389 protein-coding genes, 10 tRNA genes, 3 rRNA genes, 6 pseudogenes and 1 riboswitch (2 of these 409 running past the window's edge) are annotated in these 461,373 nt (G+C 61.5%); of the genes and pseudogenes, 280 read left to right on the top strand and 128 right to left on the bottom strand.

All coding sequences use genetic code 11. The annotated features are described in order from the left end of the window. Both J3A64_RS10630 and J3A64_RS10625 read left to right on the top strand, forming a co-directional pair. Positions 1–735: the 3' end of a proline--tRNA ligase gene (locus tag J3A64_RS10630; RefSeq protein ID WP_011774265.1), read on the top strand. The gene continues 1,077 nt to the left of window position 1, outside the view; the window shows 735 of its 1,812 coding nt (coding positions 1,078–1,812); its start codon lies off the left edge, out of view; its stop codon occupies positions 733–735. Next, a complete protein-coding gene (locus J3A64_RS10625; protein ID WP_210064270.1) occupies positions 732–1,529 on the top strand; it encodes a TSUP family transporter in 798 nt (265 codons plus the stop codon). Before J3A64_RS10630 ends, J3A64_RS10625 begins: the two co-directional genes overlap by 4 nt. 17 nt (positions 1,530–1,546) lie before the next feature. Here the strand turns inward: J3A64_RS10625 and J3A64_RS10620 are convergent, their stop codons facing one another. Genes J3A64_RS10620 through J3A64_RS10605 form a run of 4 tightly spaced genes read right to left on the bottom strand, consistent with a single transcriptional unit; the run spans position 1,547 to position 4,726 of the window. Then, complete coding sequence (locus J3A64_RS10620) at positions 1,547–1,690, bottom strand: hypothetical protein (protein WP_210064269.1); 144 nt, start codon at positions 1,688–1,690, stop codon at positions 1,547–1,549. 29 nt (positions 1,691–1,719) lie between these two features. Beyond that, positions 1,720–2,745, bottom strand: coding sequence for an aminoglycoside phosphotransferase family protein (locus J3A64_RS10615; protein WP_307807186.1), 1,026 nt, complete (start codon positions 2,743–2,745; stop codon positions 1,720–1,722). Positions 2,746–2,779: 34 nt separating this feature from the next. Continuing rightward, a complete protein-coding gene (locus J3A64_RS10610; protein ID WP_210064268.1) occupies positions 2,780–3,508 on the bottom strand; it encodes a VIT family protein in 729 nt (242 codons plus the stop codon). 51 nt (positions 3,509–3,559) lie between these two features. Next, the gene (locus J3A64_RS10605) at positions 3,560–4,726 is read right to left on the bottom strand and encodes a ferritin-like domain-containing protein (RefSeq protein ID WP_210064267.1); all 1,167 of its coding nucleotides are present in this window, start codon (positions 4,724–4,726) and stop codon (positions 3,560–3,562) included. A 30-nt stretch (positions 4,727–4,756) separates the two neighbouring features. Here J3A64_RS10605 and rimP point away from each other — a divergent pair, with 30 nt between their 5' ends. Both rimP and nusA read left to right on the top strand, forming a co-directional pair. Further along, positions 4,757–5,368: a ribosome maturation factor RimP gene (gene rimP / locus J3A64_RS10600; protein WP_017198039.1), complete on the top strand. Its 612-nt coding sequence runs from the start codon at positions 4,757–4,759 to the stop codon at positions 5,366–5,368. Further along, entirely contained in the window at positions 5,368–6,348 is a 981-nt protein-coding gene (nusA, locus tag J3A64_RS10595) for a transcription termination factor NusA (RefSeq protein WP_011774271.1), read from the top strand. Before rimP ends, nusA begins: the two co-directional genes overlap by 1 nt. A gap of 100 nt (positions 6,349–6,448) precedes the next feature. On the opposite strand, the gene J3A64_RS23960 is transcribed toward nusA, so the two are convergent. Further along, a complete protein-coding gene (locus J3A64_RS23960; protein WP_286140395.1) occupies positions 6,449–6,712 on the bottom strand; it encodes a hypothetical protein in 264 nt (87 codons plus the stop codon). Here J3A64_RS23960 and J3A64_RS23955 point away from each other — a divergent pair. The 4 genes from J3A64_RS23955 (at position 6,632) to J3A64_RS10575 (ending at position 11,067) form a co-directional block, all read left to right on the top strand. Then, positions 6,632–6,886 carry a YlxR family protein gene (locus tag J3A64_RS23955; RefSeq protein WP_238324636.1) on the top strand — a complete coding sequence of 85 codons (255 nt, stop codon included), beginning with the start codon at positions 6,632–6,634 and terminating at the stop codon, positions 6,884–6,886. The genes J3A64_RS23960 and J3A64_RS23955 overlap by 81 nt on opposite strands. Before the next feature lie 152 nt (positions 6,887–7,038). Then, entirely contained in the window at positions 7,039–9,915 is a 2,877-nt protein-coding gene (gene infB / locus J3A64_RS10585) for a translation initiation factor IF-2 (RefSeq protein WP_011774273.1), read from the top strand. Positions 9,916–9,992: 77 nt separating this feature from the next. After that, entirely contained in the window at positions 9,993–10,496 is a 504-nt protein-coding gene (gene rbfA, locus J3A64_RS10580; RefSeq protein WP_210064266.1) for a 30S ribosome-binding factor RbfA, read from the top strand. 88 nt (positions 10,497–10,584) lie between these two features. Further along, positions 10,585–11,067: a nucleoside deaminase gene (locus J3A64_RS10575; RefSeq protein WP_011774275.1), complete on the top strand. Its 483-nt coding sequence runs from the start codon at positions 10,585–10,587 to the stop codon at positions 11,065–11,067. Between the two features lie 13 nt (positions 11,068–11,080). On the opposite strand, the gene J3A64_RS10570 is transcribed toward J3A64_RS10575, so the two are convergent. Then, positions 11,081–12,235 (bottom strand): pyridoxal phosphate-dependent aminotransferase, encoded by a 1,155-nt coding sequence (locus tag J3A64_RS10570; RefSeq protein ID WP_210064265.1) that lies wholly within the window; start codon positions 12,233–12,235, stop codon positions 11,081–11,083. A 34-nt stretch (positions 12,236–12,269) separates the two neighbouring features. Here J3A64_RS10570 and truB point away from each other — a divergent pair, with 34 nt between their 5' ends. The 8 genes from truB to J3A64_RS10530 all read left to right on the top strand — a co-directional run bounded on the left by truB (position 12,270) and on the right by J3A64_RS10530 (position 19,986). Beyond that, complete coding sequence (gene truB, locus J3A64_RS10565) at positions 12,270–13,205, top strand: tRNA pseudouridine(55) synthase TruB (protein WP_210064264.1); 936 nt, start codon at positions 12,270–12,272, stop codon at positions 13,203–13,205. A gap of 2 nt (positions 13,206–13,207) precedes the next feature. Next, a complete protein-coding gene (locus J3A64_RS10560; protein ID WP_011774278.1) occupies positions 13,208–13,561 on the top strand; it encodes a hypothetical protein in 354 nt (117 codons plus the stop codon). 20 nt (positions 13,562–13,581) lie between these two features. Then, positions 13,582–14,016: a hypothetical protein gene (locus J3A64_RS10555; protein ID WP_307807185.1), complete on the top strand. Its 435-nt coding sequence runs from the start codon at positions 13,582–13,584 to the stop codon at positions 14,014–14,016. Positions 14,017–14,105: 89 nt separating this feature from the next. Beyond that, a complete protein-coding gene (locus tag J3A64_RS10550; protein ID WP_011774280.1) occupies positions 14,106–15,089 on the top strand; it encodes a bifunctional riboflavin kinase/FAD synthetase in 984 nt (327 codons plus the stop codon). A 159-nt stretch (positions 15,090–15,248) separates the two neighbouring features. Beyond that, a complete protein-coding gene (gene rpsO, locus J3A64_RS10545) occupies positions 15,249–15,518 on the top strand; it encodes a 30S ribosomal protein S15 (RefSeq protein ID WP_011774281.1) in 270 nt (89 codons plus the stop codon). A gap of 240 nt (positions 15,519–15,758) precedes the next feature. Further along, a complete protein-coding gene (locus J3A64_RS10540; RefSeq protein ID WP_011774282.1) occupies positions 15,759–18,011 on the top strand; it encodes a polyribonucleotide nucleotidyltransferase in 2,253 nt (750 codons plus the stop codon). Positions 18,012–18,092: 81 nt separating this feature from the next. Next, the gene (locus tag J3A64_RS10535) at positions 18,093–19,436 is read left to right on the top strand and encodes a pitrilysin family protein (protein ID WP_014921277.1); all 1,344 of its coding nucleotides are present in this window, start codon (positions 18,093–18,095) and stop codon (positions 19,434–19,436) included. An 88-nt stretch (positions 19,437–19,524) separates the two neighbouring features. After that, entirely contained in the window at positions 19,525–19,986 is a 462-nt protein-coding gene (locus tag J3A64_RS10530; protein ID WP_210064262.1) for a DUF1579 family protein, read from the top strand. 31 nt (positions 19,987–20,017) lie between these two features. On the opposite strand, the gene J3A64_RS10525 is transcribed toward J3A64_RS10530, so the two are convergent. Together J3A64_RS10525 and moaA are read right to left on the bottom strand one after the other, a co-directional pair. Continuing rightward, the gene (locus tag J3A64_RS10525) at positions 20,018–20,284 is read right to left on the bottom strand and encodes a MoaD/ThiS family protein (protein WP_011774285.1); all 267 of its coding nucleotides are present in this window, start codon (positions 20,282–20,284) and stop codon (positions 20,018–20,020) included. 4 nt (positions 20,285–20,288) lie between these two features. Next, positions 20,289–21,428 (bottom strand): GTP 3',8-cyclase MoaA, encoded by a 1,140-nt coding sequence (gene moaA / locus J3A64_RS10520; RefSeq protein WP_210064261.1) that lies wholly within the window; start codon positions 21,426–21,428, stop codon positions 20,289–20,291. 150 nt (positions 21,429–21,578) lie between these two features. Here moaA and J3A64_RS10515 point away from each other — a divergent pair, with 150 nt between their 5' ends. Genes J3A64_RS10515 through J3A64_RS10475 form a run of 9 tightly spaced genes read left to right on the top strand, consistent with a single transcriptional unit; the run spans position 21,579 to position 29,197 of the window. After that, on the top strand, positions 21,579–22,346 hold the full coding sequence (locus tag J3A64_RS10515) for a response regulator transcription factor (protein WP_210064260.1): 768 nt from the start codon (positions 21,579–21,581) through the stop codon (positions 22,344–22,346). Then, positions 22,333–23,574, top strand: coding sequence for a sensor histidine kinase KdpD (locus J3A64_RS10510; protein ID WP_210064259.1), 1,242 nt, complete (start codon positions 22,333–22,335; stop codon positions 23,572–23,574). Before J3A64_RS10515 ends, J3A64_RS10510 begins: the two co-directional genes overlap by 14 nt. Continuing rightward, positions 23,571–25,151, top strand: coding sequence for a molybdopterin-dependent oxidoreductase (locus J3A64_RS10505; protein WP_210064258.1), 1,581 nt, complete (start codon positions 23,571–23,573; stop codon positions 25,149–25,151). Before J3A64_RS10510 ends, J3A64_RS10505 begins: the two co-directional genes overlap by 4 nt. A 59-nt stretch (positions 25,152–25,210) precedes the next feature. Continuing rightward, entirely contained in the window at positions 25,211–26,437 is a 1,227-nt protein-coding gene (glp, locus tag J3A64_RS10500) for a gephyrin-like molybdotransferase Glp (RefSeq protein ID WP_011774290.1), read from the top strand. After that, positions 26,425–26,955, top strand: a complete 531-nt coding sequence (gene moaC / locus J3A64_RS10495) for a cyclic pyranopterin monophosphate synthase MoaC (protein ID WP_011774291.1) — start codon at positions 26,425–26,427, stop codon at positions 26,953–26,955. The genes glp and moaC overlap by 13 nt, the downstream gene beginning before the upstream one ends. After that, entirely contained in the window at positions 26,952–27,449 is a 498-nt protein-coding gene (locus J3A64_RS10490) for a MogA/MoaB family molybdenum cofactor biosynthesis protein (RefSeq protein WP_210064257.1), read from the top strand. Before moaC ends, J3A64_RS10490 begins: the two co-directional genes overlap by 4 nt. Beyond that, entirely contained in the window at positions 27,439–27,894 is a 456-nt protein-coding gene (locus J3A64_RS10485) for a molybdenum cofactor biosynthesis protein MoaE (RefSeq protein WP_210064256.1), read from the top strand. Before J3A64_RS10490 ends, J3A64_RS10485 begins: the two co-directional genes overlap by 11 nt. Positions 27,895–27,945: 51 nt before the next feature. Next, positions 27,946–28,704 (top strand): 4-hydroxy-tetrahydrodipicolinate reductase, encoded by a 759-nt coding sequence (dapB, locus tag J3A64_RS10480; RefSeq protein WP_210064255.1) that lies wholly within the window; start codon positions 27,946–27,948, stop codon positions 28,702–28,704. Between the two features lie 4 nt (positions 28,705–28,708). Then, positions 28,709–29,197 (top strand): hypothetical protein, encoded by a 489-nt coding sequence (locus tag J3A64_RS10475; protein WP_014921283.1) that lies wholly within the window; start codon positions 28,709–28,711, stop codon positions 29,195–29,197. Here J3A64_RS10475 and J3A64_RS10470 read toward each other — a convergent pair. Beyond that, on the bottom strand, positions 29,173–30,408 hold the full coding sequence (locus J3A64_RS10470) for a heparan-alpha-glucosaminide N-acetyltransferase domain-containing protein (protein ID WP_011774295.1): 1,236 nt from the start codon (positions 30,406–30,408) through the stop codon (positions 29,173–29,175). The genes J3A64_RS10475 and J3A64_RS10470 overlap by 25 nt on opposite strands. 89 nt (positions 30,409–30,497) lie before the next feature. Between J3A64_RS10470 and J3A64_RS10465 the strand changes: the two genes are divergently transcribed. The 7 genes from J3A64_RS10465 to J3A64_RS10435 all read left to right on the top strand — a co-directional run bounded on the left by J3A64_RS10465 (position 30,498) and on the right by J3A64_RS10435 (position 38,236). Continuing rightward, positions 30,498–30,833, top strand: a complete 336-nt coding sequence (locus J3A64_RS10465; RefSeq protein ID WP_210064254.1) for a hypothetical protein — start codon at positions 30,498–30,500, stop codon at positions 30,831–30,833. A gap of 104 nt (positions 30,834–30,937) precedes the next feature. Next, positions 30,938–31,870 carry a 4-hydroxy-tetrahydrodipicolinate synthase gene (dapA, locus tag J3A64_RS10460; protein WP_210064253.1) on the top strand — a complete coding sequence of 311 codons (933 nt, stop codon included), beginning with the start codon at positions 30,938–30,940 and terminating at the stop codon, positions 31,868–31,870. A gap of 6 nt (positions 31,871–31,876) precedes the next feature. Further along, positions 31,877–33,568, top strand: a complete 1,692-nt coding sequence (locus tag J3A64_RS10455; RefSeq protein ID WP_011774298.1) for a ribonuclease J — start codon at positions 31,877–31,879, stop codon at positions 33,566–33,568. Positions 33,569–33,643: 75 nt separating this feature from the next. Beyond that, a complete protein-coding gene (locus J3A64_RS10450; protein ID WP_043469997.1) occupies positions 33,644–36,514 on the top strand; it encodes a DNA translocase FtsK in 2,871 nt (956 codons plus the stop codon). 38 nt (positions 36,515–36,552) lie between these two features. Continuing rightward, positions 36,553–37,155, top strand: coding sequence for a CDP-diacylglycerol--glycerol-3-phosphate 3-phosphatidyltransferase (gene pgsA, locus J3A64_RS10445; RefSeq protein ID WP_210064252.1), 603 nt, complete (start codon positions 36,553–36,555; stop codon positions 37,153–37,155). Then, complete coding sequence (locus J3A64_RS10440) at positions 37,152–37,664, top strand: CinA family protein (protein ID WP_014921287.1); 513 nt, start codon at positions 37,152–37,154, stop codon at positions 37,662–37,664. The genes pgsA and J3A64_RS10440 overlap by 4 nt, the downstream gene beginning before the upstream one ends. Positions 37,665–37,801: 137 nt before the next feature. After that, positions 37,802–38,236 carry a helix-turn-helix domain-containing protein gene (locus tag J3A64_RS10435; RefSeq protein WP_014921288.1) on the top strand — a complete coding sequence of 145 codons (435 nt, stop codon included), beginning with the start codon at positions 37,802–37,804 and terminating at the stop codon, positions 38,234–38,236. 93 nt (positions 38,237–38,329) lie between these two features. On the opposite strand, the gene J3A64_RS10430 is transcribed toward J3A64_RS10435, so the two are convergent. Continuing rightward, on the bottom strand, positions 38,330–38,869 hold the full coding sequence (locus J3A64_RS10430) for a MarR family winged helix-turn-helix transcriptional regulator (RefSeq protein ID WP_051024926.1): 540 nt from the start codon (positions 38,867–38,869) through the stop codon (positions 38,330–38,332). 68 nt (positions 38,870–38,937) lie between these two features. Between J3A64_RS10430 and J3A64_RS10425 the strand changes: the two genes are divergently transcribed. The 6 genes from J3A64_RS10425 (at position 38,938) to dapF (ending at position 44,479) form a co-directional block, all read left to right on the top strand. Next, the gene (locus J3A64_RS10425) at positions 38,938–39,135 is read left to right on the top strand and encodes a DUF3046 domain-containing protein (protein WP_014921290.1); all 198 of its coding nucleotides are present in this window, start codon (positions 38,938–38,940) and stop codon (positions 39,133–39,135) included. 258 nt (positions 39,136–39,393) lie between these two features. After that, positions 39,394–40,437, top strand: a complete 1,044-nt coding sequence (gene recA / locus J3A64_RS10420; RefSeq protein WP_011774305.1) for a recombinase RecA — start codon at positions 39,394–39,396, stop codon at positions 40,435–40,437. Then, positions 40,427–40,969 carry a regulatory protein RecX gene (locus tag J3A64_RS10415; RefSeq protein ID WP_011774306.1) on the top strand — a complete coding sequence of 181 codons (543 nt, stop codon included), beginning with the start codon at positions 40,427–40,429 and terminating at the stop codon, positions 40,967–40,969. Before recA ends, J3A64_RS10415 begins: the two co-directional genes overlap by 11 nt. Then, positions 40,969–42,516 (top strand): tRNA (N6-isopentenyl adenosine(37)-C2)-methylthiotransferase MiaB, encoded by a 1,548-nt coding sequence (gene miaB / locus J3A64_RS10410; RefSeq protein WP_011774307.1) that lies wholly within the window; start codon positions 40,969–40,971, stop codon positions 42,514–42,516. Before J3A64_RS10415 ends, miaB begins: the two co-directional genes overlap by 1 nt. A gap of 21 nt (positions 42,517–42,537) precedes the next feature. After that, complete coding sequence (gene miaA / locus J3A64_RS10405; RefSeq protein WP_210064251.1) at positions 42,538–43,464, top strand: tRNA (adenosine(37)-N6)-dimethylallyltransferase MiaA; 927 nt, start codon at positions 42,538–42,540, stop codon at positions 43,462–43,464. Between the two features lie 46 nt (positions 43,465–43,510). Beyond that, positions 43,511–44,479, top strand: coding sequence for a diaminopimelate epimerase (dapF, locus tag J3A64_RS10400; RefSeq protein WP_014921294.1), 969 nt, complete (start codon positions 43,511–43,513; stop codon positions 44,477–44,479). Here the strand turns inward: dapF and J3A64_RS10395 are convergent. Continuing rightward, positions 44,460–45,074: a class I SAM-dependent methyltransferase gene (locus J3A64_RS10395; RefSeq protein ID WP_014921295.1), complete on the bottom strand. Its 615-nt coding sequence runs from the start codon at positions 45,072–45,074 to the stop codon at positions 44,460–44,462. The two genes, dapF and J3A64_RS10395, sit on opposite strands and share 20 nt — an antisense overlap. A 540-nt stretch (positions 45,075–45,614) precedes the next feature. On the opposite strand from J3A64_RS10395, the gene hflX reads away from it, so the two are divergent. Further along, complete coding sequence (hflX, locus tag J3A64_RS10390) at positions 45,615–47,177, top strand: GTPase HflX (protein WP_043470004.1); 1,563 nt, start codon at positions 45,615–45,617, stop codon at positions 47,175–47,177. Next, complete coding sequence (locus J3A64_RS10385; RefSeq protein ID WP_210064250.1) at positions 47,170–49,230, top strand: ATP-dependent DNA helicase; 2,061 nt, start codon at positions 47,170–47,172, stop codon at positions 49,228–49,230. Before hflX ends, J3A64_RS10385 begins: the two co-directional genes overlap by 8 nt. Before the next feature lie 78 nt (positions 49,231–49,308). Here J3A64_RS10385 and lexA read toward each other — a convergent pair whose 3' ends face one another. Next, the gene (gene lexA, locus J3A64_RS10380; RefSeq protein WP_011774313.1) at positions 49,309–50,052 is read right to left on the bottom strand and encodes a transcriptional repressor LexA; all 744 of its coding nucleotides are present in this window, start codon (positions 50,050–50,052) and stop codon (positions 49,309–49,311) included. 349 nt (positions 50,053–50,401) lie between these two features. On the opposite strand from lexA, the gene J3A64_RS10375 reads away from it, so the two are divergent. The 8 genes from J3A64_RS10375 (at position 50,402) to J3A64_RS10340 (ending at position 56,590) form a co-directional block, all read left to right on the top strand. Continuing rightward, on the top strand, positions 50,402–50,761 hold the full coding sequence (locus tag J3A64_RS10375) for a LysM peptidoglycan-binding domain-containing protein (RefSeq protein WP_210064249.1): 360 nt from the start codon (positions 50,402–50,404) through the stop codon (positions 50,759–50,761). 78 nt (positions 50,762–50,839) lie between these two features. Further along, a complete protein-coding gene (locus J3A64_RS10370) occupies positions 50,840–51,958 on the top strand; it encodes a histidinol-phosphate transaminase (RefSeq protein WP_011774315.1) in 1,119 nt (372 codons plus the stop codon). Positions 51,959–52,004: 46 nt separating this feature from the next. Beyond that, a complete protein-coding gene (gene hisB, locus J3A64_RS10365) occupies positions 52,005–52,631 on the top strand; it encodes an imidazoleglycerol-phosphate dehydratase HisB (RefSeq protein ID WP_011774316.1) in 627 nt (208 codons plus the stop codon). Further along, a complete protein-coding gene (gene hisH, locus J3A64_RS10360; protein ID WP_011774317.1) occupies positions 52,628–53,371 on the top strand; it encodes an imidazole glycerol phosphate synthase subunit HisH in 744 nt (247 codons plus the stop codon). Before hisB ends, hisH begins: the two co-directional genes overlap by 4 nt. Next, positions 53,372–53,530 (top strand): hypothetical protein, encoded by a 159-nt coding sequence (locus J3A64_RS10355; RefSeq protein ID WP_210064248.1) that lies wholly within the window; start codon positions 53,372–53,374, stop codon positions 53,528–53,530. 49 nt (positions 53,531–53,579) lie between these two features. After that, complete coding sequence (gene priA / locus J3A64_RS10350) at positions 53,580–54,323, top strand: bifunctional 1-(5-phosphoribosyl)-5-((5-phosphoribosylamino)methylideneamino)imidazole-4-carboxamide isomerase/phosphoribosylanthranilate isomerase PriA (protein ID WP_011774319.1); 744 nt, start codon at positions 53,580–53,582, stop codon at positions 54,321–54,323. Further along, complete coding sequence (locus J3A64_RS10345; protein ID WP_011774320.1) at positions 54,323–55,234, top strand: SseB family protein; 912 nt, start codon at positions 54,323–54,325, stop codon at positions 55,232–55,234. Before priA ends, J3A64_RS10345 begins: the two co-directional genes overlap by 1 nt. A 51-nt stretch (positions 55,235–55,285) precedes the next feature. Then, positions 55,286–56,590, top strand: a complete 1,305-nt coding sequence (locus tag J3A64_RS10340; protein WP_011774321.1) for an MFS transporter — start codon at positions 55,286–55,288, stop codon at positions 56,588–56,590. Positions 56,591–56,675: 85 nt separating this feature from the next. Here J3A64_RS10340 and J3A64_RS10335 read toward each other — a convergent pair whose 3' ends face one another. After that, on the bottom strand, positions 56,676–57,074 hold the full coding sequence (locus J3A64_RS10335; protein ID WP_043471107.1) for a DUF1844 domain-containing protein: 399 nt from the start codon (positions 57,072–57,074) through the stop codon (positions 56,676–56,678). Positions 57,075–57,468: 394 nt separating this feature from the next. On the opposite strand from J3A64_RS10335, the gene infC reads away from it, so the two are divergent. The 5 genes from infC to J3A64_RS10310 all read left to right on the top strand — a co-directional run bounded on the left by infC (position 57,469) and on the right by J3A64_RS10310 (position 61,550). Next, on the top strand, positions 57,469–58,485 hold the full coding sequence (gene infC, locus J3A64_RS10330) for a translation initiation factor IF-3 (protein WP_374100541.1): 1,017 nt from the start codon (positions 57,469–57,471) through the stop codon (positions 58,483–58,485). A 117-nt stretch (positions 58,486–58,602) separates the two neighbouring features. Continuing rightward, entirely contained in the window at positions 58,603–58,797 is a 195-nt protein-coding gene (gene rpmI, locus J3A64_RS10325) for a 50S ribosomal protein L35 (RefSeq protein WP_011774324.1), read from the top strand. A 119-nt stretch (positions 58,798–58,916) separates the two neighbouring features. Continuing rightward, positions 58,917–59,585 carry a 50S ribosomal protein L20 gene (gene rplT / locus J3A64_RS10320; protein WP_011774325.1) on the top strand — a complete coding sequence of 223 codons (669 nt, stop codon included), beginning with the start codon at positions 58,917–58,919 and terminating at the stop codon, positions 59,583–59,585. Between the two features lie 26 nt (positions 59,586–59,611). Continuing rightward, positions 59,612–60,523: an RNA methyltransferase gene (locus tag J3A64_RS10315; RefSeq protein WP_014921306.1), complete on the top strand. Its 912-nt coding sequence runs from the start codon at positions 59,612–59,614 to the stop codon at positions 60,521–60,523. Between the two features lie 100 nt (positions 60,524–60,623). Further along, entirely contained in the window at positions 60,624–61,550 is a 927-nt protein-coding gene (locus J3A64_RS10310) for a cation diffusion facilitator family transporter (protein WP_210064247.1), read from the top strand. Between the two features lie 99 nt (positions 61,551–61,649). On the opposite strand, the gene J3A64_RS10305 is transcribed toward J3A64_RS10310, so the two are convergent. After that, a complete protein-coding gene (locus tag J3A64_RS10305; RefSeq protein WP_043470009.1) occupies positions 61,650–62,858 on the bottom strand; it encodes an MFS transporter in 1,209 nt (402 codons plus the stop codon). A gap of 133 nt (positions 62,859–62,991) precedes the next feature. Here J3A64_RS10305 and J3A64_RS10300 point away from each other — a divergent pair, with 133 nt between their 5' ends. Further along, positions 62,992–63,426, top strand: a complete 435-nt coding sequence (locus J3A64_RS10300; RefSeq protein ID WP_210064246.1) for a (deoxy)nucleoside triphosphate pyrophosphohydrolase — start codon at positions 62,992–62,994, stop codon at positions 63,424–63,426. A 10-nt stretch (positions 63,427–63,436) separates the two neighbouring features. On the opposite strand, the gene J3A64_RS10295 is transcribed toward J3A64_RS10300, so the two are convergent. Then, positions 63,437–64,531: an Rv2578c family radical SAM protein gene (locus J3A64_RS10295; RefSeq protein WP_210064245.1), complete on the bottom strand. Its 1,095-nt coding sequence runs from the start codon at positions 64,529–64,531 to the stop codon at positions 63,437–63,439. Between the two features lie 91 nt (positions 64,532–64,622). On the opposite strand from J3A64_RS10295, the gene pcp reads away from it, so the two are divergent. Further along, positions 64,623–65,264 carry a pyroglutamyl-peptidase I gene (pcp, locus tag J3A64_RS10290; protein WP_014921311.1) on the top strand — a complete coding sequence of 214 codons (642 nt, stop codon included), beginning with the start codon at positions 64,623–64,625 and terminating at the stop codon, positions 65,262–65,264. On the opposite strand, the gene J3A64_RS10285 is transcribed toward pcp, so the two are convergent. Together J3A64_RS10285 and J3A64_RS10280 are read right to left on the bottom strand one after the other, a co-directional pair. After that, the gene (locus tag J3A64_RS10285) at positions 65,261–65,890 is read right to left on the bottom strand and encodes an SIMPL domain-containing protein (RefSeq protein WP_210064244.1); all 630 of its coding nucleotides are present in this window, start codon (positions 65,888–65,890) and stop codon (positions 65,261–65,263) included. The two genes, pcp and J3A64_RS10285, sit on opposite strands and share 4 nt — an antisense overlap. Next, positions 65,887–66,339 carry a hypothetical protein gene (locus J3A64_RS10280; RefSeq protein ID WP_210064243.1) on the bottom strand — a complete coding sequence of 151 codons (453 nt, stop codon included), beginning with the start codon at positions 66,337–66,339 and terminating at the stop codon, positions 65,887–65,889. Before J3A64_RS10280 ends, J3A64_RS10285 begins: the two co-directional genes overlap by 4 nt. Positions 66,340–66,497: 158 nt before the next feature. Between J3A64_RS10280 and pheS the strand changes: the two genes are divergently transcribed. From pheS to J3A64_RS10260, 4 genes are all read left to right on the top strand, one after another. Beyond that, positions 66,498–67,559, top strand: coding sequence for a phenylalanine--tRNA ligase subunit alpha (gene pheS, locus J3A64_RS10275; protein WP_011774334.1), 1,062 nt, complete (start codon positions 66,498–66,500; stop codon positions 67,557–67,559). Positions 67,560–67,561: 2 nt separating this feature from the next. Further along, on the top strand, positions 67,562–70,105 hold the full coding sequence (gene pheT / locus J3A64_RS10270) for a phenylalanine--tRNA ligase subunit beta (protein ID WP_210064242.1): 2,544 nt from the start codon (positions 67,562–67,564) through the stop codon (positions 70,103–70,105). A 184-nt stretch (positions 70,106–70,289) separates the two neighbouring features. Continuing rightward, positions 70,290–71,156, top strand: a complete 867-nt coding sequence (locus tag J3A64_RS10265; protein WP_043805970.1) for a serine protease — start codon at positions 70,290–70,292, stop codon at positions 71,154–71,156. A 130-nt stretch (positions 71,157–71,286) separates the two neighbouring features. Then, complete coding sequence (locus J3A64_RS10260) at positions 71,287–71,934, top strand: 4'-phosphopantetheinyl transferase superfamily protein (RefSeq protein WP_210064241.1); 648 nt, start codon at positions 71,287–71,289, stop codon at positions 71,932–71,934. A 4-nt stretch (positions 71,935–71,938) separates the two neighbouring features. Here J3A64_RS10260 and J3A64_RS10255 read toward each other — a convergent pair whose 3' ends face one another. From J3A64_RS10255 to J3A64_RS10240, 4 genes are all read right to left on the bottom strand, one after another. Next, a complete protein-coding gene (locus J3A64_RS10255; protein WP_210064240.1) occupies positions 71,939–73,282 on the bottom strand; it encodes a M1 family metallopeptidase in 1,344 nt (447 codons plus the stop codon). Positions 73,283–73,294: 12 nt separating this feature from the next. Beyond that, a complete protein-coding gene (locus tag J3A64_RS10250) occupies positions 73,295–77,206 on the bottom strand; it encodes a Pls/PosA family non-ribosomal peptide synthetase (RefSeq protein ID WP_210066121.1) in 3,912 nt (1,303 codons plus the stop codon). A 156-nt stretch (positions 77,207–77,362) separates the two neighbouring features. Then, complete coding sequence (locus J3A64_RS10245; RefSeq protein WP_011774340.1) at positions 77,363–78,328, bottom strand: quinone oxidoreductase; 966 nt, start codon at positions 78,326–78,328, stop codon at positions 77,363–77,365. A gap of 85 nt (positions 78,329–78,413) precedes the next feature. Continuing rightward, positions 78,414–79,502 (bottom strand): acyl-CoA desaturase, encoded by a 1,089-nt coding sequence (locus J3A64_RS10240; protein WP_011774341.1) that lies wholly within the window; start codon positions 79,500–79,502, stop codon positions 78,414–78,416. 167 nt (positions 79,503–79,669) lie between these two features. On the opposite strand from J3A64_RS10240, the gene argC reads away from it, so the two are divergent. The 9 genes from argC (at position 79,670) to J3A64_RS10195 (ending at position 89,202) form a co-directional block, all read left to right on the top strand. Beyond that, positions 79,670–80,701, top strand: a complete 1,032-nt coding sequence (gene argC / locus J3A64_RS10235; RefSeq protein WP_011774342.1) for an N-acetyl-gamma-glutamyl-phosphate reductase — start codon at positions 79,670–79,672, stop codon at positions 80,699–80,701. Beyond that, positions 80,698–81,864 carry a bifunctional glutamate N-acetyltransferase/amino-acid acetyltransferase ArgJ gene (argJ, locus tag J3A64_RS10230; RefSeq protein ID WP_210064239.1) on the top strand — a complete coding sequence of 389 codons (1,167 nt, stop codon included), beginning with the start codon at positions 80,698–80,700 and terminating at the stop codon, positions 81,862–81,864. The genes argC and argJ overlap by 4 nt, the downstream gene beginning before the upstream one ends. A gap of 10 nt (positions 81,865–81,874) precedes the next feature. Then, positions 81,875–82,819, top strand: a complete 945-nt coding sequence (argB, locus tag J3A64_RS10225; protein ID WP_043470013.1) for an acetylglutamate kinase — start codon at positions 81,875–81,877, stop codon at positions 82,817–82,819. Further along, the gene (locus J3A64_RS10220) at positions 82,816–84,093 is read left to right on the top strand and encodes an acetylornithine transaminase (protein ID WP_210064238.1); all 1,278 of its coding nucleotides are present in this window, start codon (positions 82,816–82,818) and stop codon (positions 84,091–84,093) included. The genes argB and J3A64_RS10220 overlap by 4 nt, the downstream gene beginning before the upstream one ends. Beyond that, complete coding sequence (gene argF / locus J3A64_RS10215; RefSeq protein WP_210064237.1) at positions 84,090–85,097, top strand: ornithine carbamoyltransferase; 1,008 nt, start codon at positions 84,090–84,092, stop codon at positions 85,095–85,097. Before J3A64_RS10220 ends, argF begins: the two co-directional genes overlap by 4 nt. After that, a complete protein-coding gene (locus J3A64_RS10210) occupies positions 85,097–85,633 on the top strand; it encodes an arginine repressor (RefSeq protein ID WP_011774347.1) in 537 nt (178 codons plus the stop codon). The genes argF and J3A64_RS10210 overlap by 1 nt, the downstream gene beginning before the upstream one ends. Before the next feature lie 71 nt (positions 85,634–85,704). Next, on the top strand, positions 85,705–86,910 hold the full coding sequence (locus J3A64_RS10205; RefSeq protein WP_011774348.1) for an argininosuccinate synthase: 1,206 nt from the start codon (positions 85,705–85,707) through the stop codon (positions 86,908–86,910). Further along, entirely contained in the window at positions 86,907–88,382 is a 1,476-nt protein-coding gene (argH, locus tag J3A64_RS10200) for an argininosuccinate lyase (protein ID WP_210064236.1), read from the top strand. The genes J3A64_RS10205 and argH overlap by 4 nt, the downstream gene beginning before the upstream one ends. A gap of 82 nt (positions 88,383–88,464) precedes the next feature. Further along, the gene (locus J3A64_RS10195; RefSeq protein WP_210064235.1) at positions 88,465–89,202 is read left to right on the top strand and encodes a maleylpyruvate isomerase family mycothiol-dependent enzyme; all 738 of its coding nucleotides are present in this window, start codon (positions 88,465–88,467) and stop codon (positions 89,200–89,202) included. 47 nt (positions 89,203–89,249) lie between these two features. On the opposite strand, the gene J3A64_RS10190 is transcribed toward J3A64_RS10195, so the two are convergent. Further along, positions 89,250–90,809, bottom strand: coding sequence for an AlkA N-terminal domain-containing protein (locus J3A64_RS10190; protein WP_210064234.1), 1,560 nt, complete (start codon positions 90,807–90,809; stop codon positions 89,250–89,252). 83 nt (positions 90,810–90,892) lie between these two features. Here J3A64_RS10190 and J3A64_RS10185 point away from each other — a divergent pair, with 83 nt between their 5' ends. The 15 genes from J3A64_RS10185 (at position 90,893) to xerD (ending at position 112,370) form a co-directional block, all read left to right on the top strand. Continuing rightward, complete coding sequence (locus J3A64_RS10185) at positions 90,893–91,558, top strand: DNA-3-methyladenine glycosylase (RefSeq protein WP_210064233.1); 666 nt, start codon at positions 90,893–90,895, stop codon at positions 91,556–91,558. 131 nt (positions 91,559–91,689) lie between these two features. Beyond that, complete coding sequence (locus J3A64_RS10180; protein WP_011774353.1) at positions 91,690–93,918, top strand: ATP-binding domain-containing protein; 2,229 nt, start codon at positions 91,690–91,692, stop codon at positions 93,916–93,918. 37 nt (positions 93,919–93,955) lie between these two features. Further along, on the top strand, positions 93,956–95,266 hold the full coding sequence (gene tyrS / locus J3A64_RS10175) for a tyrosine--tRNA ligase (protein ID WP_014921325.1): 1,311 nt from the start codon (positions 93,956–93,958) through the stop codon (positions 95,264–95,266). A gap of 972 nt (positions 95,267–96,238) precedes the next feature. Further along, a 16S ribosomal RNA gene (locus J3A64_RS10170) occupies positions 96,239–97,759 on the top strand. A 576-nt stretch (positions 97,760–98,335) separates the two neighbouring features. Then, positions 98,336–101,478, top strand: a 23S ribosomal RNA gene (locus J3A64_RS10165). Between the two features lie 148 nt (positions 101,479–101,626). Then, positions 101,627–101,743: ribosomal RNA gene (gene rrf, locus J3A64_RS10160) — 5S ribosomal RNA — on the top strand. Together the 16S, 23S and 5S rRNA genes form the textbook arrangement of a ribosomal RNA operon. 326 nt (positions 101,744–102,069) lie before the next feature. Beyond that, entirely contained in the window at positions 102,070–103,983 is a 1,914-nt protein-coding gene (locus tag J3A64_RS10155) for a hypothetical protein (RefSeq protein WP_210064232.1), read from the top strand. Next, the gene (locus tag J3A64_RS10150; protein WP_210064231.1) at positions 103,976–104,962 is read left to right on the top strand and encodes an HAD-IIA family hydrolase; all 987 of its coding nucleotides are present in this window, start codon (positions 103,976–103,978) and stop codon (positions 104,960–104,962) included. Before J3A64_RS10155 ends, J3A64_RS10150 begins: the two co-directional genes overlap by 8 nt. 9 nt (positions 104,963–104,971) lie before the next feature. Further along, positions 104,972–105,232: a hypothetical protein gene (locus J3A64_RS10145; RefSeq protein WP_011774359.1), complete on the top strand. Its 261-nt coding sequence runs from the start codon at positions 104,972–104,974 to the stop codon at positions 105,230–105,232. Positions 105,233–105,235: 3 nt separating this feature from the next. Next, positions 105,236–106,048: a TlyA family RNA methyltransferase gene (locus J3A64_RS10140; RefSeq protein WP_210064230.1), complete on the top strand. Its 813-nt coding sequence runs from the start codon at positions 105,236–105,238 to the stop codon at positions 106,046–106,048. Between the two features lie 13 nt (positions 106,049–106,061). After that, positions 106,062–107,102: an NAD kinase gene (locus J3A64_RS10135; protein WP_014921330.1), complete on the top strand. Its 1,041-nt coding sequence runs from the start codon at positions 106,062–106,064 to the stop codon at positions 107,100–107,102. 3 nt (positions 107,103–107,105) lie between these two features. Then, positions 107,106–108,845: a DNA repair protein RecN gene (recN, locus tag J3A64_RS10130; protein WP_210064229.1), complete on the top strand. Its 1,740-nt coding sequence runs from the start codon at positions 107,106–107,108 to the stop codon at positions 108,843–108,845. A 127-nt stretch (positions 108,846–108,972) separates the two neighbouring features. Beyond that, positions 108,973–110,718 carry a CTP synthase gene (locus tag J3A64_RS10125; protein ID WP_011774363.1) on the top strand — a complete coding sequence of 582 codons (1,746 nt, stop codon included), beginning with the start codon at positions 108,973–108,975 and terminating at the stop codon, positions 110,716–110,718. Between the two features lie 27 nt (positions 110,719–110,745). After that, positions 110,746–111,408, top strand: a complete 663-nt coding sequence (locus J3A64_RS10120; RefSeq protein WP_043805979.1) for an NUDIX hydrolase — start codon at positions 110,746–110,748, stop codon at positions 111,406–111,408. Between the two features lie 2 nt (positions 111,409–111,410). Further along, a complete protein-coding gene (gene xerD, locus J3A64_RS10115) occupies positions 111,411–112,370 on the top strand; it encodes a site-specific tyrosine recombinase XerD (RefSeq protein ID WP_011774365.1) in 960 nt (319 codons plus the stop codon). A 23-nt stretch (positions 112,371–112,393) separates the two neighbouring features. Here the strand turns inward: xerD and J3A64_RS10110 are convergent, their stop codons facing one another. Next, complete coding sequence (locus J3A64_RS10110; protein ID WP_014921333.1) at positions 112,394–113,152, bottom strand: hypothetical protein; 759 nt, start codon at positions 113,150–113,152, stop codon at positions 112,394–112,396. Positions 113,153–113,208: 56 nt separating this feature from the next. Between J3A64_RS10110 and J3A64_RS10105 the strand changes: the two genes are divergently transcribed. Then, the gene (locus J3A64_RS10105; protein ID WP_014921334.1) at positions 113,209–113,706 is read left to right on the top strand and encodes an 8-oxo-dGTP diphosphatase; all 498 of its coding nucleotides are present in this window, start codon (positions 113,209–113,211) and stop codon (positions 113,704–113,706) included. A gap of 73 nt (positions 113,707–113,779) precedes the next feature. On the opposite strand, the gene J3A64_RS10100 is transcribed toward J3A64_RS10105, so the two are convergent. From J3A64_RS10100 to J3A64_RS10065, 8 genes are all read right to left on the bottom strand, one after another. Continuing rightward, positions 113,780–114,919, bottom strand: a complete 1,140-nt coding sequence (locus J3A64_RS10100; RefSeq protein ID WP_014921335.1) for a bifunctional 2-methylcitrate synthase/citrate synthase — start codon at positions 114,917–114,919, stop codon at positions 113,780–113,782. Between the two features lie 77 nt (positions 114,920–114,996). Further along, a complete protein-coding gene (gene prpB / locus J3A64_RS10095) occupies positions 114,997–115,902 on the bottom strand; it encodes a methylisocitrate lyase (RefSeq protein ID WP_210064228.1) in 906 nt (301 codons plus the stop codon). Next, entirely contained in the window at positions 115,903–117,423 is a 1,521-nt protein-coding gene (locus J3A64_RS10090) for an MmgE/PrpD family protein (RefSeq protein ID WP_210064227.1), read from the bottom strand. Positions 117,424–117,433: 10 nt separating this feature from the next. Next, the gene (locus J3A64_RS10085; RefSeq protein WP_014921338.1) at positions 117,434–118,075 is read right to left on the bottom strand and encodes a GntR family transcriptional regulator; all 642 of its coding nucleotides are present in this window, start codon (positions 118,073–118,075) and stop codon (positions 117,434–117,436) included. A gap of 68 nt (positions 118,076–118,143) precedes the next feature. Then, complete coding sequence (locus J3A64_RS10080; protein ID WP_210064226.1) at positions 118,144–119,232, bottom strand: class I SAM-dependent methyltransferase; 1,089 nt, start codon at positions 119,230–119,232, stop codon at positions 118,144–118,146. A gap of 142 nt (positions 119,233–119,374) precedes the next feature. Then, positions 119,375–121,030 (bottom strand): helix-turn-helix transcriptional regulator, encoded by a 1,656-nt coding sequence (locus J3A64_RS10075; RefSeq protein ID WP_210064225.1) that lies wholly within the window; start codon positions 121,028–121,030, stop codon positions 119,375–119,377. A 57-nt stretch (positions 121,031–121,087) separates the two neighbouring features. Then, entirely contained in the window at positions 121,088–121,801 is a 714-nt protein-coding gene (locus J3A64_RS10070; protein ID WP_011774374.1) for a response regulator, read from the bottom strand. Further along, positions 121,798–123,444 carry a sensor histidine kinase gene (locus tag J3A64_RS10065; RefSeq protein WP_210064224.1) on the bottom strand — a complete coding sequence of 549 codons (1,647 nt, stop codon included), beginning with the start codon at positions 123,442–123,444 and terminating at the stop codon, positions 121,798–121,800. Before J3A64_RS10065 ends, J3A64_RS10070 begins: the two co-directional genes overlap by 4 nt. Before the next feature lie 139 nt (positions 123,445–123,583). On the opposite strand from J3A64_RS10065, the gene J3A64_RS10060 reads away from it, so the two are divergent. The 10 genes from J3A64_RS10060 to J3A64_RS10015 all read left to right on the top strand — a co-directional run bounded on the left by J3A64_RS10060 (position 123,584) and on the right by J3A64_RS10015 (position 133,354). Then, a complete protein-coding gene (locus J3A64_RS10060; protein WP_011774376.1) occupies positions 123,584–124,930 on the top strand; it encodes a C4-dicarboxylate transporter DctA in 1,347 nt (448 codons plus the stop codon). Between the two features lie 253 nt (positions 124,931–125,183). Next, complete coding sequence (locus J3A64_RS10055) at positions 125,184–126,083, top strand: ParA family protein (RefSeq protein WP_011774377.1); 900 nt, start codon at positions 125,184–125,186, stop codon at positions 126,081–126,083. Positions 126,084–126,089: 6 nt separating this feature from the next. Continuing rightward, a complete protein-coding gene (locus J3A64_RS10050; protein WP_011774378.1) occupies positions 126,090–127,013 on the top strand; it encodes a ScpA family protein in 924 nt (307 codons plus the stop codon). Beyond that, positions 127,006–127,662: an SMC-Scp complex subunit ScpB gene (locus J3A64_RS10045; RefSeq protein ID WP_011774380.1), complete on the top strand. Its 657-nt coding sequence runs from the start codon at positions 127,006–127,008 to the stop codon at positions 127,660–127,662. The genes J3A64_RS10050 and J3A64_RS10045 overlap by 8 nt, the downstream gene beginning before the upstream one ends. Before the next feature lie 151 nt (positions 127,663–127,813). Beyond that, complete coding sequence (locus J3A64_RS10040) at positions 127,814–129,028, top strand: pseudouridine synthase (RefSeq protein ID WP_210064223.1); 1,215 nt, start codon at positions 127,814–127,816, stop codon at positions 129,026–129,028. Between the two features lie 3 nt (positions 129,029–129,031). Then, entirely contained in the window at positions 129,032–130,138 is a 1,107-nt protein-coding gene (locus J3A64_RS10035) for a prephenate dehydrogenase (RefSeq protein WP_014921345.1), read from the top strand. Continuing rightward, on the top strand, positions 130,138–130,851 hold the full coding sequence (gene cmk, locus J3A64_RS10030; protein ID WP_011774383.1) for a (d)CMP kinase: 714 nt from the start codon (positions 130,138–130,140) through the stop codon (positions 130,849–130,851). The genes J3A64_RS10035 and cmk overlap by 1 nt, the downstream gene beginning before the upstream one ends. Positions 130,852–130,879: 28 nt before the next feature. After that, positions 130,880–131,575: a 1-acyl-sn-glycerol-3-phosphate acyltransferase gene (locus J3A64_RS10025; protein ID WP_210066119.1), complete on the top strand. Its 696-nt coding sequence runs from the start codon at positions 130,880–130,882 to the stop codon at positions 131,573–131,575. A 10-nt stretch (positions 131,576–131,585) separates the two neighbouring features. Next, positions 131,586–133,136 carry a ribosome biogenesis GTPase Der gene (der, locus tag J3A64_RS10020; RefSeq protein ID WP_014921348.1) on the top strand — a complete coding sequence of 517 codons (1,551 nt, stop codon included), beginning with the start codon at positions 131,586–131,588 and terminating at the stop codon, positions 133,134–133,136. A gap of 141 nt (positions 133,137–133,277) precedes the next feature. After that, positions 133,278–133,354: transfer RNA gene (locus J3A64_RS10015), tRNA-Pro, on the top strand. A 126-nt stretch (positions 133,355–133,480) separates the two neighbouring features. Here the strand turns inward: J3A64_RS10015 and J3A64_RS10010 are convergent. Further along, positions 133,481–133,927 carry a MarR family winged helix-turn-helix transcriptional regulator gene (locus tag J3A64_RS10010; RefSeq protein WP_014921349.1) on the bottom strand — a complete coding sequence of 149 codons (447 nt, stop codon included), beginning with the start codon at positions 133,925–133,927 and terminating at the stop codon, positions 133,481–133,483. Positions 133,928–134,094: 167 nt separating this feature from the next. On the opposite strand from J3A64_RS10010, the pseudogene J3A64_RS10005 reads away from it, so the two are divergent. The 6 genes and pseudogenes from J3A64_RS10005 to J3A64_RS09975 all read left to right on the top strand — a co-directional run. Continuing rightward, positions 134,095–134,985: pseudogene (locus tag J3A64_RS10005) on the top strand (MFS transporter); the annotation flags it as partial. An 848-nt stretch (positions 134,986–135,833) separates the two neighbouring features. Beyond that, on the top strand, positions 135,834–136,220 hold the full coding sequence (gene gcvH / locus J3A64_RS09995) for a glycine cleavage system protein GcvH (RefSeq protein WP_011774387.1): 387 nt from the start codon (positions 135,834–135,836) through the stop codon (positions 136,218–136,220). Between the two features lie 137 nt (positions 136,221–136,357). Beyond that, entirely contained in the window at positions 136,358–136,834 is a 477-nt protein-coding gene (locus J3A64_RS09990; protein WP_011774388.1) for an FHA domain-containing protein, read from the top strand. Positions 136,835–136,854: 20 nt separating this feature from the next. Then, on the top strand, positions 136,855–137,571 hold the full coding sequence (locus J3A64_RS09985) for a MerR family transcriptional regulator (protein ID WP_011774389.1): 717 nt from the start codon (positions 136,855–136,857) through the stop codon (positions 137,569–137,571). Continuing rightward, positions 137,571–138,074 carry a bifunctional nuclease family protein gene (locus tag J3A64_RS09980; protein WP_011774390.1) on the top strand — a complete coding sequence of 168 codons (504 nt, stop codon included), beginning with the start codon at positions 137,571–137,573 and terminating at the stop codon, positions 138,072–138,074. Before J3A64_RS09985 ends, J3A64_RS09980 begins: the two co-directional genes overlap by 1 nt. 235 nt (positions 138,075–138,309) lie before the next feature. After that, entirely contained in the window at positions 138,310–138,903 is a 594-nt protein-coding gene (locus tag J3A64_RS09975) for a MerR family transcriptional regulator (protein ID WP_011774391.1), read from the top strand. A 123-nt stretch (positions 138,904–139,026) separates the two neighbouring features. Here J3A64_RS09975 and J3A64_RS09970 read toward each other — a convergent pair whose 3' ends face one another. Next, on the bottom strand, positions 139,027–139,836 hold the full coding sequence (locus J3A64_RS09970) for a ParA family protein (RefSeq protein WP_014921351.1): 810 nt from the start codon (positions 139,834–139,836) through the stop codon (positions 139,027–139,029). Positions 139,837–140,139: 303 nt separating this feature from the next. Between J3A64_RS09970 and J3A64_RS09965 the strand changes: the two genes are divergently transcribed. Next, entirely contained in the window at positions 140,140–143,535 is a 3,396-nt protein-coding gene (locus J3A64_RS09965; RefSeq protein WP_014921352.1) for a pyruvate carboxylase, read from the top strand. A 68-nt stretch (positions 143,536–143,603) separates the two neighbouring features. Here the strand turns inward: J3A64_RS09965 and J3A64_RS09960 are convergent, their stop codons facing one another. After that, on the bottom strand, positions 143,604–145,415 hold the full coding sequence (locus tag J3A64_RS09960) for a long-chain fatty acid--CoA ligase (protein WP_210064222.1): 1,812 nt from the start codon (positions 145,413–145,415) through the stop codon (positions 143,604–143,606). Between the two features lie 187 nt (positions 145,416–145,602). On the opposite strand from J3A64_RS09960, the gene J3A64_RS09955 reads away from it, so the two are divergent. Beyond that, on the top strand, positions 145,603–146,661 hold the full coding sequence (locus J3A64_RS09955) for an ROK family protein (RefSeq protein WP_011774395.1): 1,059 nt from the start codon (positions 145,603–145,605) through the stop codon (positions 146,659–146,661). A 29-nt stretch (positions 146,662–146,690) separates the two neighbouring features. On the opposite strand, the gene J3A64_RS09950 is transcribed toward J3A64_RS09955, so the two are convergent. Genes J3A64_RS09950 through J3A64_RS09940 form a run of 3 tightly spaced genes read right to left on the bottom strand, consistent with a single transcriptional unit; the run spans position 146,691 to position 148,820 of the window. Then, positions 146,691–147,245, bottom strand: a complete 555-nt coding sequence (locus J3A64_RS09950; protein ID WP_210064221.1) for a hypothetical protein — start codon at positions 147,243–147,245, stop codon at positions 146,691–146,693. Continuing rightward, positions 147,232–148,035: a carboxylesterase gene (locus tag J3A64_RS09945; protein ID WP_210064220.1), complete on the bottom strand. Its 804-nt coding sequence runs from the start codon at positions 148,033–148,035 to the stop codon at positions 147,232–147,234. The genes J3A64_RS09950 and J3A64_RS09945 overlap by 14 nt, the downstream gene beginning before the upstream one ends. Further along, on the bottom strand, positions 148,032–148,820 hold the full coding sequence (locus J3A64_RS09940) for a carboxylesterase (RefSeq protein WP_210064219.1): 789 nt from the start codon (positions 148,818–148,820) through the stop codon (positions 148,032–148,034). Before J3A64_RS09940 ends, J3A64_RS09945 begins: the two co-directional genes overlap by 4 nt. A gap of 110 nt (positions 148,821–148,930) precedes the next feature. Between J3A64_RS09940 and J3A64_RS09935 the strand changes: the two genes are divergently transcribed. Further along, entirely contained in the window at positions 148,931–149,722 is a 792-nt protein-coding gene (locus J3A64_RS09935) for a 1-acyl-sn-glycerol-3-phosphate acyltransferase (RefSeq protein ID WP_210064218.1), read from the top strand. A 66-nt stretch (positions 149,723–149,788) separates the two neighbouring features. Then, positions 149,789–151,192 carry a class II 3-deoxy-7-phosphoheptulonate synthase gene (locus J3A64_RS09930; protein ID WP_011774399.1) on the top strand — a complete coding sequence of 468 codons (1,404 nt, stop codon included), beginning with the start codon at positions 149,789–149,791 and terminating at the stop codon, positions 151,190–151,192. Positions 151,193–151,263: 71 nt separating this feature from the next. On the opposite strand, the gene pknB is transcribed toward J3A64_RS09930, so the two are convergent. Beyond that, a complete protein-coding gene (gene pknB, locus J3A64_RS09925; RefSeq protein WP_210064217.1) occupies positions 151,264–153,330 on the bottom strand; it encodes a Stk1 family PASTA domain-containing Ser/Thr kinase in 2,067 nt (688 codons plus the stop codon). Between the two features lie 75 nt (positions 153,331–153,405). Further along, positions 153,406–154,749: a LysM peptidoglycan-binding domain-containing protein gene (locus J3A64_RS09920; RefSeq protein ID WP_210064216.1), complete on the bottom strand. Its 1,344-nt coding sequence runs from the start codon at positions 154,747–154,749 to the stop codon at positions 153,406–153,408. A 258-nt stretch (positions 154,750–155,007) separates the two neighbouring features. Between J3A64_RS09920 and J3A64_RS09915 the strand changes: the two genes are divergently transcribed. Then, complete coding sequence (locus J3A64_RS09915) at positions 155,008–155,361, top strand: Rv2175c family DNA-binding protein (protein WP_011774402.1); 354 nt, start codon at positions 155,008–155,010, stop codon at positions 155,359–155,361. Positions 155,362–155,498: 137 nt separating this feature from the next. Here J3A64_RS09915 and J3A64_RS09910 read toward each other — a convergent pair whose 3' ends face one another. After that, on the bottom strand, positions 155,499–156,593 hold the full coding sequence (locus J3A64_RS09910) for a polyprenyl synthetase family protein (protein ID WP_210064215.1): 1,095 nt from the start codon (positions 156,591–156,593) through the stop codon (positions 155,499–155,501). Then, entirely contained in the window at positions 156,590–157,165 is a 576-nt protein-coding gene (locus tag J3A64_RS09905) for a hypothetical protein (RefSeq protein ID WP_014921363.1), read from the bottom strand. The genes J3A64_RS09910 and J3A64_RS09905 overlap by 4 nt, the downstream gene beginning before the upstream one ends. Positions 157,166–157,237: 72 nt before the next feature. Between J3A64_RS09905 and dinB the strand changes: the two genes are divergently transcribed. The 23 genes from dinB (at position 157,238) to dnaE (ending at position 184,456) form a co-directional block, all read left to right on the top strand. Then, positions 157,238–158,500, top strand: coding sequence for a DNA polymerase IV (gene dinB / locus J3A64_RS09900; protein WP_210064214.1), 1,263 nt, complete (start codon positions 157,238–157,240; stop codon positions 158,498–158,500). A gap of 238 nt (positions 158,501–158,738) precedes the next feature. Next, the gene (locus J3A64_RS09895; protein ID WP_011774406.1) at positions 158,739–159,107 is read left to right on the top strand and encodes a DUF3040 domain-containing protein; all 369 of its coding nucleotides are present in this window, start codon (positions 158,739–158,741) and stop codon (positions 159,105–159,107) included. A 512-nt stretch (positions 159,108–159,619) separates the two neighbouring features. Then, entirely contained in the window at positions 159,620–160,051 is a 432-nt protein-coding gene (gene mraZ / locus J3A64_RS09890) for a division/cell wall cluster transcriptional repressor MraZ (protein ID WP_011774407.1), read from the top strand. Between the two features lie 169 nt (positions 160,052–160,220). Further along, positions 160,221–161,219: a 16S rRNA (cytosine(1402)-N(4))-methyltransferase RsmH gene (rsmH, locus tag J3A64_RS09885; RefSeq protein WP_051024932.1), complete on the top strand. Its 999-nt coding sequence runs from the start codon at positions 160,221–160,223 to the stop codon at positions 161,217–161,219. After that, the gene (locus tag J3A64_RS09880) at positions 161,216–161,884 is read left to right on the top strand and encodes a hypothetical protein (RefSeq protein WP_011774409.1); all 669 of its coding nucleotides are present in this window, start codon (positions 161,216–161,218) and stop codon (positions 161,882–161,884) included. Before rsmH ends, J3A64_RS09880 begins: the two co-directional genes overlap by 4 nt. Positions 161,885–161,926: 42 nt before the next feature. After that, positions 161,927–163,723: a penicillin-binding protein 2 gene (locus J3A64_RS09875; RefSeq protein WP_210064213.1), complete on the top strand. Its 1,797-nt coding sequence runs from the start codon at positions 161,927–161,929 to the stop codon at positions 163,721–163,723. Positions 163,724–163,861: 138 nt separating this feature from the next. After that, entirely contained in the window at positions 163,862–165,472 is a 1,611-nt protein-coding gene (locus J3A64_RS09870) for a UDP-N-acetylmuramoyl-L-alanyl-D-glutamate--2,6-diaminopimelate ligase (protein ID WP_210066117.1), read from the top strand. A 6-nt stretch (positions 165,473–165,478) separates the two neighbouring features. Then, entirely contained in the window at positions 165,479–166,969 is a 1,491-nt protein-coding gene (gene murF, locus J3A64_RS09865) for a UDP-N-acetylmuramoyl-tripeptide--D-alanyl-D-alanine ligase (protein ID WP_011774412.1), read from the top strand. Further along, a complete protein-coding gene (gene mraY, locus J3A64_RS09860) occupies positions 166,966–168,075 on the top strand; it encodes a phospho-N-acetylmuramoyl-pentapeptide-transferase (protein WP_011774413.1) in 1,110 nt (369 codons plus the stop codon). The genes murF and mraY overlap by 4 nt, the downstream gene beginning before the upstream one ends. Continuing rightward, on the top strand, positions 168,057–169,646 hold the full coding sequence (murD, locus tag J3A64_RS09855; protein ID WP_210064212.1) for a UDP-N-acetylmuramoyl-L-alanine--D-glutamate ligase: 1,590 nt from the start codon (positions 168,057–168,059) through the stop codon (positions 169,644–169,646). Before mraY ends, murD begins: the two co-directional genes overlap by 19 nt. 2 nt (positions 169,647–169,648) lie before the next feature. After that, positions 169,649–170,950: a putative lipid II flippase FtsW gene (gene ftsW, locus J3A64_RS09850; RefSeq protein WP_011774415.1), complete on the top strand. Its 1,302-nt coding sequence runs from the start codon at positions 169,649–169,651 to the stop codon at positions 170,948–170,950. Positions 170,951–170,956: 6 nt separating this feature from the next. Beyond that, positions 170,957–172,075: an undecaprenyldiphospho-muramoylpentapeptide beta-N-acetylglucosaminyltransferase gene (murG, locus tag J3A64_RS09845; RefSeq protein WP_210064211.1), complete on the top strand. Its 1,119-nt coding sequence runs from the start codon at positions 170,957–170,959 to the stop codon at positions 172,073–172,075. Beyond that, on the top strand, positions 172,072–173,442 hold the full coding sequence (gene murC / locus J3A64_RS09840) for a UDP-N-acetylmuramate--L-alanine ligase (RefSeq protein WP_210064210.1): 1,371 nt from the start codon (positions 172,072–172,074) through the stop codon (positions 173,440–173,442). The genes murG and murC overlap by 4 nt, the downstream gene beginning before the upstream one ends. After that, a complete protein-coding gene (locus J3A64_RS09835; RefSeq protein ID WP_011774418.1) occupies positions 173,435–174,355 on the top strand; it encodes an FtsQ-type POTRA domain-containing protein in 921 nt (306 codons plus the stop codon). Before murC ends, J3A64_RS09835 begins: the two co-directional genes overlap by 8 nt. Before the next feature lie 216 nt (positions 174,356–174,571). Further along, the gene (gene ftsZ, locus J3A64_RS09830) at positions 174,572–175,792 is read left to right on the top strand and encodes a cell division protein FtsZ (RefSeq protein WP_011774419.1); all 1,221 of its coding nucleotides are present in this window, start codon (positions 174,572–174,574) and stop codon (positions 175,790–175,792) included. A 25-nt stretch (positions 175,793–175,817) separates the two neighbouring features. Continuing rightward, the gene (locus tag J3A64_RS09825; protein ID WP_014921367.1) at positions 175,818–176,558 is read left to right on the top strand and encodes a polyphenol oxidase family protein; all 741 of its coding nucleotides are present in this window, start codon (positions 175,818–175,820) and stop codon (positions 176,556–176,558) included. Next, entirely contained in the window at positions 176,551–177,309 is a 759-nt protein-coding gene (locus J3A64_RS09820; RefSeq protein ID WP_011774421.1) for a YggS family pyridoxal phosphate-dependent enzyme, read from the top strand. The genes J3A64_RS09825 and J3A64_RS09820 overlap by 8 nt, the downstream gene beginning before the upstream one ends. 86 nt (positions 177,310–177,395) lie before the next feature. Beyond that, complete coding sequence (locus J3A64_RS09815) at positions 177,396–177,932, top strand: cell division protein SepF (RefSeq protein WP_011774422.1); 537 nt, start codon at positions 177,396–177,398, stop codon at positions 177,930–177,932. A 107-nt stretch (positions 177,933–178,039) separates the two neighbouring features. Beyond that, on the top strand, positions 178,040–178,327 hold the full coding sequence (locus J3A64_RS09810) for a YggT family protein (protein WP_011774423.1): 288 nt from the start codon (positions 178,040–178,042) through the stop codon (positions 178,325–178,327). Between the two features lie 156 nt (positions 178,328–178,483). Further along, positions 178,484–179,182 (top strand): DivIVA domain-containing protein, encoded by a 699-nt coding sequence (locus J3A64_RS09805; RefSeq protein WP_011774424.1) that lies wholly within the window; start codon positions 178,484–178,486, stop codon positions 179,180–179,182. 131 nt (positions 179,183–179,313) lie between these two features. Then, the gene (lspA, locus tag J3A64_RS09800) at positions 179,314–179,922 is read left to right on the top strand and encodes a signal peptidase II (protein ID WP_011774425.1); all 609 of its coding nucleotides are present in this window, start codon (positions 179,314–179,316) and stop codon (positions 179,920–179,922) included. Then, positions 179,915–180,841, top strand: a complete 927-nt coding sequence (locus tag J3A64_RS09795) for an RluA family pseudouridine synthase (protein WP_210064209.1) — start codon at positions 179,915–179,917, stop codon at positions 180,839–180,841. Before lspA ends, J3A64_RS09795 begins: the two co-directional genes overlap by 8 nt. A 57-nt stretch (positions 180,842–180,898) precedes the next feature. Further along, the gene (gene dnaE / locus J3A64_RS09790; protein ID WP_043470021.1) at positions 180,899–184,456 is read left to right on the top strand and encodes a DNA polymerase III subunit alpha; all 3,558 of its coding nucleotides are present in this window, start codon (positions 180,899–180,901) and stop codon (positions 184,454–184,456) included. Between the two features lie 15 nt (positions 184,457–184,471). On the opposite strand, the gene J3A64_RS09785 is transcribed toward dnaE, so the two are convergent. After that, positions 184,472–184,972 carry a flavin reductase family protein gene (locus tag J3A64_RS09785; protein WP_011774428.1) on the bottom strand — a complete coding sequence of 167 codons (501 nt, stop codon included), beginning with the start codon at positions 184,970–184,972 and terminating at the stop codon, positions 184,472–184,474. A 113-nt stretch (positions 184,973–185,085) separates the two neighbouring features. On the opposite strand from J3A64_RS09785, the gene J3A64_RS09780 reads away from it, so the two are divergent. The 3 genes from J3A64_RS09780 to nrdR all read left to right on the top strand — a co-directional run bounded on the left by J3A64_RS09780 (position 185,086) and on the right by nrdR (position 187,663). After that, positions 185,086–185,619 carry a hypothetical protein gene (locus J3A64_RS09780; RefSeq protein ID WP_014921369.1) on the top strand — a complete coding sequence of 178 codons (534 nt, stop codon included), beginning with the start codon at positions 185,086–185,088 and terminating at the stop codon, positions 185,617–185,619. A 4-nt stretch (positions 185,620–185,623) separates the two neighbouring features. After that, a complete protein-coding gene (hisD, locus tag J3A64_RS09775; RefSeq protein WP_210064208.1) occupies positions 185,624–186,988 on the top strand; it encodes a histidinol dehydrogenase in 1,365 nt (454 codons plus the stop codon). A 174-nt stretch (positions 186,989–187,162) separates the two neighbouring features. Beyond that, a complete protein-coding gene (gene nrdR, locus J3A64_RS09770) occupies positions 187,163–187,663 on the top strand; it encodes a transcriptional regulator NrdR (protein ID WP_011774431.1) in 501 nt (166 codons plus the stop codon). Between the two features lie 61 nt (positions 187,664–187,724). Here nrdR and J3A64_RS09765 read toward each other — a convergent pair whose 3' ends face one another. The 3 genes from J3A64_RS09765 to map all read right to left on the bottom strand — a co-directional run bounded on the left by J3A64_RS09765 (position 187,725) and on the right by map (position 190,266). Then, entirely contained in the window at positions 187,725–188,504 is a 780-nt protein-coding gene (locus J3A64_RS09765) for an SDR family oxidoreductase (protein WP_210064207.1), read from the bottom strand. A gap of 7 nt (positions 188,505–188,511) precedes the next feature. Beyond that, on the bottom strand, positions 188,512–189,315 hold the full coding sequence (gene ppgK, locus J3A64_RS09760; protein ID WP_043470023.1) for a polyphosphate--glucose phosphotransferase: 804 nt from the start codon (positions 189,313–189,315) through the stop codon (positions 188,512–188,514). Positions 189,316–189,387: 72 nt separating this feature from the next. Next, complete coding sequence (gene map / locus J3A64_RS09755; protein ID WP_014921373.1) at positions 189,388–190,266, bottom strand: type I methionyl aminopeptidase; 879 nt, start codon at positions 190,264–190,266, stop codon at positions 189,388–189,390. 108 nt (positions 190,267–190,374) lie between these two features. Between map and J3A64_RS09750 the strand changes: the two genes are divergently transcribed. After that, positions 190,375–190,539, top strand: coding sequence for an SPOR domain-containing protein (locus J3A64_RS09750; protein WP_011774435.1), 165 nt, complete (start codon positions 190,375–190,377; stop codon positions 190,537–190,539). A gap of 9 nt (positions 190,540–190,548) precedes the next feature. On the opposite strand, the gene panB is transcribed toward J3A64_RS09750, so the two are convergent. Next, complete coding sequence (gene panB, locus J3A64_RS09745; protein ID WP_011774436.1) at positions 190,549–191,454, bottom strand: 3-methyl-2-oxobutanoate hydroxymethyltransferase; 906 nt, start codon at positions 191,452–191,454, stop codon at positions 190,549–190,551. A 190-nt stretch (positions 191,455–191,644) separates the two neighbouring features. Here panB and glnA (J3A64_RS09740) point away from each other — a divergent pair, with 190 nt between their 5' ends. Beyond that, the gene (glnA, locus tag J3A64_RS09740; protein ID WP_011774437.1) at positions 191,645–192,985 is read left to right on the top strand and encodes a type I glutamate--ammonia ligase; all 1,341 of its coding nucleotides are present in this window, start codon (positions 191,645–191,647) and stop codon (positions 192,983–192,985) included. 9 nt (positions 192,986–192,994) lie between these two features. Next, positions 192,995–196,006 carry a bifunctional [glutamine synthetase] adenylyltransferase/[glutamine synthetase]-adenylyl-L-tyrosine phosphorylase gene (locus J3A64_RS09735; RefSeq protein WP_210064206.1) on the top strand — a complete coding sequence of 1,004 codons (3,012 nt, stop codon included), beginning with the start codon at positions 192,995–192,997 and terminating at the stop codon, positions 196,004–196,006. Here the strand turns inward: J3A64_RS09735 and J3A64_RS09730 are convergent. Further along, positions 195,994–197,484, bottom strand: a complete 1,491-nt coding sequence (locus J3A64_RS09730; RefSeq protein WP_011774439.1) for an arylsulfatase — start codon at positions 197,482–197,484, stop codon at positions 195,994–195,996. The genes J3A64_RS09735 and J3A64_RS09730 overlap by 13 nt on opposite strands. 62 nt (positions 197,485–197,546) lie before the next feature. On the opposite strand from J3A64_RS09730, the gene J3A64_RS09725 reads away from it, so the two are divergent. The 3 genes from J3A64_RS09725 to J3A64_RS09715 all read left to right on the top strand — a co-directional run bounded on the left by J3A64_RS09725 (position 197,547) and on the right by J3A64_RS09715 (position 198,861). Then, positions 197,547–198,161, top strand: a complete 615-nt coding sequence (locus J3A64_RS09725) for a GNAT family N-acetyltransferase (protein ID WP_011774440.1) — start codon at positions 197,547–197,549, stop codon at positions 198,159–198,161. Between the two features lie 32 nt (positions 198,162–198,193). Then, positions 198,194–198,409: a hypothetical protein gene (locus J3A64_RS09720; protein WP_043806551.1), complete on the top strand. Its 216-nt coding sequence runs from the start codon at positions 198,194–198,196 to the stop codon at positions 198,407–198,409. A 101-nt stretch (positions 198,410–198,510) separates the two neighbouring features. After that, on the top strand, positions 198,511–198,861 hold the full coding sequence (locus tag J3A64_RS09715) for a hypothetical protein (protein ID WP_011774442.1): 351 nt from the start codon (positions 198,511–198,513) through the stop codon (positions 198,859–198,861). A gap of 70 nt (positions 198,862–198,931) precedes the next feature. Here J3A64_RS09715 and glnA (J3A64_RS09710) read toward each other — a convergent pair whose 3' ends face one another. Continuing rightward, complete coding sequence (gene glnA / locus J3A64_RS09710; RefSeq protein WP_011774448.1) at positions 198,932–200,356, bottom strand: type I glutamate--ammonia ligase; 1,425 nt, start codon at positions 200,354–200,356, stop codon at positions 198,932–198,934. 312 nt (positions 200,357–200,668) lie between these two features. Here glnA (J3A64_RS09710) and J3A64_RS09705 point away from each other — a divergent pair, with 312 nt between their 5' ends. Then, entirely contained in the window at positions 200,669–201,106 is a 438-nt protein-coding gene (locus J3A64_RS09705) for an RDD family protein (RefSeq protein WP_014921378.1), read from the top strand. Positions 201,107–201,193: 87 nt separating this feature from the next. On the opposite strand, the gene J3A64_RS09700 is transcribed toward J3A64_RS09705, so the two are convergent. The 3 genes from J3A64_RS09700 to lipB all read right to left on the bottom strand — a co-directional run bounded on the left by J3A64_RS09700 (position 201,194) and on the right by lipB (position 203,786). After that, the gene (locus J3A64_RS09700) at positions 201,194–201,955 is read right to left on the bottom strand and encodes a DUF4191 domain-containing protein (RefSeq protein ID WP_014921379.1); all 762 of its coding nucleotides are present in this window, start codon (positions 201,953–201,955) and stop codon (positions 201,194–201,196) included. Between the two features lie 95 nt (positions 201,956–202,050). Then, a complete protein-coding gene (gene lipA, locus J3A64_RS09695; RefSeq protein ID WP_011774451.1) occupies positions 202,051–203,058 on the bottom strand; it encodes a lipoyl synthase in 1,008 nt (335 codons plus the stop codon). Next, positions 203,055–203,786 carry a lipoyl(octanoyl) transferase LipB gene (lipB, locus tag J3A64_RS09690; RefSeq protein ID WP_286176252.1) on the bottom strand — a complete coding sequence of 244 codons (732 nt, stop codon included), beginning with the start codon at positions 203,784–203,786 and terminating at the stop codon, positions 203,055–203,057. The genes lipA and lipB overlap by 4 nt, the downstream gene beginning before the upstream one ends. Before the next feature lie 88 nt (positions 203,787–203,874). Between lipB and J3A64_RS09685 the strand changes: the two genes are divergently transcribed. Then, complete coding sequence (locus J3A64_RS09685; RefSeq protein ID WP_210064204.1) at positions 203,875–205,551, top strand: serine/threonine-protein kinase; 1,677 nt, start codon at positions 203,875–203,877, stop codon at positions 205,549–205,551. Positions 205,552–205,615: 64 nt separating this feature from the next. Here the strand turns inward: J3A64_RS09685 and J3A64_RS09680 are convergent, their stop codons facing one another. Further along, positions 205,616–206,515 carry a TIGR01777 family oxidoreductase gene (locus J3A64_RS09680; protein ID WP_210064203.1) on the bottom strand — a complete coding sequence of 300 codons (900 nt, stop codon included), beginning with the start codon at positions 206,513–206,515 and terminating at the stop codon, positions 205,616–205,618. Positions 206,516–206,600: 85 nt separating this feature from the next. Here J3A64_RS09680 and J3A64_RS09675 point away from each other — a divergent pair, with 85 nt between their 5' ends. Continuing rightward, entirely contained in the window at positions 206,601–210,119 is a 3,519-nt protein-coding gene (locus tag J3A64_RS09675; RefSeq protein WP_210064202.1) for a S41 family peptidase, read from the top strand. Positions 210,120–210,205: 86 nt separating this feature from the next. Here J3A64_RS09675 and J3A64_RS09670 read toward each other — a convergent pair whose 3' ends face one another. Beyond that, on the bottom strand, positions 210,206–210,634 hold the full coding sequence (locus J3A64_RS09670; RefSeq protein ID WP_011774456.1) for an OsmC family protein: 429 nt from the start codon (positions 210,632–210,634) through the stop codon (positions 210,206–210,208). A 133-nt stretch (positions 210,635–210,767) separates the two neighbouring features. On the opposite strand from J3A64_RS09670, the gene J3A64_RS09665 reads away from it, so the two are divergent. Beyond that, a complete protein-coding gene (locus J3A64_RS09665; RefSeq protein ID WP_011774457.1) occupies positions 210,768–211,151 on the top strand; it encodes a VOC family protein in 384 nt (127 codons plus the stop codon). Positions 211,152–211,272: 121 nt separating this feature from the next. Here the strand turns inward: J3A64_RS09665 and J3A64_RS09660 are convergent, their stop codons facing one another. The 4 genes from J3A64_RS09660 to J3A64_RS09645 form a co-directional block, all read right to left on the bottom strand. Further along, positions 211,273–211,626 (bottom strand): hypothetical protein, encoded by a 354-nt coding sequence (locus J3A64_RS09660; RefSeq protein WP_011774458.1) that lies wholly within the window; start codon positions 211,624–211,626, stop codon positions 211,273–211,275. 146 nt (positions 211,627–211,772) lie between these two features. After that, entirely contained in the window at positions 211,773–213,506 is a 1,734-nt protein-coding gene (sucB, locus tag J3A64_RS09655; RefSeq protein ID WP_014921386.1) for a 2-oxoglutarate dehydrogenase, E2 component, dihydrolipoamide succinyltransferase, read from the bottom strand. A gap of 112 nt (positions 213,507–213,618) precedes the next feature. Next, a complete protein-coding gene (lpdA, locus tag J3A64_RS09650; protein WP_026005508.1) occupies positions 213,619–215,001 on the bottom strand; it encodes a dihydrolipoyl dehydrogenase in 1,383 nt (460 codons plus the stop codon). Positions 215,002–215,299: 298 nt separating this feature from the next. Beyond that, positions 215,300–216,823 (bottom strand): leucyl aminopeptidase, encoded by a 1,524-nt coding sequence (locus J3A64_RS09645; protein WP_014921387.1) that lies wholly within the window; start codon positions 216,821–216,823, stop codon positions 215,300–215,302. Positions 216,824–217,169: 346 nt separating this feature from the next. On the opposite strand from J3A64_RS09645, the gene J3A64_RS09640 reads away from it, so the two are divergent. The 4 genes from J3A64_RS09640 (at position 217,170) to J3A64_RS09625 (ending at position 222,422) form a co-directional block, all read left to right on the top strand. After that, a complete protein-coding gene (locus J3A64_RS09640; RefSeq protein WP_043470029.1) occupies positions 217,170–218,108 on the top strand; it encodes a proteasome assembly chaperone family protein in 939 nt (312 codons plus the stop codon). 35 nt (positions 218,109–218,143) lie between these two features. Continuing rightward, positions 218,144–219,499 (top strand): nitrate/nitrite transporter, encoded by a 1,356-nt coding sequence (locus J3A64_RS09635; RefSeq protein ID WP_210064201.1) that lies wholly within the window; start codon positions 218,144–218,146, stop codon positions 219,497–219,499. 109 nt (positions 219,500–219,608) lie between these two features. Then, positions 219,609–220,862, top strand: a complete 1,254-nt coding sequence (locus tag J3A64_RS09630; RefSeq protein ID WP_210064200.1) for a DUF4192 domain-containing protein — start codon at positions 219,609–219,611, stop codon at positions 220,860–220,862. 246 nt (positions 220,863–221,108) lie between these two features. Further along, positions 221,109–222,422, top strand: coding sequence for an RNA polymerase sigma factor (locus tag J3A64_RS09625; protein WP_011774465.1), 1,314 nt, complete (start codon positions 221,109–221,111; stop codon positions 222,420–222,422). 180 nt (positions 222,423–222,602) lie between these two features. Here the strand turns inward: J3A64_RS09625 and J3A64_RS09620 are convergent, their stop codons facing one another. Further along, positions 222,603–222,824, bottom strand: coding sequence for a hypothetical protein (locus J3A64_RS09620; protein ID WP_018778705.1), 222 nt, complete (start codon positions 222,822–222,824; stop codon positions 222,603–222,605). A 255-nt stretch (positions 222,825–223,079) separates the two neighbouring features. On the opposite strand from J3A64_RS09620, the gene J3A64_RS09615 reads away from it, so the two are divergent. Next, the gene (locus tag J3A64_RS09615) at positions 223,080–225,188 is read left to right on the top strand and encodes a type IIA DNA topoisomerase subunit B (RefSeq protein ID WP_210064199.1); all 2,109 of its coding nucleotides are present in this window, start codon (positions 223,080–223,082) and stop codon (positions 225,186–225,188) included. Here J3A64_RS09615 and J3A64_RS09610 read toward each other — a convergent pair. Further along, a complete protein-coding gene (locus tag J3A64_RS09610; RefSeq protein ID WP_210064198.1) occupies positions 225,185–226,396 on the bottom strand; it encodes an MFS transporter in 1,212 nt (403 codons plus the stop codon). The two genes, J3A64_RS09615 and J3A64_RS09610, sit on opposite strands and share 4 nt — an antisense overlap. Positions 226,397–226,429: 33 nt before the next feature. Here J3A64_RS09610 and J3A64_RS09605 point away from each other — a divergent pair, with 33 nt between their 5' ends. Continuing rightward, a complete protein-coding gene (locus tag J3A64_RS09605) occupies positions 226,430–226,966 on the top strand; it encodes a Chromate resistance protein ChrB (protein WP_011774469.1) in 537 nt (178 codons plus the stop codon). A gap of 13 nt (positions 226,967–226,979) precedes the next feature. Here J3A64_RS09605 and J3A64_RS09600 read toward each other — a convergent pair whose 3' ends face one another. After that, the gene (locus J3A64_RS09600; RefSeq protein WP_014921394.1) at positions 226,980–228,002 is read right to left on the bottom strand and encodes a M56 family metallopeptidase; all 1,023 of its coding nucleotides are present in this window, start codon (positions 228,000–228,002) and stop codon (positions 226,980–226,982) included. Between the two features lie 5 nt (positions 228,003–228,007). Next, complete coding sequence (locus J3A64_RS09595) at positions 228,008–228,394, bottom strand: BlaI/MecI/CopY family transcriptional regulator (RefSeq protein WP_011774471.1); 387 nt, start codon at positions 228,392–228,394, stop codon at positions 228,008–228,010. 280 nt (positions 228,395–228,674) lie between these two features. On the opposite strand from J3A64_RS09595, the gene J3A64_RS09590 reads away from it, so the two are divergent. The 4 genes from J3A64_RS09590 to J3A64_RS09575 are packed head-to-tail and all read left to right on the top strand — an operon-like array spanning position 228,675 to position 235,806. After that, positions 228,675–230,273 carry a cytochrome ubiquinol oxidase subunit I gene (locus tag J3A64_RS09590; RefSeq protein WP_014921395.1) on the top strand — a complete coding sequence of 533 codons (1,599 nt, stop codon included), beginning with the start codon at positions 228,675–228,677 and terminating at the stop codon, positions 230,271–230,273. An 18-nt stretch (positions 230,274–230,291) separates the two neighbouring features. After that, positions 230,292–231,374 (top strand): cytochrome d ubiquinol oxidase subunit II, encoded by a 1,083-nt coding sequence (cydB, locus tag J3A64_RS09585; RefSeq protein WP_014921396.1) that lies wholly within the window; start codon positions 230,292–230,294, stop codon positions 231,372–231,374. A 7-nt stretch (positions 231,375–231,381) separates the two neighbouring features. Continuing rightward, positions 231,382–234,786, top strand: coding sequence for a thiol reductant ABC exporter subunit CydD (cydD, locus tag J3A64_RS09580; RefSeq protein WP_014921397.1), 3,405 nt, complete (start codon positions 231,382–231,384; stop codon positions 234,784–234,786). Positions 234,787–234,795: 9 nt separating this feature from the next. Beyond that, the gene (locus J3A64_RS09575) at positions 234,796–235,806 is read left to right on the top strand and encodes a GNAT family N-acetyltransferase (RefSeq protein WP_014921398.1); all 1,011 of its coding nucleotides are present in this window, start codon (positions 234,796–234,798) and stop codon (positions 235,804–235,806) included. 4 nt (positions 235,807–235,810) lie between these two features. Here J3A64_RS09575 and J3A64_RS09570 read toward each other — a convergent pair whose 3' ends face one another. Further along, a complete protein-coding gene (locus tag J3A64_RS09570) occupies positions 235,811–236,329 on the bottom strand; it encodes a DinB family protein (RefSeq protein ID WP_014921399.1) in 519 nt (172 codons plus the stop codon). A 129-nt stretch (positions 236,330–236,458) separates the two neighbouring features. Here J3A64_RS09570 and J3A64_RS09565 point away from each other — a divergent pair, with 129 nt between their 5' ends. After that, entirely contained in the window at positions 236,459–236,842 is a 384-nt protein-coding gene (locus J3A64_RS09565) for a VOC family protein (RefSeq protein ID WP_011774476.1), read from the top strand. A gap of 89 nt (positions 236,843–236,931) precedes the next feature. Here the strand turns inward: J3A64_RS09565 and J3A64_RS09560 are convergent, their stop codons facing one another. Then, entirely contained in the window at positions 236,932–239,448 is a 2,517-nt protein-coding gene (locus J3A64_RS09560; RefSeq protein WP_011774477.1) for a DNA topoisomerase (ATP-hydrolyzing) subunit A, read from the bottom strand. 55 nt (positions 239,449–239,503) lie between these two features. On the opposite strand from J3A64_RS09560, the pseudogene J3A64_RS24115 reads away from it, so the two are divergent. After that, positions 239,504–240,328: pseudogene (locus J3A64_RS24115) on the top strand (GNAT family N-acetyltransferase); the annotation flags it as partial. Positions 240,329–240,371: 43 nt separating this feature from the next. On the opposite strand, the gene J3A64_RS09550 reads toward J3A64_RS24115, so the two are convergent. Next, a tRNA-OTHER gene (locus J3A64_RS09550) sits at positions 240,372–240,473 on the bottom strand. Here J3A64_RS09550 and J3A64_RS09545 point away from each other — a divergent pair. Genes J3A64_RS09545 through J3A64_RS09530 form a run of 4 tightly spaced genes read left to right on the top strand, consistent with a single transcriptional unit; the run spans position 240,458 to position 244,921 of the window. Further along, complete coding sequence (locus J3A64_RS09545) at positions 240,458–242,191, top strand: acetate--CoA ligase family protein (protein ID WP_210064197.1); 1,734 nt, start codon at positions 240,458–240,460, stop codon at positions 242,189–242,191. The genes J3A64_RS09550 and J3A64_RS09545 overlap by 16 nt on opposite strands. Positions 242,192–242,248: 57 nt before the next feature. Then, positions 242,249–242,974, top strand: coding sequence for a DUF5998 family protein (locus tag J3A64_RS09540; protein WP_011774479.1), 726 nt, complete (start codon positions 242,249–242,251; stop codon positions 242,972–242,974). Beyond that, positions 242,971–244,200, top strand: coding sequence for an alkaline phosphatase family protein (locus J3A64_RS09535; RefSeq protein WP_210064196.1), 1,230 nt, complete (start codon positions 242,971–242,973; stop codon positions 244,198–244,200). Before J3A64_RS09540 ends, J3A64_RS09535 begins: the two co-directional genes overlap by 4 nt. After that, a complete protein-coding gene (locus tag J3A64_RS09530) occupies positions 244,193–244,921 on the top strand; it encodes a thymidine kinase (protein ID WP_011774481.1) in 729 nt (242 codons plus the stop codon). Before J3A64_RS09535 ends, J3A64_RS09530 begins: the two co-directional genes overlap by 8 nt. 36 nt (positions 244,922–244,957) lie before the next feature. Here the strand turns inward: J3A64_RS09530 and sepH are convergent, their stop codons facing one another. Further along, on the bottom strand, positions 244,958–246,310 hold the full coding sequence (sepH, locus tag J3A64_RS09525; RefSeq protein WP_187329934.1) for a septation protein SepH: 1,353 nt from the start codon (positions 246,308–246,310) through the stop codon (positions 244,958–244,960). A 302-nt stretch (positions 246,311–246,612) separates the two neighbouring features. Here sepH and J3A64_RS09520 point away from each other — a divergent pair, with 302 nt between their 5' ends. Next, positions 246,613–246,912 carry a DUF4193 domain-containing protein gene (locus J3A64_RS09520; protein WP_011774483.1) on the top strand — a complete coding sequence of 100 codons (300 nt, stop codon included), beginning with the start codon at positions 246,613–246,615 and terminating at the stop codon, positions 246,910–246,912. A gap of 70 nt (positions 246,913–246,982) precedes the next feature. On the opposite strand, the gene J3A64_RS09515 is transcribed toward J3A64_RS09520, so the two are convergent. Beyond that, complete coding sequence (locus tag J3A64_RS09515) at positions 246,983–247,453, bottom strand: DUF3093 domain-containing protein (protein ID WP_210066115.1); 471 nt, start codon at positions 247,451–247,453, stop codon at positions 246,983–246,985. A gap of 76 nt (positions 247,454–247,529) precedes the next feature. On the opposite strand from J3A64_RS09515, the gene dut reads away from it, so the two are divergent. From dut to J3A64_RS09495, 4 genes are all read left to right on the top strand, one after another. Continuing rightward, a complete protein-coding gene (gene dut, locus J3A64_RS09510; protein ID WP_043471120.1) occupies positions 247,530–248,069 on the top strand; it encodes a dUTP diphosphatase in 540 nt (179 codons plus the stop codon). Positions 248,070–248,188: 119 nt separating this feature from the next. Further along, on the top strand, positions 248,189–248,947 hold the full coding sequence (locus J3A64_RS09505) for a DUF3710 domain-containing protein (RefSeq protein ID WP_210064195.1): 759 nt from the start codon (positions 248,189–248,191) through the stop codon (positions 248,945–248,947). 151 nt (positions 248,948–249,098) lie between these two features. Further along, a complete protein-coding gene (locus tag J3A64_RS23690; RefSeq protein ID WP_238324569.1) occupies positions 249,099–249,317 on the top strand; it encodes a hypothetical protein in 219 nt (72 codons plus the stop codon). Beyond that, complete coding sequence (locus J3A64_RS09495; RefSeq protein WP_014921407.1) at positions 249,314–250,096, top strand: DUF3159 domain-containing protein; 783 nt, start codon at positions 249,314–249,316, stop codon at positions 250,094–250,096. The genes J3A64_RS23690 and J3A64_RS09495 overlap by 4 nt, the downstream gene beginning before the upstream one ends. On the opposite strand, the gene J3A64_RS09490 is transcribed toward J3A64_RS09495, so the two are convergent. Then, positions 250,063–250,800: a TrkA family potassium uptake protein gene (locus tag J3A64_RS09490; RefSeq protein ID WP_011774488.1), complete on the bottom strand. Its 738-nt coding sequence runs from the start codon at positions 250,798–250,800 to the stop codon at positions 250,063–250,065. The two genes, J3A64_RS09495 and J3A64_RS09490, sit on opposite strands and share 34 nt — an antisense overlap. Further along, positions 250,800–251,471: a TrkA family potassium uptake protein gene (locus J3A64_RS09485; protein ID WP_017198905.1), complete on the bottom strand. Its 672-nt coding sequence runs from the start codon at positions 251,469–251,471 to the stop codon at positions 250,800–250,802. The genes J3A64_RS09490 and J3A64_RS09485 overlap by 1 nt, the downstream gene beginning before the upstream one ends. Before the next feature lie 115 nt (positions 251,472–251,586). Here J3A64_RS09485 and J3A64_RS09480 point away from each other — a divergent pair, with 115 nt between their 5' ends. The 8 genes from J3A64_RS09480 to J3A64_RS09445 all read left to right on the top strand — a co-directional run bounded on the left by J3A64_RS09480 (position 251,587) and on the right by J3A64_RS09445 (position 262,551). Next, positions 251,587–253,560, top strand: coding sequence for an APC family permease (locus J3A64_RS09480; protein WP_014921408.1), 1,974 nt, complete (start codon positions 251,587–251,589; stop codon positions 253,558–253,560). After that, positions 253,561–254,925 (top strand): class I SAM-dependent RNA methyltransferase, encoded by a 1,365-nt coding sequence (locus J3A64_RS09475; protein ID WP_011774491.1) that lies wholly within the window; start codon positions 253,561–253,563, stop codon positions 254,923–254,925. Between the two features lie 243 nt (positions 254,926–255,168). After that, positions 255,169–257,976: an aconitate hydratase gene (locus tag J3A64_RS09470; RefSeq protein ID WP_011774492.1), complete on the top strand. Its 2,808-nt coding sequence runs from the start codon at positions 255,169–255,171 to the stop codon at positions 257,974–257,976. Positions 257,977–258,164: 188 nt separating this feature from the next. Next, complete coding sequence (dxs, locus tag J3A64_RS09465; protein WP_210064194.1) at positions 258,165–260,138, top strand: 1-deoxy-D-xylulose-5-phosphate synthase; 1,974 nt, start codon at positions 258,165–258,167, stop codon at positions 260,136–260,138. Continuing rightward, positions 260,135–260,704 carry a DUF402 domain-containing protein gene (locus J3A64_RS09460; protein ID WP_011774494.1) on the top strand — a complete coding sequence of 190 codons (570 nt, stop codon included), beginning with the start codon at positions 260,135–260,137 and terminating at the stop codon, positions 260,702–260,704. Before dxs ends, J3A64_RS09460 begins: the two co-directional genes overlap by 4 nt. Continuing rightward, complete coding sequence (locus tag J3A64_RS09455) at positions 260,701–261,261, top strand: hypothetical protein (RefSeq protein ID WP_014921411.1); 561 nt, start codon at positions 260,701–260,703, stop codon at positions 261,259–261,261. The genes J3A64_RS09460 and J3A64_RS09455 overlap by 4 nt, the downstream gene beginning before the upstream one ends. A 30-nt stretch (positions 261,262–261,291) precedes the next feature. Continuing rightward, complete coding sequence (locus J3A64_RS09450) at positions 261,292–261,510, top strand: hypothetical protein (RefSeq protein WP_011774496.1); 219 nt, start codon at positions 261,292–261,294, stop codon at positions 261,508–261,510. Between the two features lie 57 nt (positions 261,511–261,567). Further along, entirely contained in the window at positions 261,568–262,551 is a 984-nt protein-coding gene (locus J3A64_RS09445; RefSeq protein ID WP_011774497.1) for an aldo/keto reductase, read from the top strand. A gap of 82 nt (positions 262,552–262,633) precedes the next feature. Here J3A64_RS09445 and J3A64_RS09440 read toward each other — a convergent pair whose 3' ends face one another. From J3A64_RS09440 to J3A64_RS09400, 9 genes are all read right to left on the bottom strand, one after another. Beyond that, positions 262,634–264,778 (bottom strand): 3-hydroxyacyl-CoA dehydrogenase NAD-binding domain-containing protein, encoded by a 2,145-nt coding sequence (locus J3A64_RS09440; protein ID WP_210064193.1) that lies wholly within the window; start codon positions 264,776–264,778, stop codon positions 262,634–262,636. Further along, on the bottom strand, positions 264,775–266,046 hold the full coding sequence (locus tag J3A64_RS09435) for an acetyl-CoA C-acyltransferase (protein WP_210064192.1): 1,272 nt from the start codon (positions 266,044–266,046) through the stop codon (positions 264,775–264,777). The genes J3A64_RS09440 and J3A64_RS09435 overlap by 4 nt, the downstream gene beginning before the upstream one ends. 194 nt (positions 266,047–266,240) lie before the next feature. Continuing rightward, entirely contained in the window at positions 266,241–267,602 is a 1,362-nt protein-coding gene (locus J3A64_RS09430; RefSeq protein ID WP_210064191.1) for an HRDC domain-containing protein, read from the bottom strand. A gap of 80 nt (positions 267,603–267,682) precedes the next feature. Next, positions 267,683–268,342 (bottom strand): DUF3000 domain-containing protein, encoded by a 660-nt coding sequence (locus J3A64_RS09425; protein ID WP_011774501.1) that lies wholly within the window; start codon positions 268,340–268,342, stop codon positions 267,683–267,685. Positions 268,343–268,409: 67 nt separating this feature from the next. Beyond that, positions 268,410–269,516, bottom strand: a complete 1,107-nt coding sequence (locus tag J3A64_RS09420; RefSeq protein ID WP_307807184.1) for a low specificity L-threonine aldolase — start codon at positions 269,514–269,516, stop codon at positions 268,410–268,412. A gap of 10 nt (positions 269,517–269,526) precedes the next feature. Continuing rightward, complete coding sequence (locus tag J3A64_RS09415; RefSeq protein ID WP_210064190.1) at positions 269,527–270,264, bottom strand: SDR family NAD(P)-dependent oxidoreductase; 738 nt, start codon at positions 270,262–270,264, stop codon at positions 269,527–269,529. Further along, positions 270,264–271,628, bottom strand: a complete 1,365-nt coding sequence (locus J3A64_RS09410; protein ID WP_043806015.1) for a DUF6421 family protein — start codon at positions 271,626–271,628, stop codon at positions 270,264–270,266. Before J3A64_RS09410 ends, J3A64_RS09415 begins: the two co-directional genes overlap by 1 nt. Positions 271,629–271,837: 209 nt before the next feature. Continuing rightward, on the bottom strand, positions 271,838–272,278 hold the full coding sequence (msrB, locus tag J3A64_RS09405; protein WP_014921416.1) for a peptide-methionine (R)-S-oxide reductase MsrB: 441 nt from the start codon (positions 272,276–272,278) through the stop codon (positions 271,838–271,840). Between the two features lie 14 nt (positions 272,279–272,292). Continuing rightward, the gene (locus tag J3A64_RS09400; RefSeq protein WP_011774506.1) at positions 272,293–272,784 is read right to left on the bottom strand and encodes a hypothetical protein; all 492 of its coding nucleotides are present in this window, start codon (positions 272,782–272,784) and stop codon (positions 272,293–272,295) included. A gap of 138 nt (positions 272,785–272,922) precedes the next feature. On the opposite strand from J3A64_RS09400, the gene J3A64_RS09395 reads away from it, so the two are divergent. After that, positions 272,923–274,188 (top strand): S9 family peptidase, encoded by a 1,266-nt coding sequence (locus J3A64_RS09395; protein ID WP_014921417.1) that lies wholly within the window; start codon positions 272,923–272,925, stop codon positions 274,186–274,188. 44 nt (positions 274,189–274,232) lie between these two features. On the opposite strand, the gene ybaK is transcribed toward J3A64_RS09395, so the two are convergent. The 3 genes from ybaK to J3A64_RS09380 form a co-directional block, all read right to left on the bottom strand. Continuing rightward, positions 274,233–274,739 (bottom strand): Cys-tRNA(Pro) deacylase, encoded by a 507-nt coding sequence (gene ybaK / locus J3A64_RS09390; protein WP_011774508.1) that lies wholly within the window; start codon positions 274,737–274,739, stop codon positions 274,233–274,235. 33 nt (positions 274,740–274,772) lie between these two features. Continuing rightward, the gene (locus tag J3A64_RS09385) at positions 274,773–275,234 is read right to left on the bottom strand and encodes a SufE family protein (protein ID WP_187329935.1); all 462 of its coding nucleotides are present in this window, start codon (positions 275,232–275,234) and stop codon (positions 274,773–274,775) included. A gap of 74 nt (positions 275,235–275,308) precedes the next feature. After that, complete coding sequence (locus J3A64_RS09380) at positions 275,309–276,235, bottom strand: sulfurtransferase (protein WP_210064189.1); 927 nt, start codon at positions 276,233–276,235, stop codon at positions 275,309–275,311. Between the two features lie 209 nt (positions 276,236–276,444). On the opposite strand from J3A64_RS09380, the gene zapE reads away from it, so the two are divergent. Next, entirely contained in the window at positions 276,445–277,485 is a 1,041-nt protein-coding gene (gene zapE / locus J3A64_RS09375) for a cell division protein ZapE (protein ID WP_043471131.1), read from the top strand. Between the two features lie 19 nt (positions 277,486–277,504). Here the strand turns inward: zapE and J3A64_RS09370 are convergent, their stop codons facing one another. The 9 genes from J3A64_RS09370 to J3A64_RS09330 all read right to left on the bottom strand — a co-directional run bounded on the left by J3A64_RS09370 (position 277,505) and on the right by J3A64_RS09330 (position 281,481). Then, on the bottom strand, positions 277,505–278,722 hold the full coding sequence (locus J3A64_RS09370; protein ID WP_210064188.1) for a benzoate/H(+) symporter BenE family transporter: 1,218 nt from the start codon (positions 278,720–278,722) through the stop codon (positions 277,505–277,507). A gap of 132 nt (positions 278,723–278,854) precedes the next feature. Continuing rightward, positions 278,855–279,088, bottom strand: coding sequence for an antitoxin (locus J3A64_RS09365; protein ID WP_014921420.1), 234 nt, complete (start codon positions 279,086–279,088; stop codon positions 278,855–278,857). Positions 279,089–279,182: 94 nt separating this feature from the next. Continuing rightward, positions 279,183–280,637, bottom strand: a complete 1,455-nt coding sequence (locus J3A64_RS09360; RefSeq protein ID WP_014921421.1) for an amino acid permease — start codon at positions 280,635–280,637, stop codon at positions 279,183–279,185. A 179-nt stretch (positions 280,638–280,816) separates the two neighbouring features. Next, a tRNA-Gly gene (locus tag J3A64_RS09355) sits at positions 280,817–280,892 on the bottom strand. A gap of 58 nt (positions 280,893–280,950) precedes the next feature. Further along, positions 280,951–281,025 (bottom strand) — tRNA-Val (locus J3A64_RS09350). A 23-nt stretch (positions 281,026–281,048) separates the two neighbouring features. Then, a tRNA-Gly gene (locus J3A64_RS09345) sits at positions 281,049–281,121 on the bottom strand. 57 nt (positions 281,122–281,178) lie between these two features. Then, positions 281,179–281,253, bottom strand: a tRNA-Val gene (locus tag J3A64_RS09340). A gap of 38 nt (positions 281,254–281,291) precedes the next feature. Then, positions 281,292–281,362 (bottom strand) — tRNA-Cys (locus J3A64_RS09335). A 46-nt stretch (positions 281,363–281,408) separates the two neighbouring features. Next, positions 281,409–281,481, bottom strand: a tRNA-Gly gene (locus J3A64_RS09330). Between the two features lie 250 nt (positions 281,482–281,731). Here J3A64_RS09330 and J3A64_RS09325 point away from each other — a divergent pair. From J3A64_RS09325 to hisF, 16 genes are all read left to right on the top strand, one after another. Further along, a tRNA-Val gene (locus tag J3A64_RS09325) sits at positions 281,732–281,803 on the top strand. Positions 281,804–281,899: 96 nt separating this feature from the next. Continuing rightward, a complete protein-coding gene (locus tag J3A64_RS09320; protein ID WP_159101462.1) occupies positions 281,900–282,067 on the top strand; it encodes a hypothetical protein in 168 nt (55 codons plus the stop codon). A 12-nt stretch (positions 282,068–282,079) separates the two neighbouring features. Beyond that, positions 282,080–282,973, top strand: a complete 894-nt coding sequence (locus tag J3A64_RS09315; RefSeq protein WP_210064187.1) for a cytochrome — start codon at positions 282,080–282,082, stop codon at positions 282,971–282,973. A 50-nt stretch (positions 282,974–283,023) separates the two neighbouring features. Further along, the gene (gene def, locus J3A64_RS09310) at positions 283,024–283,596 is read left to right on the top strand and encodes a peptide deformylase (protein WP_011774517.1); all 573 of its coding nucleotides are present in this window, start codon (positions 283,024–283,026) and stop codon (positions 283,594–283,596) included. Then, positions 283,593–284,513: a methionyl-tRNA formyltransferase gene (fmt, locus tag J3A64_RS09305; protein WP_210064186.1), complete on the top strand. Its 921-nt coding sequence runs from the start codon at positions 283,593–283,595 to the stop codon at positions 284,511–284,513. The genes def and fmt overlap by 4 nt, the downstream gene beginning before the upstream one ends. Beyond that, positions 284,510–286,060, top strand: a complete 1,551-nt coding sequence (locus J3A64_RS09300) for an RsmB/NOP family class I SAM-dependent RNA methyltransferase (RefSeq protein ID WP_210064185.1) — start codon at positions 284,510–284,512, stop codon at positions 286,058–286,060. The genes fmt and J3A64_RS09300 overlap by 4 nt, the downstream gene beginning before the upstream one ends. 55 nt (positions 286,061–286,115) lie before the next feature. Continuing rightward, on the top strand, positions 286,116–286,790 hold the full coding sequence (gene rpe, locus J3A64_RS09295; RefSeq protein WP_011774520.1) for a ribulose-phosphate 3-epimerase: 675 nt from the start codon (positions 286,116–286,118) through the stop codon (positions 286,788–286,790). 78 nt (positions 286,791–286,868) lie between these two features. Beyond that, positions 286,869–287,023, top strand: a riboswitch (FMN riboswitch). Between the two features lie 89 nt (positions 287,024–287,112). Beyond that, positions 287,113–287,817 carry a nicotinamide riboside transporter PnuC gene (gene pnuC, locus J3A64_RS09290; protein WP_210064184.1) on the top strand — a complete coding sequence of 235 codons (705 nt, stop codon included), beginning with the start codon at positions 287,113–287,115 and terminating at the stop codon, positions 287,815–287,817. Continuing rightward, positions 287,814–288,935 carry a bifunctional diaminohydroxyphosphoribosylaminopyrimidine deaminase/5-amino-6-(5-phosphoribosylamino)uracil reductase RibD gene (gene ribD / locus J3A64_RS09285; RefSeq protein ID WP_307807183.1) on the top strand — a complete coding sequence of 374 codons (1,122 nt, stop codon included), beginning with the start codon at positions 287,814–287,816 and terminating at the stop codon, positions 288,933–288,935. The genes pnuC and ribD overlap by 4 nt, the downstream gene beginning before the upstream one ends. Beyond that, entirely contained in the window at positions 288,935–289,564 is a 630-nt protein-coding gene (locus J3A64_RS09280; RefSeq protein ID WP_011774523.1) for a riboflavin synthase, read from the top strand. The genes ribD and J3A64_RS09280 overlap by 1 nt, the downstream gene beginning before the upstream one ends. Further along, a complete protein-coding gene (gene ribB / locus J3A64_RS09275; RefSeq protein ID WP_014921427.1) occupies positions 289,561–290,256 on the top strand; it encodes a 3,4-dihydroxy-2-butanone-4-phosphate synthase in 696 nt (231 codons plus the stop codon). The genes J3A64_RS09280 and ribB overlap by 4 nt, the downstream gene beginning before the upstream one ends. Next, positions 290,253–290,957 carry a GTP cyclohydrolase II gene (gene ribA, locus J3A64_RS09270; RefSeq protein ID WP_014921428.1) on the top strand — a complete coding sequence of 235 codons (705 nt, stop codon included), beginning with the start codon at positions 290,253–290,255 and terminating at the stop codon, positions 290,955–290,957. The genes ribB and ribA overlap by 4 nt, the downstream gene beginning before the upstream one ends. 16 nt (positions 290,958–290,973) lie before the next feature. Next, positions 290,974–291,459, top strand: a complete 486-nt coding sequence (ribH, locus tag J3A64_RS09265) for a 6,7-dimethyl-8-ribityllumazine synthase (RefSeq protein WP_014921429.1) — start codon at positions 290,974–290,976, stop codon at positions 291,457–291,459. 105 nt (positions 291,460–291,564) lie between these two features. Further along, the gene (locus J3A64_RS09260) at positions 291,565–291,828 is read left to right on the top strand and encodes a phosphoribosyl-ATP diphosphatase (protein ID WP_018778638.1); all 264 of its coding nucleotides are present in this window, start codon (positions 291,565–291,567) and stop codon (positions 291,826–291,828) included. 84 nt (positions 291,829–291,912) lie between these two features. After that, entirely contained in the window at positions 291,913–292,773 is an 861-nt protein-coding gene (gene hisG, locus J3A64_RS09255; RefSeq protein WP_210064183.1) for an ATP phosphoribosyltransferase, read from the top strand. Positions 292,774–292,833: 60 nt separating this feature from the next. Continuing rightward, a complete protein-coding gene (gene hisF / locus J3A64_RS09250; RefSeq protein WP_011774527.1) occupies positions 292,834–293,610 on the top strand; it encodes an imidazole glycerol phosphate synthase subunit HisF in 777 nt (258 codons plus the stop codon). A 73-nt stretch (positions 293,611–293,683) separates the two neighbouring features. On the opposite strand, the gene J3A64_RS09245 is transcribed toward hisF, so the two are convergent. Further along, positions 293,684–294,328: a TIGR03085 family metal-binding protein gene (locus J3A64_RS09245; RefSeq protein ID WP_014921431.1), complete on the bottom strand. Its 645-nt coding sequence runs from the start codon at positions 294,326–294,328 to the stop codon at positions 293,684–293,686. A gap of 89 nt (positions 294,329–294,417) precedes the next feature. Here J3A64_RS09245 and hisI point away from each other — a divergent pair, with 89 nt between their 5' ends. The 11 genes from hisI to pyk all read left to right on the top strand — a co-directional run bounded on the left by hisI (position 294,418) and on the right by pyk (position 309,654). Beyond that, a complete protein-coding gene (gene hisI / locus J3A64_RS09240; RefSeq protein ID WP_011774529.1) occupies positions 294,418–294,834 on the top strand; it encodes a phosphoribosyl-AMP cyclohydrolase in 417 nt (138 codons plus the stop codon). 58 nt (positions 294,835–294,892) lie between these two features. Beyond that, positions 294,893–296,476 (top strand): anthranilate synthase component I, encoded by a 1,584-nt coding sequence (locus J3A64_RS09235; protein WP_210064182.1) that lies wholly within the window; start codon positions 294,893–294,895, stop codon positions 296,474–296,476. After that, a complete protein-coding gene (locus J3A64_RS09230; RefSeq protein ID WP_011774531.1) occupies positions 296,473–297,078 on the top strand; it encodes a Trp biosynthesis-associated membrane protein in 606 nt (201 codons plus the stop codon). Before J3A64_RS09235 ends, J3A64_RS09230 begins: the two co-directional genes overlap by 4 nt. Before the next feature lie 132 nt (positions 297,079–297,210). Further along, positions 297,211–297,483 (top strand): HGxxPAAW family protein, encoded by a 273-nt coding sequence (locus tag J3A64_RS09225; RefSeq protein WP_011774532.1) that lies wholly within the window; start codon positions 297,211–297,213, stop codon positions 297,481–297,483. Between the two features lie 2 nt (positions 297,484–297,485). Continuing rightward, complete coding sequence (trpC, locus tag J3A64_RS09220; RefSeq protein WP_011774533.1) at positions 297,486–298,304, top strand: indole-3-glycerol phosphate synthase TrpC; 819 nt, start codon at positions 297,486–297,488, stop codon at positions 298,302–298,304. Between the two features lie 114 nt (positions 298,305–298,418). Continuing rightward, entirely contained in the window at positions 298,419–299,795 is a 1,377-nt protein-coding gene (gene trpB / locus J3A64_RS09215) for a tryptophan synthase subunit beta (protein ID WP_014921436.1), read from the top strand. Beyond that, the gene (gene trpA, locus J3A64_RS09210) at positions 299,795–300,607 is read left to right on the top strand and encodes a tryptophan synthase subunit alpha (RefSeq protein WP_043470039.1); all 813 of its coding nucleotides are present in this window, start codon (positions 299,795–299,797) and stop codon (positions 300,605–300,607) included. Before trpB ends, trpA begins: the two co-directional genes overlap by 1 nt. A 21-nt stretch (positions 300,608–300,628) precedes the next feature. Next, positions 300,629–301,783, top strand: coding sequence for a prolipoprotein diacylglyceryl transferase (lgt, locus tag J3A64_RS09205; RefSeq protein WP_210064181.1), 1,155 nt, complete (start codon positions 300,629–300,631; stop codon positions 301,781–301,783). Positions 301,784–302,042: 259 nt separating this feature from the next. Then, positions 302,043–306,656: a glutamate synthase large subunit gene (gltB, locus tag J3A64_RS09200; RefSeq protein ID WP_014921439.1), complete on the top strand. Its 4,614-nt coding sequence runs from the start codon at positions 302,043–302,045 to the stop codon at positions 306,654–306,656. Then, positions 306,649–308,106, top strand: a complete 1,458-nt coding sequence (locus J3A64_RS09195; protein WP_210064180.1) for a glutamate synthase subunit beta — start codon at positions 306,649–306,651, stop codon at positions 308,104–308,106. Before gltB ends, J3A64_RS09195 begins: the two co-directional genes overlap by 8 nt. Positions 308,107–308,160: 54 nt before the next feature. Then, on the top strand, positions 308,161–309,654 hold the full coding sequence (pyk, locus tag J3A64_RS09190) for a pyruvate kinase (RefSeq protein WP_011774539.1): 1,494 nt from the start codon (positions 308,161–308,163) through the stop codon (positions 309,652–309,654). A 149-nt stretch (positions 309,655–309,803) separates the two neighbouring features. Here the strand turns inward: pyk and J3A64_RS09185 are convergent, their stop codons facing one another. Beyond that, entirely contained in the window at positions 309,804–310,409 is a 606-nt protein-coding gene (locus J3A64_RS09185; protein ID WP_011774540.1) for an ANTAR domain-containing response regulator, read from the bottom strand. A 189-nt stretch (positions 310,410–310,598) separates the two neighbouring features. Here J3A64_RS09185 and J3A64_RS09180 point away from each other — a divergent pair. From J3A64_RS09180 to J3A64_RS24110, 3 genes are all read left to right on the top strand, one after another. Further along, positions 310,599–310,680: transfer RNA gene (locus J3A64_RS09180), tRNA-Leu, on the top strand. 87 nt (positions 310,681–310,767) lie between these two features. Continuing rightward, positions 310,768–311,898 (top strand): site-specific integrase, encoded by a 1,131-nt coding sequence (locus J3A64_RS09175; protein ID WP_210064179.1) that lies wholly within the window; start codon positions 310,768–310,770, stop codon positions 311,896–311,898. Positions 311,899–312,477: 579 nt separating this feature from the next. Beyond that, complete coding sequence (locus J3A64_RS24110) at positions 312,478–312,660, top strand: zinc-ribbon domain-containing protein (RefSeq protein ID WP_374100561.1); 183 nt, start codon at positions 312,478–312,480, stop codon at positions 312,658–312,660. A gap of 72 nt (positions 312,661–312,732) precedes the next feature. On the opposite strand, the gene J3A64_RS09165 is transcribed toward J3A64_RS24110, so the two are convergent. Both J3A64_RS09165 and J3A64_RS09160 read right to left on the bottom strand, forming a co-directional pair. Beyond that, the gene (locus J3A64_RS09165) at positions 312,733–316,314 is read right to left on the bottom strand and encodes an NACHT domain-containing NTPase (RefSeq protein WP_210064177.1); all 3,582 of its coding nucleotides are present in this window, start codon (positions 316,312–316,314) and stop codon (positions 312,733–312,735) included. A 252-nt stretch (positions 316,315–316,566) separates the two neighbouring features. Next, positions 316,567–317,955, bottom strand: a complete 1,389-nt coding sequence (locus J3A64_RS09160; RefSeq protein WP_210064176.1) for a HEPN domain-containing protein — start codon at positions 317,953–317,955, stop codon at positions 316,567–316,569. A gap of 1,117 nt (positions 317,956–319,072) precedes the next feature. Here J3A64_RS09160 and J3A64_RS09155 point away from each other — a divergent pair. From J3A64_RS09155 to J3A64_RS09125, 7 genes are all read left to right on the top strand, one after another. Continuing rightward, the gene (locus J3A64_RS09155; protein WP_210064175.1) at positions 319,073–320,278 is read left to right on the top strand and encodes a hypothetical protein; all 1,206 of its coding nucleotides are present in this window, start codon (positions 319,073–319,075) and stop codon (positions 320,276–320,278) included. A gap of 175 nt (positions 320,279–320,453) precedes the next feature. Further along, a complete protein-coding gene (locus tag J3A64_RS09150) occupies positions 320,454–324,704 on the top strand; it encodes a caspase family protein (protein ID WP_210064174.1) in 4,251 nt (1,416 codons plus the stop codon). A gap of 307 nt (positions 324,705–325,011) precedes the next feature. Further along, a complete protein-coding gene (locus J3A64_RS09145; RefSeq protein ID WP_210064173.1) occupies positions 325,012–325,410 on the top strand; it encodes a hypothetical protein in 399 nt (132 codons plus the stop codon). Beyond that, positions 325,407–325,907 (top strand): hypothetical protein, encoded by a 501-nt coding sequence (locus J3A64_RS09140; RefSeq protein WP_210064172.1) that lies wholly within the window; start codon positions 325,407–325,409, stop codon positions 325,905–325,907. Before J3A64_RS09145 ends, J3A64_RS09140 begins: the two co-directional genes overlap by 4 nt. A gap of 84 nt (positions 325,908–325,991) precedes the next feature. After that, the gene (locus J3A64_RS09135; protein WP_210064171.1) at positions 325,992–327,149 is read left to right on the top strand and encodes an ArdC-like ssDNA-binding domain-containing protein; all 1,158 of its coding nucleotides are present in this window, start codon (positions 325,992–325,994) and stop codon (positions 327,147–327,149) included. Between the two features lie 52 nt (positions 327,150–327,201). Continuing rightward, the gene (locus J3A64_RS09130) at positions 327,202–327,708 is read left to right on the top strand and encodes a single-stranded DNA-binding protein (protein WP_210064170.1); all 507 of its coding nucleotides are present in this window, start codon (positions 327,202–327,204) and stop codon (positions 327,706–327,708) included. A 99-nt stretch (positions 327,709–327,807) separates the two neighbouring features. Beyond that, positions 327,808–328,089 (top strand): hypothetical protein, encoded by a 282-nt coding sequence (locus tag J3A64_RS09125; RefSeq protein WP_210064169.1) that lies wholly within the window; start codon positions 327,808–327,810, stop codon positions 328,087–328,089. A 79-nt stretch (positions 328,090–328,168) separates the two neighbouring features. Here the strand turns inward: J3A64_RS09125 and J3A64_RS09120 are convergent, their stop codons facing one another. Then, positions 328,169–328,672, bottom strand: coding sequence for a hypothetical protein (locus J3A64_RS09120; RefSeq protein WP_210064168.1), 504 nt, complete (start codon positions 328,670–328,672; stop codon positions 328,169–328,171). 19 nt (positions 328,673–328,691) lie between these two features. After that, on the bottom strand, positions 328,692–332,258 hold the full coding sequence (gene mobF / locus J3A64_RS09115) for a MobF family relaxase (RefSeq protein ID WP_210064167.1): 3,567 nt from the start codon (positions 332,256–332,258) through the stop codon (positions 328,692–328,694). A 917-nt stretch (positions 332,259–333,175) separates the two neighbouring features. On the opposite strand from mobF, the gene J3A64_RS23680 reads away from it, so the two are divergent. Then, the gene (locus tag J3A64_RS23680; RefSeq protein WP_286176247.1) at positions 333,176–333,622 is read left to right on the top strand and encodes a hypothetical protein; all 447 of its coding nucleotides are present in this window, start codon (positions 333,176–333,178) and stop codon (positions 333,620–333,622) included. 147 nt (positions 333,623–333,769) lie between these two features. On the opposite strand, the pseudogene J3A64_RS24105 reads toward J3A64_RS23680, so the two are convergent. After that, positions 333,770–334,096 (bottom strand): annotated as a pseudogene (locus J3A64_RS24105) (PAS domain-containing protein); the annotation flags it as partial. Between the two features lie 454 nt (positions 334,097–334,550). Here J3A64_RS24105 and J3A64_RS09100 point away from each other — a divergent pair. The 5 genes from J3A64_RS09100 to J3A64_RS09080 all read left to right on the top strand — a co-directional run bounded on the left by J3A64_RS09100 (position 334,551) and on the right by J3A64_RS09080 (position 339,685). After that, complete coding sequence (locus J3A64_RS09100; RefSeq protein ID WP_210064166.1) at positions 334,551–335,897, top strand: MFS transporter; 1,347 nt, start codon at positions 334,551–334,553, stop codon at positions 335,895–335,897. 77 nt (positions 335,898–335,974) lie between these two features. Then, positions 335,975–336,553 (top strand): OsmC family protein, encoded by a 579-nt coding sequence (locus tag J3A64_RS09095; RefSeq protein WP_210064165.1) that lies wholly within the window; start codon positions 335,975–335,977, stop codon positions 336,551–336,553. 27 nt (positions 336,554–336,580) lie between these two features. Beyond that, a complete protein-coding gene (locus J3A64_RS09090; RefSeq protein WP_286176645.1) occupies positions 336,581–337,573 on the top strand; it encodes a C-terminal binding protein in 993 nt (330 codons plus the stop codon). After that, complete coding sequence (locus J3A64_RS09085; protein WP_210064163.1) at positions 337,570–338,787, top strand: mandelate racemase/muconate lactonizing enzyme family protein; 1,218 nt, start codon at positions 337,570–337,572, stop codon at positions 338,785–338,787. The genes J3A64_RS09090 and J3A64_RS09085 overlap by 4 nt, the downstream gene beginning before the upstream one ends. A gap of 49 nt (positions 338,788–338,836) precedes the next feature. After that, positions 338,837–339,685: an IclR family transcriptional regulator gene (locus J3A64_RS09080; protein ID WP_210064162.1), complete on the top strand. Its 849-nt coding sequence runs from the start codon at positions 338,837–338,839 to the stop codon at positions 339,683–339,685. A gap of 598 nt (positions 339,686–340,283) precedes the next feature. Here the strand turns inward: J3A64_RS09080 and J3A64_RS09075 are convergent. From J3A64_RS09075 to xylB, 3 genes are read right to left on the bottom strand one after another with little or no spacing between them, the layout of a single operon-like run. Further along, the gene (locus tag J3A64_RS09075) at positions 340,284–340,829 is read right to left on the bottom strand and encodes an SIS domain-containing protein (protein ID WP_210064161.1); all 546 of its coding nucleotides are present in this window, start codon (positions 340,827–340,829) and stop codon (positions 340,284–340,286) included. Next, a complete protein-coding gene (locus J3A64_RS09070; protein ID WP_210064160.1) occupies positions 340,826–341,518 on the bottom strand; it encodes a hypothetical protein in 693 nt (230 codons plus the stop codon). Before J3A64_RS09070 ends, J3A64_RS09075 begins: the two co-directional genes overlap by 4 nt. Next, a complete protein-coding gene (gene xylB / locus J3A64_RS09065) occupies positions 341,491–342,957 on the bottom strand; it encodes a xylulokinase (RefSeq protein ID WP_210064159.1) in 1,467 nt (488 codons plus the stop codon). Before xylB ends, J3A64_RS09070 begins: the two co-directional genes overlap by 28 nt. Positions 342,958–343,214: 257 nt before the next feature. On the opposite strand from xylB, the gene J3A64_RS09060 reads away from it, so the two are divergent. The 5 genes from J3A64_RS09060 to J3A64_RS09040 all read left to right on the top strand — a co-directional run bounded on the left by J3A64_RS09060 (position 343,215) and on the right by J3A64_RS09040 (position 348,752). Then, positions 343,215–344,153, top strand: a complete 939-nt coding sequence (locus tag J3A64_RS09060; RefSeq protein WP_210064158.1) for a sugar-binding transcriptional regulator — start codon at positions 343,215–343,217, stop codon at positions 344,151–344,153. A gap of 152 nt (positions 344,154–344,305) precedes the next feature. Further along, a complete protein-coding gene (locus tag J3A64_RS09055) occupies positions 344,306–344,959 on the top strand; it encodes an SIS domain-containing protein (RefSeq protein WP_210064157.1) in 654 nt (217 codons plus the stop codon). Between the two features lie 138 nt (positions 344,960–345,097). Beyond that, positions 345,098–346,144, top strand: a complete 1,047-nt coding sequence (locus J3A64_RS09050; protein ID WP_210064156.1) for an ABC transporter permease — start codon at positions 345,098–345,100, stop codon at positions 346,142–346,144. 22 nt (positions 346,145–346,166) lie between these two features. Beyond that, positions 346,167–347,168 carry a substrate-binding domain-containing protein gene (locus tag J3A64_RS09045; RefSeq protein WP_210064155.1) on the top strand — a complete coding sequence of 334 codons (1,002 nt, stop codon included), beginning with the start codon at positions 346,167–346,169 and terminating at the stop codon, positions 347,166–347,168. Positions 347,169–347,216: 48 nt separating this feature from the next. Beyond that, complete coding sequence (locus tag J3A64_RS09040) at positions 347,217–348,752, top strand: sugar ABC transporter ATP-binding protein (RefSeq protein ID WP_210064154.1); 1,536 nt, start codon at positions 347,217–347,219, stop codon at positions 348,750–348,752. A 716-nt stretch (positions 348,753–349,468) separates the two neighbouring features. Here J3A64_RS09040 and J3A64_RS09035 read toward each other — a convergent pair. From J3A64_RS09035 to J3A64_RS08995, 9 genes are all read right to left on the bottom strand, one after another. Next, on the bottom strand, positions 349,469–351,685 hold the full coding sequence (locus J3A64_RS09035) for an MMPL family transporter (protein WP_210064153.1): 2,217 nt from the start codon (positions 351,683–351,685) through the stop codon (positions 349,469–349,471). 131 nt (positions 351,686–351,816) lie between these two features. After that, positions 351,817–352,482 (bottom strand): response regulator transcription factor, encoded by a 666-nt coding sequence (locus J3A64_RS09030; protein ID WP_210064152.1) that lies wholly within the window; start codon positions 352,480–352,482, stop codon positions 351,817–351,819. Beyond that, positions 352,479–353,648 (bottom strand): sensor histidine kinase, encoded by a 1,170-nt coding sequence (locus J3A64_RS09025; protein ID WP_210064151.1) that lies wholly within the window; start codon positions 353,646–353,648, stop codon positions 352,479–352,481. The genes J3A64_RS09030 and J3A64_RS09025 overlap by 4 nt, the downstream gene beginning before the upstream one ends. A gap of 44 nt (positions 353,649–353,692) precedes the next feature. Next, positions 353,693–354,901: an NAD(P)/FAD-dependent oxidoreductase gene (locus J3A64_RS09020; protein WP_210064150.1), complete on the bottom strand. Its 1,209-nt coding sequence runs from the start codon at positions 354,899–354,901 to the stop codon at positions 353,693–353,695. Continuing rightward, on the bottom strand, positions 354,898–355,098 hold the full coding sequence (locus J3A64_RS09015) for a ferredoxin (RefSeq protein WP_210064149.1): 201 nt from the start codon (positions 355,096–355,098) through the stop codon (positions 354,898–354,900). The genes J3A64_RS09020 and J3A64_RS09015 overlap by 4 nt, the downstream gene beginning before the upstream one ends. Beyond that, entirely contained in the window at positions 355,095–356,324 is a 1,230-nt protein-coding gene (locus J3A64_RS09010) for a cytochrome P450 (RefSeq protein WP_286176242.1), read from the bottom strand. The genes J3A64_RS09015 and J3A64_RS09010 overlap by 4 nt, the downstream gene beginning before the upstream one ends. A 168-nt stretch (positions 356,325–356,492) precedes the next feature. After that, a complete protein-coding gene (locus tag J3A64_RS24100) occupies positions 356,493–357,008 on the bottom strand; it encodes an alpha/beta hydrolase fold domain-containing protein (protein WP_210064148.1) in 516 nt (171 codons plus the stop codon). Positions 357,009–357,260: 252 nt separating this feature from the next. Next, positions 357,261–357,548: a hypothetical protein gene (locus J3A64_RS09000; protein WP_210064147.1), complete on the bottom strand. Its 288-nt coding sequence runs from the start codon at positions 357,546–357,548 to the stop codon at positions 357,261–357,263. A gap of 123 nt (positions 357,549–357,671) precedes the next feature. Then, on the bottom strand, positions 357,672–358,232 hold the full coding sequence (locus J3A64_RS08995) for an OsmC family protein (RefSeq protein WP_210064146.1): 561 nt from the start codon (positions 358,230–358,232) through the stop codon (positions 357,672–357,674). A gap of 345 nt (positions 358,233–358,577) precedes the next feature. Between J3A64_RS08995 and J3A64_RS24095 the strand changes: the two genes are divergently transcribed. Next, on the top strand, positions 358,578–359,105 hold the full coding sequence (locus tag J3A64_RS24095) for a helix-turn-helix domain-containing protein (protein ID WP_374100539.1): 528 nt from the start codon (positions 358,578–358,580) through the stop codon (positions 359,103–359,105). Positions 359,106–359,548: 443 nt separating this feature from the next. On the opposite strand, the gene J3A64_RS08985 is transcribed toward J3A64_RS24095, so the two are convergent. Continuing rightward, positions 359,549–361,048 carry an amino acid permease gene (locus tag J3A64_RS08985; protein WP_210064144.1) on the bottom strand — a complete coding sequence of 500 codons (1,500 nt, stop codon included), beginning with the start codon at positions 361,046–361,048 and terminating at the stop codon, positions 359,549–359,551. Between the two features lie 417 nt (positions 361,049–361,465). Here J3A64_RS08985 and J3A64_RS08980 point away from each other — a divergent pair, with 417 nt between their 5' ends. Together J3A64_RS08980 and J3A64_RS08975 are read left to right on the top strand one after the other, a co-directional pair. Continuing rightward, positions 361,466–361,882 carry a RidA family protein gene (locus J3A64_RS08980; RefSeq protein ID WP_210064143.1) on the top strand — a complete coding sequence of 139 codons (417 nt, stop codon included), beginning with the start codon at positions 361,466–361,468 and terminating at the stop codon, positions 361,880–361,882. A 71-nt stretch (positions 361,883–361,953) separates the two neighbouring features. Then, positions 361,954–363,123, top strand: a complete 1,170-nt coding sequence (locus J3A64_RS08975; protein WP_307807182.1) for a MalY/PatB family protein — start codon at positions 361,954–361,956, stop codon at positions 363,121–363,123. Positions 363,124–363,161: 38 nt separating this feature from the next. On the opposite strand, the gene J3A64_RS08970 is transcribed toward J3A64_RS08975, so the two are convergent. Beyond that, on the bottom strand, positions 363,162–363,917 hold the full coding sequence (locus J3A64_RS08970) for a transcriptional regulator (protein WP_210064142.1): 756 nt from the start codon (positions 363,915–363,917) through the stop codon (positions 363,162–363,164). A 132-nt stretch (positions 363,918–364,049) separates the two neighbouring features. Continuing rightward, positions 364,050–364,640 (bottom strand): TetR/AcrR family transcriptional regulator, encoded by a 591-nt coding sequence (locus J3A64_RS08965; RefSeq protein WP_210064141.1) that lies wholly within the window; start codon positions 364,638–364,640, stop codon positions 364,050–364,052. 108 nt (positions 364,641–364,748) lie between these two features. Here J3A64_RS08965 and J3A64_RS08960 point away from each other — a divergent pair, with 108 nt between their 5' ends. From J3A64_RS08960 to J3A64_RS08945, 4 genes are all read left to right on the top strand, one after another. Beyond that, on the top strand, positions 364,749–365,498 hold the full coding sequence (locus tag J3A64_RS08960) for an SDR family NAD(P)-dependent oxidoreductase (RefSeq protein WP_210064140.1): 750 nt from the start codon (positions 364,749–364,751) through the stop codon (positions 365,496–365,498). Positions 365,499–365,524: 26 nt separating this feature from the next. Then, on the top strand, positions 365,525–365,917 hold the full coding sequence (gene trxA, locus J3A64_RS08955; protein ID WP_307807181.1) for a thioredoxin: 393 nt from the start codon (positions 365,525–365,527) through the stop codon (positions 365,915–365,917). Between the two features lie 82 nt (positions 365,918–365,999). Further along, complete coding sequence (locus J3A64_RS08950) at positions 366,000–366,377, top strand: carboxymuconolactone decarboxylase family protein (RefSeq protein WP_210064138.1); 378 nt, start codon at positions 366,000–366,002, stop codon at positions 366,375–366,377. Positions 366,378–366,503: 126 nt separating this feature from the next. Continuing rightward, positions 366,504–367,592, top strand: coding sequence for an alkene reductase (locus J3A64_RS08945; protein ID WP_210064137.1), 1,089 nt, complete (start codon positions 366,504–366,506; stop codon positions 367,590–367,592). Positions 367,593–368,187: 595 nt separating this feature from the next. Here J3A64_RS08945 and J3A64_RS08940 read toward each other — a convergent pair. Then, positions 368,188–369,132: a LysR family transcriptional regulator gene (locus J3A64_RS08940; RefSeq protein ID WP_210064136.1), complete on the bottom strand. Its 945-nt coding sequence runs from the start codon at positions 369,130–369,132 to the stop codon at positions 368,188–368,190. 388 nt (positions 369,133–369,520) lie between these two features. Here J3A64_RS08940 and J3A64_RS24090 point away from each other — a divergent pair, with 388 nt between their 5' ends. The 20 genes from J3A64_RS24090 to J3A64_RS08840 all read left to right on the top strand — a co-directional run bounded on the left by J3A64_RS24090 (position 369,521) and on the right by J3A64_RS08840 (position 391,656). Continuing rightward, positions 369,521–370,114, top strand: coding sequence for a cupin domain-containing protein (locus tag J3A64_RS24090; RefSeq protein WP_210064135.1), 594 nt, complete (start codon positions 369,521–369,523; stop codon positions 370,112–370,114). 371 nt (positions 370,115–370,485) lie between these two features. Further along, on the top strand, positions 370,486–371,262 hold the full coding sequence (locus tag J3A64_RS08930; protein WP_210064134.1) for an enoyl-CoA hydratase/isomerase family protein: 777 nt from the start codon (positions 370,486–370,488) through the stop codon (positions 371,260–371,262). A 69-nt stretch (positions 371,263–371,331) separates the two neighbouring features. Further along, the gene (locus J3A64_RS08925) at positions 371,332–372,249 is read left to right on the top strand and encodes a LysR family transcriptional regulator (RefSeq protein ID WP_210064133.1); all 918 of its coding nucleotides are present in this window, start codon (positions 371,332–371,334) and stop codon (positions 372,247–372,249) included. A gap of 253 nt (positions 372,250–372,502) precedes the next feature. Continuing rightward, positions 372,503–374,083, top strand: coding sequence for a class I adenylate-forming enzyme family protein (locus J3A64_RS08920; RefSeq protein ID WP_374100560.1), 1,581 nt, complete (start codon positions 372,503–372,505; stop codon positions 374,081–374,083). Positions 374,084–374,137: 54 nt separating this feature from the next. Beyond that, the gene (locus J3A64_RS08915; protein WP_210064131.1) at positions 374,138–375,058 is read left to right on the top strand and encodes an amino acid ABC transporter permease; all 921 of its coding nucleotides are present in this window, start codon (positions 374,138–374,140) and stop codon (positions 375,056–375,058) included. Beyond that, positions 375,055–375,813 (top strand): amino acid ABC transporter ATP-binding protein, encoded by a 759-nt coding sequence (locus J3A64_RS08910; protein WP_210064130.1) that lies wholly within the window; start codon positions 375,055–375,057, stop codon positions 375,811–375,813. Before J3A64_RS08915 ends, J3A64_RS08910 begins: the two co-directional genes overlap by 4 nt. A 39-nt stretch (positions 375,814–375,852) precedes the next feature. Next, entirely contained in the window at positions 375,853–377,100 is a 1,248-nt protein-coding gene (locus tag J3A64_RS08905; protein ID WP_210064129.1) for an aspartate aminotransferase family protein, read from the top strand. 258 nt (positions 377,101–377,358) lie between these two features. After that, positions 377,359–378,207, top strand: a complete 849-nt coding sequence (locus tag J3A64_RS08900; RefSeq protein ID WP_210064128.1) for a transporter substrate-binding domain-containing protein — start codon at positions 377,359–377,361, stop codon at positions 378,205–378,207. A 467-nt stretch (positions 378,208–378,674) separates the two neighbouring features. Next, complete coding sequence (locus tag J3A64_RS08895; RefSeq protein WP_210064127.1) at positions 378,675–380,567, top strand: NAD(P)/FAD-dependent oxidoreductase; 1,893 nt, start codon at positions 378,675–378,677, stop codon at positions 380,565–380,567. Positions 380,568–380,694: 127 nt separating this feature from the next. After that, a complete protein-coding gene (locus tag J3A64_RS08890) occupies positions 380,695–381,102 on the top strand; it encodes a RidA family protein (protein WP_210064126.1) in 408 nt (135 codons plus the stop codon). Next, positions 381,102–381,581, top strand: a complete 480-nt coding sequence (locus J3A64_RS08885) for a MaoC family dehydratase (RefSeq protein ID WP_210064125.1) — start codon at positions 381,102–381,104, stop codon at positions 381,579–381,581. Before J3A64_RS08890 ends, J3A64_RS08885 begins: the two co-directional genes overlap by 1 nt. Before the next feature lie 70 nt (positions 381,582–381,651). Then, on the top strand, positions 381,652–382,017 hold the full coding sequence (locus J3A64_RS08880; RefSeq protein WP_210064124.1) for a hypothetical protein: 366 nt from the start codon (positions 381,652–381,654) through the stop codon (positions 382,015–382,017). 78 nt (positions 382,018–382,095) lie between these two features. Then, positions 382,096–383,472, top strand: a complete 1,377-nt coding sequence (locus J3A64_RS08875) for an aminotransferase class III-fold pyridoxal phosphate-dependent enzyme (protein ID WP_307807180.1) — start codon at positions 382,096–382,098, stop codon at positions 383,470–383,472. Positions 383,473–383,529: 57 nt separating this feature from the next. After that, positions 383,530–384,243, top strand: coding sequence for a CoA transferase subunit A (locus J3A64_RS08870; protein WP_210064123.1), 714 nt, complete (start codon positions 383,530–383,532; stop codon positions 384,241–384,243). A gap of 258 nt (positions 384,244–384,501) precedes the next feature. Further along, positions 384,502–385,311 (top strand): nitroreductase family protein, encoded by an 810-nt coding sequence (locus tag J3A64_RS08865; RefSeq protein ID WP_210064122.1) that lies wholly within the window; start codon positions 384,502–384,504, stop codon positions 385,309–385,311. Between the two features lie 7 nt (positions 385,312–385,318). Then, on the top strand, positions 385,319–386,278 hold the full coding sequence (gene cofD / locus J3A64_RS08860) for a 2-phospho-L-lactate transferase (RefSeq protein ID WP_210064121.1): 960 nt from the start codon (positions 385,319–385,321) through the stop codon (positions 386,276–386,278). A gap of 38 nt (positions 386,279–386,316) precedes the next feature. Next, on the top strand, positions 386,317–388,869 hold the full coding sequence (locus J3A64_RS08855) for a bifunctional FO biosynthesis protein CofGH (protein WP_210064120.1): 2,553 nt from the start codon (positions 386,317–386,319) through the stop codon (positions 388,867–388,869). A gap of 136 nt (positions 388,870–389,005) precedes the next feature. After that, positions 389,006–390,115, top strand: coding sequence for a YeiH family protein (locus tag J3A64_RS08850; RefSeq protein WP_286176238.1), 1,110 nt, complete (start codon positions 389,006–389,008; stop codon positions 390,113–390,115). 97 nt (positions 390,116–390,212) lie between these two features. Continuing rightward, positions 390,213–391,328, top strand: coding sequence for an alanine dehydrogenase (gene ald / locus J3A64_RS08845; RefSeq protein ID WP_210064119.1), 1,116 nt, complete (start codon positions 390,213–390,215; stop codon positions 391,326–391,328). Positions 391,329–391,395: 67 nt separating this feature from the next. Beyond that, a complete protein-coding gene (locus J3A64_RS08840) occupies positions 391,396–391,656 on the top strand; it encodes a hypothetical protein (protein WP_210064118.1) in 261 nt (86 codons plus the stop codon). A gap of 72 nt (positions 391,657–391,728) precedes the next feature. Here J3A64_RS08840 and J3A64_RS08835 read toward each other — a convergent pair whose 3' ends face one another. From J3A64_RS08835 to J3A64_RS08820, 4 genes are read right to left on the bottom strand one after another with little or no spacing between them, the layout of a single operon-like run. After that, entirely contained in the window at positions 391,729–393,174 is a 1,446-nt protein-coding gene (locus J3A64_RS08835; protein ID WP_210064117.1) for an NAD(P)-dependent oxidoreductase, read from the bottom strand. Next, the gene (locus J3A64_RS08830) at positions 393,171–395,459 is read right to left on the bottom strand and encodes a glycoside hydrolase family 3 C-terminal domain-containing protein (RefSeq protein ID WP_210064116.1); all 2,289 of its coding nucleotides are present in this window, start codon (positions 395,457–395,459) and stop codon (positions 393,171–393,173) included. The genes J3A64_RS08835 and J3A64_RS08830 overlap by 4 nt, the downstream gene beginning before the upstream one ends. Further along, a complete protein-coding gene (locus J3A64_RS08825) occupies positions 395,456–397,975 on the bottom strand; it encodes a glycoside hydrolase family 78 protein (protein WP_210064115.1) in 2,520 nt (839 codons plus the stop codon). Before J3A64_RS08825 ends, J3A64_RS08830 begins: the two co-directional genes overlap by 4 nt. Positions 397,976–397,996: 21 nt before the next feature. Then, positions 397,997–399,340, bottom strand: a complete 1,344-nt coding sequence (locus J3A64_RS08820) for an MFS transporter (RefSeq protein WP_210064114.1) — start codon at positions 399,338–399,340, stop codon at positions 397,997–397,999. Positions 399,341–399,468: 128 nt separating this feature from the next. Between J3A64_RS08820 and J3A64_RS23950 the strand changes: the two genes are divergently transcribed. The 3 genes from J3A64_RS23950 to J3A64_RS08805 all read left to right on the top strand — a co-directional run bounded on the left by J3A64_RS23950 (position 399,469) and on the right by J3A64_RS08805 (position 402,973). Continuing rightward, on the top strand, positions 399,469–400,467 hold the full coding sequence (locus J3A64_RS23950; RefSeq protein WP_210064113.1) for a LacI family DNA-binding transcriptional regulator: 999 nt from the start codon (positions 399,469–399,471) through the stop codon (positions 400,465–400,467). A gap of 530 nt (positions 400,468–400,997) precedes the next feature. Further along, positions 400,998–401,987 (top strand): alpha/beta hydrolase fold domain-containing protein, encoded by a 990-nt coding sequence (locus J3A64_RS08810; RefSeq protein WP_307807179.1) that lies wholly within the window; start codon positions 400,998–401,000, stop codon positions 401,985–401,987. A gap of 38 nt (positions 401,988–402,025) precedes the next feature. Beyond that, the gene (locus J3A64_RS08805) at positions 402,026–402,973 is read left to right on the top strand and encodes an alpha/beta hydrolase fold domain-containing protein (protein ID WP_210064112.1); all 948 of its coding nucleotides are present in this window, start codon (positions 402,026–402,028) and stop codon (positions 402,971–402,973) included. Positions 402,974–403,512: 539 nt separating this feature from the next. On the opposite strand, the gene J3A64_RS08800 is transcribed toward J3A64_RS08805, so the two are convergent. Next, positions 403,513–404,715 carry a hypothetical protein gene (locus J3A64_RS08800; protein WP_210064111.1) on the bottom strand — a complete coding sequence of 401 codons (1,203 nt, stop codon included), beginning with the start codon at positions 404,713–404,715 and terminating at the stop codon, positions 403,513–403,515. 641 nt (positions 404,716–405,356) lie between these two features. Then, positions 405,357–406,388 (bottom strand): DUF4192 domain-containing protein, encoded by a 1,032-nt coding sequence (locus tag J3A64_RS08795; RefSeq protein WP_210064110.1) that lies wholly within the window; start codon positions 406,386–406,388, stop codon positions 405,357–405,359. A gap of 756 nt (positions 406,389–407,144) precedes the next feature. Between J3A64_RS08795 and J3A64_RS08790 the strand changes: the two genes are divergently transcribed. The 5 genes and pseudogenes from J3A64_RS08790 to J3A64_RS08770 all read left to right on the top strand — a co-directional run bounded on the left by J3A64_RS08790 (position 407,145) and on the right by J3A64_RS08770 (position 416,750). Next, positions 407,145–407,600, top strand: a complete 456-nt coding sequence (locus J3A64_RS08790; RefSeq protein WP_210064109.1) for a DUF1016 N-terminal domain-containing protein — start codon at positions 407,145–407,147, stop codon at positions 407,598–407,600. Positions 407,601–408,067: 467 nt separating this feature from the next. Next, positions 408,068–409,426: a DUF4209 domain-containing protein gene (locus tag J3A64_RS23945; RefSeq protein WP_210064108.1), complete on the top strand. Its 1,359-nt coding sequence runs from the start codon at positions 408,068–408,070 to the stop codon at positions 409,424–409,426. A gap of 161 nt (positions 409,427–409,587) precedes the next feature. Continuing rightward, positions 409,588–413,463, top strand: a complete 3,876-nt coding sequence (locus J3A64_RS08780) for a hypothetical protein (RefSeq protein ID WP_210064107.1) — start codon at positions 409,588–409,590, stop codon at positions 413,461–413,463. A 2,076-nt stretch (positions 413,464–415,539) separates the two neighbouring features. Then, positions 415,540–415,896, top strand: a pseudogene (locus J3A64_RS24085) (DUF4913 domain-containing protein). A gap of 161 nt (positions 415,897–416,057) precedes the next feature. Beyond that, complete coding sequence (locus J3A64_RS08770; RefSeq protein WP_210064106.1) at positions 416,058–416,750, top strand: hypothetical protein; 693 nt, start codon at positions 416,058–416,060, stop codon at positions 416,748–416,750. Positions 416,751–416,762: 12 nt separating this feature from the next. Here the strand turns inward: J3A64_RS08770 and J3A64_RS08765 are convergent, their stop codons facing one another. The 6 genes from J3A64_RS08765 to J3A64_RS08740 form a co-directional block, all read right to left on the bottom strand. After that, positions 416,763–417,095, bottom strand: coding sequence for a hypothetical protein (locus J3A64_RS08765; protein ID WP_210064105.1), 333 nt, complete (start codon positions 417,093–417,095; stop codon positions 416,763–416,765). 3,246 nt (positions 417,096–420,341) lie between these two features. Then, positions 420,342–421,811 carry a gamma-aminobutyraldehyde dehydrogenase gene (locus J3A64_RS08760; RefSeq protein ID WP_210064104.1) on the bottom strand — a complete coding sequence of 490 codons (1,470 nt, stop codon included), beginning with the start codon at positions 421,809–421,811 and terminating at the stop codon, positions 420,342–420,344. A gap of 292 nt (positions 421,812–422,103) precedes the next feature. Beyond that, positions 422,104–423,018 (bottom strand): dihydrodipicolinate synthase family protein, encoded by a 915-nt coding sequence (locus tag J3A64_RS08755; protein ID WP_210064103.1) that lies wholly within the window; start codon positions 423,016–423,018, stop codon positions 422,104–422,106. Between the two features lie 456 nt (positions 423,019–423,474). Then, on the bottom strand, positions 423,475–424,068 hold the full coding sequence (locus J3A64_RS08750) for a short chain dehydrogenase (RefSeq protein ID WP_210064102.1): 594 nt from the start codon (positions 424,066–424,068) through the stop codon (positions 423,475–423,477). Continuing rightward, positions 424,065–424,721: a GntR family transcriptional regulator gene (locus tag J3A64_RS08745; RefSeq protein ID WP_307807178.1), complete on the bottom strand. Its 657-nt coding sequence runs from the start codon at positions 424,719–424,721 to the stop codon at positions 424,065–424,067. The genes J3A64_RS08750 and J3A64_RS08745 overlap by 4 nt, the downstream gene beginning before the upstream one ends. A gap of 88 nt (positions 424,722–424,809) precedes the next feature. After that, on the bottom strand, positions 424,810–425,508 hold the full coding sequence (locus J3A64_RS08740) for a FadR/GntR family transcriptional regulator (RefSeq protein ID WP_210064100.1): 699 nt from the start codon (positions 425,506–425,508) through the stop codon (positions 424,810–424,812). A gap of 312 nt (positions 425,509–425,820) precedes the next feature. On the opposite strand from J3A64_RS08740, the gene J3A64_RS08735 reads away from it, so the two are divergent. The 9 genes from J3A64_RS08735 to J3A64_RS08695 all read left to right on the top strand — a co-directional run bounded on the left by J3A64_RS08735 (position 425,821) and on the right by J3A64_RS08695 (position 435,243). Then, the gene (locus J3A64_RS08735) at positions 425,821–426,636 is read left to right on the top strand and encodes an SDR family NAD(P)-dependent oxidoreductase (protein WP_159698756.1); all 816 of its coding nucleotides are present in this window, start codon (positions 425,821–425,823) and stop codon (positions 426,634–426,636) included. 272 nt (positions 426,637–426,908) lie between these two features. Further along, positions 426,909–427,136, top strand: coding sequence for a biotin/lipoyl-containing protein (locus J3A64_RS08730; protein WP_159698753.1), 228 nt, complete (start codon positions 426,909–426,911; stop codon positions 427,134–427,136). 2 nt (positions 427,137–427,138) lie between these two features. Beyond that, positions 427,139–428,134, top strand: a complete 996-nt coding sequence (locus J3A64_RS08725; protein WP_210064099.1) for a thiamine pyrophosphate-dependent dehydrogenase E1 component subunit alpha — start codon at positions 427,139–427,141, stop codon at positions 428,132–428,134. Continuing rightward, a complete protein-coding gene (locus tag J3A64_RS08720; RefSeq protein WP_210064098.1) occupies positions 428,131–429,141 on the top strand; it encodes an alpha-ketoacid dehydrogenase subunit beta in 1,011 nt (336 codons plus the stop codon). The genes J3A64_RS08725 and J3A64_RS08720 overlap by 4 nt, the downstream gene beginning before the upstream one ends. 53 nt (positions 429,142–429,194) lie before the next feature. After that, entirely contained in the window at positions 429,195–429,965 is a 771-nt protein-coding gene (locus J3A64_RS08715; protein WP_210064097.1) for an electron transfer flavoprotein subunit beta/FixA family protein, read from the top strand. Positions 429,966–429,979: 14 nt separating this feature from the next. Next, a complete protein-coding gene (locus J3A64_RS08710; protein ID WP_210064096.1) occupies positions 429,980–430,948 on the top strand; it encodes an electron transfer flavoprotein subunit alpha/FixB family protein in 969 nt (322 codons plus the stop codon). A gap of 11 nt (positions 430,949–430,959) precedes the next feature. Continuing rightward, positions 430,960–431,892: a cytochrome b/b6 domain-containing protein gene (locus J3A64_RS08705; protein ID WP_210066100.1), complete on the top strand. Its 933-nt coding sequence runs from the start codon at positions 430,960–430,962 to the stop codon at positions 431,890–431,892. Positions 431,893–432,200: 308 nt separating this feature from the next. Then, positions 432,201–434,126 (top strand): CocE/NonD family hydrolase, encoded by a 1,926-nt coding sequence (locus J3A64_RS08700; protein WP_210064095.1) that lies wholly within the window; start codon positions 432,201–432,203, stop codon positions 434,124–434,126. A 325-nt stretch (positions 434,127–434,451) separates the two neighbouring features. Next, on the top strand, positions 434,452–435,243 hold the full coding sequence (locus J3A64_RS08695; RefSeq protein WP_286176236.1) for an IclR family transcriptional regulator: 792 nt from the start codon (positions 434,452–434,454) through the stop codon (positions 435,241–435,243). Between the two features lie 125 nt (positions 435,244–435,368). On the opposite strand, the gene J3A64_RS08690 is transcribed toward J3A64_RS08695, so the two are convergent. Further along, positions 435,369–436,250 carry an alpha/beta fold hydrolase gene (locus tag J3A64_RS08690; RefSeq protein ID WP_210064093.1) on the bottom strand — a complete coding sequence of 294 codons (882 nt, stop codon included), beginning with the start codon at positions 436,248–436,250 and terminating at the stop codon, positions 435,369–435,371. A 535-nt stretch (positions 436,251–436,785) separates the two neighbouring features. Here J3A64_RS08690 and J3A64_RS08685 point away from each other — a divergent pair. The 14 genes and pseudogenes from J3A64_RS08685 (at position 436,786) to J3A64_RS23940 (ending at position 454,552) form a co-directional block, all read left to right on the top strand. Beyond that, the gene (locus tag J3A64_RS08685; RefSeq protein WP_210064092.1) at positions 436,786–438,099 is read left to right on the top strand and encodes an NAD(P)/FAD-dependent oxidoreductase; all 1,314 of its coding nucleotides are present in this window, start codon (positions 436,786–436,788) and stop codon (positions 438,097–438,099) included. Positions 438,100–438,173: 74 nt separating this feature from the next. Beyond that, positions 438,174–439,115: an ABC transporter permease gene (locus J3A64_RS08680; protein WP_210064091.1), complete on the top strand. Its 942-nt coding sequence runs from the start codon at positions 438,174–438,176 to the stop codon at positions 439,113–439,115. Beyond that, entirely contained in the window at positions 439,112–440,113 is a 1,002-nt protein-coding gene (locus tag J3A64_RS08675; protein ID WP_210064090.1) for an ABC transporter permease, read from the top strand. Before J3A64_RS08680 ends, J3A64_RS08675 begins: the two co-directional genes overlap by 4 nt. A gap of 17 nt (positions 440,114–440,130) precedes the next feature. Next, entirely contained in the window at positions 440,131–442,023 is a 1,893-nt protein-coding gene (locus tag J3A64_RS08670; protein WP_210064089.1) for an ABC transporter ATP-binding protein, read from the top strand. 126 nt (positions 442,024–442,149) lie between these two features. Next, positions 442,150–443,730, top strand: coding sequence for an ABC transporter substrate-binding protein (locus J3A64_RS08665; RefSeq protein ID WP_210064088.1), 1,581 nt, complete (start codon positions 442,150–442,152; stop codon positions 443,728–443,730). Between the two features lie 254 nt (positions 443,731–443,984). Continuing rightward, entirely contained in the window at positions 443,985–444,893 is a 909-nt protein-coding gene (locus J3A64_RS08660; protein WP_210064087.1) for a TetR/AcrR family transcriptional regulator, read from the top strand. Then, complete coding sequence (locus J3A64_RS08655; RefSeq protein ID WP_210064086.1) at positions 444,890–446,554, top strand: GMC family oxidoreductase; 1,665 nt, start codon at positions 444,890–444,892, stop codon at positions 446,552–446,554. Before J3A64_RS08660 ends, J3A64_RS08655 begins: the two co-directional genes overlap by 4 nt. After that, complete coding sequence (locus tag J3A64_RS08650) at positions 446,551–446,997, top strand: hypothetical protein (RefSeq protein ID WP_210064085.1); 447 nt, start codon at positions 446,551–446,553, stop codon at positions 446,995–446,997. The genes J3A64_RS08655 and J3A64_RS08650 overlap by 4 nt, the downstream gene beginning before the upstream one ends. Before the next feature lie 80 nt (positions 446,998–447,077). Next, on the top strand, positions 447,078–448,586 hold the full coding sequence (locus J3A64_RS08645; protein ID WP_210064084.1) for an aldehyde dehydrogenase family protein: 1,509 nt from the start codon (positions 447,078–447,080) through the stop codon (positions 448,584–448,586). 11 nt (positions 448,587–448,597) lie between these two features. Next, positions 448,598–449,731, top strand: a complete 1,134-nt coding sequence (locus tag J3A64_RS08640; RefSeq protein WP_210064083.1) for an aminotransferase class I/II-fold pyridoxal phosphate-dependent enzyme — start codon at positions 448,598–448,600, stop codon at positions 449,729–449,731. A gap of 207 nt (positions 449,732–449,938) precedes the next feature. After that, positions 449,939–450,121, top strand: a pseudogene (locus J3A64_RS08635) (hypothetical protein); the annotation flags it as partial. Positions 450,122–450,129: 8 nt separating this feature from the next. Further along, positions 450,130–450,531, top strand: a complete 402-nt coding sequence (locus tag J3A64_RS08630; RefSeq protein WP_210064081.1) for a heme-binding protein — start codon at positions 450,130–450,132, stop codon at positions 450,529–450,531. Between the two features lie 182 nt (positions 450,532–450,713). Continuing rightward, complete coding sequence (locus J3A64_RS23660; RefSeq protein ID WP_286176234.1) at positions 450,714–450,845, top strand: hypothetical protein; 132 nt, start codon at positions 450,714–450,716, stop codon at positions 450,843–450,845. A gap of 1,586 nt (positions 450,846–452,431) precedes the next feature. Then, complete coding sequence (locus J3A64_RS23940; protein ID WP_210064080.1) at positions 452,432–454,552, top strand: tetratricopeptide repeat protein; 2,121 nt, start codon at positions 452,432–452,434, stop codon at positions 454,550–454,552. Positions 454,553–455,082: 530 nt separating this feature from the next. Here the strand turns inward: J3A64_RS23940 and J3A64_RS08620 are convergent. Then, a complete protein-coding gene (locus J3A64_RS08620) occupies positions 455,083–455,841 on the bottom strand; it encodes a DUF5677 domain-containing protein (protein WP_210064079.1) in 759 nt (252 codons plus the stop codon). 600 nt (positions 455,842–456,441) lie between these two features. Here J3A64_RS08620 and J3A64_RS08615 point away from each other — a divergent pair. Together J3A64_RS08615 and J3A64_RS24080 are read left to right on the top strand one after the other, a co-directional pair. Then, a complete protein-coding gene (locus tag J3A64_RS08615) occupies positions 456,442–457,401 on the top strand; it encodes an FRG domain-containing protein (RefSeq protein WP_210064078.1) in 960 nt (319 codons plus the stop codon). A 596-nt stretch (positions 457,402–457,997) separates the two neighbouring features. Next, positions 457,998–458,216: pseudogene (locus tag J3A64_RS24080) on the top strand (restriction endonuclease); the annotation flags it as partial. Between the two features lie 42 nt (positions 458,217–458,258). Here the strand turns inward: J3A64_RS24080 and J3A64_RS08605 are convergent. Both J3A64_RS08605 and J3A64_RS08600 read right to left on the bottom strand, forming a co-directional pair. After that, complete coding sequence (locus J3A64_RS08605) at positions 458,259–460,238, bottom strand: ATP-binding protein (RefSeq protein ID WP_210064077.1); 1,980 nt, start codon at positions 460,236–460,238, stop codon at positions 458,259–458,261. Further along, positions 460,235–461,373 carry the 3' portion of an SIR2 family protein gene (locus J3A64_RS08600; protein WP_210064076.1) on the bottom strand. 160 nt of this gene lie beyond the right edge of the window, so the window shows 1,139 of its 1,299 coding nt (coding positions 161–1,299); its start codon lies beyond the right edge, outside the window; it ends in the stop codon at positions 460,235–460,237. The genes J3A64_RS08605 and J3A64_RS08600 overlap by 4 nt, the downstream gene beginning before the upstream one ends.

Raw genomic sequence — 461,373 nt, 5'->3', positions numbered from 1 at the left:
CCCGGCCTGTCCCTCGACGAGCCTGTCCTTGGACTTGAAGGATCCTCCAAGGTTCTTTTCCTTGTGGATCCCCGCGTCGTCTCCGGCACCACGTGGGTTACCGGTGCCAACGCTGAGGGCAAGCACGTCTTCGGGCTGGTCGCTGGCCGCGACTTCGTGTGGGACGGCGTCATCGAGAGCACCGAAGTGCGTGCAGGCGACCCCGCCCCGGACGGCTCGGGACCGCTGGAAACAGCGCGTGGCATCGAGATGGGCCACATCTTCCAGCTCGGCCGCAAGTACGCTGAGGCCTTGGACCTGAAGGTCCTGGACCAGAACGGCAAGCAGCAGGTTGTCACCATGGGCTCGTACGGCGTTGGCGTGACGCGTGCCGTCGCGGCCCTGGCTGAAGCGAACAATGACGACCGCGGCCTCGTGTGGCCGCGCTCCGTAGCTCCGGCCGATGTCCACGTGGTGGCGGTGGGCCGCGGCGATGAGATCTTCGAAGCAGCAGAAAAGCTTTCCCTTGAACTCGAAGCCGCCGGCCTGGACGTCATCTTCGATGACCGTCCCAAGGTTTCACCCGGCGTGAAGTTCGGCGACGCCGAACTGGTGGGTGTGCCCACCATCCTGGCCGTCGGCCGGGGTCTTGTGGACGGTGTAGTGGAAATCAAGGATCGCCGCAGCGGTGAAGCCGAGAACATCTCGGTGGACAAGGCCGTGGACTACGTGGTCAACGCCGTACGAACCCGGTGATTTCCGGCTTCGAGTCGATCCAGCTCACCACACTCATCCTGATTGTGGTGGCTGGATTCGCAGCCGGCTGGGTGGATGCCGTAGTGGGGGGCGGGGGACTGATCCAGCTCCCCGCCCTGCTGCTGGTTCCGGGCATCACGCCTGTACAGGCCCTGGCTACCAACAAGATGGGGTCCGTTTTCGGGACCACCACCAGCGCTGTCACGTACTACCGCCGCGTGGGACCCGATCTCAAGACGGCTGTTCCCATGGCGGTCATCGCGTTGGCCGGGAGTTTTGGCGGGGCCATCCTGGCTGCCTCCCTGCCGGCCAGCGTTTTCAAGCCCATCATCGTGCTGGCGCTCATCGCTGTGGCCATCTTCACAGCCCTTCGTCCCGGCGCCGGTGAACTGACCGCCCTCCGCCATGACGGCCATAAGCACTACGTGGTGGCGTGCCTGATCGGTGCCGTGATCGGCTTTTACGACGGCTTGATCGGCCCGGGTACGGGCTCGTTCCTGGTCATTGCCCTTGTTTCGGCCATGGGTTATGCCTTCCTGGAAGCCAGCGCCAAAGCGAAGATCGTCAACATGGCCACGAATGCCGGCGCGTTGATTTTCTTCCTCCCTCACGGTTCCCTGCTGTGGGGCGTAGGCCTCATCCTTGGCTTGGCCAATATGGCAGGAGGCTACCTCGGTGCCAGGACCGCTGTGGCCAGGGGAAGCAAGTTTGTGCGCCTTGTCTTCCTGATGGTGGTTGCGGCGTTGATCATCAAACTGGGCATGGATGTCTGGAACGAGAACTTCGCAGCGTAGGGCTGCCGCAGTTGGTTTTAGATAAAGCTGCCGCTGGCATTGGCCATGGTCCTCAAACCACGGACGACGGCGTGGGGCACCACCGCGCTCGACGCCGGGTTGCCGGGGGAAGCCTCGTTCGTCACCCGGATGTCGAACCTGCCGAGGCTTGTCTCCGCCACCACTTCAAAGCCACCGTCAGGACCATGAGCTACTGAACCGCTTCGCCGGGCTCGGGGAGTTCGTGCGGCCGCGGCAGGGCATCGAGGGTGCTGCCGGCCAACGTGCTGGCTACCCACAGGGAACGGGCAAGGTCACCACCGTGTCCGGGTTTTGCGGCGTACCACAAAGCGTTCTGCACCTCACGGGCGACGCTCCATTGCCGCGCGACCTCAGGATCCAGTCCTGCGGCGAGGCTGAAGTCATGGCACCGCTCGCGCAAGGCCGCTTCCGGGTCCGTCCGCGAGAGGTCGTGGATGCGGTTCCACAGGATGGGTGCTACGGCGAACTCGGCCTCGCCAATCTGTGGTTGCGGATCAATGGCCAGGTAGTCCCCGCGGAGGGACAGCCGTCCGGCGGCGGTGGTAGCGAGAATGTTCATGAAGTGGAGGTCCGTGTGCACCAGGACATCGGTGCCGGAACGGCGTCCCACCACTCCACGCGTCTGGCAGACCTCCAAAGCTGCCTCCAGAAGCCACCTCGGGAAGGGCCGGTCCAAACGTTCCCATTCTGCAGGGAGTTCATCGCTCCACCGTTCGGCGGTGGCAGCAATATGGTCGAAAGCCCGCCACTCCGGGCGGTCGTCGGGCTGGATTGAGAGTTCGCGCATGATGGCGCCCCACACGTCCCTGGCCTCGTCCAGCGGAGCGTCCTGCAGCCACCGGGAAGCATCCAGGCGTTCGAGCACCATGGAGCACCTTGCGTCGTCTGAGGCGAGAAGACGGACCGCGCCCCGGCCGTCCCAAAGGGCCAGGGCGTGGCCCTCCACCAGCGCTTCGTCGTGGGGAAAAGCGATCTTCAGGGCCGCGGGAACGCCGTTCTGAAGAACAGGCACCACCAAGGCTCCATGGCCATTCCAAGGCTCGGCGCCTGGCGCAAGGTCCACCGTGAGCTGCCAGCGGTCCAGCGCCTCAGAGATGAGCCCCGGGAGGCTGGCCAGCCAGTCCCTGCCCGCGGAGTCGCGGTTGTACCGGGCGTGGAGGTCGCCCGGAATGGGAATCATCGCGTGAAGGGTCACGCCAACAGCCTAACTCCGCGTCACCGCGTGCCCCTTAGAAAACGCCGCTTGCGCCCAATAGGGTTCCGATCGAGAAGGTTGCGGCCAGCGCCAGTGCCCCGCCCAAGACCACCCGGGCTGCCGCGCGGAAGCGGGAGGCGCCGCCGATCCATGCGCCTACCGCACCGGTGATCGCCAGGGCCAGCAGGACTGCGACGAACGTCAGCGGCACCCGCATCTCCGGCGGAGGCAGCAGGATGGCCAGCATGGGCAGCGCCGCCCCCAAGGTGAAGGCGACAGCGGAAGCCAGGGCTGCGTTCCAAGGGCTGACGATGTCGTCTTCATGGATATTCAGCTCGGCCGAGAGGTGGGCGGCCAAGGCATCGTGTTCGGTCAGCTCCTGTGCAACGGTCCGGGCGGTCTCGGCGCTGAGCCCTTTCGACTCGTAGATCGCGGCCAACTCGTTGAGTTCATCTTCCGGTTGCTCCGCCAGCTCACGTTTTTCTTTTTCGATCAGCGCTTTTTGGGTGTCGCTTTGGCTGCTGACGGACACGTACTCACCCAAAGCCATGGAGATAGCGCCACCCACCAAGCCAGCGGTTCCTGCAGCGAGGATACTGCCCGTGCTCGTGGTAGCGCCCGCCACGCCCACCACGATCGCCGCGACGGACACGATGCCGTCGTTGGCACCCAGGACTCCGGCCCGCAACCAGTTCAACCGGTGGGCAAGATCGTCGCGGTGGGGTTCGTTCTCATGCATGGTGGCAGTTTCTGTGGAAGCCATGCATCAAGCCAAGCACTGGCAGGCGGCCCTGACCAGCATGGCTAGGCTCGCCTATCCGCCGGTGGAAGCGGGTGCGGTGGTGGGCGTCGGCAGCGAAGGCAACTCGCCGGCGTCGAGCATGAGTCCCGGCAACGCAGGCAGGGGCGCGCCCCAGGCTGCGCTCCTGCGGGCAGCAGTCAGAAGACCGTCAACTGCCCAGCTCCGAGTCTCATCCGTGGACAAAGCAACCAGGTCACCGAATCGAGGCAGGGATGCAAGTTCCACGGAGCCCAGGAAAGCGGCCGGGTCCTTGGCGAACTGTTCCGGCAGCCGGTAACCGGCCTCGCTGGCGGGCGAGTCCGCGCAGTTGGCGCTGGTCAGTGATTCTGCCTGCTGGAGCAATGCCTCGTGCACTGGCAAGTACTTGGCAGCAGCCGCCGAGTTCGGCTCGTCCAGGCGCTTCAGAGCCACCTGGTACACGTAGATCGCTTCTTGTTGCGAGCGAACCACCGCTGCCAGGGCGGTGTCGGTGGTGGCGGACGTCGACTCCGGGGTGGGGCTGACCGACGGGCAGGAGGCGGCCAAAGGCGTTGCCGCCAGAGCCTTGGCGTCCGCCGCCGCTGTCTGCTGTGGCTGTGGCAGCTGCCACTCCGCGGCCAATCGTTCGGCCTCAAGCAGCTGAGCGGATCCGACGGCGGCAAGCATGCGGGCGATCCCGCCGTCGGCCTTTCGGGCATCGTCCAGTCGCTCCTGCCCACTGCCGGCCAAGCCGGTCAGGAAGGAGGCGCGGCTGGTTTCCGTCGCTGCTGCCCCGGTCTTGGCAGCCGTGGCCCGGCCGGACGATCTTGGGCTGGGCGTTGCATCATTGGGGCCAAGCAACGCCTGTGCATGGGTTGTCAGCAAAGTCACAGCGTTACCGAGTGTCGATTTTTCGGCATCAGGAGCGGCAGCCTCTGCCTGCATGGCGGCTGATTCGCGCAGCTGCAGCGTGTCTTCCAACGCCGAGGCGCGGGCTGTTTCGGAGAACGGGACTATCGGGGGAGTGCCGGAATCCCGCGGAATAAGCACCATTCCGGTGCCCGCAACAAGCAGTGCCACCACGGCAACCAGCAAAACCCGGCCCCAGGGTGGTGTTCGTCGTTTTTCGCTTGTCCGCCCGTTCACAACAGACCATGGTGTCACGTGGAGGGGGAAGTCCGTGCACCATGTTCCCGGGAAAATCGTTAGGCTAGTAGTCACAACAACATCTATCGGGAGGCGGCGGGCAACGTGAGTGACTCGGAAGCCACGACTTCAACAGACCGTTCTGAATCGAACTCAACGGCCACCATCCACAACCCGGAAGAGAGCAGGCTTAAGGCACTGCTTGAACCGGCTGTCCTTGCCAGCAGGCTCTACCTCGAGGATGTTTCCATCCACGTTGCCGGTTCTCACCGCACGGTCCACGTCGTCGTGGACCTTCCGCAGGAAGAGACCGGGGGCGTCAGCCTTGACGCTATCGCGGACGTCTCACGTGGGCTGTCCGATATTCTGGACAACGATCCCCATGACGACGGCCGTCCGTACGACCTTGAGGTTTCTTCCCCGGGAGTAGGCCGCCCACTGACCGAACCGCGTCACTGGCACCGCGCCCGCGGCCGCATGGTCAGGGTCAACGTCATTCAAGGGGATAACCTCCTGGGCCGTATTGCCTCGGTGGGGGATGATGCCGTGACGCTCATCCCCGAGCACGAGGTCAAGAAGGGCATGAAGCCCAAGCAGGGCGAACCCATCACTATTCCTTTCGACAGGATCCGCCAAGGAAAAGTCGAGATTGAATTCAGCCACCTCCACGAGGCTGCGCTGGAAGACGAGCACAACGGACCTTCCGAGGAGGCCTAATGGATATTGACATGAGCGCACTGAGACTCCTGGAGCGTGAGCGTGAAATCCCGCTGGATCTCCTGATTCCCACCATCGAGCAAGCGCTGCTGGTGGCGTATCACAAGACGCCCGGGGCCTTCGAGAAGGCCCGCGCGGAACTGGATCGCAAGAGCGGCCACGTGACCATCTGGGCCACGGAAATCGACGACGACGGTGAGCCCATCGGCGAGTTCGAGGACACCCCGGCAGGTTTTGGCCGCATCGCTGCCAGTACGGCCCGCCAGATCATTCTGCAGCGCCTTCGCGACGTTGAAGACGACAACGTGCTGGGCGAATTCAAGGGCCGTGAGGGCGAGCTTGTGGCCGGCATGATCCAGCAGGGCAACAACCCGCACATGATTCAGGTCAACCTTGGGGCTGTGGAGGCATTGCTGCCGCCGCCCGAGCAGGTTCCGGGCGAGAAGTACCTCCACGGAAGCCGCTTGCGTGCCTTCGTGGTGGACGTACACCGCGGTGCCAAGGGCCCGTCCATCACGTTGTCCCGTTCGCACCCCGGCCTGGTCCGCAAGTTGTTCGAAATGGAAGTTCCGGAAATCGCGGACCACTCGGTAGAGATCGTGGCGCTGGCGCGCGAAGCGGGTCACCGCACCAAGATCGCCGTCAAGGCAAACACTCCCGGCGTCAATGCCAAGGGTGCCTGCATCGGTGAAATGGGTTCGCGTGTCCGGGCGGTCATGACCGAACTCAACGATGAAAAGATCGACATCGTCGATTTCAGCGATGACCCCGCGACCTTCATCGCCAACTCGCTGTCGCCGTCGCGAGTGAATTCCGTCACTATCACCGACGAATCCACCCGCTCGGCCCGCGTGGTTGTGCCGGACTACCAGCTTTCGTTGGCCATCGGCAAAGAAGGCCAGAATGCGCGGCTCGCAGCCAAGCTGACCGGCTGGCGCATTGATATCGTCTCGGACGCCGCCCCCGCCAAGACTGACTAGCGCTTCAGCCGGCGGCCTGTGCCGCCGGTTCCGCGCCGCACTGGCGCGTACCTGGTTTCGGGAGACCGGGGCCGGGGGGCTAGACTAGATGGAACCGGGCTTACGTCCGGTATCCGCGCGCTTTGGCGTGCCTCAGCTGCATCCGCAGGACCGGGGCCCGTCGGGTGCCAGTAGCGTAAGGCAGGTTGGACACGTCGTGGCTGAACTGCTTGAACACGGCCATGGGCCTGTTCGCACCTGCATCGGATGCCGGAAGCAAGGCTCCCGGTCCGAGCTTGTCCGGTTGGTCGCCCAAGGCAGCGGTTCGTCCGCTGTCCTGGTGGATGAACGACGCCGGATGGCCGGCAGGGGTGCGTGGCTGCACCCCAGCGAAAAGTGCTTGGCATTGGCGATCAAGCGGCGAGCTTTTGGAAGGGCCCTTGCGGGTGCTTCCGATACAGGCGCCGTGGAACGATACTTGATGCCCGGCACGCCACTTGTGGAGGCCCAGGCCGCCGCAGGAAAACCGTCCAAACCTGAAAGCGGGTCAGAAAACTGATGGAAACCCGATGAGTTCCCAGCGATGAGTGCGTAACGATGACAACTTTGTTGCGCTCTGCAATGGGCCTTTCAATCGCGCAAGCGGCGAAGGCCCGCAGTAAGAAGTAGACGGTTCGTGCCTGGCTCGGTGCGGACCGAGACAGGAGAAATGTGGCCAAGGTCCGCGTACATGAGCTCGCCAAAGAGCTCGGTATTACTTCCAAAGATGCAGTAACCAAACTGCAGGAATTGGGCGAATTCGTTCGCTCCGCCTCTTCAACCATTGAGGCCCCCGTCGTGAAGAAGCTTCGCGACGCCTACCCGGGTGCCGGCGCTGCCAAGGCTGCCGCTCCCGCTGCAGCCCCCAAAGCTCCCGCAGCATCCCGTCCGGCTGCTCCGGCACCGGGACCTGCAGCGCCGAAGGCCCCGGCCCCGGCACCTGCAGCCCCCGCTCCGGCAGCTCCGGCCGCCGCTGCTCCGGCCGCCGCTGCTCCGGCAGCACCCGCCCCGGCAGCCCCCGCGGCTCCTGCCGCGTCCACCCCGGTTTCGGCCAAGCCCGGCGCCCGTCCTGCTCCCAAGGCAGAGACCCCGGCTCCGGCACGTCAAGGTGGTCAGGCTCCCCGTCCCGGCGGTCCGCGTCCGGGCAACAACCCGTTTGCCACGTCCCAGGGCATGCCCCGTGGACGTGGTGGCGACGGAGACCGTCCGCCGCGTCCGGGTAACAACCCGTTTGCACCGTCCCAGGGCATGCCCCGAGGCGAACGCCGCAACGACGGCGAACGCCCCGGCGGTCCCCGCCCTGCAGCTGGCGCAGGCGGCCCCCGTCCCGCAGCCGGTACCGGTGGTCCCCGTCCGGGCGCACCGCGTCCCGGTGCACCCCGTCCGGGCGCACCGCGTCCCGCCGGTGGTCCCGGTGCCGGAAACCGTCCTACTCCGGGCATGATGCCCAACCGCACTGAGCGTCCGGCTCCCGGTGGCGCAGGCCGTCCGGGTGGCGCAGGCCGTCCCGGTGGCGGACCCGGTCGTCCCGGTGGCGCACCTGGTGCAGGTACCGGTGGCGGAGCTCCCGCCGGCGGTGGCTTCGGTAAGGGTGGCCGCGGTCGCGGTGGCACCCAGGGTGCCTTCGGCAAGGGCGGCGCCGGTCGTGGCAAGCAGCGCAAGTCGAAGCGTGCAAAGCGCCAGGAACTGGAGCAGATGAGTGCTCCGTCGCTGGGCGGCGTATCGGTACCCCGCGGTGACGGTGAGACCATCATCCGCCTGCGTCGTGGCTCGTCCATCACGGACTTTGCCGAGAAGATCGATGCGAACCCCGCATCGCTGGTGACCGTACTGTTCCACCTCGGTGAAATGGCTACGGCAACGCAGTCCCTCGACGAAGACACCTTCGGCCTGCTTGGCGCCGAACTCGGCTACAAGCTCCAGGTTGTTTCGCCGGAGGATGAAGAGCGCGAGCTCCTCGACCAGTTCGACATCAACATCCAGGACGAACTTGACGCCGAAGGCGACGACGTTCTCGAGGCCCGAGCACCGGTTGTCACGGTCATGGGTCACGTTGACCACGGTAAGACCCGTCTGCTGGACGCGATCCGCAACTCGAACGTTGTGGCCGGCGAGCATGGTGGTATCACCCAGCACATCGGTGCCTACCAGATCAGCCACGTCCACGAGGGCAAGGCCCGCGACATCACCTTCATTGACACCCCCGGTCACGAGGCCTTCACGGCCATGCGTGCACGTGGTGCCAAGGTCACAGATATCGCGATCCTGGTTGTTGCAGCCGACGACGGCGTTATGCCGCAGACGGTGGAAGCACTCAACCACGCCCAGGCAGCCAATGTGCCGATCGTCGTCGCAGTGAACAAGATCGACAAGGAAGGCGCCAACCCTGACAAGGTCAAGGGACAGCTGACCGAGTACGGACTGGTTCCCGAAGAGTACGGTGGCGACACCATGTTCGTTGAGGTCTCTGCACGTCAGAACCTCAACATCGACGAACTGATCGACGCCGTTCTGCTGACGGCCGATGCCGCACTGGATCTGCGCGCCAACCCGGACAAGGACGCTCGAGGCATTGCCATCGAAGCGAACCTGGACAAGGGCCGCGGTGCTGTTGCTACCGTCCTGGTCCAGTCCGGAACCTTGGCAGTGGGCGACACGATCGTGGCCGGTACGGCTCACGGCCGCGTCCGCGCCATGTTCGACGAAAACGGCGAGGCACTCGATGTCGCACTGCCGTCCCGCCCGGTTCAGGTCCTCGGCCTGTCCAACGTGCCGCGTGCAGGTGACACCTTCCTGGTGACACCTGACGAGCGTACGGCCCGCCAGATCGCTGAGAAGCGTGAAGCTGCCGACCGCAACGCTGCACTTGCCAAGCGTCGCAAGCGCATCAGCCTGGAAGACTTCGACCAGGCCGTTGCCGAAGGCAAGATCGACACCCTCAACCTCATCCTCAAGGGTGACGTGTCCGGTGCCGTGGAAGCCCTCGAAGACGCGCTGCTCAAGATCGACGTCGGAGACGACGACGTTCAGCTTCGTGTCATCCACCGCGGTGTGGGTGCCATCACGCAGAACGACGTCAACCTCGCCACGGTGGACAACGCCATCATCATCGGCTTCAACGTCAAGCCGGCCGAGCGTGTTGCCGAACTGGCCGACCGTGAAGGCGTGGACATGCGCTTCTACTCGGTCATCTACGCAGCAATCGATGACATCGAGATGGCTCTCAAGGGCATGCTCAAGCCGGAATACGAAGAAGTCCAGCTCGGTACCGCCGAGGTTCGCGAAGTCTTCCGTTCTTCCAAGTTCGGAAACATCGCCGGCTCGATCGTCCGCACGGGCATCATCCGCCGTAACTCCAAGGCACGTGTCAGCCGCGACGGCAAGGTCATCGGTGACAACCTCACCGTTGAGACGCTCAAGCGCTTCAAGGATGACGCCACCGAAGTCCGCACGGACTTCGAGTGTGGTATCGGTCTTGGCTCCTTCAATGACATCAATGAAGGCGACATCATCGAGACCTTCGAAATGCGCGAAAAGCCGCGCAGCTAGGTTCCGTTTGGAACGGGTCCGTCGGGTAGCCCCGGCGGACCCGTTCCGTCCCCTTTTCTACTTTCCAGGAGGAAGTCATGGCTGATCCCGCACGCGCCGCCAAGTTGGCACAGCGGATAAAGGTGGTTGTTGCCGAAGCGCTCGGACGTCGCGTCAAGGATCCGCGCGTGGAGTCCATCACGGTCACGGACGCCCGCGTCACCAACGACCTTCAGCACGCCACCATCTACTACACCGTCTTTGGTGACGACGTAGCACAGGCCGATGCCGCCAGGGCACTGGAGAAGGCAAAGGGTGTGCTGCGGCAGGAAGTCGGCCGCAACATCACTGTTCGTCTCACTCCGACCCTCGAGTTTGTGGCTGACCAGATTCCGGTCAATGCATCCAACCTTGAAGAGCTCCTGCGTGAAGCCAAGCGCCGCGACGCAGAGGTAGCCGCTTTGGCTGCCAGCGCCAAGCACGCAGGCGAGGCAGACCCCTACAAGGGCGATTCCCCGGAGGACATCGAAGAGGACGACTTCGACGAAGAGGACACCGACCTCTCCGGCGATAACGATCTGGACGAAGACGCCAACCGGTAGACCACTCTTTGAGTTTTTCTACAGCTGATGCCCATAAGAAGCCTTCTTAGGGGCATCAGCTGTATTAAAACTCGCTATGATCTGGAGCATGTCGGCGCACAGTGCTCAGCAACGCGATGAATACCTGAACCTTGCCATCCAGCTGGCCGTGCACAACGTTTCCGACGGCGGCGGCCCTTTCGGCGCCGTTGTGGTCACCGCGGACGGAACTGTCCATGAGGGAGTCAACCGGGTTACTCGGGACCACGACCCCACAGCACATGCGGAAGTGGTGGCGATTCGTCGTGCCGCAGCCGCAAGCAAAAGGTTCGACCTCACGGGTTCCGTCCTTTATGCAAGCTGCGAGCCGTGCCCGCTGTGCCTATCCGCCACGCTCTGGGCCAGGATCGGGCACGTCTACTTCGCTGCAGACCGACACGGTGCGGCCAAGGCAGGCTTCGACGACGCTGTGTTCTACGAGTACTTTGCCGGCACCCGACCGGAGTTGCTGCCCGTGGAGCATGCCGAGCTGGCCGCTTCCAATGAACCCTTCGACGCCTGGCGGAACCACGCGCGCCGCACGGCCTACTGAAGATCCGCGAAAACTAGACCTTGGCTGGGAGGCGGCTGACGCCGTCGAGCAGGTCCTGCTGCCCGCCGCACAGGGCAATCCTGATCCAGCCCTCGCCGATCGAACCGAACGCCGTACCCGGAGCGAAGGACACGCCGGACTCTGCCAGGAACGCCCGCACCCAGGACCTGACATCCCCGCCGCTCACATGCGAGACGTCGGCCCACAGGTAGAACGCCCCCTGGGCGCCCAGGAACGGAATTCCCTTCTTCGCCAAAACAGCTGAGGCTGCATCCCGGTTACTCCGGTAGTGGTCGCGAGCCTGGGAAACATAGTCCTGGGGTCCTGTCAGCGCGGCCAAGGCGGCGTACTGCGAAGGAGACGCGACGCAGGACACGATTGACTCCATCACGTTGTTCATCTTCGGCTCCAACCCGGGCGGGCAGATCAACGCTCCAATCCGAAGGCCAGTTAGCCCGTAGGTCTTGGACAGCGTCAGGGAAGTGAAGACCCGGGCTTCTCCGGGGATGTCGCTGTCGAAGCGCGCGGGACTGACATGGGGGACATCAAAAGTGAAGGCTTCATAACATTCGTCAGAGATGATCCAAAGGTCATGGCGGACGGCAAGCTCCACCAGTTGGCGCGTGGATTCTTCGCTGAAAACGGCGCCCAAGGGATTGGACGGGGAGTTCAACATGAGGACCCGGGTGCTTGGCGTGACGAGCGCCTCGATGTCCTCAACGCGCGGCTGGAAGTCGTTCTGCGGGTATAGCGGATACGGCACCGGAACGGCGTGCAGTAGCCGGCTGGTCATGGCGAAGGTGGGGTAGCCGGGGTTGGGGATGAGAATCTCATCGCCGGGGGAGAGAAGGAGGCTCATGGCGAAGTGCAGTCCCTGTTGGGCGCCGTCCACTACGTACACGCGATCCGCGCCGATATCCACGTTTTGCTGTTCCCGGAAGCGGGCGGCAAAGGCTTCACGGAGGGCGGGGATCCCGGCGTTGGGTGTGTAGTTGGTCTCATCCCGATCCAGGCAGTCAATACCGGCGTCGAGGATGTGCCGGGGTAAGGCAAAGCCCGGCTCCCCGATGCTGAGGACGATTGCTTCGGGGGTGCACCACGCAGCTTCGGTGATCTCACGGATCTGGTTCACAGGGACGTCGCGGACATGCGCGGCAAGGTCAGGCATGGGAGCCATCCTAGCCACCCATATACTGGTAAGCGTGCTTTCTGGACTGGTAATCGTTGACAAACCGCAGGGATGGACCAGCCATGATGTGGTTGGCCGGATGCGGCGGCTGGCCGGCACCCGGAAAGTAGGCCATGCGGGCACGCTTGATCCCATGGCAACCGGCGTTCTGGTGCTCGGCATCAACAAGGCCACGCGCCTGCTGACCTACATTGTGGGCACGTCCAAGACGTACACCGCCACTATCAGGCTGGGCGAAACCACCATCACCGACGACGCCGAGGGCGAGGTCACGGAGGCCCGCACCGCAGCGGACATTACTGATGACGCTGTTGCCGTTGGTGTTGCCGCGCTCACCGGGCCCATCCAGCAGGTTCCCAGCAGCGTGAGCGCCATCAAGGTCAATGGCGAACGCTCCTACGCCCGTGTCCGCTCGGGCGAAGAGGTTAAGCTCGCGGCTCGCCCGGTCACCATCCACCGCTTCGATGTCCACTCCATCACGAGGATCGACGGCGGCAGGGTAGTTGACGTCGACGTCACCGTTGAGTGTTCTTCCGGCACGTACATCAGGGCGTTGGCCCGGGACCTCGGCAACGCTTTGGGTGTCGGTGGGCACCTCACAGCCCTACGCAGAACCCAAGTTGGCCCGTACTCCATCGATCAAGCGCGCACGCTGGAGGAGCTGGCAGAAGAGCTCGAGGTTTTGGAGATGTCCTTGGCAGCACGCTCGCTGATGCCCAACCGGGAGTTGAGCGAGGAAGAAACCACCGAGATATCTTTTGGCCGCCGCATCGCTGCCGGACCAGGAGCAGGAACGCCGGACGCTGCCACGGCTGAAAAGCCTGCCGCCGCGTTCGCGCCGTCGGGAGAGCTCGTGGCATTGCTGGCAGACACGGGCAGCTTCGCTAAACCCGTGCTGGTCTTTGCCCCTGGAACTGGAACTGGAACTGGAACAGGGCAGGCAAAATAGGCATGGACGGATACTTCTACGCCATCCTCATCGTTGGATTGGTGTCCACGATCATGTGCGTCGTGGCCGGTTTGATGAAGAAAGCCCCGAACGACCCCACCATCTTTTCCGTACTCGCCGTTGAGCTCGTGCTCGTGGTGTATCTGGTGGGCTCGATAGTCCGGGTTGCCATGGGCGAGCAGATGGCCGGTGAAGCTTGGGAGTTCTGGGGCTACCTCATCGTTGCCCTGATGATTCCGTTGGGGGCCGTCTATTGGGCCATTCTTGAACGAACCCGCTGGAGCAATTTTGTCCTCGCGGCAGTGGGCGTAACCGTGCTGGTGATGGCCGCGCGCATGAATCAGATCTGGTACTGACCTTGAAGGAAGAACGCAACGTGACTGGAACCGACACCAACCCGGGCAACCGGCAGCCGAAGCAAAAGGACACACGGAACACAGGGCCAGGTCGCCTGCTGATCGCGGTCTACGCCGTGTTCGCGTTGTCGGCGACAGCTCGTGCCGGCTACCAGATCGCCACCAAGTTCGCCGAAGCTCCCTTGGCGCATATCCTGTCGGCGTTCGCCGCCGTCGTCTATATTGTGGCCACTGTCTCGCTTGCCAAGCCGGGCCGTACTTGGTTCAAGGTTTCCCTGGCGGCTGTGCTCACTGAACTTGTGGGTGTGCTGGTGGTAGGAGCGATCAGCCTCTTTGATCCTGTCGCTTTCCCGCACGACACCGTGTGGTCCCTGTTCGGCCGCGGTTACGGCTTTGTTCCGCTTGTCCTGCCGATCCTGGGTCTCTTGTGGCTCAACAAGCGCCGGCCGTCCTGAGTCAAACACCCTAGCGGGTAACCTTAGATTGTTCCGGCGCCGGGAGGTTGCCGGGCGAAATGAACATCTGCAGTAAAAAGGCGAGGTTGATGGTCCACATCTGGAACGATCCCACTGAAGTCCCCAAGGACTTCGGACCTACTGTCGTTACCATCGGGAACTTTGACGGCGTCCATCGTGGCCACCAGCACGTTCTGTCGCAGCTGACCGATACGGCCAAGAGGCACAACATCCCGTCGGTCGCCGTGACATTCGATCCCCACCCCGCCCAAGTGCACAGGCCGGATTCTGCTCCGGAGCTGATCATGGGGCTTCAGGACAAACTGGAGGCCCTTGGCGATACCGGGGTGGATGCCGTACTGGTGATGAAGTACACCCTTGAACTTGCTGCCATGACGCCCCTGGAGTTTGTCCGGGAGGTCCTGCTTGAGGGTCTCCACGCCGCACACCTCGTGGTGGGACACGACCTCCGCTTTGGTGCCGGCAATGCCGGCGACGTTGTCACCATGCAGGAACTGGGAGATCAGCTCGGTTTTGGGGTTCAGGTTGTCAATGAATACGGCGCGGGGGGCTTCCCGGTCCACCACGACGGCGATACCGACCGGCGCTGTTCCTCCACCTGGGTGAGGGAGGCCTTGTCCGAAGGCGACGTCGTTACTGCTGCCGCGGTGTTGGGCCGGCCCCACCGCATGCGCGGGGAAGTGGTGCACGGAGCTGCCCGCGGACGGGATCTCGGTTTCCCTACGGCTAACCTTTCCCACGATTCCACCGGTTACGTGCCAGCGGACGGCATCTATGCGGGGTGGCTGATCGACCAGGCCGGCACGCGGTGGCCAGCCGCAATCTCCGTTGGTTCCAACCCCACGTTCGACGGCGTGAGCCGGCAGGTTGAGGCACACGTGATCGACCGTCCCGAAGAGAACGTGGAAGACTTCAACCTCTACGGGCAGACAGTTGCCGTGGAATTTACGCAGCGTCTGCGGGGCATGGTGGCCTATCGGGGACCGGAAGCCTTGGTGGAACAAATGTGCCTGGACGTAGCCCAGGCACACGAGCTGTTGACCCGGCACTAGGGGCATTTCGACAACACTGCTGACGTGCCGGTAAACTGATGAGTGGATCCGGCTGCAGTCCGTGGCGGCTGGACCTGTTTTTGTGTGCGGCAACGTACCAAGGACAACCCGTCAGCGAGGCGCTGCACCGGGAGGCACGGCACAACTCTAGGAGTTCACGTGGCACTTGACGCCGCTGTAAAGCAGTCCATCATCAAGGAATACGCAACCACTGAAGGCGACACCGGTTCGCCCGAGGTTCAGGTTGCAGTCCTGACTCAGCGGATCAAGGATCTGACTGAGCACATGAAGGAGCACAAGCACGACTTCCACACCCAGCGCGGTCTGCTGGCCATGGTTGGTCGTCGCAAGCGCATGCTTTCCTACCTGAAGAACACTGACATCGCCCGCTACCGTGCGCTCATCGAGCGTCTCGGCCTGCGCCGCTAGTCTGCCTTTAGGGGCGGCCCGCTCCGTTTCGGAACGGGCCGCCTTCTTCACCAACAACTAAAAACAGGAATCAACCGCATCGCGCATTCGCGGTCCTCGGTAGTGATTCCCGGGAAACCATCTGTGACGATGATGCCCGTGGATCTCGATCGATGACCGGGTGTCGTACAGGCCAGGAAAAAAGAAGAGGCCTGGGTTGATGCGGCGGACTTCCGCTAACAGAAACGGAGGTGACTCTCTATGGAGGGTCCCGAAATCCAGTTCTCAGAAGCCATTATCGACAACGGACGTTTCGGCAAGCGAGTCATTCGCTTCGAAACCGGCCGCCTTGCCAAGCAGGCAGCCGGCGCGTCGATGGTCTACATCGACGAAGACACCGCACTGCTCTCGGCAACCACTGCTGGCAAGCAGCCGCGCGAAGGTTTCGACTTCTTCCCGCTGACGGTTGATGTTGAAGAGCGTATGTACGCTGCCGGCCGTATCCCGGGTTCGTTCTTCCGCCGCGAAGGCCGTCCCTCCACGGAAGCCATCCTGGCTTGCCGCCTCATGGACCGCCCGCTGCGCCCCGCCTTCGTGAAGGGCCTGCGCAACGAGGTCCAGATCGTGGTGACCGTTCTGGCCATCAACCCGGATGAGCTCTACGACGTCGTCGCCATCAACGCGTCCTCGATGTCCACGCAGCTTTCCGGCCTCCCGTTCTCCGGCCCGATCGGTGGCGTCCGCGTCGCCCTCATCGCCGACGAACAGGGTTCGCAGTGGGTCGCTTTCCCCAAGCACTCCCAGCTTGAGAACGCCGTGTTCAACATGGTTGTTGCCGGCCGCATCGCCGGTGACGACGTCGCCATCATGATGGTGGAAGCCGAAGCCACGGACAACTCCTGGAACCTCATCAAGGAACAGGGCGCAACCGCTCCTACCGAAGAGGTTGTTTCCGAGGGCCTCGAGGCTGCAAAGCCGTTCATCAAGGCACTTTGTGAAGCACAGGCAGACCTGGCAGCCCGCGCTGCCAAGCCCACGGTTGAGTTCCCGGTCTTCCTGGACTACCAGGACGACGTCTACGCCGCTGTTGAAGCCGCTGCTGCCGACAAGCTGGCCGCTGTCTTCCAGATCGCTGACAAGCAGGACCGCGACAACGCCTCCGACGAGCTCAAGGACGAGGTCCTTGGTGCCCTTGCCGGCCAGTTTGAGGGCCGCGAGAAGGAACTGTCCGCAGCTTTCCGCTCGGTCACCAAGCACGTTGTGCGCCAGCGCATCCTCAAGGACCAGGTCCGCATCGACGGCCGTGGCCTGACGGACATCCGCCAGCTGACCGCCGAGGTAGAGGTTCTGCCCCGTGTACACGGTTCGGCAATCTTCGAGCGCGGCGAAACCCAGATCATGGGCGTCACCACGCTGAACATGCTGAAGATGGAGCAGCAGATCGACTCGTTGTCGCCGGTAACGCGCAAGCGCTACATGCACAACTACAACTTCCCGCCGTACTCCACCGGTGAAACCGGCCGCGTCGGTTCCCCGAAGCGCCGCGAAATCGGCCACGGTGCCCTTGCTGAGCGCGCCCTGGTGCCGGTTCTGCCCACCCGTGAAGAGTTCCCGTACGCCATCCGCCAGGTATCCGAGGCCCTCGGTTCCAACGGTTCGACCTCCATGGGTTCCGTCTGTGCTTCGACGCTCTCCATGCTTAACGCCGGTGTGCCGCTGAAGGCCGCTGTTGCCGGTATCGCCATGGGCCTGGTTTCCGACCAGGTTGACGGCCAGACCCGCTACGCAGCCCTGACCGACATCCTCGGCGCCGAAGACGCATTCGGTGACATGGACTTCAAGGTGGCAGGTACCTCCGAGTTCGTTACGGCCATCCAGCTGGACACCAAGCTCGACGGCATCCCCGCTTCCGTGCTGGCAGCAGCACTGAAGCAGGCCCGCGAAGCCCGCCTCCACATCCTCGAGGTCATCAACGCAGCGATCGACACCCCGGACGAGCTCTCCGAGTTCGCGCCGCGCGTTATCGCTGTCAAGATCCCCGTGGACAAGATCGGCGAGGTCATCGGCCCCAAGGGCAAGATGATCAACCAGATTCAGGAAGACACGGGCGCGGACATCTCCATCGAAGATGACGGCACTGTCTACATCGGCGCCACCAACGGTCCGTCTGCCGACGCAGCACGCTCCGCCATCAACGCCATCGCCAACCCGCAGGTACCGGAAATCGGTGAGCGTTACCTGGGTACGGTCGTCAAGACCACTACCTTCGGCGCTTTCGTTTCCCTCACCCCGGGCAAGGACGGCCTGCTGCACATCTCAGAGCTCCGCAAGCTGGCCAATGGCAAGCGCGTGGACAACGTTGATGACGTCGTCTCCGTGGGCCAGAAGGTTCAGGTCGAGATCACCAAGATCGATGACCGCGGAAAGCTTTCCCTCTCCCCGGTTGTTGCCGAGGAAGAAGGAGCAGCCTCCGAGGACGCTCCTGCCGAGGCCGCTGAAGAGTCCGCAGAGTAGTCTGTAAGCAGTACACCCGGCAGGGCCGGTGGGCTTGAAAAAGCGCCACCGGCCCTTCCGGCCTTAACCCGAAAGGCCTTGATGACTGTTGTACCCTTGCCGTTGGAGCAGACCCTTCCCGGCGGCGAATTGATCCATGGTGCAGAGGGCGGTTCCGTCGTACGGCGCTCCGTCCTTCCCGGGGGCGTGCGCGTCCTGACCGAGGCCATGCCCGGTCAGCGTTCGGCCACCATAGGGTTTTGGGTGGCAGTGGGTTCGCGCGACGAAGCGGACGGCCAGCACGGTTCCACACACTTCCTTGAGCACCTGCTGTTCAAGGGCACCAAGCGGCGCACAGCCTTGGAGATCGCCTCCGCTTTTGACGAGGTGGGCGGCGAGTCCAATGCGGCTACGGCCAAGGAAAGCACCTGCTACTTCGCCCGCGTCCTGGACACCGACCTTCCCATGGCCATCGATGTCATTGCCGACATGATCACCGGGGCTGTCCTCGATCCTGCTGAACTGGAGCAGGAGCGCGATGTCATCCTTGAGGAAATCGCCATGGACAGCGATGACCCCACAGACGTTGCCCACGAGAAATTCGTAGCGGCCGTCCTCGGCCACCACCCGTTGGCACGCCCCATTGGGGGAACCCCGGATGCCATCAAGGCTGTGGCGAGGGATTCTGTCTGGGCGCACTACCAGCGCTACTACCGCCCCGAGGAACTGGTCATCACCGCCGCCGGCGGCCTGGATCACGACGTCGTCTGTGAACTCGTTCTGGATGCTTTGAAGGCCGCAGGATGGCAGCTCAACGCCGATGCCGCGCCCGTGAATCGTCGTGGGACTGACCGGGCCGTCATCACGGGCACGTCGGGACTGCACGTAGTAAAGCGTCCCGTGGAGCAAGCAAACATCATCATGGGTTGCCCCACGATCGTTGCAACGGATGACCGCCGGTTTGTCATGAGCGTGCTCAACGCCGTCCTGGGTGGTGGCATGTCATCCCGCCTGTTCCAGGAGATTCGTGAGAAGCGCGGCTTGGTGTACTCCACGTACTCGTTCACGGCAGCGTATGCAGACGCCGGATACTTCGGGATGTACGCCGGCTGCACGCCGTCCAAGGTTCGCCAAGTGTTGGAACTTCTGGGCCTTGAGCTGGACAAGCTCGCCAAGGAAGGCATCACGGACGAAGAGCTCCGGAAAGCAGTAGGGCAGCTCAGCGGCGGGATTGTCCTCGCGCTTGAGGACACCGGCTCGCGGATGTCGCGGCTTGGCCGGGCGGAACTGGTGTCAGGAGAATTCCAGGACATTGACGAGACCTTGGCCCGTATCAAGGCCGTCACGGTGGAGGATGTTCAGGAGCTCGCCCGCGAACTCGCAGCGGCGCCCCGCACCATCACCGTTGTTGGTCCATTCGAGGAAACCGAGACCTTCGGCCTGTAGCTTCCTGTCCCGAATCTCTGGACTCCCGCACTGTAAACAGGGCAGCATGATCACACGATGATGCTGCCCTGACTACATTGGAGTCCTGATGGATCTGCCCCCAAGCGGCCATGCTGCGGAGATGCTGCGGGATTTCCTCGGTCATTGGCGGGGCATCACGGAGATCGCTGCGTCACCGTGGGGAACTGCACGGACAGCTGAGGCCGAGGCGGTGTTTACCAAGGCTGCGGGCGGCTACGCGGTGGTCCAGAGCTACAGGCACCACGAAACCGACGGCACGCATTTCGAAGGTCATGGCATGTTCACTGTTGACCGGGACCACGGCGATACGCTGTGGTACTACGTGGACAGCATGGGCCGGCCGCCGGCGAGCCCGGTCCGTGGGACATGGAACGCAGGCACGTTGACCCTGGACCGGCGGACAGCCGACGGCGTGGCCCGGCACACGTTCCGCGTTGACGATGGCGTCCTGGTGCACACCGCAGACTTGAAGCTTGAGGGATCTGCCGAGTTCAGCCCGTTGTTGAAGAGCGTGTTCCGGAAGGTCTGAACCCCGAGCAGTCCTAGCCCCCTGCGCGGTCCTAGCCTCCGGCGAACGGCGGCAAAACGTCGATGACGTCTTCGCTTCCCAAGGGAGCCGTACGGTCCCGGACGGCCACCTCATTGCGGAGGAAACTGCTGCGCGCCACGATCCTGGCGAGCGGCGGCGTGCCTTCGGGAGGCAGAGGGCGTTCGACGGCGAGGGCGGCTTCCAGCAGTTCCTCCAGGCTGGTGCCTTCCGGGAGGACGTGACGTTCTTCTTCCACCCCGGCGGCCGCGCGTGCGGCAGCGAAGTAACGGACAAGCAAGGGTTCAGCCTCCGATTGCGCTCATGCTGCGGTCCGGCTGGACGAAGTCCGCTGCGCCGAGACCGGTGTGGTCCATGCCGTGGGCTTTGGGCTTGACCCACATGGCGTCCTGCCACCGTGACGCCAATTCATCATCCGTGGCACCCTCACGGAGAATGCCCAACAGGTCGAATTCTTCGCGGGAGAAAAGGCAGCTCATGATCTTGCCCTCCGCGGTGATGCGAGTACGGCGGCAGTCGGAGCAGAACGGTTCAGTGACTGATGCGATGATGCCGACTGTGCCGAGGACCGGCCCTGTGGCGACGCCCGTTGCCGCATCCCGGCGTCGTACTTCAAAACGTTCGGCCGGGGCGCCGTCCCGCTCCCGGGGGTCGTTGTCCAGCACGAAGTCGCGGGAGAGCAGCTCACGAATCTCGGCGGCCGTGATCATGTTGCGCCGGGTCCATCCGTGGTCGGCATCCAGGGGCATTTGCTCGATGAAGCGGAGTTCGTAGCCGCGGCCCAGGGCCCAAGCCAAGAGGTCCGGCGATTCGGCGTCGTTGATGCCGCGCATCAGCACAGCATTCAGTTTCACGGGACCCAAGCCGGCTGCCCAGGCGGCATCTACGCCGGCCAGGACGCGGTCCAGGAAGGGGCGTCGCGTCAGTTTGGTAAACGTCTCCTCGTGGAGGGAATCGAGCGAGACGTTGATCCGGGTCAGGCCTGCAGCTTTCAGGGCTTGGGCCTTCTTATCCAGTCCCACGCCGTTGGTGGTCATGGAAATGGGGAGGTCCGGGTGGTCGCTCCGGATGCCGGCAATGATTTCCACCAAGTCGGCGCGGACCAGGGGCTCGCCGCCAGTCAGGCGGAGCTCACGTACGCCCAGGGCGTTGACGCCCACACGGACAATGCGGACGATTTCGTCTTTGGTCATCACGGCCTGTTTCGAGAGCCATTCCAAGCCCTCGGCAGGCATGCAGTACGTGCAGCGCAGATTGCATTTGTCCGTCAGGGACAGGCGCATGTCCGTTGCGCGCCGACCATAGCGGTCCCACAGCCCGGCGGGCGTGCCTGCGGGACGTGGGGGCGGAACTGCAACGCCGCTTTCCGTGCTGCCTGCCGCGCCGCCCGTAGGGGGCACCGGCATGCCTAGCTGAACACTCATAAATTCAGGCTACGCCACCGCGGCTGGATCAGTGACACCCGTTACAGTCGCAGAGGCCTTTACCCACACAGTTCTTACGGATTCCCTACACTTGTGCCCTTTGTGCCAGGATCGGGTGCCGGCCACCCCCAGCAAACCTATGCTGAAAGCGTGACCACAAATACGGCATCATCTGCACCAGGGAATCGTCGCATTCTTCTGGTAGAGGATGAACAGACCATTGCCGACGTTGTCCGCGACTACCTGCTGAAGGCCGGGTTCCAAGTGGACATGGCGGGGGACGGCTTCACCGCCCTCGAGCTGGCAGCCTCTCGTCAACCCGACCTTGTGATCCTGGACCGCATGCTGCCGGGACTGGACGGTGTGGAGGTCTGCCGCCGACTCCGCCAAACCATGAGCGTTCCCGTCATCATGGTCACGGCTCTGGGAACCGAAGACGACCGGATTCTGGGCTTGGAAATGGGAGCGGATGATTACGTCACCAAACCCTTCTCTCCGCGGGAGCTGGTCCTCCGGGTTAAATCGGTACTGCGCCGGAGCATCAAGGAATTCGCGCCGGAACCGCCTGTGGAGGCCGCAGGACTTGAACTGGATCCTGCCTCCCGGACAGTCACGCACGGCGGAGTTCCGCTGGCGCTGACGGTCCGTGAATTCGACCTCCTGGCTTTCATGATGCGAAGGCCCAACCAAGTCTTCAGCCGGGAAGAACTGATCAAGGCCGTCTGGGGCTGGGACTTCGGCGATCTGTCCACAGTCACGGTCCACGTCCGGCGCCTGCGGGAGAAAATCGAAGCCAACCCCACCAAACCCGAACTGCTCAAGACCGTATGGGGCGTCGGCTACCGCTTCGACAGCAAGCGATCCGATGGCGTCACTATGAACGTGCACGGCAAAGGGGGTGAGCATGGAAGGCAGTGAGCTGTGGGCCATCCTCGCGTGGGTCCTGTTCTGGGCCGTGCTCATCGGTGCCGGCACTTGGGTGCTTCTCCGGCTGCTTCGCCGGGCCTCGATACTCGCCCAGATCTGCCTGGTGGTGGTGGCCACCGTTGCCGTTCTGGTGGCGGGCATGGTCAGTGCCTTCACCGCCATGTTCATCTCCGCGAGGGACCTCGAAGTCATGTGGTACATCTTGGCCACTGCCTCGGCGGTTGCTGTTGCACTGTCCCTCATGCTTGGTGCCGGCGTCTCCCGGAACGCTGCCCACCTGGTGGACGCTGCCCGGCGCCTGGGGCGTGGCGAAACACTGGAACATACCGTGGCGGAGGGTCGGGGGAGCGCTCCTGCCATGACGTCCGAACTCGCCGAACTGGCCCAGGAACTTGAGGCCAGCAGCCGGAGCCTGGCCGAGTCCCGGCAACGCGAAGCCGCCATTGAGGCCGCCCGTCGCGAGCTGGTGTCGTGGATTTCGCATGACCTCCGAACACCCTTGGCCAGCATGCGCGCCATGACCGAAGCCCTTGAAGATGGCATGGCATCAGATGTTCAGGGCTATTACCGGAAGATCATCGGGCAAACCGAACAAATGACGGCCATGGTCAACGACCTCTTGGAACTATCCAAAATTCAGGCAGGCACCCTCCGCCTGCGTGCCGAGCCGCTGGACCTTTACGACCTCGTCAGCGATGCGCTCTCGGACTTGGCACCTTTGGCCGCGAAACGCGGAATCAGGCTCGACGGCGGCGGTGACCGGGAGTGCATGGCCGTCGCCGACGGACCAAGCCTGGCCCGGGCCGTGCGAAACATACTCCTCAACGCCATCATCTACAGCCCACCAGGCAGCGACGTCCACATTAGCGTCGGCCGGGATCGCGTGGGAGGTTCCGGCGGGAACGCCGTTATCGCTGTGGAGGATCAGTGCGGCGGCATCCCGGACGAGGACCTCCCGCACCTGTTCGAAACGGGCTGGCAGAAAGACCCCGCCCGCCGCACCACGGAAGAGATGCAAGGCCGCTACAGCGGTGCAGGCATCGGCCTGAGCATGGTGGCCGGCATCGTCAAGGCACATGGGGGATCGGTCACCGTGGACAACGTCGACGGCGGTTGCCGCTTTGCGTTGTCATTGCCGGCTGGGGCACCCCCACCGGAATCATCGATGTCATCAATGACTCCTACCGCAACTGACAACCGCCCTGGAGGCTCGTCATGAGTACGCTCGCACCCGATAGCACCCAGCAGCGTCGCATCATGGGCAAGCCCGTATTGTGGGCCGCTGCGGCCGGGGTAGCAGCCGGAGCCGCCGGGATCGCGGCGGGCGAACTGACAGCAGGCCTCCTGAGCCCGCTGGTATCGCCGGTCACAGCCCTTGGTGGCGCCGTGATCGACGCCGTGCCGCCGGGAGTCAAAGACCTGGCAGTCCAGTTGTTCGGCACCGCAGACAAAATCGTGCTGGTGGTGTGCATCGTGGTCGTCGCAGGAATTCTGGCAGCGCTCGCTGGTGTCCTGGAACGCCGCCGGACCGGCTGGGGCCTGGCACTCGCTGGACTGGCGGGCGCAGCAGGACTGACCGCCGTCGTGACCCGAGCCCAAGCGAGCCCCCAAGCGGCCCTTGCACCGATCGTTGCCGCCATTGTCACCATGCTGCTGCTGCGAACGCTCATACGTCGGCTCGCAACCTGGGCTCCGTCCGAAGAAACCCCCGGGCGCGAAAAGGCGCCATTGGCTCGGCGAAGCTTTCTGAACGCCTTGGCTGGAACCTCACTCGCCGCCGTCGTAGCCGGAACGGTGACCACTGTCCTCACCAGGGCCACAGCGGTGGCTTCCGGTTTCCGCGGCTCCATGACGCTCCCGGAACCCGCCACCCCGGCGCAAGCCATTCCTGCGGGTGCGTCCTTGCCGGTGGATGGCATCAGCCCTTTGGTCACCCCGAATGCGGATTTCTACAGGATCGACACCGCATTGACCGTGCCGGCCATCGACCCCCCTGCCTGGACACTGAAGGTCACCGGAATGGTGGAACGCGAAGTTGAAATCGACTTCGCTGCCCTCCTTGCCAAGCCCATGACAGAACGCCACATCACTATCGCCTGCGTGTCCAACAACGTAGGTGGCGACCTCATAGGCAATGCCCTCTGGCTGGGCTGGCCCGTGAGGGAACTCCTGGCAATGGCAGGACCCAAAGGCGGCGCAGACATGGTCCTCTCCACCAGTAACGACGGCTGGACGGCCAGCACTCCCTTGGAGGCCCTCACCGATGACCGTGACGCGCTCCTGGCCGTAGGCATGAACGGTGAACCCCTTCCGCTGGAACACGGATTCCCCGTACGGATGATCGTGCCGGGCCTCTACGGCTTTGTCTCCGCCACCAAATGGCTCACTGAACTGAAGGTCACACGTTTCACCGACGACACCGCGTATTGGACGCCCCGCGGCTGGAGCGATCACGGGCCCATCAAGACGCAATCGCGCATCGATGTACCCCGCAGCGGCCGGAGCGTCCAAGCAGGCAAGGTGCAGTTCGGCGGTGTGGCATGGGCCCAGCACAGGGGAATCAACCGCGTCGAGCTCCGCGTCAACCGCGGACCGTGGCAGCAGGCAGCGCTTGCCGGAGCCATCTCCACTGACACTTGGTATCAGTGGCAGTTGGGCATCGACCTCACGCCAGGAGACTACGAAGTGCAAGTCCGGGCCACCGATTCCAGCGGTGTTCCCCAGACCGAAGACAAGGCACCTGTAGCCCCCGACGGTGCCACCGGATATCACACCATCAACGTCAAGGTGGGCTGAGGCCCTAGTCTGGGTACGTCCGGAGAATTCCCCGGAAGCCAGCGTGTCCACACAGGAGGATGTCCGTGCCCAGATCTGTTGCCGCCCACCGCCAGGCAGTGGTGGAACTGCTGACCGGCGTCAGTGCGGATAGGGGTAAGCTCCGCCTGCCACTGCTGGAGGCGCTGGGCAAAGCGCTCGCCGTCGATGTCTACGCGCCCCTCTCCCTGCCCCCGTTCGACAATTCCCAAATGGACGGCTTTGCCGTCCGCTCGGCAGACATTCCCGACGGCGGTGCGGAGCTCCGGGTAGCTGAGCCGGTTCCGGCAGGTGCCGCGCCGGCAGCACTCAAGCCCGGCTTTGCCGCCCCCATCATGACCGGGGCCGTGATCCCCGAGGGGGCCGACGCCGTCGTGCCCATTGAAAAGGCGACGCCGAACGCTTTCCCGGACCCTGCAGCGGGGGAGGCTGTTGTCGTCCTGCCTTCAGTCGCTCCCGGCACCTACGTCCGGGACAGCGGCAGCGACATTGGGAAGGGTGAACTGGCGCTGGTCGCAGGCACCCGGATGGGACCCGCACAGTTGGGTCTCTTGGCGGCCTTAGGCCTGACAACCGTTGAAGTCCGCAAACCTTGGCGCGTGCTTCTGGTCACAACCGGAGACGAGGTAGTGGAGCCCGGGAAGGAACTCACTGCCGGCAAGATTTTCGACTCCAACGGAACACTGCTCGAAGCCTCCATGCGACAGGCCGGCCTGGACGTGGTCCGCACCGGAATTTCCGATGACGACCCCTCCAAGCTGCTGGCGGTCCTCCAACGTCACACCGGACCGGCGGAGGACCGGGTAGATGTCATCGTCACCACAGGGGGAGTGAGTAAGGGCGCCTACGAAGTAGTCCGGCAGGCCATGGCGAACCAGCCGGTGGAATTCCTGCCGGTCGCCATGCAGCCAGGTGGACCGCAGGGATTGGGCACCGTCGAGGGTGTTCCGTTCCTTGGCTTCCCGGGAAATCCGGTCAGCTGCCTGGTCTCCTTCGAGATGTTTCTCCGACCGGCCCTTTCACAGGTACTGGGAACGCCTGCGCAGCGGCCGGTGCTCAAAGCACGTTTGGCCGAATCGCTGACCTCGCCGGAAGGAAAACACCAGGTTCGCCGCGGAACCATGGGCGCCGATGGCACGGTCCGGATGGAAGGCGGCGCAGGTTCCCACCTGGTCCACGCCCTGGCCCGGGCAAACGCGCTGGTGCAGATCCCCGGAGACGTCACGGAACTCGCCGAAGGGGACGAAGTGGAAGTATGGATGCTGTGAACCACACTCCCGAAAATTCCGGTGGCCTGACCCACCTCAGGCAGGACGGCACTGCGCAGATGGTGGACGTTTCAGAAAAAGCCGTCACTACGCGTGAAGCCACCGCCACAGCCACTGTCCGCAGCACGCCTAACGTCCTGGCCCTGCTGGGCGCCGGTGAGCTGCCTAAGGGCGATGCCCTCGCCGTGGCACGTGTTGCGGGGATCATGGCGGCGAAGAAGACACCCGAGCTGATTCCGTTGTGCCATCCCTTGCCGATATCCAAGGTCACGGTGGACTTCGAGCTGGGCGCCGACTCTGTTGAAATCCTGGCGAGCGTCAAGACCAGAGGCGTGACCGGCGTCGAAATGGAAGCCCTGACGGCGGCCTCGGTTGCCGCATTGAGCGTCTACGACATGATCAAGGCCGTGGACAAGCATGCAGTGCTGACCGATATTCGTGTGCTCGCCAAGAGCGGTGGAAAAAGCGGAGACTGGGACGTTTCCGGAGAATCGACCCCCAGGGAGGCCGGCGCGTGAGTGCGTGCGAGCCGATCACGCTGCGGAAGGCCGGCGTCGTTATCGCGTCAACCCGAGCAGCCGCCGGCGTGTACGCCGATGAGACGGGGCCGATCATCCTCGATTGGCTCAGCGAGCACGGCTTCGATACGTTCCCCACCATGGTGGTGCCGGACGGTGAGCCGGTTGGCGCTGCCCTGAGGGCACTCCTGACACAGCACCCCGCCGTGATCATCACCAGCGGCGGTACGGGCCTCAGCCCGGACGACCGCACGCCTGAAATGACGCTGCCCCTCCTCGAACGCGAGATTCCGGGCATCATGGAGGGTATCCGGCGCGCCGGCGCCGCCAAAACCCCCATGGCCATGCTGAGCCGTGGCCACGCCGGGGCAGCGGGGAAAACGTTCGTCATCAACCTGCCCGGATCCCCGAAAGGCGTCATGGACGGCTTGGCTGTCCTGGACCCTGTGATCGGGCACCTCTGTGAGCAATTGGAAGGAAACCATGGGCATTGAAACAAACTTTGAAGTGGTGAGCGCAGTCCTCAGCGCCGAGCCCATTTCCGTAGACCAAGCCATCAGGGCAGTGGAGTCGGATACCGCCGGAGCAGTGGTCAGCTTCAGTGGCGTCGTTCGAAATCACGACGACGGCAAGGCAGTGGACCGGCTAAGCTACAGCGCGCATCCCACGGCGCATCAGGTGATGTCGGACGTCGTGGCGCAGCTGGTTGCCGAGCACTCCGGAGAAGCGGCGCAACCCGTTCGGATCTGGGCAGCCCACCGGATCGGCATGCTGGAGATCGGTGATCCCGCGCTGGTGTGTGCAGTGGCTGCCGCCCATCGAGGCCAAGCATTCGCTGTGTGCTCCGAACTCGTGGACCGGGTCAAAGAACAGGTCCCCATATGGAAGGAACAGTTCTTTACTGACGGCACCATGGAATGGGTGGGAGCAGGGGAGTAGGCCGGAGTAACGGTTCCTGCCGGGCTCCGGCCCGGCGGTAGGGTTAACGGCATGACCGAACAACTTGCTGTTGCAGTGCTGGGCGCCCACGGGCGCATGGGAATTGAAGCCGTTAAGGCTGTTGACGCAGCCGAAGACATGAAGCTCGTAGCCGCTCTGGGCCGCGGCGATTCCCTGGAGAAACTGCTCGACGCCGGTGCACAGTACGTTGTTGACCTGACCGTTCCGGACATCACCGAGACCAACGTCCGGTTCGCCGTGGAGCACGGCATCCACGCAGTTGTGGGTACCACTGGCTGGGACGCCCACCGGCTCGATTCCTTGCGGAGCCTCTTGGAGCAAAAGCCGGACACCGGTGTTCTGATCGCCCCGAACTTCGCCCTCGGATCGGTGCTCGCCTCCGCGTTCGCGGCGAAGGCGTCGCGATACTTCGAGTCCGTGGAAATCATCGAACTGCACCACCCCAACAAGGTTGATGCTCCCTCCGGCACCGCAGTGCGCACGGCACAGCTGATCGCTGAAGCGCGCCAGGAAGCCGGCGTCCCGGCGAGCCCGGACGCCACGGAAACATCACTGGACGGTGCGAGGGGCTGCGACGTGGACGGGGTTCGTGTCCACAGCGTGCGCCTCCGCGGTTTGGTGGCCCATCAGGAAGTGCTCTTCGGTGGTCCGGGTGAGCAGCTGACGTTGCGCCACGACTCCTTCGACCGTGCCTCCTTCATGCCCGGCGTCCTTCTCGGGCTTCGCAAAGTCGCAGCCAACCCCGGCCTCACCGTTGGCTTGGACGGCTACTTGGACCTGGGGCTCTAGGATCATGGGCAATTTTTGGACCTCTTTGAAGAAGAACCGCACCAAAATCTGGGTGGGTGCCATCACCTTGCTGTTGGTGCTTTACCTGGTGGTTTCCGTGCAGCGCTCGTTCCTCTTGCTCGGCGACCCCAACCTTGTAGCCAAGGGGATCGGGGCCGCCTATCTGGTCCTGCCTGTTGTTGGCGCATGGGCGCTCATCCGTGAGCTGCTTTTTGGTGCCCGTACAGAGCAGATGGCCAAGGTTCTGGAAGCCGAGGGCGGATTGCCGGTTGATGATCTTCCGCGCACTCCCGGCGGGCGTATTGTCCGCGCAGCTGCTGACGCCGAGTTTGAGAAGTACCGCGCCGAGGCCGAGGCCGCTCCGGAGGACTGGCGCTCATGGTTCCGGCTCAGCTGCGCCTACGATGCCTCAGGAGACCGCAAACGTGCACGTGCATCCATGCGTGACGCCGTGAAACTCTTTCGCTCTCAGCCCACCGCAGCTGGCCGGTGACGGCCCAGGCTTGATGCCGTGTGGGCCACCCACTCCAATGGTCCGCGGCGCCGAAGTACGGCGAAACAAACGCCGATCACAACAGCAGTGAGAGCCTGGGCCCAGTACATACCTTCATCTGTCCACCCCGAGGGCAGGGGCTGGTTGGTGAAGCCGGAGACAACCCACACGTGCGCTGAATAGAGGGTCAGGGTCATCGCCCCCGGCCCGCTCAGCAGGATCAGGAAGTTGACCTTGATCCGCTCCGCCCAGGTGCCGAGCAGCAGGAACAAACCCACCACGGCCGCAGCCACCCCACCGCTGTGCAGCAGGTCCAAGGTGGTCCCGGCGTGCGGGGACGCTGTCGCCAGCCACCACCATGTACCGGTCTGTTCGAGGCCGGTGACGTTCACCTGAAGCATGCTCTCCAACGGGTATCCGCGGGTGTTCGGGAGGACTGAAAGTGCAGCCCGACCACCCCACAGCTCCATGGCAAGGATTCCGACGACTTTTGCCAGGCCGGCCACCACGACCCCGCAGGTCAGCAGCAGCACTTGGACTCGCGCCGTCGTCAGCGCCAAGCGGCCGATCACCAATCCGAGCAGCAGATAAGAGATCCACTGGAACGCGGGGTAGTAGCCGGTGAAAAAGAGGTCGGCGAGGAGGAGCGCAGGCGTCTCCATGTCCTCCCAGTTGGGATTGTGGCCCAACTTCAAGGGAGGGTTGGCGTCCAGCAGCAGAGGCCGGACCAGATATGCCAGCACCGGTGACAGCAGGACCCAGCCAAGTGCCCAAAAGCAGAGCGCCTTGAGCCGAAGGCCGAGGAACGGCAGGATGCACAGGAACAGAACCGCGTAGTGGACGAGGATCACGGCTACGTTGACTTCCAGGCCGCCCAGCATGAGTCCGACGACGGCGATCACCAAGGCGCGCATGGCAACTCCACCCCGGGCAGCCCATAGTTCCGTGCCGCTGCGGGGCTCCTGCTTGCCCGTACTGAGCGCCAGCCCGACGCCGGCGAGGACGGCAAACAGCGCCGCGGACCTGCCTGAGAACACCAATCCCACAAAGGTCGGCTCCCATTGCGGGGACGGTCCGAACGTTGGCATCACGTGCGTGGCCATCATCCCCAGCAAGGCTGCACCCCTGGCGGCATCTATCCCTGTGAGCCGGGAGGAGACGCGTCGGCCGCCTGGCGCTTTCTGCGTCGGGGTCGTCTCTTGCGAAGTCATGCAGCGATCGTCTCATAAGCCAATGTGAGCCGCTCGTGATGTGACAAGAAGCCCTTGTGTTCGAATATATGTTCGAATAACATGGCTGCATGAACGAAGCTCCCAAGCCGCCGGAAGGCATTCAAGGACCCATGAAAGCGATGAGCCCCGGCGTCGTCGATTTCCTGTTCAGGCAGCTCGTAGCGGGCGAGCCTCCGGAAGACACCCAGTGGCGGCGTGAAGGTCCTGTCTTGGCGGAGCAGACGCCGGGGTCCGAACTCGCCCGTCGGCTGTCCGAGACGGACCTGGCGTCCTTGACGCCACTGGAACTTTTCGAGTACGTTCGCGCCTCGCAGCGCTTGGTGGCTTGGGCAGAACAGCTCAAGGAGCGGGCAGTGGCGCACTACTGTGCGGAGGAGCCTGCACGGGCGCCCAAACCCGCTTAACAGCCTCGGACCCGTCTCCTTCCACAGCTCTGTCGCCGGCGAATGAGGACCACCACGCGGGACCCATTCTTCCAACAAGCCTGCGACAGGGTAACGTTTTTCGTATGTCTGACTTGCGCGCCCACGTTCCCGCCCTTGGTACCCTGCTGACCGCCATGGTCACCCCGTTCACTGAGGACGGCAAGGTGGACTATGACCAAGCCGCAGCGCTGGCAGAAAAGCTCGTTCAGGACGGATGCGACGGACTCGTGGTCACCGGTACCACTGGAGAGACGTCAACCCTTACGGACGATGAAAACCTCGGTATGTTCCGGGCGGTCAAAGAAGCCGTTGGAGGCAAAGCCGCCATCATTGCCGGGACCGGCACCAACGACACCGCCCACTCCGTGCACCTCTCGCAGCGTGCGGCAGAAGTCGGCGTCGATGGTCTCCTGGTCGTCACCCCTTACTACAACAAGCCCAGCCAGGCAGGCGTTCGTGCGCACTTCGAGACGATTGCATCGGCCACGGACCTGCCCGTCATGCTCTACGACATTCCGGGCCGTTCCTCCATTGCGATCGCTCCCGAGACCATGATTGCGCTTGCGAAGCACCAGAACATCGTGGCCGTCAAGGACGCCAAAGCGGACTTCGCTGCTGCAACGCGGGTCATGGCTGAAACGGACCTGGTCTTCTACTCCGGTGATGACGGATTGACGCTGCAGTGGATGGCACTCGGCGCCGTCGGCCTGGTGGGCGTCACTACTCACGTCGCCACCAGCCGCTTCCGCGAGCTGATCGACGCCGTCAACGCCAGCGACCTCGCCAAGGCAAGGGCCATCAACTTTGAACTGGAGCCCGTCATACGCGCAACCATGACGCGGGTCCAAGGCGCAGTAGCCGCCAAGCAGATTCTCAAGTGGCAGGGAGTCCTGCCCAACTCGGTTGTCCGTTTGCCCCTCGTGGAGCCGGACGCGGCCGAGATCGAAATCATCCGCGGGGATTTGGCAGAAGCCGGAATGGACTTCGACGTCCAGGACGGTTCCGCCGGAAAGTAGCAAAACATGACCCAAACCGCCCTTCCCGGACTGGTTACTCCGCCGAAACTGCCGAAAGGCACACTGCGGATTGTCCCGCTCGGTGGACTGGGAGAGATTGGCCGCAACATGGCGGTCTTCGAAATCGACGGCAAACTGCTGGTGGTTGACTGTGGCGTGCTCTTCCCCGAGGAAACCCAGCCCGGCGTCGATTTGATCCTGCCTGATTTCTCCTACATTGAGGACCGTCTGCAGGACATCGTAGGCGTCGTGCTGACCCACGGCCACGAGGACCACATTGGCGCGGTTCCCTACCTCCTGCGCCTCAAAGCCGATATCCCTCTGATCGGATCGCAGCTGACTCTTGCCCTGGTGGAAGCCAAGCTCCAGGAACACCGGATCAAGCCGTACACGCTGACCGTCACTGAGGGGCAGGTGGAGCAGTTCGGCCCGTTCGAGTGTGAGTTCGTTGCAGTCAACCACTCCATCCCGGATGCCTTGGCAGTCTTCATCCGAACCGAGGGCGGCAACGTCCTCCACACCGGCGACTTCAAGATGGATCAGTTGCCGCTGGATGGCCGTATTACGGACCTTCGACACTTCGCGCGTTTGGGCGAAGAGGGCGTGGACCTGTTCATGGCAGACTCCACCAACGCGGACGTACCGGGCTTCACCACCGCCGAGAAGGAAATCGGGCCCACCTTGGACCGGTTGTTCGGACAGGCCAAGAAGCGCATCATCGTGGCCTCATTCTCTTCCCACGTTCACCGTGTCCAGCAAGTTCTGGATGCCGCAGCCAAACATGGCCGCAAGGTGGCCTTCGTTGGCCGTTCAATGGTCCGCAACATGGCTATCGCAGCCAAGCTTGGCTACCTCGATGTCCCCGAAGGCATCCTGGTGGACATCAAGAACATCGACAACATGCCGGACGACCGCGTGGTTCTCATGTCCACCGGATCGCAGGGTGAGCCGATGGCTGCGCTCTCCCGCATGGCCAACGGTGACCACCGTGTGGTGGTGGGCAAGGGAGATACCGTCATCCTGGCCTCCAGCCTCATCCCGGGCAATGAGAACGCCGTTTTCCGTATCATCAATGGCCTCCTCAAGCTCGGCGCCGATGTGATCCACAAGGGCACGGCAAAGGTTCACGTGTCCGGGCACGCAGCCGCCGGTGAACTGCTCTACTGCTACAACATCCTTGAGCCTCTCAACGCGATGCCCGTCCATGGTGAAACCCGCCACCTGATTGCCAATGGCAACATTGCGCTCGAATCAGGTGTCCCGGCCGAGGGCATCATCCTGAGCGACAACGGCACTGTCATTGACCTCAAAGACCATAAGGCCAACGTGGTGGGCCAGGTGGAAGTCGGCTTTGTCTACGTCGATGGTTCCAGCGTGGGAGAAATCACCGACGCCGACCTCAAGGACCGTCGCGTCCTGGGGGATGAGGGCTTCATTTCCGTTATCACGGTCATCAGCCGGACCACCGGCAAGATCGTGTCCGGCCCGGAGATCCATGCCCGCGGTGTGGCCGAGGATGACTCCGTCTTCGACGAGATCATCCCCAAGATCAACGCCGCCCTCGAAGATGCTGTGCTTAATCACACCGACCACACCAACCACCAGTTGCAGCAAGTGGTCCGCAGGATCATCGGCACGTGGGTTAACCGCAAGCTTCGCCGCCGCCCCATGATCATCCCCGTGGTCCTGGAGGCGTAGCCAGCCAGCAACATGAATACCCAAGGGGGCCTGAAATCCGCGGATTTCAGGCCCCCTTGGGGTAGCGTGGCACTTATGGCGACCCGTACTACCTCCACGCCACGAGGCAGCTCCAGCAGTAAATCCGGCGGCACAGGCCGGAGCACAGCCGCATCCAAAACCAGCGGAGCTGCGTCCAAGAGCGGGCGCGGCAGCACTGCCCGCACCAAACAGGCGGCCGCCGTCGAGCCTCATGCTCCTCTGCCGCTTCGCATGCTTTCAGGTTTCTGGCAGGGCATCGGCCACGTTGTCGGCGCCGGGGTCCGGCGAATCGGCTACGACGTCAGTGATCTGGATCCCGCCGACCGCCGGGACGGTGCAGCCCTGTTCAATTTGGTGTTGGGCATTGCCATCGCCACCTTCGCTTGGTGGGGTCTGACCGGGTGGCTCCCTGACATGGTTTACAGCGTGGTCAATGGGACCTTCGGGTGGATGTCCCTGATCCTGCCCTTCATGCTGTTCGTCTGTGCTTTCCGTCTTTTCCGCAAGCCACAGGATGGCCGTGGGAATAACCGCGTGGGTATCGGTTTCATGATCATGACCCTGGCAGGGTCGGGCCTGGCCCATGTCATTGGTGGCCTGCCCACCGTTGCGGATGGCTTCGACGGCCTGCGCAAAGCTGGCGGAATGCTGGGTTTCCTCGCCGCCGCCCCGTTGGCTGCAATCCATATGGCTGTCCCCGTGGTCCTTTACGGACTATTGGCGTTTGTGTCTCTGTTGATCGTCACGGCTACGCCGTTTGGTGCCATTCCGTCCCGGATCAGGGGCGCCTATGAACACCTCATGGGTGTTGACCTCATGGATGAGTCCGGCAAAGACGCCCATGACCGCAGCTACCTCTATGAAAACGAAGCTTCCACCAAGCCGAAGAAAAAGAAGCGCATGCGCTTCTTTGGCAAGGACGAGGAAACAGATACGAGCCTGGAAGGTTACGTCGGGGACGAGGCCTTCGAGCACGCAATAGTCGACGACGACGAAACTCCGCGTGCGTCCGAACCGCGCGTTCCACCGGGCGTGCGTCGTCCAACGCAGGCCGAGATCGCCGTCGGAAAGATCAAGGCCGCCCAAGGCCTGGGTGGCGCCACGCCAGGTATCGACAACCCCACCGAGGCCATCCCGATACTGACTCCGGAGATGACCGCGCCTGTGGCTCCGGTTGCCCAGGTTCCCGCGAAACCCGCAGGGGCGCCCCTCCCTCAGGCGCCCATTCCGCAGCGCACCGAGCAACTGTCCCTTGCCGGCGATGTCACCTACACCTTGCCGGCATCGGACTACCTGACGCCCGGCTCCATTCCGAAGGAGCGCACGGAAGCCAATGACGCCGTCGTCGCTGCGCTGACGGACACCCTGACGCAATTCAACGTTGAGGCCGCGGTGACCGGCTTCAGTCGTGGTCCCACTGTGACGCGTTATGAGATCGAGCTGTCTCCCGGTACCAAGGTGGAGCGCGTCACTGCCTTGTCCAAGAACATCTCTTATGCCGTGGCGTCGAGCGATGTCCGCATCCTGAGCCCGATTCCCGGCAAGTCCGCCATTGGTATCGAGATCCCGAACACTGACCGCGAGACCGTATCGCTGGGTGATGTGCTGCGGAGTCAGAATGCGCGCAGGACCGACCACCCGATGGTCATGGGCGTCGGCAAGGACGTCGAGGGTGGCTACGTGGTAGCCAACCTCGCCAAGATGCCTCACTTGCTCGTTGCCGGTGCTACCGGTGCTGGTAAGTCGAGCTTCGTGAACTCCATGATCACCTCCATCCTTATGCGTGCCACGCCTGATGAGGTACGGATGGTCATGGTGGACCCCAAGCGCGTGGAGCTCACGGCGTACGAGGGCGTCCCGCACCTGATTACGCCCATTATCACCAACCCCAAGAAAGCGGCCGAGGCTTTGCAGTGGGTGGTTCGCGAGATGGACGCCCGCTACGACGACCTCGCCAACTACGGTTACAAGCACATTGACGACTTCAACAAAGCGGTCAGGGCGGGCAAGGTTGTGCCGCCCGTGGATTCCAAGCGCGTCATCAAGCCTTACCCGTATCTTCTGGTGATCGTTGACGAGCTCGCCGACCTCATGATGGTTGCCCCGAGGGACGTCGAAGACTCGATTGTCCGCATCACCCAGCTCGCGCGTGCCGCCGGCATCCACTTGGTGCTTGCAACGCAGCGTCCGTCCGTTGACGTCGTGACGGGCCTGATCAAGGCGAACGTTCCGTCCCGTATGGCGTTCGCTACATCGTCCGTGACGGACTCGCGTGTTGTGCTGGACCAGCCGGGCGCCGAGAAGCTCATCGGCCAAGGTGACGCTCTGTTCCTTCCGATGGGTGCTTCCAAGGCCATGCGTGTCCAAGGCGCGTGGGTCACGGAATCCGAGATCCATAAGGTTGTGGAGCACGTCAAGGGACAGCTGCAGGCTGTCTACCGTGACGACGTCGCTGCTGAGGCGCCCAAGAAGCAGATCGACGACGACATTGGAGACGACCTCGAGGTCCTGCTCCAGGCAACGGAGCTTGTGGTCACCACGCAGTTCGGCTCAACCTCCATGCTTCAGCGAAAGCTTCGGGTGGGCTTTGCCAAGGCCGGCCGCCTCATGGACCTCCTGGAATCCCGCGGCGTTGTGGGTCCCTCAGAAGGTTCCAAGGCGCGGGACGTCCTGGTCAAGCCCGATGACCTCGCAGCAGTACTTGCCGCGATGAAGGGCCAGGAATCACCCGCTGCGCCCGACGCGCATACCGCCGCGCTGAGCGATAACGCGAACTCGAACATCGCCGTCGGCGGTTATGCCGAAGACCTTGTGCAAGCGGACCTGGACAACCGGACGCAGGCCATCGAATACTACGACGGCGCCGATGGCCCGAATGATGACGAAGAGGGCGGCGAGGACGCCTGGTCGCTCACGGGGCGTTAGCCCAAGGAAGGCAGCCCCAAAGAAGGTAGCCTAGTGGGGTGACTACAGCCGAGGGTGATAACGCGACTTCCAGCAGTTCCGACGTCTGGAACCTGCCCAACATCCTCACGATGCTCCGCATCGTCCTGGTTCCCTTCTTCGTCTGGTTCCTGGTGGCCGACGACGGCGAATACGGCGTGTGGCGCTGGGCCGCTGTTGTCGCCTTCGCCGTCGCCATCTATACGGACAAGCTCGACGGCGACATTGCCCGGGCGCGGGGCCTCATCACCAACTTCGGCAAGATTGCCGATCCCATCGCCGACAAGCTGCTGATCGGTTCTGCGCTGGTTCTCCTGTCCATCCTGGGAGAGTTGCCGTGGTGGGTAACTATCCTCATCCTGGTGCGGGAGTGGGGGATAACCGCCCTACGCTTCGTGGTTATCCGGTACGGCGTCATGCCTGCCTCCCGCGGGGGCAAGCTGAAGACAGTGGTCCAAACGGTGGCCATTTTCCTTTACATCCTGCCGCTGAAGGCGATCGCTCCCTGGCTGGGCGACGTCGCCTTCTGGGTCATGATGGTGGCTCTCGCCATCACCCTCTGGACCGGCGTCGAGTACGTCATCCAAGCGCTGAGGCTGCGCGCGGCCGGGCGGCGTGCATGACGCCCGATGACGGCGCATCCGCCGCTGAACAGACGTCGACGGCGGCGGTGGCTATTGCCATCGGGAACAAACTGACCGTGGCTACCGCTGAGTCACTGACGGCGGGCATGGTTGCGGCAGTATTGGCCAACACCCCGGGAGCATCCGGGATGCTGCAGGGCGGCGTGGTTGCCTACCAGAATTCAGTGAAGGCCGGTGTCCTGGGTGTTTCCCAGCAGCTGCTCTCAGAGGTCGGCTCCGTTGACGGGCAGGTGGCGGAGGCCATGGCCGACGGCGCAAGGCGGGTCTGTGGCGCCGATCTTGGGATTTCCACTACGGGGGTGGCCGGACCTGAGCCGCATGACGGCAAAGCAGTAGGCACGGTGTTCATCGGAATTGCCGGGAAATCCGGAACGGAGTCGTTTGAATACAGTTTTTCGGGGGACAGGCAATCCATCAGGGAACAAGCTTGCGGGGCCGCCTTGGCGCGTCTGCTTGCTGCCCTGAGTGACGTTGGTTACCGTTCGTAAAGTAGTCGGGAACAAAAACTGATTGCCAATAGTTGTGTCATTGTGTCGCTTCGGAAGAGCCGGGGCGCCTAGGATGTAAAAACCAACCCGGTCCGCCAGCCAGCGAACCGGACGAATGAGGGAGCAAGGCGATACAGATGGTAAAGCAGCCCGTATCCGTAAACGGCGTTGTCCGCTGGAAGGATGTGGGCTTGGCTGATCAGGCACAGAGCGAACAGAAGGAGCGCAAAATGGTTGTACTACGCCACGAGATCGGTGATGTACTGCGCGATGTCCGCCAGCGTCAGGGCCGTACCCTCCGCGAGGTTTCGCACAGCGCCCGCGTCTCACTCGGCTACTTGAGTGAAGTTGAACGCGGCCAGAAGGAGGCTTCTTCCGAGCTCCTGTCCTCTATCTGCACAGCCCTGGATGTTCCGTTGTCCCACATGCTTCGCGAAGTCAGCGACCGCGTGGCCGTCGCAGAAGGTGTCGCAGTTCCGGACACTGTTCCGCAGGAATTCTCCCAGCGTTACGGGCGCGATCTCGACCTCACGGACGACTTCCCGCAAGGAATGCTCTCCGGAGCCAGGTAACCGCTCCACCAGAACCATGGAAAAGGTCCCCAGCCTCAGGCTGGGGACCTTTTTCGTATGAGTTCGTGGGATGCAGGCGCGGCAGGATGCTGCCTAAACGCCCGTGGGCTTGTCCTCGGCGTCGATTCCAGGTTCCTTCACGTTGAGCACACCGTCGCCGTAGATCGCGTTGAGCCGGCCCATGTAATCAGCCAACGTTTGGACGTCCTCCAGTGGCCATTCGCCGAGTCGTTCTCGGAACACCTGCCTGCGGGCATCCTGAACCTGGTGCATCTTCTCTTCGCCCTTATCCGTCAACCGGATGGACTGGGCCCTGCCGTCCTGGGGATCCGCTTCTTTGTACACCAGGCCGATGCTTTCCAGAAAGGCGATCTGGCGGCTCACGGAGGGCTTGCCTACCCCGATGCACGTGGCCAGGTCAGTGAGCCGGATGGGCCCCTCCCGGCGGATGACTGTGAGGAGTCCATAGGCGGCAGGTTCCATGTCAGGGTGGACCTGGCGCGACAACTGGTGGGAGATAGAACGGGCACGGCGCCAGAGCAGGCTCAGCTGGTGTTCAACCTGCTGGAGGGCGTCGTCCGCGGCGTCGCCTGGCACGGCCGTACTTGGCGTGCTCTGGAGAGGATTGCTCATGGCAACCATTCTAGAGTCCGGGGCCATGAGAGACTCTATCCGTGAGGGCAAGTGACTTTTGGCGACTGATGGACGATGAATTCGGGGCAGGCTACTCCCGGGTCCTGGCCAACTCGCTGGTACTCGCCGGCGTTGGCGGACGGACTGCCGTGGAGGCGTTGGCCTCCGGTTATCAGCCCCGCGAGGTCTGGTTGGCCATGTGTGAGGTCCAGGATGTTCCCCCCGAACGCAGGCTTGGCAGGGATATCAAACCGACTGCCAATTGAACTCCGGCACCCGATGGTGACGGCGTCCCGGCATGGGACACGCCGGGACGTTGTTCGAATATCTGTTCGGGTGGGGATATGCTCCTGTGAGAGGAAAATTGATCTCGAAGGACGCATTCCAGAGCCTCCGGCAGCCCGGTTATCCACATAGCCATTGCCGGCTACTAAAAATGTCAGAGCACCGTAATAGCGTCTGACGTGACAGGAAAGCGGCCCTTCGGGCCACTCCACAGCGAGAAAGCATCAGAGGTGTGAACCATGGCGGCAACCCCGGATCGTGAGAAGGCGCTCGAAGCAGCGCTTGCCCAGATCGACAAGCAGTTCGGCAAAGGCTCCATCATGCGCCTGGGTGATGACACCCGCGCGCCGATTGAGGTCATTCCGACCGGCTCCATTGCACTGGATGTCGCCCTTGGCATTGGCGGCCTGCCGCGAGGCCGAGTGGTGGAAATCTACGGCCCGGAGTCCTCGGGTAAGACCACCGTTGCGCTTCATGCCGTGGCCAACGCGCAGCGGGCAGGTGGCATTGCAGCCTTCATTGACGCTGAGCACGCCCTTGACCCGGACTACGCTGCCAAGCTTGGCGTGGATACGGATGCACTCCTGGTCTCCCAGCCGGACACCGGTGAGCAGGCCCTGGAGATCATGGACATGTTGGTGGGCTCCGGCTCGCTGGACATCGTGGTCATTGACTCCGTGGCGGCCCTGGTACCCCGCGCCGAAATCGAAGGCGAAATGGGCGACTCCCACGTTGGCCTCCAGGCCCGACTCATGAGCCAGGCATTGCGTAAGATCACAGGCCGCTTGAGCCAGACCAAGACCACCGCCATCTTCATCAACCAGTTGCGTGAAAAGATCGGCGTGTTCTTCGGATCTCCGGAAACCACCACCGGTGGTAAGGCCCTGAAGTTCTACGCCTCAGTGCGAATCGACGTCCGTCGTATCCAGACCCTGAAGGAAGGTGCGGACTCCGTCGGTAACCGCACCAAAGCGAAGATCGTCAAGAACAAGATGGCTCCGCCGTTCAAAATCGCCGAGTTCGACATCATCTACGGTCAGGGCATCTCCCGCGAGGGCGGCATTATTGACATGGGTGTGGAGCACGGCATCATCAAGAAGTCGGGCTCGTGGTTCACGTACGACGGCGATCAGCTCGGCCAGGGCATGGAGAACTCGCGTCGATTCCTTCGGGATAACCCTGAGCTTGCTCAGGAGCTTGAGCGCCTGATCAAGGAAAAGCTTGGCGTGGGCGTCGTCAAGACGGAAGAAGATTCCCCGAAACTGAAGGCCGTTGACGGCTAGAAGAGGGCCGGATCCGAATTCTTCGGTTGCGGCCGATCCCGAACCTGATCCCGAATCCGTGGCGCGTGCCATCGTGCTGAGGCAGTTGACGATGGCGCCGCGGAGTCGGCTGCAGTTGTCCCGGAAACTCGCGGAACGCAATGTTCCCGAGGACGTGGCGCAGGCAGTTCTGGATCGCTTCGAAGAGGTTCAGCTGATCGATGATGCTGAGTTTGCCAGAATGTGGGTCCGGAGCCGCTCGCAAAGCAAAAAGCTTGCCAAGGGTGCCATTCGTCGTGAACTGGCAGACAAAGGCATCGAGTTGGACGCAGCGGAAGAGGCCCTCTCGCAGCTCAGTGACCAAGACGAGGAATTGGCTGCCCGGGAGCTCGTTCAGCGCAAGCTGCGGCCGGGCATGGATTTGTCAGATCGGGCCGAGCGGGACAAGTACACCCGCCGGTTTGCATCCATGCTGGCACGCAAAGGGTATGCCCCTTCCTTGGCTTTCAGAATCGTCGGTGAGGTGCTGGCAGAAGCCGGTACCCTTGAGTAGTGAGTTTGACCATTCCCTCCCCAATAGCTGCCACCACTCCTTCTGCTGCGTCCATGACTGCCGGTGAGCCCAAGACCTATCAGGTTCGGACTTTTGGCTGCCAAATGAACGTCCATGATTCCGAGCGCATGGCGGGGCTCCTTGAAGAGGCCGGTTATGTGCCCGCTGACGGTGAGGTGGCGGACGTCGTGGTCTTCAACACGTGTGCTGTCCGGGAGAATGCAGACAACAAACTCTACGGAAACCTCGGCCAGCTGCGGCAGGTCAAAGAGGCGAACCCCGGTATGCAAATTGCAGTTGGCGGTTGCCTGGCCCAGAAGGACCGCGAAACCATTGTGAAGAAGGCACCGTGGGTTGATGCTGTATTCGGAACGCACAATGTGGGAGCTCTCCCGGCTTTGCTGAACCGTGCCCGGCACAACAATGAGGCACAGCTGGAGATTCTCGAATCCCTGGATGTGTTCCCGTCGACGCTCCCCACAAAGCGTGACTCGGTTTATGCAGGATGGGTCTCCATCTCCGTGGGTTGCAACAACACCTGCACTTTCTGCATTGTGCCCTCGCTTCGTGGCAAGGAGAAGGACCGGCGCCCGGGCGAGATCCTGGCCGAAATCCAGGCACTCGTTGATGACGGAGCTGTGGAAGTAACGTTGCTGGGCCAGAACGTGAATTCGTACGGTGTGGAGTTTGGTGACCGTCAGGCATTCTCCAAACTCCTGCGTGCTTGCGGTGAAATCGAAGGTCTGGAGCGTGTTCGTTTCACCAGCCCCCACCCCGCTGCATTTACGGACGATGTCATAGACGCCATGGCCGAGACACACAACGCCATGCCACAGCTGCATATGCCGTTGCAGTCCGGCTCGGACAAAGTGCTCAAGGACATGCGTCGTTCATATCGCTCCAGCAAATTCCTGGGGATCCTGGACAAAGTGCGGGACCGCATCCCCCACGCCGCCATCACGACGGACATCATCGTTGGCTTCCCGGGCGAAACCGAAGAAGACTTCCAGGCGACCCTGGATGTCGTGGAGAAGTCGCGGTTTGCGTCCGCTTTTACGTTCCAGTACTCAAAGCGGCCAGGCACGCCGGCCGCAGACCTTCCGGAGCAACTCCCCAAGGCCGTGGTGCAGGAGCGCTACGAAAGGCTCACGGCGCTGCAGGACCGCATTGCTGCAGAAGAGAACGCCAAGCAGCTGGGACGGAAGGTGGAGGTCCTGGTCACAGCGCAGTCAGGGCGGAAGGCCGGTGAAACACACCGGTTGTCCGGCCGTTCCAAGGACCAGAGGCTGGTCCACTTCTCCGTGCCTGCAGGTGCTGAGGCTCCGAGGCCCGGTGACTTCGTCACGGTGACCATTACGGAGGCCGCTGCTTTCCACCTTGTAGCTGACCCGGCGGGCGCAGACGATTACCTCTTGCGCCGCTCCCGCGCAGGGGATGCCTGGGACCGTTCGCAGGCTGATTCCTGCGGAGTACCCGCAGCAGGAGCGGCGTCAGGCAAGGCCGGTGTGTCGTTGGGCATGCCGTCGCTGCCAACTCGTCGCGCTTAGAGAGACGGATCACAGGACCTCATGTCGTTCACCAGACAGGAACCTCCTCGGCCTGTCATTGCAGTTGTAGGCCCCACAGGTTCCGGTAAGTCGGATCTGGGCGTCAACCTCGCCCTTGCTTTGGATGGTGAGGTAATCAACGCCGACGCCTTGCAGTTTTACCGCGGCATGGACATTGGTACCGCCAAGATCACAGTGGAAGAGCGCAGGGGTGTGCCACACCATTTGCTTGACTCCATGGACGTCACCCAGGAGGCCAGCGTCGCGGACTTCCAAGATGAATGCCGCGCTGCCATCAATGACATTCACTCGCGGGGAAAGCGCGCTATCCTCGTGGGCGGATCCGGATTGTATGTGCGGGCCGCCTTGGATGTGCTGGAGTTTCCCGGCACTGATCCCACACTCCGCAAGGAGCTGGAAGAAGAGTGCGAAAACAACGGGCTTGCGCCGCTGCGTGCCCGCCTGGAGGAAGTCGATCCCGTGTCGGCGGCCCGCCTTGGCGACGCCCGGCGCGTGATCCGTGCTTTGGAGGTCCACGGCCTCACTGGCCGCCCCTTTAGTTCGTTCATGCCGCAGCGGGAGTACTTCCAGCCTGCACTGCAGATCGGCCTTGAAGTGGATCGGGAGCAACTAAGGGAACGTCTGGCCGAGAGGGTCCATCGGATGGTGGAGGCCGGTCTTCAACAAGAAGTTGAACGACTCGACGCCGTCGGGTTGCGGAGCGGCAAGACAGCTTCGCGCGCCTTGGGGTATGCCCAGTTCCTGAAGGTTCTTGACGGTGAGATGACCGCAGACACTGCAGCTGAGGAAACCATCGTGGCCACCAGGCAGTTCGCGCGTCGCCAGCTGACGTGGTTCCGGGCGGATCCACGCATCACTTGGCTGGGTTGGCAGGATCCGGAGCTTGTGGACAAGGCGGTCAAGGTGGTCAACGCGGCTTCGACGTAGCCGATGCAATTTCTGGCCGAACAGGCGCGGCAGGTAGCCTAGAACCATGGATGAAACCGCCGCAGTTCCCGCCCGGCAGGCCGCAACTGCCGACGTGTCAGTGACACCTCCCAGCCTCGCAGGCCTGACATTTTCCAAGGGTCACGGAACGGGCAATGACTTTGTGCTTATCGCTGATCCCGGGGACGCCCATGAGGTCACGGCTGAGCAGGTGGCGCAATTGTGCGACCGCCATGTGGGCATCGGGGGTGACGGCCTTATCCGGGCGGTCCCGTCCCGCTTTCTCCCGGAAGGCCGCGTTGCCCTGGAGCAGGATCCCCAAGCAGAGTGGTTCATGGACTACCGCAATGGGGATGGTTCGCTTTCCGAGATGTGCGGCAATGGCGTGCGCGTCTTCGTCCATTTTCTGATCGCGGAGGGTTTGGTGGACCTGGGGCCCGGTCAGACCCTCACTATCGGCACACGCGGCGGCGTAAAAAAGGTTGTACGCACGGTCAACGGCTATGCCGTGGATATGGGCCCGTGGGAGTTCATCTTCCCCGAGGAAGCCACCAGCAAGGCCATGGATGCACTGGTCAGCGCCGAGGGCCTGGAAGTGCCAAGGCCCGGCCTGTCAGTCAGCATGGGCAATCCCCACACGGTAGTTGCCCTTGCGGAACTTAGCGAGCTTTCAGCCACACAACTGTTCAAGGCTCCCGTGGTGGATCCCAAGCCCGCCAATGGAACCAACGTCGAGTTTGTGGTCCCCGCCGAGCCGCTGGTGGAGGACGGTGTAGGAACCATCACCATGCGCGTTCACGAGCGTGGCGTGGGGGAGACACAGTCCTGCGGCACGGGCGCGTGTGCCGCCGCCGTCGCGATCCGTCACTGGGCGGGGGACACAGCCCCGAACGACTGGCACGTCAAAGTGCCGGGCGGCGTCGTGGGTGTGAAGTTCTTCCCCGGGGCAGGCGGCCGCGAGCATGTGGAACTTAGCGGCCCGGCCGTGATTGTGGCTACTGGGACGCTTTCCTGACCCGGATGATCCTGAACGTCTTGGACGTGCTTTCACGGGAAACCGTGTAAGAACTGTCCAGTTCGGCGGCGAGCCATCGCTGGAGGGAGTCCGAGCCCAGGTTCTTCTGCACAACCAACCAGGCGTTGCCTCCCGGGGCCAGCCGGGGCAGCCACGTCAGCAGCAGAGAGTGTAGTTCGTCCTTGCCGATGCGTATGGGCGGGTTGGACCAGATGGTGTCGAATTCGACGGCGGGATCTACCTCGTGCGGGAGGCTCGCCGTGACGTTGGTGAGGCCGAGCGCCGTCGCGTTCTCGTTGGTCAGCGCGATGCAACGCTCATTCACGTCCACGGCATGAACGTGGGCATGTGGCGCCATCAGGCCTAGGGTCAGGGCAATCGGGCCCCAGCCACAGCCGATGTCCAGAAGGTGACCCTTCGGTGACGGCGGTGGAACCTCGGCGAAAAGCACCGCCGTGCCCTTGTCTACACCGTCGGGACTGAAGATGCCCGATGAGGTCTGCAGATGGCGCGTGGCCCCAGCGAGTTCAACTGTGAGTGGCTTGCGCGTGAACGGTCCTGCCGGTTGGGCGGTGAAATAGTGTGCAGACTCCATAATTTGCCAGATTAGTTGGCTATCGTCGGCTTGGGAAACCGCCTCCGTCCACGGCAGGGTTGACAACGGCTGCTAAAGTGGAACGCATGTTCTTGATCTTCGAGTAATCAGCCGAACAACGCCTGATTCATCAGGTGTTGTATGGCACCGCCCGCGACGCAGGCCCCGCTTGGCATTTCAGCCCGGCCCGGCCTTTCCGCCCGGCAGGTCCCAATGGCCCAGTTTGGTCGCAACGGCTCAGTCCGTTGGTTCCATGCCGAGCCGGACACTCTGAAGATCCCGTCCCGCCTTTCTATTCGCTGTGGACCGCTAACGTTTTGCGGCCGAAGCGCAGGGACAGGCAGCGCATCCTCACCTTGGCCAAGGACCCTCCCCGCGGAATCAACCACGCCACATCACAACAGCCCTGCCCCCACAAGGCCCGGGCTGCCCAGTACACAGGAGGCCCTTTTGGCCGATGCCCGTCAGCCCAGCGCGAATAGCGCCCCACCCAGCAGCAAACAGCACTATTCTGGAATTGCCGAACAGTCTAAGGAGACCATGACCACCCAGAAGCACTCCGGATCCGATTCCGACGCCCAGGACATGAGTCCTGAACAAATCCAGGCCGTCATCGACCGGATTCTTTCCAAGGATGTACCTGCGCAGGCATCCGACGACAACGACGCCAATGGTGTGTTCGGCAAGGCGCAGGCGATTTCCACGCTGGACCAGGAACACAGCATCTTCGACGGCGATCAGGAAGATTTGGCTGAACGCCGCGCTCTTCGCCGTACCGCAGGACTGTCCACCGAGCTTGAGGACGTCACTGAGGTCGAATACCGGCAGCTGCGCCTGGAGCGAGTTGTCCTGGCCGGCCTGTGGACCGAGGGGACTCTTGCTGATGCAGAGAACTCCCTCCGCGAACTCGCGGCACTGGCTGAGACCGCCGGATCCGAGGTGCTGGATGGCTTGGTTCAGCGTCGGCAGAAGCCGGACCCCGGGACCTTCCTTGGTTCCGGTAAAGCCCAGGAACTCAAGGACATCGTCGCCGCCACCGGCGCAGACACCGTGGTGGTGGATACAGAGCTCGCGCCGTCTCAGCGACGCGGCCTTGAGGACATTGTGAAGGTCAAGGTCGTTGACCGGACCACATTGATCCTGGACATCTTCGCCCAGCACGCCAAGAGCCGGGAAGGCAAGGCGCAGGTTGAGCTCGCGCAGCTCGAATACCTGCTCCCGAGGCTTCGTGGTTGGGGTGACTCCATGTCCCGTCAGGCCGGTGGCCAGGTGGGTGGAGCAGGCGCTGGCATGGGCTCGCGTGGTCCGGGTGAAACCAAGATCGAACTTGATCGACGGCGAATCCGCACCCGCATGGCCAAGCTGCGTCGTGAAATCGCCGCGATGAAGCCAGCGCGCGAGACCAAGCGCGCCAACCGCCGTCGTAATGCTGTTCCGTCCGTCGCCATCGCCGGGTACACGAACGCCGGCAAGTCGTCCCTGCTCAACCGCCTCACCGACGCCGGTGTCCTGGTGGAGAACGCCCTGTTCGCCACCTTGGATCCCACGGTCCGCAAGGCGCAAACCCCGGATGGCATCGGCTATACCCTCGCAGATACCGTTGGATTCGTTCGTTCACTGCCAACCCAGCTGATTGAGGCTTTCCGGTCCACGTTGGAAGAAGTTGCAGATGCGGACCTGATCCTCCATGTGGTGGATGCATCGCACCCTGATCCTGAGGGCCAGATTGCCGCAGTAAGGGCCGTTTTCACCGAAGTGGATGCCCGCAAGGTTCCGGAAATCATCGTCCTCAACAAGGTTGATGTCGCGGATCCCTTTGTGGTGGAGCGCCTTAAGCAGAAGGAACCCCGCCACGCTGTGGTGTCCACCCGCACGGGTCAGGGTATTGCCGAACTGCTGGAAGACATCAGCCGATCCATTCCCCGGCCTGGCGTGCGCCTTGAACTGCTCATTCCCTACGACCGCGGGGAAATGATCAACAAACTGCACAATTCCGACTCGGAAATCCTCAGCCTTGAGCATGAGGAGAACGGGACCCGCGTAGTTGTCATGGTGCGTGAAGGTCTGGCTGCCGAACTGGAGTCATTCGTCAGTAATGGTTGAGAAGGTGGCGGCGGACGGCGTCGAGTCGGCGGGGGAGAAAGCCACCCTCGAGTTGTTGGACCGGGCTGTTGCCGGCATGGGCGGACAAAGCCGTACGGGTCAGCACGAAATGGCCAAGTATGTGACCCGGGCTATTGAGACCGGAGAGCATTTGCTGGTCCAAGCGGGAACGGGAACGGGTAAGTCCTTGGCTTACCTGATTCCGTTGATCGCTCATTCCATGGACAGCGACAAACCGACGCTCGTGTCCACCGCCACCTTGGCACTCCAGACTCAGATCGTCGGCCGTGATCTTCCCCGGCTGCTGGAGACGATCAATCCTGCCCTTGAGCGTCCGGTCAACGTGGCATTGGTCAAGGGCAGGGCCAATTACGTGTGCCTGCAGAAACTTGAAGGCGGATTCCCCAGCGAAGAGCCCTCCGAAGGGCAGCTGTTCTCCTTGGGCGAGGACACCAGCGTGCCTCACTTTGCTGCCTCCATGGGCGGGCCGCAATCCCAGCTGGGCAAGGAAGTAGTCCGCCTCCGGGAATGGGCGGAGAAGACCGCTACGGGCGACCGGGACGAACTGATGCCGGGCGTCACTGACAGGGCCTGGCGTCAGGTGTCCGTCACGTCCATGGAGTGCTTGGGTGCGCAGAAGTGCCCTCTGGCCGAGGAGTGCTTCAGCGAGCTGGCGCGCTCCAGGGCGGGGGAGGCCGACGTCGTGGTCACCAACCATGCCATGCTTGCCGTCAGCGCCTTCGAAGGCCTCGCTGTGCTGCCTGAGTACGACGTCGTGGTGGTTGATGAGGCGCATGAGCTTCAGGACCGCGTGACCGGTGCCGTATCAGGGCAGTTGTCGGTGGCGATGGTCCACGCTGCGGCATCCAGTGCCCGCAAGCACACAGCCATAACAGTGGACGCCCTCAACGCTGCAGCGGACCGGCTGGATATGGCCATCGCCGGCGTACCCAACGGGCTGTTGCCCAGTGGCCTCAATGACGAGCAGCTCGATTGCCTGGACCAATTGCGGGACGCCACGCGCGCTGCGCTCTCGGATTCCAAGACTGATTCGTCAACCGCAGTGGACGGCGGCCGCCAGCTCGCGCGCTCACGGCTCATGCTCATCCTGGAACTGTGCGAGCGAATGCTGGCCGCCAAAGAGAACCGGGAAGTTGTCTGGTTCTCGCGGAACAGCACATTCGACCCCCAGCAGGGCTATTCGCAACCGGATGAGACTGCCCCGGCTTTGATCAATATCGCCCCGCTCAGTGTGGCCGGACGGCTTCGGGAGGGCCTCTTCGCCGGCCATACCGTGGTGCTGACTTCCGCCACGCTGGCCATAGGCTCTGCCTTCGAGCCGGCAGCAGGCGGCCTCGGCCTGATTGGCGACGGTGCCCCGAGTTGGACAGGGATCGATGTCGGATCGCCCTTTGACTACCCCAAGCAGGGTGTGTTGTACGTGGCTAAGCACCTGCCCAAACCCGGTCGGGGAACTTCGCCCGAGGCGCTGGACGAATTGGAAGACCTCATCCGGGCCTCCGGAGGCGGGGCTCTGTGCCTGTTCTCCTCACGGCGTGCGGCAGAGGAAGCAGCCGATGCCATGCGACTCCGGCTGGACGTGGATATCCTCTGCCAGGGCGAATCAACTATGGCGGCCCTCGTGAAGCAATTCGCGGATGAGCCGGACACCTGCCTCTTTGGAACAATGTCACTGTGGCAGGGGGTCGACGTTCCTGGCGGCTCATGCCGTCTGGTGGTGATTGACCGCATTCCCTTCCCGCGCCCCGATGATCCCCTCATGACTGCCCGCTCCCGGGCAGTGGCACAATCAGGCGGGAATGGCTTCATGGCCGTATCAGCAACGCACGCTGCCATCAGGCTGGCGCAGGGCGCTGGCCGCCTGATCCGCTCGACGGGCGACAAAGGGGTAGTGGCAGTGCTCGACTCGAGGCTTTCGACGGAACGTTACGGAGGCTTCCTGCGTGCCGCCCTGCCGCCCTTCTGGGCAACGACGGACCGATCAGTGGTCCGAGGCGTTCTGGAGCGTCTGGGCTCCGCTAAGGCCCCGTAGCGCAACCTTCCCGTGGACACCTGCTGGTGTCCACGGGAAGGGGCGTCTAGATGGAGCTGCATCTAGGGGGAACGGCGTCTAGAGAGAGCGCAGTACCGAAACTACTTTGCCCATGATGGTGGCCTGATCGCCGAGGATGGGTTCGTACTGGGTGTTTTGGGGGAGCAGCCACGTATGGCCGTCACGCTGGCGGAAGGTCTTCACGGTTGCTTCGTCATCCAGCAGGGCGGCCACGATGTCGCCGTTGATGGCGTCGTTCTGGCGGCGGACCACCACCCAGTCACCGTCACAGATGGCGGCATCAATCATGGAGTCGCCGGCCACTTTCAGCATGAACAATTCGCCGTGCCCCACAAGTTGCCGGGGGAGTGCAAGTACGTCTTCCACCGTCTGGTCAGCCAGGATTGGGCCACCGGCAGCGATGCGGCCAACCAGCGGAACCATGGCGGTATCGCTGGCGCTGGCGAGTTCCGTTACGGCAAGGCCACCCGCGCTGCGAAGGGTGGTGGGCGCTTCCACTCCCGGAATGGCCCCACCATCAAGGGTCAGCGGCATCAGGACTTCCATGGCGCGCGGACGCTTGGGATCCCTGCGGAGATAACCAAGCTTCTCCAACTGGGACAACTGATGAGTGACGCTCGACAAACTGGCCAGACCCACGGTGTCGCCGATCTCACGCATGCTGGGCGGGTAACCGTTGTCATTGACCGACCGTTGGATGGTCTCCAGGATCTTCTTCTGCCGGACAGTCAGGCTCTTGGGACTCTTTTGAGGCTGCTGGCTCCGCAGGGGTGCCCCGCCGCCTGTGGCTTTCGCTGCCATGTTCGCCAATGCCTTTCCTTTCGGCCCCGAACCGTGCCCGGGGTTGTCGGGTCTGCAAAAAATGTCAGACCCTCCTGTTCCACTGAAACAGTGCTGTTTCTTCACTCAAACGTAGGGCAGGCACAGGCGTTTATCAAACATTTGTTCTAGCGAGTCTCGACACCGTTCGTTGATAAGTGCTAAAAATGTCATAGCAAGGTTCGAATATGTGTTCTATAAACCTGATGCTGAAGCCGGATGTTCGAACATAGCGTTCGAATATCCGGAGCCAGAGGAAGGGAACACCAAGAATTGGCCGCCAAGCACCGGGCACCCCGGAGCTTGGCAATAGCTCAGAAGGGCTCAGCTCATGTCCGCAATCACTACGTTCGCTGATTTCCGCACCACCCAGGCACCTGCTCGCCTGCGTCTCACCCGGCGGGGACGGATTGTTTTCTTCGGCATTCCGGCAATGCTGCTGGTGGCGGCACTGCTGAGCCTGGCCGGTTTCATCAACTCTCCAGCCAAGGCCTCGGACTCGCAGTCCCAACTGCGTCCGCCCGTTGCCGTCACCGTCACGGTTCAGCCGGGGCAGTCCCTGTGGGGCATCGCCGGCGCTGCCGCTCCCGAGCGGGACCCTCGGGATGTCATCGCAGAGATCATCCAGCTGAACGACCTCCGCGGCGGTCGCATCCTGCCAGGCCAGCAGCTGTTCGTTCCGGCGAACTGAGCCAGTTCCCATCCGCAGGAACCCGTGGTCGGGCGTCACAGTTAGTCGGCAGTACCGGCGGCCCCTTAAACTAAGTTGGTGAGTGACCAGCTTGAGCGACTTGACCGACTTCCCCTCCGGACCAACCTGCGTGGACTGAGCCCCTACGGCGCACCGCAGCTTGATGTCCCCATTCTGCTCAATGTCAACGAGAACACTCATGGCGTCCCCGCAGATGTCCAAGCCGCCATCACCGAGGCCGTAGCCGCTGCGGCCACAGGACTGAACCGCTATCCGGACCGCGAGTTCACCGAACTTCGTGAAGCCTTGGCCGAGTACCTTGGCCACGGACTTTCTCCGGACAACATTTGGGCCGCCAACGGATCCAATGAAGTCCTGCAGCAGATCCTTCAGGCATTTGGCGGACCCGGCCGCAAGGCCTTGGGCTTCCCTCCCACGTACTCCATGTACCCCCTGCTTGCCAGTGGCACAGACACCGAGTATGTCCGCGGAGTGCGTGCCGACGACTACGGGCTGGATGCCCAATCAGCCGCTGCCCAGGTTCGGGAAACGGGAGCCAACATTGTGTTCCTGTGTTCACCCAATAACCCCACGGGTACAGGCCTGAGCCTTGACGTCGTCGAGGCCGTCTATGAGGCCGGCGAAGCGAGCCAGGCCATTGTGATCGTGGATGAGGCTTACCACGAGTTCGCGCACGACAATACCCCGAGCGCCTTGACCCTGTTGCCCGGACGCGAGCGTCTGATCGTCTCGCGCACCATGAGCAAGGCATTCGCCTTGGCGGGCGCCAGGCTCGGATACATGGCGGCTGCCCCGGAAGTCACGGACGCCATCAGGCTGGTCCGCCTCCCGTACCACCTCTCTGCCGTCACGCAGGCAACGGCCCTCGCAGCTCTCAATCACCGCGAAGCCCTTATGGCCGATGTTGAGGACATCAAGGTTCAGCGCGACCGCATCGTTACTGAGTTGCTGCGCATGGGCCTCAAGCCTGCGGCATCAGACTCCAACTACGTCTTCTTTGGAGGACTGGAGGATCCGCACACCATCTGGCAGGGCCTGCTGGATGCCGGCGTGCTGATTCGCGATGTCGGCATCCCCGGACACTTGCGCGTCACTGCCGGAACCGAGCCGGAAACCACAGCTTTCCTGGAGGCTTTGGAAGCATTGCTGGACGGCACAGCGCCACACCGCGCCTAAACTTGTCCATAGACCCAACCCACCCTCCGTGTATAAGGACGTCCCAATGAGCGAAACCGGCGCCACGCCGACCGCTGCCCGCACTGCGCGCATGGAGCGCACCACCAGCGAGTCTTCCGTCCTGGTGGAGATCAACCTGGACGGTTCCGGTGTCTCCGACATCAGTACCTCGGTACCGTTCTATGACCACATGCTGACGGCACTGTGCAAGCATTCCCTGATTGACATGACCGTCAAGGCAACCGGCGATACCCACATTGATGCGCACCACACGGTGGAAGATGTCGCCATCACCTTCGGGGAGGTCCTTCGCCAGGCCTTGGGCAACAAAGCCGGTATTCGTCGCTTTGGTGAAGCAACGGTTCCCTTGGACGAAGCCTTGGCTCACGCCGTCGTTGATGTTTCCGGACGTCCCTACCTGGTCCACGGCGGTGAGCCGGCCGGACAGGAGTATCACCTGATCGGCGGGCACTTCACGGGATCGCTGACCCGTCACGTTTTTGAGGCCATCACGCTGCACGCCGGCATCTGCCTGCACATGAACGTCCTTGCCGGACGGGACCCGCACCACATTGTAGAGGCCCAGTTCAAGGCCTTTGCGCGCGCGCTGCGTGCGGCCGTGGAGTCCGATCCCCGAGTGGAGGGCATTCCGTCCACCAAGGGCGCACTATGAGCGGCCAGGTTTTGAAGGATGGGGCAGTGGCGGATGCCATTGCGTCCGTGAAGCCGGAGTCGCCGGAAGGCAAGCCCACCGTCACCGTATTGGACTATGGATCGGGCAACGTTCGGTCCGCTGTCCGTGCGCTTGAACGCGCGGGCGCCCATGTGGTGTTGAGCTCCAAGCCTGAGGACGTGCTCAACGCTGATGGTCTGGTGGTTCCCGGGGTTGGTGCCTTCGAGACGGTGATGAAGGAACTTAAGTCCGTTGACGGCATCCGCATGATCGGGCGCCGGGTTGCCGGTGGCCGCCCGGTGCTGGCCATCTGCGTCGGCTTGCAGGTCCTTTTCGAAGCCGGTGTTGAGCATGGCACCGAATCCGAAGGCATGGCCGAGTGGCCCGGCAAGGTTGAGCTCCTGCCCGCCCCCGTGGTCCCTCACATGGGCTGGAACACGGTAGACGTGCCGGAGGGCTCAAAGCTCTTCGCCGGCGTGGAAGAGGAACGTTTCTACTTTGTGCACTCCTACGGTGTTCAGGAGTGGAATTTCGACGTCGTGCAGCCCCGAATGGCTCCTCCCATGGTCACGTGGTCAGAGCACGGTGCACGCTTCATTGCTGCGGTGGAGAACGGCCCTCTCTGCGCCACGCAATTCCACCCGGAGAAGTCAGGCGACGCCGGAGCGCGGCTCCTGCGCAATTGGGTGGACAGCCTCCGCAAGCCCGCTCAGGAAGCATCCGGAAGCGGTGCCGCCTAAATGTGGTGGTCGGTAATACTCATGGGCCTCGCGGGCTTGCTGGTGGGTGGGGGTATCTCCTTCCACCAGCAGAAAAAGCCGCAATGGGTTTCCATTTCTTTCTATGTGCTGGCCGGGATGTCCCTGCTGGCCGCTTATCTCCTGACGCTGGGTAACTGAACCAGGCGCTCAACAAGCCCGCGTCACCTTTCAAACTCCAAGGACACACATGACCACCTCCGCCCAGTCCGTTCTGGAACTCCTTCCCGCCGTCGATATTGTTGACGGTCAGGCAGTCCGCCTCCTTCAGGGAGAAGCCGGTTCGGAAACCAGCTACGGCACACCCCTTGAAGCAGCTTTGAACTGGCAGAACGACGGTGCCGAATGGGTGCACATGGTGGACCTTGACGCCGCTTTCGGGCGCGGAAACAACGCCGCGCTGATCAGCGATGTCGTGTCGCAGCTCAATGTCAAGGTGGAGCTTTCCGGCGGTTTGCGGGACGACGAGTCCCTGGAACGTGCACTGGAACTGGGCGTCGCGCGCGTAAACCTCGGTACGGCAGCGTTGGAGAACCCGGAATGGACCCGGAAAGCAATCGACCGCTTCGGTGACAAAATCGCGGTCGGCCTTGATGTCCGCGGTACAACTCTTGCCGGGCGCGGTTGGACCAAGGAGGGCGGCGACCTCTGGGAGGTTCTGGCCCGCCTCGAGGATGCAGGTTGTGCGCGTTATGTAGTCACCGACGTCACCAAGGACGGAACACTGCAGGGCCCCAACGTGGAACTTCTGCGCCAGATGGTGGAGAAGACCGGCAAGCCTGTTGTCGCGTCGGGCGGAATCTCCAGCTTGGAAGACCTCCGAGTCCTGCGCGAACTGGTACCTCTGGGCGTTGAGGGCGCGATCGTAGGCAAGGCGCTCTATGCGGGTGCCTTCACGTTGCCCGAAGCCCTGGACGTTGCCGGCCGACGCTGATGCCCCACGACGAAGGACACGGGCATGGGGATCACGGCCACGGACGGCGTGAGCTTCCCGGCCACATTGCGGCCGCGTTGGCCGGCGCCGGGGGAGCTACCGACTCTGCAGGCCAGCCCTGGGCCGGCAGGAGCCTCAGCGGTGACGACGCCAAGATCCACAATTTCGAGGACGACGACGGCTCAGCGGACCCCGGGTACGTAGCCGCCGTGGCGGCACTGATCAACGGAACCGGCAGTGAGGCAGACGTTGTGGCCTCCCTGGCGACGGCACGGGTTTTCGTTCCGGTGGTTGCTCAGCTGGCTGAAGAAGCCGAAGGCGTTGACGGCCTGCACGCTGACAAGCAAGCGGATATGGCGTTGGTCACACTTAAGGCTCCTGATGGCCGCACGGCCATGCCGGTATTTACTTCCGCAGCCGCCCTCGAGGCATGGCATTCGGAGGCGCGGCCGGTTGCCGTTTACGCCGCGCGCGCAGCACTTTCGGCAGTATCTGAAGGCGCACAACTGTTGGTGTTGGATCCCGGTTCCGACTTTGCCTTTGTTGTGCGGCGCCCGGCCATGTGGGCCCTTGCCCAGCAGAAGGACTGGACGCCGTCATACCTTGATGATCAACTGGAGGCTGCTCTCGGTTCCACGGTCACGGCCTTCCGGACGGTCCGTCGACTCGAGACGCAACCCGGCGGCGGTGTTTCCTCGCTGACGGCCGATGGTCGTCAGGTCTCAGGAGGCGGTGCGGGGCCGGAACTACGCGTTGTTCTTTTCCTTGAGGATGGACTCGACGCCGTAGCGGTGCAAACTCTCGTTGCCCAACTGAACGAGGCGTGGGCGCAGATGGATTCCTTTGCCGAAAGCGTTGATTCCATGGAAGTAAAACTGCAGCGTGCAGCACAGGAGCCCACGCGGCATTAACGGCAGTACCGGTTCCCCGGGGCTGCCCTGGGGAACAAGAGGATTTAGCCAGTGAACTTCGCTCTCTACAAAGAGATGCTGTCCATCCGTCCTGTCCGGCGTCTACTGATAGTGGGCATGATTGCCCGCATTCCGCACTCGGCTGCCGGAGTGCTGCTGACGCTGCACATCGTGCTCACACTGGGCCAGGGATACGCTGCTGCCGGTGCGGCAGCAGCCGTCATGACCATCGGCATCGCGGTGGGTGCACCGTGGCGTGGCCGCCGGGTGGACATGGTGGGCCTCAGGAAGGCACTGATCCCTTCGGTTGTCTCCGAAACTGTCATCTGGTCGGTCGTTCCGCACGTTTCATACGAGTGGCTGCTGCCGCTGGTGTTCGTCGGCGGCCTTTTCACGCTGCCGATCTTCAGCGTTGTCCGCCAGTCGTTGGGCGTCATGGTGGATGGTGAGCAGAGGCGTTCGGCGTTCGCCCTTGATTCCATCGCCACCGAGCTGGTCTTCATGATCGGCCCGGCAGTCGGTGCCATCGTTGCCACCAGCGGCTTCTCGGCAATTGGTCTCACCGCGGTGGGAATCTCCGTCTCTGTGGCGGGACTGTTCCTCATGTGGTTCAACCCGCCAACACGCAGCGAGGTGGTGTGCAGCCCACAAGAATCGGCAGACCGGGCCGCAGCTGACCTCGCTGCCGCGGAGGCTGCCATGGTGGCTTCAGCGCCTGCCCACGTTCAGGAGGCGGCATCGGAGATGGCGTCGGCAACCTCGCGTACAGCAGCCCTTCGGACCCGGGTCGCCAGGAACTTCACCTGGTTCACGGTCTCTGTTGCGGCACTCTTCGCGGTTGCTGCGGGATCGGGCATGGTGCTTAGCGGGTCCGACGTCAGCATCGTCGGGCTGTTGGAACGTGGCGGGCACGAGAATGAAATCGGAATTGTCTTCTTCTTCTGGTGCGCCGCGTCGGTAATTGGCGGACTCATCTACGGGTCCATGAAGCGGTCCATCTCGCCAATGCTCTTGCTGCTTGGAATGGCCGCCCTCACCATACCTATGGGCTTCGCCCAAGACACGTGGACCCTTGCGTTCCTGTCGCTGCTGCCCGGCCTGTTGTGCGCCCCGGTTTTGTCGGCATCGTCGGAGAAGGTGGCTGACCTGGTGGACGAGGAACGCAGGGGTGAAGCGATGGGCTGGTACGGCTCCGCACTGACCGCTGGCGTTGCGTTGGGCGCTCCTCTCGCCGGGGTCTTCATTGACACGGTTGGGCCGTCGGGCGGCTTTGCGGCCGTCGGCATCGCCGGCGTCGCTCTCTGCGCTACGGGCCTCATCCTCACGTCTTTGCGCCGCCGGTCCGCGCGCGTCTGAGGCGCGGTATAACCAAGCAAACAACGACGGCGGGTCGACCACATGTGGGTCCACCCGCCGTCGTTGTTTCTTGCGGTTGTTGGGGCTAGTTCACCGGTCCGGTGAACTTTTCGCCCGGGCCCTTGCCCGGTGCGTCGGGAATGAGTGACGCTTCGCGGAAGGCGAGCTGCAGTGAGCGAAGGCCATCGCGCAACGGGCCTGCGTGCTGTGAACCGATCTCCGGGGCGGCTGCCGACACCAGGCCGGCGAGGGCTGTGATCAGCTTGCGGGCCTCGTCCAAGTCCTTGAGGTCCTCGGCATTGGGGTCATCTGCCAGGCCAACCTTGACGGCGGCCGCACTCATGAGGTGGACGGCGCCGGTGGTAATAACTTCCACGGCCGGAACTTCAGCGATGTCACGGATCTGCTGGGACACCCCGGCATCAACGGCGGGGGCGGCGTCTTCGCCATAGGAGTTGCGGGAATTGCTGTCTTCAGTGCTCATACTGGTAAGCTTGTCACAGACCGACTGGAAGTCGTTATTCACAGTCAACATCTGCAGTTCATGCTCCCGCCTCACGCAATGTGCGCTTGGCGGGTTGTTTCTGTAGAATTGATTTTCAGTTTGCAAGCGGAGTTCTCTCCCACCCGCGTCAGCCGTTCCCTTCGGGGACAGGATCCCTTTTCGGGACAAGAGGTTGCCGGGTACCTGGTCGGACACTTTTGGAGGCATGGCCTCCGGGGGTGCGTGCTTCCTTAGAGGAGGTGCAGCCGATCTTCGAGGCCTTCGATTGCACCAGCAATTGGGGGCCTTCTCTATTTGCCGGTGACATCATCACAACCACAGGAGCTTTAACATTAGCGAGCCAAGAATCAATGAGCGTATCCGCGTCCCCGAGGTGCGGCTGGTCGGTCCTGCCGGCGAACAGGTAGGAATTGTCCGCATCGAGGACGCCCTGCGTCTTGCTGCCGAGTCCGATCTCGATCTCGTTGAAGTTGCCCCGCAGGCTAAGCCTCCTGTTTGCAAGTTGATGGACTTCGGCAAGTACAAGTACGAAGCCGCCGTAAAGGCCCGCGAGGCCCGCAAGAACCAGACCAACACGGTTCTGAAGGAAATTCGCTTCCGCCTGAAGATCGACAAGCACGACTACGAAACCAAGCGCGGACACGCACTTCGGTTCCTGGGTGCCGGCGACAAAGTCAAGGCCATGATCCAGTTCCGCGGCCGTGAGCAGCAGCGTCCCGAGATGGGCATCCGCCTGCTGCAGCGTTTCGCTGAAGACGTTGCCGAGGTTGGCATCATCGAGTCCAGCCCGCGCATCGATGGCCGCAACATGGTCATGGTGATCGGCCCGCTGAAGAACAAGGCTGAAGCGAAGGCTGAAGCCCGTCGCGCAACGCAGCGTGCTGAGGCCAAGGCGCAAAATGAGGCCAAGGCGTCGGGACGCGTTGACACCACGGGCGAGCAGGCTCCGCTGACTCAGAGCCTCGCTGACCTTCTTCCCGAGGGCTTCAGGGTCACCGAAGAGGAGACCAAGCAGGAAACTGTTGAAGCTCCCGAGGCCCAGGCGCCGGTTGCTGAGGAAGCTCCGGTTGTTGAGGAAACCGCGCCGGCTGCTGAAGAAGCTCCGATCGTGGAGGAAGCTCCGGTTGTTGAGGAAGCCCCTGCGCCGGTGGTTGAAGAAGCACCCGTGGCCGAGGCTGCACCGGTCAAGGCAACGCCGGCCGCAAAGGCTCCGGCCGCCAAGGCTGCTCCAGTAGAAGCAGCTCCGAAGCCGGCTGTTCCCGCAGCTGCCCCGAAGCCTGCAGTTCCTTCGGCTCCGAAGCCCGTCGCCAAGCCGGCAGCTCCCAAGCCGGCAGCCCGGCCCGCGGCGCCCAAGGCTGCGCCGAAGCCCGCATCACGCAAGACCAACTAGTTCAACGCCGCGGAGGCCCCGCCTCCATCGGCAAGCAACCAGCACGCCGGCCCTCGTAGGCCGGCTGCGCGAAAGAATCGCGGACTCGTCCGTGGATACGTAAGGAGATCGGTTCCCATGCCGAAGATGAAGACCCACAGCGGTGCTAAGAAGCGCTTCAAGCTGACCGGTACCGGCAAGCTGAAGCGCCAGCAGGCCAACCGCCGTCACTACCTGGAGCACAAGTCCTCCAGGCTGACCCGTCGTCTCGCAGGCGACAAGCTCGTCTTCAAGGGCGATGCCAAGGTCATCAAGAAGATGCTCGGCGTCTAAGTTCCAAGTTCTTTGGTTACTGCCATCCGGCAGGGACCGACTACACCAAAAGCCTTCTCAGGCCGGCCGGGTTTCCGGCAGTAGCAGCTTGGGATAAAGATTTCTGAAGGAGTACGCACGTGGCACGTGTGAAGCGGGCGGTAAACGCCCACAAGAAGCGCCGGGTTGTCCTCGAACGCGCAAAGGGTTACCGCGGACAGCGTTCGCGCCTGTACCGCAAGGCCAAAGAGCAGCTGCTGCACTCGTTTGTGTACAGCTACGGTGACCGCCGTAAGAAGAAGGGTGACTTCCGTCGCCTCTGGATCCAGCGCATCAACGCTGCATCCCGCGCCAATGGCCTCACCTACAACCGTCTGATCCAGGGCCTCAAGGCCGCTGAGGTTGAGGTTGACCGCCGCATGCTGGCCGAGCTGGCCGTTTCCGACGCCAACGCTTTCGCCGCTCTGGTGAACATCGCCAAGGCTGCACTTCCGGCTGACACCTCGGCTCCTGCAGCTGCCGCTGCCCCCAAGGCTGCCAAGGTTGCTCCGGCTGCTGCCACCGCAACGGCTGTCAAGGCTGTCGTTTCCGAGAAGCCGGCCATCGACGGCGCAGTTGCTGCTGACGGCGACGAGGCTCCGGAAGGCTACGCCATCAAGGGCAACGCCGAGTCCAAGAAGTACCACGTTCCGGGTTCCACCTGGTACAACACCACTGCTGCTGAGTACTGGTTCTCCACCGTTGAGGCTGCAAAGGCTGCCGGCTTTGAGCCTGCAGGTGGCGAAGCCCGCCAGCAGATCAAGAACTAGTCGCAACTGCCACTAAAGTTCTTTATATGAACGAAACCGGGCGCCCGCAAGACTTTCCGATGACCAACCCCCGAGCTGATCGGGTGAGGGACGTCGCCAAGCTTGCCGGGCGCCCGGCGCGTTTAAAACGCGGACGCTTTCTGGCAGAAGGTCCGCAGGCGGTGCGTGAGGCGTTGACACTGCACCGTGAGCGCACCGCGGCCGGAGGTCCCGCCGTCGTGCATGAAGTTTTCGCCAGCGAAGCCTGCCTTGAACGCCTCCCTGAGCTTGCCGACCTCGCGCTGGGGACGCTGCTCCGGCTGGCAAGCGACGAAGTCCTTGCCGCCATGGCGGACACCGTCAATCCACAGGGGATTGTGGCAGTGTGCAGTTTTGTGGATGTCAGCCTGGATTCAGTGCTCGACGCCGGTCCCCGCCTGATCGCCGTGATGTGCCAGGTGCGCGACCCAGGCAACGCCGGTACGGTCCTGCGCGCCGCTGATGCGGCTGGGGCAGATGCCGTGGTGCTGACAGGCTCCAGCGTGGATATTTACAACCCCAAGGCTGTCCGCTCCACTGCCGGCTCCCTCTTCCACCTGCCGGTGGTTCTGGGAGCCGACGTCGAGGAACTGGTGGCACAGTGCCGCCGGCGAGGGATCGGCATTCTGGCGGCCGATGGCTATGGAACCGTCAACCTGGACAAGCTGCAAGATGAGAATGCGGCGCGGAGGCTCGGGAATGGTTCCGTAGCCTCGGACTATGCCCTTGAGTCTCCTACGGCATGGTTGTTCGGTAACGAGGCACAGGGTTTGTCGGATGCGGAGCTTGCACTGGCTGATCACCGGGTGGCAGTACCGGTTTATGGGGCAGCTGAGAGCCTTAACCTGGGCACGGCTGCCACGGTGTGCCTTTACGCCAGTGCGCGTTCCCAGCAAAGCGCCCGAGTGGGGAATGTGTAAACAGCGCATCGCCGGGTACGGTATTGGATGCAGGATCAGACGATGACGACTCTTCTTGGTCAATTCCATTCTTTCCCTAACCCGAAGAGGTGAAGCTTTCGTGGCTGCAGGTGGCGGTACCAAAGCGATTGTGGCGGCGCTTGCCGCGAACCTGACCATCGCCGTATTGAAGTTCGTTGCGTTCTTCCTGACGGCGTCATCGTCCATGCTCGCAGAAGCCATTCACTCTGTAGCTGACTCAGGCAATCAGATCCTCCTGCTCGTGGGCGGAAAGCGTGCCAAGAAAGCCGCCAGCCCTGAGCACCCGTTCGGCTACGGCCGCGAACGGTATATTTACGCGTTTATCGTCTCGATCGTGCTGTTCAGTGTTGGTGGCCTGTTTGCCCTGTACGAGGCGTGGGAGAAGTTCCAGCACCCGCACGGTATTGAGGGGGCTTTCTGGTGGGTCCCGTTTGCCGTCCTGGTGGGTGCCATCATTGCCGAGTCGTTCTCGTTCCGCACTGCGATCATCGAGTCGAACCACATCCGCGGCAAGCAGTCGTGGGTGAAGTTCGTCCGGAACGCCAAGCAGCCGGAACTGCCGGTTATTCTCTTGGAAGATTTCGGCGCGCTGCTTGGCCTGATCTTCGCGCTCTTCGGTGTGAGCATGACGTTGGTTACGGGTGACGGTGTCTGGGATGCACTCGGCACGGCAATGATCGGCCTCCTGCTGGTGGCCATAGCCGTGGTCCTGGCCCTGGAAACCAAGTCCCTGCTGTTGGGGGAGTCCGCCACCAAGGAGGATGTCCAGCGCATCACGGAGGCCCTGGAAGCCGACGGCACCCGCATCATCCACCTCAAGACCCTGCATTTGGGCCCGGAGGAACTGCTTGTAGCCGCGAAGATCTCCATGGGTGCTTCCGAAACGGGTGAAGAGATCGCCAAAGGTATCGACGACGCCGAGCAGCGTATCCGTGCGGCCGTTCCGATCGCGCGGGTCATCTACCTCGAACCCGACATCGAGCGCGTCCAGGCATCGCAGCTTTAGGATTTCGGCCACGCGCTTAACGCAGATGGGCTCCGCTTGCGCGGAGCCCATCTGCGTTAACTCAAGCTAACCGGCCAGTGCCGCCGGTCCTCATGAGGATCAGGTGGCCAGCGGCCTCTTGCGTTCCAGCAGGCCGCTCAGTACGGCCACTCCGAGACCCAAGATAGCCAGGACCGAACCTACCAATGCAGGAGCTACATAGCCCCAGCCCCAGGCGATAACGGTTCCGCCGAGGAAGGCGCCGAGCGCGTTGGCGATGTTGAGGGCTGAGTGGTTCAGGGAGGATGCCAGCGATGCGGCGCCCGGTGCAGCGTCCAGGAGTCGGGTCTGCAGGGCAGGGGTCAGCATGGAACCGATGCCGCCCACTACGAACGCCATGATGAATGCGGCCCAAGCCCAGTGCGCAGCTACGGCGTAGACCACCAGCGCCACGGCGATTCCCGGCATGACCCAGTAGATGGTGCCCATCACGGACTTGTCAGCAAGGCGCCCACCAAAGATGTTGCCCACTACCATGCCTAGTCCGTAGAGGGCCACGACGGCGGGGATCAGGTTTTCGGGTATTCCAGCCACGGACGTCATGGTGTGCGCGATGTACGTGTACACGGCAAAGAAGCCGCCAAATCCAATGACGCCGATCAACAGCGCAAGCCAAACCTGAAGACGCTTGAGTGCCCCCAGCTCGCGCCGGATGCTCGCCTCCGGGTGCGCTGCTTCGAAGGGAACGAACTTCCACACCATGGCAACGGTCAACAGCCCGATGGCGCCGACGATGACGAAGAGCAGTCGCCATCCGAAGGTCTGACCCACCCACGTGGCCAAGGGGACGCCGATGACGTTGGAGACCGTGAGTCCTGCCATCACCATGGAGATTGCCCACCCCCTCTTGGTAGGGGCGACGAGGCCGGCAGCGATGACGGCTGCCACTCCGAAGAAGGCTCCATGGGGAAGGCCCGAAGCAAAGCGCGAGAGCAGCATGAAGCCGTAATCGGGCGCGATGAAGGAAGTCAGGTTCGCCAGGGACAGGAACAGCATGAGCCCCAGGGCAAGATGCTTTCTGGGGAGCTTTGCCCCGAATGCGGCGAAGACGGGAGCGCCGATGACCACACCCAAGGCGTAAGCAGAAATGAGGTTGCCGGCCTCGGGGGTGCTGATGCCCAGCCCTTCCTCGATTTCCTTCAACAGGCCCATCATGGCGAACTCGGTGGTACCGATGGCGAATCCGCCCATGGCCAAGGCCAGGATTGCCAGACCAAGGTGTTTCCTTGCAGCTTTGGCGGTAGCGGGTGGGGACACAGTGGTAGTCATAAGCCTGCTTCTTGAGGGTGCCTTGTGGGCTGAGGAATGCGGAGAAAATCCGATAACAAGTTTAGTCCCGCACCCACCACTTGGCGTCGCTATGTGACGAGCCCCATTCATCGGGCCCCCATAGACTGTTGCGGTGACTGCACTGATTAACGTCGTGGGCGCCGCCGTCGTCGACTCCCTGGAAGCCCCCACCCGCCTACTAGTTGCGCGCCGCACAGCACCACCCCAATTTGCGGGTATGTGGGAATTTCCGGGCGGCAAGGTGGAAACCGGTGAGGCTGCGGAGGCTGCCCTGCATCGCGAACTCGCGGAAGAACTGGGAATTGAAGTGCAACTGGGGCCCGAGCTTGACTCAGGCAATGTCGCCGGGTGGACACTCAATGAACGTGCGTCCATGCGCGTGTGGTTCGCCGAACTGACGGCGGGCGAGCCGCGGCCCCTGGAAGATCACGATGAACTGCGCTGGGTGTCGCTGGTTGAGCATGACGAAGCTCGCAGCCTTCCGTGGATTCCGGCAGACCTTCCGATTGTCCAGGCCCTGCTGGATCGGGTAGCCGCTCCAGCTTGAGAACGGACTCCTAGAAAAGCGGCTGTTGTCCCGGGAGGGGAGCGGACACGTCCACGGCCGGGCCGGCTCCCGTTCCGGTGGAAGGCCGTGCATTCCGATGGCTGAAGCCCGACGTCCCGGTGAAGCCGTACTTCGCCTTGAAGTAGCTGATCCGGCCGGTCAGCCATGCACGGTACTCCTTGGAGGCGTAGGAGCCTTGGCCGTAAAGCCGCCTGTACTTGCCCACCAGCTCCGGGTGCTGGACGGCCAGCCACTTCATATACCACTCCCGCGTTCCCGGCTTGAGGTACAGGGCGCCGGCTGTGACTCCTGTGGCCCCCGCTTTCGTCAGCTCCGCGAACAAGGTGTCAAGGGCCTCATCCGAGTCTGTAAGCCAGGGCAGGATAGGCATCGCCATGACGCCGCAACCCAGGCCAGCGTCCCGAAGACGGGCGATGAGCTTCAACCGCGCCCTGGGAGAAGGCGTACCGGGCTCGATCAGTGCAGCCAGATCTTCGTTGGTCATAGCCAGGGAGATACCGAGGTCCACGGGAACCTGCGTAGCGGCGTGCTTGAGCAGAGGAATGTCCCGTGCCAGCAGGGTGCCCTTGGTCAGGATGGAAAACGGAGTGCCGGAGTCCGCGAGGGCCCGGATGATTCCCGGCATGAGCGCATAGCGACCTTCGGCGCGTTGGTAGGGGTCGGTGTTGGTGCCAAGGGCAACTTGAGGACGTGCCCAGGAGGGCTTGGCCAGTTCCTTGCGCAGAACCTCCGCGGCGTTGATCTTGACCACCACTTGGGAATCGAAGTCCCGTCCGGCGTCGAATTCCAGATACGTGTGGCTCTTGCGGGCGAAGCAGTAGACGCAAGCATGGCTGCAGCCGCGGTAGGGATTCACGGTCCACTCAAACGGCATGTTGGAACCGGAAGGCACCTTGTTGAGCACTGACTTTGCGGTGACCTCATGGAAGGTGACTCCCGAGAATTCGGGTGTTGAGATGGAACGCACAAGCCCGGCCAGTGGCAGCAAGGCATCCAGTGCCGGGGCAGGGCCCGGAGCCTGGGTGTCACTGGTTTCTGACGCCGGTCCACGCGTAGGTGAAAGTGCTTGTGCGTCCCATCTCATGGACTCTATTCGAATGTATGTTCGAATGAATGTCAAGGCCTCGACACCAAGGTCCGGATCACGGGGGCAGGGGCATTGCTAAGGTTGCCCCATGATTCTGCTGACTGGCTTCGAACCGTTTGCTGAGGACACCGTGAATCCTTCCTGGCTGGCGGCGCGGCGTGCGGGGGAGTTGCTCGCCTCAGAGGGCATCGCCGTTGAAGCGGTGGAGCTCCCATGCGTCTTCGGTGAGTCCGTACATGTCCTCACCGAGGCAATAGCCCGTCTCAACCCGGACCTGGTTATTTGTCTTGGCTTGGCGGGAGGCCGTGAACGGGTCTCCTTGGAACGCGTCGCCATCAATTGCGATGACGCCCGGATCCCGGACAATAAAGGCCAGCGCCCCGTCGATGAGGAGGTTATCCCGGGCGGGCCCGCAGCATACTTCTCAAGCCTGCCCATAAAGGCGGCGCTCAGAGACCTCCAGATTGCGGGAATCAGGGGAGAGATCTCGCAGTCCGCGGGAACCTACGTGTGCAACCACGTTTTCTACGCCCTGATGCATTCGCTCGTGTCCAGGCCCGGCATCCGTGGCGGGTTCGTCCACGTTCCCTACTTGCCGGAACAGCTGCAGGCAGACAGCCCAGTGCCGTCCATGCCCTTGGATGTGATGGCGGAGGGAATTGCCGTCATTGTCCGGACAGCCCTGCGCACACAGACCGATGTGAAAATTTCAGCAGGGGCTATCCGCTAAACAAGCTCCCACTCAACCTTGACGCTCGCCGTGACTGAGGACTCGCCGGCTTCCACGGGCATGGCCTCGGCAGTGAAGGAGGCCCTGACCATTCCACCCAAAGGAATAGGTGCGCCGTGCAGGGGTTCTTGGGAAATGGACACCACCTGCCCAAGCCCGGCCGAAGCCAGCGAAGCGTACTGTTCGGCTCTTGCCACGGCATCCTGCCATGCGGCCTCTTGTGCCTGGGCTGTGACCGAGGAATGATCCGCAAAGCCTTGCTCGATTCCGTTGATCCGTATGTCGTCGCCGCCGGCCGCCACCGCGGCGGCGATAGCACCTGGTGCGTCCGCCTGGGAGCGGATTCCCACCTGCAGGTTCGTGGATGCCACGTACGCGGTCACCTTCTGCCCTTGACCTTCCACCCACACCAGATCGGCACGAAGGTTCAATCCGCTGGTTCGAAGGTCGACGTCGGAAATACCGGACCCCCGCACAGCGGCCGCGACAGCGTTAGCCGCCTTCCCGGCGTCGTCATACGCTTTCGCCGCCGAGTCCCGGCGGGTCTCGATGCCGAGCGTCAAGGTGACCAGGTCTGGAACAGCCTTTGCGCTCGCGGTCCCGGTGACAGTGATGGTTCGCTTCATTCTTGAGCCTCGATTCGATTGCTGGCAGGTCTCTCCTGCGGGCGGTTGGGTGCGTCCACGTAGCCGCCGGCCGCGAGGCCCGCCTGGCGCTCGAAGAAATTCCTTGAGCCCGGGTTTCCGCTGCGCAGCATGGACCAAGCGGCGGCGACGCCGTAAAGGGCCAGGAAAGGAAGTCCCAGGCAGTACGCGTATTGGGTGCTGTGCCGCTCTTCATGGCCCAGGAGCACTGTGTCGGCTCCGGCCACGCCCGGCGGCGCGCGGTACAGAATGACGTTCCCCAGTGTGAATGCGCCCGCGTGGGGGAGTTTCCACTGATACCCGGCAGCTATCAGGAGGCCGCGCGGACCGCGCGAGAGAGTGCTTCGGGACGCCGCAGCCACTGCAAGTCCCAGCGGTGTGGACAGGTTCACGACGTTTGCGATCTGCCGTAAGCGTTGCGCCGGAGTCATGAAGCCATGCTAGACCCGTCCCAAACTCCGCGGTTAAAGCGCGCCTGCGAGGTTCAACTAGACTGAAGGGTAGTGCCTGCCCTCCGCGGTGAGCACTGCCCTTTCGTTTTGCAGGCCTGCCTTGCCGGCCGCTCCCGACTCGTAGCTAAGAACAGTAGATGACTGACACTTTGCCAGGCGCTGCCATCCCGAATCCGCTGGATGAAGCCGCCATCACCGCCGCCGTCGAGGACGCCATTGCCGCTATTGCGGCTGCTTCCTCCCTTGATGAACTCAAGGCTGTCCGCCTCGCCCACACCGGTGAGAAGTCGCCCCTGAGCCTGGCCAACCGTGAAATCGGTGGCCTCGCCAAGGAGCACAAGGCTGCCGCCGGCAAGCTCATGGGCTCCTCCCGCGGCCGGGTCAACCAAGCGCTCGCTGCCAGGACCCAAGTGCTCGAGGCTGAGAATGACGCCCGCATCCTGGTGGAAGAAACCGTTGATGTCACGGCCGCTCCGCGTCGTCGCCGTGCCGGTGCGCGCCACCCGCTGTCCACGCTGCAGGACCGTGTTTCGGACATCTTTGTTGGCATGGGTTGGGAAATCGCCGAAGGCCCCGAGGTGGAGTCCGAGTGGTTCAACTTCGATGCCCTCAACTTCAAGCCGGACCACCCGGCCCGCGAAATGCAGGATACGTTCTTCGTCGAGCCCCCTGAGGCGCACCTGCTGATGCGTACGCACACGTCCCCTGTGCAGGTCCGTTCCATGCTGGAGCGTGAAGTTCCCATCTATGTGCTGTGCCCCGGCAAGGTGTTCCGCACGGATGAACTCGATGCCACGCACACGCCTGTCTTCCACCAGTTCGAGGGTCTTGCGATCGACAAGAACCTCAGCATGGCAGACCTTCGCGGCACGCTGGAGCACTTCGCCCGCCAGATGTTCGGCGACGAAGCGTCCATCCGCCTGCGCCCCAACTACTTCCCGTTCACTGAGCCTTCCGCTGAGCTGGACATCTGGCACCCGGGCGCCAAGGGCGGTCCCCGCTGGATCGAGTGGGGTGGCTGCGGCATGGTCAACCCCAACGTCCTCCGGGCAGCCGGCATCGATCCGGACATCTATTCAGGTTTTGCTTTCGGTATGGGCATCGAGCGCACGCTCATGTTCCGCAACGAGGTCGGCGATATGCGCGACATGATCGAAGGCGATGTACGTTTCAGCGAGCACTTCGGGATGGAGATCTAACAGTGCGTATCCCACTTTCCTGGCTGCGTGAATTCGCGCAGGTACCGGCCGACGCCACGGCCGAAGACGTCATGGCTGACCTGGTCAAGGTTGGCTTCGAAGAAGAAGAAGTCCACCGCCCCACCGACGAGCTCAGGGGTCCCATTGTGGTTGGCCAGGTCCTAAGCCTGGTCAAGGAACCGCAGACCAACGGCAAAACCATCAACTGGTGCCAGGTCCGCGTGGTCCCTGAGGGACAGGAGCAGACCCTCACCGGCAAGGGCATCGATCCTTCCGGTGTGCAGGGCATCATCTGTGGTGCTCACAACTTTGTTGAGGGAGACAAGGTAGTTGTCACACTGCCTGGTGCTGTCCTGCCCGGCAACTTCCAGATCTCGGCGCGGAAGACCTACGGTCACTTGTCCGCGGGCATGATCGCTTCCGTTCGCGAGCTGGGCATCGGGGATGACCACGACGGTATCCTGGTCCTCTCGCGTATCGGCCTGGACCCGGAAATCGGCACTGACGCGATGGAACTCCTTGGTCTCTACGACCAGGCAGCGGAAATCAACGTCACGCCGGACCGCGGTTATGCTTTCTCCATCCGTGGTGTCGCCCGTGAATACGCCCACGCCACCGGGACCACGTTCGTGGATCCGGCGTCGAGGGTCAGCGCACCGGCTTCCCTTCAGGGCGGCTACGGCGTCAAGATCAACGACGACGCGCCGATCTACGGCAAGCCCGGCTGCGACCGCTTCGTGGCCCGCACGGTCCGCGGCGTGGATGCTTCACGTCCCACCCCGCCGTGGATGTCCGCGCGCCTTCGCCTGGCCGGCGTTCGCTCCATCTCGTTGCCGGTTGATATCTCCAACTACGTCATGCTGGAGCTCGGCCAGCCGAACCACTGCTATGACCTGGACAAGCTCGCTGGCGACATCGTGGTTCGTCGTGCAGTGGCGGGGGAGAAGATCACCACCCTCGATGACAAAGAGCGCACGCTCGATGTCGAGGACCTGCTGATCACCGATGATTCCGGCGCCATCGGCATCGCCGGTGTGATGGGCGGCGCCCACACCGAGGTGTCCGATTCCACCACCGACATCCTGGTGGAAGCCGCGCACTTCGACGAAGTCTCCATTGCCCGCTCCCGTCGCCGGCACAAGCTGCCGTCCGAAGCTTCCAAACGCTTCGAGCGTGGCGTGGACTGGCACGTCGCCAACATTGCCGCCCAGCGCGTGGTTGACCTCTTGGTCGAGCTCGCCGGTGGCACCGCAGATGAGGCCGGGACCGACGTCGGAACCGCTCCTGACGCCGTCACCATTGAACTGCCCGCAGAGTTCGCCTCCGCCCGTATCGGCATCGACTTCACTGACGAGCAGATCACCACGTCCCTTGTGGACCTGGGGGCCGTGGTGGAGAAGACCGCCAGCGGCTACCGCGTGACGGCTCCGAGTTGGCGCAACGACCTCGAAACCAAGGAAGACCTCTCCGAGGAAATCGCGCGTCTTGTCGGCTACGACAACATCCCCTCGACTCTTCCGGTGGCGCCTCCGGGCCGTGGCCTGACCCGCAGCCAGCAGCAGAAGCGCCGCGTTGTCCAGGCTTTGGCTGATGCAGGGCTTACCGAGGTGTTGTCCTACCCGTTCGTCTCCAAGGCAGCCAATGACACCTTCGGTGTTGCTGCTGAAGGTGCGGCTCGCCCGGCGCTCAAGCTGGCCAACCCCATCAGTGAGGAACAAGGGTACCTCCGCACCTCCATCCTGCCGGGCTTGATCGAGGTCGCCCGCCGCAATCACTCGCGCGGCTTCCGCGACCTGGCATTGTATGAGGCCGGTTCGGTCTTCCTCCCCGGCGACAAGCTGGGCACGGATTCCATTCCGCCGCTGGGCGTCAAGCCTGCCGATGAGGTACTGGATGCACTGTACGACGGCGTCCCTTACCAGCCGCTGCACATCGCCGCTGTCCTGACCGGCCATGACTCCCCGGCAGCTGCGACGCATACGCCGCGTGCCTGGGACTGGGCAGACGCTGTTGATGTGGCACGCCTGATCGCCGACGTCCTGGGCGTGGAGCTGGTTGTCAGCCAGGGAAGCCACCAGGCATTCCACCCGGGCCGTGCAGCCCAGCTCGCACTGCGCACTGGCGACGTTGTGGGCTACGCAGGAGAGCTGCACCCTAAGCTCCTGGCTGCGCACGACATGCCGGCCCGCTCCGTGGCACTTGAGGTCAACGTTGAAGCGTTGTTCGAAGCTGCCGCTGACGTGATCGTGGCCAAGCACATCTCCGGGTTCCCCGTGGCGACGCAGGATGTTGCCTTGGTTGTCCCGCAGGACGTGCCGGCAGACCAAGTCCTTTCGGCGCTCCGCGAAGGCGCCGGAGTCCTCCTCGAAGATGTCTCGTTGTTCGATGTCTATGTGGGGCCGGGCATTGAGGACGGCAAGAAGTCGCTGGCTTTCGGCTTGCGTTTCCGCGCGGACGACCGCACGTTGACGGCCGATGAGGCCTCTGAAGCCCGCGCTGCTGCTGTGGCCGTGGCGACTGAGCGGTTTGGGGCTGTTCAGCGCTGACCTGTTTTACTTAGGACTGTCCCCGGAATCGAACAGGTTCCGGGGACTTTCTTTTTATTGAGATAACACTCCCAGCATCTTGACAGGGTATTCACATGTGTATGACAGTTTTGTCATACACATGTGAAGCATGCGTATCACATCCCTCGCACGGTTCCCCAGAGCCGTCCCTTGAAAGGTACCCATGAAGAAGCAGAACGTTGCTTTGCTTGTCGGGGCTGCAGTAATGGCTTTGACGTCCTCGCTTGGTGGAGCCGCTGTGGCGTCAGAGTCGACGCCCCAAGTGAACGCCGCAGAGGTCCAGCCCGTATCGCACACGGTAGACCAATCGCAGGTTTCCGGTTCCGCCGCGTCGCCGTTGGCAGACAAATACACCATTGCCGCACCCTCCAAGAACGGCGGCGCCTCCACAGACTCAGTCATCGGTGCGGACGGCCGGGTGCGGATCACCAACACCACTGCGGCACCCAACCGCTCGATCGTGCAGATTGAATTCAATGGCGGCTACATCTGCTCCGGTGCCTTGATCTCCGACGACACAGTCCTGACTGCCGGGCACTGCGTGCACGAGGGCGGCACCGGATCGGAAACCGACTACTCCTGGGGTGTCAAAGTGGCTCCGGGCCGCAACGGCTCAACCGATCCCTACGGCACGTGCGGGGCAACCAAGATCTTCACGGACCAGCGCTGGATCGACTCCGCCAATACCAACGCAGACTGGGGTGTCATCAAGCTCGACTGCACCATCGGTAACACCACCGGATGGCTCAACTACACCGGCACAACCGCCAGCCTGAACGGGATCAGCACTACGGTCCGGGGCTATCCGGGAGACAAAGCCTTCGGCACCATGTGGTCCATGACCGGCCCCATTGAAAGCACCCAGACGGAGAAGGTTTTCTACAAGATGGACACCTACGGCGGTCAGAGTGGCGCCCCCGTGTACAACAGCTCCAACACCATCGTGGCAATCCACACCAACGGCGGCAGCTCCAACTCAGGCACCCGCATCACGCCCACGCTGGCGAACTACCTGACGTCGGTGAAGTAACCCGGATGAGTTAACTCACCTACAAGTGTTCCCCGCTGCGAACCTGGCTGCGGGGAACACTGCTGTCCGGGTGGGATGCGAGAGAAGCACGCTAAAGTTTTGCTGGGGAGAGAGCCGTAGGGAGGTCGTGATGGATAACCCAAAACTTGCGCTGCATAAGCTGGGTGACCTGCCTTTTTCGGATGTCCCTCTTCGAGACCTTGGCCAACCGGCCCTCGAGCGCGCCAACAGCTTTGCCGATGCCAAGGACCGCAACGTGTTCCTTGCCGGCCGGCTCGCTCTCCAGCACTTCGCGGCCTCGCTCCTCGACGTGGACCCCACTCGGCTGGTACCGGACTATTGTTGCCCGCGGTGCGGCCCGGGACAGGACCACGGCCGCCCCGGGTTCATGCTCGACGGCGGCCCGGCAGCTTTGGCGGTGAGCGCGTCCCGGGCGTCGGGCTGGGTGCTGCTGGCCGGCGTCGTACATCCAGCGGAGGGCATCCGGCTGGGAGCGGACCTTGAAGCGATAAGCGGGATTGGCTTCGATGGCTTTGACGGCGTCGCCTTGACCGCAGCCGAGAAGGTATTCCTGGTGTCCATCCCGGCGCAGGATCAAGCCAGGCAGCGCGCCCGGCTCTGGGCGCGCAAAGAAGCCTGGCTAAAGATGATGGGCGAGGGTCTGCGAAGGAACCCAGCCGAATTGGACGTGTTGGACCGTCCGGGCTTACAGGACGTGAACATTGTCAGCAATCGTGATCTGCCGGAAGGCCTGGTCGCCGCTTTGGCCCTCGGCTAACGCGTCAACGCGCTGAAGGCAGTGGTGGCAGCGAAGCTTCGTACAGCCACGGGCGGAGAATCGACGCGGCATTAAGCCCGGGAACGAATGAATCCGCAGCCTCAATGAACGTCCCAGTTGAGACCGAACCGTGCCGATTCGTAGCCGTCCAGTGCTGCAGGAAACCGAAGAATGCTTCGTCCCCGGCCGCCATCCGCACCGCATGAACGGCAAGTGCGCCGCGTTTGTAGACCCGGTCATCGAACATCAGCTCGGGACCCGGATCACCCACTACGAGGTCTTGGGCCCCGGCGTCGAGCCTCTTCCACGCGGCCGTTGCGCGGGCGGCGACCGTCATGGTGCGGGATTCCTCGGACCATAGCCACTCCGCATAGCAGGCGAAGCCTTCATGCAGCCAGATGTCCTTCCAGCTGCTCACCGTTAGCGAATTGCCAAACCACTGGTGCGAGAGCTCGTGCGCGATCAGGCGCTGCGCATCCCATGTGTCGCGCATATGGTTTCGCCCGAAGATGGAGACGGTCTGGGCTTCCAGTGGAATTTCCAACTCGTCTTCGGTGACCACCGAGGTGTAGTCGGCGAACGGGTAGGGGCCGAAGCAGTCCTCGAAAGTACGCATCATGTCCGGCTGCCGGCGCAGGCCTTGGAGGGCGTCCACTGCCATCTCGGGCGTCACGGCAACAAACTGGGGGACCCGATGGTGAGTATTGCCGGCGTGGAGTGGAACCCTCGCGTAGCGACCGATCTGCACAGTGGCCAGGTACGTGGCCATGGGTTCGGCTTGTTCGTAGACCCACGTTTCCCGGCTGGACTTCCGGGTATGGCTGACTAGCTGGCCGTTGCAGACGGGCCGGTAATTGTCGTCTGTGGTGACGGAGATGAGGAAGGTTGACTTGTACCGCGGATGGTCGTTGCACGGGAACCAGGACGCTGCACCGTTGGGCTGGCCGGCCACCAGTACGCCGTCGTTCAATTCCTCCCAGCCGACATCACCCCAGAGGCCGCGGCGCGGCTGGGGGTTGCCGTCGTAGCGGATCTCGAGTGAGAACTGCTGGCCAGGCTTGAGCGAGGCTGCCGGCGTCAGCACCAGGTGCTCCGCCCTGTGGCTGAACTTCTGCAGCTTCTTGCCATCCAGCTGAACCTTGCTGGCCCGCAAGCCCACCAGGTCCAGGACGATCTGCGAGGCCGCCTCCAGGGCCGTGCATCGCAGGACCGCTTTGCCGATCAGCTTGTTGCTGCCCAGCCTGACATCGAGGTCCAACTCGTACCTGTCCACGCGGTAGCTGCTGCTGCCGTGGTTCAAGGCGTAGGGGTCGGCTTCGGCTGTGGGAGTAGCGATTGGTACGGTCATGATCCGTCCAATCTACTTGAGGCGCGGCGCTTGTGCAGACGGACCCACCCACGGGCTCACCGGGTTACCCATCCAGTACGTCCCGGCCGGGACGGTTTCACCGCGCATGACCAACGACGCCGGACCAACAGTACCGCCGTCGCCGATGCTGGCCGCGGGGAGGATGACGCCGTGCGGTCCCATGGTGGCACCGTTGCCGAGCGTCACGGTGTCGAGGCTCATTACACGGTCGTGGAACAGGTGTGTCTGGACCACGCAACCACGGTTGACGGTGGAGTTCTCGCCCAAGGTCACGAGGTCAGCTTCGGGGAGCCAGTAGCTTTCGCACCATGTTCCGCGTCCAATCTTGGCTCCAAGTCCGCGCAACCACCACACCAAGGCAGGAGTTCCGGCAGCAGACCGGGCAAACCACGGGGCGCTCACCATCTCGATAAATGTGTCCACAACCTCGTTGCGCCAAATGAACGAGCTCCACAGCGGATGTTCTCCCGAACGGATGCTCCCCACCAGGACCCACTTAGCGACGATGGAGCTGAGCGCGGCAACGGCGCCTGCGGCCAGCATCACTACGCCACCCAGGAGGGCGGCAATCCAGTAGCCCCACCCGCGGGCGATCCAGTCCAGCACCAGCATCACGGAGACAGCGATGGTCACCGTAAGGATGACCGGAACCAAGCGGCACAGCTCCCACAGGGCTCGTGCCAGTTTGAGCTTGAGGGGCGGTTGGAAGGTGCGGGTCTGGTCAGCGTTGACTGCGGTGCGGCGCAACCTCACCGGAGGGCTGCCAAGCCATGAGGTACCCGATTTCGCCTTGGCGGGCGTGGCCGACAGCACTGCGACGAGGGAGTTCTTGGGTACGTTGCGGCCTGCGGCCGTCATCCCCGAGTTGCCAAGGAAGGAACGCTTCCCGATCTTCGCGGGAGCGATTTTCATCCACCCGCCGCCAAGCTCGTAGGAGGCAACCATAGTGTCATCCGCCAGGAAGGCGCCATCGCCAATGGTGGTCATTTTTGGAACGAGCAGCACGGTGGAGGCTTCCACGTTCTTGCCCACCTTGGCCCCGAGGAGTCGGAGCCAGACAGGGGTGAACAGGCTTGCGTACACGGGAAAGAGGAGGTCGCGTGCCATGTCCAGGAGGCGTTCCGTGGCCCAGACCTGCCAGCCGATGCGGCTTCGAACCCGGTAGTAGCCCTCCGCCAGGCCCAATCCCAGAAGCCTGGCGACAATCAGGATGAGCACGAGGTTGCCGAAGAACCACACCAGGGCCGCCAGCGGCAGGGCGATGGCGATGTGCGGAAGAGCGGTCTCCAACGAATCATGGCCTTGGATGAAAGCCAGGACCACCAGTGCGCCTGCGAAAGCAGAAACATAGGGGATGAGGGCCAGAAGGGCTGAAGCGCTGGCAAAGGCGGAGAACCAGAGCCTGTCGATGACGGGCCGGCGGCTGCTGGGCTCAGGCCACTCGTGCTTGGCTTTTCCGCGGCGTTCTGCGGGGGAGCCGGCTACGAGGTGTCCGGCTTTCACTTTGCCCAACACAGCGGATCCAGCATCGACGTGGGCACCTGCGCCGATGGTCGCTCCTGGCATCAGGGTGCTCCGTGCACCTACGACTGCACCGGCTCCCACGTGGATCTTGCCGATGTGGACTGAATCACCGTCCACCCACCAGCCCGAAAGGTCCACTTCGGGCTCGATGTTTGCTCCGCTACCCAAGGACAGCAGGCCGGTGACCGGGGGCAACGAGTGCAGATGGACGTCCCTGCCGATTTTCGCACCCAGGGCGCGCGCGTAATACGGGACGAACGGTGCGCTGGCCAGACCGATGGCGCCCGAAAGATCCTGAATTTGCTCTGCGAGCCACAGCCGCAGGTGCGTCTTGCCGGACCTCGGGTAAGTGCCGGGTTCAATTCTGCCGAGCAGGATGCGGGCCGCCAGGACCGAGATCGCCATGCGGCCCAAGGGGCTGACAAAGACCAACCATGACGCCGCGATCCACCACCAGGAGACCACGGGGGCCGCAGCGAACCCGGCGAAGGCTGCAAGTAGATTGTTGGCGGCCATGAGGTAGGTCAGCCAGCGCATCCCCACGAGTATGTGGAGCGGCACGCCCATGAGGACCTGGAAAATCTGCGACTTCAAAGCGGTGGGACGGACGGTGCGCTCAGCGGCGGGACCCGGCGTGCCGCCGTCGGGCAGTGATTGCCGGGCGGCGTCAATCAGGGCGCCGATGCGCGGCGTCGCATAAATATCGGCGACGGTAATGGTGGGGTACCGGACACGAAGAGCGGAAACGAGCTGGGCCGCTGCCAGGGACCCGCCGCCGTAGGCGAAGAAATCGGCATCCAGGGAACTCACCGGACTGCCCAGCACAGACTCCCACTGATCCACTACCCAACCCGCGTCATCCGGCAGGTTCAACGGTGCGTTGCTGGCCTCCGTGGCACCGGCCCCCGCCAGCGGCCAGGGAAGGGCATGACGGTCTACTTTGCCGCTGGTCTTGGTGGGTAGCGAATCCACCACGGTCAGCAAAGGGATCAAGGCAGCCGGAAGGCTCTCGCCGAGGAGCTTCCGTGCTTCATCCATATCGAGCTCATGGCCGTCAGCCGGAGCCAAGTACCCCACCAGGATCTGGTTGCCGGCCGCCGTCGTCTGGACTGCGGCCGCTGCGCCGGCAACGCCGGGGAGGGATTGCAAGGCCGCATCCACTTCGCCCAGTTCGATGCGTCGCCCGCCCAGCTTGACCTGTTCATCGGCCCGGCCCATGAAGATCAAGCCCTCGGCTTCGAAGCGCACCAGGTCGCCAGAGCGGTAGGCGCGGGCCCATCCCAGCGTGGTCATGGGGGCGTACTTCTCGGCGTCCTTGGCGGGATCCAGGTAGCGGGCCAACCCGACGCCGCCGATGATCAGTTCGCCGATGTCGCCTTCAGCGACCGGTACTCCATTGGAATCGACGACGGCGAGGTCCCACCCGTCCAGCGGCAGGCCGATCCGCACGGGACCGGGTCCGCCAAGGGGAGCGGCGCACGCCACCACCGTGGCCTCTGTGGGCCCGTAAGTGTTCCACACTTCGCGGCCGTCCACGGCGAGCCGTTCGGCCAATTCGGGTGGGCATGCTTCGCCGCCGAAGATGAGGAGCCGCACGTTCTCCAATGCCTCAGCCGGCCACAGTGCAGCCAAGGTGGGCACTGTGGAGACTACCGTGATGCCGTGGTTGATGAGCCAGGGGCCGAGGTCCATTCCGGTGCGAACCAGGGCTCGTGGTGCGGGCACCAAGCAAGCACCGTGCCGCCAGGCAAGCCACATCTCCTCGCAGGAAGCGTCGAATGCGACGGAGAGCCCAGCCAGTACCCGGTCCTGAGGTCCAATGGGTTCGGCTTGGAGGAAGATCCGGGCTTCCGCGTCAACGAACGCTGCGGAAGAGCGGTGCTTGACGGCGACGCCCTTGGGAGTGCCTGTGGAACCGGAAGTGAAAATGATCCAGGAATCGTCATCCAGTCCGGGCGTGCCGGGACCGGAAACTGCTTCCCTTGCCTCGCCGGCGAGCTGGACGTCCAGGCCCGAAGCAATGACCGCGCCAACTTTGGCTTCGCCGAACACCAACTTGGCGCGCTCGTCGGGGTCGTCCGCATCCACCGGGACATAAGCGGCGCCGGCCATGAGAATTCCCAGTATGGCGATGTAAAGCTCATTGGTTCCCGAGGGGATCCTGACGCCGATCTTGTCCCCACGGCCAAGCCCTGCACCGTTCAATTGCGCTGCGAAAGCGCGGACAGCCTTGAGCAGTTCGGTGTAGCTCAATGACTTGTGCCCATCATCCAAGGCAGAGGCCTCGGGGAATGATGAAGCGGTATCTTCCAGGATGTCGACGAGAGTGCGCTCGGCGGGGGCCGCCGCGCCTCCCGGTAGCTGGGGTCGGTATGTCATCAGGGCAGGCGTCGTACCGGCCCCAGCGGGATGTTCTGTGCTCACGAACGTCAGCTTTCCGCAGAAAGATGAACAAAAGGTGTCTGACGTTTCCTGCCCTTAACACTTTGTTGCATCATTGTTCGCTTTCCGCTCACCTGACGTTCAAACCGGTACTTAAGGGACCAGCAGGACTTTTCCAGTGGTCCGGCGGCCTTCCAAGTCCCGGTGCGCCTGGGCCGCTTCTGCCAAGGGATAGGTGGCACCAACCCTGACAGCGAGGGTGCCGTTGGCGGCGGCGTCGAAAATTTCTGCCGAGCGCCATCGACGCTCGTGGGTGTTCTGGACAAAGTGAGCCATGGTGGGCCTGGTCAGGGTGAGCGAACCTGCGGCGTTCAAACGCTGGGGATCGAACGGCGGCACCGGGCCGGAAGCCGCACCGAAGAGCACCATGGCGCCGCGGATGCGCAGGCTCTTCAGGGAGTCATCGAACGTGTCCTTGCCGACGCCGTCGTACACCACGTTGACGCCCTCGCCGTCGGTAAGTTCGCGGACTCTGTCTGCGAAGCCCTCGTAGCGGAGTACTTCATCGGCACCTGCCAGCGTGGAGAGATCGGCCTTCTCATCAGAGGAGACGGTGGTGATGACGCGGGCGCCGCGGGCCTTGAGCAGTTGGGTCAGTAGGAGGCCGACGCCGCCGGCACCTGCATGCAGGAGGACGGTGTGCCCGGGCTCCACCCGGAAGGATGAATTCATCAGGTAGTGAGCGGTGATTCCCTGCAGCGGCAGGGCCGCGGCGGTGTGATCATCGACGCCGTCAGGAACCGGCAGTGCCTTGCTTGCCTCAACGAGGGCGTACTCCGCGTAGGTTCTGGACCCCTCGGCGGTGGCAATGCGGTCACCAACAGAGAATTCCTCAACGCCTTCTCCTACGGCCTCCACTGTGCCGGCAGCCTCGGCGCCCGGCGTGAAGGGGTACTCCACTTTGTAGGTGCCGCTGCGTTGGTACGTCTCGATGAAATTGACCCCGGCAGCTGCGACCTTGATCAACAGCTGGCCGGGGCCAGGCGACGGTGTTTCCACGGATGCGTACTCGAGGACCTCAGGTCCTCCGGACTGCTGTGCAACGATGGCGTTCGTCATGGTGGCTCCTTACTCCGGGGCGGTCCTTCCGGTGCCCGGTTTCAGAATCCATCCTAGGGAGGTTGGGGCCTCCGGTGTCGAACGCCTAGCGGCGTCCGTGCGTCGAAGCGACGGGGCAGTCGAAGCCGCGGCCTGCGGCCAAGCCCACGTCATTCAGGTACCGGACCACGATGCCGTAAGACTGCATGAGCGTGGTTTCGGTGTAGGTGATGGAGTGTTTGCTGCAGAACTCGCGCACAATTTTTGTGGCCTTGTACAAGTGGGGGCGAGCCATGTCAGGGAACAGGTGGTGTTCCACCTGCCGGTTCAGTCCACCCAGGAGGAAGTCCATAAAGATGCCGCCGGAGATATTGCGCGAGGTCAGGATCTGGCGGTTGAGGAAGTCCACGCGGCTGTCCTTGGGAAGGACGGGCATGCCTTTGTGGTTCGGGGCGAACGAGGCCCCCATGTAGAAGCCGTAGACCATGATCTGCACACCCAGGAAGGCGAACGCCATGCCGATGGGCAGGAACGTGAATGCCAGAACCGGGAGGGCGGCCAGCCTTGTGACCAGGATGGGCGTCTCTACCCAGCGGTGGCGTACTTTCTGCTTGCCGAAGACGAAGCGAAGGGAGTCAAACTGCAGGCTCAAGCCGAGGAGCGTCAGGAGCGGGAAGAAGAACCAGCCCTGCTTCTTGGTGAGGAAAGCGAGGCGGCCCTTACGTTCGGCTGCGGCGTCTTCGTAGAAGACCAAGGCGTTGTTCCGGATGTCCGGGTCCTTGGAAATGACGTTGGGGTGGTTGTGGTGGGCTCCGTGCTTCTGCTCCCACCAGGAGTAGCTGATGCCGGCGACGCCGGTGGCCAGGAGACGGGCTGACCAGTCATTGGCGCGGCGTGAGGCGAAGATCTGCTTGTGGCCGGCCTCGTGGGCCAGGAAGCTCAACTGCGTGCAGAGGATACCCACGGCAGCGGCGATCAACAGCTGGTACCAGGATTCACCGATCAAGGCGAACCCCAACCAGGTGCCTGCCATAAGGAGCACTAAGGCAACGAAGACCCAGATGTAAAAGCCGCTACGGCGTTCGAGGAGTCCTTCGGCTTTGACGCTCTTGAGGAGCTCGGAGTAGCTCTGGACGACGGGGTTGGGTTGAATTGCGCGAGCTTTGGGGCGCTCAGCGGTGGACGTGGGTGACATAAATGTGCCCCGTATCGCTAACGGGCAACGCTGCAGCCGACGTTCGGACTGCACGGTCTGGATCACCCTTCACTAAGCATACGGGTAATCTCCAAAATAATGAGACTGCTCACAACTGCATGCATAAATATCGGACAGCATGAATATTCTTGCTGTACAGTGGAGGTATGACTATTTCTGTTGCCGTCTCCGGTGCCAGCGGCTACGCCGGGGGAGAAGTGCTGCGCTTGCTGGCTGGCCATCCGAACGTCACCATCGGTGCCATCACCGCTCACAGCAACGCCGGTTCCAGACTAGGGGAGTTGCAGCCGCATCTCCACGGTTTGGCCAGTCGGATTCTGGAAGACACCACAGTGGAGAACCTTTCCGGGCATGACGTCGTGTTCCTGGCTCTGCCGCACGGTGCCTCTGCCGAGATCGCTGCACAGTTGCCTGAAGGGACGGTAGTGATCGACGCCGGTGCTGACCACCGCTTGCAGGACGCCGCAGCGTGGGAAAGGTTCTACGGCTCCGCTCACGCGGGCACTTGGCCGTATGGCCTCCCTGAGCTCCCCGGTCAACGCGAAGCCCTCAAAGGCGCTACCCGCATCGCCGTTCCCGGGTGCTACCCGACGTCCGCCCTGCTGGCCTTGACGCCCGGTTTCGCCAACAATCTCCTCTTGACGGACGACGTCGTGATTGTCTCCGCCTCGGGGACCTCAGGCGCCGGCAAGGCAGCCAAGGTCAACCTGATCGGCGCCGAGGTCATGGGTTCCATGAGCCCCTACGGTGTTGGCGGCGGACATCGTCACACCCCGGAGATCGAACAGGGACTGTCCAATGCGGCCGGTGAGCCGGTGACGGTTTCGTTCACGCCCACGCTGGTTCCGATGAGTCGCGGCATCCTCACCACGGCAACGGCCAAGGTTGGCCACGGCGTTTCCTACGCGGAGCTTCGCCAAGCCTGGGCAGACGCTTACGACGACGAACCGTTCGTGCACCTCCTTCCCGAAGGCCAGTGGCCCACCACCAAGTCCGTTCAGGGCTCCAATCATGCGGTGATGCAGTTGGCCTTCGACGCCCACACTGGCCGCGTGATCGTGACGTGCGCTATCGACAACCTCACCAAGGGGACCGCCGGTGGAGCCGTGCAGTCCATGAACATTGCCCTCGGCCTGGACGAAACCGCCGGCCTGAACCTGCAGGGAGTTGCACCGTGACCATTACCGCCCCCAAGGGATTCCGCGCCGCAGGCATCAAAGCCGGCATCAAGGCCTCGGGCAAACCGGACCTTGCTCTGGTAGTCAACGACGGCCCGCAAAAGTCCGCCGCCGCCGTCTTCACCTCCAACCGTGTGGCTGCTGCGCCGGTTCATTGGTCACGCCAGGTGGTCAGCGACGGACGTGTGGATGCCGTGGTCCTGAACTCCGGTGGAGCCAACGCCTGCACCGGTCCCCAGGGCTTCCAGAACACCCACGCCACCGCCGAGAAAGTGGCAGAGGTGCTGGGAATCTCAGCTTCCGACGTCGTCGTGTGCTCAACCGGCCTGATCGGTGAGCAGCTGCCCATGGACAAGATTCTGCCCGGCGTGGACGCTGCCTTCCGTGAACTGTCGGAGGATGGCGGCTCCGCCGCAGCCACGGCGATCATGACCACGGACAGTGTGTCCAAGGAAGCCGTCTTCACCGGCACCGACGCCGAGGGCAAGCAGTTCACTGTCGGCGGCATTGCCAAGGGTGCCGGCATGTTGGCTCCGGGCCTCGCCACGATGCTGGTGGTCCTCACTACCGACGCCGAGGTTCCTGCTGATGAACTCGACGTCGTCCTGCGGGATGCCACGCGCGTCACCTTTGACCGGGCAGACTCGGACGGCTGCATGTCCACCAACGACACCGTGGTTCTGCTGGCATCCGGGGCGTCCGAGGCGCTGCCATCTGCCGAGCAGTTGAGCGAAGCGGTCACCCGGGTCTGCGCCGAACTGGCCCGCAAGCTCATCGGTGACGCCGAAGGCGCCAGCCACGACATCGCCATCCGGACGTTCAACGCTGCCAGCGAACGCGATGCCGAAATCGTTAGCCGCAGCGTTGCCCGCTCCAACCTGTTCAAAGCTGCCATCTTCGGCAAGGACCCTAACTGGGGCCGGGTGCTCTCGGCCGTGGGAACGACTGACGCCGTCTTCGAGGCGGACCAGCTCAACGTCGCAATGAACGGTGTGCAGATCTGCCGCAACGGCGCAATCGGCGATGACCGCAACCTGGTGGACCTGGAGCCGCGCGAAGTGTTGGTCGAAATCGACCTGCAGGCCGGCGATGCCGAAGCCACCATTTGGACCAACGACCTCACGCACGATTACGTGCACGAGAACAGCGCATACTCGAGCTGAGCGGATGACTATGACTGCGCACACCCGCGAAACCACCTCCATGAGTGACGCCCAGGACAAGGCCGGCACCCTGATCGAGGCCCTTCCGTGGATCCAGCGTTTTGCCGGTACCACCATGGTGATCAAGTACGGCGGCAACGCTATGGTCAACGACGACCTTCGTCGTGCCTTCGCCGAGGACATTGTGTTCCTCCACCACGTTGGCATCCACCCCGTGGTGGTCCATGGCGGTGGCCCCCAGATCAACTCCATGCTGAGCCGCCTGGGCATCGAGTCCGAGTTCAAGGGCGGCCTGCGCGTCACCACCCCTGAAGCCATGGATGTGGTCCGCATGGTCCTCACGGGCCAGGTTGGACGCGAGCTTGTTGGCCTCATCAACTCCCACGGTCCCTACGCCGTGGGCATGTCAGGCGAAGACGGCGGCCTGCTGCGCGCCGTTCGTACGGGCACGGTTGTTGACGGCGAAGAGGTGGACCTCGGCCTGGTGGGCGAAGTGGTGGGTGTGGATCCCGCCGGAATCAAGGACATTCTCGACGCCGGCCGCATTCCGGTGATCTCCACGGTCGCCCCGGAAATTCTCGACGACGGCAACGGTTCCGGTCCCACCACCGGACAGGTCCTCAACGTCAACGCGGACACTGCAGCTGCCGCCGTCGCCTCCGCCCTGGGCGCCACCAAGCTTGTCATCCTGACCGACGTCGAAGGCCTGTACGCCAACTGGCCGGACAAATCCTCTCTGATTTCTTCCCTGACCGCATCGGAACTCCGGGACATGCTGCCTCGCTTGGAGTCCGGAATGATTCCAAAAATGGCCGCCTGCCTCAAGGCCATCGATGAAGGCGTGGAACGCGCGCACATCGTGGACGGCCGCTTGCCGCACTCGATGCTGCTGGAGACGTTCACGACCGCCGGTATCGGCACGCAAGTAGTACCCGACGAGGAAGTGAACGCATGAGCACCGAACTGAGCCATACCGCCATCGCTGCGGAGGCTGCCGCAACCACGCTCGTTTCCCAGAGCTCAGGCGCTGACTGGCTTGCCCGTTACTCGTCGTCGCTCATGGGCGTCTTCGGCACGCCGCAGCGTGTCCTGGTCCGTGGCGCCGGCTGCCTCGTGTGGGACGCCGACGGCAAGGAATACCTGGACCTGTTGGGCGGGATTGCCGTGAACGCGCTGGGCCATGCCCACCCCTTCGTCACGTCTGTCATCTCCAGCCAGCTGGCTACGCTGGGCCACGTCTCGAACTTCTTCACCAGCCCCACGCAGATCGCACTGGCCGAGAAGCTCCTGGCCATCAGCAATGCACCGGCAGGTTCCAAGGTCTTCTTTGCCAACTCCGGCACTGAGGCCAACGAGGCAGCGTTTAAGCTCGCCCGCCGGAACAACTCCGACGGGAAGCGGACCAAGATCGTTGCCCTCGAGGGGGCCTTCCACGGCCGCACCATGGGAGCCTTGGCGCTCACCGCTAAAGAGGCTTACCGTGCACCGTTTGAGCCACTGCCCGGTGGCGTGGTCCACATCCCGTTCGGCGACGTCGAAGCCTTGCATGCCGCCGTCGACGATTCCACCGCAGCTGTCTTCCTGGAACCGATCCAAGGCGAAGCGGGTGTCCGGCCGCTCAGCGCCGAATACCTGCGGGCGGCCCGCAAGGTGACCACCGCAGCGGGTGCCTTGCTGATCCTGGACGAAGTACAGACCGGCATCGGCCGAACCGGTAAATGGCTGGCCAGCGAAGACGCCGGCATTGTTCCCGACGCCGTGACCCTCGCCAAGGGCCTCGGCGGCGGTTTCCCGGTGGGTGCCTTGGTTACCTTCGGAAGTACGACGTCGGCCCTGCTCAGCGCCGGGCAACACGGCACCACGTTCGGCGGGAATCCGGTGGCTACGGCCGCCGCGCTGGCCACGCTCCACGCGATCGAAAGCCAAGGTGTCCTGCAGAACGTGCTGACTGTCGGCGCCCACCTTCGTGAGGGACTGGCCGCCATCGAGGCCGTCACTGACGTCCGTGGCGAGGGTCTGTTGATCGGCTTCGATGTGAACGCCGACATCGCACCCGCCATGGTGACCGCAGCTTTGGAAGCCGGCTTCATCATCAACAGCCCGGGCCCGAGGACCATCCGCCTCGCGCCGCCGCTGATCCTGACCGTCGATCAAGCGAACCGTTTCCTGGACGCTCTACCCACCCTGATCGCTACGGCTACGGCCAACACCGCTAAGGACGCACAGTGACTACTACCAACACCACCCGTCACTTCCTCAAGGACACGGATCTGAGCCCTGCCGAGCAGGCTGAGGTTTTGGAACTCGCCGTCCGTATGAAGGCCGCGCCGTACAGCGTGCAGCCCTTCGCCGCCGAGGGTAACGGCCGTAAGACAGTGGCAGTGATCTTTGACAAGACCTCCACCCGCACGCGTGTTTCCTTCGCCACCGGCATAGCGGACATGGGCGGCAACGCGCTGATCATCAACCCGGGTGAAGCCCAGATCGGCCACAAGGAATCCGTGGAGGACACGGCGAAGGTCCTGGAGCGCATGGTGTCCACCATCGTATGGCGGACAGGTGCGCACTCCGGCCTGGTTGCCATGGCGGCAAACTCCAAGGTCCCCGTCATCAATGCCCTGTGCGACGACTACCACCCCTGCCAGCTCCTGGCCGACCTCCTGGCCGTCAAGGAACACAAAGGCGAACTGGCTGGATTGAGCATGGCCTACCTGGGTGACGCCGCCAACAACATGGCCAACTCCTACTTGCTGGCCGGAGTTACTGCCGGAATGCATGTGCGCATTTCCGGCCCCGAAGGCTATCTTCCGGCACCTGAAATCGTGGCTGCCGCAGAGGAGCGTGCGGCCGAGACAGGCGGCTCGGTGCTCATCACCAGTGATGCAGCCGAAGCGCTCAAGGGCGCCGACGTCGTAGCAACGGACACGTGGGTTTCCATGGGCCAGGAAGCCGAAAAGGAAGCCCGGCTGCAGCTCTTCCGCGAGTACTCCGTGGACGAGGCCGCCATGGCGCAGGCCGCGCCGGACGCCGTTGTGCTTCACTGCCTTCCGGCCTACCGGGGTTACGAAATTTCCGCCGGAGTGATCGACGGGCCGCAGTCGATTGTCTGGGACGAGGCGGAGAACCGCCTGCACGCCCAGAAGGCGCTGATGGCCTGGCTGATGCACCGCTCCGGTCTCGCTTTCGTGGACGGTCTTTCTCCCGTCGAAGGAACCGGGGAGAGCACGTTCTAGTGTCCACCAACCCGTCCGTGCCGGGCGCCAGCCCAGCCACCAAGACTGCCCGCCAGGCGCGTATCACCGCGATCCTGACGGGTGAGTCCGTGCGTTCACAAGCAGAGCTTGCAGCCCTGCTGGCGGACGACGGCGTCCAGGTCACCCAGGCCACCCTGTCCCGCGACCTCGTGGAACTGGGCGCAGTCCGGGTCCGGGGCAAGGAAGGCGCACTTGTTTACGCTGTCCCGGGGGAGGGTGGGGACCGCAATGCCAAGAGCGGTGTTACCCAGGAAATCCTGGATGCGCGGCTGACCCGGCTTTGCGGCGAACTCCTGGTGACAGCGGAGGCATCGGGCAACATCGTGGTACTTCGCACCCCGCCGGGAGCAGCCAATTTCCTGGCCTTGGCAGTTGACCACTCGGTGATGCCGTCGGTATTGGGTACGATCGCAGGCGACGACACTTTGCTGCTGGTCGCACGGGATCCCGATGGCGGGGCAGAACTGGCAGCGCGTTTCCTGCGCATGGCCGAAGAAGCCGGGCCTGGCAACTAATTGATCTTTTTCAGCATTGATTCACACAGCATTGATTCGAATGAACCAAGCAACAATAAAGGAGCACTCTCGTGACTGAGCGCATTGTTCTGGCCTACTCCGGTGGCCTTGATACTTCCGTAGCCATCGGCTGGATCGGTGAAGCCACCGGCGCCGAGGTCATCGCTGTGGCCGTCGACGTCGGACAGGGCGGCGAGTCGCTGGAGACCATCCGCCAGCGCGCCCTCGGTTGCGGTGCCGTCGAAGCCTACGTTGCCGACGCCCGTGACGAGTTCGCCAACGAGTACGCCATGCCTACCCTGAAGGCCAACGCCCTCTACCAGGGCCACTATCCGCTGGTTTCCGCTATTTCCCGCCCGGTCATCGTGAAGCACCTCGTGAAGGCTGCCCGCGAATTCGGTGCCACCACCGTTGCCCACGGCTGCACCGGCAAGGGCAACGACCAGGTCCGTTTCGAAGTTGGCATCCAGACCCTCGGCCCGGACCTGAAGTGCATTGCACCGGTCCGCGACCTCGCGCTGACCCGCGACAAGGCCATCGCCTTCGCCGAGGAAAAGGGACTGCCGATCGAGACCACCAAGAAGAACCCGTACTCGATCGACCAGAACGTCTGGGGACGCGCCGTCGAAACCGGTTATCTCGAGGACATCTGGAACGCTCCCACCAAGGACATCTACGATTACACCGCCACCCCGGAATTCCCGCCGGCGCCGGATGAGGTCATCATCTCCTTCCAGGCCGGCGTTCCGGTCGCCATCGACGGCGTCAAGGTCACCCCGCTGCAGGCCATCCAGGAACTGAACCGCCGTGCAGGCGCGCAGGGCGTTGGCCGGATCGACGTCGTCGAGGACCGCCTCGTCGGCATCAAGTCCCGTGAAATCTACGAAGCCCCGGGTGCCATGGCGCTGATCACCGCCCACAAGCACCTCGAGGACATCACCATCGAGCGTGAGCAGGCCCGCTTCAAGGCAACTGTTGGCCAGCGCTGGGCCGAGCTGGTCTACGACGGACAGTGGTTCTCCCCGCTCAAGCGCTCTCTGGACGCGTTCATCGAAGACACACAGCAGTACGTTTCCGGCGACATCCGCATGGTCCTCCACGGCGGCCAGGCAGTCGTCAACGGTCGTCGCTCCGAGACCTCGCTGTACGACTTCGACCTCGCCACCTACGACACCGGCGATACCTTCGACCAGTCCATGGCCCGCGGTTTCATCGAACTGTGGGGCATGTCCTCCAAGGTTGCCTCGGGCCGCGACCTTCGCGTCGCAGGGCAGTGACACCGCAGCAGGGCCCCGGGACGCAGGGGTCCCCGGCCGAGCGTAGCGAGGTAGGGGAGCGTTCAGGGACAAATGAAGGTGCACTGTGGGGCGGCCGGTTCGCCGGCGGCCCGGCAGATGCGCTGGCTGCTCTGAGCAAGTCCACCCATTTTGACTGGCGGCTCGCCCGCTATGACATCGCCGGTTCCAAGGCCCACGCCCGCGTGTTGGCCAAGGCCGGTCTGTTGGACGACGCCGAGCTCGAAGGCATGCTTGCCGCCCTCACCCAGTTGGATGAGGACGTCGCCAGCGGCGCCTACCTCCCGGCTGAGAGCGACGAGGACGTGCACGGTTCGCTGGAGCGTGGCCTGATCGAGCGGGCTGGTACCCAGCTGGGCGGCAAGCTGCGTGCGGGCCGTTCCCGCAATGACCAGGTAGCCACGCTGGGCCGTATGTTCCTGCGTGACCACGCCCGCATCATCGCCCGCGGTGTCCTTGCCACCATCGATGCCCTTGTGGAGCAGGCCAAGGCCCACCACGGCGTAGCGATGCCTGGTCGGACGCATTTGCAGCACGCGCAGCCGGTGTTGCTGAGCCACCACCTGCTGGCCCACGCCTGGGCGCTGTTGCGCGATGTGCAGCGCCTCCAGGACTGGGACAAGCGTGCCGGTGTGTCGCCCTATGGTTCGGGTGCGCTGGCCGGTTCATCCCTGGGCCTGGACCCTGAGGCTGTCGCCGCTGATCTGGGCTTCTTCTCGGCCGTCCACAACTCGATTGATGGCACCGCCTCGCGCGATGTCTTTGCCGAGTTCGCCTGGGTATGCTCCATGATCGGCGTGGATCTGTCCCGGATTTCCGAGGAAGTCATCTTCTGGGCAACCAAGGAATTCTCCTTCGTGACACTGCATGACTCGTACTCCACAGGGTCCTCGATCATGCCGCAGAAGAAGAACCCGGACGTTGCCGAGCTCGCGCGCGGCAAGGCAGGACGCCTCATTGGCAACCTGACCGGACTGCTGGCGACGCTCAAGGGCCTGCCGCTCGCGTACAACCGCGATCTGCAGGAAGACAAAGAACCTGTCTTCGACGCCGCCGACACCTTGGAGCTGCTGCTTCCGGCCGTGTCCGGCATGATTGCCACGCTGAAGTTCAACACGGAGCGCATGGAAGCACTGGCTCCCCAAGGCTTCGCGTTGGCCACGGACATTGCTGAGTGGCTCGTCCGGCAGGGCGTTCCCTTCCGTGAAGCCCACGAGCTGTCCGGCGCTGCCGTGAAGCAAGCCGAAGGCCGGGGCGTGGAGCTGTGGGACCTGACGGACGAGGAATACGCAGCAATCTCGGAGCACCTGACTCCCGAAGTTCGCAGCGTCCTGAGCACCGAAGGTTCCCTCAACAGCCGCAACTCCCAAGGCGGAACGGCGCCGGCCGCCGTCGAACGCCAACTGGCGGCCTTGGAAGCGGAACTGGACGCAGCGCGTTCCTACGCCAGCTAGACCACTCGGGACGGCACGTCGCGGCCATGCCTTCGGGCAGGGCAACGCGAGGTGCCGTCCCGCAGTGCGTTAACATGGCGCTATGACTCAGATCACCCCTGAGACGTTGCCCGCAGAGCTTCACAAAGCCGCCGACACCGTCACCCGCCTCGTATCCAAGATGGACGAATCCTCCGTCGCGGAACCGTCAGAACTTCCAGGCTGGACCCGTGGCCACGTCCTGGCGCACCTTGCCGGAATTTCCAACGCCATGGCCCGGCAACTGGAGTACGCGCGCCGCGGCGAAACCGTGGAGCTGTACGACGGCGGCATGGACGGCCGTACGAAGGCCATCGAACTGGCGGCAGGGCACAGCCTCGCCCGGCACACGGAATCGGTCACCGCCGCGCTGGGGTCCGCCATTGCCGCGTTCGACGCCTTGGGTCCGGACGATTGGCAAGCACGGATCGCCTACAGAGACGGAACAGTGCTCGACGGCGGTCTGGCGCTGTGGCGCGAACTCACCATCCACGCATCGGACCTGCGTTTGGGTTACGGGCCGGAGACTTGGAGCCGACCCTTCTGCGAGCACCTCATCACTTTCCTTGCCGCACGTGTGCCCGAGACCTACAAACTGGTCCTGCAACCCACAGGGCTGCCACAACTGAGCATCGGCACCGGAGGCACATCCATAGCAATTACCGGCATGCTGACGGACATCGCGGCCTGGCTGGCCGGCCGCGAACCGAGCCTTGGGAGCCTGCGGGCAACTGCAGCCGCTGACGGAGTGGAGCTCCCCGAATTGCTGCCGTGGCCCGCGGCCCAGCCCGCCGCCCGCTAAAGTCCGGATGCTCTCTCACTTCCCGCGGGCTTGAGCTGGATGCTCTCTCACGTCCCTCGGGCTTGAGCTGGTCGCTCTCTCACTTCCCTCGGGCTTGAGCTGGATGCTCTCTCACTTCCCGCGGGCTTGGTCTTCATCGCTGCTGCCCGCCACAAGTGCATGGTGGCGTACGAACGCCACGGGCTGACCTCCCTGAAGTCTGCGCTGAGTCCCAACCCCACGGGCAGCGCCCTCACGCCGTTCCTTACTGCCGCGTCATTGGCCAGGAACACATCCGGAGCGCCCAGTACCCTCATGGCGACATAGCCCACCGTCCACGGTCCCACGCCAGGCATTGGGAGAAGCTTCCGGCCGAGGCTGGCGGGGTCGTCGCCGTAGCCGAAGTCCAGTTCCCCGCTGGCCATGGCCTCGGCGGCGGCCACGATGGAGTCGATGCGGCGCTGTGGTCCTCGGAGTAAGGCACGCCCGTGTTCGGCGAGTTCTGCTGCTGTAGGAAATAGTCGATCAAGGTCTGGCGCAGCGCCATCGACGGCGGATCCGGCCGCAGACAACTGGCTAAGGGCAGTTCGGGCAGCAGCGACGGTGATCTGTTGTCCGATCATTGCCCGAATAAGCAGTTCCTGGGGCTCCACAGCCCCCGGCACGCGCATCCCCGGGAGTGCGGCCACGCTGGCCGTAAGCCTCGGATCCGCTGCCAGGGCGCCATCGACCGCTTGCGGATCGGCGTCCAGGTCGAACAGCCTGCGGACCCGGCTCAACAGTGCCGGGAGGTCGTGCAGGTCCACGGCCGTGGCTGTGAGTTGCAACGGTTTGCCGGGTGTTGAGGGGCTGTAGGCAACCGAAAAGGATGCGCTGCCTCGGGGGAGCCGGAGCGTGCGGGCATAGGTCCGGCTCCCGTCACTGTCAGTCGTTGCTCTTTCGATGCCCGGCACCGCGCGAACTGCCAGGAAGTCGAAGATGCCCGGATCGAAGGGTTCCCTGTAAGGAAGGTTCAGCGTCAGCGCCGCCGGGGCTGGCGTCGCTGCCCCGGAACCTTTGCGGGTGCTGGACTTCGCCGCGGTGGCACGGACCGCCGTCGGGGTCATCGCGAAAACCTCGCCGATGGTGTCGTTGAATTGCCGCACGCTGTTGAACCCTGACGCGAACGCAACGTCGGCAAGGAGCATGTCGGTGGAAACCAGCAACGTCCTGGCGGTCTGCGCCCTGCTGGCCCGTGCCAGTGAGAGGGGGCCGGCGCCGAGTTCGTTGCTGAGGATGCGATTAAGCTGTCGAGCGGAGTACCCCAGCCGGTTCGCGAGGCCGTCCACGCCCTCGCGCGTGATGACGCCGTCGTTGATCAATCTCATCGCGCGTCCGGCAATGTCGGAACGGATGTTCCATGCAGGCGTTCCAGGGACAGCCTCGGGCAGGCATCGCTTGCAGGCGCGATACCCGGCCTCATGGGCGGCTGCGGAGGTTTCATAGAAGGTGACGTTCTCAGCCTTGGGCGTACGCGCGGGGCACGACGGCCGGCAGTAGATGCCGGTGGAGCTGACGGCAGTGAAGAACTGACCGTCAAAGCGGGTGTCGCGGGCGTCGATCGCCCTGTAGCGCTGCCAGAAGTCCATTGCTTTATCCTGCCAGCCGTTCGAAGCAGTCGCTAGCGGAAATCGGACATGGCCGTTTGCTGCATTGTTGCTAGGGTCTGGTCATGAGTTACGTGCCAAACGAGGTCAGCAGCCCCGCCGACGTGCGCAAGTTTCTTGAGGGCGATCCCCGAGTCATCGCTCCGCTGGTACTCGGTGCGGTACTGACCCACCACTCGGAAGCCGGTCCGGTCTCCGTCAGGCTCACCGAAGTTGAGGCCTACCTTGGGCCGCGCGACTCCGAGCACCCCGACCCCGGCTCCCACACCTTCGGCGGTCCTACCGCCCGGAATGCGCCCATGTTCGGGCCGCCCGGGTTCCTGTACGTCTACTTCACCTACGGCATGCACTACTGCGCCAACATTGTCTGCGGTCCCGAGGGCGCTGCGTCAGCACTGCTCCTGCGTGCCGGTGAAATCGTCGAGGGGGAGGGTCTCGCCGCCATTCGCCGGCCTGCATCCAAAGCGCACAAGGACCTGGCCAGCGGACCCGCGAGGCTCGCCTCCGCGCTGGGACTTACGACGGCGGACACTGGCCGTGACGCGCTCGCGGAACCGTTCAGTTTGTGGTTGCCCAGGACGCCGGCGCCTGCCGTTGCCAGCGGACCACGGGTGGGCGTAGCGGGTCCGGGCGGAAGCACTGAATACCCGTGGCGCTTCTGGATCGAGGACGATCCTACGGTGTCCCGGTACAAGGCAGCACGGCCGCGGAACCGGAGCGCCACCAACTGACTTCAGCGCTGGCGGCTTTGCGAACCTCGACTTTTTTGTGACGCAGTCCGCCGTATGACGTGTACCCCCCACGTTTACCAAAATCGCTGTAGAATGGTAGGTCTGTCTTTTGCGATAGGGGTTACGGTTCGATGCACGACGCTGATTTGGTCCATGAGCAGGAATATGTTGCCGGGCTGTATGCCCGGCTCGATGAGCTGCGCGCCGAAAAGCGCGCCCAGCTGGCGCAGGTGCGCAAGGCCGGTGCGGTGGGAACCATGCAGAACGTCTCAGAACGTGACGCGTTCGCGGCACTGTACGAAGACCGCCTGGCCCAGCTCGACGCCGTCGACGACCGCCTGGTCTTTGGCCGCCTGGACCTGGATTCCGGTGAGGCCCAGTACATTGGCCGCATCGGGCTGTCCACGGCCGATCTCCAGCGGCTGATGGTCGACTGGCGTGCCCCGGAAGCCGGCCACTTCTACCAAGCCACCGCGTTCGACCGTCAAGGCGTGCGCCGCCGCCGCCACCTGATCCTTCAGGGGCGCGACGTGAAAGCCATAGAAGACGACGTCCTGGATGCCGGGATGCTTGCGGACAACGACTCGCTCCAGGGCGAGGGCGCGCTGCTCGCTGCGCTGAATTCCAAGCGCACGGGCCGCATGTCGGACATCGTGGGCACCATCCAGTCCGAGCAGGACCGGATCATCCGTTCATCCATTTCCGGCGCGCTGGTAGTCCAGGGCGGCCCCGGAACGGGCAAGACCGCCGTAGCCCTGCACCGTGCCGCCTACCTGTTGTACACGCACCGCGAGCGGCTCAAGAGCGCCGGTGTGCTGCTTGTCGGGCCGTCGTCGTCCTTCATGCACTACATCGAACGAGTGCTTCCGTCGCTCGGCGAGACCGGTGTGGTCATGGCCAGCCTCGGACGCCTCATGCCCGGCATTCACGCCATTCCCGAGGAAAATGCGGACGTCGCCGCCCTCAAGGGCAAGCTGGACATGGCCACCGTGGTGGCAAATGCCGTGGCAAACCGGCAACGGACGCCTGCTGAGGACCGTATCCTCGAAGTTGACTCGCGGAAGCTGACGCTGACGGTTCGTCAGGTCCGCCGTGCCCGGGAAAAAGCCCGCGCAACAGGCAAGCCGCATAACGAAGCGCGGCTCACGTTCGTCAAGATCCTCCTACGCGAGCTCACGGAGCAGCTGACGGACCTCGTAGAAGAGGGCAACATCGGCAACAACGCCGATCGCGCCTACTTGGCCGAAGACGTACGGTCGGCCCGCGACGTGCGCATCGCGCTCAACCTTTGCTGGATGCCGATGACGCCTGAGAAACTCATTTCCGAGCTCTTCAGCAAGCCTGCCATCCTCGAAGCCTGCACGCCGCACCTGACACCCGCACAGCGTTCGCTGCTGCAGCGTCCGGTGGATGCGCCGTGGACGGAAGCAGATGTTCCGCTGCTGGATGAGGCTGCAGAATTGCTCGGTGAGCTGGACCCGGCCGCCGGCAGGGGACTGGCCCAGCAGGAAGCCGACCGCGCACGCGACCTCGCCAACGCCAAGCAGACCCTCGCCAACATGGAAGCGATGGGCGTGGACGTCCTGGTGACCGCTGAAGAGCTCGCCGAACAGAACCAGGAACGCGAAGGACGGCTGACCGCCGCCGAACGCGCCACGAGCGACCGGTCATGGGCCTTCGGCCACATCGTGGTTGACGAGGCCCAGGAACTCTCGCCCATGCAGTGGCGGCTTCTGGTACGGCGTTGCCCGCTGAAGTCCTTCACCATCGTGGGTGATATCGCCCAAACGAGTGCAGCAGCCGGTGCCAATTCGTGGCAAAGTGCGCTGGCGCCGTCGTTCGGTGACCGCTGGACACTGGAAGAACTTACCGTCAACTACCGCACGCCGTCGCAGATCGCAGAAGCTGCTGTCCGTATGGCCAACCGCGCAGGTTTGGTTGTTTCGGCTCCGAAGGCCGTACGCGAAGGCAAGTGGTCACCCATTGTGGACCACGTGGAGGCGGACGGCATCGTGAAGCGCTTGGTTGAAGTCCTGCCGGAAGAAGTCGAAGCGATCGACGGCGGCCTGCTGGCTGTCATTGCCGACGGTCCCTTGCTGCCTCAGGCCACAGCCGCGTTGCGGGAAGTCTACGGGCGTCGCATCGGATCCGGGGCGGGCAGCTACCAGCAGGACATCGTGGTGATCAGCCCCAAGGAAGCCAAGGGACTGGAATTCGACGGTGTGGTGGTGCTGGAACCGGCTGCCATGTTGAATCACGAGCACGGCAAGGTGGGTGACCTCTACGTTGCCATGACCCGGGCCACCCAGCGTCTGCGCCTCATCGCAGCCGCACCGGTACCCGCCGGTATCGAACGGTAGGAAAAACGGACCCTGCAATCCTGCTAACTTAGATCTCGTGTCACACGTAAACAACCTCGAGTCCCAGCACAACGATCCCGCCTTTGCCAACGTCTGGCAGGAGCTCAAATGGCGCGGCCTTGTCCACGTTTCCACTGATGAAACGGAACTGGAAAAGCTGCTCGCCGGGGACCCGATCACGTATTACTGTGGCTTCGATCCCACCGCACCGTCGCTGCACCTGGGCAACCTTGTGCAGTTGCTGGTGATGCGCCGCCTGCAGCTGGCCGGCCACAAGCCGCTCGGTTTGGTGGGCGGTTCCACCGGCTTGATCGGTGACCCCCGCCCGACGGCAGAACGTACTTTGAACACCAAGGACACCGTCGCGGAGTGGGTCGGCTACCTTCAGGGCCAGGTGCGCCGTTTCCTCAGCTTCGAGGGCGAAAACCCTGCCCGCATGGTCAACAACCTGGACTGGACGGCGCCTTTGAGTGCCATCGACTTCCTTCGCGAGATCGGCAAGCACTTCCGTGTCGGCACCATGCTGCGCAAGGATGCCGTAGCGTCGCGCCTCAGCTCGGACGAAGGTATCAGCTACACCGAGTTCAGCTACCAGATCCTGCAGGGAATGGACTACCTCCAGCTTTTCCGCGACTACGGCTGCGCGTTGCAGACGGGCGGCTCGGACCAGTGGGGCAACCTCACCAGCGGAACCGAACTCATCCGTAAGGTAGAAGGCAAGAGTGTCCACGCCCTCGGCACGCCGCTCATCACCAACTCCGACGGCACCAAGTTCGGCAAGAGCGAAGGCAACGCCATTTGGCTGGACCCGGACATGTGCAGCCCGTACACCTTCTACCAGTTCTGGCTGAACACCGCCGATGCTGATGTGGTTGACCGGCTTAAGGTATTCACATTCCTGAGCCGTGCCGAGATCGAGGCACTTGGCCAGGCTGTGGAGGAGCGCCCGTTTGCCCGCGAAGGCCAGAAGAAGCTTGCCTTCGAGGTGACCTCCTTGGTGCATGGCGTAGACGCGACCGAGAAAGTCATCGCTGCTTCGGCTGCGCTGTTCGGCAACGGGGACCTCACCGTACTGGATGAGCGGACCCTTGAAGCTGCCACGGCGGAACTTCCCTCCGCGACGATTGGGGCCGACGGCCTCGGCATCATCGACCTCCTGGTTGCTTCGGGTCTGTCGGACAGCAAGTCGGCCGCCCGCCGGACCGTCGGCGAGGGCGGTGCCTACGTGAACAACACCAAGGTGTCCGATCCCGACGCTGTCATTGCCCGCGAGGAACTGCTGCATGGCCGGTACTTGCTCCTCCGCCGGGGCAAGAAGAACCTGGCAACCATCGAGGTCTCGGCCTAAGTAGTTTAGTTATCCAGCCCTGAAAGGGTCGGCAACCGTTATGGTTGCCGGCCCTTTCTGCGTTTAAGCGTGCTTACTCTTGCCGGCGTTGGGTGGTGTGGCTGGATGGTGGGGGGTGGGCTGGTGTGGTTGGCGCGGAAGCGGTGGTTGGTGCGGAGGGTGTGGTTGGCGCGGTGGCGGTGGTCATCCTCTGCGCGCTCGCTCCTTCGTCGCTTGGACGCGCGCTGCCGGCAAACCGCCGCCACCTTCCGACGCTCTCTCACATCCCTCGGGTTTGGGGGTGTCGCTCTCTCACATCCCTCGGGTTTGGAGCCGTCGCTCTCTCACATCCCTCGGGTTCGGAGCCGTCGCTCTCTCACATCCCTCGGGTTGGTGGGGTGTTCGACGGCGGTGGTTGGGTTTGGTGGTTTGGTGGTCTTGGGGTGGGGGTTGGGTGGTGTGATGGGCTTCACGGGGTGGTGTTTTGGTGGTTTGGTGGGTGTTTTGGGGTTGGGTGGGGTTGTTTTCCTTGTGTTTGCGGGGTTTTTGGGTGGTGTTGGGGTGGATTTGGTGTGGGGGTTGGGCGCGTGTAAAGTTATTCGAGTCGCCGCCGCTGATGCGGAAAGTTAGCGACAATCTCCCTTCAAATCACCGGTTCCGGTTGTGCTTTTGTGTGCTTCTGGTTGGTGGGGGAGGCCTGTGGCTGGTTTGCTTTGTGCGGCTGGTTCGGGTAAGTTTGAAAAGTTGCTCCGGAGCGATCCTAGGCCCCTGTGTGGGGGTTTTGGTGGTGCCGGTTAGTGTCTGTTGTTTGAGAACTCAATAGTGTGCCAAGTTTGTTGATACCGATTGTTTTATCAATTGGTTGAATTTATGCTGGATTGTCATGCACCCCCGTGTGTGGTGGTCTGGTTTTCAGCTGGTTTCGAATTTTGTGCAGCCGTGTTCGCCGTTATTTCCGGTGGGTGTGGTTGTGTCTGTTTGATTTGTTTTTCTTCAACGGAGAGTTTGATCCTGGCTCAGGATGAACGCTGGCGGCGTGCTTAACACATGCAAGTCGAACGATGATCCCAGCTTGCTGGGGGATTAGTGGCGAACGGGTGAGTAACACGTGAGTAACCTGCCCTTGACTCTGGGATAAGCCTGGGAAACTGGGTCTAATACCGGATACGACCATCTGGCGCATGTCATGGTGGTGGAAAGCTTTTGTGGTTTTGGATGGACTCGCGGCCTATCAGCTTGTTGGTGGGGTAATGGCCTACCAAGGCGACGACGGGTAGCCGGCCTGAGAGGGTGACCGGCCACACTGGGACTGAGACACGGCCCAGACTCCTACGGGAGGCAGCAGTGGGGAATATTGCACAATGGGCGCAAGCCTGATGCAGCGACGCCGCGTGAGGGATGACGGCCTTCGGGTTGTAAACCTCTTTCAGTAGGGAAGAAGCGAAAGTGACGGTACCTGCAGAAGAAGCGCCGGCTAACTACGTGCCAGCAGCCGCGGTAATACGTAGGGCGCAAGCGTTATCCGGAATTATTGGGCGTAAAGAGCTCGTAGGCGGTTTGTCGCGTCTGCTGTGAAAGACCGGGGCTCAACTCCGGTTCTGCAGTGGGTACGGGCAGACTAGAGTGCAGTAGGGGAGACTGGAATTCCTGGTGTAGCGGTGAAATGCGCAGATATCAGGAGGAACACCGATGGCGAAGGCAGGTCTCTGGGCTGTAACTGACGCTGAGGAGCGAAAGCATGGGGAGCGAACAGGATTAGATACCCTGGTAGTCCATGCCGTAAACGTTGGGCACTAGGTGTGGGGGACATTCCACGTTTTCCGCGCCGTAGCTAACGCATTAAGTGCCCCGCCTGGGGAGTACGGCCGCAAGGCTAAAACTCAAAGGAATTGACGGGGGCCCGCACAAGCGGCGGAGCATGCGGATTAATTCGATGCAACGCGAAGAACCTTACCAAGGCTTGACATGAACCGGAAAGACCTGGAAACAGGTGCCCCGCTTGCGGTCGGTTTACAGGTGGTGCATGGTTGTCGTCAGCTCGTGTCGTGAGATGTTGGGTTAAGTCCCGCAACGAGCGCAACCCTCGTTCTATGTTGCCAGCGCGTTATGGCGGGGACTCATAGGAGACTGCCGGGGTCAACTCGGAGGAAGGTGGGGACGACGTCAAATCATCATGCCCCTTATGTCTTGGGCTTCACGCATGCTACAATGGCCGGTACAAAGGGTTGCGATACTGTGAGGTGGAGCTAATCCCAAAAAGCCGGTCTCAGTTCGGATTGGGGTCTGCAACTCGACCCCATGAAGTCGGAGTCGCTAGTAATCGCAGATCAGCAACGCTGCGGTGAATACGTTCCCGGGCCTTGTACACACCGCCCGTCAAGTCACGAAAGTTGGTAACACCCGAAGCCGGTGGCCTAACCCTTGTGGGGGGAGCCGTCGAAGGTGGGACCGGCGATTGGGACTAAGTCGTAACAAGGTAGCCGTACCGGAAGGTGCGGCTGGATCACCTCCTTTCTAAGGAGCTGCTAACAACTGGTTGCTGCGCCTGCATGGGTGTGGTGGTGGTTGTCAGTGTTGCCCATTGCGCAGGCGTCTGTTCTGCGGTGGGTGCTCATGGGTGGAATATCAACGAATCAAACTTGTTTGGCATGGCCTTCACCGGTTGTGTCCTGGTGCCAGTACGGCAACCTGTGCCCCTTGTGGGTGTGGTGTTGTTTGGAACGCTGCCGGGGTGCGGGTGTGTGGGGTTGTGTTTGGCGCACTGTTGGGTCCTGAGGCAACAGGACCTTTTTGCAGCAATGCATGGGGGCATCTTCTGGTGTTTCTTTTGTTCCTGCTTCCGGTAGCACTGTTCATCGTGCACGGCCCCGCTGTGGTGTGGGTTGTGGTGGGTGGTGGTCTGGTTGACGGGGTTGTTGTTTGAGAACTACATAGTGGACGCGAGCATCTAGAACACACACGTGGCTGATCCCTTTTTTGGGGTTGGTGTGTGTGTTCTTACAGCAATTTCTTATGAATGAACCTGGCCCTTGTGGTCATGGTTCTCTCGAATAGATGATGCATGATCGGATGAGAGTCCGGTTTGTGTGTGGTCAAGTTTTTAAGGGCACACGGTGGATGCCTTGGCATTAGGAGCCGAAGAAGGACGTAGGAATCTGCGATAAGCCTGGGGGAGTTGATAACCGAGCGTTGATCCCAGGATGTCCGAATGGGGAAACCCCGCACAACGCTGCAAGGTGATTGTGTGACCCGCATCTGAACACATAGGGTGCGTGGGGGGAACGCGGGGAAGTGAAACATCTCAGTACCCGCAGGAAGAGAAAACAATAGTGATTCCGTTAGTAGTGGCGAGCGAACGCGGATCAGGCTAAACCGTTTCCATGTGTGATAGCCGGCGGGCGTTGCATGGGCGGGGTTGTGGGACTTTCCGTTCTGGTTCTGCCGGACCAGTGAGGTGAGGTGCAGGCATAGGTGAACGGTCTTGAAAGGCCGGCCAGAGAGGGTGTGAGCCCCGTAACCGTAATGTTGTGCACGGCCTGGGGAGTATCCCAAGTAGCACGGGGCCCGAGAAATCCCGTGCGAATCTGTCAGGACCACCTGATAAGCCTAAATACTTCCTAATGACCGATAGCGGACCAGTACCGTGAGGGAAAGGTGAAAAGTACCCCGGGAGGGGAGTGAAACAGTACCTGAAACCGTGTGCTTACAATCCGTCGGAGCCAGTCTGATTCTGGTGACGGCGTGCCTTTTGAAGAATGAGCCTGCGAGTTAGTGTTACGTCGCGAGGTTAACCCGTGTGGGGTAGCCGTAGCGAAAGCGAGTCTGAATAGGGCGAGTGTAGTGGCGTGATCTAGACCCGAAGCGGAGTGATCTACCCATGGCCAGGTTGAAGCGACGGTAAGACGTCGTGGAGGACCGAACCCACTTCAGTTGAAAATGGAGGGGATGAGCTGTGGGTAGGGGTGAAAGGCCAATCAAACTCCGTGATAGCTGGTTCTCCCCGAAATGCATTTAGGTGCAGCGTTGCGTGTTTCTTGCCGGAGGTAGAGCTACTGGATGGCCGATGGGCCCTACAAGGTTACTGACGTCAGCCAAACTCCGAATGCCGGTAAGTCAGAGCGCAGCAGTGAGACTGTGGGGGATAAGCTTCATAGTCGAGAGGGAAACAGCCCAGACCACCAACTAAGGCCCCTAAGCGTGTGCTAAGTGGGAAAGGATGTGGAGTTGCGAAGACAACCAGGAGGTTGGCTTAGAAGCAGCCATCCTTGAAAGAGTGCGTAATAGCTCACTGGTCAAGTGATTCCGCGCCGACAATGTAGCGGGGCTCAAGTACACCGCCGAAGTTGTGGATTTCACATAATGCCCTAGCCTTCGTGGTTCAGGGGTGTGGAGTGGTAGGGGAGCGTCGTGTGGGCAGTGAAGTCGCGGTGGAAACCAGCGGTGGAGCCTACACGAGTGAGAATGCAGGCATGAGTAGCGAAAGACGGGTGAGAAACCCGTCCGCCGAATGATCAAGGGTTCCAGGGTCAAGCTAATCTGCCCTGGGTAAGTCGGGACCTAAGGCGAGGCCGACAGGCGTAGTCGATGGACAACGGGTTGATATTCCCGTACCGGCGAAAAACCGCCCATGCCAAGCGGGGGATACTAACCGCCCGGAGCCTGCCCGCTCACCCTTGTGGTGTTGTGGGTTTTGGCCGAGCGCGGGACCTGATCCCGGGAGGTAAGCGTATTAACAGGTGTGACGCAGGAAGGTAGCCGGGCCGGGCGATGGTTGCCCCGGTCTAAGGATGTAGGGTCAGGGATAGGCAAATCCGTTCCTGTGTGCTTCGAGCACGATCCTGAGATCTGATGGGACCCCCGTTCGGGGGGATCCGGTGATCCTATGCTGCCAAGAAAAGCATCGACGCGAGGTTTTAGCCGCCCGTACCCCAAACCGACACAGGTGATCAGGTAGAGAATACCAAGGCGATCGAGAGAATTATGGTTAAGGAACTCGGCAAAATGCCCCCGTAACTTCGGGAGAAGGGGGGCCTGCCCCGTGATGGAGACTTGCTCTCCGTGAGCGGGTGTGGGCCGCAGAGACCAGGGGGAAGCGACTGTTTACTAAAAACACAGGTCCGTGCGAAGTCGCAAGACGATGTATACGGACTGACTCCTGCCCGGTGCTGGAAGGTTAAGAGGACCGGTTAGCCCTTACGGGCGAAGCTGAGAATTTAAGCCCCAGTAAACGGCGGTGGTAACTATAACCATCCTAAGGTAGCGAAATTCCTTGTCGGGTAAGTTCCGACCTGCACGAATGGAGTAACGACTTCCCCGCTGTCTCAACCATAAACTCGGCGAAATTGCAGTACGAGTAAAGATGCTCGTTACGCGCAGCAGGACGGAAAGACCCCGAGACCTTTACTATAGTTTGGTATTGGTGTTCGGAGTGGCTTGTGTAGGATAGGTGGGAGACGTTGAAACCCGGACGCCAGTTCGGGTGGAGTCATCGTTGAAATACCACTCTGGTCACTTTGGACATCTAACTTCGGCCCGTGATCCGGGTCAGGGACAGTGCCTGATGGGTAGTTTAACTGGGGCGGTTGCCTCCTAAAAAGTAACGGAGGCGCCCAAAGGTTCCCTCAGCCTGGTTGGCAATCAGGTGTCGAGTGTAAGTGCACAAGGGAGCTTGACTGTGAGAGAGACATCTCAAGCAGGGACGAAAGTCGGGACTAGTGATCCGGCGGTACATTGTGGAATGGCCGTCGCTCAACGGATAAAAGGTACCTCGGGGATAACAGGCTGATCTTGCCCAAGAGTCCATATCGACGGCATGGTTTGGCACCTCGATGTCGGCTCGTCGCATCCTGGGGCTGGAGTAGGTCCCAAGGGTTGGGCTGTTCGCCCATTAAAGCGGTACGCGAGCTGGGTTTAGAACGTCGTGAGACAGTTCGGTCCCTATCCGCTGCGCGCGCAGGAAATTTGAGAAGGGCTGTCCTTAGTACGAGAGGACCGGGACGGACGAACCTCTGGTGTGTCAGTTGTACTGCCAAGTGCATCGCTGATTAGCTACGTTCGGATGGGATAACCGCTGAAAGCATCTAAGCGGGAAGCTCGCTTCAAGATGAGATTTCCATACACATTACGTGTGAGAGGCCCCCAGCCAGACCACTGGGTTGATAGGCCGGATGTGGAAGCGAGGACTAAAGACTCGTGAAGCTGACCGGTACTAATAGGCCAACAACTTACACCACACAACACACTGCACGCGTCCACTATGTGGTTCCCGAACAACAACCGTTCCAGGAACCAACAACTAAATACACAACACCACAGTTGTAACCCAAAGATTTCCCACCCCCACCCAGGAACAACCTGGCACCGGGGTTCGGGTAACAGAGTTACGGCGGTCATAGCGTGGGGGAAACGCCCGGTCCCATTCCGAACCCGGAAGCTAAGACCCACAGCGCCGATGGTACTGCACCCGGGAGGGTGTGGGAGAGTAGGACACCGCCGGACAACCATTCACGGGGAGCCCCGACCACCACGGTCGGGGCTCCCCGCATTTAACAACCAATTGCTGCCCGACTGCCTGGCAGTAGTAGTGCTTCCCATGCTCGAGCACAGCACTACTGAGAGGTAGTTGGATGGCTCTGCGCTTGTGAGACTTGCCACGGGACGCCCCAAAGGTGCTTCCGGCGTTCGGTCGCTGTGGTGGGGTCGAATAGAATTGAACCAGATATACGAGTCGGCAGCTGAGCGCTGCTGGCGGCGTGACAACGAAATAAGGGTTATGAGCGACTACGCACGCGCCAGTGGTCGGCTCGCAACAGGAGGAATCCACCATGGCTGAGCACAACGGCGGCAATCGCGGCGGCAATCGCGGAAACTTCGGAGGGAACCGGGACGACCGTGGTTCGTACCGCCCCAACAACAATTCCGGCGGAGACCCTCGTGGCTTCCGTTCCAGGGAGAACCGGGACGGCAATGATCGTCCGGCACGTGATGGTGAGCGTCGCCCCTTCAGTAATGACCGTGGGGATCGTCCGGCACGTGACGGTGAACGTCGCTCCTTCGGCGGCGACCGTGATCGGAAGCCTTTTGGCGACCGTAACGACCGTCCGGCACGTGATGGTGAGCGTCGCCCCTTCAACAACGACCGTAGTGACCGGAAGCCGTTCGGTGATCGTCCTGAGCGTGGACCGCGGAACTTCGATGGCCCGCGCCGCGATGGCGATGACCGCCGCGCATTCGGTGGCGACCGTGACCGCAAGCCCTTCGGCGACCGTGGGGATCGTCCGGCACGCGATGGCGAGCGTCGCCCCTTCAACAACGACCGTGGCGACCGCAAGCCCTTCGGCGACCGTCCTGCCCGTGACGGTGAGCGCCGTTCGTTTGGTGACCGTGGGGATCGTCCGGCACGCGATGGCGAGCGTCGCCCCTTCAACAACGACCGTGGCGACCGGAAGCCCTTCGGCGATCGTCCTGAGCGTGGACCGCGGAACTTCGATGGCCCGCGCCGCGATGGCGATGACCGCCGCGCATTCGGTGGCGACCGTGACCGGAAGCCTTTCGGCGACCGTGGGGATCGTCCGGCACGCGATGGTGAGCGTCGCACCTTCAACAACGACCGTGACCGGAAGCCCTTCGGCGACCGTGGCGACCGCAAGCCTTTCGGCGACCGCCCCGAGCGTGGCGGCGAACGTCGTTCCTTCGGCGGCGACCGCCCCGAGCGTGGCGGCTCGTGGGAAGAACGTCCGGCCAGGGTGCCGAACGCCAAGGACATCCGCAGCGCCAACCGTCCCGACCGCGAGCGTTCTCCTGAAATTGACGAGGACGTCACGGGCAAGGAACTCGACCGCGCCACGGGCCACCAGATCAAGACCCTCGAGGAGCAGAGCGCGGGGTGGGTCGCAAAGCACTTGGTCATGGCCGGACGCTTGATCGACATCGAGCCCGAGCTCGCCTTCCAGCACGCCCTTGCTGCAAGCCGCCGCGGCGGTCGACTCTCGGCCGTGCGTGAAGCGGTTGGCCTGACTGCTTACGCTGCCGGTCACTATGGTGAGGCTCTGCGTGAATTCCGCACGTACCGCCGCATCAGTGGCTCCAACGTTCATTTGCCGGTGATGGCTGACTGCGAGCGTGGCCTTGGCCGCCCTGATCGCGCGTTGGACATGGTCCGCTCTCCCGAAGCCCAGGATCTTGACGCTCCGGGCAAGGTTGAGCTCGCGATCGTGGCCTCGGGTGCTCGTGCCGATCTCAACCAGTTGGATGCTGCTGTCAGCGAGCTTGAGATCCCGCAGCTGGACATCAACCGGGCATTCTCGTACAGCCCGCGTCTGTTCCGTGCATACGCTGAGGCTTTGAGCGCGGTGGGTCGAACCGAGGAAGCGGACAAGTGGGCCCGCCAGGCGCTGGTTGCTGAGAACGCTTTGGGTGTGGGCGATTTTGCGGAGCCCGAGATTCTTGACCTTGGCTGGGACGAGCAGGAAGAAGCAGCTGCGCGTAAGCCGCGTTTCGAGAAGCCGGCCCCGGACGCCGACGTCGTGAAGCCTGAGACGGAGACGGTCATCGTTGAGGCGGCAGCTGCTGACGTCGAGCGTGATGACGTTGAGCTTGACGATGCAGAGTCTGATTACTTCGAGTCGGATGACGCGGAATCGGATGACGCGGAATCGGACATCGATTCCGCGGAAGAAGACGCAGAGGCAAAAGACGAAGACACCGAGAACGAGGGCTCCGACTCCCAGCATGACTGATTCACTGATCTCACTGTTTGATGCTGTCCTTTCAGATCTGGACGGGGTGGTCTATGCAGGACCCCACGCCATCCCTGGGGCTGTGGAGTCATTGCAGCGTCTCGAAACCGTAGGCGTTGGCCTGGGTTATGTGACCAACAATGCCTCCCGCACCCCGGCCCAGGTCGCGGCGCATCTACGTGAGCTTGGCGCGCCGGCTGAGGACCATCAAGTGGTCAGTTCCTCCCAGGCAGCAGGGGAGCTTCTGGCTTCCATGCTGCCTGCGGGGGCGCATGTCCTCATCACGGGCAGTGCGGCTTTGGCCCATGAGATCGAATTGGCGGGCCTGAAACCCGTGCACAGTGCCGCCGAATCCCCGGTTGCCGTTGTCCAGGGGTTCAACCCGGAGATTGGCTGGAAGGATCTCGCGGAGGCGTCGTATGTTGTGGCCGGGGGAGCCATGTGGTTTGCCACCAACACGGACATGTCCATCCCGCAGGCCCGCGGCATGGCCCCCGGGAATGGAACGCTGGTTGCCGCTGTGGCGGCCGCCACGGGAAAGACGCCGCTGGTGGCCGGTAAGCCTGAGGCCCCTCTTTTCCACGCAGCGGCCAAACGGCTTAAGGCTGACCGTCCGCTGGTTGTGGGCGACCGTCTGGACACCGACATCCTGGGCGGCAACCGTGCAGGATTTGCGACGGCGGCCGTCCTCACCGGAGTGGACACCACCCACACCATCATTGCTGCACGAACGGATGAACGTCCGGACTACCTCCTGGCAGACCTGGCGGGCTTGTACGCACCGTATCCGGAGGTTGTCAGCGACGCCGGTATGTTCCGTTGCGGCGCAGCCACTGCAGTTGCCGGGGACGGGATTGTCACGGTGACTGGCCTCGAGGGTGACCTCGACGCGTGGCGGGCGGCATGCGCGGCGTGGTGGGCAGCTGTTCCGGACACGGACGTGGCGCAAACGCCGCAGCTGGTGTGGCGAAATCACTAGACTGGTGCGATGACCGAGCCCCAACATTCCGAATCGGAACATCCCGATCCGGAACGACCTGCAGTTCAGTGGCCTGACACGGCAAGCCCCACGGGGGATCCCTTGGTGGACAAGGCCCTCGGCCTGCTGGACGGCGTGGCGGAGTCACCCGTACAGGACCATGGGGAGCTGTACACCGGCATCCATGACGCCTTGTTGGAAGCTTTGGATGCCGAACCAGGGCTCCCGGCGGTCCCACAAAGCACCCCCCGCCCGGAAGGCGACAGCTAACGCATGCCAAGACTTGATCAGGAACTCGTCACCCGCGGGCTGGCGAGGTCTCGTACCCATGCCGCCAAGCTCATTAGCGACGGCAAGGTCAGCTCGGGCGGCCACGTTCTCGTCAAAGCTGCCCATCAAGTGGATGCCGGGACGGAATTGGATGTCGAGGCCCATCTGGAGGACATCTACGCAAGCCGCGCCGGGCACAAGCTGGCCGGCGCGCTGAAGGTGTTTCCCGGCGTCGTGGTTTCCGGTAAGCGGTGTCTCGACGCCGGTGCCTCCACGGGCGGTTTCACTGACGTTTTGCTCCGGCAAGGTGCCGCCCAGGTGGTGGCGGTGGACGTGGGGCACGGCCAGCTGGTGCCGCACCTTCGGGAGGATCCCAGAGTGGAGGTCCACGAGGGCCTCAACGTCCGGTATATGACGCCGGAGGAGATCGGCGGTCCAGCGAAACTGACTGTGGCCGATTTGTCCTTCATTTCGTTGACACTGGTTGTGGGACCCCTTGCCCAGTGCACGGAGCCGGGCGGTGATTTGGTCCTCATGGTCAAGCCGCAATTCGAGGTGGGCAAGGAGCGTCTGAGCCGAACCGGCGTGGTGTCGTCGGAGAATGAACGACGCCGGGCCGTGGCGCAGGTTGCCCGGGCGGCAGTGGATGCCGGCCTTGAACTTCAGGACCTCGCACCCAGCCCGCTTCCGGGCCAGGACGGAAATGTTGAATACTTCCTGTGGATGAAGCGCAGGATGTCCACGGCGTTGCCTAAGATCGAAGAGCGGGACGAGGACGTTGCTGCGTTGATCAAGAAACTCTGGCCGAACCACTAGAAAGCAGAACCCGATGAGCAGGCGTGTACTTGTCCTTGCCCACACAGGGCGGGAGGAATCGCTCCGCGCAGCGTGGGATGCCTGTACGCAACTGCATTCCTCAGGCTTGGTTCCCGTGCTGCAGAAATCCGAACTTGCAGATATTGAACGATTCTTCGGCGCCCTTGATACGCCCATCGAGATCCTCAACGATCACGTCAATCTTGAGGATGTGGAGCTGGTGATGGTCCTCGGCGGCGACGGCACCATCTTGAGGGCTGCCGAACTGGTGCGCGAGGTGGACGTCCCGCTGCTGGGCGTGAACCTGGGGCATGTGGGCTTCCTGGCGGAAAGTGAACGCGCCGATCTGGCCCAGACAGTGGAGTGGATAGCCAGCCGCCAGTACACGGTGGAAGAACGCATGACCATCGATGTCCAGGTGTGGGTCAAGGGTCAGAAGATTTGGCACACGTGGGCTTTGAATGAGGCTGCCATTGAGAAGGCCAACCGCGAACGCATGTTGGAGGTTGTCACCGAGGTGGACGAGCGTCCTCTGACGTCGTTCGGCTGCGATGGTGTTGTCCTCGCAACGCCCACGGGTTCCACGGCTTACGCTTTCTCTTCAGGCGGGCCCGTGGTGTGGCCGGAGGTCGAAGCTTTGGTCATTGTCCCGATTAGTGCCCACGCGCTTTTTGCCAAGCCTTTGGTGGTGTCTCCGCGCTCCAAGTTGGCGGTTGAAATCATGAACCGGACCGACGCCTTGGGGGTTCTTTGGTGTGATGGGCGGCGTTCGGTGGACCTCCCGCCGGGAGCACGCGTTGAAGTAACCCGTTCGGCCACCCCGGTGCGGCTCGCACGGACCCATAAGACTCCGTTCTCGGCCCGGCTTGTCCGCAAGTTCCAGCTTCCCATCCACGGTTGGCGCGGCCCGGCCCCTCGGAGCGGTGAAGTTCATACCGGTCCCATCCCCGTCATCCGGACCTTGTCACCGGCTCCGTTGCCCAGCCCCCGGGACTCCGAGACGTCCCAGGACCTGGGGCACGGTGAGCCATCAGACCCCACGAATGCGAAGTGAAACATGCTCGAAGAACTCCGAATCCGTGACCTTGGCGTCATAACCGACGCCGCCCTTCCTCTTGGACCTGGCCTCAGCGTGGTCACCGGTGAAACCGGTGCGGGCAAGACCATGGTGGTGACCGCCGTCGGGCTTCTTCTCGGTGCCCGTTCGGACGCCGGCGCGGTGCGAAGCGGTGCCAAGTCCGCTTCGGCCGAGGCTGTTCTTAAGCTCGATCCCGCGCACAGCGCTGTGGAACGCGCCAAGGAGGCAGGCGGCGAGGCAGAAGAGTTCGACGGCGTCGCTGAGCTCCTGCTTGCCCGCACCGTGGGTGCCGATGGGCGCAGCCGGGCTTATGTTGGCGGGCGCGCGGCACCTGTGGGGGTTCTTGCAGAGCTGGGCGAGAGTTTGGTGGTGGTCCATGGCCAGTCGGACCAGATCCGGCTCAAGAGTGCCACCGCGCAGCGGCACGCCTTGGACAGATTTGCCGGAGCACCCCTGGCCAAATCTCTGGGGGAGTACCAGGAGCTGTTCAACCACTGGAAAGCCATCCAGGCCGAACTGGAGACGCTGCGCAGCGAAGCCCGCGAGCGTTTGCGCGAGGCTGAGTCGCTGGACGCCGCCCTCAAGGAAATTGACGAGGTGGATCCCCAACCGGGTGAAGACGAGACACTCAAAGCCGAGGCTGTAAAACTGGCCAACGTGGAAGAACTGCGTTTGGCGGCGGCTGCGGCCCATGAGTCCCTCATCGCCGAGGAATTCGGGGACGCCGGCGACGCAACCACCATGGTGGATGCGGCCAAGCGGACCCTGGAGCATGTGGCTGAGCATGACGAGGAACTTCGTTCCGCAGCAACCCGGCTGGCGGAGGTCGGCTTCCTCCTTAATGACATCGCCGCCGAGCTCTCCAGTTACCAGGCGGCCTTGGACAGCGAAGGCCCTGAGCGGCTCTCCGAAATCGAGGAACGCCGGGCTTCCCTTGCCAAGCTGATCCGCAAGTATGCCCCGAGCATTGATGAAGTGCTTGAGTGGGCAGCTACTGCGAGGACCCGCCTTGATGAGTTGCAGGATGACTCCACTCGGATCGAGTCCTTGGACGCCGAGGTTGCTTCTGCGGAGGCGACCCTGCGCAAGCTGGCGGCGGCCATCACCAAGGCCCGGCTCAAGGCGGCGAAGGACCTCTCAGGCCGGGTCAGTGCCGAGCTGAAGGCCTTGGCGATGGCTGACGCCACCCTGGTCATCGAGGTGGATGGGAGCGGCGCGTTGGGCCCGTGGGGCACTGATGAAATCGCCTTCCTCCTCCAACCTCACTCTGGCGCCCCGGCGAGGCCCCTGGGCAAGGGAGCCTCCGGCGGTGAACTGTCCAGGGTCATGTTGGCGATTGAGGTAGTGCTCGCCGCAGTAGATCCCGTCCCAACGTTCGTGTTCGATGAGGTGGATGCCGGGGTGGGTGGGCGGGCCGCCGTCGAAATCGGACGCAGGCTGGCAATGCTCGCCCGGCACGTCCAGGTGCTTGTGGTGACGCACCTGCCGCAGGTGGCGGCCTTCGCGGATCAACACATCCGCGTGACCAAAACTTCCGTGCGCGGCGCTGACGGGAAGACAACCACCGGCTTCACGTCCAGCGACGTGCAGCTTCTCAGCGACGATGAGCGGGTCAAGGAGCTTGCCCGCATGCTGGCCGGTCAGGAGGACTCCGAGAGCGCGCAGGCGCACGCCCAGGAATTGCTGGACGACGCAAAGCTCCTGCCGCAGCGCGCCTAGTGCTGCGGGGAGTGCGAGCACAATCACATCAGTGCACTTAATCCCGCCCGGGTCTTGCTTGGACCGCGGTGGTGAGCAACTATTGACCATTTGGGGAATCCGAACGGACGCTTGGAAGGCGTAATTGATGATAAGCTCGAATTCCGTGGTGCAGCGATCAAATTCCCGTGTAAATTCCCGGTTCCCGGGCTCGTCCAAGACGACCAAACACATCTTCGTCACCGGTGGTGTGGCGTCCTCGCTCGGTAAGGGTCTGACGGCTTCCAGCCTCGGTCACCTGCTGCGGGCACGTGGTTTGTCTGTAACTATGCAGAAGCTCGATCCTTATCTGAACGTGGATCCGGGCACGATGAACCCCTTCCAGCACGGCGAAGTATTCGTGACTGATGACGGCGCCGAAACAGACCTCGACATTGGTCACTACGAGCGCTTCCTTGATGAGAACCTCGAAGGTTCGGCCAACGTCACAACGGGCCAGATCTACTCCACCGTTATCGCCAAGGAACGTCGCGGCGAATACCTCGGGGACACCGTTCAGGTCATTCCCCACATCACCGATGAAATCAAGCGCCGCATGCGCCTGCCTGCCGAAGGCAAAAACGCTCCGGACGTCATCATCACCGAAATCGGCGGCACGGTTGGCGACATCGAGTCGCAGCCGTTCCTGGAGTCTGCACGGCAAGTTCGCCAGGACGTGGGCCGGAACAACGTCTTCTTCCTGCACGTTTCGCTGGTCCCGTACATCGGTCCTTCCCAGGAACTGAAGACCAAGCCCACCCAGCACTCCGTGGCGGCTCTCCGCTCCATTGGTATCCAGCCTGAAGCAATCGTGATCCGCTCGGACCGCGAAGTGCCCGATGCCATGCGGGAGAAGATCGGCCGCATGTGCGACGTCGACATCGACGCCGTGGTTAACGCCGCTGACGCACCCAGCATCTACGACATCCCCAAGACCCTTCACTCGCAGGGCCTGGACTCCTACATCGTCCGTGCACTGGATCTGCCGTTCAAGGACGTTGACTGGAGCAAGTGGGACAAGCTGCTTGAAGCTGTCCACAACCCCAAGCACGAGGTCGAGGTAGCCCTGGTGGGCAAGTACATCGACCTTCCGGACGCCTACCTCTCGGTCACCGAGGCACTTCGCGCCGGCGGTTTTGCCAACGAAGCCAAGGTCAAGATCCGCTGGGTCCCGTCGGACGAGTGTGAAACCCTGGCCGGTGCAACCAAGTCCCTGGCCGGCGTGGACGCCATCTGCGTTCCCGGTGGCTTCGGTATCCGCGGCCTCGAAGGCAAGCTGGGCGCGTTGAAGTTCGCCCGTGAAACCAAGCTCCCGGTCCTGGGCCTTTGCTTGGGCCTGCAGTGCATGGTGATCGAGTATGCACGCAACGTAGTTGGCCTTGAAGGTGCTTCCTCCAGCGAGTTCGAGCCGGATTCGAAGTACCCGGTTATCGCCACCATGGAAGAGCAGCTGGACATCGTGGAAGGCAAGGGAGACCTTGGCGGCACCATGCGCCTGGGCCTCTACGAAGCCAAGCTGGACGAAGGCTCGGTCATTGCCGAGACTTATGGCACCACCACCGTCAGCGAACGCCACCGCCACCGCTACGAGGTCAACAACAAGTACCGTGACCAGATCGCTGCCGAGGGCCTGGTGTTCTCCGGTACGTCTCCTGACGGCAAGCTGGTGGAGTATGTGGAGCTTCCCCGTGAAGTCCACCCGTACTACGTGGCAACGCAGGCGCACCCGGAGCTCAGCTCCCGCCCCACGCGCCCCCACCCGCTGTTCGCAGGTTTGGTCAAGGCTGCCTTGGAGCGTCGCGAAGGTGCGCCCGTGGCCACCAAGACCGGTGCCCGCGCGGTAGCTGCCAAGTAAACGCAAGTACTAGTGAAGGACGGCGCGATGCCCGGTATTTCTGAAACCCCCCGCACATCAAGGCAGGTTTCGGACATGCCGAGCCCGCGCCGTCTTTTGTCTACCAGCAAGGTGTACGAAGGCCGCATTTGGGACGTTGTCAGCGACTCGTTCCAACTCAGCGACGGCACGGACACCCTGGTTCGTGATTACATCGACCACCCGGGCGCTGTGGCAGTGCTGCCCATGAACGTGGACGGTGAGATTCTGCTGCTGAAGCAGTACCGGCATCCCGTGGCCATGGATCTGTGGGAGATTCCCGCCGGCCTGCTGGACGTCGAAGGCGAGGATTTCGTGGTGGGCGCGGCCAGGGAGCTGGCAGAGGAAGCCGACCTGGTGGCCGCTACCTGGAACGTCCTTGTGGACTTCTTCAACTCGCCGGGTTCTTCCAGCGAGGCAGTCCGGATCTATCTGGCACGGGGCCTCAGCGACGTCCCTGTGGCGGAACGCCACGTCCGCACCGATGAAGAGGCCGAGATTGAACTTCACTGGGTGCCGCTCGACGAAGCCGTGAAGGCAGTGCTGGAAGGCCGGCTGCACAATCCTTCTGCGGTGCTGGGGATCCTTGCCGCCGCTGCCGCGAAGGCCGATGGTTTCACCAGCCTTCGGCCAGCCAATGCGCCTTGGCCGGCTCATCCGAGCCAGCGCTGAGCATGGCCGAGGCCGCCACTCGAACCGCCAACGGCGTTGACCGCGCAATAACCGACTATCTCCAGCACGTTGGTGTGGAACGCGGCTTGGCGGCAAACACTTTGTCTGCGTACCGTAGGGACCTCGCCCGATACTCCAACTTCCTGGCGGCCCAAGGTGTGGAACAGCCCGGAAGTATCACACGGCACCACGTGACAGCCTTCGTCCAGGCATTGTCCGACGGCTCCGATGGCGCCGCCGCTTTGGGCGTCCGCTCCGCCGCCCGCACCGTGGTGGCTGTACGTGGACTCCACAAGTTTTGGGCGCTCGAAGGAACCACGACGGCGGACCCCGCCAGCGATGTCCACCCGCCTATGCCAGGCAAACGGCTTCCAAAAGCCATCAGCGTTGGTGAAGTGACGCGCATCCTGGAAGCTGCCGGCTCGGATACCGCTACCGGTCTCCGTGACCGCGCACTGCTTGAATTTCTCTACTCCACAGGGGCCCGCATCAGCGAGGCCGTGGGACTGGATGTTGATGACGTCTCCCTCGAAGACACCGGCGGTGACCCTGCCATCGTGAGGCTGTTCGGCAAGGGTTCCAAGGAACGTCTGGTTCCTCTGGGCTCTTTTGGTGCCCGCGCCGTCGGGGCCTATGTTGTCCGCGGCAGGCCGCTGCTGGCGTCCAAGGGCAAAGGCACTCCGGCGCTGTTCCTCAACGCCCGTGGTGGCCGGATCAGCAGGCAGAGTGCGTGGACCATCCTCAAGACGGCGGCCGAGAAGGCCAACATCACCAAAGATGTCTCGCCGCACACGCTGCGCCATTCCTTCGCCACCCACCTCCTGGAGGGCGGTGCGGATGTCAGGGTGGTCCAGGAGTTGCTGGGACATGCGTCCGTGACCACCACGCAGGTCTATACCCTGGTCACAGCGGACACTTTGCGTGAGGTCTACGCAGCCGCGCATCCCAGAGCGCTCGGATAACCGGAGCGCTCGGATAACCAGAGCTATTCGAGCACGTTCAGCGTCAGCTCCACGGCGTCGACGAACAACGCCAGCAGCGACGTCCCCAAGCCAGCTACGAGCAACAGCCCGGGGTGCGCGAGCCCCACTACTACACGCTTGAGCCTTGGGCGCCCGCGCAGGAACTTCTTCGGTACGCGTGTCTTCAGCGGTATCTGCCGCCAGCCCCGCAAACGCCGCAGGAACCATGCACAGCGCACAATGAAGGCCATCCACAGGATGGAGAGCACCAGCGGAACTGCGGCCAGCATGAGGTTGAAACCCAGAGCCGTGACTTCCTTTTCGGAATCGCCAATCACGGACTGGACAGTGGTGGAGATCGAGGCACTCATCACCACCGACGCTGCCCAGACCATGAACGCTGCCACTAATGCGAGGAAGCGGACGAAGAAGTGGCCCAGGACTGTCGCGTCCACCGCACGCAGGTGGCTTCGTGGCGTGGCATGCAGCACCACCAGCGTGGAGATTAGCGTGGGCAGCGCCGCTACGAGGACAAGCAGGTACCAGGTCCATCCGGCAAGGTCCACCACCTCGTCCAAGACGATCAGCCCTGCCCACACCACAGTCCACGCCCAACCTGCATAGAGCGGGTGCGCCACCAACCAACGGGGTAGCCAGGAGTCCCGTTCAGCCTTAGCATTGGGGACCATTTCTGCGGCACCGATACCTCGCTTCGACGGCGGTTCTGCATCGTCTTCGACGGCGGCCGCATTGGCGCGCGCGTCACCCCCACCTTCAGTCATGGGCTCACTGTAGCAATGGCGGCAGTGGCAGGGGAGATCAGGTTAAGGTAGGCAGCATGACTGCAGCCCATGTGACCTTGTGCTTCCTCCTCCGCGACGCCGCGGACGGCGAACATGTTTTGCTCGGGACCAAGAAGACGGGTTTCGGCAGGGGCAAGGTAGTGGGTGTCGGCGGGCATGTTGAAGCGGGGGAGACCGCCTCGGAGGCTGCATGCCGTGAGGTCATGGAGGAAATCAATGTTGTGGTTCAGGCGAAGGACCTGATTCCTGCGGGCACTGTGGACTTTGTGTTCCCGGCCAGGCCGGAGTGGAACATGGCAACTACTGTGTTCCTGACCCGCGAGTGGGACGGGGAACCGTCGGAAAGCGACGAGATTGCCCCTGCGTGGTTCCCTGTGGCACAGCTTCCCGTGAATCGGATGTGGGCTGACGCCGAACACTGGCTGCCGGCCATGATTTCCGGCCAGCGCATCGCCGTAACGGTGGCCTTGGCGGCAGATAACGAGAATGTGGCTGACGTCCACACGGTTGCTTGGGTGGACCCCGAGTCGTAGAAATAGCGACGGCGGACCGGTCGCCTTTCGGTGACCGGCCCGCCGTCGTTCTTCCTGCTTTAGTCCGGAAGCGTTACGGCACGTGCCGTTCTTCCGGACCGTTGTACTCGCTCAGCGGGCGGATGAGTGAGTTGGAAGCCACCTGCTCCATGATGTGCGCGGTCCAGCCGGTGATGCGGCTGGCCACGAACAGCGGGGTGAACGTCTGGGTGTCGAAGCCCATGAGGTGGTACGTGGGGCCGGCAGGGTAGTCGAGGTTGGGCTTGATCGCCTTGGCCTCCTCCATGGCCTGCTCCAAGCCGTTGTACAGCCCCAGGAGTTCGGGCCGTCCGTAGTGGGCGATCATCTTGTCCAGGGCGGCCTTCATGGTGGGCACACGGGAGTCGCCGTGCTTGTAGACGCGGTGTCCGAAGCCCATGACCTTCTTCTTCTGTGCCAGGGCGTCTTCCATCCAGGCACGGGCGCGGGTGGCGGCTTCCTCGAGGGATTCTTCGCTGCGGATGCCGATCTCGTCGAACGTGTGCATCACAGCTTCGTTGGCTCCACCGTGCAGAGGACCCTTGAGAGCGCCGATCGCGGCAGTAACAGCGGAGTGCAGGTCCGAGAGCGTGGAGGTGACCACACGTGCCGTGAAGGTTGATGCGTTAAAGGAGTGCTCGGCGTAGAGGATCATGGAGACGTTGAACGCCTCCACCACTTCGGGAACCTGCTCTTCGCCGAAGGTCATCCAGAGGAAGTTGGCGGAGTAGTCCAGGTCCTCGCGGGGTTCCACAGGCTCCTGGCCGCGGCGGCGGCGCTGGTCGTAGGCAACGACGGCGGGCATGGCCGCCCAGAGGTCGATTGCCTTCTTCATGTTCGCCTCGGGGGTGGAATCCTCGGCCAACTCGTGCCGGGCACCGAGCACGGATGCTGCCGTGCGGCACACGTCCATGGGATGAGCAGTGGTGGGCAAGGTATCCACAACGGACTTGACCACGGGGTCCAAGGCGCGACCGGAACGCTCGCGGGCAGTGAATTCCGCAAGCTCTGCGTCAGTGGGCAGTTCGCCGTTCCACAGCAGGTACGCGACCTCTTCGAAGCTGCATTTGGCGGCCAGTTCCTGGACCGGGTAGCCGCGATACAGCAGCGAGTTGGTGTCCGGGTTGACCTTTGATACGGCGGTGTAATCCACCACGACGCCGGCAAGGCCCTTTTTGATGTCAACAGCTACCATGCTGCTCTCCTTCGTTCATAATGCAAGCGGCCCGGAAGCCCCGGGCTACCTGCTTTCCCCTGTATGAATCCCGGGACCTAGCGAATGCCAGGAACCTGGAAGTTGAAAACGCCGGTATCGAATTGGTTGTATGCCTCGTAGTCGACGAGTTCGTAGAGGCGCGCACGCGTGAGCATGTTTTCCACTTGCGCTTCTTGGGTCCCCGCAGCCTTAATCGATTCCAGAGTACGCTCTGCAGCTCCCATGGCAATGCGGAGTAGCGTGACGGGGTAGATGACCATGTTCACGCCTACGGTTTGAAGCTGGTCCACAGTGAAGAGATCGCTTTTGCCGAACTCGGTCATGTTGGCCAGGATCGGTACGTCCACGGCGTCTCGGATGGCTTGGAATTCGTCCAGGGTGGCCATGGCTTCGGGGAAGATCGCGTCAGCGCCGGCCTCTACGAGGGCTTTGGCGCGGTCCTGTGCGGCCTGGATTCCTTCGACGGCGCGGATGTCGGTGCGGGCCATGATGAGGAAGTTCGGGTCGCGGCGGGCGTCTGCTGCGGCGCGGATGCGTTTGGTGGCGGTGTCGATGTCCACCACGTTTTTGCCGTCCAGGTGGCCGCAGCGTTTGGGGTTGAATTGGTCCTCGATGTGGCAGCCGGCCAGGCCTGCGTTTTCGAGTTCCTGGATGGTCCGGGCGACGTTCATGGGTTCACCGAAGCCGGTGTCGGCGTCCACCAAGGAGGGCAGGTCCGTCATCCGGGCGATCTGCCCCGCCCGGGTGGCTACCTCGGTGAGGGTGGTCAGGCCGATGTCCGGCAGGCCGAGGTCGTTGGCCAGGACGGCCCCGGAGATGTAGACCCCGGCGAAGCCTTTTTCCTCGATCAGCCGTGCCGAGAGCGGGTTGAACGCTCCCGGGAACTGCTGCACGGTCCCGGAAGCCAGCAACTCCCGCAGCTTGAGGCGTTTCTGTTCGGGGGTGACTTTTGAGTACAGCATTTAGAACAGTCCCTTGGGAGCTGCTGCGAGGTCGATCACGCCGGGTGCTGCGGTGATGTTCAGCTGGTCCAGTTCGCCTTCGCCGAGTTCGGTGACGCGTTCGACGGCGGCGAGGAACCTTTCGATCTCGGCTTCCTCCACGAGACCGGCAGCAAGGGTGCGGAACTTGTTGATGTACTGCTCCCGGGCGAACGGCCGGGCACCGAGCGGGTGGGCGTCGGCCACGGCGATTTCGTCCGTGACAACAGACCCATCCGTGAGTGTGATGACAACAGTGCCGCCGAAGGCTTTCTCTGCGATGTCCAGGGAGTGGTAGCGGCGGGTCCATTCGGGGTCTTCGACGGTGGTGACCTTGTGCCAGAGTTCCACGGTGTCCGGGCGTGCTGCGCGTTCGGGGGCGTAGGAGTCCACGTGGTGCCAGGCGCCGTCCTGCAGGGCGACGGTGAAGATGTATGGGATGGAGTGGTCCAGGGTTTCGCGGGACGCGGTCGGGGAGTACTTCTGGGGATCGTTCGCGCCGGAACCGATCACGTAGTGCGTGTGGTGGCTGGTCTTGATCAGCACGGAGGCGACGTTGGCCGGGTCCGTGGTTTCCGGGTGCTCCTTGTGGAGTTTGCGGGCGAGGTCGATCCACGCCTGGGCCTGGTACTCGGCGGAGTGTTCCTTGGTGTAAGTGTCCAGGATGGCGCGCTTCGCTTCACCGGGCAGCGGCAGCGGAACCTCGTAGGAGGCATCCGGGCCGTCGAGCATCCAGGCGATCACGCCGTCTTCGCCTTCGTAGATCGGCACCGGGGAGGTCTGTCCGCGCATCGAACGGTCCACCGCTTCAACCGCCATCTTGCCCGCGAACGCCGGGGCGTGGGCCTTCCACGTGGAGATCTCGCCCTTGCGGGACTGCCGGGTGGCGGTGGTGGTGTGCAGGGCCTGGCCCACGGACTGGAAGATCGTCTCAACATCCAGGCCAAGAAGGGTGCCGATGCCGGCGGCGGCGGACGGGCCGAGGTGGGCGACGTGGTCGATCTTGTGCTTGTGCAGGCAGATGGCCTTAACCAGGTTCACCTGGATCTCGTAGCCGGTGGCGATGGCACGGACAAGGTCGGCGCCGTTGGAGCCAACGTGCTGGGCGACGGCCAGGATCGGCGGGATGTTATCCCCCGGGTGGGAGTAATCCGCGGCCAGGAACGTGTCGTGGTAGTCGAGTTCGCGGACGGCCACGCCGTTGGCCCAGGCGGCCCACTCGGGGGAGACCTGCTCTTCGATGCCGAACACTGAGGCGCCCTTGCCATTGGCGGACGGGGCGTGGGTCAGTGCCTGAGCGCGGGCCGCGACGATGGGTGCCCGGTTCAGCGAGGCGATGGCCACGGAGGCGTTGTCGATGATCCGGTTGATCACCATATCGGTGACCTCCGGGGTCACCTCGACTGCGTCGGCGGCGACTACGGCGATCTTGTGTGCCAGCTGCTCCTCGCGAGGGAGGTTCTCTTCGCTCTTGTAGACGCGGACGTGATTGTTCTTGACCATGGTGCTCCTTCTAATGAGGGGTGTGGGTGGCTTTGACGTGGGTGAGGCTGCGGTGCAGGTGAAGCGTGGTGGCGGCTTCGGCGAGCCGGGGGTTGCCTGCGGCGATGGCCTCGGCGATCGCGGCATGTTCTGCAGCTGCGGCATGAAGCCGGGCGGCGTCGTCGGCTGCCAGGCGGCGGACGCGGACCAAGTGGACGCGGAGGCTGCGCATGGCATTGGCCAGGTAAGTGTTGGAGATGGCCGAATCGATGGCGTCGTCCAAGCGGCCTACCAAGGCGTAGTACTCGTGGCGCGCGGGGTCGTTGTCGCTCAGCAGCTCAGGTGCCAGCACCAGTTGGGCGTGCAGCTCGGCGAAGATACCTGGTTCGCCGCGCTGGGCGGCCAAGGCGGCCGCCCTGACCTCGAGGGTTTCGCGCAGTTCGAACAGTTCGTCGATGCTGTCCAGCGAAATATCGGTGACGACGACGCCGCGGCCGCCTGCCGCCGTCGTCAGTCCTTCCGCGGTCAGCCGGCTCAGCGCCTCCCGGACCGGGGTCCGGGACACTCCGAGGCGTTCGGACTGCTCCACTTCGGCGAGGACGGTGCCCGGACGGAGACGCCACTCAATGATGTCTTCACGAAGGGCGTTGTAAGCCCGATCACTGGCGCGCATATCCCCATTGTATACATATCGGCAGCTTTATGGCACTAAAGGCCCGAAAAATTCGTTCTGTGTATACATCACGGCCTTGCAACGTAGTACGCATTGAAGGGGTCTTCTTCCAGTTCCTTCACCTCCACCGCGCGGAAACCCGCATCCAGAAGCATGTCCGTTGCCCGCTGTTTGCCCCACACCGTACCCAAACCATCGCCGCCCTGCCCCAACGAAACTGCCATGCAATGGAAGGTTGAGATGGTGTACAGGAACGCTGCCCACGGGAGCTCCACGTTGTCCTCCAAGCGGCTTGAAGCGTTGATGTCCACCATGAGGAATGTTCCTTCCGGCTTGAGCGCAGCCCGGATGTTCTTCAGGACCTCAGCCGGGCGGGCTTGGTCGTGAATGGCGTCAAAAGCTGTCACCAAATCGAACGGCTCCTCGGTTTCCAGGCGGCTTACATCCTGGAGTTCAAACCGGACGTTGGACAGTCCCGCTGCTGAGGCTTCGTCGGAGGCAGTAGCCAATGCCTCCCCTGAGAAGTCGTAACCGGTAAAAGTGCTGGCAGGGAAAGTGGCCGCCAGCAGATTCATGGCATGCCCCTCGCCACAACCGATGTCGGCCACTGAAATTCCACGGCGCAGTGCATCCACGCAGCCCGTCAGGGGAAGGATCGTCTCAACAAGTGATGCGTCGTTCACCGCGGCGCTTTCGGAAGCCATGATGTGATGGAACCGCGGGTAGTCGTCGTAGCTCGTTCCGCCACCCGTCCGGAATGCCTGCGCCACCTTCGGGGCAACTTCTCCCATCAGCGGGACATACTGCAGCGTTCGCGCCAGATTTTCGGTTCCGGGCCCGGTAACGACGGGCACGAATTCCGGACGAAGGCTGTAGGTTCCACGGTCCGGTTGGTAGTCGACAAACCCAGCCGAGGTCATCCCGCCCAACCATTCCCGGACATAGCGCTCGTTAAGGCCGGCAGCATCGGCGATCAGATCGCTCCCGGCTGCCGGCAGAGCCGCCAAGGTCTCGAACAAGCCCGTTTGATGTCCAACGCCGATGAGCAGGGCAATGGAGGAGTCGTTGAGGATTCCGATCATCCGGCCCGCGGCCTGTTCCACGCTGTCCCGGGTGGGCGTGGGGCTTTGGTGCTGTTCAGTCTGGATGTTGTTCATGGCCAGTCCTTTGTGTTCCGGTGGCCGACTCGCCCGGCCAGTTGCCCGCAACTTCACGTTATGTTTGGGACCGCGGTCACGGCGTCGGGGGATTTCTGCATCTTTTGCGGGGCCATGAGGCGAATGATGCAGGTACCGGGCATCAAAGCTTCGGACGCTCCGGGATGCCGTGCTGGCGAGCCCAGGCAGCGGCAGCGGTTCTGGACGTGACGCCGATCTTGGTAAAGATGTTCGCCAAGTGCCGTCCGGCTGTCTTTTCGGAGATCGTCAACGAGTCTGCGATCTGGCGATTGCTGGAACCGGAGAGTACGCAACTGAGCACTTCCACCTCACGGGACGTCAACCCACCCGGTTCCCCGGAGGTCTTTAGCCAGGAGATGTTGGCAGCGCCAAGCTGTGCGCGGATAGCGGCGGCAGTGGCCCGCTCCGCGTCCGCAGCACGGTGCTCGCCCATGGCCGCGTTGACGGAGGCAAGACGATCGTGGATTTCTGCCAGCTCATACCTCAGACGTTGCGATCTGTATGCCTGCGCGGCGGCCTCCAGCGCGGTCATCGCCTCAGGCCATCGGCGCTCAGCCATCAGGACGGAGCCGCGGGCATGGTGGGCGCGGCCCAGGAAGCCCGGGCTGCCGTAGCGAGACGCCGTCAGCTCAAGCTCCCGGCAGTAAATCTCGGCCGCTGCTGGATTTCCGGGCGCGAGCAGCTCCACCATCGGCAGCAGGAGCCATGCCCGTCCCAACGGTCCGCGTTCGGCCAAGGCTGCCCTGAGTGCGTCCGTGGCGGCCTCGGTCCGGCCTGCCTGTGCAAGGAGGAGTGCGGGGCCAGGCTGCGCGTCCACTCCCAGCTCGCGGGCCGACGCGAAAGCTGCGGCCGCACCCGCCGTATCACCGCGCCGTCGGCGGATCTCACCCAGCTCGCAGAAGCAGTCCGCGGCAATCCACCCGTGGGCATTTCTCAGGCGCTCGCCGAGCTCAGCGATCTCCGATTCCACCTGTGCCCAGTTGCCTTCGGCGCTCAGCAACTGGAGTTCGTGAACGCGAACGATGCCCGCGTACATGAAGGACGTGGAGAGCCCTGCGCACCACGTCGCCAAGGCATCCGTCCAAGCCCTCATCCGCGAATAATCAGCCATTTCGTAGCACAGGTGGATGACGGAGCAATAGATATCGCCACCCCATTCAGCGGGCACCTGCCCGGCCAGGACGGGAAGCATCGCTTCGTCAAGGTCCCGGAAGCCATTGCTTGCGTCACCGCTGCGTACGGCAGCCAGGCCGGACAACATCGAGGCGAAGCTCGCCAATTCCGGGGCCACCAGCCTGCGCGACAACTCTTTCAACTGCACGGAGGCCGACAACGCCGGTCCGGCGTCCCCTTCGAGGTAGATCGCGTCGTTTCCCTCGAGGTAAAGGAGATAGCCGTGCTCAACGGACTCCGGAAGACTCTCCAGCAGGAGGCGGGCACGGTTCAGCCATGCAGAGGACACGGCGATATTTCCGCGAAGTCCCCACTGCAGGGAAAGCATCAGGGCAGCTCTTGCGGCGGATTGGGCGTGCCCATCCGCAACCCTGCTGTGAAAGATGTCTTCGGACAGGGCCATGGAGCCCTGGACATCGCCGAGCCACCATTTGGAGCGTGCCAGGATTTCCTGGTCTTCCACACCGAGGGCCGCTTCGTTCGCAGCACGTTCCATGGCCCGACGCGCAGCGTCCCAGTCTCCGCGGGCAAACGCCTCGCGGGCTGCCATCAGCTGGTGCTGCACTGGAAACATTGGCGCTGGGGACATTGGCGTTGGGGACATGGGCTCTCCATGGGTCGGCACCAGCTTACTGCCGGAGGCGCAGGGAACGGGATGACCCTAGCCCCGGTTCCAGCCGTACTCGTTCTCCGGCCGGCCAGGAGTGCCGTACCGGGGCGCCCGGGTGACCGTACCGGCGTCGGCAAGGTATTCCAAGTACCGGCGGGCGGTGACGCGGGACATCCCCAGCGCGTCCATCACCTCACTTGCCGACACCGGCTGCCGGCCCGCCCGCACCAGGTCCTTCACCGATTCCAACGTCGAGCCGGAGAGCCCCTTGGGCAGTGGCAGATCGGTGGGAGCGCGAAGGCTGGCAAACGCCTGGTCAACGTCACTCTGCGACGCTCCGGCTTTGGAGATCCCGGACATCGAGCCCGCCAGCTGTTCGCGGAAGGTCCGGTAGCTGCTGAGCTTGTCCGCAAACGTGGCGTACGTGAAGGGCTTGATGAGGTACTGCACGACGCCGATGGACACGGCGCTGCGCACGATGGTCAGTTCCCGGACGGCAGTGATGGCGATGATGTCGGCAAAGACGCCCGCGGAACGCATTCGGCGGGCGACGTCCAGGCCGTGGAGGTCCGGCAAATTCATATCCAGCAGGACAAGGTCCACCGGGGAGCCCGACGCCGCGAATTCGCCCAGGATGCGCAAGGCCGACTGTCCATCCGGTGCCGTCCCCACCAGGGTGAAGCCGTCCAGGCGGCCAACGTAGACAGAGTGGGCGTCCGAGGCTATCGGCTCGTCTTCCACCACCAGGACGCGGATGTCTGTCATGCCTTCTCTTCCTCGGGAACCGGCGCCGGGAGCAGAACATGGAACTGTGCTCCACCGGGATTGCTGATGGTCATCGTACCGTTGAGCCGCTCCACAGCCTGACGCACCAAAGCGAGGCCAACGCCCCGGCCATGGGCGCCGCGCGGGTTTTCTTCCGGGGACTTTGTGCTGAAGCCGTACTGCAGGACGTCATCAATGGAGTCGGGATTGATGCCACTGCCCGTGTCCCGCACCGTAAATTCGACGGCGGCAGGTCCGGCTTCCACGTCCAGCTCCACCTTCCGTGGGAAGTCCCCGGCGGCCGCAGCATCAATTGCATTGTCCAGCAGGTTCCCAAGGATGGTCACCAGGTCCTGTATTTCCAAGCCCAGGACGCCGGAGCTCCCCGAGGTCCGCACCACCAATTCCACCCCGCGTTCGTGGGCTTCTGCCGCCTTCCCCATCACCAGCGCGCTCATCACTGGCTCATCCACGGACGCCACCATGTCGTCGGTGAGTTGCTGGCTGAGTTCAAGGTCCTTGGTGGCAAAGTCCAGGGCTTGCGGCGTGCGGCCCAGTTCCAACAGGGACACGATCATGTGCAGCCGGTTTGCATGCTCATGTGTCTGGGCGCGCAGGGCATCGGAGAGAGTCTTCATCGTCTGCAGTTCCGTGCCCAGGGACTCGATCTCAGTACGGTCGCGGATGGTAGCTACCGTGCCGTAGACAGCGGGTTTCTGTCGGCTGCGCTCAGGCACCGGCCCCACTGCGGGGGCCTGATTGACTACAAGGATCCGGGAACCGGTCAGGTGGATTTCGTCGTGAGCGGGCCTGCCGGATTCGAACAGCGCTCGCAGGCTGCCGTCGAAGGGAAGATCGGCGAGTTTCGGGGCGTCATCGGGGGACCGGTCGGCGTCGGAAGGCTCCACGCCCAGTAGCTCGGCGGCTTGGTCGTTGTACATCACCGCCTTGCCGTGAGTGTCAATCAGAATCACGCCTTCGCGGACAGAGTGCAGGACCGACTCGTAGTATGCGAACAGCTGCGCCAATTGCTCCGGGCCCCATCCGCGGGTGACCGAGCGAAGGTATCGGCCTAACAGCCACGAGGCGACCGATCCGAAGAACAGGACCACCAAGGCGATTCCGCCAATCACCCCCAGCCTTTCGGTAACGTCGGTGTCCACTGTGCGGACCGTGACTCCGGCAGCCACCAAGGCCTTGACGTTTCCGCCGATGTCCTTGACGGGAGCGATGGTTCGGACTGAGGGGCCCAGGGTTCCTGCGGTCACTTCCGTGAAGGTTTCGCCGCCGAGAGCGGGCTCAATCGTCCCGATATAGGGCTTGCCCAGTTCCTCGGTCCGGGGATGGGTCCAGCGTGTCCTGTCCGGCGCCATGATGGTGATGAAGTCGGCGTCGGCGTCGTCCATGACTTCCCGCGCATATGGCTGGAGGATGGCAGAAGGATCAGTCGTCGACGCCGCCTCCAGGACCAGGGGATTGTTGGCGAGGGAGGTGGCGATTGCCTGCATCCTGCCGCCGGCCTCGTCGTAGGCCCGGTCCCTGGCTTCCACCACGGAGAACGCACCGAAGACCGCCGTCAGTACCAGGACGAACAGCAGGTTCGCCACGAACAAGCGGCGGGCGATGCTCCAGCTGTGAAACACGTGGGCCTCCCATGACCAATATGACCGCAACGGTGATGTGTGTCACCAACAGCTCAATGATGGATATCACACAAGGGCAGCGGATTGGACATCAGTGCAGGACCGCAGCGCCTTACACAGTATCCAGAAGGAGAATCCCATGACCTCTCAACGAGGAGAGTCGGCAGTAGCCGCCAAAGGTGGACGCAAGGGGCTCGACAAGTCGCATTACCTGTACATCGCGGTCATCCTGGCCGTAGTGCTCGGCGCCGTGGTCGGCCTGATGTTCCCCGAAGTCGGCAAATCCCTCAAGCCGCTCGGTGACGGCTTCATCAAGCTCATCAAGATGATGATTGCTCCGGTCATCTTCTGCACCATCGTCCTGGGCATCGGCTCCATCGCCAAAGCCGCAACCGTTGGCAAGGTGGGAGGGCTGGCGCTGGGCTACTTCGTGGCAATGTCCACCTTTGCCCTCGCCATCGGCCTGGTGGTCGGCAACCTGATCCACCCGGGAGAGGGTCTCAAGCTGACCCCGTACGATCCCACCAAGAAGGCCGATACCAACAGCACCGTTGACTTCCTCTTGGGAATCATCCCCGGTGACATTCCGGTCCTGCCCACCCTTCTGGCTGCCATCCTGGTTGGCTTCGCACTGCAGAAGATGGGCAAGCAGGGTGCACCCATCCTCACCGCTATCGGTCACGGGCAGCGCCTCGTCTTCCGTATCCTCATCATGATCATGTGGCTGGCTCCGGTGGGCGCATTCGGTGCCATCGCCGCCGTCGTTGGTGCCACCGGCGCCCAGGCGATCCTCAGCATGTTCACCCTGATGCTGGCCTTCTACGTCACCTGCGCCTTGTTTATCGTGGTGATCCTGGGCACACTGCTCCGCGCAGTTGCCGGCGTGAACATCTTCAAGCTCATGAAGTACTTGGCCCGCGAGTACCTCCTGATCTTCTCCACCTCATCCTCCGAGGCTGCGCTGCCCCGCCTGATTGCCAAGATGGAGCATCTGGGTGTGTCCAAGCCGGTTGTCGGTGTCACTGTTCCCACGGGCTACTCCTTCAACCTCGACGGCACGGCTATCTACCTGACCATGGCATCGCTGTTCGTGGCCAACGCCATGGGCACGCCGTTGGATCTCGGTGCCCAGATCTCCCTCTTGGTCTTCATGATCATCGCTTCCAAGGGTGCTGCAGGCGTCACCGGTGCCGGGCTTGCAACCCTCGCCGCCGGCCTCCAGGCACACAAGCCGGAGCTTTTGGGAGGCGTGGGCATGATCGTAGGAATCGACCGCTTCATGTCCGAGGCACGTGCACTGACCAACTTCACAGGCAACGCAGTTGCCACGGTTCTGATAGGCACTTGGGTGAAGGAGATCGACAATGGCCAGGTAGAGCGTGTCCTTTCCGGCAGCGAGCCCTTCGATGAGCAGACCATGATTGCCCACGGGGGCGAAGAAGAGGCTGCTCCCGAAACTGAAAACCGCGAAAAGGTTACGGTCTAAGAGGACCCGCCCCACACGCTATGCAGTGAGGCGGAGGCCGGCACCCACAGGGTGCCGGCCTCCGCTGTTTCCGCGGCAGGACGATGCCAGCGATATAAACCTTCGACCTCAACCAGAGGGTCAAGGCTCAGGAATCGGCCAATGTCAAGTTCCCAAAATAACCGTGTCGGGCGCTGTAGCCTAAGGGGGTAGCAGCGCTGTCGCCGGGGGCGCAGCGGCAGGGAAGATCGTCGTCGAAAGAGTGGTTAGATACGTGAGCATCGAACGGGGAACAGCTACGCTGGAAGGCACCGAGCTCGATCTGGAAGACGCCATCATGGGGCCCACGGGCCGCCCTCACCGCGAATTCCCGGAACCCGCTCCACTGGCCTCCCACGGTCCGGCGAGAGTCATCGCCATGGTTAATCAAAAGGGTGGCGTGGGTAAAACCACCTCCACCATCAATCTGGCGGCTGCACTCGCCGAGTACGGCCGACGTGTCCTGTTGGTGGACTTTGACCCCCAAGGGGCGCTTTCCGCCGGCCTCGGGGCAAATCCGCACGAGCTCGACCTCACCGTCTACAACGTCCTGATGGACCGTAAGGTGAACATCCGCGATGCCATCCAGCAGACCGGTGTTGAAGGCGTTGACCTCCTGCCCGCCAACATTGACCTCTCCGCTGCCGAAGTCCAGCTCGTCAACGAGGTAGCCCGCGAGCAAGTCCTGGATCGCGCCCTCAAGAGCGTTGAGGACGACTACGACGTCGTATTGATCGATTGCCAGCCCTCGTTGGGCCTGCTGACCGTCAATGCTCTGACTGCAGCCCACGGCGTCATCATCCCGCTGATCTGCGAATTCTTCGCCTTGCGCGCCGTGGCGCTCCTGGTGGAAACCATCGAGAAAGTACAGGACCGCCTCAATCCGCGCCTTCAGGTGGACGGTGTCCTGGCCACCATGTATGACGCCCGCACCCTGCACAGCCGTGAAGTAATTTCGCGCCTGGTGGAGGCCTTCGGGGACAAGGTCTTTGAGACTGTCATCAAGCGTTCCATCAAGTTTGCTGATGCCACCGTGGCCGCCGAGCCCATCACCAGCTACGCCGGCAACCACATCGGCGCTGACGCGTACCGCCGCCTTGCCAAGGAACTGATCTCGCGCGGCGGCGCGCCCTAGCGGACGGTGGGACCGTCAATCGCCCCCACCGTTGAAGCGGATCCGGCCTTAGCCGTCCCGGCGGTAGCGCCCGACGCCGGTACTTCCGAAGCCCGTAAGGCCGGCTTCGAGGTACGGCTGGCTAACTTCACGGGTCCCTTTGACCTTTTGCTCGGCCTCATTTCCAAGCACAAGCTGGATATCACCGAGGTGGCGTTGGCCACCGTCACCGATGAATTCATCAAGTACATCAGGCGCCTCCAGGAGCTGGGGGAGGACTGGGCCCTGGATGAAGCCAGCGAATTTTTGGTGATCGCGGCAACGCTGCTGGACTTGAAGGCAGCCCGCCTCCTGCCGGCCGGTGAGGTAGAGGATGCCGAGGACATAGCGCTCCTCGAAGCGAGGGATCTGCTGTTCGCCCGGCTCTTGCAGTACAAGGCGTTCAAGCAGATCGCCGGAATCCTGGGCGAGAAACTGGAGCAGGAAGCCCGTCGGTATCCGCGGCAGGTTGCACTGGAAGGCCATTTCGCCGCGCTGCTTCCGGAACTGGTGTGGCGGCACACTCCGGAGCAGTTCGCGGAACTTGCTGCCAAAGCACTCAAACCGAAGGACTCCGCTCCTGCCGAGGTTGGCTTGGACCACCTCCATGCTCCGCCGGTCAGCGTCAAGGAACAAGCTGAAATCATGGGCTACCGCTTGAAGCTGGGCGCGCCGTTGTCGTTCCAGACGTTGATTGCCGACGCCGAAACCACCTTGGTGGTGGTTGCACGATTCCTGGCATTGCTGGAGATGTTCCGTGACCGCGTGGTTGCCTTCGAGCAACCCGGGCCGTTGGCTGAGCTGACGGTGCGGTGGACAGGTGATGATGCCGGCTGGGACAGTTCCAGCCTGAGCGAGGAGTACGAAGCCGGGGCAGAAGCCGGGGGAAGTGGGGGTGGCGCCAGTGAGTGAACAGGAAACGGTCCAGGATGGCCTGGCTGAACTGGAAGCGCTGCCCGGCGGTGCACGAGCAGCGTTGGAGGCAGTCCTCATGGTCATTGATGAGCCAGCCACCTCGGAAGAGCTGGCGGCCGGGCTCAACGTGACCGTCGCCGTCGTCGAGGATTTGCTGCAGGACCTGCAGCGGGAGTATAGCGGCTATACTGTTAAAGCCCCGGACGTGGATGCTGTCGGCTTTGCCGTTGCCAGTACTGCACCCCGGGGTTTTGAATTGCGGAACGTCGCCGGTGGGTGGCGGATCTATTCACGGTCGGATTTCGCCGACATCGTGGGGAGATTCGTCCTTGAAGGGCAGACCACCAGGCTTACTCAGGCAGCGCTTGAGACCCTGGCGGTCATTGCCTACCGGCAACCGGTCTCACGGGCCCGGGTGTCTGCCATTCGCGGCGTCAACGTCGATTCCGTGGTCCGGACTCTTACCCAACGTGGTTTGATCGAGGACTCCGGAAACGATCCCGAGTCGGGGGCCGTCCTTTATCGGACAACCTCGTACTTCCTGGAACGGATGGGCATTGGCTCGGTGGCTGAACTGCCACAGCTCTCGCCGCACCTCCCGGGTTTGGAAGGGATCGACGAGTACTACGACGCAAGCCGGATGTAGCCACGGCCCACACCGGCACAGCAATGCAACTTAATACTGATTCACGGCGCCTTACCAAGGTGCACAGCGACAAAGGGCAGACGATGTCTGCCCGGCTGGCTAGTGTTGATTTCAACACCAACTGCCGGCCATTACTACACAAGGACGGGTCATGACACAGGCGGGACGCCAGAGTTCACCACGTAACGGTTCGGGGCGCAACAGCACCGGACGCAATGAGGCCAAGGGCAGCGGCACGGGCCGCTCCAACGCCGGCGGCTTCTCCGGCCGCGGCGGCAGCGCCGGCGCTGGAAAGCGCAACTTCACCCAGGGCGAAGGCCGCCCCTTCAAGGCTTCGAAGCCGCGCGAAGCGGCACCCTTCGATCCTGACAACCCCACGACAGCGGGCGATTACGACCGCGGCCAGGCAGCCAGGCCCGCGAAGCCCTTCCGCAAGCCCGGCTCCAACAAGCCTGGCTTTGGCAAGGCACCCGGCACGCCGGGCGCCATCAAGCCCAAGGCGAAGCCGGCAAGGCAGTACGGATCGAAGGCCTTCGGCAGCGAACGCTTCGGCCAGAACCTGGGCCCCATCCGGAAGCCGGGCCGCAACCGGGGCCCCCGCCAGGAAGTCCCCCAGTCCGACCTTCACGATGTTGACGGCGTGCGCCTGCAAAAGGTCATGGCACAGGCTGGCGTGGCTTCGCGTCGCGTGTGTGAGGAAATGATCCTCGAAGGACGCGTTGAGGTTGACGGTGTGGTGACCACCGAACTTGGTATGCGCGTGGACCCTACGTCCGCAGTGATCCACGTTGATGGCATCCGCATCCAGCTCGACGAAACGCTCGTGTACATGGTCTTCAACAAGCCCAAGGGCGTCGTTTCCACCATGGAGGACCCCGAAGGCCGCCCCTGCATCAGCGACTTCCTCAAGAACAACAAGAACAAGGGTGAGCGCCTGTTCCACGTCGGCCGTCTCGATGTCGCCACTGAGGGACTGCTGCTGCTGACGAACGACGGCGAACTCGCCAACCGCCTGACGCACCCTTCCTATGAGGTACCCAAGACGTACCTGGTCCAGGTGCGTGGCCCGTTCCCGCAAGGGGTGGGCGCAAAGCTGAAGAACGGCGTCGAGCTCGAAGACGGCGTAGCTGCAGTTGACTCCTTCCGCTTGGTTGATTCCACCCCGGGCCACGTCCTGATCGAGGTCGTCCTGCACTCGGGCAAGAACCGCATTGTGCGCCGCATGTTCGACGCCGTCGGGTTCCCGGTGGAGCGTCTTGTCCGCGTCAAGGTAGGACCCATTGGCTTGGGCGACCAGCGCCAGGGCAGCATCCGCAACCTCGGCAGGCAGGAAGTCGGACACCTCCTGGCATCTGTGGGGCTCTAAGGCATGTCGGCATTCGGTACGCACGGCCGGGGCCATCTCGATGGCCCGGTCGTCGTTCTCGGCACAGGCTTGCTTGGGGCCAGTATTGGCCTCGGCTTGCGCGGACGGGGTGTCCCTGTTTTCCTTTTCGATCCTTCGCCCACCAACCAGGCGGTCGCGGTGGATATTGGTGCGGGACGGCCGTTAGGCGAGTTGGATGAAGAACCCCAGCTGGTAGTTGTCGCGGCCCCGCCGGACGTAACCGCCGACGTCGTGCAGAAGGCACTGGAGGACTACCCGTCCGCCGTCGTGGTTGATATTGCCAGCGTCAAGGCAGCCATCCAGGCGCAGCTGCGGGAACGTGGCGTGGACCTGACCCGCTATGTGGGTACGCATCCCATGGCAGGCAGGGAGAAATCCGGCCCGGTTGCGGCCAGGGGAGAGCTTTTCACCTCCATGCCCTGGGTTCTGTGCCCCTCTGAAGAAACTTCGGATGCGGCACTTCATGCTGCGGGTTCGCTTGCGGGGGATCTGGGAGCGATTGTTTCCCGCTTCACCGCGGACGAGCACGATGAGGCCGTGGCCTTGGTGTCCCATTTGCCACAGATCATGTCGTCGCTTCTGGCGAGCCGTCTGCAAGGCACGCCGCTGCATGCCCTCTCCTTGGCAGGAAACGGGCTTCGGGACACCACCCGTATCGCAGCCAGCGATCCCACCCTCTGGGTCCAGATCCTGGGTGGCAATGCCGAGAAGTTGGTTTCCATCCTGCATGGTGTGCGCGAGGACCTGAACCGTTTGATCGGTACCTTGGAAGCTCCTCTTGCTCCGGGGGCCCGGCTGGACCTTGCGCAACTGATCAGTGAGGGTAACGCAGGCCAGGCACGGATCCCCGGAAAGCACGGTGGGCCTCCTCAGGCGTACTCATGGCTGACCATCCTGGTGGACGATAAGCCTGGCCAGATCGCGCACCTCCTCACGGAGATCGGCGAGATCGGCGTGAACCTTGAAGACCTTCGGCTCGACCATTCGTCGGGACAAAACGTGGGCATGGTGGAGCTTTCCGTGCTTCCGAGCAAGCATGACCTCCTTGTTGAAGCTTTGACTGACCGTGGATGGCGGGTACTCCAGTAATGACGCGTGAATTTTTTGGCCCGGAGACAGTTGCCCGTCCCGGCAAGCCGCTCGTGATCGCGATCGACGGACCATCGGGATCCGGTAAATCCAGCGTCAGCAAGGAAGTTGCCCGGCGCTTGAAATTGGCGTACCTCGATACCGGTGCCATGTACCGGGCGCTGACGTGGTACTGCCTTAAGACCGGCGTTGACCTTCAGGATGGCGCAGCGGTGGAACAGGCTTCCAAAATCATGCCGCTGGAAATCAGCACCAGTACTGCCACCGAGTACGTGGCGGTTGACGGCACGGACATCACGGACGAAATCCGGGATCCTTTGATCTCTTCGTCCGTCAGTGCTGTCGCCACGACGCTCGGTGCCCGCACTGAGCTGATCCGCCGCCAGCGCGAGCTGATCGATCAGCACCACCGCCGCATGGTGGTGGAAGGACGCGACATCACCACCGTCGTCGTACCCAACGCCGAGGTTCGCATGCTGCTGACCGCCAGCGAGGAAGCCAGGCTGCGGCGTCGCGGGATCCAGCTGGGCGGCACGCAGACAAAAGAACAGCTCAACACCCAGGTGATCCAGCGTGACGCCAAGGACTCCACCGTTGTGAACTTCACCCAAGCGGCGGACGGCGTGGTGACGCTTGATTCCTCTGATCTGAACTTTGAGGAAACTGTCGAGACAGCCTTGGCGATCGTGAGCAAGGTTATCTATGGTGACTGAGTATCAGCTCCCCTCCGCACAGAGCAGGATGTGGAGCCGGCCGGTTGGTTGGTTCCTGGATCACGTGCTCTATCGGACCGTCGTGGTGGGCAAGAGCAACGTGCCCGCTGCCGGACCGGTGATTTTTGCGGCGAACCACATCAGCTTCCTGGACGGGCCTGTGATGTTCGGCGCGTCGCCGCGCCCTATGCATATCCTGGTCAAGAAAGAGATGTTCAAAGGTTTGTTGGGCGCCGTCCTGAGGGGATCCGGACAGATTCCGGTGGATCGCGCCGGTGACCGCACCGCCCTGCATATCGGCAAGAAACTGCTCGACGCCGGTCGCTGTGTAGGGATCCTCCCTGAGGGAACCCGGGGGAGCGGCTCGGCCGAAAACATCAGCAACGGAGTTGCCTGGCTGGCCCTTAACTCGGGAGCCACAGTGATCCCGGTGGCCATCCTCGGAACCCGCCAAGGTGATGAGCATCGCGACCATATCCCCAAACCCCGCCGCAAGCTCCATGTCAGCTTCGGTGAACCCATCACGGTGAAGCGCCGGAGGGGCGAACCCGGGCGTGTTTCAATGGACAGGGCGGCTGCGGAGATCCGTGATGCCCTGGCCGAACACGTTCAGGACGCCATCCGGGCCACAGGCCAGGGCCTTCCCCTGGAACCTGCGCCCGGAGAAACCACTTCGCAGCACCGCCATTCAGCAGTAGCCGGGACGCCGGCAGACCACCACTAAGGAAAGTGCAATGAGCGATACGACTCAAAAATCCGGCCTCCACGGAGCCGGCGACGACGAATACACGCCCACCGGCACCGACCAGGTGGCGGAAAACCTGGCGGCCCTGGACGATGACGAGGCCGAGCTCCGCGCGGCCACCCTCCGGGCCGGCCTGGACGATTACGATCTCGACGAAGAAGATGCCGCGCTGCTTAGTGGCGAGTACGGCGACGAAGGCGACGAAGGTCCCCTGAAGCTGGATCCGGTTCTGGCCATCATCGGCCGCCCCAATGTGGGCAAGTCCACGTTGGTGAACCGCATCTTGGGCCGCCGTGAAGCCGTAGTGGAGGACACCCCTGGTGTTACCCGCGACCGCGTCATGTACTCGGCCCGGTGGAATGGCCGCAACTTCACCCTGGTGGACACCGGTGGTTGGGAGCACGACGCCAAGGGCATTCACGCACGGGTTGCCGAGCAGGCTGAGATGGCCGTTGAGCTTGCTGACGCCGTTCTCTTTGTAGTGGACTCCGCCGTCGGCGCGACCGCCACTGACGAGGGCGTCATGAAAATGCTCCGCAAGAGCAAGAAGCCGGTCATCATGGTGGCCAACAAGGTGGATGACTTCGCCCAGGAGGCCGATTCCGCAACCCTTTGGGGCCTGGGCTTCGGCGAACCGTACCCGGTTTCTGCCCTCCACGGTCGCGGCGTCGCGGACCTCTTGGACCACGTCATGGACACCCTGCCCGAGTACTCCTTGGTGGACGGTGTGGAGCGTTCAGGCGGCCCGCGCCGTATCGCCCTGATCGGTCGCCCGAATGTGGGTAAGTCCTCGTTGCTGAACAAGCTCGCCGGCTCCGAGCGAGTTGTGGTGGATCCGCTGGCCGGCACCACGCGTGACCCGGTTGACGAGTTCATCGAACTTGGCGACCGCACGTGGCGCTTCGTGGATACCGCAGGTATCCGCCGCCGCCAGCACATGGCACAGGGTGCCGACTTCTACGCGTCGCTGCGTACGCAGGCCGCGCTCGAAAAGGCGGAGGTCGCCGTCGTTCTTCTTGCCGTGGACGAGGTCCTCAGCGAGCAGGATGTCCGCATCCTGCAGCTGGCCATTGAGTCCGGCCGTGCGCTGGTGCTCGCGTTCAATAAGTGGGACCTGCTGGACGACGAACGCCGCCGTTACCTGGAGCGTGAAATCGAGCAGGACCTTGCCCACGTGGAGTGGGCTCCGCGCGTGAACATCTCGGCAAAGACCGGCTGGCACAAAGACCGCCTGGTCCCCGCCCTGGACATCGCGCTGGAGAGCTGGGACCGTCGCATCCCCACAGGACGCCTCAACGCGTTCCTGGGCGAACTCGTGGCAGCGCACCCGCACCCGGTCCGTGGCGGAAAGCAGCCGCGCATCCTGTTCGGCACGCAGGCATCCAGCCGCCCGCCGAAGTTCGTGCTGTTCACCACCGGCTTCCTGGATCCCGGATACCGTCGCTTCATCACGCGTCGCCTCCGCGAAACGTTCGGCTTTGAGGGCACGCCCATCGAGGTCAACATGCGCGTACGTGAGAAGCGTGGCAAGAAGCGCTAAGTGAGACGGGCATCACAGCCCACTTTGGCTGTGATGGCGTCTCCGACCTCCAACTTCGTGTAAGCTTTTGGAGGTGGTTCGGCCGGACTGCTTAGGTGGGACTCCTCGGAGGAAAACTTAGGCGGAGAACGGTGGAACCAGCGGGCTGTAGCGCAGCTTGGTAGCGCACTTGACTGGGGGTCAAGGGGTCGCAGGTTCAAATCCTGTCAGCCCGACCATAAAGGCCGGAATCACGTGGAAACACGGGATTCCGGCCTTTGGTCGTTAACGCCCGACCAGCTCCCGGTCTCGTTCGCTGTGCCCGCCGTCGAAGCCCGGGGGATACGTACAAGACCGGGAACTGGTTAGATTTTCTGCAGCGCGCCGAGTGCTCTCACCAGCGGTTCAAGCTCAGGCACCGACTCCGCGGCCTCAAGGGCGGAGGCCAGAGTCTCGTCGTGGACCGGCGTTGCCGCCTCGAGAAGCTTTTGGCCGGCCAGTGTCAGCTCGGTGTAAATGCCTCGGCGGTCGTCGGCGCACAGGATCCGCGTGAGCAAACCCCGATCCTCGAGGCGATTGACCAAGCGAGTGGTGGCACTGCTGGATAGCGCCGTGGCGCGGGCCAGCTGCTGCATCCGCATGTGCCAGCCATCCTGTCGGCTCAGCGCATCCAGCACCGTGTACTCCACTACCGACAGGTCACTCGAGGCCTGGAGTGCCTTCTCCAGCTCCGCCTCGATGCTTCCGTGCAGGGCGGCAAGGGTTCGCCAACCCTGTGCCCGTACTTCTACGGCGTCATCCTTGATGCCCATGTCTGCTGTGCTCCTGCCTTGATGTCGTGTGAAACGCGACGCACTGCAAAGTAGCTTCTCGCGCAAGTATCTAGCGTGGGCAACTATATATAGAGCGTCTGCAACTATTATTCTACGGTTCCCGACGACGCACTTCCAGTCGGAACCGCCCATTGAAGGAGCTCCACATGCCCGCAGGGTTGATTGCCCTTGCTCTCGGCGGATTCGGCATCGGACTGACCGAATTCGTGATCATGTGCCTCTTGCCGGAAGTTGCCGCCGACTTCCAGGTCAGCGAGGCTTCGGCCGGCTGGTTTATCTCCGGCTATGCCCTCAGCGTTACCGTCGGCGCACTCCTGGTGACGGCAGCAGTCACCAGGCTGCCGCGCAAACCCGTCCTCATTGGTCTGCTCGTCCTGTTCATCGCCGGCAACTTCTTGTCTGCGGTTGCTGACAGTTACATGGCCATGATGATCGGCCGGATCATTGCAGCGCTCTGCCACGGCGCGTTCTTCGGTATCGGTTCCGTGGTGGCAGCGCGCCTTGTGCCTGCCCACAAGAATGCCGGGGCCATCGCCATCATGTTCACCGGACTCACCGCGGCCAACGTTCTGGGCGTTCCCTTCGGAACGCTGCTGGGCCAGCATTTCGGCTGGCGGTCAACCTTCTGGGCGATCACTGCCCTCGGAGTTGTAGCGCTGTTGGGTATTGCCCTGATGGTTCCCAAAGCCGCCACTGAAGCCGCCAAGGGCCTTCGCAGCGAGCTGGGAGCCTTCACATCCGGTCAAGTCTGGCTCTCCATCATCGTGACCATCCTGGGGTTTGGCGGCATGTTCGGTGGCAACTTCCTCGGGGGAAAAGCCGCCGACAAAGCCCTGGACAAGTCACTCATCGTCATCCTTGCCGGGCTGGTGGCGGTGCTGATCTTCTTCGCCCTCACAGCTTCGACCAGCATCGCCACCCTGGTGTCACTGGCGCTCATGGGCGGCTTCGGCTTTGCCACCGTTCCGAGACTTCAGATGCGCGTGATGCACTTTGCCTCCACAGCACCAACGCTGGCATCCGGCGGCCGCAGCGGCCAAACGTGGGGGAGTGGCGGCACCTGCTGTAACTCCCGACGTCGAACGCGAACCGCGCGAGGCGACCGTCGCCTGAGGCCGGGCTACAAGCCGGTCTACAAAATCGAAGAAGCCCGCCACGGATTTTCCGTGGCGGGCTTCTTCGCTCCTTATGCGTTGGGTGCAGTGTCCTGCTTTGCCGCTTCGGCGCTCTTGGCAGCTCTGACGCGTTGGTTCTCTGCTTGCCTGAGCACTTTCATTTGCTTGCCCCTGCGTCGCCACAGGGCCCAGAGAATAGTGACCGCAATGAAGACCACCACGGCGGCGACAGCGGAAATAGCCGTCCACGTGGTGAAGAATCCCGCATCCACGCTCAAGGTCCGCTGGCCTGCGTGGGCTGACTCCGTGCTGCCGAAGGCGATCCCGGCCGTGAGCAGGTTGGGCACGGCGATGGCGACGGCCACCAGGACGATAACAATTTTCCAGGGCCAGGACACTGCTTTGCGGGTGGCTTGCCACGCTACGAGGAGCGGAACGAACGTGAAGACGAAGCCGTAAAACATACCCACCAGGACGCTGGCTCCAAGGTCGCGCCGGATCTGTCCGGCGATGACATCGGACCACCAGCGGGGGAGGATGGCCCCGAGAATGAAGTATGCGGCCACAGCGACAAGTACTGCCACCAGGATCAGGATTATTTTTACGCCCCAATTGCGCTTTTTCTGAGCTGGTACTTGTACTTGTTCGGTCATGGGTCAATCATGGCAGAGACCCCATCAGGTGCAGGGGAAATGTGCCTATACTTTCAGCGGTGGCCATCAGCACAGGCCGCCGTCGAGGTTCGTAAATGTCCCGATGAAAGGCCACCAGTGAGCAATATTCCGGAAGAACTTTCCTACACCGCAGAACACGAATGGGTGACCGCTCCAGATGCCGACGGCGTAGTGCGCATTGGCATCACCGACTTCGCCCAGGACGCCTTGGGCGACGTCGTCTACGCCCAGATGCCCGAGCCTGGCACAAAAATCACGGGCAACGAGGTTGTCGGCGAAGTGGAGTCCACCAAAAGCGTCAGTGACATCTACGCTCCGGTGACCGGTGAAGTCACCAATCGAAATGACGCCCTGGACACTGATCCGGCTTTGATTAACTCCGACCCGTACGGCGAGGGATGGCTCATTGAAGTAAAGCTTGCAGAAGCTGATGCAGTGGATTCCCTGCTCAGTGCATCGGAGTACGAACAACAGGTAGGCTAAAGTTATCTGGCCCGTCAGGCTGCTTTCCTTAAACCGGAAAGCGGGACGGCGGGCCAGCAACCGATTTGCCCGGCGGTACCGGGAGGCGGAAGTGGCCGGCAGGTTTTGGAACTGCCGGCGGATGAGGAGGAAATTCCATGGTTGGCGGCGAACAGAATCAAGCCAATGTCGGGAACGGCGCGGAGGAACAGCCGACGTCGGAGACCACCTCGATCAGCATCACGCCAACGTGGGACGAGCCGAGCATTGCTCCCAAGTTGGCTCCTGAAGAACGTGCATCCGTAGACGCCCTTCCGCCGAACTCAGCGTTGCTCATTGCGCACAGCGGTCCCAACGCCGGAGCTCGTTTCCTGCTGGACGCGGACACCACAACAGCTGGGCGGCACCCGGATGCCGACATCTTCCTGGATGACGTCACAGTGTCCCGCAAGCATGTTCAGTTCATCCGGACTGCCTCGGGCTTCGAGCTGGTGGACATGGGGAGCCTCAACGGAACGTACGTCAACCACGACCGCGTCGACCGCGTGCAGCTGAAGAGCGGCAACGAGGTACAGATCGGCAAGTTCCGGTTGACCTACTACCTGAGCCCTGTTCGCGCAGCAGGCCAAGTCTGACGGGGTATCTGCCTGTGGCTATGGCCCAGCAGGACCGTCGCGGACCGCAGGTCCTGAATATCGGGGAGGTCCTTGCCCAGCTGAGCGACGACTTCCCAGGTATGACGGCGTCCAAGATCCGTTTCCTTGAGGAAAAAGGACTCATCAACCCCAAGAGGACTCCTGCCGGCTACAGGCAGTACGCAGACGGTGATGTCGAGCGGCTCCGTTTTGTCCTTGCGCTCCAGCGCGATCAGTACCTGCCGCTGAAGGTCATCAAGGACTATCTGGATGCCATCGACCGCGGTGAGAGGCCTGAAAATCTCCCTCCGGGTGTCACGGTGTCACCCAGGGTGGTCTCGGCGGAAATGGCAGCAGAGGTGCAAGGGCGTGCCCGCGCACTCACCGAAGACCAGCTTCGTGCCGAATCGGGTGCCAGCGTTCCTTTGCTCGAATCACTGCTGAGTTTCGGGCTGATCAGCCACGTGGGCGGCAAGTTCGACGAACACGCCCTCCAGGTGGCGCGGGCCTGTGTTCAGTTGGAAGGCCACGGCCTTGAGCCCCGGCATCTTCGCCCGTTCCAAGCTGCAGCTGAGCGGGAGTTCGGCCTGGTGGAGAGGGCCGTTGCGCCGTTGACATCGCGTCGGGATGCAGCGTCGCAGGCGCGGGCCGCGGAAGCTGCCCGTGAGATCAGCGACCTCTGCCTCACCCTGCACAGGGCCTTGGTGCACGACCGTATCTCCCGGATGGACAGCTGATGATCGAAGTTGAAATCGTCGGTGTCCGGATTGAACTGCCGTCCAATCAACCGCTGGTACTCCTTCGGGAGATCAACGGCGAGCGGCATGTTCCGATCTGGATCGGCACTCCTGAAGCCAGCGCCATCGCCTTGGCACAGCAGGGCGTTGTCCCGCCCCGGCCCATGACGCACGACCTCCTGGTGGATGTTGTTGAATCCCTGGGCCATTCCATCATCAGCGTGAATATCGTCGCTGTGGAGGACAACATCTTTTACGGGCAGCTGCAGTTGGACGACGGCACGGTAGTAAGTTCGCGCGCCTCGGACGCGTTGGCGCTGGCATTGCGCGCCAAGTGCCGCATCTGGTGTGCCGATGCTGTCATGGAGGAGGCCGGCGTTCGCATTACCGAGCATGATGAAGGCGAAGACTCGGAGCCGGATCCCGCCGTGGACGAAGAGCGCGAGATGCGCCGGTTCCGTGAGTTCCTGGACGACGTTGAACCGGAAGATTTCGAAGGCTGAGGCACCCTAAGCCTAAAGTTGAGGGTGAAACTTTCGACACGGCTGTATTTTGGGGCCAAGGTCTTTGACCTCGGAGCCTCACGGGCCTAACGTCGAAGTTATCAAGTTCCCGTTGCATACACTGCCTGCGCAAGTCACACTGGAAGGTGCGGACTTGCGGGAATTACACTGCTGCATTTCGCCGTTGTATCAGGGTATGCACCGTCCCCAAGGGAACTGAGAACAAGGAGGTCACGTGAGTCCGAAAGGCGAAGCAGGCGAGCTGAAGCAGTCCTCTGCCGGCATTGCTGCGCCCGCATCCGGCGCCCAAGGTTTGCTCTTCACGGAGGACCTTCCTGTGCTGGACGAGGACGCGGGCTACCGCGGTCCCACCGCATGCAAGGCTGCGGGCATCACCTATCGCCAGCTCGACTACTGGGCACGTACAGGCTTGGTTGAGCCTGCTGTCCGTGGCGCTGCCGGCTCCGGCTCCCAGCGTCTCTACGGCTTCCGTGACATCCTGGTTCTGAAAGTCGTCAAGCGGCTCCTTGATACCGGCGTATCCCTCCAGCAGATCCGCACGGCCGTGGAACATCTACGCGAGCGGGGCGTCGAAGACCTGGCACAGATCACGCTGATGAGCGATGGCGCCAGTGTCTACGAATGTACATCCGCGGACGAGGTCATCGACCTCGTTCAAGGCGGACAAGGCGTCTTCGGCATCGCTGTCGGACGCGTATGGCGGGAAGTGGAGGGGAGCCTGGCCGCGCTTCCGAGCGAGCATGCCGCGGAGCAGTCCTTTCCCGACGACGAACTGAGCAAACGGCGCGTTGCGCGCCGCATCGGCTAAACGCCGCACCACGGAATCTGAACCAAAGAGGAAAGGCTTCGACCCTCCAAGGGGTCGAAGCCTTTCCTCTTCTTCTATCCGTGCTTACGCGCAGGCTGTTGAGGCTCCCGGTTGTTGAGTCTTTCAGCGCTGGCGGCGGTCCCGCAACGAGGACTGTCCAGCCAAGAGGCTCTCGAGCAGGGCATCAAAGAGTTTGGCTGCGTTCTTGGCCGAGTCTCCGGGCCAGTGGTGGACCGAGTGCGCTGCACCTTGGATCTGCTGCCAGTTGGCCTGCTCCGGAATGTGCGGTGTGAGCAGTAGTTCGCCGAACATGGACTCCATTTCAGCCAAACGGAAGGTGTGCTCCGCAGACCCGGTGCGTACCCGGTTGGCCACGATCCCTGCCGGAGCCAGGTTAGGGGCGAACTCCTGCCGAAACAGCTGGATGGCCCGCATGGTGCGTTCAGTGCCGGCTACGGAGAAGAGGCCGGGCTCGGCTACGAGGACAACGCGGTCGCTTGCGCTCCACGCCATGCGCGTTAGTCCGTTCAAGGACGGTGGGCAGTCCACCAGGACGAGCTCGTAGTTAGTGGTGCCTGACAATACGGCTGAAAGCCGGCGAAGGTCACGCCGGCCCAAATCCGGGCGGTCATAGATTCCGGTGAAGGCCGAACCCACCGCGACGTCCAGGGTGCCGTTGCTTGAGCCGTTGGAAACCCAGCTGCTGCCGGCCACATTGCCCGCCAGGTTGGCTTTCCGGGGGCTTTTCAGCATCCGGCCGATGTCGAGTTTCCCGCCTGGCTGAACGCCGAGTGCCGTGGTGGCGTCGGCGTGAGGATCGAGGTCCACTACCAACGTGGAAATACCGGCTGCGAGGGCCGCGGACGCCAGACCGGTGGTCACGGACGTCTTTCCCACTCCACCCTTGAGGCTGCTGATGCTGACTACTTGCACTTGAAAACCCAAAACCTAACGCCGGTTGCCGTATCGCGCTGATTCGCTCCGGAAGCGCCGGAGCCGGGGCTTGCCGAAGCCCCCTCAACATCATATGGTGCATCGCGGTCGATTCCCGCTTTCTACGCGCCCGACCGCTGAGGATAAGCCCCGGGCAATAGCATGCCGTCGGATCGCGCGCACGTATATACAGTGCAGATGACGATTCCTTTGTGATGGTTGCCACAAAGATTTGTGTTTGATGCTGGCGGCACTACACACTGTGACCACCGACCGATCCACCCGCAATGATGCAGGAGAAGTATGTTTTCGAAAATTCTGGTGGCCAATCGCGGCGAAATCGCGATCAGGGCGTTTCGCGCTGGTTATGAACTGGGCGCCAAGACCGTAGCCGTCTTTCCGCATGAGGACCGTAACTCGATCCACCGGCAGAAGGCCGACGAAGCTTACCTGATCGGCGAGGTGGGCCATCCCGTCCGCGCCTACCTGGACGTAGAGGAGGTTGTCCGCGTCGCCAAAGAAGCCGGCGCTGACGCCATCTACCCCGGCTATGGCTTCCTCTCCGAGAACCCGGACCTGGCCCGTGCAGCCAAGGCAGCAGGCATTACCTTTGTGGGACCGCCCGCTGAGGTCCTGGAGCTGGCAGGAAACAAGGTTGCCGCCTTGGAAGCTGCCCGCAAGGCCGGCGTTCCTGTCCTGAAGTCGAGCAAGCCTTCCAAGGATCTTGACGAGCTCATCGCAGCAGCCGACGAGATCGGCTTCCCGATCTTCGCCAAGGCCGTCGCCGGCGGTGGCGGTCGCGGTATGCGGCGCGTGGAGACGCGCGAAGCCCTCCCCGAGGCGTTGCAGTCCGCCATGCGCGAAGCTGATGCTGCCTTCGGCGATCCCACCATGTTCCTTGAGCAGGCAGTGCTGCGTCCCCGTCACATCGAAGTGCAGATCCTGGCGGACGCCGAAGGGAACGTCATGCATCTCTTCGAGCGTGACTGTTCACTGCAGCGCCGCCACCAGAAAGTGGTGGAGATCGCTCCCGCGCCGAACCTGGATGAGAACATCCGCCAGGCTCTTTACCGCGATGCCGTTGCGTTCGCCAAGGCCTTGAACTATGTCAACGCCGGAACCGTGGAGTTCCTGGTGGACACGGAAGGGGAGCGGGCCGGACAGCACGTCTTCATCGAAATGAACCCCCGCATCCAGGTCGAGCACACCGTCACGGAGGAAATCACCGATGTCGACCTCGTGCAGGCACAGATGCGCATCGCTTCAGGGGAAACCCTCGCGGACTTGGGGCTGAGCCAGGACTCGGTGTTCATTAAGGGTGCTGCGCTGCAGTGCCGTATCACCACCGAGGACCCCTCCAACGGCTTCCGCCCTGACGTTGGAAAGATCACCGGCTACCGTTCTGCCGGCGGCGCCGGTGTCAGGCTCGACGGCGGTACGGTCTACTCGGGTGCCGAGATCAGCCCGCACTTCGACTCCATGCTGGTGAAGCTGACCTGCCGTGGCCGTGACTACCCTGCAGCCGTAGCCCGCGCACGTCGTGGTTTGGCTGAGTTCCGTATCCGTGGCGTGTCCACCAACATCCCCTTCCTGCAGGCGGTTCTTGCGGATCCGGACTTCAATGCCGGCAACGTGGCCACGGACTTCATCGACAAGCGCCCTGAACTGCTGAAATCGCACATCTCTGCAGACCGCGGCACCAAGTTGCTCACATGGTTGGCCGAGGTCACCGTGAACAAGCCAAACGGCGAACTCACAGTTCATTCGGACCCTGCCAGCAAGCTGCCCGCGATCGATGGCCCGGTTCCCACCTCGGGTTCGCGCCAGAAGCTGATCGAACTGGGGCCGGAGGGCTTCGCCAAGGCGCTGCGGGAGCAGCAGGCACTGGCAGTCACTGACACCACGTTCCGCGACGCCCACCAGTCACTGCTGGCAACGCGCGTCCGTACCCGCGATCTCGTAGCAGCAGGCCCGGCAGTGACGGCGCTGATGCCGGAGCTGCTTTCCGTGGAGGCCTGGGGCGGTGCAACGTACGACGTCGCGCTCCGCTTCCTCGGTGAGGACCCGTGGGACCGTCTGGCTGCCCTTCGCAAGGCCCTGCCGAATACCTGTATCCAGATGCTGCTCCGCGGACGCAACACCGTCGGATACACCCCATACCCGGAAGAAGTGACGGAGGCCTTCGTCAACGAGGCCGCCGCTACGGGCATCGACATCTTCCGTATTTTCGACGCCCTCAACGACGTCAACCAGATGGCCCCCGCCATTCGGGCCGTGCGTGCAACCGGGACTGCCGTCGCAGAAGTGGCCCTCTGCTACACGGGCAACCTCCTGGATCCGAACGAGGACCTGTACACCCTCGACTACTACTTGGACCTGGCCCAGAAGATCGTCGACGCCGGTGCCCACATCCTTGCCATCAAGGACATGGCTGGCCTCCTGCGTCCGGCTGCTGCTGCGAAGCTGGTGGCTGCCCTGCGCGAGCGCTTCGACCTGCCCGTGCACCTGCACACGCACGACACCGCGGGTGGGCAGCTGGCCACCTTGCTGGCGGCTGTTGACGCCGGGGTGGACGCCGTTGACGTGGCAGCCGCGTCCCTGGCCGGCACCACAAGCCAACCTGCCGCGTCTGCATTGGTCGCAGCCTTGGCCAACACGCCCCGCGATACCGGCCTTAGCTTGGCCAACGTTGGCGCACTGGAGCCTTACTGGGAAGCTGTGCGGCGTGTCTACGCTCCCTTCGAATCCGGTCTGCCGGGCCCCACAGGGCGCGTCTACCAGCACGAAATCCCGGGCGGCCAGTTGTCGAACCTTCGCCAGCAGGCCATCGCCTTGGGACTCGGGGAGCAGTTCGAGGCCATCGAGGACATGTACACCGCGGCTGACCGCATCCTGGGTCGCCTGGTGAAGGTCACGCCGTCCTCCAAGGTGGTGGGCGATCTCGCTTTGCACCTGGTGGGACTTAACGCTGATCCCGCGGACTTCAACGAGAACCCGCAGAACTATGACATCCCGGACTCCGTCATCGGCTTCCTCTCCGGCGAACTCGGAGATCCTCCCGGAGGCTGGCCCGAGCCGTTCCGCACTAAGGCCCTTCAGGGCCGCAGCGTCAAGGTGCGCGACGTCGACATCAGCGCCGAGGACAGCGCAGCGCTCAAGGGTGACTCCAAGACACGACAGCACACGCTGAACCGTTTGCTGTTCGCCGGACCCACCAAGGACTACCTGAAGAGCGTTGATACGTACGGCAACATTTCCGTGCTGGACACCCGTGACTACCTCTACGGCCTGCAGCAGGGCGCAGAGCACGTCATCGAGTTGGAGAAGGGCGTCCGCCTCATTGCCCAGCTTGAGGCTGTCTCGGAAGCCGACGAGAAGGGCATGCGCACGGTCATGTGCACGCTCAACGGGCAGTCCCGGCCCGTGGTTGTCCGTGATCGCTCGGTGGTCAGCAACGTCAAGGCAGCGGAGAAGGCAGACCCGGCACAGCCTGGCCAGGTTGCCGCGCCGTTTGCCGGCGCAGTTACCGTCACGGTCAAGGTGGGCGATACCGTCAACGCCGGCGATACCGTTGCCACCATTGAGGCGATGAAGATGGAAGCTTCCATCACGACGCCGGTTGCGGGCACGGTTTCGCGCCTCGCCATTTCCTCGGTAGAGCAGGTCCAGGGCGGCGATTTGCTGCTGGTGATCGGCTAGCCATCCACATAAAGAAGTACCCCGTCCGGAAGAATCCGGACGGGGTACTTTTTTGTGATTATTGGTGGCTACGAAGCGCGGGGTGCGGCGTACATTTCCTCGATGACTGCGTCGAAGTCCTTCATGACTTGTGCACGCTTGACCTTGAGGGATGGCGTCAGATGACCGGAGGCTTCAGTAAAGTCCGCAGGGACAATCCTGAAGGACTTGATGGCCTCCGCCTGGGACACGGTCTGGTTGGCCTTGCTGATGAGCTCCTGGACTGCAGCCTTGACCACGGCATGGTCCGTGGCCTCGGCAAGCGTTGTGCTGGCGGGCAGTCCGTGGCGGTCCAGCCAGCCCGGAAGCGCTTCTTCGTCCAGCGTGACCAGGGCGCCGATAAACGGACGGTTATCGCCCACCACCAGCACCTGGGAAACCAACGCATCCGCGCGGATCTGGTCCTCCAACAGGGCAGGAACCACATTCTTTCCGCCTGCGGTGACGATGATTTCCTTCTTGCGGCCAGTGATCTTGAGGAATCCGTTGCTGTCGAGTTCGCCGATATCCCCCGTGCGGAACCATCCGTCAACGAACGTTTCGTCTGTGAGGTCTTCCCGCTTGTAGTAGCCACGCATGACGCAGACACCCTTGGCGAGGATTTCTCCGTCGTCGGCAATCTTGACTGAGTTTCCCGGAAGGGGGGCGCCTACCGTGCCGATCCTGATCATGGACGGGGTGTTCACGGTAATGGGCGCTGTGGTCTCTGTCAGGCCATAGCCCTCCAGGATCTGCAGGCCAATGCCTTGGAAGAAGTGGCCCAGGCGTTCGCCCAACGGACCGCCTCCGGAGACGGCATGGGCAACATGGCCGCCCATGGCCGCACGGAGCTTCCCGTAGACAAGTTTGTCGAACACGGCATGCTTGAGCTTGAGGCCAAGCCCCAGGGAACCGGACTCGCGTGCCTTGGAGTAGGCGATCGCAGTGTCCACTGCCCGGTGGAAAATGGCGCCCTTGCCGCCGTCCTCAGCCTTGGTCAGTGCAGAGTTGTACACCTTCTCGAAGACCCGGGGTACGGCCAGAATGAACGTCGGCTGGAAGCTCTGGAGGTCGGCCAACAGATGCTTGATATCCGGGGTGTGTGCCACCTTGACGCCGCCGGCCACGGCCAGCACGGAAATGAAGCGTGCGAAAACGTGCGCCAGGGGGAGGAACATGATGGTCTTGCCGGACTCGTTGATGATCTCAGGCAAGGATGCGCGGGCGTTTTCGGAGAGTTCCACGAAGTTGCCGTGGGTCAGTTCGCAGCCTTTGGGCCTGCCCGTGGTGCCGGAGGTGTAGATGATTGTGGCGAGATCCTTCAGGCCGGCCGAGGAACGGCGGGACTCGAGCTCGTCGTCGGGGACACCGGCGCCTGCTGCCCGCAGGGCGTCCAGTCCGGCGCCCTCAAGCTGCCAGACGTTGGCAACTGACGTGATGTCCTCTGCGGCGACAGCCTGCCGAATCACGTCTTCGTGGTGCGCTGCTTCGCCGAAGGCGGCCACAGCACCTGAGTCACCCAGGTTCCATGCCACCTGGGAAGGCGACGACGTTTCGTAGATCGGGACGGAGACGGCTCCGGCAAACCAGATGGCAAAGTCCACAAGGGACCATTCGTACCGCGTGCGGGACATGATGCCCACGCGGTCGCCGGCGGCAACACCACTGGCAATGAGGCCCTTCGCCAAGGCCCTCACGTCCTCGAGGAAGTCCTTGGCACGGATGTCCTGCCACTGCCCATTTCCGTCCAGCTTGGAGAAAAGCGCAGGGTTGGATGCTTTTTCTGCCTCTCGGATCACGAGGTCCGTGATGTTGGTTTCCGGGGCGATGTTGACGAGGGGAGGAACACTGATTTCACGCACGGTAGCTCCTTTGATATCCACGGGCCACGAGGGGCTGCTTCCACTCTAGTATGCCCGCTCGCGGAGGTGTGTTCTATTTCACCTACTGGCGAGTAACTTTACGGATCCACCGTCATTTCAAGCAACTCGGCTCCATCCGTGCCGTCCGATGCGGGTGCTGCTCCGCCCTGCGGAATAGGATGATGGGATGCCCGCACTACGGTCCAGTTCCCTGGTCAGAACCAAGCCACCGGCCTCTGCCTGGAAGGAGGTCCCGTGGGCTGCCCGCCGCAGCCATTTGGGCCGCAGGGGCCTGGCAATAGGGATCGACATCGGCGGCACCAAAGTGGCCGCCGGTGTGGTGGATGCCGACGGGCGGGTCCTCGCCGAGGCCCGCAGGTCCACACCCGGTGCCGACCCCAGGGCTGTCGAGCAGACCATCGTGGAACTCGTGGACGAGCTGAGCGCAGGACACCGCATCGCATCGGTAGGGATTGGTGCCGCAGGATGGATGGACCTCGACGGCGGCACGGTCCTGTTCAGCCCACACCTTGCCTGGCGTAACGAGCCCCTGAGGGAGAGCCTGCAGAAGTTACTGAGGCGTCCCGTGCTGCTCACCAATGACGCCGATGCCGCGGCCTGGGCGGAGTGGCGCTTTGGCGCTGGCCAGGGTGAAAGCCGCCTGGTCTGCATCACACTGGGCACGGGCATAGGCGGCGCCATGGTCATGGATGGCCGGGTGGAGCGGGGACGCTTTGGCGTCGCCGGGGAGTTCGGGCACCAGATCATCTTTCCCGGTGGACACCGTTGCGAATGCGGTAACCGCGGGTGCTGGGAGCAGTACGCCTCCGGCAATGCGCTGGGGCGTGAAGCCCGGCAGTTGGTGCGGACCAATTCCCCGGCTGGCCGCGCTTTGCTGGAGAAGGCAGGCGGGACCGCGGAGAACCTGTCCGGGGCGGCCGTGACCTCGCTGGCGCTTGCGGGAGATGCCACCTCCCGTGAACTCCTTGCCGACCAAGGTGACTGGTTGGGGCTGGGGTTAGCCAACCTCGCAGCGGCATTGGACCCTGGAATGTTCGTGATCGGCGGGGGCCTGTGTGATGCGGGGGAGTTGCTCGCCGCACCAGCACGGGAGTCGTTCGCCAAGAACCTGACGGGCAGGGGGTTCCGTCCCATGGCGAGGATAGAACTCGCGGCCTTGGGCCCGCGAGCCGGCATGATCGGCGCCGCCGACCTTTCACGGGTCAGCGGCCGGGCGCGCAGCTGAGTTTTCCTTGCCAAACGGGGCGTCGGCACCTAGATGCGTGCGCCGTCGTCGTCCTCATTCTTTTCCTGCGGAAGCCGCATGATGAGGTACACCACGGATGCGACGAAAGCGGCCACAATGCCCAGAATTGCCGTCAACGGCGCGGACCGCCAAAACATGGCGGTGAAGAGGAGCGCGAGTGGTCCACCGACAGCGCCCACCCACGCGAGCATGATCAGCGGCTCAGTTCCCGCCAGGCTTGGTGGCTCTTCGGGGACGAACGTGTGGTCCTCGTCCTCGACGTCGAAGTCACGCGGACCGACAGGCCGGCCAGCGGCTTCGGCGTCCGCAGGGACTGCCGCCGCATCACCAACCGGTTCCCGGGCCGGGGCGGACAACCCCAGTGGATCGAAATCCTTGAAGGTCCTGCCGGGCTCTGCCTGCAAACGTCCGGCTTCACCGTCCGGGTCCTTGTCGGCGTCCTGATGCAGTTCCCTTTCCGTGGCCGACTGTGTGGCCTCCAGCCTGGCCACCAGATCCAGCCACACGGCGTCGTCGTCCTTGTTGGCGCTTTGATCAGCGGAATTGGGATCAGGCCTGTTCATGGGCTGTGTCCTTTTCGGGAGAAAGCCCGTGCCCGGCCAAGGCCGCTACGGTCTTTTGAATGAAGTCGACAGTCCCGGAAAAAATCTCGGGCGCGTCATTGTCAAGGGTGGCCACGTGGCGGCTGTTGTGGAGGTAGCTGACATCCACCGGTGCCTGGACCCTGGAACGGAGGAACTCCAGGCTCGCGTTCGAGATGACGTTGTCCACCGTGGACTTGTAGACCCGAACCGGTGAGCTGATGCGCGGCAGGATGGCCGCTGTGTCCTTGTACATCTTCTTGAGTTGGTGAGCTGCCGCAACGGGTGTGCGGGCGTAGGCACCTTCATCCTGGTCGGGCTTGAGGATGTCGTTGGCGATGGCCGGAGTGGTCCTCACCACATACTTGAGGGCAGCGACGATGACGGCCCGGGGATCGTCGAGGACCAGCCCGGGGTTAACCACCACCGTCCCGGCAACAGGACGCGTGGCTGCTATCCGCAACGCCAAGGTTCCGCCCATGGACAGGCCGGCAGAGAAAACGTAATCACACTCGGAAGCCAGCTCAAGGTAAGCATCATCCACCGCGCGGTGCCACTCCCTCCACGAGCGGGTGGCCATGTCCTGCCAGGAGGTGCCGTGACCGGGCAGCAGCGGTAGCCTGACGGCATAGCCTGCCTCGGCAAGGTGTTGGGCCCACGGCCTGACACTGTGCGGGCTACCAGTGAACCCGTGGGACATGACAACACCGACGCGCGGCCCGGCACCCGTCCAGCTGCTGTGGAACGGCGAAAAGTCGGGGAACATTTTCATGATGACTCTGAGGCTACTCTGTCCCCGGCATGCTGGCGGAAAAAGCCGGCTGATTCTTCAAAAATGGTGGGTGCATCCACATCCAGGGTGGCTACGTGCCCGCTGTGCGGAAGCGCCACTACTTTCAGGCGGGAAGAGCCGATTGACTTACTGATAGTGGCCACAGAGCTCGGAGGGATGACGTCGTCAACCGAGGATTTGAAGACCAGGGCCGGAGCCTCAACGTGCGGGAGGCCCCGGGTAGCAGCGCGGAAGAGTTTCTTGAGTTCGTGGACAGACTTCAGCGGTGTCTTGGAGTAGTCTCCGTCCTCGGTTGTTACCGGCGCGGGAGTGTCCTCCACTATGGGGGTGGTGGTGCGCATGACGTATTTCAGCGCTCCGACATACCTCACGCGGCGGTCATAGAAGCTCAGCCCCGGGTTCACCAAGACCAGCCCGGGAACTTCATGGCGGGAGGCCACCCGCAGAGCCACGGCTCCGCCCATGGACAGGCCTGCCACAAAACACGTTTCAGTGTTCGCCGCCAGGTCCAGGTAGCTCCTCTCGAAAGTCCGGTACCAGTCCTGCCACCTTGTAGTGGCGAGGTCCTGCCAGCTGGTGCCGTGTCCGGGGAGCAGGGGCACGGACACCGCAAAGCCCTGCTTTGCGAGATACTCGGCCCAGGGGAGGACGCTGAGGGGGCTTCCGGTGAAGCCGTGGCAGATGGCCACTCCTATGGATGCGTTGGCTCCGTGTCCGGCATGGTGGAATGCGAGCGGCGCGGCGGGTATAAGGCGTTCCGTCATGCGTCCATCGTGTCACTGTTCCTGACAAATCTCACTGGAGTAGGGTTGCTGTTGAGTGCCGGCCGGGTTGCCCGGATGCATGCCAACCAATCGGCCGTGAGAGGACAAACGTGTTCTATTGGGTCATGAAGAGGATCTTTCTCGGTCCCATTCTCAAGCTCCTGTTCCGCCCCTGGGTGAAGGGGCTGGACAACGTTCCTGAAAGCGGAGCCGCCATTTTGGCCTCCAATCATTTGTCCTTCTCGGATTCCATTTTCCTGCCGCTGATGGTCCATCGCCCTGTGATCTTCCTGGCCAAGTCCGAGTACTTCACAGGTAAAGGTCTCAAGGGACGGCTCACTGCACTGTTCTTCAGGCTGAGCAACCAACTGCCGATGGACCGGTCCGGCGGCGCGGCATCGGAGATGTCACTGCAGGCGGGCAAAGACGTCCTGAACTCGGGGGGCCTGCTGGGGATTTATCCGGAAGGCACCCGGAGCCCGGATGCCCGGCTCTACCGCGGCAAAGTAGGCGTGGCCAAGCTTGCGCTGCAAACCCGTGTTCCCGTGGTGCCCGTGGCCATGATCGGGACGGAGAAGGTCCAGCCTATCGGCAAGCGACTGCCGAACATCCGCAGGATCGGCCTTATTTTCGGGCAGCCTTTGGACTTCAGCCGCTACTACGGGATGGAAGACGACCGCCTGATCCAAAGGGCAGTGACCGACGAAATCATGTACGAGTTGATGCGGCTCTCCGGCCAGGAATATGTTGACGAGTACGCAGCAGTGGTCAAGGCCCAGTTGGCCGGCAAAGGCCCCGAGCCCGTCCATAAGATCGAGGTTGCTGAAGACGCCACAGCAGACATTGCAGAGGACAGGGACGAACCCCGGAGTGACGGGAACGGACCAGCGGAGAAACTGTGACGTAAGCGGCAGCATCGGTTACGGCTGCAGTCCCGCAACCTTGCCGCAGGCTACTACTCTTGAAGGGTGACTGAGCTAACCGCGAACACCGCACCCTCCGCAGCAGATCCTCTCGCCAGCACCGCCCAGAGCGGGGCAGCAAACTATCCCGGGCTCGACGCTTGGCGGGACCTGCCAATTTCCCAGCAGCCCACGTGGTCGAACTCTGATGTCTTCAAGGCTTCGGTCAAGGAACTCTCCGTCGTGCCGCCCCTGGTCTTCGCCGGTGAAGTGGACGTCCTGAGGGAGCGCCTCGCCGCTGCTGCCCAGGGTAAGGCCTTCCTCCTGCAGGGCGGCGACTGCGCTGAAACCTTCGAGGCCGCAACAGCGGACAAGATCAGCGCCCGGGTCAAAACGATCCTCCAGATGGCAGTGGTCCTCACCTACGGCGCTGCCATGCCCGTCATCAAGATGGGGCGGATGGCCGGCCAGTTCGCGAAGCCACGCTCCTCCAACGACGAGACCCGCGACGGCGTGACGCTTCCCGCTTACCGCGGCGACATCGTGAACGGCTACGATTTCACGCCGGAATCCCGTGCTCATGACGCCGGCCGGATGCTCCAGGCGTACCACACGTCCGCATCCACACTGAACCTTATCCGGGCCTTCACCCAGGGCGGCTTCGCGGATCTCCGCCTGGTTCACCAGTGGAACAAGGGGTTCACCGAAAACCCGGCACACGCGCGCTACGAATCGCTGGCGCGGGACATCGACCGTGCCATTAGTTTCATGGACTCCTGCGGCGCTGACTTCGAGGCACTCAAGCGCGTGGAGTTCTTTGCCAGCCACGAAGCACTGCTGCTTGACTACGAGCGCGCACTGACACGCATCGATTCGCGGACCGGCTTGCCCTACGACACCTCCGCGCACTTCCTGTGGATCGGCGAGCGGACCCGTGAACTGGACCATGCCCACGTTGATTTCCTGTCCCGCGTGCGGAACCCCATCGGCGTCAAGCTCGGCCCCACTACCAGCGGCGACGACGCCCTGCGCCTGATCGACAAACTGGACCCCAACCGCGAACCTGGCCGTCTCACTTTCATTACCCGCATGGGCGCCGGCAACATCCGCGAAAAGCTGCCGGCCGTCGTCGAGCGCGTCACTGCATCCGGTGCGCAGGTGCTGTGGGTGACCGACCCGATGCACGGCAACACGGTCACGTCGCCAAACGGCTACAAGACGCGGAACTTCGATGACGTCATTGACGAAGTACGTGGATTCTTCGAGGTCCACCACGCCCTGGGCACGGTGCCGGGCGGACTTCACGTTGAAATGACCGGCGATGACGTCGCTGAGTGCTTGGGTGGTGCTGACCCGATCGACCAGGATGCCTTCCTGGACCGTTACGAGTCAGTGTGCGATCCCCGCCTGAATCACATGCAGTCCCTTGAGATGGCCTTCCTGGTAGCCGGAGCCCTCTCCAAGAGGTAGAGATACAACAAAGCGCGGTCCGGATTCCCGGACCGCGCTTTTTTGTCGTTGAAATGATCCGGACCCGATTGCTAGACGACAGTCAGTGTGACCACTGAGTCTTCCGGTATCTCGGTATTCACCGGGTTCTGGTCCCGGACGGTGCCGAAAAAGCCACCCAAAACCTTGTTGACCTGAACTTTGAAACCGAGCTTCTTCAGTTCCTTTTCGGCCTCGTCGGCTTGCTTGCCGATGAAACTGGGGACCTTCACCAACTTGGGTCCCTTGGACACAGTGAGTGTCACCGCTTCGCCCCGGACAAGTGTGCCGTTCGCCGGTACTTGGGAGACAACGGCACCCTTGGGGACAGTCTTGTCGTTGACGGTCTCCGGAGCGATCACAGCTGTCAGACCGGCGTCTTGGAGGGCCTTGACGGCTGCGTCCTGCGCCAGTCCGCGCACATCGGGAACAGGGATGGGTTGGGGTCCTTTGGAGACCACCAGCGACACCGGCGTGCCATGCCTGACTTCAGTGCCTTTGGCCGGATCCTGGGAGATCACGACGCCGGCAGGAACCTTTTCGTCGAAAGCCTGCGTGACGTTGCCGAGAGCCATTTCGGCTGCGTTGAGCGCTGTTTTTGCCTCATCCAGGCTGCCGCCGGTCAAAGTTGGCAGGGCGAAAAGCTGGGCACCCTTGGAGACGAAGAGCGTGATGGGTTGAAACTTGCGAACCTCGGCGCCGGACTCCGGCTCGGTCCCAACGGCCAGCCCTGCCAGGATGTCGTCGTCAAAAACGTCTTTAGGCTCAGACTGGAAGCCGGCGGTGCGGAGAAGCTGCTGCGCTTCCGCAACGGTCTTGTTTTTGACGTCGGGCACGGTCCCCGGCGATCCGGGTCCCATTCCGAAGAACCAACCTGCCGATGCCGCAAGCGTTGCAAGGATGACGATCACGATGGTCCAGATGATGCCACGGCGTCGGGGATTGCCCTCGCGTAGCGGGCGACTTGGCGTGGCTGCGGCTCGGGCGCGGTCTTTGATCTCTTGCCGTTCGAGTCTCTTCAGCTCCCGCTTGCCGGGCTGGCGCACGACCTCATGGTTGACTGCACCAACAGCGGCGGTTTGCGGTCTGCCCGAACCAGCTGCCGCCATGATGGTGGTGGGGTTGCTCTGGTGGGAGATCATTTCCGTGGGTGAGGCCGTGGCAGGGATGGCCTCTGTGGGGTTCCCGCCCGGGCCGCCAAGAGCTGCGGCGGACGTCGCTGCCGCAGGGGAGCCAGGGGGTTGGGACGGCGCTTGCCTGCGGTCCAGGTCTTCGTCAGTCAGCGTGGTGCGGATGTGGCGGAGTTCGGTCAGCAAAGCAGTGCCGTCGACGGGCCTGTTCTCCGCATCTACCGCGGTGCACCACTGCACCAGCTCATCCAGGTCCTCTGCGAGGCCGGGAGCGGCGTCCGAGGGGCGTCCTACCGCTGCATTGACGTGCTGGTAAGCAACTTGGATGGGGGAGTCTCCCGCGTAGGGCTGTTTGCCCGTCAGCATCTCGTAGAGCATGATGCCGGCCGAGTAGATGTCGCTGCGGGCATCCGCAGGCTGGCCAAGCACCAGTTCGGGAGCTAAATAAGCCACTGTGCCAATGAGGGCGCCGGTGCTGGTGTTGGCCGAGATGGCCCGGGCCAATCCAAAATCGCCCACCTTGATGCGTCCGTCGTCCGCAATGAGGACGTTCTCCGGCTTGACGTCACGGTGGATCAGGCCTGAGCGGTGGGCGGCGGCCAAGCCCTCAATGACAGGATCAATCAGCGCCAGGGCAAGGCGTGGTGGCAAGGCACCCTGTTCGTTCAGGGTGTCACGAAGGGTGTGCCCCTTGACGTACTCCATGACCAGATAGGCGATGGGGCCGTCCTCGCCTTGGTCGAGCACGCCAACGATGTGCGGGTGCGAGAGACTCGCGGCCGCCTTTGCTTCACGGCTCAGGCGCTCCAGGAAGGTGGGATCGTTGGCCAGATGCGGGTGCAGGACTTTGAGGGCCACGTCGCGCTCCAAACGCTGGTCCGTGGCAAGGTAAACAGTGGACATTCCGCCACTCGCAAGGCGGGAACGAACCGTGTATCGGCCGTCCACGGTGGTCCCGATGAGGTGGTCCTGCGTTGGTTCTTGCACCATACGATCCTAAACGAGGCAGGGAAGGGGCCCGAATCCGTGCAGGATCCGGGCCCCTTCAGAGGTGCAGTTGAGGGCCTAGCCAAAGGTGCGCTGGCGGGCCTTGATCGATTCGACGTACCGCTTGGTGTCGTCGTACATGCCGTACTTGCTGACCGAGTACTGGCCCTGGTAGTAGCCGGCAATCGCCGTGTCCAGGTCCTTGCTGGTAGCAATGAGGGTCCGAATGATAGCGACACCTGCCGTGGCGTTATCGTACGGGTCCAGGAGATTGAGCTTCCTGCCCACCAAGTCGGACGCCCACTGGCCTGAAGAAGGAATAACCTGCATGGTGCCGATGGCATTGGCGGGCGAGACTGCCCGCTGGTCAAAGCCCGATTCTTGTTCGGCGAAGGCCAAAGCCAAGGACGGGCTGACGCCCATGCGCCGAGCTGTGTCAGCCACGATGCTCTTCATTTCGGCCCGGCTGGGCACCGGTGAAGCGTTGAGCAAGGCCTTGTTCTCGTTGGCCGAACTGACAACTGCAGGCGGATATGTGAAGCCCAGGAAAGTGCTGGGGACCAGTGGCTTGGTATCGCCCACAGGCTGAAGGCCGGCACCGGGAATGGTGAGCTTCTGGCCGGGATAGATGACAGTGGTGGCTGTCACGTTGTTGTTGGCGGCCATCAACGCAGCAAGGGAAACTCCGTGGCGGGAAGCGATGGAACTGAGGGTGTCGCCTGCCTTGATGGTGTAGGAACCTGTGCCGGCCAGTGGTGCGGGAGCAGGTGCAGGTGCCGGTGCTGTTGGTGCTGATGGGGCGGATCCGCCACTGACCTTGATCTTCTGTCCGGGATAGATGATGGAGCTTCCGTTGAGCCCGTTCCAGCTGAAAATGCTGGACAGCGCTACCCCATGTTTGGCTGCGATGGCGCCCAGGGTATCCCCGGGAACCACGGTGTAGATCTTTGCGGTGCCGGGGGCACTGGGCGTGGTGGGTGCGGCCGGAGCCGGCTGCGAGGGCGCTGCTGCGGCTGTGCCCGTGAGCTTGATGGTCTGTCCCGGGTAGATCAGCGTGGTGGGAGAGAGCTTGTTCAGCTGAAGAACTGCCGCAGTGTCCAGGTTGAAGCGGCGCGCGATGGCGCTGATGGTATCGCCGCGGACCACCGTGTAGCTGTCCGGGACGGACGGGGCCATGGGCCTCAGCGCTGCAGGGATCGTGGATGCGACCGCCTGTGCGGGAATGACGGAGCCCACGTTGACCGGCTGGGCTTTCATGGCCGCCGCGAGTGTTGCGGGGATTTTTCGAGCTTGCGGTGCCGGTGTTGCCATGGACGGTTGGGCCAAAGCAAGCGAGGACAAAACCACGGCGGGAAGCGCGGCCGTGGTTGCCGCGATTACCGGCATGCTCATGGTTCGTTTCGGCGAACGGGGCGTCGTCATGAAATTTGTCCTCATCTCGAACAGCGGGAGTGATTGTTGACGCTGTTGTCAGTGTTACCAGTGGTGCTGATGTTATCAATGATGCAAATGTGATCAGTGTGAATCTCTCATACTTAGTCGATCCACACAACAATTCCTGTCAAACCGGGCAAAAGACCACAATTGATGCGCAGGAAATCGCTACTGAAGAGCGGTCTGCGGGAACCGGCGGGGGACTCCGGCTAGGCGCCGGGCGGGGCGGCGTGGCAACCTTGATCCGTGAGTAATGTAGAAAGCCTTGTTTCCGACTGGCTGCCGCTGCCGGATGTTGCCGAAATGTTGGAAGTTTCCATCACCAAAGTCCACGGACTTCTGGATGAGCGTGCGCTTGTCGCCATCAGGCGGGGAGAACGGAACATCCGCTCAATCCCGGCCCTTTTTGTCCAGGACGGGCATGTTGTAGACAGCTTGAAGGGAACCATCGCGGTTCTCAGCGACGCCGGCTACAACGACGAAGAACTGATCATCTGGCTGTTCACCGCGGATGAGTCTTTGCGCGGGCGCCCCATAGACGCACTTCGCGAGGGGCGTAAGACAGAGATCAGGCGTCGCGCCCAGTCTTTGGCCTGGTAACTGCCCTTCCTCTAACTGGGACGCCTCAGCAGGAGACCGGCATAAACGCGGACGACGGCGGTGATTCACCGCCGTCGTCTCTGCATGTCGTCTTTATGCCGGCCTCAAGGATTGTGGGCTGCACAAATTCCCTTGAGTCAGGCCGCCCGGCTCACAGCGGCTTCGGCCAGCTGACGCAATGCCACCAGCGGCAGGTCCTCAAGGGGTAGGCGTTCAAGAGCTTCGAAAGCTCTGTTGCTGAGCTCAGCGATCAGCGATTCCGTGGCGTCCAAGGCGCCGCATTCAACAATGACGCGCCGTATTTCGGCTACCTCGACTTCGCCGAGGCCGGGATTGCCGAGCATACGGTCTAGGTAGTCTGCCTCCGCCGGGGGTGCTTGGTTGATGGCAAAGCCCACCAGAACCGTACGTTTGCCTTCCCGAAGGTCATCGCCAGCGGGTTTGCCGGTCGTTTCGGGATCGCCAAAGACCCCCAGGACGTCATCCCGCATTTGGAATGCCTCGCCCAGGGGCAACGAGAACTCCGAGTAACCCTTAAGCAACCCTTCGGGGGCTCCGGCCAGCGCCCCACCCAACGCCAGTGGATGCTCAGTGGAGTATTTTGCGGATTTGTACCGAATGATGGATTTTGCACGCTCCACAGATCCGGCCCGGTCACGTACGGGACCAGCCACCTCTTCCAGAATGTCGAGGTACTGACCTGCCATTACTTCTGCGCGCATCACGTTGAAAATTCGCCGTGCTGGACTTCCCGCTGCTGCCCGGTGGCCGATCTCCGTAAAGGACTCCTCGCTGAAGGAAAGGCAGAGGTCGCCGGTCAGGATCGCTGCCGCATCGCCAAAACGCCCGCTGTCCAGTGCCCAGCCGTTCATTTCATGGAGCTGGTTGAACCGTTTGTGCACGCTTGGGCCGCCGCGACGGGTGTCAGACCGATCAATAATGTCATCGTGGATCAGGGCCGCTGCCTGGAAAAGCTCAAGAGCACACCCGGCGGTGATGATGTCCGGGTCGCCGGCAGGGCCGCCAGCGCCCCTCCAGCCCCAGTAGCACATGAGGGCCCGGAGGCGTTTGCCTCCGGTGACAAGATTCGAAATCGATCCAATGAGCGGCTCGACGTCGGGAGAAACCGTAGCCATGAGGTCCTGCTGCTGTGACAGGAACCCGCTCAATTTGCCGGCAACACCATTAATGAACTGCGTCTGCTCCGCGGTGACGTGGGAAGTTGCCGTCACTTGACGGACCCGGCCGCCACGTTGGCGCCAATGGTGAACGTTGAGACGCCCTCCTTTTGCCTGACCGATACGTTCACCGTTTCGCCATCACCGCGGATGAAGTCCAGGGAAGTGACGTTGCCAACAGCCGACGGGCCGGGGACAAGCTTAAAGCCCTGCGCCTCCATGGAGGTCTTGTAGTAGTCCACAACACCCTCGGGTGGAGCTTTGATTGTCCCGACGAGCGCCACCGTGGCTACTGAATCGCTCTTGTCCACGCTGCTCGAGCGCACGGAGGTCTTGGGCATGACCGGAATGAGTTGCTCAGGAAAACCAGGAACAAGAGCATTCACCGTTGCCGTGGCGTCCGGTGCCGGTTGGGGTGTCTCCGTGAATGCGGTGGTTTCAGGCGAGGCTGTGGAGCCGGAAGGCGATGACGGGGTTGGCACCGCCGTGGACGATGCCGAGGAAGCGCTTGTTTCGGACGGCGCTGCCGTGCCGCCGGGGGATGGTGTGCATGCCGAGGCCGCCAAAGCGACACTGACTGCGAGCAGGGCAAACCCTCGCGATTGAGGAGTTCCAAAGAGCTTCACAGGGTATCCTTCCTGGGGCTGAGCCGGACTGTGCCTCCAGTTTAGTCAGTGGTGGGGCATAGTATTGCCGTTGTGAGGCAGGAAGCATTCGGTGGCGCCCCAAGTGCCGGCAGCAAGCCCGCCCGCAGCGCCGGAGATGCCCTGCGGGAACAGCGGCGAACCAGCATACTTCACGTGGATATGGATGCTTTTTTCGTCTCCGTGGAACTGCGGACCCGTCCCGAACTTCGGGGAAAGCCGGTCATTGTTGGATTCCCTGCAGAACGGTCCGTGGTGCTTTCCGCTTCCTACGAGGCGCGGGCCACGGGTGTGAAGTCCGCCATGCCGATGTCCATTGCCATGAGGCGGTGCCCATCTGCGGTGATCATTAATCCCCGGCATACCGAGTACTACGAGGTTTCCGGCCGGCTCATGGAGATTTTCGCCTCCATTACCGATCTCGTGGAGCCGCTGAGCGTGGACGAAGCCTTCCTGGACGTGGGCGGCGCGATTCGTCGTCTTGGGTCGCCGATGGACATCGGCCACCTCATCCGCCGCAAGGTCCATTCGGAACTTGGAATCACGGCCTCCGTGGGGATCGCAAGCACCAAGTTTGTGGCTAAGATCGCATCCACTCGGTGCAAGCCTGACGGCATCCTCCAAATCGATGCCGAGGACTCCGTCCCTTATCTCCACAGCCTTCCTGTCGGAGCCCTGTGGGGTGTGGGTGGAAAGACTGCCGAAGTGTTGTCCCGCTTGGGCATTCGCACTGTGGCGGATGTCGCAGCAACCCCCTTGGCGTCGCTTAAAAAGGTTCTGGGAGCCAGTGGCGAGCACGTTCACCGGTTGTCCATGGGTATAGACCCGCGGCCGGTAACTCCAACCAGGCTTGAGAAGAGCATAGGGGCGGAGGAGACCTTCTCCGTGGATACCGCGGACCAGGCCTTGCTGCACCGGGAATTGCTGCGTCTTTCACACCGCACCGCCATCCGGCTCAGGAGCTCAGGCATGCTGGCAAGGACTGTGGCATTGAAGCTGCGGTACTCGGATTTCTCTACGGTCACGCGCAGCCGCACCGTGCAGACCCCTGTGGACAGCGCGCAGCTGATTTACCAGGTAGCCGTGCAGCTGCTTGAGTCCTTGGGCACCCGATCCATGAGTGTGCGGTTGGTAGGGGTGCGGGCTGAGCAATTGGAACCAGCGGGCCAGACATCGCTGCAGTTGAGCCTTGACCGGCGGGACGACAACTGGCGGGCAGCCGAACAGGCCTTGGATCGTGTCTCCGAGCGCTTCGGGTCCAAAACGCTTCTGCCGGCCCGGCTCCTGGAGCCTGGGAAGCCCCAGGCGGACGCATGAGGCCCACCCGGTTGCCCGGCGGCACTCCGGGCGTCTTTCAGAACGGCGTCGGACAAACTATCCTATTTATTACAGAGATTTAGATCGTCTGGACAAACTGTTTCCTGAACAGTCGGCCCCGAGATGCCCGCTGAACCAAAAGGGAATTTTGGGGAACGATTTTCTTGGTCCGATCGTTTTGGAAACAGACGCACAGAACGCGTCATGTCCGGACGCTGGCTGACTAAAGGAGGTCGCGATGCCCCTCTCGGAGCACGAACAGAAGCTGCTTGAGCAACTTGAGAAGCAACTTCATGAGGACGATCCGAAGTTCGCCAACACCATGGGTTCGGATCCCATCCGCAGCTGGTCCACCCGGCACGTCATTATCGGTGTGCTTGGCGCCATTGCCGGAATCCTCCTTCTTCTCGTTGGCGTATCACTGCAGGCGATACCTGTGGGTGTCCTTGGCTTCGTCGTCATGGGCGCCGGCGTGTACTTCGCTACGTTGCGTGGCGCGGCCTTCGGCAAGGCAAGCAAGGGGAAACCCGGCAAGGCCAAGCCAAAGAGTTCGTTCATGAGCAGCTTGGAAGAACGCTGGGACGAACGGCGTCGCGACGACAATTGACAGACCCTTCCGGGTTCGAGGACGTCAGCCGAGGCCTCTCCTGAATCATCCACGCCCGGAGATTCTTAGGGGCAACGAAAGACCCGCGATGCGGGTCTTTTCGCATTTAAGGGCCGTCCTCAACAAGGAAGCCGTCCTCAATAAGGAAGCCGTCCTCAACAAGGGAGCGATCCTCAAGTAAGGGAACTTGCTCCACTTCGCACCACTAGCCCCACTTTCCACCCTTTCCGGCATTTTTCACCGCCATTAGTCCGGATCATGCCTGGCGTTTCAGGTGCAGGGGCCAGAAACTGGCATCCCACGCCCCGGAGCCGTGGCTCTTTGGTATGCGCCCCCCACTTTCCGCCACACCCAGAAAACCGCGTGATTTCAGGCTTGGTGATTCTCAAAGTGGTGGAGAAACGCCCCGCAGTGCGTTGACTGTGGTGCGTTGTGGAGTAAAGTGGAGAGCATAAGAGGGTAGTGGCAGTGTTGGGCATGTGCGGGCACCTTGATTGAGGGGCGGTGGGCCAGTGTTTCTGGGTACTCACTCTCCGCGTCTCGATGAAAAGGGCCGGATCATCCTTCCCGCCAAGTTCCGCGAGGAACTTGCCGACGGATTGGTTCTCACCAGAGGCCAGGAACGCTGCATCTACGTCTTTAGTCAGAAAGAATTCGAGCGCATTCACGAGTCGATGCGGGAGGCACCACTGTCCTCCAAGCAGGCGCGTGACTACATTCGGGTTTTCCTGTCTGGAGCCTCTGATGAGGTACCGGACAAGCAGGGGCGCGTGACGATTCCGCCGGCGCTCCGCGCTTACGCAGGGCTTGGCCGGGAACTGGCGGTTATCGGCGCCGGTACCCGGGCAGAGATCTGGGACGCCGACGCTTGGAACGAGTACCTCAATGAGAAGGAAGCAGCCTTCTCGGAAACGGATGACGACAATCTTCCGGGGTTCATCTGACCCCGGTTGGAGGAAGCGGCAGTCCAGCTTCTTGAATGGGATCTCCAGCCGCCCATCGAACTGTCTTCCTGGCTCACCTTCCCCTGAGCCAGGCCGGCGGAACGATAGGCGCGGATGGGGATCCGATTCAAGAATCAGTAGGCAAGCGATTGAGGAAAGAGGAGGCAGCGTGGAAGAGCAGGACGCGGCAAAGCCCACATCGGAGCGCCACGTGCCCGTCCTGAAAGACCGCTGCATCAACCTGCTTGCTCCCGGCTTCGAGGCTGCCAGGAAACGCGGGGAAAGACCTGTCGCCATCGATGCAACCCTCGGCATGGGAGGCCACTCCGAGGCCATGTTGCAGCGTTTCCCCGACCTTCACCTCGTTGGCATCGATCGCGACGAGGAAGCCCTGGCCTTGGCAGGCGCCCGGCTGGAGCCCTTTTCCGATCGCACCGATCTTGTTCATGCTGTGTACGACGAGATAGAGGACGTCCTGCTGGACCTTGGCGTTCCTGAGGTTCATGGCATTCTTATGGACCTTGGCGTCTCTTCCCTGCAACTCGACGAGCGGGAGCGCGGTTTCGCCTACTCCTACGACGCCCCCTTGGATATGCGGATGGACACCAGCCGTGGCCAAACGGCAGCTGATGTGGTCAACAACTACAGCGAAGACGAACTGGTGCGCATCATCCGGAAATGGGGCGAAGAGAAGTTCGCCGGGCGGATCGCCAACAGGATCGTCAACGCCCGCGCGGAGAAGCCGTTCGCAACCACGGGAGAACTTGTAGAGCAGATCCGCAGCGTTGTCCCTGCCGCAGCAGCGAAGAGTGGCGGGCATCCCGCCAAGCGCACCTTCCAGGCATTGCGGATTGAGGTCAACGAGGAACTCGATGTCCTGGAACGCGCGGTTCCGGCAGCGGTGGCCGCGACGGCCATGGGTGGTCGGATAGTGGTGATGTCTTATCACTCGCTTGAGGACAAGATCGTGAAGTCGGTTTTCCAGGCGGGTTCCAAATCTTCGGCGCCGCTCGGCTTCCCCGTTGAGCTTGAAGAACACAAACCTGAATTGAAAACCATCACCAAGGGCACGGAAGTGCCCACGGCAGCGGAAATCGCTGAAAATCCCCGCGCGGCGTCTGCCCGGTTGAGGGCAGTGGAGCGTATCAAACAGAGGAGAGACGCATGAGCAACGCCGCAGCGAAGACTATGCCCTCCACGGTGGGCAGCACCGCCCGTGCGCTTCCGGTCCCTGCGGGAAGGCCCGACACCGCCCGCAAGGCGCGCACTCCTCTGTCACTGGTGCGCAGCGTGCCGGGCAAGCGGAGGACGCCATTCGTGGTCCTGTGCTTCGTGGCGATGGCCGCCGCGCTTCTGACAGTACTGGTGTTGAACATTTCTGTGTCCACGGCGCAGTACCAGCTGGTCCAGCTAAAAGCCCAGGCTGCCACCTTGAACAAGGAAAACCAGGACCTGACACAGAAGAAGCAGAACTTCGAAGCTCCACAGAACCTCGCTGCGAAGGCCGCCGAATTGGGAATGGTACCTTCCACCGTTAAAGGGCAGATCGACCTGAACACCCTGGCGGTGACCGGAAAGGCATCACCGGCAGTCAAGGGAGATAATCCCGGAGCCTTGCTTGCCGCTCCGGCCGTTGAAGGCTTGATCGATGTTGTTCCGTCGGTGACTACCAAGGAACCGCTGGAAAACCGCAAACCGGATGCAGCTCCGGTGGCTCCGGCTGCAACGCCGTCCACGCCGCCGGCTACCCCCGCATCACCGGCGGCGACCCCGCCCGTGGAGCTTCACGGGGGTACGGTACCGGCTCCCCAACAAAAGACACCAGGGCAGTAGACAGTCCGTCCACCGAAGCAAGGCCAGCAGCAAGGATTCAACGTGGCAAAGAACCCCGGCACATCGAATAAAACGAAGACGCCGGCGGCAAGAAAACGTTTGCGCGTTGGCCTCGGCATCATGCTGACCTTGCTTCTGGTGGTGGGCGGCAAGCTGTTCATGGTCCAGGGCCTGGATATGGGCGGGATGGCTGAAGCTGCCTTGGCGAGCCGGCTCACGCCGCAGGTGCTCCCTGCCGAGCGGGGGCAGATCGTCGATGCCAACGGCACGGTGCTGGCCAGCAGCGTGATCCGATACAACATCGTGGTGGACCAAACCGTGAATACGAGCACGGAAACTTTTCACCGCTTCAATGAGAAGACCGAAAAGCTGGACGAGATAACCCGTGATCAAGGGATATCCGACCTGGCCGGGCTTCTGGGGGTGGACGAAAGCACTATCCGTGAGTCACTGACCGGAGATAAGCAGTACTTCATGGTGGCAAAGGACGTTAAGCCGGAACTGGAGGACCGGATCTCCAAGCTCTATATCCCGGGCCTTAGCGCAGAAGGTGTCAGCAAGCGCGTCTATCCCAACGGCAGCGTTGCCGGCGGGGTGGTTGGTTTCCTCAAGGACGGAACCAACGGACAGGCCGGCATCGAGCAAACCCAGGACGAGATTCTTCGGGGTGTCGAAGGTAAACGCGTCTTTGAGATCGGTGCCGACGGCCTCAGGATTCCGGTGGCGACAGATGAACTCACCCCGGCCGTCGATGGCAGCGACGTCAAGCTGACCATCAACACGGACATCCAGTACTTTGCGCAGCAGGCCATCCAGAGCCAAGTGAACAAGATGAACGCCGAGTGGGGTTCCATCATTGTGATCGACACCAAGACGGGCAACCTCATCGCCCTGGCGGACACCAATGCCCCGGACCCCAATGATCCCGGGAAAGTGGATGCCAAGGATCGCGGCGTCAGATCAGTGACAGCCGCCTACGAACCCGGTTCCGTGCAGAAGATGATTACCGCCGCAGCCGTGATCGAGGAGGGGAAATCGTTCCCCTTGGATCACTTCACCACCCCAGCGGCCTACACCATCGATGGGCAGACGTTCACTGACGCGTTCGAGCACGGCACTGAAGAGCGCACCCTTGCCGGCATCCTTGGGTGGTCCATGAACACCGGAACCGTGATGGCAGGCAGCCGACTCACCAAAGAACAGCGGTACGACTGGCTGAAGAAGTTTGGCATCGGCGAGCAGACGGACATTGGCCTGCCGGCTGAAGCCACGGGCATCCTGGCCAAGCCCGAGCAGTGGGACGACCGCCAGCAGTACACCGTGCTGTTCGGGCAAGGCGTCTCGCAATCAACACTCCAGACTGTGCGCGCCTTCCAAAGCATTGCCAACGATGGCGTGATGCTGCAGCCCAGGCTCATTGACAGCTACATCACTCCGGAGGGCGAGGAGCAAAAGGTTCCGGCCAAGGACTCCCGCCAAGTGGTATCCAAGGAAACAGCCCAGCAGGTCCGGGACATCCTGGAAAGCGCCGTGACTGAGGGCCAGATCAAGGACGCAGCCATTGACGGCTACCGTGTCGGAGCCAAGACGGGAACGTCCCAGGCGCCCCGCGAGGACGGGCTCCCTGGATTTGACGGCTTCACTGCCTCGATGGTGGGCATGGCACCCATGGATGACCCCCGGTTCATCGTGGAAGTAGTCCTTCAGCGCCCCAAGGGAAACATCTACGGCGTCACGAACGGTCCCGTGTTCCGTTCCGTGATGTCACAGGTCCTCCGGACCTACAACGTGGCGCCGTCCACCGGCACGCCCGCGCGGTTGCCCCAGTTCGTCAAGTAAGCTTCTTGGGCGTCTGTTTCGGCCAAAAATCGATCAACCACTAACGGCCCGGGCGCCGCTGGCCCCAAGCCGGTCGTTCCACGAGCACCAACGGAGAACCACGTGTCAGAGCACAATGAGGCAGCTATCAACGCCACGATGCCGGATGCCGGCCAAACAGGCTTTCGTCCCGCATCCGTGGCCGCGGTGCCGTTGGCAACCATCGCGGACGCACTCGGTGTTGCCGCTCCGGACGCCAGCCAGGACAGGGGAGTGACGGGGATTACCCTGAACTCCAGGGCCGTCGAAACGGGCGACCTCTACATGGCTTTGCCGGGAGCCTCCCGTCATGGTGCCGACTTCGTTCCCCAGGCAGTCGAGGCCGGGGCGGTTGCGGTTGTCACGGACGACGCCGGGGCCCGCCAGCTTGCGCTGGCAGGCGAGCAGCCTGTGCCGGTACTTATCGTCCCTGAGCCGCGGACCGCCGTCGGACGTCTTGCCGCACTGATCTATCGCAGCCAGCCTGCGGATGGTGGCTTCCCGACGCTGTACGGCGTCACCGGTACCAACGGCAAGACCACCACCACCTACTTCATCAACTCCTTGCTGCGTGCCTTGGAGAAGAAGCCCGGCCTCATCGGAACCATCGAAATCGTTGCAGGAGGCGAGCCGATCCCCAGCCTCCTGACCACGCCGGAATCCACCGACGTCCATGCACTGCTGGCCTTGATGCGCGAACGAGGCCTGGACGCGGCATCCATGGAGGTCTCGTCCCACGCCATCTCCTACCACCGCGTGGACGGAGTGATGTTCGACGTCGCCGGTTTTACCAACCTCACCCAGGATCATCTGGACCTGCACGGAAGTATGGACGAGTACTTCCGCACCAAGGCTGAGCTCTTCACAGCTGGAAGGGCCAGGCACGCTGTGGTCACGGTGGACGACGACTGGGGACGCCAGCTGGCTGAGACAGCCGATATTCCGGTCACCACACTCTCCACCAAGCCTGTTGATGGAAGCAGCTCCAGCACCGACTGGAAGGTTGCGTCCATCACGGCGCGCGGACTGGGCTCGGAATTCGAACTCAAGCACGCTGACGGACGAACCCTGCGCGTCCACACCGGCCTCCCGGGAGACTTCAATGTGGCCAACGCGGCCCTGGCCACAGTGATGGTCCTTGCATCCGGTGTGGACGAACACACGCTCCAGGCTGCCTTGGATGCGCACGATCCCTTCACAGTGTCAGTGCCCGGACGAATGCAGCTCATCTCTACTGAGCCTGCCTCCGTTGTTGATTTTGCCCACAACCCTGACGCCTTGTCCCGTGCCTTGGAAGCCGTTCGCTCACCCCGGGAGGGGTCCCGCGTCATCGTGGTCTTCGGCGCAACAGGCCAACGCGACCAAGGCAAGCGCCCCACCATGGGAGCCATCGCTGCCCGCCTCGCAGACGTCGTGATCATCAGCGATGACGATCCCCACGACGAAGACGCTGCAGCAATCCGGGCTGAGGTCCTCCAAGGCGCCCATGCGGCCCGGGATTCAGAGAATCTGAACAGCGAAATCATCGAGTCCTACCCGAGGGATGCCGCCATTAAATTGGCCGTCGACATGGCAACCGGCAAGGACACCATCCTGATCGCCGGGCGTGGACATGAGGTGTGGCAAGAGGTCAAGGGAGTGAACCTGGCCCTGGACGACAGGGTGGAGTTGCGGGCCGCCTTGACATCCAAGGGATTCAGCGTTTCAGCGGACCAGCGGATAGAGTCCTAAACCGAGATGATTGCACTTACTGCGGCGGAGATCGCCGACATCACCCATGGCCGCCTGACCGGAGATCCGGACATCGTGCCCACTTCCGTCGTCACTGATTCGCGGGAATCGACGCACGGTTCCCTCTATGTGGCCAAGCCCGGCGAGCACGCCGACGGCCACGACTTCGTCGACGCCGCTTTCGAACGCGGCGCCGTCCTGGTTCTCGGCGAACGCGAAGTGACCGATGCCGACGGCCGCCCCTTTCCCGCCGTCGTGGTGGAGGATGCTGTGTTGGCCATGGGTGCCCTGGCAGCAGAGTCCGTCCGCCGCATTCGTGCTGAGCGTGCGAGCCGTGGCGAGGACTTTACGGTCATAGGCATCACAGGATCAGCGGGCAAGACCACCACCAAGGACCTCCTTGCCGGTGTCCTGTCCACCGCCGGAGCCACAGTGGCCCCGCAGGGGTCCTACAACGGTGAGGTGGGCGTCCCGCTGACGGTCTTCGCCGCTGACGCCACCACGCGCTTCCTGGTGATCGAGATGGGCGCTACCGGCCTGGGCCATATCAAGTACCTGGCAGAGATGGTCAAGCCGGATATTGGCGTAGTCCTTGTGGTTGGTACGGCCCACGCCGGCGAGTTCGGTGGCGTGGAGAACATCGCCAAGACCAAGGGCGAGTTGGTGGAAGCCCTGAGCGAGCACGGCACAGCCGTGATCAACCTCGACGACGGCCGGGTTGCTGCCATGCGCGCCCGTACCAAAGCCAAGGTTCTGGGCTTCACGTCTTCGCCCGCCACCACCGAAGAAGTGGAAGCGCGGAACGTTGTAGTCAACGGGCAAGGCTTCCCTGACTTCGATCTGGTACTGCCCGACGGCGGCCCGGCCGTTGAGGTGCGAAGCCGCCTGATCGGCGGCCACCACGTCACTAATCTTCTGGCCGCAGCGGCCGCCGCGTTCGCCGCCGGCATCCCGGCCGCCGACATTGCAACCTCGCTCAGCTCCCAATCGGCAGCCAGCCGCTGGCGGATGGAGCGGACCGAACGTGCAGACGGCGTCACCATCATCAACGACGCTTACAACGCCAACCCGGAATCGATGCGGGCTGCCCTGCGTTCGCTGGCTGACCTTGGACAAGGCAGAAGGACCTGGGCCGTTCTGGGAGCCATGCTCGAGCTGGGGGAGGACTCCATCCGCGAGCACACCGCCGTAGGAACGCAAGTGGTGCGGCTGAACATTTCCAGGCTGGTAGTGGTGGGGCGCGAAGCCCGTGCCCTCTACATCTCCGCCATCCAGGAAGGTTCCTGGGGTGACGAATGTTCGTTCACGGAGACCGTGGAAGAAGCCTACGAGCTGCTTCAACGTGAGCTTGAACCCGGTGACCTGGTGCTCTTCAAGTCCTCCAACGGTGTGGGACTAAGGCATTTGGGTGATCGGATAGCATTACCTCCACGGGCCGAGCCCACCGGAGAAAACGCGGCTGAAGCTGCCGCAAGCGAAGGGAACGAGCTGCTGTGATTGCACTTTTGATCGGCGCCGGCGTCGCCCTTCTGGTGGCCCTGATAGGGACGCCCCTGTTCATCAGGTTCCTCGTGGCCAAGAGCTACGGACAATTCATCCGGGACGACGGACCGACGTCCCACCACACCAAGCGGGGCACTCCCACCATGGGCGGAACCGTGGTGGTGGCCGCCGTGCTCATCAGCTACTTCGTAACGCACCTGATCATGTGGATGATGAACCCGGACTCAGCCGGTCCCTCGGCATCCGGGCTGCTGTTGCTGTTCCTCATGGTTGGCATGGGATTTGTAGGCTTCCTCGATGACTTCATCAAGATCTCCAACAAGCGAAGCCTCGGCCTCAATGCACGCGCCAAGCTGATCCTCCAGGCAGCCGTTGGCATCATCTTTGCGGTCCTGGTCCTCCAGTTCCCCAACGAGGATGGTCTGCGTCCTGCCTCTACCCAGATTTCCCTGGTGCGCGATATTCCCTGGTTGGACCTCGCCTTCGGCGGGACCGTGGTGGGCGCCATCCTGTTTGTTCTGTGGTCCAACTTGATCATCACCGCCGCCACCAACGGCGTTAATCTGACCGATGGCCTGGACGGGTTGGCTGCAGGAGCATCCATTATGGTCTTCGGCGCGTACACCATCATGGGGATCTGGCAGAACAACCAGGCCTGCGGATCACCACGGGAAGCCGGCAGCGGTTGCTACCAAGTGCGCGACCCCATGGACCTTGCCCTGCTTGCGGCGATTCTCAGTGCCGCCCTGGTGGGCTTCCTGTGGTGGAATACGTCCCCCGCCAAGATCTTCATGGGGGACACGGGATCGTTGGCCATTGGTGGTGCCGTTGCGGCTTTCGCCATCCTGTCGCGCACCGAACTCCTGCTTGCCTTCATTGGTGGCCTCTTTGTGCTGATCACCCTGTCCGTCATCATCCAAGTGGGCTTCTTCAAGCTCAGCGGCGGCAAACGTGTTTTCAAAATGGCTCCCTTGCAACACCACTTTGAACTAAAGGGCTGGGACGAAGTCACTGTAGTGGTCCGGTTCTGGATACTCGCAGGGCTCTTCGTGGCCGCCGGACTGGGAATTTTCTATGCTGAATGGGTGGTGCTGCTGTGAACGAAAGCCCGGAATCGACGCCGTCGAACGCCGACAGGCTTAACGAACTCACCAGCTGGGATGCTGACTGGACGGGTCTGCGCGTCGTAGTGACCGGCATCGGTGTGTCCGGCTTCTCAGCTGCGGACACGCTCATCGAACTCGGCGCAAAGGTGGTGGTGGTTGACGCCGCCACCACTGCAAAGGCCGAAGCCCAGGCCGACACCCTGAAAATCGTGGGTGCCGTGGATGTGCTGTTGGGTGAAGAAGCCGTGAAGGCACTTCCTTTGATCGACGGTTCCTTGCCCGAGCTTGTGGTGACGTCGCCTGGGTGGCGCCCCGACCAAGCACTGCTTGCCGCTGCGAAGCGGAAGCACATCGCCGTCTGGGGAGACGTGGAGCTCGCATGGCGACTCAGGGAGCGTGCAGGGCGCAAGACCGCCGATTGGCTGACGATCACCGGCACCAACGGCAAGACCACAACAGTGGGTATGGCTGAATCCATGCTTCAGGCTGCCGGGCTCAAAGCGATCGCAGTGGGAAACGTCGGCACCCCTATTCTCGACGCCCTACGGGATCCTGTGGACTACGACGCCTTTGCAGTTGAGCTCTCCAGCTTCCAGCTGCACTGGAGCCACTCGTTGTCTCCCGTGGCAAGTGTGTGCCTGAATGTTGCCGAGGACCACGTCGACTGGCACGGCTCCTATGCCTCGTACCTCGCAGACAAGGCCAAGGTGTATGAGAACACCCAAAAGGCCGCGATCTACAACGCCGAGCAATTCGAAACTGAACGAATGGTGGAGAACGCCGACGTCGTGGAGGGGTGCCGGGCCATCGGATTTACCACCAACACTCCGGCCGTCAGCATGCTGGGCGTGGTGGACGGTCTGCTCGTTGACCGGGCGTTCATTGCCGAGCGCAAGGACTCTGCGGCAGAACTTGCCGCGATGACGGATCTAGGGCCGGTTGCGCCCCGCCATATGGTAGCCAATGCCCTTGCGGCGGCAGCCTTGGTCCGCGCCTATGGAATCGAGCCGGCGGCGGTAAAACAGGGCCTGGTCAACTACTTGCCAGGCGCCCACCGGATCCAGCTGGTGGCCAACCATAACGATGTCCTGTGGATCAACGATTCCAAGGCCACCAACCCGCACGCGGCCTCCGCTGCACTCTCGGCTTTTCAGAAGGTTGTGTGGATCGCCGGCGGACTCTCCAAGGGCGTCAATTACGACGACCTGGTCAAGGAGCACGCCCCAAGGCTGAAAGCTGTTGTGCTCATTGGCACCGACACCGAAGCCCTGGAGGGCTCCCTCCAGCGACACGCTCCGGATGTCCCGGTGATAGCGCCCCCCAAGGGCGACACTGAAGGAGTGCAGACCGCAGCCGGAGACGCCGCTTCGCCAATCTATGGTGAGACCGTCATGGCTCAGGCCGTGGCATCGGCGGCCGCCGTGGCAACGCCCGGCGACACTGTGCTGATGGCACCGGCGGCTGCATCCATGGATCAGTTCTCTTCCTACGCTCACCGTGGCGACGCTTTCGTCCTGGCAGTTCGCGAGCTTGTGGAAGGGCAGGCAACGACCACCGAGGAGTAACAATGGTCAGCACGCCCACCCGCACCCGCGGCAAAGAACCCCGGGACGGGAAACCCAAGGCCGCGTCCGATGACGGCAGCCGGCCCAAAGGGCTCCGCGGGCACCTGCGCAGCTTCTGGGAGAGCCTCGAAGGCAAAGGCAAAGCCCCCAACAGCTCCACGTATTACCTGATCCTCGGCTGTGCCCTGGCGTTGACAGCCATCGGCATCATGATGGTGTTGTCCGCCTCCAGCGTTGAAGCCATCTCCGAGGGTAAGTCGCCTTATGCTGACGCCCTCAAGCAGGCGGTCTTCGGCGTCGTTGGGCTCATTGCGATGTATGTCATCTCGCGGACCAACGTGAACTGGATGAAGAGATTGTCTTGGTGGGCGCTGGGAGCCGTGATTGCCCTTCTTGCCTTGGTGCAGATCATGGGCAACACGGTGAACGGCAACAAGAACTGGATCGACATCGGTGGAATCACCCTTCAGCCGTCAGAGATGGCCAAGCTGATCCTCTGTGTCTGGATCGCCGCCGTCCTGGCGCGGAAGCAGAAACTCCTTCATCGGTGGATGCACGTCATCATTCCCGTGGTTCCCGGCGCTGGCCTGGTTATCGCGTTGGTGATGTTGGGCAACGACCTCGGAACAGTCATAGTCATCGCGGCGATCACCGCAGCCGGGCTCTATTTCGCCGGCGTACCGGGCCGGATGCTGGCCATCGCCGGCGCTGTGGGTGCCCTCGGCGCTGTCCTGGGCACCATCAGCAGCCAAAACCGGATCTGTCGCATCACGTCCTGGTTGGGTACCGCCTCGCAGCAGTGCACCGAGCAGTTCGACTTCGATTTCCAATCCACCAACGGCATGTACGGTCTCGCCCAAGGAAGCTGGACGGGACTGGGCCTTGGTCAAAGCCGACAGAAATACAACTGGCTGCCGGAAGCACACAACGACTTCATTTTCGCCATTATCGGCGAGGAGCTCGGCCTCGTGGGAACCATCGTGGTGCTGGTCCTGTTCGCGATTCTGGGCATTGCCATTTTCCGTGTAGTGGTCCGGCAGACTGATCCTTTCCAGCGCACTCTTGCGGGCGGAATCATGGTGTGGTTGCTGGGCCAGGCCAGTATGAATATGGCCGTGGTGACTCAGCTCCTTCCCGTGGTGGGGGTGCCGCTGCCTTTCATCTCCTATGGTGGCTCCGCGCTGATCATGTCACTCTGCGGCGTGGGCGTAGTGTTGTCTTTGGCCCGCGGCCAATTGCCAGCGCAGCAACGTTCAGGATTCCTGCCGCGCCTCATATCCAAGACCGCACGAAAGCGTACCTAGCACTTCATGACTTTTGATTCCGCCAACGCATCCAAGCCTTTGTCCGTCGTCCTTGCCGGCGGCGGAACTGCCGGCCACGTCAGCCCTCTGCTGGCCATTGCCGATGCCATCAGGGAAAAGCGTCCGGAGGCTGCCATCCTTGCTGTTGGTACGCCGTCGGGCATGGAAACCCGGCTGGTCCCCGCAGCCGGGTACGAGCTCGCCACCATTGACCGTGTTCCGTTTCCGCGGAGGCCTTCAGCGGATCTCGTTAAGTTGCCGGCCCGTCTGAGCGGCGCGGTCCGGCAGGCGCGGCGCATCCTGGAGGAAGCCCGCGCGGACGTTCTGGTGGGGGTGGGTGGTTACGTCTGTACGCCGATGTACCTTGCTGCCCGGAAACTCCGGATTCCCATCGTCATCCATGAGGCCAACATGAAAGCCGGCCTGGCCAATCGCGTTGGCGCCCGGTTCAGTAACCATGTTGCCGTGGCATTTGCCGGTACCCGGTTGCGGGGTGCACGCCATGTCGGCATGCCCATGCGCCGGGCCATCTCGGGACTGGACCGGGCGGTCGCTGCGCCTGCGGCTAGGGCTGCGCTCGGCTTGGACGCACAGCGCCCTGCCCTGATCGTCACCGGCGGATCCTCGGGAGCATTAAGCATCAACCGTGCCATCACTGCAGCCCTCCCCGCGTTGGCGGCGGCCGGCGTGCAGACGCTGCACATCACGGGCAACGGCAAGGCCGTCAAGGATGACGACGGCGGCCTTCTCACCGCTGACGGCTATCGGCAGGTTGAGTACGTGGATGGCATGGAGAACGTTTACGCAGCTGCCGATGTCCTCCTCGCCCGTGCCGGTGCCGGCACCGTCAGCGAGGTAGCGGCGGTGGGAGTCCCCGCAGTGTTCGTGCCGTTGCCCATCGGCAACGGAGAGCAGGCACTGAACGCCGCTCCCTTGGTTGCGGCCGGTGGCGCCTTGATGGTGGATGACAAAGACCTCAGTCCGGAATGGCTTAGGAGCGAATTGATTCCGCTTCTGACTGACCGCAGCAGGCTCAACGAAATGGCCCGGAAATCCGAGGCCCTTGGAATCAGAAACGCCGATCAGCGCATGGCTGATCTTGTCTTGGAAGCGGTATCCGCATGACCACCAGCATCGCCGGACTCGAGTCCCTCGGGCGCGTTCACTTCATCGGAATCGGCGGAGTGGGCATGTCCGCGGTCGCACGCATCATGGTGTCGCGGGGTGTTCCGGTCAGCGGGTCGGACGTCAAGGATTTGCCGGTCATGCGTGACCTTTCCTCGGCAGGCGCACGCATTGCCGTGGGCTACGACGCAGGAAACCTGGGGGACGCGCAGACGATCGTTGCCGGCTCAGCCATCCGCGCGGATAACCCGGAGCTGGTGGCGGCCCGCGAGGCCGGGTTGCCCGTACTTCACCGTTCGGAAGCTCTGGCCGCCACTATGGCCGGGTACCGGGTGGTCACCGTGGCGGGTACCCATGGCAAATCCACTACCACGTCGATGGTTGCGGTGCTCCTCAAGGAAGCCGGCTTGGATCCCTCCTTCGCGATCGGCGCGAATGTTCCGGCACTCGGCGTCAATGCAGCACACGGGTCCTCCGACATTTTCGTGGCAGAGGCCGATGAATCGGATGGTTCGTTCCTCAACTACAGGCCATTGATTGCCGTGGTCACCAATGTCGAGGCCGACCACTTGGATCACTACGGGACGCCGGAGGCCGTGTTCGCGTCCTTCGATGACTTTGCGGCGCTGTTGCCCGCCCAGGGTGTTCTGCTGGCGTGTTCCGACGACACCGGCGCCCGGGCCTTGGCGGATCGTACAGCGTCCAAGGGGACCACACGCGTGCTGACGTATGGAACGTCCGACGACGCGGACATCCGGCTTCACGACGGCGGCCCGGGCGACGTTTCGGTTGCCCTTGACGGTGACGTCCACAAACTCGAACTGCAGGTACCTGGGCGGCACAACGCCTTGAACGCGGCAGCTGCGTTCGCCGTCGCCGTCGAACTCGGTGTGGAACCCGGCGCTGCAGCAGCAGCACTGGGCCACTTCACCGGTGCGTCGCGGCGATTTGAGCTCAAAGGCCGGGGCAGGGGAGTGCGGGTCTACGATGATTACGCACACCATCCCACGGAGGTCCGTGCAGCTTTGTCCGCGGCCCGTTCTGTGGCCGGGGACAACAAGGTGCACGTCCTCTTCCAGCCGCATCTGTTTTCGCGCACCCGTGAGTTCTCCCAGGAGTTTGCCGCCGCACTGGACTTGGCGGACACCGCATTGGTCCTGGACATCTATCCCGCCCGCGAGGACCCCATTCCGGGTGTGACAAGCACGTTGATTACCGACCATTTGGTGAACGGACGGCTGGTTTCGGCAGACGAGGCCGTTGATGCCGTGGCAGCCGTCGCAAGCGAAGGCGACGTCGTCCTGACGGTCGGTGCAGGAGACGTCACTGCCTACGGTCCAGTGATCGTGGAGGCGTTGGGTGGCTAGCACCCGCAAGCCCACCTTCAAAGCGGGAACGGAGCCGCGGCAAAGCAAAGACGCCCGTCCCGGGGGTGACTCCCCGGAGGTCATCAGTGCACAGCGTTCCGTTGAGCCTGAAGCCAAGACCTCTGAGAAAGCGGCAGCCAATGGCAAGCGCACAGGCGGTGCCTCCAAGACCGGCAAGGAATTGTCGCCGGATAACGTCATTGCTTTTCCTGAGCCGAAGAAACGCCGTCAGCGACGACTCGTGCTGTGGACGCTCTCGATTGTGGCCGTTGTGGTGGGTGTACTGATTGCAGGGGCGGTCTTCTCGCCTGTGCTCGCAGTTCGGACCATCACGGTGGACGGCACTTCCTTGCTGACGCCTGATGCGGTGCAGAAGGCCCTATCCGGCCTCGAAGGCAAGCCGTTGCCACAGGTTGGCGAGCAAGAAATCAACGAGCTCCTGAAACCATTGGTCCAGGTCCGTTCGGCCACCATGGAAGCACGGCCGCCGTCGGAGTTGCTGGTGCATGTGGATGAGCGCGTCCCGGTGGCCCTGCTGAAACAGGGGGACTCGTACGTGATGGTGGATGTGGACGGCGTGCAGCTCGGTGCGACCAAGGACTTGACCGCCGTAGCGCTGCCGTTGATCGACGCCGGCGTCGGCACAACCAACACGGAGTTGTTCAAGGCGATTGCTGCTGTGTTGGACACCTTGCCCGCGGATATCCTGGCCAGGATGTCCACTGCATCCGCAGCATCCGCGGATGCAGTTGAACTGAAACTGGTGGACGGAAAGACGGTAGTGTGGGGCAATGCCGAGGACAGGGAAATGAAGGCGAAGGCACTTGAAGCGCTCCTGAGGATGCCGGTGGACCCCAAGGTTCCCGTCAGTGTCTACGATGTCAGTGTTCCCCGGCATCCATTCACAAAATAAGCAGCATTGAGAACGTAACCTGCGGCCGGCGGTGGCCTTATTTCGCGACAATCACACGACACGCGCAAGCGGAGATTGCATGTGGGAACCAGAGGAAATACCGTCGCAGTAGAGTTACTTGACATAACTATAACCTTCAACTAGAGGGTTAAGGTCCAAGGATTCAAGTTGGACTCGATCAGTTTCGCTATAGGACACAAGCAAGGGGCACGAAACGTGGCAGCACCGCAGAATTACTTGGCCGTCATCAAGGTCGTCGGCATCGGCGGCGGTGGCGTGAACGCAGTCAACCGCATGATCGAGGTGGGCCTTCGGGGCGTCGAGTTCATCGCCATCAACACCGACGCGCAGGCGCTGCTGATGAGCGACGCCGACGTCAAGCTCGACGTCGGACGTGAGCTCACCCGCGGCCTCGGCGCCGGGGCGAACCCCGAGGTCGGCAAGCAGGCCGCAGAGGACCACGCCGATGAGATCGAAGAAGTTCTCCGCGGCGCTGACATGGTCTTCGTTACGGCAGGCGAGGGCGGTGGCACCGGAACCGGTGGCGCGCCCGTGGTCGCGCGCATCGCCCGCTCCCTCGGTGCGCTGACCATTGGCGTCGTGACCCGTCCGTTCACCTTCGAAGGCCGACGCCGTGCAGGCTCTGCCGAGGCTGGCATTGACGCTCTCCGCGACGAAGTCGACACCCTGATCGTGATCCCCAACGATCGCCTCCTGTCCATTAGTGATCGCAACGTCTCTGTCCTGGACGCTTTCCGTTCTGCGGACCAGGTGCTCCTTTCCGGTGTCCAGGGCATTACCGACCTCATCACCACTCCGGGCCTGATCAACTTGGACTTCGCTGACGTGAAGTCAGTCATGCAGGGCGCAGGATCGGCGCTCATGGGCATCGGTTCCGCCCGCGGTGAAGACCGCGCGGTCAAGGCTGCGGAACTGGCCATCGCTTCACCGCTCCTGGAGGCTTCGATCGACGGTGCCCATGGTGTCCTGCTTTCCATCCAGGGCGGTTCGGATCTTGGATTGTTCGAGATCAATGAGGCTGCCCGCCTTGTGCAGGAAGTGGCCCACCCCGAGGCAAACATCATTTTCGGTGCCGTTATTGACGACGCCTTGGGTGATGAAGCCCGCGTGACCGTCATCGCTGCAGGCTTTGACGATGTCAAGGCAACCTCGCCGTCCATGGACCAGTCCCGTCCGGCGCAGAACCCCGTACCTTCGGACCGCCCTGCCGCACCGAGCAGTGCCCCGTCCAGCGCTGCTGCACCGCAGCACGCTACGGCAGGTATCGGTGCTGCAGGCTTGAGCAACTGGGGCCAGCAGCGTCCGTCCGCCTTGCCCGCTGACTCAGGCTTCGACGTCGACCTCCCCGCAGTGGTTGAACCCGATCTGTCGGGCAGCCGCTCCGATGACCTCGACGTTCCCGACTTCCTGAAGTAAGCCACGTTCGGAGAGTCAGTACCAGGTGTTTTGGTGGCGAAATGAAGTACGGCCCGGCGTTTCTGTAGCCTTCACGGATGCAGGCGCCGGGAACCTGGCTCTCCATGTGGGGGATGACCCCGTGGATGTGATGGCGCGTCGTGCCCGGTTGGAACATGCCATTGAGATGAACTCCGAGCGTGCTGATCCAGGGCAATTCCAATATATGGATCAGGTCCACGGTAACCATGTTGAGTTCATCGCTTCTCATGGTCCCGGCCCCACTGCCGACGCCATGGTCTCGGCTGCCGAGGTATCGCCCTCAGCCAACCGACGTAACGCACAAGCCCTGGCTGTCATGGTGGCTGATTGTGTCCCCGTTGTGCTCGTTGGAACAAGCGCCCATAACAGTCCGGTCATAGCGGTTGCCCACGCCGGACGTCCCGGTGTTGCTTCGGCCGTTGTGCCAGCCACCGTGGCGGAAATGCGGCGCCGGGGTGCTGTGGATATCAGTGCCTGGCTCGGGCCGTCCATCTGTGGATCCTGTTACGAGGTACCGGAAGAGCTACGTTCTGACGTCGCAGCCAAAGTTCCCGAAACATGGTCCTCCACGTCGTGGGGGACGCCGGCCCTGGACTTGCCCGCGGGTGTTCGTGCCCAGATGGCCGCGCTGGATGTCACGGTGGAGTATTCGGGGGAGTGCACCCTGGAGAATGACTCCCTTTTCTCATACCGGCGGGACTCCCGAACCGGTCGATTTGCAGGTTTGGTGTGGACGCATGACTAGCCTTGGATACGACAATGACCAGCGGCAGGATTCGGGTGGCGACGCCCGTAGCGCCGAGCTTGCTGATCGGCTCGGACTAGTCCGCCGGCGGATAGAGGCAGCCGTTCACGCTGCAGGACGAACTGATCCGCCAAAGCTGATTGTGGTCACCAAGTTCCACCCGGCGGCCGATGTCCGCCGCCTGGTTGCCCTCGGCGTTACGGACGTCGGCGAGAACCGCGACCAGGAAGCCGCTTCCAAGAGCGTTGAGCTCGCCGACGTTGACGTCCGATGGCACTTCATCGGCCAGCTACAGAGCAACAAGGCAAAGTCCGTCGTCAAGTATGCCCACTCTGTCCAGTCGATAGACCGCCCCCAGGTTGTTGACGCTTTGGTCAAAGCCATAGCGCGGGAAAAGGGTGCCACGGGGCGAAGCGATTTGGACTGTTTCATCCAAGTCAGTTTGGACGACGACGCCGGGGCGCACCGCGGCGGTGCAGACCCGTCAGATGTTGAGGTACTTGCAGAAAAAATTGAGTCAGCAGACGGGCTCCGGTTGTCCGGGCTGATGGCCGTGGCTCCGCTGGGGGCTGATCCGAATGCGGCGTTTGAGAAACTTGCCGGAATTTCCGAGGCGCTGCGTGCCGTTCATCCCGCCGCAACCGGTATTTCTGCCGGGATGAGCCAGGACTTGGAAGCTGCGGTGACGTTCGGGGCGACACACCTGAGAATTGGCTCCGATATTCTCGGTTCCCGTCCGGCCGTGGGGTAGCGTCAAAGTATTGGAATGACGGGCCGGGGTTCCAATAATGTCAAGTCATGGCGGCCCGCCTACTGCAGAACTGATAGGAGTGCACCATGGCTGGCGCTCTGCGCAAGACAATGATCTATCTTGGGCTCGCCGACGGCGATGAACACTACGAATCTGAGCAGTCCGTCGCCACGCACCACGACGAAGAACGCCCCCAGGCACAGGAACGGGAAGAGCGCCGTGCGCCTGCTCCCGTCCGGGAAGTTGTCCGTGAAATGCCCACTGTTGATGCCGAAGAGGAATACCGCGCACCCGTGACACCCATCAAGCGTGCGGCGTCCAGCCGCGAAGATGCCTCGGGCCTGAGGCAGATCACCACCGTTCACCCGCGTTCATACAATGATGCAAAGGTCATCGGTGAGAGCTTCAGGGATGGCATTCCAGTCATCATGAACGTCACCGATATGGGTGAAGCTGATGCCAAGCGCCTCGTGGACTTCTCAGCCGGCCTTGTTTTTGGCCTGCACGGCAGCATCGAAAGGGTGACCAACAAAGTCTTCCTGCTGTCGCCGTCGTATGTTGAGGTCATCGGTGATGACAAGAAGGCCAGCGAAACGCAGGCCAGTTTCTTCAACCAGAGCTGACAACAGTCTTTTCGCGGATGCCAGGCGGGTCAACCTGCCTGGCATCTGTGTTGCAATAGTAGGGACCGATCCGCATTCCGGAACAAGTGGGAGATCTGAGCTAACTCGTGGGCATTGTTTTCGGCCTTATCTATATTGTGTTGTTGCTGTTCTTCATTGCCCTGATCATCCGGCTCATCTTCGAATGGGTCCAGATGTTCGCCCGCCAGTGGCGTCCCAGGGGTGTGGCGTTGGTTACAGCTCATGTGGTCTACTCCGTAACGGATCCTCCGCTCAGCCGGCTCCGTAGACTGATACCACCCCTCCAACTGGGCGGAATATCCCTGGATCTGGGCTTCCTGATCCTGATTATTGCCGTCAGCATTGCCATGGCAGTAACCAACAGCTTGGCGTAGCTGCTCCGCGGAACCCGGGCCACCGATGGTCCATAGGCCGCAAATTCTCCAAATCAACACGATGGTGTTGAATTGGAGGAACAAGATGATATTTAGGTACCGTAGTTTTGAACGGCCGGAAGGCCTACTGACTAACTAGACCAACGAGGTGACCAGATGGCTTTGACGCCAGAAGACGTTGTCAACAAGCGCTTTCAGCCGACCAAGTTCCGCGAAGGCTACGACCAGGATGAGGTTGATGACTTCCTCGACGAGATCGTTGTTGAACTTCGCCGCTTGAACCAGGAGAACGACGAACTTCGCAAGAAGCTCGGCGAAGCCGGATCGGCTGTTCCCGCAGCAACGGCTGCGGCCCCTGTTGTCGAGAAGGTTCCGGCCCCGGTCAAGGTTGACAAGGAAGCCGAGGCAAAGGCTGAAGCCGAAGCCAAGGCCGCCGAAGCTGCCAAGAAGAAGGAAGCCGAGCAGGCTGCAGCTGCCGCTGCAGCTCCCAAGGCACCCGCTGCAAGCAACGGCGTCACCCCTTCCGCTGAGTCCGCTGCGGGCCTGCTTGCGATGGCACAGCAGATGCACGACAAGCACGTTTCCGACGGTGCGCAGCAGAAGGAAAAGATCATTGCCGAGGCTCAGATCGAGGCTTCCAGCCTCGTCAACGACGCCCAGGAGAAGTCCCGCAAGATCCTTGGTGCCCTTGAGCAGCAGCGCTCCGTTCTCGAGCGCAAGGTTGAGCAGCTCCGTGGCTTCGAGCGCGACTACCGTTCACGCCTGAAGGCCTACATCGAAGGTCAGCTCCGCGACCTCGACGCCCGTGGTTCCGTCGCTGCCCCTGAGGTTGGCGAAGCAACGGCCGACGTTTAGCAAGTATTCTGAAAGCCGGTGGCTGAGGACTCCTCGGCCGCCGGCTTTCGCTGTTAAAGCTGACATCAGCTAAAAACTGAAGGCAGCTGGAAATTGACAGCAGCCCACCACGCTTCCCGAATGAAAGCACTATGACCGACGACTTCACCGCTGAATCCACACAGCCGACGCCTGCCGGGCGCCGCAAGTGGCGTCCTGCCATGCTTTGGCTTTTTGCCGGCTTCGCCGTGTTCGCCTACGTTTTTGACCAGCTCACCAAACTCTGGGTGACCAGCACCATGACGGAGGGTGAGCGCATTCCAGTGCTGCCGCCGCTGCTGCACTGGTACTACATCCGTAACTCCGGGGCGGCGTTTTCCATCGGCGAGAACGTGACGTGGATCTTCACCATCGTCATGGCAGCCGTTTCCGTGGCCATCCTCTTTCAGTTGCGAAAGTTGGGCTCTGCCTGGTGGGCGCTGTCGCTGGGACTGCTGCTGGGAGGTGCCCTCGGCAACCTGACCGACCGCCTTTTCCGGGAGCCGTCCTTTGCCATGGGCCACGTGGTGGACTTCATCCAATTGCCAAACTTCGCCATCTTCAACATCGCAGACTCGGCCGTGGTGTCCGGCGTCGTCATTATCTGTCTCCTGACGCTGCGAGGCGTGGGCATGGACGGGACGCGCCATGTGGCCGCGCCCAAGCCGGCCAAGGATGCCAAGCCTGCCGGCGGCACTACCGGGGAGCCTGCTGGTGAGTAAATCCGTGGTGGTCCCCGAAGAGCTGGCCGGGGCCCGCGTTGACGCCGGCCTTGCCCGGCTTCTGGACATTTCCCGGTCCGCGGCGGCGCTGCTGATTTCCGAGGGAAACGTCACCAGCGGCGGAGTTCCCCTGGGTAAATCGGCAAAGCTCGTTGCCGGCGCAGTGCTTGATGTCACGGTTCCCGAGCGGCCGGATCCCTTGGAAGTCGTGGAGGAAGTTGTGGAAGGCCTGAAGATCCTGTTGGACGACGAGGATTTCGTTGTCATCGACAAGCCTGTGGGGGTTGCTGCCCACCCCTCTCCCGGCTGGGTAGGTCCCACAGTGGTGGGAGGCCTGGCCGGCGCCGGGTACAGGATTTCGACGTCAGGGGCTCCGGAGCGGGCGGGTATCGTACACAGGCTGGATGTGGGCACGTCGGGTGTCATGGTGGTGGCCAAAACCGAGCATGCCTACACCGTGCTGAAGAGGGCCTTCAAGGAACGCACCGTGGAGAAGGTCTATCACGCAGTGGTTCAAGGGCTGCCTGATCCGCTCGAGGGCACCATTGATGCGCCGATCGGACGCCACCCGGGCCATGACTGGCGTTTCGCCGTCATCGAGGACGGTCGACCCTCAGTGACCCACTACGAGGTCCTGGAGGCCTTCGGTAAGGCAACCCTGGTGGAAGTGCATCTGGAAACCGGCCGCACCCATCAGATCCGCGTGCACTTCTCCGCGTTGCGGCATCCGTGTGCCGGAGATCTCACCTATGGTGCGGACCCGCGGCTGGCTGCGAACCTGGGGCTGACCCGACAATGGCTGCACGCCCGTCAACTTGGATTCACCCACCCCCGCACGGGCGATTGGGTTGAAGTCAGCAGCGAATACCCGGCCGACCTCCAGTACGCCTTGGATCTGCTGGCTACAGGTTCCGCATAGACAGGATTCACTGCCCGGGTCCGACTTCTGTCTGAGGCGGGACGGTAGACTGTCGTGGTGACTTCCAGCAATGATTCGTTCGTCCACCTGCACACCCACACCGAATACTCCATGCTGGATGGAGCCGCCCGGCTCGGTGAGTTGTTCGATGAGACCGAACGCTTGGGCATGCCGGCGCTGGCCACCACGGACCACGGGTATTTGTTCGGCGCATTCGACTTTTGGCGCAAGGCCACGGACAAGGGCATCAAGCCGATCATCGGCGTCGAAGCCTACGTAACCCCTGGTACCGCCCGCGGGGACAAAGAACGCGTGCGCTGGGGCGACGAAAGCCAGCGCAAGGACGATGTCTCGGGTGGTGGCTCGTACACCCACATGACGCTTCTGAGCTATAACAACGTAGGCATGCGCAACCTGTTCAGGGCGTCATCCATTGCCTCCTTGGACTCTGTCTTTGGTAAGTGGCCCCGGCTGGACAGGGAACTGCTCAACACCTACTCCGAGGGCTTGATAGCCACCACCGGGTGCCCTTCCGGAGAAGTTCAGACCAAGCTGCGGCTCGGCCAATACCGCGAGGCCGTCGAAGCCGCAGCGGAGTTCCGTGACATTTTCGGAGCAGAAAACTACTTCTGTGAATTGATGGACCACGGGCTGGACATTGAGCGGCGCGTTACCGGCGATCTCCTGCGCCTGGCCAAGGAACTCAACCTTCCGCTGGTGGCCACCAATGACCTTCACTACACGCACGAACACGACGCCAAGGCCCACGAGGCCTTGTTGGCTATCCAGTCCGGTTCCACGCTCCTGGAACCGACGTATGACAACGGGGGTTCCCGCTTCGCGTTCTCCGGCAGCGGCTACTACCTGAAGTCTCCGCAGGAGATGAGGGAGCTGTTCCGTGATCACCCGGAGGCCTGCGATAACACGCTGCTCATCGCCGAGCGCTGCGAAGTTTCGTTCAACACCGGCGCCAACTACATGCCACGCTTCCCTTGTCCTCCCGGGGAAGACGAGACCTCCTGGCTGGTCAAGGAAGTAGATACCGGCCTGAAGTACCGCTATCCGCAGGGTATTCCGGACAAGGTCCGCAAGCAGGCGGACTATGAGCTCGGCGTCATCACCTCCATGGGATTCCCCGGGTACTTCCTGGTGGTTGCCGACTTCATCAACTGGGCGAAGAACAACGGGATCCGCGTGGGTCCCGGCCGTGGATCCGGTGCAGGCTCCATGGTGGCCTATGCCATGCGCATCACCGACCTCGACCCCCTGCAGCACGGCCTCATCTTTGAACGCTTCCTCAACCCGGACCGCGTTTCCATGCCCGACTTCGACGTCGACTTCGATGATCGCCGCCGCTCCGAGGTGATTGACTACGTCACCAAGAAGTACGGCGACGAGCGCGTGGCAATGATCGTCACCTACGGAACCATCAAGACCAAACAGGCGCTCAAGGATTCCTCACGTGTGCTGGGATATCCGTTCAGCATGGGGGAGCAACTGACCAAAGCCCTTCCGCCTGCCGTCATGGCCAAGGACATTCCCTTGGCGGACATCCAGAACCCGGAATCCAAGCGTTACAGCGAAGCCGGGGATTTCCGCCAGCTGATCGCTACCGATCCCGAAGCCGCCAAGGTGTTCGAGACCGCGCTCGGCATCGAGGGCCTGAAGCGCCAGTGGGGTGTTCACGCCGCCGGCGTCATCATGTCCTCGGACCCCATCATCGATGTCATTCCCATCATGCGCCGCTTCCAAGACGGCCAGGTCATCACCCAGTTCGACTATCCGACGTCCGAAGGCCTTGGCCTGATCAAGATGGACTTCCTGGGCCTCCGAAACCTGACGATCATTTCGGATGCCCTGGAAAACATCAAGATGAACCGCGGCGTTGACCTGGACCTGGAAAACCTGGAACTCGACGACGCTGCGTCCTATGAGCTCCTGGCACGCGGTGACACCTTGGGTGTGTTCCAGCTGGACGGCGGCCCCATGCGGTCCCTGCTCAAGCTCATGAAGCCTGACAACTTCGAAGACATCTCCGCAGTTCTTGCGCTCTACCGTCCCGGGCCCATGGGCGCCAACGCCCACACCGACTACGCCCTGCGCAAGAACGGGATCCAGGAAGTCATTCCCATCCACCCGGAGTTGGAAGAACCGCTCAAGGAAATCCTTGGCGGCACCTTCGGCCTGATCGTGTATCAGGAGCAGGTTATGGCTGTGGCCCAGAAGCTGGCGGGTTACTCGCTCGGCCAAGCCGACATCCTCCGCCGCGCCATGGGTAAGAAGAAGAAGTCCGAGCTGGACAAGCAGTTTGCCGGCTTCTCCCAAGGCATGCAGGATAACGGCTACTCCATGGCCGCCGTTAAGACGCTGTGGGACATTTTGCTCCCGTTCTCCGACTACGCCTTCAACAAGGCCCACTCGGCAGCTTATGGAGTCATCTCCTACTGGACGGCCTATTTGAAGGCGCACTACGCGCCGGAGTACATGGCCGCCCTGCTGACGTCCGTGGGTGACGATAAGGACAAGTCCGCCATTTACCTCAACGAGTGCCGTCGAATGGGCATCACGGTCCTCCCGCCGGATGTCAACGAATCATCGTTGAACTTCACCCCAGTGGGAACGGATATCCGCTTCGGCATGGGCGCCATCCGCAATGTGGGTGTCAACGTGGTGGATGCCATGGTGGCCGCCCGAAAATCCGAGGGCAAATACACGTCCTTCAAAGACTTCCTCCTGAAGGTGCCTGCCGTGGTGTGCAACAAGCGCACCATCGAATCCTTGATCAAAGCCGGAGCGTTCGACTCACTCGGCCATCACCGGCGTGCTTTGGCGATGATCCATGAAGAAGCCATCGATTCCGTGATCACGCTCAAGCGCAACGAGGCCATTGGCCAGTTCGATCTCTTCGCAGGCTTTGAAGACCAGGAGCCGGAGGCATCGCTGACAACGGAAATTCCGGACCTGCCCGAGTGGGAGAAGAAGGATAAGCTGTCCTTTGAACGGGACATGCTGGGACTTTACGTTTCGGACCATCCGCTGCAGGGACTTGAGGGCGTCCTCAGCCAGCACGCGGAACAGTCCATTACGTCGATTATCGCCGAGGACGGACCGCACGACGGCGCTATAGTCACCATTGCGGGCATGATCACCTCGCTGAGCCGCAGGATCGCCAAGGCCAGCGGAAACGCCTACGCCCGGGCAGAAATCGAAGACCTTGGCGCTTCCATGGAAGTCATGTTCTTCGGCCAGGTGTACGGGCCCATCGCTTCGGTCCTGGCTGAAGACTTGATCGTTGTGGTCAAGGGCCGGCTCCAGCGCCGCGATGACGGAGCGGTCACGTTGAACTGCATGGAGCTTTCCGTCCCGGACCTCAGTGAAAGCGTGAACGGTCCCGTGGTCATCACCATTCCTACGTTCAAGGCTACCGAGGCAGTAGTGACGGACCTGCGTGATGTGCTGCGCACCCACCGCGGAAACTCAGAGGTCCGGCTCAAATTGATGGGTGATACGAAGGTGGAAGTCATGGGCTTGCCGGTTCACATGCGAGTGAATCCCAGTCCATCACTCTTTGGCGACTTGAAGGTCCTGCTGGGACCTGCCTGCCTGGATAACTAAATCTCGCTGCTTCGACTAGATTTCATAGTCGATCGGCGTGGGTTTGCTATAGCTGCCGCTGTGGTAAAGCAGGGGAGTACCGTTATCGCCAACTTGCCCGTCGACAACTTCGACCACCACAACGGCGTTGTTCTCGAAAGACAGACGCATTTGAATCCTGCCCACGAGCCAGCCGCTGACGTCCTTGAGAATGGGCACGTCGTGGGGACCTGGTTCCCAGTGGTCGCCGTCGAAGCGGTCGCGGGTCCGTGCGAAGCGATTGGCGAGGGCTTGGTTTTCCAGCCCCAGCATGTGGACTCCTATGTACTCCGCATTGGCCACAGCCGGCCAGGAACTGGAGCTCCTGGCCATGTTGAACGTGAAGCGGGGAGGCTCGGCGGACAGGGAAGCCACGGAGGTGGCGGTGAAACCAAAGGGGCTTCCGTTGAGGTTGGCCGTGATGATGGCTACTCCTGCGGCATGCCGACGGAACATCTCCCTGAACGTCTGCTCGAAGCCGGATGGTTCGCTTGGCACGTCGGTTTTTCTCCTGAATCGGGGCTGCACTTCTCTCCTTCAGAGTATTCCTCCCGAACTGCGAGCCCCACATTTTTGTTGAGTCGGCGTGAACCTTTGTTAATGTGAGTTGCATGACCGAGCCCACCGTGCACGACCCAGCCGTTGCAGATCCGATGTCCGACTCCAAGCGGTGGCGCTCGAAAGACGTCCTCTGGCTGGTCCTTCCGGCGGCCTCGGGTGTGGTTGCCGGCGTGCTCTGGTGGCTTCTGGCTCCGGGTGGGCTGAATCTGGTCTCGGGCAATCCGGATCTGGCGAATGCGGCAAATCCTGATTCCTGGCTACCGCGCGACTTGGTCCTCGGAGCTCTGATGCTCCTTGCAGGGTGCCTCACCGGCGTGATGCTGGACGGAAAGCTGCAGGGTGACGGAGCCGGCAGGCGTCTGGCTTTCGCCCTCATCGGAGGTGCTTTGGGCGCTCTCATCGCGTGGTTGGTCGGGCTGCTCGCCGCCCAGTTGCTGGGGCCAGCGCCGGATCCGGCACTTGGCCCAGGGTTTGGCTTTACGCTCCGCTCCTACGCTGTACTGGTTCTATGGCCTGCTGCCATCGCGTTTATCACGTTCGTTCTGGCGCTGTTCGGGGTTCTGTCAAAGAAGACCGTAAAATAGCGGGGTGACCACTTCCTCGGATACTTCCGCCCCCACCACTGACGCCCTGAACTTCCGAAGCATCGACTTCCGGGGCCGCCACCTTTCGTTGGCGGAACTTCGCGCAGCTGTGCCAAGGGCGCAGCATCAGACAATGGCGGACGCGGAGCAGAAGGTCTTGGACATCATTGCCGATGTCCGCAGCCGGGGCTTCGCCGCCTTGGGTGAGCTGGCGAAGAAGTTCGACGGCGTGGTGCAGTCCCACCCCCGGGTTCCGGCGGAGGCCCTCACCCAAGCGCTGACCGATCTCGATCCGAAGGTCCGTGCGGCCCTGGAGGAGTCCATCAAGCGCGCCCGCCAGTTTGCTGACCAGCAGCGGCCCGCCAATGTGGATGTACAACTTGGCGACGGCGCCGTCGTCAGCCAAAACTGGATACCAGTGGGACGCGTTGGGCTCTACGTTCCCGGCGGACTCGCCCCTTTGGCGTCATCAGTCATCATGAATGTCGTCCCCGCAGTTGCCGCCGGCGTTGAGTCCATTGCACTGGCCTCTCCTCCGCAGAAAGACTTCGGTGGCCTACCTCACCCCACCATCCTGGCCGCAGCGAAGCTGTTGGGCATCGACGAGGTGTACGCCATCGGTGGTGCGCAGGCCATTGTGTCGTTTGCCTACGGAATCCCGGGAACCGACGATGAACTGCCCCTTGAGCCTGTTGACGTGGTTACAGGCCCCGGAAACATTTTTGTGGCCACAGCCAAACGACTCGTCAAGGGTGTGGTGGGCATCGACTCCGAGGCTGGAACCACTGAGATCGCCATCCTCGCCGACTCCACGGCGCAGGCCCCGTTGGTGGCCGCCGACCTCATCAGCCAGGCGGAGCACGATCCCAAAGCAGCTTCCGTCCTGGTGACGGACTCCGCGGAACTGGCTGACGCCGTCGTGCTTGAACTGTCACGGCAGGCCGCTGCAACAAAGCACAGTGCCCGCGTCCTTGAGGCGCTGTCCGGACCACAGTCCGGTGTGGTGCTGGTGGATGATCTTGAGCAGGGGATCGCGGTTTGCAATGCCTACGCCGCTGAACACCTGGAGATCATGACGGCGAACGCACCCACTGTTGCATCGCGGATCCGCAACGCGGGGGCGATCTTCGTGGGCGACTTCAGCCCGGTGAGCCTGGGGGACTACTGCGCAGGTTCCAACCACGTGCTGCCCACCAGCGGAACCGCGGCATTCTCTTCGGGCCTCAACGTCACCACGTTCCTCCGGGCGGTCCAGGTCATCAACTATGACCGCGCTGCGTTGGAGCAAGTCAGCGGACACATTGTGAGCCTGTCGGGCGCCGAAGACCTGCCGGGTCACGGTGACGCTGTCCGAATTCGCTTCGCTTAGGGGCGCAAACCACTACATATATGGGCACACACCACTACATGTAGTAATTACACGCTTGTCATTACGGTGTGGCGAACCGTAAACTGGTGCCGGAAGTGAAACTTCCGGCACCTTTTGCGTATCCGGCGTCCTGCCGCATCGATTCCGTGCCGGAGCTGTCAGGGGAGGCCCAGCGTGTATTGTCCGTTCTGCCGGAATCCCGACTCCCGCGTCGTCGATAGCCGCATGGCAGACGACGGCTCCTCCATTCGCCGCCGCCGCCAGTGCCCGGAATGCGGACGCCGCTTCACCACAGTGGAGACCACCAGCTTGTCCGTGATCAAGAGGTCGGGCGTCGGCGAGCCGTTCAGCCGGATCAAGGTCATCAGCGGAGTCCGCAAGGCATGCCAGGGACGCCCGGTCACCGAGGACGATCTTGCCATGCTGGCCCAGGAAGTCGAGGAGAATATTCGTTCCTCAGGCGCGGCGGAGATCGATGCCCATGAAGTGGGCCTTGCCATTCTAGGACCGCTTCGGAAGCTTGATGAAGTGGCGTACCTTCGTTTTGCCAGTGTCTATCAGGCGTTCGAATCCTTGGAAGACTTCGAATCGGCCATCTCGCTGCTTCGCCATGAGGCAGAAGCGGCCAAGGCAGGCGCCAAAAAAGCCACAGGTTCAGAAAAGAGCCAACTCTAGCTCCGGTGGCGGCAGCGGAGGGGAAGCCGCAGCCACCACCGGCACCAATCCGGGATCGGGTCTAGCGCCCGCCGGACACGGGAAGCACTGCTCCGGTAATGTAGCCGGCGTCCTCCGACATCAGCCACATCACGGCCGCAGCCACCTCTTCCGGTTCGGCTCCGCGACCCATCGGTATGGTTGGGTTGAGCCTCTCCACCCGGTCCGGCATTCCGGCCGCTGCATGAAGGCCGGTGTTGGTGCTTCCAGGGGCAACGGCGTTGACCCGGATACCTTGCTTGGCCACTTCGGCTGCCAAACCTAGCGTCAAGACATCTACTGCGCCCTTGGTGGCCGCGTAGTGGACCCAAGTTCCGGGGGACCCGGCCTTGGTGGCTGTGGAGGAGATGTTGACGATGGATCCACCGATGCCGCCATTGTCCGTGGAGAGTCTCCGAACTGCTTCTTGGCACATGAAGATCATTCCCGCGACGTTGACATCAACAACCCGTTGCACGGTCTCCGCCGGAACTTCCACGAGCGTGCCGATAAGGTTCCCCGTGATGGCGGCGTTGTTGATGACGGCGGTCAGAGGACCCCAGCCAGCGGCTTCGTCGAACATACGCACGACGTCGTCCGGTTGGCTGACATCGGCTTGTATGGCACGGGCCTTCCCTCCGTGGGCCAGGATGTCGTTAACCGTCGTCTCCGCGCCCTGGCCATCCGCCGAGTAATTGACCATGACGTGATACCCGGCGGCCGCCGCGGCCTGTGCCACGGCGGCTCCGATCCCACGGCTGGCGCCGGTGACGATCGCGACGTCGGGCTTGCCGTTCCGGCTACCGGTCCTGCTGCCTGTCATGCCGCTATTACTTCGCGAGCTTGTGGTGCAATGCGACCTCGAGAGCGGCACCGACGATGCCGGCGTCATTCTTCAATTTAGCGGTGACGATCTTGGTCCGCAGTTCGAGGTGCGGGAAGTACTCGTCGGAGCGCTTCGAAATGCCGCCACCCACAATGAAGAGTTCGGGGGAGAACAGGAACTCCACGTGCTGGAGGTAGCGGTTGAGAAGGACCCCGTACTCGTCCCAGCTGAGGCCATCGCGTTCGCGTGCCACGGCGGATGCCTTGGTCTCGGCGTCGTGTCCGTCCACTTCAAGGTGGCCTAGCTCGGCATTGGGGACCAACTGTCCGTTGAAGATGAAGGCCGATCCTATGCCGGTACCCAGTGTGATCACCAGGACAGTGCCGTCCACGCCCTCGCCGGCTCCGTAGCGGGCTTCAGCGAGGCCGGCCGCGTCGGCATCATTGATGACCTCTACGGGGCGGCCGAGGCGCTTGGTGAACGCGGCATCGATGTCGGTGCCGAGCCAGGTCTTGTCGACGTTTGCCGCAGAGTTGACCACGCCGTGCTGGATGATGCCGGGGAACGTGACACCCACGGGTGAGTCGGCTGCCGGAGCGTCGGGGCGGCTGGAGAGTTCCTCAACGATTTGGGCGACAACCTCGGCCACGGCCTCCGGAGTGGCGGGCTGCGGAGTGGGAACGCGGAAGCGGTCGCCAATCAGCTTGCCCTTCTTCAGGTCGACAATGCCGCCCTTGATGCCGGTGCCGCCGATGTCGATACCGATCAAAGGGGCGTTCTTATGGGTCTTCTCATCCTTCTTGGACAATGCATTTCCGATCATGGCAGGAGGGGATGGGCATGGCGCAGCCGCCCGGGCTGCGAGGACCTTCCGGAGAGCTCAGGGAAGGGTAAGGATTTCCGCGCCGGTCTCGGTGACCAGCAGGGTGTGTTCGAATTGGGCCGTTCGTTTGTGGTCCTTGGTGACGACCGTCCAGTCGTCGGCCCACATATCCCATTCGATGGTGCCGAGCGTCAGCATGGGTTCGATGGTGAAGACCATGCCTGCCTCGATCACGGTGTTGTACGCCGGGGCTGCGTCGTAATGCGGAATGATGAGACCGGTGTGGAAGGCCTCACCCACGCCGTGGCCGGTGAAATCCCGTACTACGCCATAGCCGAAGCGTTTGGCGTAGGACTGGATGGCACGGCCGATTACGTTGATTTCGCGGCCAGGGGCCACGGCCTTGATGGCCCGGTTGAGCGACTCCTGCGTACGCTCAACCAGCAAACGGGATTCTTCGTCCACGTCGCCAACAAGGAAAGTGTAATTAGTGTCCCCATGCACGCCGTTGATGAAGGCAGTGATGTCAATGTTCAGGATGTCGCCATCCTGCACCACGGTTGAGTCAGGGATTCCGTGGCAGATGACCTCGTTGAGCGAGGAGCACAGGGACTTGGGGAAGCCCCTGTAGCCGAGCGTGGACGGGTAGGCGTTGTGGTCCAGAAGGAACTCGTGCCCTACTTTGTCCAAGTGGTCCGTGGTGACGCCGGGCTGAATGTGCTTGCCTACCTCCACGATCGCTTGTGCCGCGATCTTCCCGGCAATCCGGATCTTCTCGATGGTCTCCGGAGACTTCACCTCGGAGCCTGTGAACTTGGCGGGTGCTTTCTTGCCGACGTACTCGGGCCTGGGAATCGACGCCGGTACGGGTCGTTCAGGGCTGATGGTTCCCGGGGTGAGGGCGCCAATGGGTGCAGTCGAAGCAAGAGAAGGCATAGATTGATCATATAAGGCACACAAGAGACGTAAGTAACAAAGTGTGGCCGGGTTCCTGTGACCCCGCCAACGTTACGCGTTGAAGGGCCCGAGGATCGAGGAGGAGACGTGACGGAGTACTGGTACAACGTCAAGACGCATGAGATCGAAGAGGACGCGATGTCCGATTGGACCCAGCTGATTGGCCCTTATAAAACCAGGGAAGAAGCCGAGCACGCCTTGGAAAAGGTCAAAGCACGCAATGATGCCTGGGATGCCCAGGATGACGACTAGCCAGGATGCCTAGAAGGAATGCTCCGGTCCGGGGAACTGGCCGGACCGGACATCCTCACCATAGGCGGCAGCGGCATCGCTCAGTGTGGTGCGAAGGTCTGCGTACTGCTTGACGAACTTGGCCATTTTGCCGCCCCGCAAACCTGCCATGTCCTGCCATACGAGAACCTGGCCGGTGGTGGTCTTGCCAGCGCCAATACCGACGGTGGGCACCCGCAGTGCGGCGTCGACGGCGGCTGCTGTCTCGGCAGGCACCATTTCCATGAGGACGCTGAAGGCGCCTGCGTCCTGCAACGCGACGGCGTCGTCCACGAGCCGCTGGGCGTCATCGCCGCGGCCTTGGACGCGGTAGCCGCCAAGGGAGTGCTCGCTTTGCGGTGTGAATCCGATGTGAGCCATGACGGGAATGCCTGCTTGGACCATGGCCCTCACAGTGTCCGCGTAGTAGGCGGTTCCCTCAATCTTGACCGCGTGCGCCAGTCCTTCTTTCAGGAACCGTACTCCGGTGGCCACTGCCTGCCCGGGGGAAACCTCGTAGCTGCCGAAAGGCAGGTCCGCCACGATCAGCGCACGCTTCGCCGACCGGCTCACGGCACGTGTGAGGGGAAGGAGCTCGTCCACGGTGACGGGAAGGCTCGTCTCGTTGCCGTACACGTTGTTGGAAGCCGAGTCGCCCACCAGGAGGACTTCGATTCCCGCCTGGTCAAAGATTTCAGCGGTGTACTGCTCATATGCCGTCAGCATGGCGAAGTGTTCGCCGTTGTCCTTGGCCTGCTGCAGGTGGTGAATCCGGACCCTGCTGATCGGCTTCCTGCCGGCTGCTGATGCCGCTTGCGCCGCTGCTGCTGGACCGGTGCCGTAGGGTGCGGGAACTTCGGCGGGCGTGGTGGACTCAGGAAGGTTGCTCGGGGCCATGGATAGAGCCTAAGCGGTGCCGACGGAGGCTGCCACCAGTGTGCTGGGCGTCACCTTATGTAAACGCTGTGTTACGCGGAGCTTCCGCTGCGGCATTAGCACGGAACTCTTAGTAGAGTGAAGGCTGAGCTGCCGTGGCTTCTATCCCTTGAAACCAGCGGCATGGACACTGAACCGGAAAAGAGGCCCTATGGACCGCCAGCAAGAGTTCGTTCTGCGGACGATCGAAGAGCGTGACGTGCGCTTCGTACGCTTGTGGTTCACCGACGTCGTGGGTTCGCTTAAATCGGTGGCGCTTGCGCCCGCCGAAGTTGAGGGCGCCTTTGAAGAGGGCCTTGGCTTTGACGGTTCCGCCATTGAGGGCCTCGCCCGCGTGTTCGAGTCGGACATGCTCGCGCAGCCGGACCCCTCCACCTTCCAGATCCTGCCGTGGCGTGGCGAGACCGAGCAGACATCGCGGATGTTTTGCGACGTCCTCACTCCCGACGGTGAGCCCTCTGCGGCGGACCCCCGCAACGTCCTCAAGAGGACCCTTGCCAAGGCCGCCGACATGGGTTTCACCTGCTACACCCACCCCGAGATTGAGTTCTACCTGTTGAAGTCCAAGGAGTTGGGCCCTGACGGTGCTCCTGTTCCCGTGGACGAAGGCGGCTACTTTGACCACGTACCGGGCGGCGTAGCGCAGGACTTCCGCCGTACCGCCGTCACCATGCTCGAGTCCGTGGGCATCTCCGTGGAGTTCAGCCACCACGAGGGCGGTCCGGGCCAGAACGAGATTGACCTCCGTTATGCGGATGCCCTCCAGACCGCGGATAACATCATGACGTTCCGCACGGTCATCAAGGAAGTCGCCCTTCAGCAGGGCACGTACGCCACCTTCATGCCCAAGCCGTTCACGGACCACCCCGGTTCCGGCATGCACACCCACTTCTCGCTCTTCGAAGGCGACACCAACGCGTTCTTCGAAGCCGGAGCCGAGTTCCAGCTGTCCAAGACGGCGCGCCAGTTCATTGCCGGAATCCTGAAGCACGCCCCGGAGTTCACGGCGGTCACCAACCAGTTCGTGAATTCCTACAAGCGCCTTTGGGGCGGCGGCGAGGCACCGAGCTACTTGAGCTGGGGCCACAACAACCGCTCGGCATTGGTGCGCGTTCCGCTGTACAAGCCCGGCAAGGGCCAGTCCGCACGCATCGAATACCGGGGCATCGACAGCGCAACCAACCCCTACCTGGCCTACGCCGTACTTCTCGGTGCCGGCTTGAAGGGTATTGAGGAAGGCTATGAACTTCCGGCTGCAGCCGAAGACGATGTCTGGTCGCTGACCACTGCGGAGCGCAGGGCCATGGGGCATGCGCCGTTGCCGGCCAGCCTCCACGATGCCATTCGCGCCATGGAGGAATCCGAACTGGTGGCCCAGATTCTGGGGGAGCAGGTGTTCGAGCACTTCCTGCGCAACAAGCGTGCAGAGTGGCAGGACTACCGCCTTCAGGTCACCCCGTACGAGTTGCAGCGCAACCTCGGCATTCTCTAGGCAGGGCCAATGAGCCTCGCGCGTCGGCTCATCTCAGCCGGATTCAGTGACCTCGAAAAGGGCGAACGGTTTCTTGCTGCCCCGGAACTTGACGGGATCGACGAGGACGCCTTGTTCGCCGGGCTGTCCTTGTCGGCCAGCCCGGATACCGCTCTCCAGTCCCTGGTCAGGCTGATTGAGAAGAATCCGGGGCTAAAGAAGCTGGCTGCGGCTGATCAGGACACCAGCGAGCCTATGTATCGGCTCCTGGGTGCCTCGGAGGCGCTGGGGGAGTTTCTCATGCGCCGGCCGGAGCATCTGGATGTCTTCAATGTCCGGGTCAGTCCGGAGCCGCTCCAAGCATCCTATGAAGAGCTCCGGGCGATGCTGCTGCGCTCCGTGAAAGCCGAGCCCGGCGCACAGCGCCCGGTAGCCGGGATAACCGGCCTGCCGGCATACGCAGCCTTGCGGAGCGCGTACCGCCGCGGTTTGACGGAGCTTGCCATCAAGGACATCTGCGCGGCATCACCAACGGACTTCATGCCTGCAGTTGGTGCCGAGTTGGCAGATCTCGCCGGTGCTGCCATTGAGGCCGCCCTCGCGGTATCCCGGGCGGAAGCTGCAGCCCAGTTCGACGCAGCCGAGATCGCAGACATCGGGCTTGCCGTCATTGGCATGGGTAAGTGCGGCGCCCGGGAGCTGAACTACATTTCCGACGTCGATGTCATCTATGTCATCGAGGCAGGGGAGGTGGACGACGCACGCGCGTCCACCATAGGCACCGCCCTCGCGTCCGGTATCTCCAGGGCGATCTCCTCTTCTGCGCCGGAACCAGGCCTGTGGGAAGTCGACGCCAATCTTCGTCCGGAAGGAAAGTCCGGGCCGCTGGTTCGCACCCTTCCCTCGCACTTGAGCTATTACGCCCGGTGGGCCGAAAGTTGGGAGTTCCAAGCACTGCTGAAGGCGCGGACCATTGCCGGCGACCAGGAACTCGGTCAGCGCTACGAGAAGGCCGTGGAACCGCTGGTCTGGGCATCCGCAGGACGTGAGGGCTTTGTGGAGTCGGTCCAGGCCATGCGCCGCAGGGTGACCGACTACATTCCGGCAGCCGAAGAACAGCGTCAAATCAAGCTGGGGCGCGGTGGCCTCCGCGATGTTGAATTCACGGTGCAGTTGCTGCAATTGGTACACGGAAAGTCTGACGAGTCACTTCGGTGCCGTGACACCACGTCTGCTATTGCGGCGTTGTCTGCCGGTGGTTACATCGGCCGGACTGACGCAGCGGCCTTCGACAATGCCTACCGCTATTTGCGTCTCCTGGAACACAGAATTCAGCTGTTCCAACTGCGTCGAACCCACCTCATGCCTGTCACCGAGGATGCCCAGCGCTTCCTTGCAAAGGCCGTCCTGGGTCCGTTTGCGCTGGAGCGACCCCATCCCGACCAGCTGATGGCCACCTGGCAAAAAACCAAGAAGGCCGTCCGCGAACTGCACGAGCGGATCTTCTACAGGCCGCTGCTCAACACCGCGGCAAAGCTGAGCAGCGAGGACGCGAAGCTCAGCCCGGAGGCAGCCCAAGGTCGTCTTGCAGCGCTTGGTTACGTGGACCCCCAAGGTGCCATGCGGCACATCGAAGCACTCACCGCGGGCGTCAGCCGGCGTGCGGCACTGCAGCGGCAGCTCCTGCCGATCCTCCTGGGGTGGCTCGCCGAGGGCGTTGATCCCGACGCCGGACTGCTCGCCTTCCGTAGGGTCAGCGAAGCCCTTGGAACCACCCACTGGTATTTGGGCCTGCTCCGGGATTCCCAAGCGGCAGCCGAGCGACTCTGCCAGGTGCTGGCTAATTCCCGCCTGATTTCGGACCTGTTGGAAGTATCGCCGGAGTCCGTTGCCTGGTTGGGCAGCGACAAAGAACTGGCACCGGTTCCTTTTGAAGCCCAGTGGCACGAAATCCGGTCCAAGCTTTCCCGTCATGAGGATCCCGAGAGTGCCATGAGGCTGATCCGGTTGATCCGGCGTCGCGAAATCCTGCGCACCGCGGTCGCGGATAGCGCCGGGTTGCTGGACCAGGATGCCGTGGGACTGGCCTTGGCCGAGACGGACCGGGCGGCCGTTCTAGGGGCGTTGCATGTAGCGGAGTCCGTCATCGCGGCGACTGGTCCTTTGAAAACCGATGTCCTGGTGGTGGCGATGGGCCGGCAGGGTGGCCGCGAGATTGGCTACGGCTCGGACGCGGACGTCATCTACGTGCACCGTGCCCGTCCCGGGTTCACTGATGCTGAGGCCCAGGAACAGGCGACGGCGATCGTCGCCAAGCTTTCCAGCTTCCTCACCCAGCCGCTCAAGCCCGCGATCATGGCCGAACGAGTGCTCATGGTGGATGCCGACCTGCGGCCTGAGGGCAAGAACGGTGCCATGGTGCGGTCTCTGGACTCCTATGCGGAGTACTACCGACGGTGGTCCCTGATTTGGGAGGCGCAGGCACTGCTGCGGGCCCGCCCGATGGCAGGCTCGGACGATCTTGCCGACGACTTCGTACGCCTCATCGATCCCATCCGGTACCCCGAGCAACTCGCGGAGCAGGACGTCCGGGAGATCCGCCGTATCAAGGCCAGGGTGGAGTCCGAGCGTCTGCCTCGTGGCGCCGATCCCGCCAGGCACGTCAAGCTTGGCCGAGGCGGCCTGAGCGACGTCGAATGGCTGGTTCAGTTGCTTCAACTCCAGCATGCAGGCAAGCACCCGGAGCTGCGGACTTCGTCCACTCTGGACGCCCTGGCTGCTGCGGAAAAGCTGGAACTTATCGCTGAAGACGACGCCCAGCTCCTGCGGGAAGCGTGGAGACTCGCCAGCCGCATTCGTTCCGCGAATGTCATTGTGACGGGACGGGCATCGGATCTTTTGCCATCATCGCGCAAGGACCTCGAGGCCGTGGCACGCTGGTGCGGATACGAACCCGGGAACGCGGGCCACTTCGAAGAGGACTATCTGAGGCTTAGTCGTCGCGCCAGGGGCGTTTTTGAGAAAGAGTTCTACGGCAACTGAGGCGTGGAGGCGGAGGCTTTTTCCCGGGCATGCCGCAGCATGGCGACCACCGCGGCTCCTGGCGTCAACGCGCCGTCAATGACGTATCCCTCCTCGCGGTCCTTAAGTGTCTCCACCATTTGTTGGCGCCATGACAGCAGTTCACCGAGGTAAGCAGGCGCTTGGGCGAGGTTGGTCCTCTCCTGGGGATCGGCGTCGAGATTGAACAGTTCTTCAGTCCCTTCACCGGAACCCCAAATGTATTTGTGGTGGCCATCGGTCAACCAGTGCAGGTTCTGGCCCCAGTACACGTGTTCGCCGTGAAGGACATCCCTGACGGCTCCGGTGCTCTCGCCCCGGACGATGCTTGCCAGTGATTCTCCGTCCACGGAATCCGGGATGGGCAACCCGGCGAGGTCCAACAGCGTGGGCATGATGTCCCTGAGTTCCACCACGTGGTCCACCACCGTTCCGCGTGCGGCCTGCTGAGCGGACGGGGTATTGGCGATGATGAACGGTACCCGGGTGGATCCTTCGTAAGGGACCGCCTTGCGGAACATATGGTGATCACCCATCATTTCGCCGTGGTCGCTGGTGAAGGCGATCACGGTGTTGTCATGCAGGCCGAAGTCGGCCAGTGACTCCTTGATCCGGTTGACCTGCAGGTCGATCTGGGCCATCAGCCCGTAGTAGCCCGCCCTGGCTCTGTGGACAACGTGGTCAGGGATCCTGCCGTAGCTGGCTTGGTAGTTTCCGTCCTGCCGATGCTCGTCCCAGTGCTGTTCCCAGTTACCTTCCACCGGTTCATACGCCGGTATGTTGAGGTACTGTTCGAAGGCCCACGACGGCGGATCGTACGGTGGGTGCGGGCGGTGAAAGGAAAGGTAGAGGAAGAAGGGCTTTACAGGATCGCGCCGGTGCATCCATTCGATGGCCTGCGTGCCGATCCAATGCGTGGGATGCAGATTCTCGGCTTTGTCCCAAGGACGGGCGACAATCGAATTGCAATTGACGCCGTGATCAAAATACTCGGCGTCCGGACCCATCCCGGGTTGGCGTCGGAGCCACGGCACGTAGTCATCAAACATGGCGAAGTTCTGATGGTGTTCCTGCCTGGCATGGTGAAGGTATCCGTCGTGCAGGACAACGTCATCAAAGTCGAGCCTGGAGCGTTCCGGCCACACGTGCATCTTTCCGATGGCCTGGGTGTGATAGCCGCCTTTCCTGAATTCGCCTTGCAGCGTCACTGGATGGACGGCATGAAAAGGTACGCCGTCGTTGTACCCGACGCGGCCATGCCTTTCCTGTGATTGGCCGGTAAACAATGCCGCGCGGGCAGGTACGCATGACGGTGTAGCAGAATAGCCCTTGGAGAACCGGACACCGTTTCGGGCAAGGTCGTCCAGGTGCGGTGTCTCCACATAGGGGTGGCCGTCCGAGGACAAGCAGTCGCCCCTCCACTCATCGACGCAAATGAGAATGACGTTGGGCTTGCTCATCGGAAGTGGTCCCTTGGTCGTCGGAAACGGTTGAGACAACCCTAATAGGAGAACTTCTGCGAATGCTTGAATATGACTCGGATGGCGTGTTTTCGATCGAGAGTGATCACAGTGGGCAAGGCGATGTCTGGCTGATTCCCCTCAAAATGCTCGACGACGACGCTCGCGCCATTCAGCTCGGGGCAGTTGCGGAGTTGGCTGTGGAAGCAAAGCAGCGGGACTTCGTCGGGGATCCGCTGCGTATGATGCTCATTTCCCTGGTAGAAGAGTCTCGCCTCCCGTACGTCATTGAGTCAGGAGGAGTTGCTGTTGGTGTGCTGACCCTCCAGTCCGGCGCGGCCATGCTCGCGGGCTGGCCCGACGACGAGTCGGTGTGGTTGTTGAGGGGATTCCTGATCGACACAAGAAGCCAAGGGCGCGGCCTCGGTACCCTGGCTGCGCGGGCCGCAGTGGAGGAAGCGCGAAAGGTGACGGCCAGGCTGGGAGGCGGGCAGGCCGGCGTCGTGCTTTCTGTCAACGAGCATAATCCGGCAGGGTTGGCGGCGTACTCGAAAGCCGGATTCAAGGACGCGGGGCGTTACCTGGGTGGTAGCGCGGGTCCACAGCGGACCATGTACAAGGCTTTCTTGCCGGAGGTCTCAGCGCACGCTGAACCTAGTGACGTCAATGAAAGTTGACGCTCACTATACCGTCAACTATGGTTGACGGCATGGAGGTGGACCGGATGAAAACGTTAGTGGGATCAATGGACGGCATGGGCCCGGCTGAGGCGCTGTACGCCGTTGCGGAGTTGCAGAAGGAAGTGGGCCGAGCCGAGGCTTCGCTGGTGCGCGCCGCCCGGCAATCAGGCTTGTCGTGGGAAGCGATCGCGCTCTGCCTCGGGGTGAGCAAGCAGGCAGTGCACAAAAAGTACGGAAAGCAGTAACGCGCCGTTCGCCCAGGGGTGCGCCGCCGCAACCGCCCCCCGCACGCTAAGTATCCTTATAGACTTCTTGTGTATCTGTTCTCAACGCATAGGGGAAGTACATGGAATACAACGGAAATCCGTCGGAGAAGGCCATTCCCGCCGGAGAGCTGGATCGGCGTCACGTGGGCCATTCTGTGAGCTTTCAGCCCAATGATTTCACCGTCGTCTTCGGCACGATCGCGGGCATCGCAAGGACTGAAGCCCTTGTGTACCTGTCCCTCGACGGAGTTGCCGGTGGTACTCATCTGAAAGACGAATACGACCTGCCCATCGATAAGAACGTGTATCTTCAGTTGGACCCGCTGGGCAGTGCGGAAAAGGGGCTTTCGGAAGCAGCCAGTTTCGTTAAGGAGAAGCTGGACGACATCACCAAGAATCTCAGGGATCGCGACCAAGGCAAGTCCGAGTAGTCCGAACCCACAAAGAAGGCCAGTCTCAGTCCGTACAGACTGAGGCTGGCCTCTTTGTTACGTGGTGGTATTAGACGCCGTAGTAGAGCTCGAACTCGTAGGGGTTCGGGCGCAGTGACAGCGGGCGGATCTCATTCTCGTACTTGTAGTCAATCCAAGTATCGATGAGGTCCTGGGTGAAGACGCCGCCGGCCTGGAGGAACTCGTTGTCTTCGCGCAGGGCTTCAAGTGCTTCTTCCAAAGTGCCCGGAGCCTTGGGGATGTCCTTGGCTTCCTCGGCCGGGAGCTCGTAGAGGTCCTTGTCGATGGGAGCCGGGGGCTCAATGCGGTTGCGGATACCGTCGATGCCGGCCATCAGCTGTGCAGCGAACGCCAGGTACGGGTTGGATGAGGGGTCCGGCGCGCGGAACTCAATGCGCTTGGCCTTCGGGTTGGTGCCCGTGATCGGGATACGGATACCGGCGGAGCGGTTGCCCTGCGAGTAGACCATGTTCACCGGAGCTTCGAAGCCCTTGACCAGGCGGCGGTAGGAGTTAACCGTCGGGTTGGTGAAGGCCAGGACTGCGGAAGAGTGCTTCAGCAGGCCACCGATGTACCAGCGAGCGGTGTCGGAAAGGCCGGCGTAGCCCTTCTCGTCATAGAACAGCGGATCGCCGTTGCTCCACAGCGACTGGTGGCAGTGCATGCCCGAGCCGTTGTCACCGAAGACGGGCTTCGGCATGAACGTGACGGACTTGCCCCAAGCATCTGCGGTGTTCTTGATGATGTACTTGAACTTCTGCAGGTCATCAGCAGCCGCGGTCAGCGTGGTGAACTTGTAGTTGATCTCAGCCTGGCCGGCGGATCCAACTTCGTGGTGTGAGCGCTCGACCTCAAGGCCGGCCTTGTCCAGCTCGATGCACATGGCGTCGCGAAGGTCGGCCTGCTTGTCGGTGGGGGAGACCGGGAAGTAACCGCCCTTGACGGGGGTCTTGTAGCCGAGGTTTCCGCCCTCTTCCTTGCGCCCGGTGTTCCAGTGTGCTTCTTCAGAGTCGATCTTGTAGAAGCTGCCCTGCGGGGAGGACTCGTACTGGATGTTGTCGAAGACGAAGAATTCGGCTTCGGGAGCGAAGAACGCGGTGTCGGCGATGCCTGTGGATGCCAGGTACGCTTCAGCCTTCTCTGCCACGCCGCGGGGATCGCGGTGGTACGGGTCACCGGTGCGGGGGTTCACGATGGAGAAGTTCAGTGCGAGCGTCTTCTCAATGCGGAAGGTGTCGATGAAAGCCGAGGTCACATCCGGGATGAGCTGCATGTCGGACTCGGCGATGCCCTGGAAGCCGCGGATTGAAGATCCGTCGAAGAGCTGGCCGTGGACGAAGAAATCGAGGTCGACACTCTTGGCCGGCACGTTGAAGTGCTGCTGGACACCAGGAAGGTCGGTGAAGCGGATATCGACGAATTTGACGTCTTCGTCTTTGATGAACTTGAGGACTTCGTCCGCAGTCTTGAACATCTATGCTCCTTATGCATATCAAGTAACAGGCCCGGAAGGCCGCGTGGTGCAGCCCATACCAAGGGTCGGGAGACACAAAAAGTTCCCCGTGCCATGGTGGCTGGCAACTCATACCACCTTAGGGAGATGGGATTTCCCGGGGGTGTCAGTATTGTTTCCGGCAGGTTACAGAATCATCTGTCGTGTAAACGGTAGTCGGCTTTCCTGTCTCCGGTCCACGCCGGTCCGCTGGGCGAACACCCGGGCGGTAGGCGTCCATCATCAGAGGTCTCGCGGTCGGTCACCAAGCATGCCAGCCGTTAGGCTTGGAGTGTGGTAGATCGAAAAGACATAGGCTCCTGGCTGAGCGGCCCGGACACATCCGGAATCTCCAAATATCCTGGTGAACGGCTCGGGTTGCCCGAATCCGGCCCGGGTTCCATGGCGCGAGCCGGACGGCGCATTCTGGGCATCATGGTGGACTGGACGATCGCCCTGGTGATCAGCAATTTTGCCTTCGGGGGAAACCCGTGGGCAACGTTGGCCATCTTTGCCGTGGAGCAGATCCTCCTGATCGGAACGTTGGGTTACAGCATCGGTCACAGGCTGGCCGGCATCCACGTGGTTCGATTGGGTGGCGGTCCCGCAGGACCGTTGGCCGCCGTGGTGCGGACTCTCCTGCTCTGCCTGGTCATCCCGGCAGTGGTCTTCGATCCCGATCAGCGAGGCCTGCACGACAAAGCGATGAACACCATCCTCATCAGGATGTAGCACCCCATGACTTGTTCTTAGTGCGACTTAAACAAAAACCGCCCCTGTCTCTACATCAGAAGACAGGGGCGGTTTTTTGATGTGGGATCAGCGTCCGCGGGCGGCCTTGCGGTCCGGACGGGCCTTGTAGGGGTCAATGCCCTTGGGGATGGGCAGACGGTTACCAAGGGAGTTGATGCGCTTGGAAACTGCGTTGACCTCTACTTTGGTGAGTTCGTTCTTTAGCTTGCCCATGGTCTTGGCAAGTTTGTTCAGTGGCACCTGGCCTTCGCCGCGGCCGGATTCCAAGACGTGGATGGTGACATTGGGCAGAATACGCGCGAGGCGCTTGCGCTCTGCGTCTACCAAGGGCTTGACCCGGTGGGTGGGACCTTCACTGACGAGGACGACGCCGGGGCGACCAATGGCCATGAACACAGCGTCTTGGGTGCGGGGGTTGACGGCAACAGGCTGATCCTGGGTGACCCAACCGCGGCGAAGAGTACCCAGCGCCGCGCCGGAAGCGCCAGGCTGGTTTTCAATCTGCGCAAAGGCAGCCTTCTCAGCCCGGCGGGAAAGAATGAAGACGGCCGCAAGAAGACCCAGCGGGATACCAATGATCAGGCCGGTGACCCAGTTCTCCAGCAGGAAGCCGATGAGGAAGGCCACGGCAACCACTGCAAGGAATGCCAGCACCATGATCCAGACAACCTGCGGATCATTTCGCCGGGTCATCTTGAAGACTTCAGCGATCTGCTTCAGCTGGCTCGGCTTCTTGGCCTTGGCTTCCTTGGGCTTGCGCTGGAACAGCCCACGCTTGGGTGCGTCGGCCGAGGGGGTCGAATTGCTGGAATCAGGGGAGTTCGCCATAGTGCCTTAATTCTACGTGATGTACGCAGAAGGACCGGACGCCGTTACGTAGCGGGCATCCGGTCCTTCTGTACTGATTGCGGTCCTGCTCAGTGCTAGCCGTGGGCGGCGAGGATGGTGGAGGCTTCCTGGCGGGTGGTGCCGGAGGACTCGATGTGGGCCAGGGCGGCTGGGATTTCCCAGCCCTTCTTCCGCATCGCGGTGGCCCACAGGCGCCCGGCCCGGTACGAGGACCGCACCAACGGCCCGGACATGACACCGAGGAACCCGATTTCTTCGGCCTCGTGCTGGAGGTCCACGAATTCCTGCGGCTTGACCCACCGGTCCACGGGCAAGTGCCGCTCGGACGGGCGCAGGTACTGGGTGATCGTGATCAGGTCACAACCGGCCGCGTGCAGGTCACGGAGCGCTTCGGAGATCTCCTCCCGGGTCTCGCCCATGCCCAGGATCAGGTTGGACTTGGTCACCATGCCAAGGTCCCGGCCCTGCGTGATCACATCCAGGGACCGCTCGTACCGGAACGCCGGACGGATCCGCTTGAAAATCCTCGGCACGGTCTCCACGTTGTGCGCGAACACCTCGGGCTTGGAATCACAGATCGCCGCGATGTGCTCGGGCTTGCCGGAGAAATCAGGGATCAGCAACTCCACGCCCGTGCCCGGGTTCAGTTCATGGATCTTCCGGACCGTTTCGGCGTACAACCACACACCCTCATCGGCCAGGTCATCACGGGCCACCCCGGTCACCGTGGCGTAGCGCAACTGCATCGCCTGCACGCTGCGGGCCACCTTGGTGGGTTCGAACATGTCCACCGGGGAGGGTTTGCCGGTATCGATCTGGCAGAAATCACAGCGCCGGGTGCACTCGGACCCGCCGATCAGGAACGTCGCTTCCTTGTCTTCCCAGCACTCAAAAATGTTCGGGCAGCCGGCCTCTTCACACACCGTGTGCAGGCCTTCCTTCTTCACCAGGTTCTTGAGCTGGACGAACTCCGGCCCCATCTGGACCTTGGCCTTGATCCACTCGGGCTTACGTTCAACCGGGACCGCCGAGTTACGCTGCTCAACGCGCAGCAACTTACGGCCTTCAGGTGCCAAGGTCACTGGAGTGCTCCTTCGGGTGTGGAAACGAGTGCTTCTTCATGCTTGCTGAATTCTTCAACGAAGCGGTCAACGATGTCGGCGGGGTTGATGGTCCGGCCGGTTTCCAGCGACATGGTGGTGACGCTGGCGTCGGTGATGCCACAGGCGATGATCTGCGCATAGGGCGCCAGGTCATTGCTGCAGTTGATGGCCACGCCGTGCATGGTGACGCCGTCCAGAACGCGAATGCCGATCGCGGCAATCTTGCGGTCGGGTCCCTTGTCATCTGCAAGAATCCAGACTCCGGCCCGGCCTTTCACGGTGACGGCCTTAATGCCGTAGTCCTGCATGACGGCAATCATGATGGCTTCAAGCCGTTCCACGTAGTCGCGGATACCGGCACGGTTCTTGAGTTTGAGGATCGGATAGGCAATGAGCTGACCTGGGCCGTGCCACGTTAATTTCCCGCCGCGATCCACGGGAACAACGGGTGTGCCGTCAAAGGGGCGCTCGTGGTCCTCCGTGAGTTTGCCGGCCGTGTAGACGGCGGCGTGCTCAAGGATCAAGACGGTGCTGTTGTTCTCGCCCGCAACAACTTTGTTGTGGATGTCGCGCTGCAGGTCCCAGCCCTGCATGTAATCGACAAAATCCGGGGCAAGACCCAGTTGTGAAAACTCAAGAGTCATGGTTTCAAGCTTAGACCCAGCGGGAGACTGGCCATGGTTTTGTGGTGAAGCTCTCAGTCGCATCTTGGGCTATGGGGGGCCGGGGAATGGTTCGAGTCAGCGCCTGTGGATAACTTCTGCGGAAAATCAGGCATTCCGGTACACCTTGTTTATGGAAACTCTGGAAACTCTGGAAACAACTGCCACCGTGGCTCCTCACATTCCGGGCTACACGATGTCCCGCCCATTGGGCCAGGGCAGTAGTTCCACCGTTTGGCTTGCCACAAGGGATATGGACGGGGCGCGGTTTGCGGTCAAATGCGCCAAGCCCGGTGCGGCTGGTGATCGGGCAACGGCCCAAGTTCTTGAAGACCTATCCCGCGAGATGAGGCTCCTCTCCGATCTTCAGCACAAGCACCTCATCCGTGTCCACGAAGTCCTCCACGTGGGTGGCATGGCCGAGGGAACACAGGGGATTGTGATGGACTATGCCGCGGGTGGCTCACTGGCCAACCTGGTATCCGCGAGGGGGAAGCTCAGCATCGGGGAAACAGTGACCATCTTGACCCCCATCGCCCAGGCGTTGGAGTACCTGCATGTCAACGGCACGGAGCACGGAGACGTGTCGCCCGGCAATGTCTTGTTCACAGCCGTTGGGATGCCACTGCTCGCGGACCTTGGCATCGCTGCCCAGGTGGGCGACAAGCCACAAAACCCGGGAGTCGGAACGCCCGGATTCATGGACCCTGCGGCTGACGAATCCAAGGACGGCAGTACTTCCCGCGAAAGCCTCCAACCGCATCGTGACGTCTATTCGCTTGGAGCAGTCGGTTGGTACTGCCTGACGGGGGCAGCTCCGGAACAGGAACAGGATCGCCCACCGTTGTCACTTCTGGTCCCGGAAGTACCCAAGGCCCTTGCCGCCGCTTTGGAGGCGGCCTTGGACCCCGATCCCCGGAATCGTCCGACGGCTAGGGAACTTGGCACGGCGATCTTCAGAAGTGCTGCCCCCGAGGCCCTTGACTTGTCCGGTGCAGTTCATTCGTCGGTGATTCCTGAATTGCTCACCCGGCGCGAGACGTTGGGGCGTTCGCCACGCCAGACAATCCTTTGGTTGACGAGGTGGCGGAGATTGCTGCAGGTGAGGCGGAGACCTGTGCTCCGAAGGTCAGGCCGTCCGCGTCGCCGGCACGACAGTCCCCGGCAGGACAGGCTTAGGGGCGGCCCAGGCGGCAGCCTTGGCATCCGCTTGGTTGCCTTGGCAGTGGTGGGCGCGCTCATCGGCGCTGCGTCGTGGATTCTTTGGCAGCAGGACCGCCCGACGACGGCGATGGCGCACCAAGCGGCGATGGAGACCGGCGTGGCCGACCCCGGTCAGGAAGCGGAACTGCGGGACCTCGAGGACGCTCAGGAGATAAAGGACCTTCCTGATGCACTTTCTGAAACGCTCCGATCAGCGGATCCCTTGGTTGCCGTGCCCGCATTGTCAGCCGTGCGTGACATGGCCTTGGGGGAGCGGCGCCTCGACCTTTTGGACTCGGTCAATGCGCCTGGTTCGCCGGCCGAAGCGACGGACAAGCAGCTTAGTGATTATCTTCGGGGTGCTGGTACAGCGTTTGCAGGACTCCGTACAACGTTGACGGCTCTGACCGTTGAAGGACCTCCGCAGCCAGATCATGTGCTGGTAGCGGTTACAGCCACCACGTCCGGCTACGAGGAACGTCTGGCATCAGGGGCAGTTGTCAGGACCGAGGGTGTGGGAAAGCCGCAGCAACTCCGGCTGGACCTGGTTCGTTCGGAGGGGCGCTGGTGGATTTCCGGAATTCTTGGCGCCGTTTCCGCAGGCTGAGATGCAACGGAAGGGGCTGCCCTGCGCAGGGTGTGGGAACCTGCTGCGCCAGCTGAGGACGTGTTTAGTGGGCCTTTTCCGAGCTGAGCCACGCCATGGCGTCGCGGAGGGAAGGGTGCAGCCATTGGAAGCCGGATTCCTGCAACCGTGCGGGCTCCATTCGCTGGTTGGCCATGACGAGTTCGTCCGCCAACCCGCCCAGGACCAGTCGCAGGGCAGGACGGGGAACACGGCAGAAGGCCGGCTTGTGGAAAGCCTTGGCGAGGCCCGCGACAATCGTGTTCACATCTGCGCTTTCCGGGGCGCAGACATTTACCGGACCTTCAATGTCTGCTGTGAGGAGGTGCGCGAGGGCTCCGGCTTCATCGGCCAGGGTGATCCATGGCCAGTACTGGCGTCCGTTCCCAAAGGGTCCTCCCAGCCCGAGCTTCAACAAGGGAAGCAATGGGCCGAGCGCGCCACCGGAGGTGCTGAGCACCACGCCTGTCCTGGGCGTCACCACCCTCACCCCCGTGGGTGCGGTCCTGGCCGTGCGCTCCCATTCATCGGTCAGGCGGCCAAGCACGCCGCCGCCGTTGCCGGAGTCCTCCCGGAGAACTCCATCGCGTGACGCCCCGTAGTAGCCGGAGGCGGATTGGCTGATGAAGACAGCGGGCGGTTTGCTGAGTCGTTGCATGGCAGCGGTCAGGGTTTGGGTGGGTTGGAGGCGGGATTCCTTGAGGACCCGAATCCGGCGTTTTGTCCAGGGGCGGTCCCCGATGCCGGCACCCGAAAGGTTCACCACGGCATCGGCGCCATCCAGGACAGCCTCGTCGAGTTCACCTTTGGTTGGGTCCCACGTCCATTCAAGAGCGGTCCTGGCCGGCCGCCGCACCAGCCGGATGACCTCATTGCCGTCTGCGGCCAATCGCTCGGACAGGGCCGTCCCGATCATTCCCGAAGCTCCGGACATCACAATTCTCATGACCCATCTCACCATGGCGAACGCTTGTGGTGGAAACGACAGTGGATGCCGCTACTGACACGTGCCTCTTGACTATGATCGAACAATGACCTCCTCCAGCTACCTCCGTTTCCCGCATGTGCACGGCGATCTGGTCACTTTCGTGGCCGAAGACGACATCTGGATCGCCCCCCTTTCAGGAGGCCGCGCCTGGCGGGTTTCCTCGCAGCAACTGCCGGCAAGGAACCCACGGTTCACTCCGGACGGCAAGGGGCTGGTGTGGACCACCGTGGTGGGCACGTCACCTGAGGTGGTCACGGCGGACGTCGACGGCGGCGGGTACAGGCAGCTGAGTTACTTCGGGCACAGCACCACCAAGGTCAAGGGCTTCACACCGGCAGGAAACGTGGTGGTGACGAGCGCCTTCCAACAGGCCGAAAGCCGTCACACGCACGCGTACAGCCTCCCGCTGGACGGCGGTGCCGCCGTCGAACTTCCGTTCGGCCCGGTGGAGGCAGTCGCCTTTGGTCCGGAGATCGGTGATGAGAAACCTGTGGTCCTGGCAAGTGTTCTCTCACGTGAGCCCGCCTGGTGGAAGCGCTACCGTGGCGGCACTGCCGGGAAGCTGTGGATCGATGCCGACGGCAACGGCGAGTTCGAGCGACTGTTGCCGGAAGTGGAAGGAAACCTGACCGACCCACTGTGGATTCAGGGGCGGATCGCCTTCCTGTCGGACCACGAGGGCTACGGAAACCTTTATTCGGTGCTTCCGGATGGTTCCGGACTGCGCCGGCACACGGACCACGAGGACTTCTACGTCCGGCATGCCAGCACCGACGGTACACGTGTCGTCTTTGAATCGGCAGGCGAGTTGTGGCTCATCGCGTCGTTGGACGCAGACGCCGAGCCCGTCAAGTTGAATGTCACTCTCGGCTCGGCGTCACCCGGCCGCCGCCCCGCACCGCTCAAGACCTCCACCCATTTGGGGGACGTCTTCCCCAATGTCACTGGCACTGCCAGCGCAGTGGAATCGCACGGCACCATCCACTGGCTCCGGCACAAGGACGGTCCCTCACGGGTGGTTGAGGCGACAGCCGGCGTCCGCGCCCGCCTGCCTCGACCGCTCACTGACGGCCGGATAGCTTACGTCGCCGATCACGGGGGAGTGGAGGCGCTGTACATCAAGCGCATCGCCGCGCGCCTTTCTGCCGCGGTGGAGGTTCCCAAAGTTGTTGTTGAACCGACGGCTTCGGCCGAGGAAGCGGCTCCGCTCCCCAAACCGGTCTCGGCGTCGAACGTCCTGGGACAGGGAGCAGCTTCTGCGCAGGCAGGGCCCAATATCAGGCAGGCTTCCGACGAACCGGCTCGAGCTCAGTCCGGCGAGCCGGTCACGGCCGAGCCATCCGCAGATACGGTAGGTGGCACGACGGAGACCACAGCCCCCACGTCGGCGGAAGACTCCGCAGATCTCCGACTGGATTTCCCTGCACCTACCCGGACGAGTGCTTTGGAAGCCAGCCCGGATGGTCGCTGGTTGGCTGTGGGCACGTCCTTCGGCGATGTCTTCCTTGCCGACACCGCCGCCGGTAGACTGACGCGGCTTGTCAGCGTCGGCGAAGGCAGCATCGACCAACTCTCCTGGTCCAGCGACTCGCAGTGGCTTGCCTGGTCCGAGCCGGTGACGTCCTTCGGTTCACGGAGCAAGCTCCGGATCGCCCGCCCGGCAGAGCCTGACGCGGGCATCATCGATGTCACGGACGGCCGCTTCTGCGACGAGTCTCCAAGGTTCACCCCGGACGGAAAATTCCTGGCGTTCCTGTCCAACAGGAGCTTTGACCCCGTGTACGACGGTCATTCCTTCGACCTATCCTTCCCGAGCCCCATTAAGCCGTACATGGTTGCCTTGGCAGCGGACACGCCCTCGCCGTTTGGCCCTTCCATAGACACGCTCGAGGACGCATCACCCGCCACGACAAAGTCCGACGACGGCGACGCGCCTGCCGTGCGCGTTGATGCGGAGGGGCTTGCCCATAGGGTTATTGCCGTCCCGGTACCTCAGGGTAACTACTCTGACCTGGCCGTTGGTGATGGTGCGCTGTTGTGGCTCGATACTGAACTTTCGGGCGTCACGGGCGATGGGCGGGGCACCCTCCAGGACAAGAAGACGGCGCCTTCCTTGGTCCGTTACGACCTCGCCAAGCGCAAGCAGGCCACGCTCGTCAAGGCAGTGGACAGCTACCGCTTGTCGGGTGACCTCAGCCGCATCATCTACGTCCTCGATAAGCAGATCACGTCTGTCCCTGCTGACAACAAGGTGGAAGAGGACTCGGCCGACCTTGTGAAGGTGGAGCTCAACAGGGTCCGGGTCATCCTTGACCCCGTGGCTGCCTGGGGACAGGCTTTCGAGGAGGCCTGGAGGCTGCAGCGGGACTTCTTCTGGACTGCCGACATGGCAGGCCAGGATTGGGATTCCGTGTACAAACGCTACCGTCCCATCGTGGACAGGCTCGGTTCCCACGATGACCTGGTTGACCTGTTGTGGGAGATCCACGGGGAACTGGGAACATCCCATGCCTATGTGAAACCGGCCGCTGTCACCGAGCCCGGACGAAACGGTCAGGGCCGGCTTGGTGCCGAGTTCCAGCTCGGCACCAAGGGCTGGGAAATCACCCGGATCCTCGCAGGAGAGTCCTCCGACCCCCTGGCTACTTCACCATTGACGCGGCCCGGCGCGGACGCGAAGGTGGGTGACGTCCTCCTGGCGATCGACGGCGTCGAGCTTTCCGCGGTCCTGACGCCGGCGATGCAGCTGGTGGGTTCAGCGGGCAGGACCGTTGAGCTGACGCTCTTGAACGGTGATGGCCACGGTCAAGCGGCTGGCGAGCAACGGCGGGTTGCCGTAGTTCCCGTCCGTGACGAGGAGCGGTTGCGGTACCAGGACTGGGTCCGGGCTAACCGACGCACCGTCCGTGAGGCATCGGATGGCAAGTTCGGCTACCTGCACGTCCCGGACATGATGGCCAACGGCTGGGCGCAGCTCCACCGCGACCTCGATACTGAGACCGCATTGGACGGCCTGATTGTGGACGTGCGGCGCAACCGTGGAGGACACACCTCCCAGTTGGTTGCTGAACTGATCGGGCGCAAGGTCACAGGCTGGAGCATGCCGCGTGGTGAAAAGCCGCGGACATACCCGCACCACGCACCTCGCGGACCCGTGATCATCCTCGCCGATGAATTCGCCGGATCCGACGGCGACATCATCACCCAGGTGTCCAAGCTCAGGGGCATCGGCCCCGTCATCGGTACGCGGACGTGGGGTGGCGTTGTGGGCATCGACAACCGCTTCGCGCTTGCCGATGGCACTGGTGTCACCCAGCCCCGATACGCAACCTGGTTCAGTGGCGGAATCGGCTGGGACGTTGAAAACCGGGGCGTGGAGCCTGACATCGAAGTACTGTTCCCGCCGCACGCGTACGCCGCCGGGACCGATCCGCAACTGGAGTACGGAATTGGTGCACTCAAGGAAATGATCCAGGAGCTGCCCACTGACCGTCCTCCGTTGCGTGAAGGCTACCGAAAGGTCCGGCCGGCACCACTGCCCTCGCGCCCCCAAAAGAGCTGACAGGCACCAGGCGCAGAAGAGCCCCGCCACCTCCCTGAGGGGGAGTGACGGGGCTCTTCCGGGCTTACGGGTGGTGCTGTTCGGTGCTACACCGTGAGGGTGGCATCCAAGGTGATCTCGATGCTGGCCAGAGCGCCGGAAACGGGGCAGCCGGTCTTTGCGTCCTCGGAAATACGGCGGAAGTCCTCTTCGGAGAGGCCCGGAACCTTCGCGGTCATGGTCAGGTGGCTGCCGGTGATGCCTGTGCCCGGAACGAAGGTAACGTCAGCCTTGGTCTGCACTTCCTCAGCGGTGAATCCTTCGCCGGCAAGGGCGTGGCTGAAGGCCATGGAGAAGCAAGCGGAGTGGGCAGCGGCGATCAGTTCTTCCGGGCTGGTCTTGCCGCCGGACTGTTCGGTCCGTGCCTTCCAAGTGACATCGAACGTGCCCAGTCCTGAGCTGTCCAGCGTTGTGTTGCCGGCGCCTTCAATCAGGTTGCCGTTCCAAACCGTGTGTGCGGTGCGTGTTGCTGCCATGTCCACTCCTTGGGGTCGTTGTGAGTCGGCAACCAGCCTTCGGCAGGTGCCACCGGGATCAATCCTAGGGATTTGCCTGCCGGACCGCACGGCCATTCCGCTGACAGTGGATTGTGACCCCTAGACTGGCGAAATGGATACCGAAAAACTCGCACCTGCCGGGCGCAACCGGGGACCCAGAATCGCGTCCATCATGGTGAACGCCGCCGACGCTGCCCGCCTGTCAGCTTTCTGGTCGGAGCTGCTGGACATGCCCGTAGCAGCGGAACATGAAGGTTACATCTGGCTTCGGCCGGCTGAACCGGGCCTGCCGCAACTGGCATTCCAACAAGTCTCCACACCCACCGAAGGGCGACGTCGCCTGCACCTGGACCTTCACGACGCAGATCCCTCAGCGCTGCGGCGCAAAGCTGAGACGTTGGGGGCTACTTTCGTGGAGGCGCACGACATCGGAGATTTCCACTGGGACGTCATGCAGGATCCCGAGGGCAACGAATTTTGCATAGCCCAGGAGTAGTCGCCTAAAGACAGCGTCGGAGAACATCAGTCCGTTAAAGTCAGCGGCCGTCCCGCACTGCCTTCAGGCAGAACAGGACGGCCGCCGGTACCTAAGGAGCTACCTGGGATAGGGCCCCGGATTAGTTCCAGAGGGTGGCGATCGCGATGTTGATCAATGCCAGGCCGCCCACTCCGTGGGCCAGGCCGGTAGACACCGGTTCGCCGTTCTTCACCTTGCGGGAGCCGATAACTGCGAGAACTGCTACGGCCACACCAATGGCGAACTTGACGCCGAGCTTGAAGTAGTTGGGATCGGCGTCAGGCAGCAAGGGGAATACACCCATCATGGCGATGCCTGTGAGGAGCTGCAGGAAGGCGCCATCGCGCTGACGTGGGTGGACCGTCGGCGCCTTGAGGGTGGCGATCCAGTAACCCACAATCATGGCTGCGCCGACGATGTGCAAGAACACCAGGATGTTGAAGAGAATACTCATGGCCCAAGCTTATCCAGTTGGTTCTACGTCCCGTAGCAAAGCCACGCTGATGCTGTCAGGTGCTTGGAAACAGAAAGGCAGGTTACCGGATTCCCGGTAACCTGCCTTTTGATACTGCAGTCAGTGCTGCTTATTGATGCAGGGTCTTAGAGACCGAGGTCTGCTTCGAAAGCGCCTTCTTCAAGGCGGGCCTTGAGGGTCTGCAGGAAGCGTCCGGCATCAGCACCGTCCACCAGGCGGTGGTCGTACGTGAGGGACAGGTACATCATGGAGCGGATGGCGATCGAGTCGTCACCGTTTTCGTCGGCAACCACGACGGCGCGCTTGACGATCGCACCGGTTCCGAGAATGCCTACCTGCGGCTGGTTGATGATCGGGGTATCAAACAGTGCACCAACGGAGCCGATGTTGGTGATGCTGAACGTGCCACCGGACAGTTCGTCCGGGCCGATCTTGCCATCGCGGGTACGGCCTGCGACATCGGCGATCTTGCCGGCCAGGCCGGCGAGGTTCAGGTTGCCGGCGTCGGAAATGACGGGAACCAGTAGGCCCTTGTCAGTGTCGACGGCGATCGCTAGGTGTTCGGCGTTGTGGTAGGTGATTTCCTGCTTCGACTCGTCGTAAGCAGCGTTCAGCTTGGGGTGCTGCTTCAGGGCCTCGGCCACAGCCTTGGCGATGAACGGCAGGAAGGTCAGCTTGACGCCGTTCTGGGCCTGGAACGAGTTCTTGGCCTTGAGGCGGAGCTTGGCGATCTTGGTCATGTCGACCTCGTGCACCTGTGTCAGCTGAGTGGAGACCTCAAGGGACTCGCGCATGCGGCGGGCAATGACCTGACGGATACGCGGGGCCTTCTCAGTGGTGCCACGCAAGGAGGATGCGACCACGGGGGCAGCGGCCTTGGCTGCCGGTGCTGCGGCCGGAGCAGCTGCAGCGGGGGCTGCGGCTGCCTGCTTTGCTTCCGCAGCAGCCAGAACATCCTGCTTACGGATGCGGCCACCGACGCCGGTGCCGGAGACCGAAGCGATGTCCACGCCGTGCTGGTTGGCAAGCTTGCGGACCAGGGGAGTGACGTAGCCGGATTCCGAAGAACCTTCAGCCGCGGGAGCAGCCGGAGCTGCGGCGGGAGCAGGCGCGGCTGCTGGAGCGGCCGGGGCGGGTGCAGCGGCCGGAGCAGCCGGAGCAGCAGCCGGGGCGGGTGCAGCAGCGGGAGCGGCCGGTGCCTCAGCCGCAGGTGCAGCCGGAGCGGGAGCAGATGCAGGCGCAGCTGCGCCGGAACCGATGACGGCCAGGACGGAGCCAACCTCTGCTGTCTCGTCCTCGCTGACACGGATTTCCTGCAGGGTGCCGGCAACCGGGGAAGGAATTTCGGTGTCTACCTTGTCGGTGGAGACCTCGAGGAGCGGTTCGTCGACCTCCACGGTGTCGCCAACGGCCTTGAGCCAGCGGGTGACAGTACCTTCGGTGACGCTCTCGCCCAATGCCGGGAGGGTCACTTCGTGGCCTTCACCCGAAGCGGCGGGTGCTTCAGCTGCTGGTGCTTCTTCAGCGGCGGGGGCGGCAGGAGCTTCCTCGGCCGGTGCAGCCTGCTCTGCAGGGGCTTCCTCAGCCGGTGCGGCCTCAGCTGCCGGAGCAGCTGAACCGGAGCCGTCGCCGATGCGGACCAAGGGGGCGCCCACTTCGGCCGTCTCGTCTTCAGCGACGAGGATTTCTTCGATGACGCCTGAGATCGGAGAAGGGATTTCGGTGTCTACTTTGTCGGTTGAAACCTCGAGCAACGGCTCGTCGATCTCTACCCGGTCACCAACCTGCTTGAGCCAGCGGGTGACGGTTCCTTCGGTGACACTCTCACCGAGGGCGGGCAAGTTAACGGATTCAGACATGTCGTCCCCGTTCTCCTTATTGATCTTTGTGCGGATGAATTCTGCTGGTCCGGATCGGGTGCATGCGGCATATTCCGCCGCATGCACCCGATCCGTTGGGTCTTGGTAAGACTTAGCCGTGGAGTGCCTTGCCCGCGAGGGCAAGGTGGGCTTCGCCCAGGCTTTCGTTCTGGGTGGGGTGGGCGTGGACCAGCTGGGCCACGTCCTCCGGGTAGGCTTCCCAGTTCACGATCAACTGGGCTTCACCGATCTGCTCGCCCATGCGGGAGCCGATCATGTGGATGCCAACCACGGGGCCATCCTTCTGGCGTACGAGCTTGACGATGCCACCGGTGCCGAGGATTGAGCTCTTGCCGTTGCCGGCAAGGTTGTATTCCTGGGTCTGCACCTGGTCGTCGCCGAACTTCTCCTTGGCGGCTTTTTCTGTGTAGCCCACCGTGGCGATTTCAGGTTCGCAGTAGGTGACCTTGGGGATGTTGATGTCCTCGACGATTGCCGGGTTCAGGCCGGCGATTTCCTCGGCGACGAAGATGCCCTGCTGGTAGCCGCGGTGCGCGAGCTGGACGCCGGGGACGATGTCGCCGACGGCGTAGATGTTGCCAACGCCGGTGTGGAGGCGTTCGTTGGTGATGACGAAGCCACGGTCGATGGTGATGCCTGCTTCTTCGTAGCCAAGGTTGGCGGTCACCGGACCGCGGCCAACGGCTACGAGCAGGAGGTCGGCTTCGAACGTCTGGCCATCAACCAAGGTGACCTTGACGCCGTCGTCGTTCTGCTCAACGCCCTGGAAGAAGATGCCGGTGGTGAACTTGATGCCGCGCTTCTTGAAGGCACGCTCAAGGTTCTTGACGATCGAGGCGTCCTCGTTGGGAACCAAGGAGGGGAGGCCCTCAATGATGGTGACGTCCACGCCGAAGGACTTCCAGACGGACGCGAACTCGACGCCGATGACGCCGCCGCCCAGGACGATGGCGCTCTTGGGGATGTAGTCCATGGTGAGGGCTTGGTCCGAGGTGATGACCTTGCCGCCGATTTCCAAGCCGGGAAGTGAACGGGAGTACGAACCCGTGGCCAGGACGATGTTCTTGCCCGTATAGGAGGTGCCGTTCACGACGACAGTGTTGTTGCCCTGAAGCTTGCCTTCACCCTCGATGACGGTGATGCCCTTGGACTTGATCAGTCCTTGGAGGCCCTTGAACTTACCGGCGATGATGCCGTCCTTGTACGCGTTCACGGCCGACATGTCGATGCTGTCGAGCGTGACATTCACGCCGTACTTGGCGGAATCCCGTGCGTGGTCGGCCAGTTCGGCCGAGTGCAGGAGTGCCTTGGTGGGGATACAACCGTTGTGCAGGCAGGTTCCGCCGAGCTTTGCCTTTTCCACAAGGCCAACGGTGAACCCAAGCTGTACGGCCCGCAGGGCAGTGGCGTAGCCGCCGCTGCCGCCACCGAGTACCAGGATGTCGAATTCTTGCGCAGTTGCCTGATCGGCCACTAAAACGCTCCCTCGCGTGAATGATGACACGGGACTGCGTGCCATCTGGTCTTTGGAACTTGTTCTGCCGTGATTATGCCAGCACCTAAGTTCTCTTGCATTTGTGACTATCGAGTTCACCTTAGCGAACCACCTACCCATGCTCCACCCTCTGCAGGCGTTTGTGGAGCGCTTGTGTCGAGACTCACGTTCCCTTGTGACACAGCGCTACACCCCGCATAATTCCGGGGTTGCGCCGGCCGCCGCCGAGGAACCGGCAAGGGGCCTGCGCAACCCGGAAGGGCATGGGGGAGCGGTGCTAGGCGGAGACCGCCAAGAGATCCTCAGCGTAGGCAACCAGGGTGCGGACGGTGCATCCGGTTCCCTGCTTGGGCGTGTAACCATACGGGGCGCCGTTGTTGAACGACGGGCCGGCGATATCAACGTGGGCCCACGGGATCTGCTGGCCGTCGTCGTTCTTGCCCACGAATTCACGAAGGAAGACAGCTGCGGTCATCATGCCGCCGTTGCGCTCACCGATGTTGGCGAGGTCCGCAACCTGCGAGTCCAGGCTGGGCCGGAGTTCTTCGGGGAGCGGCATCGGCCACACCAGTTCGCCCGCCCTGTCGGCCGCCGACTTCAGCGCTGCCGTGACGGAATCGGATCCCATGACGCCGGCAGTGCGCAACCCGAGGGCGATGAGCTGCGCGCCGGTGAGGGTTGCGACGTCAATGATGGCGTCCGGCTTCTCCAAGCTGGCAGCAACGATGCCGTCGGCCATCACCAAACGCCCCTCAGCGTCCGTGTTCAGAACCTCAACAGTCTTGCCGCCGTAAATGGTGAATACGTCAGCAGGCCGCGCTGCGGCACCGGAGGGCATGTTCTCCGCGATGCAGAGCCAGGCAGTTGCTTTCAGGGGCAGGCCAAGGGAGGCGATGGCCAGGACCGTGTTAAGTACGACGGCGGCACCCGCCATGTCGCTCTTCATGTCGCCCATGCCGAGGGCCGGCTTAATGGAAATGCCGCCGGTGTCGAAAGTGATGCCCTTGCCCACGAGTGCAATCTTCTTTGTGGCCTTGGCGGGGGCGTATTCCACCTTGACGAGGCGCGGTTGGCGGGTGGACCCCTTGCCGACGCCGAGAATACCTCCGAAGCCTTCCTTTTCCAGGCGCTTTTCATCCCAGACCGTGATTTTGACCGGAAGGCCCTTGGCGAGTTCCTTGGCGGACTCGGCGAACGACTCGGGATAAAGGTGGCTCGGCGGCTGGTTGACCAGGGTGCGGGTGGTGTTCACGGCACGAGCGAGGACAATCGCCCGATCAAGTGCCGGTTGGGCAGACTTGGCTTCGACATCCGAGAAAATCAGGGCCTTGGCTACTGGTGCCTTCAGTCCATCCTTGCTGGAACGGTGCTCTGTGTAGGAGTACGCGCCCAGGGCGGCTCCTTCGGCGACGGCTGCGACATCGGCGAGGGTCGCCGTCGGAAGGGCCAAGGTGACCGAAGAGGTGCCGGCAAGCTGGCGCACAGCGGATCCCGCCGCACGCCGCAGCGCTTCTTCGCTGAGGCTGCCGTCATCGGACAGCTTCCCGACGCCGGCAAGAACAAGAATCCCGGAGCCTGTTTCCGGAAGGCCCGGAAGGCGGTGCGCCTGGTCGGCTGCGCCGGTGATCCCTAAAAGCTGCAAGGAACCCGCAAGGGATTCGGCGGCCTTCGCGCTCAGCGGGTTGGAAAGCAATACCGGCCCGTCCGCGCCTTGCGCGACGCCAATCACCAGCGCGTCGCTGGGGGACTTTTTCAGGTCCTTGGCGATGATGCCCAGGATGATGTCAGTAGTCTTGACCACGAGGATGTGTCCTCACTTCTCTCTGCATTGCATGGCGGGGCCGCATGTTTGGCGGCCTGCCCCGGTACGCCCCCGACGTCTTCTTGCGACGGCGGCCTTGGTCTTCAGGTCCAGCGTCGCAAAAGGGCGCCGGCCCGTTTCGATCGTAGTCTCTAGAACGCTGCGGACGGCAATTAAATGAGAGCTGCGGCACATCAGGGGCAGGAATGCCCCTTGGCCGCCCAGCGTTGTATGGATTAATAGAGTCCCGCCGCCCAGCAAGTGCCCAGCGATGTTATGTCGCCCGGGTGTCATGTGCTGGGTACCGGAACCTCCCCGAACTTTGTCATTGCGAAAGGAACACGCCGTGTTTGAACGGATATCCGGCTCTCTCCTGGACCCCGAATCGCTGTACGCGCGAAACATCGAGACCTTCCACAGCCCCGAGCTTCGCGGGTTGAACATGGTCATGGGATTCACGGGCTTTGCCGATGCCGGTCACGTGGTCCGGCAGATCAACGCGGAACTGTTGGACGAACTGGGCGCCGAGGTGGTGGCCATGTTCGATGCCGACCAACTCATCGACTACCGTTCCAGGAGGCCCCACATCAGCTTTGTGGAGGACCATCTGCAGGACTACCAGGCGCCAAAGCTCGGGCTGTACAAGCTGAACGACGGTCTCGGCCAACCTTTCCTGTTGCTTGCCGGCTTCGAGCCCGACCTGCAGTGGGAGCGCTTCTCGCGTGCCGTCGTCGGAATCGTGGAAGAACTCGACGTCAACCTGGTGACCTGGATCCATTCCATCCCCATGCCCGTTCCGCACACGCGGCCTGTCGGGGTGACGGTCCACGGCAACATGCCGGACCTCATTGAGGGAATATCGAGTTGGAAGCCCACCGTGGATGTTCCTGCCGCCATTGGACACATCCTGGAACTCCGGCTCACCGAAGCGGAGCGCAACGTAGCCGGCTACGTTATCCACGTCCCGCATTACCTTTCCGAAGCTGAGTACCCGCCGGCCGCGGTCGCCGGTTTGGAATACCTGGGGGCGGCAACATCCCTCATGCTGCCGACGGACAGGCTCCGGGAAGCCGGCCGTGAAGTGGGCCGCCAGATCGCCGAGCAGATCGAAGCTTCCGAAGAAGTGCAGGCAGTAGTGACTAATCTTGAGACGCGCTACGACGAGAAATCCGAGGGCATTGTCCGCCGCTCGCTGCTGGCCGACGAAAATGATGAACTGCCCAATGCCGAGGACATTGGCGCAGCCGTCGAGGCGTACTTGGCCCGTAAAGACTCGCCTCAATAAATCAGCTTTGAGTTGCTGACAGGCATAATTGTGGGGTGAATGCTCCCCGCGCCTGGCTCATCTGGACGATCGGCGTGTTCGCCTACCTCGTGGCGGTGGCGCAGCGAACCTCTTTTGGTGTCGCAGGGCTGGAAGCCACTGAGCGTTTTCATGCCAGTGCCGCTGCCATCTCCTTTTTCACGGTGCTTCAACTCCTGGTTTACGCAGGGCTGCAGATTCCCGTCGGCGTCTTGGTGGACAGGTTCGGTTCGCGGGCCATGGTGGCCGGCGGGGCCGTGCTCATGGGGCTGGGGCAGCTCCAGTTGGCTTTCGCGGACAGTGTTCCCGGTGGCGTCCTGGGCCGGGTCCTGGTGGGAGCCGGCGACGCGATGACCTTCATTTCGGTGATCCGCCTGGTCCCCTTGTGGTTCGCACCTGCCAAGGTTCCGCTGGTCACACAGCTGACCGGCATGTGTGGCCAGCTCGGCCAGCTCTTCAGCGTGGTTCCGTTTGCGCTGCTTCTTCACAACGCCGGATGGACCCCCGCGTTCCTCACCCTGGCCGCCATGTCCGTGCTGGCGGTGGTCCTGGTGCTCGCAGTGCTACGGGACGCCCCACCCGGGCACCCGCCACGGGAATCCGGCCAGGGTCTCCGCGCTACCGGCATCTCGCTGTCCCGCGCATGGAAGCAGCCTGGAACCCGGCTGGGGCTCTGGAGCCACTTCACCGTGCAGTTCAGCGGCAACCTTTTCGCCATGACCTGGGGCTATCCCTTCCTGTTGTCTGCGCAGGGACTTGATGCAGGTACCGTTTCCGGCCTCATGGCACTCTTCGTGGCCACGGCCATTGTTGCCGGCCCTGGGTTTGGCCGGTTCGTCTCAAGGCATCCCATGCGAAGATCTGCCATGGTCCTGCTGATTGCGTTGGCGACCACCATGGCTTGGGCTGCAGTGCTGGTTCTTCCCGAGCGCGCGCCGCTGTGGCTCCTGGCCATTTTGGTGGTGGTGCTGGCCGTGGGTGGGCCCGGATCCATGATTGGATTCGACTTCGCCAGGACATTCAACCCTTCGCACCGGATCGGTACGGCAACGGGCATCGTCAACGTTGGCGGTTTTATTGCGGCGCTCGTCGCCATCTACCTCATCGGCGTGGTCCTCGACGTCCTGTATGCCAGCGGGTTTTCCGACGGTGATCTTTACGGGCTCGCACCGTTCCGAATCGCCCTCAGTGTCCAGTTCGTACTCCTTGCCCTTGGTACGGTGCTCATCCTGGCGACGCGGCGGAAGGTGCGCCGCCAGATGGCCTCCCAAGGAATCCACGTACAGCCGCTGATGGCCGCCCTTGCCAGGCAGCGCCGGGAAAGGATTGAGCGGCGGCGTGCTTCACGGCCCGTTTCTGCGGACGACCAGTAAGGGACAGTCCGGCGCTGCTTTACTTCCGGCGCTGTTTTACTGAGGCCGGTTTTCCACATAGGCAGGATGGTCACTGTCTCCTCCGGGAGGAGTTGAGCAGGGTGGAACCATGACTTCCAACAGAACGCTCAGCATCCACCAACCCGAAGACATTCTTGGCTACATCCCCCACATGTTGGGTTACTGGCCCGAGGACAGTCTTGTGGCCATCACCATGCAAGGGAAAGTCCTTGGCGCAACGCTGCGCGTGGATCTGCCGAAACTTGGTTCGCTCCAGGCCCGCTCATATTTCGCGGACCAGATCCGCAACTTCCTGGTTGCAGACGAGGACGCCAATGGGGTGGTTCTTGCCGTTTACACTGACACGGGATGGGCCGACGGCAGTGTATCCCGGCAGGCAATGCCGCTGCTTGAGGCCCTTCAACTCAGCCTTGATGAAGTGGACTTATCGGTTCGGGACGCGTGGCTGGTTGGCTCCGACTACTGGCGCAGCGCCTACTGCACGAATGTGGAATGCTGCCCTGATCCGGGACTGCCTGTTGATCGCATCAAGAACAGCAGGCTCAGCGCAGAACTGGTGTATATGGGGAGCTCAATCGGTCCATCGCCCAGGAGCGCTTCCGGAAAGCCGCAGTTTGCACGTCCCGGGGTGCTGGATCCTTTGGTGCTGGCAGCGGAGTCACGCTACGGGAAGCAGATCCTCAGTTCGTGGCGGAGTGAGCGCTTTCTGGATGCGGTCCTTGCGGTGTGGTGCCACGTGCTCGGCAGGTGCGAAGCAAATGACCCACTCCAGCCCGGGGTTGACGCAGAGCTCATGGGTTTCCTCAGAACCACCCTCAGGGTCCCTTCATGGCGGGACGCCGTGGTTGTGATGGCGGCAGCAGGCATGGAATCTGCCAAGTCCGGTGCCGCAGCCTTCGGACTTCTTGTTGAGGATAGCGGCGATACGCCTTTCGACCCACAAGAACTCGGTGTGCCGGGCTTGGTTGTTCCCGCCGACAACGTCACGTCTGGAGGAAATTCCTCCAGGGACGTCTTCACGTACGGCGATGTTTTGTTGGGTATGCAACCGGACATGCCCCGCTGGAGCACCCTCGATGCGCTGCATAAAGTTCTTGCCGGTTTATGTGTGGACGGTGAATCCGGTGTTGTACCTGCAGCGGCGCTGACCCTCCAAGGCTGGATTTCCTGGTGCAAGGGGCATGGATCCTTTGCACATGCCTGCCTCAGCCGGGCGGTGGCCGCACAACCGGGGTACCGATTGGCCGAACTGCTCATGGATCTCCTGGGCGAGGGGACCATCTGCCCGTGGGCACGGAACGCCGGCACTGCGTGGCGGGGGTTCAAGGACACGGTGGCATAGGCGGTTTGGAAATTCATCAGGCTTGCGTTTCGCAAAACCGTGAGACAATGGATGCCGAGACCCGGTTGGGTCCGCGTTCGAATGCCTGAATTGGCCCCTTGATCGGGAACAATACAGTGTCGTCGGGAGTTCTCTATAGAGACTCTGCAGACGGCGATCGCATTTGAAATTGATCGCGGACTTGACAGGGTCATAGTGGTGTTGCCCGTATGGTGATTCCACAGACCGCCGCTAGAAAGGTTTTCTGTGACTCCGTCTTCCGTCGAGAAGGAACCCGCCGCCCAGGCCGAACTGTCCGCTGAGGAAAAGAAGGCGGCAACATCGGCAAAGCGCGCCGCGACCCGTGCTGCCAACAAGGCCTCAGAGGGCGACTCTGACAAGCCGGCACCCAAGAAGCGTGGACCCAAGCCCGGCGCGAAGGCCGCCGCTGAAGCCGCGAACAAGTCCTCAGGCTCCGACTCTGAGGAGACCAGCGGCGAGGATGAAGACTTTGATCCCGCAGCTGCCGAGGAAGTCGAAGTCGGAGAAGATGACGTCGAGGACGGCGCCACGGCCACCAAGGACAAGGCAGCTCCGTCCGGTTCGGGATTCGTCTACTCGGATGCCGACGACGATGACGCCCCTGTCCAGCAGGTCATGTCGGCCGGTGCTACAGCAGACCCCGTCAAGGACTACCTGAAGCAGATCGGCAAGGTTGCACTGCTGAACGCAGAGCAGGAAGTCGACCTCGCCCTTCGGATTGAGGCCGGCCTCTTTGCCGAGGAAAAGATCAACGCTGACGACGGGTCCATGGATCCCAAGCTCAAGCGTGAACTTGAATTCGTCATCCACGACGGCAAGCGCGCCAAGAACCACCTGCTCGAAGCCAACTTGCGCCTCGTCGTTTCCTTGGCCAAGCGCTACACCGGCCGCGGCATGCTCTTCCTCGACCTGATTCAGGAAGGCAATCTGGGCCTTATCCGCGCTGTGGAGAAGTTCGACTACACCAAGGGCTTCAAGTTCTCCACCTACGCAACATGGTGGATCCGCCAGGCCATTACCCGTGCCATGGCAGACCAGGCCCGCACCATTCGTATTCCGGTGCACATGGTGGAAGTCATCAACAAGCTGGCCCGCGTACAGCGCCAAATGCTTCAGGACCTCGGCCGTGAACCGACGCCTGAGGAGCTGGCGCTCGAACTGGACATGACGCCCGAGAAGGTTGTTGAAGTTCAGAAGTACGGACGTGAGCCCATTTCGCTGCACACCCCGCTGGGCGAGGACGGTGACTCGGAATTCGGTGACCTGATTGAGGACTCGGAGGCCGTTGTTCCTGCCGACGCCGTTAGCTTTACGCTGCTTCAGGAGCAGTTGCATTCAGTTTTGGACACCTTGTCCGAGCGTGAAGCCGGAGTGGTGGCAATGCGCTTCGGCCTGACCGATGGCCAGCCGAAGACTTTAGACGAAATCGGCAAGGTCTACGGCGTCACGCGTGAGCGTATCCGCCAGATCGAATCCAAGACCATGTCCAAGCTGCGCCACCCGTCCCGCTCGCAGGTCCTGCGCGACTACCTGGACTAAAAACACCCAGAGTCAGTGATGAAGCGGCCCTGTCGGACTTTCCGGCTGGGCCGCTTTTCTTGTGCGCAGCATGCTGAACGCAGCCGACTGACCACAAGAGACTGAACGCAACAAGGCCCCTCCCGAAAGGGGAGGAGCCTTGTTATACGATCAAAAAGGGTTTCCGGATAGCCGGACTGCCTAGTCGACGGGGACGGGAGCCTTCTCGTTGAGGCGCTCGGTCTCATCGTGCCAGTCAGAAGTCATGGGCCGAAGCGTAGCTTCAACTGCACGTGCGTGGTGGCCGCAGAAGAGCAGCTCACCGCCGGAGGACTCGAGTACAACGCGGACGTACGCCTGGGCTCCGCAACGGTCACAGCGGTCAGCTGCGTTCAGCGTGCGGTCTGCAACTGCTGTTGTCATGTCGGCCTCCTTAGTAGTTCTGTACATCCATATAACCAGCATTCGACGCAGATCCATGGCAAGGATGGGTCACTTTCGCTGTCCGCGTATCACATGTGCGTAACGTAACCGGGCAGGCTGCGTCCGCGCTGGAGTGGCAAACCGTGTCTGATGCCTTCCCCGGCTAGGCTGGTACGGGCAGTGTTTGCCTTGAATTACCAGCCAAAACACGGTTGGGAAGCACCCCGAGATATACCCCGAAGGAGCACACCGCGAGTGGCACCGAGTTCTGAATACAACGCCCGGCATCTGTCCGTCCTTGAGGGCCTGGAAGCCGTCCGAAAACGCCCGGGCATGTACATCGGCTCCACGGACTCCCGCGGCCTCATGCACTGCTTGTGGGAAATCATCGACAACGCCGTGGACGAGGCCCTGGCAGGCTTCGGACATGACATTAAAGTCATCCTGCATGCCGATAATTCGGTCGAAATCCACGATGACGGCCGCGGTATTCCCGTGGACGTAGAGCCCAAGACCGGGCTCTCCGGCGTCGAGGTTGTTTTCACTAAACTTCACGCAGGCGGCAAGTTCGGCGGCGGTTCCTACACAGCCTCGGGTGGATTGCATGGCGTCGGCGCCTCTGTGGTGAACGCCTTGTCCAGCCGCCTCGATGTCCAAGTGGACCGCGGCAGCAAGACCTACCAGATGTCATTCCGCCGCGGCGAGCCCGGCCGCTTCATCGACTCCGGGGCGAAGCCGGGCCCCAATGCAACCTTCGAGCCGTTTGTTGAGAACTCGGTGCTGGATGTAGTGGGCAAAGCCAAGCGTGGTGTGACGGGAACCCGCGTGCGGTATTGGGCAGACCGGCAAATTTTCACCCCTGACGCCAAATTCTCCTATGACGATCTGGCAGCACGGGCGCGCCAAACATCGTTCCTTGTTCCGGGCCTGAAAATCACTGTGCGTGACGAGCGCAAGCTGGCCGGAACACCGGGGGAGGCCGGTGTCCATGAGGAAGTGTTCCACCACGACGGCGGCATCTCCGAGTTCGTTGAGTTCCTCGCTGCAGACTCGGGTGTGACGGACGTATGGCGCCTTCATGGTTCCGGAAAGTTCAAGGAAACCGTCCCTGTCCTCGATGAGAACGGGCACAGCAAGATCGCGGAAGTCGAGCGTGATTGTGAGGTGGACATCGCGCTGCGGTGGGGCATTGGGTACGAGACCACCATGCGCAGCTTCGTCAACATCATCGCTACGCCCAAGGGCGGCACGCACCAGTCGGGATTCGAAGCCGCCCTGCTGAAGACTTTCCGCAAAGCGGTGGAGACGAACGCCCGCAAGCTTAAAGCCGGTAACGACAAGATTGAGAAGGACGATATTCTCGCTGGTCTGACAGCCGTCTTGACTGTCCGGCTTGCCGAGCCGCAGTTCGAGGGGCAGACCAAGGAAATCCTGGGTACCTCCGCGGTCCGGGCCATTGTGGCCAAGGTGGTTGAAAAGGAAATAACCGCAAGGCTTGGCTCAGCCAACCGCAATGACAAAGCCCAGTCCGCGCTCCTGCTGGAGAAGATGGTTGCCGAGATGAAGTCGCGCATCTCAGCGCGCGTGCACAAGGAAACCCAGCGCCGCAAGAACGCCCTGGAAACGTCCTCGATGCCCACCAAGCTTGCAGACTGCCGCACTGATGACGTGGCGCGCTCGGAACTGTTCATCGTAGAGGGCGACTCCGCGCTCGGAACCGCCAAGCTTGCCCGCTCCTCCGATTTCCAAGCCCTGCTGCCCATCCGCGGAAAGATCCTGAACGTCCAGAAAGCATCCGTTGGAGACATGTTGTCCAACGCTGAGTGCGCGGCGTTGATCCAAGTTGTCGGCGCCGGCTCGGGCCGCAGTTTTGATATCGACGCTGCCCGGTACGGCAAGGTCATCCTCATGACCGATGCCGACGTTGACGGTGCGCACATCCGAACCCTGTTGCTGACCCTGTTCTTCCGTTACATGCGGCCCATGGTGGAAGCCGGCCGCGTGTTTGCAGCTGTCCCGCCCCTGCACCGCGTGGAAGTCATCAACCCCGGCCAGAAGGCCAATGAGATGATCTACACCTACTCGGAGGCCGAGCTTCACGTGCTCCTGTCCAACCTTGCCAAGGAAGGCAAACGCTACAAGGAGCCTATCCAGCGCTATAAAGGGCTGGGCGAGATGGACGCACAGCAACTGGCCGAGACCACCATGGATCCGCGGCACCGGACCCTCCGTAAGGTGGGAATCGAAAGCGCCCAGCGTGCCGAGGAAGTCTTCGATCTTCTGATGGGCTCGGACGTTGCACCGCGCAAGGAGTTCATCATTGCCGGTGCCGCCACCCTGGACCGGGAGCGCATCGACGCCTAACCGTGCTTTGGCGGAACCGGCGCAACATCAGCGGCCTGTGGTGTGCGGGCGCCCGGGGCGGCGAACGTAGCCGCTCCCACCGCCAGGGCCAAAGCGCCCAGTCCCCAGGGGAGCCCGGCCGCTACGGCAACGCCGCCCACCAGCAGCGGCCCGCCGGCGTCGCCAAGTTCACGACCCAGCTCGGCTGAGCCCATGGTCCTGCCGAGGCGTTCGGCCGGCGTCGCATCGGCCAGGTGGGCGAAGGCGAGAGGCGTGGAGACGCCGATGCCTGCGCCGATGAGCACTGCTGCGCAATAAATCCAAGCGGCTCCCGGCAATAAGCCGGCCATCAGGGTGCCTACCGAGATAGCCAGCAGGCCGGCCACCATGCCAGGCCTGCCGGCGATTCTTTCGTGGTCCCTCAGCCTGCCCACGCGGGGCTGTATCAGCGCCGAAGCTATGGCCAGCACTGTGACTACGGCAACGCTGCCCGCCGTTCCAAGCCCTTCCCGTGCGGCCAGCGCAGGGAGAAAGCCGACGGCGGCACCCAGTGCTCCCGTGGCAGCGGCCAGCACCAGGGTTGGTCCCAGGAATGACCGCTCGGTGCTTTGTCGCCATACATCGACGATGGTGTACCTGGGGCGGGGAAGCGGCTGCAGGCGGGGCATGGAAGCAAGGGCCCAGACAGCCACGCCCAAGCCCAGGGCGGCCAGGATCCCGAACAGGAGGCTGAAACCGCCGGTGATGATGGCCAAGGCTCCCAGCAACGGACCGATCGCGTAGCCGAGTCCTTTCCATGAGCCGTAGCGGCCAAAGTAGTGGCCCGTCCGGCCGCCTGCAAGCCGTGCAACGCTGGCGGAGGAGGCCGGTGAGAAGGCAGAAGCCGCCATCCCCTGACCCAGGCGGGCGGCTGCCAGCATGGCGGGCTGGTCCGCCCAAAGACCAATCACGGATGCGGCGGAGAAAGCCACAAGCCCGCCTACGATGACCGGTTTGGGTCCGATGCGGTCGCTGAGGGCGCCGAACACCGGTTTGAGGAACACTTCCGCGACGTCGTACAAAGCCAGCAGGATCCCCAGAGTCAGCAGGCTCAATCCGATGTCGGCGCTTTCTGCCCCGAGTCCCGCGGCAACAGCATGGGCGCCGAAGGCGGTGGTAAAGCCTGCGGCGTAGAGGGGCCAACGCTGGCTGGCAGGATCGAAAGACGGACGTGCCTCTGGTGCTTTCACTCCTTGAATGTAACAGCTGCTACATTCAGGAGTGTGATTGATGAACGTTGGTTGCTCATTCTCGTTCAAGTTCCTGCTCAGCCATCGCGGCACAGGGTGGCTGTGTGGCGGGAGCTGCGGCGGATCGGGGCAGTTCCCTTGTCGCCCGGAACCTGGGTTCTTCCCGCCCACCCGGCCTTCGATGAGGGCCTCGCCCGGACCGAGGCGCTGGTGGCGAAGGGGGATGGGTCCTGGACCTTGGTGGACGCTGCGCCCCGTGGAAAAGGCGCGGATACGTTCCGCGGCGCTTTCCAAGCTGCCAGGCTGGAGGAATGGAAAGAGTTCACGTCGGATTGCACCAAGTTCGAGCTTGAGATCGCCAAAGAGATTTCACAGGAGAAGTTCACGTTCGCTGAACTGGAGGAAGAAGAACAAAGCCTGGAGCGCTTGAGGCGCTGGTACAGGGAGTTGAAGTCGCGCGATGTCCTTCATTTGCCGCAAGCGACGGAAGCCTCAGCGCAGCTTGCTCAATGCGCAGACACCCTGGAGGGCTACGCGTCCTTGGTGTACGACGCGACACTGCCCCAATAGCCGGCCACGCTGGTCAGCCTAATAGTCCCGGGACGATCAACAGTGCAGTGGGCACCGCAAGAAGCAAGGCTGAGGCCGCCAGGACCAGCACTCGCGCAGCCCTGGTGAGTGGAGGCTTGGGTGAGAGCAGGCGGCTGACGCGTGACGCCGTCGTACGTGGAGAATCGGCGCCGCCGGTCGCGCTGACGGCATTGCCCTCGACGACGGCGCCACCGGCGCTGAGTGCTTGGCCGCCGGCCAGCGCCTGACTGCCGTTGAGTGCCTGCCCGCCCAAGGCGGGTTGTGAGGTCCCGCTGGCAACAATGGCGATGGCCTTGATCAGGGTCCCTTTGCTTTCGGTGCGGAGTGCGACGTCGTCGGCCAGCATTTCGATCAAAGAATTAACTGCTGTCTGGGCCAGGCGTGTGGTGGGGAACCATGGCAGGGCTTGCCGCCAAGCAGCAAAGGCCCATAGCAGAAGGTCGTGGCGTTGCGACAGGTGCGCGTTTTCGTGAATGAGCACAGCCCTGAGTTCGGCTGGCTCCAGCGCTGCCATGAGGCCGTCAGACAGCACGGTCACGGACCTGGCACCGCCGGGCAGGCAGTAGGCCACCGGAGATTCGTGGTTGATCACCACGGTGCCCGGGCCGTCGTCGGAAGGTGACGCGAGCAGTGCCAGCAGTTCACGATGCCGGCGGCGCTGGCGTTCGATTTTGTAGTAGGTCAGCAGCAGGGTGAAGACCAGATGCGCGGTCAAGAGGGCGGCGGCTGAGAGGGCAAAGAGGTGCCAGAAGCCCAGCGCCGTGGTGGGTTCGTTATTGAATACCATCCCGGCGAGGCTCTTCAGCCCTGCAATGAGGTTGTCGCCAATGGGCTCGAGGCCGTAGACGAGCATGGCGCCGATCATCGACAAGCCACCGGCGAGGGCTATCGCCTGCCATAGCACCATGGCCGTGAAAGGGGATCGCGCCGGCCACTGCGCGCGGGACAGTAAAACGGGTACCGGCCACGCCAGAATCAATGCCAGGACCGCAAGCAGGTATGAGGTCCAGAACATACTGGCTAATTGTAGCCGAGCAGTTTGCGCAGGGTAGCGGCTTCACTTTCGGTGACGGAGCCAATGAAGCGGGCCAGTACGGCCTCACGGTCCGGGGCGGAGCCCAGAACTTCGTGCATCAGCTCGGCCGTGTGGTCGGCGCGGCTGGAAACGGCCTGGTAACGGTGCGGACGCGTACCGCGTTCACGCTCCACCAGGCCCTTCTTCTCCAGGCGCGAGAGAACCGTCAGCACCGTGGTGACTGCCAGATCCTTGCCCTGATGACCTGCGGTGCCGTCGCCGGCCTCGGAATCCTGCGCCAAAAGATCACGCAGTGTATTGGCGGTTGCAGCCTCCTGGCCTGCCCAGAGCAGATCCATCACTGCCCGTTCCAGTTCCCCAAGACTTGCCATTTATACGTCCCTACCTTCCGCTTCCCGGTGCAGTGTGGCTACTGCGGGGAGCGATGATCCAACATTCCACAATAAATCTACCGCTTTTCAGACCTTCATTCTACGTGAAGTAGAACTATCGGCGCGCCGCGCCGCCGAGCGGACCCTTGCGCGTGGGTTACGCCACTTGAAGAATGGGTTTCGTTGCCCGTCAATTGTTCTACACTGTGTAGAAGAGAAGTTTTCTACGTGACGTAGAAGTAAGGTCATCGTACTTCGGTCCACCGCACAAAGGACAGCCATGGACGCCTTGGAAATCGCACGCTGGCAATTCGGTATCACTACCGTCTACCACTTCATGATGGTGCCGCTCACTATCGGCCTCGGCCTGGTGGTGGCAATCATTCAGACCATCTGGTACCGCACCGGCAAGCCTGAGTACCTTCGCATGACCAAGTTCTGGGGAAAGCTCTTCCTCATCAACTTCATCATGGGTGTAGCCACCGGCATCGTCCAGGAGTTCCAGTTCGGCATGGCGTGGAGTGAGTACAGCCGGTTCGTGGGGGACGTTTTTGGGGCTCCGCTCGCCCTTGAGGCTTTGCTGGCATTCTTCGTCGAATCAACGTTCCTGGGATTGTGGATCTTTGGCTGGAAGCAACTCAAGCGCGGCGTGCACCTGGCCTGCTTGTGGATCGCCGTCGTCGGCTCCGTCTTCTCCGCCTACTTCATCATTGTGGCGAACTCCTGGATGCAGCACCCCGTAGGCGTTGACATGGTGGATGGCCGGCCCGTGATGACCGACGCCTGGGCAGTGTTCACCAACAACACTGCACTGGTTGCCGTGCCGCACACTCTCTTTGGTGCACTGGCTGTTGCCGGCGCCTTCCTGCTGGGCATTGCCTGGTACCACCTGTGGCGTCGCCGCCACGACGGCATTGATGTTGTGGGCGAGGACGGCAAGCTGGTCCCCGGCGAAGCTGCCATCCCGGGCCGCGACAAGTCCGATTACACCGTGTGGATGAAGTCCCTGCGGATCGGTGCTGTGGTGGCCATGATCTCCTTCGCGGGAACCGCCATCACCGGTGACCTTCAAGGCAAGCTGATGTTCGAACAGCAGCCCATGAAGATGGCCGCCGCTGAAGCTGCCTGCCACGACGGCACGGGCTTCTCGGTGCTGAGCGTTGGCAACCTGGGAGCCACCAACTGCGACGACATCGTTGCAGTTATCGAAGTCCCCGGCATCCTCTCTTTCCTGGCCAAGGGTGACTTCACCACTGAAGTGAAGGGCGTGAACAGCCTTCTGGGTGAGTACAAGGAAAAGTACGGCACCCACCTGCCGGACAACCCGCTCTACGGTGAGCGCGCCGGACAGGAAATCCAATACGTGCCCGTCATGGAAGTGACCTACTGGGGCTTCCGTATGATGATCGGTTTCGGCGGCATTGCAGCGTTCGCCGCACTGCTGGCCCTGTGGGTAACCCGTAAGGGCGTCGTTCCCCAATCCAAGTGGCTCATGCGCCTCGCTGTCTTTGGGATCCTCGCTCCCTTCGGCGCCAACGCCGCAGGCTGGATCTTCACCGAAATGGGCCGGCAACCATTCGTGGTGGCGCCCAACCCGGACATGAACGGTATTGACCAGGTCTTTATGTTCACAGCTGCCGCAGTATCCCCGGGCGTCAGCGCGGGAGAACTCATGACCTCGCTGGTGGTCCTCACAGCCATCTACGCCGTGCTGCTGGTGGTAGAGGTCAAGCTCCTGGTCAAGTACATCCGTGGTGGAGTGGCCTCGGCGATGCCTGAACTGGCCCACGCCAAAGACTCAGACAACCAACCCGACAAGAATGACGACGACACCGGCCCGGACAAGTCCGGCGACGACGTCCTGGCATTCGCCTACTAAAGCCAAGGGGTACTGACAATGGAACTGTTGCCAACCATCTGGTTCGTGGCCATCGCGGTTTTGTGGACCGGGTATCTCTTCCTGGAGGGTTTTGACCTGGGCGTCGGCATGCTCATGAAGCTGTTCGCCCGCAACAACACCGACCGCCGCGTCCTGCTGAACACCATCGGCCCTGTATGGGACGGCAACGAGGTGTGGCTGCTCACCGCAGCCGGTGCCACCTTTGCAGCTTTCCCCCTCTGGTACGCCTCGCTGTTCTCCACCCTTTACCTCCCGCTCCTGGCAGTCTTGGCCGCCTTGATCTTCCGGGCTGTCGCATTCGAATACCGCGGCAAGGTGGACTCCGAGAGCTGGCGCAACCGCTGGGACTGGGCGATCGCCGTCGGGTCTTTCGTGGCCGCGTTCGGCATCGGCGCTGCACTGGCGCTCACCACCACGGGGCTGCCCTTGGACGCCAACGGAGACCGCAGCGGTGGCCCGATGTCCTGGTTCAGCGGCTACGCACTCCTGGGTGGTTTTGGTGTCGTGGCCTTCGCCCTGGTGCACGCCCTTGCGTTCCTGGCCCTGAAGACCGACGGCGAGGTGCGGTACCGTGCACGCCGCTGGTTTGTGCGGCTGGTTCCGTTTGCGGTGTTGCCGATGTTCGGCTGGATGGTGGCCGTTCAGTTCCTGAGCGGCAAACCGTGGACCTGGGCCTTGGTGGTCGCTGCAGTGGTAGCGGTCGTCCTGGCATGGAGGCTGGCCCGTACTGGGTCCGAAGGGCGCGCTTTCAGTGCGCTCGGCGCGTTCATTGTCTGCGCCACAGCCTCGATCTTTGGAGCCGCGTTCCCTGTGGTCATCCCCTCCACCATCGATCCCGCTTTCAACCTGACCATCTCCAACGCCTCGTCCTCGGACTACACCCTTGGCCTGATGAGCATCGTGGCAGCCGTTGGACTGCCCCTTGTGATCGCCTACCAGTCGTGGACGTACTGGGTGTTCCGACGGCGTGTCAGCGCGGCCCACATCCCCGAAGCGCATGGATTCCTGCCCGCCATCGCCGCGAAGGTCATGATTTCCAAAGACAGCTCGCCCTCCACTCCAAGTCAATCGGGAGACTAGTCGACCCATGAAACCCGTGTTCCCTTCCGGCCCGGCCACGCGATCGGCGCTCTACGCCATTGGCCTGATGTCCGCCCTCAAGGCATTGTCCCTGGTGCTCATGGCCCAGGCTGTTGCAGGGATGCTGGCAGGACTCGCCTCCGGGTCGGAGGAGTGGAACAACGGACTCGTCTGGGGTGCGGTGGGGGCAGTCCTCAGGTCCCTGACCGCCTGGGGCCAAGGCATTGCCTCCAGGCGGGCCGCGCTGGGCGTCAAAGAGGAACTGCGGGCACGGCTCTTGAGGCGCTCGCTGTCCGACGGCGGTTCGTCGCCCGTAGCGGGAATGAACGACGGCGGCCTGGCCATCCTCGCGACGCGGGGACTGGACGCGCTGGACGACTACTACACCCAGTACCTACCTGCCATCGTGAACTGCGCTACGGTCCCGCTGTTGATCGGAGCCCGGATCCTCTTCGCCGACTGGGTAAGTGCCGTGGTGATCGTCCTGACGGTTCCCCTGGTCCCGCTGTTCATGGTCCTGATAGGCAGGCACACCGAAGACACTGTCCAGGAAGCGCAAACCACGCTACGGAAACTGTCCGGCCACATACTGGAGCTCGCCAAAGGCCTGCCTGTCCTGGTTGGCCTGGGCCGTGCCACGGAACAGCGCGCAGCCTTGGAAGACATCTCCGAGCAGTACCGCACCCGGACCATGGGCACCCTTCGCACGGCGTTCCTCTCCGCGCTGGCCCTCGAACTCATTGCAACCATTTCCGTGGCCGTGGTGGCAGTCTTTATTGGCGTCCGGCTGGTACATGGGGACATGCCCCTCGAAGCCGGCCTGCTGGCACTGATCCTGGCCCCGGATTGCTACCTGCCCCTCCGGGAGCTCGGTACCGCGCACCACGCCAGCGATGACGGCAGGGCGGCCCTCCAGACCACCAACAAAGTACTGGACGCCCCTTCGCATGAGCGCCTCCAGAATGGCGGGACGTCCGACGCAGCCCCGGCCGGAGTAGTGGTGGCCGACGTGTCGGTGACGTACCACGGAAGGTCCGCTGCCGCCGTCGGGCCTCTCAGCTTCACCGCCCACCAGGGGAGCGTAACAGCCCTCGACGGTGACAGCGGCGCCGGCAAGAGCACGGTCCTCGGGGTCCTCGCCGGCCTCATCGGACAGGGACCCGGCGCCGAGGTCACAGGAGTCATCACAGGTGCGGCAGCAAAGACGGTGGCGTGGGTTCCACAACACCCCGTCATGGCCGCCGAAACAGTGCAGCAAGAGATTGAGCTCTACCTGGACGGATACGTCGGGAACACCGCTGACGCCGTGACCCGCGTCCTAGGGAAAGCCTCGGCCGACCACTTGGCAGCCAAGCATCCCGCCGAACTGAGCCCGGGCGAACTGCGCCGCGTAGCACTTGCCCGTGGATTGGCCCGAGTGGAAGCCGGCGCGACGCTCTTGCTGCTGGATGAGCCCACCGCCCATCTTGACCCGTACTCCGCCAGCGTTGTCCGCCACGCCATCGAGTCACTTCGCGGCAACGTCACAGTGATCCTGGTGGCCCACGACGCCGCCACCCGGGCGCTCGCCGACCAGCTCGTGCCTGTAGGGCAAAAGAACTCCGTGCCTGCCGTGTCAGCGAAGAACGCACAGCGCACCGATGCCGCAGCCCAGCCCAACAATGCAGTCCCCGCGAAAGACGCTGCACTCCACGGTGATCTCCTTTCCGTTCCCGCGAACGGTAGCGCGCAGGGTCTTCTGCGAGTGTTGAAACCCGTGCGCTGGAAGTTCGCCGCCGCCGGAATCGTGGCCGTAGTTGCCGCCCTGTTCGCAGTGGCGTTGTCGGGACTGTCCGGGTGGCTGATCATCCGGGCCAGCCAACAGCCACCCATCCTCTACCTGCTAGGCGCGATCGTCGGAGTCAGGTTCTTCGGCATAGGGAGGGCCGTGCTGCGATACTGCGAGCGACTCCTGACCCATGATGCCGTCTTCGCTGCCATGACCCGCCTCCGCGGCGCACTGTGGGCATCACTGAGCCGCAGGGCGCTGTCTCTCCGCCGCCTCCTCCAAGGCGGCAACGTCTTGGGCTCCATCGTGGACGACGTGGACACCCTCCGCGATCTCCTGCCCAGGGTTGTCCTCCCGCCCATGACCGCCGTGGGAGTCGGGGCCGCGGCGATCCTCGCCACAGCCATGGTCTTACCGGAGGCTCTGGCAGCGGTGGTGATGGCCGCCGTCGTGGGGCTGATCCTTGCCCCGACCCTGGCCGTCCTGGCTGACAGGAACGCAGCCAAAGCCGAACAGCACATGCGTTCAGTAGTGCTTCGGGGAGTGGCCGCCGCCCTTGACGCCCGGGCGGAACTCAGCGCCAACGGAGTGAGCGAGCCCGTCCTCGGTGCACTGCGCGACAAAGACCGCACCGCCACCCTCTCTGCACAGCGCTCGGCATGGGCTGAAGGGCTCGGCCAGGCCGTGATCGTTCTCGGGTGCTCCATGGCCGCATTGTGGGCGGGCGTCCTGAGTGCGCCCGCCGTTCTGAACGGCACTGTCGCCCCTGAACTCGCAGCCGTCATAGTCCTGATGCAGCTGGCCCTGGTTGAACCATTCGGGGGCATCGTATCCGCCGTACGCCAAGCGCCCGCGCTCGCAGATGTGCTGGGCCGGGTGGCGGCATCCGGCGCTTTGGACGCTCCCGCTTCACTGAACCAAGCGGAAGACCACGACGGCGGCATCCGGCGCCTGCCGGATCGGCCCGGCAAAGCAGGACTGGAATTGATAGGTGCATCAGCGGCCTGGCCCGGTGGGCCTGACGTCTTTACTGGTGTAAATGCTGTTGCCGAGCCTGGCCGCTGGCTTGCCATAACAGGGCCTTCGGGCGCAGGGAAGTCCACGCTCCTCTCCGTGCTCCTCGGATTCCTGCCGCTGACGGAAGGAACTGTGCAGCTCTCCGGCACAGCGGCATGGTGCCCCCAGGAGGCCCACCTGTTCGACTCCACTCTTCGTGGCAACCTCCTGCTGAGCCGGCCGGCCGGAGCGAAGCCCAGCGAGGCGGAGATGCACAAGGCCCTGGCCGACGTCGGACTTGATTCAGTGGTGAATGCGTTGCCGGATGGGCTCGACGCCCGCATAGGTCCCGGTGGTTCATTCCTGAGCGGCGGCGAACGGCAGCGGCTTGCCATGGCCAGGACCCTCCTCACCGGAGCCTCCGTGTTGTTGCTTGACGAACCAACTGCCCACTTGGACGCGGGCTCGGCCCGGGAAATGATGGCTATACTCCGCAGCGGGCTCAAGGACGTCACTATTGTCCTGGTCACCCATAACCCGGAGGACATTGATCCGGCTGATGCGCGGCTTGAACTGCCCGCGGTCCGATCTGCCGTCAAGCGAAGTCCGGGCGCGGCGGAACTGGTGGGAAGGCCTACTGCTCAGTAGCCTGTTGGCATGCCTTTCGACGCCGCAAGCCAAGCCATGCCTGATGTCCTCGCAACCGGCCTTCAATGGCGGCCGGCCACCATGGAAGACCTGGATAACTGGGCAGGCCTGATCTCCCGGACGGCCGCCGTCGAACATCCCGTCTGGTATGAAAAGCGCGGCGACCTCGTCCACATCCTGCAGTCCACCAAGAACCCGCCGGAAACCAGCACCCTGTTGGGCCTGGACGCCGGGGGAGTAGCGCGCGCCTATGGGCGTATCTCCAAAAACCCCACGGGAGACAAGGCCACAGGAATGGCGTGCGTCGATCCGGAGTGGCAACAACGAGGCATCGGCTCTGCAGTCCTGGTGTGGCAGGAAGGACAAGTGCGCAACCGGTTCCAAGCCGATGAGGCCGCCGGTCACACCACGGCGCCGCCCCGCCTCCGCATCCAGACGGAGGAGCAGCACGAACATCAGGCAACACTCCTGATGGGGCACGGCTACGGGGCCGTGCGCTGGTTCAGCGAAATGCACCGGCCATTGACTGCGGAACTGCCTGAAGTCCGGCTTCCCGCCGGACTTGAGCTCAGGACCCTCGATCCATCGCTCTTCGAACCCGTGCGCCAAGCCCACAACGATGCGTTCAGGGACCACTGGGGGAGCGAACCGCGGGACGAAGAATCGTGGCGGTTCACCATCGAGGAACCCACTGCCCGGCACGATCTGGGCGCGGTGGTTATCGACCAAGCCAAAGGCGAGGTGGCCGGATACCAGCTGACCAGCTTCGATCCCGACTCTGCCGCGGATCGCGGTTTCAAGGAAGGCTACACGGAGCTCCTTGGCGTGCGGCGTGCCTATCGCGGCCGGGGCATTGCCCAAGCACTGCTCGCCGATGCCATGCAGCGCTACGCCTCGGCGGGAATGGACGTGGCATCACTGGACGTTGACTCAGCCAACCCCACCGGGGCGCTGGAACTCTACCTTGGCATGGGCTATACGCCCGTGAACCGCAGCATGACGTGGGAGAAAATGCTCTAGGTTCCTAGCCGTCCACATCATGAAGATGGTGAACAACATCGTGGAGGAAGTACTGGGAGAACGTCAGCACGGTAAATGAGGATCCATTGCTGCGCGTTCCGGTACGCTGCCAGTCATCCTCGGTGACCCGTGCGAAGGACTCGGCAATCTCCGTACCCTCGGCCTCAAGCTGATCGGCCACCGTCCGTGGGTCCGCCGAACCGTACTCTCCGTCGATCGCGGCCTGGTCCTGGTCCCAGTTGGCGAACCGGGCGTCGTCCTCCGTCAGCATCAGGTTGAGACGCTGGTCGAAAAGGCTGAAGACGTCCCGGACGTGGCATGCGTACTCCAGGTTGGACCAGGTGTGGTCATTAGGACGTGTGGCAACGTCCTCCCGGCGCAGGACGGCACGCCACCGGGGGAGCATGTTGACGACGGTGCCAGGCACCGTGGAGGGAGTCACGGTCGCGGGATCAAAACCGCACTCGGGGCAGGGCTGTGAGAGCACCCAGGTCCAGTCTTTTTCATCAGGGATGATCGGCATGCGGCCAGTCTAAGCTGATCCGCTCCGTGCCTCTGGGCAGCCCACGAAATATGGTGTCGTTTTCCAATTACTTACCGACCCGCCCAAGAGTAAAGTTCGTTCCGGGGGGAGAGCCGGAAAGAGAAAACAATGCTCAAGGATCAGCAGGTTGGTGCCGTCCTACCGGCACAGGACATAGCCCGGGCACGCGCGTACTACAGCGAAAAACTCGGACTGGAACCCGAAAATCCGGACGACGACGACAACCTCCAGTACAGGTGCGGCGATGGAACCGGATTCTTTGTCTATCAGACGTCGAATGCAGGGACTGCGAAGAACACCCAAATGGGCTGGACTGTCAGTGATGTCAAGGCCACGGTGCAGGAGTTGCGCGGCAAGGGAGTCAAGTTTGAGGACTACGACTTCCCTGGCCTGAAGACCGAAGACGGCATCGCCACGATGCCCGATGGAAGCGCTGCAGCATGGTTCCTTGACAGCGAGGGAAACATACTCAGCATCAACCAAACCGGCTAGCCCATGCGGTGGCTTCAAGGCCACGGCAGCACAAAGGCCGGAGGTGCCATAACCCCCGGCCTTTGCCGTGCTGCTTGACTTTTCTGCGGCTATTCCGCGGCTTCAGCCCAGGCCATGCTCGGCCCGATTGCCTCCACAGGCTGGGACAGCGGCACGCCCGATCCGTCCCTGCGACCATGCTCGTGGGGGAGTGCCCGTGCCACGCCGGCGGCGGATGAAGCCTTGGCAGGACCATGTCCGGCCCACGCCATCAACAGCGTGTCTTCGCCCTTGAGGAAGCGGTGAACCCGCACGCCACCTGTTGCCCGACCCTTGGCCGGATACTCCTCGAAAGCAGTCACTTTGGCAGTACCCGGCGCCGTCCCCGGAAGGGCGCCGTTGGTACCGGCAATGGTCACCACGACGGCGGCAGGATCGTCCGCGCGCACGGTACCGAAGTGGATTACTTCGTCCCCGGCCGCAAGCTTGATGCCGGCCATGCCGCCTGCTGTGCGTCCCTGCGGACGGACGTTCGACGCACTGAAGCGAAGCAATTGGGCCTGCCTTGTCACGAAGACGAGGTCCACGTTGTCGTCCTGGGCAGGTTCCACCGCGAGCACCAAGTCTTTGTCTTTAAGCGCAATGATCTCCCAGTCCTCACGGTTCAACGGGTAATCGGGCTGCACGCGCTTCACCACGCCCTGAACCGTGCCAATGGCAAGGACGGCGTCCAAGGGCACGAAAGCCACCAAGGTTTCACCCTTGAGTAAGGTGATGAAGTCCTTGGCGGGGACGCCACCGGCCAGGTTGGGCAGACCTGAGACCGGGGGCAGCACGGGCATGTCCATCACTTGGAGCCGCAGCATGCGGCCCTGCGAGGTGACCGCGCCGATTTCGCCCCTGGCGGTGGTCTTCACCACTGAGCGGAAGACGTCGTGTTTGGTGCGGGGGCCGGCCTCGGCGAGTGGCTCCTGGTTGGATGTCCTGGCAATCTGCCCTGAGACGCTGAGCAGGGCCCAGCAGGGGTCGTCCGGAATTTCCAGCGGCAGCGCTGCTGCCTTGCCTTTGGGGCCCGGAACTGACGCTGCCAATGCCGCAGCCACCGTGGGGGAAACAGCTTCCGATTCCAGCAGCACCGTGCGCCGGGGCGTGCCGTACTTCTCGGCAATGACGGCCAACTCGCCGGAAACAAGATCTCGGAGCAACTCGTCCGAGGCCAGGATGGCTTCAAGTGCCTCGATCTCGCGGCGGAGTTCGTCCTGTTCCTTCTCCAATTCAAGACGCGAGTACTTGGTCAGCTGCCGCAGGCGCAGTTCCAGGATGTAGTTGGCCTGGATCTCGGTGAGGTCGTAGATGGACATGAGGCGTTCGCGCGCGGCCGAGGCTTCGTCGGAGGAACGAATGATCTGGATGACCTCGTCGATGTCCACAATCGCGATCAGCAAGCCCTCCACCAAGTGGAGGCGGTCCTTCTTCTTGCCAAGGCGGAAAGAGGTACGGCGGCGCACCACATTCAGGCGGTGTTCCACGTACACCTGCAGCAACTGCAGGAGGCCAAGCGTCTGCGGCTGGCCGTCCACCAAGGTGACGTTGTTGATGCCGAAGGAATCTTCCATGGGTGAGTAGCGGTACAGCTGCTGAAGCACGGCGTTGGGATTGAAACCGTTCTTCAACTCGATGACCAGGCGGAGGCCGTGATTACGGTCCGTGAGGTCAACGACGTCGCTGATGCCGGTCAGCTTCTTGGAATTGACGGCATCCTTGATCTTTTCGATGACCTTCTCAGGGCCCACCATGTAGGGAAGCTCAGTGACCACCAGGCCCGTGCGACGGGCAGACAGCTGTTCCACCTCAACCTTGGCGCGGGTCTTGAATGATCCACGCCCCGTGGCGTACGCGTCCCGGACTCCGTCCAGTCCCACGATGCGGCCGCCAGTGGGAAGGTCGGGCCCCGGGATGAACCGCATGATCTCCTCCAGCGTGGCACCGGGGTTGGCGATCAGGTGGCGTGCGGCGGCGATGACCTCCACCAGGTTGTGCGGAGGCATGTTCGTGGCCATGCCCACAGCAATGCCCGTGGTGCCGTTGACCAGCAGGTTGGGGAAAGCAGCGGGGAGGACATCGGGCTGCGTCAGCTGGTTGTCATAGTTGGGGACAAAGTCCACCACGTCTTCGTCAAGGTGGTCCGTCATGGTCAGCGCTGCGGCCGCCAAGCGTGCTTCCGTGTAGCGCGGTGCTGCCGGGCCGTCGTCGAGCGATCCAAAGTTGCCGTGGCCATCGATCAGTGGCAGCCGGAGGGAAAAGTCCTGCGCCATGCGGACCATGGCGTCATATATCGCGGTATCGCCGTGCGGGTGGAGCTTGCCCATGACTTCGCCCACCACGCGGGCGCTCTTGACGTGTCCTCGATCCGGGCGGAGGCCCATGTCGGACATCATGTACAGAATGCGCCGTTGAACCGGCTTCAGTCCGTCGCGTGCGTCCGGGAGGGCGCGCGAGTAAATCACCGAGTAGGCGTACTCCAGGAAGGAGCCCTCCATCTCGGAAGTGACATCGATATCGACGATGTTCTCGGTGAAATCGCCGAGGGGCTCGCCTTTGCGTGCGGGAGTTTGGCTGCGGGCCATGGGGTCGGTGGATCCTTGAAAGTTGTACTGCGGATGTTTTAGCTAGGCTAAGCCTATGGTGGATCAGCCCGGCGTCGGCATTTATCCGGAATATTGGGAGGCCGATGTCGTGCTGCGCGACGGCGGGACAGCCCACCTTCGCCCCATACGACCCGAAGACGCGGACGCTTTGCAGGCCTTCCACGCGGGCCAGTCGCAGGCCTCCATCTACATGAGGTTTTTCTCCTTCAAGCCCAAGCTCTCCGGCAAGGAAGTGCGGCGCTTCACGGAAGTGGACCACATCAACCGTGTCGCATTCGTCATCACCATCGGCGGCGAAATCATAGGGATCGGCCGCTATGACCGGCTTGAGGATCCTGCCGAGGCTGAGGTCGCCTTCAACATTTCCGACGCACACCAGGGCCGCGGGATCGGCTCCATCCTCCTGGAGCATTTGGCAGCTGCCGCCCGGGAAAACGGGATCCGCCGCTTCACGGCCGAGGTCCTGCCGGACAACCGTAAAATGCTGATGGTCTTCGCAGACGCCGGCTATGACCTCAAACGCCAATTCGACGACGGCGTTGTCTCCGTGGAATTCAACATCGATCCTACGGAGAAATCACGTGCCGTCATGGAGTCACGGGAGCACCGCGCGGAGGCGCGCAGCGTGCGCGACCTGTTGTCGCCGTCGTCGGTGGCTGTTATCGGTGCCAGCCGCAAGTGGGGGACGGTGGGCTACCAGCTGCTGGAGCACATCATCGAAGGCGGCTTCAAAGGTCCGGTCTACGCCGTCAACCCGGAAGCGTTCGAACTCGCCGGAATGATCTCCTTCGGGAAATTGTCCGAGATCCCGGGGCCGGTTCAGCTGGCCATCATCGCCGTTCCTTATGAGGAAGTCCACAAGGTAGTTGACGACTGCGCAGCTGCCGGCGTCAAGGGCCTTGTGGTGGCCACTGCCGGATTCGCCGACGACGGCGAGCGGGGACTCGCCCGCCAGCACGAGCTGGTGCGTCGGGCCAGGGCAAACGGGATGCGCGTCATTGGCCCTGAGTCCCTCGGGATCCTGAATACGCACCCGGCAGTATCCTTGAACGCGTCCATGGCGCCCATGATGCCTCCGAGGGGAAGCCTGGGTTTGTTTTCCCAATCGGCTGCCGTGGGTGTGGCGGTTTACGCCGCCGCCAGCCGCCGCAGGCTAGGTTTGTCGTCGTTCCTGTCTGCGGGAAACCGTGCCGACGTTTCCGGCAACGATGCCATGCAGTATTGGGAAGATGACGCCGATACCTCCGCCGTGGGGCTCTATTTGGAGTCCATCGGCAATCCCCGTAAATTCTCCCGACTCGCCCGGCGGTTGTCGCGCAGCAAGCCCGTGATCGTGGCCAAGTCCGATGTCACGGGACTTAGCCTTCCGCCCGGGCACGAGGTTCGGACCACCCAGGCGCCGGGCGCGGCCGTGGATGCCATGATGCGCCAAGCGGGCGTCATCCGCGTCGAGACCATTGAACAGCTTATGGACATAGCCCAGATTGCGTCCTCGCAGGCACTGCCCAAGGGGCCGGGCCTGGCTGTCTATTCCAACTCGGTCGCCTTGGGCAAAGTGGTTGCGGACAGTGCAGTGCCGCTCGGTTTGGACGTAGCCCGACTAGTAACGGACCTGGACCTCGACGCAGGGATGTCGCTCGCCGTTCCTGCCCTCCGGTCCAGCTTGCAGGAGAGCCTCGCGGACGAGTCCGTCCACGCCGTGGTTGCCGCACTCCTCCCCGCCCGCGGACTCACCGTGGAGGCGCTGGCAGGAGTCTTGGCCGAATGCGCTGCTGAATCCGGAAAACCGGTGGTGGCTGCGTTCACCGGAATCCTGGATCCCTCCGTGCAGGTGGAAGGCATGGTAGGAACAGCCGGCAAGCCCGTGCTGCCGTGCTACTCCAATGCCGGTGCCGCCGTGGCGGCTCTGGCTGCGATCGTCCGCTATGCGCAGTGGCGCGACCGGGACCAAGGGCTGTTTGTGGAGCCCGAGGACTGCGATGTGGACGGCACCAGGGACACGCTGACCGCGATGCTGGCCGGCGTCACGGGCGAAAAGATCAGAAAGCTCGACGCCGGTGCTGCCGCGGCGCTGCTGTCGGGCTACGGAATCGAGGTAGTACCGTCGCTTGGATTTGGTACCTCTGATGAAGCCGTGCAAGCCGCGGATACCGTTGGATGGCCCGTAGTTCTCAAGACCACCGATCCTGCGCTGCGGCACCGACTTGACCTGGGCGGGGTTCGGCTGGATATCCAGGACGCGGAGTCCCTGAGGCAGAACATCGCCCAAATGCGCCGCGCCTTGGAGCCTTACGGATCACCCTCACTTGAAGTACAGGCGATGGCACCTGTGGGGCAGGCCTGCACTTTCCGTGCGATGGAAGACCCCCTGCTGGGGCCGGTTCTGTCGTTCGGGTTGGCAGGAGATGCCGTGAACCTGCTGGACGACTGGGCCCATCGGGTGCCGCCGCTATCGGCTGCCGATCTGCACGATGTCATCCGCTCACCCCGGGCGTCCCGGAAGCTCTTCGGCTACCAAGGACTGCCCGCCGTGGATGTGGCAGCCCTTGAGGACATCGCAGCCAGGCTCGCCAAGCTAAAAGATGACCACCCTGGAATCGCGCTGGTGGAATTCAACCCCGTCCTTGCACATCCCACAGGCGCCACCATCCTGGGGGCGGAGGTTTGGATCGGCAACGCAGCGCAGCGTACGGACAGTGCCCGGCGCGCCATGCGGGGTTAGCCACAGGAAGGGACCGCACGGTTAGGTAGTCACCAAGCGATCTGTGAAAATGGGGGAATGAGCACCCAGTCTCCGACGCCTCAATCCCGCCCGTCCAACGCCGGGCACCACACCGCCCACCATCACGGCTCGCAGGGACAGAGCCTGGACCAGGCGCTGCAGCAGGCAGGCTTCTACCCGCGGTTGGTGGCAGACGTCGTTGACGACGCCTTGGATGGCCGGGAGTGCCTCTCCCACTTGGTCCACCTGGAGACCCACTTCGACCGTGCCGAGGTCCGCAGGCACATCACCGTGCTGGTGCTCACGGAAGACATGCTGGTGATCACCCACGTTGATGACCAGCAGCTGGATGAGGCCGGAGAACAGATCGTCGCCCAGGTTTCCACTGAGTCGGTACCTGTGGCCCAGATCCGCTCGGTGGTGCTCAGCTACATGTATGCGCAACCCCAGGACTACAAGCCGTCCGATCCTGTCCGTGAGATGACTGTGTCCATCGCTTGGTCCGGCGGGCAACGCCTGGACATGGGGCCGGCGAGCTGCGGGGATCCCCAGTGCGAAGCCGACCATGGCTACAGCGGAACCATCGCCCAGGAAGACATTGTCCTGCGGATCAGCGCTGAGGCAGACGGACTCCAGGCAGTCCAGGACGCCAAGACATTTGCCCGTGCACTGCGTGCGGTCAATACGGGCAATCCAACACCCGCCCAACATGCCAGCATCCCGGCACCGAGGCCGCGTTCGGGCGTCTTCAGCAACCGCCTCAGCCGCGGACACCAGCGTTGAGGGAAACTGCACAGAACCCGGTGAACACAGCTGCGGGGACCGCCCCGGCCGCAGACCTCCCATCGCCCCCGCTTTTCGGGAGCAGATCCATAGCCGAAGTCCTGACGAGTTCCGCCGCGGCCCTTGGCATGCCCGGCTTCACCAACCACCTTCAGCTGCCGTCAACGCAGCGTGTCTGTGTGGTCCTCGCCGATGGCCTCGGCCGCAGCCTGCTGAAGCAGAAGGCCTCCCACACGCCCTTCCTCCGTTCGGTCATGGCTGAGGGACAACGCAATGTCCCTCCATGGATTGACGCCGCCTTCCCCAGCACTACGGCAGCGTCCCTCGCGAGCCTCGGCACCGGTTTGCCTGCCGGCCAGCACGGAATGGTGGGCTACGACGTCCTCGATCCCGCCCAAGACAAGGTAGTCAACCTTCTGGGCAACTGGGATTCACAGGTGGATCCTGCGCTATGGCAGCCTCACGCGACGGTCTTCGAACGGCTGGCGGGAGAGCTGGACGTCGTCACCGTCAGCCTGCCGCAGTTCGGAAACTCGCCCATGACACAGGCCGCTCTGCGGGGAAGCCGCTTTGTGGGCGGTATCACCCTGCATGCCAGGACCGCCGCAGCCGCTGAGGCAATGTCCGGTGGCGGCCGTTCCCTGATGTACTTCTACGCCAACGAGCTGGACAAAGCCGGCCACCGCTATGGCTGCCAGTCCGACCGCTGGGAGCACCAACTCGAAGAACTCGACTCCACGGTGAAGAGGCTCTCCGCCACACTGCCTCCCGGAACCACCATCCTGGTGACCGGCGACCACGGCATGTTGGACGTTCCCGAGTCCCAAAGGATCGATTACTCCGCTGATGAATCTTTGGTGGCCGGTGTCCGGCACACTGCCGGCGAGCCCCGCATGGTCCATCTCTACTTGGAACCGGACGCAGCCCCTGCCCACCGGGAAGCCCTCATTGAAGCCTGGCGTCGTCGCTTTGGTGAAAGGATATGGGCCTTTACGCGAGAGCAGGCCGCGGATGCAGGGTTATTCGGCCCGGTGCGTCCCGAGGTCGCCCCCCGCATCGGCGACGTCATGATCGCAGCGCGTGACACCCTGGCCCTCTACGACACACGGAGGGCCCGCCCGGCATCACTCGAAGTAGTGGGGCAGCACGGTTCGCTGACCAAGGCCGAGCGCGAAGTACCCCTGTTGTGCTTCGCCGCTGCCGGCAAGAAGGGCAAACGTGGCTGAGCTGGTCTTCTTCTCTGGCACCATGGACTGTGGCAAGTCCACCCTGGCCCTCCAAATGGACCATAATCATCGGGCACGGGGCCGCGGAGGTGTTCGGTTCAGCTGTAACGACCGTGCAGGTGATTCAACGATCTCCAGCAGGCTGGGCCTTCAGACCGATGCGGTTGAGGTTGTGGGCGGCACCGATTTCTGGGACGAAGTGGTTGCCCGGCGGACCAACGGACTCCGCGTGGACTACCTCATCTGTGATGAGGCGCAGTTCTACTCACCCACCCAGGTGGAGCAGTTGGCGCGGGTTGTGGATGAGATGGATGTGGACGTCTTCGCGTTCGGCATCACCTCCGACTTCCGTACCAGATTGTTCCCCGGCTCACAGCGGCTTATTGAACTCGCGGACAAAGTGCAGGTGCTGCAGGTGGAAGCTTTGTGCTGGTGTGGCCGACGGGCAACGCAGAACGCCCGCACCGTGAACGGCATCATGGTGGTGGAGGGTGACCAGGTGATGGTGGGCGATGTCGCACCCCAAAACAGCGGCGACGAGCCTGTGCCCGACGAGCCTGTGCCCGCGCACGCCGTGGGTTACGAGACGTTATGCCGCCGGCACTACATGAGGCGTGTGACGGCTCATGGCGCAAATCTGATGGCAGGGGCGGACCAGCCGCTGCCGTTCGACATTGATGCTTGCCTCTGGCCGGGGGCAGGAGCTCTCCGGCACGGCTAGCCGATCCAGCCAGCCGTTGCTGCCATCTCCGCGGGGCTAGTCTCCGCGAGCCCCGAAAACGATCTCGTCCCAGCTCGGGATGCTGGACCGCTTGGGGCGTGAGGGTTGGCGTTCCGCGGGGGCATCAACGTCCTTGCGAACGTCTGAGTCTTTCTGGTCCTCTACGGGAGTCTCATCCTGAGGGACGCCAGGGACGTCATGTGCAGCTTGCAAGCCGGTGGAATCGTCTTCCCCGCGGGGTTCCGGGTTGCCGCTGCCGCCGAGGAGTTCGTCGAGCCCTGCAGGTTTGCGGCCCGCCAAGGAAGTAACGGGCCGGAGCGGGCTGGCTACCACCGTTATTTCACGTGTGTCAGTGCTGACTCCATTGTGGAGCTTCAGGGAGTCGTCGCCGTCGTCGTCGTGGGACTCAAAGTGTCGCGGGGCCAGACTCAACCGCGACAGCATCGAAGGGCGCCCGTCTTTGCGTGCGGGCTCCTCGGCGGCAGGGGCTGCCGGCTCACCATCCGCATGGCCTGTTTCTTCTGCCGCCTCGTCACTTTCCTCGCCCGGCCGCGGGTGCGCTGCCGGAACGTTGCTCAGCAGTACTGCCAAGGCATCATCGCCGTCTTCGTCCACGCCCAAGCGTTGGCCTCGCCGGGAGCGGAGCATTTCCAGGAGGCTGTCTGATTCTTTCGCGGACGCACGTGCTGCTGTTTCGGCGTCGGTTTCGAAATCGAACGGCCTGTCCGAAACCGCGGCAAGTCGTCGCGCAGGCACCGGGCCGTCCATCGGCTCAAGTTCGCTGAGTTGCTGGGCCCAGCGGTTGGCGTTCTGCAGGGACTTGCGTTGGGGACTGAAAGTCCACATGGCAGGCGGCTCTTCGCCGATGCTTCCATGGGCGCCGGGAACAGTTTCGAAGCGTGCGACGACGGTCCAGGTGCCGTCCGGACGACGCCATGAGTCCCAATCCACCGTGGAGGAATCGATACCGTGCGCCGAAAGCCGGTAGTCAACCATCTCCCCGAGAGTGGCCGGGTTGTCGCCGAAAGCGGAGCGGTAGATGTCATGCCCGGGGGCAGGGGAGGCAACTTCGATGTTGCGGGCCTGCCGCACTACGTACTCACGCTCTGCAAGCACAGGGCCTTCATAGCGCTGGACGTTGGCAAGGGGGAGACCTGAGAGTTCAGCAACTTCCGTGGCCGTGGCTCCGCTGCGGATCCGGGCCTGGATGTCGCGGGGCGACATGGCAATCGCCGTGTTGGAAGCGCGTGCGGCCACCTGGGCAGGGGTGCGGCTCGCCGCGGCCCTCAAGGCCTCGTCGATCGGAAGCTGGAACATCGCACCGCCCGGGCCGCTTAAGAGCAGATGCCCGCCGTCGTCGTGGACGCCTACCAGCCGTAGATCCTGCATAACACCCTCCACCACATGGCATAACTGACATTCGAAACTCTGCCACCCGCGGGGGCCTTTTCCTACTAGGACAAAGGGCGTGCCGTGATATTCCGCTGAAAGCCGATCGATTCCGGAAGGCTTCCCGAGCTTTTTCGCACCAGATCGAGTTCTATGGACTTTTTGGGCGTGGGGGAGGACAATCTGGCCGAGATCGGGCACAAATCCGGGGCGTCCGGCGTTTGCACCCTTAAGCCGGCGGCAGGAGAGTTGCTGCACTCCGGTTTCCAACCCGGAACAGGTATGGAGGACGAAGAAGGACCATGGCCACGGATTACGATGCCCCTCGAAAGACCGAGGAAGACGTCAGCGAGGATTCCTTGGAAGAACTGAAGACCCGCCAGTCGGGGAAGCAGTCCTCAGCGGTGGACGTCGACGAGACCGACCTCGCCGATGGCTTCGAGTTGCCGGGCGCGGATCTGTCCGGGGAAGAGCTCCTCATTCAGGTCATGCCGCCCCAACCTGATGAATTTACGTGCTTCAACTGTTTCCTGGTCAAGCACAGGTCCCAGATCGCTGCGGAACGGGGCGGCCACCAGTACTGCACCGAATGCGAGAGCTAGGCGCTGCCGCGGGGCCGGGAACCCCCATGGAAGGGGTCACGGGTGGCGTCAGCTCCTGACCGGCCCGGCGTTAACCCTGTGGCGTGGTGAGGGCGGAAACGAGCTCATCGGGCCGGCGGGAGGACGCCAGCCAGTAAGGGGTCCGGTCCGCGGGGTCCGTGATCTCAATCTTGACCACGGGGTCGATCCACCCGCGGAAGCACATGTAGGCGAGTCCATTCAGGCGGGGACCCCGTTCAGCGGTGGCCTCTGCTTTCCTGAATGCCTGGACGGAGCCTACGAATTTGCGGTCGATGCTGGCCCGACCCACCCTGACGGTGTTAGCCGTAACGGTGATGGTGGGCGTAGAGAGCACCAACATGATGGTCATAATGGCCAGCAGCGCCAAGGCGGCGATGATGCCGGTGGCCGCGCTGATGGGACCAAACATCAGGACGCCGGCGCCGGACAAGCCAACCACCACAACCCAGATCCACACAGACGGCCACAACTTCTCGGTGTACAGGACGTCGGAGGCCGAAGGGGTGTTCCGGGCAGGCATGGGGGAGGACTGGTCAGGCGTAGGCATGGGTCCAGCTTATCGGGCCCTGGCCGTGGTCCCAGTAGAATGGACCATTGTGAGCAACGAGACCGCAGTATTCAGCACAGACCAGAGCTCCGCAGTCGCGGACAGCAGCGAAACCACAGCAGCCTACAGCGCCCCCACTTTGGAAGTGCAGCTGAAAATGCTCGACGCCGGGTTGGAGGCCCCGTCCTACGCGCACCCCGGTGATGCCGGTGCCGATCTCCGCGCACGTGTGGATGTGCACCTTGCTCCCGGCCAACGGAAACTCGTTCCAACGGGCGTCTCCATTGCGTTGCCTGAAGGTTTCGTTGCCCTGATCCACCCCCGTTCCGGGCTGGCCACCAAGCATGGACTCACGGTGGTCAATGCTCCCGGCACTGTGGACGCAGGCTACCGTGGCGAAATCGCCGTCACGCTCCTGAACACCGACCAGGAAAATGCCATTGACCTCAAGCGCGGCGATAGAATTGCACAAATGGTGATTCAGCGCGTCGAATACGCGCAGTTCGTGGCTGTTGACCAACTGTCCGAGTCCGTTCGTGGAACCGGCGGCTTCGGGTCCACGGGTGGATTCAACGCACCGAAGGCCTGAGAGACTACCGAACCTTGCGTGTACCGCACACCAAACGATTGACGTATGTGCGCGGTTTAGCGAGGTTTAACGTGGTTGCGGTTTACTTGGGGATAGACCACTACTAAGGAGAAAACCCAATGCTTTTTGGGCGCGGCAAGAAGTCCAAGGACGATCGGTCCGAAACCGCCGGCACTGTTGAGGAGTCCGGTGCCGAGGCGCTGGCTTCCGAACCAGGCGGGTCCGGTACGCCCGGCGATTTCCGCCTTGGCAAAGGCCCCTTGGACATAGACGAGATCGAGAGCCGCGATGGCTACGTCGACCTCGGTGCACTGTTGATCGCACCGGCGGATGGTCTCCAACTGCGGCTTGAGGTGGAAGAAGCCACCCAACGCGTGGTGGCCGTGACCATGGACCTCAACGGTTCGAGCCTGCAGCTCCAGGCGTTCGCGGCGCCGCGTTCCGAAGGTCTTTGGGACGAAATCCGCGAGCAGATCACCCAGTCGGTGGCGAGCCAAGGCGGGGAAACCGAAGAGGTTTCCGGAGCTTTCGGCACGGAACTCGTGGCCAAACTGCCCGCTGAGGCGGCTGACGGCAGCCGCGGCTTCCGTGCCGCCCGCTTCATGGGTGTGGACGGGCCCCGATGGTTCCTCCGTGGTGTCCTTGGCGGGCAGGCTGCCTTGGAACGTGATGCCGCAGCGGGGCTGGAAGACCTCTTCCGCAAAGTTGTGGTGGTCCGCGGGGACAATCCGATGCCTCCGCGCGAACTGTTGCAGCTGCGCCTGCCCAAGGATGCCGCGGTACCGGGCCAAGCGGGCGCACCCCAGGGTGCGGTTCCCCCGGCAGCGCCTGCAATGCAGCAGCCGGAGCGAGGGCCGGAGATCACCCAGATTGGTTGATTCCCCCGGCGGCAGCGGTGTGCCCGGTCAGAGGCCCCCTGAGCAAGGAGTCCGTGATCTTCCTGCACGGGGCAGGGCTGTATGTACCGGCTTCATTGAATCCGTAACGCATCAACCGCCCAGCGAACAACCATTCTTTTCGGCTGTGGTGGTGGATGCCCTGAGGCCGGGGGACCAGCGTGCGTCCGCTCCCGGCGGAGCCCGGAAGTCCTATGACCGCCTCCGTGTGATCTGGCTGGGCAGGACCCGGGTTCCCGGCATTGAAGCCGGTGTGCAACTTCGCTTGAACGGCATGGTGACCCAGGTTGATGGACTACCGGCCATGTTCAATCCCCGATACGAAATACTTTCCCGTCAGGAGCACCTATGACCGTGGCAAACGGATCAGAACCGAAGGACACAGGGCGCCCCACGCCCCCGGAGGACCACGTTGTGCTGCCCGACGCGGCTAAGGCCGGTCCGGACTCACCCAGTGTGTCCGAGCTCGCTGCGGGATATGCCGAAAAGGCCGGCCTTCACCGGAACAGCGCGGGGCACGTCGACATGCTGAAGTCAGCGGGCGGGGTACAGGGCATTGCCGAGAGCATCCTTCCCGGACTGGTCTTCCTGGTGGCCTTTACCATCACCCGGGATTTAACGCCGTCTCTTATCGCGGCGCTGGCTACCGCCGCCGTCTTCACCGTGGTGCGCCTGATCCAGCGGCGGCCCTTGACGCAGGCATTGGCCGGCGTGGTGGGCGTGGGTATTTCCGCGTGGCTGGCCAACACCACGGGTAAGGCAGAGGACTTCTATGTCCTGGGGTTCTTCACCAACATCGCCTATATCGCGGGCATGGTGCTCTCCATCGTGCTCAAGTGGCCGGTTGCGGGGCTTCTGTTCGGTTTCGTGCGCAACGAGGGACTTGAGTGGCGGAAGGATGCTGAAAGGCTCCGCGCCTACAGCCTGGGCACGTGGATCGTGGTGGCGGTGCTTGCTCTCCGCCTGGTGGTTCAGGTGCCGCTGTACTTCATGGGTGAACCCGGCCTGACAGCGTTGGCCACCACCAGGCTCCTGATGGGGGCCCCGCTGTACATCCTGGGCCTCTGGGTGGCCTGGCTGGTCACCAAGCCGGCGACTCAGCCGTCGAAGCCGTCGTCTTCAGCGGACTGATCTGCTGCTTCGGAGGACCCCTCACGAGGTTCCTGGCCGTCCTCGGCCGCTGGTGACAACAGGGCCCGCAGCCCGTCTTCCGCTGCGATGGTGGTGACGAAGAACAGCTCGTCGCCGCCGTCCAGGACGTCGTCGCGTGTGGGGGTGATGGGTGCGTGGTCGCGCAGGATAGCCACCAGCGTTGCGTCTTCCGGCCAGTCGATACCACCCACCGTGCTCCCGATGACATGGGAATCGTGGGGAACCGTGAACTCAACGATCGATGCCACGCCTGTTTGCAGGGTCAGCAGCCGCACGATGTCGCCGATTTCAACAGCCTCTTCCACCAGGGCCGTCATGAGCTGCGGGGTGTTGACTGCGACGTCCACGCCCCAGGAGTCATTAAACATCCAGTCGTTCTTGGGATTGTTGACGCGCCCAACTGTCCGTCCCACACCGAACTCGGTCTTGGCGAGCAGTGATACCACCAGATTCACTTTGTCGTCGCCTGTGGCAGAAACCACGACGTCGGCATCCTCAAGTTTGGCGTCCTGCAGGGTGCTGAGTTCGCAGGCGTCGCCCACCAGCCAGCGGGCACCTCGAAGCCCGCTGCGTCCGATGACTTCGGGCTTCAAGTCAATAAGGAGGATCTCGTGTTTGTGGGCCAGCAGCTCACGCGCAATGGACGAGCCGACGCTGCCCGCGCCAACAATGACAACTTTCACTAAGACTCCTTGGCGGGTGCTTTGGCGAGGATCCGGCTGATCTCGGAGGTTCTGTCCAGGCTCACCATTGCGTGGACAGTATCGCCCTCTTGGTATGCGGTGCCGGCCTGGGGCAACAGGCCCTCACCAAACCTGGTGAGGAAGGCGATGCGGATTCCGGCGGCGGACTCGATGGAGTCCATGCTGTGTCCGATCCAATCCTCGTGGAGATCCACTTCGGCCAGTACCAAGCGGCCCGACGGCTCGCGGTAGTCACCGGCGAGGTGCTGCTCGGGAAGGATGCGGCGCAGGACCTGGTCGGCACTCCAGCGGACGGCTGCCACCGTGGGGATGCCGAGCCGCTGGTAGATTTCGGCGCGGCCGGGATCATAAATCCGTGCCACCACGTGGGCAACATGGAAGGTTTCGCGGGCCACACGCGTGGCCAGGATGTTCGAGTTGTCGCCGCTGGATACGGCGGCAAAGGCATAGGCCTCTTCCACGCCGGCTTGTTTCAGGGTGTCCCGATCAAACCCGACTCCGGTGACTTTGCGCCCAGTGAACGTGTTGCGCAACCGGCGGAAGGCCCGCTCGTCCTGGTCGATGATGGCCACCGAGTGGCCGGCATCCTCCAAAGTGTGTGCCAGGGTTGCGCCAACACGGCCGCAACCCATGATCACGAAGTGAGCCACCATGTCTCCTAATGTGTGTTGTCCATCCCGCTCGGTATGACTTTACCGGTGCCGCGTGGCTAAGCCGGCGACAACCCGTCATGACATCCCTGGGGATTCAGAGTAGCTTTGCGGAGTGCTGACAATTCTGAATGCCGCGAAGCGGGTGTTGGTGGGCCGGCCAGTCAGGAACGACCGCCTGTCCCACACCTTGTTGCCCAAACGCATTGCTTTGCCGATCTTCGCCTCGGACGCCCTGTCCTCGGTGGCTTATGCCCCCGACGAAATTCTGTTGACGCTCGCCCTTGCCGGCGTAAGCGCCGTGGCTTTCTCCCCGCTCGTGGGCCTGGCCGTCATGGTGGTGTTGCTCACGGTGGTGGCGTCCTACCGCCAAAACGTGCACGCGTATCCGTCCGGAGGCGGCGACTACGAGATTGCCAACGTCAACCTCGGCAAGTACGCCGGTCTTACTGTCGCCTCCGCCTTGCTGGTGGATTATGTGCTGACGGTTGCCGTGTCCATGTCATCAGCGGCGACGTACCTGACCACCGCCATCCCGGCACTCCATGGCCAGCAGGCACTGATTGCCACTATTGGCGTGATCATCCTGGCGCTGGTCAATCTTCGCGGAGTCAAGGAAGCCGGGACGCTCTTCGCTGTCCCGACGTACATCTTCATGGCGTCCATCCTTGGAATGACCGGGGTGGGTATCTTTCAGGCGGTCACCGGCACCTTGGGGGAGGCACCTTCCGCCAACTTCACCATCGTCCCTGAGCCCGGATTTGATGAGGGCCTGGTGGGCCTGGCCGGGGCTTTCCTGCTTCTGCGTGCCTTTTCATCGGGCGCCGCCGCGCTGACCGGTGTTGAGGCCATCAGCAACGGCGTACCAAACTTCCAGAAGCCCAAGAGCAAAAACGCGGCCACCACGTTGCTCCTGCTCGGCGTCATCGCAGCCTCCATGCTGGCAGGCATCCTTTACCTGGCCAACGCCACCAAGGTGCACATCGTCCTGGATCCTGCCCGGGAGTTCCTGGTGGACGGAAAGCCACTTCCTGAGGGGTACATCCAGACACCTGCCATCAGCCAAATCGCAGACACCATCTTCGGGTCCGGCTCCATTCTTTTCTACGTCGTCGTTGCGGCCACCGGCGTCATCCTTGTGTTCGCTTCCAACACGGCTTTCAACGGCTTCCCCGTGCTGGGTTCGATCCTTGCCCAAGACGGCTACCTGCCCCGGCAGCTCCGCACCCGTGGCGACAGGCTTGCGTTCAGCAATGGCGTCCTTGCGTTGGCAGCCGGGGCGCTGGTCCTGATTCTCGCGTTCAACGCAGATGTCACCAAGCTGATCCAGCTGTACATTGTGGGCGTCTTCATCTCCTTCACTGCCAGCCAACTCGGCATGATCCGGCACTGGGGCCGCGAACTTAAACTCGCCAGGGACAAAGCCGTCCGCCGCCGTATTATCAAGTCACGGACCATCAATATGCTGGGCTTCGGGATGACGGCCTTGGTCCTTGTCATCGTCCTCATCACCAAGTTCGAGCAAGGCGCTTGGATTGCTTTGCTCGCCATGTTTGTTCTCTTCCTCATCATGTGGAGCATTCGTGCCCACTACGACAACGTGGCCAGGGAGCTGGCCGTGGACGAGGATTCCTCACCGCGTGCACTTCCCACCAGGGTCCACGCGGTTCTCCTCGTTTCCCACGTCCGCAAGCCGGTCCTCAGGGCGTTGGCATATGCACGGGCGTCGCGGCCATCGCGCCTGGACGCCGTGACCGTGGACATCAGTGCTGAAGAGACAGCCCAGACGGTCCGCGATTGGGAGAAGCTGGAAATCCCCGTTCCCCTGACCGTTCTGGCCAGCCCCTACCGTGAGACCGTGACACCCATCATGGATTACATCAAGAACATGCGCCGCGACTCACCGCGGGACCTGATCGTGGTGTACATCCCCGAATATGTGGTGGGCAAATGGTGGGAACAACTCGTCCATAACCAAACAGCACTCAGAATCAAGACGAGGCTCCACTTTGAACCTGGAGTCATGGTTGCCAGCGTCCCGTGGCAGTTGAAATCGTCCGAAGAAGCAAAGGCACTGCAGGATACCTAAATGACCTCCCACAGTAATTCCCCCCAACACCACTCCGGAGACCAGGGTGCGCCCGCCACTGAACTGGTGGTGGATGTAGGCGCCATAGCCCACGGAGGGCACTTCGTCGCACGGCATGAAGGGCGCGTCATCTTCGTCCGGCACGCCATCCCGGGAGAGAAAGTCCGGATCCGGTTGACCGACTCCGGCGACTCGTCGCGCTTCTGGCGTGCCGACGTCGTCGAGGTCCTGGAAGCCTCACCCGACCGCGTTCCGCACTTCTGGAAGCAGGCGGACTCGCTGGGCTCATGGAGCCGCGGGGCTCCGCCGGTGGGCGGTGCCGAGCTCGGCCACATTTCGTTGCAGCGCCAGCGGGCCTTGAAAGCGGACGTGCTGGCGGAACAGCTCAAGCGGCTTGCCGGCTTGGACCTCACCACCGAGGTGGAAGCCGTGGGAGATCAGCACGACGGCGGACTCGGCTGGCGTACGCGGGCCAGCTTCGCGGTGACCCCCAAGGGCCGGTTGGGCATGCACGCACACCGTTCAGACGTAGTGCTTCCCATCAAGGAGATGCCGTTGGCGCTTACGGGCGTCAACGAGCTGAAGCTGTGGGACCTTGACCTGTCCGGCATCGCCCGTGTGGAAGTTGCCGTGCCCGCCAACGGTTCGCGGCCCCTGATTCTGCTGGCTCCGGAAGAATCGACCAGCCCCAAGAGATTGCACAGCATCCTTTCGCAGCTGCCGCACCATGTCTCGGTTGCCAGCTTCGATCCCAGCAAGGGCGAAGTCCTGCAGCTTCGGGGGAGGACCTGGGTGCAGGAAACCGCAGCAGGCCATGAGTACCGTGTGACCGGTGAGGGTTTCTGGCAGATCCACAAGGACGCCCCGGACACGCTGGTGGACGCTGTGACGGGCTATCTTTCCGGCGGTGGCTACTTGCAGCCCGGCGCGACAGTGGCCGACCTCTACGCCGGCGCCGGCCTGTTTACGGCGCCCTTGGCGGACGTCGTGGGAGTTACCGGTTCGGTACTTTCCGTTGAAGGCGCGCCGGGCACCAGCCGCGACGCCCGAAAAAACCTGCACGGTGAAGCCCAGGTGGAAATTGTGCAGGGACGTGTGGAGAAGGTCCTGCACCAACGTGCCCGCAGCTTCGACTCGGTGGTGCTGGATCCACCACGTGCCGGAGCAGGCAAGGCCGTGGTCAAGCAATTGATGGCCACCGGACCCCGTGCAATCGCCTATGTGTCATGCGATCCCGCATCCTTTGCACGTGATCTGGGTTACTTCCATCAAGGTGGCTGGCGACTGGAGTCCCTGCGGGCCTTCGATCTTTACCCGAACACCCATCACCTGGAAACTGTAGGGCTGATGGTTCCCGCCGCGTAGCCGCGGCGCGGCCCGCCTTCCATGGGGCAGCAGGCGGAACTGCTTGTTTTCACAGCGGCACCTGATCAGTGACGCAACGCCGGAGTATGCCACTACGATGGCTGTAGTAGTCCCGGTCCGCAGAAATCAACGCCGCGGACCGGGGTGACCAAGAGAGATGCCGCCAGGCTAAGTAAGGTGCGCCTAACTGGCTAGCGGCCAACCACGCGACAAAGATGAAACTGTTGCGAGAGGAGTCCTGCCATGAGCACTGTGGACAGCTTCGGTTCCAAAGGCGTACTGAATGTAGCCGGCACCGACTATGAAATTTTCCGGTTGAACTCCGTAGAGGGCGCAGACAGCCTTCCGTTCAGCCTTAAGGTATTGCTTGAAAACCTCCTGCGGACTGAGGATGGCGCCAATATTACGGCTGACCATGTCCGCGCCCTGGCCGGTTGGGATCCCAATGCGGAGCCCGACACGGAAATCCAGTTCACCCCCGCCCGCGTCATCATGCAGGACTTCACCGGCGTTCCCTGCGTCGTGGACCTGGCGACCATGCGTGAAGCTGTCAAGGAGCTCGGCGGTGACCCCAAGCGCGTCAACCCGTTGGCGCCTGCAGAAATGGTCATCGACCACTCCGTCCAGATCGACGCCTTCGGAAACTCCGGCGCACTGGAGCGCAACATGGAGATCGAATACCAGCGCAACGGTGAGCGCTACCAGTTCCTTCGCTGGGGCCAGACCGCATTCGATGACTTCAAGGTTGTTCCCCCGGGAACCGGCATCGTCCACCAGGTCAACATCGAGTACCTGGCACGCACAGTCATGACCCGCGAGGTAGACGGCGTTGTCCGTGCCTACCCCGACACCTGTGTTGGCACCGACTCCCACACCACCATGGTCAACGGCCTGGGCATCCTGGGCTGGGGCGTTGGCGGCATCGAAGCCGAAGCAGCAATGCTCGGCCAGCCCGTCTCCATGCTGATTCCCCGCGTTGTGGGCTTCAAGCTCAAGGGCAGCATCCCGGCTGGCGCTACCGCTACTGACGTGGTGCTGACCATCACCGAAATGCTGCGCAAGCACGGTGTTGTTGGCAAGTTCGTTGAGTTCTACGGTGAAGGCGTTGCGGCTGTGCCGTTGGCCAACCGCGCCACCATCGGCAACATGAGCCCGGAATTCGGTTCCACGGCTGCTATGTTCCCGATCGACGACGTCACCCTGGACTACCTGCGCCTGACCGGCCGTTCCGAAGCGAATGTCGCCCTCGTGGAGGCATACAGCAAGGAACAGGGTCTCTGGCACGACCCCTCCCGCGAACTGCGCTTCTCCGAGTTCCTCGAGCTGGACCTGTCCACTGTTGTTCCTTCCATCTCGGGCCCCAAGCGTCCTCAGGACCGCATCGAGCTCACGGATGCCAAGGAGCAGTTCCGCAAGGACATCCACAACTACGTCGCCATCGAAGACGGCAGCGTGGACGAGTCCCTGGACGAATCGTTCCCGGCATCGGATGCGCCGTCCTTCACGCACGCTGATTCGCACACCACGGAGACGGCGCGCGTTTACTCCGCCGCCAACGGTGCGAATGGCCGCCCGTCCACGCCGGTCAAGGTGACCACCGCCGATGGCCGCGAGTTCGAGCTGGACCACGGTGCAGTGTCGATCGCTTCGATCACCTCCTGCACCAACACGTCCAACCCGTCCGTCATGCTGGCTGCGGCCCTCCTTGCACGCAACGCCGTGGACAAGGGCCTGACCTCCAAGCCGTGGGTCAAGACCTCCGTTGCCCCGGGCTCGAAGGTTGTCACTGACTACTACGAAAAGTCCGGCCTTACCCCGTACCTGGAGAAGCTCGGCTTCTACATCGTGGGTTATGGCTGCGCCACCTGCATCGGTAACTCCGGTCCGCTTGAGCCGGAAATCTCCGAGGCAATCCAGGCCAACGACCTCTCCGTCACCGCAGTCCTCTCCGGTAACCGTAACTTCGAAGGCCGCATCAACCCGGACGTAAAGATGAACTACCTGGCGTCCCCGCCGCTGGTCATCGCTTACGCACTGGCCGGCTCCATGGACTTCGACTTCGACACCGATGCCCTGGGCACCGACTCCGAGGGCAATGAGGTCTTCCTGAAGGACATCTGGCCGAACCCCACTGAGGTGCAGGAAGTCATCGACTCCTCCATTGACGAGGCTATGTTCGCCAAGGGCTACGAAGGCGTTTTCGACGGCGACGATCGCTGGAAGGCCCTCGACACCCCTGCCGGTGACACCTTCGCGTGGGCCGAAGATTCCACCTACGTCCGGAAGCCCCCGTACTTCGAGGGCATGAAGGCCCAGCCGGATCCCGTCAAGGACATCTCAGGCGCCCGCGTGCTCCTGAAGCTTGGCGATTCCGTCACCACGGACCACATCTCCCCGGCCGGTTCCTTCAAGTCGGACACTCCCGCAGGCCAGTACCTTCTGGCCAACGGTGTGGAGCGCAAGGACTTCAACTCCTACGGTTCACGCCGTGGCAACCACGAAGTCATGATCCGCGGTACCTTTGCCAACATCCGTATCAAGAACCAGCTCCTGGACAATGTTGAAGGTGGCTTCACCCGCGACTTCAGCCAGGAGGGTGCGCCCCAGGCGTACGTTTACGATGCAGCCCAGAACTACCAGGCAGCAGGAACGCCCCTGGTTGTCCTGGCAGGCAAGGAATACGGTTCCGGTTCGTCCCGTGACTGGGCAGCGAAGGGCACGGCGCTTCTGGGCGTCAAGGCCGTCGTCGCCGAAAGCTACGAGCGCATCCACCGCTCCAACCTCATTGGCATGGGCGTCCTTCCGTTGCAGTACCCCGCCGGTGAGTCCGCAGCAACGCTGGGCCTGACCGGTACGGAAACGTTTGCAGTGGAAGGTGTCACCGAGCTCAACAACGGCACCACGCCGAAGACGCTCAAGGTGACTGCCACGGCCGAAGACGGAACCGCCAAGTCCTTTGACGCCGTTCTGCGCATCGATACCCCGGGTGAAGCGGACTACTACCGCAACGGTGGCATCCTGCAGTACGTTCTGCGCCAGATCTCGGCATAACGAACCGGCTGATTAGCAGCTGATTCAGAAGCCGGACAGCCCCGGCTGGTCGCCCGACCAGCCGGGGCTGTTGGCGTCCCGGGGGCCGGCCCGGGAGAACAATGCCGTGGCTCGAATCCACGGCGCAACGCGCAGCCCCGGGCACGCGCTAGAGTTAACAAGCACGTCATTCACCCTAAGGAGGGCCGTTGGGACTTTTGGAAACCGTCAAGGATCCACGGGACCTGGCCAAACTGTCCGGCACCGAGCTGGAACAACTGGCCGGCGAAATCAGGGAATTCCTGATCACCAACGTAGCCGCAACGGGTGGACACCTGGGTCCCAACCTGGGCGTTGTTGAACTCACCCTCGCTGTCCACCGGAACTTTGACTCTCCGCGGGACAGCATCGTCTTCGATACCGGTCACCAGTCCTATGTGCACAAGCTGCTCACCGGACGTCAGGACTTCACCACACTTCGCCAGCAAGGCGGACTGTCCGGCTACCCGGACCGTGCCGAGTCCGAGCACGACATCGTGGAAAGTTCACATGCATCGTCCTCCTTGTCTTGGGCAGATGGCATCTCGCGTGCCCGGCAGCTGACCGGCGAGGGCGACCGGTTCGTCGTCGCCGTCGTTGGCGATGGCGCGCTGACCGGCGGCATGGCCTGGGAAGCCATCAACAACATTGCCGCTGACAAGCGGCGCCGCGTGGTGATCGTCGTCAATGACAACGGGCGCTCATACGCTCCCACTGTTGGCGGTTTTGCCGATTACCTTGCCTCGTTGCGTCCCACCATCGACTCCCTGCGCACCACACCGGCCTACGAGCGCATGCTGGATTGGTGGAAGAAGAAGCTTCAGGACGGCGGCCCGGCGGGTCAGTTCACTTATAAGAGCCTGCATGCCATGAAGAAGGGCATCAAGGACTGGTGGGCCCCGCAGGGCATGTTCGAAGACCTTGGCATGAAATACATCGGCCCGGTTGACGGACACAACCTGCAAGCCATGGAACATGCGCTCAACACCGCGAAGGCTTATGGCGGACCGGTCATTGTGCATGCCATGACGGAAAAGGGCCACGGCTATGCACCGGCCCTGGCCAATGAAGCAGACCAGTTCCATGCGGTAGGCATCATTGACCCGGAAACGGGCGAGCCCACGGAAATGCCGGGAGCCAGGTCTTGGACCTCGGTGTTCGCTGAAGAGATCGCGGATATCGCGGATGAACGCTCCGATATCGTGGGGATCACCGGCGCCATGCTGATCCCCGTGGGATTGCACAAGTTCGCTGAGCGCCACCCGGAGCGTGTGATCGACGTCGGCATTGCAGAACAGCATGCTCTGACGTCCGCCGCGGGAATGGCTTTCGGTGGCCTCCACCCGGTGGTTGCCGTGTACGCCACTTTCCTGAACCGCGCCTTTGACCAGCTCCTCATGGACGTCGCCCTGCACAAAGCAGGCGTCACTATCGTCCTGGACCGTGCCGGAGTGACCGGCCCGGATGGGCCCAGCCACCACGGGATGTGGGACATGGCGATGGTCCAAATCGTGCCCGGACTTCATCTGGCGGCCCCCCGCGATGCAACCCGCCTCCGCGAAGAACTGCGTGAGGCCGTCGCCATCAACGATGCCCCCACAGTGGTCCGGTTCTCCAAGGGCAGCGTCGGTTCCGAAATTGAAGCCATCGACAGGCTTCACGACGGCGTGGACATCCTCGCGCGCCGCCCGGAGGGCTCCACAGAGAACGACGTCCTGATTGTCAGCGTCGGCGCCATGTCAGAACTCGCACTCGATGTCGCTACCCGTTTGGGGGCCCAAGGCATCAGCTCCACAGTAGTGGATCCGCGGTGGGTACTGCCCGTCCGGAAGTCGATCATCGCCCTTGCCGCCCGTCACCGCCTGGTGATCTGCATCGAGGACGGAGTCCGAGCAGGTGGCGTGGGTTCCCGTATACGGCAGGAAATGCGGGCTGCCGGTGTAGACACCGCCCTGAACGAAGTGGGCCTGCCGGTTGAGTTCCTGGTGCACGGCTCCCGCAGCCAGGTCCTGGAACGCGTGGGACTCACCGCCCAGAAAATAACCCACGACGTCGTGGCCCAGGTTTTGGGAACAAAGGTCCCCTTCGCCAGGCCCCTCCCGGGCCAGGAACACCCCACCACCGGCAGCCTGCCAACCCTGTGACGGACGGGCGCGTTCCGGGCGCATTACAGCCCGGTGACCTCGTGGTGTCGAGGAACAGGAAATGGGACGGAAAAGCGCACTGGGTGGTGCCTGGCCGCTACCTTGGGGAAGACATTCATGGTTGGTGGATATTTCAGGGGGCCGGCGAGTTTTGCGCTCGCCCGGGCGCGGCTTTCTATACCGCGTCGGATGCAGTCCTGTTGGTCCCGCGGCACGGTGATTTCGTGGCCACGTTCTACGACGACAGCTACCCGGGCGACTTCAGGATCTACGTTGACCTGGCCACCGGCCATGACTGGAATCCCATCAAGCCGGGCGTCACTGAATTCCACATGATCGACATGGATCTGGACGTCATCCGTTCCACCAAGCATGGGGTGTTCGTGGACGACGAAGACGAATTTGAGCATCATCGGGTGGCCATGGGCTATCCGCAACAGACGGTGGACACAATGCGCGCAGAATGCGCAGCTCTCTTTGAGGCAGTGGACACCATGAAAGCACCTTTCGACGTCAATGGAGCCACCAGCACCAGCGCCGAGTGGTTCAGGAAAGGACGAGCATGAGCGGCATCATCCGCGCGTACAAGCGCGACGACGAAGGAGTTCTCCACTTCCGGGAGGCCTGGTATGACGACGAAGACCAGCAGTTCGTGGTCAACCACGGTGTAGTGGGCCACCAAAGCAAGACCGACGAAGCAAACGTTGACGACGATTCTGCCGTGGATGGCTTGATGGCTGCTTTCGCCGCGCAATGCGAGGAAGACGGCTATGCCGAAATTCCGGAGTCCGAACAGTTTTGGGTAGTTGCCCAGATTGCGCTGAAGACCAAGGACGGCACCGAACGTGACCGGCATCTTGAACGGAAGGCCAAGGCCGCACTCACCGGCGAACTGGCGTGGCGGGGCTTGGGCATCGTGGACCGTTCAGAAATCGGCAATGGCCACCTGAACATCTTCTGCCTCTGCCCGGACGTCAACAAAGCAGTGAATGCCATCAAGATCTGCGTCCGTGGTGAGGACCTGGACTTCACCAAGCTCACGGTGGCAGCAGCGCCTCATAGCGACCCAAGGGCATTCCGTGTGAAGCACTCGCCCAAGCAGGGTGTGGGCTTTACTCTCTAAGTAGCACCCAACGCATCAGGAGGGATCTCCATGTCTTCCAAGAGCAACTGGCCCGGACATACGCCACTGCCCAAGGGTCTCGCCGCGCCGGCGAGACGAGCCCTGGCCCACGAAGGGATAGAGACACTGGAGCAACTGGCCGAGTTCGGCGAAGTTGAACTTACCAAGCTCCACGGCATGGGTCCGGTCGCCCTGGCTCAACTGGAAGATGCCATGGAGGAATCCGGGATCTCCTACGGCACTGGCTAGCCAGTGTTTGTTGCCTTGGGTGACTATGTGCGCCGAGGCGCCGTATAGGCTGAATCCATGACTGAATACCGACGCCTTGGCCGTTCCGGACTGACCGTCTCAGCTGTTGGGCTGGGCTGCAACAACCTGGGCCGCGCCAATACTCCCACCGAATCCCAGGAAGGTACGGACGCTGTTGTCCACGCCGCGCTAGACGCCGGGGTGACTTTCTTCGACGTTGCCGACGTGTACGGGCGTGAGCCGGGCCTCAGCGAAACCATGCTGGGCAAAGCGCTGAAGGGGCGCCGCGATGACGTGGTCATCGGCACCAAGTTCGGTATGGATATGCACGGAGTCAACGGCAACGACTTTGACGCCCGGGGCTCGCGCCGCTATATCATCAAGGCCGTAGAGGCGTCCCTTCGCCGCTTGGATACTGAGTGGATCGACCTCTACCAGTTCCACACCCCGGACCCGCGCACCCCCATCGAGGAGACCCTGGCCGCCTTGGATGACTTGGTGTCCAGCGGCAAGGTCCGGTATATCGGCCACTCCAACTTTGCCGGCTGGCAGATCGCAGAAGCTGAATATGTAGCACGACAATCACCATCAGGTGGTGTCCGCTTCATCTCGACGCAGAACCACTACAACCTCCTTGATCGGCGCGCCGAACTCGAAGTGCTTCCCGCTGCCGGGGCCTTCTCCTTGGGTGTCCTTCCGTACTTTCCCCTGGCCAACGGGCTGCTCACCGGGAAGTACTCTGCGGGGAAAGCTCCGGAAGGCTCACGATTGAGCCACACCCGGACCAACCTGGTGCACGATGCCGACTGGGAACAGCTTGGCCGTTTCGGCCAGTTCGCCAAGGAACGGGACATCAGCGAGCTCCAGTTGGCCTTCTCCTGGTTGGCCGCGCAGCCCGGCGTCAGCAGCGTCATCGCCGGTGCCACCCGTCCGGAGCAGATCCGCGAGAACGCCGAAGCCGTGTGCTGGGTGCCCACGCAGGAGGATCGCGAGGAATTGGACGAGATCTTCCCCCGCGCGCCCAAGGTGGCACTCTTCTAGGCCAAACACGCGCCACACAAGAAGGGCCGTGCCCGGAGCAACTGCTCCGGGCACGGCCCTTCTTCCTATGCTCTTGCGGGACTTAAGCGGGTGCCGACGCTACGCCGGCGGCGAGGAACCGCTTGCCGTTGACCCGCTCGGATGCGCCCACCCGGTCCAGGTACGGCGTGATGCCGCCCAGGAACATCGGCCACCCGGCGCCCATGATGACGCAAAGGTCGATGTCTTCCGGTCCGGCCACGACGCCCTCTTCCAGCATCAGCCCGATCTCCTCGGCCAAGGCGTCCTGGGTGCGTCGGAGGACTTCCTCACCAGTGGAAGGGGTGTTGCCGAAGGACATGATGGCCAGTGTCTCTGCCGGGATGACAGGAGTCCCGTCGGGACCCGGAGCCCAGAGGCTCTTCACTCCGTTGTCGATGAGCTTCTGGAGGTTTTGCGAGACCGGGAACCGGTCGCCGAACGCGGCGTGCAGTGACTCCTGTACATGTTGGGCTACTGGTAGGCCAACCATGGCGCTCAAAGTGAACGGCGACATAGGCAGCCCCATGGGGCGCAGTGCGCTGTCTGCCACGTCCGCCGGGGTTCCTTCATCGAACGCCGCGATGACCTCGCCCATGAGGCGAAGCAGGATGCGGTTGACCACGAACGCTGCGGCATCCTTGACCAGGACGGCGGTCTTCTTGAGTCCCTTGGCGAGTTCGAACGCGGTGGCCAGGACGGCGTCGTCGGTCTTGGGAGCCCGAACGATCTCCAACAGAGGCATGACAGCCACCGGGTTGAAGAAGTGGAAACCCACCAGGCGTTCGGGGTGCTTCAAATCTTCCGCCATGGCAGTCACGGACAGGGAGGACGTGTTCGTGGCCAGAATGCACTCGGGAGAAACGATCGCTTCCACCTCGGCAAAGACCTGCTTCTTGACGTGCAGTTCCTCAAAAACGGCCTCGATGACGAAGTCGGCGTCAGCGAAGGCTTCCTTGGAGACGGAACCCGTAATGAGCGCCTTGGTCCTGTTGGCGGCGTCCTGCTTGATCCGTTTCTTGGCAAGCATCTTGTCGACTTCGGCGTGGACGTACGCGACGCCCTTGTCCACCCTCGCCTGATCGATGTCCGTCATGACCACCGGGACTTTCAGCTGCCGGGCGAACAGCAGTGCCAGCTGGCTTGCCATGAGCCCTGCACCCACAACGCCGATCTTGGTGACCGGACGGGCAAGCTTGCGGTCAGGAGCCCCCGCAGGACGCTTGGAGCGTTTTTGGACGAGGTCCAGGAACGCGTACACCGTGGAGCGGAACTCGTCGGTTTGCATGAGCCCCGCAAGGGTCTCGCACTCGAGTTCAGCCGACTCTGCTTGGGTCATGGTGCGGTTGGCTTCCATGACATCCAGCACTTTGGCCGGGGCAGGGGAGGCATTGGAGGTCTTGGACTCCACAAATGCCCGTCCTGCGGTTACCGCGGCTGCCCACCGGCCGGCGACTGTTTCATCGCTCGCATCTACGGAGTTCTTCCGCTCAGGCGTAACGTCGCCGGAGATAACCCGTGCCGCCCATGCGAGCGACTGTTCCACGAAGTCGGCGGGTTCGAAGATGGCATCGGCCATGCCGAGCTCGAACGCCTGCGGTCCGGTGAGCGTGCGGTTGTTGCTGAGGGGATTCTCGATCATCACCTTGACCGCGTTCTCGGGACCGATGAGGCGCGGCAGGATGTAGACGCCACCCCAGCCCGGTACGAGGCCAATGAAGGCCTCAGGCAAGGCAAGGGCGCCGGCACCCGTGGAAACGGTCCGGTAGGTGGACTGCAGGGCAATCTCCAACCCGCCGCCCAGGGCAAGGCCGTTGATGAAGGCGAAGCTTGGAACGCCCAGATTTGCCAGGGTGCTGTAAACGGCGTGGCCGAGCTGCGCCATCCAGAGCCCGTGTTCGCGTTCCTTGAGTGTTTTTACGGCAGAGAGGTCGGCACCTGCCACCAGGAAGTAGGGTTTGCCCGTGACGCCTACGCCAACAATCTCTCCCCGGGTGGCGCGCTCCTTGAGGTTCTCCAAAACGCCGCCGAGTTCAACGAGCGTGTTGGGGCCCAGCGTGGTGGGTTTGGTGTGGTCAAGGCCGTTGTCCAGGGTGATCAGTGCGAAGGTCCCTGCGCCGCCCGGCAACTGGATGTCCTGCACGTAGGAGTGTGTGACAACTTCGTCAGGGAAAAGGGCGGCGAGCTTCTGGAATTCTGCGGCGCTCATGCGGCGGCTCCTTCGGTGGTGGCTGCGATGGCCTGGTCAGCGGTGAACGATTGGTAGGCGGCGTGGTGCGGGTTTTCCCAGATCACCGTGGCGCCCATGCCCAAGCCGATGCACATGGTGGTCATGCCGTAGCGAACCGAGTGGTCTTCCTCGAACTGGCTCGCGAGTTGGTTCATCAGGCGGACACCCGAGGAAGCAAGTGGATGTCCGACGGCGATCGCCCCGCCATAGCGGTTGACCCGGGGATCGTCGTCCGCAATGCCGAAGTGGTCCAAGAAGCTGAGGACCTGCACGGCGAAGGCCTCGTTGATTTCGAAGAGTCCAATGTCCTCGATGCCCAGCCCCGCGTTCTTCAGGGCCTTTTCCGTGGCAGGAACCGGACCAATACCCATCACCTCAGGCTCGACGCCGGCGAAGGCGTAGGAAACGAGGCGCATCTTGACTGAGAGCCCCAGTTCTTCAGCGGCTTCGGCCGACGCGAGAACGGCGGCAGTGGCGCCGTCGTTCAATCCGGCAGCGTTGCCTGCGGTCACCCGGCCATGGGCGCGGAACGGGGTCCGCAGATCGGCCAAATCGGCAACAGTGGTTCCGGGCCGCGGGGGCTCGTCCATGGTGTGAAGTGCCCAGCCTTGGCCGGGCTTCATGGTGGCGACGGGGACGAGGTCGGGCTGGATTTGTTCGTTGGAGTACGCAGCGGCGAGTTTGGCCTGGGAGGCTGCCGCATAGGAGTCCGTGCGGTCCTTGGTGATCGCGGGGAAGCGGTCGTGCAGGTTCTCCGCGGTGTTGCCCATGTTCAGCGCCGCAGGGTCCACCAGGCGCTCGGACATGAACCGCGGATTGGGATCGGCGCCTGCGCCCATGGGGTGGTTGCCCATGTGTTCCACGCCTCCAGCAATGACGACGTCGTAAGCGCCGAAGCCGATGCCGCTCGCCGTCGTCGTTACTGCCGTCATGGCACCTGCGCACATGCGGTCGATGGCGAAGCCAGGTACCGTGCGGGGGAGTCCGGCCAAGAGCGCCGCTGTGCGGCCGATGGTGAGGCCCTGGTCCCCGGTCTGGGTGGTGGCGGCAATGGCTACCTCGTCGATCCGGTCCGCGGGCAGTGAGGGGTTCCGCCGCATCAATTCGCGGATGCACTTCACCACGAGGTCATCGGCGCGGGTACCCGCATAGATGCCTTTGTCGCCGGCCTTGCCGAAAGGTGTGCGCACGCCGTCCACGAACACGACGTCGCGGACGTTCCTCTGAGCACTGCGTGATGGACTCATGTATTAACTCCTCGTTGAGACATGGCGCCGAATCCCGCGTCACGGGTGCTTCGGCTGGCATTCACTGCAATGTTACTCGTGGGTAACTTAGCTTGCAAGGCCCGCGCCGCACGCGGAGTGCGTATCCCGGGGACGCAAAAGGCCTGCCACCACAAACCACGGTTCGGGTGACAGGCCTCAAGGAAGAGGTGAATTCAGCCGGCATGGCCGGTGGGTTGGGCGTCCTTCGAGGCTGGGGCTTCCTTTGCCTTGGATTCTTTGCCGGGCAGCGGGGCCGGGTTCAAGCAGGCTTCGGTGAGTATGGGAGCGGCGAAGGAGATCTGCCACTCACGCGCGCCCAGGGACCGCAGCTCTGCGGCGACGGACTCCAGGGAAACGTCAGCCGGGGGCCGCCAGGCAACCCGCCGCAAGTAATCCGGCGTCAGCAAGTTCTCCACAGGCAGCTTCAGCTCATCGGCCTTTGCCTGCAGGGCCGGCCTGGCAGTGGCAAGGCGTGCTGCGGCCTCAGGATCCCGATCCACCCAGACCCGGGGCGGCGGCGGCGCATTGGTGGGCAAGTGCAGGGGTGGGAGATCTTTGAGCGTCCGGGCGTTGGTGATGCAGCGCAGCCAGCGGGGGGCTTCCCTCTGGGCAGACCGCCCGTGGAATCCTTTGGTGGCCAGCAGCTGCGGCACCGTGGTGGGCATCGCTTTGGCTGCGGCCACAAGTGCGGAGTCGGGGATGAGACGGCCGGGTGCTACGTCGCGTTTGCGTGCCAGTTGGTCGCGCTCCAGCCACAGTTCACGAACGGCGGCCAGTTGGCGGCGGTCGCGTATTTGGTGGAGCCCGGAGGTCTTCCGCCAAGGATCGACACGCGGAGCCGGGAGGCCCGCGGCGAGGATGCCCGCAAACTCTTGTTCGGCGTATTCAAGCTTGCCGTCGGCTTCCAGCAGCTCGATGAGTTCTTCGCGGAGCTCCGCGAGGACTTCGACGTCGAGGGCCGCGTAGCGCAGCCAAGGTTCCGGCAAAGGTCGGGTGGACCAATCGGCCGCGGAGTGTTCTTTGGCGAGGCCGAATCCGAGAAGTTGTTCAATGACGGCGGCAAGGCCCACCCGAGGAAGACCCGCCAGGCGGGCGGCAAGTTCGGTATCAAAGAGCTTGTCCGGCCACATGCCGAGCTCCGAGAGGCAAGGAAGGTCCTGTGATGCCGCGTGAAGGATCCATTCGACGCCGCGAAGGGCGTCATTGATGATGTCCAGGTTGTCGAAGGGCTCGGGATCGATCAGCCAGGTTCCGGCACCCTCGCGTCGGATCTGGACCAGGAATGCCCGCTGGCCGTAGCGGAACCCGGAAGCGCGTTCTGCGTCCACTCCGGCGGGTCCTGTTCCGGCGGCGATGGCGGCTGCGCACCGCTCCAGCCCGGACGGGGTATCAATGACCAGGGGTACGCCCTCGCGGGGAGTATCGAGATCGATAATTTCAGGGACATGGCTGTCGAAGCCGACTACCTTGATGTGGGTGGTGGGATCAGCAACCGGGTCGCCGGCCGTGGTGTTTTCCGGATATTCAGGGGTCATGGTGGCTTAAGCTTACCGATTCCGGCTACAGCGGGGTGTTGCCGGTCCATTGCGGGTACCCGCCGACGCGTTTCTTGAAGTCAATTGAGCCTCCTGTTGGGCAGTCCGGTAACGCCTGGCGGCAGGGGAGGCAGCCCGGCGAACGTACAGACCATGTCAGACCACGCCTCGAGGTGGGCTTGAACATCCTGGCTGGCCGGTGTCCAGGATGCGCGGAGTTCTATGTCGATGGTGTCCGGCCGTTCAGACAAGGTACCGAAGCTTTCCGAAAGGATTCTTGTGGCTGTGCCACCGGCGGCGCGATACGGCGCGGCATGGTTCTCCAAGGCATCCACGAGCCACGTCCAGGCAACAGAGCCAAGCATTGAGTCGTTCCCCATCTCGGCGTCCATTTGAGCCCGGATGTAGGTGACGATGCGGAATTCCCCTTCCCAGACGGCCGATCCGTCGGGGTCGTAAAGGAGGATGAAGCGGCCAGTGGCGAGTTCATCGTCCTCTTCGCTGGAGGGGCTGTTGGCTTGGTTCGCGGCGAAGGCCTTGGCCGCTGGCCCGTGAACGGGAACCTGGCGGGTTGCTGCGGTGGGGCTGAAAACTTCAGCTCCCAAAGCAACTGCGTACGGAGCCAGGCGGGCAGGAGCTGGGATCTCGTCAAGCCGCAGTTCGCTGCGGCATTGTGCTTTTCGTAGCGATCCCAAGGCGAAGAGAAATTCCGAGGGAACCTGTGCGAGGGCGTTCACCATCGCAGATTATGCTTCCGGGGCGGCGAATCTGTGCAGGCTCGCCGCCCCGGGTTGCACGTGTTATGCGTCAGGCCAATTCGCGCTTAATCGCCGCAACGAAGGCATCGATGTCTTCCTCCGTGGTGTCGAACGAACACATCCACCGCACTTCGCGGCGGGCAGCATCCCAGTCGTAGAAGGCGAAGGACTCCCGCAGCTTGTCCGCAACGCCTTCGGGAAGAATGGCGAAGACGCCGTTGGACTGTGTTGCCTGAGTTGGCTCCACGCCGTCGATTTCCTCAACTGCCGTCCGGAGGCGGGCGGCCATGGCGTTGGCGTGGGCGGCGGAACGCAGCCACAAGCCATCCTCCAGCAAAGCAATGAACTGGGCCGAAATGAACCGCATCTTCGAAGCAAGCTGCATGTTCATCTTGCGTAGGAACTTCAGGCCGTCAGCTGCCTCCGGGTTCAGGGCAACCACCACTTCACCGAAAAGAAGGCCGTTCTTGGTGCCGCCGAAGGACAGGATGTCTACGCCGGCTTCGCGGGTGAACGCGCGAAGGGGTACGTCCAGGTAAGCCGCGGCGTTTGCCAGCCGAGCGCCATCCATGTGGAGCTTCATGCCCTTGGCATGGACATGGTCGGCGATGGCCCGCACTTCTTCCGGCGTATAGCAGGTGCCGAGCTCAGTGGTTTGGGTGATGGAGACCACCAGCGGTTGGGCGCGGTGCTCATCGCCCCAGCCCCAGGCCTCCCGGTCGATCAGCGCGGGAGTGAGCTTACCGTCCTCGGTGGGAACCTGCAGGAGCTTAATCCCGCCCACCCGTTCCGGTGCACCGTTCTCGTCCATATTGATGTGTGCTGTGGAGGCGCAGATTACCGCTCCCCAGCGGGGAAGGAGGGATTGCAGGGCAAGGACGTTGGCTCCCGTGCCGTTGAACACCGGGAAAGTCTCAATGCCCGGGCCGAACTGCTGCTCAAGCACCTCCTGCAGCCGCGCTGTGTACACGTCCTCGCCGTAGGACACCTGGTGCCCGCCGTTGGCGGTTGCCAGTGCTGAGAGGATCTCCGGGTGCACGCCGGAGTAGTTGTCCGATGCGAACCCGCGAACCGCAGGATTATGCAGTTGAGCCGCGCCGGGCGTTTCGGTGGCGCTGTGGATTGCCTCTGTTGTGCTTGTCACTTGTTCATTCACGCTTTCAAGTCTATTTGGCCAGCAGGATGCGCTGACCGTTGAGGGTGGCAGCCGGTTGTTCAAAAAGCGCGACGGCGGCAGTCGCCAATTCTTCGACGTCCGTGAAGCCGGGGAATCGCCTTTCGGGATGCGCCTCCCGCATGGCTGAATCCACCAGGGCTTTGACCACAAAAACTACTGCCGCGCTGTGCTGCTCGTCGGGAGCGTCCGGGTTCCCGGCGTTGCCGGATTGTGCCCGGCGGAAACCGTCGGCAACGGCCAACGTCCAGGCTTCTGCAGCTGCCTTTGCCGCTGCATAGCTGGCAGCGGCGGCCGTCGGAGCAGCTGCGGTGGTTGACGACACCATGGCAAGGCGACCGTGCGGAGACGCTTCGAGGTGACTGTAGAAGACCCGGGAGACGTTACGGAGCGTGGTCACAGCGGTCCGTTCCATGGAGTCCCAGTCCTCGTCCGTTTGGTCTTCAATGCCTTTCGCGCCCCGCCAACCGCCCACCAAATGGATCACGCCGTCGATGCCTTCGATGCCGAGGTCACGGACGGTGACCTCAAGTTGCCGAACGGAATCCAGGCTGGAGAGATCGGAGACCAGGGGAGTCGCTCCGTGGCCCGCTTCAACCGCGGCCGCTCTAATCCGGACATCGTCCGAACCGACAGTGAGCACCCTGTGACCGGCGGCCCCCAACGCCCGCGCCACGGCGATGCCGGACGCACTGCTCCCACCGGTCACGAGGACGGTCAGTGTGGTCATCAGGCAGCCGTCGCGCCGGTGATCCCGGTGGTGGATTCGATGACGGGGCGCATCTTCTTCTCCAGTGCTTCATAGAACATGGACAGGGGGAACTCATCGTCCAAAACCTGGTCCGTGAGGCCACGGGGCGGGCCATCCAAAGGAAGTGCTTCCGGTCCCTTGGCCCATACGGACGCCGGGTGGGGAGTCACGGTGCTCGAAATGAGCTCGTATGCCGCCAGCCAGTGGGCAGCCTTCGGGCGGTCGATCGAGCGCCAGTACAACTCTTCGATCTTGGCGCCGAGTTCCACCACAACCGAGGCAGCCTCGTCCCAGTCGATGGAGAGCTTGCTGTCCGTCCAGTGGAGCACGTGGTGCTGGTGCATCCACGCGAACAGGAGCTGGCCGCCGAGGCCGTCATAGTTACGGACGCGGCTGCCGGTAATGGCAAAACGGAAGATCCGGTCAAAGATCACTGCATACTGGACGAGCTTTGCATGCTTGCGGGCATCGGGATCGGCATTTTCGTCTTTTTCGATGCGTACGGATTCACGGAATGCGGTCAGGTCGCAGCGCAGCTCCTCCAGTGAGTAGAGGAAGAACGGCATCCGCTGCTTGATCATGAACGGATCGAAGGGGAGGTCGCCGCGCATATGGGTGCGGTCGTGGATCAGGTCCCACATGACGAACGTGCGCTGCGTCAGTTCCTGGTCCTCGATCAGCTGCGCTGCGTCCTCGGGAAGTACCAGGGACGTGGTTGCGGCAGCCGCCTTCAGGACGCGGCGGAAACGGGCGGCCTCACGATCGGCGAAGATGGCTCCCCATGTGAAGGTGGGGGTCTCGCGGACGGCCACCGTCTCAGGGAAGAGCACGGCGGAGTTGGTGTCGTACCCAGGAGTGAAATCAACGAAGCGGATGGGGACGAAGAGCTTGTTGGAGTACTCGCCTGCCTCAAGGCCGCCAATGAACTCGGGCCAGATAACCTCGATCAGGACTGCTTCCACCAGCCTGTTAGTGCTGCCATTCTGCGTGTACATGGGGAAAACCACCAGATGCTGGAGGCCGTCAATGCGCTGCTCCTGAGGCTGGAACGCCTGAAGGGAGTCCAGGAAGTCCGGCACCCCGAAGCCGCCCCGGACCCATCGGCTGAAGTCTTCTACCAGGAGCTCCAAGTAGCGGGCATCATGGGGGAAGTGCGGAGTCAGGGCCGTGATGGCGTCGGTGACTGTGTTAACGAGGGCGGCCGCCTCGGAGTGAAGCGAAGAATCGGCAATGGAACCGTCCTGCTCTTGGTGCGCCTGCAGTGCAGTGGCCGCAGCCTTCAGGGACATCCACTCGGCGTTGTCGGCGGTGACACGCGGGAGGATGGCGGTGGTGATGGTCATGGAGCTCGGCCCTTTCGACGTGGTGATTGCTTCTGGGCCGAGCGTAGCAAGCAAAAAGCGTTGCTAATCCAAGAATGCCTTGAGCATAAGCAAGTCTTGGTCAAACGGGGCTTGGAGACGGGTTGAGGTCCAGTCCCGGGATGTGGAGGCGTCCAACAGAGCGCCAGGCTTTCGGACGGGCGGGCCAAAGGCCCACCCGTCCGGAGTGCTTAGCTCTCTTCCGGCTTAACCAAGCGCAGTGAAACGGAGTTAATGCAGAACCGCTGGTCCGTGGGCGTGCCATAGCCCTCGCCCTCGAAAACATGCCCCAAATGGGAGTCGCAATTGGCGCAGCGTACTTCCACGCGATCCATTCCCATGGTGCGGTCGTGGAGATACCGGACCGTGCCTTCAGCCAAAGGTGCCCAGAACGACGGCCAGCCACAATGGGAATCGAACTTTTCCCGGCTCGTGAACAACTGGCTGCCACAGGCACGGCATTGGTACACGCCTTCCGTGTGGGTGTCCCAGTACTCACCCGTGTACGGCCGCTCGGTTCCCGCCTGCCGAAGCACACGGTATTCCTCAGGCGATAACTCCTCGCGCCACTGGGCATCGCTCTTCTCCACGGGCACAGAAGTTGTCTTGCTGGTGTTGTCAGGAGTGTTCATGTCTTATGCAACGCTCACGAGTCGCCGATAAATCCCGAACCCGCATACAGGTGGAGGACAGGAAGCCCCAGCTGATCCTGCGCCTTATTGGCCCAGTCAGTGTGGAACGTGTCCGCAATGGCATGGGGCCGGGTAATCACCACAGCCTGGGCAGCATCAACCGCCCGGACCTTCGCCACCAAGGCGGCCACGGCACCGCCGTCGACGATTTCTCCGGTGACACCCCCGCCCAAACCAGCCAGCGCGGCCAGCGATGCAGCCAGGGTCTCGGAGGCTTCCGCACGCTCAAGCTCAGGGTCCGGGTGCTGCGCGGTGAGCTCCCGGAACGCCTTGGCGATATCAAGCAACGACAGATTCTCCAGGAAATCCACCAGAAGATGTCGTTCGGTGTTGGACGGAACCAGGACAATAAGGGGCGCATCACCGCCGTCGAGCAGTTTGGCGATGTTAACGCGGTCGTCGGCGCCCAGGGGCTCTTCAGTCAGGATGACGATGGGATCACTCATGGCTACAGCGTAGTCCCGGTGAACCGCAGTCCGCAGACTTTTGGACGCTGACGACTTGTGGACTCCTGTTCCCGCTCAGGTGCGCCGCGCGGTCCACACCTGCACCAGGCAGTGCCGGGGAGCAGCAACAATGGAACCATGGCATCGACTACCCCGCCAGCGAGCGACGCTGCAGACAAGAAACTGTCCCTCCGCACCAAATGGGCCATCGCCGGCTTCCTGGCAGGCGGCACTGTCGCCGGTCTGGTAGGCGCAGGGTCCTCGGCGCTCGCCGTATATTTTGCCCGCCGCGTCATTACCCCTGCCGCCCGGCACGAGGACCAGGAGGTCCTTGCCGTGATCCGCGGTGACAAGGGACCACAAGTCATTCTTGCGGCCACGCCGGACACCACCATAGACGGCGTCTTCAGCCTGTTCTTCTCCGGCGGCCAGGGTCACGCGAGGATCGGCCGGATTGTGTCCTATTCGCCCGCTGAACAAACCGTGCTGCGTGAGGTCGAAGAGGTCTACAGCGGCAACCTGTCAGAGGCCCGCCGCGCCTGGTGGAGCGGGGCAACGTACCCGGATCCCGCCGCGATAGGTCTGGCGGCCGAGGACGTGGACATAGAGATCGACGGCGGGAAGGCACCTGCCTGGCTGATCCGCGCCGAAGCGTCTGCAGCGGCGCCGGTCTGCGCAATCATGGTCCATGGTCGGGGCGCAACACGCCTGGAAGGCCTCCGCGCCGTCCGCACCGCACGCGAGCTCGGCATGGACAGCCTGCTGATCTCCTACCGCAACGACGGACTGGCCCCCTCGGCGCCGGACGGGCGGTATGGCCTGGGATCCACGGAATGGCGCGACGTTGAGGCCGCCATCGAGTATGCGCTGGAGCACGGTGCGCAGGAGATCGTTTTGTTCGGCTGGTCCATGGGCGGGGCGATCAGCCTGCAGACGGCGGACCTGTCCAAGCACCGCCACCTCATCCGGGCGTTGGTCTTGGATGCGCCCGTCATCAATTGGGTCAATGTGATGGCCCATCATGCTGAAATGAACAGGATTCCTTACAACGTTGGCCGCTACGGGCAGATGATGCTGAGCCATCCGCTGGGGCGCAGGTTGACCGGACTATCAGCGCCCGTGGACCTGAAAGCCATGGACTGGGAAACCCGCGCGGTTGAGTTACGCACGCCCACTTTGCTGATCCATAGCGTGGACGATGACTATGTGCCCTTCGGGCCGTCCGCCAGCCTTGCGGAAAAGAACCCCGAGATGGTCACCTTCGAGCCGTTCGACGGCGCGCGGCACACCAAAGAGTGGAACGTCGACCCCGAACGGTGGGAACGCGTGGTCCACGCCTGGTTGCAGCGGCAATTGGCTCCGCGGAACAATCCCGGAGGGACTGGCGCCGCGCAGGCCGGTTGACAGGCCCGCGCTGGCGGTCAGGGCTTGAGCTTTGCAGTCACGGCTCAGCCCTTGATGCTTGAAGCCGTGCCGATGGGAGCAGTGATGGCCTTGGTGAGGCTGATGAGGTTGGCCGGAGCCAGCTCGATGTCCAGTCCGCGGCGGCCTCCGGAGACAAGGACAGTTGTGAAGCCCATGGCAGATTCGTCGAGGACTGTGGGGGAGGGCTGCCGCTGTCCCAGCGGTGATATTCCTCCCAGCACATACCCCGTGCGTCGTTCGGCCGTCCTGGGATCCGCCATGGCAGCCTTCTTGGCGCCCAGCGCTGCAGCAACGGCCTTCAGGTCGAGGTTTCCGGATACGGGCACGATGGCCACGGCGAGGCGGCCTTCAACTTCCACCATGAGGGTCTTGAAAACCCGTTCGGGTTCGATGCCCAGGACTTCCGCGGCTTCCAAACCGTAACTGCCTGCCCCGGGATCATGGGCGTAGGGGTGTAACACGAAGGGAACGCCGGCCGCAGCAAGAGCTGCAGTTGCCGGCGTTCCCTGTGAAGCCATCTTTTTGGCCATGCTGTGTGGCGGTACCTTTCAGTGTCCTGCCGGTCAGTTTTCCAGCCGGCTGGCGGCTGCGACTTTCCGTTTGATACGGCCGAGCATGGCGGTCATGCCCCGCATGCGCAGGGGCGTGATGGCCCGGGTCAGGCCCAGCAGCTCAGGCATATCATCCGGAACGGCAAGGATTTCCTGGGCAGTCAACCCATCAAGGCCCTCGTGCAGCACCCCTGCGAAGCCCCGGGTTGTAGGCGCTTCCTGAGGAGCTTTGAAGAAGAGCCGGTAGGCGCGGGCACCGCCGTCGGGGTTTTTCTCGGACTCAATAGTGAGAAACAACGGCGACTGGCACTCCACAACCTGTTCCAGCAACTCAGGGTGGTCCTTCAAGCGCTCCGGGAGCTCCGGCAATCCCCTGGAGAACTCAAGCAGGAGTTGCAGGCGGTCAGGCTCCGTCAGTGCCTGGAAGTCGTCAACGATTTCCGCCAGGGCGGTGGGCAAAGTGTTCGTACTCATCTCTTCCAGCTTACGCACAACAGTGTTCAATGCATCTTGTGTGCCGGAACACTACGGACGCCTCTGTGTCTGCGCTAGTTGCTGACGAGCGAGGCAGGAACGGAACCGCGCTCAGCGCCCTTGACGATGGGAACCCGCACAGCGTTGCCCCACTCGGTCCAGGAGCCGTCGTAGTTGCGTACGGTGTCGAAGCCCAGCAGGTACTTCAGTGCGAACCAGGTGTGGCTGGAACGTTCGCCGATGCGGCAGTAGGCCACCACGTCATCGCCGCGCTCCAGGCCCGCCTCGCCAAGGTACAGGGCTTCGAGCTCTTCGCGGCTCCGGTAGGTGCCATCTTCAGCAGCGGCGCGTGCCCACGGGACCGAAGCCGCAGTGGGAATGTGGCCGCCGCGCAGAGCGCCTTCTTCCGGGTAGGCCGGCATGTGCGTGCGCTGCCCCGTGTACTCCTCAGGGGAGCGCACGTCGATGAGGGGGTTGCCCAAGTGCGCCAGGACATCTTCCTTGAATGCGCGGATGGGGGCGTCGTTGCGCTCCACCTCCGGGTATTCACCCACCGCGGGCCGGGGAACGTCGGTGGTCAGCTCGCGGCCTTCGGCGATCCACTTGTCGCGACCGCCGTCGAGGAGGCGGACGTCCTCGTGGCCGAACAACGTAAAGACCCAGAGAGCGTAGGCAGCCCACCAGTTGGACTTGTCACCGTAGATGACCACGGTGCTGTCGCGGGAGATGCCCTTGGTAGCTGCGAGGGCGGCAAAAGCGGCGCCATCCACATAATCGCGGGTGACCTCGTCGTTCAGGTCGGTGTGCCAGTCGATCTTGACGGCGCCCGGGATGTGGCCGGTTTCGTAGAGAAGAACGTCTTCGTCGGACTCGACGACTACAAGCTTGCCGTCGGCGATGGCGCCGTCTGCAAGGGCTGCCGCGAGCCACTCGGTGGACACAAGGCGTTCAGGGTTCGCGTACGACGCAAACTTTTCATTCTGTTCAACGGGGTAGGACATGATGATGGCCTTTCACTGACAACGGTCGGAGCCAGGCCGTGGAAGGTGGTGCAGGTGCCGGCCGGGCGTGCTCCAACACTAACCACGGGCAGCGAGGAATGCTTCCCTGCGGTCATACGGTGAAACATGGGCTTGGTCACGTGACGGTTTTGCGAGTGTCCGATGCCGGTATTCTTGCTGGGGACCTCAAACCGAAGGAACGGACCACCGTGGTAAAGATCGAACAACTGGCTGCCCGCACGCCGGCAGTCTCTGTGGAGGAACTCCTCAAGGGTTTCTACCCGTCTCCGCGATTCGGGGAGGTATCGTTCGACAGCTACCGGCCGGATCCGTCCCAGCCGAGCCAGGCAAATGCCGTGAAGCTGCTTTCCGGATTCGCCGATGGCGTGGGCAACGGCGACGGTGGCGGCCTCTTTAAGAAATTGTTCGCCAAGAAGGCCCCGGCCACCAGGGCAGGAATCTACCTCGACGGTGGTTTTGGTGTGGGTAAGACCCACCTTCTGGCTTCTCTCTGGCACAGGTCACCGGGGCCCAAGGCTTTCGGCACGTTTGTGGAATACACCAACCTCGTGGGAGCGCTGTCCTTCCGTAAGACGGTTGAAGCCCTGAGCAGCTACAAGCTGGTATGCATCGACGAATTCGAGCTCGATGATCCGGGCGACACCGTGCTCATGTCCCGGTTAATGCGTGAACTGGCCGACGCCGGTGTGAAGTTGGCAGCAACGTCCAACACCCTTCCCGGTTCACTGGGTGAAGGGCGCTTCGCCGCAGTGGACTTCCAGCGCGAAATACAGGTTCTCGCGGACCAGTTCGACGTCGTCAGGATCGACGGCGAGGACTTCCGTCACCGTGGGCTGCCGGCGGCTCCCGCGCCGCTCAAGACCGAAGAGCTCAAGCACAGGATGCGTGCTGAGTTCGATGGAAAGACCGTTGCTGTGGATGATTTCGGCACCCTCGTCAACCATCTGGCCGCCGTCCACCCCAGCCGTTACCGGCAGCTCATCTCTGGCGTGGAAGCCGTGGTGTGGAGCGACGTGGAAACCATCACCGAGCAGGCAGTTGCCCTCCGTTTTGTGGTTCTCGCGGACCGGCTCTACGACAAGGACGTGCCGATCCTGGCCAGTGGCGTACCCTTCGACAAGCTGTTCACCGAGGAGATGATGACGGGCGGCTACACCAAGAAGTACTTCCGCGCTGTGTCCAGGCTGACGGCTTTGGCACGCGAAGCCCAAAACCACGAGCCGGCGTGATTCATGGTTTTGGCCTGATTCACGCTTTCTGAACCGGCTCGCGGCTCTTCAGCATCCAGCGAACCAGGATGCCGCCTGCCAGCGCCCAAAAGGCAGCGCCGACGCCGGCGAAGCTCAGTCCTGATGCTGCCAGCAGGAAAGTGATACAGGCCGGGATGCGTTCCTCCGCCACAGCCAGAGCCGACGAGATGGATGACGCCAGAGTCCCGAGGAGAGCGAGGCCGGCTACCGCCTCAAGGAGCCCCGGCGGTGCTGCGGCCACCAAGGTGACCAACGCGGCAGAGCCTGCGGCCAGCACCAGGTAGGCAAAGCCGGAGACGAAAGCTGCGATCCAGCGTCGCCCGTGGTCTTTGCCTGCTTCCTCGCCCGCTGCCAGGGCTGCGCTGAGTGCGGCCAAATTGATGGCGTGGCCTCCAAATGGTGCGCCGGCGATGGTGCCGGCTCCGGTCACAAGCATGGACGACCGCCACGGGGTGGTGTACCCGAACGACTTGAGCACGGCGACGCCGGGGATGTTCTGTGAAGCCATCGTGACGATGAACAAGGGCAAGGCCAGTCCTATTGCGGCCTCCACCGTAAACGCAGGAGTAGTCCACTCCAAGCGGGGCAGGAGGCCGTCAGCGGGGATCTGGACTCCGTTCCACACGATGTGGACGCCGATAACCACCAAGGCGACCAGCAGCGACGCCGGAACAGACCAGCGCGGTGCGAATTTCATCAGGACTACCCAGCACAGCATCACTGGTGCGATGAACAGGGGAGCCGACCCCAACGATGTGAAGGGTGCAAGGCACAGGGGGAGCAGCACGCCGGCGAGCATTGCCTGTGCCAGTGCTGTGGGGATCTTCGCCATGAGCCGGCCGAGGACGGGGAGCAGTCCCGTCAGGACGATCAGTACCCCCACGATGAGGAACGCACCCACCGCCGCCGGCCAGCCGCCGTCGACCATTCCCGCGGAGGCGAGCAGCGCCGCGCCGGGCGTGGACCACGCCAGTGTCACGGGCATTCGGGACCGCCAGGCCAGCCACAGGATACCCAGGCCAAAGGTGAGGGTGAGCGCCAACAGGCCGCTGGATGCTTGTGCCTGATTGGCGCCTACAGCCTGTAATCCTGCCAGGACCACAGCAAATGACGAGGTGAAACCCACAAGGGCGGTGACAATACCTGCCGTGATGGGCGGGCCCAGCGTCTCCTTGGTGGCGCGGCTGTGGGTGGCTTGCGGGGAGACAGAAGGCATAGGGTCCAAATTACCTGACCCACGGGTAGAGAACTTGTGGCGGCAAAGTTCAGTTAAACGCCAAGGGCACCGGTGGCGCCTCTCGGCGGGACCGGTGCCCCCTTGACGTATCTGGTACGGCGGCTCAGGCAGCTACGGCTGCTTCGGCTCATCCGTGACGGGAGCCTGTCCAGGCTGACCGTCGTTCTTGGCCACGAAGTCGGAAGCGGCATTCTGAACTTTGTCGACGTGACCGGCGTACTTGCCGCCCGTCTTCTGATCCACAAAATCCCCGGCCTTTTCGATGCCATTCTTGATGGCTTCTTCGTTGCCTTGAATGAGACCCTGAGCCTTGCCCTTCAGGTCGTCAATTAAACCCACGGGCACCTCCCTTCCATCGCGGAGCCAGTTCGCTCCTCCGCGTCCGACCCTAACACCAGTTCTCTGGAGTGCCAAGGGTTCAGCGGAGGCCTGTGGACAACTACGCCAACGGCTTACTTTCCACCTTGTGGCGCGGGCTGTCCGGGTTCATGAGGGAGTGCCTGCGCCCGTAAGCGAAGTAGATGATCAAGCCGATGACCAACCATGCCCCGAACCGCACCCACGTTTCCCAGTGGAGCTGGAACATGAGGAACGCCGATGCCAGGACACCGAACGCGGGGACAACCGGCATGAACGGCAAGCGGAACGTGCGCGGAGCGTTGGGTTTGGTGTAGCGGAAGACGATCACGGAAATGCAGACGACCACGAAGGCAGCCAGGATACCGATGTTGGTGAGGTCGGCAACTTCCTTGATGGGGAAGACGCCGGCGAGGAACGCCGAGGCAACACCCGCGATCCACGTGACGCGCTGCGGAGTGCCGTGGCGGTCAGTCTTGGCAAACCAGCCGGGGAGCAGGCCGTCGCGGCTCATGGAGAACCACACGCGGGTCACACCCAGAAGGAAGGTGAGCATCACGGTGAGGATGGACAGGACCGCGAACACCGAAATGATGGTGGCGATGACAGGCAGGCCGACGCCGGTGAACGCCGAAGCGAAGCCGGCCGTGGGATCGATGTCCTTGTAGTTCTGCATGCCGGTGAGTACGAGTGTGGCGGCAACGTACAGCAGCATGGCCACGATCAGGGAAAGGATGATGGCCTTGGGCATGTGCTTCTTGCCGTCCTTAGCCTCTTCCGCGGCGGTGCTCATGGCGTCATAGCCGAAGACGGCGAAGAAGACGGTAGCGGCACCAGCCAGGACCGGGCCGAAGCCACTGGGCATGAACGGGTTGTAGTTCTCGGTGTTGATGTAGAAAATGCCCAGGCCGATGATGAACAGGATCAGGATGACCTTGATGGCAACCGCCACCAGTTCAAACCGGCCAAACGCCTTGGTGCCGCGGCTCAGGATCCAGGTGACCAGGAGACAGACAAGGATGGCGGGAAGGTTGATGATGCCGCCCTTGCCTTCATCTGCGGTGGACGTCATCCACGTGGGCATATGGATTCCGATGCCGGAAAGGAAAGCATCGAAGTAACCGGAGATGCCGATGGCCACCACAGCCACGATGGCGATGTACTCAAGCAGTAGATCCCAGCCGATGAACCAGCCGATGATCTCTCCCAAGGCAACGTAGCCGTAGGTGTAGGCCGAGCCGGCGCGGGGGATCATCCCGGCAAATTCGGCGTAGGACAATGCTGCTGCGCCGGACGCGAGACCGGCGATCAGGAACGAGAAGAGCACGGCAGGGCCGACGCCCGGGTTGCTCTCGCTGCCATGGGCTACCAGCCCGGCCAGCGAAAAGATGCCGACGCCGATAATGCCGCCGACGCCGATGGCCGTCAGCTGCCAGAGGCCAAGACTCTTAAAAAGCCCGCTGTGTTTGTTTTCTTCTTCGATATCGTCGATGGGCTTGCGCCTCAGGACGGACTGGGAAGCCGTCTGTTGGTTCATGGGGGTACTCCTGCCGGTGGGCGTGGAACGGTGATGAGCTCGCAGTACATTATGCGAGCCGAATCACATTAGATAAAGCGACTTCTTCTGAGGGGTATCGGTTACTTCCATTAATCAATTGGATATTCGCCGAATCCGGGCATAAAAAAAGCAGCTCCGGGGAGCTGCCTTTTTTATCGTGGAGCGGACGACGAGATTCGAACTCGCGACATCCACCTTGGCAAGGTGGTGCTCTACCAGCTGAGCTACGTCCGCACTTGCTGTTTGCCGGGCTGATGCCTGGCCAACAACTACAAAACAAGTTGCCTTGTTCTGGTGGGCGATACTGGGATCGAACCAGTGACCTCTTCCGTGTCAGGGAAGCGCGCTACCGCTGCGCCAATCGCCCGTTACCGGGTCCTTCATAAGGAGAGCGGACGACGAGATTCGAACTCGCGACATCCACCTTGGCAAGGTGGTGCTCTACCAGCTGAGCTACGTCCGCACATGCTGCTTGCCGGGCTGATGCCCGGCCTTCAACAACAAACAAGTTGCCTTGTTCTGGTGGGCGATACTGGGATCGAACCAGTGACCTCTTCCGTGTCAGGGAAGCGCGCTACCGCTGCGCCAATCGCCCATGCATCCAGCCAAAGCTGGAAGACATGGTTTTCACCGAGGTGGGTACGGGATTCGAACCCGTGTATACGGCTTTGCAGGCCGCTGCCTCGCCTCTCGGCCAACCCACCGTGTAAGCAGGATTCCGGGGAATTCTTGCCTTGACAGTGCCTTGCGAGCGGACGACGAGATTCGAACTCGCGACATCCACCTTGGCAAGGTGGTGCTCTACCAGCTGAGCTACGTCCGCAATGTCTTTACCGGCGGGCAGCCCTGCAGGCATTCCGTCGCTTTCCGACGAGTAAAAACTCTATAGGAGGTTGCTGCAAACTCCAAATCGGTTGCCGTCTTTTGATCGCTGTGGCGGCTGGATCCTTGTGTTTGCGCGGATTTGCTTGAATTTCACGGCTGTAATTTCACTGGTGTAGTTCGAGGGCAGCCTGGACATCAGGATCCGTTTTGCATTCCGGCGATGGTCCGTTAGTGTTTTCTATGCACCCGGGCGATTGGCGCAGTGGTAGCGCGCTTCGTTCACACCGAAGAGGTCACTGGTTCGAACCCAGTATCGCCCACTACCGGGAACCCCGTTTGGACTGATTGATTCGGTCCAGGCGGGGTTTTTTCTTGTTTTCTGCGTCACGATTCACGTGGACGCGACACCCATCAGCATGCGCGAACAAGAAGAGCCGGAAGTGCCCCCAGCCGTCACGGAAACCGCCACCCTCATGGGGGATCTCGCAGTGACCGCGCCGATCCTCGCCGGCAAGCTGGCCAGGTTGCCTCCAGAGCAGTTCGCGTTGATCTTCCCGCAGATGAATTCTGTCGGCCCTCTATGACACAGTCTTTATATGACTGCTCCACTGCTTGCCCACGCTACTGACTACGGCCGGATGTACGCCCGCTCCACCACTGAGCAATTTTCTGTGCCGTCCATCACCACGGTGATCGGACAACAGGCGCATGCCTTGGATGGTTGGTTCAGTTACATGGGGGCGAGCAGCCTCGCTGCGGATCCTGATCTGCCCTCGATCCTTGGAAGCCCGGCGAAAGTCCGTCAGGCAATCAACAAAGCCTCCAAAGCCGCTGAGGTTTACCGGGACGCGGCGGCCGCACGCGGAGATCGCGTCCACACTTACTGCGAACAGGTAGCTTTGCGGGCCATGGGGCGCCCACATCGAATGCAGGAATGCAGGGAGGACCTCGCTGCAAACGGTGAACAAGCCTTCGCCGCCCGTTTTGATGAATGGTGGGAGCTCTACAGGGTGGAGCCCTTGGCACCGGAGATTACTGTCTGGAATAAGACAGTGGGTTATGCCGGGACCTTGGACCTCGTGGCCCGGATCAACGGGCGCATTTGCCTGATTGACTACAAAACCAAGGGCACTACCCGGGACGGCACGGTCAAAGCCCTGGACGACAAAGTGGTCATGCAGCTTGCTGCCGGGATGAAAGCCGAGGAAAGCCTGGTGGACCCTGTTGCAGGTGAATGGGAGCCGTGGAAGTACGGAGACAGTCCCATGTTGCTTGCAGTAGCCATCGGTGAGACTGAAGTCCGGCCTCAGCGGGCTAATCCGGACATCCTCAAGCACCATTGGTGGAAGTTCTGCGCCCTCCGGCGGGTGTGGGAGATGTCAGCGGACGTTGTTTCGGCCGGGCAACCACTGCTGCCTGTTGCTCCTCCGGTCTTCGCGTCAGCCGGTGCGGCACCGGCAGCCGCCATGACCTCAACTAAACTGGCTTAGGCTCCGCAACAGCCGGAACCTGGTTTGACGATCGTGAGGACTGACAGCAGATGGCAATTTTGAGTATCCGAATCATCGGGGATCCGGTGCTGCGCACCGTAGCTGACCCCGTCACCGATTTCGGTCCGGAGCTCGCCAAGCTGGTTGCCGACATGACGGAAACCATGGAAGACGTTGAAGGCGCCGGGCTCGCCGCGCCGCAGGTGGGTGTCAGCCAGCGTGTGTTTACCTACCGCATTGGGGGCGTGGAAGGCCACATCATCAACCCGGTCCTGGAAAACAGCGAGGACTACCAGCCGGATGAAGTAGAGGGTTGCCTTTCCATTCCCGGATTGGGATTCCCCGTGCGCCGCTACAGGGCCACGCGGGCAACCGGCGTGGATCTGAACGGCAATCCGGTTTCGGTGGAGGCTGAAGGCATGCTCGCCCGCTGTTTCCAACACGAGACAGATCACCTTGACGGCGTCCTGTACACGGACCGGTTGGAAGGCGATGACCGTAAGGCAGCCCTCCGTGCCATCCGAAACGCCAATTACCACGCCATCACGGAACAAACCACCTCCCAGCGAGCCAATTCCGTAGGCTCCAGCTTCGGCGGCGGCAGCTTCGGGGCTCCCGAGTGAAGGTACTTTTCGCCGGGACGCCGGCTGTGGCTGTGCCGTCCTTGGATGCGCTGGTAAAGGCCGGCTTTGACGTCGTGGCGGTCCTCACCCGGCCGGATGCACCAGTGGGCCGCAAGCGCGTCCTGACTCCTTCACCTGTGGCTGCACGCGCGATGGAACTCGGTATTGACGTCATACGCGCGGCAAGGGTGGACGCCGATACTACGGCGGGAATCGCGAAGTATGCGCCAGACGTCGCCGCCATTGTTGCCTACGGTGGCATAGTTCCCAAAGATGCCCTGGGAGTCCCCACGCACGGATGGGTCAATCTGCACTTCTCACTTCTCCCGGCATGGCGAGGCGCTGCCCCCGTGCAGCGTTCCATCATCGCGGGCGACGACGTCACCGGGGCAGCTACCTTCCAACTTGAAGAAGGCCTCGATACCGGGCCTGTCTTCGGGACACTGACCGAAACAGTTCGTCCTGAAGATACAGCGGGTGATCTGCTCGAGCGCCTGTCCATCAGTGGCGCGGTGCTGCTGAGCCAGACCCTTTCCGCCATTGATGCCGGGCAGGCTGCTCCGCAGCCGCAGATCGGGGAGGTCTCCCACGCCCCCAAGCTGACCCTCGACGACGGTCGTCTGGACTGGCAGCAGCCGGCCCTTGCATTGAACCGCCGGGCGCGTGGAGTTACCCCTGAACCCGGAGCATGGACCACCTTGGACGGCCAAAGAGTCAAGCTTGAACCTGTAGCTCTCCGGCCCGAGGTCAAGGATCTTCCGCCGGGAAGCATCAGGGTGGATGGCAAGTCGGTTCTGGTAGGCACCGGTTCCCATGCAGTGGAGCTTGGCCGGGTCCAACCGGCCGGTAAGAAAATGATGTCGCCGGCCGATTGGGCCCGCGGTTTGGCAACACCCGAGAGAGTGGTATTCGAATGAGCGAGTCCGGCCGGCGAGGCCCCAACAACAGCGGGAGCCGGGACGGCGGCGGACAAAACAACCGTGGAGCCCGCGGCGAGAGCAAACGCAACGCTCAAGGCCGCGAGCGAAACAGGGGGCCGCAGAGGGGCTTCACCAATAATGCCCCGTCGCAGCGTACGCGCCGCGCTGACCCGGCGCGACTGGTTGCTTTCGAAGTGCTTCGTGCGGTTGCTTCCGAGGATGCTTACGCGAACCTTGTGTTACCCGCACGCATCCGGGAGCATCGCTTGGACCGCCGGGATGCCGGCTTCGCCACTGAGCTGAGCTACGGTGCTTTGCGCGGGCAGGGTACCTACGATGCCATCCTGGCCCGTTGTGTGGACCGCCCCCTGGAGCAACTGGATCCTGCCATCCTGGATGCGCTGCGAATCGGCGCCCACCAGCTGCTCTCCATGCGCGTTCCTGCCCACGCCGCGCTGGATCAGACCGTCGGCCTGGCACGCGCCGTCATCGGAGCCGGCCCATCGGCCCTGATCAACGCGGTGCTTCGCAAAGTCACTGCCCACAGCATGGGCGAGTGGTTGGAGGTCCTGCTGGATGACGAATCCGACGAGACCAAAATCGCTGCCCTGCGCCACGCTCACCCGGAATGGATTGTCCGTGCACTCCGCCAATCCCTGGTGAACCACGGTCGCCCAAAAACCGAGATTGACGCCCTCCTTGAAGCCGACAACGCTGCCCCGGTGGTTAACTTGGTGGCCTTGCCCGGCCTGGGGGACCTCGACGAAGCTTTCGATCATGGCGCCACTGCCGGTGAGTTGGTGGAAGATTCGGCTCTCTCCGCCGGCGGGGACCTTGGCCGTTTTGAATCGGTGCGGCGCGGCACAACGCGTGTACAGGACGTCGGATCACAACTTGTAGCGCGTGCTTTGGCCGGAGTCGAGTTGGGGGAGTCTCCTGCCCAAGGTGAACGCTGGCTGGACTTGTGCGCGGGTCCCGGTGGCAAGGCTGCGCTCCTGGCTGCCCTGGCCTATCGCGACGGCGCGACCCTCCTGGCCAACGAGCCTGCACCGCACCGGGCCAAACTCGTTCAGCAAGCACTTTCGGCTGTCCCCAGCGAGGCCTGGACGGTGCGGACCGGCGATGGTCGCGAAGTGGGTGCGGAGCAGCCCGAAACCTTTGACCGTGTCCTCGTTGATGTGCCCTGCAGTGGACTTGGGGCCTTGCGGCGGCGGCCCGAATCGCGGTGGCGCCGTTCTCCCAAAGACATTGGGGACCTGGGTCCATTGCAGCGTGACTTGTTGAAGTCAGCGCTTGACGCCGTAAAGCCCGGTGGAGTGGTGGCATACGTGACGTGTTCGCCGCATCCGGCCGAAACAACTGCTGTGGTCACTGACGTGCTGGCCAAGCGTGAGGACCTTGAACTCCTCGACGCCGGACAGGCGCTCGACGATGTCAGCCTTACCGGCAGCCTCGGCGCTGGACACGAGCTCACTGCCCAGCTGTGGCCGCACGTTCATCAGACGGATGCCATGTTCATGGCGATTATCCGCAAGAAGCCGTAGCCACCCACACGACTCTCACCGAACTTCCGACCATCACCGAACTGAAGGGGCTGCCTTGTCTCAGTGCTGTATCAACCCGAGCATTTTGTCTGCAGATTTCGTCAACCTTGAGGCGGAACTGCAACGGATCAGTAATGCGGATGCCGTCCATGTGGACGTCATGGACAACCACTTTGTGCCCAACCTGACGCTTGGCTTGCCGGTAGTTCAGAGAATTCAAGCTGTTAGCCCGGTGCCGTTGGACGCGCATTTGATGATCTCCGACGCCGACCGCTGGGCGCCTGCCTACGCCGATGCCGGCGTCGCTTCGGTGACGTTCCATGCCGAGGCCGCCATGGCGCCGGTCAAGCTTGCCCGCGAATTACGTGCCCGGGGATCCAAGGCAGGCATGGCCTTGCGCCCGGCCACACCCGTGGAGCCCTACTTGGACATGCTCAGCGAGCTGGACATGCTGTTGATCATGACGGTGGAGCCCGGCTTCGGGGGACAGTCGTTCCTGGACATCACGTTGCCCAAGATCCGGCGGGCGCGCGCGGCAATCGAAGGTTCGGGCATCGGCGTCGCCATCCAGGTTGACGGCGGCATCACCGAGGAGACCATCGTCCGCGCTGCAGAAGCGGGTGCAAACGTGTTCGTTGCGGGCTCGGCAGTATATGGACACGCGGACCCTGCAGAAGCCATCGACCGCCTCCGCGCGGCGGGTCAGGCTGCGGCCGCAACGAAAGCCTGACGACCGTCACCACATGTTACGAAGATTGCCCGGGAATAGCCCGGACATCTTTGTAGTTGTGGCAGAATAACAACACACATACGTGCTCCGGGGTCGGTGTAAGTCCGAACCGGCGGTTATAGTCCGCGACCCGCGAGCCATTGGATTCCAAGAAATTGGCGATCGATGGCGGACGGTTGAACTGGTGAAATTCCGGTACCGACAGTTAAAGTCTGGATGGGAGAAGCACGTACAGTCATGCCTTGGGCGTTCCTTTTGCGACGCCCGGCATTGCGCTGTCGTACACCCCCGGAGTCATCGCGGCTTACTGGGAAGGAACGGCATGGACTTACTGCGATGGCTCTTCGAAGCACAGATCCCCGTTGGAGGATCTGCTCTTGTCTTACGCGAAGTGCTTGGAAACATCTTTGGGCTCCTCAGCGCCCTCGGCGGCATGCGCCGAAAAGTCTGGGCTTGGCCGATCGGCATCGTCGGTAACATCCTCCTGCTCACGGTCTTCCTGGGCAACGTCTTTGGTGCAGCCGCCCCCGCCACGTTGTGGGGACAGGCCGCCCGTCAGATCATGTTCATCGCCGTCGCCATTTATGGCTGGTACCGGTGGCAGCAGGGCCGGCAATCAAGCACCCCGGGGCGTGCAATCGTCCCCGGTTGGGCCAGCAATAAGGTGCGCATCGCGCTGATTGGTGCGATGGTGGCGGGCACGGCGGCACTGATGCCCTTGTTTGACGCCCTCGGCTCGTACCCGCCCGTTTGGGCCGACGCTTGGACCTTCATGGGATCCCTGCTGGCAACCTACGGCATGGCACGTGGATGGACTGAGTTCTGGCTGATCTGGGTGGCCGTTGACATCGTTGGTGTGCCGCTGCTGTTCAGCGCGGGATACTACGCCAGCGCGGTCATGTACCTGTTCTACGGCTTCTTCACCCTCACCGGCTTCTTTGTGTGGTGGCGGGCGGAAAATCGCGAACGGGCCGGCCGCGGTACCAGCCCGGCAGTCGTTGCCGCATCCGTGGGAGCTGTCCAGTGAGCTTCGTCGACACCTCTTATACCGCTGCGGAAAGTGAAGCCATGGACGCCGCGCTGACGGCGGCCCTGGCCGGTCCCCGCGGAGCAAACCCGTTGGTGGGGGCGGTAATCCTCAGTCCTGACGGCGAGCAACTGGCAACTGGCTATCACCTGGGTGCCGGCACTGCCCATGCCGAAGCTGACGCAATTTCCGAAGCCCGAAAGAAGGGCATCGACATCGTGGGAACCACTATGGTGGTGACCCTGGAGCCGTGCAACCACGTGGGTCGCACCGGCCCCTGCGCCCAGGCCATCATTGCCGCGGGAATCGCGAAGGTGATTTACGCCGTCGACGATCCCCATGACCCTGCCGCGGGCGGCGCACGGACGCTCAGCGCCGCCGGTGTGGAGGTCATTTCCGGACTGGAAGGCGAGAAGGCGCTGGACCTGAACCGCGACTGGTTCGACGCCGTTGCGGCCAAGCGTCCGTTCGTCACCTTGCACATCGCCCAGACGCTGGACAGTCGCATCGCTGCCGTGGACGGTACCAGCCAGTGGATCTCCTGTCCGGAGTCGCTCGCCGACAACCACGGTCTCAGGGGACTCATCGACGCGATACTGGTAGGCACGGGAACCGTGCTGGTCGATGACCCGCGGCTCACGGCCCGAACGCCGGATGGGGAACTTTCAGCTCACCAGCCGATACGTGCCGTCATGGGCCTGCGGGACGTCCCCCAAGATGCTGCAGTCCGCGGAAATGACGGGCGTTTCGTCCACCTGCCCACACGGGATCCGGCAGAAGCTCTGGGCATGCTGTTCGAAAAGGGCGTCCGGCACCTCATGGTGGAAGGTGGCTCGTCCATTCTGAGCACGTTCCTGGCGGCAGACCTGGTGGACGAACTGATCGTCTACCTCGCTCCGACGCTGCTGGGATCCGGAACTCCGGCACTGAACGACCTCGGTATCACCACTCTGGCCGACGCACAGCATTGGTCGTGGGATGAAGCCGGCGGCGGCGCTGTCCGCATCCTCGGCAATGACCTTCGGCTCCACCTGCGGTCCCCAAGGGGTGCCGCGAGCACTATCAAGAATTCGATTCCGGGCAGTGAAGCCGCGGAATATGTCACGGGAGGAAACTGATGTTTACGGGAATCGTTGCTGAGCAAGGCACTGTGCTGAGCATTGAGCATGAAGGAGATGCCAGCGCAACATTGCGGCTGAAAGCGCCTACCACGGCGGAGGGCTTGCCCTTGGGCGGCTCCATTGCTGTCAACGGGGTATGCCTGACCGCGACGCAGATCGACGGCCAGGATTTCAGCGTGGACGTCATGGGGGAGACCCTGGTCCGGACGACCATCGGCGAGCTGACGCCAGGAGATGCCGTGAACCTGGAACGCTGCGTTCCGGCCGGCGGACGCTTGGACGGCCATGTGGTGCAGGGCCATGTTGACGGTGTTGGAGAGTTGCTGGAACGCGAGCCGCTGGGCAACTGGGACCGTCTGCGTTTTGGCGTGCCGGCCCCGCTGGCGCGGTACATCGCCGAAAAGGGTTCGATCGCCGTCGACGGTGTATCACTGACCGTGACCGCCGTCAGTCCTGCCGCCGAAACGGCACCATGGTTTGAAGTGGGACTGATCCCCACCACGCTGGAAGAAACAGGCCTGGGTGCCAAGGCGGTGGGAGGCCGCGTGAATCTCGAAGTGGATGTGCTGGCCAAGTACACAGAACGCCTGCTGTCCTTCGCACCCCAGCAGGGGGGTGCGCGATGAGCGCTCCTGCCAAGACAACACCAACGGGGGAGCGCCGTACGGGGCTCGATCCTGTTGAATCGGCTATCGCGGCGATGGCGGCGGGCCAAGCCGTGATCGTGGTGGACAACGAAGACCGCGAGAACGAAGGCGACATTATCTTTGCCGCCGAACACGCCACTCCGGCCCTCATGGGCTGGACCATCCGGTATTCATCCGGCGTCATCTGTGTTCCCTTGGATGGAGCACGTGCGGACGCCCTCATCCTTCCACCCATGGTGGAGATCAACGAGGACGCAAAGGGAACCGCCTACACCGTTTCCTGCGACGCCGCGATCGGTGTCAGCACCGGAATTTCAGCCACTGACCGGGCCTTGACGGCACGGATTCTGGCTGATCCAAGCAGCACTCCGGCATCCATCACCCGCCCCGGGCATATTTTCCCGTTGCGGGCAGTTAACGGGGGAGTGCGTGAACGTCCGGGTCACACGGAAGCTGCCGTGGACCTGTGTCGTCTTGCCGGGCTTGCTCCGGTGGGTGTGATCGCAGAGTTGGTACATGACGACGGTGAAATGATGCGCCTGGACAGCCTGCGCGACTTCGCCGCTGAACATGGATGCCCCCTCATCTCCATCGAGGACCTGGTGTCATATGTTGAGGCGGTAGAGTCCCAGACGGCACGTGTTTCACAGGAGGACGAGGAGAAGCGATGACCGCATCGACCACACACAACAGCGACCACACCGGCCCCGCGCCGCACCCTGTGACCGGCGGGCCGATCGTGCAATTGCCTACGGCCTTTGGTGATTTCGTTGCACAGGCCTGGACGGACCACGAGACAGGCCACGAGCACCTTGCCGTGAGTTCCCCCAACCCGCCCAAAGGTGGCCGTGCGCCCCTGGTGCGGCTGCATTCGGAGTGCCTGACCGGTGACGTGTTCGGTTCCTACCGCTGCGACTGCGGAGAGCAACTGGCCTATGCCCTGGAGCTTATCCACGCTGAGGGCGGAACCCTGCTGTACCTGCGCGGCCAAGAGGGCCGCGGCATCGGGCTGGCCAACAAGATCAAGGCCTACGCGCTGCAGGAAGCCGGCTTTGACACGGTGGAAGCCAACGAGCAACTGGGGCTGCCGGTTGATGCGCGCTCATACGCCGCGGCCGGACAGATCCTGGCGGAGATGGGCCTGCACGAGGTCAGGCTGCTAAGCAACAACCCGGACAAGCAGCACCGCCTGGACAAGGCCGGGGTGACTGTTGTTGAGATGGTGCCCACCGAGGTTCCGTCGCGTGAACAGAACCTTCGCTACCTGCAGACCAAGAAGGACCGGATGGACCACCGGCTGACGCTCGATGTCGAGCCGGTCAGCAATGGCAAGACACCTTCAACGCACTCCTTTGACAACAACCAAGACTGAACGGATTCCAGCAAATATGAGCGGCCACGGCGCACCCACTATTGACCTCACCACCCTCAACCCGGAGGAAACCTCGCAGCTGAAGCTGGCCATTGTGGCGGCAAGCTGGCACACGCAGATCATGGATGGACTGGTTGACGGTGCCCTCCGCGCAGCCAAGGAAGCCGGCATTGCGGAACCCACGCTGCTGCGGGTCCCGGGCAGCTTTGAGCTTCCGGTTGCCGCAGCCAGGCTCGCGCCGCACTTCGACGCCGTCGTAGCACTCGGAGTGGTCATCCGCGGCGGAACCCCGCACTTCGACTATGTCTGTCAGGCTGCGACGTCGGGACTCACCGATGTCAGTGTTCGCACCGGAGTGCCTGTCGGCTTCGGCGTCCTCACGTGCGACACCGAGCAGCAGGGCATCGACCGTGCCGGCCTTCCCGGTTCCAAGGAGGACAAGGGCCACGAAGCGGTGACCGCCGCCCTCGCCACGGCTGTGACGCTCAAGCAGTTCAGCTAGAAGCCTTGGATCGAAGGGGATGTGGGTGTGTCTTCACTCACATCCCCTTCGTCATGCAACGCCCCAACAAGCGGTGGCCGCCCCCAAGCAAGTAGTCTGGAGGGCGTGAAGAATTTCGAGACGCTGTTCGCAGAACTGAGTGAGAAAGCAGCGACCCGCCCGGCAGGTTCGCGCACGGTTGCCGAACTGGACTCCGGAATCCACGGCATCGGCAAGAAGGTGGTCGAAGAGGCCGCCGAAGTCTGGATGGCCGCGGAGTACGAATCGGACGAAGCCGCCGCTGAGGAAATTTCCCAGTTGCTGTACCACCTGCAGGTCCTCATGCTCGCCAAGGGCCTCAGCCTGGAAGACGTTTACAAGCATCTCTAGCCACGCCACTCCGTTTGCCTTTAGCGGAGCCCCCTGCGTGGCCAAGGTGCCTGAAAACCTCCATTCCAAAAAGAAAGTCTCCCAATGCTCCGTGTAGCAGTCCCCAATAAGGGATCCCTGTCCGAAGCCGCCTCGGCAATGTTGTCCGAGGCCGGATACCGCCAGCGCCGCGACACCCGTGAACTGGTCATGGTTGATCCCGACAATGACATTGAGTTCTTCTTCCTCCGTCCCCGCGACATCGCGGTCTATGTAGGCCAAGGAACCCTGGACGTCGGCATTACGGGTCGCGACCTCTTGCTTGACGCAAAGGTGGAAGCCGAAGAACTGCTTCCCTTGGGCTTCGCGCCGTCCACGTTCCGTTTCGCCGGCCCCGTAGGTGACTTCAGCGGCGTCGAGCAGCTCGAAGGCAAGCGCCTCGCCACCAGTTACGACGGTCTCCTGCGGGACTACCTCGCTGAGCGCGGCGTAAACGCCAAGGTGGTCCGTTTGGACGGCGCGGTGGAATCGTCGGTACGCCTCGGCGTTGCGGACGCGATCGCCGACGTCGTTGAAACAGGTAATACCCTCAAGGCTGCCGGAATGGAGATCTTCGGCGATCCCATCCTGAAATCCGAGGCCGTGCTGATCCGTCGCTCCGGCTCGGGCGGCGCTGCCAACGGGACGGCCAAGGAAGTCGAGATCCTCATCCGGCGCCTGCAGGGCGTCCTCGTGGCTCGCCAATACGTGCTCATGGATTACGACATCCGCAAGGACCTGGTGGAAGACGCCGCAGCACTGACCCCGGGCCTTGAATCACCCACGGTCTCGCCGCTGCGCGACTCCGAATGGGTGGCCGTGCGGTCCATGGTTCCCAAAAAGGAAACCAACCGCATCATGGACGAGCTTTACGACCTCGGCGCGCGCGCCATCCTGGTCAGCAGCATCCACGCCTGCCGTATCTGACCCGCGTATCAATCCAGTCGCGCATCAAGCAGCAGAGCACAGAGAACTGAGGAGCAGCACATGGCTGTAGCCGTACGCGTCATACCCTGCCTGGATGTCGACGCCGGCCGCGTCGTCAAGGGCGTCAACTTTGAAGGACTCCGCGACGCCGGTGATCCGGTGGAACTCGCGCACCGTTACGACAATGGCGGAGCGGACGAACTTACCTTCCTGGACGTCACTGCGTCGTCCGGCAACCGCGAAACCACGTTCGACGTGGTTCGCCGCACCGCAGAGGAAGTGTTCATTCCCCTGACCGTGGGCGGCGGCGTCCGTGGCGTGGCGGAAGTGGACAAACTCCTGCGCTTTGGTGCGGACAAGGCGTCCATCAACACTGCTGCGGTTGCGCGGCCCGATGTGATCGATGAAATCACCCGCCACTTCGGCTCCCAGGTGCTGGTGCTCTCCGTGGATGCGCGCCGAACCCGCGAAGGTGACCAACCGACGTCGTCCGGTTTTGAAGTGACCACCCACGGTGGCCGTACCGGTACCGGCATCGACGCCGTCGCGTGGGCCAAGGAAGCAGCCGACCGGGGCGTGGGGGAAATCCTGCTCAACTCGATCGACGCGGACGGCACCAAAGACGGTTTCGATCTTGAATTGATTCGCTTGGTCAGGGCCGCAGTGAACATTCCGATCATTGCTTCGGGTGGGGCAGGAGTGCCTGCCCATTTCCCGCCTGCGGTGGAGGCAGGCGCTGACGCCGTCCTTGCAGCATCGGTGTTCCACTTTGGTCCCGACGACATGATTGCCCAGGTCAAGACCGCGATCCGCGACGCCGGGTTCGAAGTCCGCTAGCTTTCAGGCGTAAACAGCAACGGAGAGTCACCTTGAAGGTGACTCTCCGTTGCTGGTTTAAGCCTGTTGGTGGTCACAGACCGATATCGGCGGACTGCAGGAGCGCGACGGCGTCCGGCTGGCCCTCGAAGGTGACGAGGGCCTGGCTGGTGCGGCCATGCGCGTGCATGAGCAGTTCTCCGGGTTCACCGACAATTGCTACGGAGACGGGAGCCCGCTTGGCTACATGGCGCGGGCCGGTGGGCCGCACAAGCACGATGCCCAGGTCAACGCCGCGGTACAGGAACGCGGCACGCTTGATCAGCTCGTCCCACAGGGCGTCCGAATAGGCTTCATCCAAGGCCCGGGGCGCCCAGCGGTCACCGGCGCGACGAATGTCCTCCGTGTGCACGAAGTACTCAATGAGGTTTGATGTCTCATCCAGCGCCTTGATCTTCAAGGGGGAAAGCGCCGGCGGACCTGCACGGAACGTCTTGACGAGGTCCGCGTAGGCGTCGGAACTCTTCAGCTTGGCAGCGAGTTTGGAGGTGGCTTTTTCGGATGCCTTGCCCAGGCTGGGGATCAGTAGCCCCAGACCCACGGCGATCTTCCGTTCGCGCAGGTATAAGTGCGCGGCAAGATCCCGGGTCAACCACCCTTCGCAGAGCGTGGGGGAGTCAGGCCCGGCCGCCAGCAGGGTTTCGGCCAGTACTTCTCGGGAAGGATCGACGAAATGCATCACTTGTGAAACTAGCACGATCGGAGCACTCTTGCGCAGTGGAACCGCCGCAGAATCCGGCTCCCGCCGAAGGCACTAGACTTGATCTGATGTCAGAGCAGTCCGCCCCCAGCCCAACTCCTGCCGCGGAGCTTTCCAGCGACCCCGCAAGCCCCTTGCCGCAGGAGATCGCCAGCGCCCTTAAACGGGATTCTTCCGGCCTCGTTGCAGCAATCGTGCAGCAGCACGACACCAACGAGGTCCTCATGCTGGGCTGGATGGATGACGAAGCACTGCACCGCACCATGACATCCGGCAGGGTCACGTTCTACTCCCGCTCCCGCCAGGAGTACTGGCGCAAGGGCGACACTTCCGGACACGTACAGTTCGTGAAGTCTGTCGCCCTTGACTGCGACGGCGACGCCCTTCTGATCCGCGTGGACCAAATCGGCGCAGCCTGCCACACCGGAACCCGGACCTGCTTTGATGGTCGCGACTTCACAGTCGTTACGGGCCACCGCGAATAAGGCACCCACCACTTTCCACTGACGCACCACCTCAGACAATAAGGCGGAGAACATAGCCATGCAGGACCTTGGAATCATCAGCCCGGGCCTGGAAGAGTTCCGCGAACTCGCCGTCCACAGCCGTGTCATCCCTGTCCGACTCAAGGTTTTGGCCGACGCCGAGACCCCCATCGGCCTGTATCGGAAGCTTGCCAAGGGCCAGCCCGGTACCTTCCTCCTGGAGTCAGCAGCGGTTGGCGGCGCCTGGTCCCGCTACTCCTTCATCGGTTCCAAGTCCCGCGCCACACTGACCACCAAAGACGGTGAAGCGCACTGGATCGGTGAGCCGCCCGTTGGAGTGCCGGTTTCAGGCAACCCTGTAGAAGCTGTGCGCGACACCATTGCTGCTCTGCAGACTGATCGCTTTGACGGCCTGCCACCGTTCACCTCCGGTTTGGTTGGCTTCCTCGGCTGGGAAGCAGTGCGCCACTGGGAGCGCCTGACGTCCCCGCCCGAGGATGACCTCCAGCTGCCGGAGATGGCGTTGAACCTGGTCACCGACATGGCGGTGCATGACAATGTGGACGGCACGGTCCTCCTGATCGCCAATGCGATCAACTTTGATGACAGTTCCGAACGTGTGGATGACGCCTGGCACGACGCCGTAGCCCGGGTGAAGGGGCTGCTGGACCAGATCAGTACGCCTGTTGCCCAGCCGGTCTCCGTGCTGCAAACTGCGGCCCTGGACTTCGCCTCCAGCGTTCAGGAACGCTGGGACGAGGCCAAGTACTTGGAAGCCATTGACCGCGGCAAGGAAGCCATAGTCGACGGCGAGGTTTTCCAGGTAGTGATCTCCCGGCGCTTCGAGATGGAGTGTGCCGCGGACCCGCTGGATGTGTACCGCGTCCTGCGCAATACCAACCCCAGCCCGTACATGTACCTCTTCAGCCTGGAAGACGCGGACGGCCGGGAGTACTCAATCGTCGGTTCGTCACCGGAGGCTTTGGTGACGGTGACCGGTGAGGAAGTCATCACCCACCCCATCGCCGGTTCGCGCCCCCGCGGAAAAACGGTTGAGGCGGATAAGGCCTTGGCAACAGAACTGCTGGCCGATCAGAAAGAGCGCGCCGAGCACCTGATGCTGGTGGATCTTTCACGCAACGACCTCTCCAAGGTATGTGTGGCCGGAACGGTGGATGTCACGCAGTTCATGGAAGTGGAGCGGTTCAGCCACATCATGCACCTCGTGTCCACTGTGGTTGGCGAGCTCGCCCCCCATGCCAAGGCCTACGACGTCCTCAAAGCGACGTTCCCGGCCGGCACGTTGTCCGGGGCACCCAAGCCCCGCGCGCTGAGGTTGCTCGATGAGCTCGAACCACACCGGCGTGGCATCTACGGTGGCGTGGTTGGCTACTTGGACTTCGCCGGCGATATGGACATGGCCATTGCCATCAGGTCCGCGCTGCTCCGTGAGGGCCGTGCCTACGTGCAGGCCGGTGGCGGAATCGTGGCCGATTCGCACAAGCCTTCTGAAGCCTTGGAGACGGTGAACAAGGCCGCGGCACCCCTGCGGGCCGTGCATACAGCCGGGTCGTTGCAAAACATTGCCGCGGACGCCGTGCGGAATGCGGACGCATCCGGGGATAGGACCCCCGGCTCATGAGTACGGCATCGCCCGCGCCTTCCGTCAGGAAGTCACCGCGTTGGGCGCGGAAATCCACACTGGTCCTTGCTACCACCATCCTTGCGCTGGCCGTTTTCGGTGCCACGACGCAGACCTGGATCGAGGTGCGCCTGGACCCCGCGGGCGCATCCAACAGCGACCTCCATGTCCAAGGAAGCAAGGCTGCCACCGCCGTCACAGCGCTGGCCGTGGTCGCCTTGGCGGGCGGCCTGGCTGCATCCATCGCAGGGAAAATTGCCCGCTGGATCATCGCGCTCCTCATCGCCTTGTCTGCCGCAGGAATCATCCTCGCGGCTATCACCGTGATGATGGATCCCCTGGGAGCCGCACAAGGAGCCATCGCTGCAGCCACTGGAGTTTCCGGCGGGCAGGCCGACGCCGCCGTCACGGTGTTCCCGGTCTTCGCCATCGTTGCCGGTTCTCTCCTGGCGATCTGTGCCATAGCTTTGCCGTTGGCCGGGCGCTACTGGACCTCGCGCACCAAGTACGACGCCGGAGTGCGGGGTAAGAAGAACGGGGGCGAACCGGTGGACGAGATCGATAGCTGGGACAGTCTTTCGCGCGGCGAAGACCCGACGTAGGCAGTCACATCGGACTTTTGGGTGGGTCTGGCGCAACAAAGCCGACACCACCCGTCCTGACGCCCGGCGATGTCCCGGGCGTCGTCAATAAATGGCAGAATGTAAGCAGTATTCATCCTGAGGAGATTTCACATGAGCAAAACCACAGTGTCCAACAACCAAGCGGAATCCACCATGGCCAGCCACGCTGACGCCATCGGTCACGGAAACAGCCCGGCTGCCTGGACCTGCGTACTCGTGATGCTGGTCGGCGCCCTGATTTCCTCCATCGCCTTCGTCATCGCCAGCACCCCGATCTTCGTCGGCGGACTGGTCGTCATGGTGATTGGCCTGATCGTGGGCTTCGTCATGCGTAAGGCAGGCTACGGAGTTGGCGGCAGCAAGCTGCAGAACAACGGCCACTAATCGTGACCGTTCTTGATGACATCATTGTTGGCGTCAAGGAGGACATGGAGGTCCGCCGCGGCCTCGTGTCCCTCGCGGAGCTGAAGGAGCGCGCCGCAAACGCTGCTCCTGCTCGTGATGCGTGGGCAGCCCTGGGAGGCCCTTCATCCATCCGCAACGACCTCAAAGTCATCGCTGAAATCAAGCGCCGCAGTCCATCCAAGGGTGATCTCGCATCCATCGCCGATCCTGCGTCCCTCGCAGTGCAGTATGCCGACGGCGGAGCTTCCGTCATCAGCGTCCTCACCGAACAGCGCCGGTTCGGCGGCTCGCTGGCTGACTTCGACGCGGTGCGTGCCGCCGTCGAAACGCCGTTGCTGCGTAAGGACTTCACTGTTGACGAGTACCAGATCTGGGAAGCCCGAGCCCATGGCGCCGACCTCATCCTGCTGATCGTCGCTGCATTGTCCGACGCCGAGCTTGCCGACTTCAGTGCGCTGAGCCACGAGCTTGGAATGAACGTGCTCGTGGAAACCCACACCGAGGAAGAAATCGAGCGCGCAGTTGCGGCGCAGGCCAAAATCATCGGCATCAATGTCCGCAACCTCAAAACGCTCGACGTCGATCGTTCCGTTTTTGGATCGCTGGCCGGTTTGATTCCGGCCGAGTCCGTCATCGTGGCCGAATCCGGCGTCCGGGGTCCGGAGGATGTCTCGCATTATGCCGCTGGTGGCGCCAACGCCATCCTGGTGGGGGAGGCGCTGGTCAGCGACTCCACGCCGCGCGAACGCATCACTGAATTCAAGGCAGCTGGAGCTGCCGCCATCGCCGTCAGGAACTGAGGCAGTAACTGAATCACGGCGAATAGTTGCAAGGCAGCCCGGGCATAAGCCTGCGGCTGCCTTGTGGCACGTGGAACTACCCAATGAACTAACTGGAACAGGACGGTGAGACTGATGGTCGACGCGCCAACAGCCGGCTCAGAAGAGAATGCGGCGGACGCATTCCTCCAAGGTGGCCCTTCGCTGCGGAATGCATCGGGGCCCTACTTTGGCAGCTATGGCGGACGCTGGATGCCCGAGTCGCTCATCGCCGCCCTTGACGAAGTCCAAGACACTTTTGAGAAAGCCAAAGCTGATCCCGATTTCATCGCTCAGCTGAAGGACCTCAACAAGAACTACTCCGGCAGGCCTTCCTTGCTGACCGAAGCCAAGCGCTTCTCGGAGCACGCCGGGGGAGCACGTATTTTCCTCAAGCGCGAGGACCTCAACCACACTGGCTCCCACAAGATCAACAACGTCCTGGGCCAGGCACTCCTCGCGAAGCGCATGGGCAAGACCCGCGTTATCGCTGAGACCGGTGCCGGTCAGCACGGCGTTGCGAGTGCCACGGCCGCAGCCCTGCTGGGCCTCGAGTGCGTGGTGTACATGGGTGCGGAGGATTGCCGTCGGCAGGCCTTGAACGTGGCCCGCATGCAGCTGCTGGGCGCCACGGTTGTTCCGGTAACCAATGGTTCACAGACGCTCAAGGACGCCATTAACGATGCCCTTAGGGATTGGGTCTCCAACGTGGAGCACACCCACTACCTTCTGGGCACAGCAGCCGGTGCGCACCCCTTCCCCGCCATGGTCCGCTACTTCCACGAAGTTATCGGCGAGGAAGCGCGCAGCCAGATCCTGGAGCAAACCGGCAAGCTCCCTGACGCCATTGCTGCATGTATCGGTGGCGGCTCCAACGCCATTGGTTTGTTCCACGCTTTCCTTGATGACGCTTCCGTGAAGATCTACGGCTTTGAAGCCGGCGGCGAAGGTGTGGAAACGGGCCGCCACGCGGCTGCCATTTCCCTGGGCCGTCCAGGCGTACTGCACGGTGCCCGCTCCTACCTCATGCAGGACGAGGACGGCCAGACCATCGAGTCCCACTCCATTTCGGCCGGGTTGGACTACCCGAGCGTTGGTCCGGAGCACTCGTACCTGGCCGACATCGGGCGCGTGACCTATGAGGCCGTTACCGACACAGAGGCCATGGATGCCTTCAGCCTCCTCTGCCGGACCGAGGGCATCATTCCCGCCATTGAGTCCTCGCACGCCCTGGCCGGTGCCATCAAGATCGGCAAGCGGCTCACGGAGGGCAAGGAAACTCCCTCGGACGTGACGGTGATCGTCAACCTGTCCGGACGCGGTGACAAGGACGTGGAGACTGCCGCTGCCTGGTTCAACATGTTGGACGAGGAAGGGCACGTCAAGGGCACTACGCTGTCCACGCGAAAGCCCAAGGGGCCAACTGAGCACACGTCCGAAGCAGCCGTGGATGTCAACGAGGACCAGAAGTGATGACTGAAGAATTCGCCAGCAAATCCGCAGGCGCCATTGACCGCGCAAAAGCAGACGGCCGCGCCGCGCTGGTGGGCTACCTCCCCGCGGGCTACCCGACGGTTCAGGAGAGCATCGAGGCCGGCATAGCCCTGGCCCGCAACGGTGCTGACCTCATCGAAATCGGCATTCCGTATTCCGATCCCGTGATGGACGGCCCTGTCATCCAGGCCGCTACCACCGAAGCGATTTCCAACGGATTCCGGGTGTCCAACGTCTTTGACGTGGTTGCCGGCATTACCGCAGCTACTGATGCGGCCGTTCTGGTCATGACGTACTGGAACCCTGTCATGCGCATGGGCGTGGATGAGTTTTCTCGCCGTTTGGCCGAGGCCGGGGGAGCAGGGCTCATCACCCCGGACCTGGTCCCGGACGAGGCTCATGAGTGGTTCGAAGCCTCAGATAAGTACGGCTTGGACCGCGTGTTCCTTGTGGCGCCCTCGTCCACTCCGGAGCGACTGGACATGACGGTCAAGGCAAGCCGCGGCTTCGTCTACGCTGTCTCGATCATGGGTGTCACCGGAACGCGCACCTCCGTCAGCAGCAGCGCTGAAGACGTAGTGGCCCGCGCCCATGCGGCCGGTGCCGAACGCGTTTGCGTGGGGTTGGGCGTCTCCAACCCGGATCACGTCCGCGAAATCGCTGCCTATGCGGACGGCGTGATCGTGGGTACGGCTTTGGTGGCGGCCCTCCGCGATGGCGGCGTGGACGCCGTCGGACAACTCACCAAGAACCTCAGCGCCGGCTTGGGCCGCGCAGCTGCAGAAGCCTAGGAAAAGGAAACAGCGAAGCGAATGCAGACCGTCCTCCACGCAGCGGCAATGGTCCCACTGAGTATCCCGAGCCCATCGTGGTCCGGATTCGACATTCCGCTGCCGTGGGGGACGTTGCGCATCCACGCTTACGCCCTCTGCATCCTGGCGGGCATCATCGTTGGCCTGTGGCTGACCTCGGCTCGTTGGAAGCGCCGCGGTACCCCCGAGGGCAGCCTGTGGGACATCGCCATCTGGGCAATTCCCTTCGGCATCATCGGCGGCCGCCTCTACCACGTGTTCTCTTCACCGGACGCGTACTTTGGGCCCGGCTTTGACGGCACGGGCGACCTCTCCCTCATTCCCCAGATCCAGCGCGGTGGTCTGGGTATTTGGGGTGCCGTGATCCTTGGCGCTGTTGGTGCGTGGATCGGCTGCCGGCGTGCCGGCGTCAAACTGACCGCCTTCCTTGACGCAGCTGCTCCCGGACTGTTGCTCGCGCAGGCAATCGGCCGTTTAGGAAACTGGTTCAACCAGGAACTCTTCGGCGCTCCCACCACCTTGCCTTGGGGCCTTGAGATTGATCCCGCGAATGCCAACTTCCCGCCGGACATGGCCGCAGGTACGCTCTTCCACCCCACGTTCCTTTACGAAATGGTGTGGAACCTGGTTGGCGTCGCCATCCTGCTGCTGCTGGACAAGAAGTTCAACTTCCGTTGGGGCCGGCTCTTCTGGCTGTACGCCGTTTACTACACCCTTGGGCGCGTGTGGATTGAAGCGCTGCGCATTGACGACGCGGAGCAGATAAGCCTCTTTGGCATCACTACCAGGCTCAACGTATGGACGAGCATTCTTGTGTTCGTCGCCTCACTGGCAATCTTCTTTATCCTTGGCAGGCGGGGCCGGCCGGTGCCTGATACTCCTTATTTGCCGGGCCGCGAGCCTGAAAACGAAACGGAAAAGGAGCCCGTTGCGGTGACCAGCGTCACCAGTCATGATGTGGACGCATCTGTCTCAGATACTGGTTCGCGTGGTAATCTCCCAGATAACCAAAGCGATCCGGGCCACGTTGACGAGCCGCAGGAATCAGCAGGGGACGCGGGTAAGGACATCAAGTCCGGCACGGGTTCCACATCTGCTGCTACTGCCGCAAGGAAGGCCCCCGGATCCACGCCGAAGGCAGACGACACCAAGTAGTCGCCGTCGGTAAAGGGGCAACAGAGTCACCGCTCGTAGGGCCCAGTCCACAGCGTCGTGGCACCCCGGAAACCGGATCGCAGCATACCGATGTTCACTGGTCAAGCCGGGGCCAGAGGTCTGCGTAACTGTTCGTTGCGCTGGATCGGCTGGCCTACAATTCCAATTACTAGCGCTTTGTTGTGCCCGTCACAGGGCAGGCAAGGTGGGGCCAACGTTGTCCCTTCCATACGCACGATCTCGAGGAAGGACGTCTCCCATGACCCATCTTCATAACCCCGGTTGGTCCGAAAATATCGAACCTCAGGGTGCCATGTCTCCATTCAAGCGCTTTGCCGCGCTCCCGGAGGCGCAGGGTCTTTACAACCCTGACAAGGAGAAGGACGCCTGCGGCCTGGCAATTATTGCCACGCTTCGCGGGGAACCGGGATACGACATCGTGGAAGCGGCGCTCACCGCCCTCCGCAATCTCGAACACCGCGGCGCCGTGGGCGCCGACGAAGGTACCGGCGACGGTGCGGGTCTGCTCATGCAGGTTCCGGACGAGTTCTTCCGGGCCGTCACCGAATTTGAACTGCCTGCCCCTGGCCAGTACGTGGTGGGCACAGCCTTCCTCCCCGCTGAGTCCCGCGAAGCAGAAACCGCGAAGGCCGGCATTGAAGCGCTTGCAGCCGACGAGGGCCTGACCGTCCTCGGCTGGCGTGAAGTTCCAGTAGTCGCCGATCTCGTGGGCGCCATGGCACGGGCCTGTATGCCGTACTTCTCGCAGCCGTTCTTTGCATCCGCCACCGGTGAACAGCTTGAGCACAATGAGCTCGACTCCCGCGCCTGGCGCATCCGCAAGCGTGCCCAGAACAAGTTCGGCGTGTACTTCCCGTCGCTGTCCTCGCGCACCATCGTGTACAAGGGCATGCTGACCACCGCCCAGCTGGAGCCGTTCTACCCGGACCTTTCGGACAAGCGCTTCAAGACGAAGCTCGCCATTGTCCACTCGCGCTTCTCCACCAACACGTTCCCCTCATGGCCTTTGGCGCAGCCTTTCCGCACCATCGCCCACAACGGTGAAATCAACACGGTCAAGGGCAACCGCAACTGGATGCGTGCCCGCCAGTCACAGCTGGCCAGCCCGCTGCTTGGCTCCGTTCCCGAAGAGCTGTACCCCATTTGCACCCCGGGTGCCTCGGACTCTGCTTCCTTCGATGAGGTGGCCGAGCTCCTCTGGCTCTCCGGCCGTCCGATCACGCACTCGATCATGATGATGATCCCGGAGGCGTGGGAGAACCACGCCACCATGGATCCCGCCCGCCGTGCGTTCTACGAGTACCACTCACTGCTCATGGAGCCGTGGGATGGTCCGGCCGCAGTGTCCTTCACGGACGGCAGCCTCGTTGGCGCAACGCTGGACCGCAACGGCCTGCGCCCGGGACGCTACTGGATCACCGAAGACGGCCTCATCATCTTCGCCTCCGAAGTTGGCGTGATCGAGGTTGAGCCTTCCAACGTGGTCAAGAAGGGCCGCGTTGCCCCGGGCAAGATGTTCCTGGTTGACACCGAGGCCGGCCGCATCATTGACGACGCCGAGGTCAAGGCCGAGGTCGCTGCAGCCAATCCATGGGCCGAGTGGCTCAAGGACAACCTGATCGACATCAATGAACTCCCCGAGCGCGAGCACGTGGTTCACACGGCTGCGTCCGTGAACATCCGTCAGCGGACCTTCGGTTACACCACCGAAGAGCTGAAGATCCTGCTCGGACCGATGTCCCGCACCGGCGCCGAGCCCTTGGGTGCCATGGGTTCGGACACTCCCGTAGCCGTGCTTTCCAAGCGGCCGCGTCTGCTGTTCGACTACTTCGTGCAGTCCTTCGCGCAGGTCACCAACCCGCCGCTGGACGCCATCCGCGAAGAACTCGTCACTTCGCTGAAGTGCGCCATCGGCCCCAACGGCAACCTGTTGGACGGCAAGCAGGTCCGCCAGCCGCAGATCTCCCTGCCGTTCCCCGTGATCAACAACGATCAACTCGCCAAGATCGCGAACATCGAAAGCCCCGACGGCGACCGCATCGCCATGAAGGTCCGCGGCCTTTACCGCCCAGAGGGCGGAGAAGCAGCACTCCGTGCGCGCTTGACCGAGATCTGTGAGCAGGTTTCCGGTGCGATCAACCGTGGCGTGCAGTACGTTGTGCTGTCCGATCGTGACTCGAATGCGCAGTGGGCTCCGATTCCGTCGCTCCTGCTGGTCAGTGCAGTCCACCACCACCTGCTCCGCAGCGCCAACCGCACCAAGACCGCGCTCGTGGTCGAGGCCGGCGACGTCCGCGAGACGCACCACGTGGCTGTACTCATCGGTTACGGCGCATCTGCCGTCAACCCGTACCTGGCCATGGAATCGGTGGAACAGCTGATCTCCAACGGCGACGTTGTGGGCGTAACTCCGGAAGACGGCGTCTACAACCTCATCAAGGGCCTCGGCAAGGGTGTCCTGAAGATCATGTCCAAGATGGGCATCTCCACTGTGGCTTCTTACACGGGCGCCCAGACGTTCGAGGCCTTGGGCTTGTCCCAAGAGCTCGTGGACGAATTCTTCTCCGGCACGCACTCCCAGTTGGGTGGCGTAGGACTGGACGTCATCGCAGCTGAAGTTTCGGCCCGCCACCAGATGGCGTACCCCGAAGGTGGCATTGAGCACCCGCACCAGCCGCTGCTGGGCGGCGGCGAGTACCAGTGGCGCCGCGACGGCGAACCGCACCTCTTCAACCCGGAGACGGTGTTCCGTCTTCAGCACGCCACCCGCGAACGCCGTTACGACATCTTCAAGTCCTACACCAAGGGTATTGACGATCAGTCCGAGAACCTGATGACCCTCCGCGGGCTCCTCAAGTTCAAGGATGGCGTGCGTCCGGCTGTTCCGCTCGAGGAAGTGGAGCCCGTCTCCAGCATCGTGAAGCGTTTCTCCACGGGTGCCATGAGCTACGGTTCCATCTCCAAGGAAGCCCACGAGACCCTGGCAATTGCCATGAACCGTTTGGGCGCCAAGTCCAACACCGGTGAAGGTGGCGAGGACGTTGACCGCTTGCTGGATCCAGAGCGCCGTTCTGCCATCAAGCAGATCGCTTCGGGCCGCTTCGGTGTCACCAGCTTGTACCTGACCAACGCCGACGACATCCAGATCAAGATGGCCCAGGGCGCCAAGCCCGGCGAGGGTGGCCAGTTGATGGCCCAGAAGGTCTACCCTTGGGTAGCCCGGACGCGTCACTCAACCCCAGGTGTCGGACTCATTTCGCCGCCCCCGCACCACGACATTTACTCGATCGAAGACCTCGCGCAGCTCATTTACGATGCCAAGCGCGCCAACCCTTCGGCCCGGGTCCACGTGAAGCTGGTGTCGGAAGTCGGGATCGGCACGGTGGCGTCCGGCGTCACCAAGGCGAAGGCCGACGTCGTGCTTGTTTCAGGTCACGACGGCGGTACCGGCGCCTCGCCGCTGAACTCGCTCAAGCACGCGGGCGTGCCGTGGGAACTCGGCCTCGCCGAGACCCAGCAGACCCTCATGCTCAACGGTCTGCGTGACCGTGTGGTGGTTCAGGTTGACGGCCAGCTCAAGACCGGCCGCGACGTTGTCATTGCTGCGCTGCTCGGTGGCGAGGAATACGGTTTTGCCACCGCTCCGCTGGTGGTTTCCGGCTGCATCATGATGCGCGTCTGCCACCTGGACACCTGCCCGGTTGGTGTTGCCACGCAGAACCCTGAGCTGCGCTCCCGGTTCAACGGCAAGCCCGAATTCGTGGTCAACTTCTTTGAGTTCCTCGCAGAAGAAGTCCGCGAAATCCTGGCCGAGCTCGGTTTCCGCAGCTTGGAAGAGGCAATCGGCCACGCCGAAGTCCTGGACACCCGCGAAGCGATCAACCACTGGAAGGCCGAAGGGCTGGACCTCGACCCCATCCTGCACGGGCTGGAGTTCGACGACGACGTGCCGCTGCGCAACATGACCGCCCAGAACCACGAGCTGGACAAGCACTTCGACCAGCGACTGATCACCATGGCACAGGAAGCACTCAGCGACCGCATGCCCGTCAAGATCACTCTGGACGTCATCAACACGGACCGGTCCGTGGGTACGATGCTCGGCCACGTGGTGACCAAGACGTTCAGCACCGATGTGCTGGCAACCGACACGATCGATGTGACGCTGAACGGTACCGCGGGCCAGTCCCTCGGCGCTTTCCTGCCGGCCGGCATCACGCTGCGCATGTTCGGCGACTCCAACGACTACGTGGGCAAGGGCCTCTCCGGTGGACGCATCATCGTTCGTCCGGACCGCACCAACGTGTTCCAAGCGGAGCAAAACGTCATCGCCGGTAACGTCATCGGCTATGGCGCCACCAGCGGTGAAATGTTCCTGCGTGGCCAGGTTGGCGAACGTTTCCTCGTCCGCAACTCCGGTGCCACCGCCGTCGTCGAAGGTATTGGCGATCACGGTTGCGAGTACATGACCGGTGGCCAGACGCTGATCATCGGCCGCACGGGCCGCAACTTCGGTGCCGGCATGTCCGGCGGTACGGCCTATGTGCTGGACTTGCAGCCTGAGCGCGTCAACAAGTTGGCCCTCGATACCGGTGAACTCCAGCTCCTGGAGCTGGACGCCGAGGACCGCGACATCGTCCACGGCCTGCTCACCAAGCACGTTGAGGAAACCGAATCCGTTTTGGCCGGCCGTCTGCTCGAAAACTTCGACGACACGGCCGCCCGCATCACCAAAGTGCTGCCGCGCGACTACGCCGCAGTCCTGCAAACCCGTCTCGACGCCATCGAAGAGGGCCTTGACCCCGATGGCGAAGAAGTATGGTCACGAATCCTGGAGGTAACCGGTGGCTGATCCACGCGGATTTTTGAAGGTCCGGCAGCGCGAGACGCAGCCACGCCGTCCCGTTCCCGTCCGCATCATGGACTGGAAAGAGGTTTACGAAGCCCAGGAAAAGGGCGTCCTGAAGAGCCAGGCGGGACGCTGCATGGACTGCGGTGTGCCGTTCTGCCACCAGGGCTGCCCGCTGGGCAACCTCATTCCTGAGTGGAACGACCTCGTTTGGCGGGATAAGGGTGAAGAAGCGATTGAGCGTCTTCACGCTACGAACAACTTCCCGGAGTTCACGGGCCGGTTGTGCCCTGCACCCTGTGAAGCTTCCTGCGTGCTGGGTATCAACCAGCCTGCCGTGACCATCAAGCAGGTTGAGGTCTCGATCATCGACCAAGCCTTCGACAACGACTGGGTTCAGCCCCTTCCGCCCACACGCCTCACCGGCAAGACGGTGGCTGTGGTTGGTTCCGGTCCCGCAGGCCTGGCTGTGGCACAGCAGTTGACCCGAGTGGGCCACACTGTTGCAGTGTACGAGCGCGACGACAAGATCGGCGGCCTGCTCCGCTATGGCATCCCCGACTTCAAGATGGAGAAGGAACAGGTTGACCGCCGCCTGGAGCAGATGAAGGCCGAAGGCACTCGCTTCCGTACCGGCGTTGCCGTTGGTACGGACGTGACCTGGGAGCAACTGCGACGCCGTTACGACGCCGTTGTAGTCGCTACCGGCGCCACCGTCCCGCGCGACCTGCCGATCCCTGGCCGTGACCTCGACGGTGTGCACTTCGCCATGGATTACCTTGTCCCGTCCAACCGCAAGGTGGCAGGGGAGAACCCTGAGAACCACATTGATGCGCGCGGCAAGCATGTTGTCATCCTTGGTGGTGGCGATACCGGTGCTGACTGCATCGGCACCGCCCACCGCCACCAGGCCGCCTCGGTGACCACGCTCGCGATCGGCAAGCAGCCGCCCGCTGAACGTGCCACCCACCAGCCGTGGCCGACGTTCCCCACCCTGTTCGAGGTCGCCAGCGCCCACGAAGAAGGCGGCGAGCGTACCTACCTTGCATCCACCGTTGAGTTCGTTGGAGAAAACGGCAAACTCACCGGCGTCAAAGTTGCTGAAACCGAGTTCGTGGACGGCAAACGCCTGCCCAAGGCCGGTACAGAACGAATCATTCCAGCTGACTTTGTGTTCTTGAGCCTGGGCTTTACCGGTGCTGAGCCGGCAGGTATCACGGAGCAGGTCAGTGCCGAATTCGACGGTCGGGGCAACGTTGCCCGCGATGGCTACTACATGACGAACACCGAGGGCGTGTTCGTTGCCGGTGATGCCGGACGTGGCCAGTCACTGATTGTGTGGGCCATTGCGGAAGGCCGTGCGTGCGCGGCTGCAGTGGACAGGTTCCTGATGGGAAGCACCATTCTCCCGGCACCGGTCGCCCCCACCGACCGGGCGATAGCGGTCTTATAGCGCCGGCAGGAACACTTCTTTTACTCAATCAGCATGACTACTTAGGGTAGGTATATGAGACGCGCGAAAATTGTGGCAACTTTCGGCCCGGCTATCTCCAGCTTCGAGAACACCCTCGCGGTGCTGGAGGCCGGCGTCGACGTTGCTCGCATGAACATGAGCCACGGCGACTACTCCGTGCATGACACCACCTACGAAAACGTCCGCAAGGCTGCGGCCCAGCTCGGTAAGCCCGTGGCCATCATGGCCGACCTCCAAGGACCCAAGATCCGTCTGGGCCGCTTTGTTGACGGCCCTCACGAGTTGGCCGTGGGCGATACGTTCACCATCACCACCGAAGACGTCCCCGGTACCAAGGACATCTGCTCCACCACGCTCAAGAGCCTCACTGAAGACGTCAACGTGGGCGACGCCCTGCTCATCGACGACGGCAAGGTGGCACTGCGTGCCATCGAGGTTGACGACGTCAAAGTTGTGGCCACTGTGACGGTTGGCGGCAAGGTCTCCAACAACAAGGGCATCAACCTGCCCGGTGTTGCCGTCAACGTCCCCGCCCTGAGCGAAAAGGACGAGGACGACCTCCGTTGGGCCCTCAAACGCGGCGCTGACCTCATCGCCCTCTCGTTCGTGCGTGATGCCTCAGACATCAAGCGCGTCCACGAGATCATGGACGAAGAAGGCCGCCGCGTTCCGGTGATCGCCAAGATCGAAAAGCCGCAGGCCGTGGAGCAGCTCCACGAAATCATTGACGCCTTCGACGCCATCATGGTTGCCCGTGGCGACCTCGGCGTGGAACTGCCGCTCGAAGAGGTGCCGATCGTCCAGAAGCGCGCCATTGAACTGGCACGCCGCTGGGCCAAGCCTGTCATCGTGGCGACCCAGGTCCTGGAATCCATGATCGACAACCCGCGTCCGACGCGCGCCGAGGCTTCCGACTGCGCCAACGCGGTTCTCGACGGCGCCGACGCAGTCATGCTGTCCGGTGAAACATCCGTTGGCCAGTACCCCATCGAGACCGTTAAGGTCATGGCCCGGATCATCGAGTCCACCGAAGTCCACGGCCTTGAGCGCGTCCCCCCGCTGGGAACCAAGCCCAAGACCCGCGGTGGCGCCATCACCCGCGCCGCCGTCGAGATCGCCGACCAGCTGGATGCCAAGTACATCTGTACTTTCACCCAGTCCGGTGACTCGGCACGACGCCTCTCGCGTCTGCGCCCGGTCAAGCCGGTCTTCGCCTTCACCCCGGTGGAGCACGTCTGGAACCAGCTCGCCCTCACTTGGGGCATCCAGCCGGTTCTGGTTCCCTCCGTGGGCCACACCGACGAGATGACCGCACAGGTGGACAAGAGCCTTCTGGAAATGGACCTCGTGGACGAAGGCGACCTGGTTGTCATCGCTGCCGGTTCCCCTCCCGGACAGGCCGGTTCAACGAACTCCCTGAAGGTCCACAAGGTAGGCGACCTCGCCGACACCTCCAAGACCGACGACGGTTCACGCAAGGAACCCGTTGGCCCTTGGCCGGAAAAGAAGTCCAAGGCCAAGAGCTAAGTTCTTCGCTTTCTTGAATGCGGGCCCCGCCTTTTGGTGGGGCCCGCATTTTTCGTTCTGATTTTCGGCGAGGACGACTTCTCGGCGAGTACGACGGCGGCCGCCCACCTCGCGTGAGGTGAGCGGCCGCCGTCGTGCTTTGCTTTTGCTTAGTTGACCTGGTTGATGATGGTCTCGGCAACCTCACGCATGCTGAGGCGACGGTCCATGGAGGTCTTCTGGATCCAGCGGAAAGCTTCCGGCTCCGTCAGGCCCATCTTGGTGGTCAGGAGGCTCTTGGCGCGCTCTACAAGCTTGCGCGTGGCGAACTGCTCCTGGAGGTCCGAAACCTCGTTCTCGAGGGCCTTGATCTCCTCGTGGCGGGAGAGGGCAATCTCGATGGCCGGGATGAGGTCCGCGGGGGAGAACGGCTTGACGACGTAAGCCATCGCGCCGGCATCGCGTGCGCGCTCCACCAACTCCTTCTGGCTGAAAGCGGTCAGCAAGACCACAGGTGCAATGCGGGCCTTGACGATCTTCTCAGCCGCGGAGATGCCGTCCATGACGGGCATCTTCACGTCCATGAGGACAAGGTCCGGCTTGAGCTCCTCGGCCAGCTGCACAGCCTTCTCGCCATTGTCTGCCTCGCCGACGACGTCGTACCCTTCGCCCTTCAGAATCTCGATAATGTCCAGGCGGATGAGGGTCTCATCCTCGGCTACGACAACGCGTCGGGCCGGCTGGGCTGTGGACGTGGACTCCGTCTGTTCGGTCACGGGATCTCCTTGAAAAGGTTCGGCGGGTTCATATCCATCTTAGTGTGGACTCTTTGATGGCTGGTTTTTGTTGCATCAGCGTGCCCGGTTCTTTGAATCAGCCTATCTGCATGTATAGTAATTTCGCGTGCTGGGAAAGGATCGCGTTGCTCACAGAGATGAGGGCAGCTGACTTCCCCGCATATCCGCGCCCGAGTGGCGGAATTGGCAGACGCGCTGCACTCAAAATGCAGTATCGAAAGGTGTGTGGGTTCGAGTCCCACCTCGGGCACTGTGTTGTCGCAGGTCAGGGGCCTATATGGCCCCTGACTGTGTACAAAACCCCTAAAAGTGTGTACAGCGGCGTAGCGTTTTATGCATGGCCAGCATCTCCACACGCACTAAAAAGGACGGTTCCAAGTCCTTCATGGTTCGCTGGCGGGACCCGAAGACCGGCAAGGCCCAGGGCCTTACTGTGGTCACTGAGTCCGAAGCAGAAACGCTCAAACGACTGCTTGACGCCAATGGGCAGAACTTCGAAATCGCGCAGCATGCAATCCTCGCCAATGCCAAGCGACTACCCACGGTTGCTGAGATTATTCAGGAACACATCGACCTGCTGATCCGGCCGTCGAGTGGAACGGTGAAGACGTATCAGACGATGCTCGATCTGCATGTGAAGAAGGTCATCGGTCACGTCCCGGTGGACAAGCTCGACTACCGATTGATTGCCTACTGGGTGAAGTCAATGATGGCCAAGGGACGCTCACCCAAGACAATCAAAAATGTCCATGGCTTGATCTCCGCATCAATGAACACAGCCGAGATGCTTGGCTGCATCACGCGCAATCCTTGCCGAGGCGTGCAGCTGCCGAGCGTCGAAAAGGCCGAGGACGAAATGATGTTCCTCACGCACGCCGAGTTCGGTTTGATAATGGACGGCATAGGGGAGCGGTACCGCGACTTCACCAACTTCCTGGTCATGACTGGGACGCGCTTTGGGGAAGCCACGGCACTGACCGTCGCGGACATTGATCTCCTGGGCAAGCCGGCGACAGCCCGCATTAACAAGGCCTGGAAGCGGGATGGGCAGAACCAGTTCTACATCGGGCCAACGAAGACGGGTGCTGGCAAGCGGACCATTGGGCTGAATCCGGCGCTGGTTGAGCTTCTGATTCCCTTGGTGGCTGGGCGTCCGAGCAGCGACCTGCTGTTCACGACGCCGAAGGGTGAACGGATTGTGCACAAGCTGTTCTGGCACCACTACTGGATGCCGGCGGTCAAGGCTGCCCAGGCTCGGGGACTTCGGAAGAACCCACGAATTCACGATCTGCGGCATACCCATGCGTCGTGGTTGATTCAGGATGGGGTGCCGATTTTTACGATCTCGCGGAGGTTGGGTCACGCGTCCATCAAGACCACCGAGCAGGTCTATGGGCACTTGATGCCGGAGGCGCTGCAGGTCGGGGCGGATGCCACTGAAAGGCAGGTCGCGGCGTTCATGCGCTGATGCTGTTGGTCTCTCAGGAGATGAGGCGGTTGCATGCTCGTGTACCGATGAGCCGGGTGCTGGTCGGACCCCCAGCTTGAGTCGCTGATGCCGGGTGGGACGGTGGTAGGATCTCGCTGAGCTTGGCTATCTCGGCGATATGCTCCGAAGTGAACACTATCTTTCCCTTCCCCCAGCACGCGTGCGGAAACCGTCCAGCGGCGGCGCCGTCACGCAGCCATCCTTCGCTGCAGCGCATAAGTGCGGCCGCTTCGGCCGGTTCGAAGAATTCCAGGTCCACATCTTTCCCCTCATGCTTGATTGAACTTGGTAATTCATTCGGCTTCTTGCTGTTGGGTACATGACGGCGCGTGGAAGCCTTGTTCGTTCCCCGCGAAGGCGCCTAGACTTACCAACCTTGCCTGCTCGAACAGTGGGACCTTTCCAGACCGTCGACACCTGAATTATCACCGGACAGTCAAAGGTGCATTCCTTTCTTGCCTCGCTCCGTGATTGCCACAGGTGTGAGGCCTCAGTGGTGCAATGACCGGGCGGCATGCTCCTACTGCTCCAATGGGGTGCTGATGCAAGGCTCCAACGATCTGGCCACCATGCACGGCCCTCGCCAAGGACTGGAACGATGCATTGAACGGTGGAAAGTTCGTGAAAGATGTCCTGCCAGGCAGCAGGCCGTGGTGGTGGATCTGCCCTCACGGGCACGATCCACACACGATGTTCCGGAACCGACCGCGCGCCGGGGGCTGCGCTGCCTGTAAACCGTGAAAAGACGGGCTACACCTGCCGCTGAAGCACCCAAAGCGGCTTGACGACCTCCTGAAAGTAGACAAGAGGCTTTTAGGCACCTCCGGTAACGGCTCCGCGGCCTGGTATTCGTGCCAGGCGTGCGGCTACTTTATCGTCGGGCCTGGGATGGTTCTCTGGGCAGACGGTATCTGTTTGAGCCATCAACTTGCCGCACTGCCAACACGTCCACGATGTGGCTTCAGGGATGATTGCCGGAAGCAGCACGACCAATTCTTGCGGCCACTCGGGGACAAGGATGGATTTGTTCCTGATTTCAAGGTCAGGATCCTGGAAGTTCCGTATCAAGGTCGGATAGTCCTTGTTCTCCCAAGCTCGAATGGTTTGAACCCGGCGGGCTCCGCTCTTGCATAATGCATCCTCATCGACCCACCTCGTGCCAGGCCGATGCCATTCGGTGATGACGCCGAATTCCTTCCTTGCCTGGGGCGTCACTGCTGAGACGAGCTTTCGCATTTCGTCGATGGTTGAATCTGAGATTTTTGTGGCTGCCAGAGAAAGGGAGAACGCCAAGCGGCCAAGCCAGTCGTTTCTCGACCGCCATGCGGACATCGCGTCGACTTCCCACCCGACTGAAGGCAAGAGGGCGTTTTTTGGTGTTCTTGGCGATGGGACGGTCAGTAGGAGGCTGGCATCGGGGTCTGCAAGTACTGCCCTGATCTGGGCCGCGACCTGGCCGGTCGCCAGAGACGAGTCGTCCACAACCCTGCGGATGAGTTGGCGCGCCAGAGCGGGATTGTTCTCAGCTGCCCAGTAAAGCAGCCCGAACGGCATGTCGTTGACCCGAAGGGATGCGTATGCGGCCGCGGCCGCATCCAAATGCCAAAGGTCTGCAGCGGAGCACGCCTCAGGTTCGCCCAAGGAATCCCTCATCAGCTCCTCGGGCTGCGATGTATTGCGGAATGACTCGGGGAGACCAGCAAACATGTCTCCTCCTATCCCCCTGCTGAGGAATGCGACTTCGTCGTGGAATCCTTTTGCTTTGAGCAGCTTTCGAACCCGGTCGAAGCACGTGTTCGGGCCGACGAGGGAGCCAGCCAGCACGCGGGAGGCCAGCGTGCCGCGCGATGAGTCGATGTTCTCTGCAGCATGTTCGGCCACTATTTCGATACCGGAGACATCAATGTCTTGCCATGGCGTGACATAGCCGTCAGCCCTGCTCCTGTCCGGTGTGGGCGGCAGGGCTGCCTCGATAAGTTGCCACGCCTGGTCCGATAGGGCGTGTTGAGGGTTGCTTATTTCCAACACAGCCAACAGCACGGACTTTTGCCGTTCCTCCAAGTGGGACTTCGCAAGGCCCCGCAAGTGCTGAGATTGCTCGCTGGACAGGGGCAATCCAGCCATCCTGACGGCCAGCCGGTAGCCAGGATCTTCGGGGCCGTCAAGGAACTTCCGAAGGCTGAATTCGGACGATCCAGTGCTGCGGGGCATGAGCGGAAGTCGTTGCATTTGCGCGTCCAGGACCATGGAGAATGTCTTTTCGCTGACTTTGGCTCCTTCATCCACTGCGTCCAGGACGACGTCCAACAGGTCCGGCTCTCCGTCGGCGGCCGTCGTGCCGATCCATTCCATTGCTTCTTCGCTGAGCCCACACAGCAGACGTAGTGTTACGAAGGACTCCGGATCTGACTTGTTGGCCAGAACCCAACTTTTCATGGTGTCGAAGTCACGGGCCAGGAGCCTGGCAACACCGATTTCGGCGAAGAGCCTTGACCGGGCGCTGAGCCTTCCTTCTTCCGTGGACGTGATGAAGACAGCCGCGGTAAGGTCCCAAAAGCTGAGAATGGCTCTTGCATAGTCGGATACGGCCCCGCGCGGGATGTCCCACTCCTGTTGAAGCCGACGTTCTACGGCCTCAAACGCGGTCAACCACTCCCCGTCGCCAGCAACAACACCCGCTATGTCAGCGAAAGTGTCCAGGACGATCTGAGCTTGATATTCGCGGGGGAGTCCCGGGGCTATGGTGTCTATGCGCGTCATCTCCCATCGTTTGACGCTGGAGTCCAAGGCAGCGCGGAGCAGCCCTGAGCGGGTGCGCGGTACGCTGGCGGGTCCGTGGGCGGCGAGAACAGAAATCATCAGCATCGCGAGCAAGGGTATTGCCCACATGTCGGGATCCTGGCGTCGGGATGATTCGACGAAGGCGCGGCGGTTTTGCAACCAAGCGGCACGGTCCTCCGCGTTCCTGACCTTTTCAGAGAATCTGACGAGCAGGTCATCGTTCAAAGAGGATAGGTCCCGCGGGGGCAAAAGTTCGATGTGGGGCATGTCAAGGCCGCTATCCGCGGCCGCAGGGTAGCGGCTCGAGACTACGATGTCCGTGTGGTCTGGGAGGCCCGCGAGGAAGTTGTTGAGCCAGCCCGCGACCGTGGAACGGTGGTGGGGCACCTCGTCCAGACCGTCAAACAGGTAGATGACGAAGCCCTCGGCCATGGCAGCGAGTAACGCATCTTCTAGGACTTCATTCCCATTGGCGAGGTGTTTTGCCAAGTGTTGCGGGCCCCACTGAACGTTGGGACGGTCCTGCATGGCTTTGGCGAGCTCACGAAGGCGCAAGGGCAGCGGGAGGGGCGCGGCGTGGTTTGCCGCGCAGTTGGCTGCGATCTGGGCCAGTGAGAACGACTTTCCCGTCCCCGGTCCGCCGACCAGAAGGTACCGGCCTTGCCGACGGGTCACATCTAGCAAGGAGAACTCATCCCGGTCCCTGGCCCTTCCAGTTTCTGTGGGCTGAGAGGATTGGCTCATTCGTACCTTCAGGGCCCGGGAGCAGCCAGGCCTAATGAAGGGTTCAAGGTGGACTTCAGTGGAGGGGAACTGGACCATGTCTTTTTGGGCTGCGAGATCACGCCGAAATTTGGTCAGTTCGTCGTCCTGTGCCTGATGGCGGGCGGCCAAGGCGCCCTTTGGGTCGGAAAGAACTGGTATGTGTGCGCTACGAAGAATTGATCGCCAATCACCGTCGCTGGTAGCGGCGCGTCGACGGCTCTGATCGTGAAATGAGCTTTCGAGGATGGCAAAGGCGGCGTTGCCGTTTCCCGGTGCCACGACGGAAGAATCCAGCAAGGCACTCCCAAGCTGGACGGCTTGCCCTTGGGTGGAGGTATCGAGGACCACTACGTGCACTTTCTTCAGTAGCGATCTCGCGGCGGCTTCGTCCAGGCGGTGGTGCCCCGTTAGCAGGAGAAGTGCATCCTCGATCAGCGCGTTTTCGCCCCGCGTGAGCGACGTTCTAGCCCGCTTGTGATCCAGCGCCTTCCCGAGTTTCGCGAGTGTGCCGGAGGCCAAGGCCACTAAGAGAATGAACCGGTCCACCACCGCTGCCGTGCCGTTGGTCTCAGCGGCCACCCACTGCTCCACAGACTTCTTGTAATCTCTTCCCAACCCGCATGAGTTCTTGGCTTGTATATGGATGGCACTTCCGTCGCTGAGCACGACTTCGATGTCGTCGACCTCGTTGTCCGTTTCCAGGGAGATTCTCTCGGGCCAGGCATCTGGTCCCAACCATGGAACACTCTTGCCGTTCAGTCCGAATGCGGCGATGAGTGCCGCAGCTATGCTCCGGTGATTCGAGCCGCTTTCTCCTGCGGCTCCTCCGATAGCACCTTGGTTCACCATCCGGGACCCCTTTGCTGCCTAGTAACGTCAATAGCGGCCTATGATCGCATGCGGTCCAGACTCGGCCAAAAGCAAGGTTGGCAGGGCAACGTTGATCAGCTCGAGCATCATCGATTCGAACTGTTCTCAGAACAGACTCACTTGACTCGACGTCCGGGCGGTGCCACCTCTTCACCACCCATGAGGTGGAGCTATTAGGCAAGATCACGGCTCGCCTTTAAACCTAGGGAAGTGCAGATGCCAGGTCGCAGACTATCTCGCTGACGACGCACGCCCTCCGTGCTTTGGTGTGCTAGGTTCCCGCCTGAAGGCTTGTAAGCAGGAGTATCCCTCCCAGTAGTTCTCGACGTCCATATTCGCCAGTGCGAAGGCGAAGGATTGCGACTCCTTGAGGGCGGTAGCCAGGCGGCTCGGTTCGACGAATTCCATGAGGATCCGCAGTCGAAGGACCCATCGCGCAGAGATGCTGGCTATGTGGTAGACCGCTACGTCGTCCTCATGGAAATGGTCTAGCATCTGGTGGCTTTGGTCGTTGCGGATGTCCTTCATGGCCTTGACCCACGCTGTCAGGTCCGGGCCGCAGAGCCCTGGCGCCATCGCTACGACGGGGGCTGCCATTTCTGTTAGGCGCTGGTGGTAGCTGGGTTGGTCGATGTGGTTGAGGGACTCGGTGAACAGCTTGCCTGCCAGGCCGGCATCTTCAAATCCGCTTTCGACCAGAACAGCGACGCCCGCATCTCGGGCTGCGCGGGTGGCCTTCTTGACAACGGCTTTACTCAAAGGGGCGAGGGGGCGATTGTCACCATGGAGGCGCCTATGGAGTCCCTCGAGAGCGCTGGCGACGGCCTGGGCGTCGATTTGAAGAACGCCGGCGGAAGCAGAGGCAATATACGGCAAAGGGTCCAACTTGAAGGCCACGGTTGCCCAACGGGCCAGCGCTTGAAGCGTGAGTTCGTTCAGCGGAAGCAGACTTGATCTTGTGAACCGGCCTCCTTCCTTCTCTGGTGGCGAGCAAGTCAACCACCTACCGTCCTCGAGTTGGATCTCCATGGAAGACACGTCCAGGGTTTTCCCCGTCCAGAGCACCAGTAACTGGGTCATGGCAGCTGCGGCGCCGTTCCGGGCGACTCGCAGTTCAGTGAGGGTAGACAGCTGCAGTCCGAGGCCTGGCGATTGTGCCTGGATCCGGGGGGAAAGAGTGCCGGACAGTGGACCATCTGTGACGTGGACAGGATCTTCCGTCAGCCATCCGGCCTGGCCTGGGGAGATGTTCCACGTCCAACGAATGCCGCTAATTTTGTGTTCTTGGTCCTTGATATGGGCACCCACCACGGAGATGGTTCCGGTGAACTTCTGTTTGAGTGGCCCAAAAAGCTGGTCGGGGGTGTCCATGTGTGCCCCCAGTAGGGTGACTTTGGTGCCGTCGCCAAGCTCACCCATGACGGTCCGAGGCGCGAAATCCGCGGCTACCGCCCCGGGGTCGCCACTGATGGAGTAGTAGCCGGGCTTGATCTCGATGCTTTGGGGCTGGAAACAGAACCCTTCAAGTTCCAGCGAATAGTCACTTTCTCCCATGGTGAGGGTGCCGGCAACACCGGGGCCGTTCTCGACCCAGAAGGTTCCTGTTATGTCTTCGTTCACGTCGTCACGATATATGAGATTTTCCGCCGGACGATCGAGTCGCTGCTGGCAGCGCTCATAGAACTCGGGTTCGGCAGTCAGGCCCGGACTGCGCTGCTCACGGCTGGACGGGAGGACGGCGATCGCCCGGGGGGGGGGCTGTCAAAGCCTTCCTCGCCAAGCTTGGTTCCGGGATTGTCCACGTCGGTGGGGAGACTGCCAAACCAGTCGCCATGGAAGGGTTCAAGAAAATCATCGAACAGTTCACAGGAATCGTGGTGCCCTGAGTGCCTCCAACGGTTCCGGCGCGAACGGGACAACCTTGCAAGAGCTGATTGTTGTGACTGGACTCACTGTCACCGCGCTGACGCAAGCTGCATGGATTGCTGATCATGTGCGCGAGGATCGGCGGGTTTTCTACGTTGGGCAGCCGAGTTCGGCGCCTACTAGCCATGGCCACACCACAATGTCACCTCAACAAATTCACAGCAGCTCTCGATCATTTTGGCTTTAAACATGAGTCGTTACTAGTGGAAGCAAAGGGCTGAGCTTGCACTGAACGGCGGACATCCAAGTGACCGTTTCCTGGCCAGCGCGTATTCTTGGAGGCTCTGGACATGTCCAGAGCCGAGGAGTTCAATAAATTTGGGAGTTCGTTGCTAGGTCAGCGGCGGGACGCATAGACACAGCGAACCGGTAAGCGCGACTGGAGTTTCAACCCGCAGGTTGGTGATCTGGTGGTACAAAATCTCCAAGGGCCGAACATCTGGGGCCACGTAGGGATCTACGCAGGCAATGGAATGATGTATAGCGCCCTGAACCCTTCTGTTGGGACTCTCTTACACCCCATGGAGTGGAACACTGACACTACCTATTTTGACCTTTTAAGTGACTCGATTTGAGCGGAGTGCATCATGCTGCCGTCGTGTCCGCCGTCGAACCCCTCTTAACCGAACTTGGTGACGGCCTTCAGGCTTTAGCGTGCCGAGTAGCCGCTGCCTTCTGCATCTGTACTATGAGCTTTGATAGCTGAAAGGCGCAGGCCCGGAGTCCTGGCGCCATTCAAAGCCCACTCTCCTATTGCTGTTCGGCGTTTTGGTCATGCGGCTGGGGAGGTAGCCACAGGGGGACCAACGCAATGACGAGGATTCTGTTCGTTCACGGGACGGGCGTCAGACGGAAGGCCTTCGATCACGTCTTTTCTAAGTTCCGAACTGGGCTGGAAAGCGTTCGGCCGTCATACTTGGCTGACCCATGCCTCTGGGGGGAAGCGGAGGGAACGAGTCTTCTGGCAGCCGGTGCGTCCATTCCCAAACCTTGGCGTCATCAGAGAAGTTCTCCGCAGCTCGATGGTTCCAAGGGGACACCGTCCGGAGCGACAGATGAAGCAGCCGATGCCATCTGGGCGATCCTGGAAGTTAATCCGTTGGCCGAGCTCGAAGAGATGGCGAAATCCTCCGGAAGGATTCAGTTTGAGCCGTTAGGCAGAACCGATGTCGAGACAGCCCTGAGAAGCGCTGTTACTACGAACGCCCGAGTCACGGCTGCGCTGAAGAATGCCGATCTGGAGTACGCAGCGATTGACTCCGTGGAAGCGCTTCTGAGAAAACCTGTGTGCTACCGATTCCTCGCGAATCCGTATGTCGACAATGTCGAAAAAATGGCCCCCTTGTCACGGGCACTCATTGCAGTCAGCTTGAATAACCTTGATGAGCAGTTGGGTACCAAGGCCTCGATCGATGGCTCTCACCGTGACGAACTTGTGGCAGCTCTCATTGACGCCTTAGGAGGTAATTATCGTGGAATGGGGACCGCGATCCTCGGTAACGCTGCGCGGATGCTTTTGGACTTGGGACTATTATCGCCACTGGAGAATCGCCGCACTGCCCTTGTACCGAAGGCGGCTCCAGCGATGGGAGATGTCCTAAAGTACTTGGCCCGTGGAGAGGGCTTACGATCCCACCTTCGAGCTCGTATCTCTGAGTCTAAAGAGGATGTCGTCATTCTGGCTCACAGTTTGGGTGGCATAGCAGCTGTGGATTTGTTGGTTGAGGACCAGTTCAGCCAGGTCAGAGGGCTAGTAACCGTTGGTACTCAGGTTGGACTGCTGTATGAACTCAACGCATTACCAAGTCTCGAATTTGGCCAGCAACTTCCCGCCTCGTTTCCGCGTTGGGACAACGTCTTGGATCCACGTGACCACTTGGCTTACAGCTCGCAGGGTGTCTTCCCTGGACTTTGCACAGATCACCCCGTCGACAATGCATCACCCTTCCCCAGAAATCACAGTGCCTACTTTGGGAATCCAAAGTTCTACACGATTCTTGACGGAATTCTTCCGTGACATCGTCCCCAGAGACAACGCGAGCGGTAGTCGTAGGCGTGGAAGAATATGATCACCACGGCTCGGCAACCTCAATGGTCCGGCACTGGACGCGTGCCGATTTGCGCGGTGGCTGGTTTCGCGTGGCGTCCCAGAAGCCAGTATAGAGCTTTTCATAGCCCCCCTGCCGCAGAATATGGATGAATGCCGTGCACTAGCAAAAGATATCGAAATCCAGAAGGCAACCGAGGAAGCAATTCATTCCTTCTTGTTTAGGGAGCTTCCGAAGATTTCGAATGATTTTTTGATCTTCTATTGGGGCGGGCACGGCCTTATGGATAATGATCAAAACCGCGTGCTTTTTACTGCCGATGCCAATGAGTCATATATGGCAAACTTGCAACTCAGTGGATTCTTATCCGACCTCCGGACTGATCAGTATCAAGGTAGCCGTATGCAGCACGTGATTGTTGATGCCTGCGCAAATTTTGAGGATCTTTCCATGCTCCTCAATTCTCTTCCGCAGAGAATAGGAAGTCGCGGCCAACAGCAGCCATCAATCAATCAGTTTGCTATTTTTGCAGCGGACCGGGGTGAACGTGCCCATAACGACAGTAACGCTGGCACTGGCTATTTCTCTAAAATTTTTTTCGACGTATTGTCGAGTCAAGAAAATATGTGGCCTGTGGATTTGACAGAAGTCTTCAAGATAGCACACACGCGAATGCAGAGCTTAATGGAAACAAGACTAGGTCGACAGACCGTGGTCTGTATTGACTATAGTGCCCCGGGCTTGGGCACCATAAGAAAATGGGTGGAATCTAATGAAGCCCGGCAGATGATAAGTAGGATTTCAGACACAGAAGTAACGGTTGACTCCAACCCCAGCGATGTTCGGGTGTTGACAGACGGGCACATGCAGCAGTTTTTCCTCCGCAGCCGCATGGCATTAGAAGACGCAGGTCGCGTTCCCGGCGTCGAAATGGAAGACGGAGGCTCCGCCTTCGCCGGCGGGCTGTATGTTCGGCGGGATCTTGAAGTCCCATTGGTGACTGCGTTGCGTGATCCAGGCATGAGCCCCCTACTCGTGACCGGCAAGCCCGGTGCAGGCAAAACGAGCCTCTTGTGGGGTCTTGGCAGCACGCTAGCCACTGAGCCGGGCGCTTCGGTGCTGTTCATACGAGCACCGTGGATGCTTCGGGGACCGGACCAGGCACCGTTCTCTTCAGATGTGGTTGTTGAGACTGCTCGGGTGCTTGCTGCTGAGGGCAAGAAAGTATCAGTGCTCATAGATACAGCGGACACGCTGGTGGCTGATGAGCAAGGTCACGCAACGTTGGTTTTTCTCGTTGAATCGCTGGCGTATGCTGGCCATTCGGTCGTGGTTACGTCAAGGCCCGAGGAAGCAAAACTGCTACCCCACGGATGGAACCGTCGGCTCTTGGGCGGACTGAGCACAGATTTGGGGGACTACTCGCAGGACGTTCCGTCAGTGGGTGGAACATCCGAGTTTGAGCGCGCTGTTGCTTCTCATGCCAAGATGTTCCGGGTGAACTACGGGGCGAGAATTGACGTCTTGATTCATCAGCTGGTGAACACAGTTGCCCGGAGACAGTCAATGGCGATGTTGTGCCTGCGTCCCCTATTTTTAAAGATGCTGTTTCAGCTCTACGCTCCAAATTCAGTGCCTGAAGATCTGAGTGTCACGGGTCTTTACCAGAAATACTGGCTCGATCGGGTCCAGCAGGATCGCCGTGACCAAGTTTCGGCATCGTCGGTTAAGGGTTCGGACCTTTCGGAGACTGGCCGCTTGATTGGTCTGGAGATGCTTCGGCAGGGGTCACCAGAGATCAATCTTGGCTCAGTGGCCTTACCCAGCACAACAAGTTCAGACCAGTTCGTTAGAGACGTAGAGGCCATGGTCGCCAGGGGCGTGGGGGAGATTCGGGCTGGTACGTTTAGATTCTTTCACCAAACGTTCTTCGAGTTTGCGGCTGCTCAGGGTTTGATTGAGTCCGGCGGCCATGTCGGACTACAGGTACTCATAGAACGTGCCCGGACACATTCAGGAGATTACTTCTTGCTGGCGGTTCTCGAGCAAACGTGGCTCTGTGCTTGGCACTCCGCCGAAACTCGGCTTCCGGCCATGCGAGAAGCAGAAGCATTGTTATCGGACTTAAGACAAGTACTAGTGCCAAGTGCCACCGCCGATGAGGTGCCGGAAGGCACAAAGCTGCCTGTTTCTCTTCAGCAAACGGTGATGCGGGTGGTCGCTCAAGTGCCGGTTGGCTCATCCAAGCTGGTTGGGCTGTTCGAAAGTATCATCGCGCACGGAGCCGTGGACCTTGCCCGCCAGGCTCTGAGACTTTTACCCACGCCAGGACGGATTGTCGGAGCTATCGAGGCGAAGGCCATTGTGGCCTCTGCCAGGCGGTGGGACAAGGGGAGGTCCCCCGCTATCGAAGCCTTTGGCCGAGTTGCGGAGTCCTCACCGCGAATCGCGGTTAATATGCTGCCGGAGCTGGCCATTGTTCCTGAGGATGTCTATGGAGCCAACTCTGAGGCCAAGTACCATATCGACCCTCGTCTTACCCAAATCATTATTGGCTTGTTGCCCACCGACCCTGAACGCGTCTTGGCGGCCCTGGAGCGGATTGTCGGACACGCGAAGACTAGCCGGCGACCGGCGGTAGCAGCGGACGTCTTCAACGGACTTGCGGTGTTCGACGGAGAGCTCACGGAGATTGTCGTCGAGTGGTGCTCAAGGGTAGGGGCGGGCCTCACAGTAGCCGCTGAGGTGCGTACCTCTCTGGCTCTGATACATCGCAATGAAGCGCGTATGTTGATTGGCTCCGAGGGCTGGTCGGAAGCCAGCCGCTTGATAATGCAACCCTTGGTGCAGGCTAGAGGAAGTGATGTCCCGACTAGGGATCTGGATCTGACCGTGGGCGTGCTCCTCGCCATTGACGAGACAACACCAGAATCCGTGGTGGAGCAGATTCTGCAGTTGCTGCTGCAGGTTGAATCTCCCGAAGTCCACGCCGAGTTCCACCATGGTGTTCTCGTGCCCCTACTTCAAGTCGCTCGCGGGGACAATCGGAATGCCATTGTGTCAGCATTGGCTGAGGGCCTTCCGGTCCCGAAGAGAGACGTATCGGGACTCCCTGGTCGTTGGGCCGATACCTTGCGGCGGACACTTGAGCGGTCCGAATGTCCTTCCAGCACAGCAGCTGCGATCGGGGAGTTGGCTGTCTCGGCGCTTGGAACGCACCTGCACAAATCGGAGACATCGCTATGGCTTGATCCCGATGTCCTTCTAACTGTCGTGATCAAGGCCGCAGCCGGGGGAGGCACGACTGCGCAGGCTGCGTTAAAGGCGGCCGTTGCAGGTGAGGTGCGGATTGCTGACGCGGGCAGGCGCTATCTCTCGCAAAGGGCTCGCTCTCCAGAAGGAGCTGAGGAAGAAGCGTCTGTGGTCGTTAGCCTCATACTAATGCTCAGAGATAACCAGGCAATGCTGCATCTGGTACAGCTGCATTCGCTCCGTCCATTTGAGCTCTCTTCCGAAGATCGGGCTCTCCTCGAGAGTAACGTAAATGAGTCGTTGGCATCGTCCTCGGGGCCAGCACGAAGTCTTGCCGCACGACTTTTCAGTGCTGCTGTGGTTGCTGGTTTACTTGCCTTTCCGTCCGTCGAAGACGAACGTCTTCGGCTTCGGCCGGGGCAGGGTGCGCCCAACCTCGCTGCCATCGAAGTGCTGACACATGGATTCAACACGGGCCGTTATACCCCAGGAGAAGTGCGGTTATTGCTGGATCCATTCCTGGCGGTGAGTGCAGGTTCACATGTGAGCAGCGACTCCTTGGCGGTCCGAGAAGCGAAAAGGCTCGATGTTAAGATTTTTGCCGCGACTTGCAAGGCTGAAGATTGGCCATTGCTTGTCGAAAAGGTTTTCCAAGCCGAAGCAGATACAAAGCGGGCCATTAACGCGTCTAGTTTCATTACAGACAGGCATAGGCTGATGCCCGGTCCCACTGTGGCGGAAAAGGCGGCTTTTATGATCGGCTTTGGAAAGCGACTCGCGCTTTCAAACCCTACCTCCGCCATGTCCAAGGACGTTGCGAACGCGTGGCTGCCCACTATCCGCGCCGTTGTTCGCGATGGCGGACGATCGGCACACGTTGCTCTACTAGAAGCCTTAACGACAATGGAGAGTCGCTTTGCTGGAGAAGTAGCGGGATCCTTGAATCTTGTGGTCCACCGGGATCTTCTGGGCCTCGCGAACCGGGTCTTAGACCTTAAGGAACTAACGCCGCATGTTCGCGAGCGATTGGCGACGGTGGTTCGAGACGCGGCTCTGTTGTCTGCGTCCTCTGCTTGGGCGGAAATGGATGACGATCTGGCCGACTGGAGGAATCCAAGGGTCGAACGGCAGAACGTGGAGTAGATTCACGGCGGAGCCGTGTGAACCACTAACCGTAGCCCTTGAATCATGTGGTCAAGTCACCTAAAGCTGACAGTCATGTGCAGGTCGTTTCGCGCACTGTGGACACGTGCAGTGAAGATACAAACCGGCAACACCTTAGCGTCAGGATGAGTGCCGAGGCAGCCGGACGCCTGTTTCCGCCGCCCGGGTCATAAGTCGCGTAGTACGCGGATGTCGTGAGCCGTCATGTCGTTCTCTCCCACCCCATCCATGAAGTCGTGAGCCCAATCAGCTAATTCCATTGGAAGACGACTGGATGGAGCACCAGATGTTTCTGGCAGCGGTGGATCCTGGGGTCACACCAACCGCGAATGTCCCTTTTCTTGAGTCGTTGAAGCAGATCGGCGGGGGCATCCTCGTCGGCGCCTTCATCGTCATCGCCATCGTGGCGATGATCGGAGCCGCGATGCTCTTGGTCGTCCCAGGGCCGCCAGGACGGCGAGCAGATCCGGGAGAGCCCAGTGATCCGCCTCGTGAGATCCGGCGCCTTCCTGTTGGTACGGCGCTCATGCTCGGCCGCCGCACGAGGCCTATTCTCTTGGACCTACGAGACTGGCATGAGCGCAAGGACGCCGCTGAGCTGGGGCGATCGAAGTTGGAGACCGAGCGGGAATTGGCCGCCGGCCATATGAGTAGGCAAGCAGCAGACAGCGAGGCTGATTCTTGAGCACGCAGGCGGATGACTCTGACTTCGAGGTGGGACGGGTATCTGATTTGGACGGCGAACTAACCGCGGAACTGTTCCGTTCTTCGTTTCAGCCGTCGCCGCGCAACGCTGGCGTGACCCATCGTTGGCGGGATATGTCATCGGCGCAGGCGGAAGCAGTGTGGCAGAGCCTCTTTGACTGGGTGCGGTGGTTCGTTGCGACGTATCAGCTGACTACGTCGGTGGTGCCGGATTGTTGGTGGCGGCACTCGGAAATAGTTGCCGAGTTGTATGCGCTTCAGCGCGCGGAAGCAGCTTCTTTCACGTCTGACGACTCGGGTTTTGGTCCGCTGGCGTTCCACGAAAGGCTGCCTCACGGCGTCGAGCGTCTTCGAACCCACACGCGGACTGCTGGGTGCGTCGGGTTGCAGAGTCACAAGGAACCCGTCATGAGGATCGTGCCAGCCGAGCCGGACTTCGAGGGCTGGAAGCTGGGCACCCATCAGACTCGAAGCTGACCCCGTCATGACGTTGCTTCGCTTGCTCGACATGAATAGGTGATCCCTACTTGGGGCCGTCTAGAAGCACGAAGGATGGCTGTCGTGGCCTCTGAATCTGAACTGAATGCTGACGCAAGCGGGGCTGAAGAAGCCGCCGCGCCGCCGTCGAACGTTCGCCTGTCACCTGAGGAGCGCGTAGCCGACCTGACCAGGGGACTTCACACAGCACTTGTGGAAGCCATTGATTCGCCCATGCGCTGGCAGGTTCTGCTTGACGCCTCCGCAACCCTGTGGCGGTACTCAGGAGGTAACGTCGCCCTGCTGATGATGCAGATGGCGCAGCGCGGTACCCAAGAGCCGACTCTGGTGGCTGGCTACAAAGACTGGGCCCGGCACGGGAGAACAGTTCTGCGGGGAGAGCACGCGCTCTGGGTGATCGCGCCCCGGACTGCCTCCATGCAGGAACTGATTTTGCCCGACGGACAGTGCAAGCTCCTGCCAGCGAATCAGACTGCACCTGTTGATGCCGTCAGCAGAGGCAAGAAGAACGTGATCACTGGTTGGCGCGGGCAGGCTGTCTTTGACGTCACCCAAACGGAGGGTACGCCGCTGTTGGTGCCTCGCGCGGATCCTAAAGGTGGGGCGGACGTGGGTCATCTGTGGAGTTCCCTGCGGGAGGTCGCTAAAGAACACAGTTTCCGGGTCGAGGTGTCGGGATTCCAACACGGCTACACAAGTGGCTACACCGACTTTGATTTTCGTCGAATTCAGGTCGGTGCCTGGATGAACGACGAGGAGCGGGTAGCGGTTCTGGCCCACGAACTTGGTCACGTTCTTTTGCACGGACCGGACGACCGCCTGGGGCGGCTGTATGGAAGCAGCGCGAACCATCGCGGCCTGGCGGAAGTGGAAGCCGAATCGGTTGCCTATACCGTCCTGCGAGCCCATGGCATCGATCGGGGACCGCAATCAGCGTCCTACCTGGCTGGCTGGGCCGACGCTGTGATCAGGGCGGAGAAGGACTTGAAGCACGACGCCGTAGAGGGCTGGGTGCCGACGTCGCGTGTCGACATCGCCAAGTCGGTGCTAGGACGGGTGACCGCGGCAACCAAGGGGATCCTGGCAGTCTCGGATCCTCCTGGATTCGGAGGGAAGTTCGCTGCCGCCAGTGCTGACCCCTCCGTTGTGGCAAGCCCGACATATGCCGGCGTCCCTGGACCGAACGCGTCATTGAACGGTCCTGAGATTGCTGGTCCCTGAACGCGCAGATGTCCGTCGGGAGAGGCCCGTCGACTAAGGAAGGTAACCCATCATGAATACAAAGATCCCCATCACCATCGCGGGGAACCTGGTCGCAGATCCCGAACTGACCATCGGGGAATCCGGAACTCCGCATGCGAAGCTCCGCGTTGCCGTGAACCAGCGGATTCAGAACCCGGATGGGACGTGGCGAGACGGCGAACCGGTCTTCCACAACGTGTCGGCGTTCCGGATGCTCGCGGAGAATGCTTCTACTTCTCTGAAGAAGGGTGACCCTGTGACAGTGTCGGGAGAGCTTGAATTCCGTGCCTACGACAAGGACGGGGAACGACGCGAAGCCCGGCGGATCATCGCTGACACCATCGGTCCAGATCTTCGCTTTGGCACGGCCACGTATCAGTGCTCGGCCCGTGCAGTCTCGGAGCCCGAGGCGGCTGTAGAGGCAACCGGGCCACAAGCGACGACGGCGACTGGCTGGCCCGCGTACAACGTGACCACGAAGGGGCCGGTGGTGGCGTCCCCTTTAGGCGGAGCTCCGGTGAATGACATGACGGTCTGATCGGTTTTCGCGGTTTCTGGCCCACGTCTCGATTGTTGAGACGTGGGCTCTATTTGTACTCAACATCCGCGTTCGAATATATGTTCTAATCTTGTTGGTATGAGACCGAAGCAAGACTCCACCGCTTTCGCCCGGATGATGGCGCAGATTGACGCAGACAATAGCCACCCAAAGCCTGACGACGGCAAGATCATTGAGCTGGAACCTGGTGATCAGCCTCTCGTTCGCGTTGGGGAGATCTACGGTCGGGCAATCAAATATACGAGGACCTTTGGGCTGGTCGAGTGGGCGGACGACCAGCGGGTCTATCACGTTGAGTGGTTCCCGGCAGGGCAGGTAAGGCGCGTGGACGCAGAATCATGGAGGGGGCGGACACTGTAGGTTCTTGGTATCGGCTTCAACTGGGTATGCCGGAACTACGAAGTGGTTGAACCGCCGCCGGAGTTAGCGGACGCAACGACTAGACCAGCGGCGCCCACGCTAAGACTTGGTCGCCGCTGATGCGGTAGGTCGAAGGCCATGGAGCTCCCGGTTGCACCTGCGCTGGATCTGGCCGAATCAGCAGAACAGATCCAGGCCAGATTGGCTCGGGGAGTGCTTCGATCCATGCCGGTTGGATGTAGTCGAAGCGATTCCACCGGATGGTGATCCAGGCGCCGGTCGGCTGAGGGGCATCTACGGTTAGGACGGTGACCTCGGTTGTGGTCCCGCCGGCCGCCTTCAGGCTCTCAAGCAGCTTCCATTGTTCTGCTGCTTCGGTCTGCCACTGCCGTTGGCCGCGGAGACGTTGGGCCCAGAAGAGCAGGACTACACAGGGGATCGTGAGGGATACCAGCAACCAGGCCGTGCCGGAAATCGTGAAGCTTAGAACTGCTAGGATCACAGCAAGCACCAGCGCCACTGCGCTCGCAACGATAAGAGCGGGTGTTGCTACTCTCGGCCTGAGGACTGGGTTCATCTGCATACTTGCTCCAACTTCTAGTTTAAAGCTGCCATCCAGGCCTTGTCAGGCCTATTGGGGAGTCGAACTCATACGGGTTGCGGACATCTTTTAGCTCTGGCTGTGGTGTGGCAACTTGGACGATTGCTCGCTGCAGGTAGTCCCACTGCGCTCGCCGTTCCCATTCCCAGTCCGCCGGAGTCGGACCGAGGGGGAGGGTTGCACTATTGACACCCCAACGATCCCTGTAGACTGCCACCTCTTTATGTAACGCGGCCCACTCGAAAGGTTCTTCCCCCGCACCGATGTTCTCGCGCAATTCAGTGGCCCATTCAGGCTCATCAAGTAGTGCCGCGTTGGCGACGTGCTCCGCACGGTTCCCAATACGCCGTCGTACTTGGTCGAGCAACGCTGCAAGGTCTGTACGGTCGGTAGTCAACCGCTCTGTCACCGGATCGATAAGCGATGGGGGCATGGTCGAGCAGAATGCTCGTAACCGCGCGTGGGCAACTGCGCGTAGGTCCCGGGCGCTGGCCTCGGAGCTCAGACTGTCGCTCAAGACGCGTAAGCCTCCTGGACGATTGACGTTGCTAGCTCGTCGCCAGGCAGCAACGGCGGCGCCCCAAGCTGGAGATTCGCGCATCTCCTCAGAGCGGCCGGGCATAAGACCGTCGATAGCCTTTGCGAAATCCAAGCCCGCAGCGATTTGAGCCAGGTAGTCGTACTCGCGGCTCAGGCGCTCGAGGCTGTCGGCGTGCTGCCGTTCGAAGTCCCGTACTTCGTGTGCCGTTCGCTCCGCACCTTCAGCGGCAAGGACTTCGCTAAGGATCACCCTCCAACTCGAACGGGCATTAGGATCCAGGATCTCGTCTTCGTCCGGGTCGTTCTCGCTGACGTAGGCCGTGTTGGATTGCCGCCCCCGAGTCATGCTGACATACAGCAGCTCGCGCGTGAGGCGGCCGGGAGTCACTACGGTGTGGCCGGTGTCTACAGTGAGACCTTGACTGCGGTGGGCGGTGGTGGCGTAGCCCAGCTCCAGGGATGATTCCACATAACTGCTCGGCAGGAGTAGGGCCGCTCCGGTGTCTTTCCGTATAGCCCGCAGAACACCGTGGAATCTATCGACTCCTGTGACCTCGAGGAGCGTCCCATTGCGAAGGAACTCACCTTGATCGTCGCGAATGGATCTGTCATTCCGACGGGCAATGACGATGTCTCCACGACCGGCTCGAAGGCCGTCCCGAAGGATCACGATACGTTCCGCGTCCACGTTGCCCAGACCTACCCGGTCGGCTTGGGCCCGTTCATTGAGCATTTGGACGGTCTCGTTATCAGGAGCTATCAAGACTGAGACACGGCCAGCCAGAATATCGGCGTGCCAAGCGGAGTAGGCGTGGTCGACCATGTCGGAGTAGTGGCCATGACTAATGCGACCGTGATCCTCATACTCTGCGAGCACAGACGGACGTCCCTCACGCAGCCCGAGGGAAGCTGACCGCTCCCACGGATCCTTGAAACGCCAGATCGTGCTCAACCGGGCTGCCTTGCCCTGCCGATCAAGCCAACCAAGCACACCGCCGGCATCGATGGCATCGAGCTGGGCGGGATCCCCAACCAAGAGGATCTTGGCTCCCGCTTCCTTGGCCTGACAGACCAGCGCTGCGAGCTGAAGCGTTGAGACCATGGCGGCTTCATCGACTATCACGAGCTGGTTGGGCCGGAACAGCCATTGGTTCTGCTCGGCGGCCAGCCGAGCGACTTCTTGTTGAAGTCGAGTAACGATAGGCCCGTGAGGAACGGATGCTCTACGCAGTCGATCGTCCGCTTGGAAGCATCGCGCTGCCCGTTCGGCTGCACCAGACCCAACGGATTCATGCAGCCACTTAGCGACGTTCTCAGTAACCATGCACAGCTCCGAGCCGAGAACCTCGGCGCTCGCAGCAGCCGGCGCCAAGCCAACAACGCTGCCCATCCCATACGTTGCCTCCCATGCTGCTTTGACCGCGCCAAGGGTCGTCGTCTTGCCTGTCCCGGCCGGCCCGACGATGGCGTCGAGCCTGCTGGAGCCCAGCAGGACATCCGATGCTGCCGTCAGTTGGTCATTGTGTAGTGGTGACCCTTCGCCGTTTCTGTATGAGGTGAGCGTCCCGAAGGCGACTTCGACGGGCAGGGCTGGGCCGCCGTCGTCGTTCTTCGCCGCAAGAATTTGGTCCTCGAACGCGAGTGTCGACTCATCCGTGTAGAGGCGCGACCCGTGGAAATCGAAGACGCTGCGCCCGGCGAATCGCAGATCATCAGCCGCATCCGCAGGGACGGTGTACCGATACTGGTTGAGTGGCACGGATTGACGCTCTGCCGCGGTGGACACGGCATCGATCAGCGCGTTGCGGTCGGCAGGGCAGGCGCAACGGATCTCAGCGCACACACGCTCACTCCCGGCGATCAGGTTCCAGCGATTCCAGGTTGAGCGCTTGGCCGCCACACGTTGTCGGGTGACCAAGCCGGCGGCGGTAATCCAGTCCGGGGCGAAGTCGCCGATGTGGAAAGGACGAGAGCGGGAACGCCGAATGGTGGAAGCTACGACGGTTTCGGGATCGAAACCTGTGGCCTTTGCTCTGTCTCGCCATTGTGCGGACAGTCTTCGTAATGGCGATGGCGAAGCGTTCTTGGGAGTTCGAGTCGAGAGCGTGGCTTGCTGGCGCAATCTAACGATTGTTGTCGCGGTCGGGCGAGCTCCGTGTTCAGTAATCCACTGGTTGACCAGGCGATCGGTCTCGATGTCGATGAGCCTTGAACGGTTGGAGAATTCACGGATAAGGGCTTCGGCGACGCCAGTGAGTTGCTGGCTCGGGTTATGAGTGTTTTGCGCCGGGGCACGGATGTCAGTGTCTGTGCCGAGGCTGGCGTGCAGCGCATCGAAGAGGAGCCCGTTGTAGTGTTCGCTGGCGGCGACAACTGCTTTGTATAGGGAGCGGGAGTCCAAGGTCGCCCAGGCACAGTCCGTGACGCGCTGGACTCGGTTCGCGATGACTAGGTGGGTGTGGAGCTGAGGGTCGCCGGCGCGTGATTCCCAATGGTCGAATGCTGCGGCGATGACGCCTCGGGTGCCGACGTGCGCTACTCCGTTTCGGCCGGCTCTGGTGTTGATGACCTCCTGTTCCATCCAGGCAAGCGTTGCTTCGACGGCGTGGTGATGGGTCTGCAGGATTTGTTCTTGCAGAAGGCGGGGGCTTAGTGCCCACAGCGTGGAGACGGATTTCGGGACGCTGAACGTGAGGTCGAAGCCGGCGACAGCGTGCTTTGTCGCCCTTTGAATGTTGGCCTCTTGGCTGACAGTTAGCTGTCCGTGGGGCCTTCCAAGCGGTTCCTTGCTATCGGGATGGGCTGCGTCTTGGAACACGGCACGAGCATCGGATTCAGTGACCTTGGCTCCCGATGTGCGGGCAATGCCCTGGAGACCGTTGCCCAACCAACAACCCTGAGGTGTTCCGGTTTTCACGTAATAGCTGATGGTATCTGCGGGAGTAGGGGAGGCATCGTCCAGCATCGTGGACTTGAACAGATACTTGAGGCCTGACCGTACGGAGAGCCTGGCGATGGACATTGTCATCGTCGTGCTCCGGTGCGGTTCCTCGCTGGCAACCATCCTCGCCGACGGAGAATGTCGAGCGTCACTGGGTCGAGGGCGACGCCTTTTGCACGCGAAATTTGGAGCAAGACCGCGGCAACCCGGGCGAGATCTTGGACGTTTGTTCGCTGAGCACGCTTCAGACGCAGGACTTCGTTGTGGAGGAGACCGTTTCTGGTTTCAAGTTCGGCGTAGATGGCGTGGAGCCGTTCCAGTTCGGAGGACTGCGATCGTAGCTCTGTTAGGAGCCGGTCAGTGCGTTGATCGCCGTCTTTAGGCTCGCTATGTGGATGATGTCCCGAGCTCTGCTTGTTCACACCCGTTCATGTGGTCTGCATACAAACGCCGCATGATTTTCCAACGGACTCGCCTTGGATGCCAGAGGTGTGAAAGGAGGGGGCAGCGGTCGTTGGGGGGTGATCGTCATTGCCGGTGAGGGCATCTCCGTGGTGGCAATGAACGGGCTTTCTGTTAGGAACACGACCTATGGTCTAGAGCGGAAACTAAGAAACTGTCGATAATAGGTGCGTTCCGTTTCGACGGAACCGTTGGCTGAGGCTAAAGAACCGGGCCTGCCGCGCCATGGGCTATTGCCCGTTTGGGTATCCATGACAGCAGTTCCAAGCTATGAGTGGTGAGCTACCTTCTATGCCCTATCGTCCAGATACTGTCCGGACGATAGGGCCGGATAGCCTCCCTCCTCTTGAGGGTTGGTGGCTCTGAGTAATGGGAGTTGGTCTGGACAGTTAGACCAACAGATGGTGACGTAAGGGTTCAAGGCATCGGAAGCTTCGCAGTGGCACCGCTCTCCTACGTCACCGACCAAGAGAAGGCCTACAAACACACCCAGCACTTCTCCGTCGGCTCCCGCGTACCCGGGTCCAAGCTCGACGCTTACTTTGATCCCAAGGCCAAAGGACATCCTGTCCCCGAACTTCCTTGCGGCCGCACTCGGGGACCTGCCCGTCACGCAGGTCTACATCTGGGTCATCGAACATGTCAGCCAAGAGCCTTTTGAGATCCTCCGGAAGCATGACTACGAGCTTCAGGACAAGGGTCTTGAATCCCCGTTGAAACTGGCCGACAAAGCAGCGCGACCGGTATCTTCGGCCGAAGATGATCCAGTGCTTCAAGAGCCGGAACACGCTGTGCTGAATCGCCCTGACTGGTGGGACAACAGTGGCAACGGTACCCGACGCCCTCCGACTGCCCTTGGCTGCCTGGAGACTGAGAAAGAAGCCGCGCCGGTCAAGTTCGGCGACCAACCTGCACTTTATGTTCCTTGCGCATGGCCCCGGGGACAACCCCGACGGCTGCGATTGCCGCTTCAACGAGACGACCGCTGAGGTCCTCAACGTGTGTGGAAAGTATTCGCTGCCATTGAGCGAGGACGGCCCCGCGCGGTGAGCGGCGAGCGTAGCCTGAGTTTGGGCCGGTGCTGCCTCGTGGCCCAGAACAAAACGGTCCATTGCAGCTCGCAGTGTCACCCAGGCCGACACGTCTGTGTACAGGCACAATGCTGCTGCGTCATGGCCGTTCTGGTCCGAATAGATGATCGTGGTGCTTTGAAGAATTCGTCCGTCCGGCAACTGCGACCGATACACAATCTCATGACTCAGGTCGCCTGCGGCAACCCGCTCGAGAAGTATGTCCGTTGGTAGGTCGCCGATACGCCGGCCCGTCACTATCCTGGCGATAGCCCGCACGGTATCGGGAATCCGCTGTAGATCGTGGAGTACGACTTCGGTCGGCTGGGGCGCCGATGCCTGGAGCGGTTCCACCAATAGCTCAAGGACACAAATGTTGGACTCAGCATCCATCCCCCGAGACTCGCCGCAGCTGGCGCCAGCTTCCCTCTACTTGATCGCCCACATCAGGCTCCATTCTCGTCTGTTGAATTTGCCGCACTTACTAAAGGAGATTTTGACACTTTGTGTAAATAGGCGCTGAAGCGGCCTACTGATGCTCCCCGCCGGGACCTTGGGAGGTAGGGATGCGACCGCCCCCGACCGTTGATGACAATTCAATGTTCCACTGAGCAGAACTCGAAACCGTCTGGTGAAACTTTTTCTTGACGCAAGCCAACGTGATCTGTTTCACTGGAAGCATAGGAAGCTGGCCCGTAAGTTTGACTGTTTCATGCCAGTACCCATGCTTGATGAGCTTGGAATCAACGCGCGCTGATGCCGTCGGCTCTACAGAACTCCACATTGCTGGAAGCCCTGATCTGTCACATTCACAAACAACATTGACGTTGTAGTAGGAGGCATTTCGATGACTATCGCCGCCATCGACAAACCAGTTCTGAAGAAGGTCGCTTTGCGCCTGCTTCCGATGCTGATGATTCTGTATTTCCTCAGTTATGTAGACCGAGTCAACGTGGGTTTTGCCGCCCTAACAATGAACGTTGACCTCGGGTTGAGCGCCACAGCCTATGGGCTCGGTGCCGGCGTATTTTTCATCGGGTACTTCCTATTTGAAGTACCCAGCCAGTTTATGCTGGACAAGTTCGGCGCCCGGATCTGGATTACTAGGATTGTGGTGACTTGGGGAGCCATCGCGGCTGCGATGGCCTTCGTCCAGGGTCCCATCAGCTTCTATATCCTGCGGTTCCTTCTCGGTGTGGCCGAAGCAGGCTTCTTCCCAGGCATTATCTATTTCCTTGGGCTATGGTTCCCCAGGGGGCAACGTGCTCGCATTGTGGCCTTTGTCTACATCGCTGCCCCCATTTCATTCCTGCTGGGATCGCCAATATCTACCATGATGATGCAGTACGGCGATGGCCTGTTTGGACTTGTCGGGTGGAGGTTCATGTTCCTCATTGAGGGACTGATCACTGTGATCGCTGGCATCATCGGATACTTCATCCTTGTGGACCGTCCCACTAAGGCAAAGTGGCTCCATAAGGCTGATGCGGAGCGCCTGGAGGCAACCATTGCGGCAGAAGACGCCGCTGTCGACGCCGCCCATGACGGCCATTCGATCCGCAAGGCGTTCAGCCCCCGCGTCTTTATGTTGGGACTCATATACTTCGGTATTGCATACGGTGTCTACGCCATCGGGTTCTTCCTCCCGCAAATTGTTTCGGGCTTCCAGTCCACCTACGGAGTCAAGTTTGACCTCACTCAAATCGGCCTGATTACCGCCATTCCCTATGCTGTGGCCACCGCCGTCATGCTGCCGTGGTCACGCCACTCCGACAAGACTCAGTCACGGTTCGTCCATGTCGCCATTACTTGTTTCTTGGGCGGTACAGCCCTGGCGGTCTCGCTGGTCCTCGGTTCACCGCTGCTGAGCATGATCGGCATCTGTGTCACCGCTGTGGGGGTGTTCTGCTCGATTCCGGTGTTCTGGCAGATTCCGCCCACGTTCCTCACCGGCACAGCCGCAGCTGCGGGTATCGGACTCATTAACTCCATCGGCAATCTCGCCGGGTTCTTTGCCCCCTACATCTCGGGGTACTTCAAGGACATAACCGGCAGCCTGCAACCGGGAATGCTTGTTGCCAGCGTCTTCACCTTGCTCTCGGGCGCTCTAGTCCTGGTGGCACGGGCACGAATCATCAAAAACGCAAAAGTGGCCGCTGAAGAACTCGCCAACGCACCTATCACGATCAAATAAAACGGAACCCTGTTCCGTTAGTCGGAACTATGGTTACATTGACTTGGCACTTGCCAGAACAAACAGGAGATCATCAAATGTCTGTAACAGAGACAAGCACGCAGCGCGGCGTCGTCAACGGCGTCGATCTGGACCAACTCACCGCTACGATCGACGCAGTACGGGGCGACCGGAACCTCGGCGAAGTCACGTTCGCGGTGGAAGGACAGTGGGAGGACGGCTTCAAGCTCCGGTCCTCTACAGGAGCACTCACCCAGGCCGGACACAAGGACACCTCGCGGGCCGGAAAATTCGAGATGCGCAGCGATGAGCCGGCCACTCTGCTCGGAACAGACACCGCGGTTTCACCGGCGGAATACGTCCTCCAGGCACTTGCTGGGTGCTACACAGTTACCCTTACGGCCAACGCTGCCGCCAGGAACATTGAACTGAAGAGCTACAAACTGCAGCTCGAAGCCGACTTCGACCTCGCTTCATTCCTGGGCGTGGCTCCTGAAGAGAACCCCGGCGCCAGCCAGATCCGGGTAACAGTGGAACTCGATGCCCCGGGTGCGACCCGCGAGGAACTTGAGGATTTGGTCGAGACGGTGCAGCAGCGGTCCCCGATCCGGGACACGCTGATCCGCCCGGTTGACGTGGTCACAGCACTGGCCTAATTCTCCAAGCTGACAGGAAAAATCGTGATGCACCGGGTGTACAAGCTTGATAACTCCCCAATCCCAGTCGACCAGGCAACCTTGAGGGGTTTTGAAGAACTCGGTGTCTCATTCGAGGTGCGGCCTTGTGCGACCGAGGCCGACATCATCACGAACTGCCGGGACGCGGATGGGCTCGTTGTAATGACCGAGCCCATCACGCGGTCCGTCTTAGAGGCTTTGCCGGACCTCAAGGTAATCGCACGCCCGGGAGTCGGCGTCGATTCCATCGACATGGCCGCCGCAACCGAGCTGGGAGTGCAGGTTACAAATGTTCCGGACGGGAACTATACGGACGTAGCGACACACGCGCTGGCCCTCATATTGAACGGCATACGACGGATCAGGGAATTCGACGCCGATGTTCGCAGCTACGGATGGAATGGGCAGGACATCGGCAGGAATATTCGACGGCCGTCCGAACTGACCCTCGGTATCGTGGGTTATGGGCGTTCAGGTAAACGACTCGCACAGATGGCGGCATCCGTCGGTTTCTCGGTCCGTGTTCACAGTCCACGCGCGCAGGCCGCCACGACTGAGACGCAGGAAGTCGAAGTGATGGGATTTGATGAGCTCATCGCCACGTCCGACATTGTGTCCCTGCACGTTCCACTGACCGACGAAACACGTAATCTTATCGACAAGGACGCATTGCGCCGTTTCAAAAAGGGGAGCTTCCTGGTCGACGTATCCCGGGGCGGCATCATCGACGAAACCGCCTTGGCCCAGACCGTCGATTCAGGCCATTTGGCTGGCGCAGCCTTGGACGTCTTCGCACAGGAGCCGTTGGAGAACACAAGCCCCCTCCGGCTCCAACCGGCCATCACCCTGACCCCGCACATCGCATATCTCTCTGCGGACTCCCTTAAAGAGGTCAGCACCACTGCTTTCACCGACGTTTCCCGCCTGCTAAACGGCAAGCAGGTCGTACACCCGGTCAACACACCACTTAGAAAAGTAACTCCGATGGAGACAAAATGAACCACGATGAAGTGACAGTACGCATCCGCAGCATCGAGACCCTGTCTTGCGACGCGGGATGGCGCAATTACAACTTCGTCAAACTCACGACCGAGGACGGCGTCGTCGGCTGGTCGGAATTTGACGAAGACTTCGGCCCCCGAGGCCTGACGAATGTCATCGAACTCTACGCCCCACTGTTCGTGGGCGCCGATATCTTCAACCATGAGCGCACCTATATGCAGGTCGCCGCGACCGCCCGCCCTGCACCATCGGGTCTGCCGGCAGAGGCGTTCGGCGCGATCGAAAACGCCATGCTCGATGCCAAGGCCAAGATCCTTGGGATTCCGGTTCATCAGTTACTCGGCGGCAAACACCGCGACGAAATTCAGGTCTATTGGTCCCACTGCGCTAGTTGGCGTATCAGCCACCCTGATCACTACGGCTCCCGTATCTCCGATCTGAGCGGCGTGACTGATGCCGGACGCGAGGCACGTGACCGTGGCTTCGGAGCGGTCAAGACCAATATGTTCTCCTATGGCCCCAATGGCCCTAAGTCCTGGGGTTCCGGCTTCGGGAATCCTTACGAGCCGGGACTGAACATCGACCTGAAGCTCATCAGGGACGTTGTGGCCCACCTTGAGGCGCTCCGGGAGGGAGTGGGCGAGGAAGTCGAGATTCTCCTCGACATGAACTTCAACGCCCGGACGGAGGGATACCTTCGATTGCTGCGTGCCCTAAAAGACTTCAACCTGTTCTGGGCCGAACTGGACCTTTACAACCCTGATGCCCTTGCGCACATCCGTGAACAAAGCGGCGTCCCCATCGCCTCATGCGAGACCCTCTTTGGAGTTCGGGAGTTTCTCCCCTACTTCAAACGGCAGTCCCTTGATGTGGGCATCGTTGATGTCATCTGGAACGGCGCATGGCAGGCAATGAAGATTGCCAACACTGCAGAGGCCTTCGACGTTAATGTGGCGCCGCACAACTTCTATAGCCATCTGTCGACCATGATGTCCGCTAACTTTGCAGCAGCCGCCCCGAACCTGCGCATCATGGAGCACGATGTGGACCGCCTTGAATTTGACGATGAGCTGTTCACCCACGCTCCGGTACTGCGGGGCGACCGACTCCAGGTTTCCGGGCGACCAGGTTGGGGAACCGAACCAATTGAGGACGTAATCCGCTCACGCCCTGCCGTTAAGCGGACCGCCTACCTAGGGATTAAGCGGTAGTCATGACAGCGCCCGGGCTTCGCCTGCCAATAGCAGATACTCTGATTCCATGACGACGCCCGAAAATCATGGACCGGCCCTGGCCGGCGCCGCGGACAGCATCCGAAGTGTCGAGCGCGCTGCCGCTGTAATCCAGGCGATCTCCGCCGCGGGTCGCAGCGGCAGCCGCCTGGTCGACATCGCTTCCGAAACAAAGCTTTCCAAGACGACCGTCCACCGGCTGCTGGGCACTCTGTCCAAAATCGGATGGGTGGAGCAGGACCATGAATCCGGGACGTTCTACTTGGGTCTACCCATGGTTGGCTATGGAAGCGCCGCTGCCGACCGGCACGGCCTCCTCGACGTAGCAGAACCTCACCTGCTCCGGCTCGCCGAGCTGACGGGGGACACTGTCTATCTGTCCGTGCGCGCCGGAAACAAGGCACTCTGCATCGACCAGGCCGTCGGATCGTTCCCCATAAGGACACTGAACCCCCGAGTCGGAGACCGGCTCCGGCTGGGAACCTGTGCGGGAAGCCTCGCCCTGCTGGCTTGGCTGAATGATAACGACGTTGAACGCATCATCCGCGACGATGCGGACAACCCCGGCGGGAACCTTGGACTGGAGTCCACCGTCGTTCGCCAGATGGTTGATCAGGCACGGGAGGATGGCTACGCATACTTTCCCGGACTGCTAATTCCGGACTCTGCCGGCATCGGTGTTCCGGTGCTCGGAGTCGACGGAGCACCTGTAGCGTCGCTTAGCGTAGCCGCAATCGAACCGCGTATGACAGAACCCCGGCGATCCCAGATCGTTGAGTGGTTGCAGCAGGAGGCCTCGGCCTTCTCGGAAGCCTTAATCGAACTCGATCCACGGTTTAGCACCAGCAGTATGCGCCGTCTCAGCGTCAACAACTGAATCGGGAAAGCCGTCCCAACCGGTTAGCCCAATCCGTAGATAGTCCTGAAATTACCTGGGCGCCGCAGAAATATCCACCCTCCTAACCCGGGTGGAGTGGCCAAGAGCGACCACAGTACTTTCTGCTGTCTGGTCGCTGTCTGAGCGAAAGCATGGAGCATCACATTCGCTTACCGGAACCCTGTAGACACAGGTCCTGATCGTTCGACCGGGATCCGAGATGATTACACTGCGCTCTTTCGCGCCTGGCCGTGGCGCCGCCGGTGCACGCTGTCCCCTTACGCCGGCAGCGACTTATGCGCTGACTACTGCCTCTCTTCCACTGTTCCAACACAGTAAGAAAGCTGCTTCCCCTAACCAACGGATCGAGAATGGTGAACTGTTCCACGCTCGAGGTAAGGACTGAACTGGGCATTTTTCCAACGCCCATACGCGCTGCGTCAAGTACGCCTACGCCAACGCTGGCGACAATCGCGCACGCTTCATGGTGTCGTCATATCAGCTAGAACCAGCATCATCTGATTCGTGCGTCCCCGGCAAAGGACGTCCACAACGGCGAGACTTCAGACCGATTTCTATTGGAGTCTCTTGGGCCTAGTCATTGCATGTTCGTGTGGCGATGCTGCATCCGCTCGTACGATGCCGCATCCCTGGTAGCTAGTTCCAGTACCAGAGCGTCCAGGGCAATCAGTGAGGCTTGCTCGAACAGGCTGCCTCCAAACTGTTTTGAAGGTGAAGAAGCGAGTGTGAGGGTGGCATCTGCGAGATCGATCAAGGGGCTGTTGGGGGCAGAGGTCAATAGAGCGACCGTGGCCCCTTCCGCCCGGCCGATTTCCGCGTATGCGGCACTGACGGGTGTCCGGCCGGAGTTCGAAATAATGAAAAGTCCGTCGCCATGGCGCACCGACGGTGCGGTTGCTTCGCCCAGCACGTGCGTTTCGAAGCCGAAATGCATGATGCGCATGGCCGCCATTTCGGCGACCAGCCCGGACCTTCCTTGGCCGGTGAAAAACCAGCGTCGGGTCCGGTCTTGGAAGAGCCGGAAGAAGTTATCAAAAGCGCCGGGGTCGATGTGATTAAGTACCTGGCTCACTTCGCTCCCGATGGTCTGCCACGCGGGCGATCGGACATGTGGGCTGGTCATGGTATCGCCTTATTGATCGGTCGATTGCTAGGGGGAGCTGGGCATGCTGCCCGGACCAGTGCCCGACCCGCGACGGCGTAGACAACACCAGCCTTATGGAGCATGTCGAAGTTTTCCTCGTTAACGCCACCGTCCACCCCGAACGGCAATTGGGTTCCGGCAGCGCTCTTGATGGTGTCGAGTCGTCTCAGGTCGGCGGCGTGACCTGCCTTGCCAGGTGGCGTCAGCATGGCCAGCAGTCCGTCAGGCCCGCAGGCCAGTGCTCTGCTGAGTTCAGGGGCAGTGGGGTTGTCCAGAGCTATCCAGACCGAGCGAGCCTTGGGCCGGGCATGGGCCATTGCTTCTTCGATGGCATCCACCGCTGGATACTGGATCGTGATACGCCCGATGTCCTGGGGCAGGAGACCGATGGTCTCTACGACGTTATCGACCATTAGATGTGCATCCAGTCGATGACCCGCCCGACCGGCCAGCCGGAGAAGCTCCTCGACCGTGACGCCGTTTTGACCCAGGTACCTTCCTGCGATCATGTCTGCGTGGACCCAGTGCCGGGCGTTCAGGAGACGTTCGGTGAGGCCGTCGCGTTGATTTGCTGGTACAGCGATGACGCTCCCGGCCAGTACGATCCCGGCATGACGGGCCTTGTCCTCGAGTTCGGTGTTCAAAGCGGCCGGTCCGATCCACGCCATTCCGCGGCCGTTTTGTACCTCTCGAAAGCCTGATTGCTCCCTTGCACATCCTGTGGGGTTGCCGCTGGTGTTGGTTCCGGTGCCCAAGAGTCGCGGACCTCCTGGACGCTGCGTCCTTGGAAGCAGGCGGCGGCTTGGATGGCGGCACCGACGGCGACTGATTCGGTGCTAGCTGAAGTGTGCACGACCGAATTGAAAGCATCTGCAGTCAGCTGTCGGTACGCTTCAGACCGGGCGGCGCCGCCAGTAAGGATGATTCGACCATCCGAGAGGGCTCCCACGCGGTCCAAGTGCTCTGCTCCACGTCTTAGGCCGAAGATGACGCCTTCAATCGCAGCGCGGGCCATTTGATCGCGGGTGATATCGGTGCGGATGCCCGTCAGCGTTCCTGTCGCATGGGGAAGATTCGGCTTGCGTTCGCCATCAAGAAAGGCGGCCAAGACGGGTGCGTCCACAGGGGAAGCCGAGAGGGCCATCCGGGATAGTTCCTGATGGTCAACCCCCAAAATCCGGGCAAAGGCATCCGTGACTCTTGCTGCGTTCAGGGTCGATACCAGGGGCAGGTACCCGCCGGCTGCGTCGGCTACGCCATCGACGATGCCTTGCGCGTCGTGAACTGGTGATTCGCTGACGGTGAAGATGACCCCCGACGTACCCAGCGACAGAACCCGGTCTCCGCGGCGGGCTCCCAGCCCCAGTGCACTGGCGTGTTGGTCGCCGGCGCCGGGACCCACGATCGTATCCGGCCTGACACCGAGCGCCTCCGCCGACGCGGGGTGAACAGTTCCCACGGTTTCCGAAGGCCCCATGACCCGCGGGACCATTCTGTCCCACGGTGTGTATTCGTCAATGAGTGCCAGAATGTCGTGGTCGTAGCGACCGCGCTCTGCACTGTAATAGCCTGTTCCGCTTGCCTCGGAACGGTCTGTCGCAAACTGACCCGTGAGCTGGTAGGTCAGCCAGTCGTGGGGAAGGAGAACCTGGGCCAGTCTTCGAAAGTTGTCCGGTTCCGCTGTGCGTAGCCAGAGCAACTTGGAAACCGTAAATGCCGCTGTCGGGACCGATCCTGTCCGCTGGGCCCATTCCTTGGCAGGGAGAGCCTCGCGCAATGCCTCCATCTCGGGGGCCGTGGTCGTGTCATTCCAGAGTTTGGCGGGCCGGATCACAGCTCCGGCGTCGTCCAGGGCGACGAGGCCGTGGCACTGAGCTGCTACTGAAATCGCCCTGACATCGGTGCCCTTGGCGTTCGCTGCGCTCAATGCACCATGCCAAGCCCCAAGGGTCGATTCCCACCAGAAGGAAGGGTGCTGCTCGCTGAGCGGGGGAGATGTTTGCGGGTGAGGGGCCGACCCGGAGCCTACGACGCGGCCTGTATCCGCGTCGCAAAGAACGACTTTCGTGGACTGGGTCGATGAGTCGACCCCGGCTATCAGTGGCATTGGTGTCCTTTCGTGGATCAGGCCGCTCGGACAGCTCAGCCATATTACTCATCTATAGGCGGACGCAATGGACGGGGTGGGCTTGGATCTCGCACCCTACTTGCCATAAGCCGGTTAGGCCCGTCGTCGGCGGCCGCCATAGTGCAAGTATTCAAAAATTGCACTCAAATGACAACCACAGCTCTCATTTGAGCGGTAAGCTCAAATGAGGAAGCGCCCGGAGGTGGTGGTGCTTGAAGGTATTAAGGAGGTTGGACGTGCCCCTAAGTTCCGGTGAAGGGATTCTCGCGGCCACGGTTGCGCAGCGGTTCTATATAGATGGCGAGTCGAAAGTGAAAATAGCTTCCGACCTGGGAATCTCACGCTTTCGCGTGGCGCGCCTCCTGGAAGTCGCCGTGGCGGAAGAGATTGTACGGTTCACTATTTCCGCACCCTTAGCCCTGAATATTGAGTTGTCCGAGATGGTGCGAAAACGCTTCGGTTATCGCCAGGTGGTTGTGGTGGATGCACCCGAGGACGAAAAGGATCCCGGGCGTCTCAGGCGGCGGGTAGGCGCCGCTGCGGCAAAGCTGATAAGCGACCTCGTAACCGACAAAGATGTGCTGGGTATTGGATGGGGCCGGACTATGAGCGCCATGGCAACCGAATTGACCCACCTCGCTCCATGCCCTGTCGTTCAGCTCGGAGGAATGGCTGGCTCCGTCAATGAGAATTCTCTGGAGCTCGTTCGACGAGTTAGCGAGGTAGGAGGGGGGCGTGCCTATCCGATGTTCGTTCCGCTTGTCGTCCCCGATGCAACCACGGCCGCCGGATTAAGAAATCAGCCCGGCGTGGAGTCCGCCTTCCGCTTGTTCGAAAAGATCACAGTGGCGGCGGTAGCCGTCGGCAGCTGGGATCCTCCGGAGTCACAAATGCGCGACGCCCTCGGAAAAGAGGCCCGCGAGGCTCTAACCAAACGCGGCGTGGCAGCAGAAATTCTGGCCACCCTCATTCGCAAGGATGGCGGGATAGTTACAGATCTGGATGAGCGCACCAATGCCCTTGACTATGAGGGTATGAAGAAGATTCCGGAATTGATTCTCGTCGCGGCTGGCGCCAACAAGTCCGGGGCCATACGCGCCGCCCTCCGCGCCGGCCTGGGGACCACCCTGGTCACCGATAGGTCACTTGCCAGAGCTCTCATGCGCCAACCCTAGGAGCGACGGCCTCAGGATTGGAGCTCCTGGGGTCGGAGCGAGACCGGCTCATTTGAGCCTTGCGCTCGTTTGAGAGTAGCGCTTGTCAAATGAGCCTTACTCTTCGAATACTGGAGCTGTGGCCCAAACCACAGGAACAGGAGGGTTCGAAGATGACCAAGTCACAGACGAAGCTCGTGCTTGAAGCGGCACGAACATTCATCGCGGCCGAGAGCCGGGCGGTCCTGGAGGTCGCCGACCAGCTCGACGAGACTTTTGTTAGGGTCGCCTCCCTGCTCCTGGATGGAGAGGGCAAAGTGATACTCACCGGGGCGGGCACCAGCGGTTTTATCGCGCGGCGGGCAGCCCACCTTCTGTCGGTCTCCGGCACGCCGGCTTTCTACATGAATCCCACCGACGGGCTTCACGGCTCAATGGGCGCGGTCCGAAAGAACGATGTCATGATCGCCCTTTCCAAGGGCGGTAGTAGCGGCGAAGTCAATGAGTTGGCCGAACGCGTTCAAGGCGAAGGCGTCATCGTCGTAGCGTTGACGTTTTCCCCGGATTCCCGCCTTCACCAGCTCGCCGACATCCCTGTTGTCCTGAGGCCCTATCTGCCGGCGGACCCCGGGGGGCTAATCGCAATGGGCAGCACCCTTGCACACAGTGCATGGCTGGACGCGATGGCTCTGGTGCTGATGAGGGCCCGGCAATACAGCTGGTCCCGCGTGCATTACACCCACCCCGGAGGTGCAGTCGGGAGCCGTACGGTTCTTCCCGCCGCGCTCGACCCCTTGCGGATACCGCATTCGGCGGAACCCGCATGAAGCCCCTCCGCCGAGCTGCTACTCAGTCGATGCGAGACGACGCCTCCGCCCGACCTTGGCTAGGGACCGTTCGATCGGTTCCTGGACACACTTCCACTCATTTGAGCAAAACGTTCTACCCCTACAGAGAGGTTTCCCATGAATAAGCGACGCATACCTGAAGAAGTGGGTATCTTCGCCGTTCTCATCGCTGTCGTAGCGGTGCTCAGCGTCTTGTCTCCGACTTTCCGCACCCTGGACAACGGGCTCGTGCTCCTCGTCAACGGAACTGTCATCGCGTTTCTCGCTCTAGGGCAGGCCTTTGTGTTGCTCACAGGCGGAATCGACCTCTCCACAGGAGCGAACGTCGCAATGACGGGCGTCGTCGCCGCACTGTTCATGCAGGCTGGGCTGCCCTGGCCCATAGGAGCCGTTCTAGCCGTTCTGGTGGGCACCGCATTGGGTGTCACCAACGGACTACTGATCCACTATCTGCGCATACCTCCGTTCATTGCCACTTTTTCAACACAGGGCGTCGCCCTCGCTATTCCGCTAATTATCACAGGGGCGAACTCTGTGGCCGTACGTGAGGCTGGCTTTTCCTGGATAGGGCAAGGCCGTATCGCCGGGGTACCGGTTCCCGTGCTGCTTCTGGCCTTGGCTGCCATTGCGGCGGCATTGTTCCTGAAGATGACCCGACCCGGCGTTCACGTGTATGCCTTCGGCGGCAACAAGGCGGCAGCCCGTCTAGCCGGTGTGAGCCTGTCCCGCACCACGGTCCTGGTCTATGCCGTCAGCGGTTTCTGTGCCGGGATGGGTGGACTCATCGCGACCTCACGCCTCATGGTCGGCTTCCCCTCCACTGGAACCGGGAACGAGCTGTTCTACTCAATCGCAGCTGCGGTTGTCGGCGGGATCTCGCTGTTCGGCGGCACTGGCACTGTTCTGGGTGCGATGATCGGGGCAGTCCTCATCGCAGTCGTCTCAAACGGCATGAACGTCCTGAATGTTCAGAGTTACTGGCAATCGCTCGTCATTGGGCTCATCATTCTGGCTGGCGTTTCGTTCGATACGCTCCGCCGATTCCGAAGCGGTAAACCAATTCTCCGCCGGCCCACCGCCGGGCTCGGAAACGGGGCGTCTAGCGCCCCGAAAGCACCGCCGAACACCGAAGTTCCATCCTCCGTCGCTCAGCAACACCCGTAGTGTCCCCACGAAAGGAACATCAATGAAGATCCGAAAAGCCTTTGGTCCTACCATTGCCGTTAGCCTCTTGGCATTAAGCTTGGCAGCCTGCTCAAACCCAGCTGTCGATGCACCGTCGGCCGGCAGCACCGATAGCAAGCTGCCCGCCTCCTGCTCCACTGAGAAGCCCACCATCGGAGTCGCGCTTCCCAACACCATCAACCCGTACTACGTCGCGATGCAGGACAGCTTCAAGAAGCACGGGCAGGAACTTGGCTTTGACGTTAAGGTCGCCATCGCTAATGACAGCGACTCCACTCAGCTGTCGCAAGTCGACTCCTTCATTCAACAGAAAGTCTGCGCAGTCGCTCTCAACGCCGTGAACTCCGGCCCCGGTGCCGCAAGCGTGAAGGCATTGAACGCAGCGGGCATTCCTGTCTTCACGGTCAATGTCATCATTTCTCCAGATGACCTGAAAACCCAGAATGCCTCCTTTGTGCAGTATGTCGGCGCTGATCAGGTTGCCGGCGGCAAGCAAATGGGCGAACAGGTACTTAAGGACCTGGGCGCCGATGCCAAGATCGTCGCCGGCATCATCGGCAACCCTGATCAAATCCCGACCAATCAGCGCGATCAGGGATTCAAGGACGCACTGTCCAAGAACTCCAACGCATCGACGGTCCAGACCGTGAATGGAAAGATCGACCCGAGCGTCAGTCTTCAGGTCACCGGAGACCTCCTGCAGGGCAACCCTGGGATTAACGTACTGTTCGCCGATGCGGGCCCCCATGCTGTCGGTGCACTCCAAGCGGTCGCCCAACAAGGCAAGGCTGACAAGGTGAAGGTCTACGCTTTCTGCGCCGCAGACCAGAAACTCAACAGCACTTACGCCGCTTGCGCCGCGCAGGAGCCCGCCAAATATGCTCAGATCGTTTTGGACAACATGAAGAAGCACCTGGCCGGTGAGAGCGTCGACAAGGAAGTACTGGAGCCGTTGAAGGTTTTCGTCGATGGCCAGACGCCTGGACAAGGCGAAGTCGGCTAATCAATCAAACGTTCTGAAAGGGAGACCATCGTGGCCTCAGGTCTTATCGTGACCAGTATTTCGAAGTCCTACGGGCAGACGAGAGCGCTGACTGACGTCAGCCTCAACATACAGCCGGGCCAGGTGGTCGCCCTTATCGGACACAACGGTGCCGGAAAATCAACGTTGCTGCGTTCACTTTCCGGCGCCGAGGTTCCGGATAGTGGCACCATCACAGTTGACGGATCTATGGATCAGTTCCATTCGCCCAGCGATGCGACGGCCGCCGGAATTGCCTGTGTATATCAGGAGCTTAGCCTCGTCGACGAACTGACTGTCGCCGAGAATCTCTATCTGGGCACCGAACAGGTGACGGGGCCTTTCCTTAACCGTAAGGAAATGAATCGCAGCGCCGACCAGCTATGCCGAGAGTATGGGATCCCGGCCCGGGGAACCGATCTTGTCGGAAAGCTGCCGGTGGCCCAGCGACAACTCCTGGAGGTGGTTCGAGGTATCAACCGGGATGCCAAGTATCTTCTGCTCGACGAACCAACAACTGCGTTGGAGCAGGAACAGGTCGAGAATCTGCTGGCGATCATCCGCAGATTGACCGCCGAGCGTGGTCTCGGTGTCCTTTTGGTTGACCACAAGCTAGATGAGGTCTTTGCCATCGCGGACCATATCGTGGGTCTGGCAAATGGGGCCATTGTTCTGGACAGTCCGATCGAGACGGTCGACAGGCTGGCAGTCATCGATGCCATCGTAGGAGACCACGGCAGCCTCGATGAGGGACTCATGTCCCACGCCGAACTTTCCATCGGTGATTTGGAAGTCCTGGACGACGCCGCCCGGACCGACCGTTTCGGAGACGTCGTCCTCCGGGCCGAGAACGTCAAGGGCAACGGTCTGGCCGGAGTGTCGCTGGACGTTCGCGCGGGTGAAGTCCTCGGCATCTATGGACTGATCGGTGCTGGGCGTTCGCGGTTCCTGAGAACCGTTTTCGGAGCCGAACCAGTAGCTCCGGGCCAGCTCACATTGCATGGGAGCCCGTACCAGCCCAAAGAGCCAGCAGGGGCGATCGCGAAGGGAGTGGCATTCTTGTCCGAGGAACGAAAGTCTGACGGCTTCATTCCGCAGATGACCTCCATAGACAACGCCGTGTTGCCGGTCCTGGATCGCTTCAAATCATCCGGTGTCCTTCGCTGGAGGGCATTGCGACAGGCGGCACGTGACTCGTTGTCACAGGTAACGATCCGCGGGGATGTAAACAGTCCTATCACCTCCCTTTCCGGTGGGAATCAGCAGAAGGCGCTTTTTGCTCGTGCCACCATGCAGAACCCTCAACTGCTTCTGCTGGATGAGCCTACTAAGGGAGTTGACATCGGCGCCAAGGGTGAGATCCACAAGATAGTTAAAGACCTTGCCCGCGAACAGAATGTTGCGGTCATCGTGGTCTCCTCCGAAGAGGAAGAGCTCACCATGCTCGCGGACTCGATCGTGGTCTTCAGGCACGGCGCCTGTGACGGCACGGTCTATCCCCGGAACGGAGTCACTCCAGCGCAGCTACGCGAACTCGCGTGGGCCGAGGCGAAAGAAGCGGTTTGAACAGCTGTAATCGCTGAGGCCAAGGCCCTCTGAAAGATACGGGGAGGCGCTGCCGATGATTCGGCGGCGCCTCCTTCGCAGGTGGATTCTCTTGTGGCCTGCTCGCTGTGTGTTGGTCCACTAGGGAGTTTGCTCGCCAACGCTCAATCTGCAGGACTTTGCGCCCTTGGAATGAGCTCCCAGTAAAACTGGGACCGGCAGCCGAGCCGATGGAAAAAGGTGGCTGTCGAACTCAGCCCACGAACAGGAACTTCGGACGGGAGCATCCTTGAGCGCTACAGGGCTTTTGTTACAGGGGTTGATGACAATTACCGGCGCAAAGGCGACAAGATGGTCAGGACCTTGACGTATGAGTACGCGCGGTCTACAGCCAGGCGCGCAACGCCACCTGCCGATACCACGAAAGAAGACCTCCAACAACGGTGAGAATTTCGGAGCTTCGATGGCTATAAGCAATTGGAGGCTGGCATCGGACCTTTTCGCCAATCAGTCATGGAGTTCTTCTACGGCGTTCGAAGCTGCCTTACCGGGCCACCGACAAGGACGATGAGGCTGAGCCCGGCGCGGTCGACGTCCGACTTGGGTATGCTCCAATACTCGAAATTGAGCCATGAACTGCTCACTTTGCAGCCTACCAATGAGAACGCTTCTCCAAGGAGAAACCGGGGGTGCTTACATGCCGGACGAAAGCACCCCCGGCGGCTGTGTTCTGCCGACTACCTGCCTGCGACGACTTTTTCGGCCCCATTGGATTCCGGCTCGAGACTGTCCTCAAGAGCGTGGCCCTCGGTGTCGATCTCAGGCAGGACTTTGTCCAACCAACGAGGCATAGTCCAAGCCTGGAGGCCGAGGAGGGACAACGCTGACGGGACAATGATCATTCGTACAACGAAGGCATCGGCGAGCACTCCGATGGTGAGAGCTAAAGCGATCGAGGCCACCAGCGGGGAGGGGCTGAGCGCAAACCCGCCGAAGACAGCAGCCATGATGGCAGCAGCCGCGACGACGACGAAAGCTGTTTTGGAAAACCCATCGAGTATCGCTTCCTTGGGTGAGTAACCCTTCGAATACGCTTCCTTCATTCGCGAGACAAGGAACACCTGGTAGTCCATGGCGAGTCCAAAAAGGATGCCGACGATCAGGATGGGCAACAAGCTCAGCATGGGAGAGCCTGTAGGCGCTGCAACTAGCGCGTCGGCCCAGCCCCATTGGAAGACGGCGACTGTCACTCCGATTCCTGCTCCGAGGGATAGCAAAAAACCTGCTGTTGCAATCAAAGGGACAAGGATCGAACGGAACAGGACGATGAGAAGCAGCAAGGACAAGCCCACAATCACTCCGATGTAGGTAATCAACGCCTGGCTCAGTTGCGCATCCACGTCGATAGAGACCGCTGTTTGCCCTGTCACAGCGATGTCAGCGTTGAGGGCTGCACTCCGCTCACGAATTTCGTGGACAAGGTCTTTGGTTTCTGTGTCGGTCGGTCCTGTCGTGGGCAGGACAGTGATGATCGCCGCTGTTCGCGAGGCGCTGGGCTGGGGTGGGGTAACGAGCTGTACGCCATTGAGGCCACTCAGCATGTTAAAGGTGTCGGCGGCCGCCATGCCCAAGGAGGCGTCGTTAGCTTGCACAAGGACAACCAAGGGGTTCTGCGACCCATCGCCAAACTCCTGCGCAATGAGGTTGTAAGCTTTTCGCTGTGAACTATCCGGCTGGTCACCGCCGGGAGTCGTCAACCCGGTCTGCAGCGAAAGCACGGGTACCGCGAGTACCGCCAGGAGTGCGACACCCGCGAGCAGCGAACGCACCGGCCTGTGCACTACCGTCGCAGCCCAATGGCCCAGAATTCCCAAAGCGCTTTTTTCATCCTTGCCGCCAGGGGTCCTTGCAACCACCGGGTCGCGCTCTTTACGGGGGAGCGCCCTATGGCCCATTGTCTTCAGGAAGACGGGAAGCAGGGTGAGTGACATCGCTACAGCGATGACCACAGCGAACGCCGCTGCGAAACCCATCTCGGTGATGAATGGAATTCTGACTATCGCGAGGGCCACGAGGGCAATGACGACAGTTGCTCCTGCGAAGACAACCGACGAGCCGGCTGTTCCGATGGCACGACCTACGGCAGCAGTGACCGGTGCGCCTGCCCGCAACTCGGCGCGGAACCTCGCGACGATAAAGAGTGAGTAGTCAATCCCGACGGCCAGGCCGAGCATGACCGCCAGGATGGGGGTCATCGACCCTACGGGTTGAAGGAACGCAGAAGAAGCGAAGATGCCGAGGACTCCGACGCCGACACCCAGCAAGGCAGTTAGCATGTTGGCGCCCGCGGCGAGGAGTGACCCGAAGGTAATGACGAGGACGCCGAAGGCGATGAGGGCGCCCACGATTTCGGACGGCCCAAGGATTTCAGGCAGGGCGTTGTGCAGCGTTCCGCCGATTTCACTTTCGAGGCCGTAGCCCCTTGCCGTGTCAGCGATCCGTTCCACTTCCGCATAAATGCGATCTGCATTGGCTTCGTCTATCCGGGTGAAGGACAAGCTGATGACTGCCGTTGTGCTATCCGCAGACACGTAGGGGCGAACGGGATCAAAGGGCGAACGGACCTCGGAGACGTTGCTGATAGAGGCTGCGGTTCCGGCGAGGTGGGTTACCTCATCGGCGTATGGCGCACCAGTGATCGGGGCACCGTCAGGTGCCCGCAGCACCAGTTGCAAGGAAGCGGAACCTTCGTCTTTGTTGCTGGGGAATTCGCGATCAACGGTCGAGAGGGCTTTGCTCGACTCCGTCCCGGGAATGTCAAAGGAACCGTCGCTGAACCGCATGCCTGTTACGGCGGTAACACCGACTGTGATCAACACTGCAGCCCATGCGAGGATCACTGCGAGCCGATGCCGGGCACTGAAGAGGCCCAATCTATACAAGAGTTTTGCCATGTGGAGGAGCTCCTAGGGAAAGTTGCGCCCCGCCGGCAGGAAGGGCTTCAAAGTCAATCGTTTCCCGCTTCGCCCCAGAGGGAATCCTCTGAAAAGCTTGCAAAATCGTACTGCGTCTGTCGTATTTCGCCTCAGAACGGGTCGACGAGGCCGGCCCTGAAGGCCAGAATTATCAGCTGAGAACGGTCCGTGGTCCCGGTCTTTGTCATGGCCCGGTTCAGGTGGGTTTTGACGGTGTAGGGGGAAATGAACAACTGTGAGGCAATCTCGTCGTTGGTGAGGCCGGTTGCTGCTTGCTTGAGGACTGCCAGCTCCCGGGGTGTCAATGCGGCCAGGGCGCTTTCCGCCGCTTTGTCGACGGGACCTCTGGAGGATTCCGCGACGTGGCTAACCAGAGATTGTGTTGCTGAAGCTGACAGTTGGGACCCTCCCGCCGCCACCTGTTCTATGGCAGCGATCAACTCGCTCGGCCCGATGTCTTTTCCGAGAAACCCTTGGGCTCCTGCTTGGATAGCACGCACTACATTCTGGTCGTTTTCGAATGTTGTAAGGACCACGATTTTCACCCCGTCCAGGTTATGGTCGGCTCGAATCCTCCGCACGGCTTCTACACCATCGATTCCAGGCATGCGAATGTCCATGAGCACGACATCAGGGTGTTTCTCCTTGATCAGCGCGACGGCCTGAATGCCGTCAGCGGCTTCCCCGACCACCTCGAGGCCTGGCCCGGTCTTCAGAATGCCTGACAGGCCCACGCGAATCATTTCTTGGTCATCAACGAGTACGACGCGGATCATCGTTCTGCTTCCAGTGGGAGGGTGGCCTCAATAGTGAACGATTGATCACCGGACGTTGTGAGCAGTTCCCCGCCTGCGGAGACCGCCCGTTCGTGCATGCCAATGAGACCGAACCCTTGGCCGCCGTGCCTATATTCCTGTGGGGGTGCCGATGCCGATATCGTTGCCAAATTGCGGATCTTCAAACGTATGCTCTGGTTATCTATCTGGAGATCCAGCCAAACTACACCGCTTCCGTGTTTGTGCGCGTTGGTCAAGGCCTCCTGGAGGATGCGATATAGGGCTAGGTCGACCGCAGGCGGAAGGCACCGGGGCAGCGAGCCACTTTGGCGGCAATGAATGTGAAGGCCCAGCGAGCGGAAGGATTCCAGAAGGTGGGGGATCTGGTCGGACCCTGCTACAGGACCCTCCGGTTGCCCGTTGCCTTCTTCGGTCCGTAGGACGTGGAGGACGGCTTGTAGTTCCCGCAGCACTTCACCGCTAGCGGTTCTCACACGGACCAGCGATTCTTTTGCACTTTTCGTGTCTGTCGCAATGTTTGCTTCTGCTGAGCCGGCGTGCATGCTGATGGCCGCGATGTGATGGGCCATGACGTCGTGCAGTTCCCGTGCGATGCTCATCCGCTCCTCGGCGATCCGCCGGGCAACATCGGCCTCACGGGTTCGGAGAAGGGTGCTGGATTGTTCTTCCAGTGCGCGCACATATTGCCGCTGGGACCGAACAGCAGAACCAACACCGCCAGCTGCAGCCGTCCATGCGATGAGTGCAAGTGTCATAGGGTCAAAAATGGGCGTATGAAGTCCGAGCGTCGACTGGGCGATCAAGACGAAACCGACAGTGGTGGTGGCGGCGACTGACTGGTTGTGCGGTCTGAGAGCGGTGAAGGAAGCCAGGCATGTTTCCAGTATTGTCCATGCAAAAATCTGCTGGCGAGTATGCAGAGCAAGGATCGCTGTTAGCAAACCCGCCAAAACCAAGGCCGACGTCGGGAGGCGCCGCCTCAACGTTGCAGCGACTGCGCCTCCAACCACCACAACAACTGCCAACGGGTCCGAGACGCCAGCCTGATTCATGCGGTACCCTTCCATAACCACCATGGCCGCCACCACTAGGTCCAGCAACAGTTGCCAAAGATCCGCAGCGCTGGATCTCTTGATCAGGTTCATGGGTTCTGGTCTCCGTGATGGCGGGAATGGGGTTGACTGGCTAGTTACGGTGCGCCGATCGCATCCTCCCAGTGGGCTTCTTCACTAATGTACTGCCGCCACTTACGCAGGGACTTCAAGGACCGGGCGCCGAGGACGCCGGTCAGACGCCTGTTGCGGCGAAAGAGCGCCACGAACTTTCCCTCTTCGAGGGAGCCTTCGACTAGGCGCACTTCATCATGATTCCGGAGCCACCCGAAGCTTTGAAGTTTCAGGTCGTACTGGTCAGACCAAAAATACGGGATCGGTCTGTAGTCGCTGCTGGTGCCGGAGACAATTTGTTCGGCTACATGGATCCCTTGGTCAACGGCGTTGGTTCGGTGTTCCACTCGCATGCTTACGCCGAATAGTGTGTTGTGCCACCGGGCAACATCACCAGCCGCATAAACGCTTGGAGCCGCCGACGAATCAGGGGCACATTCGACGCCGTCTTTGATTTCCAATCCGCTGGTGCGCAGCCATTCCACCGCTGGAGTGGAACCGATCGCTATGACCACCAGATCGGCGTCTATGGAAGTTCCGTTCTTGAGCCCGACGCCGGTGGCTTTGCCGCCGTCGTGAAGAATCGATGCGACGGCGTAGTCGGCCCCCGTTCTGATTCTCACCCCGCGGGCCCTGTGAAGCTGAGCAAGTTGCGTGGCAATTTCAGCGCCCACGATGGGTTCCAACGGTGCCCCTGCTCCACTGAGCAACGTGACATCAGCACCCGATGAGACCGCCACCGCTGAGATTTCGGTCCCCATAAAGCCGCCCCCAATCACAACCACCCGGCTGTGGGCGTGCAACGCAGCCCTGAGCGCAATCGCGTCGTCCAGGCTGCGCAATGTGAGGACACCTTGCAACTGATCGGCGCCTGGCAGGTTCTTGGGTTCAACGCCGGTGGCTAGGACGAGCCTGTCGTAACCTAGTTCGGTTCCATCCGTCAGGACCACAAGCTTCGACTTGAGGTCGAGTCCGCCAGCGGGGACGCCCAACCGTGTTTCGACGTCGAGATCCACCAGATGGGCTTCTGGCCGCAGCATGACTTTGTCCGTATCCCATTCACCGGTCAGGAACTGTTTAGATAGCGGAGGCCGGTCATAGGGGTGGTGCTTTTCCGCTCCAATTATCGTGAGCTTGTTCGTGTAGCCTCCACGTCGTAACGCTTCGGCGGTGCTCAGCCCGGCAGCTGAGCCGCCGACAACGACGATCCTTTCCGGTGTTCCCAAACTCATGGGCCTTCGGTGAGACGGATGACGGCTGCCGGACATCGTGCTGCCGCGTCCTGTACGTCTGGGATCTGCGCCGCGGTCGGTTGGTCTTCCAAAACGATCACAATGCCGTCGTCATCATTTTGATCGAAGACGTCCGGCGCGGCCAGGACGCACACTCCCGCTCCCACGCACTTGTCAATATCAACGTCAATTTTCATGCCACTACCTCGTCCCATTCGATCATGAGCTCGTGAATGCCGTAAACGACCATGTCGTTCTTGAACCGGATTTCTTCGGGCGGCGTAACCACCCGCAACCCTTTGAGTCTGCGGAACAACTCTGGAAGGGCGATCCGCAGCTCCAAACGTGCCAGGTGCTGGCCCAGACACTGGTGCGGTCCATAGCCAAAGCCCACATGGGCCGACGACCTCTCCAGATCGAGAGTGTCTGCCCCTTCAAAGAAGCGCGGGTCCCGGTTGGCGGACTCAAGGACGACGGCGACATGCTCACCCGCGCGAATGAGCTGACCATTGATGGTGACGTCTGCGGTGGCCTTCCGCAATACACCGTTATGGATAATGCTGAGGTACCGGATCAGTTCGTCTACCCCGGTGTCCATGATGGACGGATCGTTGACCATCTTTACTGCTTGGTCAGGATTCTGGAGAAGGGCGTGCGTGCCGAGCGTAATCATGTTGGCGGTGGTGTCATGCCCTGCAGCCAGCAGAAGCATCGACAAGCCGGTCAATTCTGCAAAGTCCAGGGGCCTGCCTGCCGGTTCTTGAATTAGCCGGCTGATGAGGTCATCGCCGGGCTGTTCATACTTGGCCGCTACAAGGCCTGCGAAGAAACCTGCGCTTGCCGCAGCGGCCGCCTGTCGTTCTTCCAGAGACAGACTTAGGTCGACTTGCGCCGCCGTTGCCTTCTCAAATGTCTCTCGATCGTCCTCGGGAACTCCTAGGAGCTCGCTGATGACCAAAGCCGGGACCGGCAGTCCAAATTCGCGGTACAAATCGACGGGACCCTGCTTATGAGCCAGATGATCAATGTGCTCAGTGACGAGCTCCCGAATGAACGGTTCCAAGCGGGAAATTCGTTTGATCATGAACTCACGGGCAAGACGCAGACGTAGTCGGGCATGGTCGTCACCGTCGTAACGCAGCAGCACCCCAGGCGGTGGGGTGCCGCCGAGCGCCTCCGGGTCTCCCATGAGATGGGAGGAACTCGCGTCAACGCTGCTGAAGTTGATGTTGTCTCCAAGTACTGTCCGCGCGTCTTCGTAGCCGCTGACAAGCCAGACGTCGAGCCCGGCCGGGGTGCTGACCCTGAAAACCGGCTCTGAAACCCGTAGGGCCGTGTATTTTGGGTCCGGATTAAATGGACATCTGTTTTGGGGCAGAGCCCCAACCGGAGGCGGCATGGTGTCAGAGTTTGTGGTCTTCATGGATGGCTGTTCCTTATAAGCGAATATCGAGGCGGGCCGTGTTCAGAGGTAGTCCCAGTCTTGTTCGCTTCCACAGCGCGGACGTCGTTCCATCGTCGTACTTGGGTGTACTGCGCTCGCAGTACACCCAAGTCTCACCACCCGGGAAGCAGAACCTCGTCGATTCGTTCATTTGCCTCTGGCATGAAGCCACACTGCAATTCGATCCAAACCCGTGCTCATGGCCTCAGTGCCGGGCTTGTTGAGGAAGCCGTGGCGCGCACCAGCCACATACTCACTCTCGACGGGGACGTGGTGGGCTCTCAGTTCGGGTGCAAACGCATCCCCCGATGCGCGAAGGCTGTCGAATTCAGCGTTAAGGATTAGAGAGTCTGGAAACTTCGACAGGTCTGCCCCACCCGGGAAAGCACGTGGATCCGTCATGACCCCGAGCGATCCAGCGTAGTTGCGGTTGATTCGTTCCACCGTCGCGGGGGTGAACTGCCAGAGACCGCGGAAGGTCCGGAGCTTCCTTTTCGGCTCCGGTTGGATCGGCGGAAGCTTTGCATGGACCGTGGGGTATGCGAGAACAAGGCCGCAGGCTGTTCCCGTCCTTGGCCGAGTTCCAACGTGGCCGCGGCTTCCAGAAATGCGCCGCCGCTGGCACCGCCAAGGGCAATCCGGGAAGACGACTTGTCGCCGCATGACGTATTGAGCGAAACCGCTTTGAATGCTGCGGACACATAGTCCAGCGGGATGGGGAATCGGACGCCGTGGAGCGTTCCTGGGCGGGTTTTACGCAGTGGGTTCCACGGAGGGACGCGTCGATAGTCCACAGAAATGACCTGAATGCCTCTGGCGGCCAGCCCGAGGCCAACATCGTGAGCCTCCGGTGAGTCCAAATCACCGTGGGAAAACGAGCCGTCGTGAAGCAACACGAGCACGGGTGCAACATCATCAGGCGTGCGTAGAGCCGAGCGGGAAGCGGTCCATGGGGACCCGAATACACTTCGTCAAGGACGCCTTCTGGGTTTCGTTCATCCGGGCAGCATTGGAATCGTCGTGTGGTTTCATACGTGGCTGCCAGGAAATGGGGTTCCCTGTCGGGCCGTGGGGCCAGAAAGTGGACCAATCACCTATGCTCTCCCACTCGCTGCGGGAACCAAAGTAGGCATTGATTTTGGCGTCGTCGTTGTTCTCAATGAAGGCCATGATGCCTTGAGGTTTCCGTGCGAGAGGCTTCATCACGAGATGTTTGATGACCGGAGCCGGAATTTTCCCTGCAAGACGCGCCCGGCGGGTGCCTTGGCAAAGGCCCGCGGGTCCGGCCCATTTTGTTGTGGGCCGGACCCGCGGGGTGGTGCAAGGTTAGACGAGGCGGGTAGTGACCACTACCGGGTTCGCGATGGTGTCCCGGATGGGGGAGGTTGCCTCGAGAGCCTTGACGAGTTCCTCGAGCTGCTCGCGGGATGTGCTGACGCTGTCGATTTCGACGTCGACGGTCACCTTGTTTGCTCCCTTTCGGACGGTTTCGTCGATACCCAGGAAGCCGCTGAGGTCAGTTTCGAAGCCCAGCGTCAGGCGAACCTCATCGAGCGTGATGTCGCGAGCAGCGGCGAGGAACGCAAGGGTCGCCGTGTAGCAGCCTGCGAGGCTCTTCAGGAGAAACTCGGCAGGGCTGACGGCAGTGTCGGTTCCGAGCAGGCCAAGGGGCTCGTCGCTGTGCAAAGTGAATTTGCCGAGGCGGGATTCGTCCGGAACACCGGCTTGGGTCAACGGGCCGGTCTGTGTCTTTGCGGTCAGTCTGCCGGTGGATTGGCTACGCATGGTGAACGTTACTTGGCCGAGTTCGCGCTGGGCTGTCACGGCTGCGACGGTCGCTTCGACGGCGGTCTGGTCAACACTGGGCTGGGTGGTTACGGTGCTCATCTTGTTCCTTCGGTTGGTTGATTAGTTTGGTCGCCGGGCAGGGGACACCGCACTCCGTCTCCCGCTCTGGTTTGGCGGCAAGCCGGACGGTCCAGGAGTGCGTGGGTAGAAAGACCCGCGGGCTGACTCTCAGCACGGCACACTCATCACGGTCATCACGACTACCCACGGTCCACACAGCGGAACCAAGTTCCACTCTACGGCATTGACTAAACTGTGGCATAGGTTTCGCGCTGCTGGCTGAGGCTGACAGCTGTGCCGTACAGCGGCTTTCATCCGCGTGCCCTGCTAGTACGGCTCACCCGGCTTCACGCGCCGCAGCGAACCATAGACTGGGATCGACAGATGGACTTGCCGATGAAAGCGGTTAGCGCGTCCACTAAGGATGGTTACGGCTATATGAAGCAAGTATCAGCTGACGGCGTCAGAAGCGTAGAGCGTGCCGCCTCGATCATTCAGGTAGTTGCCGATGCAGGCGAGACAGGCACGAGGCTCACTGACATTGCCCTGAAGACTGGGATGTCAAAAACCACGATTCATAGGCTTCTGGGAACCCTGCTTAAAGTGGGATGGCTAGATCAGGAAGAGGACTCGTCCACTTTCTACCTCGGCCTACCGCTCGTTACCATCGGCAGCACTGCTTCGGACCGTCACGGCCTGATGGACTTGGCCGCCCCCACCTTAAGCGTCTGGCCGAGCTCTCCGGAGATACCGTGTACCTTGTTGTCCGGACGGGCTCCCAGGCGTTATGTGTGGACAGGGTTGTCGGGAGCTTCCAGATCAGGACAGTCACACTGCGGATCGGCGATCGCAGGCCACGAGGAACGTGTCCGGGAAGTCTGGCGCTTCTCGCCGGCCAGCCGCAAGAGCTAATCGAGGAACTGATGCTCAACGCATCTCACCTGCCGGTCGGCCCCCACGAAGTCGACGCCGTCGGCCTGGCGCGCTTGTTAGAAAAGTCCAGAGCACACGGCTATTCAATGTCTCCAGAAGTCCTCGTTCCGGGCGCAGACGGACTCGGTGTTCCCCTCATGGGAGCTGACGGCTCTGCCGTCGCTGCGCTGTCCCCTTGAAACCTTAGACTCCCGGCTAGCCGAACCGCATCGTAGTCAGCTCGTTGCATGGCTTCAGCGTGAAGCCGCTGAGCTTTCCGAGAGTCTCCTCAGGCTGAGCCCCGGATTCAGTCAACGTGAAGTTCGCAGGATGCTCGCAGACGCCCTTTAGAATATCAGTCAGGTCAAAGTGACCCGCCTGGCTCCCGAGGCAAGCCCCGGGAGCCAGGCGAATATCTCATATCTGTCTGGCGAAAGGTACGGCTATTGCTTGTGTGAGCGTCCCAGCGTGGGAACGACGCCGGTAAAAGGGTCCCGCTCAGAAGCTATGGTCTTGATGCGGTCGCGGCAAGCGAACCATCCTGCGACGATGAGGCCCACGGCCGCGATGGTGACGAGGAGCGTGGGGGGTGAGTCGATGAAAGTCATGATGAGCACGGCGGCCAGAAAGATGAGGGAGATGTAGCCGGTGTAGGGTGCGCCGATCATTCTGAAGGCGGGGCGGGTGATCCGGCCTTTGTCGGCCCAGCGTTTGAGCTGGATTTGGCAGAGGAGGATGGTGGCCCAGGCGACGATGATGCCGACTGCCGCGACGCTGAGGACAATTTCGAAGGCTTCGCCGGGGACAAGGTAGTTGAGTGGGACGCCGAGGAGGGAGACACCTGCGGTCAGGGCAATCCCGCCATAGGGTACGCCTGCCCGATTCATGCGGCCGGCGAATTTGGGGGCCGACCCGTTGACGGACATGGAGCGCAGGATGCGGCCTGTGGAGTAAAGGCCGGCGTTGAGCGAAGACAGTGCGGCGGTCAGGACTACAAGGTTCATGATGACGTCAATGCCCTGGATGCCGATGGAGCCGAAGAATGTTACGAAAGGGCTGACACCCTTTTCATATGACATGTGCGGCAGGAGCAGTGAAAGCAGGATGACTGAGCCGACATAGAACACCGCGATGCGGAAGATGACGGAGTTAATGGCCTTGGGTATGGTCTTCTCGGGGTTCTCCGTTTCGCCCGCGGCCGTACCCACGAGTTCGATCGACGCGTACGCGAAGATAACACCCTGCATCAGGACGATCATGGGCAGCAAGCCGGTGGGGAAGAGCCCGCCGTTTTCCTGAATGAGCTGTAGTCCTACGGGAGCGCCCGTGGGGGTGCCAAAGACGACGAAGTAGGTTCCGATCAGGAGGAAGGCCACCAGTGCTGCGACCTTCACAAACGCGAACCAGAATTCCAGCTCGCCGAACACCTTGACCGAGATGAGGTTCAGGCCGAGCACCGCCACAAGCGCTATCAGTGCCCATAGCCATTGCGGAACTGCTCCGATCCACGGCACGTAGTTGCCGAAGAAATTCATGTAGAGCGCCGCGGCCGTTATGTCCGCCACCGTCGTGGTGGCCCACGAAACCCAGTAGAACCAGCCTGAAACGAAGGCGGCTTTCTCCCCGAAGAATTCACGGGCGTACGAGACGAAAGATCCTGTCGTGGGCCGATGAAGCACCAACTCGCCAAGGGCGCGAAGGATGAGGAACGCGAAGACCCCGCAGAGCGCGTAAGCGAGCATAAGCGAGGGTCCTGCGGCCGCCAGGCGGCCACCTGCGCCTAGAAACAGTCCGGTGCCAATGGCGCCGCCAATGGCGATCATCTGGATCTGCCGGGGCTTCAGGCTCTTGTGGTAGCCCGCGTCTTCGGCATGAACAGACGGGGACTGGCGGAGTTGTTCCTGCTCTGAGGGCAGGCCAAGGTCAGATTGTGGAATGGACATGGGGACCTTTCTTGGGGCCATGATTCTGATGCGATCAGAAGGGAGGCTGATGATTCAGGTGGTGAGTGCGCCGCCCGAGGTCGGGGTTCATGCATCCCTTGGCACGGAGTTCTGGTGAAAGGAAGGCAAGGTAGCAACGAGAGCGGAGCTGGAAGTCGGGTCGCTAGTAAACGACACGCTCTCAATGGTGAGTTGAGGATATGCCCCAAGTCACACATAAATCAACAGGAAGTTGTAAGAAGGTTCAAAGTTTCAACAACTATGCGTGTATCGCAACATTTGCCGTACATTCTCGTTGCGGATTCTCCACGTTTTGTGTAATCATTGGGGGTGACGCCGCCGCGCCCACCCTCACATGGGTCTCGACGCGGACTCCCGGGGCTTCCCCGGTTTTCAACTCTTTTGGAAGGCCAGACCATGACAAGTCCAGTTACTACTCCGCCCCTGTACGCCCGAGCGCGTCGCGTAGGGGAACTGCTGTTCGTTTCGGGGCAGCTTCCGGTCAGCGAGACCGGGCTCCTCCACCCTGGACGCGTCGGAACGGACATCACATTGGAGCAGGCGCAGGAAGCGGCAGCCCTGGCAGCCCAAAACTGCCTTGCCGTAGTCCGTGACGCTTTGGGCTCCCTGGATGCCGTGAAAGGCGTTGCGCGTCTGGGCGGGTATGTCGCCACGGGTGAGGGTTTCAGCAACGCACCAGCTGTAGTGGATGCGGCGTCACAACAGATATTGGAGGCTCTGGGTGATCGCGGGCAACACGCACGCTTGGCGCTCGGAGTGGCATCCCTCCCATTGGGAGCCAGCGTCGAGATCGAGTTGGCAGTCCAATGCTGACGTCGGAGAGCATGCTTTCCCGGGGTATCCATACTGGCAGGCAGATTCCGAACCCGCTGGAGGAGCTGAGCTTGACCGAGCTTCGCCAACGCACCAGCATGAAATGGCGCGTCCACCCTGAGGACGTGCTGCCGCTCTGGGTCGCCGAAATGGATGTTCGGCTCGCGCCCGCGGTGGCTGAAGCCCTCCATCGTGCCATCGACGCGGGCGACACAGGCTATCCGATAGGCACGGCCTATGCAGAGGCCTTCGCCGCATTCGCCGCCAACAAGTGGTCTTGGAGCGACTTGGAAGTTAGCCGGACTGCGATTGTTCCCGACGTGATGATGGGCGTCGTCGAAGTCCTGCGTCTTGTCACGAGCCTGGGTGACGCTGTAGTAGTCAATTCGCCGGTGTATGCACCCTTCTACGCCTTCGTTACCCATGATGGCCGGCAAGTCATAGAAGCTCCGTTGGGCCCGGACCTACGGATCAGTCTCGATAATCTCGAAGAAGCTTTCCTCCGCATCAACCAACAGGGACGCAAGGCAGCGTACCTGCTCAGCAACCCCCACAACCCAACCGGCACTGTTCATACCATGGCCGAGTTGACTGCGGTTGCTGAACTCGCGGGTAAGTACGACGTGCGGGTGGTCTCCGATGAAATACATGCTCCGCTTGTGTTGCCCGGTGCGCAGTTCATCCCGTATTTGAGCGTTCCTGGGTCTGAGAATGCCTTCGCCGTGATGTCAGCTTCCAAGGCGTGGAACCTCGCTGGGCTCAAAGCAGCTCTGGCCGTCGCGGGACCTGATGCCGGCGCGGACCTGGCTCGCATGCCAGAAGAAGTCAGCCACGGACCAAGCCACCTTGGACTTATCGCCCACACTGCCGCCCTTCGTGATGGACAGGACTGGCTCAACGCGCTCATCCAAGGACTGGACTCGAACAGGACCCTGCTCCGGCAGCTCCTTGCAGAGCATCTACCCGTGGCTGGTTACACGGAGCCCGAAGGTACCTACTTGGCATGGCTGGACTGCCGGTACCTCGAATGTGCACCTCAGGATAGCCCCCCGGGACTCGCGGTGGTGAGCGATGTGGCGGGGCCAACCAAGATGTTCCTGGACGAGGCCCGGGTGGCCTTGAGCTCAGGGCATGTCTTCGGAAGCGGTGGAGCGGGCCACGTTCGGCTGAACTTTGCGACGTCCCAGGCGATCCTCACCGAAGCAATTGAGCGGATGGGGCGCGTTCATCCACTGCGCTGACTTGCCGGGCGGGCCCGATAAGTGATACCGGGCCCGCCTTAGTCGCCAGCTTCCGACGTTCCATTCACCTCGTTGAGGTAGTTGTAGATCGTAAACCTCGTCACTCCCAAGGCCGCGGCAGCGGTCTCCGCCGCCTGCTTGATCAGGAAGAACCCGCGGCGATCCAACTCGGCCACTACCTCGACCTTGTGTTCCTTGCGCATTTTCTTGGGCGGCACCCCCACAGCTGCTATGGCTGCCTCAATGAGTCGCCCACTCAGATCTTCAACACTGTGCGGAAAGTACTCGCTTCCGTTCGCCGGGGCTGATGACGCCTGATTACGCTGGGCAGCCATGGACGCGTGACTCTGGGCCGGGGCGGATTCGTGACCCAGAACAAAACGGTCCATCGCCGCACGCAAGGAGACCCACGCTGATACATCGGTGTTCAAGCACAAGGCTGCAGCCGCGCGGCCGTCCTTGTCTGTATAGATGATTGTGCTGCTTTGAAGGATCCGGCCATCGGGCAACTGGGAGCGGTAGCCAATTTCGTGGCTGAGATCACCGGCGGCAACTCGTTCCAGCAACTTGTCTGTTGGGGGATCGCCGATTCGCCGTCCCGTCACTACGCCGGCAATGGCCCGAACCGTGTCCGGAATGCGCTGAAGGTCGTGCAGGACGACTTCCGTTGGCTGGGGAACGGCGGCTTGTAATGGCGCCACCAGAAGCTCAAGAACGCAGTTAATGGACTCGGCATCCATGCCTTGGAGCCCTTCTGGAGCCGGGGCCATCAAGCCCGTCGGTCCTTCCATCATGCCGATCCTCCCTGTGACCATTTGACCTGCTGTTGAGTCTATTTTAACATCTTGTTAAAGGCGACCGCGGGGAGCAACTCATCATTGCGGAAGGGATTAGAAGCGCCGTTGGGCATCTTTAGCCCTCGTTGTTTACCCCCGCGGTACCACCTGGGCGGCGAGTTCGGCAGCTGCCATGAGTTCTTCCCGAGGAGCGCCCGAGGCTGCTTCAACACTGAGTCCGTAAATGGCAGCCATGACATATCGGGCGAGGGCCGTGCAATTGGTGCCAGCTGGAAGATCACCGTCCGCCAAGGCCTTATCTAGCCGGTCCAGCACCGTTTGCCGAATTTCCTCGCGGGCTGCCGCGAGGAGGTCGACTATTTCATGGTGCGGCTCACCCGATGACAGTCCCGCCTGCACCGTCATGCAGCCAGCGGGCTGACCGGGGGAGGTGAACACCCGGACCCTGCCGGTCAGAAGGTCGAGAACCGCCTCGTGCGCCGTGGGCTGCGCCATCGCGTCCTCCAGCTGGACGCTGCGTTCGCACATATACCGGTCCAAGGTCTTTTCGAACAAGTCCCGCTTACTGCCAAAGGCTGCGTACAGGCTCGGGGGGTTAATGCCCAGGGCCTTCGTCAGGTCAGCGATGGACGTGCCTTCGTATCCCTGGCGCCAGAACAACTCCATGGCTGTCTGCAGGGCCACCTGATCATCAAAACCTCGCTTACGGCCTCCCGGCATGGCGTGCCCTCCTCATCCATTCAAACTCTCGATTTGCTTTTTCTGTAGTAATCGCTACAGTTTACCTCATAAGTTCTTTAGTGAACACTACAGAAAGGCAAGGGCGGGATGGGCAAGCTGAACAACAAGACAGCCGTGATCACGGGAGGCAGCAGCGGCATCGGTCTGGCGACCGCGAAGAGGTTTGTCGCGGAGGGTGCAACGGTCTACATCACGGGTCGCCGCGAAGAGGAACTCGCGAAGGCACAGGCTGAAATTGGCGGAGATGTGGTTGCCGTACAGGGTGATATCGCGAATTTGGCAGATCTTGACCAACTGTGGGCCCAGGTGAAGCAGGAGCGCGGCGGAGTCGACCTTATCGTCACCAACGCCGGGATCGCTGAGGCTGCCTCACTGCCGGACGCAACCCCTGAGCACTTCGACAGGACGTTCGCCATCAATGCCCGTGGAACCTTCTTCACTGTGCAGAAGGCGCTGCCTCTACTTAACGAGGGCGGGTCCATCGTCTTGGTCGCCGGTGTCGGGCACATGCTTGGATGGTCGGATTTCCCTGCTTACTCTGCCAGTAAGGCTGCTGTGCGGTCGTTTGCCCGCAGCTGGGCGGCCGAACTCATGGGCCGCCACATCCGGGTGAACTCAGTAAGCCCCGGCCCGATTGAGACGCCGATTCTCGACGGGCTGTATACCGGCGGCTCAGATCCTGAGGCTGTTCGGGCCGGGCTGGTCAGCACCGTCCCCATGGGCCGCATGGGAGGGGCGGATGAGATTGCTTCCGCCATCTTGTTCCTGGCCTCAAGCGACAGCAGCTTCGTCACCGGGACTGACATGGCCGTCGACGGCGGGACCACCCAGCTCTAATTTCAACGGAAGCCCAGAACTGCGTCGTGAGGTACACCGGCGCCAACGCAAACCACCAACAACAGATGAAAGAGGAACCCATGTCTGTACGATCTACTACCACTTCAACATTCCAGGCCGATGTCCTCCAGAACGACTTGCCGGTCCTGGTCGACTTCTGGGCACCTTGGTGCCCCCCGTGCCGCGCCGTCGGACCCGTTCTTGACCAGCTGGCTAAAGAACAGGCCGGCAAAGTCGACGTCATCAAAGTGAACGTCGATGAGAACCCCGAGCTCGCGCAGAAGTACGGCGTCACCTCCATTCCGGCTTTCCGGGTATTCAACAACGGTGACGTCGCCGGCTCATTCGTTGGCGCCATGCCAAAGGAAGCCTTCGAGGACCGGCTCGCCCCCTACCTGGGCTCCGAAGTCCGCAACTGACGCCCGTTGCGTGCCCGGTACCCAATACCGGGCAGACAAAGACTGCCCTCTACTGCACAACCCACAGACGAAGGAATATACCTTGGCTTACCACGAGCACACAGACCACCGCTACCTCCGCCACCTCCGAAACGCCGCCCCTGATGCCGTGAAGTCGTTCCTGGCGTTTGACCAGGAAGCGCTAAGCGGCGCCGGTAAAGTCATCTCCCGCAAGAACACCGAGCTCATGGCAATTGCCGTTGCCCTCACTACCCAATGCGCATACTGCATTGAAGCGCATGTGAAGGCTGCCAAAGCCGAAGGTGCCACCGCCGAGGAACTGGCCGAAACAGTCATGATCGCGTCGGCACTGCGTGCTGGCGGCAGTTTCGCGCACGGGTTCATGGCCATGAAGTTCTTTGAAGGAACACCTGACGCCGTAACCGCTGGACACTCGCACGCCCCGGCTGAAGTTTCCTAAGTTCCTGACCTTCCCGGTTGGGAATGAGGTGGAGGGCCCTGGGCGAACACCGTCTGCCCCAGGGTCCTTCATCGATGCCTCGCAGGCTTTGTCACGCAATTATTCCGCCACTAGAAAGGCGCCTACATGCTGTTTTCTCCCTTGGTTCTCGGCGAGCTCGAGCTGCCAAACCGACTAGTTATGGCCCCGTTGACGCGCACGCGTTCCGGGGACGAAGGTATTCCTGGTCCATTGGTGGCCGAGCACTACCGTCAGCGCTCCTCGTTGGGCCTCATTGTGAGCGAAGGAATCTACCCGGTACCCGCCGGGCGTTCTTACCCTGGCCAGCCGGGCCTCGTCACCGAGGACCAGATATGTGCTTGGAAGAAGGTTACGGGAGCGGTCCATGACGAGGGTGGCAGGATCTTCGCCCAGATCATGCACGGTGGCCGCGTCACGCATGAGGACATCACCTGGGGTCATCGTGTCGTGGCCCCCAGCGCCGTAGCCATGGATGGCGAAGCGCGGACTCCGGAAGGTAAGAAGCCTTACCCTGTCCCGCATGCCCTGACGATGGATGAGTTGCCGGCTGTCATCGATGAACTGGTAACAGCTTCCAAGAACGCAATTGAAGCAGGATTCGACGGGGTTGAACTCCACGCCGGCAATGGTTTTCTCCTGCACGAATTCCTTTCACCCAACACGAATGTCCGCACCGACAGCTACGGCGGAACCCCGGAAAATCACGCCCGATTCGTGATCGAAACCGTAGAGGCAGTGGCAGCTGCGGTGGGTTCTCACCGCGTGGGTATCCGCATTTCCCCTGAAAACGAACAGCACCAAATGGACGAAGCCGATAACGCCGTAGCCCATGCCACGTACAAGGTATTGGTGGACAGCATATCTCGGCTTAATCTTGCTTACCTGAGCATGCTCCACCACGATCCAACAAGCGATCTTGTCCAGGACCTGCGTGCACGTTTTGGTGGCGTGTTCCTCGTCAACAGCGGCTTTGGGTTGGTCACCACCCGCGAGGAGGCAGTCGCACTTGTCAAGGACGGCCATGCTGACGGCGTCGTGGTGGGCAGGCCCGCAATTGCCAACCCAGACCTTGCCCGTCGGTGGGAAGACGGACTGCCTCTGAATGAACCGGATGCGGCGACTTTCTACGGCGAAGGTGCCAAAGGTGCCAAGGGCTACACCGATTACCCCTTTTATCGAGACTCACTGACGTAGGTCTTTTCGCGGTCGCTCCCGGTACCTGCAAATTGCGAAGTGCCGGGAGCTGTTCGATTCGTGCGTCGATCCCCATGTGGCTGGTCGACGCCCTACGGTTTTGCGGGGAACGTGAGGTTCTCGATTGCTTCCTGCACGGTTGCCAACCGAATGCAGCCTGTCCTGTGGTGGGGCACGATCATGGGTCTGGTTCAGCCATCAGGAACAGTGAAGCCCATTTTGTCGGATTAGGCGGTTCACGCGCATCGCAAAGATGCTCAGACGGACTCGAGGCGGCATGTTCGGCAATACCGATTCGAGAGTCCATTTAGTTCACGGACAGCTAAAGTTGAGCCCAAGAGCACCAATGCTTGGAAGGGGCGGTTCCCGGACGAAACTTGACTTCCCGGGGCTTCCTATGCCGATGGTCGCCCGGCTCACGTAACGTACCGGCAGGCAACCAGGGTCGGTCCCATCTGACTTCCCTCGGCGCTACCCAACCACTCACAGCCTCAAACTGCCGGTCGGTAGAGTCTTCACTTGGTTAGGTGAATCTCTGCCTGTACCCAACTGCGAGACGGTGCCAGGGGTCTCAAAAGGCCGCATCAAGCAAGGTTTAGCTTGCAATCTTCTCGAGACGTGACCTTCGGCTCCGCGTACGCCGATCCTCGCGGGCTGTTTTCAGCAGGAGGAGACCTGCCTCATTGGAGAATTTCGCCGCGTCGGACCAGATGATGGACAAAGGACGGGAAAGCGCCAGATCAACCAGGTCGACCTCGACCAGCTGTCCGCTGTCAAGCTCCCGAGACATGGCGATTGCCGGCAAAACGACGGGACCCATTCCAGCAAGTGCGGCGGACTTTAAAGCGGTATTGGATGCGAGTTCGAGCGTAGGGGTCACAGTAAGTCCTGTTGCTGCCAGGGCCTGGTCCAGTGTTTCACGGGTTCCGGAACCGTGTTCTCGGACCAATAAATCCGTGTCCACCAGTTCGTCCGGGGTCACGCTGCGGTTGGGTCGAGCCCACTCATGATCCGGTAGGACTGCTATTGCCAGTTCATCGATGCCAAATGATTGGCTCTTGACTGAATCGCGGATCTGAGGACATTCAACGAGTCCTATGTCGACCCTGCCCGCTTCGACCATGGTGATGACGTCATGAGAATTGGCCATACTTAGCGTAACCGTCGTGTCTGGATCGGCTGTTCGAACCTTCGCTAGCCAGTTGGGTGCGTAGTACTCCGCAATGGTCATGCTCACCGCGACATTCAAGCTCGCGTTCCTCGTCTGGCCGAGGGCGGCCACAGAATTCGTGAACTGCTCTGTGGCGCGCAACAGGGTGGCTGCCCAGTCTACAACTACCCGCCCATTCGGGGTAAGCGTGGTCCCTCGGGGGCTACGCTGGAGAACCTGGACTTTAAGAGAGCGCTCCAGACTTGCCAGCCTCCGACTGGCGCAGGGCTGTGTCAGCCGTAATGCCGTCGCTGCTTGACCTATGCTGCCGGTGGCGGCGACGGTGACGAGGAGATGCAGATCGCTCAGATCCGGCTCTTTGATATTCATTGGTTGCCCCGTTCTATCGACGTCTTGGAACCGCAGGTGGAGCACTGTGATGCCAGCGGTTGCGAAGAGTCTTACCGGACCGACTCGGTGTGTCCGAAGTATCGAACGAATGACTGACTTCCATCCGCGTGCCGTGTTCGTCAGCCTAGACCTATAGAATCGTACAGTCAATGACTTTTTCATTAGAAATGACTAGTGACATCGAACGTTTTGGCGCTGAAAGCATAAAAACGTTCGATAACGTTCCGAAAAGTCGGACGAAACACTGGTGGCCTTTAGCGGAGTGTGTCAGAGTTGAACGGTATCGTCGGGGGAGCCTTCTGCCTTTTGTGCGCTGAGGCCGGACAAGTGCCATCCCCTGGTAGCGGGTCTAGGGTGTGGAGGCATAGTGAACAGCAAGCAGGAGAGCCAAAGCGCTCTGGGACAACGTTTGCACGAGCTCCGGAGCCAACATCGATACAGCATACGGGGGCTGGCTGCCAAAGCCGGAGTCTCCGCCTCGCTGGTTTCTGATGTGGAAAAGGGCAAGGTTGAGCCATCGATTTCGACCCTGACACGCCTTGCCAGTGCCATGGGCACCACAATCACATACTTCTTTTCGCCTCAGGCACAATCCATGGGACGGGTAGTCAAGGCGGTGGACCGGGTGCCCTTTGGAGGGGTTGCTGACCCTGCCTCAGGGACACGTCCGGCGTCAGGAACCCGTTTTGAATTGGCCTCTCCCACTGACCTGCATTCCATAGAGGCTATTTACGGGCACTATGAAGTTGGGGGATGGTTCGGAGAAGAGCCGTTCACACATGAAGGAGAAGAATGGGGCTTCGTGTTGTCTGGACGCCTCAAAGTCATACTGGGGGATGAAGTGCACTTCTTGGATCCCGGGGATTCAATTTGGTTCCCAAGCACTGTGCCGCACCGCATGGAAAATGTCGCAGATACTCCGACGCAGTACATCTGGATTGACATCCCGCCGCGAAACTAGCGGGTCGGGCGCCGTTGCTCTGGTGCGCACCCGCAGTGGAATGCTGATCCTTCGGGGGAAACCTGGCTAGGGGTTCAGTGTGATGTGCCATAAGGATGTCCTCAGACTTCTTTGCTTGCGTCTCCTATGGGCTCCTAAACACTGACTATTGCCATCCCGCAGGCTCATGCGTTCCAAGCATGTCCTCATGACAGTTATTCGTCTACCGGGGCTGGAATCCTGATGACACGCTGGGAACCGCACTGCTAAAAGTGCCGCACACGGAACTCGGGTCAGCCGATAAGCGACTGACGTCAACTTATGCGTGCGCCTTGGAGGGTCTGGCCAAGCCCGCCGGCCGGTCCCTTAGCCAATCTGAAAGTGGGAAATATATGAGCGACGGCCAGATCCGACTCGACATCGTGGACGGCAGCACTGCCGTTGTGACGATGGATCGGGAAGAGAAGCGCAATGCCCTCACAGACGTAATGTCAGCGAGACTATTCGAGCTGTTTCACGAACTCGATGCCCGCAAGGACGTCCGAGCCATCGTGCTAACGGGGGCTGGCGAGAAGGCTTTCACTTCCGGTCATGACCTTAAGCAGGCACTCGAAGGCGACATCGCTGTCCTGTTCAGCGAGCCCAATATCAAAGAGTTCATCGTCCCGGCGATGATTTCGAAACCCGTCATTAGCGCTGTAAACGGGGCAGCGTACGCTGGCGGATTCTGCCTCGCCATCGCCAGCGACTTGCGGATTGCCTCCCACAACGCCAGTTTCGCGTCTCCTGGAATCAAGTTGGGCATAGTGCCGATCGGAGGCCAACTATCAATGCTTCCGCATTTGCTTCCACCGGCAGTTGCCACTGAAGTGTTAATGTTGGGCGTTCCGTTGAGCGCAGAGCGCGCAGAACGGCATGGCTTCGTCAGCGAGCTGGTCGATGCCGGCAGACTAGTGGATCGCGCCTGCGAAATGGGCAAGATCATCGCAGATATGCCACCAGCATCTGTTGCGTCAGTTAAGCGGGTTATTCGCACGACTCTGACTCAGAGCGTGCCTGCTGCAGATGCCATGGAGTTTTGGCGAGGGATGGTCGCAGGAACGGGACCAGACGTAGAGGAAGGCCTGCGGGCTTTTGTTGAGCGTCGCAGCCCGGTCTTCTCGGCCTAAACATGCGGTACCTAACCCCATTAAGCGGACACGCCATTCCCCCACGTCCACAGGGCAGAGGGGCTGGGTATGCGCGTCAACATTCCTGACCTTGATGATCTGTACCTGCTGGTAACCATCGCACGGACGGGCAGTATCGGCCAGGCATCTGCCGAACTCCGAGTGGCGCAGCCAAGCGCGAGCCGCCGGATTGCGGCGTTGGAACGCACCCTTAAGGTCGGTTTGCTGCACCGCGGTGCACGTGGCTCCACACTCACTCCGGCTGGGCGCGTGGTAGTTGACTGGTCGATAACCCTGTTGAGGGCTGCCGAAGACTTTCGTCATTCAGTCGATGCACTGAGCAGGCAACGAAACTCTTCGCTTCGAGCAGCAGCCAGCATGACAATCGCCGAACACTACGCATCGAACTGGCTCGCGATGCTCCGCCACGAATCCCCCAATAACGCGGTTTCTCTCTCCGTTGGTAACTCGCTGGAGGTCATGGAGCTCGTCGAGAGCGGGAAAGTGGAAGTCGGCCTTATCGAGACACCCAACGTTCATACGAACCTGCGGCATCGTCAGATCGGCACCGATAGGTTGGCCATTGCCGTTGCCCCGGACCATCCGTGGGCGGAACAGCTGGTGATCACGACAGCTGATCTGTCGGCAACTCCGCTACTTGTTCGTGAACCGGGATCCGGTACTAGAGACACACTGGACCGAGCCATGTCAGAAGCAGGTCACGAAATCAAAGTAAGCCTCGAGTTGGCTTCCAACACTGCACTCAAGTCAGCTGCGATCGCTGGAATGGGCCCGGTTGTCTTAGCTGCAATTGCTTTGGCTGACGACTTCGCCAGTGGAACCCTAGTTCAGGTTGCCGTGTCTGATTTAGCCCTTAGCCGTCCGCTCACAATTGTCTGGACAGACAACACGAGCCTCTCGCAGGAGGCCGTGGGGCTTTTCCTAGGCGCAATCCGCAATGACCGACGGAAAGGCCGACCGGCCTAGGCAGCAATTGCTCGCGGGTGGTGGAAGCGTCAGCCCCATGCCCAGGATGTATGACCCGCATGCACAACTGGGGCCTTGTGAGGAGGCCCACATGGCGCGGAGACTGATTTTGAAGGTTTGGCCCGCGAGATCCAGTTCCCAGGCCCCGCGTTGAGGCTTCACTGCCGACGCAGAGCCGGCACAGCCGGCCAAAAGAGGAAAGGCAGCAAACTTGAACCAGAATTCGAAGACCACTCATCCAGGCTCATCGTATGTGGAGCCTAGCGCGGCCGTGCAAGCGCTACATGCTCACGCCCTGGCAATGCCTGATCGCATCGCCGTCCGAGACAGCCGCGCTGCCATGACATGGCGCGAACTGGAAGCGGAGGTCCTATCTCTGGCGCGGACACTTCAGGCTGACGGTGTCGGCAGCGGCTCTCCGATGCTGCTGCTTCTCGACTCCTGCGTGGAATCCATCGTGGCATACTGGGCTGTACGGGAACTTGATGCCACTGTCATTCTTGCTGATCCAGGCTGTACCCGTGCAGAGTATGACCACTATGTGGCCGCCACGCAGCCGGGATGGGTTTTCTCGACCCGACCGGGAACCTGGGAGCGGCTTGGACTGGCCGACGACGCGCAACCGGGACACCCGTCGATGACATGGTTCATCCAAGACTCTTCGGCCGAGCTGCCAATGCTTCGCCCTTGGCAGCAGCGGGAGCTCCGCGGCGATGCCCCCAACAACCGGTTCGTGGAAACCCCCAGCGCCCGCCTCGTATTGTTCAGTTCGGGCACTACCGGTCAGCCAAAAACCATCCTGCACACGGACGCCAGCGTTCTGGCACTGCATAAAGTCCATACGGAGGTGTGGAAATTGACCCCGGACGATGTTGTCCTTGGGTGCCTGCCATTCCACAACATCTACGGATCCATCTACACGGCCGCCTCCGCAATTTTCAATGGCGCCACCCTAGCGCTCATGGAACGATTTAAGCCAGATATTGCCATGCGGCGAATTCAGGAATGGCGTGTGACCACCATGGCGATGGTGCCAGCAATGATGGTCATGATGCTGAACGCGGAAACGCGCAACGACGTGGACCTTTCTACACTCCGGGTCAGTTACACAGGCGGCGCTCCCGTCAGCGATCCCGTAATGAAAGATTTTCAAGCACTTTCCGGAGCGCCCGTGCTCGCCTCCTACGGGCTGACTGAATGCCCGGGGGCCGCCGTGGAACCTTCCGGATCGACTCATGGCAGAGGCGTAGCCGGTCGTATTTGCCCTGGATTCGAAGCCGTTGCAAGGAATTCCGAGGGGGACGCGCTCCCGCCCGGCGAGGTCGGTGAGATAACGCTCCGCGGCCCTTCGCGGATGCTGGGTTACCTTGGCCAACCTGAGCTAACACAGCAACGCATCCGCGAAGGTTGGGTGTACAGCCAAGACATTGGATTCGTCGACGAAGCGGGCAATATCCATGTCTCAGGGCGGGCAGGCGACATGATTATCCGCGGAGGCCTCAATATAGCCCCCAAGGAAATTGAAGATGTGCTGGCGGAGCACCCAGACGTGGTGACTGCCGCGGTGGTCGGCGTGGAAGACGCCGTCCTTGGACAAACTGTTAGGGCGTTCGTCGTACCCCGGCCGAACTCAGACCTAACCACACTGGCCGACAGCCTGAAACGGCACTGCGGCGAAAAACTCAACCGAGCAAAGATCCCGGAAAGCACTGTTTTCCTTTCGAAGCTACCCATGAATGCTGGCGGAAAGGTCCTGCGGAGTCTGCTCTCCGATCCCGACGTCGGCCAGCGGATCACAGTCCTGGCTCCCCCCAGCCTCCCAACCCGTGTATAGCGGTGGTGTGACGTGTCAGAACGCCATCTACCAAGAAAACCGAAGGTACAAGATATGAGTTATGTCATTGGTGTAACACAAGAGGAATCCGTCCCTAAGGCTCCCCAGCGGGACATACCGCCAATTGCCAGACAATTCCACGTGTGGCGGCTCATCGGCGCAGCAGTGACTTTGCTGATCGCGGGATCCATCATTCTGAGCTTGTCCCAGAACGAAGCGTTGAACTGGCCGGTCATCCTTGAGTTCATGTTCCAGGAGCGTGTTGTGGCCGGCCTGCGATTGACGCTGGAACTAACGGTCATTTCCATGATCGGTGCTCTTATCCTGGCAACAATCATCGCGAACATGCGGCTCTCGCCTAACGTCGTACTGCGTTCAATCAGCTGGGCTTTCGTGTGGTTCTTCCGCGGAATTCCGCTCCTGGTCCTTCTGGTCCTCATGTTCAACGTATCGTTGCTCTACCCGGAGGTCTCAGTCGGCCTACCCGGTCAGGCACCCATCTGGTCCGCGTCATCCGGCGACTTGCTAAATCCCTTCTGGGCGGCCGTTGTTGCCTTTGTCTTGCACCAGTCCGCGTACACCTCGGAAGTCATCCGAACCTCGATCCGGGCAGTACCCAAGGGACAAATTGAGGCCGCAGAATCTTTGGGAATGACGCACCTTCGCACGCTCCAGCGGATCGTCCTTCCGCAAGCCCTGCGAATTGCTATTCCACCCATCGCAAATGACGCCATCAATCTTCTAAAAGCAACGTCCCTCGTTGCCTTCATCGCCGTTTCGGATCTGCTCTACTCCGTACAGCAGATCTACGCGAGCAATTACCAGATCGTGCCACTGCTCGTAGTCGCCGCCCTTTGGTACCTCATCATCGTTTCAATCATGTCCGTTGGCCAGTGGGCGCTTGAACGCCGCTTCGGTCGCGGGACCGCCCGACTGGGCACCACCGTAAAGGCTGCAGGAGGCAAAAACCGATGACCGTTATAGAAGCCCGATCCATCAGCAAGCAATTCCACCACCACACCGTTCTCGACAACGTCAGCCTTAGCGTGGCCAAAGGTGAAACCGTCTGCCTTCTCGGACCCTCCGGAGCCGGCAAGAGCACATTGCTTCGTTGCCTAAACCTTCTGGAACCGCTGGAGGCAGGTGCAGTATTCCTGGAGGGGGAGCTGCTCGGTTTCCGCGAACAACACGGAAAGCTTTACGCGCTGTCCAAGCGAAAGATCGCCCGGCAGCGTCAGCATATTGGCATGGTCTTTCAGCACTTCAATCTATTCCCTCACATGACAGTCCTCGAAAACATCATCGAGGCACCCGTCGGTGTGCTGAAACAGTCAAAGCTTGAAGCGAAGCGCCATGCCACCGAGCTTCTGGACCTGGTGGGCCTGTCGGACAAAGCCCATGCGTACCCGGCTTCCCTTTCCGGAGGGCAGCAGCAACGCGTCGCCATCGCCCGCAGCCTGGCCATGCGACCAAAAGTGATGCTGTTTGACGAACCGACGTCAGCGCTGGACCCCGAACTGGTGAGCGAAGTGCTCGAAGCCATGAAGAAGCTGGCACTGGAAGGCATGACCATGGTGGTGGTAACCCACGAGATGGGTTTTGCCAGGGAGGTCGCTGACCGTGTGGTGTTTATGGCAGATGGTGCTGTCGTCGAGGAGGGCCCCGCGCGGGAGATGCTCACGAATCCAAAGGTCGACCGAACGAAGGACTTCCTGGCTCGGGTCCTGTAGGCCATAAGTAACGACCTAGAACGAAGAAGAGGATGCTGGATGGTTAATGCGAGGTGCTTCGAAGGTTTGGTCCGAGAGTTCAAAGGCCGAACCCCTCGTTCGAAGAAGCTAATTGAACGAGCCAAGCGGGTACTTCCAGGGGGCGAAACACGATCGATCACGTACTATTCCCCGTATCCGGTCAGTATCACCAGTGCGATCGGTCCAATCATCACTGATTCTGATGGCAACAATTACATTGACATTCTGAATAATTACACTTCCTTGGTTCACGGGCATGCTTTTGGGCCAGTAGTTGATACAGCCGTAGCTGCGGCCAGTGAGGGCATCGTTTATCCTGCGCCTCACGAGGCACAGCTGGACCTGGCAGAGCACCTGATCGAGCGGCACCCCACTGCCGAGAAGATCCGCTTTACGAACTCGGGCACCGAAGCTGCTTTGCTGGCCATCCGGATTGCACAGGCAGTGACGGGCCGGGACCGCTTGGTCTTGTTTGAAGGCGGTTATCACGGTTCTGCTCCACTTATTAGTGGGCCCCACCCGCAAGTGATCAGGGTGCCTTTCAACGATGCCGCGGCTTTGGAAGCGGCCTTGGATGACACTATTGCAGCCGTGCTGTTTGAGCCGTGTCTGGGGGTGGGGGGCGTTATCCCGGCTGACCGCGAATTTGTCCGAGCGCTGCGGAGCCATACTCACAAGGTAGGAGCTTTGCTTGTAGCCGATGAAGTCCAAACTTTGCGTGCTTCATACGGAGGAGCGACGGAGTTGTACGGACTGGAAGCTGACCTCGTGATCATGGCCAAATTGATTGGGGGCGGATATCCGATCGGAGCCGTCGGTGGACCGGCCCAGCATCTTCGGATTCTCGACCAGTCCGAACCCGGAGCAATCGCACATTCTGGAACCTTCAACGGTCATTTGGTGTCGGCCCGTGCTGGCCTAACTGCTCTTGAACACCTCACCAAATCAGCGATTGAAAACATGAACGCGTCCACCGAGAAGTTGGCCAATCAGATCGAAATCTCGGGCCGCGCCCACGGCTTGCCCGTTACAGTGACCCGCTTTGGGTCCATGATGCATGTTCACCTGCAGGAGATGAGACCAACCCAAGCTGCGCATGTCACGCCCGACTCCACGGACGTAGCCGCGCTGCACTTGGCACTGCTCCTCGAAGGCATCTTCGCTGCCCCCAGAGGACTCGTGGCCCTTTCCACCGCGCTGACTGACATCCAGCTGGAATTGATTGCAACAGGATATGACCGGGCTTTTGCCCGCCTAGCTACCTGATAGCTAGCCCCGCCAACCCCTTGGATCGACAGTCGTAAGCAGTACGGTTGGCCAAGGCTCGGGATGGCATGGTCCACTGCGGGCGGCCGGGCAGGCATCAGCTTTTTTGTGATCCAAGTCATACGTTCTGGGTATGGCGGGCATAGTCAGATGGCGTATAGCCAGTCATCCGCGTTGCTCGCATGATTGAGCCAAGAGGTCGGGAACCGACCTCCGAAGAATTAGCTGAAGCAGTTCAGCTCAGGTTTGAGGAGCTTCATGAAGAACAAGATGTTGGCCATTGGCCTTGCAGCCGTTCTCTCGGTCGGGGCGTTGGCGGGCTGCAGCAGTCCCCAAGACGTTTCTTCGAAAACAGAACTAAAGAACGGTCTCCCGGCGAAGTACGCAGACGGCTTCACCGTTCCCATCATCAATTACCCGCCGTACTCCATCGTGGACGAAACCGGCAAAGTTAGCGGCTTCGACTATGACTTCGCCCAGGCAATCAGCGATTACTTCGGGGTGAAGTTCGAAACCAAGAATGCAACGTTCGAAGAGAGCCTTCTGGGCGTCTCACGAGGCAGCTACTCATGGGCGCCGGCAGCGTCCGCGACCACCGAACGAAAAAAGACATACTCGTTCGTTAGCTATTTCAAAGACGGTTACAAGCTCGTTGTCCAAGACTCTGCACCCGAGATTGGTAACACCACCTTGGACATGTGTGGACACTCCATTGCAGACGTGACCGGCGGGTACACATTGAAGTACCTCCAAGACTTTAGCAAGCAGTGCACAGACGCCGGTAAGTCGCCCATCGAGATCATGACCTTCCCGGACCAGGGGGCCATCCAGCTTGCCGTCAAGAGCGGGCGAGTAGACGCGGCTGCCCTGACCCTGGCAAACGGCAGTTACACGGTAGGCAAGAGCGGTGGGCTGAAAGTCACCGGGCCAGTCTTTGCCCCAACTGTTGAGTGCTTCACCTTGAAGAAGGACAGCGATCTGCGTGAACCCATGATGAAAGCAATGAACGCCCTGATCGAGAACGGCACCTACGACAAAATCCTCAAGAAGTACGGCCTGGAAGACGCAGCTATTCCTAAGTCGGAAATCGACCCGGAAGCCAATTAGTCTACCGGCTCGTCCATAACTGAAACGGAGCCAGCCCCCATCCAGTGGGCTGGCTCCGTTTGCCCGTTAACCTGACGCGATCCTTCGACGGGGCGCCTCAATCATCTACGCGGGCGGCCGAGGATCTGCCCGTCTTGCCAGGATGAAGCTGAAAACGCCACGCCTCCGGTTGGTGGATAGGCTCTCACCGACTGCCCTTCCTGATGCCGGCTGTCCAGCTGCACAGGCATCGTCATGGCAGGTCATGCATTTGGCGCATGTAGGCATAGCAACGCAGCGTCTACTGGCCGTGCCGTGGGGCTTCCATACTGATTTCGTCCGAACTTCCCGTTTTAGGACGCCAAACCCGCAGGTCTTAAGGGTTGGAGAACGCCGGGAACCATACAGTGCCACACGGCAGGAGGGCATTCATGCCGACACCAATATCAGAGTTCGTTTCAGCCGCACGAGCCAGCGAGCCAACAGTCTTGGCAGCCGCGCTCTCACAGATCACAGGCGACATGAAGTGGGCAGAGGACGCACGTCTGTGCGGCCTGCGTCGCTGGAGCGCAGGGCAACAGCAACACATCGACGAAGATGGCCAAGCGTTCCTGGATGAAGCCGGAACCGAACTGGAGCGTCTGGCATCCAACGGCTTCAAGAGCACAAACGTCATTAACGATCCGCAGGCGCTTCTCCACATCGCCCGGACTGCCATCGACGAACGCCTCGATGGGTCATTCATCGCGAAGCTAGAACATCACCTTAACCCTGAACGGTGCAAGGTGACCTTTGACCGGGCCGCCGTGAAACGCAGGAATCTCAAGGTCACTATCGTCGGTGCCGGCATGAGCGGTCTGGGTCTCGCCTTCAGCTTGGCGGAAGCAGGGATCGATTTCGAGATCCTCGAAATGAGCCAGGAACTCGGCGGCATCTGGTTCGACAATACCTACCCCGAATGCGGCGTGGACACGCAGGCCTTCCAATACGCATGGGATGTCGAACCCAATCTCGACTGGACTCGCTATGACGTCAAACGAGACGAGATCCTTCAGTACATCCGCGATTCAGCCTTCAAGCGCGGGGTAGTGGATCGGATTCAGTTCGGGGTGAAGGTCGAAACGGGCACTTGGGATGCAGAGAAGTCTCAGTGGCTACTCGACATCAACCGGGACGGAGTCGCCCATACGATGAGCACGGACGTCCTGGTTGTCGCGGTTGGTTCGCTGAATCAGCCGAAAATCCCCGACCTCCCGGGCTCCGACATCTATGGCGGGGAAACGTTCCATACGGCCCGCTGGCGGGATGACCTCCAACTGGAAGGCAAGCGGGTAGCGATCCTCGGAAGCGGCTCCAGCGGAGTGCAGGTTACCCGCACCGTCGCTCAGGTTGCAGAGGAACTTTTCATCTTCATCCGCAGCCCGCATTGGATGCGCCCACGCAAACCCACCGAAATTGGTGAAGTGAGCGATGGGAAGCGCTGGTTGCTCCGGAACCTTCCCAATTATCTGGCCTGGTACCGGTTCTACCTCGACTTTGTGCTCGGCGACAGGGAACACCGCCGCATGATCCTGCAGGAGACCCCTGAGGGGCTGAAACCGAGTCCGGAAAATGATGCTGTCCGTGAGGAGCTCACAGCTTACATCCGCAGGGAACTGGGCGACCGCGTGGATCTTATTGAAAAGGTCACACCGAGCTATCCTCCGTACTCAAAGCGATTGGTAGTCGACAACGGGTGGTACAACGCCTTGACGAAACCCAATGTCACTCTCGTCAATGATCAGATCGTCGGTCTGGATGAAACGGGCATTTTGACAGCGGACGGCAATCACTACTCGGTCGATGTCATCGGCTTTGCGACAGGGTTCCACGGCACCCGCTATTTCTGGCCGCTTGACCTGGTCAGCGCCAAGGGAAAGAAGCTTGCCGAAACGTTCGGGAGCGATGATGATCTTCGCGCGTACCTGGGAACGGCAATGGCCGACTATCCGAACCTTTTTGCCCTTCAGGGACCAAACACAGCCATCGGGCACGGTGGCGGGGCAACCTTCATGTCTGAAGGCCAGGGACGCTTCATCCTGTCATGTCTCAAGACCCTGATCGAAGATGACAAGCGGTCGATCGAAGTCAAGCCCGAAGTCGTTCGGGAGTACAACGAGGCCATCGACGAACGACTGAATCGGATGGTTTGGACTGAGCCTGGTCTGGTCAGCCGGTTCCGGAACAGTACCGGGCGCGTCATCACGAACCATCCGTGGACGTTGCTGGAATTTTGGGAGCGCACTCGTTCCCCAAGGATGGACGACTTCATTATCGACGGCGGCACTGTCCGCACCGATACAGGGGAGACCCTGCCGGACCCCGCCAGATCCATGGCCTAAGTCATGAGCGGATCAGTAAAGCTCATCGACAAACAAGCAGCCCCGGCATTCGAAATCAATGCTGAAAAGCAGCAACGTCCCAGGTCGTTTCTGACCACCGCTCAGGTCTAAAGGAAAGGGGAGAATCATGACGACAAACGCACCTCTGCCGCCGTACAGCAAAACCCGGGAGACGGACGGTCTGGTGTTTACATCCGGCCACATAGGCCGAGATGCATCCGGCCACGTGAAAGACGGCCTTGAAGCCCAGATGGACCTGGCACTCCAAAATCTGGAAGAGTCCCTGTCCCGGCACGGACTGAATCGGGCAGATGTTGTACGAACTACAGTTTATTTGACCGAAATGGGTGACTGGGAGCAGATGAATGTGCCCTACCGGGCGTTCTTCGAAGAGCCCTACCCCGCCCGGTCAACAATATCGGTCGGCTTACCCACGGGCCTGTTGGTGGAAATTGACGCCATCGCATGCAAGAGGCCAACCGAAAGCTCCGTCGACACATCCATTCACGCAGCTCCTTCGGCGGAGGCACGCTGATGGGGACACTGCTGACCAGCGACGCCCTCGAATGGATCGGGCGGCAAATCGAAGTAAACGGCGACGAGATCACCGAATCCATGGTCCAACAGTACGTCTACGCGTCCGAGGACGATCATCCCGCCTATGTCAGTGACACTTCAGCGGATGCGGCAGGCACCTCGCGTGTTGTCCCGCCGATGCTGTATCAAGCAGCGGCCCGACCCTATGTGCCGCTGAACAAGTACTCCTCGGACGGGATCGTGATCGAAAACCGACCGGTCATCGGCACTGGGCAGTCGGTGGGCGGAACACTCGCCGTCCAATGGGTCCGTCCGCTGAAGATCGGTGACCGTCTCTCGGGCCTAAAAACCGTTGTCTCGATGGAAGAAAAGGCCGGATCGCGACGGACATTTGTTGTCGTGACTTGGGAAACCATCTACACGGATCAGAAAGGAGAGGTGGTCATTCGTGAAAGCTACGAGCAGATTTGCTTCTGATTACAGTATCCAGTCAGGGCCACCCGCCGACTATCAGCCGGGGGCGCCGCTAGATGTGCTGGAACGGAGTGTGAGCCGGGTGCAATCCACCCTTTACAGCGCCGCTATCCGGTTCGCACATCAAGTGCACTTTGATGATGAGCTATGCAAAGCCCAGGGGTGGAACGGGGTCATACTTCCGGGCTTCCTGCTGGGAAATTGGTGCCTGGAAGCCGTCACGCGGACGCTGGGGGCCCGCTCTGTGGTGCGGTCCGTCAGCTTTCGGCTCACATCGGTGGCCTACCCAGACACTCTGCACCGTATCTCAGGTGAGGTAGTCAACGTCGAAGACGAAGGCGAGTGGACGATAGTTACCTGCTCGGTGACAGTCAAAGATTCGAGCGACAACGTGGTCACAAAAGCGACGGTGACCGCAGCTGTCCCCAACCCTGCCTGATGAAGCCGGCCTGGCAGACCCGTCTGCCAGACCGTCCAGAGAACCGACAGAACCCAGTTGCTGAAAAGGACGTGCACCGTGACGATTTCCACCGCAGACCTCCGGGCGCAGGCCCGGGAACATCTACTCCCGCACTTCACAAGGCGGGCTACGTGGCAAGATGCGGCCCTGCCGGTGATCGTACGAGGAGATGGGGCCTACGTCTTTGACGACAGCGGCCGCCGTTACCTGGATGGACTTTCAGGATTGTTCTGCGTCAACATGGGCCACGGCCGGTCGGACATTGTCGCTGCGGCAGCCGCCCAGATGCAGCAGCTGGCCTATTGGACGAACTGGTCCGCCACGCATCCTTCCGCGGTGGAGGCAGCCACCCTGATTTCCGAGCTCGGGCCAGCCGGCCTAGGCACAACGTTCTTTGTGAGCTCCGGTTCGGAGGCCGTGGAATCTGCACTCAAGTTCAGCCGTCAGTATCACCTAAGCCAAGGTGACGGACGCCGAGTGAAATTCATTGCGCGTGACATGGCTTATCACGGAACGACGATGGGGGCGCTCAGCGTAACGGGCATTGAGCGCTTTAAGGATCCCTTCGGCCCGCTCCTTCCGGGTATCCGTCATTTTCCGAACACCCACAATGACAGCCTCGGAGCAGGGGAGTCCGCTGCGCAGCTTCCCAGCCTTCAGGCTCTTCTTCAGATCATCGAGGAGGAGGGCGCAGATACAATCGCGGCCATCATCGCAGAACCCGTGCAGAATGCGGGCGGCGCGCTAGTTCCGCCCGAGGGCTACTGGCAGGAACTACGCAGCATCTGCGACCGAATTGGATGTCTTCTCATTGCCGATGAAGTCATCACGGCTTTCGGCCGAGTGGGCGAATGGTTTGGCAGCACCAGATTTGGCGCGGATCCGGACATCATCACCTTTGCTAAGGGAGTTACCTCGGGATATGCCCCTTTCGGTGGAGTTCTCATCCGTGATGATCTTGTCCGCTCGTTGATGGACTCCCCGATGGCAGGGATGTTTTCCCACGGCACTACATGGGGCGGCCATCCGGTCTCTTCAGCCGTGACCGTTGCGAATCTGACCGCCATGCGGGATGAAGGAATCCTTCGCCACGTACGTGATGAGCAACCGAGGCTGCAGCAGGGACTGACCGAGATTCGCGAAAATCATGCGTGCGTGAAGGCCTGGCGGGGCACTGGCTTCTTCTACGTCGTTGAATTCACCGGCGATCGACACACCGGAAGGGAACTGACTGCACTCGAGGCTGCATCCATAACCCGAGAGGTACTACCCGCTGCCATGAAGAGGGTCAACTTGCTGACCCGTGCGGATGATCGAGGCGGTGCAATGCTCGTGCTCTGCCCACCCCTGGTCGCGGATCAGGCCGTACTGGACGAGCTACTCCTTAGCGTCGAAGCAGTGGTCTCGGCGGTAGAGCACTACCTTGGCTCCTAGACATCAGCTCCTCGCGGTCCATTTCAGGAATCCTCCGTTGAATACAGGAAAGACCGCATGGACGGGCTGATGACCACCGCGGCCGCGGCGGTAGTGGACGTCTGGACAGGCTCGTCGATAGCTGTCGGAGGCTTCGGCCTTTGGGGCGGTGATTCCACACTCGTTAAGGCTCTTCACGATTCCGGCGTTGGGGACTTAAGACTTGTCTCCGACTATTCGGGACTGGTCGGTTGGGTCCTCGACCCACTAATTTCTGACGGCCAAGTCAGGCGGGTCTTGGCCCAAGACGTTGGAGAGAACACCGAGGTCGTCAAAAAATATCTCAGGGGTGAACTCGAGGTCGAGCTTACTTCACGTGACACCTTGGTCCACAGACTTAGGGCCGGCGGGCAGGGAGTCCGCGCATTTTATGCACCAGAGGCTTCTGTCAGACAAACATCGGTAGGCGACCGGCCGTGGAAACACGACACCGCGGGTGGGGTGTCTGTAGTCTCCCCGCGTAAAGACATCCGTAGAATTTGTGGCGCCGCCTACACCCTCGAACGAGGCATCACCACGGATTTTGCCCTCATCAGTGCGTGGAAAGGGGACCGTCACGGCAACCTCATTCACCGTGAATCCGACAGGGAACTCAACCATCTTTTCGCCCTTTCAAGCAGAGTCACGATTGCTGAAGTTGAGGAACTCGTGGAGCCCGAGGACCTTGACCCGGACTCTGTGCACACGCCAGGTACGCTCGTACACCGGCTTACGGTGCGTGGGCCTGACTGATCGATGAAGGCCGTAGCCGCAGCTCAGCTGCACGGTGCGTCACTCCCCAATTTTCGGCTCCTCGACGACAGGGGCCGGCAGTACCCATGGCTCATGCATTTTGGGAATGACTCCATGACAAATGACCGGCTACCGAAGGAAAAACGCAGCGACAATACTGCAAAAGTACCCCCGTTCCGAAAGTGCACCTGCAGCATTTCATTCTGCACAAGCATCAAGGACAGGGCAGTGAGCAAACAAAAACTAATGAGGAGCGTAATGGACTTCAAGCAGGTTGTCGGAGATAGGCGAGCGATCCGCTACTACAAGCCATACCGGCCCGTGGAGAAGCAAAAGATCCAGGTCATCCTGGAAGCAGCCCGACTTCAATGCTCGCAGGCCAACACCCATCAGCTTCGTAAAGCGGTGGTGCTGACGAGGGGCGAAACTCCGGACCACATCTTTGACGGGATCGTCAATGCGCTGCACAACCAAACGATGGCCCAGCTGGCTCCCGTCATCATTGTCTGGGTCGTCGACCTGAGTGCGTGGAACAACATGCGCGATCTCCTCATGGAACTTATTGACGTGGGAGCACTGAACTCAACTCAGGGCTGGACCGAGGAGAAGGTGGACTCGGGAGTCTTGCAAACACCTGAGTTCAACGTCATGAAGGGAGACAGACACTTCGCGGAGTGGCTCAGTGCCATCGAAGTTGGCCTCGGCATCGGAAGTGCAGTCTTGGCGGCCGTCGATCAGGGGCTGGGTTCGTGTCTCGCGTCTGGAGATCGAGATGCGATGAAGCCCATTTTGGGCCTGCCCGACGACGTGACACCCGCTCAGCTCCAACTTGTCGGCTACCCCGCCGAGGACGCCCAGGCCGGCGGTCAGCGTCCACGGGCACCGTTTGAAACGCTGTTCTTCGAGCACACGTGGGGAAACCCTTTGGAGCAAGATGAGGCCACTCTTTCCTACCTTAAGGAAACAGGAATGATCCAGGAACCGGCGCCGGCCTCTTGGCGCAAAGCCGAAGTCGAGGCCCTCAGCAAGATGTTTGATTTCGGTGAGAACACCATGACGAAGGACTAAGCAACTGATGTCCATTGTGTGTTTCGGAGGCGGAATCGGAGCGACGCGACTTTGGCGTTCCCTAGCCGACGGGATCGGCCAGGAGTCACTGACATTGGTCGTAAATACTGCCGATGACCTCTGGCACTACGGCCTGCGTGTGTGTCCCGACATAGACACGGTGATCTATGGTCTCTCCGGCAAACAGGATGTGGAACGCGGGTGGGGCCTGCAGGACGAATCGTTTACTGCGATGTCGTCGCTCGCCGAACTGGGCGAAGACGTATGGTTCAACCTTGGGGACCGCGACCTTGCCACACACCTCATCAGAACCCGCATGCTGGCCGAGGGCAGGTCACTCACAGACGTGACCTCGCACTTGGCCGGGGCGAATGGCGTGACCACGCGGGTTCTGCCGATGTGCGATGAAGAAGTCAGCACAGAAATCCTCGAACAGGGCGGAGACTGGACGTCATTCCAGGAGTTCCATGTCCGGCACCGGGCAGAACCGCTTGTCCGGGAGGTCAGGTACAACGGAATTGAGCTGGCAAAGTCTCCGCCCGCAGTCTTGGAAGCACTTGATTCGGCCTCGTTGGTGATACTGGGGCCAAGCAGCCCAATCGCCAGTATCTTGCCCATCCTTTCGGTTGGTGAGACCCGTGCAGTCATGAGTGATTCGCGCGCTCCCGTGGTCGCCGTGACTCCCATCGTGTCAGGTACACCTTTCATCAATCCTGGAGACGCTCACCGCGCAAAACTACGCGAGCGTCTGATGGCTTCCGTCGGACTTCCTCACACTGCATACGCTGCTGCGTCGCTCTATGCGGGTCTTGCCGACTTCTTCATCGTTGACGAGGTCGACGAGACCGAGGCGCCGAGCATTGAAGGTCTCGGCATGAGGGCAGTGGTGGCCCCCACGTTGACGCACATTAATTCGAGCTCCACTGCTGATCTCGTCAGAGCAGTGACGGAGCTTGCAAGGACATAGGAATTCGTTCAGAACGAACTAGCTGAAAGTACTGGCCCATGAGCACAGCAAACGTACGAGAAGTTCGCCGGGCCCTCACCCGGGCGGAGAAGGGTGCTTCGCTTGATTTGGCGGAGGCTACTGCCCTTCTGGACGCCCGCGATGGGGAGTTGGAAAGGCTTTGCGTGGCCGCGGCTCGGGTTCGCGACGCCGGCCTCCGCGAAGCAGGGCGCCCCAAATCGATCACTTACTCCCCAAAGGTGTTCATCCCGATCACAAGATTGTGCCGGGATCGCTGTCACTATTGCACGTTCGTGGAGACGCCTGACCAGGCAGCCCGGAATGGCCGGGCACCCTACATGTCACCGGACGAGATCGTCAAAGTTGCAAGGGAAGGCGCTCTGGCCGGATGTACAGAGGCACTGTTCACCCTCGGTGACAGGCCAGAGGACCGCTGGCCTGAAGCGAGCACATGGCTCCACGAGCACGGCTATGATTCGACCCTCGATTATGTTCGGGCGATGGCGGTCAGAGTTCTTGAGGAGACTGGGCTGCTGCCCCACTTGAACCCGGGTGTGATGTCATGGGGAGAAATGGGTCGGTTGAAGCCTGTCAGCGCGTCCATGGGCATGATGCTGGAGACCACATCCGAGCGGCTTTACAGGACAAAGGGCGCCGCTCACTTCGGATCACCGGACAAGGACCCGGCGCTGCGTTTGCGTGTTCTGGAGGACGCCGGGCGCTTATCGATTCCGTTTACAACGGGGCTGTTGGTAGGCATCGGTGAAACCACCGAAGAACGGGCCGAGACCATCTTTGCTTTGCGGAAAGTGGCTCGCGAGTATGGTCACATCCAAGAGGTCATTGTTCAGAACTTCAGGGCCAAACCAAAAACAGCGATGCAACTCGTGCCCGATCTCGGCGTCGATGAGTACCTTGCAGTGATAGCAGTCGCGCGGATTGTCCTGGGGCCGAAAATGCGGATTCAAGCCCCACCCAATTTAGTAGATGTCGATCAATGCGCTCGATTGCTGGCCGCCGGAGTCGACGACTGGGGTGGGGTCTCTCCGGTTACACCCGACCACGTAAACCCCGAACGACCATGGCCTTCCCTTGATGTGCTTAGGCAAGTTACGCAACAAGCGGGCTTCACACTTCGTGCCCGTCTGGCCGCGCAACCGGAATATGCTCTGACGGGGGAACCTTGGATCGATCCGAGGGTCTCCAAGCATGTCAGCGCCCTGATGGATCATGAGGGGTTGGTGCACCGGTCAATCACCAGTGGAACCAGACGCCCCATCGGCATGCCCTGGCAGGAGCCCGACTTGGCCTTCGAGGGGTTGGGCCGCACCGATTTGCATGCAACGGTGGACACCGAAGGGCGCCGGGCTGCTGTTCGAAGTGATTTTCAGAATGTCTACGGTGATTGGTCCGCGGTCGGAGAGCACGCGGCCTCTACCTCGTTGCCTAAGTCGCTTCAAGGCGCCCTGACTCGGGTGAGTGGTGACGGTGTTGCTGCGCTGCGGGCCGCTGAAGCTAACCCCGGGCAATTGTCTGACGAGCATGCGTTGACCTTGATGATGGCGGAAGGTGATCTTCTGGCTCAGGTGGTGAAACTGGCCGACGACCTGCGTCGGGAGGTAGTTGGAGAGAACGTTACTTATGTGGTGAACCGGAACATCAACTTCACCAACGTCTGCTACGTGGGGTGCAGATTCTGTGCGTTCGCCCAGCGACGCACCGACCCGGATGCCTACTCATTGTCCCTCGAACAGGTGGCTGACAGGGCAGAAGAAGCCTGGAAGCTCGCGGCAACGGAAGTCTGCATGCAGGGCGGCATCGATCCTCAGCTGCCCGGCACTGCATATTTTGATCTTGCAAGCGCTGTAAAGCGCCGGGTCCCTGGCATGCATGTCCATGCCTTCAGTCCTATGGAGATTGTCAATGGAGCCAGCCGCACGGGGCTCTCCTTCCGAGAGTTCCTCATCCGCGCCAAGGAGGCGGGACTCGATTCCATCCCAGGAACGGCGGCCGAGATTTTGGATGATGATGTCCGGTGGGTATTGACCAAAGGCAAGTTGCCCACAAGCACTTGGATCGAGGTGATAACCACAGCCCACAAGGTAGGGATCCCGTCATCGTCAACCATGATGTACGGTCACGTTGACCACCCCCGGCACTGGGTCCAGCATCTACGCGTGCTCTCCCGGATACAGGATGAAACGGGAGGTTTCACGGAATTCGTCCCGCTCCCGTTTGTTCACAATTCCTCCCCGATTTACCTGGCCGGCATTGCCCGTCCAGGGCCCACCCCCCGCGACAACCTGGCAGTGCATGCCATGGCCAGGATTATGTTGCACGGCCGCATCAACAACATCCAGACGTCGTGGGTGAAGCTTGGAACCACTGGCACGCAGGCGATGCTGAATGCAGGGGCAAACGACGTTGGGGGCACTCTCATGGAGGAGACAATTTCGAGGATGGCCGGTTCCGAGCACGGGTCTGCGAAAACCGTGGAGGAACTTGTTGCCATCGGTGCCGGCATCGGACGTCCGGTGGTCGAACGCACAACCACGTACGGTTCCCGAGCCCCGCTGGCTGGGATTTCCTAGGCACGGAGGGCATCAACCGCGCAGTTCCGCAAAGCGGAAGAGCACCGAGGTACGTGTATTCAGCCTGCCCTAACGCGAGGGGCCTCTGAGCCACAGCGCTTGGGGGCCCTTCAGCAGTTTCGATCAGGGCAAAGTAATGCCGGAAACGCATGCTTACATAGAGGACTGGCCTCTACTGGCCGAGTTCGTACTGCGTGAGCATGGAATCATGGAAGCTCTTGATGACAAGACAGCAGCGGCGAACCGGCCCGTAAAAACCGACCCACGTCGCACTTTGACGCTGCTTGCCCCTGGTCTCGGCGTGGCCGTCGGTGGTGCGGTTGTAGCAATCGGAATCACACTATTAGTGCGGGGGCTTAGTCCGCTTCTCGTCGCAATCGCGATGGGATTGGCGGCCCGCAATCTCGGCCTACTTCCCGAGCGCCTCACCGCAGGACTCACAGTTGCCAGCAGGGTGCCGTTGAGACTCGGCATCGTCGTCCTGGGCCTACAGCTGTCCCTTCAAGACCTCGCCGCACTAGGTTGGGGAATCCCGATCCTGGCCGCTGTGGTGGTCGCCGGAGGCATCTTCGGCACTTTGGGCCTTGGCCGAATCCTCAAGGTTCCCACACGGCAGAGCCTTTTGGTCGCCTGCGGATTCTCTATCTGCGGCGCTGCCGCCGTCGCCGGAGTCCAAGGGGTTGTGGACGCGGATGAGGAAGAAACAGTCACTGCTGTGGCACTCGTAGTCTTGTTCGGCACCCTCATGATTCCAAGCATTCCCCTGCTTGCCGGACTCCTGGGCCTCCCCAGCGATGCCGCCGCAGTATGGGCTGGTGCTTCCATTCATGAGGTGGCCCAAGTGGTCGCTGCGGGAGGAATCATCGGCGGTACAGCGCTGGCTACAGCAGTCACAGTCAAACTCGCCCGTGTCCTCATGCTGGCCCCGACTGTCGCGATTCTGTCCTGGCGTCAGCGTCGGTCCGGAGCCGTAGCCGGGAAGAAGCGTCCACCGATAGTTCCCCTGTTCATGATCGGGTTCATGGTCATGGTCCTGCTCAGGAGCACCCTGCCTGTGTCCACGGACGTACTAGCTGCAGCAACAACCATCCAAAGCTTCCTGCTTGCGACAGCCATGTTCGCGCTGGGTACAAGTGTCCGGTTGAAAACGCTGCTGAAACGCAGTGGTCGGACACTCGCGCTGGCAGGAGGGTCTACGGCCATTGTCTGCGCCTTGGGCTTAGCAGGGGCCCTCATCATTACCTAAGCCGCAATGCGAGTCACCGAAACAGCCATAAGTTATGGCCGCCGGCCCAGATTCGCCTACGAGTCAACCCAAATCCTCTTATACAGAAAGCAACAGAATGATCATCTCAATCCCCAAAGAAGTCAAGAATAACGAGTTCCGTGTAGCTGTAACGGCAGCTGGAGTACATGAGCTCACAGCAAACGGTCACGAAGTCCTCGTTCAAGCAGGTGCCGGTGAAGGATCCGGAATCACCGACCAGGAGTACCTCCTCGCTGGCGCCGAGATCGTCACTGACGTCGACGCCCTGTGGCTTCGAGCAAGCATGGTGCTGAAAGTCAAGGAGCCAGTTGCTTCCGAATACCGTCATTTCCGGCAAGGGCTAACGCTGTTCACCTACTTGCACCTTGCCGCTGAGCCGGCCCTCACTGAAGCCCTTCTGTCTTCCGGTGTCACCGCCATTGCCTATGAAACGGTCCAAGAAGGACGCTTCCTGCCGCTCCTTGCCCCCATGAGCGAAGTCGCTGGAAGGCTTGCCGTTCAGGTCGGCGCCAACTCCCTCATGGCACCGGCAGGCGGCAAAGGTTCCTTGCTCGGTGGTGTGCCGGGGGTTCGGCCGGCCAAAGTAACCGTCCTCGGAGCCGGGGTCGCCGGTACAAACGCCGCCGCAATGGCCATTGGGTTGGGAGCTCATGTAACCATCCTCGACATCAATGTCGCCCGTCTGCGCGAATTGGACGCTCTATACGGCGGCCGACTTCAGACAGTGGCCTCCAACAGCTACGAAATAGAACGCGCCGTCGTTGAATCCGACCTGGTCATCGGATCGGTCCTCGTTCCGGGGGCCAAGGCTCCTAAACTTGTCAGCAACGACTTGGTCTCCCGAATGAAGCCCGGCAGCGTCCTCGTCGACATCGCAGTCGACCAAGGGGGTTGCTTCGAAGACAGCCGGCCAACAACGCACGAATCACCAACATTCTCCGTGCATAACTGCGTTTTCTATTGCGTAGCCAACATGCCTGGGGCTGTCCCGAACACATCTACCTATGCACTAACCAATGTCACCCTTCCTTATGCTCTCGCATTGGCGAACCATGGCGTCCGAGCGGCTTTGCAAAAGAACCCTTCCCTTGCCGCGGGCCTCAACATTGCGGCAGGGAAGGTATGCAACAAGTCGGTAAGTGACGCCCATGGGATGGAACTCGCAACATGGCAGGACCTAGTTCCCGCGTAACGGTACTCGAGGTTCCTTGCTTTGCTAGCCAGGGCAAGGAACCGGGCTTGGAATTAGGAGCACCAGAATGGCATTTCATCTGCAGGCCGAGTGGTTTCCCCTCGTTGGTCAACATGTAGTGATTCGGCGCCAAGGCCAGATAGTGCGTCACGGCACCGTGGACGCCGTAACGCAGGACGACGGTGTGCTGTGGCTGAACTCGGAAGGAACGGCACACCGGCAGCTGTTCGAGAGGTCCGCTGGCTTTGAAGTATGGATCGCCTATCGATGGGAACACGGAAGCGCAAAGGACCTCGACTGGATCGAGAGCTCATGGAATAACGACTGAGTCGCTACGGCGGGGACATGGGAACTTCAGTATCTGGCGCGCTTGGTGGGATGCCGCCTGCAGCACGGTTTCTCAGACTCTGAGTGGGACTTTAGGCTCCAACTGCGCTAGGAACTTATTCGCCGTCGCCTGGTTTGGGTAGTCGGCCGGGTTCTGGATGCATTCCGGGCACCAGTGCCCTGCTGTGAGGATGAGGCGCGGGCTGCCCTGGAAGGAGTGCCCTGCGGCGCACTCCCAAGCGAGGGGCGTTGCTATGTCTCCCGTGGTCATGGAGGTGGAGACCAGGCACCCGCCACGAAAGTCCGCTGCGCCCTTGATGTCCGCGACTGTCCAGGCCGCGGAGTCCTTTGCTTCATCGTAGCCGTGGTCAAGGAACTGGGGTTCCCTGCTGGCTCGGGGCGGCCAGAAAGTGGACCAGTCGCCGATGTTCTCCCATTCTTGCCGGGAACCGAAGTAGGCATTGATCTTGGCGGTGTCGTTGTTTGCAATCATGGCCATCGTTCCGCGGGGCTTCACCGTCAGCGGCTTCATGACCAGATGCTTGATCAGGGGCGCGGGGATTTTGCCTGCGAGCCTCACCCCAGCGGGTGCCGCGGCGATGGCGCGGTTCATCGCATCGCCGAAGGTGTCCTGACGGAAGGGGACGAGAGATTCCAGCACGTCTGAGTCGGTGAACCAGAACCCGTGGAAATTTCCGGTGGCGAACCAGTTGCGGTCATACCATTTGCGGATGTCTTTGACGCCCATGGCCGCACCGATGCTGGTTTGGAGTTCCCAATTGGTAAGGCGCCAGGATTCTCCTCCGCCGATGTTGTAGATGTTCCCCCAGAAATCCTCGGGTACGCCTTCTTCGCAGATATTGGCGAGCAGCCGCGAGGCGTCCTCCACCGAGACCCATTCCAGCACCCCCGCAAAGGGGGAGTGGGTCATAATCGGGTCACGGATTTCGAGCATGCCTGGGTGGAATATGCCGGTCTGGCGAAGCGACACGAAGTTCTTTAGCCCGGAGTCGATCAGTTCCCGTTCAGCGATGACTTTGCTTTGACCGTACTCGTCGTAGTGCGAAACCCTTAAGGGGTCTCCGATCCGTCCCCAATGGTTGGGCGGGTTTCTGTCGCCGCTCTGGGCGACTGTTCCTATCGTGACCAACCGGACAGCGTCGGGATCCGGCTGGCTCTTGACGGCCCTGATGACGTTCCTGGCTCCGCCGACGTTGACAGCGTGCGCCAGTTCAGGGTGGTCGTCGGCGTATGGCGAGACAACGGCTCCTGTGTGCAGGACATAGTCTGCGTCGGCGACGCAAGAAAGCACGGTGGAGTAGTCCGTCACGTCGCCGTAGACGACGTTGAGGTTTTCCATGTCCTCGAACTTGCGGATTACGCCGGTGTCCTTCGGCGTGGGAAGGACAAGTGCGAGGACGTCGAAGCGGTCAGCGCGGCGGGCGAATTCGCGAAGGATGTACTGTCCCCAATGTCCCGTGGCGCCCGTGAGGAAAATCTTCTTTTTGCGCGATTTCATGCAGCACGCTCTCCCGTGCTCACCATGATCAGTTGCTCTAGGGCCTCGTTGGTGATGGGGACGCCGGGAAACTTGACGAATTGATTCATTGGCATGGAATAGACCATCTTCATGCCGTCCCGCATTTCTTCGGCGGCGGCTCGCTCTTCTTCTGTCATTGATGCTGACATTCCCTGGGTGAGGAGGGGGCCGACCACGGGGTGGGTGAACCATTCTCCCACTGTGGAGGTGAGGGCGAGTGGAGTCGGGCGGCTGGAGTCCCCGTGGAGGTGGATCGTGGAACTCGCGGCGATGTCGTTTGCGCTGTAACCCACTTCGATCCCGTACTCGCCCTGTGTGACGGCCCAGCGCTTGCTGTTGATGTCGTAGAAGGCGAAGGATCGGCGGTTCAGTTCAAAGGTAAGGGTCCGGGCCTCGCCGGGTTGGAGGGTAACCTTTCGGAATGCCCGTAGTTCACGCACCGGAGTACGGACGGGGCCCTGTGGCGCCGCAACATAGATCTGGACAACGTCGGCCCCGGCGCAGTTTCCGGCGTTTGTCACCGTTACGTGGACCGTTGCCGTGTCGGCGCCAATAGCGGCAACGTCAAGGCCGGAGTATGTGAATGTCGTGTAGCTAAGACCATGTCCGAACGGGTACCGGGCGGGCACATCGGCTGTTTCGTGGTATCTGTAGCCGACAAGGACGCCTTCACCGTAGCGGACATGCCCGGCTTCGCCGGGGAAGTTGATGAAGGAGGCAGTGTCGTTGAGCCGGAACGGAATGGTCTCGGCAAGCTTGCCGGAGGGGTTGACCCGCCCGGTAAGGACGTCGGCAAGTGCGCCACCACCGGCCTGCCCCAGAGCCCAGCCCTCAACAATGGCGTCGACGCTGTCGTGCCAGGGTTCGAGGGTGACGATCCCGCCGTTGGACAGGACAACAACTGTCCGGTTGCTGACAGGGGCGACGGCCTGAATGAGGGCCACGTGATCCGCCGGCAGGTCCAAGTTGGTGCGGTCGAATCCTTCGGATTCTTCCTTTTCCTCCAGGCCGACGAACACTATGCTGACGTCGGCGCGGCGCGCGAGGTCCACGGCTTCCTCCCGCAGGAGGGCGGTCGCCTCGGTGCCGGTTTCACCGTAACCGGGAGCGTAGTTCACAAGATCCTGGCCCAAGGCGGTGCGGAGCTCTTCCAGGGGGATGTCGACGTGGGTGGCATTGACGTGGGAGCTGCCGCCGCCCTGGTAGCGCGGTTTTTCGGCGAATTCGCCAAGAACTGCTACGGTGGCGCCTTTCTGAAGGGGAAGGGTACTGTTGTCGTTGCGGAGCAAGACGATGGAGCCTGCAGCCGCACGCCGGGCCAAGGCGTGGTGTGCGTCGGCGTCGAAGCCAGCCGTGCCGCCACCTTCCAGAGCTGTGAGGTGCTGCAGCCGTGCGATCCTGGCGGCGCTGGCGTCCACGACTGCGGGATCGAGGTGGCCGTCGGTGACCGCAGTGATGATCTCGGCAGTGGTGGCTCCATCGCCGCCGGGCATCTCGAGGTCCAGGCCGGCCTTGAGGGCCGCAATTCTATTGCTGACGGCTCCCCAGTCGGAGACGACCGCGCCGTTGAAGCCCCATTCGTTGCGCAGCACATCGGTCAGGAGCCACGTGTTTTCCGACGCGTATGTGCCGTTGACGCGGTTGTAGGAGCACATGACGGTGGTCGGGTTGCTGTCGCGGACGACGCGTTCGAAGGCTGGGAAGTAGATTTCCCGAAGGGTTCGTTCGTCGACGTCTGAACTGACGCGCATGCGGTCGGTTTCCTGGTTGTTGGCGGCAAAGTGTTTGACGGACGTTCCGATGCCTTGGCTCTGGACGCCGCGGACCCAGGCGGCGCCGAGTACACCGCTGACGAGGGGATCCTCGGAGAAGTATTCAAAGTTCCGCCCACACAATGGGGAACGCTTGATGTTGATAGCCGGACCCAGGAGGACGTTCACCCCGAGGGCACGTGCTTCACGGCCCAGTGCCTGGCCGATTTCTTCGGCGAGTTCCGGGTCCCAGCTCGAGCCCAGGGCAGTTCCCGGCGGGAAGCAGGTCGCGGGCAGGCTGCCGTGGAGGCCCAGGTTGTCGGCGTCGCCCTTCTGGCGGCGGACGCCGTGTGGGCCGTCGGCGAGGACCATCGAGGGTACTCCGGGTACTTCAGCTGTTGACCAGAAGTCCCGGCCGGACAGAAGCGCCGCCTTTTCCTCCAGTTCGAGGACCGTAACCACTTTCGCGGCGTCGTCTCGGATTTGATCAGTGCTGGTGGCAGGGGCAGTCATGCGGATACCTCGTTTGCGTCGTCAAGAACTTTTTCTATGGCCTCGGTGAACCCGGCCGGGCTCATGGGGATCATGCTCAGCATGTCCCTAATGCTGATGTTTTTGGCCTCGGGATTGTTAGCATCCAGCGGGACTCCGGGGAAGAAGGAGGCAAAGGTTTCAGCGAAGCTTCCCCATGCGTCAGCGTCTTCAGCGAGGACCCCGAAGGTGGTGTCCAGGCTGTAGGCTGCGCGGTCGTTGTAACCCTGGGGAAGCTGGTAGCTCCAGCTGTGAGTCCCCGGACCAATTTCGGCTATCTGACCTTCCGGGTGAAGGGGGAGGATGACCTCAGCCGTGGTTCCGTCGGGGATGGTGACGTCCAAGGTAATGGCCCCGTCCTCGAATAGCTGCCATGAAGTGGCAGCCAGGCCGTAAGGAGTGAGGTGCCGTGCGGCAGCGTTGGTGAGGTCCCCGCCCGGTTGGGGGGCGATACGGATGCGCTTGTAGCCGGGTTCGGCTGGCGCCAGGCCGGCGACGGTGCGGTGCATCCAGTCAGCAACCGCGCCGAGGGCGTAGTGATTGAAGGAAGTCATCCCGCCGGGGTTGATGGTGCCGTCAGGGCGCATCGAATCCCAGCGTTCCCAAATAGTGGTGGCGTCCATTGTCACCGGGTACAGGAAGGATGGGCATTCAGTGTTCAGTAGAAGTTTGTAGGCGTCGTCCAGATGCCCTGTCTGCGTCAGGGCGTCGCACAGGACCGGAGTGCCCACGAAGCCGGTGGAAATGGTGTGCTTGGACTTGGCGACCAGGTTGGCCAGCACCTCCCCGGCGCGTTCCTTCTGGGCAGCGTTGAGAATGTCGAATGTAATGGCCAGGGCGTAGGCGGTAGCGGACCCGTTGACGAGCCGGCCCGAAGGGGCAACATACTCGTCCAGGAATGCCTGCTTAACCTTCTTGGCCAGCCGGGTGAACCTTGTTTCGTCATGCCGGTGCCCGAGGATGGCGGCGGTTTGTGCCATGACCTTGGTGACCTGGCAGAAGTACGCTGCGGCCACGAGGTGTGGTTCGGTCTTGCCCTGTCCGGGGTTCTCCGGCGGGGCGTCTGGGTCGAGCCAGTCCCCGAACTGGAACCCCGCATCCCACAGGCCGTCGGGGTTCAGAAGTCCTTCGACCTGGTCGGTGAAGCTTGACATGGAGGCGTAAGCGTCCGCGAGGATCTGTGTGTCTCCGTAGGCCTGATAGAGGGTCCAAGGCACAAGGACCGCGGCATCGGACCATACGGCGGTGGTCATGGGCGCGGCATGGGTCTGGAAGTCGGGCACGACCATGGGCACGTAGCCTTTGTGCTTCTGCTCCAGCGCGAGGTCGCGCAGCCAGGATCCCAAGACCCCTCGCACGTCATACAGGTACGCCGCAGTGGGGGAAAAGACGTTGATGTCGCCGGTCCATCCGAGGCGCTCGTCGCGTTGGGGGCAGTCGGTGGGAAGGCTGACGAAGTTGCCTCTCATCGACCATACGGTGTTGCTGTGGAGCTGGTTCAGCAGGGGATTAGAAGATTCGAACCAGCCGGTGCGCGTCATGTCGGTGTGAATGACGACAGCGGTGAGTTTGTCCTTGGTCAGCTCTCCGGGGTAGCCCTCGATTTCGGCATAGCGGAAGCCGTGGAAGGTAAAACGTGGTTCCCAGGTTTCCGGCCCACCTCCCCGGAGCGTGTACTGGTCCGTGGCCTTGGCTGTGCGCAGCGCGCGGATGCCGAGTTCACCGTCCTCCAGGACCTCCGCGTGACGCAGCGTGATGGTGGTTCCAGCCTCGCCTTGCACGGTGAGCCGCACCCAGCCGACCAGATTTTGGCCGAAGTCGGCAATGGTCTTCCCTAGGGGGGTAGTAATCAGCCGCTGGGCGGCGAGCTCCTCGATCCGCCGGACCGGTTCCTTTGTTGGCGCCTCCAGGGTATTCAAGTCCCAGTCGAGAACTTCCACCTTCGACCACTTGGAGGCGTCGAAGCCCGGGCTGGACCAACCTTGGTGTTCCCGCCGTGCATCGTAGTGTTCGCCGTCGTAGATGCTGTCGAACAGGACTGGACCGGCAGCGGTCAGGAACTCCTCGTCGGTGGCGATGGTTTCAGCGTCGTCCCCGTAGTCCAGTTCGAGCTGCATGAACAGCCCGGGACGGTCTGCGAAAATGTTCTTCGAGGGGCCGGCTCCCTCCCATCCGAGCCGGCCGCGCGCCCAGCCTTCCCCGACCATTGCGCCCAATGTATTGGCACCGTCGTTGATTAGATCAGTGACGTCGTAGGTGCTGTAGTTCAGGCGGTGACGGTACGTGGTCCAGCCAGGGGCGAGGGCTTCATCACCCACACGGTGTCCGTTGAGATAGGGCTCGACGAAGCCGAGTGCGGTCACGTGAAGGGTGGCACGGGTTACGGGTGTGGCGGTGAAGTCCCGCCGGAACAGGGGCGCTGGCTGTGGATTCGTGGTCGTTTCAGCGACAGTGGCAGGGGCAATGAACCGGGCAGTCCACGGAAGGGAGGGAGTCATGAGGAGTCTTTTCTGGAGGTCTTAGCGGACGGACTTGATGCGGAGCACGGAGAGCCCACCGAGAATGGTCACAGCTCCTGCAATCAGGTAGAGGAGTTCGTAGTTCTTAGAGTTTTCGGTGGCACCTATGACCAAGATCAGCGGTGCAATGAAAGGCGCGAAAGCCTGGGGGACTGAGGTGGCGAAACCGGTGATGCTCATGAACCTGCCGGCATCGGTGTCCCGTTCGGGCAAAACATCAAGGAGAAGAGCCTGGTCAACTGCGGCGAACCCGCCGATTCCAACCGAAGTCAGAAGTGACCCTGCGATCAGCAGCGGCATATCAGGCGCAAAAGCCATCAGAACTGCTCCGGCGGCAAAGACCATAGCTGAACCGAGCACGAACACACGGCGGCGGCGAAGACGGTCGGAGAGGAACCCACCACCGAGTGCGCCGACCGTTGTCGCGAGGATGCCCGCTCCGCCGATGGTAGCGATCAACGGCGCCACGTCAGCAACTCCAACCCCGAGCTTGGAAGCGAAGAAGAACGCGGTGAATGTTGTGTTCAGGGTGAGTCCGAAGTAGAAGAGGAAGCGGCCGGCCCAGTTCCAAGAGTAGTCAGGGTACTGTTTCGGGTTGTAAAGGTACTTCTTGCCAACGGCCTTTAGGCTCAGCTTTTCTGCAAACTGCCGTGACCGGCTGTCGTCTTCATGAACCAGCAGGACGAACAGTGCAACCAGTACAACGCCAACCAGGCCAGGGACGAGGAAGAGAAGCAAGTTCTGCTGGGAGAAACTCCCCGCGATAACGACACCGAAGACCGGCGCGACCTGAGTAGCAAAACCAGTTAGACCAGCAACTTTTCCGCGCTGGGACTCGGGTAGGCGATCAGCTGTTGAAATCTGAAGGTTGCCCAGCACTTGCCCCCACCCCATCTGGGCGAGGATCCATCCAAGCCCAAGGATGAAGATGTTAGGAGAAAGCGCCATGACAAAGAGCGACAGCACGCCAAGAATGGTGCCGCCGATCATCCACGGACGGCGGCGCCCTATCTTGGTCCGGGTGCGGTCGCTTAAGACACCGGCGATGGGCCCGACAAGCATCACTGTGAAGGCGCCTGCGCCGGTGATGTAGCCCAGGTACTCTTCATGGCCCGGGGCCAATGCCTGAACCCGTATCGACAGTGAGATGGCTAATGGCGTGATGAAGGCTACGAAGACGCCAAATTGCGCCAGCACCATAAACCAGATGTACCGGGCGTTAACCTTCGGCAGTTCCTGCTTCGTGGTTTCAGGGCGCTCGTCGGCTACGTCTGTTAGGGAAGAGGCAAGAGGAAATGCGGCAGGCGGAACGGTATTTTTCGACTCGATGTCGCGAGAACTCATGGGGACTCCATTGTCTAAACCTATTTCGTGAAGCACATCACTAGTACGTGCTAGTTGGTTGGGTAAGATCGTAGCAAGCCGTCAATGCGGATGGCAAGAAGTATTTGTAACGATTCAAGGAGTGTGGCGTGGTAACTGCAGTGGGGCGGCGGGTGACGGCAGCCGACGTGGCCCGGGAGGCGGGCGTTTCGCCGGCGACGGTCGGCTTTGTGATGAATCGGACAAGGGGTCAGACCATCTCGGAGGCGACCCGGAAGCGCGTTCTGGCGGCCTCCCAGAAGTTGAACTATAGGCCGCATCACGCAGCGCGGGCGCTTCGAAGCGGGCGGAACAAGATCGTACTGCTGGTTCTGCCGGACTGGCCTCTGGAGCACAGCCTGCGGACTAACCTGGAAGTCCTCACCCATGAGTTGGCCAACCATGGATACACGCTGGTCACCTATACGCCACTTGCCGACAGCACAGCCATACCGCTTTGGGCCATTCTCGAGCCAGCTGTTGTCGTCGGCTACGGGGAGTTTTCAGACGAGGACCTGACAGACATGAAGTCCGTGGGCATCCGCCATATCATTCCCGAGAAGGCGTCCGCGCAGCCGTCCATGGACTTCATATCGGGCCCAAGGCTTCAGGCCCAGCACCTCCTGAAACTGGGTCATACTCGATTGGGTTTCGCCCGCCCCAGCGATCCGCGGCTCGAAGAGTTCGTCGCCGCCCGGCTCCGCCTCGTTCAGCAGGTCTGCGATGAGGCTGGCTTACCCTCGCCCGTCGTTCAGCAGGTCGACTATCGCGATGAATCTGCAGGGGCCGCGGTTGCCTCCTGGGAGGAAGCCGGTATAACCGGGATCGTGGCCTATAACGACGAAACCGCCGCGGACGTCATCTCAGCAGCCTCCCGGCAGGGCCTGGGCGTTCCGAAAGACCTGTCCGTCGTCGGCCACGATGACTCGCCGCTGGCCGCACGCTACCTTCCGTCAATGTCCAGCGTTAGCGTCGATATGGAAAGCCTGGGCATGTATACCGCTGGCATCGTCTTGCACCACGCTGAAGGGCACGATCTTCCGGACGCCCCTACGGGCACGACAAGCATCATAAGGCGGGAGTCCACCGCCCCCCCAAGAATGCATTAGGTGGCCCTTGAAATCGGCGTGGCCCAATCCCTCCTCAGCCCGCTCTGTTCTGCCGGCTGAGGGGGCTGGGTGCCTGAGATGGCCATAGCTGGCCGGCTGGCGCGTCCGGTCTTGGTGGACGTGCGGTGAATGGGGTCCGCTTCTCGATGCCAAGGGTAACAGAAGACGGCAGTCCTGCGGCGTGGGATGTGAAGGCTGAACGGTTTCCTTCCCCGGGCCTATTTCGCGGTTCTGTCGATCAACTTCAACCTCGGTATTTGCATCCACCCGGGGACGTAGTCTCTGGTAGCGATGGTTGAATCGATTCGTTTTTCTATTGCTTAACGGGTTTCGACTTTGCTAGCCTCGTGCTCACCGCAACTAGATCGTACTAGCGGAAGCGGTCAGAAGTAGTATTTGGACGTTGTGTCCACAAGCTGTCCGCGTGCGCACGTCTACCACCGCCGGCACTCACTCCAAATCGAAAGCTAGGCGACGGACCCCGAATTCCTGGGTACCACCCGAGGAAAAGCTACTGACAAAGGAGGCCGATGGTGGCTGCAGGATCGTGCCCGGACGCCGCATACGGGCATCGACGGGATGAAGGGTACTTCACTGGTCCTTCGATGGTGAGCGCTGGCAAGACTAAAATCTTTGAGGAGAACATTGTCGGCCGCCACGGAGCTATCCCGGTGCGTAGATACCTGCCGACAACGCCCATGCCTGGTGTGGAGCCGCTGGTGTGGCTGCACGGAGGAGCGTTTTCACACGGCGACCTGGACCAGCTGGAGTCGCACGCACCTGCGCTGGTAATTGCTGCTGGAGGTCGGCCCGTTGTCACCGTGAACTCTCGTTGCGTGCCACCGTGGAGCTGGCTTCGAAAACCGAGGCCCGGACTACTTGATGGAATTCGCTTCCCAGAGCCCCTCGATGACGTGATTGACGCGTTCGAACACGTCCGCAAGCAGACGCCCGATGGGCGAGTCAGTCTAGGCGGTGCCAGCGCGGGGGCCTGCCTGGCAGCAGCTGCCGCCCTCCGTATGCATCGCGAGGGTTGTCAGACGCTTGTCCGGCTCGTGTTGGCATACGGCACTTTCCACGCGGCTCTCCCGCCGATATCGTGTGAACTACGCGCCAGGATCCGTGGACGCCACGGAATTGTGCAATTCCGGCCACAGACGGTGGAAAGAATGAACCGCAACTACGCCGGTTCCTTGCATGAGATGAGTAACTCGTTCGCATTCCCGGGCGGGCACGACCTGACCGGGCTGCCTCCAACATTGCTCGTGGACGCCGATCGCGATTCCCTCCGTGCGTCAGGTACCGAGTTCGCTCGGGACCTGACACGCGCCGGAGTCCCCGTCGACTATGAAGCGATCGACAATGCCACCCACGGGTTTCTGGACCGTCCCGGAACGAAACATTTTGACGCCGGTTTGGCCGCTATGCTCCGCTGGCTGGACGGCTCACCCGGAGCACCAACTACACAAGCACTCCCTATTAGCAGGGGAATTGCTCGACGAAGGAAAATGGCTCAATGACACCCGCGCACGACGAGCCCGGAAGGCGGGAGATTTGCATGCCGTCACAAAACACTAGCGGCGCAGATACCGTGGCTCAGACCCTGCAATCGCGTACGTCGTTGCGGGGACGACTTTTGAAGGCAGTCCTTCGGCGGAACAAGAACACCAGCCCCATTGCTGCGACGGTAGCGGCAATGGGTGCCCAGGAAGTAGACGGCCGTCCTGATCCAAACCCTCCTAGATACCTCCTACATGGCATCAGCATCGAGCGCTTGCTGATAGCCGAGACCGTCGTCTTTCGGCTTCGGTCCCGGCGAAAGCAGGCCAGACGTGCTGTGCTTTTCCTTCACGGCGGAGGTTATATCGAAGATCTCTCCACTGGGACCTGGGCACTAAGCGCTCAATTCGTCCGGGATACAGATGCCGAAGTATGGATCCCGGCATATCGTTTGGCGCCGCGGCAAACGGCACAAGCAACAGTCCAGATTGCGGCAAACGTCTACCGTTCCTTGGTTGAAGAATGGCCGGCCGGCTCAGTCACTGTCAGCGGAGACTCCGCCGGCGGCGGACTGGCCTTGGCCCTGACTCAGGCTGCTTTGGCAGCTGGCGATCCTGCACCCGGCTTGCTCGGTCTCTTCGCACCGTGGGTCGACCTCACCATGACCATTCCTGCGGAGGCAACCGACGATGATCCGCTCCTCGACTACGGACGCCTAGTTGAAGCGGCGAGAGCCTATGCCGGCCCGCTACCGCTGAACGACCCGCGAGCGAGCCCAATTTTTGGACGGTTGGAAGGACTGCCTCCGACTTGGGTTATCGTCGGCGACGATGATCTCCTCGTGCACCAGAATAGGTGCCTTCGCGACAAGCTGATGGCTGCAGGAGTGCCGGTTACGTATATCGAGGATCATGACATGATGCACGTGCACGTCATGATGCCAGTACCTGAAGGGCGCCGTTCCCTGTCTCGTTTCAAAACTCGTGTCGGCAGGCTCAACGCCTGACGACGAATTTCCGGAAGTCCCGCAGCGGCTTCTAGAACAGGGGTGGCAAGGAGACAGCGACAGGCCAAGAAAGTCTGCTCCCTGGATCGGTTGCTCGCGGTGGGCTCAGGCGAAGCGTTTACGAACACGGCTTTGCTGACAGCTGGCTTCACCGGCACAAGCTGGTTAGCCGCCGGCTCATGAATAAGACGATCCGCCAGCCCGGCTTATCGATGGGACCGGCGGCCTGCTGGAAACTTCCGGTAATTCTCCTGGGAACGAAGAAATCATGGCCGCGCCGGCAAACTCGTCCATCCTGTCGATGCTCAGACTGGGAAGAGACCTCAGCGGCGGGCCGGAAACAGCCTCTTCTGCAAGTGGTCCCCTAGCCATTCTCGAACGCCGATAATGAACCCTATGTAGACCTCAAGCTTTCACCATTCCCTGCTGCGCCCACCAATGACCCATCCCGGCCTCCACGGATGGCCAACGTAGCGGATCTGGGAAAGCACTATCTATTTGGCATCACCGCCCGCGCACGTCTTCTTACACACGTCTTCTTACACATATATGGCAATGGGTATGACCTTGAAGGATGGCCCCTCGACGCGAGCCGAAAGGTTGGGGTCAAAAGCGATCTGGTTCTCTACCTCTGCCTTTTGGATACCAGCCTCAAGCTGTTCCTTCACCTTCCCGACGACCATATCGATGCTCTCGGGCGGAATCGCGCTGAGGATCTTGTTGCGCTCCAGGGTAGGACGATCGTTTTCTATCACCGCAGCGACTTTTCCAAGTACGGTGAACCGGCCATCAAGAATCCGATCAGTGTCTTCAACTGTGAAGTACGACCTGTCACACATCGTTATTGCCGTTATCGATGCCTCACCTGCACCGAGCAGCCCAAAGAATTCCTGTGTGCCGTCACTGCGAAAGTCGGTCCTTACAGCTCGGGTGACAGCTTCGGCAAACTCAGTCTGCATTTGGACTCGTTGGCTGGTCTTTTCGAAGTAAGCCCGCTGCAACTCGAAATTGCCCCAGTCTTCAAACCCGGCCAGCGCCTTTTGCTTTACCTGATACCGAACGATGGCCGAAACGAGCTCCGGTGTGAGGACATCCAGAAAAACTGACATCTGGTCCGGCGCGAACTCCGTAGTGAACTCCACCAACTCGCCGACCTTGAGATCCCGGGCATCCGACAGGGACGTAATCGTTCGTAGAAGGTTGAAGCTGCGAAGAGACTCCCGGACGACGTGTAAGTAGTAGGCCTGAGTGTACTCCCACACCGATGTGCGTTTCTCCGACGTTGTCTGTTTCGCCGCTGAGTCGGCCGCAGCTGCAATTTTTCCGGCTACCTCGGCGCCGGAACCGAACCAACCGACCTTTCCCTTAACTTCAGCGCTGCCTTCGCCCTTGACCGTGTTGGCCTGTTCATGTGCACCGACCCCCTCTACGGTGTCCGCCTTGACGAGGGGTTGCCGGTAGAGCTGCTGGAGAATTCCGCTTATATGATCAGCGTTCTGATAGATCGTGATTGTTGGCGTCGGGGGTACCGCACCCTCGGCGCCTTGCGGACTTGTTTTGGCCATGGCTTCATCCCCCGACGTTGTTATTTGCGACAGCATTGTCCTGCTTACCGGCGAAGTGTATTCTATGACGCCCAGGCGAAGAATGCTTGCCAGGAAGGCCTGCCGGCTGCCCGATGGCTCGAGAATTGAGTCCTTGGGGCTGCAAATTACCGTCGTGTACATGGTGCCAAAGCCCATTGCTGCCTCACTCGCGGTAGGCGGTCTCTTAGTCAGTCTTGTCTTTCCATCTGAGGCCACAAGCTTTGAACGACGATAACGGACGTTCCGTCAAACCGCGGGAACGTCCGCTCGATGGCGCCGGGCGGCGATCTGGCCGGCGGCGTGACCAATCTGATTGGGGCTGTGGCGTGGGTACTGGCTGCCTTAGACGTTTCTGCTCGTGTTGCGGTTGGGGGCCTCGGTTGAGCCAGCCAAGCCTCCGACCTGCTGGCTGGCGTTGTTCTGCTCCGGAGTGCAGATCATGCGACTCGTCCGGAGGCGTTCGCGGGCATGGAGATGTCGTCCTGAATGTGGTCGCCAGCGGGCAGCCGCGGTTGCTTTCCGGGCTTTGTCGTCCTTTAACCAACCCCCGTCCTGCCATCCGGGCACGGGCGGGCTGCAAACACTGGGAATCTGATGGCGCGCGTCCGGGCCTACGACGTTTGATGTGAACCAGTATGCCTATGATGCACGGCAGCCTGACCGAACCGGGAAACTCAGCCACATCTTGTCAACGAAAAAGCAGATGTCGGATATCTGCCACGCTGAGTTTGACGGCGGAAGTTGCAGGCAGAGGATTTCTCGCCCGGTTTGCCGCCTGGTTTACGGGCCATTGGGATTTAGGGCATGTCCAGTTGCGTCCTGTAAGCGGTAACTCGGTTTGTGTTCCAGCCGGCGATGATGCCTGCCCCGAGCATCTGGTCGCTAAGCCTCGCGAAGCGGTAGCTGGGGTCTGTGTCGAGGGCGAGCTGCATGAATTGGTGTGCTTTGGACCCTCTGCCTTCCCACCAATTAATGTAGCCAATGGTCGTGAGGATAGGAGCTGCGTTCTCAGGGCTAGTCCGTGTGTAGGCATGGAGGAGTAGCTGTTGGGCCCATTCAAAACGAGACCATTTTGGTGCGCTCCGGGTTTGTGCGAAGAGGACGTGCTGTGGCAGTTCGTCTATGCCTGGAATGTCCGCCATGAGTTGGTCGCGGATGTGGGGGATCTGGAAGTAAGCGATCAGTGTCAGGGTGTCTTCATCGGCGGGGTATTCCTTGGCGTCCAGTAGATCGGTCCAGAGCCGGTGGGCGTGTTCGAGGGCTTCTTCTGGGTGCATGGCTCCAATGGTTGTCAGTTGTTCATTTACCGCCATTGCGTCGTCGCCTTGGTGACTTCGTCGCGGCAAAGTGATCTGATTGGTGGCTGCGATGGTGCTGCCGCGGTAGATGAACTCGGCGTTCACGTGGCTGTACTCGGTGGTGCTGAGGGGCAGAGTGATGTTTTGGCCGGGTTCGCTGTCGTAAGGGGAGTACGTGTCGTTCCCGACGAAGATACCGTCGCGAATAGTGATGTTGTTTTCTGCGAGGACCCCGGTGAGGGCTGCGATGGTTGCGGCGTGCGGTTTCGGTTGCCCAGGCTCTGTTGTGGCTGAGGTGTAGAGGGCGAAGACAATGTTGGAGGCGTTGGCGTCGTTGGTTAGGTAGCTGGCGACGGTGCGGGCGAAGAGGCGTTCATGGCCTGGTTCACGGGGGAGGTCGATGCGCAGAGTTGCTCCGACGTTGTTGCGGTTCAGGGTGATGCAGACCAGGCTTTCCTGGGGCCAGAAGCCGAGGGTATGGCCGATAAAGCTGAGGAGATCTGCTGGGTCCCTGATGGATAACGCGTTCATGTCTACGATCTCCTCGTGGTTCGAGTGTCTTTTGTTTGCTGTTGTTGACTGGCCCGGCATCCCGGGACTGTCAGTCATCCATGGGTACTTGATGGACCGGCCCCATGACCGTCAACTAGCGGTTTCAAGGGATAGCGATTCAAGAGGAACCAAAGCGCACGATGGGAAGATGCTTGAGCCTTCCGTCGCACCTGCCGCTCGCACACCCGGCGTCTTAGGGAGTGGCGTGGCTTCGGTGTATTCGGATTGTGCGAAAGAGTCCGGTGTGGTGTTAGGCAATGCTGTGGCTTACGCCAAAATCCTTGTGGTCAGGCTGAAATCGGGGGAGAGAAGGGATCGAACATATGCGCCGTTATCGGCATCTTTGTTTCGACATTCCTGAGGATCGCTTCATCGGGTGGCACTTAGGAGCAGTTGTTGCCTCGGTTCGGTGACCGCCGACTTGATCTGGTCGGGTTCGAGACTCGTACCGTTGGGCGTGATCCACGGATCGAAGGACGGGGCAAGTTCCACTACATAGTGCGGCCAGGGGCGGGGATCGGCTCTCGCCCGAATCCTAACGACAAACGAAGGATCGGGGACCCGTTTGCCAGCCATGAGTCACTTCCACCCAGAAAGCCACACTTGTCCCTTTCTATTGCGACATGCAGCGGCGCAGCCATGGGGAGCTGAACGATGTAAAGGCGGCCCCAGCCGCTAACCGGACGGTGGTGGACGCGGCCGTGGATGTCCATTGCCATCGATAAGATCGAACATATGACTGACGCCAGAGACCTCGCTCTTCCCGACGGTTACACCGACCTTCTCGGTGACCTCAAGTCCCGGGTCAGGGCGGCCCGCCTACAGGCCCTGCGCGCCGTGAACACCCACCTCAGCGGGCTGTACTGGTCCATCGGAAATTCCGTCCGTGCACAGCGGCAGAATCAGGGGTGGGGGAGTCAGGTCATCAAGCGTCCGTCCGATGACCTCCGCGCAGAGTTCCCTGGCATGAAGGGGCTCTCAGCCCGCAACATCCAAAACACGACGACATTCGCCGGAATCTGGTCCAATGGAACGATTGTGCAGCAGCCTGCTGCACAATTGCCTTGGGGACACATCATGGTCCTCGTCGACAAAAAGCTCGAACCCGTCGCCACAGGCTCGAACGCGGCAGCCGTCGTCGCAGCACTGGAATGGGCCGATCAAGATGCCCACTTGAATGGGAATAGCTAGACGTGACGAAGCAATTGGGAGCCGTCGATTGGCAGTCGCGGGAGCCGCATTTTGCCGATGTTCTCCTTGGGGATTTTTATGACTTGGCTTGTGTTTGCCGGGAGCTTGCGAAGGGGCAATGTTCTCCAGAGTGGGCTGATGCAGCTACCTGGGATCTCGTTGCCGACGTTTGTTCACTAGCGCTTGATGGGTCAAAGACCCTACGGCCGTTCTCGCCCGTTGTCTCCAATGAGACAAGACGTTCGTTTGACGTTCAGGACCTATCTCAAAAGGACTTAGAGCTGCTGTCTTCGGCGGTACAACACCTGACCCGCCCAGATATCGCGGCTCGGATTCACGACGTTTTGTGGTTACGGCGACATGGTCAAGGAATTCAGCACGCTCTCTCGGCTTTGGACCTTTACTCCAATATTCCTATTGACAGTAACGGGTATCGGCTGGGTCTCGTTCAGTCATGGGAACGAGCTGTGACGCTCGCGCGAAGTCTGGGTAAAACGACGTTCGAAACAGCCCAGGACCTGGAAGCCCAGCTGTCACACAGGCTGAGGTTACTCACGGCGGAGGGAGACATCCTTGCCCTCATGCTCTCGAGAATGATGATGAGGCTACGGATTGCCCCGACAGAAGCCAGCGATTTCGCAGATCTCATGGCAGTGCAAGGTCCGACAGAGCCGGCAAAGGGACCTCTAGGAAGTCTTCAATTTCTCGAATGTGCCCGGGACTGGTACCAAACGGCGGGGCTGTCAGACCGAGCAGACGACATGAGCATCGCTTTGGCCGAAGCAGCAGTTGCAAAAGGCATCGAAAGAGCGAGCGGGGCCAGCTCCAGTTACATGGTCGCAGCCCATCACCTTGAAAAGGCCATTCAGCAGTACAGGCGTACCTCTCACAGCTACCGAAAAGAGCGGGCGTTGGAGTCACGTCTGGCAGACATTAGAAGACTCCACCGTGACTACTCCCAGCGAGCGACAGAGGAATTTGAGCGCATAGAAGGTAGATCGTTTGATCTCACCGAAATCGCCGAAGCCGCCGAAGCTAGCGTCAAGGGAAAAGAAGCACTGCCGGCTCTCTTGAACTTCATAGCGGTCGCACCAATTCCTTCGGCGGAACAGCTGACAGAGATGCATAGAGAACGCCTAGCAGAAGGTTCGATAGCAGATCTTTTTGGCCGGTCCATCATCACAAACGGGGGGCGAATAGCCTACAAGGTGCCTGCACTTGCAGAAGATTCGAAAGAACACGTGATTGCCTCCCACGTCGTGACTAGCCACCAAATGTATATCGGCGGACTAGTTCAGGGCGCGATTGCCCCGGCGCTGAGGGCACTGAGTGAAGAGCACAGCATCACCAAAGAAGTGCTGTACGAGCTATGCACGCAGTCTCCAGCTGTGCCGCCAGGCAGGGAAACGATATTCGCAATGGGACTTGCCGCGGGGTTTGAGTGGGACTTCATCACAAGTAGCCACCTAGTCATACCGCAGATTGAAAACTTCTTCCGTTTTCACCTTAAGTCCCAAGGGGTCATTACCACGTCCCTTGACCAAGACGGCACGGAAACCGAGAAAACGCTCTCCCCATTGCTCGACCTGGCCAAAGACTGTCAGCTGATTGACGCAGATATTGAACTTGCCTTTCGAGCCACACTGGTCGACCCCAGGGGATCCAACCTACGTAATGACCTTCTTCATGGTCTGTCTGAGCCCCATACGGCAAACGGGGCCGCGGGGATCTACATATGGTGGCTGGTTTTGTACATGGTCCTAGTACCATTTTGGACCCGCTCTAGCGGTGAGATGGACGATTCCGACTCCCGACTCCCGCCTTAGTACAAGATGCAGTGCGGTTTCAGCTTAACCAAGACGTTTCCTTGCCATGACAGAAAAGAGCCGACGTGCCATTGCCCGACGCCACAGAAGAATTGGCCCCAAGAGACGTCTGGAGTCGGCACGGTGCAACTGCCGGGCGGGGGTTCCATTACCAAGATGCGGTGGGCGCGTGGCTCGTAGCCAAATGTCTGATCCAACATCACGAGGCAAGTCGCATCGTTCCTGAAGGCTTCGAAGACATACACATCGAGGGACCGGACCCCGTATTCGTCCAAGTCAAAAGCCGGCAGGAACAGGTTGGCGATTTCACTGTGGGAAAGGTCGCCGCCTTCATCAGGGAAATGTGGGACAAACGGGTTCGCCGCCTCCAAGAAGGAGTATCAGACGGCCGGCTCTTACTAGTGCTGGAACGGGCTGTTGCCGGGCACCAATTCGGGAGTTGGCGTGAACCCTTAGCTGACCTTGATCCACATAATGCTTTACGCGTTTCGCTCCCGAGAATCTTCGAAGAGGACGAGCTTCAGGAGGTGCTGAAAGTTTCGAGCATACTTGTGCTCCCATGGGAGGAAGCCAGCGACGGAGTTGCCGAAGCTGTTGTTGCCTCCTTCGACTCCATGCCGGCTGGAGCCCGGCTGGTCGAGCGTGAGCTTCGGTTAGCCGTCGCCAATGCGGCCGATAGGAACACGGCGGCAGATGGGCCGCAGACCGCAGCTGGTATCGACCCCTTGATGACGCACGCCCTCATCAGCCAAGTCTTGGAACTCGTTGACCGGGAGGCCCTCCAGGCTGCGTTGAGTGACGGTACCTGCGAGATAGTTGACTTCAGGATTACCGCTAATGACGACGGCTACTTTGAGGGACTCGCCGCCCAACCGGGCCACATCGCAGCAGGTGTTCCCGCACCAAGACCAATTCTTACCGGGCAAGTGATCCAGGCCCTGGCCGACCGGCAATCAGTGTTGCTGGCCGGTCCATCTGGTGTAGGAAAATCTACAGTGCTCTGGGCTGCCATCTACACGCGCCGCGACATGATCTGGTACCGCGTCAACCGCCTAGATTCAACCTCGGTGACAAAGCTCGTGCGGCTTGCCCGGGCATCGCGTTCCAGCGACCGTTCTCAGGTCGGATTCGTAGTGGATGGAGTTGGGATTGGCGAAGCGCAAGCATGGGATCAACTCAGTCGGGCGCTGGCACCGCAAAACGGAGTATTGCTCATTGGTTCAGTTCGGCGCGAGGATATGTTCTCCCTGACCTCTTTGGCCGACTCCGCAATCATCGAAGTCTCTCTCGACGAAGAAGTAGCCCAGGCGATCTACAGCAAGTTGCGCCTGGAGGGAGCTACACAGGCGAGGCATTGGAGGGAGCATTTCATGGCCGCTAATGGACTCACTATGGAATACACGTATCTATTGACGCATGGTGCACGTCTAGTCGACGTACTAACTGCGCAAGTGCGCCGCCGAGTCCAAGAAGGCCGCGAGGTTGAGCTACGACTGCTGGCCATCGTTACCACAGCTCATCAATGGGGAGTTCAAGTTCCAGTGAGCGCCCTGACCGGGGCGGAGTTCGACGAGAGCGCGCTCCGTCCTGCACTGGCGCGGTTGCAGGACGAGCACTTATTGCTGAGCACAACCACGATGGTTTCAGGGCTGCATGCGCTTCGATCGCGGACCCTGTCAACGGCTGTTCACTCGTTTCCCCCACCCACCATCGAATCGACCATCGTCCGTCTGTTGCAAGTTGTACCCCCAAACTCAATCCCTGCCCTCGTAAGTGGTGCCATCAGGGATTATCCCCATCTGCAGGACGAAATCGTTAGATCCCTAGTGAGTAGAACGGCCCACGGGGATGCGGAACAAACCGTGGTTGCTGTGGCACGGGCCTTGCGGTTCGTGGAGCTCGAAAAGCGTAGTCGCGAATGGGTCGCCATCATGGACAGGCTGGAAGTCCCGATACCGAGCCGGCCTGTCACCCTCCAACTCGCATTGTTGGAGGATCCCCAGAACGACAACACGCTGACTCATTTCCCTGAGTCTATTCAAAGCGCCGTTTCTGAGCTTTCACTCAACGCAAGACAACCGTTTCGGTTGCTCGACAGCTTTGTACAAACGCTGGGTGTCGACGAGGTCTGTCTGGCCATAACTCACTGCTCTGATCCCGCCACAGCGGCCAACCTCATATCATCACTGTCGGGGCTAGGCGAGGCCACGGTGGAGGCCATCTCATCTGGAATTAGAACTCACTCCTCGCTGTCGTCACTGGAGACGCTCCTGCACGGAAGCGGCGCAGAGGCCGCGGGAAACATAATCCTCGCAGGAACGCGCCTAGGTCCACCTGTAGCGGACGCCCTCCTCGAATTGGCAGGTGGCACAGACGTCCTACTAACAAAGATCACCGATGAATGTGTCTGGCTGACCGAAATACGCATCCAAGAAGACCACGCGACATCGGTCGTGTGGGGAAGAACATTGCACATATCCGATGATCTTCAAGGAAATGCGGAAACCTACGTTCGAGAGTTGGCCCGCATCGCGCTTTCTTGTCTCCCGATGTGCGAGACTGCCGACATACAGGCACTGCTGCCCGGCGGAAATCCGATAGTCATGGGCGATTTCACCTTCGGAGTCTCAAAGCTAAACCGTAGGTACGTGCATGATCCAGGCGAAATTGATCTGAATCGCCGCACGGCCGCCATCGCCTGCGCGGCCTTCCAAACAGGCACAAGAACTGACCGCATCGCCGAGGCCCTCGAACACCTACCGGCGGCCGACGAGTACCTGGAACGCCTTTCCCGAATATGGATCCTGGGAAGATCTGCTTCGCGGGAGACGTCCAGGACTGATGCCCTCCGCGAAGAATTGCGGCAATACGCCTCAACGATGAGCAAAGTTTCCGGGACCGACGATTTTCTTAGGGATGAAGTCGAAGCAACAGGAAACGACTACCTCCATACTCTCGTTTCTGGAATCGTCGACAACCTCAGCCCACGATTAGCCAGACCGGATGGGAATTTGGCCCCGCTAGCCTTGTATGTGGATGACACTCTCCGCAAGGCTGTCCGCGAAGTCCAGCGGGAAGCATGGGATCTGTTGGACGCCGCAGTCCCGGCAGAGCTAACTTCCATCGACAAAAGACTCACGGACCTACACGCTATCCTCTCCGAGATTGCCTTTGGCAACACACCAAGCAGACAGTTAGTCACAGCTGCCCGGTCAGGCCCCAGCTCAAGCGCGGTGCGGAGGGCTGCAGACTTGGCCGCCCGGAACGCACGCCGCCGCCACGAACGCGAATGGAACCAACGAGCCCAAACGCTCAGAAGTCTCGGCCATGAAGTGACGCTCTACAGCAGACCGGTGCAAAACGAAGGAAGCCACCTATGGCCCCCCGTCGAGATTGCAGTCGGCGTAAACCTTCCACGAGTCCTTGACTGGCCCGAAACCTGCGCCCACATGGTTGCGGCTCTGACTCCGCCGGGCAACGTGCAGAGTTTCCAGCCGCCACTCGTGATCTTTCCGACGATCGACAACCGCCGGGTTGATGAGCTCGCCATCAAGGTCATTAGCTCGGTTCACCCATACCCAGGTCTACGAGTGGACTGGACGGAAGGGCTACCAGAGTCGGCTCATACCCACCTGGCTGAAGTGGTCACACGAGCCCACCAATCACTCCAAGTGCTATCCGGGCTTGCCGAGCTTGCCGGTCATCGCGATATCTCCCGACTACAGGACCCGTATGACGACGCCCTAAAGCAGTACTCCGAATCGATCAAGGAACTTCATTCAGGGCCGGATGATGAACTAACCGAAACCTTGGTCGAAATACTCAACAGCCACGCACAGGGAGTAGAGATCGAACTATTCCGCGCAACTGAAAACCAAAGGATGGAAAACTCCCTGGCTCAATCAGTAACATCCTTGTTGGGGCCTGAACCGTCATCGGAAGCGCTGGAGTTGGCTGCAATGAGGTACTTTGCCCTCCAAGGGGACCTGAACCGCGCAGTTGCTCTGCAGGATCTCTCACAGCTCAAGGCGATGTAAGAAAATGGGTCAGGAAAAATGAATCGAGGGACTGCAGGGCCCGACAAATCCTGGGCATGGCGTGCGATTTCAAGACCTCCTTGCTGGAACGAGAGGAACTCGGTTTCGCCGTCCACATACTTGTGGCGGTCATTCATGAATGCTGTAGAGCTCGCCCACAGAAGGGAACGGGGTTATCCGCCAACAATATGTGGGAGACACTCATTGTCGCCGATAAAGTAGCCCGGGTTGTCCACGAGGACACCGCACACGTCGAGTCTGGCCAGGAAATTCTGTATGAAGGTGTGAAAAATCACCAACCGCTTATGGCCTATGTTCAGCCTCTTTCTTCTGCAATATGCCTCGTAGTGGTGCTCATCTACGGTTGCTGAAGAAGCATGGGTACTTCGCGCCGGTCCCACTTCCTTCGGGGGCTTAGGGGCTTTAGACCGGGTTTGGGAATCGGCCAGCAGGTTCTCCGCTTAGCGCCAACGTTGGTGCCGATAAGCCGTCACGTGTTTTAAAGTTGTTGCTTTGAGGCGTCGCCCTCAGATGTCTTCACTGAAACCACATGACACCCCACAGTGTACGCTGCGGCTCTGACAGTAAGATGATGCGAAAATCAGCATGGGGAGGAACATCATTGGAAACCGCTTTAGTCCCTACAGACAGCCCAAACCGCTGGAGGCAGCAGGGTGCGGACACCTCCAGAATCGCCTTCATCAACCTCAAACCATGTCCGGAGACGTTCCGGCAGCCCTGCGGCCACCCGTGGCCTTGGCACTAGCCAAAGCCATAAACGCCACGCCCGGCAGCGAACGCGCTGCCCGGCGGCTGCCTGAACGAACCCAGATGGGACGACCGCCGAGCCAGCCTCTCCTTACGCGCCGGGGGAGCCGCTTTGGAGCCGCCATGGCAATGCGGGTCCCCAATCTTGTGCGAGTGCTCTATCCTGCGGCGGACAGTACTTTCCTGCAGGCCCGTCTATTTGTGGATTGACGGTCAGGCAATAGCGCTGTTCCTCATCGCGTCCGCCTGCTTCGTGAGATGGGTCTACATGGTAGTTGACCGTCCACCCAAAGCGCGTCGACAGAAGACCTCCACCTAGCTCCTATGGCCGTAGAGCCGCGACCCAGGCCTGGACAAGCGAAGCAAGCCCAAGTCCAAGAGCAACTAGCCCGGCCACTATGGACATTATTCGACCGGAGCGGCCCCTTGATCTCGGAAGGCTTCCGTCTCGGATAGTGATGTCAGCCAGTTCGATTTTCGCCTTGTGCTGAGGTTTGCCGTCGCAAAGGTAGGTGGCGCGAATACTGAAACCCTTGGGCAAGAGGGTTGGGGCAAGCATAATTGTTGAGTGCCCTGGCGTGAACTCTAGCCGGGCGCTCAGTGAGTCGCTGCTTGGCGTTTGCTCAATTTCGTCTATCACTGGGACTTTGAGCTGGAAGAGGATTGGTTTCTGTCCGTCGAATCTCGTTGAGGATATGTCTGCTCGCCCTGTTGAAGCTATTTCGATAGTGACGAGGTATGGATTCGGCACCGTCGACCCTTCGTAGGCCACGCTTAGCTTGGGCAGGCCCCGGCGGCTGCGTCGGCTTATAAGGGGCGCCGACCGCACTTCATGGGAGAACTCCAGGCGCGGATTCTGCTTGCGGTAAATGCCGATCGCCACACCCGAGCCCAACAAGGCCAAAACGGCTGTGACGACAATTCCGATCCAGAAATCACTCACATACAACACGAAAGCACACTCCATTCCCATTCCAGTGCTTTTCCGTTCCGTGCCCGGGTCGCCGGCCCCTGCAGCCTCTCACGCGGGGGCCTGTGTTTCCGTGGTGGTGAGACGAACCGGACTTAATGCTCGCCGGCTTCTGGTGTCCTGGTTGACGCTGCTGCTGCGCCTCCGGTTCCTTGGTCTTTTAGCCCCGGGAGGCCCCTTGGATGAACGGCCCGCACGCCGAAGCCGTCCGTGCCTCCACCAGCGCCCACGACCCAGCAAACAAACCACAACCCAACGCCGCTGCAGCTGGCAACGATGACTAACAGCCTGGGGGAGTGGGACAACGAAGATGACACCCAGACAGACGCTGCAGGGCCATCCAAAGACGCTCAGGACGCGCCCTAGCTGTCCTACCCAACGTCGACGCATTCGTCATCGAAAACTCGCCACCACATACCGTTGGCAGATCAACGTCCAGGGCGAACCACCTAGTGCTCCAATGGTGGAAACACGCCGAAGCCATCAGCCGCCTCGAATCCCTCTGGCGCTAGTGGGAATACCTCCGCCTCGACGGCACCACAGGCATGAGAGTGTGGTGGCGAGACCACTCACGACACCACATGAACGTGCTCCTCTCCGCCGACGGACCCTTCAAAGGCTGCAACCCCGACCACCACCACAGCACCAGCCTCGGCCCACTGCCTTATGAAAAACCGCCAATCGGTCTCTTCTGACTGAAGCGAAAACTGTGACGAAGGCTTCTGTAAACCGGTTGCTGAGCCCTTGGACTCCGTCCCGGCGACTCTCCGACCTCCGGCTCCGTGTCTCGACGGCCTTTTCTCGCTTGGTCGTTTACCTTCAAAGTGTGAACTTCGAAAGTACAGTGCTCCCCTTGATGGCCAGCAAAAACAGTGAATGGGTGGGCGGGAGCGGTTTCCTGGCTCTCATCGACCATGAACTTTTCTTGGTTACGACAGCGCACATCGGCGATCGAGACTTGGCGCCGAGGGCAGACTGGAGAGAGTGGCCTGACAGGATCTTCGTCGGCCACACGGTGCTGGTGGACCAAGAAGACGGCCTTCCCAAACGAATCGCGTCCTTCGAACTCTTTTTTGAGGATTCGGAGCTGCAACGGATTCCTCGGTTCAAGTACCAATTACGCGAAGACATGCCGGGCAGAATGGCGGACATCATTCTGCTCCCACTAGGACAAGAAGTTCAGCTCGAGCAGACCTATAGATTTTTCGACTTACCTGCCGAGATAGGAGACCACAGGCCGGGCGCTCCCGTAACACTGGTCGGCAGGCCGACGAGCACTTTTCCTCAATTGGTAGCCACGACGGGCCACGCCACGGTGCAGGCTGGCCCTCTCCGTTTGATGTTCCCCGCGGGCCAAGATGGAGATTCAGGTGCGCCGGTCATAAATGCGCAAGGGCTATTGCTCGGCATGAATGTCGGATCGCACGTCAACGCCATGGACCAAGCCATGCTGCTGTCACCGGAGGCGATAGTGGCTCTTGCATCCTCGGTCGACGGCGTTGCCCTGGAATGGCCCCAATTCGCTGCAGTATCTCCGGGGACCCCCTGACGCCCAGAAGGACTACTCATCAGTCAGGAGACGATTGAAGAACTCCTCCAGCATGGGTTTTGCTTCGGCACCCGATAGCTCCTTACCGCCAAACCGGTAGACTTCATAACCAGCAAGTCGAAGCCCGCGGTCTTCTGAAACCATTTGGGCATAAAGATCAGGGCTCGGCCTATTGTTCTCCGAATAGTGCTGCATCCCGTCAACCTCCAGCACTATGCGTCGTCGTCCAGGCATAAGAAGCAGGAAATCCATTCGCTGACGAGGGAGCGTTGCGCCGCGACCGCGCGTGTAGGGGTCGTAATGAAGATACACCTGGGGAATCAATGCAGGGACGTTGAAGCCCATCGTCCGATACAGCCCGGCGTACGTGTCAAAAGCAGCTCTTCCATGATGTTTCCTTGAAGCGAGGCGCGCAACCTTCCATACAGGTTCAGGGCGAGCTGGCGCTCTTCACCTTCGTAAGTTTCCCCTCGGTTCCGCCACCATTCAACTAACTGTTTCCATGACAAACCGGAGGGCTCAAGAGGGCGATCGTAGACGAGGCAATATTCGGAATTTTTCGTAATCCTGATGGTGTTATTGATTGCGTCAGTGAGAACAATCTTTGGTTTTGGTCCAATAGCTGCGAATATCAAATTCTGAAAATCGCCACTGACTCCCCGGAGACTCGTAAGCGCGATGAGATGGTCAAGCCTGGAATTTTCGTATTCCTCGCTGACTCGACGCCCAAGTTCGACGAGTTCAGGAAACGCCTTCTGGTGAAGTCGTCTACGGACGTAAGCGCGCTTGCTCTTGAAGGGAGTCTCTTCGGAGTCCCCTCGGGGATCAAGCCCAAGTCCGATGCAAACTTCCTACATTTCATTGGCACTTACTGGGTAGAGAGCCTCCGCAATCTCATCCGTTAGATTACGGCGATTGACGCGTTCAGGCGCAGCTGAATGCACGGTCCATTTGTCCGGGACGCCATAGCCGTCACTCCAGGAATCCATCACCACTCCAGAGTACGGGCAGGTGTTGATCCTTGGTTCATCCTGCAGCGTTGCTGTCTAGGGAGACGGTTGGGATCTAGGTGTGACATGCAAAGCATGCGCCTACTTGGGGTCAGCTCATAGTTCCATCACGTATGCACTCAGGGCAGATGATCGACTTAATACGGCCAAGAAAAGCCGCTGACGGCCGTCGGTGGCAAACGGGCTTTTAGCTGCTGCTGGACGCGGTTTCGGTCTCGATGGCGGCGTCCCAGCGTTGGCGTGCGCCCTGGCGGGTGATCCCAAAGGCTCGGCCATTTCGGCCCAGGAGATGCCGTCGGCACGGGCGGTGGCCCGAACCATCGAGCTGAGTCTCAGGCTGCTTCATGAGGCGGGAGTTCTCGTGTCTACTTCCGCTCCCGTGGTTTTAATGCCGATAACAACGTTCTGTCGTCGGCTAGGCCGTAAGGCCTTGGTCATGTTCTTCGGTGCCGTCTAGGCCATGTACTTGATGAAGGAGGAGCTCTCACTGTGTCGAGTTATTCATGTTTCTGGCAGGTCTGGCGCGGTCACGTTCTGGGGCGCTCTTCCGACCGGCGGGCGTTAAGCCCTGGAGGTCGGGGCGTCATCCTGACCGGAGGCTTCACTTGGACTGAGTGGTGCCAGCCAGCAGGCAATCTGCAGAGACGGGAGCGCCGATTTCCCGGCCCAGGCTATGAGCACGCAGAGAAGCATCGGGTCCTCGTTTTTGGGTGTTCGATCGAGCAAAAAGGAAGTGTGGACAGTGTCCACACTTTCCGCCTCGGAGTGGCTGGTATAGCCGCCGGACTGGCTCGTATTCCGCATTTTTCCGCCACGTCCCAGTATTTCCAAGGCCTGGAATCCCGTTCGAGTCCCACCTCGGGCACGGCATACCCCCTCGTCAGAGGGGGTTTTTGCTTTTAAGTGTTGACAATTGTTGATACGAGTCTCTGATGTGTGATGCCGGCTTGTGCCTAGCCGCCGGTTGGCCTGTTCAGTTGTGGGGGAGCGGGTTCAGTTGTGGGGGAGCGGGTTCAGAGTCGTGGCTGCTGGGCCCTCCGCTTTCTCTGAACTGGCGTCATGTGTTCCTCTCTTGGTTGGCGCTAGGTCGTGGTTGGCCTACACCTCTTCATGGGTAGGAGGGCTGGGCACGACATGACTTTGAGAACCTGTGTCGAAGACTCCGCCTTCGACGTGTCACTGGAGCTAGGAGACGTGGCTGGTGAGCGCTTTGTCAGGCCGAAGAGGGTGTGGAAGTTTTTCCTCACTTACATCTCGCCTGAGGGGTTTGACCGCAGTTATTGGCTGTCCCTTGTTTGGACTGCATTGACCCATCGCACGTAAGTGACAGTAAAGACATGATGCGGATTCGTCAGAGCACCAGGCTGGGGCACTCCCGGCATGAGGCTGCAGACGTTGCTTTGAACGGGGTGCTTTCAAGATTGGTCTCATCCGTGCCGTCGACGCGACACTACGCCTGAAATCGGGCGGGGCCCGGCACAGATTGCGATCCCTAGCAGGTCCGCCGGCGCATGGCAGCTCAAGCGGACGACGTATGAGCGCGTCGAGGCGGACCTGTTTGCCGATAACGGCCATTCCTTCAAAACGGACGAGGCTCAAAAGTTCTGGGGTTCTTGTCCAATTGGGGCTGATGGTGGTGTGGTTTTTCTGTCAACCAGACGCCGGGGACCAACTCCGCAGGGGAGAGCCCAGGACATTTGGCTTCCTCAGAAGTGAGGTCTTGCCACCGATTCTGCCAAGCTGACCCGGTAGTGGAAACCTAAAGCTTCCTTGGTTGCCCAAGCTTCGAAAAACTCGGCTTTCTCGTAGAGTTTGCGACCGTGGTCGGGTGTCAGTAGCCAGAGGATAGCGCCGTCCTTGTTTACGTCGTCAACGTATCCGTTGCATACCGGGCGTCCTTGCTGTCGGAGTTCGACGTTCGCACCCATCAGGGTGGTCCAATCTCTGACACACCTGAGGTCCATGCATTTCAACTTTCTCTGAGAGGGGTTTCACCGGACGCAGTCCGCGGCGATGACATCGATAGTTGCTCTTGTGCTGGGGCGGGACCGGCCGGTTGATGGAAGGTAAATGACTTCGACACCGGGCGAGGGAGCAACCTCGGCCCGGAGCAAGCCGTTCAGGGCGCCATACTTCGCCTCGGCGCCCTTTTTCCCACCCTTTGCAGCGTCAATTTTCCGCCGGGCAGCAAAGTGCGAGCGTTGTTGACTAGAGCGTCCACAGCCGCGCCAGTCAATTGCTGGCGCTGAGACGCTGCCGCGATCAGTAGGGGGTTTAAGAGATTCCCCTGGACGAATTTGATGCGTTCGCCCAACCTTTCAGCGGTGCTGTGTAGGGAGTTTCGGCGAGCCGAAGTCTCTGGGTCAGCTACGGCGCTTCCAATGCGGGCAGGTCAACTTCGAGCATGGGCGTGTGGTCCCTTTCGCAGGCCTAGTAGCTTTCGCCTGCGCTTTGTAAAGCGCATGGCCGCGGGCAAGGTTCTGTGTGACGGCTGACCGCCGTACTAATACCCCGGCTCCCTTCGCTACTTAGTCCTTCCTTGCAGCGTTCAAGGACTCCCGGCGGCGCCATTGTGCTAGTCCTACAAGGTGAAAATGGTGCGGTGCCACGCTTTGGCTTTGTCCCCGGTGAGGTCGTACATGACGTGCTTTACCACCGTGTACTCGTCCAGGGAATAGGTGGACATGTCCTTTCCAAAACCGGACTGCTTCATTCCGCCGTGGGGCATTTCGCTGATGATCGGGATGTGGTCGTTGACCCAGACGGCCCCGGCGCGGATTTCGCGGGTGGCGCGGAGGGCGCGGTAGACGTTCTTGGTCCAGGCCGATGCGGCGAGCCCGTAGGGGGTGTCGTTGGCCAGGTCGATCGCTTGGTCGTCGGTGTCGAACGGAGTTACCGTCAGGACGGGTCCGAAGACTTCGTCACGGAAGATTTCGCTGTCCGGGGTAGCGTCGGCCACCAGGGCGGGGCGGTAGTAGGAGCCGGCGGCTAGACCGTCGTCGGGGATTCCGCCGCCGATGACGCGAGCGTAGCCGCGGGCGCGCTCCACCATCCCGGCCACCTTGTCCCGGTGGGTTTCGGACACGAGCGGGCCCAAATCGGTCGCTGTGTCCTGGGTGGGTCCGAGTTTGACCTTGGCGTACAGGCCAGCGACGCCGACAATAAATTTTTCGTACACGGAGCGGTGCACGATCGCTCGGGTGGCGGCAGTGCAGTCCTGTCCGCTGTTGATCAGGCTCCCGGCCACGGCGCCGTGAATGGCGGCCTCAAGGTCGGCGTCGTCGAATACAACGAACGGTGCCTTTCCGCCTAACTCAAGGTGGACGCGCTTGGCGGTGGTCGCGGCCGCTTCCAGCACGGTGCGGCCCACAGCGGTGGAGCCTGTGAAGGAGACCATGTCAACGTCGGGATGGCGGAGCAGTTCGGCGCCGACGGTGGAGCCACGGCCGGTCAGGATGTTCACGACGCCGTCCGGCAGTCCTGCTTCGGTGGCCACTTCGGCGAACAGGAGCGAGGTCAGCGGTGTCATCTCTGCAGGTTTGAGAACGATCGTATTGCCGGCGGCGATCGCGGGCAGGATCTTCCACGCGGCCATCTGTAAAGGGTAGTTCCACGGAGAGATGGAGCCGATGACGCCGATCGCTTCGCGGCGGATGGAAGAAGTGTGGTCGGGGGAGTACTCTCCGGTGGCTTTTCCGTCGAGGTTGCGTGCGGCGCCGGCGAAGAAGGCGATGTTGTCGATCGTGCCCGGAACATCGAATTCGCGGGTGAGCCGGATGGGTTTTCCGGCTTGGCGTGACTCAAGTTGCGCGAACTCCTCGGCCCGTTCTTCCATAAGGGTTGCGAGCTTGGTCAATACGGCGGAACGTTCGGCCGGCGTTGCCCGGGACCATGCCGGGAACGCGTCTTTGGCCGCTTGGACTGCGCGATCCACGTCATTGCTGCCGGCAAGAGTGACGGTAGTGATGGTCTCACCGTTGGATGGGTCGATGACGTCCATGGTTTCGTCCGTGGTGCCCTCGACGAGCTTGCCGTTGATGAACTGGCTCAAAACTTCTGCTTTCTGTCGTTCGCTAAGATGTGCGGTTGGCGGCTTGTGAACCTGATTCCAGATGGATGTCTTCACGGCCCAATAAGGCTGAGGTCTGAGAAGTCCACAGAGGAGTGCCAGGATGACCGCGCGGCTCAGGAAGCATTAGCCGACGCAGCAAATCCAGGCTATTTACGCAGTAATGCTGGCGCTCTGCCATATTGGAGCCCTGGACAAGCCCCAACCGCTTCCGGGTTCGCCTCTGTCACCTTCTCGGTGGAGTTTATGGCGATCTTGTTGTCGGAGCGCGTGGTCATGCGGCTATTGCCGGAAGGACACCGGCGGCACGCAGGATGCCGGCGAAACGTTCGCGCTCTTCGGCGGGAAGCGGCTGGATTGGCAGGCGGGCCGGGCCAACGGGTTCGCCGATGAGTTCCAAGCCTGCCTTGATGCCGGCCACGTAGTTCACGGACTCCAGGAAGTCGCTGATGGCCCAGAGGTGCTTCCACAGTTCGCGGGCGCGGGCCAGGTCATTTTCTTCAGCGAGAGCGTTCCAGAATTCGACGGCGAGTTCGGGCACGACCCCGGCGGTACCCCATACGGAGGCTTCGGCACCGCTGGCAATGCCGAAGAACGTCAGGGTGTCCCAGCCGTTGAAAGCCTTGATGCGGTCCGTGCGAGCGGCCAGAAGTTCGGCAAGGCCAACAGCGTCAGCGGAGGTGTTTTTGATGTAATCGACCCCATCGATGTCCCCTAGCTCAGCGAGCTCAGCTGCTGTGAGCTGGATGCCCGTCGCACCAGGAACGTTGTAGTAGACGATCGGTATGCTGATCGATCCGGCAACAGCGGAGAGGAATGCCTTCAAGGCGTTCAAGTCCAAAGGGTCATAAAACGGCGGAACGAGCATTATCGCGTCAGCCCCAACGGTTTCGGCGTTCTGCGCAAGATCGATGGCTCCCTGGGTCGATAGCGCTCCGATGCCAGCCACGACTGGTATGCGACTGCCCGCTCCCTTGACGTAGAGCTCGATGACGCGACGGTACTCTTTGGCCGAAAGTGTCGTGAATTCGCCAGTGGTTCCGGTGGTGACGATGCCGTGGATGCCGGCAGAGACCAGCCGCTCAACTTGACGCTGGAGCGCTGCTTCATCGATAGCGCTGCCGTCTTCGGTGAACGGGGTGGTTACAGCTGCGAGGATGCCGCGGAGGTTCTTCGTGGTGTGAGACATGTTCTGAAGGGCCTTATCTATGGATCGAGTTCGCCGCGCGTATGCGGCGTCGAAAGAGGAGGAAAGGAGCTACTGGGCTAGGACCGGCTGACTGGCGTCGGACGCCACGGAATCGGTCTGCCCCGAGGGCTGAAGAGTGGTTCGAGGGAGCCACGTCAACCGTTGTTTTGTTGTCAGACAATCTAACTACATCAAACGGTACTATCGCGAGCCGCAGCCCGTCTACCCTCTTCTTCATGAAGTTGTGTAAACCCTCCGCGCTCTACCGCGCCAAGGGACTCGGGCTGAGGTTTTCCATCCCATGCGGTGCGTCCCGGCGTCGTAACCTCTGAAGAAGTAAGCCGGGCACTGGCGTTTTCGATGACGCTTTGACCGACGTCAGCCAACAGCAAGCTCAAACGCGAAGAGGGCCGGACCGTACGGTCCCGCCCTCTCAAGGTCTGGTTTCGTTTGGCCTTAGCCCAGTGAGAAAACACGTCCGTTCTGGATTCCATCAACAGACTTCACATACGCCTGGCCAACCTCGTCCGAGGAAATCTTAGGGAATCCAAGGAAGTACTCGTGGTAACCAGTGGCTTCCTCAAGAACCGAAGGGCTGACGGCGTTGATACGAATTCCACGCGGAAGTTCAGCTGCGGCAGCCATCACGAACGACTCAAGCGCCCCATTGGCCAGGGAGGCCGCTACGCCTGTGTTGATCGGTTCGCGCGCCAGCACGCCGGTAGTCAGGGTAAACGATCCGCCATCGTTGACGTACGGAGTTCCCAACAGCACCAAGTTGACTTGTCCCAGAACCTTGTTTGCCACGCCAGACTCAAAATCCGCGGCCGTCAGTTCTGCCAGCGGCTTGAAAGGCACGACGCCGGTGCACGCGACCACGGCGTCCACCTTCCCAACCGCTTCAAACATCTTCGAAATGGACTCGTGGTCCGCCAAGTCCACTCGAACGTCCCCGTTCCTTGAGGCCTGGATCACCTCATGGCGTTCCGAGAGTGCCGCTGATGCTGCCGAGCCCAAAAGTCCGGTTGCTCCAATGACCAACACCTTCATGCTGTCTCCTCCTGCTGTTCGAGCAGCTTGATCAGCTGCTCTGCGCTGTCCAGGGTGTGGGCAGCGAAAGCCGCTTCAATCGCTTCCATATCCCCCGAACGCATGCTGCGTACCAGTTGTTCGTGTACTTCAAGGGCTCGAGCGGGGTCCGCCCTGGCCGCCTGATCCTGCGCCAGCGCTATGGTCAGATGAGCCTCGGTAACAGGCCAAAAACGCAGGAGCAGTACATTTTCAGAGGCAACCCAAAAACTCCTATGGAAAGCGATGTGCGCCTCGTGGAGTACCGCTGGGTCTGGGTAAGAAGCGATCCTGCGGTACTCATCCCAAGCGGCTTCCACTATCGCCAACCGCCGTCCGGTGGTGTCTTCCAGGATTGTTGCAGCGGCAAGCATATCGAGTGCCGTGCGGGCCTTCGCGATGTCCATGATCTCCGAGGGGCGCAATGTAGCGACCCGAAGGCCTCTATATGGTTCCTGCACCAGTAGCCCTTCCTGAGCCAACTGGGTCAGAGCTTCGCGGATGGTGGGACGGCTGACATTCAGCATCGATGAGAGTTTGACCTCAGTCAGCTTGTCCCCGGGTTTTAGTGTTCCCACGACAATTGCGCGTCGAATCTCCTTCATGACGGCATCGCGGCGCGATACCGATGCCACGGGAGATAAAGTGGAAGGATCATTCATATTGGCGTCTACTGTCGTCGATGCTGATTGTCAGACGATAGCAGTCTTACCTCTGGGCATACTAGGCAGATTCGTCTACGGGGGGTCCGGAACTTGGCGCCTCAATCTCCAGCGAATCGATTCTGTCGAAGTGCCTATCCATGGCAGCCATGGCGCTTGCCGGATCCTTGGCCTTGATGGCTTCAAGGATGGCGCGGTGGAGCACTCTCATTTCATCTACATCGTTAGCCAGTCGAAGCATTCGGGAGCGGCGGGAACTCACCGAGTCCGCGATCAGGTCACCGACTGCCGTAGAGAAAAAGATCAGCGCAGCGTCCCCGGAGGCCTGGAAAATCGCATGATGAAAATCCAGGTCAGCTGCATAGAGGGCATCTGGCGATGTGGACTTTTCCATCCGCATCACAGCATCTTCCGCGTGGGCCACAGGTATGGGTTTGAAGTCCTCCGCTGCCATTTTGGCTGCCTGCCGTTCGAGCGCGACTCTCACCGGCTGAAAGGCTGAAGCAGATGATAGGGCTGACGAATGCAGGCCTATCTTCAACGCCGCTGCGACATCATGCGGCTTCACAGTGCGCGTGTAGGTCCCTGCGGCGCCTCTTCTTTCGAGGGCGCCCATGGCTTCCAACATCCTGAGCCGGTGACGCAACGCCGTCCGCGAAGTCTCCCACTCGACAACGAGCTCCCGTTCAGATGGAATGCGCTGATCCGGCCCGACGTCCTCCATCAATTTCAGTAACCTGACCAGAAGATCGTCTTCCACTGTGCCCTCCTCTGTTGGCTCTTGGCGCTACCAAGGATGTCCTTTGATGCGATATGCGCCTCTCATGGTACTAGGACTTTGAAAGACGGATCTTGACAAGGTTGCTTTGGTAACACCAAGATTGCGGTTACGGCGATGACTTAGTCCATGCTGGTCAAGCAACGGGATTGCCATCCATAACGAGCGCCAACCCACCGCTCGGCGGGAGTCGGCATGCGGACGAATGGGTCCGGCTCGAAGATGAGCAGTGAACCGCACGCTCCCACTCACCGTGAGCGTCAGTAAGCATTCAGGATAGGAAAAGGAGACGTCATGACAGAACGTATGGCAGGGAAAACAGTCATCGTATTTGGCGGGGGATCGGTAGGTGGCGAGATTAATAACGGTCTGGCCGCGGCGCTCACCTATGCCGAAGAAGGCGCCAACGTATTCGTCGTGGACGTTTCGCCCGATGCAGTGAAGGGCTCGCTGGAAAAACTATCAGAGCTGAAGGGGTCAAGAAATCTCTCGATTTCCGTCGGTGGTGCCGTAGCGGACGTATCCGACAATGTGGCAGTGGAGGCGTCTGTCCGCGAATGCGTTTCCCAAGTAGGGAAGCCCAGTGTGCTCCATAACAATGTGGGCATCGCAAGGATGGGCGGGCCGGTCGAGATGAGTCTCGAGGAGTGGGACCTTGTCATGAAGGTCAACCTCACCAGCGCCTTCATAACCAGCAAGCATGTCTTGCCAATCTTCCTCGAACAAGGCTACGGCAGCATCGTAAACATCGCGTCGGTGGGCGGCATGCGCTACCTGGGATATAACTACCCCAGCTACTCGGCGACTAAGGGAGGGCTGATTCAGTTCACCGTAAATCTGGCCCTCGAGTACGCCGACAAGGGAATCCGTGCCAACGCTGTCGCACCTGGCTTTATCGAAACGCCGATGATGTACAAGCAGATAGCCGGCAACTACCCGTCCGTTGAAGCAATGCTTGAGGCCCGCCACGCTCTCAGCCCCACGGGAAAAATGGGCACTTCATTTGACGTTGCCCAAGCGGCACTTTTCTTGGCTTCCGATGAGTCGAAGTACGTAAATGGCATTTGCCTGCCCGTAGATGGCGGCCTGACAGCCTCCATAGGCCAATAATCCAGCGCGCGTGAGGAAGTCGACGTCGACCGGCGGCGACGGGCAGGCAGCCGTGACTTGCGTAAATCAGAATCGCCCCAGGCGATGGACGAGCACGCGCTGACGGCGGGACGGTAATGCCCGAGTTCCCTCCTTCCGTGTGGCCCCTGTTCCTGGCTCTGTTTTTGCCTACGGCGGGGTGAGGAAGCAATCGAATTTCTAACAAGTCATTGACACGGCCGACTTGGTAGCACCATGCTGGAACAAGGAAACACCAATGAAAGGATCTTATTGTGGACGTCATTGTGGGGCAGGAACTCCTGGGCACCGAAACTGAAGCAGACCTCAGTGAGTGGCTGGTAGAAGATGGCAGTGAGGTCACCGCAGGCCAGGCCATCGCCGAGCTTGAAACCTCAAAGGTTCAGGTCGAAGTATTGTCACCAGCGAGCGGAACCCTTACGTATGTAGCAGCAGAGGGCGACGTCCTGGAACCTGAGGCAATCATCGCGAGGGTGGGCTAGCTATGACTGTCGAAATCACGAAGGCAACCAGATTCGACCTTGATATCGATGGACCATCTGCCTTGGGACTGATGAGTACCATCCGGGAGTTCGAGTCCCGGCTACCGACCTATTCGGAGGAGGGCCTGATCCGGGGCTCCACTCACCCTTCGGTAGGCATGGAAGCAGTGGCGGTGGGTGTGTCCTGGGCGCTGCGGGCGTCCGACAGTGTCGCCAGCAATCATCGCGGGCATGCCCATTGTCTGGCCAAAGGCGCCGATGCGGGAAGGACGCTGGCGGAAATCCTTGGACGTCGCGACGGGTATTGCGGCGGTAAGGGTGGCTCCATGCATATCGGAGTAAAAGAGTTGGGGCTGTTGGGAACCAACGGGATTGTCGGCGCCGGAATTGGCCTCGCCACAGGCGCCGCCCTGGCGGCCCAAGCACAGGGTACGGACAACGTGGCCGTAGCATATTTCGGCGACGGAGCCACCAACCAGGGCGTGTTGGCCGAAGCCTTCAATCTTGCAGCAATCTGGAAACTTCCCGTCATTTTCGTTTGCGAGAATAACCACTTCGCGCAATCCGCAACACTGGAGGAGATGGTGGCCCAGCCAGATCTCCGCCGGCGCGGAGAGGCTTATGGAGTGCCCTCAGTCGATGTCGATGGAATGGACGTAGAAGCCGTCAGCAACGCAGCGGCCGAGGCGGTCCAAAGGGCCCGGTCTGGGCAAGGCCCGACTTTTATCGTCGCCGACACATATCGGTATCTGGGACATATGGCCGGAGACACGGAAATCTATAGGACTGCTGAGCAGGTGGAGCAGTGGAAGGGCCGCGACCCAATCGCCCGGCTTGCGAAGAGACTCCTCGACTCGACCGTTCTGGATGAGGCACAACTCAAAGCGATTGCCACGTCCGCGCTGACGCGGGTCGACTCTGCTGAGGAGTTCGCCAAGTCTTCTCCCTTCCCGGACGTTTCTTCAGCTTTTACTCAAGTCAGCGAGGACTACCGATGAATAAGCCAGCTCAGCAGTTGACGATTTGGCGGGCACTGAACGCAGCATTGCACGATGAATTCACTGAGGATCCGTCGACAATCATCATGGGGGAGGATCTCACTACCTGGGGTACCGGTGGCGGCATCTACGGCGTTACACGCAAGATGGCTGACGTGTTTGGCAAGGAACGCGTCCGGGACACGCCCATAAGCGAAGAAACGCTGATCTCCGCCGGAGCCGGAGCCGCCATGGCGGGCACCAGGACTGTCGTCGAAATAATGTACTCGGATTTCATGCTCCTAGGGGCAGACGGACTGATCAACCAGGCCGCCAAATCCCGTTACATGTTCGGGGGCCAGTTCTCCACCCCATTGGTAGTGAGGAGTAACGGTGGATCCGGCATCGGCAAGGCGGCGCAGCACTCACAGTCGCTGGAAACCCTCTATGCCCATATCCCGGGGTTGGAGGTGGTCGTTCCCGGCACCGCGAACGACGCATACGGTCTCCTACGCAGCGCCATCAAGAGTGAGAACCCGACGGTCTTCCTCGAACACAAGGCCCTTTATTACGACAAGGGCCCCGTGACGAAGGAACTCATTCCGCTTGGGAAAGCGCGGGTGGCCCGTGAAGGCAAGGACCTCACTATTGTGGCAACGCAACTCATGACGAAGCGCGCCCTCGAAGCTGCCCAGATTCTCGGCGCGCAAGGCGTAGATGTGGAAATCATCGATCCGCGAACCTTGTATCCCTTCGACATGGAGACAGTCTTCTCTTCAGTCCGGAAAACCCGGCACCTCCTCATTGTTCATGAAGCCGTCCGGGACTTCGGATGGGGCGGAGAATTCGTCAGCAACACCGTGCAGGAATGTTGGGGAGATCTCGACGCGGCACCGCGGCGCATGGGTGCTGCACGGGCACCTATTCCTTATTCCGAGGAGCTGGAAAGTGCCGTAATCCCCTCTGCACAGAACATCGTGGACGAAGCGCTGGCAACAGTGGGGCGCCGTACGAAGCTGACAGTTTGAGACCGGCGGGGTCGCTGTTCCTGACGTAGACATCAATTCAAAGGAGTTCCCTAATGAAGATTGCTGTACTGACCAAGCAGGTCCCGGATACGGCAGAAGAGCGTAAGCTCGACGTCTCAAGCGGGCGCCTGGATCGTGGTTCGAGCGAAGCTGTCTTTGACGAGGTCAATGAACGTGCTTTGGAAGTGGCACTGCAATACAAGGACGCGGACAGGAGTACACACGTCGTCCTTGTATCCATGGGGCCGGAGTCCACAAAAGAGACGCTGCGACGAGGACTGTCCATGGGGGCGGATTCGGCTATCCATATCCTTGACAATCGGCTGGAGGCCGCCGACGCTTCACGAACGGCAAGTGTCTTGGCCGCTGCGCTGAAGACGGTCGACTTCGACGTTGTTTTCACGGGCAATGAATCCACGGACGGGCGCAGTGGCGTCGTGCCGGCCATGGTCGCCGAGCACCTCGGCCTACCCCTTCTGGGCGGTCTGTTTTCTACCGAGTTATCAGACGGATACGTACGGGGCCAGCGGCAAGGAGAAGACGGCATCCTTGGTCTGAGTTCTTCCCTCCCCGCTCTTATCTCGGTAACTGAACGTTCCCCTGATGCGCGCTTTCCCAACTTTAAGGGCATCTTGGGCGCCAAGCGCAAGCCCATAACCGTGCTCAGCCTGGCTGATCTCGGTCTGGCAAACGACGCCGACTCCCGAACCGCTGTCCTGTCGACTCAAGTCCGCGCAGCCCGCACTGCAGGAAAGAAGATAGTCGACGACGGCACAGCCGCGAAGGAACTTGTCGAGTTCCTTGTAAGCAACCGCTTGGCCTAGTTAGGAGAAATGAAATGACGAACGTCGTAGTTCATGTAGAGACCCCTCGGTCCGGTGGCGTCAGTGGTTCAGTCGGCGGCCTATTGGCCGCTGCGGCCAAACTAGGCAATCCTCTTGCGATCGTGTCAGGGTCCGCTTCGCCCAGTAATGAAGTGATCACCCGTCTCGGACTCCTTGGAGCAGACAGGATTGTGTTCGCAAAAACACCGGACGCTGAGACCCTGCACATCACGCCGCAGGTCGAAGCTCTGGCAGCGGTGGTCAGGGAATTCCAGCCGGATGCGGTTCTGATTTCGAATTCAGCCGACGGCAGGGAAGTGGCAGGGCGTTTGGCTGCCCGAGTTGGAACGGGTGTACTCGCAGACGTGGTGGACGTCCGAAAGGAGGACGGACAGGTCGTCGCTACCCACTCGGTCTACGGCGGAAAGTACGCCGTCGATGCAGTTGTGGAAGGGCTTCCCATCCTCACTATCCGGCAAGGGGCCATCGAAGCCAAGGCGCCCGCTGACGGTGCGGCCAGCTTGATTTCCATCGAGGTAGCAGCCAATCCGCGGGCCGCGGTTGTGGTCGAATCATTTGTTCCCGCTTCAACGTCGACCCGGCCAGAGCTTCGCACTGCGGACAAAGTTGTATCCGGTGGTCTTGGACTCGGATCCAAAGGGAACTTTGTGCTGGTCGAGCAGTTGGCCGACGCGCTTGGCGCCGCCGTCGGCGCTTCTAGGGCAGCTGTGGATGCAGGCTATGTGCCACAGACCTCGCAAGTGGGGCAAACAGGTGTGTGGGTGTCGCCGCAGCTCTACGTGGCGCTGGGAATCTCAGGTGCCATTCAGCATCGTGCGGGTATGGAGACCTCCAAAACGATAGTGGCCATTAATAATGATGCAGAGGCGGCCATCTTCGACGTAGCCGATTTCGGCATCGTCGGGGACGTCTCAGCGGTGGTTCCGCAATTGCTCGACGCGCTTGGGTCCCGATCAGCGTGACCAAATCAGCAATGTCGTCAACAAAAACGTCTTCTACATCCAAGAGTGTCGCGAAGGCAAAAATATACTGGGCAGTGCCGGCAACTCTTGTGGCTGCGCTGGCCGCTGTTTTCGCCGCCAAATGGCTGATCGGGTTGGTCCCAGTCGCTGATTTTATCCGGACGTATCCTGGGCACACTGAGTTGCCCCAGGGCACCCCGGAGGGTATGCCGGGGTGGTTGTCCTGGCAACACTTCCTCAACGCGTTCTTTCTCCTGCTGATTATTCGATCAGGCTGGCAGGTGCGGACTACCACCAAGCCACCGGCCTACTGGACGCGCAACAACAAGGGCCTTCTTCGCACAAAAAAGCCCCCCACCAAAATCAGTCTGGAGCTGTGGTTCCATCTGACACTTGACTTCCTGTGGGTGCTCAACGGCCTGGTTTTCATGGTTTTGCTAGTGGTCTCCGGACGCTGGGGGCGCGTGGTTCCGACTCAGTGGGAGGTCTTTCCCAATGCTCTGTCGGCACTGATTCAGTACGCTTCGCTCAACTGGCCCACTGAGAACGGTTGGGTCAACTACAACTCGCTTCAGGTGTTGGCATACTTCACCGTCGTTTTCATAGCCGCTCCGTTGGCGCTGCTGACAGGGTTACGCATGTCTCCGGTCTGGCCAAGAGATGCCCAGACCATAAACAAGTTCTATCCCATTGATTTGGCGCGGGCAGTGCATTTTCCTGTCATGATTTTCTTTGTCGCTTTTGTTGTCGTTCATGTATTCCTGGTTTTTGCCACCGGCGTGCTAAGGAACCTGAATCACATGTATTCGGGATCGGACGATGAGGGGTGGCTGGGCCTCATCCTCTTTTCTTTGTCCCTTGTCGTCATGATGGCCGCTTGGTTTGCTGCACGGCCCCTGCTTCTACGACCCGTTGCATCCCTGACAGGAAAGATCTCCCGTTAGGCATGGTGCCTCCCGGCCCGCCGTCTGTAACTACCCCAGGACGAACTTAGCGCCATGCTGGAGATTCATTTTTCTACAAGGTTCAGCTGACGCTGCTAGTGCAACCTCAGAACCTAAATCGCAGGGGCACGTATACCTGTCTAATTGAATAGTTTTTAGAGCAAGTAACTATCTTCAATATCGCGTACTTTTGACTGTAAAATGCTTGACAGTGCGAAGAGATCTTGAGGATATTTTACTAAAGAATCAATCCAAATAACTCGATCTCAGCATCAATGGGGTCGGCTCAACTTCCCAAAGGACAACAGATGATTATTGAGCGGGACGTCAAGATTCCCCTCCGCGATGGAGTCAGGGTCGCCGCGACCCTCTATCGGCCTGACTCGTCCGCTGCATTGCCTGCGGCCCTCATTTTTGCGCCCTATCGCAAGGACGACCTCAACGCCATCGAGGATGAGTTCCAGACCGAGTACTTCGCGACAAACGGATATGCCTCACTTCAGGTGGATATGCGGGGATGCGGGGCATCAGAAGGTGTTCGCTGGGAGTCGTTCGACGGGGACGGTGAGGGCCAGGACGCCTATGATGTTGTCGAGTGGATCGCACAGCAAGATTGGTGCGATGGCAACGTGGGCATGTATGGATTCTCGTATCCAGGACGCACCTCTTTGGAGGCGGCGGCACTGCGTCCTCCCCATCTGAAAGCTATCGCTCCGATCATGCCGCCCGCTGACGCCTACGAGCTCTGGTATCCGTCGGACGTCCCAGCGCCGTACATCTCCTCGACCTGGGCTGGGTTCATGCTGGCAATGGAGCTCCTGCCGCCTGGCCGGCAGGACACTGCTGGCGCATGGCACGGCATCTGGCTCGAGCGTCTCGAGCAATTTGCGGAGCGCTCCCAAGAGTGGCGTCGCCACCCCGACCGTGAAGATCCCTACTGGGCGTCGCGAGTAATCGACTGGAGCAAGATCGAGGCGGCAACGTTCGTTATCGGCGGGTGGCGTGACCTCTTCCCCCGGGAAGTGACGTGGGGCTTCGAGGCGCTCAAGGCGCCGCGCAAGCTCATGATCGGACCGTGGGAGCATGCCCTTCCCCACGCCGCACCGCTGGGCACAACGGATCATCTCACACTGATCAAGTCGTGGTTCGACCGTTACCTGAAGAACGACACCACGGCCGTGAGCGAGGACGGTCCAGAGGTGGCCGTATGGGTATACGGGGCAGAGAAGTGGCGCTCTGAACGCGAGTGGCCGGTCGTCGAGAGAGCTGTAACCCACCCGCTCAGGTTGTCAGCGAATCACCAGCTCGTCTCTGACGAGGGGACGGCTGTGCCTCACGAGTACTCCTATCATGGTGATCCGACAGTCGGTGCCCACTCCGTGCTGTTCGACGGCTTGGGGGGTGGACTGGCAGCGGCCTTGGACCAGGGGCCTGATGATATCAAGTCGCTCACCTTCGACTCCGCGCCTTCGCCGGAGATCATCGACATTTTGGGTGTGCCGCACGCGTCTCTCTTCGTCGCGGTCGACGAAGGCAGCGAGCTCGACCTTACGGTCAAACTCAGCCACGTGGGCCCCGACGGTCGCGCCACGCTCATCTGCCTGGGTTCGGCCCGCCTAACCGAGGATGGACCGGAAGGGGCAAACTTCGTGCACGGCGAGTTTGCGCGGCTGGACGTGCCGCTGTTCCCCATTGCCTACCAAGTCCCAGCCGGTCATCACCTGCGGGTGTCCATCGCTGTAGGCGATTTCCCAAGGCACTGGCCGTCTTCTGTCACGCCGAGCATCCGTCTCGCGACCGGCGACGTGCTGGTGTCCGAGGTACGGCTCCCACTCGTCGACGACCATGTATGGGAGAGCCCGGTCCTCCCTGCACCGGACCCGACGGTCAACGTCATGCCACTCGCGCTCGAGGGCGGTTTCGTAGATCGTCGCGTCGAGACCAGCGTGGCTACCGGTGCAGTCGTAACCGAGATTGAGTCGAGAGGGTCGGCCTACCTCCCATCGGGAACCGGCGACCTTCTGACGTTCGATTCGACTTTTCGGTTCTCCGTCACTGCCAGCCGCCCAGACGCGGCGCAGGTGGACACGGACGTCACGGTCTCGATGGGGCTGGAGGGAGGGGCCAAGGTTGAGGTCCACGCCGTCACGTGGCAGACGCGGCATGCCCACTGGGCCAAAGCCACTGTCTCGCTGAACGGTTCCCCCTTCTTCGAGAGGAATTTCGCCATCTGACGGGCCTTAGTACGAAGAGCCCCTACCGCGATCGTGGACTGCTCTCCGAAAGTTGGACTGCCAAAGTCAGTTCTGACTTCCGGGGAGCAGTCTTTTGCATGCATGTAGTTTGCGGTCAGATTGCCGACTGATTCAGAGGGATCGAACGGTGCATCCCCGTGGACGGCTAGGCAGTCTCTGGGGCGCGTCTCATCAAGCTTTGAAAATTGGAGGATGCAGCGATATGACTCTAGAACATACGGCCCCTTCCCTTGCTGCTCAGGTCAGAAGCCGGGGAAATAGGTTGCAGCGTTCCGCGTCATGGAACATTGCGCACGATGAGAACATGGACTTCCGCGTGCCTGGAGCGCAGAGTCTTCATCGCGGTCTCATGCTGCTTGACCTGGTGGCCGTGATGTCGCGCGAACAGTCCGGCGGTGTCACACTGGCGGACCTAGTCAGGGTTACTGGAGCACCGAAGTCCTCGATCCACCGGATCGCAAACGCGCTCGTGGAGGCTGGCTACGTCGAGCGGACGGCGGTTGGTAACTATCGTCTGGGGCTGCATGCCCAGGTTCTTGGGCAGCTTGCCGTCGCTAACTTCGATCCCATTGTGGAGGCCTCATCGGACAGTCTCCGTCGGCTGGCGGCGCTGTCTGAGGACACCACTTTCCTTACTGTTCGCCAAGGCACCTATGGCCTCTGCCTTCGTCGAGAAGAGGGCACGGGAACTATACGGAACAACGCCATGGGGGTGGGGGACCGCCACCCTTTGGGCGTCGGGGCAGGAGCGCTGGCCATCCTCGCGAGCCTCAGCGAAGACGACGTGGATGAGGCAATCGAGAGAAATGACCAGGTGATTGCCAGGCATTACCCACTTGTGTCCGAGCCGGTTCTCCGTAAGTCGATTGGACAGGCTCGTGCGGACGGTTATGCGCTGAATCCGGGGCTCGCTGCCGTCGGCTCGTGGGCCATCGGTATCGCACTCCACGACAGCGACGGGGTGCCCCGCGCAGCGCTGAGCATTGCGAGTATCGAAGAGCGCCTCAGCGGCTCGCGACGTGACTATCTGGTTGCCGCCCTCAGGCGCGAACAAGCTCTGATTCAGGAAGCTGTCAGCGAGCAACTCAGTGCTTGATGCCGCACAGAGCCGCGGGTCGGGGGAAGTGCCACCGAAGGAGGTGCCGACACAACTTTCAGGTTATCGACGAACAGGCGCGACCGCTCGCCTCAGCAACAGGGCGCTCGTCTTAGTGAGAGGCCTTAGGGGGTGAGCGAGCTAAGGAAGTCGTTGAGGAGCTTGAACGTCTGATCAGGCTGCTGTTCGGCCAGGAAGTGCCCGGCGTCAACCGAAGATCCTCGAACGTCGCTGGCGTATTCGCGCCACACGGCAAGCGGATCGAACAGCTGCCCGACAACCCCTGCGGACCCCCAGATGATCTGTAGCGGGCACTCCACACGCTGGTCTCGGCTCTCATGGTCGTGCTCGAGGTCGATGGAAGCGGCTGCTCTGTAGTCTTCGCACATGGCGTGGATCATCTGCGGGTCGCTGAAGCAGCGCTCGTACTCGGCCATCGCCTCCGGCGCGAACACGGACGAGCTGCTCCCGAACGAGTTCAGCACGTGGTGCAGGAACTTTACCGGCGCGGGTGTGATGAGATCCTCCGGCAATGGGGCCGGCTGGATGAAGGCGAACCAGTGCCAGTAGGCCGTTGCCAGTTCTCTGGTCACATGAGAGTAGTTGTACTCGGTCGGTAGCACGTCGAGGATCGACGCCCCGAAAACGCGTTCAGGGTGGTCCAGCAGGAGCCGATGCGCTACACGGGCGCCGCGATCGTGAGCCACTACTGCGAATCGCTCGTGGTCCAACGCGGACATGAGCCGTACCTGGTCGAGCGCCATTGCACGGAATGAGTATTCCGCGTGGTCCGCACCCGACGTCGGCTTCGAGCTGTCGCCGTATCCCCGAAGATCGGCGGCGACCACCGTGAAGCTGCGCGCAAGGTTGGGCGCGATCTTGTGCCACATGGCGTGCGTCTGCGGCGCTCCGTGCAGCATTAGAACCGCTGGGCCGGTGCCTCCGACGACGCAGGCGATGTCGACGTCGCCGACGCGAATAATGTGCTCTTCAAATCCTTCAAACATCAAACGATCATGGAGGGTCCGGCCAGCGCTCGTCAACAGAATTTGCCAACAACGGACAAGTCCCCGTTCCACCCTGTGGGAGGGCCGGCAAAGACAGCTCGCTGAACGCTGTCGACGCTCCGCGAAGTGCCTGCGCGCTCGTTACGGACAGCTTTCATATTCAGTAAATTCTCCGCATTTCGAATCCTCTGCTTGGCGCGGGGTTACGTGGTTATCGGAAGCCATTTAAGCCACGTACCTGCCTTATGGTTCACCGGAACCAGCGAAAGCGGCAGGTGGCCGGCAACGTCGCTCACGCCGCGCCTCATTGCAGACAGTACGTGGTTTAAGGGGGGGCTCTTTAAGGCAGGTACATTTATGCAGTTCAACCGCGATTCCCCTGCCATTACTGCTTGACAGTGCCGTATTCGGCGGCGTTGACTACTAACTAGTTGATTCATACGTGATTCAGAACACTAGTCAGCACATCAGCACTGACGCCCGTCCACGAAACCAATTCGTGAGGCGCAGGCCACGCACATAGCAGGAGAACACCATGACGGATTCGGAGCAGTTTGATGTTGTCGTAGTTGGGGCTGGCTTTGCTGGTCTCACGGCGGCCAGGAATCTCAAAGACAAGGGCATCACCGCTGTGGTCCTGGAGTCGCGGGATCGTCTGGGGGGACGCACGTGGTATCGCAAGTTCGCCGACACCGACCAACTCATCGAGATGGGTGGCAACTGGCTCACAATGAACTACCAGCCGTTAATGCAGGCTGAGCTCGACCGTTACGACATTCCGATTGAGCTGAGCCCCGAGATGGCCGCGTCGGAGTGGCTCATCAACGGCAAACGCACCAGAGGGTTCCCCGTGCCCCTGGACGAGATCAAGTCTTTGGAGAAGGCGGTATTGCACTGCGTTCGAGCAGCTGATCGTATTGACCCGTACGCCCCTCTGGACACCCAGGGCCTGGAAGATCTGGACGTGTCGTGGGATGAATTCTTCGCCCCGTTGGACCTTCCGCGAGCCACTTGGGACTTTCTTTCCATGTTCCCGGTCTTCTACGCAGCACGGGACACCGCGTCGATGTCCGCCCTGATGCTGCTTCAGCAGTTGGCCCTTGTGGGGAACAGCCCGTGGAGCTTCTTCGCCATCGGTCACCATCGCTTCACCCACGGAACCAAGTCCATGATCGACGCCATCGCCGGAGACTGTGCTGACGTGCGGCTGAACACGCACGTGACGTCCGTGACGCAGGACGACGACGGCGTCGAAGTCACCACGTCCGCGGGAGATGTCCTCCGTGCCCGATGCGTCATCTGGACGACGCCCCTGAACTGTTGGAACGATGTGTCGTTCACCCCGGCCCTAAGCCAAGGCAAGCAGGATGCCGCAGCTGGTATTCACTCTTCGGACATGACCGTTAAGTTCTGGGCTTTGGTCGAGAAAAACGACGTCGACGCCGTGATGGCGGGGCCAAGCACCAACCGGGGCCTCGCTGTCCTGAGTCGGGAGTACGACGTCGAGGGCTCGGCCCTCAAGGTTGGGTTCTCGTGCGACCCGACTGCCTTTGACTTCAATACGGTGGAAGGTACAGATGCCGCTGTTGAAGCGCTGACTCCGGGTGCCCACGTCATCAAGAGCGATTGGCACGACTGGAACACTGACGTGCTGGCGAAGGGCTCATGGTTTGGCGCCCGACCGGGTATGTTGTCGACGACTCACTCCGAGCTTTCCCGCCCCGAAGGACGGATCCTGTTCGCAAGCAGCGACATCGCGGTCTCATTCATGGGATGGATGGAGGGTGCGCTCGAGACAGCCCACAAGGCCTCGGCCGATGCCGTTGCCCTTCTTGGGTCTCGGCCGTGAGCAACGCGACTGCGGTTTCCCCCGCATCCATGAGTCGGCCAAGCGACGAGCGAGTTCCACGTCCCGTCCTGGCCATGCTGCTGCAGCGCGTCCCGCTGGGCATCGTGACGATCTGGATCGTCACGATGATCGTGTTCGCCGCCACCCAGTTGCTGCCCGGTAACGCGGCCCTTGCGGTGCTGGGAAAGAACGCGACACCGGAACGACTGGCTGCACTGGAGAAGCAGATGGGGCTGGACCAGTCTCCGGTCGCGCAATATTGGCATTGGTTCTCGGGCCTGCTGCAAGGTGATCCCGGCCGAAGCCTGGTGAACCAGCAGACGATTTCGTCGCTCACCGGGCCGCAGGTACTGAACTCGGCTGCGCTCGTGGTGACCGCAGGCATCCTTGGAACGCTGATCGGCGTGGCCGTCGGGCTCGTTGCCGCTGTGCTCCGGGACAGCCCTCTCGATCACGCCCTGGCGGCGACCGCTCTGGCCATCCTCTCGCTGCCCGAATTCGTCATCGCCATCTTCGTGACCGTCCTGTTCTCGACCAACGTCTTCCACTGGTTTCCCGCCGTGTCGGCACTTCCGCCAGGTGCACGCCCGTGGGATCACGTCTCGATGTTGGTCCTTCCAACCATCGTGCTGGTCATCGTCATCGCCCCGTACGTCTTCAGAATGATGCGCGCTGCCACCGTTGAGGCGCTGGAGAGTGAGTACGGCGAGATGGCTGGCCTGAAAGGGCTGACAAAGCGACAGGTTCTGCTGCGACACGCACTTCCGAACGCCGTTGCCCCGACGGTGCAGGCGATCGGGCTCAATCTGCTCTACCTCGCCGGAGGCATCGTTGTGGTGGAGTCGGTCTACAACTATCCGGGAGTGGGGCAGGCACTCTATCAGGCCATCCTCAACAAGGACGTCCCGACCATCCAATTCCTCGTGACGCTGTTGGCCGCCTTCTACGTGATAGTGAACATCATCACGGACGTGCTGGCTCTGATGGCCACACCCAGAAGGCGGCTGCAGAGATGACTACCATCCAATCCCCTGAAGCAGCAGACATTGCGCTCGAAGAGGTGCCAATGGTCCGCAGGTTCGAATGGCTGAGTGTCTTGGGCAGATCATGCCAAAGCACCCGAGGCATGGTCGGGCTCGGCCTAACGTTCCTGGTCCTCGCTGTGGCGTTTTTAGGACCCCTTTTCGCTCCAGAGGAGCCCAACAAGGTGGGTGTAGTCGGCGCGTTTGCCGGACCGTCCTCCAACGCTATCTTCGGCGGGGACGCGCTGGGACGCGACGTCCTCAGCCGCGTCCTTTCCGGAGGATGGCAGATCATCGTTCTCGCTACGATCGCCACGGCGCTCGGCGTGGTGGTGGGCGCCATCGCAGGTGTCGCAGCTGCGTACCTGGGCGGCTGGCTCGACAACCTGATCATGCGAGTCGTCGACGTTGTCCTGGCCTTCCCCCAGCTGGTGTTCGCGCTGCTGCTGATCTCGGTCGCCGGGAACCAGCTGTGGCTCCTCGTCGTGGCAGTCGGCACCTCTCATGCTCCACAGGTCGCCCGCGTCATCCGAGCAGCAGCGCTGGATGTCACCGAGCGCGACTATGTCAAAGCGGTGGCAATCACCGGAGTCAGTCCCGGGCGGGTCATGCTCCGCGAAGTGCTACCCAACCTGACCACGCCCCTGATGGTGGAGTCGGGGTTACGTATGAGCTTTTCGATCATCGTGATGGCCGGACTGGCGTTCCTGGGATTCGGGTTCCAACCGCCGGACGCCAACTGGGGATACATGATCAATGAGAATCGGATCGGAGCGGCCATCAATCCGTTGGCCATCCTCGTGCCGGCCATGCTGCTCGCCATCTTCGCGATCGGTGTCAACACCTTCGCGGACGCGGTGACCCGGTCGGCGCTCAGAGTTGACCGGACGGTGCGGGCCAGCATCACGGCCGACGCCGGGTCGCCCGCTCTTGCCGTCGTCCTTCCCGCTGAGGATCAGGCTATGCCCTCGAAGGAGACGAAGACACTATGACCAAGCAGGAGCAGGACATGTCGGTATCGGTAGGGACCACGGACCCGGTCCGCGAGCAAGGCCCCGGCGGGGCCGTTGAGACGGGGAAAGGCAACATGAGGGTCACGGTTGAGAACCTCACCGTACGGATCGCGTCGAGCAAGGTCGTGATCGTCAATGATGTGAGCATCGAGGTGGCCGCAGGTGAGATCCTTGGCATCGTCGGTGAGTCCGGTTCTGGCAAGACGACACTCGGGCTGGCGATGATCGGCCACACCCGGCGTGGTCTCGAGATCAGTCACGGTGCCGTACGCCTGGACGGGCGTGATCTCACGTCGCTTCCTGCACGGAAAAGGACAGGACTATATGGAAGCGCCATGACCTACGTGCCACAGGACCCGGGAACGGCACTCAACCCGGCACGCCGCATCGGATCGCAGCTCCGGGAGATCTTGACGGTCCACGGCGTCAGCAAGCGGGAAGCCGACGAGCGTATCCGTGAGATCCTCGGCGAGGTTGGCCTCGACGGAGTCCGTCACGTACTCTCGGCGTATCCGCATCAGCTGTCGGGCGGGCAGCAGCAACGCGTCGCGATCGCCATGGCATTCGCTTGTCGTCCCGGCCTGATAGTCATGGATGAGCCGACCACGGGCCTTGACGTGACCACGCAACGCACGGTGCTGAACACCGTCCGCTCGCTGTGCTCGAAGTACGGGGTCGCAGCCATTTACGTGAGTCATGACGTCGCTGTCGTCGCGGAGCTGGCCGACCAGGTCGCTGTGGTTTACGCGGGGAAGATCGTGGAGAGGGGACCGGCCGCCCGTGTCTTCGGGTCGCCGGAGCACCCCTACACTAGAGGGCTGCTGCGCGCAGTGCCCTCTGCCGAACGTCGCACTCGACTCCGCGCGATGCCGGGTGTCAGACCTGAGCTGGGAGATCCGTCGCCGGGATGTGCCTTCGCCCCTCGCTGCTCGGTCAGTGAGAGTCGATGCCATCATGTCTCACCAGTTCTCATGGCGGTACCCGCAGGTTCTGATGGTGCGCACTCTGCTCGCTGTCTCGTCGCACCGGGCGTCGGCACGCGTGAGGCAATGGCGCTGGACCTGCGAGTGTTGGACGCGGTGGATGACCATCACGAAGAGGCAGAGTCGACCCTCGTGTTGCAGGTGTCCAATTTGTCCGCGCACTACGGGACCAAAAAAGTTCTCCACGACATCAACCTGTCAATCGGCAAGAACGAGTGCCTGGCGCTGGTCGGTGAGTCGGGCTCCGGCAAGACGACTCTTTCACGGTGCCTGGTGGGGTTGCATCGAGGGTGGTCCGGTGAGGTGCGTCTTAGCGATGAAGAGATCAAACCCGGTGTGAGCCAGCGGTCCAGCGACGCCTTGCAGCGCATGCAGTACGTGTTTCAGAATCCCTACGCGTCATTGAACCCCCGCCGGACGGTGGGTGGGCTGTTGCTGCAGCCTCTCGAGCATTTCACAAAGTTAGGCCGTCGTGAACGGAACCAGCGGGTCGTCAGCACGCTGGATGCTGTCTCGCTGCCGCGCACGTACCTGGCCAAATATCCCGATCAGCTCTCGGGGGGCGAGCGTCAGCGAGTGGCGATCGCGCGAGCCCTCGTTGTCCAGCCGCAGGTGCTCGTTTGCGACGAAGTGACATCGGCGCTCGATGTGTCCGTGCAGGCGTCCGTGATCGAAATGCTGCGAGACCTCCAGCTCGACCAGGAGTTGTCCATACTCTTCATCACTCACAATCTCCCCCTGGTCCGGAGCATCGCGCAGCAGGTGGCCGTCATGTCAGACGGTCGGATCATTGAGCAAGGCAGGACGGATTCGGTGCTGGACAACCCGCAGGCCGTGTACACGCGGCAGCTGATGGAGCACCTGCCCAGCTTCGAGGCCCCGGAACGATCGGTGGGTCTGGGATGAAGGCTCCGATCCATCTGTTAGCGAGCGACAACAGCTCGAACGCCACTATTGGCATCCCCACATCTTTGAACCGCCAGACGTATCCGATATCACCCACGCACCCGTACTACCCGAGATGGAGCACCCATGATTGAGCCGCATAACCCAAATAATGCCGGGCTATCCCGCCGCACTCTCTTTCGCTACGCAGGAACGGGGCTGGCAGCCGCAGCTGTCGCCAGCGCGCTCGGGGCCTGCGACAGCTCGGCAGGGGCTGGCACGACCACATCGACGTCCTCGCCAGTCAAGGGCGGTACCCTGCGTGCTGGCCTCACCGGAGGCGGGGCCGCCGACACATTGGACGCTGCCCTTCCTCTCAACAATATCGACTTCGCCCGGGGAGGTGCGCTCTATAATCCGTTGATCGGCATGGACAACGACGCACACGGGGTCAAAGCTCTGGCAGACCTGATTGAACCGTCCAAGGACGCCATGTCGTGGACGATCCGGCTCAAGGACGGACTGACGTTCCACAACGGCAAGCCGGTCACCGCCGACGACGTGCTGTTCACGCTCAACCGGGTCGTGTCGAACCATTACGGCGGATCGTCGGCCCTGACCCAGATCGACATGAAGAACGCCCAGAAGGTGGACAAGCTCACTGTCAAGCTGCCGTGCTTTACCCCCTTCTCGATCCTCGACCAGGCCCTGTACGCGAACGCCTACTACCTCGGCATCGTGCCGACCGACTATGACCCTAATAATCCTGTCGGCACGGGTCCGTTCAAGTTCGAGTCGTTCACGCCCGGACAGCAGAGCGTTTTCACTGCCAATCGCGACTACTGGGACAAGGCCGCGTACGTCGACTCCCTCGTGATCAGCAACTACACCGACGAGACTGCACAGCTCAACGCGTTGCAGGCCCAGCAGGTCGACCTCGTCAACCAGCTGTCCGCTGCGTCCGTCGGCGTGGCCAGAGCGGCGGGCCAAGTGCTCGTCTCGAAGGGTGGTGGCTCGACGCCGATCGTCATGCGGTGTGACAAGCCCCCGTTCAACGATGTTCGTGTCCGCCAGGCGCTTCGACTCGTGGTGAATCGTGCGCAGCTCAACAGCGTCATCTTCGAAGGAAACGCAACCGTCGGCAACGACGTGTTCGGCCTCTGGGACCCTGACTATGACACATCGATACCGCAGCGCGAGCAGGACATCGACCAAGCGAAATCACTGCTCCGACAGGCTGGTCAGTCCGACCTGAAAATCACTCTTGTGGTCGGCGACATCTCCTATGGTGCGGTGCAGACGGCCCAGGTCTTCGCGGACCAGGCAAAGCTGGCCGGAGTGACGGTGGAGATCCAGAAGGTCACCGTCACTGACTTCTTCGGCAGTAACTTCTTGTCGTGGGACATGTCGATCGACGCGTGGTACTACACCCCGTACCTGGCCATGGCCAGCTACACGACCACACCAGGTGCCCCGTACCCCGAGACTCATTTCAGCGACGAGAAGTACAACAGCCTTTACCAGCAGGCGATCGGCACGACCGATGAGAGCGCCCGCCGTGAGCTGTCTCATCAGATGCAACTCATCGACCACAACCAGGGCGGATACATCATTCCGCAGTTTGCGGCATCGATTGATGCAGCCGGCAAGTCGGTGGGCGGGCTGACCGCCTCCAAGACGGGCCTGTCGTTCGGCAACTTCGACTTCAAGTCCCTGTGGGTGGCGTGACCATCGCTGCGGCGCCGGCCGCTCTCCGTATTCGTCCAGACGCTGAGGGCGACACAGTTGACGCGTTCTCGGATGAGGACTGCATCCAGTGGCTGTGGTCCGAGCATCACAGCCCCGACGGCTCGCGATCTCACTGCCCATCGTGTAACAGAGTCCGGCGTTTCCACTTGGTCCGCGGACGAAGCTGCTACAGCTGCGACAGTTGTGGGCATCACGTATTCCCACGGGTCGGCACGATCTTCGAACGTTCGAGGGTGCCGTTGCGCGTCTGGTTCGCCGCCATCCATGCGCTGGAAATGGACCCTGACCTGAACGTCAATGCCTTGGCCCAACGCCTCGGCATCACGGACACCCGGGCCAAGCGGGTGCGTGACCGGCTCGTCGCGGCGACCGGTGATGCCGAGCGTCGGGAACTGGAGCGTATAGCCAACACCGTCCGCGACTGGGACCAACAGTGGCACAGCCAAGGGAGAGCCCGGCCCGCGCACGGTGTCACAGACACTGATCTCACCCGCCTCAAGATCCTTGAGGCAACAGTTCAGGTCATCGTTGCACGCGGTTACTCCGAGGTCCGCGTCAGCGATGTAGCACTTCAGGCAGGCGTCTCGACTGCTACGGTGCACTACCACTTCGAGACCAAGTACGAGCTGCTGTTCGCGGCACTGAGCAACGCGATGCGTGGCTGGTTCGAGGGCGGCAGTTTCGACGAGGATGGCTCTGCGATCACGAACCTTGGCGCCGCCCTGCGGCACGCGATCGTGGCTTCACCGGACCGGGTGGACCAGATCGTCTGGATGGACTTCTCGCGTCTCGCACTCCGTGACGCCCGCTGGGCGGCACGGCTCGAGGAACTATGCCTGCAGTGGGACAGCCAGCTGCGAGGCATCATCCAAAGCGGTGTAGATGACGGGGTCTTCCGATGCATCGGCACGGTGGATGACGCGGTCATGCGAATCCAGGGGCTCATCGATGGTCTAGCCGAGCGGGTGATGCTCGCTTACAGCGATTCGCCGGCCCCGCGCGTATACCGCCTCGTTGCTGAATCCACGGCCATCGAGCTCGGCATCGATTCCGGGGAGCTGCTCGAGGCCATCCACAACACCCCTCCCCAGGACTTCCCCTCCTCCCTGACCTATCAAACGCCGAAAAGGAACGAACCTTGACAATCGCACGAGGTACCTATCCCGCCACCGAGTTCACCGCATCGGCAGACGACGTAGTCGACGTGGTTGTCATCGGCTCCGGCCCTTCTGGAGCAACCGTGACCAAGGAGCTAACCGCCATGGGCTTTCACGTGGTCTGTTTGGAGCAGGGCCGATGGATCGACACCCACGAGTACACCGGAACGCGAGACGAATATGAGCTCTCGACCTACGGGCGTTGGCACAGCAGCTCGAACGTCAGGGCCATGCCGGAGGACTACCCACTGAACCTGGCCGACAGCGACGTGTCACCGGTCATGTACAACGCCGTTGGAGGCGGCAGCATCCATTTCGGAGCTTACTGGCACCGATACATGCCCAGCGACTTCAAGTTGCGTTCCCTCTACGGGGTCGCCGATGACTGGCCCATCTCCTGGGAGGACCTGGCACCGCACTACGATGCGGTCGATAAAGACTTCGCCGCCGCCGCGATGCATGGAGACACGGCCTTTCCGGTGACGGGGGGCACGACTCTTCCTCCCCACCCGATCAATGACTACGGGAGGCTGTTCGCCCAGGGCATGAATGCCAAGGGCTGGCACTGGTGGCCGGCGTCGAACGCTATCGCCAACACCAACACCAAAGGATTGGTACCGTGTGTTCGTCTGGGAGTCTGTGAAGCAGGATGCCCCAATGGTTCGAAGGCAAGCGTCGACATCACACACTGGCCTATCTCACTGAAGCAGGGTGCAACGTTGGTAACTGGCGCCCGGGTTCGTGAGCTGACGGTCGACAAGGACGGGCTGGTCAACAGCGCCATCTTCCTCGACAACAACGGCCGTGAACATCGCATCAAGGCCGACTTGTTCGTTATGGCCGCGAACGGAATCGGCACCAGCCGGCTGCTCCAGCTTTCGACGTCGTCTCGTTTTCCGGACGGCCTGGCCAACACCAGCGGTTTGGTCGGGAGGCGCCTGATGCTGAATCCCACCGCCATGGCGGTGGGCGTGTTCGACCAGGATCTGGCCAGCTGGTTCGGGCCGGCGGGCAACACAGCGCACTCCTTCCAGTTCGGCGAGACCGACGCGTCGCGTGGGCACGTCCTCGGGGCGTCCTGGGGGACCAGCGCCGCAGGCGGGCCCGTGGCCGCGTACTCCCTGTCGACGGCGGCAGGAGGGGCGCGCGCCGGGGCGGGCATGATGGACGGCGTTCGCAACATCCTTGGCCGATCAGTGCTCATGTCGATCTGCACGAGCGACCTGCCGAACGAAAACAACCGAGTGACTCTCGATCCGGTGCTGACAGACTCCCACGGCATCCCGGCGCCACGTATCGAGTACACCAAGGACCAAAACTCCAAGGACCTCATCGAGTTTCACCTGGATCGTGCCACCGAGGCTCTCGAGGCGGCCGGTGCGGTCCAGGTGCTTCGCTATCCCGAGATGCCGGATCAGCCGGGACACATCCTCGGCACAGCGCGCATGGGCACTGATCCGACAAGGTCCGTAGTCGACGGGTACGGGCGCACACACGACGTGCCGAACCTCTTCATCGTCGATGGCAGCGTCTTCCCCTCGGTCGGCACTGTCGGCCCGACCAACACCATCAGCGCATTTGCCCGGCGTACCGCCCACCACATCGTGGACAACGCGATGGCGACTATGGAAAGTGAGATTGCGTGATGGACGACCTCGACCACGGGCTTAGCGAGGCCCAGCGAGCCACCCTCCACTCGCTGGCTGAGATCATCACGCCGGCGACCCCCGGTTTTCCGTCAGCAGCGGAGGCCGATCCGAGCGGAGCAGTGCTGGACATGGCACTGGCAGAACTTGTCCGGGACCGTACCGCAATCGTGGCCTACGTGGATGCTGTCGCCCACTTGTGGGGCAAGGGCGTCCAGCAGGATCTTGAAGCGCTTGAGGCGATCGACCCTGCTGGTTTCGCCGTGGTGTGCGATCTGCTCGTCGGGCGCTACCTGTCCTGCCGAGCGGTGTGGAGGCTGTTGGGCTATCCGGGCCGGGTGCCGGCGCCCCCTGCTCAAGGAGAGGTCGAGCTCTACCTCAGGGACGACCTTCTGGCGCCGGTCGTGGCTCGCGGCCCGATCTATACGATGCCCCCGGGCTGACGCCCGTGGTATGAGACGACCAACCAACCCTCGATAACGCCTCCGCGTTTTCGATCCAGACGAACTGGGGAACCACTTTCATGAGCTCACATAGCAACTCCACCTCTCTCGCGACGGTAGATGTCTTGCCTGTCCCGACAGTGACTCGGACACAAGCCTTCATCGACGGCGCGTTCGTTGATGCGCAATCCGGGCGGACATTCCCTACCTACGCTCCTTCCACTGGACATCTTTTGGCGATGGTGGCTGACGGGGGAGTAGAGGACGTCGACCTCGCGGCGCTCGCTGCCCGGCGTGCGTTCGATGCGGGATCCTGGTCTCATGCCGATGTCCGTCGAGCGGCAATGACACGCTTGGCGGACCTCGTCGAGGAGAATGCCCAGGAGCTGGCGGCACTGGATGCCATTGACGCGGGCAAGCCGATTACGGACTGCGAGACGGGCGATATACCCGAGGTCGCGCACCTCTTCCGGTGGTACGCGGAGGCGATCGACAAAGTGTTCGGCAAGGTCTCGCCGACCAGCGAAGGCCATCTCGGCATCATCACGCGCGAGCCCGTCGGAGTCGTAGGCATAGTGGTCCCGTGGAACTACCCGGCGGTCATGCTAACGTTCAAGGCCGCACCGGCACTGGCAGCCGGCAACTGTGTCGTGGCCAAACCGGCGGAGCAGGCACCGCTCAGTGCACTGCGTCTCGCTGAGCTCGCCACCGAGGCAGGTTTTCCGCCCGGCGTCTTCAACGTCGTGCCGGGTGACGGTCCGACGGCCGGCCGGGCCGTCGGGATGCACCCGCTCATCGACGCGGTAGCCTTCACCGGCTCGACCCAAGTCGGTCGCGAGTTCCTCCGGTACGCGGCAGAAAGCAACATGAAGAACGTGGTGCTTGAGCTGGGTGGCAAGAGTCCCCAGATCGTGCTGGCGGACATGAAGGCCGACCTGCAGGTTATTGCGGAGGACCTGGCGGGCGCGGCATTCGGCAATGCAGGCCAGAACTGCACGGCCGGCTCCCGGGTCCTGGTTGCGAACGTTCTCCGGGAGGAGCTCACAGATCGGCTGGCTCAGGCCGCCTCCAAGATCAGACTGGGTGATCCGATGGACCGCAGCACGGAGATGGGCCCGCTGATCGAGCGCACGGCGCTCGAGCGTGTTTCACGATACGTGGATGAGGCCGTGGCGCTAGGAGCCCGTGTGCGAGTAGGGGGCTCGGCCGTTCTGGAGGACACGGGCGGCCACTTCTATCCGCCGACCGTCGTCGACCAGGTGACCCCGGACATGGCGATCGCCCGGGAGGAGATCTTCGGGCCTGTGGTGGCAGTCCTCGGCTTCGACACGGAGGAGGAAGCACTACAGCTAGCGAACGACAGTGAATACGGTCTCGCGGCGACGGTCTGGTCCCACGACGTCGACGTGTCGTTCCGTATGGCTCGGGGAATTCGCGCCGGAACCGTCGCGATCAACGGGTACAGCGAGGGAGACATTACGACGCCGTTCGGCGGGCATCGTACGTCCGGCTTCGGAGGACGTGACAGCGGCATCGAGGCGATGGAGCAGTACACAGAGCTCAAAACCACATGGTTCACACTGCGATGAGCAGCGGCACCGTGTCTTCGCGATTTCCGGACTTCCGGCTCGAGGCCCACTACGCGCGATGGGAGTTCACAGCCAAGTACAACTTGGCCGCATCCGACCTGGAGACACTACGGATCAGCGACCTTCTGGCGATGGCGAGTGACGAGGACCGGGAGGGCTTCGAACAGTTGAGCTTGGGCTACACGCCGACGTGGGGCGGTGACGAGCTACGTGCGGAAATTGCCGCCACCTACGACTCATTGAGCGCGGATGACGTGCTCGTCTTCGCCGGGGCAGAGGAGGCGATCTTCTGGGCGATGCAGGTGCTGGCGGGTCCAGGGGACCACGTCATCATGACCGTCCCGAACTATCAGTCGATGGAGACGATTCCTCTTGCGTCCGGGGCGCAGGTTAGCGGCGTGCTGCTGGACTCGTCCGACGGATGGAGTCTCGACCTTGACATGGTGCGTGCTGCGTGGCGCCCCAACACGACACTCGTCGCCGTCAACTTTCCCAACAACCCGACAGGTGCGCTCCCGGACCCAGAGACGTGGCGTGCGTTGGTGGACCTGTGTGCCGAGCGCGGCGCTCGGCTCTTCAGCGACGAGGTGTATCGCGGCCTGGAGCTTGATCGCGATCGCACGCTGGCGCAGGCCGCTGACCTCGACCCAACGGCAATCTCCCTCAACGTGATGTCGAAATCCTATGGTCTTGCCGGGCTGCGAGTCGGCTGGATCGCCTCACGTGACCACCGGGTTCTGGAACAGCTGGAGCGGCACAAGCATTACACGTCGATGTGCAACTCCGGTCCGAGCGAAGCGCTGGCCACCATCGCACTGAAGAACGGGGAAGCGATCCGGGCGCGAAACCGTGACCTGATCCGAAACAACCTGCCGGTCTTCGAAGACTTCTTCCGGGCGCACCAGGACATGTTCGAGTGGAGCCCGCCAGCCGGTGGCTGCGTCACGTTTCCCCGGTATCTAGGTCCAGACGGAGTAGAGGCGATGACGACGGGGCTCGTAGAGGAGGCAGGAGTGATCCTTCTCCCGGCGAGTCTGTTCCGTTCGGATCTTGCCTACGTCGCGGATGACAGGTTCCGGATGGGACTGGGTCGCAACGATGCGGAGGATGCTCTCCAAGCATTTGACGCCTTCCTTCGACGGTAGCCGGTCCATGCTCGCGACCTGGCCTACCCGGCAGATCCTCGAGAGCTGGAGTGCGCTCGACCACTGATAGGACTTGCCTGACGAAAGATGTCAGATTCGCGCGTCTAAGCGGCGTCGACGAGCTGTCGGTGCATCGGCTGGGCGCCTGCCGAGTCGTCCCTGATCCCCTGGGCCTGGGTGGGGCTCGGTCATGATTGCAACCGCTAGCTCACTATGGCGATCCTGCACGACAAGGGAACGATCGTTGACGCCGTCACGGCCGAGGCCATCACGCTCTCTAGGATGCCCCGCGGTTACGCAGAGTTCGACGCCGGCGCCGCTACCAAGCACGTACTCAAACTTCACGGCTACGTCTTAACCCGAGACGCCCGAAACCAACCCAACCTGTAGGAGACAACATGTCAGCACTCACCCTCGCGGATGCTCGCACCATCATCGCGGCAGCCGAGAAGAAGGCCGATGAGATTGGCCAGCCGATGAACATCGCCGTCGTCGACGCCGGCGGCAACCTTATCGCCCACGTGCGCCAGGACGGCGCCTGGATCGGCAGCATCGACATCTCGATCAGCAAGGCGTGGACAGCCAAGGCGTTCGACATCGAGACCAAGGACCTGGGTGACAATTCGCAGCCGACGCAGCAGTTCTTCGGCATCCACACCACCAACGGGGGTCGAGTCGCCATCTTCGCTGGCGGCGTGCCCCTGACCAAGGACGGTGTCGTCGTGGGCGGACTTGGCGTTAGCGGTGGATCGGGCGAGCAGGACCAAAGCGTTGCACTGGCCGGCCAGGTCGTTCTGTAGAGCTCACCACGAGTTGAGCGCGACCATCCTCGAGGTGGTCGCGGTCAATCGTGGCCTATCCGACTTGTGCGGCAAATAGTCCGCGCGGAGTGCATCTTGATGCAGCCAAGCACAAAAGCGCGATCCACCAGGCAACCTTTGAAGCACTCCTAGCAAACTAGGACCTCGAAGACGCTGAACGGATGTGCGCCAAAATCGCTGAGTATGAGCTGGTCCGCACAGACATGGAACTGCCCAGCGAACATCCTGCCGGCTACGGATATGTCATTTCCAACATAGGCGCTTTCGGTGAGAGCGTGCACAAGATCGGCTGACCCGCGGGCACGGAATGGCTCGGCGCTCCGCCCCTGCGCGTTCTATGCGGTCTGTGACTGCTGATGTTCCGTCCTGCTGTGCCGTGTTCACCCATCACCGGTGGCAGGGCAGGAAGTCGTTTCCTTGGCCCAATCAGGTCACCAGCGTCAGCCGGCGCAGCCCGAGCGCGTCTGGGCGGGGACTTCCTCGCATCGAACTCTAAGGAAGGCATTGTAGGCAGCTGTGAATGTGGCTTGGTCGGAGACTTCTGAAGCGGCGAATTTGAGTGCCGAGTCGCCAAGCGCGGGTGGCAGGGTCCTGGCAATACGCTGGTGCGCGTTCCATGCATCGTCGCTACCGTACACGTAGATCTCCTTGGAGTTTGCGGCGCATTCCGGCCGGGGGGATTCACAATGCCTGGAGGCGCCATCGAGCGGGCAATCTCCAAAGACTGCAACGACCGATGGCAGGCTCTGAACATGAGTGCGCAGGGTAGGGATCGGGTCCACGTCATCTGTGATCCGTCGAGTAAAAAGGAAGTGTGGACAATGTCCACACTCTTCTCTCCAGACTGGCTCGTACAACCGCCGGACTGGCCCGGATTCCGCTTGTTTCCGCCACTTGCCAGTGTTTGCAAGGCTTGGAATCCCGTTCGAGTCCCACCTCGGGCACAGGAAGACCCCCTCGTCAGAGGGGGTTTTTGCTTTAACGTGTGTACATTCTGGGTGGTCAAGTCCCTCTGACACTGGCCGCGGGGTGTGCCTGGCGCCGCGGGTCGCCTGTTTGGTTGTGGGGGAGCGGGCTCAGGGTCGTGGCTGACTGGCCCTCCGCTTGCTCTGAGCTGGGTTATGGGTTCCTGTCTTTCGTCCGGTAGGTCGTGGTTGCCCTACACCTGTTCATGGGGAGGGGGACCGAGCGCAACATGACTTCTAGGTTCGTCGTCAAAGGTCCAGGGTTCGACTCGTTCCTGGCGTTGGGGAGACTTGCCGGGCGGACGCTTTGTCAGGCCAAAAGGGGTGTGGACATTGTCCACACTTAAATCATCTTTATCGCGGCTGCTTGCGGCCATTGGCTCGTCCCTGCTTGGGCCTTCATCTACTCATGCGTGTGAGTGGCAGTAGCGACATGACACGGATCCGGAAGCGTTCTACATGTGCAGGTTCATTCCGAAGTGAGAGTTCGGCGGCCACGGTCGGCCGAGTGCTATCAATGGGTCTTGGCCGTGTCATCGAAGCGCACTGCGAAATCAAGCGGGACGCGGGCCCAACGCAGATGACAGCTCCCAGTGGTGCCTCCGGAACATTGCAGTTCACGCGAACGTCGGCTGAGCATGTCGAAGCTGGCCAGTCTGCCGATAAGCACCCATATGTCGTGTATTCCTCTGCGTATCTCATCAAACGAATCATGCTGAGGTTGCACAAAAGTCCACAGGCAGCGACCCGGAGCCCGACCGTTTCGGGATAGGACGTAGGTCCCTCGTACGTGAGGAGGTTTGCCGAGATCCTTGGGCCTACAAGTGTTCCGAAGGCCTCCGTGCTTACCGAAGCGACTTGCAACCCTCAGAACGAAAAGCCCCGAATCAGTCTGTTGTTTGTAGGGTTGTGTTGTGAAGCGCAAAGGTATACTCCCAGGGTGTTTGTCCTTTTTGGCCCTTCTTCTGGGACTTGCTACTAATTTGGCCAGTTCAGCAATTCCCGACGAGTTTTACCTTCTGAAGGACCCGGCAGCAGTGTGGACCATCTTCGCGGTGGTGAGCGCAGGTTTCTTCCTCGTTCAGTTGCTCGAGTGGCGGCAGTCCAGGGGGAAGCCGCGGATCGTGTCGAGTGCCATACCTCGAGAGCCAGAAAACTTGCTTCTGCGGGAGGAAGAAGCACACATCCTGGAGCTGCTTGCCTCGCCCAGCACGTTCGTAAGTCTCGTCGGTGCACCAGGAATCGGCAAGACCGTACTGGCGGCGAGGGCTGCTGTTGCGGTACAGCGAAACCCTAATTGGCAGGTCATATGGTGGATCGACGGGTCGTCCCATGCTCACGTCGAACGAGGTATCTTGAGTATCGGACGAGCTATTTCGGGAGAGCAAGCCAGCCGAATGACTATCGAAATGGTCAACGGCTGGTTGGCGTCCAGTGAACAAGAAGTCTTGCTGGTAGTAGACGGCGTGACAAACTACGCAGACCTCAAGACCATTCTCCCCTCAGGAAAGACAATACGGATTCTAGCCACGGGTGAGGCCTCAGCTGGTCTCCCAGGAAACCGGAGCTTACCTGTTGGTCCGCTGCCAATGTCGGCTGCCGTCCGACTCTTGCAGGAGAACAAAGGGACAGCCGAGGAAGCAGCGGAACTGGCCGCTAAGCTCGGCCGTCACGTCCTTCCGGTTACTCAGGCTGCTGCGTACATGCGGACCCGGGATATGACGATCGAGAAGTACAAAATGCAATTGGCTGACGTGCATGCTCCCCTGCACCGTAGCTTTCCAGCCAGTACAGAAACGCTAGACGTTGTCTCGTCGATCAAGCTAGGGATCGCTGGACTAGGGCAGCCAGGGCGTAATCAAGGGACCCGGCCCATTGAACAGCAATTGATCGACACATTGATGACGTTGGGGGACTGTGCGGCGTCGCAAAGCCTATTGGCGAAGGTTTGTCTCCTGCCGCTGTCAGATGTGCAGTCCGATATCGAGTACATGGAACGGGCGGGGCTCATGAGGGCAGCTGATGCCGAGTCAAGCGGAGCGAGCACTGTGGCGTGGCGCACTCTACTGCTCCTGAGGGGTGCTTTCCTCGTTCAATCGTTGACGGGAATCTTCGCAGCCATCAACCGGATCACCTTTGACGCTGATTCGAGGCACCTTCTGCCAGAATGTGTCCGGCTTCTTAGGGACCTTTCCATCGCTCCACATCTACAGAAACTCGGTGCGTGGGATGGTGTAAGCGCAGCATCCCTGCTGAAAATCGTGGACAGGCTCTACGACGCTGGCGAATACAAGTCGATGATTGCTCTCGGGACGTCGGTGCTACAGCAGACAGTAGACAGTACCTCAGTCGGGTTTGGCAGAGGTGAGGCTATGAAGCGATTGGCTCATGCCTATCTGGCTGCTGGCAATGGGGCTGGCGCGGTATCGCTGTATAGAAAGTCACTCAAGCTACTGCTCTCATCCCATGCTTTAGATTCTACCGAAGTACTGAAAACGAGAATCGAGCTGGGACACGCACTGCGGTCATCAGGTGAATCGGGTACCGCGATTAAAGAGTTTGAGGGAGTGCTGGCAAGTCTAGAGTCCGCCCCGAGCGAAGCTCTCCAGACAGATGCCAAGGCGGGTTTGGGCTTCGCCCATCTCTATGCGCAGAACTACGCAATAGCCATTAAATTGATGGAAGAGGCTTGGATAGACCGTCAACAAAGGCTAGGGCCAAACGATTGGTCCACGGTCGCGGTCCAAACGAACCTCGGAAGGGCATATCTGGAATCCGGAAAGGTCAAGAAGGCCATGAGGCTGCTCAAGGATGCTTATAGACGTCGGAAGAAGGAGTTGGGTGATGAGAATCCGCACACCCTCGTTACGGCCTTCCACTTCGGACGTGCTTTGCGTGAATCTGGATCTGAAGTAAAAGGTCGACGGAAAATTGCCGAAGTGGCGGCGCTACGGACTAAACTTCTTGGCCCTGGACACGCAGACACAATCCGGGCCTACTCTGAGCTGGCAGTTGTATGTCGTCAAGAAAGGTGAGCGCCTTACCTTGGAAGGCACTGCTACTTAAGGTCAAGTGGCATTCGTGAGTCCATAAGCGACGGTGTTACTAATTGCCAATCAGCGTCCTCAGGGGTCTTCAGAGTTGTCTTTGGAAACGGGCCCATGGATTGGGATTGTCGGCGGCCTGCTCGTCCAATTAAAGGATCCTTTGATAAGAACCTTCGAGCCGGTCGCGGCAGACGATTCCAAGTCGCGGATTTCTGAGACCTCGTCTGTCCAAACAAAGTGTCTCACTGAGGTATGCGCAGAATCATCAACATTGGTCCTTTGATAAGACGGAGAAGTGATGGCACGCCCTGGGTATGCCCGAGTCAGTCTGGCTGACCAGAGCACCGATCTGCAGATCCGCGAACTGGAAGCAGCTGGGTGCGAACGAATCTAAAAAGATCAGGGGATCAGCGGGACCAAGGTTAATCGTCTAGACCTGGACCCAATGCTGGATCGACTCTGGCGATCATCCACGGGGGAGGGGACCGGTTCAAGGAAGTGGGACAATCAAACAAGCACTAGCGTGGAGAACTGAGTAGGAAAATACGCTCTTGAAGCGCTTCGAACTCGTCCTGGAGTGGTTCGACAATGCCGACGATGCGGATATACGCCGTTGCTGCGGTCAGTGCTAGATATGGCAGCAGCGCATCCTGCCGATCTCTTTGGCGAGGCTCGGTGAGGAGACTGGTGCCGCGCCCATCGGGATGGAACTGTACATACGCAGAGGAGCTATCGATACTAGGGTGGGTTTCCTGAGTTTCTGTGACCCAAATCTTAAATAGGTCATGATGCTTCTGGGGGACTATGGCAGGGAGATCGGTCAGATTGCTGAAGGACTTTTTGGACTCGGGATCCGCCTCATCCTGAAGCTGCCGGATATTTTCGACGAAATCGTCAGGGAGTGGCGTGCCGAGTCTTCCGAGGCGCAGAACTTTGTTCATGTTGTGCTTTCGGTCATTCAGGGCGCCTTCGACGAAGTCGCGGTTTGAGACTTCGGCAGCCCAGATCAGTCTCAGAACATGTTCTACTGCTGAGCGGCGAAGTGGCGGGCATTCTGCACCATAGCCTTGTTTCTCAAGGATGCGGATGGCCTCGATGGAGCGGAGTGTTCTCATCAACCATCCCCAAGCAATATCGACCGTTCGTACGGAGGCTAGTTCGTCACGATTCAGGTCGGTTACAGGTCGCGGCCCGGGAGCGGGTGAACGGTCTATAGCGTTCTGGATGTCGAGGAGGATCCTGTCTTCGTTGTCCCCCGTATTCCGTTCCTTATTCATGGCATGAGAATACGACAGCTCGGCCAGAAGCTCAGCGGGCCGGACGATCGCAGCCGTAAGCGACTGGGCTGCGTAGCCACCCCTATAACTAAAGTAGTGCCGTCCCCGGGCGCGGTTCTAAGGAAGTGGAACCCCTACGACTACTCCGGCACGCCGACGCTCGTATCAATATTGGGTTCTTGTAAGGGCCGTCCATCCTGAGCAGGTCACGGTGCAGTCATCGTTGCTGCACAACACGATCACTGGTTAGTCACGGAAGAACGTTGGCATCGTGTCTTCGAACTGCCTCGAGGCGGTTGATTTCCGCAGTGGGCCAACCAAAATAGGAGGCCGTGTAGCTGAGTGCATTGTAGAAGGGCGCCAGAGCGGCCCGAGCCTCGTTCTCGAGGGCCCCGATCTCTACATATACGTACGCGACCGGCGTCCGCTTTCCTCATCGTCGTGCCATCGACGCCGCTGTCTCACCGGATTGGTTTGCGACGCCTGGAGCAGAATCCCAGCGATGATAGACCTATTGGCCCTACTTTGTAGGGAGAGCGCAGCAGTGTGCATTTGGCACATCCGTCCAAGACGGCTTAACGATGAGGAACAAAGCAGTACATGAGGAATGACAATAATGCAGGCAGCAGCCAGCCTGCGGTTGACGTGCAGGATGACGATGAAGAACTTCCAACCTGGCACTCAGCATGGGCCAGAAGTGTGGCGACTCCTGAGGAACTTTGGGCCGAGATTGGCTTCTTGAGTTTTTCCCTAGGCGTTGAGACAAAATTTGTATGGCGTGGCCTGCCCAACGCGCAATATGAGGTTAAGTCCTCGCTTGCCCGGAAACTCGCGGCAAGCGGGGTAGACCCGACCGAAGAAAACCTCCGTTACAACGAGGTAAGAGCCATACAAGCGGCCAGGGAATGGGGCCTAGGGCACACGCAATATGGCTATGCTTCTGACCTTCACATGCTGGCCCTGATGCAGCACCACGGAATCCCGACCAGACTTATCGATGTCACCCACAACCCGCTAACAGCATTATGGTTCGCCTGTTCAGATGAGAGCCTGATGGATGAACCAGCCGTTCTCGTCGGCATGGCGGTCAGTGATGTCCCTGTCATCCAAACAGTCCCGTTCCTGCACAAGCAGACATGGGGAGGGATGGAAGATCCCCTTGGATTTGACTACTCCCACGCGCTCAAAAAGTCAGCAGAGAACGAAATGCCGTTCTTGGTACAGCCGGTTGTTCGTGACGCTCGAATGACAGCCCAAGAAGGGCTATTCATCACTGCATCCGTGCCCGAGCAGTCGGCAGCGACGCCCATGTGGGGCTTCCCGTACAAGGGAAATTGGCTCCTGCTGAGTGTGCTGAGGGAGATGAAGGAGATGGATGTGGACATTCAGGGAAGCCGCTGGCCTACCTTCGGGATGCTGGGACTCATCATCCCACCCGAGGTAAAGAAAATGATTCTTCCCATCCTGGAAAATAGCTTCAACCGTTCCCACCGAACCATGTACCCTGACCTCTCCGGTTTCGCTGGGCAGAAGTTCAAATACGAAAAAGCAGCTGACTGAGCTTCAGCACCAAGCCTCCCAAGAACCTGGAACTACAGTCCCTGCGGGGCTGGCGCCATTGTGGTAGCGCCAGCCCGTTTTGCGTGTCTGTCGTTGTTGCGTCTGGTCCACGTCGGCGGCCCAATTTTCGGTGTCTTCCACCGTTTGGCGAGATCGCTGCGCCGGATGGGAACGGGGGACTGCTTCTGGTGGAGACATATGCGCCGCTATCGGTGCTTTCTCAAATCCCGCGTGATTCCTCGTATCGGCTTGTACTTTGTCCAATCTTGGGTTCAACCCCTGGTGACGTTGCGAGATAACGCCAGTCACAAAACAGATTGAGGCATCGATTGCGACGATCGTGCGACTACTTGGAGACACCGTTGAGCGGAAGGGGTGTTGGGGAGATCTGTATCGCCATCTCAGATTCAGCGAGACGCATGATTGGCTGGATTTGTCAGAGCTGGACTGGCCGTCGGTCCGAAAATGACATTGAGGCAGCGAAGGTATGGGACGCAGAACCAATTCCCGTCCGCCTTTGATCTTGGCACAGCTGGTGCTCTGCCAACCCAACCGGGGCAGCAACCACAGCTCTCAACTGGGAGGCATTTAGTCCAGACGACTTTGAACGACTACATATTAACCCTCTTCGAGACCTAGACGACTACCAGAATGTTCAGAGGCTTGTGAAGACCAACACGCCTGATCGTGGGCGAGACATCTCCTTGGAACGCGTCATTCGAGATGCCGCAGGACTGACGAGGACCGAAAGAGTCATTGTGCAAGCAAAGCACTTCACGTCTAAGTCAGTTGGTCCAAGTCGTGTTAGTGACTAAAGAATGCGGGTGAACTGAGCCGTCAATCGACCTGAAAATGGCCTAGAAGGGCGGTTCCAAGTCTACTTCGGTCGACTCGGCGTCGTTGGGCTCGATTGCTTCGTCGGGGTTAGACTCCGCGTTCAGCGGCTTCAGCCAGTCTGATGCGACTGCCATAGTCCGGCTGTTCGGGGCCGTAGCTGCCGGAAGCTCCGCAATCTTCACAACGACGGGTACTTGGGTCGATACGCCAGCTAACACGCATGCACCCCGGGGCAGGATCGGCAAGGATTCGAATGAAACACGGTCAAGATAAGCAACAGCTTTCTCAACCGCCTGGATGTCCAAGTTGTTCACCAAGCGATGGAGGAGGTAGTTGTGGAGTTGTGAGATGATCGTCGGCGAAATGTCGTGGGGACGCTGACTCGCTAAGGTGAGGAAAACCCCGAACTTCCTCCCCTCCTTAACGATCTCCTCAAAGGTCTCCAGTCGGTAGTCGCGCCATGCTTCGCTCTCCCGCGAGGATTCGAGCGACAAGATGTTGTGAGCTTCATCGATGATGAGGTTCAGGTACCGCTGGTTTGCAGCATCGAGGTCCTTTTTCTGGTCATAGAGATGCTTGCACAGCAACATTGGAATGACCTTGCGCATAGCCAGATTCACGTCTCTGAGTGAGACCACGATTAATGGCTTGTCGAAGCCGTCATCGTTGCATGCGACCACTAGCTTCTTGATATCGGTGACCCGCGTTTCCAACCGCTTAATGAGTGGAGAGAGATGCTCGCGATTCGAAAAACCACTGATGATGTCGTTGTAATACTGAAGGACGATCTTGAACCTAACGAGATCGATACCGGGTTGGATTGCAGAGAAGTCGATGGACAGGCCGGTGACCTTGTCTTTCGTCAGGGACTCCCAGCGTGCATGATCGGGATCTATGAAACTACTCCAGTTACCCCAGAAAAATTTGCGCTGCGTCGCGTTGTAATGGAGATTCTGCTGGAAATCTTCGATGAGGGCCGCAAGGTCGGTCGATGGACGTGACCCGAGACACGTTTGAACTTCGGCGAGAAGGTTGAGGACAGTCTGACGATCAAGCGACGCGTCATTGCTCTTAGTGGCGCGTAGAACCATGCTTCCCAGGACCCCGAGTAAGTCAGCGGGATCGGCAAGGCGTTGTTCCCAGTATGTGCTGGAGAGCACACGGGCAAGGAAAGGAGCTTGAGTCTTCTCAGTAGCATCCAGTAGAACTGTCCAGAAACTGAGGTCGCTGACTGCCGCAATCGGAAGAGGAAGCCGCGCTGAATCCTTCCGGGTACTGAGAGCGTATTCTCGTTTGTTCTCTGGGCTTGTGATAATCGCGGTGGATCTGACATCTGGGCCGGTCCTGTCGCGGTCAATGTACTCACCGTTAAAGTCGATTAGGACGAACTGAGCGCGTCGTCGAAAGGTTTCGATCGAGCCGTACCGTTCAAAAACTTCGTGGTAAAGCTTTGCTAACGTGTGGGACTTCCCGCTGCCCGTGTTTCCAAATATCCCCACATGACTGGCGAAGATTGCGTTCACACCTATCGACACGGGCTGCGTCGGCTCCATCGCGAGCGCACCAATTTGTATTGGTACGTCGTCATCTTCGACGAAAGTGTGGACGAGTTCGAATTCTTCCTGGGTGAGGATAAAGCATTCGTTGTCGAGCAAAGGTAGCTCGCGCACGCCGCGTTCAAAGCGTCCGCCTTCGAGGTACCCAATAAGGCTTACTTCGAGCTGCCGGGCAAGGGGATCGACACCTCGCTTGTAGATCGCCGACGCCGAGCGGTCCTCCTGGACGAATTCGCCATCTACCTTTGCGATGAGTTCGCCGAAGCCCTTGGAGATCTTGACAAAACTTCCAACAGCAACGTTCCGAACGACACCACCTTGGTATAGGAGGTGTGACGCGTTCTTAAGCTTGTCTACGGAGACTCGTACTCGGCGCCCTTCAACTGAAATCACACGCCCGACGCGGAAAACGGCACTGTGCTCGAAGTCAGTCTCGTCGATCACAAGGCATCAGCGGGCGGCGGGGTGCGAATGTCTAGCTCAATTCGCTGGTCAGGCTGTGGAATCTTATCTGCAACGAGTGGCGCAAAATAGTCCTGCTCGATGACGTCAAGGGTTGCGAACCGCTCAGTATCTTCTCCACTAGGATCCATGGGCGCGACGAGCAGGATATTTCCGTTCTTGATCTCCGTTTCAGGCATGAGACGTGTGTAGCTGTCGCGATCACTGCGAGAGTAGCAGAAGACGATTACCTGAAGCGTTGGATTAGTGCGCGCCGCTCGGAGTACGAGATCCCGCAGGTGCTCGTCCCTGAATGAGAATCCGTGAACGAACAGCACGCTGTTCTCTTTTTCCAACTCATTCGCAAACCTCCGAATTAATTCGTAATAGGTTTCATTCATTACGGTCGTGGCAAATTTACGTTTGTCTGGATTAACGATTCCGAGGCTGCTGTAAGCCCGGGCAAATTCCCTGATAACGGAGACATCAGCGTTGTTTTGAACTGCTAGCTCAGCTTCGCTAAACAGGTCTTCAACAGGACGAATAGTCGGGTGCCGACTCTGTGATTGCGAACGGACGAGTACGTCGATGAGGCAGTCCCGTGCGGCGTTCAACTTCTCCTCGGCCTCCTCCACCACGGTAAGGCCGTGGTCGAAAAAGATGTCAGTCTTGTCGTCGTCGCGAGTCTCTTGACGCCAGGAAGCGGATCCATGCAGTTTGACTAGGTTGAAGACGGGAACCTCGGAGCGATGTTCGTAGCGACTCCCCGTGCGAAAACGGAGAGTGTTAAAGTCCCCGAGATCGAAGCGCGGCCGGATTTTCCCGCTAAACCCATCGCTGTAGTCCAGGCCCAACTGCTCGATAGCGACCTCAAAGATCATATCGACGTTGGTCGTGAAGAGGTTGACCTGTTTGGCGAGAAGTGAACTATGCCGTTTTAGTAGGATGCGATTGAGGGTGCGCAAGAACGTCGCGTAGGAGCGAAGTACCTCCTCGGCTGCCTCATCACGGGCAAGAATACGCTGATTTGGCACTAGGACGTTTTCGAAAAAATAGGCCTGAATGGACGTGCGGACCAATAACTTTGCAGTGGGATTGCCCCTCAGCCTGGCGACATCGGTGAGCGCTTGCTCGATGT

The organism is Pseudarthrobacter sp. PvP004, assembly GCF_017876035.1.
In the GTDB taxonomy this organism is placed as follows: Bacteria; Actinomycetota; Actinomycetes; order Actinomycetales; family Micrococcaceae; genus Arthrobacter; species Arthrobacter aurescens_A.
Note: the sequence above shows the minus strand (reverse complement) of the source record. Positions and strands in the feature narration are given on the sequence as shown.

What these genes read in the sequence shown, in the direction of transcription:
- J3A64_RS10610 (WP_210064268.1), bottom strand. Translation starts at nt 3,508, where the DNA reads ATGGCTTCCACAGAAACTGCCACCATGCATGAGAACGAACCCCACCGC.
- nusA (WP_011774271.1), top strand. Translation starts at nt 5,368, where the DNA reads ATGGATATTGACATGAGCGCACTGAGACTCCTGGAGCGTGAGCGTGAA.
- rbfA (WP_210064266.1), top strand. Translation starts at nt 9,993, where the DNA reads ATGGCTGATCCCGCACGCGCCGCCAAGTTGGCACAGCGGATAAAGGTG.
- J3A64_RS10575 (WP_011774275.1), top strand. Translation starts at nt 10,585, where the DNA reads ATGTCGGCGCACAGTGCTCAGCAACGCGATGAATACCTGAACCTTGCC.
- J3A64_RS10570 (WP_210064265.1), bottom strand. Translation starts at nt 12,235, where the DNA reads ATGCCTGACCTTGCCGCGCATGTCCGCGACGTCCCTGTGAACCAGATC.
- J3A64_RS10560 (WP_011774278.1), top strand. Translation starts at nt 13,208, where the DNA reads ATGGACGGATACTTCTACGCCATCCTCATCGTTGGATTGGTGTCCACG.
- J3A64_RS10550 (WP_011774280.1), top strand. Translation starts at nt 14,106, where the DNA reads ATGGTCCACATCTGGAACGATCCCACTGAAGTCCCCAAGGACTTCGGA.
- J3A64_RS10540 (WP_011774282.1), top strand. Translation starts at nt 15,759, where the DNA reads ATGGAGGGTCCCGAAATCCAGTTCTCAGAAGCCATTATCGACAACGGA.
- J3A64_RS10535 (WP_014921277.1), top strand. Translation starts at nt 18,093, where the DNA reads ATGACTGTTGTACCCTTGCCGTTGGAGCAGACCCTTCCCGGCGGCGAA.
- J3A64_RS10530 (WP_210064262.1), top strand. Translation starts at nt 19,525, where the DNA reads ATGGATCTGCCCCCAAGCGGCCATGCTGCGGAGATGCTGCGGGATTTC.
- moaA (WP_210064261.1), bottom strand. Translation starts at nt 21,428, where the DNA reads ATGAGTGTTCAGCTAGGCATGCCGGTGCCCCCTACGGGCGGCGCGGCA.
- J3A64_RS10510 (WP_210064259.1), top strand. Translation starts at nt 22,333, where the DNA reads ATGGAAGGCAGTGAGCTGTGGGCCATCCTCGCGTGGGTCCTGTTCTGG.
- J3A64_RS10505 (WP_210064258.1), top strand. Translation starts at nt 23,571, where the DNA reads ATGAGTACGCTCGCACCCGATAGCACCCAGCAGCGTCGCATCATGGGC.
- glp (WP_011774290.1), top strand. Translation starts at nt 25,211, where the DNA reads ATGTCCGTGCCCAGATCTGTTGCCGCCCACCGCCAGGCAGTGGTGGAA.
- moaC (WP_011774291.1), top strand. Translation starts at nt 26,425, where the DNA reads ATGGATGCTGTGAACCACACTCCCGAAAATTCCGGTGGCCTGACCCAC.
- J3A64_RS10485 (WP_210064256.1), top strand. Translation starts at nt 27,439, where the DNA reads ATGGGCATTGAAACAAACTTTGAAGTGGTGAGCGCAGTCCTCAGCGCC.
- dapB (WP_210064255.1), top strand. Translation starts at nt 27,946, where the DNA reads ATGACCGAACAACTTGCTGTTGCAGTGCTGGGCGCCCACGGGCGCATG.
- J3A64_RS10475 (WP_014921283.1), top strand. Translation starts at nt 28,709, where the DNA reads ATGGGCAATTTTTGGACCTCTTTGAAGAAGAACCGCACCAAAATCTGG.
- J3A64_RS10470 (WP_011774295.1), bottom strand. Translation starts at nt 30,408, where the DNA reads ATGACTTCGCAAGAGACGACCCCGACGCAGAAAGCGCCAGGCGGCCGA.
- J3A64_RS10465 (WP_210064254.1), top strand. Translation starts at nt 30,498, where the DNA reads ATGAACGAAGCTCCCAAGCCGCCGGAAGGCATTCAAGGACCCATGAAA.
- dapA (WP_210064253.1), top strand. Translation starts at nt 30,938, where the DNA reads ATGTCTGACTTGCGCGCCCACGTTCCCGCCCTTGGTACCCTGCTGACC.
- J3A64_RS10455 (WP_011774298.1), top strand. Translation starts at nt 31,877, where the DNA reads ATGACCCAAACCGCCCTTCCCGGACTGGTTACTCCGCCGAAACTGCCG.
- J3A64_RS10450 (WP_043469997.1), top strand. Translation starts at nt 33,644, where the DNA reads ATGGCGACCCGTACTACCTCCACGCCACGAGGCAGCTCCAGCAGTAAA.
- J3A64_RS10440 (WP_014921287.1), top strand. Translation starts at nt 37,152, where the DNA reads ATGACGCCCGATGACGGCGCATCCGCCGCTGAACAGACGTCGACGGCG.
- J3A64_RS10435 (WP_014921288.1), top strand. Translation starts at nt 37,802, where the DNA reads ATGGTAAAGCAGCCCGTATCCGTAAACGGCGTTGTCCGCTGGAAGGAT.
- J3A64_RS10430 (WP_051024926.1), bottom strand. Translation starts at nt 38,869, where the DNA reads ATGAGCAATCCTCTCCAGAGCACGCCAAGTACGGCCGTGCCAGGCGAC.
- J3A64_RS10425 (WP_014921290.1), top strand. Translation starts at nt 38,938, where the DNA reads ATGGACGATGAATTCGGGGCAGGCTACTCCCGGGTCCTGGCCAACTCG.
- recA (WP_011774305.1), top strand. Translation starts at nt 39,394, where the DNA reads ATGGCGGCAACCCCGGATCGTGAGAAGGCGCTCGAAGCAGCGCTTGCC.
- miaA (WP_210064251.1), top strand. Translation starts at nt 42,538, where the DNA reads ATGTCGTTCACCAGACAGGAACCTCCTCGGCCTGTCATTGCAGTTGTA.
- dapF (WP_014921294.1), top strand. Translation starts at nt 43,511, where the DNA reads ATGGATGAAACCGCCGCAGTTCCCGCCCGGCAGGCCGCAACTGCCGAC.
- J3A64_RS10395 (WP_014921295.1), bottom strand. Translation starts at nt 45,074, where the DNA reads ATGGAGTCTGCACACTATTTCACCGCCCAACCGGCAGGACCGTTCACG.
- hflX (WP_043470004.1), top strand. Translation starts at nt 45,615, where the DNA reads ATGACCACCCAGAAGCACTCCGGATCCGATTCCGACGCCCAGGACATG.
- J3A64_RS10385 (WP_210064250.1), top strand. Translation starts at nt 47,170, where the DNA reads ATGGTTGAGAAGGTGGCGGCGGACGGCGTCGAGTCGGCGGGGGAGAAA.
- lexA (WP_011774313.1), bottom strand. Translation starts at nt 50,052, where the DNA reads ATGGCAGCGAAAGCCACAGGCGGCGGGGCACCCCTGCGGAGCCAGCAG.
- J3A64_RS10375 (WP_210064249.1), top strand. Translation starts at nt 50,402, where the DNA reads ATGTCCGCAATCACTACGTTCGCTGATTTCCGCACCACCCAGGCACCT.
- hisB (WP_011774316.1), top strand. Translation starts at nt 52,005, where the DNA reads ATGAGCGAAACCGGCGCCACGCCGACCGCTGCCCGCACTGCGCGCATG.
- hisH (WP_011774317.1), top strand. Translation starts at nt 52,628, where the DNA reads ATGAGCGGCCAGGTTTTGAAGGATGGGGCAGTGGCGGATGCCATTGCG.
- J3A64_RS10355 (WP_210064248.1), top strand. Translation starts at nt 53,372, where the DNA reads ATGTGGTGGTCGGTAATACTCATGGGCCTCGCGGGCTTGCTGGTGGGT.
- priA (WP_011774319.1), top strand. Translation starts at nt 53,580, where the DNA reads ATGACCACCTCCGCCCAGTCCGTTCTGGAACTCCTTCCCGCCGTCGAT.
- J3A64_RS10345 (WP_011774320.1), top strand. Translation starts at nt 54,323, where the DNA reads ATGCCCCACGACGAAGGACACGGGCATGGGGATCACGGCCACGGACGG.
- J3A64_RS10335 (WP_043471107.1), bottom strand. Translation starts at nt 57,074, where the DNA reads ATGAGCACTGAAGACAGCAATTCCCGCAACTCCTATGGCGAAGACGCC.
- rpmI (WP_011774324.1), top strand. Translation starts at nt 58,603, where the DNA reads ATGCCGAAGATGAAGACCCACAGCGGTGCTAAGAAGCGCTTCAAGCTG.
- J3A64_RS10315 (WP_014921306.1), top strand. Translation starts at nt 59,612, where the DNA reads ATGAACGAAACCGGGCGCCCGCAAGACTTTCCGATGACCAACCCCCGA.
- J3A64_RS10305 (WP_043470009.1), bottom strand. Translation starts at nt 62,858, where the DNA reads ATGACTACCACTGTGTCCCCACCCGCTACCGCCAAAGCTGCAAGGAAA.
- J3A64_RS10295 (WP_210064245.1), bottom strand. Translation starts at nt 64,531, where the DNA reads ATGAGATGGGACGCACAAGCACTTTCACCTACGCGTGGACCGGCGTCA.
- pcp (WP_014921311.1), top strand. Translation starts at nt 64,623, where the DNA reads ATGATTCTGCTGACTGGCTTCGAACCGTTTGCTGAGGACACCGTGAAT.
- J3A64_RS10285 (WP_210064244.1), bottom strand. Translation starts at nt 65,890, where the DNA reads ATGAAGCGAACCATCACTGTCACCGGGACCGCGAGCGCAAAGGCTGTT.
- J3A64_RS10280 (WP_210064243.1), bottom strand. Translation starts at nt 66,339, where the DNA reads ATGACTCCGGCGCAACGCTTACGGCAGATCGCAAACGTCGTGAACCTG.
- pheS (WP_011774334.1), top strand. Translation starts at nt 66,498, where the DNA reads ATGACTGACACTTTGCCAGGCGCTGCCATCCCGAATCCGCTGGATGAA.
- J3A64_RS10265 (WP_043805970.1), top strand. Translation starts at nt 70,290, where the DNA reads ATGAAGAAGCAGAACGTTGCTTTGCTTGTCGGGGCTGCAGTAATGGCT.
- J3A64_RS10260 (WP_210064241.1), top strand. Translation starts at nt 71,287, where the DNA reads ATGGATAACCCAAAACTTGCGCTGCATAAGCTGGGTGACCTGCCTTTT.
- J3A64_RS10255 (WP_210064240.1), bottom strand. Translation starts at nt 73,282, where the DNA reads ATGACCGTACCAATCGCTACTCCCACAGCCGAAGCCGACCCCTACGCC.
- J3A64_RS10250 (WP_210066121.1), bottom strand. Translation starts at nt 77,206, where the DNA reads ATGACATACCGACCCCAGCTACCGGGAGGCGCGGCGGCCCCCGCCGAG.
- J3A64_RS10245 (WP_011774340.1), bottom strand. Translation starts at nt 78,328, where the DNA reads ATGACGAACGCCATCGTTGCACAGCAGTCCGGAGGACCTGAGGTCCTC.
- J3A64_RS10240 (WP_011774341.1), bottom strand. Translation starts at nt 79,502, where the DNA reads ATGTCACCCACGTCCACCGCTGAGCGCCCCAAAGCTCGCGCAATTCAA.
- argC (WP_011774342.1), top strand. Translation starts at nt 79,670, where the DNA reads ATGACTATTTCTGTTGCCGTCTCCGGTGCCAGCGGCTACGCCGGGGGA.
- argB (WP_043470013.1), top strand. Translation starts at nt 81,875, where the DNA reads ATGACTGCGCACACCCGCGAAACCACCTCCATGAGTGACGCCCAGGAC.
- J3A64_RS10220 (WP_210064238.1), top strand. Translation starts at nt 82,816, where the DNA reads ATGAGCACCGAACTGAGCCATACCGCCATCGCTGCGGAGGCTGCCGCA.
- J3A64_RS10195 (WP_210064235.1), top strand. Translation starts at nt 88,465, where the DNA reads ATGACTCAGATCACCCCTGAGACGTTGCCCGCAGAGCTTCACAAAGCC.
- J3A64_RS10190 (WP_210064234.1), bottom strand. Translation starts at nt 90,809, where the DNA reads ATGGACTTCTGGCAGCGCTACAGGGCGATCGACGCCCGCGACACCCGC.
- J3A64_RS10185 (WP_210064233.1), top strand. Translation starts at nt 90,893, where the DNA reads ATGAGTTACGTGCCAAACGAGGTCAGCAGCCCCGCCGACGTGCGCAAG.
- J3A64_RS10180 (WP_011774353.1), top strand. Translation starts at nt 91,690, where the DNA reads ATGCACGACGCTGATTTGGTCCATGAGCAGGAATATGTTGCCGGGCTG.
- J3A64_RS10155 (WP_210064232.1), top strand. Translation starts at nt 102,070, where the DNA reads ATGGCTGAGCACAACGGCGGCAATCGCGGCGGCAATCGCGGAAACTTC.
- J3A64_RS10150 (WP_210064231.1), top strand. Translation starts at nt 103,976, where the DNA reads ATGACTGATTCACTGATCTCACTGTTTGATGCTGTCCTTTCAGATCTG.
- J3A64_RS10145 (WP_011774359.1), top strand. Translation starts at nt 104,972, where the DNA reads ATGACCGAGCCCCAACATTCCGAATCGGAACATCCCGATCCGGAACGA.
- J3A64_RS10140 (WP_210064230.1), top strand. Translation starts at nt 105,236, where the DNA reads ATGCCAAGACTTGATCAGGAACTCGTCACCCGCGGGCTGGCGAGGTCT.
- J3A64_RS10135 (WP_014921330.1), top strand. Translation starts at nt 106,062, where the DNA reads ATGAGCAGGCGTGTACTTGTCCTTGCCCACACAGGGCGGGAGGAATCG.
- recN (WP_210064229.1), top strand. Translation starts at nt 107,106, where the DNA reads ATGCTCGAAGAACTCCGAATCCGTGACCTTGGCGTCATAACCGACGCC.
- J3A64_RS10125 (WP_011774363.1), top strand. Translation starts at nt 108,973, where the DNA reads ATGATAAGCTCGAATTCCGTGGTGCAGCGATCAAATTCCCGTGTAAAT.
- J3A64_RS10120 (WP_043805979.1), top strand. Translation starts at nt 110,746, where the DNA reads ATGCCCGGTATTTCTGAAACCCCCCGCACATCAAGGCAGGTTTCGGAC.
- xerD (WP_011774365.1), top strand. Translation starts at nt 111,411, where the DNA reads ATGGCCGAGGCCGCCACTCGAACCGCCAACGGCGTTGACCGCGCAATA.
- J3A64_RS10110 (WP_014921333.1), bottom strand. Translation starts at nt 113,152, where the DNA reads ATGACTGAAGGTGGGGGTGACGCGCGCGCCAATGCGGCCGCCGTCGAA.
- J3A64_RS10105 (WP_014921334.1), top strand. Translation starts at nt 113,209, where the DNA reads ATGACTGCAGCCCATGTGACCTTGTGCTTCCTCCTCCGCGACGCCGCG.
- J3A64_RS10100 (WP_014921335.1), bottom strand. Translation starts at nt 114,919, where the DNA reads ATGGTAGCTGTTGACATCAAAAAGGGCCTTGCCGGCGTCGTGGTGGAT.
- prpB (WP_210064228.1), bottom strand. Translation starts at nt 115,902, where the DNA reads ATGCTGTACTCAAAAGTCACCCCCGAACAGAAACGCCTCAAGCTGCGG.
- J3A64_RS10090 (WP_210064227.1), bottom strand. Translation starts at nt 117,423, where the DNA reads ATGGTCAAGAACAATCACGTCCGCGTCTACAAGAGCGAAGAGAACCTC.
- J3A64_RS10085 (WP_014921338.1), bottom strand. Translation starts at nt 118,075, where the DNA reads ATGCGCGCCAGTGATCGGGCTTACAACGCCCTTCGTGAAGACATCATT.
- J3A64_RS10080 (WP_210064226.1), bottom strand. Translation starts at nt 119,232, where the DNA reads ATGAACAACATCCAGACTGAACAGCACCAAAGCCCCACGCCCACCCGG.
- J3A64_RS10075 (WP_210064225.1), bottom strand. Translation starts at nt 121,030, where the DNA reads ATGTCCCCAACGCCAATGTCCCCAGCGCCAATGTTTCCAGTGCAGCAC.
- J3A64_RS10070 (WP_011774374.1), bottom strand. Translation starts at nt 121,801, where the DNA reads ATGACAGACATCCGCGTCCTGGTGGTGGAAGACGAGCCGATAGCCTCG.
- J3A64_RS10060 (WP_011774376.1), top strand. Translation starts at nt 123,584, where the DNA reads ATGACCTCTCAACGAGGAGAGTCGGCAGTAGCCGCCAAAGGTGGACGC.
- J3A64_RS10040 (WP_210064223.1), top strand. Translation starts at nt 127,814, where the DNA reads ATGACACAGGCGGGACGCCAGAGTTCACCACGTAACGGTTCGGGGCGC.
- J3A64_RS10035 (WP_014921345.1), top strand. Translation starts at nt 129,032, where the DNA reads ATGTCGGCATTCGGTACGCACGGCCGGGGCCATCTCGATGGCCCGGTC.
- cmk (WP_011774383.1), top strand. Translation starts at nt 130,138, where the DNA reads ATGACGCGTGAATTTTTTGGCCCGGAGACAGTTGCCCGTCCCGGCAAG.
- J3A64_RS10025 (WP_210066119.1), top strand. Translation starts at nt 130,880, where the DNA reads ATGTGGAGCCGGCCGGTTGGTTGGTTCCTGGATCACGTGCTCTATCGG.
- der (WP_014921348.1), top strand. Translation starts at nt 131,586, where the DNA reads ATGAGCGATACGACTCAAAAATCCGGCCTCCACGGAGCCGGCGACGAC.
- J3A64_RS10010 (WP_014921349.1), bottom strand. Translation starts at nt 133,927, where the DNA reads ATGGGCATCAAGGATGACGCCGTAGAAGTACGGGCACAGGGTTGGCGA.
- J3A64_RS09990 (WP_011774388.1), top strand. Translation starts at nt 136,358, where the DNA reads ATGGTTGGCGGCGAACAGAATCAAGCCAATGTCGGGAACGGCGCGGAG.
- J3A64_RS09985 (WP_011774389.1), top strand. Translation starts at nt 136,855, where the DNA reads ATGGCCCAGCAGGACCGTCGCGGACCGCAGGTCCTGAATATCGGGGAG.
- J3A64_RS09980 (WP_011774390.1), top strand. Translation starts at nt 137,571, where the DNA reads ATGATCGAAGTTGAAATCGTCGGTGTCCGGATTGAACTGCCGTCCAAT.
- J3A64_RS09965 (WP_014921352.1), top strand. Translation starts at nt 140,140, where the DNA reads ATGTTTTCGAAAATTCTGGTGGCCAATCGCGGCGAAATCGCGATCAGG.
- J3A64_RS09955 (WP_011774395.1), top strand. Translation starts at nt 145,603, where the DNA reads ATGCCCGCACTACGGTCCAGTTCCCTGGTCAGAACCAAGCCACCGGCC.
- J3A64_RS09950 (WP_210064221.1), bottom strand. Translation starts at nt 147,245, where the DNA reads ATGAACAGGCCTGATCCCAATTCCGCTGATCAAAGCGCCAACAAGGAC.
- J3A64_RS09945 (WP_210064220.1), bottom strand. Translation starts at nt 148,035, where the DNA reads ATGAAAATGTTCCCCGACTTTTCGCCGTTCCACAGCAGCTGGACGGGT.
- J3A64_RS09940 (WP_210064219.1), bottom strand. Translation starts at nt 148,820, where the DNA reads ATGACGGAACGCCTTATACCCGCCGCGCCGCTCGCATTCCACCATGCC.
- pknB (WP_210064217.1), bottom strand. Translation starts at nt 153,330, where the DNA reads ATGGTGCAAGAACCAACGCAGGACCACCTCATCGGGACCACCGTGGAC.
- J3A64_RS09920 (WP_210064216.1), bottom strand. Translation starts at nt 154,749, where the DNA reads ATGACGACGCCCCGTTCGCCGAAACGAACCATGAGCATGCCGGTAATC.
- J3A64_RS09895 (WP_011774406.1), top strand. Translation starts at nt 158,739, where the DNA reads ATGCCCCTCTCGGAGCACGAACAGAAGCTGCTTGAGCAACTTGAGAAG.
- J3A64_RS09880 (WP_011774409.1), top strand. Translation starts at nt 161,216, where the DNA reads ATGAGCAACGCCGCAGCGAAGACTATGCCCTCCACGGTGGGCAGCACC.
- J3A64_RS09870 (WP_210066117.1), top strand. Translation starts at nt 163,862, where the DNA reads ATGCCGGATGCCGGCCAAACAGGCTTTCGTCCCGCATCCGTGGCCGCG.
- murF (WP_011774412.1), top strand. Translation starts at nt 165,479, where the DNA reads ATGATTGCACTTACTGCGGCGGAGATCGCCGACATCACCCATGGCCGC.
- murD (WP_210064212.1), top strand. Translation starts at nt 168,057, where the DNA reads ATGGGTGGTGCTGCTGTGAACGAAAGCCCGGAATCGACGCCGTCGAAC.
- ftsW (WP_011774415.1), top strand. Translation starts at nt 169,649, where the DNA reads ATGGTCAGCACGCCCACCCGCACCCGCGGCAAAGAACCCCGGGACGGG.
- murG (WP_210064211.1), top strand. Translation starts at nt 170,957, where the DNA reads ATGACTTTTGATTCCGCCAACGCATCCAAGCCTTTGTCCGTCGTCCTT.
- murC (WP_210064210.1), top strand. Translation starts at nt 172,072, where the DNA reads ATGACCACCAGCATCGCCGGACTCGAGTCCCTCGGGCGCGTTCACTTC.
- J3A64_RS09820 (WP_011774421.1), top strand. Translation starts at nt 176,551, where the DNA reads ATGACTAGCCTTGGATACGACAATGACCAGCGGCAGGATTCGGGTGGC.
- J3A64_RS09815 (WP_011774422.1), top strand. Translation starts at nt 177,396, where the DNA reads ATGGCTGGCGCTCTGCGCAAGACAATGATCTATCTTGGGCTCGCCGAC.
- J3A64_RS09805 (WP_011774424.1), top strand. Translation starts at nt 178,484, where the DNA reads ATGGCTTTGACGCCAGAAGACGTTGTCAACAAGCGCTTTCAGCCGACC.
- lspA (WP_011774425.1), top strand. Translation starts at nt 179,314, where the DNA reads ATGACCGACGACTTCACCGCTGAATCCACACAGCCGACGCCTGCCGGG.
- J3A64_RS09780 (WP_014921369.1), top strand. Translation starts at nt 185,086, where the DNA reads ATGACCGAGCCCACCGTGCACGACCCAGCCGTTGCAGATCCGATGTCC.
- J3A64_RS09765 (WP_210064207.1), bottom strand. Translation starts at nt 188,504, where the DNA reads ATGACAGGCAGCAGGACCGGTAGCCGGAACGGCAAGCCCGACGTCGCG.
- map (WP_014921373.1), bottom strand. Translation starts at nt 190,266, where the DNA reads ATGCCTTCTCTTGCTTCGACTGCACCCATTGGCGCCCTCACCCCGGGA.
- panB (WP_011774436.1), bottom strand. Translation starts at nt 191,454, where the DNA reads ATGGCCCCGAGCAACCTTCCTGAGTCCACCACGCCCGCCGAAGTTCCC.
- glnA (WP_011774437.1), top strand. Translation starts at nt 191,645, where the DNA reads ATGGACCGCCAGCAAGAGTTCGTTCTGCGGACGATCGAAGAGCGTGAC.
- J3A64_RS09735 (WP_210064206.1), top strand. Translation starts at nt 192,995, where the DNA reads ATGAGCCTCGCGCGTCGGCTCATCTCAGCCGGATTCAGTGACCTCGAA.
- J3A64_RS09730 (WP_011774439.1), bottom strand. Translation starts at nt 197,484, where the DNA reads ATGAGCAAGCCCAACGTCATTCTCATTTGCGTCGATGAGTGGAGGGGC.
- J3A64_RS09725 (WP_011774440.1), top strand. Translation starts at nt 197,547, where the DNA reads ATGCTTGAATATGACTCGGATGGCGTGTTTTCGATCGAGAGTGATCAC.
- J3A64_RS09720 (WP_043806551.1), top strand. Translation starts at nt 198,194, where the DNA reads ATGGAGGTGGACCGGATGAAAACGTTAGTGGGATCAATGGACGGCATG.
- J3A64_RS09715 (WP_011774442.1), top strand. Translation starts at nt 198,511, where the DNA reads ATGGAATACAACGGAAATCCGTCGGAGAAGGCCATTCCCGCCGGAGAG.
- glnA (WP_011774448.1), bottom strand. Translation starts at nt 200,356, where the DNA reads ATGTTCAAGACTGCGGACGAAGTCCTCAAGTTCATCAAAGACGAAGAC.
- J3A64_RS09700 (WP_014921379.1), bottom strand. Translation starts at nt 201,955, where the DNA reads ATGGCGAACTCCCCTGATTCCAGCAATTCGACCCCCTCGGCCGACGCA.
- lipB (WP_286176252.1), bottom strand. Translation starts at nt 203,786, where the DNA reads ATGCGACTGAGAGCTTCACCACAAAACCATGGCCAGTCTCCCGCTGGG.
- J3A64_RS09685 (WP_210064204.1), top strand. Translation starts at nt 203,875, where the DNA reads ATGGAAACTCTGGAAACTCTGGAAACAACTGCCACCGTGGCTCCTCAC.
- J3A64_RS09680 (WP_210064203.1), bottom strand. Translation starts at nt 206,515, where the DNA reads ATGAGAATTGTGATGTCCGGAGCTTCGGGAATGATCGGGACGGCCCTG.
- J3A64_RS09675 (WP_210064202.1), top strand. Translation starts at nt 206,601, where the DNA reads ATGACCTCCTCCAGCTACCTCCGTTTCCCGCATGTGCACGGCGATCTG.
- J3A64_RS09670 (WP_011774456.1), bottom strand. Translation starts at nt 210,634, where the DNA reads ATGGCAGCAACACGCACCGCACACACGGTTTGGAACGGCAACCTGATT.
- J3A64_RS09665 (WP_011774457.1), top strand. Translation starts at nt 210,768, where the DNA reads ATGGATACCGAAAAACTCGCACCTGCCGGGCGCAACCGGGGACCCAGA.
- J3A64_RS09660 (WP_011774458.1), bottom strand. Translation starts at nt 211,626, where the DNA reads ATGAGTATTCTCTTCAACATCCTGGTGTTCTTGCACATCGTCGGCGCA.
- sucB (WP_014921386.1), bottom strand. Translation starts at nt 213,506, where the DNA reads ATGTCTGAATCCGTTAACTTGCCCGCCCTCGGTGAGAGTGTCACCGAA.
- J3A64_RS09630 (WP_210064200.1), top strand. Translation starts at nt 219,609, where the DNA reads ATGACTTCCAACAGAACGCTCAGCATCCACCAACCCGAAGACATTCTT.
- J3A64_RS09620 (WP_018778705.1), bottom strand. Translation starts at nt 222,824, where the DNA reads ATGACAACAGCAGTTGCAGACCGCACGCTGAACGCAGCTGACCGCTGT.
- J3A64_RS09600 (WP_014921394.1), bottom strand. Translation starts at nt 228,002, where the DNA reads ATGTTCTGGACCTCATACCTGCTTGCGGTCCTGGCATTGATTCTGGCG.
- J3A64_RS09595 (WP_011774471.1), bottom strand. Translation starts at nt 228,394, where the DNA reads ATGGCAAGTCTTGGGGAACTGGAACGGGCAGTGATGGATCTGCTCTGG.
- J3A64_RS09590 (WP_014921395.1), top strand. Translation starts at nt 228,675, where the DNA reads ATGGACGCCTTGGAAATCGCACGCTGGCAATTCGGTATCACTACCGTC.
- cydB (WP_014921396.1), top strand. Translation starts at nt 230,292, where the DNA reads ATGGAACTGTTGCCAACCATCTGGTTCGTGGCCATCGCGGTTTTGTGG.
- cydD (WP_014921397.1), top strand. Translation starts at nt 231,382, where the DNA reads ATGAAACCCGTGTTCCCTTCCGGCCCGGCCACGCGATCGGCGCTCTAC.
- J3A64_RS09575 (WP_014921398.1), top strand. Translation starts at nt 234,796, where the DNA reads ATGCCTTTCGACGCCGCAAGCCAAGCCATGCCTGATGTCCTCGCAACC.
- J3A64_RS09570 (WP_014921399.1), bottom strand. Translation starts at nt 236,329, where the DNA reads ATGCCGATCATCCCTGATGAAAAAGACTGGACCTGGGTGCTCTCACAG.
- J3A64_RS09565 (WP_011774476.1), top strand. Translation starts at nt 236,459, where the DNA reads ATGCTCAAGGATCAGCAGGTTGGTGCCGTCCTACCGGCACAGGACATA.
- J3A64_RS09560 (WP_011774477.1), bottom strand. Translation starts at nt 239,448, where the DNA reads ATGGCCCGCAGCCAAACTCCCGCACGCAAAGGCGAGCCCCTCGGCGAT.
- J3A64_RS09545 (WP_210064197.1), top strand. Translation starts at nt 240,458, where the DNA reads ATGCGCGTCATTGGCCCTGAGTCCCTCGGGATCCTGAATACGCACCCG.
- J3A64_RS09540 (WP_011774479.1), top strand. Translation starts at nt 242,249, where the DNA reads ATGAGCACCCAGTCTCCGACGCCTCAATCCCGCCCGTCCAACGCCGGG.
- sepH (WP_187329934.1), bottom strand. Translation starts at nt 246,310, where the DNA reads ATGCAGGATCTACGGCTGGTAGGCGTCCACGACGACGGCGGGCATCTG.
- J3A64_RS09520 (WP_011774483.1), top strand. Translation starts at nt 246,613, where the DNA reads ATGGCCACGGATTACGATGCCCCTCGAAAGACCGAGGAAGACGTCAGC.
- J3A64_RS09515 (WP_210066115.1), bottom strand. Translation starts at nt 247,453, where the DNA reads ATGCCTGCCCGGAACACCCCTTCGGCCTCCGACGTCCTGTACACCGAG.
- J3A64_RS09505 (WP_210064195.1), top strand. Translation starts at nt 248,189, where the DNA reads ATGCTTTTTGGGCGCGGCAAGAAGTCCAAGGACGATCGGTCCGAAACC.
- J3A64_RS09495 (WP_014921407.1), top strand. Translation starts at nt 249,314, where the DNA reads ATGACCGTGGCAAACGGATCAGAACCGAAGGACACAGGGCGCCCCACG.
- J3A64_RS09475 (WP_011774491.1), top strand. Translation starts at nt 253,561, where the DNA reads ATGACCTCCCACAGTAATTCCCCCCAACACCACTCCGGAGACCAGGGT.
- J3A64_RS09470 (WP_011774492.1), top strand. Translation starts at nt 255,169, where the DNA reads ATGAGCACTGTGGACAGCTTCGGTTCCAAAGGCGTACTGAATGTAGCC.
- J3A64_RS09455 (WP_014921411.1), top strand. Translation starts at nt 260,701, where the DNA reads ATGAGCGGCATCATCCGCGCGTACAAGCGCGACGACGAAGGAGTTCTC.
- J3A64_RS09450 (WP_011774496.1), top strand. Translation starts at nt 261,292, where the DNA reads ATGTCTTCCAAGAGCAACTGGCCCGGACATACGCCACTGCCCAAGGGT.
- J3A64_RS09445 (WP_011774497.1), top strand. Translation starts at nt 261,568, where the DNA reads ATGACTGAATACCGACGCCTTGGCCGTTCCGGACTGACCGTCTCAGCT.
- J3A64_RS09440 (WP_210064193.1), bottom strand. Translation starts at nt 264,778, where the DNA reads ATGAGCGCCGCAGAATTCCAGAAGCTCGCCGCCCTTTTCCCTGACGAA.
- J3A64_RS09435 (WP_210064192.1), bottom strand. Translation starts at nt 266,046, where the DNA reads ATGAGTCCATCACGCAGTGCTCAGAGGAACGTCCGCGACGTCGTGTTC.
- J3A64_RS09430 (WP_210064191.1), bottom strand. Translation starts at nt 267,602, where the DNA reads ATGACCCCTGAATATCCGGAAAACACCACGGCCGGCGACCCGGTTGCT.
- J3A64_RS09425 (WP_011774501.1), bottom strand. Translation starts at nt 268,342, where the DNA reads ATGGTGAACGCCCTCGCACAGGTTCCCTCGGAATTTCTCTTCGCCTTG.
- J3A64_RS09415 (WP_210064190.1), bottom strand. Translation starts at nt 270,264, where the DNA reads ATGACCACACTGACCGTCCTCGTGACCGGTGGGAGCAGTGCGTCCGGC.
- J3A64_RS09410 (WP_043806015.1), bottom strand. Translation starts at nt 271,628, where the DNA reads ATGACCATCACCACCGCCATCCTCCCGCGTGTCACCGCCGACAACGCC.
- msrB (WP_014921416.1), bottom strand. Translation starts at nt 272,278, where the DNA reads ATGAACACTCCTGACAACACCAGCAAGACAACTTCTGTGCCCGTGGAG.
- J3A64_RS09400 (WP_011774506.1), bottom strand. Translation starts at nt 272,784, where the DNA reads ATGAGTGATCCCATCGTCATCCTGACTGAAGAGCCCCTGGGCGCCGAC.
- J3A64_RS09395 (WP_014921417.1), top strand. Translation starts at nt 272,923, where the DNA reads ATGGCATCGACTACCCCGCCAGCGAGCGACGCTGCAGACAAGAAACTG.
- ybaK (WP_011774508.1), bottom strand. Translation starts at nt 274,739, where the DNA reads ATGGCCAAAAAGATGGCTTCACAGGGAACGCCGGCAACTGCAGCTCTT.
- J3A64_RS09385 (WP_187329935.1), bottom strand. Translation starts at nt 275,234, where the DNA reads ATGAGTACGAACACTTTGCCCACCGCCCTGGCGGAAATCGTTGACGAC.
- J3A64_RS09380 (WP_210064189.1), bottom strand. Translation starts at nt 276,235, where the DNA reads ATGTCCTACCCCGTTGAACAGAATGAAAAGTTTGCGTCGTACGCGAAC.
- J3A64_RS09370 (WP_210064188.1), bottom strand. Translation starts at nt 278,722, where the DNA reads ATGCCTTCTGTCTCCCCGCAAGCCACCCACAGCCGCGCCACCAAGGAG.
- J3A64_RS09360 (WP_014921421.1), bottom strand. Translation starts at nt 280,637, where the DNA reads ATGAACCAACAGACGGCTTCCCAGTCCGTCCTGAGGCGCAAGCCCATC.
- J3A64_RS09320 (WP_159101462.1), top strand. Translation starts at nt 281,900, where the DNA reads ATGCGCGAACAAGAAGAGCCGGAAGTGCCCCCAGCCGTCACGGAAACC.
- J3A64_RS09315 (WP_210064187.1), top strand. Translation starts at nt 282,080, where the DNA reads ATGACTGCTCCACTGCTTGCCCACGCTACTGACTACGGCCGGATGTAC.
- def (WP_011774517.1), top strand. Translation starts at nt 283,024, where the DNA reads ATGGCAATTTTGAGTATCCGAATCATCGGGGATCCGGTGCTGCGCACC.
- J3A64_RS09300 (WP_210064185.1), top strand. Translation starts at nt 284,510, where the DNA reads ATGAGCGAGTCCGGCCGGCGAGGCCCCAACAACAGCGGGAGCCGGGAC.
- pnuC (WP_210064184.1), top strand. Translation starts at nt 287,113, where the DNA reads ATGGACTTACTGCGATGGCTCTTCGAAGCACAGATCCCCGTTGGAGGA.
- J3A64_RS09280 (WP_011774523.1), top strand. Translation starts at nt 288,935, where the DNA reads ATGTTTACGGGAATCGTTGCTGAGCAAGGCACTGTGCTGAGCATTGAG.
- ribB (WP_014921427.1), top strand. Translation starts at nt 289,561, where the DNA reads ATGAGCGCTCCTGCCAAGACAACACCAACGGGGGAGCGCCGTACGGGG.
- ribA (WP_014921428.1), top strand. Translation starts at nt 290,253, where the DNA reads ATGACCGCATCGACCACACACAACAGCGACCACACCGGCCCCGCGCCG.
- ribH (WP_014921429.1), top strand. Translation starts at nt 290,974, where the DNA reads ATGAGCGGCCACGGCGCACCCACTATTGACCTCACCACCCTCAACCCG.
- hisG (WP_210064183.1), top strand. Translation starts at nt 291,913, where the DNA reads ATGCTCCGTGTAGCAGTCCCCAATAAGGGATCCCTGTCCGAAGCCGCC.
- hisF (WP_011774527.1), top strand. Translation starts at nt 292,834, where the DNA reads ATGGCTGTAGCCGTACGCGTCATACCCTGCCTGGATGTCGACGCCGGC.
- J3A64_RS09245 (WP_014921431.1), bottom strand. Translation starts at nt 294,328, where the DNA reads ATGCATTTCGTCGATCCTTCCCGAGAAGTACTGGCCGAAACCCTGCTG.
- hisI (WP_011774529.1), top strand. Translation starts at nt 294,418, where the DNA reads ATGTCAGAGCAGTCCGCCCCCAGCCCAACTCCTGCCGCGGAGCTTTCC.
- J3A64_RS09235 (WP_210064182.1), top strand. Translation starts at nt 294,893, where the DNA reads ATGCAGGACCTTGGAATCATCAGCCCGGGCCTGGAAGAGTTCCGCGAA.
- J3A64_RS09230 (WP_011774531.1), top strand. Translation starts at nt 296,473, where the DNA reads ATGAGTACGGCATCGCCCGCGCCTTCCGTCAGGAAGTCACCGCGTTGG.
- J3A64_RS09225 (WP_011774532.1), top strand. Translation starts at nt 297,211, where the DNA reads ATGAGCAAAACCACAGTGTCCAACAACCAAGCGGAATCCACCATGGCC.
- trpB (WP_014921436.1), top strand. Translation starts at nt 298,419, where the DNA reads ATGGTCGACGCGCCAACAGCCGGCTCAGAAGAGAATGCGGCGGACGCA.
- trpA (WP_043470039.1), top strand. Translation starts at nt 299,795, where the DNA reads ATGACTGAAGAATTCGCCAGCAAATCCGCAGGCGCCATTGACCGCGCA.
- lgt (WP_210064181.1), top strand. Translation starts at nt 300,629, where the DNA reads ATGCAGACCGTCCTCCACGCAGCGGCAATGGTCCCACTGAGTATCCCG.
- gltB (WP_014921439.1), top strand. Translation starts at nt 302,043, where the DNA reads ATGACCCATCTTCATAACCCCGGTTGGTCCGAAAATATCGAACCTCAG.
- pyk (WP_011774539.1), top strand. Translation starts at nt 308,161, where the DNA reads ATGAGACGCGCGAAAATTGTGGCAACTTTCGGCCCGGCTATCTCCAGC.
- J3A64_RS09175 (WP_210064179.1), top strand. Translation starts at nt 310,768, where the DNA reads ATGGCCAGCATCTCCACACGCACTAAAAAGGACGGTTCCAAGTCCTTC.
- J3A64_RS09165 (WP_210064177.1), bottom strand. Translation starts at nt 316,314, where the DNA reads ATGGTGAACCAAGGTGCTATCGGAGGAGCCGCAGGAGAAAGCGGCTCG.
- J3A64_RS09155 (WP_210064175.1), top strand. Translation starts at nt 319,073, where the DNA reads ATGACGAGGATTCTGTTCGTTCACGGGACGGGCGTCAGACGGAAGGCC.
- J3A64_RS09150 (WP_210064174.1), top strand. Translation starts at nt 320,454, where the DNA reads ATGGATGAATGCCGTGCACTAGCAAAAGATATCGAAATCCAGAAGGCA.
- J3A64_RS09145 (WP_210064173.1), top strand. Translation starts at nt 325,012, where the DNA reads ATGTTTCTGGCAGCGGTGGATCCTGGGGTCACACCAACCGCGAATGTC.
- J3A64_RS09130 (WP_210064170.1), top strand. Translation starts at nt 327,202, where the DNA reads ATGAATACAAAGATCCCCATCACCATCGCGGGGAACCTGGTCGCAGAT.
- J3A64_RS09125 (WP_210064169.1), top strand. Translation starts at nt 327,808, where the DNA reads ATGAGACCGAAGCAAGACTCCACCGCTTTCGCCCGGATGATGGCGCAG.
- J3A64_RS09120 (WP_210064168.1), bottom strand. Translation starts at nt 328,672, where the DNA reads ATGCAGATGAACCCAGTCCTCAGGCCGAGAGTAGCAACACCCGCTCTT.
- mobF (WP_210064167.1), bottom strand. Translation starts at nt 332,258, where the DNA reads ATGACAATGTCCATCGCCAGGCTCTCCGTACGGTCAGGCCTCAAGTAT.
- J3A64_RS09100 (WP_210064166.1), top strand. Translation starts at nt 334,551, where the DNA reads ATGACTATCGCCGCCATCGACAAACCAGTTCTGAAGAAGGTCGCTTTG.
- J3A64_RS09095 (WP_210064165.1), top strand. Translation starts at nt 335,975, where the DNA reads ATGTCTGTAACAGAGACAAGCACGCAGCGCGGCGTCGTCAACGGCGTC.
- J3A64_RS09090 (WP_286176645.1), top strand. Translation starts at nt 336,581, where the DNA reads ATGCACCGGGTGTACAAGCTTGATAACTCCCCAATCCCAGTCGACCAG.
- J3A64_RS09085 (WP_210064163.1), top strand. Translation starts at nt 337,570, where the DNA reads ATGAACCACGATGAAGTGACAGTACGCATCCGCAGCATCGAGACCCTG.
- J3A64_RS09080 (WP_210064162.1), top strand. Translation starts at nt 338,837, where the DNA reads ATGACGACGCCCGAAAATCATGGACCGGCCCTGGCCGGCGCCGCGGAC.
- J3A64_RS09075 (WP_210064161.1), bottom strand. Translation starts at nt 340,829, where the DNA reads ATGACCAGCCCACATGTCCGATCGCCCGCGTGGCAGACCATCGGGAGC.
- J3A64_RS09070 (WP_210064160.1), bottom strand. Translation starts at nt 341,518, where the DNA reads ATGGCGTGGATCGGACCGGCCGCTTTGAACACCGAACTCGAGGACAAG.
- xylB (WP_210064159.1), bottom strand. Translation starts at nt 342,957, where the DNA reads ATGCCACTGATAGCCGGGGTCGACTCATCGACCCAGTCCACGAAAGTC.
- J3A64_RS09055 (WP_210064157.1), top strand. Translation starts at nt 344,306, where the DNA reads ATGACCAAGTCACAGACGAAGCTCGTGCTTGAAGCGGCACGAACATTC.
- J3A64_RS09050 (WP_210064156.1), top strand. Translation starts at nt 345,098, where the DNA reads ATGAATAAGCGACGCATACCTGAAGAAGTGGGTATCTTCGCCGTTCTC.
- J3A64_RS09045 (WP_210064155.1), top strand. Translation starts at nt 346,167, where the DNA reads ATGAAGATCCGAAAAGCCTTTGGTCCTACCATTGCCGTTAGCCTCTTG.
- J3A64_RS09035 (WP_210064153.1), bottom strand. Translation starts at nt 351,685, where the DNA reads ATGGCAAAACTCTTGTATAGATTGGGCCTCTTCAGTGCCCGGCATCGG.
- J3A64_RS09030 (WP_210064152.1), bottom strand. Translation starts at nt 352,482, where the DNA reads ATGATCCGCGTCGTACTCGTTGATGACCAAGAAATGATTCGCGTGGGC.
- J3A64_RS09025 (WP_210064151.1), bottom strand. Translation starts at nt 353,648, where the DNA reads ATGAACCTGATCAAGAGATCCAGCGCTGCGGATCTTTGGCAACTGTTG.
- J3A64_RS09020 (WP_210064150.1), bottom strand. Translation starts at nt 354,901, where the DNA reads ATGAGTTTGGGAACACCGGAAAGGATCGTCGTTGTCGGCGGCTCAGCT.
- J3A64_RS09015 (WP_210064149.1), bottom strand. Translation starts at nt 355,098, where the DNA reads ATGAAAATTGACGTTGATATTGACAAGTGCGTGGGAGCGGGAGTGTGC.
- J3A64_RS09010 (WP_286176242.1), bottom strand. Translation starts at nt 356,324, where the DNA reads ATGAAGACCACAAACTCTGACACCATGCCGCCTCCGGTTGGGGCTCTG.
- J3A64_RS24100 (WP_210064148.1), bottom strand. Translation starts at nt 357,008, where the DNA reads ATGCGGCGACAAGTCGTCTTCCCGGATTGCCCTTGGCGGTGCCAGCGG.
- J3A64_RS09000 (WP_210064147.1), bottom strand. Translation starts at nt 357,548, where the DNA reads ATGAAGCCTCTCGCACGGAAACCTCAAGGCATCATGGCCTTCATTGAG.
- J3A64_RS08995 (WP_210064146.1), bottom strand. Translation starts at nt 358,232, where the DNA reads ATGAGCACCGTAACCACCCAGCCCAGTGTTGACCAGACCGCCGTCGAA.
- J3A64_RS24095 (WP_374100539.1), top strand. Translation starts at nt 358,578, where the DNA reads ATGGACTTGCCGATGAAAGCGGTTAGCGCGTCCACTAAGGATGGTTAC.
- J3A64_RS08985 (WP_210064144.1), bottom strand. Translation starts at nt 361,048, where the DNA reads ATGTCCATTCCACAATCTGACCTTGGCCTGCCCTCAGAGCAGGAACAA.
- J3A64_RS08980 (WP_210064143.1), top strand. Translation starts at nt 361,466, where the DNA reads ATGACAAGTCCAGTTACTACTCCGCCCCTGTACGCCCGAGCGCGTCGC.
- J3A64_RS08970 (WP_210064142.1), bottom strand. Translation starts at nt 363,917, where the DNA reads ATGATGGAAGGACCGACGGGCTTGATGGCCCCGGCTCCAGAAGGGCTC.
- J3A64_RS08965 (WP_210064141.1), bottom strand. Translation starts at nt 364,640, where the DNA reads ATGCCGGGAGGCCGTAAGCGAGGTTTTGATGATCAGGTGGCCCTGCAG.
- J3A64_RS08960 (WP_210064140.1), top strand. Translation starts at nt 364,749, where the DNA reads ATGGGCAAGCTGAACAACAAGACAGCCGTGATCACGGGAGGCAGCAGC.
- J3A64_RS08945 (WP_210064137.1), top strand. Translation starts at nt 366,504, where the DNA reads ATGCTGTTTTCTCCCTTGGTTCTCGGCGAGCTCGAGCTGCCAAACCGA.
- J3A64_RS08940 (WP_210064136.1), bottom strand. Translation starts at nt 369,132, where the DNA reads ATGAATATCAAAGAGCCGGATCTGAGCGATCTGCATCTCCTCGTCACC.
- J3A64_RS08930 (WP_210064134.1), top strand. Translation starts at nt 370,486, where the DNA reads ATGAGCGACGGCCAGATCCGACTCGACATCGTGGACGGCAGCACTGCC.
- J3A64_RS08925 (WP_210064133.1), top strand. Translation starts at nt 371,332, where the DNA reads ATGCGCGTCAACATTCCTGACCTTGATGATCTGTACCTGCTGGTAACC.
- J3A64_RS08915 (WP_210064131.1), top strand. Translation starts at nt 374,138, where the DNA reads ATGAGTTATGTCATTGGTGTAACACAAGAGGAATCCGTCCCTAAGGCT.
- J3A64_RS08910 (WP_210064130.1), top strand. Translation starts at nt 375,055, where the DNA reads ATGACCGTTATAGAAGCCCGATCCATCAGCAAGCAATTCCACCACCAC.
- J3A64_RS08905 (WP_210064129.1), top strand. Translation starts at nt 375,853, where the DNA reads ATGGTTAATGCGAGGTGCTTCGAAGGTTTGGTCCGAGAGTTCAAAGGC.
- J3A64_RS08900 (WP_210064128.1), top strand. Translation starts at nt 377,359, where the DNA reads ATGAAGAACAAGATGTTGGCCATTGGCCTTGCAGCCGTTCTCTCGGTC.
- J3A64_RS08890 (WP_210064126.1), top strand. Translation starts at nt 380,695, where the DNA reads ATGACGACAAACGCACCTCTGCCGCCGTACAGCAAAACCCGGGAGACG.
- J3A64_RS08885 (WP_210064125.1), top strand. Translation starts at nt 381,102, where the DNA reads ATGGGGACACTGCTGACCAGCGACGCCCTCGAATGGATCGGGCGGCAA.
- J3A64_RS08870 (WP_210064123.1), top strand. Translation starts at nt 383,530, where the DNA reads ATGGACGGGCTGATGACCACCGCGGCCGCGGCGGTAGTGGACGTCTGG.
- J3A64_RS08865 (WP_210064122.1), top strand. Translation starts at nt 384,502, where the DNA reads ATGGACTTCAAGCAGGTTGTCGGAGATAGGCGAGCGATCCGCTACTAC.
- cofD (WP_210064121.1), top strand. Translation starts at nt 385,319, where the DNA reads ATGTCCATTGTGTGTTTCGGAGGCGGAATCGGAGCGACGCGACTTTGG.
- J3A64_RS08855 (WP_210064120.1), top strand. Translation starts at nt 386,317, where the DNA reads ATGAGCACAGCAAACGTACGAGAAGTTCGCCGGGCCCTCACCCGGGCG.
- J3A64_RS08850 (WP_286176238.1), top strand. Translation starts at nt 389,006, where the DNA reads ATGCCGGAAACGCATGCTTACATAGAGGACTGGCCTCTACTGGCCGAG.
- ald (WP_210064119.1), top strand. Translation starts at nt 390,213, where the DNA reads ATGATCATCTCAATCCCCAAAGAAGTCAAGAATAACGAGTTCCGTGTA.
- J3A64_RS08840 (WP_210064118.1), top strand. Translation starts at nt 391,396, where the DNA reads ATGGCATTTCATCTGCAGGCCGAGTGGTTTCCCCTCGTTGGTCAACAT.
- J3A64_RS08835 (WP_210064117.1), bottom strand. Translation starts at nt 393,174, where the DNA reads ATGAAATCGCGCAAAAAGAAGATTTTCCTCACGGGCGCCACGGGACAT.
- J3A64_RS08830 (WP_210064116.1), bottom strand. Translation starts at nt 395,459, where the DNA reads ATGACTGCCCCTGCCACCAGCACTGATCAAATCCGAGACGACGCCGCG.
- J3A64_RS08825 (WP_210064115.1), bottom strand. Translation starts at nt 397,975, where the DNA reads ATGACTCCCTCCCTTCCGTGGACTGCCCGGTTCATTGCCCCTGCCACT.
- J3A64_RS08820 (WP_210064114.1), bottom strand. Translation starts at nt 399,340, where the DNA reads ATGAGTTCTCGCGACATCGAGTCGAAAAATACCGTTCCGCCTGCCGCA.
- J3A64_RS08810 (WP_307807179.1), top strand. Translation starts at nt 400,998, where the DNA reads ATGGTGGCTGCAGGATCGTGCCCGGACGCCGCATACGGGCATCGACGG.
- J3A64_RS08805 (WP_210064112.1), top strand. Translation starts at nt 402,026, where the DNA reads ATGCCGTCACAAAACACTAGCGGCGCAGATACCGTGGCTCAGACCCTG.
- J3A64_RS08800 (WP_210064111.1), bottom strand. Translation starts at nt 404,715, where the DNA reads ATGGGCTTTGGCACCATGTACACGACGGTAATTTGCAGCCCCAAGGAC.
- J3A64_RS08795 (WP_210064110.1), bottom strand. Translation starts at nt 406,388, where the DNA reads ATGAACGCGTTATCCATCAGGGACCCAGCAGATCTCCTCAGCTTTATC.
- J3A64_RS08790 (WP_210064109.1), top strand. Translation starts at nt 407,145, where the DNA reads ATGACTGACGCCAGAGACCTCGCTCTTCCCGACGGTTACACCGACCTT.
- J3A64_RS08770 (WP_210064106.1), top strand. Translation starts at nt 416,058, where the DNA reads ATGGCCAGCAAAAACAGTGAATGGGTGGGCGGGAGCGGTTTCCTGGCT.
- J3A64_RS08765 (WP_210064105.1), bottom strand. Translation starts at nt 417,095, where the DNA reads ATGGGCTTCAACGTCCCTGCATTGATTCCCCAGGTGTATCTTCATTAC.
- J3A64_RS08755 (WP_210064103.1), bottom strand. Translation starts at nt 423,018, where the DNA reads ATGTCTCACACCACGAAGAACCTCCGCGGCATCCTCGCAGCTGTAACC.
- J3A64_RS08750 (WP_210064102.1), bottom strand. Translation starts at nt 424,068, where the DNA reads ATGAAGGTGTTGGTCATTGGAGCAACCGGACTTTTGGGCTCGGCAGCA.
- J3A64_RS08735 (WP_159698756.1), top strand. Translation starts at nt 425,821, where the DNA reads ATGACAGAACGTATGGCAGGGAAAACAGTCATCGTATTTGGCGGGGGA.
- J3A64_RS08725 (WP_210064099.1), top strand. Translation starts at nt 427,139, where the DNA reads ATGACTGTCGAAATCACGAAGGCAACCAGATTCGACCTTGATATCGAT.
- J3A64_RS08720 (WP_210064098.1), top strand. Translation starts at nt 428,131, where the DNA reads ATGAATAAGCCAGCTCAGCAGTTGACGATTTGGCGGGCACTGAACGCA.
- J3A64_RS08715 (WP_210064097.1), top strand. Translation starts at nt 429,195, where the DNA reads ATGAAGATTGCTGTACTGACCAAGCAGGTCCCGGATACGGCAGAAGAG.
- J3A64_RS08710 (WP_210064096.1), top strand. Translation starts at nt 429,980, where the DNA reads ATGACGAACGTCGTAGTTCATGTAGAGACCCCTCGGTCCGGTGGCGTC.
- J3A64_RS08705 (WP_210066100.1), top strand. Translation starts at nt 430,960, where the DNA reads ATGTCGTCAACAAAAACGTCTTCTACATCCAAGAGTGTCGCGAAGGCA.
- J3A64_RS08700 (WP_210064095.1), top strand. Translation starts at nt 432,201, where the DNA reads ATGATTATTGAGCGGGACGTCAAGATTCCCCTCCGCGATGGAGTCAGG.
- J3A64_RS08695 (WP_286176236.1), top strand. Translation starts at nt 434,452, where the DNA reads ATGGACTTCCGCGTGCCTGGAGCGCAGAGTCTTCATCGCGGTCTCATG.
- J3A64_RS08690 (WP_210064093.1), bottom strand. Translation starts at nt 436,250, where the DNA reads ATGTTTGAAGGATTTGAAGAGCACATTATTCGCGTCGGCGACGTCGAC.
- J3A64_RS08685 (WP_210064092.1), top strand. Translation starts at nt 436,786, where the DNA reads ATGACGGATTCGGAGCAGTTTGATGTTGTCGTAGTTGGGGCTGGCTTT.
- J3A64_RS08680 (WP_210064091.1), top strand. Translation starts at nt 438,174, where the DNA reads ATGCTGCTGCAGCGCGTCCCGCTGGGCATCGTGACGATCTGGATCGTC.
- J3A64_RS08675 (WP_210064090.1), top strand. Translation starts at nt 439,112, where the DNA reads ATGACTACCATCCAATCCCCTGAAGCAGCAGACATTGCGCTCGAAGAG.
- J3A64_RS08670 (WP_210064089.1), top strand. Translation starts at nt 440,131, where the DNA reads ATGTCGGTATCGGTAGGGACCACGGACCCGGTCCGCGAGCAAGGCCCC.
- J3A64_RS08665 (WP_210064088.1), top strand. Translation starts at nt 442,150, where the DNA reads ATGATTGAGCCGCATAACCCAAATAATGCCGGGCTATCCCGCCGCACT.
- J3A64_RS08645 (WP_210064084.1), top strand. Translation starts at nt 447,078, where the DNA reads ATGAGCTCACATAGCAACTCCACCTCTCTCGCGACGGTAGATGTCTTG.
- J3A64_RS08630 (WP_210064081.1), top strand. Translation starts at nt 450,130, where the DNA reads ATGTCAGCACTCACCCTCGCGGATGCTCGCACCATCATCGCGGCAGCC.
- J3A64_RS23660 (WP_286176234.1), top strand. Translation starts at nt 450,714, where the DNA reads ATGTGCGCCAAAATCGCTGAGTATGAGCTGGTCCGCACAGACATGGAA.
- J3A64_RS08620 (WP_210064079.1), bottom strand. Translation starts at nt 455,841, where the DNA reads ATGAATAAGGAACGGAATACGGGGGACAACGAAGACAGGATCCTCCTC.
- J3A64_RS08615 (WP_210064078.1), top strand. Translation starts at nt 456,442, where the DNA reads ATGAGGAATGACAATAATGCAGGCAGCAGCCAGCCTGCGGTTGACGTG.